A 364,169-nucleotide genomic window follows, 5' to 3' on the forward strand; every position below is an offset into this window, starting at 1 on the left:
TTTACGGTGGTGGCACTCGCTACCGAAGCAATCGCCCTATGGCACACCGGGACGCCCACCAGGACTTTCGCCTGCTGCTTGAGGAACTGTACCGGGAAAGAACCCTCCGCTTTTTTAAAGCCGGACAGAGTATTCCCCTGCGCACCCAGGAAATCTGGATCGTCTATCGCGGTCTAGTCCAGATCTCGACGCTGCAACCGAGCGGCGACGAAGCCTTGCTGGGGCTGGTCGGCCCGCTGATGCCCCTGGGTCGATCGCTGACGCTGCTTGAACCTTATCAGGCTGTGGCGATCACCAACGTCGATCTGCTGCGGCTCACCACCGAAGAAATTCACGCGAGCCCCCGGCTGGCCCGCGAATTAAACGAACAGATGGCCCGCCGGCTCAGACAGGCGGAGGCGCTTCTGGCCCTCGCCGGCAAGCGGCTGGTGGTAGACCGGCTGCAGGGCTTTCTCTACCTGCTCGCCCACGAATTTGGTTATTCGACCGGCGACGGGGTGCGCATCGATGTGCGCCTCACCCACCAGCAATTTGCCAACGCCCTGGGCACCACCCGCGTCACCGTCACCCGCTTTTTGGGGCAGCTGCGCGATCAAGGTCTCATTCATATTGGCCGCGACCGCCGCATCTACCTGCGCCATCCCCAGCAACTGGCCGCCGCCAGTTGTTTTTAGTCCGCCCATAGCACGATTAAGATTCTGCTGATAGACTGGCGTCAGATAAGTAACTTTCTGTAAGGTTCGGGGTTGCGAGTTTGACCTCGTTCGCATTTGCAAGCACAACCTGCCCACTACTTGGAACAGGCGCACCCGGCACCTTATCGAAGGGTTCGTCAGGAATAACTGTATGGAACAAAGAAGAACGATTCGTCTGGAACCGACGCAGACCCCGAAGAGCCTGCTGCCCCGGTTGATGCGCGAGGATGCGCCCCTGCAGGCGAGCAATACGCTGGTTTTGATGTTTGGACCCCACCAGGCTGAGCTGTCGCCCAGTTCACGTCAGGGCGTGCGCTCCTGGATTCTCGCTCAAATTGCCCAAAACGGTCTGCCAAGCCTGGTGCGCTTTGGACGGCGCGACCGTCCGAGCGTGTACCGGCGCGACGAATTTGTCGTCTGGCTCACCCCTGAGGGCCAGGAAGCTTCGATCGCCTCGCTCGGTTAGGGCACGACCGCCGCTCGATGGCTTCAAAAGGTCTGGTTGCCTTCGACATCGACGGTGTGATCCGCGATGTCTCCGGTTCGTACCGCCGGGCGATCATGGACACTGTCGAGCACTTCGGCGGCTGTCGGCCAACGATGGGCCAGATCGATGACTTGAAGTCCGAAGGAATCTGGAACAACGACTGGCGCTGCTCCGAAGAGTTGCTGCGGCGGCAGAACGTCACTTTGCCCGATTACGAGCATCTGGTCGCCTACTTTCAAAGCCGCTATCTCGGGGAACCGCCCGGCAGCGGCTATATTGCCAGTGAGCCGTTGCTGGTCGAAGCGGAGCACTTTCTTGCTCTCGAAGTGGCGGGTTATGCCTGGGGTTTTTTTAGCGGCGCGGATCGCTACTCGGCCTTGCAGGTGCTGGAGAAACGCTTAAAGCTCGTCGCCCCGCCGCTGGTGGCGATGCACGAAGCGCCCGAAAAACCCGATCCGACGGGCCTTTTGCAACTGTGCGATGCGTTGGGCCCGTTCGATCGCATCTGGTACCTGGGCGACACCGTTGCAGATATGCAGACGGTACAGAGAGCCACTTCGATCCGGCCTGGGGTCACGTTTATCGCCATCGGCATCCTTCCGCCCCACGTCCGCCCCACAGCAAAGGCGGCGCACTACGTACAACAGTTGCGCGCCGCCGGAGCCTTGAACGTTTGGGAGCACTTTCCTCCAGCGGCCAGACTGATTGCTCGCCTGGAGGAGCGATGAACCGAATCGTCTGAATCGCATCGTCTTCACCGGGCAATGTGCTCTTAACAAGCACAATCGCCTCAGCGAAGAACGACTTTTTTGTCGTGTAGGGGGAAGAGATCCATCTGTTTTATTTCAGTGCGTTTCTCAAAAAATAGACGATGATCGCAGCAATTCTTAGCTTTTAGAGGGGTTCTTACTTCGGTAGTTATTAATAGTAAACAGGTTCTCTCCGCCTGCAGTGGCAGCAATCGCGCTGTTTTTCTGTGTTGGGTACAGGCAACATGCAGGTGTTTAACTGAGTGTCTACCCCGGCAATCGCGCTAAATCCGTGGTCCAAAGCACCAGACAGCACCAGACAGTGACAAAGGATTGACCGAATGTGCGCCTCTACCGAAAGGGAGACGAGGGACATTTTTGCTGAGCTATTGTAAGATATTTTAACTGGTTGCAATAAAGCCGTGACTTTCCCGCGCACTTGTCCTGCTATTCTTGAGATTAACACCTGGGTCTGGTTGCACGAGCAGCACCGCCAGCTGGATACGCTCAACCGCTACGACCTCGAAAAGTTTGTTCGCCACCGCGATTATCTCTGGTTGATGGGCGTCTGGGAACGCTCCGAAGCTGGACGCGCCATTGCCCGTAGCCATGCCGGCCTCCAGTACGAGTACCGGCGAGCGCTGCCGGATCTGGCTGCCCAGGATATTGTCGGTTCCGCCTACGCTATTCGCCGCTACAGCGTCGATAGCCACCTGGGCAGCGAGGCGGGGCTACAGCGGCTGCGCCGGGTGCTCAACGACGAGCTGTCCGTTGGGCTGATGCTCGACTTTATTCCCAACCACTGGGCGACCGACGCTGACTGGGTGCGCGCCCATCCCGAGTGGTTTGTGCCCTGCCAGGAGAGCACCGACAATGGCAGCTGTTTTCGTTCCGACGACGCGCACTTATCCCACGGGCGCGACCCGTACTTCCCGGCCTGGACAGACACGGCCCAGTTCGATTTTGCCAACCCCCAGGCGCGCCGGGCCTTGCTGGGCGAGTTGATGGCCGTGGCCGGGCGCGCCGACGGCGTGCGCTGCGACATGGCGATGCTCGTGCTGCGCGATGTCTTTCGGCGCACCTGGCAGCGCGATCCGGGGGTCGAATTCTGGGCTGAGGCAATCGCGGCGGTCAAGGCAAAGTATCCTGGCTTTTTGTTCGTCGCCGAAGCGTACTGGGGGCTGGAGTGGAACCTGCTGCAGCTGGGCTTCGATTACTGCTACGACAAGACGCTCTACGACCGGCTCTGCCACCGGGATGCCCCTGGCATCACTGCCCACCTGCGCGCCGATCCGAGCTTTTCTGAGCGGGTGGTGCGCTTCGCTGAAAACCACGACGAACCGGCGGCCCGGCAGATTTTTGGCCAGGGCTGGTGGAACGCGACGCTACTGTGCGCGACAGTACCTGGAGCCTTTCTTGAGTACCTGGGCCAGGGCGAGCGGACGGTACGGCTGCCGGTACAGTTGGGGCGCGGGGCAAAGGTGCCGGCCAATCCCCAGGTGCGGCACTTCCTCGAACAGCTCGCCGCCTTCCGGCAGCGCCTGGGCGACGGCTTCACGGTCTACGACACTCCCCACCCCCAGGTCGTCGCCTACCGGCGCGGGCAGTACGAATTTTTTATCAACCTGGGCGATCAGGGGGTTCATCTCAGTGGCCGCGAGGGCGTGCTGGTGCTGCCGCCCTACGGTGCTTCGGTGATCCAGGTGGCTTCTGCAGAAGTGCCGGTGGGCATCGACTGGCTGCGCGAGGCGATGGCCGTCTCTGCCTGACACCCGAGAATGGGCGAGCTGACTTTTTCGCTGCAACTGTCGCTCTGGGTGGCAGGTACAGCCACCCTCATCGCCGGGCTGGTCGGTACAGCCGCTGCCTACGTGCTTGCCAAGTACCGCTTCTGGGGAGAGGAACTCGTCGAGGCGCTCTTGACGCTGCCGCTGGTGCTGCCGCCGACGGTGGTCGGGTTTTATTTGCTCGGGCTGCTGGGACGGCGGGGCTGGCTCGGGCAGTACCTCTATGCCTGGACGGGGCTGGATCTGCTTTTTACACCCCAGGCGGCAGTGATCGCAGCGGCGGTGATGGCCCTGCCGCTGATGGTGCGCACCGCCCGAGCCGCGATCGAGGGCGTCGATCCGCTCTACGAGCAGGCCGCCTTCACCCTCGGTAAATCGCGCCTTGAGACGTTCTTGCAGGTGACGCTGCCGCTTGCCTGGCGGGGGTTGCTCGCCGGGCTGGTGCTCAGTTTTGCCCGTGCCCTGGGCGAATTTGGCGCTACGTTGATGGTGGCGGGCAACATTCCCCGGCGGACCCAGACGATGCCCCTCGCCATCTACGAGGCGACCCAGGCGGGGGAAGACCGTCGCGCCCTGGTGCTCGTCGCCGTGCTCAGTCTGGTTTCTCTGGTGGTGCTGCTGCTGACCAACCGCCTCGGCCCCAAAAAGCGATGGTGACGCTCCGTGTCCGGTTTGATAAGCGCCTGGGAAACTTTGCCCTGGCGGTCGATTTTGCCGTCGAGGCGGGACTGGTCGCCCTGTTTGGCCCCAATGGCTCAGGCAAATCGAGCACGCTCCTTGCCATCGCGGGCCTCCTGCACCCCGAGCGGGGGGCGATTTATCTGGGGGAGCAGGTGCTCTTCGACAGCGAGCGGCGGATCGACCAACCAGTCCAGGCCCGTCGGGTGGGCTTCGTCTTTCAGAACTACGCCCTGTTTCCGCACCTGAACGTGGCCCGCAACATCTGCTTTGGCATCGAGCGCGCCCCCGCCGCCACGCGCCGCCAGAAACTCGCCGAGTTACTTGCCCTGCTCCAACTCGATGGCCTGCAGGAGCGGCTGCCTCTAGAACTTTCCGGTGGCCAGCGCCAGCGGGTGGCAATTGCCCGCGCCCTCGCTCCGGAGCCGCAGCTGTTGCTGTTGGACGAACCTTTTGCCGCCGTCGATAGTGCCCTGCGCGAGCAGTTGCGCGAAGAACTCCTTCAGCTGCAACAAAAATTGCAACTGCCCGTGCTCATGGTCAGCCACGCCCGCGACGAAGTGTTGCAACTGGCGAGCACGGTCGTCTGCCTTGAAGCCGGTAGCGTCAGCGCCGTCGGCCCACCGGCGATGGTGCTGGAGCGCGCCTTTTACCTGCAGGAAGGCGCGCGCTTTAGCTGGTAGCCTGTTGTCAATTTCCCATGGCTGAGATTAAAATAAGGGCCAGTGAGCGCAGGAGAAACGATGCAGCTATCGCTGGCGCAGGTACTGTTGGCCGTTGCCGTCGGGGCACTGCTCGCTCCGCTCACCGTGGTCGCCGTCGCAGGCTATCAAAAAAGTGCGCAGGCAGCCCAGTATCCAGTCGAGGTGAGCCGCCTGCTTGCCGCCTCCCGCGCCTTTGTCAAAGACCAGTTGCGCCTGCCGGATCTTTCTGGCGCTGATTGCTCAGATAGTGGTTCTACTTCTCCCGACAGCGCCCTGTGGCGAAACTATTACCGACCGGCAGCCGAGGTGACAAGTTGCCCGCAGTCTCTGTTGCCGGACGGTCTGCGCTACCAGACCGTGCGCGCCTTTACACCCGCCGGTGTAACTGTCGGGTCTTTTCCAGGCCGGATCCGCATCAGCGGCAGCTGGTGCGACCGCTACGACGGCGATCCGAACGCCTTCTGCGAGTACGACGTGCCGGTGTTTTGAGCGTGCCCAAAGATAGAATTGACCTGCGGGCACTTCCATGCAAGCGGATATCAGATGAGTGAAGAGCGGATCGAACGCATCGAGCGCAACCTGGAGACTGTTACCGAGCGGTTGGACAGTCAGATCCAGCTGATGGCTGAGTTGCGCGTCGGGCAGGTCGTGCTCAACCAGCAGCTTACCCAGACGCAGCGCCAGTTGGGCGAGACCAACCAGCAACTGGCGCTGACCGATGCGGCGGTCTCCCATCTGGTCGGTGCTCTGGAACGCATTTTGCCGGTGATTCAAATTCAGCAACAACAGTTAGCCGAGCAAAATCAGCGCATCGATGAGCACAGTCGCCGGATCGAAGATCTGTATAGAAGCCAGGGGCACATCCTCAGACGTTTGTTCGGCGAATCCGACGAAGGGCAGAGCCCTTAGTTCGCCCTGCGATCAAAGCTGGCGGATCAGGGCGTTGAGTTGTTCGCCGTAGAGCTGGTACTTGTCTACCTGGCTCTTGTAGATCATCAGATCCGACTCGTAGCGCACCTGCTTGAATTCGGCCCGGTTGTTGCGCTTTGTCTCGATATGGACCAGTACCCGGCCCATGCCCTGGATGGCGAACTTTAGAGCTTCGCTGTAGCTGGCGAAGAGTTTGAAGAACTGGACAAGGGTCTGGGCATCCGGCAGTTGTTCGGGTGACACCTCAGCCAGCTCAGTCTGAATCTGCTGGATCTGAGCGGCAATCGCCGTCACTCGCTCCACCAGCGGCGGAATCTCGGCCTTGAGCGGCTCGACGTTGTTCCAGCCAAAGGCGTTCTTCCAGGAAAAGAGCCGGTTGTCGAGGACGAGGTAGGCGTCGAGAACCTCGCCAATCGCCGACAACAACTGCCCGGCGCGCTGCTTGTAGGTTACAGAACTGGTCATGGCCTCATCGTAGCGCCGAGGCCGGAGGAAGCCGGTCCAAAATGCGCGACCAGATAGGTGAGGATCACCTCCCGGTCCTGGGGCTCGATCCCAGCGCCATTTTCGACCATCAAGTTCAAGTTGCGCTCCCAGGCTGCCCGATCGAGGTGCTGCTGGCGCACCAGATCGAGGTTGTGACAACCGTTGCAGGTGGTCTGCACCAGTTCTCGCCCCGGTCCTTCCGGCAGGGTCAACTCCTCGCCCGCCTGGGCAAGCAGAGCCAGCAAGCCCAGGGCTATCAGCGCCAGTCCTCCGACGCGAAGCGTTTGCACCCTGGCCTCCTGCTAGACGACTGTGAGTGCGACCCGGTCCCAGGCGTTGTACATGTAGCCCTTCGGATTCCAGCTCGCCTCCATCGGCTGGAGGTTGCCGCTGCTGTCGGTGGCGCGCACGAGAATCTGGACCGGCCCCGGTGAGACCGGCAGCCAGTTGTAGCGCCACATCCGCCAGGTGTAAGGCTGACTGCGATTTTCCAGTTCCGCCTGGAACCAGCTGGTACCGCCGTTGAGGGACACCTCGACCGAGCGGATCGTCCGCTCCCCTCCACTCCAGGCGAAACCGGCGATCGTCGTGAGTGCCCCGCGCTTGAGCTGGTCGCCCGGCGCAGGCAGAGCGACGATCGCTTTGACGTTGTTCTCGGTGATCTGTACCTGCTGATCGGCAGGCACTTCTTTGCCGGCGGGCTGCGGGGCGGCTGGAACGGTGTAAGCCTTGGTCATAAAAAAGCCGTCGAAGGGCTTTTCTTGAACGGTAATCGCGGTGAGCCACTTCACCCAGTAGGTGCCCGACCAGCCCGGTACCACCAGCCTGAGCGGATAGCCGTTGTCTGCGGGTAAGGGTTTGCCATTAAGCTCATAGGCCAGGAGCGTGCCTCGGGCAAGCGCCTTCTCGATCGGCAGCGATTTTTGAAAGTCAGCGGCGGTGCCGAAAGGTACATCGTCGCCGTCGAAGACGACGAAGCGGCCACTGGGCTTGAGATTGGCCTCGGTGAGAATCGCCGAGAGCGGCACCCCTGTCCAATGGCCGACGCCAACTGCCCCGCGCTCCCACTGGTTGCCGCTGGTCTTTGGTTCAAAGAAGCTGCGGCCATTGCCCGCGCACTGCAGTAGGGCTTCGACGGTTACGGGCTTGAAGCGGCGGGCGTCTTTGAGATCTTTAAGGGACAGCTTGAGGGGCTGCCTCACTTCGCCGCTCACTGTGAGGGTGTACCTGGCTGCGTCCACCTCGGGCACGTTTGCATGGCAGCGCACGAACAGCAACCCGGCGGGGGTGATCGCATTTTGGACCAGCAGGGCAGCCGGGGTTTCGAGGTTGAGCGGTCGGCTGCCCCGGCTGATGAGCTTTTCTTTGCCGGGGAAAACTTCTGGGGCCGGTGGGGCCGTCTGGGCAAGTACTGGAGGAACCGCCAGCCCGGCGGCGGCAGCAGCACCCCAGCGCAACAAATCGCGCCGATGGACCAGATTGGCGATCAATGTCCGGTAGAGGGCTTTGTCGGTAAAAGACATGACAAACATCCTTCCTGCAGCGGGGAGAATCTTCAGTAGAGTACCAGCTACCAGACGATTGACGATAAAGTGTAACGATCTTGACAAAAACAAAAGAAACAGTAGGATTACTTTGCTGAATCTCCGGTTTTCCGCCCGGTTATTGCCCCATGCCTCCCGTCTTCAGCCAAATTCTTTACACGAGTCTGCCCGAGGCCGGATTCCAGCTGTTGGCGACTGCGGATGTCTCTGAGCAGACCCGTCAGGCATTTACCGAGGCAGTCGTTCTCAAGCACTGGGACGGCTTTCGTCTGATTCCCACCCGCTATCAGCTCATCTACCTCCACCAGCCTGCACCGGAGCAAATCTTCTTTGGCTGGCTATTTTGTGATCGCACAGACGAGATGGGCCGTCGCGTCCCTTACTTTCTCAGTTACGTCCTGACCGAAGCGATCGACGCTGCCCAACTGGACAACATCTTCACCTGCCTGCGCAAGGGACCGCTGCAGCTTATCGATCCGCTGCAGGCGGGTGGATTCCTTGGCACAGTCGAGGCTCCGAATCTGTGGCGTTACCGGGCAGCCCGGCCTGGAGTCGCCGTACCGTCCTCTGTCCGCGAGGAGTGCCATCGGGTTCTCCTCAAAGGCGAAAGGCTGGATCACTTTGCTGAGAGCCGGCACCTGGATCTATCCGACACGATCGATGAGCAGACCTGCGCCCGGCTGAGCGCGGCGCTCGCGGTGCATCTGGGGCCGGTGGCTGAGATTCTGGTGCGTCAGAGCGTCGTACGCACCGAAAATCTGCCGGACCCCGAGCAGCGGCGCTGGCAGATTCTGCAGCAGTTGAGCGCCGAACTGGACGATCCGATCGTCGCTGCCGGCTTTCGCGCCCAGATCGAGCCCTATCTTTTTGGCGACGCCCACCGGCCTTAGTGCAGCGACACCAGACCCGCCTGCTCGACAAAGCGCTGGCCCTCGTCGGTGAGCAGCATCTTCGCGTAGGCGATTGCCGCTTTCTGGGCATCTGTGCCGTCCTCGCGAAAGACGATGTAGAGCTGATGGGCCAGGGGGTAGCGGCCACTTTTGATCGCCTCGCGGTCGATGCGTGCCTGGTCGTTGCCGGTAAAGGGCGAGAGGTAGGGTCCGTTCGCGTCGGGAGTAAGGGCGAGGGCGCGGACGGTCTTTTGTTGCAGCACCGTCGCGCTGCTGGCGTAGCCGATCGCTCCGGCAGTGGCGCTCACCAGGCGAATCGAGGTGGTCGTGTCGCGAGCCTGGCGCACGCTGGGAGCGAAGGGCGCACCCCCTAGAACGGCCTTTTGGACAAATTCGGCGGTGCCACTGTCGCGGGTGTCCATGCTGAAGGGGGTGATCGCGAGTGCCGGTCCACCCAGCTGTTGCCAGTTGCGTACCTGGCCCGTGTAGATCGCCTTGAGTTGTTTCAGGCTCAGTTGCTTGAGTGGCAGTCCGGGATGCACGTAGAAGGCGACGCCGTCCCTCGCGACTGCGATCTGACCCAGTTCAAAACCCCTGCGCTTTGCTGCTTCGCGCTCGTCTGCGCGCACGGGGCGCGAGGTCTGGGCGATGGCGAGCTTGCCTTCGATGAGCATCGCCATGCCGGAACCGGTGCCGGGCTGCCGGTTGGGTTCCGGTTCCGTGTAGAGCAACAGAAAATCCGGATGCCGCCGGGCAATCTCTTCGGTAAAGTGCAGCGAGCGCAGGCGGGCAAAGGCGGTCGAGCCGCCGTACTTAAATAGCCCGATCGGCACGTCCGGTACCTGGCGGATGAGCCCGGTCGATTGCAGAGGCGTCTCCGCAAGACCTGGGGCAATCGCGCCGATACTCGATTGCTCAGGAGGACGCAGCGAGCTGAATACCAGCAGGCCAGCTGCCAGCAGAGCGACGCTGACCACAGCGGTCAGAAGTTGTTGCCGATTCATCGTCACCTCTAAGCTTTGAGCAAATCCCAGGTATCCGGAGGTATCGCAAAACCCTCAAAACGTACCATAGAGAACCTTTGGTCTCTTTTCCATGGCTGAGATATTTCTTTACGTTTAACCGGGTTGAGCATTTGGCGATAGGATGACTTTGCCTCCCCCGTCACTCAGCGAGCGCCAATGATCAAAGCCATCGGGCTGCCCAGTATCACCAGCAAGTTCCGCCGCACCCTGATTCCTCTGGTGCTCGTCACCGGTTTTGCCGGTACGTTGTTTTCTTATTTTCTGCTGCAAAAAAATGCCGATCAAGAAGTCGAACAAAAGGCCGAATTGCTCCTCGACACGCTGCAGGCGACGCGCAGCTACGTCAAAGACAGCCTGAGACCGGCGGTCGATCCGCTGGTGGCGGGAGGCAACTTTATTCCCCAGGCCCAGAGTGCGACCTTTGTCGCCCGCAGCATCTGGCGCAGCATCGAGCGCAAGCGGCCCGACTCCTTTATCTTCAAGGAGGCCACCCCCAATCCGCTGAATGTGGCCGACGAAGCGGACAGCTTCGAGACAACGTTGGTGCAGCGCTTTGCCAGCGACGCAAAGCTGGAGCAGATTCGCACCTACCGCGATACGCCGGAGGGCCGCTTCTTTGTGCTGGCTAAGCCAATTCGCACCGATGCGAGCTGCCTTGCCTGCCACGGCGACCCCCTCAAAGCACCGGCAGTGATCCAGCAGATCTATGGCCGCACCCACGGCTACGGCTGGCCTGCCAATCAGGTCGTCTCGGCCTTCGTCGTCCAGGTGCCCGCCTCCGCTGCCCTGCGTACAGCAGCGACCCAGGCGCTGGCCTTCGCCGCCGTGATTGCCGGGATGCTGGTCGTTCTTGCCTTTGCCCTCAACCGGCTGCTCGATCGCTACGTGCTTAAACCGGTCAAAAACCTTACCGAAGTGGCCGAGCAGGTGAGCCTGGGCCGCAGCGAAAGCGAGATCGTGCCTGCAGATAACGCCGAAATTCGCAGCCTGGGCGACTCGCTCACCCGCCTCAAGCGCAGCGTCACCCGCACCGCCGGTCTGTTGCAGTCCGCCTACTTCGAGCAGGGAGAGGCGCTCATCAAAGAAGGCAAGAGCGTCGAGGCAGGCCAGGCTTTCTCCCGCGCCCTCGCCGTCACCCCCAACAGTGCAAAGACGCGCCTCGCCCTGGGCCGCACCCTCGCTGCCACCGGCGATCGCACCGCCGCCATTGCCCAGTACCGCACCGCCTTAGAACTGCAGCCGGACAATCCCGAGTTGCACCTCGAACTGGCTCTCGCCCTGCAGGGCGAGGGAGACTTTGAGGCGAGCCGCGAACCCCTTGGCCGCGCCCGCGAACTTTTTCAGCAGACGGGCCAGAACGCCGCCGCCGAGCAGGTCGAGAACCTGCTCAAAAGCCGCTCCTACTGAGAGCGAACCAGCTGGTGTTGCAAATCCGTTACACTGAGAAAAGTTGGCGGAGTCCATACGCTGTGCTCAGACTCGAATCGGTCAGTAAGATCTATCCCACCGGCGAAGTGCTCAAAGACTGCACCTGGGAGGTGCTGCCGGGCGAGCGCATCGGTCTTGTCGGGGCCAACGGTGCCGGCAAATCGACCCAGATCAAGATGCTGCTCGGATTGGAGGAGCCGACCACAGGCCAGGTGATTCGCCCCAGCCAGATCAAAATTGCTTACCTTGCCCAGGAATTTATGGTGACGCCGGGCCAGAGCGTGCGCGAGGAGCTGCTTTCGGTCTTTGAAGAAGCCCACGCCGTCCAGCACGAACTGGGTGAAGCCCAACTTGCCCTCGCCACCGCCGACGGCGCGCCCGAGGCTGAACTCACCCGACTGCTCAAAAAAATTGACCGCCTGCAGGACCGCTTCGAGGCGCTGGACGGTTCGATTCTCATCAGCAAGGTCGAAAAGTTGCTGCCGGAACTGGGTTTTGGCGACGCCGAAGGGGATCGGGCGGTGGAGACCTTCAGCGGCGGCTGGCAGATGCGCATCGGCCTGGGCAAGCTGCTCCTGGCTGAGCCGGACGTTCTGCTTTTAGACGAACCCACCAACCACCTCGATCTTGAGACGATCGAGTGGCTCGAAAAGTATCTGAGAAGCCTCAATCGGGCAATGGTAATCGTCTCCCACGACCGCCGCTTTCTCGATCGGGTCGTCACCAAGATCGTCGAGGTCGAGCGGGGAGTGGCTGCGACCTACAGCGGCAACTACAGCTTCTACCAGCAGGCAAAAGCCGAGCGCGAGGAGGCCCAGCTTTCGGCCTACGAGCGCCAGCAGCGCGAACTGGAGCGCCAGCAGGTCTTTATCGAGCGCTTTCGCGCCTCGGCGACCCGCAGCACCCAGGCCAAAAGCCGCGAAAAACAGCTCGAAAAGATCGAACGGGTCGAGGCTCCCCTGAGCCGGGAGCGCACCCTGCGCTTTCGCTTTGCCCCGGCTCCGGCGAGCGGCAAGCAGGTGATGTGCGTGCGCGACCTGTCGCTGGAGTACGGCGGTGAGATTGTCTTTCTCGGTGCGGACCTCGAAATTCAAAGAGGCGACCGCATCGCCCTACTCGGTCCCAACGGTGCCGGTAAATCGACCCTGCTCAGGCTGCTGGCCCTTGAGGAAGAGCCTACCGCCGGTACGATTGCGATGGGCCACAACGTGATTGCGGGCTACTACGCCCAGCACCAGGCCGAGATTCTCGACATGGGCAAGTCCGCCCTCGCCACCCTGCACGACGAAGCGCCCCAACTCACCGACGAGCAGGTGCGCACGATGCTGGGCCGCTTTTTATTCAGTGGCGATACGGTCTTCAAAAAGGTGAGTGCCCTCTCCGGCGGTGAAAAGTCGCGCCTGGCTCTGGCCCGCCTGCTCCTGCGGCCCTCGAACTTTTTACTATTAGATGAGCCGACCAACCACCTCGATATTCCCAGCAAAGAAATGCTCGAAGAGGCTCTGGTGAGCTACGACGGCACGGCGGTGATCGTCTCCCACGACCGCTACTTCATCGAGCGCGTCGCCACCAAGATCGTCGAAATTCGCGAGGGCGAACTATATACTTACGACGGCGACTACGAGTACTACCTCGAAAAAAAAGCCGCCGAGGCTGAGCAAAAAGCCCTCGCCGAAAAAAAAGCCCGCGAGGCAGCCAGAGCTGCCGAGAAGCGGGCCAAAGAAAAGCAAAAACAAAAGCAAAAAGCCGGCAAGTAGGCTCAACCCTTGACGCAGACGACTTGCTTGAGGGTGGCGACGACCTCGACGAGATCGCTTTGCTGGGCCATCACCCCGTCGATGGGCTTGTAAGCGCCGGGGATCTCGTCGATCAAGCCAGTATCCTTGCGGCACTCGACCCCCGCCGTCTGGGCTATAAAGTCGTCGAGGCTGAAGGTCTGCTTGGCGCGATGGCGCGACATCAGCCGGCCCGCTCCGTGGGCACAGGAGCAGTAGCTCTCGCGGTTGCCCTTGCCGCGCACGATGAAGGACTTTGCACCCATCGAACCGGGAATGATGCCCAGATCGCCCTGTTGGGCGCGCACCGCTCCCTTGCGGGTGACGTAGACTTTCTCGCCGTAGTGGACTTCCCGCTCGGCGTAGTTGTGGTGGCAGTTGACCATGAGCAGCGGCTTGAAGGGGCGGCCCCCAGCCAGTTGCTTTTCGACCACCCGCTTCAGGCGCGCCATCATGATCTCCCGGTTGAAGCGGGCGTAGTCCTGCGCCCACTGCAGATCGTGCCAGTAGGCGTCGAACTCGGGAGTGTTGCTCACAAAGTAAGCGAGATCCGGGTCGGGCAGGTGCATCTGAGCGAGCTTCGCCAGATCCCGCGCCGTATCGATGTGGCGCTGGGCAAGCAGGTTGCCGATACCCCGCGAGCCGGAGTGCAACATCAGCCAGACCGCCTGCTCGGTATCGACGCAAATCTCGATGAAGTGGTTGCCGCCCCCGAGCGAACCCGCCTGCTTGAGCGCTTTTTGTTCGCAGCGCTGCACACCCGGATGGAGAGCAGAAAACGACCGCCAGCCGCTCCAGTGGGTGACTTCGGACTCGACTTGGGCATTTTCGGCCATCCCGACCGGGATCATCTTCTCGATGTCGAGGCGAATCTGCTTGAGCTTGCCCTCCAGTTGATCGCCTACAAAAGGCGTCTTGAGGGCGACCGTCCCGCAACCCACATCGACCCCCACAGCCGCCGGAATAATTGCATCGCGGGTAGCAAGGACAGAACCCACCAGGGCACCCTTACCCAGGTGAACGTCGGGCATCAGCGCGACGTGCTTGAAGACGAAGGGCAAGGAGGCAACGTTGGCCGCCATGCGCGCTTCGTTTTCGGCCAGCGGATGGTTGGCCCAGGAAAAGACCGGGGCAGCCGCTGAGAGGTCGAGCTTTTCAAAAGGCATCGGGGGAACGTCCACGCATCAGCACCACTGTAACACGATGTAGTGCGAGCGTATTATTTTGAATGAATTTTGTGCATCGCCCGGTGGGGGATACCGGCCTCGTCGTAGATGTCGCCGTAGGGAACGAAGCCCGCCTTGAGATAGAAGGGAATGGCGTGGACCTGAGCACTCAGGTGGACCGTCTCGATCCCGGCTTTTTGGGCCAGATCCAGCAGGCAATCGAGCAGCGCCCGACCGACGCCCTGCCCCCGCCACGCAGGCAGGACAGCCATCCGGCCAATGTGGCCATCGGGCAGGAGCCGTCCGCAGCCGATGGGTTCACCACCCAGATCGCGGGCGAGGACGTGGATGCTCAGCTCGTCCCACCCGTCGATTTCGATTTCTGCCGGGACGGCCTGCTCTTCGATAAAGACCAGGCGACGCACGTAGTACAGTTCCTGCTGGCACTGCTGCCAGCTTACGGATGAAACAGCAAACATAGCCAGATCAAAACGGCAACCCGAGTGTAGTACAGAGGCAGTGGACGTGGCGGGATTGGGCCGAGTCCCGTCTAAAGGCGGATGATTCGCCGTAGGAGCTTTTGTACAAGGAAGGGTAGAGATGACGTTCGGCGAATTTTCAGCCGAAACAAGGAGTATTGCAGATGAACGGCAAGACGATAGCTGCCACTCTGGCGGCCAGTTTGCTGCTTGCGGGCACACCGGCTGTGTTTGCGCAAAAGGCAATGAACCCCCAGACCGGCCAGGTCAAAGTCAGCCCGGTCGATGCCAAATTTATGGTCCAGGCTGCCCAGAGCGACATGACCGAGATCAAAACCAGCCAACTGGCGCTCGATAAGAGTCAAAACAGCGCCGTGCGCGATTTTGCCCAGCGGATGATCGACGAGCACACCAAGTCGAGCAGCGAGCTGAAGCCGATTGCCGAGCGCAAGAACGTGACGCTCGCGGCTGAATTGGCTCCCAAGCAGCAGGCCCTCTACGACAAGCTGTCGGGCCTGTCGGGCGAGCAGTTCGACCGCGCCTACATGCAGGGCCAGCAAAAGGCTCACAGCGACACCGAGGCGCTTTTCTCGCGCTACCTGCGCACCGGCAGGGACGCCGACACCAAAGCCTTCGCCCGCAAGGTCCTGCCGGTGGTTCAGAAGCACGAGCGGATGGCCGCCGATATTTCGAGCGGTCGCGTCGCAGGCTCGATGGATAAGTCGATGATGAACAAGCCGATGACACCCAATTCGAGTGGCACCGAGCCTGCAGCCACCACCAACCGCACCGGCCCGGCAATGGGTTCGCCTACGGACAACCAGACCACCAATCCGGCGAGCACTCCCCCTGCCAGCAACCAGACCAACAACACCAAAGATCGTCCTTACCCGGACAACGCCACCCCGACTGAGCCAAAGTAAGGCGTTTTATTCCAGGTAGCGCAACCGGCGGGCTGGGGTGAGCGCGTCGAGCAACAGAGCGCCGTAGCTGCGGTTGTTGATCCGGCTGTCGAGCAGGGCCACCAGCCCCTGGGTATGGCGCAAGGGGCTGATCCCGCGCTGGAGCCTGCCGATGGTCACAGGCAGCAGATACTCGCGGAACCAGTCCCGGCGCTGGGCCTTGAGCCACTGGACGCGGGCTGCCACCAGGGGATCGTCGAGCCTGGGAAAAGGCAGCACGCCGACAGCCAGGGTAGTCGGTACCCCAATCTGCTCGTGGTGCGCCTCCCAAAATTCCCAGCTGCAGAGCACGACGCCGTTGGCCTGGGGCTCGCGGCGGTTGACGCCGATGCGCGAACCAAACTGGGAAGCCAGACGAGCGCTCAGGTGCGAGCGCAACTGGTTGTCGGGCAACAGGACCACGAGCAGACCGGCGGAGATCGCTGTCAGCTCGGCGAGCATCGGCTCGATTGTCTGGGCATAGAGGGGCGAGGTCGGATCGCCCATCTCCGTCGGTAGGTAGAGCAACACTTCCTGTTCCCGTGGATCGGCTGGGAAGCGCAGGCAGGTCATCTCCTGCAGCCCCAGGCGGGTCCGAAAGGTGGTCGCCTCACGGGCCGGATCGAGCGCTTCGCCGATAATTACCACCGGTTGCCCGGGCCAGAGTGCCTGCTGGAGGGGACTGGCCAGGTCGATCGGGGAACTCACCAGGCTGAACTGGTTGCTCTCGCGGTAGTACTGGACCCACTGCACTTCGCCCTTGCGGGCGAGGGCGCTTCTAAAGGCGCTCCAGGCTCCTTCCGGAAGGCCAGCACTATCCAGATACCGCCTCAGATCAGCCAGACGGGCGGCATCGAGGGCAATGCGGTCGCTGGATTGGGCGATAAGTTGACGGACCAGACCGACCCGCCAGTCCAGCCAGCCTTCTGCCTGTGAAGGGTCGTCCTCGCCAAGACTGTCCCAGTCAGCGGGTTCGATGCGGACTGAGAGCACTTCGGTTGTCCACTGCTCAAGCTGGTGCGCCCCGTCGAAGAGCACCGGGATACCCCGAGGAAAGGCGCTTCCGCCCATCAGCCGGTCGCGCAAAAAATCCAGCGGGTCGCTGAGGAGCACGCCCTTCCAGTCGGGTGCGGGCCAGCGATCGCCGCTACCGATCGGCTTGTGCGCGGCGACGTGACGGCGCAGGAGCGGCAGATCGACTTCAAGTAACTGTTGCTGGATGCGCTCGCAGGCGCAGATAACCACCGACTCCTCGGCGGCAAGGGCAGGCAGCAGATAGCTCAGCCGGTGTTCGCCCGAACCGCTCACCTGCACGAGAGTCGAGCGGCCCTGGGACAGGGCACGCGCCACCAGCCGGCCCATCGTGAGCTGGTGCGGCCAGGCAGCTGAGGGCGGCTCCGAGCGGAGCAGTTTTAGAAGCTGGCGGTGGACCTGAACCTCGATGCCCATGCACCCAGTTTAAAAGGGACGCTATTCGACAAAATGCCTACTTTCAGGGTCAAAAAGTTAGTATAAACGCGATGTCGCTCGAGCACTATCGGCGGCATTCCTCTGTGGTGCAATCCGGGCCGGCAGTGCGGGGTGCCTGAGCAACGCAGCAGGGATCAGTCAACGGGGTATGGGCATGCAATTTTCTGTACAGGATTTGCTGGATCTGCTGTCACCGGAGCGCTCGGTAGCGCCGAAGGTTCTGCAGCAGAAGCTGGCTATTGAACAGGCGGAGGCGGGTGAGCAGTTGCAGCTGGCGCTCGATGCCTTAGAAAAGGTCAATCTCGTCGAAAAGACCCAGGGGCGCTACCGCCTGGTCTTTAACGACGAGATCATCGCCGGGCGGCTGCGCTGCAGCTCGAAGGGCTTTTGCTTTGTGACGCCCGATGGGCCGGAGAGTGAAGAAATTTTTGTCGTCGAAGGCGGGCTCAAAAATGCCTGGAACGGCGACCGGGTGCTCGTCCGCCTGCTCAAAAAAGCGTCGCGCCGCCGCAAACCGGAAGGTGAGGTGGTTCTGGTCACCGAGCGGGCCAACTCGACGCTGGTCGGGCGGCTGGCAGTTGACGACAAACTGCTGATGGTGCTGCCCCTCGACGATCGGCTGGGCAATCTGCTTGAGCTGGTCGAGGCTCCCAAAGCCGAACTGGCCGCCGATCAGATCGTCGAGGTGCAGATCGTTCGCTACCCCCTCGGACGCCGCCCGGCCAAAAGCCGCCTTCTGCGCGTACTGGGCAGCGCCAACGATCCGACGGTCGATCTCGATCTGGTGGCGAGCCGCTACCACCTGCAGTTCGGTTTTGACCCGGCCCTGGTGGCGGTAGCTGCCGAGGCCGCTGCCCTGCCGCCCGACAGCACAGGCCGCGAAGATCTGCGCTCCCTTCCGCTCGTCTGCTTTGCTGAGACGGGCAGGGATTTTGCCCTGTCGCTGGTGCGCGAGGACACAGGCTGGCAACTGGGACTACACACCAGCGATATTGCGGCCTTTGTCGCGGCTGGTTCTCCTATCGATCTAGAAGGCTACCGGCGCGCCTTCGCTGCCCAGTTGCGTGGGCAGCCGCTGCCGCTCTGGCCCGCAGCCCTCGGTGAGCGCGCTGCTCTGCTGCCGGGGGTCGATCGCGAAAGCTGGTCGGTAATCGTTACGCTCGACGCCCAGGCGCAGGTGCGTACTTATCGCTGGACCCGCTCGCTCGTTCAGGTGCGCACCCAGCTGGATGGGCTCGCCGAGGACCATCGGCAGGTTGCGGCTGCCCTCACTGCCCAAGGCGTCGCTCCCCTCGCCGCCCCCAACAGTCCGCAGATCTTCGTCGAGTTGCTCGAATCGCTGGTGGGCCAGCACCTGGCTCACCTGCACCTCAAAGGGCCCTTTGCCTGGCAGGCGGCCCCGGAGGGCACCGAGGTTCTCGACTGGTTGCGGCTGGGCCGGGCCTGCGGGCTGGAGGTGCCGGAGGCGGAGGCTCCCCTCGAACTGGATGGGCAGCACTACCGCCGCTGGCTTGAGGCAGCGGCGGCCCATCCGAGCGGCCCCACCCTGGTGGAACTGCTGCGCGCCACGCTGCCCGCAGCCCAGCTCAGTGCAGAACCGCAGCCCTACTTCGAGCGCAACAGTACCGCTGTCGCCCCCTGGGCCCGGCCCCTCCAGCGCTACGCCGATCTGTTGATTCAGCGGCTGCTGGTTCAGGTTCTCACCGAGGGCCGCGACCGCAAGACCCCACGCAGCAAGGTGAGTGTCGATCTGCGCGCTTCAAGCTGCCAGGGGTTGATCGATTGGCCCGTGCTCAAACCCAAACAACAAAAAGATTGGGAAGAAGCGATCCCCGGCTGGATTGCTCACCTCAATACCCGCACCCAGCAGATCCGTCAGGCTCTGGCCGATCTCGAAGGTTTCGAGCGGATTGGCCGCCTGAGCACCGAGGGCGAACCGCTGCGGGGATTGATTACCGGGGTCCAATCCTACGGCTTCTTTGTCGCCGTCGAGGAGCCCTTCGTCGAAGGTCTGGTGCATGTGAGCGGCCTCAAAGACGACTGGTACACCTACCAGGCCCGTGAACCGGCCCTGGTCGGTCGCCGCAGCCGCCGCCGCTTCCAGATAGGCGATCTGGTCAAAGTCAAAGTCAAGGGCATCGACTACTACCGCCAGCAGGTGGATCTGATGGTGGTGCGCGAGGAGATAGAACCCTCCGGAGGCGGTGAGCAGCCCGAATCGCCGCTGCTCACCGCCCCTGAATCCTAGACCTCAGCCATCGGGCGTATTTGCTGAAACCTGGTAGCGGGAGATCGGACCGCTGCCACTCGAAGAATTGGCGGCAATCGGCCCACCGGAGAGCGCCCGGCTCTCGATCGTCTTTTCGATGAAGGGCCGCAGGTCGTTGAGGTCTATGTAGCGATCGGCGGCATTGCGCAACTCGCGGGCGATCATACCCTCGGTGGAGACGACGGTAATCCGGGTATCCTTCGAGCGCAACAGCTCGACAGCCCGCTCAAAATCGCCGTCGCCACTGAAGAGGACGGCATGGTTGTACTGGCCAACCGTATTGAACATATCGACGACAATTTCGATGTCAAGATTGGCTTTTTGTGTCATCTCGCCCGAAAGCCGGTCGTAGTATTCTTTAAGAAATTTTTCTCGAACCGTAAATCCCATCGCAATCAGAGCGTCGCGAAATCCGCGCTGGTCCTGGGGATCGCGAATACCGGTATACCAGAAAGCGTTGACGAGCGCTTCGTGGCGATTGAAATACTCGAGCACCTTGCGCGGGTCAAAAAACCAGCCGTTCGAGCGCTGAGCATAGAACATGTTGTTGCCATCGATAAAGATCGATACGCGATCTTGGCGGTAATGAGCGACCATGGAAACTCCTAAAAGCAGGTATAACGTCAGACGTTGCTTAGCAACGGGAAGCCCAGTGCTTCTCTTTGCTTTGCATAGGTTTGGGCGATTCGCCTGGCCAACTGGCGAATCCGGCCAATATAGCCAGTCCGCTCGGTGACAGCGATCACACCGCGCGCATCCAGCAGGTTGAATGCGTGCGAACACTTGAGAACATAGTCGAGAGCAGGAAAGACGAGTTTGCGCTCGACGAGGGCAGTGGCCTCCTGCTCGTACAACCTGAAGAGAGTAAACAACAATTCCGGGTTGGAGTACTCGAAATTATAGGTGCAGTTTTCGATCTCGCTCTCGCGGTAGACCTGGCCATAGCTCAGGCCCGGTCCCCAGGCGATGTCATAAACTGAATCCACTCCCTGCAGGTACATAGCAAGCCGCTCGATACCGTAGGTGATTTCGATAGAAACCGGACGGCAATCGATACCTCCACACTGCTGGAAATAGGTGAACTGCGTCACCTCCATTCCATCGAGCCAGACCTCCCAACCTACTCCCCAGGCTCCAAGCGTCGGCGACTCCCAGTTGTCCTCGACAAACCGAATGTCGTGTTGCTCGGGATGCACTCCAAGAACGCGCAGCGACTGCAAATATAGCTCTTGAATATTGGCAGGAGAAGGCTTCATCAACACCTGATACTGGTAGTAATGTTGCAGACGATTGGGATTCTGCGCGTAACGACCATCGGTGGGCCGGCGGCAGGGCTCAATATAGGCAACATTCCAGGGTTCCGGTCCCAAAGCCCGCAAAAAAGTGTGCGGGCTGAAGGTACCCGCTCCTTTTTCGAGGTCGTAGGGCTGAACGATCAGACATCCCTGCGCCTCCCAAAAATGATGCAGCGCCAGGACAATGTCTTGAAAGTTCATAAAGGTAGGTGTAGCTCGAAATGTTCTGTTAACAGGTTAGCGCATCAATGTATCGCACTACACCAATCGCTGGTCGTCTTCTAGAAAATTAACAACTTCCAAAAAACGGGGATCACCGCTCGCTTCGGCGATCCCAGCCCAGGGACAAGCCCTCTGGCGCGCTCTGCGCCCTAATATATAGACATGTATTCCTGCGTCTTCTTTCCCCGGTGAATCGTCCTGCCCTCGCCCATCGGGATGGCGCATCGACTATGGGACGGGCCCGCTCGTTGCTGGTTGTCCTGGGATGGCTCCTGATGCGGTTATCTATTCAAGCTGACGAGCCGGACTGCCCGCTTTTTATGAGCTACCCAGCTCAGCTCTGGCGCTAGAGGTGGTCTAGCGACCACCGATGACGACATTGCGGAGGCGCAGATGCGGGCCACCCACCGCCACTGGCAAGGGCGATTGCCCACCCTTGCCGCAACCGCCCGAAAGCCAGACTTGATCGCTGCCGATGGCCTCGATATCGGTAAGGGTCTGAAAAACATTGCCCGTGAGGGTAATGTCACTTACGGGTTCGGCGATTTTGCCGTTGCGGATCATAAAACCTTCGGCGGCAGCGAAGGTGAACATCTCGCCGTTGGTCTGCCCTCCCAACATCCGCACCGCGTACACGCCCTCATCGATGTCAGCGATCATCTGCTCAAAGGAAGTGTCCCCGGCCAGGATGCCGGTGTTGGTCATCCGTACCAGGGGCGGATAGGTGCCTCCCAGGGCGCGGGCATTGCCGGTCGGTGCTTCGCCCAGCTTACCGGCGGTCTCGCGGTTGTGCAGGCGCTCGGTAAGAACGCCGTCTTTGATCAGGTACTTGCGCCGCGTCGGTACGCCCTCGTCGTCGTAGGCGATCGTGCCGGGCTGGCCAGTGACGGTGCCGTCGTCTACGACATTGAGGGCCGAGATGGCGATCGGCCTGCCGCGCTCGAGCAACTGCTGCATGCGCGGATTTTCGTAGATAAAGTCCGCTTCAGAAAGATGACCAAACGCCTCGTGGATGAACACCCCGGCCAGGTATGGATCGAGTACCACCTGATAGGTACCGGCTGGGATCGGCTTTGCTTCTAGCTGGCGAAGGGCGCGCCCGGCGGCACCCAGCACCCGCTCCTCGATACCCACCAGCGCGTCAAAGTCGGTGCGCGAGTGGACCGACTCGAAGCCCTGGCGAATCGTGCTCCCGTCGCGGGCAATGACGCCAAAGCGGCCCGTCACATCGAGGCGCTCCTGTTCGAGAATTGTGCCTGTGGAGTTGACGAACCAGACGGTGCGCAGCCGGTCGCTCAAACTCGTCGCCGTCGTCTGAATGCGCGGATCGGCCTCCAGTAATAGCCGGTTGTAATGCTCAAGCAGTTCGCGCTTATGAGCCAGGCTTACCCCACGCGGGTCGCGCCCGAGTGCTACCCGCACCGTAGCGGTGACAGGCTCGACTGCCGCCAGTTCGGTCGATTCATCGCCGACGAGCTTTGCCTGGCTGACGGCCTCCGCCACCCGGCTTTGCAGCTCATCGAGATTGTTGAAGGTGACAAAGCTCCAGCCCCCCCGATGACAGGCCCGGATCCCTCCCGCCAGATCAAAGCTGCGGTCGATGGCTTCAAGACGCCTGCCCCGAAAAGCAACCGCCGTCGCCTCGCTCTGTTCGAGGCGAATTTCGAGATAATCGACCGCCGAGCGCTGGGAGGCAAGGGCGGCAAGAAGTCTTTCCTGCATAAAACTGGCCACTGACGATAGACCCATTCTAGGACGCGGGGACCACCAGTACGCTTCTCAAATAAAGTTTTGTGTACTATGATCGCATTGTTCGTAATGTTTCTTTACTTTGCTGTCTAGCAACGGGAGTCCGGCGATGAACGACGATTTCACTTCTTCTACCAGGCCCCAGTTTGGCTTTACGCCCTATGCCGAGTTGCTCAACGGTCGGCTGGCGATGATCGGCTTTGCTGCCGCTCTGCTCATCGAGGTGGCCACGGGCAAGGGCGTGCTGCACTTTTTGGGGCTGGTTTGAGCAGTCTGGCTTCTGAAGCGCTCAAAATAGAAGCTGGGCGGTCCCCTTTTTGATAGGTGCCGGGCTATCTTCGAGCCATGCAGTCCTGGTTGTCGGTTCCGATCGAGCGGATCGAAGATCTGCCCGATCTGCCGGGGGTCTACCGGTTCCTCGATGGGGCCGGTCGGCTGCTTTACATCGGCAAATCCGTTCATCTGCGCACCCGCGTGCGCTCCTACCTGCGCCAGGGCGGCGGCCACTCCCGCCAGACCGGGCGGCTCAAGTTCGAGGCGCGGGTAGTCGAGGTGCTCTTGACTGGCTCAGAACTGGCGGCGCTCCTGCTGGAGGGCCGCCTTATCCGCCAGCACCTGCCGCCTTTTAACTGCGCCCAAAAGCGCTACCGCCAGTACCCATTTTTGCGCTTGAGCGTGCAGGAGGAGTATCCGCGCCTGCACCTTACCCGCGTCCTCGCAGGCGACGGAGCGGAGTACTACGGCCCCTACAACCAGGGACATTTTGTGAGCGAACTGGCGGAGTTGCTCTCAGCCAACCTGGGCCTGCGCACCTGCCGGGATTTTTCTGCCCTCCAGCACGGCTGTTTGCTCGATCAGCTGGGCCGCTGCCTCGGTCCCTGCCGCACTGACAGGGTACAGACAGAATACCGCCGACAAGTCGAGCAGTTGCGCGCTCTGTTGCGCGGCGAGGGGGGCGAAGCGCTACTGGCCCGCTTTGAAGCGCAGATGCAGCGGGCCGCCGAACGCGAGGACTTTGAGCAGGCGGCCCGCTGGCGCGATCGCTGGCAGGCGCTCAAGCACTTTCTGGCCCACCAGGGCTACCTGCGCGAGCGGGTGCGCCTCGATGCGGTCGCCGTTCATCCTGGCCCGCCGCAGACACCCGGCAGCGTCGAACTCTTCTGGATTCGCCAGGGCCGCCTGAGCCGGATCGATCACCTTCCGGGCAAGCTCGACAGCGAGCCATTGCGCCAAAAGCTCTTGGAGACGCTGGTGGCCGACTACGAAGATCAACCGCTCCCCAGCCCGCTGTTTGCCCTGCCCCAGCAGGATCTAGACGAGGTGCAGACCGTGGGCGGCTGGCTCTACCGCCACCGCCACGACGACAACCTGCTGTGGCTTACGGACATCGAACCTGCCCGTGCCGCTGGAGTGTTGATTGCCCTTATCGAGCAGAGCCGTCAGCGTCGATGAGCGTATGGTCAGCCTCCCCCAGCGCGTAGCGGCGCTCAGACCAGGAGACGGCCATCAGGTGAATCAGGGCGATGATCGCCAGATCGTCGAGCTGCCCCAGCCCTGGAATCAAGTCGGTGATGAAGTCGGTGGGCAGCAGCAAATAAGCGGCACATACGGCCAGAACCCCAAATTTGAGGCTCCCCGACACGCGCTCACTCCGGTAGAAGCGAACAGTGTTGCGGACAAGACGCCACCACTCGCGCGCAGAAGTCGGCACAAACCGCATCGCATTACCTCAAAAACACTCAATCTATTTTAGCGTTTGCGGCTCAAGAGGGTGAATGCTTCCGACCGGCCCCTGCTTTGCTGGTAGATTGGTGAGAGCGCAGACGGAGAGAAGATGATTTTTGCGACCGGAGGCAGGCGGCTTGTATCCAGCGGTATCGCTGCCTTACTTGTCCTGGGTCTATTTGCCTGTAGCCGCTCCGGGATCAATGCTCCGCCGGGTTTCCAGCGCTTCCAGGAGCCCAACTCGGCATTCACCCTCGTCTATCCCGACACCTGGACCTTCCAGAACGATCCCGGTGGAGCGGTGCGCCTCTCCGACCCGGCAGATGCCACCTATCAAGTCTCCGTCGTCGTGAGCCCCGCTCCCCGCAAGGACATCAAAGACATCACCGCCTTTGGCTCACCCAAAGCTGTGGCTGAGCGCTTCGCGACGCAGGTACTTAAAAAGAAAGCGCCGCCGGGAGCGAAGATCGAGATTGCCAATCCCCAGGAGCGCAAGGACAGCAAGGGCATTCCTTACTATTCCTTCGAGGTCGTGCTTGCCTCTGGGGGCAAGGCGATTCACTACGTTTATTGCGTGAGTGTCAACGGCGGCAAAGTGTACACCCTCGCCACCGGCTCCAACGCCATCGCCTGGCTCGATCGGCGCGAGAAGCTTTACCAGATAGTCAACTCGTTTACGATCAATTAGTCCCGTGATAGCCTGGATAGGCTCTGGAGAGGTGACAGAGCGGTTGATTGTGACGGTCTCGAAAACCGTTGAGGCGCAAGCCTCCGGGAGTTCGAATCTCCCCCTCTCCGCTCAGAAATTGGCTTACTGTACGACCTGCGTTTACCGACTTGCACAAATAAGATACCCAAGGCAACCAACAAGCAGTTACTTATTTTTTTGGGATACAAAGCGCATGCCGTCGAAGGCGGCGGGTATACCAGGCAGATCGAACCGTGCTCGAAAGCCTGCTTTAAGAGAGGAACCTCTGCCTTCAATTGGGTAGTAGAGGTAGGGTGTACAGGGCAGTGGTGCGTACCAGCACTGCTGACCCTGGTCTGGTCTGTAAATCTGAAGGTTGCGCACCGTAAAGCGCTGCACCGCCACCGCTGGATACGTTTCCTGGTAGCGGATAAATTTGGCAGTGGGCAGATAACCTGTGTGGAGTTGCTCGATGGTTTCAAGATAATGACGGGTGATCTTAACACCGCTACCCAGTAACAATGACTCTACTTCTGTCAGCAATACCAGGGCAACGACGACAGCTGCCACCAGCCAGGTCGGCGGCAACCATTTTTTTTCGACAACGGTTTTTAAGGCGACAACTGCACCGGGTAGCACCAGCCCAATCGCGCCAGCAGCAACAAAGCCATAGCCAAAGCGCAAAAAAGGCGCGTTCAAAAACCAGTAGACCAGTCCAGCAGCTATCGTGATATAAACCAGCCCATATTGCCAGAGAAAAGTGACGAGCCACGCCCTGTGCAATAGCCCTGTCAGTACAAAAAGCAGGAGTGCAACGAGCAAGAACTGAGCGACTGGCGTTGCTCTAAAATTGGCCCACCAGGAAGGAAACCAGTAAGCGTAACCACCGGCCAGTACCTCGGCGGGCGGTTTGAATTGCATCCTTGCCCAGCCGGCAATCGCCAGTTGTTCACCCAAAACCACCGCCCGTGGCATTTTCCAATCGGGCGTAAACAGATCGACAGCTGCCAGGGGATAAACGAGATAGCCAGAGAGAATAACACTGCGGATCAACTTTGGGAGTAGCATCCCGAGTCCCAGCAGAAAATACCCCAGCATAGCCGCCCGTCCTTCGAGCCGAAATTGTCGGTAAGCCAGGTAGATAATCGGCAACAATAGCGGCAGAACGCTCCACTTAATGGCGACAGCAAACAAAGCAACGATAGCGATCGCTGCCTGCAGAACGCGCGTATCAGTCTTGTGAACCTGCTGCTCAAGACAACGGCAAACCAGGGCGAGCGTCACCAATGTCAAGATCGCTGCTGGTTCATCGGTTGTCGGAGAAGCAATATTGCCAATTAACTCCAGCAACGGCACGACCAGAAACAGACGGAAGAGGCTACTGGCCCGTACACATCCGGACCTGCGCATCTCATCGAAACCACCCAGGGCGAAGCAGAAACTGCAGAAGGCCACCAGCCCCAACAGATTGTGCAGGGGAAACTTAATGAGCCAGGAGAAGCTAAAGAGCGCACACGGCAAAAACCACAGCGAATCAACCGCAAGGGGCGCAAGCAAGTTGCCCAGGCCCGGAACCACACCGTACTGCTCGATCCAGTGGATAGAAGGGACGTGGTACAGGCCAGAATCATAATTGAAATAGCCACGCCCTAGCCAGAGTTTGCCCAGAGAAGTAAGCGCCAGTACGCCGAGCAGAATACCAGGCATCAGCAAAAAGAGCTTGCTGGTTGCAGCAAACTGTTCGCGCAGGCAGTTCAACCAAAATACGAACGCCCGGCGGTACACCCAGCTGAAGCCGCAGGCGAATAGCAATACCAATAGATTAGCAGCCGCAGCGATAGGCATCCCTAGCGACAGATAGCCGGTAAGGCTCGCAATAACCGCCAGCCCTACCAATGGCAGAACACTAAGGGGCACTTCGATCTCGGAAGTGGCCCGCGTCTGGTTGCTATTAATTTTATAGAGGATCAACCAACCGTAAAGACCACTGAGAATCCCGATGTAGATCCAGGAGAGCACAATCGTGATCACTGCTGGACCTCTCAATCAGAATATATTGCCAACAGTTGCAGCCCTGCACCAGTGGATTTTACCATCTCATTCGATTTTACTATTTGCATGGAGGATCCAGGAATTGGGCTGGAGAATTTCCCGAAGGCGTTGTTTGATCTTTTTATTTTCTCTTGTCAGCCGTTCCTGTTGTTGCTGTAGCAACAACAAGCTCTGGTTGGTCTTTTCGAGTTGTCGAGCCATGTAATCTAATTGACGAACAACCTGAGCATTTTGGGCATGGCGAAGACAAGATTCAGCCTGGAGCATCTCAATCAAGTGAATATTGGCTTTCATGATTGCAGACTCATTTTCGAGAGACGTTAAGACAGCACTTTCGATGTTTTTTGACTCATAATAACTTTCTTCGAGAAAAGAGCTGTCAAGCTTTGTTCTTATTGAAGTAAGGTTGCTTTCTAACAGGGTGATTGTAGAGAGCAGATAGTCCAGCTTTGCTAGTAGAAGATCCTTCACGACTTTTAATCTATTGATCATCAGGTAATCTGCCCTCCCGGCGCAGCAAAGACTGTCTTTCTATTTTCATTCAACTTTTCAAACCTGTCGCTGCATGGGGCACCGAGGGCAAGCGAGTTCCAGATCCATTCAGCGGTACCTGCTGCAGAGAAGATGGGGGCTAGCCTGGCTGCATTCTGGCGCATGAGTGCTTGATTTTCGGTAGAAGTGACAAATTGAACTGCAGCCTGAAAAGATTCCGTCGTGTAGGCAGCGGTTACGCCAATGCCATTGCTCTCGACAAATTGAGAGGCAACCGTCTGCCGACTGCCCAGGACAATAATGGGTGTGTGCGAGGTGCTCAAGATAAACGGAATCCGACTTGGTAAACTTAACCTGGCCAGAGCGGCCTGATCATCGTCGCTATCGAGGGTGCCGGACGGTACCAGCACGAAGGCATAGCTGCGCAACAGAGGGACCAGTTTACTTTCAGGCAAAAATTCATCGAGTTCAATACCGTCAGCCTTGAGATCGGCTCGCTCGAATTCCAGCCACTTCATAGAAGTACTCTTGCAGTTGCACCGCCAGGAAACTTTGACCCCGCTTCCGCGCACTGTCGCCCGCAGCAATTGCAACCACCGTCTTCCCCAGATATTGCCAACGACAACCGTCGCCAGCGGATCGACTTCCAGTTGAGGATTTTCTGTTACCGGCAATTGATCGGATACGACAGGGGGCAACAGCCAGAATCGACAACCAAATTTGTCTTCGTAAGCGCGCTGCATCTCGGCAGAGATGGCCAGGCAGAGGGACGATCTAGCGAATAATTCTTTGAGCAACGTGTCGGGTATGGCATCAGAGTAGATATTCTGATCGTCCATGATGTACGTACACAAAGGGGCTTGCGAATAACTATGGGCGATCAGCGCCAGCCGCACCTCGTCCGGGAAATAGGGAATGCAGACAATCCGGCGAATCGCCCGGCCTTTGAGCGCACCGAGAAGTTGCGCGCCCAGTTGCAGTTGCGAGAGGCCACGCTGGGAGAGCCGATAACTTTCAGCGCCAAAATTTTGCTTCCCATCGTACAGATCCATCGACCGGATCGACAGGATGCGCGGCTGGTCCGCGAAAATTCTTTTTGTAAGGATACCCGTTCCATGCTTTTCGCTGACTTCCGCGTGGGAGAGCAGTAAGTCGATGGCGTCTTCGGGACCAACCTGAAGCTTAGAGTCGTTGAGCAGCCGATCCTGCAACAGCCTCTCACCAGAAGCAATCGAGTCAGCGATTGCTGAGCGAAGTCTACTATTTTCTGCGAAAGTATCGTGTGAGTTGGAAGTGGCCATCTAGACTCTGCAGCAAGCGTGAAGGACAACGGGCAGGGGAGATTGCACAGGTTGGTCCTGACTTTAGCATCTTCTAGAATGCTTTGGAATATGGAGAAAATCCTTCAGGCAAACTTCAATTCGTGCTTTGCGATGAGCAACGACCGGGGCAATGAGTCCGCGAGTGCAAAAACGGTTTAACTGGCAGTTGGCTCCGAGGCGATCAACGTCTGGGGCAGGCTCGCCGAGCACCATTGAAAAGCCTGGCTGAAGATGTCATGGCTCTGGAAGAAGAAAATGTTACCCCAGGATGACGCGATGGAGCGGGGAGAATTGCAGTAGAATCCGACGTCATTGCGCCCCTCGTCCCTGTGAATAACAATATGCCAGTAGTAGCCGCGACGGCGCATCTCCGCTACCTGTCTGTCCAGCCGATTGGCATCGTTTGTTGGGGCAAAGACCATTTGCTCGTCCCAATACTCGGTTGTGACGACCGGGTAGCGATGGGTGTCCATACCACGGATAACCTCGATATCGAAACCTTCGGCGTCGATCTTGAGGAGGCCGACGGTTGCTGGTACCTCTGCGGAGCGGTGCAGGCTTGCCAGACTTCTGACCGGCACATCTACGGCCTCGACAAAGTGCAGATCGGCAGGCATCGGGTGCCTGAGCAGGCTGCTATAGAGAGTGACGTCCTTGTAGACGCCAGTGGCAGACAGATCTCGGGCGATATGCAACTGCATCGTGGTGTCGGAGGGACCGAGGGCCAACTGAAAAGGGTGAAAGTTCTCGTTGTCACCGATCCGCTGCTTAAGCTGCTCAAAAGCTGGTTGATAAGGTTCAAAGGCAAAGACCTGATACCCTACTTCCAGCAGGCGTTTCGAAATATCGCCGACATTTGCTCCCACATCGAGGGCAATGCGGGATGGCAAGAAAGTGTACAGGTAGGCCATCAGTTCTACCTCGGTACTGTCGTAGGCGGAGTACTCGAGGGGAGGAACACCGATTTGCCTGAGAGGTTGGGCTGAGACGTCCAGCCGCTCGTTGGGAGCCGGAGTTGATCTCTGCAGCAGCTGGGGCAGCGCCCTCAATATTTGTTGTATTTCTTTTAAGTCAGTCCGGGTGCCCAGCGATTCCTCCTGCAGACGTTCGAGCTGTCGGGCCATGCGCAATAGATACTCATAATCAACCTTTTGTCCTTCCTGCACCCTCTGAGCAAGAAAAATCAGCGCTTCGATTATCGAAGAATCATTTTCGAGCGTCGAAGCGCCAGCCGTCGTTATCGCTGCCATATTCTCCAGCAACAAGTCCAGTTTGCGGATGTGGGCCAGCAATTCGTCCAGCTTGTCGAAAAGCTCATTTTTGATTGTTTTCAGCCTGGCTGGTCTGAGGAACACAACAATTCACCTTTTATCCTGTATAAAGCGTGACCTGTTATTTTCTGGTGGTATTCCAGGCACTGAATAGATTTTCAAATCGACCATCGCTTGCCTTGCCTGCCGCAACAGAATGCCAGATCCAATCTGCCACAGCGTCAGCGGAAAATGCAGCGGCGACAGCGGCGGCGTTGCGACGGTACCTGCACTGATTTTCAGTAACCATGATCTGCCCAAGAGCCTGCTGAAAACTCGCCGCCTCATAATCGCTGACAGTACCGATGTCGAGGCACCTGATAAAGTGCGCTGCGGAGGTCTGTTCGCTGCCCATGACGATGACCGGCGTGTTGGCGGTGGCCATCGCAAACAGTATTCGCCCCGGCAGGCTCAAACTGAGATCCGGACGGTCCTCTACGCCATCGAGCAGACCGGTCGGCACCAACACAAAAGGTGCCTGGCGAAGCAGGTTAACCAGGGTCGCTTCTGCTACCAGTCCTCTGGCGGTGATGCCGGATTGGGCCATCACTTCTGTAGAAAGTCCTGTGAAAGTGTGGGGCTGGCCGTACCAGTCCAGCTTGCAACCGGCCCCCTTTACTGCAGTGCAAAGAAGTGAGAGCCAGTTCTCGCTCCACATGCTGCCAATTAAAATACCTGGGCGATCAAACCGCTCGGGCAGTGTGGCAGCCGTCTGGATAAACTGCTCAGGTGCAACCGCCGGCAGCAGCCAGAAGGTGAAGCCAAACTTTTCTTCGTAGGCCTGACGCATTTCTGGGTGGGTTGCCAGCCGCAGGGAAGCTTTGGAGAGAAACTCTTGCATCAGGGCATCAGGAATGGCACTGACTGTAATATTTTGATCGTCCATGATCCAGATGACCAGGGGGACATCAAATATCTCTTTGACGGCGATAGCAAAGAGCAACTGCTCGGTGGAATAGGGAACGCAGAAAATCCTCTGGATATCCTGGCTTTTGAGGAGCCTGCTTGCCAGAAGAAAAATCTCCTGTCGCGAACATCCCTTCAACGATAAACATAAATTACTGTAGCCGAAGCGCTGAAGACCGCCGTAGTTGTTGCTGGAGCGCACAGAAAGGATATTTGTGTCATCTTTGAAAATTCTTTTTAGAAGCACCCCCGTGCCATGGTTTTCGACAACCTCATCGAGGGTGATCAAAAGAGTTGCATTGGCCGTCTTCGGAAGCAGCGAGTCGTCATCAGATTCTTGCATCACGATACTGGTGACCGACGAGACAGGCTCGCTTGTGGCGATGAGTGCAGCCAGCTTTTCGCGCAGTTCGGCGTTTCTTTGCGCTTTCTGGTCCATCAACCCGTGCCAGTTGATATCCACGCTCCCGTCTCCTTGACTTCGGTGTGTCTGTTGAGCGGATAGTTGCATTCAACCAATGTTAGCGGCCCCAGAGCGGGTGGAGTCGAGATAGAGCCCCACCACCTCAGTAGCCGGACCACTGCAGACGATTCGACCGCCGCTCAGCCAGACCGCCCGCTCGCAGGACTGTTCGATGAAGGGCAGATCGTGGGAGACCACTAAGACCGTGGTGTGCGACTGCCAGAACTGCCCCAACCGGTTGCGGCACTTTTCTTTGAAGCGCTCGTCTCCCACCGAAAGCACCTCGTCGAGGATCAAGATGTCCGGCGGTACGTCGGTGGCGATAGCAAAGCCCAACCGGGCGGTCATGCCCGAGGAAAGCGTCTTCACCGGTACGTCGGCGTAGGACTCCAGATCCGCAAAGCGCAAGATCTCCTGGCTGCGCTCGCGCATCTGCTGGCGGGAGAAGCCCAAAAACACGCCGTAGAGCACGATGTTGTCCACCAGCGACAGCTCCGAGTCGAACCCGGCCCCGAGTTCGATGAGGGGGGCGATGTCGCCCTGGACCCGGACTTCGCCCGTGTTGGGCTTTAAGATGCCGCAGATCACCTTGAGCAAGGTAGATTTGCCGGAGCCGTTCGAGCCGATGATCCCCAGCTTCTCACCGGCACTGACCACCAGATCGATGCGGTCGAGCACCTGCTTGCGGCCAGGCTTGCGGTAGCGGCCATCCAGAAACGAGAGGATGGTGGTCTTGAGATCGTAGGAGAACTCTTCCTGGGTGCGCCGCCAGAGGGAGACGTTATTGAGCCGTATAACTTCCAAGCCAATGTTTGAGATGAACTTTTAGGCAGCCTAACCCGATTCGGAGCCTACAACAAGTCCATGTACTGGTCGGAGCGGGCATTAAAAAACAGAGCGCCGATGGTGCAGACGACCGTACCTGAGAGCAGCGCGATTCCCAGTACGCCCCAACTGAGATCGGCCCGACCGAGGATGAGCTGGCGCAGGCCCTCGATGATCGGCGTCAGGGGATTGAGATCGATGAATGTCTTGACCTGCTTGGGCACGATCGCCGCCGGATAGAACACGGGACTACTGAGAAACAGGGCAAAGGCCACCAGTTCGTAGAGGTAGGGCAGATCTCGAAAAAATACGTACAGGGCGCTCACCAGGAAGCTGATACCTGTGGCGGCGAGCACCAGAGCTACGGAGGGGATCACCAAAAGCAGCGCATAGAACGGATTGTGGGAGACCACCAGCGTCATCACAGCCAGCAGCGGCAGGGGACCGACGACGAACTGAAAGATGTTGGATAAGACCAGCGACAGGGGCAGGATGCTGAAGGGCAGGCGGATCTTGTTGAGCAGGGCACCGCTGTTGACGACACTCGGCAGCGCCTGGGTAGTGGTGACGTTAAAGAAGTTGATTACCACGAGCCCGGTGAAGGCGGCGAGCAGGTAGTTGAGCAGCGAATGGTCGTAGTAGGCGGCAAAAGTGGTGCCAAAGATGGCCGTATAGGCGGCAGTCATCAGCAGGGGATTGAGAAGCGACCAGTACACCCCCAGAATCGAGCCTCGATAGCGCACCTTGAGGTTGCGCTGGGTAAGCACAAAAAGCAATTCCAGGTAGCGGTGGGCTGAGGGAGCCAGTTTTTCGAGTGGGAGTGCGCGCAGCATTGTGGCGAGACTGGGCATCTACTTACCATACGGCACTTCGCCCAGTTCGAGAATGTTACCGTCTGGATCTTGGACGAAGAAGGCGGCCCGGCCCGAGGCGCTCGCTTGAACGGGGAAGCCCGCTTTTTCTAAGCGATCCCTGGCAGCCAAAAGATCGTCCACGGCCAGCGCCAGGTGACGGTTGCGCCCCAGCCTCTGGGCATCGACTGGATCCGGGCAAATCTGAGCAGAGACGATGAGATGAATCTGAAAATCCCCCAGCTCGTACCACAGACCCGCAAAGCCCAGGGCTCGATCGCGAGCCGGGGTGAGCCCCAGCACCTCACCGTAAAAGTGGGCGGACCGTTCGAGGTCACCTACCAGGATCGCCGCGTGCAAAGGACGGATGACGCGCATGATCGCCGCTCGTACGGATCGATCACGCACGATACCCCAGCAAAGCGGTGCTGTCCAATCGGTAAGATAGAGGCGGAGGAGTTGGCGCGGTGGTCGCGGGCCGGGCAACCGGCCTGAGGAAAGTCCGGGCTCCCCAACGAGCGGATTGCTGGGTAACGCCCAGTGCGCGCGAGCGTGAGGATAGTGCCACAGAAACATACCGCCGATGGGAGTGGCAACACTCCACAGGCAAGGGTGCAAAGGTGCGGTAAGAGCGCACCAGCGACATCGAGAGGTGTCGGCTCGGTAAACCCCGTCCTGAGCAAGGCGGGGGACAGATGGGTTGCTCGTTGACCGTCCCCCAAAAGCCGCTTGAGGCGTCAGGCAACTGGCGTCCCAGACAGATGACCGCCCTTCGAACAGAACCCGGCTTACGTCCGGCTCCTCCACCTGAGTTTCTATCCGGTGGGTGACATGGAAAACAACGTTCTCAGACAACTCCTCTTGATGGGCGTGGGTGCAACCGCTGTCCTCACCGAACGGATTCAGCAGGCCGTCGATGAGTGGGTGGGCGAGGGCCGCCTGCGCCAGGAAGATGCCAAAGAATTTCTCGACGATCTGCTCATTCGCCTGCGCGAGGAGCAGGGCAACCTCGAAGAACAGTTCCGCCGCCAGATCAAGACGGTGCTCAAAGAATACGACGTGCCCAACCAGTCCGAAATCGAAGCGCTTAAAAACCGCCTCGACCGCCTGGAGTACCAGTTACGCCAGTTGCAGGACAGGCTGTAAACCGGATCTGCCATTGACAAAGAGCTTGACTCCACGTAAGGTAATTTTGCATGTCGGTCCGGCATTTGCCTCGAACCTTCGTCTGGAAGCGTGCCGGAGTTGTTTTTGTCTGATCGCCAACGACATCGCAGTGTTTACCAGAGGGGGCTATGCAAGTATTGATTCAAGATCTCAGCTATGGCCTGCGGTCGCTTTTGAGCAAGCCTGTCTTTACCGTCGTCGCACTGGTTGCCCTCGCCCTTGGGATCGGTGCGAACACGGCTGTCTTCAGCGTCGTCAACGCTGTCTTACTCAAGCCCTTTCCCTACAAACATCCCGAGCAATTGATCGTCGTCTCTGCAAAGGATGGGCAGATAGACGAAGGAGTGAGCTATCCCGACTACCTCGATTATCGGGAGGCCAGAACCAGCTTCACCCAGTCAGCTGCTTTTTTAGGTGAAAGCTTTGTCCTCTCAGGGGGCGGACAGCCAGAACGGCTGCGCGGTGCGTTTGTCAGCTCCGGATACCTCTCTACACTCGGTATCGCGCCCGTTCTCGGTCGTGATTTTCTGCCCCAGGAAGATTTGCCCGGCTACCGCAGCGTGCTGCTGTCGTACAGCTTCTGGCAGAGCCGCTACCGGGGCGACCCCGGTGTACTGGGCCGCTCCTTGCGCTTAAATGGTCAACTTTTTACTATCGTCGGCGTCCTGCCGCAGGGCATATCTTTTAAATACGACGAACAGTTTCTTACCTCCTTTGGCTCCTGGCTGACCAAAGGCCGCAATCCAAAGCTGGGGATCAACGATCCGTGGGGCCGGGGCAATCACTTTTCAATGCTGATGATCGCCCGCCTCAGGACCGGTCATACCCTCGATCAGGCCCGCTCCGAACTGGCAGCGATCGCAGCCAGGCTCGCCCGTCAGTATCCCGATACCAACGCCACCACCCAGGCGCGAGCGGTTTCGCTGAGCGAGTTCGTCCTCGGCAACATTCGGACGACGCTACTGGTGTTGATGGCGGCAGTGCTTTTTGTGCTGCTGATTACAGCGGCGAACGTCGCCAACCTTCAGATCGCCCGCTCGGCAGCCCGGCGACGCGAGGTGGCACTGCGCACCGCCCTCGGAGCAAGCCGGGGACGGATTGTCCGCCAGCTTCTGACCGAGAGCCTGCTGCTGTCCAGCCTGGGAGCACTCATCGGCTTGATCGTAGCCTCGCTCAGCATCGCTCCGATCACCGCCTTGATCCCGGCAGATGTTCCAAGAGCCAGCCAGGTTGCGATCGATTTACCGGTGTTGCTCTTCGCGATCGGCGTGGCTGTGGCAGCTGGTGTTGGCTTTGGCGTAGGGCCGGCGATGGCTGCTGCCCGGACCAGTCCGGCAGAGGTGCTCAAGGAGGACAGCCGGGGGGCGATCGGCGGACGCAGGCAGGGGCGCTTGCGCAATAGTCTGATTGTCGCGGAAGTCGGGCTGGCTCTGGTTTTGCTCTGTGGAGCGGCCCTGATGCTGCAGAGTTTTATCAAACTGCGCAGCGTTGAGCCGGGCTTCAGCACCACCAGGACGTTGAGTGCCTACCTCAGTCTTCCTGCGCAGAGCTATCCAGATGCGGATGCGCAGCGGCGCTTTGCACAGCGTCTGATCGAACAGTTGCATACTCTACCAGGGGTGCGCTCAGCAGCGATCGTCAACGACATCCCGCTCACGCACTTTCAATCGGGCGCGCAGGTTGAAGTGCCGGGATATGTGGGCAAGGAGCTGCCTTACGCCGACTATCTAAGCACCAGCCCCGGCTACTTTGAGTTGATGGGCATTCCGCTGCTGGCCGGGCGGACTTTTGACGAGCAGGACCAGCCGGGCCAACCGGGAGCCGTCATTGTCAACGACCTTGTCGTCCGCCGCTTCTTCCCGGACGGCAACGCGGTCGGTAAGCGCCTGCGGCTACCGGGCATCTCCGACTGGCTCACGATCGTGGGAGTGGTCAGATGCATTCACCAAAACGATCTCAAGGAGCCGCCCAACCTCCAGGTGTACCGGCCTTTTGCCCAGGATCCCTGGGCTGAGATTGGGATCGTTCTTAAAAGCGACATTGCGCCTACCGCCCTTGCTGCCAGCCTGCAGCGCGCCGTCCAGAGCATCGATTCGGATTTGCCGGTGACAAAGGTGCGCTCCTTGCAGAAAGTGATCGACGACTCGGTACAGGCTCCGCGCCTGACGATGGTGCTGCTTGCGATCTTTGCCGGGATCGCCCTTGTGAACGCTGCTATCGGTATCTACGGGGTGATGAGCTATTCGGTGAGCCAGCGCACCCACGAGATCGGCGTGCGCATGGCCCTCGGTGCCCTGCCCGCCGACGTGCTCAAGCTGGTGGTCGGCCAGGGAATGCTGCTGGTGCTGGTAGGAGTGGCGATCGGGCTGGCGGGCGGCCTTGTCGGGTTGCAACTGTTGTCGAGCCTGCTTTTTGGCATCGGGGCGAGCGATCCGATCACTTTCGGGGCCGTGGCGATGTTGCTCGTGCTGGTGGCCCTCGTCGCCTGCTATCTGCCCGCTCGCCGGGCAACCCGGATCGATCCGGCCATCGCCCTGCGCTACGAGTAGGGCGCACCCGCCAGCGCCAGCTCCGAGCGCAAAAAGTCGATGAACTGGCGGGCGGTGCGCCCGGAGCGGCTGTTGTGGTGCATCACCCACTGCAGCGCACGGCGCTCGAGATCTTCGGCTGCCAGAGCAATGCCTGCCTGTTCTGCCAGGTAACGGACGATGCGCAGGTAGGTCTTCTGATCGGCGGGTTCAAACGTCAGCGTCAGTCCGAAGCGGTCGCTAAAGGACAGCTTCTCCTGCACCGTGTCCCAGGCGTGTACTTCCTCATCGCTGGGCCGGGGACGGTCGCCAAAAAATTCGCGAATCAGGTGGCGACGGTTGGAGGTGGCGTAGACGACGACATTTTGGGGACGGGCGGTCAGATTGCCTTCGAGGACGACCTTGAGCGCCTTGTAGGCTTCTTCGCCCTCCTCGAAGGACAGATCATCGACGAAGAGGACGAACTTGAGGGCGAGGGGGCGCAGGTGGTCGATGAGCAGGGGCAGCGCCTGCAGTTCGGACTTGGCGACCTCGATGAGGCGCAGGCCGCGTTCGGCGTACTCGCTCAGCATCGACTTGACCAGCGACGACTTGCCGGAGCCACGACTGCCATAGAGCAGAACGTGCAGCGCCGGATAGCCGGCAAGCAAAAATTCGGTATTGCGGCGCAGGGTGTCGCGCTGCTGTTCGTAGCCCACCAGCTCCTGCGATCGGATCTGCTCCGGGTGGGCGATGCCGACGAGTTCCCCTGCCTGCCAGCGCAGCGCCCGGTAGCGAGCAAAAAGACCGATTCCCGCCTCGCGGTAGTGCAGAGCGAGCCGGGGCAGCGCCTCTGCCCAGGTGCCGCCCCGATCAAAAAAAGGGACCACCTTCGGCCAGTGGGGCAACGGTACTGCCTGGCCTGTAACCTGCTCCATCCACAAAGCGATTTGCTCGCTTTCTAGATCGTGCAGCCGCTGTAGGATCTGCAGGTCGTGGCGGGCAGCCTCGACGAGCGCTGGGGGCAAGACCTGCACCTCGCAGTGCTGGAGCTGAGCTGAAAAAGGATTGTCCGCCTGCAAAACGGCCTCCACCAGAGCGTCCGGCCAGCTCTGGGCGCGCTCAGCCAGGGTTTTGAACCACAGGCCGTAAGCTTCCAGACAGCGGAGAATCTGGCTCTGGTTTCCGGGTGAGGCCGAGCCCAGTCCATCGAGCAACCCGAGCAAGGCCCGCACCGGCGGCGCTGTCAGCACCTCCTGATAGATAAGCAGGGAAGCAGCCTCCCGGCGCAGCCGACGCACTGTATCGTTGAAATCGCCCAAGCAGGTCTCTCCCAATACTTCTGCCCATTGTCGCCCTGCTGAGCGCCGGAGGAACGAGGAACATCCATCCTGGACGGTTCGTCCGGCAAACAAATAGTTAGATAACCTTACAATCAAAGGGGAGTTCGCCCTCCTTTGATCTCGGACTGCAGGACGATGCTGATTTCTGAGACGAGTGTCGAACAGTGCGCCGGCAGCATCGTCGAGACGCTGCCGCTATTCTTGCGCCTTATCCGCGCCGAGTTGCGCCGCCACCCGCGCCTGAACCTGTCGCTGCCGCAGTTGCGGGCGCTGGTCTACCTGCGCGATCAGCCCGGAGCGTCCGCCTCCGGCATGGCCGAGTACCTGGGGGTGACGCGGGCGACGGCCTCGACGACGATCGAGCGGCTGGTGCAGCGGGAACTGATCACGCGCACCGACGATCCCCAGGAGCGCCGCCGGGTGGTCTTGAATCTGACCGAGGCCGGTCACAGGCAACTGGAGCAGGCGAGTACGATTGCCCAGGAACGGGTGGCGGAGGCGCTGGCGGGTCTGTCTCCGTCGAGATTGCGCCGGATCAACGAGGGTCTGCTGCTGCTGCAGTCGGTACTCCACACGAGGGCGGGAATAACGCGATGACCGAGATGCTGGACAAGCAAAAAACGCGCCGAGGGGAGCAAAAAGTGTCGGGTGCTGCCCGTCGGGACTGGCGGCCCATCGTCCTCGGGCTGGTGGTGATCGCAATCGGCGTGTTCGCGCTGCGGACCCTCACCGATCCCGCCCGCGATGCGGATTCAAGGCCAAAGGGCAAACCGGCGGTCCCGGTGATAACGGCGGTGGCACAGCAACAGGCCGTTCCGGTCGAAGTCGATGCGGTGGGCAACGTCGAGGCAACCTCGACGGTATCGGTGCGCTCTCAAGTCGATGGGCAACTGCTGCGGGTCCATTTTCAGCAGGGCCAACTCGTCCATAAAGGCGATCTGCTCTTCAGCATCGACCCAAGACCCGCCCAGGCGGCGGTGGCTCAGGCGGAGGCCGCCGTCAACAAAGATCTGGCCGCCGTCGAGCAGGCGAGGGCGGTTCTCCTTAAAGACCAGGCCCAGCTGCGCACCGCCCGCCTCCAGGTGCAGCGCTACGAGCTACTGCGATCCCAGGGGGCGATCTCCCAGGACCAGTTCGACCAGTACCGCACCAACGCCGACGCCCTCGAAGCGACGGTGCGCGCCGATCAGGCCAATATCCGCAACGCCCAGGCGATCGTCAATTCCGACCGGGCGGCCCTCGCCAACGCCCGCGTCCAACTCAGTTACAGCACAATCCGCTCGCCTATCGAGGGCCGCACCGGCAGCCTCAACTTTTATGCCGGCGATCTGATCAAGGCCAACGACACGACCGCCCTGGTGACGATCAACCGGATTAGCCCGATCTACGTCACCTTCACCGTGCCGGAAGACCAGCTCGCAGCGATTCGCAGCGCGATGGCCCGCCACGAACTGAAGGTGAGCGCCAGTGCCCAGGGTGATAGCCGCATCGTCACCGGCAACTTGAGCTTTATCGACAACGCCGTCGATACGACCACCGGCACGATCAAGCTCAAGGCGACGTTTGCCAACAGCGACGGCTACCTCGTCCCCGGTCAGTTCGTCGATGCGAGCCTCACGGTCACGACCTTGAACAGGGCAGTGGTCGTGCCCTCCCAGGCGATCCAGACCAGTCAGCAGGGCCGCTTCGTCTTCGTCGTCCGCCCCGACCGCACCGTCCAGATGCAGCCCATCGAGAGTACTCTCACCTACAGGGGCCTGGCGGTGATAAATCGAGGCGTCCAGCCCGGCCAGACGGTCGTCACCGACGGCCAACTGCAACTGGTACCGGGGGCAAAGGTGCAGATCAAGCCGTCGTCGCCGGAGGCCGCTTCCCGATGAATCCTTCTGCCCTGTTTATCCGTCGCCCGATCACGACCACCCTGGTGATGATCGGGATCTTTATCTTTGGCTGCATCGCCTACCGTCTGCTGCCGGTGAGCGACCTGCCGAGCGTCGATTTTCCAACCATCCAGGTCTCGGCAAGCCAGCCCGGTGCCAGTCCCGACACGATGGCCTCGACGATCGCGACGCCGCTGGAGCGCCAGTTTGCGACGATTCCGGGCCTCGACTCGATGAACTCGACCAGCACCCTCGGTAACACCCAGATCACGCTGCAGTTTAATTTGAGCCGCAAGATCGACGGAGCGGCCCAGGACGTGCAGTCGGCGATTCAGGCGGCCTCCTCGATTTTGCCGCCGGGGATGCCCACCCCGCCTTCCTACCGCAAGGTCAACCCGGCGGATGCACCGATTCTGTACCTGGTGCTCACCTCGCCCACGCTCCCCCTCTCGCAGGTAGACGAGTACGCTGAAACCGACGTTGCCCAGCGCATCTCGATGGTGGGCGGCGTCGCCCAGGTCAACGTCTACGGTGCTCAAAAATACGCCGTGCGCGTCCAGCTCGACCCCTACGCCCTCGCCACGCGGGGCATCGGCATCGACGAGGTGCAGTCGGCGATTAAAACCGGCAACGTCAATCTGCCCTCCGGCACCCTCTACGGCAACTACCAGGCGTACAACCTCAACGCCAACGCCCAGCTCACCGATGCCGCCGCCTACCGCAAACTGGTCGTCGCCTACCGCAACGGTGCGCCGATTCGCCTTGAGCAGTTGGGCCGGGTAATCGACAGCGTCGAGAACGACAAGACCGCCGGTTGGTTCAACAACACCCGCTCGATCATCCTTGCCATCCAGCGCCAGCCCGGCGTCAACACGATCGACGTGGTAGACAGCATCAAAAAGCTCCTGCCCACCTTCAAGGAGCAACTGCCGGCGGCGGTCAACCTCGACATCATGTTCGACCGCTCCCAGTCGATCCGCGCCTCGGTAGGCGATGTGCAGTTTACGCTCGCAATCACGATCGGCCTGGTGGTGATGGTGATCTTTGTCTTCTTGCGCAACCTGACGGCGACGGTGATCCCCAGCCTGGCGCTGCCGCTGTCGATCGTCGCCACCTTCTCGGCAATGTATCTGTTGGGCTTTTCCCTCGACAATCTGTCGCTGGTCGCCCTCACCCTGGCGGTGGGCTTCGTCGTAGACGATGCGATCGTCGTGCTCGAAAATATCGTCCGCCACCAGGAGATGGGCGAGGACCGCCTGAGTGCTGCCTACAACGGCTCGCGCGAGATCTTCTTTACGATCTTGTCGATGACGATCTCGCTGGTGGCGGTCTTTATTCCGATTTTGTTTATGGGCGGGATTCTGGGCCGCCTTTTTAACGAATTTGCGGTGACGATGGCGGTGGCGATTCTCGTCTCGGGCTTTATCTCGCTCACGCTCACACCGATGCTCTGCAGCCGCTTTTTAAAAAATCCGGACCACGACGCCCAGCGGCGCAACCGCCTCTACATGGCCTCCGAGCGCGTCTTCGATGGTCTTTTGCACGCCTACGAGCGCAGTCTGCAGTGGGTACTCGCCCATCGCCGCTCGACGATGGCCGTCTTTGTCGCCGTGCTCGCCGCCACCGCCTGGCTGTTTGTGATCGTACCCAAGGGCTTCATCCCTACCGAGGACACAGGCCAGATCTCAGGCAGCACCCAGGCGGCCCAGGGCATCTCCTTCGACGATATGGTGCGCCACCAGAAGGCCGTGGCGGCGATCGTCGCCCGCAATCCCTACGTCGCCTCCTACAATTCGAGCGTCGGCAACGGCGGCACCAACGCGGGCCGCATCCAGATCCGTCTCAAACCTCGCTCCGAGCGCCCGAGCGCCGACGAGATCATCCAGCAGTTGCGCAAACAGGTCGGGGCGGTTCCCGGCATCCGCGTCTTCTTTCAAAATCCCCCCGCCATCCGCATCGGCGGCCAGCAGACCAACGCCCTCTACCAGTACACCCTCCAGGGCATCGACACCGACACGCTCTATCAGGTCGCTCCGGTTCTTGAAAATAAACTGCGCGCTCTGAGCGAACTGCAGGATGTCAACTCGGACCTGCAGCTGAAGAACCCCCAGGTCAACGTCGCCATCGACCGCGACAAGGCTGCCGCCCTGGGGATCACCGCCCAGCAGATCCAGAACGCCCTGGGCGCCGCCTACGGCAACCCGCAGGTCTCGCTCATCTACACCTCGACCAACCAGTACCGGGTGATTACGAGTGTCCTGCCGCGCTACCAGCGCAGCCCTTCTGCCCTCTCCCGGCTGTACGTGCGCGCCGGCAACGGCAAGCTGGTGCCCCTTTCGACGATCGCAAGTTTTAAGCTGGGGGCCGGGCCGCTCCAGGTCAACCACGTCGGCCAGTTCGCCTCCGCCACGATCTCGTTTAACCTCAAGCCCGGCGTCTCCCTGGGCGAGGCGACGAGCAAGATCGACCGGATTGCAAGATCGGTTCTGCCCGAGACGATCACCGGCAGCTTTCAAGGTTCCGCCCAGGCGTTCCAGTCGTCGATCACCAACCTCGGCCTGCTGCTCATCGTGGCGATTCTCGTGATCTACATTGTGCTCGGCGTGCTCTACGAGAGCTTCATCCACCCGCTCACCATCCTCTCAGGACTGCCCTCGGCGGGCTTTGGTGCGCTGCTCACGTTGCTCATCTTCAAGGTGGACCTGAATATCTACGCCTTTTTGGGCCTGATCTTGCTGGTGGGGATCGTCAAGAAAAACGCGATCATGATGATCGACTTTGCCCTGGAGGCGGAGCGCAACGACGGCAAGCCCGCCGAAGATGCGATCTACGCCGCCTGCCTGGTGCGCTTCAGGCCGATCATGATGACGACGGTGGCCGCCTTGATGGGCACGCTGCCCATCGCCCTGGGGCTTGGAGCCGGGGCGGAGACGCGCCAGCCCCTGGGCCTCGCCGTGGTGGGCGGCTTGCTCTTCTCCCAGGCAATCACGCTCTACATCACGCCGGTCATCTATCTGTATCTCGACCGCTGGGAGAAGAAGACCAACCCCGCTGCCCGCGAGCAGTACGCCGGGTAATCAGCCGGGCTGGGGCCGCTGTGGTATGCTAGGAAAGCTTGAAAATTTTGGAACGACTATGCCCCTGACGCAAGAGCGCAAACAGGAACTGATTGGCACCTATCAGGTCCACGAGACCGACACCGGCTCCCCCGAGATCCAGGTTGCGATGCTCAGCGACCGGATCAACCAGTTGACCGAGCACCTGCGCAGCCATCCCAAAGATTTTTCCTCGCGGCGCGGCCTGCTCAAGCTGATTGGCCGCCGCAAGCAGCTGCTCGCCTACCTGGCAGCCAACGAGGCCGAGCGCTACCGCGCCCTGGTCGAGCGGCTGGGCCTGCGCCGCTAGCGCCGCGATCATGGAACAGGGCCTATTTGCTGCTTCCCTGTTTCCGTACCTGCTCTTTCTCTGGTATGCCACCCGTTCGGGCCGCTTTCCAAAGCTGGCCCTTTACGGTTTTTATGGCACCCTCGTCTTCGTGGCGGTGACGATTCCTGTCGGAGCCTACTGCCAGTTCGTCCTCAAGCAGTCGCTCTCCAACGTCGATTGGCTGCACGGTCCTGCCGAATCGCTGCTCACGCTCTCCAATATCCTGGTCGTGCTTGGCTTCAAGCAGGCGCTCACCCAACCGCCCAAAAATCGGAGCTAGAGCCTGGTTTCTACTCCGCGAGTACCTGGTCGCGGATCGCGCCGTCCGCTGCCACCCAGCGCAGGGTTTCAGCGGCAATCGCGCGGCCATAGCCGATCGCCTCCTCGCCCTGGCGTCCTGTCAGTTCGATCTCGACGCGCTCCACTCCCTTGCGCCGCAGCGCCTGGGCAGCGGCGAGGGCCGCACCCCAGGCGCTGCGATCGACTGGAACCACCAGCCAGCCGCCAGCCGCCCGCTCCGTCGGCAGCCGCCCGGTGGGCAACAACACCTGCTGGAGCACTTCGAGGTTGAGGGCAAAACCGGCTCCGGGGGCAGCCCGACCGTAAGAACCCAACAGTTCGTCGTAGCGCCCGCCCCGGCCAATCAGACGATTGGCGGTGCTCACCTCGAAGATCAACCCCGTGTAATAGTCAAAAGCTTCTACCAGGCTCAAGTCGAGTACCACCGGCACCGAGCGCTCCCCGAGCCAGCCTGTGAGCAATTCCAGTTCCGTCAGCTCGGCGCGCTGACTGGGGCTGAGCGGCAGAGCTGACGCCTTGCTGAGCACCGCCTCCGGCTCGCCGCGCAGATCCAGTAGCAGCAGCAGTTGCGAGCGCACCGCCGCCTCTATCGCCTCCTCTTCGAGAATCGCCACCCGGTCCAGCCGGGCGAGCGCCCGCCGCAGCCGCCCACGGGCCGGTTCGCTCACCTCTAAAAGCCACGAGCGCGTAAAGCCCACCGCCCCCAGAATGAGCGTCCAGTCCGGCAGCGCCAGCTCCTCCAGGCACTCGGCCAAAACCAGCAGTACCTCAGCGTCCGCCAGCGCCCCGTCCGCCCCAATGAGCTCCACTCCGGCCTGGTAGAATTCCTGCGGCTGGGCGGTGCTGCGAAAGACGTTCATCTGGTACCACAGGCGTACCGGCGGTGGCGCGTCGGCCAGCCTGGTCGCCACCGCCCTGGCCAGCGACGGCGTCGGGTCGGGCCGGAGTCCGAGAGAAACACCCTCCGCATCGCGCAGCTGCAAGATCGACGAGAGGTCTACCGAGCCGCTCGCCTGCAGTGTCTCCAGCCGCTCAAGCGTCGGGGTGATGATCCGCTGGTAGCCCCAGCGGGTGAAGACCGATTGCAGGCGCTTCTCGATCCAGAGCTTTTGAGAAACGTCGAGGGGCAGCAGATCGCGGACGCCGGTCGGTGGTTGGTACATAGCCTCAGCCAGGAATGCCTACGCATTGTACACAGCCATCTTCACTCTCTGCCCGCCTGCAGGACGGGCAAACCTGGCTGGAGGCTATCATCATCGGCCTGGACAGAGAGAGTGGATGAAAAATAGACGACAGCAAAAATTCCGTTTCAAAAGATCAATCGGGTAAACCCAATTTTATAAAGTTAATTTTACGCTCACTTGCGAGTAAGATCGATGTCTTTTTCAGATTGCGACGCGGATTTTTCAGCTTCTATTTTTGCCTTTTGGTAGGCCGTTATCTGGACTCGGCGTCTACCTGTTTTAGTATCAGTAACATAACCTGCTAGTTCAGCAAGCCGCCTGGCCTTCTCTCCAGGATGCTGCCTGATCAGTTCTAAAAGGCTTTTTCCAGTCAGCACCGTCTTTTTAGAAGAAAGCTTTTTGGATGATTTATAGGGAACACTCAAATTCGATCGTTCGGAGCTACGTCCTACGGGCTGGCTTGTTTTAACTTCCGTCTTATTTATCAAATCAACAGCATGGAGAGGCTGAATTTTCATGTGGGGGCTGCACCAGCCAATTAAAAAATCCATCACATCCGCGACAACATTTTCGCTTTCCTCGTTCTCTTCGGAGCGATAATAGTCAAATAGCTCATCGAGCAGGGCTAGAGCACTCTTGTAGGGTACTCCCTCCAACAAAGTAGTCTCGACGGTTTTACGAAGCTGCAGAACTGGATTGTCGCCTTCTACAGCTCTCATGAAGAGCTTTCTAATATCCGCACTCCCTTTCATCCGACTTTCTTCCATTTCTGTCTTGTTTCCTCAAGTGCATTTTGATATTCGGCGAAGTCCATCTGCCGTGCTGGCTCTACAAAACCGTGGTCAGAATTTTTAGGGTCAGGTCTGTACTTGAGTTCTGGACCCAGATCTTGAACTTTGATTTCCCAGGCTGGATATTTTGATTTTCCGCCAAGTGCTTCGGGCCTTCGATGCTCTGGTAGTTGTTCAGGACTTGGACTTACGGACATACCTCCGGTTCCGGGGAGCACGTTTCTATCTTCGTCAATTTTAATATCTACCTTGGGTCTTACTCCCAGTTTTGTAGCTGTGTTCCCGCAGGCAGGAAATCCACCGTCTTCTTTCATACTTCTACAAATACGAAGTGTGCGTTTGGCGATAGAGGCTCTGCTCTGAGACAAGGGTGGTTACATCTGTGTACATTTTGATTTGCTGCAAACAATGCAAAATTTGCAGTGAATGCAACTTTATCATATCGCTGCTGTGTTTTAAGCTTCGCCCTGGAAGTTCGTAAAAACCGCTGTCTTACTCCGCCGCGCAAATTTTGGCTGCAGCGACGGCACTGGCAGCGACTTTGACAAGCTGCACCGCGCAGGCTTTCAGTTCCGGTTGGCTGGAATCGGGGTCGGCTTCGGAGTGGGTGAGGGCGTTGGCTTCGGCCTCGTCGGCCCAGAGGCTGCCCCAGTGCATCGGTACAAAGAGCACGCCAGGAGCGATGGCAGCGGTGATCCGGGCTGCAAAGCGGGCGGTACCCCGGCGCGAGCGCACTTCGAGCCAGTCGCCGTCGTGTATGTCGAGCTGCGTTGCGTCGCGGGGGTGGATCTCGATAAAGGGCGCAGGGTGGAGGCGGCGCAGCTTTTCGATGCGTCCGGTGCGCGTCTGGGTGTGCCAGTGGCCGTAGAGGCGGCCATTGGTGAGGATAAAAGGATAGTCGGGGTCGGGCGGTTCAGCGAGGCCGCGAGCGTGAACGGCAGCGAAGCGGGCCCGGCCATCGGGGGTGGCAAAGCGATGGTCGGTGTAAAGCCGACTGCTGGCAGTGGAGGGGGGGGAGCCCGATGATAAAGGCCACTGGAGGGGACCATTCTGCCGCAGGCGCTCGTGGCTGATGCCGGTCATCTCGCAGGGCCGACCGGCGGTGAGGGCGGCAAATTCGGCAAAGACTGAAGCAGGCGTGTCGAAGGCAAACTGCTCGACAAGACCGAGACGACGGCCTACTTCAGCAAAAATCTGCCAGTCGTCCCGCGCTTCACCCACGGGTTGTTGAAAGGCCGGGCTGAGGGTGACGCGCCGCTCGGAGTTGGTCATCGTACCGGTCTTCTCGCTCCACTGGGTGGCCGGGAGCAGGATGTGGGCGAACTGGGCCGTCTCGGTCGGGTAGTAGCAATCTTGATAGACCGTAAAGGGGGAACGGGCGAGGGCGCGGCGGGTGCGGTCCAGATCCGGCAGGCTCACCGCCGGGTTGGTGGCGGCGATCCAGAAAAATTCGACCTCGCGGGCCTCAAGGGCCAGGATCATCTCCCAGACCGTCCGTCCGGGCTGGGGAGCGATGCTCCCGGTGGGCAGCTTCCAGGCTTTCTCGACCGCTTCGCGGTGGGCCGGGTCGGCGATGAAGCGATAGCCAGGGAGCAGGTGGGAAAGTCCCCCCGCCTCACGGCCCCCCATCGCGTTCGGCTGGCCGGTGAGCGAAAAAGGGCCGCTGCCGGGGTGGCCAATCTGGCCTGTGAGCAGGTGCAGGTTGATGAGCGCCCGCACCTTCGCCGTGCCCTCGATCGACTGGTTGATGCCCATCGACCAGAGCGAGAGTACCCGCTTCGATGCGGCCCAGAGGCGAGCACAGGCTTCTAACTGTTCGATCGTGATGCCGCAGCGGCGGGCCACCACCTCGGGCGGGTAGTGGCGAATCGTCTCAGCAAAGGCAGCGAAGCCAGTGGTGTGATGGGCAATAAAATCCTCGTCCAGCTGGCCCCAGCCCACCAGCAGGTGGGCGATGCCGTTGAGCAGATCGATGTCGGTGCCCGGCTGCAGCGGTAGGTGCAGATCGGCTGCCTGGGCGGTGATGGTCGCGCGCGGATCGACGACGACGAGGCGCATCGACGGGTTCTGGCGGCGGTGGCGCAGCAGGCGGTTGAAGACGATGGGATGGCACTCGGCGGTGTTGGTGCCAATCAAAAAAGCGCAGTCGGTGCGTTCGAGATCGTCGTAGCAGGCAGGGGGGCCGTCCGAGCCGAGGCTCTGGACGTAGCCCGCCACCGCCGAGGACATGCACAGCCGCGAGTTGCCGTCGAAGTGATTGGAGCCCAGACAGCCTTTGAGCAGTTTCTGGGCAACGTAGTAGTCCTCGGTCGTAAATTGCCCAGAGCCGTACATGCAGATAGCATCCGGCCCGGTGCTCAGTCGCACCTGCTGGAGCCGAGAGGCAATCCGACCCAGCGCCTCGTCCCAGCTTGCGCGGCGAAAAGGTTCGCTAAGGGACTCGCGCACCATCGGATAAAGAAGCCGGTCCTTGTCGATCGATTCGAGGATCGTCGCACCTTTGACGCAGAGCATTCCCTGGCTGGACGGGTGGTCGCGGTCGCCGCGCACCCGGTTGTCGGCGGTGATCTCAAGACCACAGCCCACCCCACAGTAGGGGCAGAGGCTCTTTGCGACGACGTTATTCGGCAAGCACCGGGTCTCCGAAGCGGTCGTACAAGAAGGCGAGGATCTGATTTCTGAGGGTGTAGTAGGCCGGATCTTCGAGAATGTCCGAGCGCGATCGGGGCCGGGGAAAATGCACCTCGAAGACTTCGCCGATCGTGGCGGCGGGGCCGTTGGTCATCATCACGATCCGGTCGGCCATCAAGATCGCCTCGTCGATCTCGTGGGTGACCATCAGCACGGTCGTCCGGTTGGCCTCCCAGATCTTGAGCACCTCCTCCTGCATCTCCTCGCGGGTGAGGGCGTCGAGGGCACCGAACGGTTCATCGAGCAAGAGCACCTTCGGGCGGGTGGCGAGGGCGCGGGCAATCGCTACCCGCTGCTTCTGGCCGCCGGACAGCTCCTGGGGCTTTTTGGCCGCCTTGGCTGCCAGGCCCACCAGTTCCAGGTGCTGCTGGGCAATCGCCCGCCGCTCCGTATCGGAGAGGGAGGGACGGGTCGCCTTGACACCCAGATAGACATTCTCAAAGGCGGTCAGCCAGGGCAGAAGGGCGTAGTTCTGAAAGACCATCATCCGGTCGGGACCGGGTTCGTCCACGTGTTTGCCTTCGAGGATGACGCCGCCTTCGGTGGCGTCGCTCAGGCCCGCGACGATATTGAGCAGGGTCGATTTGCCGCAGCCGGAGTGGCCGAGGATAGCGACAAATTCACCCTCGCGCACCTTGAGGGCGACATCTTTGAGGGCAACAAAGGAACCTCTGGTCGTGGCAAAGGTCTTGGTGATAAAACTCAATTCGAGAAATGCCTGGGTCATAATCGGGGCTCGATGGGCAGTGAAACAACAGATCAAACCGCCGCCGGAAGCTGCGGGTGGGAGATGGCGAAGCTGGCAAGGTAGGCACCGGGGTCCGCCGGATCGAGAATGGCATCCCCCGGCAGGGCCAGAGGCTGGTAGCCGGCTTCGGGAAGGACGATACCCAGCTCGGCGGCGGCCTGGCGGTAAGTGTCCTCGCACCAGACCCGCTCGATGGCCCGCTGCCAGTCCACCGGAAACGGCACCAGCCCCCAGCGGGCCATCTGGGCCAGTATCCAGAGCCGCTCGCTCAGGTTGGTGCTCGCCCCCTCGAAGAGGTTGAAGTCCTCCAGGTGGGCGGTGCGGCCAAAGCCGTAGTCGTAGGAACCAGAAAGGCCCAGGCTCGCGTAGATCGGATCGGCGTTGACAAAGGCTTTTGCCGTTACCAGGGCGATCAACTCCTCGCGGTGGGAGGCGTCGGCGGCCCACCGGCAGGCTTCGAGGAGCGCTTTGGTGAGGGCCAGGTGGGTGCGCGGGTGGGCGTCGGCCCAGCTTTGCCTGAGGATCAACGATTTTTCGGGATGGCCGGACCACAGATCGAGGCTGGTGGCGGGCACAAAGCCCAGTCCTTCGTGGACGGCGCGGGCGTTCCAGGGTTCGCCCGAGCAAAAGCCGTCGATATTTCCGGCGCGCAGGTTGGCGACCATCTGGGGCGGCGGAATGACCACCAGTTCGACGTCGCGATCCGGGTCGATGCCCGCCCCGGCAAGCCAGTGGCGCAAGAGCAGGTTGTGCATCGAATGGGCGGAGACGACCCCCAGCACCGGGCGTCTGGTGCCTGCCAACAATCGGGCAAAGTCCTCGCGGCTGCGCACCCCCTGCTCCCAGTAGCGGCGGTGCAGGGTGATGGCGTTGCCGTTGCGGGTGAGGGGCATCGCGGCGATGAGGGGCACCGCTGCCCGGCGAAAACTGCCCAGACTCTCTCCCAGAGCCATGGGCGTAACGGCCAGGGCAGCGTCCAGCCGCTCCTCGATGAGCCCTTCGTGGATCGCTTTCCAGCCCGGCTCGCGGACGAGCGTTACATTAAGACCCTGCTCGGCAAAGAAACCTTTTTGCTGGGCGACGACGAAGGGCACGCAGTCGGAGAGCGGCACAAAGCCAAGGCTGAGCGCCGTTTTTTCTAAGCTGGTGCTGGCAGAGGTGGCGGGCTGGAGGCGGGGGATGCCGCCCTGGGCTGCTTTTTTCGCTTTGCTCAAAAAGTACAACAGTTCGTTGCGCTGCCGGTAATAGTGGGGGTTGTTGATCACCTCCATGCGGCTGCGGGGCCGGGGCAATTCGACGCCCATCACCTCGGCTACCCGCGCCGCCGGGCCGTTGCTCATCATCACGATTCGATCCGAAAGGAGCAGCGCCTCCTCGACATCGTGGGTGACCATCACCACCGTGATCCGGTGCGCTTCCCAGATTTTTAACAGCTGCTCCTGCAGGCGGCCACGGGTAAGGGCGTCGAGGGCACCGAACGGTTCATCGAGCAGGAGCACCTTCGGGCGGGTGGCGAGGGCGCGGGCGATCCCGACGCGCTGGCGCATTCCACCGGAGATCTGGCCGGGTTTTTTGTCCGCCGCCGCCACGAGTTGCACCAGCTGCAGGTGCTCCTCGACAATCTGCTTCTGCTCTTCGGCCCCCCGTTCGCCGTGGACGGCCCGTACGGCGAGGGCGATATTCTGGCGCACCGTGAGCCAGGGCAACAGCGAGTGGTTTTGAAAGGCCACCATCCGATCCGGCCCCGGCCCGTTCACCGGCACTCCCGCCACCGTCACCCGGCCACTGGTGGCCAGGTTCAGCCCGGCAATCATGTTGAGCAGCGTCGATTTGCCGCAGCCGGAGTGGCCGATAATCGAGACGAATTCCCCCTCCTCGATCTGGAGGTTGACGCCTTTCAGTGCCTCGAAGCGCTCACCTTTTTTGCCGATAAAGCACTTGCCGGCGTTCTGAATTTCAAGAAAAGCCATAACAAAATTTCCCGGATGTGAAGTGGACGGTGGGCATTACTCGGAGGCCACCAGGAGCCGACCGGCGTACCAGACCAGCCGGTCGAGGGCAAAGCCCACCAGGCCGACGCACAATACGGCGAGGATGATGTCGGCCATGCGCGAGCTGTTGTAAGAATCCCAGATAAAAAAGCCGATGCCGACGCCGCCGGTGAGCATCTCCGCCGCCACGATCGCAAGCCAGGCGAGGCCGACGGCGATGCGCAGGCCCGTAAAGATGTAGGAGGCCGCCGAAGGCAGGAGAATCTGGAAAAAGTAGGTCGCCTTTGAGAGGTTGAGGACGCTTGCGACGTTGCGGTAGTCCTGGGGGGTGGAGCGCACGCCGACGGCAGTATTGATGATGATGGGCCAGATGGCGGTGATGAAGATGACGAAGATCGCGCTCGGATTGGCCTGGCTTAAAGCCGCCAGAGCGATCGGCAGCCAGGCCAAGGGCGGAATCGTGCGCAGCACCTGGAAAATTGGATCGAGGGCGAGCTGAAAGGGCCGCAGCGAGCCCATGAGAATCCCCAGGCTGACACCTACCACCGCCGCCAGGCTGTAGCCGATCGCCACCCGCCCCAGCGAGGCGGCCAGTTGCCAGAAGATGCCCTTGTCGTTTTCGCCGTTGTCAAAAAAGCCGACAACCAGCGGCTGCACGTCCTGCACCACCTGGGCCGGTCCCGGCAGGGTACCGGTGAGGCCGGCGGCGCTCAGCACCTGCCAGATCCCCAGAAAAATCGCCACCGCCACCAGCGGCAGCACAAAGACCCCGCTGCGTTCGAGCAGTGCCTGGATTGGGAGGGCCGGGCGGGGGGTGTCCGCCTCGCGGCTGGCGGGAGCACTCATAGTCTCGTTGGTCGTTGTCATAAATGTCCTGCGGGTGAGCGATGCAAATTACGCCAGTTTTTTGAGCTTGACGCTCTTGAGATAAGCTTCCGGATGGTTCGGGTCGAAGCTGATGCCGTCGAAGAATTTTTCGACGCCGCGCGAGGGACTCTTGGGGACCGGCTGGCCCAGGCCCTTTGCTGCCTCGCGCCAGAGATCCTCGCGGTTGACGGCGGCGACGAGCTTTTTGGTGTCGGTGGCCACTGGCAGCATTCCCCAGCGGATGTCCTCGGTCAAAAACCACAGGTCGTGGCTCCTGTACGGGTAGGAGGCAAAGCCCTGCCAGAACTGCATGGCGTGGGGGCTGTTGCGCTCGACGGGCCTGCCGTCGCCATAATCGAAGATGCCCTTGTAGCGGGCAACGATATCCGAGACCGGCGCACCGATCCACTGGCGCTTCGAGACGATCTGGGCGAGTTCGTCCTTGTTCTCGGCTTTGTCCGCCCAGATCTGGGCTTCTTGGATGGCCATCAAAAGCGCCTTGCTCGCCTTCGGGTACTTCTCCACGTAGTCGGCGCGCAAGACAAAAGATTTTTCGGGGTGGCGGTTCCAGATCTGCCCGGTGGTGAGGGCCGAATAGCCGATCTGCTGGTTGATGAGCTGCTGGTTCCAGGGCTCGCCCACGCAAAAGGCGTCGGTTACGCCCGTCTTCATGTTGGCGACCATCTGGGGCGGCGGGACGGTGATGACCTTCACATCCGTCTCCGGATCGACGCCCCCCGCCGCGAGCCAGTAGCGCAGCCAGGCCCAGTGGGTGCCGCCCGGAAATGTCTGAGCGACGGTGATCGGATCGCCCTTCGATCTGGCCTTGAGCGCTTCTTGCTTCATCGGCGCAGCGTCAAGGGTCAGCTTCAAAGGCTTGTACTTGTTGGCAACTGAAATTGCCTGGCCGTTGACGTTGAGGCGGGCCAGGATAAACAGCGGTATTTTTTTGTTGCCCTTGGTGATGTTGCCGTTGCTGATCAGATACGCCATCGGCGTGAGCAGGTGCGCCCCGTCGATTCCGCCGCCATCGGCACCCAGTTCGAGATTGTCGCGGGTGACGCCCCAGGATGCCTGCTTGAGCACTTCGACTTCCTTCATGCCGTACTTGTCGAAGTAGCCCTTTTCTTTGGCAATCACCAGGGGCGCACAGTCGCTGAGGGCGATAAAGCCCAGCCGCGCCTTTGGGGTCTCCGGGGCATCGGCGGCACTGACGTAGCCGGGCACAAACAGCGAACCGGCGGCTGCCGCTCCACTGATAAGTACGTCCCGGCGCTTGAAAGTAAATTGGGTGGAATCAGACATCGCAAAGGATCTGCTGGTTGCGTTTCCCTCAAGAAACACGCTGTATCTTTAACGAAACGTGCCGCCCGATACACAAAATTTGAGAATCGCTGTTCCCGCTATCAGGTCGATAACGATCTGGAATAAAAAGGGCAAACAGCAGCCGTTTTGTCAGATAGCTAACGCTCGGGCGGACATTCGACTTCACGCACAAGTGCCGCGAACTGCGGTACTTGCAATTCGAGTCGCTCGAGAAGTTCCTGCACACTCATGGGTGGTCGCTTGAGTGCTTGAGCCTGCCGAACGACAGCCTGCACCATTGCTTGCGGGTCGATGTGATAGAGATGGCACAGGAAGGCATCAGGATGTTGAGCCTCGACGTCCCACGGCTGCAGATCCTCTTTTTGGAAGTCCTTAATGTTCGTGGTGACAATCACCTGAGCACCGATTCTTACTGCTGCAGCAAGTACATGCCGGTCTTTAGGATGGTTGGTCATTGCAGCAATCAAAGCCATCGGCACTTCGACAATCGCCTGGGGGAAGGCTTTTTGAAGAGCCTGCTGGAGATCATCTGCCTGCAACTGGTTTAGCCTCCCTCGCTTCAGTAGATTGCGGGTTACCTCTTCGAGAATGGCCAGACTCCAGTGAGGACGGTAAATTCCGGCTCCAGCAGCCCGTAGCAGAGTGTCCCGTAGGGGGAGAGGATACAGAACACAGGCATCGAGGACAACGGGAAAAACTGGATACTCAACCGTCATCTTCGCGAACCGCTCCGGCAACTGCCTCCAAGTCGTAGAAGCCCAGATCCTGGCTCATCTGGGTGAGTTCATCTAGAGCCTGATGGCACTGCCGGTCGCGCTGTTGCTTGTAGTCGAGCAAATCCTTGACGTAGATCCGTCGATGGGTGCCGGACCTATGGTAGGGGATACTGCCGACTGGCTGCAAAAGTTTGTCGATGAGGAAAGGTCGTGAGACGTTTAGCAAAGCGGCAGCCTGTTGCGTCGAGAGTTCATGCTCGAGGGGCAGAAATTCTACGGCCTTGCCTGCTTTAAGTAACGGAATGACCTGGCTGAGCAGACGGTAAACCGAGTCCGGTAGAGGAACGCTCTCTCCATCCGGACCCGTTAATCGCGCCTGTATGGATGGAACATGCAGCAGTCGGTCTATCTGCTCCAGAGATGGTAGCTCGTCTTGAGAAGCGACGACGCCCCCCGATAAAGCCTTCTGCTCAAGCATGGTTGTTCTCCCGCAAAGGGATCGTGCAGCCAGGAGCCGCAGCCCAACCTCAGTTTATCCACTAAACGCAATAAACGCAACGGATGCCATAAATGACAATCCCAAGCGCATAATACACTGGTAGTATGCCCACCGATGAAGGGGGCGAGGAGATAGCTCGATGTTGCTGGAGCAGATCAAAGCGGACAGTCTGGAGGCGCGCAAGCGCAACAGCAAGGAGCCGGGGGTGCATACCCGGCGCGTCAGTTTGCTGGGGACGCTCTACGCTGAGGCGAGCCGCGTCGGCAAGGACGCCGCCAACCGCCCGAGCACGGATGAGGAGGTGCTGGCAGTGGTGCGCAAATTTATCAAAAACCTCGACGAGACGATCGCCGTCTTGCAAAAGGCAGGCAAGAACACCGCTGGTCAGTTAGAAGAAAAGGCGATTCTCGAGGGCTACCTGCCGCGCCAGCTCAGTTCTGAGGAGTTGAGGGCGGCGATAGAAAGCATCGTCGCGGATCTGGGCGAAAAATCGCCAAAGGCGATGGGCGAGGTGATGAAGCAGCTCAAGGAGCGCTACGGCGGCCAGTTCGACGGCAAACTGGCCAGTGAAGCGGCGCGGACGATCTTGAATCGCTGAGGGGAGAGCCGGTGGCTGACTTTATCAAGCTCGACCAGTTTCTCAAGCTCGCCGGAGCCGTCCAGACGGGCGGCCAGGCGAAGCTGCTTGTTCAAGACGGGCAGGTGATGGTGAACGGTGCCGTCGAGACGCGCCGGGGCCGCAAGCTGGTGAATGGGGACGTGGTGAGGCTGGGCGAGCAGATTTACCCGGTTGAGCTGGGTGCTCCCGACGAGGACGGCGCAATCTCGTGAAACTGCAGGTGCGGGTTGCGCTCGCTCATCTGCTGCAGACCCCAGGGGGTCTTAAAGAGAATCACCAGCCGCCCCTCGACGTCTTTGAGGCCGAGGCTGTCAAAGTACCAGTCGATGGTCTCCAGATCGTCCGGGTGCTTGGCGCTCACCCAACGCGCCATCGTCCAGGGCAACGGTTCGAGCAGCGTCTCGACGTTGTACTCGCTCTCCAGCCGAAAGCGCACCACGTCGAACTGCAACTGGCCCACCGCCGCCAGGATCGGATCGCGCTTGGCCTCGTCTTGATGAAAGAGCACCTGAACCGCTCCTTCCTCGCGCAGTTGGGTGACGCCTTTGAGAAATTGCTTGTACCTGGAGGGGTTCGGGTTGCGCAGGGTGGCAAAATGCTCGGGCGCAAAAAGCGGGATGCCCTCGAAGGCCACCGGTTTACCCAGGCAGATCGTATCGCCGATGGCGAAGGTGCCAGGGTTGATCACGCCTACGATGTCGCCCGCATAGGCTTCTTCGACCGTCTCGCGCTCCTGGCCGAACAGTTTGAGCGAACGGGAGAGCCGGACTTTTTTGCCCAGGCGGGTGTGGTGAACGGTCATGTCCTTCTCGAACCTGCCCGAGCAGACGCGAATAAAGGCGACGCGGTCGCGGTGCTGCGGGTCCATATTTGCCTGAATCTTGAAGACAAAGCCGGTAAAATCTGTGTCCTCCGGTGAGATGATCCCGGTGTCGGCGCGGTGGATGCCCGGCTTGGAGGCAAAGTCGATGAAGGCGTCTAAAAAAAGCTGCACCCCAAAATTGTTGGCGGCACTGCCAAAGAAGACAGGCGTGAGCAACCCCTGCTCGACGCGCCGCTGGTCAAATTCGGCGGCCACCGCATCGAGCAGTTCGATTTCCTCGGCCACCTGGAGGTAGGTCTGCTCGTCCATCAAGGCGCGCATCCGCTCGTCGTCGATCGAACCGACGGTGACCGGAGCGATCCGGCGGCCCCCCTGGGTGCGATCAAATAGATGAACTGCGTGCAGGAGCCGGTCGTAGACGCCCCGAAACGTCTCGCCCATGCCGATGGGCCAGTTGACAGCAAAGACATCGATGCCCAGAACCTTCTCGATCTCGTCGAGCAATTCGAGCGGCTCGCGGCCTGGGCGGTCAAGCTTGTTGATGAAGGTAAATATCGGAATGCCGCGCATCCGGCAAACGTCGAAGAGCTTGCGCGTCTGGGCCTCGATGCCCTTGGCGGCGTCGATGAGCATCACGGCGTTGTCGGCGGCAGCCAGGGTGCGGTAGGTGTCCTCCGAAAAATCCTGGTGGCCCGGCGTATCGAGCAGGTTGATCTGGTGGTCGTGGTAGCCAAACTGCAGGACCGTCGAGGTAATCGAGATGCCGCGCTGCTGTTCCATCGCCATCCAGTCGGAGGTGGCGTGGCGCTGGTTGCGCCGGGCGCGCACCGAACCGGCCATGTCGATCGCTCCGCCGTAGAGCAACAGCTTTTCGGTGAGCGTCGTCTTGCCCGCATCCGGGTGGGAGATAATCGCAAAGGTGCGCCGCCGACTTACTTCGGCGGCAATCGAGTCGGTAGGCATTCAGCGCATTTGAAGAAGTGGGACATACCCCAAGCCTAACGTTCTGCAGCCGACAGGCTCAAGTTGACAGACCAGAGAATTTGAATAATTCTGAGATTGGACTTAGTACGATCTAGCTGAATCTACAATCAGGAGAGATGACGCTCATGACTGCAGCCGTTGGCCTTCCGGCCCCCAGCTTTACGCTCAAGAGCACCAAAGGTGCAACCAGCCCCAAAAACCTCGGTGCGCCGATTTCCCTCAGCGACTATCGCGGCAAGTGGCTGATCTTCTTTTTCTATCCCCTCGATTTTACGTTTGTCTGCCCGACGGAGATCCTGGCGCTCTCCGATCGCTACGAAGAATTTGAAGCGCTCGACACCGAGATTCTCGGCGCTTCGACCGACAGTGTCTTCAGCCACTGGGCCTGGATCAGCACCCCACGCGAAAAAAATGGCATCGCCGGGCTCAACTTCCCCCTGGTTGCCGATTACACCAAGGAGACGGCAACAGCCTACGGCGTGCTCAACGAAAAGGAAGGCTACGCCCAGCGGGGTCTATTCATCATCGATCCCGACGGCATCCTCAAGTACGCGACGATCACCGACGACAACGTTGGCCGCTCAGTCGAGGAGACGCTCCGGGTTCTGCAGGCGCTGCAGAACGGCGGTCTGTGCCCCGGCGACTGGAAGCCCGGTCAAAAAGTGCTCGAAGTCGTCTAGCTATGGCACTGCGGCTGCGTTCTACCCTGCCTTCTTTTGAAGGGGCCACCCGCTGGCTGAATCGCACCCCCCAGCCGGAGGACTACCAGGGCCAGGTGCTTGTGGTTCATTTCTGGTCGATTAGCTGCTACATCTGCCACGATGTCGTCGAGCAGTTCAACGCCATCCGCGACGATTACCAGGCGAAGGGCGTACGCTTTATCAGCGTCCACCAGCCCCGCAGCGAGGCCGAACTCGACCTTGCAGCGGTCGAAAAGGACGCGAAGGAGAACATGCTCCTCACCCAGCCCTGTGCGATCGACAACGATCACACGATCGTCGATCGCTTTATCAACGAGTACGTCCCCGGCTACTACGTCTTCGACCGCAAAGGCGAGATGCGCCACTTTCAGACCGGCGGCAAAGGCTACGAGCGGATCACCAGGGCTCTCGACCGGTGCCTGAGCGAAGGGGACGAAGCGTAAAGGGCGCAAAAAGATGCGCTTTGAGGGTGCCCTGCCGGCACCCTTTTTTATTCGGCAGCGCCTTACAGCTGCACCTGGGTATAGCTCAGCAGCTGTTCTGCCCAGCGGATCTCGGAGAATCTCCGGTGCTCCGCCGCCACCTGACGCAGGCGGGTGAGATTGTCGCGCAGGCACCGATGAAGGTGGCCACTGGTCATGTCCAGCCGACACTCCCGGCTTGCTGAATCGACTAACATGCTGTCGATGCTGAACCAGGCCAGTCCGTCGGCCATCCGGCGGTCCTGTGGGCCAATCCAGGAACTGGTAAAGGGCAGATTCACAAACAGCGAGCGCTGCAAAGAAGGCGTCCGCAGCAGTTCAATATAGGCAGTTTTATTGGGGACCAGGCGCTGAAAGGCACTGAGGGCTGTATTGAGATCGGCGAATAACTGGGTGTGGTTGCCGGCAGGATGCCCCCAGACACCGGCTGAGGGTACCAGCAGGGCAAAGCTTAGAACTGGAGCTATCAGTTTTGTCATAGTCCTCTCCTTCACTGCTGCGCTTTATGGCAGCAGTGGAATTCAAAAGGCTGGTCGTTTGGGTTCGACCTGTCACTCCGTTGCGGAAGGCGATGCGAGCTGATCGAGGCAGGCTGCAAGCGGCAAGCCCAGGGCGACTGTGGCTCGAATGGCGGCGGTGGGGCAGACGCACTCAATTGGTTACCTTTCACCACAATTGTAGGGATAGATCATCCGCCACTTTTAAAGACGAGATGAAGTTTGTCTCACTTTTAGCTGTAAAGCGAGGGGTGAGCGGGCAGGGCGCGCCCGTGGGATGATGGGGCAATGTCTGTTCTGGAAGGCCCGTTTGGAAGTTCAACTGCGCAGTTATGTCTACATCGATAGTCTCCAGTCCCAGTTCGCCGCCTTCTTAGGAACGATCGCACCGGGCTTTTTGCCGCTGCCGGGGGACGCTTCGCTCTGGGTTGAGATCTCTCCCGGCATCGAGATCAACCGGGTCACCGACATTGCCCTTAAAGCGGCGGTGGTCCGGCCCGGCCTGCAGGTGGTCGAGCGCCTCTACGGCAGCCTCGAAATCCATTCGCACCGCCAGGGCGAAGTCAAGACCGCCGGCGATGCGATCTTGCAGTACCTGGGAGCGAGTATCCGCGACCGGGCCAGACCCAAAGTGATCTCAAGCCAGATCATCCGCAACATCGATGCGCACCAGACCCAACTGGTCAACCGCTTCAAGCGCGGCCAGATGATCCTGGCAGGCCAGACGCTCTTTGTACTGGAGGTCGAACCTGCCGCCTACATCGCCCTCGCCGCCAACGCCGCCGAGAAAGCCGCCAACATCAACATCCTCGATGTCTACCCGTTCGGCAGCTTCGGACGGCTCTACCTGGGAGGTGAGGAGCGCGACATCATGGTCGGCTCCGCTGCCGCCATAGGCTCGATGGAAGATATCTACGGCCAGCAAAATGGCTCCGCTGCCCGGAGAGAATAAATCTGGGTCTTCAGTCTCCAGCCAGCAATGCGGGTAGAGACAAGCTAGAGACGATGAAAATTCAAATTCCTGAGCTGTCGCTGGTGGTGCTGGTTGGTTCGAGCAGTTCTGGCAAATCGACCTTTGCCCGGACGCACTTTCGGCCAACCGAAGTACTCAGTTCAGACCGGTTTCGAGGGCTGATTGCAGACGACGAGAACGACCAGTCGGTGAGCGAACAAGCATTTGAGGTATTGCACATGGTAGCAGCTAAGCGCCTTGCATTGGGCCGGCTTGTGGTTATTGATGCCACGAACGTACAGAGCAAGGCGCGCAGACCATTGTTGGAGTTGGCCGCTCGCCATCACGTTCTGGCTGTCGCTATCGTCTTTGATCTGCCGGAGCCGCTTTTGATCGAGCGCCACCAGAGGCGCACAGACCGGCCCTTTGGTGAAGCGGTCGTCCGGCTGCACTACCAACAGTTGAAGCGTGCGCTGCCAAGTTTGCAACGCGAGGGGTTCCACCGGATCTTCATCTTGTATTCAGAAGCGGAAGTGGCGGCAGCCGCAGTGGTTCGCCAATTGATCTAGCGCGTTCACGAGTGCGTCTTTGCTATCCTCGCCTCTGAAAGCGAAACGGCGGACCAGCACCAGGCGGCTGAGAGATCTTGGGCGTCGTCGCCGACGTTTCCAGGAGCTTGCAGGTCGGCGAGAGTCTGAGCGATCTGCCTGCCCGTGCTGCCGGCTAGATCGGTGACATCGAGCAGTTGAGTGGCCAGAGCGCAGATTTTGCTCTTGATTTTTGAGTGATCAGGCAGGTGCGTTCTTCTCACCCGGTAGGGCGTAGACGCGGCGGCCAAATTCGAGGAGCATATCGACCAGCATCGGCAGCGAGAGGCCCAGCACATTCGTGTAGCAGCCGTCGATCGCCTCCACAAGACCCGCTCCCAATCCCTGGATCGAGTAGCCCCCGGCGGTAGAGAGCGGTTCGCCGCTGGCGACATAAGCGGCAATCTCAGAGGCGCTCATCGCCTTGAGCTTGACTTCGGTGATGTTGCAGCGCAGCGAGCGCTGCTCCCCTTCGATGAGGGCCATGCCGGTGTAGACGGTGTGCCGCCGCCCCTGCAACTGCTCCAGCATCTCGGTGGCGCGCCGGGCGTCGAGGGGCTTGCCCAGAATCTCACGATCGGTGGCGACGACGGTATCCGCCGCCAGAATCAGATCCTGGGGATAGGGTTCCTGTAGCGCCAGCGCCTTACCGAGGCTATTGTTCAAAACAAGCCGATCCGGCGGCAAGCTCTCGTCTGCCACCTCGGCAAACTGGCTGGCAAAAGCACGAAAGTCGATGCGCAGTTGCTGCAACAACTCGCGGCGGCGCGGCGAAGCGGAGGCTAAAAGCAAGGAGACGGCCATCGTGTACTCAATTTCTCAGGGCCAGTATATCCGCGCATTCAAGTCGAAATTAAAATAGATTATGCTCTATAGATTTTCAAAAAAAGTTTGATTTCCGTCGATGGTAAGGACCGTTAGTATGCAAATGTGAAGGTGGCCGTGCCTTGAGGCCGCCGGAGCGAGACAAGCCTTCGCAGGACTGCGGCTGTAGAAGCGGGCAGTCCAATTCAGACGACAGGGGCCACCGCGCGTCTTTTGACGCGGCGGCGGGAAACTTGTGTGCAATTACGCGGTTGAGGACGGGACATGGAAAAAACAACAGGTGCGGAACAGGAACAGACGGCGATCAAGACGGGGCGGCGCAGTTTTCTGGTCGCTGCCGGGGCAGTGGGCGCGGGTCTACTGCTCAAGCCGGGCTACGCGGGGGCGGCGGACGCTCCGGAGGTAACGGGGGCGCGCATCGGCTTTGTCGGCCAGACCGACGCGGCACCGCTCATCATCGCCAAAGAAAAGGGCTACTTCGCCAAGCAGGGTCTTAAAGATATCGAACTGGTGAAGTTGCCTTCTTACGCGGTGATCCGCGACAACCTCGAACTGGGAACGGACAACGGCGGCATCGACGGCTCGATGATTCTGCGGCCCATCGGCTTTTTGATGGCCCTGGGCACGATCACGAAGGGCAACAAGAAAGTACCGATGTACGTGCCCCTGCAACTCAATATCGACGGCCAGGGGATCACGATCTCCAACGAATTTCGCAGCGAAGATCCGCGCCTCGACAGCTCGCCCATCAAGGCAAAAGTCGAGAAGGCCAAGTCCCAGAGCCGCCGCTACAAGTTTGCCAGCACCTTCCCTGGTGGGACGAGTGACCTGATGATGCGCTACTGGCTTGCCGCCGGGGGCATCGACCCCGACAGCGACGTCGAGAGCCTGATCGTACCGGCGGGCCAACTGGTGGCCAACATGAAAGTCGGCAACCTCTCCGGTTTTTGCGTGGGTGATCCCTGGCACGCACGGGCGATCAGCGAAAAGACCGGCTACACCGCGCTGATTTCAGGTGAGATGTGGCGCGACCATCCCGAAAAAGCGCTCACCCTGCGCGCCGACTGGAGCGACAAGAACCCCAAGGCGACGCGGGCGATCGTGCGGGCGGTGATCGAGGCCCAGCAGTGGTGCGACGTGATGACCAACCGCGAGGAGCTGGCAAAGATTCTCTCTGGCCGCGAGTACACCAACGTGGCTGCCGCCGACCTGCTGCCCCGCCTCAAGGGCACAGTCGATTACGGCGACGGACGGGTAGTGCAGAACAGTCCCTACATCATGCGCTACTGGAAGAACAACGCTTCTTACCCGTACAAGAGCCACGACCTGTGGTTTTTGACCGAAAACATCCGCTGGGGCAAGTTGCCGCCGGACTTTGCCCAGGTGCGCAAGGTGATCGATCAGGTCAACCGGGAAGATGTCTGGCGCACCGCCGCCAAAGAACTGGGCGTCCCGGCTGCTCAGATTCCGAAGAGCACCTCCCGAGGCGTCGAGACGTTCTATCCCGACAAAGTCAAATTCGATCCCAAAAATCCGGAGGCGTACCTGGCGAGCCTCAAGATCAAGCGGGTCACCGACATCAAAGTAAAGCGCACCTGATCGTGCAAGCACCCTGACAGGAGATTTTTGGCGATGACGACAACACTGGACACGCGCAGCCGTCAGACCACCAGCCAGCGGTGGACGGCTCTTATCAACGGCAAGAAGTTGCAGCGGATCATTGCTCCGGCGGTGGCGATCACCTCGGTGCTGGTGCTCTGGCAGCTCCTGTGCTCGCTGCCGGGGGCGACCCTGCCCACCCCGACCCAGGTGGTTAGCGACACCTGGGAGCTGATTGTCAATCCTTTTTATCAGGGCACCGGCACCAACAAGGGCCTGTTCTGGCAGATCGCCGCGAGCCTCCAGCGCGTCGCGATAGGTTACACCGCAGCGGCGATCGTGGGGGTGGCGCTGGGGATCTTGATCGGGGTCAACCGCCTCTTCTACGCCGGTCTTGACCCCCTGGTGCAGGTATTTCGCACGATTCCGCCCCTGGCCTGGCTGCCGATTTCGCTTGCGGCCATCCAAAAATCGGAACTGGCGGCGCTGTTTGTGATCTTTATCACCGCCATCTGGCCCATCTTGATCAACACTGCCGTCGGCGTCCAGCGCATTCCGGCTGACTACAACAACGTCGCCCGCGTCCTCAAGTTGCCGAAGCTCAAGTACTTCTTCAAGATCTTGCTGCCAGCCTCGCTGCCTTACATCTTCACCGGCCTGCGGCTGGGCATCGGTCTATCGTGGCTTGCGATTGTAGCGGCGGAGATGCTCATCGGCGGCGTCGGCATCGGCTTTTTTATCTGGGACGCCTACAACAGCGCCAAGGTGAGCGACATCATCCTCGCCCTGCTCTACGTCGGCCTGGTGGGCCTGCTGCTTGACAAACTGGTCGGTTTTGCAGGCTCGCTGATCGTCCCGGCGGAGCGCAAGTAAGACTTTACCGCCCCCGTCTACTTTCATCAGGAGAACCATCCCATGCACTCTCAAAGTCATCATTTCTCGCGCCGCACGCTCATCCAGGCTACCGCCACCGGTCTTTTCGCCACCTACCTGGGCCTGAAGGCCGACCCGGCGGCTGCCGTCACCGACCTCACCGCCGCCCAGGCATTGCAGCGGCTCAAAGACGGCAACAAGCGCTGGGTAAACAACAAGCTGGAGCACCCGGATCTGACCACGACGCGCCTCAAGGAAGTGGCCAAGGGCCAGAATCCCTTCGTGGCGGTCCTCAGTTGCGCCGATTCGCGGGTGCCAAGCGAGATCGTCTTCGATCAGGGCCTGGGCGACATCTTCGTCACCCGCGTCGCCGGGAATTTTCTGGACGACAACATCTTAGGGAGCCTCGAATTTGCCACCTCCGTGCTCGGTGCGCCGCTCATCGTGGTCATGGGCCACTCTCGCTGCGGTGCGGTGCAGGCAGCGAGCAAGGCCGTCACCGAAGGAACGGTTTTTCCGGGCCACCTCGCCGATTTTGTCGATGCGATCAAACCGGCGGTGCTCTCGGTCAAGGACCAAAAAGGCGACCTGGTCGATAACGCGATCAAGGCAAACGTGCTGCGCAACGTCGAGAAGATCAAGCTCGCCCGGCCCATCATCGCCAAGCTCGTCGATGACAACAAAGTAAAAGTCGTCGGAGCCCGCTACGAGCTGGACACCGGCGAAGTGGTCTTCTTCGAGTAGGCAGACGCATCCTTTATCTGTGAGTGGCAGCTATGACCGTATTCATCGAAATCGAACAGGTTGACAAGGTCTTTACCCTCGCCGACGGCGGCGAGTACATCGCCCTCGAAAACATCGGACTTACGATCCGCAAGGGCGAATTCGTCTCGCTCATCGGCCACTCCGGCTGCGGCAAATCGACCCTGCTCAACATCGTGGCCGGGCTGGACATGCCCACAAACGGCAGCGTTATCCTGGCAGGCCAGCCGGTGGTCGAACCGGGTCCGGACCGGATGGTGGTCTTTCAGAACTATTCGCTTTTGCCTTGGCTCACGGTGCGCGAAAATATCGCCCTCGCCGTCGATGAGGTCTACGCCGACAAATCGAAGCAGGAGCGCAACGCCATCGTCGAGGAGCACATCGCTCTGGTGGGCCTCAAAGCCGCCGCCGACAGCCGCCCGGAGCAGCTTTCCGGCGGTATGAAGCAGCGGGTAGCGATTGCCCGCGCCCTTGCCATCCGCCCGCAGCTGCTGCTTTTGGACGAACCTTTCGGTGCCCTCGACGCCCTCACCCGAGGTTCGCTGCAGGAGCAACTGATGGCGATCTGCGAGGAGAGCCGTCTCACCTGCTTGATGGTCACCCACGACGTGGACGAGGCGCTGCTGCTCTCCGATCGGATTGTCATGCTCTCCAACGGCCCTTCCTCGGGCATCGACCAGATTCTGGAGGTACCCTTTGCCCGGCCCCGCCACCGCCTGGAAGTGGTGAACGACCCCGGCTACTACAGCCTGCGCAGCGAGATGATCTATTTTCTCAACAAGCAAAAGCGGATCAAGCAGCTGCGGGCCAGGGCACCCGTCGCCCGCCACGGCCTTGAGAAGATCAACCTGCAGATTGGCTTTGTGCCCCTCACCGCCTGTGCGCCCCTCGCGATTGCCCAGGAGAAGGGCTTCTTTGCCCGCCACGGCTTAGAAGAAGTCCGCCTGGTGCGCGAGGGAAACTGGCGGGCGATCAGCGACGGCATCGCCGGCGGCTGGTTCGACGCTGCCCAGATGCCCGCCGGGATGCCCCTGTGGTTCAGCCTGGGCGGGGCGAACGAGAAACCCCTGCCGGTGGCGACGGCCCTCACCACCACCCGCAACGGCAACGCGATCACCCTTGCCCGCCGCTTTCTCAAAGAAGATATCTTTTCGCTCGAAAGCTTCGCAGACTACCTCAAGCGCACGCCGGACCTGCGCCACACCCTGGGGGTGGTGCATCCTTCGTCGATGCACAATCTGCTGTTGCGCTACTGGCTGGCAGCCGGCGGCATCCACCCCGACCGGGACGTGGATCTGCGCACCATCCCCCCAGCCCAGATGGTCGCCAACCTGCGCGCCGGAAACATCGACGGCTTCTGCGTGGGTGAACCCTGGAACATCCGCGCCGCCGTCGAGCAAATTGGCTTCACCGTCGCCACCGACCTTGAGATCTGGCTCGGGCATCCGGCCAAGGTGCTGGGTGTGCGCGAGGACTGGCTTGTTGCCCATCCCAATACCCACCTCGCCCTCATCAAGGCGCTGCTTGAAGCCTGCCGCTTCTGCGCCGAGGAGGCCAACGCCGAGGAGGTGCGCGCCATCCTCCGCGATCCGCGCTACCTCGACACCGACCCGGCCTACGTTCAACTGGGCGACGACGATCCGACCAGCTGCCGCATCGGCGACAACTACCGCCCCTACGCCCACCACGAATTTTTTGGCCCCGGCCTCAATCGCCCGAGCCGCACCGAACAGCTCTGGATTCTCACCCAACTGGCGCGCTGGGGCACCGTGCCTTTTCCGCGCAACTGGGTCGAAATTCTCGAACGCGTCTGCCGGGTGAACGCCTTTTCGACCGCTGCCCGCGAACTGGGGCTCGACGTCAACTACCGCCGGGGACCGATCGAGCTGTTCGACAGATTGCCCTTCGACGCCGACGATCCGATCGGCTACCTGGGGCGGCTCACCATCAAGAACGAAGTCTACATCGCCGATGTCGCCCTTTGAGGAGGTCAAAACCATGTCCACTTCTCATCTCACCCGCCCCGAGACGCTCCTCGCCCTGCGCAACGTCTCCAAAGTCTTCCCGTCCTCCACCGGTCCGCGCACCGTCCTCCAGCAGGTCAACCTCACCGTCAGCGAGGGCGAATTCGTCTGCATCATCGGCCACTCCGGCTGCGGCAAGACGACCCTGCTCAACATGGTGGCGGGATTTCTCACCCCCAGCGAAGGGGAGGTGCTACTCAAATCCGAGCCCATCACCGCCCCCGGACCAGACCGGATGGTGGTCTTTCAGGGCTACGCCCTGTTGCCGTGGCTGTCGGCCTTCGAGAACATTTATCTGGCCGTCGATGCGGTCTGGCCCACCAAGTCGCGCACCCAGAAGACAGCGATCGTCCGCGAGAACCTGGCCCTTGTGGGCCTCACCGACGCCGCCCACAAAAAGCCCAACCAGCTTTCCGGCGGCATGAAGCAGCGGGTGGCGATTGCCCGCGCCCTTTCGATCCGGCCCGAAGTCTTGATTCTCGACGAACCGTTCGGTGCCCTCGATGCGATCACCAAAGAAGAACTGCAGGAAGAACTGCTCAAGATCTGGAATGCCAGCCGCTGCACGGTCTTGATGATTACCCACGACATCGACGAGGCGCTGTTTTTGTGCGACCGGCTGGTGATGATGACCAACGGTCCCGCCGCCCGGATCGGCGAAATCCTCACCATTCCCTTTGCCCGCCCCCGCGAGCGCTCCCGGATTATGGAAGACCCGGCCTACTACGAACTGCGCAACACCGCCCTCGACTTTCTCTACCGCCGCTTCGCCCACACTGAGACCTAACCCCCGCATCACCAGTCCGATAGACACCGGACCTTGGACAGGTGTCGTCGCTGACCTCCTATGGCAGCAGGAAGAGCTGGAACCCCAAAACACTCAGCAAAAGTAGAAGTGCTTTGTCTGCGAACCGGCTATCAACCAGAAGAAAGTAAACCACCTTGGTGGTGCCTAAAGTCGAACTTGTGTCGGTTTCAGGTGTTTGCCAAACTTATACGTTCAGCAATTCGCTCAGGCGTATTCATATGCAGTGGGTGAATTGTCGTCCGTCCCTCTGGCGTTAATCCCACCAACTCCCCTTCTCTCAATTAGAAGTGCTCTTGCCAGTTCTGAGAGCGTGGATTAGAGCTTGTTTGTAAATCAGATTCTAGACTGAGGCTATGCCTCAACCTCTCTATCCATCAGGCGAGTGGGCTCTGCTCGAGCCCCTACTGCCTCCGCCGTCACGCTCTGGTCGTCCTCGCCTTGCCTATACGTCACCTGCTCAATGCCCTACTCGTATGTATTGCGCACTAGCCGCCAGTGGCGCGCTTTCCCAAAGACTTCCCGCCCTGGCAAACCGTCTACGCCCTGTGGCGATTGTGGCTGGCTCATGGCTTCTGGCAGCGCTTGAATACTGCACTCAGAGAGCGCACCCGGCTGGCTGCTGGTCGCAATGCTCAACCCACTGGCGTGATTCTCGATAGTCAATCGGTCAAGACCACCGAACATGGTGGCCCTAGAGGCTACGATGGCGCGAAAAAACTCAATGGTCGAAACTCCCCATGCCCCCATGCCGGGGCCAAGTCGGAGGGCAGGCCGCCATATCCTTACCGACACTCAGGGCTGGCTGCTCAAGGTGGTGGTCCACCCGGCACACATAGCTGACCGTGACGGAGCCCTATTGGTATTGGAAGGAGTTAGTCAGAGTTCTCCTCAGTTGCAGAAGGTGTGGTTAGACATGGGCTACCGTGGAGCACGCTTGATGAACTGGGTGCAGCAGCATCTGCCACAGGTGAAGCTGGAAGTAGTGCAACGCCCAAGACGGTGGGTGCGAGTGCCTGCCAATGAGGAACCACCACCAATGCCTCAAGGATTTCAAGTGCTCCCTCGACGATGGCATGCTGCCCCCGCAGGGGGGGTGGTAGAGCGGACGTTCGCATGGTTATGTCGCAATCGGCGCTTGAGTAAAGACTATGAGCGTTTAGCAGAGACGAGCGAGTGTCTGGTATGCCTGGCGATGAGCAAGCTGATGCTGAGAAGGTTAGCAGGATTATGATTTACAAGCAGGCTCTGAGGAGTCACTGCACTCACGAACATGTCGAAGACTAACTCTACGGAAAAATTCTTTGTGTAAAATCCCATTCCCCGTTTGACGAATCTATGAAATCTTGCCGCAAATCACGCTTGGAAAACTGGCGGAGTACCTCTCCTGCAACGTACTGTGCTGTCATAAAATAATTGCCAAGTTCAATACGAGAAATGTTCTGCGCAGTATATCGAGTTGCAACGAATCCAGGAAAGGTCTGGATTGTATTACGTAGTCTAAAACCATCAATATTTGCAAAATGGGTGACGACTTCATGTACTAGCCTGTTAAGATCGTGACCGTAATTGTCCCTGAGCCTTCTTTCGTTAAAGCCGTGAACGGTAAGAAGAGCACCCTTCAAAAGAACTTCTACTGCAAGACAACAGTTTTGAATAGCAACATATTTATTGAATGAGCTTAGAAGAGTAGCTGCTGCAGCTTCTAGATACTGCTTTGCGAGATAAAACCACTCAATAGATCTATCAGGCAACGGTGCTGCAGTCATTTCAACTTCTTTGAGACTATGAGCAAAGTCAAAACAATCAAAGAATTGGTCGAAATATCTGTTTGCTACAGACTCTTCACTAAAGAGCCATTGCTTTTGCAGCTCAGTCATATCAAAGGAGCGAGCAGAACTTGAAAGAAAATCGCTGGGGCGAATTGCACCGCTTTCCCAGTCTAGAGCAGGATTAGAAAAAAATAGATAATCAGTTATATACAATTTCCAGTCTGGAATATAAATGGGGAAAAATACGTCTCGAAACATAACGGCCCCTGCATAGACTGGAGCACCCCATAAATCTACTTCACGATACAGATCTTGATAGATAGACTTGACTAAATCTAACAAGGGATCCCCGTATTGCAGTACAAGCAAGAAATCACTGATCCTTTTCAATTGGAAAGCAATCTGCTGATACGCATAAATGGGCCTCACATGAGGAAGCACCCCATCAGCTACCAGCTGATTGTCAATTTTAAGAACAAGTTTGAGCAAAATGTTTTTATCCAAGTTTGCCATTTTACACCAAGTCGGGGTTTTGTAGTATCATATTACTTTAATTGCGAGTTGGCGACTAATGTGCTTCCTTACTCCGGGTTCATGTGGAGCTTGTGGTCTACAAGCCAATATTGCTTGTTGTCGAGTAGCCGTCCATGGGCTCGCGGTCGCTCCAGAGTAGCCCATGTTTGCCAGTGCGAGCCGGTGTCTGGTCTTATATAGTGGACCGCAAGCGGCTTGCTGCTGGCAGTCGTCGTTAGCTTGAATGGCGTGGCCCGCTCTCTCGGTGCTCCTCGTCGCTGTCAGATGCTCACTCTTCGAGTAGCCCTATTGTGACTTGACGTACAAGTTCGCCACTATTGGAAGCATAAATCTGAGGAAGTAGGTTTATGCTTCCAGTAGCTGTCTTCAGAATTAGCCCGGCGCTGTGACGGATGCAATGGGCTTCACTATCTCTGAGATTTGAAGGAGCTGGGGGTGCAGGGAATTACTCTTACCCCCCAATCGCGCGCTCAGAAAAAATGTCTTTTCTAATTAGTTAGTCCCTTAGATTGACTACGTTGCTCAGCCAGAGATATGTGATTCTCTATCAGCCTGCAGAATTGCTTGAGAGCGGTCTGCATTCGTGATGATTGTACAACTAAAGTAGAGAATACATCTTCAAATGTAATTGGCTTGGTAGCTCCAAAGCCTTTCAGATAAATTAGATCTTCACAGACAATTTTTTTAGAGGGCACTTCTGTCTCTTTTGGAACCGGCTCAATAAATCCATGGTCCGACATATAATATCCTTTAATAACATCACGTTGAATTACGGGTCTTACTCCCAATTGTAGTTTCGGAGGTATTCGATGCTGTCTTAAAGTGCGGTAATTGCCCATGAGTTCAGCATGATATTCATCATTAATATGGTGGATTGCCTTGAGCAATTCTTCTCCTGCAGACCATCTTTTGCATTTAAACACTTTCGCTAAAAAATTAACATCTATTTTTCTATTATTTAGAGACACATTGCCGAAGATTTTCTCAAGTTTTGGTGCATCAGTGTGAGAGCTTGTTTATAAAGATAGGAAGGAGCTATAGTCTACGCAGATAATTACCCTGTGCCGATGTCTCGCAAGCCCTATCCAACCGATCTCACTGACCAAGAGTGGAACTGCATTGCTCCGCTGTTGCCAGCCGCGAAGTTTGGCGGCCACCCGCGCACGACCGACTTGCGCGAGGTGCTCAACGCCATCTTCTACCTCAACCGCACCGGTTGCCAATGGCGGATGTTGCCCAGTGAGTTCCCGGCCTGGCAGACGGTCTACGCTTACTTTGCCCGCTGGAGAAATAAAGGCGTCTGGGAGGCGATCAACCGCACTCTCAGGCAGCGGGTGCGCCTGCAGGCCGGGCGGGAGGCGGACCCCAGCTTGGCCTTACTCGACAGCCAGTCAGTCAAGAGCACAGAAAAAGGGGCTTCGAGACGGGCTACGACGGCAACAAAAAGCTCAAGGGCCGCAAGCGCCATATCGCCGTAGACAGCCTTGGCTTGCTCCTGTTTGTCTTTGTGCATGCGGCCAACATCCATGACAGCCAGGGAGCAGTGGGGGTGCTGATGGGCATGAAAGACCAGCAACCGCGCCTTTTGACGGTGATGGCTGACCAGGGTTATCAGGGACCTTTAGGTGAGGCAATCGAGCGGGTCTGTGGCTGGAAGGTACAAATCGTCGAAAAGCAGGGCAAGGGTTTTGTGGTGCAGCGCCAGCGATGGGTGGTGGAACGAACGTTTGGTTGGCTAGGTCGCTGTCGTCGTTTGAGTAAAGATTATGAGCAATGGCCGGAGACGCATGAAGCGATGGTGTACGTGTCGATGATCCGACTGATGCTCAAGCGCTTGCACCCACCAAAATCTGAAGCGACTTTATAAACAAGCTCTGAAAAACATCTGCATAACAAGCATGAACTGCACAGTAGATGAAGCGTTGCTTAATTTCATAGGGCTGATGCAAGCAAAAGTATAGGGGAAGCCATGTAAATTCTCTATTAATATAGTATTTATCAATGACCTCTGAAAAAGATTTCAAAACCTTCTGCCATATTTGCTGCACATGAATATAATAGTTGAAGTCATTAATTTCATCTACTAGTGTTTCCAGATAGCTTTCTACAGATATTACATAATCGTTATTAGGATGTTGTTCAAGGGGTGACAGAGTAAGCTACGTTCGGCCCAGTATCAGCTTTGCAGCTTCCATGCCTCGTCGATAGTACTTGACTTTACTCGGGCAGGCCACTACCAATTCCTCCAACAATTCCCACCACTGCTCCACCTGCTGCGCCCACACCTGAGCGTACTGACCCAGGCGGAAGCTACTATGACGAGCCAGTTCTCGCTGGTTTTCCTGCGGACGACCCCCATACTTATCCAGTCTTTTCTTTCGCAGTTCCAGACCCTTGAGCATCGCCATGCTCCAGGCAATCGCGGCAAGCAACAGCACCCGCATCATCCTCTCAAAACTCACCCGTACTCCCTCCAGATGGTATCCGCCAGACTTCACATCCTTGTGCCATACCTCGATGCCCCAGCGCTCTTTGTAGGCATCAATCGCTTTTTGCAGACTGGGTAAATTCGTCAAGATGTACCAGCCTTCTGCTGGACGCATGTTCCGCACTTGCTCGGCGTAATGACAGGCAATATTGAAACGAGCAAACCCCTTCCTCATCCTGCGCTTTGTTACACGTACACCCTGGATGAACAGCGATATTCCAGGGTGCAGATTCAGCGAACTCAGGCAGACAAACTCCTTGTCCGTTTGCTGAAAGTTCGCACTGACTCGCAAGCGCAGACAAAGCTCGACGCCCCTACGGTGCAACCAGTTGGCGAGTTCGATGCTGCAAAATTCTCTGTCGGCTAAAAGCCGTAATTTGTAATTTGACAGTAGCTGGAAGACTGGCAACAGCAGCAGTTGCTGGTCTGTGAAGTCTGAGTTGCCCGTGTGCTCCAGCAATATCCAGTGCAGTGGTAGAGCATGACGCTCCCACACCAGGACGACAGACAGCACGTTGTAGTGCCACCAAGTCGTGCGGTCGATTGCCAGTTTGAGGACGTGGTGTGGGGAAAAATATTCCCTCACTAGATACAGCACTAGCGGAAACCATGCTTCGAGGATATTGAGTCGTTCCAGCAGCAGAAAACGTTGGACTGCCGTCTTGCGACTGTCAGCCTGAATCGGCAGGGGCAAAGCTTCAGACAGCTTGCCGAGGCAGAGATGTTTATGGGTCTGAAGAGTCTGAAGCAGTAGAGACAAAAGGATGTACTGTCTCTGGGTGAGGAGATGGCGAAAGAAAGTCTGGTAGAATTGAGGCAACATTTTTGTTGGCTGGACTCGGGGCAGTGTTCCGAGTCTCTTTTTTTATGTAAGCGGAGCCTGGAACGCTTGTCTAGCCTGATGCGCAGCCTACTCTGTCACCCCTTGAAAGGATGTTGAACTTCACAGGGATATCTAAGGTACTGAAGTTCGGCTAATCTTTCAACTTCCTGGTTTAAGGAAATCTCCTGGTATTTCTCATAAGCCCTTTTTAATAGATCGACGTGTCTGATATACTGGTCGTGGTCTTCCATTGTTTGTTCGAAAGCTACTTAGCATTTCATCCTAACTCACTTTTAGTAGCCTTCGTGCTGTGCCTTTATGTCGGTTTCAACGCCAACTGGTGAGCGCAAGATTATTTTCATTTGTCTCTCCGCCGTGTTTCTCAGCAACTACATGATCGATTTCATGGGAGAAGAATGATGCCCCAGTGGGTAACTGGCAGTACTCACAGCGTTCTTCTGCCCTGGCTTTGACCGAGCGGCGCAGAGCTGCTGAGATGTATGTACCGCTCAAGCGGCGCTTTGCAGGAAACGCAGACTGCCTGCTTTTAGCATCACCATCAAGTGTTCAATGCGTTCATACTCCTGCAACTCTTGAACGTCTTTGCTCGACAGCTCACCGTTACGGCTGCGCTCAAGCAGGACTTTCAGGCGTTCTTGCATTGCAGGGTCTGGCCGGAACGCCACCACCTGCTCATGGGTTGGGTTGCTCGCCAGAAACTCTAGAATGTGTCGGTAGATATGCCCCGGAACTTCAGGCTGGCGGATAGCCTGCGCCACCAGTTCGGAGAGGCGATCCTCTACCTGGGCGACTTGTTCTGCCAGTTCATCCGGTATTTCCAGCGTAATCTTCACCGCCAGACCACCTCAAGTTCTGCTCATAGCTTACCTAACTGGAACATTTTCATGTCTGAAAAAGTTAAGCTTTTCAGAGCCTTATTGCTCTTGGGGCGATTCATCAATCACCTTTCCCGTTGGACTCTCTGGTGCTAAACCCGTGTCGGTCGGAGCATTAAAGACCACTGATCGGCGTAATCGCCATCGACTTTCTCTACCGCCGCTTCGCCCACACCGAGACGTAGTACCTCACATCAGCCATCAAGCTTTGTGCCCCATTATCAAGGCAGCGAGCGGATGCGCTGTGGCAGGAACGTCCACAGTTCTGTGCGCAACAGGTGGCCTTGATGGAGAAGCTGTTCCAGTTGCGCACGGTTTTGGGCGACGTAGTCCGGATCCTTGATGCTGTCGAGGTTGATCGCCACGTTCAGCAGGGCAGCTTCAAGCCCGCTCAGGGCAAACAGCAGAGCCACTGCCGCGTCGGAGCTGGCGTTGGGGTTGCCTTTTTGGAGCACCCGCCAGGCCAGTTGGGCCACCTCCAGGCAATGATGGGCGACGGCGAGGGGTGTGGCGGCGGCTCCCTGCAGGGCAGCCTGAATCGCGGCGGTGCGCTCCTGCTTTTCGGTGGGTGTCTGCCTGGGTCTGGCAAAGGCAAGGACCACCTGCTCGTAGGCGAGGGCGTCCTCGTCGATGGCCTGGCTCAACCGGGTTCTCAGGGCGTCAGCTTTTTCGAGCCATTCCGGTTGCTCGGTAAAATCTGGCTGGTCCTTCGTCAGGCGGGCCACCATCGCGGCCAGGGAGGCTGCCACTGCCCCGGCCAGGGCCGCCGCCGAGCCGCCGCCAGGAATCGGCTCGCTGCTCGCGAAGCGTTCGAGCAGGCCCGTGAGGGGAAGATTCGCAAGAGAATTGTCGGGCACAGAAATTACTCCTTGTCGAGCATCGCCTGTTCGAGGACGAGGCTGGGCTGCCAGTTTTCGATCTGCAGGTAGTAGGCGGCGGCCTCGATCAGGGCCGCCTGGGGAACGAGGCCGACGATCTCAGCGCCCGTTACCTGCACGCCGTAGCGCCGCGCCTCGATCTTGACCAGCTCTTGAATGCGATGGATGGGCGTCTTTTCGTAGTTGAGCAGGTTCATCGAGACCTGGGCCTGGTTGCGCTCGGCCAGAAAGACTCCCATCGCCTGGATATTGGCGAGGCCGCCGGAGCTGGCGCGCACGGCCCTGGCGATGGCGTTGGCAATTTTAAGATCGCCTGTCGAGAGCTGCAGGTTGTAGGCGATCAAGAAAAAGCGCGCCCCGATCGCACTTGCCCCGGCAGTCGGGTGGGGATGGGCAGGACCAAAGTCCGGCTGCCACTCGGGTTGGGCCAGTTTGGCTTCCAGGTTCTCAAATTCGCCCTTGCGGATTTCGGAGAGCACGCGGCGGTTGGGAGCACTGGCCGCTTCGGCGTAGAGGAAGACGGGCACATCGAACTGGCGGGCAATTTCTTCTGCCGTGCTTCTGGCCAGGGCGACGCAATCGGCCATCGTCGCCTGGCGAATCGGGATAAACGGCACGACATCGACTGCCCCCATGCGCGGATGGCTGCCCTGGTGCCGGCGCAGGTCGATGTGTTCGAGGGCCAGGCTGTAAAGCCTGACAACCGCCTGCTGCAGCCCTTCGGCGGAACCCACCAGGGTAAAGACCGAACGGTTGTGGTCGAGGTCGCTGGAGCTGTCGAGCAGAACCACCCCCGGCACCTGGGAAAGCTCACGGCTAAACTGCTCGATTACCTCCGCTCGGCGGCCTTCGCTGATGTTAGGAACGCACTCGATTAGCTGGGACATGGCGACGAACCGTTTGAAGAATAGAGAATCTGGCCGCGCTTGAGGACGGTGCGCACGAGGCTGGTGCCCATGTGGTAGGGGATGAGGCGATAGTCGTCGGCATCCCAGATGACCAGATCTGCCTGCTTGCCCACTTCGAGGCTCCCCAGCCGCTCCCCCAGGCCAACAGCGTAAGCGCCGTTTATCGTCGCGGCGACCAGGGCCTCGGCGGCGGTGAGACGGCACTGGCTCACAGCAAACGACATGACGAGCGCCAGCGATTCGCAGTAGCAGGAGCCGGGGTTGAAGTCGGTGCCCAAAGCCAGCGGCACCCCAAGCTCGATCATCCGCCGGGCCGGAGCCTGAGTCTTAAGACCCAAAAAGACGGCTGTTCCTGGCAGGAGGACGGCGATCACACCGGCGGCGGCCATCTGAACCAGCCCCACCTCCGAAGCGCAGTGCAGGTGATCGGCGCTGATCGCCCCGACGCGGGCCGCCAAACTTGCCCCGCCCGTGTCGTGCAACTCGTCGGCATGGACGCGGGGGCGCAGGCTGTGGGCCATCCCTGTGCGCAGGATGCGCTCCGACTGCTCGGGTGTGAAGACCCCAGCTTCGCAAAAAACATCGCAGAAACGGGCCAACCCCCGGCGGGCCACTTCTGGGATCGCCGCCTCGCAGAGCCATTCGACGTAGGACTCGGGATCTGCGCCGGAAGGAACGGCGTGGGCACCCAGAAAAGTCGGGGCGATATCGAGGGGCTGGCCGTCCAGCTCCATAAGAACCGCCAGCTGTCGGCACTCGGTCTCAAGATCGAGGCCATAACCGCTTTTCGCCTCCAGCGCCGTCGTCCCAAAGCGCGCCATCGAGCCGAGGTGCCTGCGGGCAGTGGCCAGAAGTTGTGCCGCATCCGCCGCTCGGGTGCGACGAACGGTGTCGTAGATGCCGCCCCCGGCTGCCAGGATCTGCCCATAGGTGGCACCCTGGGCGCGCAGGTCAAATTCTGCCACGCGCGTACCGGCGAAGACCAGATGGGTGTGGCTGTCCACCAATCCCGGCGTCACCACCAGACCCGCTGCGTCGATCTGGATTGTCCGCCCATCGAGCGGCAATTTGCGAAGCAGCTCTTCGGTGGAACCCACAGCGACGATCCGGCCCTCGCTCACCGCCACTGCCCCGTCTTCGATGATCGAAAGTTCCGACTGGAGAAGGCCGGCGCGCGGAGCAGCCGGACCAGCCAGGCTGACCAGTTGACGGGCGTTGCGCACCAGCAGATCGACGGGCATCTAACTTTCTCGCATCGGCAATCGGAGCCCGTGGGCGTCGGCGTTGGCCACCGCCTCCGGATAACCGGCGTCGGCGTGGCGGAGGATGCCCGTGGCCGGGTCGCTCGTGAGCACGCGCTCCAGCCTCTGGGCCGCCTCAGGGGTGCCGTCGGCGACGATCACCATGCCGCTGTGCTGGGAGTAACCGATGCCCACGCCGCCGCCGTGGTGGACGCTCACCCAGGAAGCGCCGCCCACGGCGTTGATGAGGGCGTTTAAGAACACCCAGTCGGAGATCGCATCGGAGCCGTCGAGCATCTTCTCCGTCTCCCGGTTCGGCGAGGCGACCGAACCGCAGTCGAGGTGATCGCGGCCAATCACGATCGGCGCGCTGACTTCGCCGGTCGCCACCAGGTCGTTGATTCTGCCCCCCAATCGGGCGCGCTGGCCGTAGCCCAGCCAGGCGATGCGGGCGGGCAGCCCCTGGAAGTGGACGTGCTTTGCTGCCAGATCGATCCAGCGGCAGAGGGGGGCATCGTCGGCAAATTCGGTGAGGATGAGCTGGTCGATGCGGGCGATGTCAGCTGGATCGCCCGAGAGGGCCACCCAGCGAAACGGTCCCTTGCCCGCGCAAAAAAGTGGCCGGATGTAGGCGGGCACAAAGCCGGGATAGCTGAAGGCGTCGGCGACGCCGTGATCGAAGGCGAGCTGGCGCAGGTTGTTGCCGTAGTCGAAGGCCACCGCCCCCCGTTTTTGCAACTCGACGATCGCCCGGACGTGGGCGGCAGCCGAGGCGTAGACCTGCTCCAGGTAGGCGTCTTTGTCGGCTGCTCTGGCGCGGGCTGCTTCCTCGACGCTGTAGCCCACCGGAATATATCCCACCAGCGGATCGTGGGCAGACGTCTGATCGGTGAGCACGTCCGGCACCACGCCCATCTCTACGAGGGCGGGCACGATCTGGGCGGCATTGCCCAATAGACCGATCGACAGTGCTTCGCCCGCCTGCTGGGCACCCTGGGCCAGGGCGAGCGCCTCTTCGAGCGAATCGGCAGCCCGGTCGCAGTAACCCTGCTCGATGCGCCGCTGGATGCGGGTCGGATCGACTTCGATCGCGATCATCGCTCCGCCGTTCAGCTTGACCGCCAGCGGCTGGGCACCGCCCATGCCCCCCAGCCCGGCGCTCACCACCAGCCGCCCCCGCAGCGTGCCGCCGAAGTGCCGCCGCGCCACCGCCGCAAAAGTCTCGTAGGTTCCCTGCAAAATGCCCTGGGTGCCGATGTAGATCCAGCTTCCGGCGGTCATCTGGCCAAACATCGTGAGCCCCTCGGCTTCCAGCTTGCGGAAGGTTTCCCAGTTGGCCCAGGCCGGTACGAGATTCGAGTTGGCGATGAGCACCCTGGGCGCGTCCGGGTGGGAGCGCAGCACCCCCACTGGCCTGCCGGACTGGACGAGCAGCGTCTCATCCGCTTCCAGCGTCAGCAGCGTGCGGACGATCGCCCGCAAACTTGGCCAGTCGCGGGCCGCCCGCCCTGAACCGCCGTAGACGACAAGTTTTTCTGGGTGTTCGGCCACCTCCGGGTCGAGGTTGTTGAGCAGCATCCGCAGGGCCGCCTCCTGTACCCAGCCCCGGCAGCGCAAGGCTGTACCGTGCGGTGCGCGCAGCGAGACAGGCCCACTCGCTGTGAGCAGTTGATCGATGCCTGATCGATCGACCGGGATGGTGGAGACCATGACGCCCTTCCTTTTATCGCCCGCTCGAACGGGCAATATTCGCGTCCAGTATGGCACCGGCCCCCACCCACCAGCCAGAACGTATACCCCAGTCCAGGCAAGCCTTTCATCGAGTGAGACTTTCGATGGCCCAAATGTCTCCAAAAAGGCAGAAAAATGTTTGCAGGCGGATAAATTGAGGCAAAATCAAGTCAAAGCCGCGCTCCTACCGCATCCGATGTTGCAAGACCCTAAGACCATCCGCTACTACCAGCGCCTGTCCGACACCCTGGTAGAACTGTGGCGTCGCCGCTACCGCAACGAAGAGTTGCGCCTCTTTGCCGAGGGGTTCATTACCGCCCTGCGCTACAGCCAGGAACTCGATCCCGCCCAGATCCTCCGGCTCGAACAGGAAATCTTGAGCTTTATGGCAAGTCCCGAAAACTTCGAGCCGCCGGACTTTTTACCCCAGCCCGAGCGGGAGCGCAACTGAAACAGGCGCTATGGGCGCTTGAACATACCGAAAATGGTGGCAAGACCACGGCTTTTGGTCGCGGCGGGATCTTTAAAATCGACGAGTAGAACCACGCGGGTGCGGTCGCTGCGGTTCCAGGCTTCGTGCTCGGTCGTATCGTCGAAGACCATGCTGCCCCCCTCGCGCAGCGAGCGCTGCTCGGGACCGACCCGCAGAGTGCAACCTTCTGGAACGATGAGCCCCAGGTGATAGCGGAGCAGCCCAGCCGGTTCACCCCGGTGGGGCCGGACGTGGGTACCCGGTGCCAGCGAGGAGAAGACCGCCGTTGCCATACCGGGGATCTGCTGGACCAGCCGCGCCGTCTCGGGGCAGAGCTTGCAGTTTTTGCCCAGGGCGACGCCGTAGGTGTAGAGCGCAAAGATGTTCCAGCCTTCGCCGTAGTACTGCTTTTCGGGCCAGGCAAAAAAATGTTCGCCCCCGAGCTGGTCCAGTTCCTGGCGAATCGTCCGCCAGTTGGCCTCCAGCATTGCGATAAAAGGATAGTCCGCTTCTTTGAGAAACATCTTTTCGTTCAGTCCTTGACGATGCCCAGCTTGAGGAGCGCACAGCGAATCGACTTGGGGACGATCATCAGCAGCGCCCCGACCCCGGTACCCAGGGCGCGCAGCAGCGCTACCGGGCTGTCGAGCCGCCCGACCATCTGCCAGACAAACACCAGCCAGTCGCGGCCCTTTTTTACTTCTCCCCAGAAGGTGATCCGCTCCTCGGGCACACTCTGAGTGCCCTGCGCCAGGTTGCCGGTGGACTTCATCGCTGTGCTTCCCTCTTTGTCCCGGCGATTTTACCACTTCGCAGCCGGCGGTTGCGTCGGGATGGATCAGAGCACAGCAGCGAGAATCGCCCGGTAAAAGTTTTCCTCAAAGACCGCCAGATCGAACTGCTGCAGGACGCGGGCTCTGTTGCGGGCGATCTGCGCCCCGTTGTCCGCCTCGATCGTGCGTAGCAGCGTGCGCACAAACTCGTCGCCATCGCCGCAGGCAAACAGCCACTGCTCAGGCAAAATCTCGGCCATCGCGTCGATCGCCGAGGCGACGACGGGCAGACCGTGGCCCATCGCTTCGAGCATGACGAGGGGAAGCCCTTCGAGAAAAGAAGGCATGACGACAAGATCGAGGGCGGAGTAAATTTTTGCCGGTTCGTCCGACCAGGGACGCAGATAGACCAGATCCGCAAGGCCGTTGCGCTCGATCAACTGCTGCAACTTCCCGCTGTCCGGGCCATCGCCCACCAGCAAAAACCGAATATTGTCGAAGCGGTGGCGATGGGCAGCGACAGATTCCACCAGAAAGTCCTGGCCCTTCTGGGCAAAAAGAATCCGACCTATCAGGCCCACCCAGTAGCAATCCTGGGCCAGACCGAGCTGCGTGCGCGCCTGATATCTGTCCAATCGCACCAGCGCCTTTGTGTCGATGCCGTTGGGTACAACCGCGATCCCCGTGCGCACCCCCTTTAGCTGCAGGCGCTTTTGGGTCACCCCGTCCGGCACGATGTAGTGCTCGGGCAACCTGTAAAAAAACTGCCCGACCGCATCGACGAGGGCACTGGCGATTTTGCTGCGACCGCGCTTGATCTGGGCCATGTCGTGGGCGAGGGGCAGGTAGCTGATAAGCCGCTCACCGCTCAGCCGGGCGGCGAGCAGGCCGAGCATGCACTGCTCGATGCGGCCCTGGGCAACGACGATTAGATCCGCTTTTAAGGCTCTCATCTGCTTTTGCAGCAGCGGCACCCGCCAGAGCGACAACAGATTGGCGACAAACGTCGTGGATCGAAACGAACTGGGATAGAGCCGAACCTTCGAGCCTTTTAATTCTCTGGCCAGCCGCTCGTTTGCGCGGTTATAAACAAAACTGACCTTGCAATTGCTCTTGGTGGCCAGATAGGTTGCCGCTCGCACCGTCATCGCCTGATGCCCGCCGTAAAAGCCGATGTCGTCGTAGAACAGAATATGAGCGATCGACATAGATATCAGCCAATTTTTCTAAGATAAAAACAGGCAGAATCTCCTAAGCCAAGCTTATTCAGTTCTGCCGCCCGCTTTCTAAAGTCGTTAATCTGCTCTTTAGAAAAAATCGACCGTTCAGGATTTTCTTGATAAGAGTTGGATGCGGTCAGCGGTATATCTCTCAAGTATTGTTCACTTCCCCAGAACTGAAAATCAGTTGAATCATAAGTAACCTGCATCAGATCAAATCCACTTACAGCCGCAAGCTGCTCTATACTCTTTTGGGTGTGCAAGTAGAGATGGCGGGGCGCGTCGAGCTGGACCCACTTCTCTCGATAGTGTTGCCAGGCATAGGAAGAAGCAACTGGAATCCGCAACAGAAGAAACTGGTCTTTCTCAAGAATGCGATGAACTTGCTTGAGGACAGTCTGTTGCTCTGGCATGTGCTCAAAGGAGTGATTGAACATCACAAAATCAAATGGCTCGGTCACTGACGAGAGTTGTTTTTTGTAAATTCTTAAACCACTTCGATAGACTCTGTCGCCATCGATAAAGGGATCGATGCCTGTTAGATTGCGAAATCCAGACTTATACAGACCAAACAGCAATTGGCCGTTTCCACAACCGACATCCAGAATTTTCGAGTGAAAATCTAGAGGAAGGTTGGGTAGCCAGTGCCGGAATTCGTCGTTTCTCGCTATTCTTGACACGATATACCCCAACCAGTGCCTGCGGTTCAGGTAATAGCGCACTCGTTGTTTTTTGAAGAACGCCACAGCCGGATGATCTTCGACGAATTCTGCTGGTTGTAAAGAGTAATAGCCGCCAGAATAATATCTGGATAGATCCTGAGGAATATCTGCTAATTGTAAGCAGCCGCAACCACCGCATTCAAAATAATCGAATTCTTCTCGCATTCCATACATCATTTCTTTTGCTGCGAAAGTGGCTGCACAGTCTTCGCTGCCACATATTCTGCAAACGTTTTTGGTCATGATCGGTTCAAGCCTCTATATTCGGGCAATCATACCGATAGTGCTGACCAGGCCATGTCTGAAGAAGCGATTCCGTACCAGTTTCACCCGTTTACCCCAGAAATTTTCTTCCACTAAAGAAACAAAATCCTCGATGATCCGGAGCGTGGGCACGTTCAATCGCGTCCGATAACAGTCCAGGAAGGTGCGAGCGTGAACTACCGATTGTGCCGTCGCCTGTTGGAGCTGGGTGTTGTCAGAGAAGTGGAGCAGTTTTGTGAGCGCCCGCCAGGCGTTGTACTCCTCAGCACCTGCCCAGTTGTGGCCGTGCTGGCGGTACTGGCCAAGAACGGCGTCGATCGGCACTATTCGCCCAAAGATACTGGCCACCAGAACCAGCCACCAATCGTGCATCAAAGCCCCTTCGGCAATCGGCACCGCTATTTCCCGCAAGGGTCCATTGAACAACATGGCACAGCCTGGAATTGGGTTTTGCACCAGCAAACGATTGAGAGTGCAGCGACCGGGCTTGATGGCGTGGTACTTCCAGAAAGAATCACAGATGGTCTGTAACTGCGCGTCTACGACTTCTAGATCCGCATGGATTAGAAGCGGAATCTGGCCGTATTCTTGCTCGACACTCTGCATCTTTTGCAGCATCGTCTCGATCTTGTTGGCGTGCCACCAGTCGTCTTGATCGCAGAACATGGTGTATTGGTTGCTGGGAGATGCCTGCAACAGGTGGGCAAAGTTTCTGCAGGCTCCCAGCCGTTTGCCGTCACTGGCTACAACCTGGATTCTTAAATCCTGCCTGGCAAATTGCTCGATAATCTCAGGGGTACTGTCGGTCGATAGATCGTCCCGGATCCAGAGTTGCCAGTGGGGATAGGTCTGTAGTTGCAGGCTTTTGATCTGCTCGGCGATGAACTGGCTGCCGTTGTAGGTAGCCATCAAGAGCTGAACGGTTTCGGCGGTTGCCATCGCTTTATCCTGCAGGAGTAGCCGACTAATCCATCTTGAACCTGAGGGTCCGCTCGCTCACAATGCGCAGCATGGCCTGCCGCTCCTCCGGTGCCAGCAGCACCGACCACGTTACCACAATCCAGGCTGGCAAGACGATGAAAAGATATACAAGTTTGGCGATCGGGCCGATGAGAACAAAGGCTGGGATGAAGCTGAGCATCGGCACCCCGAGCAGCAAAAAGAGTTGTCTGAGCCGCTTCCACCTGCCAGGCAGGTACTTTTGGATCAGAACAAAGAGCAGCACCATATCTGCTGTGACTCTTGCAAGCCAGGCAAGAGCTGCTCCTTCGATACCAGCCTTGCTCACCAGCCAATAGAGCCCGACGAGATAGAGCGGCGCTTCTACGAAGTGCAGCCTGGCGGAAAGATCGGGTTTACCGACAGCCTGTACCAGGCACAGTGCGATCTGAGCAAGCGAGTTGACGTAGATGCCGATGAGTATCCACTGGGCCACCCGATAACTGTGACTAGCAAATTCACTACCCAGCCAGAGACTCAGAATCTCCTGCGAAAGGGTTGTTCCGACTAGAACAACTGGAAGCAAGACAAAGGACAGATATCTAAGGCTGCGGACGAACAGCAATTCTGTATACTTTCGATCTTGAATATAACTGGTGGCAAACGCCGGGAACATGACATTGGCGATCGTTCCGGCCACCAGACTCAGTCTTGAAACAGCCTCGCTCGGCGTGGCGTAGTAGGCCGCCGCGCTAATCGAAACCACAGCGCCAATCAAGAAGCGGTCTACGTAGGCAAGAAGCGGGCTAATCACGTTGCTCACGGTCATCCAGCCACCGAAGCGCAATAGTCTCGGGAGCACTTCTTTTGAAAACTCGATGCGGCCCTTGAGGTACGGAAAAGCGCGCAGGCAGAGAAGGTAGTGGGCCAGACAGGTGATGAGACGACTGGCTGCGAGGACGAGCACCACTGGCACCAGACTTCGGGAGAAGGGCAGAACCAGTACCGGCCCCAGGTAGTTGAAGATCCCGGCAGGAATGCGAATCGCGTTGATCAGATCGAAGCGCTGCAGCACTTCCAGGATGCCGCGCAGACCGGCGGTGACGATCACGCAGGGAATCGATGCACTCAACAGGTAAAAAGAGGCGAGCGTCTCCTGTTGCAGGGGAAGGGGCACCTTCAAGGCGCTGTAGACCAGCCACGGCGTCACCGCGACGAGGATGGCCGCACCGGTCAGGCCGAGACCGAGCATGAGTAGCAGGGAAGTCCAGGTAAGACTGCTCAGCTTCTCCTGCTCGCCCAGACCCAACTGCTCCGCCAACAACTGGGTCAGAGCCCGCCCCAGGCCAAAGTCGAACAGGCTGAAGTAGCCTATTACCACCCAGGCCAGGGTCAGGACACCGAAGCGGTCCGTTCCAAGTTGACCAATAAGAATCGGGATCGCAAAAAGCGAAACCAGCACCGGCACAGCCTGGGCAGCAAGACTGGAGATCGTATTTTTGGCCAGCAGGCGACCACCGGTTAAGGTGCCAGCAGTAGATTCAGGCATAGAAGCAGAGCCGCCAATAGAAGTGGGCCGTCACGAACTCATCTGTCAAATCGTAGCCCCCGCCGGGATGGCCCAGCGCTCCTGCACGAGTGAGCCAATCGTCATTGCCCAGCTATCCCAGTTCAGCCGTGCCTCGAAGGCAGCCCGACTAGATCGTACCAGGGCGATGTAGCGTTCAGGCTCGCCGTAGATCCAGGCTATTTGTCGGGCATAGGCTTCTCCCCTGGCTTCGTAGGGTAGGATAAAACCGTTCTCGCCGTCTTGAACGGCACCGGCCACACCGCCAGTATCGGCGACAAGCACCGGCAAGCCAGCAGCGGCGGCTTCGCAAAGCACAATTGGGGTACAGTCGGCCCGCGTCGGCAACAGCAAAAAATTGGAGGCAAGCAACAGAGTCAGTAACTGGCGACTTTGGGCTGGATTGTTTTTGCCAAGAAAGGGGATCACCTTTAGATGTGGATGGTCAAATCGGGCTGGTGGCACACAGCCGCAGATCGTTAGCTGTGCCGGAATGCCCAACCTATCGAGAGCTAAAAGTGTCTCAAAGGTAATCTCGCCCCCTTTGCGCTGCCAGTCCACACCCAAAAACAGTAGCTGGCACCGGTCACCGGGCTGGCGGCCCAGGGCTTCCTCGTGCGCCGGTGCCGGTTCGAGGTTCGCACCGAAGGGTACGACCACCAGCCTGTCTGAATCGACGCCGTAATCTCGCCGCGCCGAAGCGGCTGCCCATTGTGAAGGATAGACGAGCAGGCCCGCCCGACGAGTGGCACGTCTCTCGATCTCCTCTGCCTCCTTTTCGTTTGTCAGATTTGAAAAGTCAGGGTAGTAGCCCCGCAGCAGAGAGACAGTTGCGTCCGACAGGTAGACGAGCGGCAGCGGCGTGTCTAGAAAAGCAATCTCAGTAGAGGCAGCCGGAGCAAAAACCCAGTCGAAGCGCTCCCGCGCAAGCTTTGCGGCGAATCTCTGAGCGTAGTGCCGGGCAATAAGGGTGCTGAAGGCGTAATCGTATTTTTTGCCCAGGAGGCGCAAAGAGAGCTGGTTGCGCACTTTGCCCAAATAAAGGGTGATGTCCGGTGGCACTGGCCCGAGGGGCACAACCTCGCCGCAGTGCCGTTCGAGTGCCCAGAACATACTGGCCAGCGTGCCTGACCAGGCGCGTCGATCCCCCGGATCGCGGGCTGAGACAAAGGCGATGCGCGGCCTTTTCTTCACATCGGACTTTTCATGATGCGGCCTGACCGGGAAAGCCAGAGCTGCTCGGCAGCCCGTTTGCCAAAGACGCCAAGGGCAGCCAGAGCACAGATTCCAGTGGAGGCGGGCACCTGCATGTTTCTGGATGAGACGAGATAATTCGCACAGAAGCTACCACACCGAGCCAGCTCCGTCAATCTGCCGGGTAAGAGCCTGGAGACTGGGGATACTGGACACCTCTGGTATTCTTAAAAAGGCCGCGCTGCCTGATAGATAGACAAATGGATTTAGGTTTTTTCTGTATCGCCGCGATCTGCCTGCTGGTGGGACTTGCCTGGTTGGAGCATCGTCGGCTGGGCTGCATCTCACCCTGGTCAATTTTCCTGACGGCCTACGGTCTGCAGACGCTCGCAGCTTACTTTTTTATTCCGCTGGCCAGTCTGGTAGTGGGTCCCTTCGCTGCTGAGACGATCTCAAAGAGCGCCGACACAGCCTTACTGGTCAATCTGGTGGGCCTGGCTTTTCTAGTAGTAAGTTTCTACCTGTTTCGGCTCGTCTCCCAGGCAAAAGGGCAGGTATCCATCCAGGACAAGGCTCCAGCAGAGCCGTTGGCTGAGAGTGGCTTGATTAGCGATCGACGAGCTGCGTACCTGTTTGGGGCCGTCGCTCTTGCCTCTGCCCTGGTGCTTCTGAGTGTCATGCTCTACGCCCAGACCATCCCGGGACTGAGCGAGGACGTGGCTTCTGCCCGCACGTTTATCAATGACTATCCCGAACTGCGTCCGCTCTACAACACTGCCAATTCGCTGGGCGCGCTTGCGCTCGAATTTTTTGGTCTGGCACTGATACTGCGCTGGCGGCAACTGCCCTGGCAGTCTCTGGTACCATTGCCACTGCTGGTGATCGTTCTGTTGCTGACTGGCAACCGCTCCTACCTGGCAGGGCTCCTCTTTGGCCTCATCAACGGCCTGTCGCTGCGTTGGCTGGTACAAGGCCGGAGCTTCAAAGTTTCATATCCGCTCTATCTGGTCTTTATCTTTCTGTTTACGCTCTTGAGCGGCCTCAGTAGTCTGGTCCGTGAAGCTGGGGTGCCTCAGTTCGCTGGCTGGCTGGTGAGCAATCCAGTTGCTCTGCTCTCCTACGCCGCCTTCTACGCTTACGCTGGTAACAATTTCTCGGAGTTACGCGACTTTGCTTGGGTACTCTCAAACTTCGACGGCGAATTTTTGGGCGGCAAAACGCTGCTGGCCGGGATTGCTGGTTTCATCCCGACTGCGATCTTGCCATTCAAAGAGGACTATCTATTCTCCCGTGTGACAAATCAGATCGTCGGATTGCCTACCGATACGCACTTTGGCCTGCGCGCCTCTCTTTTTGGAGAATGGTATCTCAATTTTTTCTGGATCGGCGTGGTTGTGTTCGCCGTAGTAGCAGGGGTGAGTTTTGCGCTGCTGCAGCGGCGTTTCGAGCGGCGGCTGGTAGTCCTCGCTGGCACGGGTCGCTGGAGTGCAGTTGGTATCCTGACACTTTTCTGGTTCGCTAACGTCATCCAGGCTGTCGGCAGTACAGCTAACCTTTCACAGCTGTATGTTCAGGGATTGTTGTTGACAGGAGCTTACGTTCTCATCCGGCCCCGGCCTGCCGATCCCCCCACTGCGGCTGCGCCGTCGGAGGTTTCCCGATGAAGGGTGCTGTCCTGGGTGCTGTCCTGCTACTGGCTACCAGCGCACCGGCATTCGCTGCTGATGATCACGGATTCTGGGTTGCCACCGACAACTCTGCTCCTCTGGCTGCAGGGATGGTCGATTACCTTGCGCGCTGGCAGCAGGAGGTACCTTCTTTGCGGCTGCTACTTGTCTTCAGTAAGGAAAATCGCCTGACACAGGCACTCGATCGGCTGCGACCGCTCAGCTTGCCCGTGGGCCTGCAAACGATTGGTGTCGGCTACGAGCAGGACGTGGGGCGGATCTGGGAGCAGGCGGACTATAGTCACCCGGATAGCTGTGCGGTGCTTGGTCCCCAGACCAGCCAGTGCTGCGAACCTGAAGCGCTCTGCGCCTCCTCGTTGCACATGGCGGCGATGCTCGCTCCGTCCTACGCGCGCGTCTGGCAGGGATGGCTTGATTTTGCCCGCACCCGGCCACAGATATTTACCGTGAGCTATTCGGACTCAGTCTGGCCCTGGGCTACCCGTGGGGTGCCAGGCCGGGCGGGTTATAGTCCCACTACCCAGGCAGCTTTCCGCACCGATCTGGCTGGTCGAGACGAAAAGTTGCTTGTGCTGTCCCCTCAAGGAGCAGCGCGCCGCCTCAGCTTCGCTGATTATGCCGCTTTTTATCTGGGTGAGAAGCCTACCCCGGCCTACTTTGGGGTGTCCAAGTGGTCCGAGTGGCAGCCTCCGGCCACTGCCTTGCAGATGATGGCAATAGCCAACCGCAATCGTCCGGTTGTGGGTTGGAGCCACGACCCCCAGCTCACCCTCTTCGATTTGCTGGTGAGCTACGAGTGGTTGAAGTTTCAGCAGCGTCTGGCGCTGTACGCCCGCGAGCGCCGCAGTGATCTGTCCTACCAGCTCATCGCTAATCCAGAAGCGATCGGCGTCGGCACCGACTTCAAGTGGTTGATGCGCCTTGCTGCCTATCCTTTTGCTGCCCAGGAGTGGTTCGTAAACAGCTCGGTAGTTGACGGCGCTTACGTCAATGCTCACTACTATACCGACGCAGCGGTACCGCGACCACGAGTAGGAATTTCTCTGGAAGCGGGAGAAGGGGGTAATGGTACGCCCTACCACGATGTCCAGACAGCCTATGCCCTCGCCTACGATCTGGGGGCGGCGGTAAACGCTTCCTGGCTAGAGGGTGATTTTTTGCCCCAGATGCCTCCCACCGAGATGGTGCGGCTCTGTTTTTCAGACGCTCAGCACAACTGTCAGTTTTACCGCCGGGCTCTCGGACTGCGGGCTTACGGTCTTGGCTATCAGGATTATCAGCGGGACGCTCCGGTGCCCCGACCAAGTGCCCTGCTGGCTATCACTAGTCGCAATCTCTTTCGTCCCTACTCCATAGGCTTCCGTGCCTGGGAGTGGTCTGCGACGGGCAATTACGAAACGACGCTAGGGGCTGTGGTCGAGTTGGGCTACCAGCTCAAGGGAACAGCCGAGGACAGCGAGATAGCCGCTGCCCTCGAGCGTTCGCGCACCGTTTTCTACGAACCCCTCTTTGCCCTCCAAGCAGGCTGGCAGCGGGTGCGTCAATGGCTCACCACCAGCCAGGGGCGGATGCTGTTGACGACTGCAGGGGTCTGGCAGCGGCCCATCCTCAATACACGCGCTCAACTGCTACCGGCGCGCGAGGAATTGCTGCGGCTGGCGGCTCCGAAACAGTGTTCAGCTGGTGCCGTCTCCGGAGCTACCCGCTCGTTCTCGCTCTATCCGCTCGCCCAGCCTGCGGGCTGGCAAACCCTGGTTGCCTGCGGCTCTCAGCCTCTGGTCAGTGTTCGTCCACTGGGCCGGGGCCGGATCGTATTCTTGCACTTCGATCCGTCTGAACCCGCCGTGCGAGAATCGCCGCTGATGGCCGAACTGTACAGAGCGCTGCTACCGCGACTTGGCCTGGTCGCTCCCGTCCAAGCAACAGGCGCAAATGTACATCTTTACAGCACGCGAGACTATCAGATTGCGGCTGTGCGCAGTCGTGCGCTCGACAAGCCCGGTTCCTGGCGGTCTCCGGACGGCACTCCCCCGATCGCCGTCACCCTGCAGGCCGGTAAAGCCAATCAGGATTATCACTTACGGATGCTGCTCAACAACGAAGAGATGACATTGCGGACAGACAGGGCTGGCTGGCTGCGCTTCAACGTGCCCAACCGCTACGAACTGGTATTTTTGCAACCCGCTACAAAAGCTGAAACGGCAGCCTGGAGAGCGTTGCGTGAGCGATCGCGGCGTCTGGGATCGTTGTTTGCCGCCGAGACGGATCCCAGCACCTGGACACCGGGCAACTCTTCCCTACAGGTTGCGAAGTAATACACTGAGAAGCGAGCTACAGCGGTGGGCCATCCGGTACTGGTTCGGCAGGTTCGGTCCCTGGGCCTGGTATAACCCGTTCCGGTGGCAGGGGCGTGGGCGGCTCCGGCGCAGGAGTGGGCACAGGTAATTCCGGCGGCGGGTCCGGGGTGGGAGCCGGGGGAGATTCAGGAGGCGGTGCGACCGGACCTGGAATTGGCTGCGGCTTTGGGAACGGCACCTCGATCGCCAGTGGATTTTCAATAACAGTCGGCATACAGGTTCTCCAGGCACTGCGTATCGCCTCAGTCTAGAGAACCTGCCCAGTAGAAACCTCTAGAAAAAGTTACATCTGACCTGCGAGAGCCTCGGCCATCGCCTCAGGGTACTTGAGGGCGGAGCCGGTGTTGATAATTACGACGCGCTCGTCGGAGAAGATCTTGCCCTCTTCCTGGAGCCGTTCCACAGCGGCGAGGGTGGCCGCTCCCTCAGGTGCAGCAAAGATACCGGCCCGCTCCGCCAAAAGCCGCATCATCCTGGCACAATCGGCGTCACTCACCGCCAGGGCCGTACCGCCGGTTTCGCGCACCGCCTGCAGTACCAGAAAATCACCCAGAGCCTTGGGTACGCGCAGGCCCGAGGCGAAGGTACGGGCGTTCGGCCAGAACTCAGACTCCGGCTGCTGCTCTTCAAAGGCTTTGACCAGCGGCGCACAGCCTTCGGCCTGGACGACGATCAGCCGGGGCAACTTGCCACTCACCCAACCGATGGCGCGCAGCTGCTTCAAAGCCCGCCAGATGCCGATGATTCCCACGCCGCCTCCCGCCGGATAGACGATCGCATCGGGCAGTTGCCATCCCAGTTGTTCAGCAATCTCAAGGCCAAGCGTCTTCTTGCCCTCGATGCGGTAGGGTTCCTTGAGCGTCGCAGCGTCGAACCAGCCGTGTTCCCGAATGCCCTGGGCAATCTTTTTGCCTGCGTCTGAGATGAGCCCGTCCACCAGTTGCAAGTCCGCGCCGTAGAGGCGGCACTCCAGCTGGTTGATTGCGGGGGCATCCTTTGGCATCGCCACATGCACGCGAATGCCGGCAGCCGCTCCGTAACAGGCCCAGGCTCCACCGGCATTGCCCGCTGTGGGCAACGCCACCGCCCGGATACCAAATTCTTTGGCCTTCGAGATGCCGCAGGAAGCCCCCCGCGCCTTGAAGGAACCGGTGGGGTTAAGCCCGTCGTCCTTGAGCCAGACCTGAGTTAACCCCCAAGCGCGGGTGATCGAGCTGATGTTCAGCAACGGCGTGAAGCCCTCGCCCAGGCTCACGATCTGCGTAGGGTCGCCTACCGGTAGAAATTCGCGGTAGCGCCACATCGTCGGCGTACGCTCGGAGATGGTCTCTTTGCTGACGGCAGTGCGGAGGCGATCGAGGTCGTACTCGACTAAAAGCGGCGACTGACAGGCGACACAGAGATTTTGAATGGTCTGTGGATCGTGCTGAAGCTGGCAGCGTGGGCAGATAAGGGCAGTGACAAAGGCAGACATGGCGAGTGCAGCAGTGAGGCTCCCTTCATAACACGCATTCTGAGGCTAATCATGCGCGCAAGCAAACACTTTCATCACCTGCATGCAGTTATCTACATCGAATCGCACAAATATTCAGATGGATGGCTTTAAAGGCGTCTCGCTTAGTAAATTCGCGGAAATGAGTCGAGCTTCTAGGTCTCTTCTTCTTGCGATCTCCGCATTAAGAAGTATTTGCAAAAGATTGACAAGTTCGGCGACTTTTCTAGCTTCCGTTGAACTGTATCTATGCGATGGATTTCTCAGTGGCTCAATACGGCAGTATTCTGGATCTATGGCAGCAGGAAGTACAGCTAGCTTCATATCTCCCTCAGCAAGAGCAGCAAGTTTGGGGTTGCCAGAGGGATTAGACTTATAATTTCCTGATGCAATCGTGGTAGTTCCTAGAACTAAATTGTCAACAAAATTATTGCCACCATTAAGAGCATCACATTTCAAGTTACCTGTGATGACGTTGAAGGCATAGTAACCATTTATTGCAAATCCATCGACATAAAGTGAAGCCATAGTGCAGTTAGTAATGTAGACACCTAGGCCGGTACCTCCCTTGTGAGTCACAGAAACGTTTCCTATATCACAGTTTGTGAAACGTTGATTGGAAGCGCCAGAATAGTCAAGAATTACATTTCCAACTTTAGAACTATCTACTTTGAATCCTGGAGTAATACCAACATTATATAAATTACCAGTATTTTCGCAGGTTGATATGTAACTTCCGGCAGTTATACCACTTGTAGGATGGCTAACTCCATTTAAATCCCGTGAGTTCACAAAGGTGGCAATTCCGTAACCTGTAAACGTAAACCCAGTCTTAAATTGCGACAATGCAACTTCACTGAAGTTAAAATCTCCACCTTCGGCCCTGAAAAATTCATAAACCCCCGACGGGCCAGTTCTTACTTCACCATGCACTTGTGAGAAAGAAATCCCGATGGGACCAGATCCAGAGCCGAGCTGCACAAAGATGTATGGAGAGACATTATTCTGTTCACACTCTAAAACGTTAAAGCGCAGCATATTGCAGGCATCATTCTGAATACTGCTCGTCAAATGTATTGCTCCGTAAGTAGTTTTACTTGGATCAGTTGGGTCACCTGACGTTCGTCCGCAACCCTGCACATTTAGATTTCTAAATTCGCTATCTTGGCATTTATCGAGGAGTAGGCCAGCTCCATTAAAGCTAAGAATCTGAACGTCAGTGAGCAGTGCATAAGCTATGTATTTAAGATAGATTCCGTGACATGTAGCAGAACCACTGCTATTGTAGTTGCCTTGAAAGGTGAGATGCTCAATCACGATTCCCCAAGAGAAGTTACTCGCATCTGCGAAGTACTGCAAGGCTCCCTTGCTACTGTTGGAAATAGAACAGACGATGATAGAATAAGTATTGCTGGTGCCAGACAGCCTAACTGTTCTGCCATTTGGTACTGATGGAGGCACAGTCAGTGGTTGTTTGATCAACCAATATCCCGCAGGAAAATAAAGATTTGTGTAGCCATTATTAAGTGCATTCTGTAAGAGCGAATAGTTGTCAAAAATACCGTCTCCTTTGCATCCCAAATCACGAACATCCGTCAGAGTTTCTTTGTACGTAGTCATACCAATAACCTCTCAGATGCGGCAATTGTTACATTGGGAATTTTGCCTTGTCTGTATTCCATAACACATGCAAGTACTGGCAGCAATGCGCCTCAAATATTGCTATTGGTACCTTTGCTCAATAACGGCGGAGCCCCCTATATGCCTATTCCTGTGCGTTCCACTCTTCTCAAACTGCTGGCACAGGCTGCTCTAATCCTGTCTCTACTCGTTTTCGACGTCATTTATGAGAGATATATTTACCTTAATGAGGCTCCTTGGCTCTATGTGGAGTAGAACAAATCCGGCGCTGTAAGCAGGAGAGGGTGCACAAAAAGCTCACCAAGGAGCCGCGACGGAAATCGGAGACGAGAGGGTCATACTCAATTATCCCTAATCTGTCACTTCAAGGTTTTTCAACGAGGGCAGTGCGTTTCAGGCTACGAGAAATCAACGTTTCACCCTGGTTTGACAAATCAGGGTTATAGCCATTGCCAGTCTGATTAGGACATTTCGAGAGGGCTGTGGTGTAGGTACTCCTGAGCTTTATGTCCTGAAAACCCTGGCGACAGCTATAAAAGTGGCGACTGACAGGCGACACAGAGATTTTGAATGGTCTGTGGATCGCGCTGAAGCTGGCAGCGCGGGCAGATAAGGGCAGTGACGAAGGCAGGCATGGCGAGTGCGGCAGTGAAGCTCCCTTCATAACATGCCCTCTCCGGCTAATCATGAGGATAGGCTGGGATCTCGCCCTTCTCCGCTACGGCACCGCTACCTCCGCCAGACCATCGACGAACTCGGCAGCGCGCTCGAAGCGCGGGGCAATGACAAACTGGCCCTTTTTGTCGATGTAGCCGTACTTGCCATCCACGGCAACCGCAGCCAGCCCATCGGAGAACGAACCGGCAAAAGTGAAGCGCGGGGCGATGGCAATGTTGCCTCTGGTGTCGTAGTAGCCCCACTTGCCGTTCTGCTGGAAGGGCGACAGTTCTTCTGAGTACAGGAGCGCAGAGCTGGATCGTGGTGCAACGACGAAGGTGCCGTTGCGATCAATTACGCCCCATTTTCCATCGATGTATCGTGGCCCTTCCCAGCGCTCTTCGACCGCAACCTGGGCCTGGCCACTGCAAAACTCGTAGGCACTGGTAAATCGCGGCGGAATGACAAAGTGACCGGCATGATCGATGTAGCCCCATGTTCCTCCAACCTTTAACCGTGAAAGCAGGGGGTGGGGTTTGGCACCAACGTTCACAGCCGCCAGACCGCCGCTGAAGGCGGTGGCATTGTCGAACTGGGGAGCAATCACAAATGTGCCGGTTCGGTCGATGTAGCCCCACTTGTTGCCGGAAGCCACCGGAGCCAGACCATCAGTACCGAATTCTCTGGCTTCATCGAACTGGGCAGCGATCGCAAAATGACCTGTGCGATCGATCCAGCCCCACTTGCCGCCGCGCTTGTCCTGATAGCGGCCCTGGGCACCAATGTTGACCAGCGCCAGACCGTGACAGAAACCTCGGGCGATGTCGAACTGGGCCGGGATGACCAGTTGACCGGTGCGGTCGATGTAGCCCCACTTGCCGCTGTTGACCGCACCGACGGAACTGACTTCGCCCCCGACGTTGACGGCAGCCAGACCCTCGCAGAAGGGTTGAGCGGCGGCGTAGGTGGGTGTCACACAGGTGCCGGTCCGATCGATGAAGCAGGTTTTATCCCCCTTGCGCACGATGGCGAGCCCATCGCTAAATTCACCGGCCCTGTCAAATTGGGCGGGAACCACGATTGCCCCTGTCCGGTCGATATAGCCGTACTTGCCTTTGACCTGGAAAGCGGATAACCCTTCTGAAAAAGGCGCTGCACCGTCGAACGCCTGGGGCGGAATGACGAACTTTCCGGTCGTATCTATATAGGTTATTTTGTAAGTAGTGCCGGATGGTGCGCTCTGATTTGGAACAAAGATTCCATGCGGAGTCGGAAAAGCAGAAGCGCTGCCTGCAAGGATCTGGCCCATGAAAACGACGAAGCAAGCCCATGTTTTAGCCATAGGATTTTCCGCGAATCGTTCGCAGTTATCGTATCATTGATTCCGGCTTTTGGGCGCGAGTCGGTATCGATTTTTTGGAACTACTGTTCTTGATAATTCCAGAGCAGGCCACCATCGACGAAGAGGGTGGTGCCGGTGATGTAGTCGGCGTCGGTAGAGGCGAGAAAGAGCACGGCTCCGGCCACGTCTCTCGGCTGGCCCAGCCGCTTGAGGGGAATGTTGGCGAGCAGGGCGTTCAGTTTTTCGGGATCGTTGAGGAGCTTGGTGTTGATCGGCGTCTCGATCGCACCGGGGGCAACGTTGTTGATCGTGATGTTAAAAGGTGCCAGCTCGATCGCCAGGTTGCGGGTCATCATCTTCAAACCGCCCTTGCTTGCACAGTAGGAGGTGAAGTGGGGAAAGGGCAGCTCCTCGTGGACGGAGCTGATGTTGACGATCTTGCCGGGCCGCTTCGCTTCGATCAGGTGCTGAACGAACGTCTGGGTAGCAAAGAAAACGCCCTTGAGGTTGGTATCCAGAACCGTATCGTAGTCCTCCTCGCTCACCGTCCAAAAATCGGCGTTCTTTTCGACACCGGCGTTATTGACGAGAATATCCACGGTGCCGAAGTGGGCAACGGACTCCTTTACCAGACGGCGAATGTCCTCTACAGAGGCGAGATCGGCCTGGACGACCAGCCCTCTGCTACCGGCAGCTTCGACCTGGGAGAGGGTCTGCTTGGCCCCGTCCGGGTTGCTGCGGTAGTTGATGACAACCGCTGCGCCTGCCTGGGCAAGGCGGATAGCGATGGCCTGGCCGATGCCCTGACTGCCGCCGGTGACGAGAGCAACTTTGCCTTCGAGCTTCATGGATGTTCTCCTCCTGCCTGTAAAGTCTGGATGCCTTCTGGGCGAGCAACGATGACCTGAGAGGCCATGCCGATAAAAAGACCGCTCTCGACGACGCCGATCGTGGTGGCCAGGGCGATTTCCAGCCCAGCCGGATCGGCGATGGGGCCGGTGGCACAGTCGAGAATGTAGTGGCCACCGTCGCTCAGGTACGCCTGGCCGTCGGTGCCCAATCGCAAGGTGGGCCGGAGGCCCATGTTCTGCAGGCGGGTCTGAGTTGTCCGCCAGCCAAAGGGCACAACTTCTACCGGCAACGGGGAGCGGCTACCGAGGCGATCCACCAGTTTGCCCGCGTCCACGACGATGACGAGCCTGGTGCTGGCGGCGGCGACGATCTTTTCGCGCAGCAGGGCACCGCCCAATCCCTTGACGAGAGCCAGGCTCTCGACTTCTACCTCGTCCGCGCCGTCGATGGTCAGGTCGAGGCGGGGCTGCTCCTCCAGTGTGGCGAGGGGAATGCCCAGGCTGCGGGCCTGCTGAGCGGTGCGCTCGGAGGTGGGCACACCGACAATTTTCAAACCGGCCTGCACCCGCTCGCCGAGGGCGGCGACGGCGAAGGCGGCGGTGCTGCCGGTGCCGAGGCCCAGTACCATGCCGTCCTGGGCAAGGGCGACAGCCTGCCGGGCGGCGGCTTCTTTGAGCTGGTCAATCTGGGTCTGGGTGCTCATAGATTTAGCGGGTAGGGGCGGTGGCAGGTCGTCTGCTGTTGCGAATCCCGGCGATGGCAGCGGCGTAGTCGCCGGAGCCGAAGATGGCCGAACCGGCGACGATCGCATTGGCTCCGGCTTCGATGGCTTCCCAGGCGTTGTCGGGTTTTTCGCCGCCGTCCACTTCGATCCACGGATCGAGGCCGCGCTCGTCACAGATTTGCCTGAGAGTGCGGATCTTGGGGAGCATCGGGCGGATGAATTTTTGACCGCCGAAGCCGGGGTTGACGGTCATCACCAGGATCACATCGCACAGGTGCAGCACGTAGTCGAGAAAGTCGAGGGGAGTGGCCGGATCGACTACCGCCCCCGCCTTTTTGCCCAGTTCGCGAATCTGGGTGAGGGTGCGGTGCAGATGACCGGTTGCCTCTACCTGCACCAGGATGTGATCGGCTCCGGCGCGGGCAAAATCGGCGACGTAGCGCTCCGGTTCGACGATCATCAGGTGGACGTTGAAGGGTCTGGCGCTCAGGGGCCGGATCGCCTGGATGACCACAGGACCAATCGTGATATTCGGTACGAAGCGGCCATCCATCACATCGACGTGGATCCAGTCGGCTCCGGCGGCATCTATAGCCTGCACTTCTTCGCCCAGGCGGGCAAAGTCGGCAGAGAGAATCGACGGGGCGACGACGATCGGTTTAGAGCCCATCGCAAAAATCTCCCTACAGCAATTTTGCCGCCGCTTCGTCCACCATCCAGAGCAGCGTGCCGTCGGTGGGCCGCACGATCTGGCTGGGAAACTGTTCGGGCTGAAACTCCCCTTCGAGGACGCTCTTGAGGGTCTGAGCCTTCTCCTCGCCGGTGACAAAAAAGAGGATATGGCGGGCGTTGTTGATCACAGGCGGGGTAAAGGTGATCCGGAAAGTATTGAACTTGGCCACCCAGGGAGCGGCCACCAGCCGCTCGCGCTCGTGGACGAGGGGTGTGCCCGGAAAGAGCGAAGCGGTGTGGCCGTCCGGTCCCATGCCGAGCATGATCAGATCGAAGCGGGGCAGTTCTGGACCCGTCAGCTTAAAAAATTGCCGCAACTGCGCCTCGTACTCGCTCGCGGCCTGGGCAGCATCCGGCTCCTCGGCATAGACGCGGTGGATGTTGCTGTCGGGCAGCGATAGAGGGGAGAGCAGCCGCTCGTTCGCCATCCGATAGTTGCTATCGGGATCATCGGGAGGGACGTGCCGCTCGTCGCCCCAAAAAAAGTGGATTCTTTCCCAGTTCACCTGATCGCGATAAACGTCACTTGCCAGCAGAGCGTAGAGGGCTTTGGGGGTCGAGCCACCGGAGAGGGCGACGCTGAAGCTGCCCCGCGCCTCGATTGCCTCGCGGGCCTGCAGGACAAATTCGTGGGCAGCCCCCTTGGCGAGGGCCGCCGGGTCGGCAAAGGTCTTGATCTCAGAAGCAGGGACGGGCATGAACGAGACTCCTAAGGGTTGGTCTGAGCGGCGTAGATGTCGATGATCTGGCCCAACAGTTGCAGGGCGTGCTCTTTTTTGCGCTGGAAGGAGTTGCGACCGATGATCGAGCCAAAACCGCCGCCCGCCTCGATGGCGCGGATCTCATCCAGGATCTCTTCGTCGGTATCCGCCGGTCCCCCTGAGAAGATCACGATCCGACGCCCGTTAAAGACCGACTGGACGACGTGGGCCACCCGCTCGCTCAAGGTTTCGATCGGCACCTGGGCCGATTCGTAGACCTTGCGCGCCGCCTCCTGCTCGATGTGGCCGGAGGGCAGTTTGACTTTGATGATGTGGGCACCGAGTTGGGCGGCGATGTGTCCGGCGTAGGCGGTGACATCGATCGCCGTCTCCCCTTCTTTGGTGAGGCCCGATCCGCGCGGGTAGGACCAGATGATCACCGCCAGACCGTTGCGCTTGGCCTCTTCGGCCAGATCGCGGATCTGACTGTACATGTGTAGCCGGTTCGAGGAGCCGGGGTAGATCGTAAAGCCGATCGCTGCACAGCCTAAGCGCAGGGCATCGGCCACCGAACCGGTGAGCGCCTGATCGGGGTCTTTTTCTTCGAGGAGAACGTCGTGGTCGTTGAGCTTGAGGATGAGCGGAATGTCTCCGGCAAATTCCCGCGCCCCGGCTTCTAAAAAGCCCAGGGGGGCGGCGTAGGCGTTGCAGCCCGCCTCGATCGCCAGCTCGAAGTGATAGCGCGGGTCGTAGGCCGGGGGGTTGGGGGCGAAGGAGCGGGCCGGGCCGTGCTCGAAGCCCTGATCGACCGGCAGAATCACGAGTTTGCCGGTGCCGCCCAGTTTGCCGTGGTTCAGGAGCCGCGAAAGATTGGTGAGGGTACCGGGATTGTCGCTGCCGTACCAGCTCAAGATTTCCTGTACGCGCTTGGTTGCCATTATTTTTCTCCAGTAGAAGAAACTGCCTGGGGGGCGAGCACGTAGCGCTCGACGGCCCTGGCAAAGCCCTCGTTCTCGTTGGTGTCGGTGACGTAGCGGGCGGTGCGCTGCACCTCGGGGCTGGCGTTGCCCATGGCGATACTCAGGCCGCTTTTGGCAAACATCAGTACATCGTTGGGCATGTCGCCGATCGTGGCGATGGCGCTGGTGGGAATCGCCAGACGGGCTGAAAGCCACTCGACGACTGCCCCTTTGTTGGCCAGCGGGTGGGTGATATCGAGGTAGTAAGGCTGGGAGCGGGCCGCCGAAACGTCGCCCGGACCGAAGGTGTAGCGGGCGTCGTTCTCCGTGCGGGCGACGAGATCAAAGTCGTCGCTCACGCCGACGACCTTGGCCACCGTCTCGAGCAGATTGTCAAAATTTTCGACGACGGTCGGCTCGAACTTGACCGTCCAGGCTTCGCGCTCGACGTGGGGCGCTTTCGGATCGCGCACGTACCACTGGTTGCCGCTGTAGACCCAGACATCGAGGTTGTGCTCGGCGATGAGCTGGACGGAACGGCGGGCGATGTCGGGGGGCAACACCCGCTGCTCGATAATGCTCAGATCCCCCGGCTGCACGAACAGTCCGCCGTTAAATCCGGCCACCGGGGTGATGAGGGCCAGAGGCTCGATGAGCATTTTCATCCCCAATGGCGGGCGGCCACTGGTAATCGCAAAGGCGATCCCCGCCTCGTGCAACTTGTGGACGGCGGCGCGGGCGCGCTCGGTGAGCACTTTGTCTTTGGTGACGAGGGTGCCATCTACGTCGGCTAAAAGCAGGGCGATCGAGGACGCCTGAGGTGGATTCATAAAGCGGTTTTCTCCAAAATTCAGTCGTACAGGTGCCAGTAGCGCAGGTCGCGCTCGATGAGGGCGTTGGCCGGTCGCGGTCCCCAGCTACCGGCGGCGTAGTTGGGAAAGTCGGCGGGCGGATGGGAGGCCCAGGTCTTGAGGATCGGATCGACTACCTTCCAGCCCGCTTCGGCGTTGTCGGCGCGCTGAAAGAGAATCGCATCGCCGATCATGCAGTCGTAGATGAGGGTTTCGTAGCCGGTGCCGGGGGCAGCGCCAAAAAAGTCCTTGTAGCTAAAGTCCATCTGCACGCCGTTCATGCGCACGGCTGGACCCGGCACCTTGGCGCTAAATTGCAGCGAGATCTGTTCTTCCGGCTGGATCTTGACCACCAGGAAGTTGGGGGTCAGGCACTCGACCGGCGTGTCGCGAAACAGAGCGAACGGTGCCTGCTTGAACTGGATAGCGACCTCGGTGGCCCGCTTCGGCAGCGTCTTGCCGGTGCGCAGATAAAAGGGCACCCCCGCCCAGCGCCAGTTGTCGATGGCGAGTTTCATCGCCACGAAGGTTTCGGTGTTGGAGTCCGGGGCCACCTTGGGCGAGGCGCGGTAGGCTGCTACCGGCTTACCGGCTACTGTCCCCTCGCCGTACTGGCCGCGCACCACCTGATGCAAGACATCCTGCTCGCTCAAGGGTTCGACCGCCTCCAGCACTTTCGCCTTCTCGGTGCGCACGGGGTCGGCGTTAAAGGCGGTGGGCGGCTCCATCGCCGTCAGGGCCAACAGTTGAAACAGGTGATTGGGCACCATGTCCCTGAGCGCTCCGGTGTGGTCGTAGAAGCCGCCGCGCTGCTCGACGCCTACGGTCTCCGCCACCGTGATCTGCACGTGATCGATGTAGTTGCGGTTCCAGATCGGCTCGAACAACCCGTTGGCAAAGCGAAAGACGAGGATATTCTGGACCGTCTCTTTGCCCAGGTAGTGATCGATCCGGTAGGTCTGGCTCTCGGAGAGCACGCTCAAGATCTCGCGGTTGAGGGTGCGGGCCGATTCGAGGTCGTGGCCAAAGGGCTTTTCGACGATCACCCGCCGCCAGTGGCCCGCCTCTTCGCGCACCAGACCCGCCTCCCCCAAAAGCGAGACGATCTTGGCGAAGTAGTCCTCGGCGGTGGCCAGATAAAAGAGCACATTGCCGCCGGTGCCGTGCTTGTCCTCGATGTCGGCGAGCTTTTGTTGGAGCTGGCTATAAGTCGCCGGGTCGTCGAAGTTGCCCGACAGGTAGTAAAGCCGCCCCTCCAGCCAGTGCCACAGCTCCTCGTCCACACCGGCGGTGGCGAACTGGTGGATGTTCTCGTTCATCTCCGAGCGAAAGGCGTCGTCGCTTTTTTCGGAGCGGGCGACGCCGACAATCGCAAAGTCTTCGGGTAAAAGCTTGTTGCGCGCCAGATTGTAGAGCGAAGGAAACAACAGCCGCTTGGTCAGATCGCCGGAGGCACCGAAGATGACCACCGCACAGGGACCGGCGGGGCTGGGCGGGCTCATGTCTATGTTGCAGAACACCATCGCGTTATCCTCCCTCGTTATGTGCCCGGCTGCTCAAGGTGGCCGCCGAACTGGTAGCGCATCGCCGAGAGCAGTTTGTCAGCAAAGGTCGATTCGCCCCGCGAGGCAAAGCGGGCAAATAGCGCCGCCGTCAAGACCGGAGCCGGAACGGATTCATCGATCGCGGCAATCGCCGTCCAGCGCCCCTCCCCCGAGTCGGAGACCCGGCCCCCAAAATTTTCGAGGGTGGGACTGCCCAGAAGCGAGATCGCTGTGAGATCTAGTAGCCACGAGGAGACGACGCTGCCCCTGCGCCACAATTCGGCCACATCCGCCAGGTTGAGGTCGTACTGGTAGTACTCCGGATGGATAAGGGGCGAGGTTTCTGCGTCCACCTGCTGCTGGTTTTTGCCGACGTTGGCGTGGTGGAGGATATTGAAGCCTTCGGCGTAGGCGGCCATGATCCCGTACTCGATGCCGTTGTGGACCATCTTCACAAAGTGGCCCGCGCCGTGGGGGCCGCAGTGCAGGTAACCCAGCTCCGCCGTGCCGCCCACTTTTTCGCGCCCAGGGGTGCGGGGTGCTGCCTCCAGGCCGGGGGCGAGGGCCGAAAAGATGGGCTCCAGGCGCTTGACGGTCTCCTCTTCGCCGCCAATCATCTGGCAGTAGCCGCGCTCTAAGCCCCAGACACCGCCGCTGGTGCCGCAATCGACGTAGTGGATGCCCTTGGCCTTGAGTTCTTTCGCCCGGCGGATGTCGTCGTGGTAATAAGAATTGCCGCCGTCGATCACCACGTCGTCCGCTTCTAACAGCGGTAGCAATGTCTGGAGAGTGTCGTCCACCGAGGCGGCGGGCACCATCAGCCACAGGTGGCGCGGTTTTTCGAGCTTGGCTACCAGATCGGCGAGGGAGGCAGCCCCCGCCTTGATGATCCCGTCTTTGACCATCGCTTCGAGCTTTTCAGTGCGCCGGACGTAGCCGACGATCTCGTGTCCGGCACGCATCAGGCGCTGGGCCATATTGGCACCCATGCGACCGAGGCCGATGATTCCCAGTTGCATTGTTGACTCCCTTTTTTGATAGTGCGATCAAAGAAGCTGAACTGGATGGGGGCTTCAGCCCAGAGCCTGCTCGATCGCCGTCTGCAGCGCCGCGAGGCCCAGGGTGACATCCGCTCCGAGATGGACGCGCAGCGCCCGGCGCTGGCGCTGGGCCAGAACCTCAAAGTCACCCCGCGCCTGGGCCGCTTTTACCACTCCAAAGGTATACTTCTGGCCGGGTACGTCCAGATCTTCGGCGACGTCGGCAGTGATCTGCAAGAACACACCCGTGTTCGGCCCGCCCTTGTACGCCTGGCCGGTGGAGTGCAAAAAGCGCGGACCAAAGCCCAGGCAGGTCGCGCTGTGTTTGGCGTCGCGCAACAGCTGGCGGATATTCTGAAGCAAAGTCGTGTGCTCGCCGTTGCGCTCGATGTAGGCGAGCAGCGCCAGGTAATCGCCGGGTCCAACCGTATCTAACAGCGCCCGCAGGTAGGCGGCCAGCGAAGGCGATGGGCCCACCGCCCCTTTGAGTATCCCGGCGTTGCGCTCGTCGGTGTAGAGCTTGATCCCTGCTTCCTCGAAGATGGGCGTCTCAGGCGGCAATTGGCCCGTCTTTTCGTACTCGCCGGTGAGCTTGCGGGTGGCGACTTTGCTCGCCTCGACGTCCGGCTGGTTGAAGGCGTTGATGCCGATGATCGAACCGGCAACCGCCGTCGCAATTTCCCAGCGGAAAAATTCCTGGCCGAGCTGGTACGGTTCGCTCACACCGATGCGCACCACCGGCTGGCCTGCCCCCTCTAAAGCCGCCACCGCCGCATCCTGCACCGCATCGGGGGCCGTCTCCAGGCGAATGTAGGCAAAGAGCCGGTCCGCGCCGTAGACCTCCGGGGTGCCGAGCGGTTCGGCGGCCACGGGGATGAGCCCCTTGCCCTCCTTGCCCGTCGATTCGGCCAATAGTTGCTCAAGCCAGGCTCCCAGATCGGCGATCCCCGGTGAGGCGACGATCGTCACCTTGTCGCGGCCTGTTTTGGCGAGCACGCCCAGGATTGCACCCAGCACGACGCCGGGATTGTCCTCCGCCGGAACGCTCGCCGCGCAGGCGTGGACCATCCGCTCGGTGACATCGAGGAAGTGGGGTACATCGATGCCCTGGATGGCACCAGGGACCATGCCAAAGTCCGACAGCACCGAGTAGCGCCCGCCGATACTGGGCAGGCCAAAGTAGGTGTGACGGAAGTGATCGCCTTCGGCCACCTGCTGCATCTTTGAGCCGGGATCGGTGACGGCGATGAAGCGCTCACCCGCTTTTTGATCCCCGATCGTTTGCCGAACGCGCTCGAAGAAGTACTGCTTGAAGATGTTCGGCTCCAGGGTGCCGCCGGATTTGCTGGAGACGATAAAAAGCGTGTTGGCGAGGTCGATGCGGTTCTCGAAGGAGCGGATCTGCTCCGGGTCGGTCGAATCGAGCACCAGCAGTTCCGGGTAGCCCGGCTGGGGGCCGAAGGTAAGCTTGAGCACCTCCGGGCCGAGGCTGGAGCCGCCCATGCCCAACAGCAGCGCCTGGCTGAAACCGGCCTGCTTGACCTCACTTGCGAGATCTTTTAGATGCCCGAGGTGGGCGAGCTGGTCGTCGGTGATCCCGAGCCAGCCCAGCCAGTTATTTTCGTCCGCTCCCGTCCAGAGGCTGGCATCCCGCGCCCAGAGGCGGCGCACCTTGCCCCCGACCTGCCAGCTTTCCAGTTCGGCCTTGACCGCCGATTCCAGTTCGGCCCCGAGCTTGTAGCTCTGGGTGTTGAGGGGCGCGGCGAGGGTTCCCTGCCGCCGCTTCTCGACGGTGCTCAACAGTTTGTCGAAGGCGTCGGCAAAGAGGCGCACGCCGTCGCTCACCAGCTGGTCTGTGACCGCAGCAAGAGAAATTTCGGCCCGCTCTTCGAGGTCTTTGAGCGTCGTGTACGCTTCTTCGAGGTGATCGTCGAGGCTCGCCCTCGGGCGTCCGTGGTCGCGGAAGGCGTCGAAGGTGGCGGGCGGAATCGTATCGACGGTGTTCGGTCCGATCAACTCTTCGACGTAGAGGACGTCGCGGTAGTTGGGATTCTTGGTGCTGGTGCTCGCCCACAAGAGTCGCTGCGGCTGGGCACCGGTCGTGTCGGCCAGGCGATGCCAGCGATCGGAGCGGTAGATTTCTTTGTAGTGCTGGTAGGCAAGCCGGGCATTGGCGATCGCCACCTTGCCCAACAGGCCATTCAGCACCGCCCGCTCGCCGCCGCTGGTCGCGGATTTGATCTTCTCCTGCAGGAGGGCATCGACCGCCGTATCGATGCGGCTCACAAAAAAGCTCGCCACACTCGCCACCCGCGAGAGTTCTCCTCCAGAGGCGGCGAACGCCTCTAAGCCTTCGAGGTAGGCTTCTACCACCTGGGCGTAGGCTTGCTGGGCAAAAAGCAGCGTGACGTTGACGTTGATCCCTTCGCTAATCAGTTGCCGGATCGCCGGGATGCCTGCCGGGGTGGCGGGCACCTTGATCATCAGGTTCTCGCGGTTCACCGCCCCCCAGAGCCGCCGCGCCTCGGCGATCGTGGCCTCGGTGTCGTTGGCCAGATAGGGGGAAACTTCGAGGCTGATATAGCCGTCGTGCCGCTCGGTCTGCTCGTAGACGGGCCTGAGGATGTCGGCGGTCTTCTGGATATCTTCGATCGCCAGCCGCTCAAAAAGCGCCATCGCCTCCAGATCCTGCTCCTGTTCGAGGGCCGCGAGCGCTTCGTCGTAATCGTTCGATCCGGCAATCGCCTTTTCAAAAATAGACGGGTTGGAGGTGACGCCCCTGAGACCGTCCTCGTCGATCAGCCGCTGCAGCTCGCCGCTCGTGATCAAATTGCGCCGAATGTAGTCGAGCCAGACCGATTGACCGTAATCTTGCAATTTTTTTAGGGGATTTACCGTCTGTACAGCATTCATCGTGCGCCTCCTGAAAAAGTACTAAATTACTTGCACCGCGTAGTCGCGGCCCTCCCACTGATTGCTCGCGATCCAGAAGAAAGTAAATCGCAGCGTTTCTCCACCCTGGCTTGTCGGCAGATCGGCGAAGGCAATGCCCAGGGCCGTACTCACAGAAGGGGTGTCCTGGACGCTCTGCCACTCGTCGGCGGACCAGTGTACCCGGAAGGCTCTGCCATCCTGCAGGATGCGCAGGGTGTCGCCCGCCTTGATCGCAGCAATCTGCCAGGCGGGCTTCCAGATCTCCAGGCGGTGGCAGGAGGCGCGCTCGCCCTGGTAGCGGTCGCGCACCTCCGGGATCAGATCGAACACCTCGCCGTCGTGGGTCGAGCGCAACAGCTTGATGTACTCGGCGTGCGCCCAGGCGAGGGGCATCGCCGAGCCGGTCGGTTTGCCCAGGTGCAGGTGCGCCTGGGGCAGATCCGGCGCGTCCCAGACCTGCTCGGGCAGGGGACCAGCTGGCGAAGCGAACGCCTCCAGCGCCTGGAGATAGCTCTGCACATCGCCGCCCGCCGCCAGTTCGTAGTGGCCCCGCTCGCCGGTCAAAAGCGGCCAGGCCCGGCCCGTGCCCCAGCCTGTAAACGGTCCACCGTCGTCTCGCTGACCGTAGCCGTCGTGGTTGTAGCGCCGCCAGACCGGTCCCATCGGCGTCTCGACTTTAAGTACGGCGTCTACGACCTTGATCGAATCGACGATGAGCGGGTCGTCGGCCCGGCGGATGCCGTAGCGCACCAGCTCCAGAAAGCCCGCATCGACGATCGTGCTGGCCGGATACGCTGCCTCATCGCCGGGCTTTTGATTGGCAAGCCCGAGCCGCTTGCCCTCCAGATCGACGCTCAGCGGTGCGCCGCCTACCGGCTGGATGCGGATGTAGTGGCGGCGGATACCCGGCACCAGCGTGCCCGCGTTCGTCGCCGTCCAGGCTTCGAGGTGGCTCTCCAGGTAGTCGGCGTATTCTTCTAAAAAGCGCGCACTCGCCTCGTCCTGCCGCTCGCGGGCAAAACTCGCCGCACAGATGAGCGAAGCGATGTTGGTGGCGAGGGTAGAAGGTGACAGACCCCCCGCCTCCTCCCAGCGCTCCTGCCCGGTGGCCGGTCCCTTGCGAATCAGGCAGCCCGCCGCCTCCAGCACCATCGCGCACGGGTCGAAGCCCTGCAGGGCGTCGGCGCGCCTGAGCCGCCAGGCAAGCAGGATCGGAAAAGACACCTCGTCCAGTTGCAGCCCCTGCCAGTAGGTCTGGCCGCCGATCCAGAAATTTTGTGAAAAGCCGCCGTCCTCGCGCTGGACCGCCGCCAGATAGATCAGTGCCCGCAGGGGCGTGTCGCGGTTACCGGCAGCGAGCAGAGCGGTGGCGGAGTTGACCATGTCCCTCGGCCAGACGAGGTGATAGCCGCCGGTGTCATCTTCGCCCTTGGCCTCGCCCCAGGGGATGGCGAGGGAGGCGATGAGCGCGCCGGAGTTGGACTTGTCCTCGTGGGCGAGCAGAATGCCGTAGCTGTTGCGGTAGAGCTTCCCGCCGTCCTTGGCCGACCCATCTAAGGGCAGAATGTGTCGGTAGGGCCGCTCCCACTGTTCAATGAAGCGCTGCAACTGCTCAGCGAAGGGCAGGCTCAAAGATTGCAGCAGTACGGTGGCGGCGTTGTTGAGGCTGTGGCCAAAGGCAAGGCCCAGGGTAAACTCCCGCCTCTCGCTTAAATCAAGCTCACCTGTGAGGGCAACGTTGCCGTCGATGGCCTGATCGAACTGCCAGTTCATCTCAAAGTTGGCCGCAAGGTCCGTCCAGCCGTCGCTGGTGCCGACGTAGCCGCAGGAGAGGCGGCAAAAGGGCACCGTCGCTCCCATCGCAAGCCAGGTGTTGCCCTTCTGGCAGACGAGCAGATCCTGGCCTGCGACGCTCACGACGTAGGCGTTGTTGCCCCAGCCGCTCACCTTCAGGTGGGGCGAGCAGAGGGCGTACAGGCGCAGCTGTGAGACAAAATCCTCCTCGCCCAACAGCTGCACGTGCTGCAGGATGCAGGGCAGGTGCGGATCGGCGATGATTTCTTTGACGATCCGGTAGCGGTCCTCGCTGTCGCGGTTGGTGGTCCGATAGCCAAGGCCCTGACCCAGACATTCGATCGTCGGCTGCAGGTGGCGCTTCTCCTCGTGCAAAAAGCTTTTGCCGTCGCTGATGAGAAATTGCAGATCGCGGATCTGGGGCGTATCGACGGTTGGAAAGTACGTCTCGGTGAGAATGCCCCGCCAGAGCGTAAACCAGATGCGACTGGGACTGGAGTAGGCGGTTCCCACCGCGTCCTTGCTGCCGGCAGTCCACCGAGGCTCGATCCCTGGCGGCCCGAAAGCCCTTTGCTCGCCGCGAAATTTGACCATGCATTCTCCCAAAATGGCGGTTTTTTCGAGGCGGCAGACAGCGTGCCTGAGTCAATTCTCCCCATTCGGCGCTGTTTGGCCAGCCAATTTTGAGCAGTTAACTCCACAAGTTAGCCGGGAAGTTCAAGAAGCGATATGTCACCGGTCATGGTCGGTGAGCCTCCGGCCCCTGCGTATTCCTATAGTCCAGGGGCTAGGATTGAATCTGGAGATATTTGAACTTTTGTGACCCCGATATGACTTCCGTTCCCGTTTCGCGGATTCGCAACTTCAGCATCATCGCCCACATCGACCACGGCAAATCGACGCTGGCCGACCGGCTCCTGCAGGTGACCGGCACCGTGAGCGACCGGGAGATGACCGCCCAGTACCTCGACAACATGGAACTGGAGCGCGAGCGGGGGATCACGATCAAGCTGCAGGCGGCGCGGATGGAGTACGCCGCCAAAGACGGCGAGACGTACATTCTCAATCTCATCGACACCCCCGGCCACGTCGATTTTACCTACGAGGTCTCGCGCTCCCTCGCTGCCTGCGAAGGGGCGCTTCTGGTGGTCGATGCGAGCCAGGGCGTCGAGGCCCAGACCCTCGCGAACGTCTACCTGGCCCTTGAGAACAACCTCGAAATCATCCCGGTGCTCAACAAGATCGACCTGCCGGGAGCAGAGCCGGAGCGGGTGCTCGACGAGATCGAAGAAATTATCGGATTGCCCCGCGAAGGGGCGATCCTCGCCTCCGCCAAAGAAGGCATCGGTATCGCGGACATCCTCGAAGCGCTCGTCCACCGGCTGCCGCCCCCCCCCGACAAAGTATCTGAACCGCTCGCCGCTCTCATCTTCGACAGCTACTACGACGCCTACCGGGGGGTGATCGTCTACTTTCGGGTGATGAGCGGCTCGGTCAAAAAAGGCGACAAGATTCGCTTTATGGCCTCCGCCAAAGAATTTGAGATCGACGAGATTGGCGTCCTCAAGCCCTACCAGGTGCCGGTGGACGAGTTGCATGCAGGCGAGGTGGGCTATATCGCCGCTGCAATCAAGTCCGTGCAGGATGCCCGCGTGGGCGACACGATCACCCTGGTGGCGAACCCCGCCGCTGCCCCTCTACCGGGCTACCAGGAAGCGATGCCCGTGGTCTTCTGCGGCCTCTACCCGACCGACTCCGACCAGTTCGAGGACCTGCGCGAAGCGCTCGAAAAATTGCGCCTCAACGACGCCGCGCTGCACTTTGAGCCCGAAAGCTCCGGAGCATTGGGCTTTGGTTTTCGCTGCGGCTTTTTGGGTTTGCTGCACATGGAAGTTGTCCAGGAGCGGCTGGAGCGCGAGTACGACCTGGATCTGGTCACCACCGCCCCTTCGGTCGTCTACCGTGTCACAAAGACCGACGGCAGCGTGCTCGAAGTGCAGAACCCCGCCGACCTGCCGTCCGCCCAGGTGCGCGAGCAGATCGAAGAACCCTACGTCAAAGTCGAGATCATCGCTCCCCAGGAGTACGTCGGCACTCTGATGGAACTGTGCCAGGGCCGCCGGGGCATCTTCAAGGACATGCGCTACCTGACGCCCACCCGCACCACCTTGATCTACGAAATCCCTCTGGCCGAGGTGATCACCGACTTTTTTGACTCGATGAAGTCGCGCTCGCGGGGCTACGCCTCGATGGAATACCAGCTCATCGGCTACCGGCCCGGCAATCTCGTGCGCCTCGATATCGTCCTCAACGGCGAGCCGGTCGATTCGCTCTCCTGCATCACCCACGCCGACAAGGCCGCCGAAGTCGGACGGCAGCTCACCGCCAAACTCAAAGAACTGATTCCCCGCCAGCAGTTCCAGGTGCCGATCCAGGCGGCGATCGGAGCAAAAGTTGTCGCCCGCGAGAATATCGCCCCCTTGCGCAAGAATGTGCTCGCCAAGTGCTACGGCGGCGACATCACCCGCAAGAAAAAACTGCTCGAAAAGCAAAAAAAAGGCAAAAAGCGGATGAAGTCGATCGGCTCGGTGGACGTGCCCCAGGAGGCGTTCATGGCCGTCTTGAAGCTGGAGAGCTGATACAACAGCAAAAACTTTGCTGGTGAAATCTACTGACAGAGGTTTCTTCGCCGTTTCAAAGCGTGTCCTGCCTGAGCAATAAACAGCAGCACGGCACTCAAGGCTGCGTATCCCGTCTGCACGACGGGTGTGGCGACGCCGTACCACCCGGCAAAATCCAGCCAGCCAGTCCGCCCGCCGTCATTGAATATCAGATACAGAAGCGGAATAGCGAGCGCAATAAACGTCGTCGGACCACCGGTCCACGTCCCGAGAGCCACAGCGGCAGCAGTTACAAGGAGCAGGCCAATCGCCAGCGAGAGAGCAGCGGAGGGGTTCGAGAACAAGATTCGACAACCAGGCAGAGCGAAAAAACTCAGCGCCAGAAACACACAGGTGCTCCACTTCCACACAACCCACCGGTCCGGCAAATTTGGCACGACAGCGATAAGCGCGCCTGTACCCGCGAGTTTTTCACGCACCGGCACATCCGCCAGCAGCAACACCAGGATCAAGAAGAGGCAGGGAAGTGCAAAGCGCTGCAGGTACTCGGGGGGAGCCAGACAGGACAGGGCTGACACTGCAAAACAGAGCGCAACTACTTTGGGCCGCATTGCCCAGGTCAACAAGCAATCAGCAATGACAACGCGCAGCAGCCAGGGCAGCCCGGCAAGTCGCCCAAAGCACAGGCTCAGCCACTGCGGGTTTTCTTTTGTACTCACTCCGCCTGCTTTTTTGAAGCCCGGCTGAGGCAGGCGGGATTTACGTTTGGTGGGGTCAAATCGATCGAACAAAAAGTAGCCCATCCAGGCGAGGGGCACAATAACAGCTAAGGTTGCAAATCTGAGCAGGACTTGCGCAGGTTCAAAATGCAGTCCTGGAAAGATAAACGAGGGAAGGCCAGGCTGATAAGTTACAAGCCCGATAGAATAATTCCTTCCTGCCGTTATCAGCGATAGCTGTTCTACGGCCCAACCCATTCCGCTCACATCTATCAGTCGCGTCCAACTCAAAGAACCACCAATTACAAACTCAGCAACCGGCAAGCTGACGAGCAGTAGCCAGCATCCAAAGTAAATAAAACTTCCCAATCGTCCTGCCAGCAGAACTGTAGCTTCAAACGCGAACGCAGCGACCGGTACAAATAGCAGAACTGGCAGGAGGATCACCAAGTAGGTAGTGATGTACACTACCGGCTCAAAAGCAGCCTCCCCCCGCAGCCAGTGCATCCCCACAATGCTGAGGAATAAGCCGAGAGCAAGCAGCCAGAGGAAGGAGCCGCTGCCCAAAATCGCACCAAGCACATACTGCGCGTTGGTCATCGGTGTAGCGGCAATTGTCGAATCGGTGTGACTTTCGACCTCCCGCTGCAGTGCGCCGAATACCAGATAAAATCCCCAGAGGCTGACTATTACAGCACTCAGCAGGGCGGTGGCCAGAGACAGGGTAGCAGAGTTGTAAATAAGCCGTTGTCCATCGACCTGCATCAGCGTCATGCCGCTCGATCGATCCGGGATCAGGCTGTAAGCGAGTACGGGAAGCAAAAAAAACAAGAAAACTGTCCCCGGTTGACGGAGCCGGAGCTGCAAGTGCGTCCTGGCAATCGCTGCAATTTTAGATAGAAACATAACCCGTGGAAGCCAGCGGTTCGTTGATTGCCAAAAATGCCTCTTCGAGGGTCGGCTCTACCAAGTGAGCGTCTTCTAATGGTTTTTGAGGACACACCAGGCGCAGATGAACACCCTCCGCCTTCTGCACAACCGAGGAAACCTTATATCGTGTTTGTACCTCCGGTAGCTGCTGCGAGGGAATAACGGCCTGCCATACCTGCCCTCTCGCTCGATCTATAAGTACTTCGGGCGAAGCGCACTCGATAATTCTGCCCTTGTGCAGCACCGCCACTTCAGAGGCAACCGTTTCGATATCCGAGACGATATGAGTAGAAAAGACAACGATCCGCTCGCTGCCGATCCTGCTCAGGATGCTTTTGAAACGGTTGCGCTCCTCCGGATCCAATCCCGCCGTCGGCTCATCCACGATCAACACTTCCGGCTCGTTGAGCAAAGCAACAGCAATACCGAGGCGTTGCTTCATTCCGCCTGAGAAAGTACCTGCCGGGCGGTGGCTGACGTCGTGCAGGTTCACCAACTCAAGCAGTTCCATCGGGCGATTGCGGCTGGAGATTCCCTTGAGTGCAGCGAAATAGCTGAGGAATTCAAGAGCGGTGAGACTGCTGTATACGCCAAAATTTTGCGGTAAATAGCCTAACTTCTGCCGCAAAAAATCAGGTTGGGCAACGACATCGACATCCCGAAAAAAGATACGTCCCGATGTTGGAGGCGTCACTGTCGCAAGCATCTGCAAAAGCGTCGTCTTACCGGCCCCGTTGGAACCCAGCAAACCCAACACGCCCGTCTTGATTTCAAGGAATACACCAGCGACAGCAGGTTGCTGGCTTGATTTGTAGCACTTGGATAAGTTTTCCAGTATCAGCATAGTATTCGCTTTTCAAATTGTACTGCTAATGTGCGGTTATTTTTGTGAAATTTTAAAATGCCGCTCGTACACATGTGCAGAATTCTATACGGTGCCAGAGTCCGTGCCTTACCTACCTCCTAGACGCGGGTTGCCATTTTCCTCAGTGTCATCCAGAAGATTTGCCTCACGTAAATCTGTGCAAAACAAAATGGCCTTAGAGAGAGCAGCCCTGCCAATGGAAGCACCGCTTATAAGCGTCTCATCGAATCTTGCGCCATCCAGACTAGCCTTATAAAGATTGGCTCCTCGTAGATCCGTTGCTGCCAGATTTGCTCCTCGCAAATCTGCCTCTCGTAAGTTCGCCAGAAGCAGCGTAGCACTGTCGGCATTCACTTCGCACAGATTCGCTCTTTGCAAATTCGCCTTATCTAATCTGGCACCTTCGAGTGACGTATTTCTGAGAATGGCGTCAGATAAATCTGCCCCCTTTAAGTTGGCTCCAGATAGCACAGCATAGGAAAGATCAGCCCCTGCTAACTGTCGCCTTTCAGTCGGTATATTGACGATTTCCCAAACCAGCCTCCATTTCGGATCTAATTGCGTCTGCTCATCGATGAGAACTCCGTCTAGGCGGACGTGATTGAAGACCGTCCCAGACAGATTTGCACCGCGCAAGTCTGCCTGCTTCAGCAATGAGCCAGTCATAACTGCACCGCTTAGATTAACTCCCCGTAAATCTGGGCATACAAGAGCAGCCTGCAGACCCCGATGGCCCTCGGCGTACTTCCTCAGCAACTCTCGAACGTCACGAATGTGGGTCAAAGCTCATCTTGCTCCATATACAATACAGTGCGCAGCGAGACCTTATTGCTCGGGTGACTGATAACCAGTAGCCTTTTCAGCTATAGTCTTACCCACTTCGGAACCAGAAAAATACCCAACTGCACCACCAATCAAGCCACCAACTGCACCGCCCACAACCGTACCTAGCCCTGGCATTATAACTGTACCGATTGTTGCTCCAAGCCCGCCCCCTGCCTCTGCTCCAGCCCAACCACCAGCCCAACCACCAGCGATCCGAGAACCCTCAACAATTGAGTTGTCCCAATTACCAGTTTGAACGCTCTCGCTGATCTCATTTCCAAGCGACCAAGTATCTAGAGCGACCCCAGTTACTAGTGCTGCCCGACCGAGAGGCTTGGCTGCTTTTAGAGTTTTGCCCAGTGCTTCTTCAAAAGGTTCCGCTAAAGTGTGATCCGACTTACCGAAAGCCTGAAAAGACTTATTTTGGTTCCAATGCCAGTTCTCTTTATACATGTTCTTACCAGTTACCGGATCAACTTGTGTCTTCCCAGTTGCAGGGTCGATTACGGGGGTACTAACGTTTGGTCCGTAATCGAGGCGCAAGCCTCTCCACTTGTTAGGGTTGCCAGTTAATGAATCTACTTGGTTGACATATCCATGACTAGTGGGATTTTTGAAGCCTGAAATGTCTCGGAATGACAAGTTGAAATCAGTTGGAGTACCCTGGGAATTCGGCAACTGTTTCCAAATTGGATATGTTAATTCCTGTAGCAGTCCCGTACCAAACAGTCCTGCCTTGCCTGCATCTGCTAGAGCTGTACCACTGGGCTCAGCGTTCAGGCTTTGGTTGCCATCGTCGGCTGTTTGAGAACCGGTGGAAAGATTAGCATGTAACAGGGGAACTGCATCTTCATGAATCTGCTCTATCGGGACTGTAGGAGACTCAAGACTCATATCGGAGCAACTTGCATTTGTGTTGAATAATCCAAGTGCATCTTGAGGCAATAGTTCACCCAAGAGTTCAGACTCAACTATATTAGTGGCATACTGCCCATCACCGATAGCTTGCGTATCTAGCTGGTTGTTCTGCAAATTGCTAGATTCGTCACCTTCGAGTGGCATATTTCTTGTAAGAGCTAACATACTGTAACCGTCATTCTGACTGGTATCCACTTCATCTTCTTCTCTGTTATTGCCAGAGAAATTTTCTAGCTCAGCATCTCCTATTAACTGCTGGTTAGTCATATCAATCTGCCAATTATTGGAAAGCAGTTCCTCCTCCCAGTTGTTTCCACTCTCCAATGGTTGCCAGATCTCACTCCTACTATCGTAAAAATATTCAGCACTCACATCTGCATCAGCCTGGCTCTGGTTCAGGTTTTGCTCCCAGTCACTAGTTTCTCCAATATCAACATTATTCAAATCATACTCTGTGTTGTTAAAACTGTAGTTTTGCAATTCAAAAGCGTCATCTCTGACGCGCCAATCATACACGAAGCCTGGCACGTTCGGATCATCTTGTTCGTCTGTATAGCCTTCTAGCTGCTGACCTTGATTGATACCTTGCGGGTCATAGCCATTGTCTAGATCAAGATTACTAGAGTTAGAGTCGGATGAAAAATTTTCGTTGTCATAGCCTGTCTCTATGGCAGCCCAATCATCGTCTGGGTATGCATCACCAACTTGCCACTCGCTTCGGTCAGCATCAGTGCTAGTAAAGTCCGTCTCGTACTCCGACTCATCTAGCTCTCCTTCACTGTTGGCCCCACTGTCCTCAGCATATTGCGAATTTTCCTGTTCGGGGTCTGTGGTGTATTCCTGGCTCTGCTGGTCAAAAGCTGCGATGTACTCCTGGTCTGCTTGATCAAACTCTGCCATCTCGTCAGGTGGGTTTCCCTCAGCGTTAGAGCTGCTGTACTCGTCGCTGCACTCTGCAAACTCCTGCTCTTCATCCATGTTTCACCTCGAAGGTTGTCTATTGAAGGATTGAGTATACACGGATAAATGCTCTTCGCCAGTATAACAGCAATGACGGGAGATTAAGTACTGTCGGGGAAATCTTTTATTGTGGGAAGACAAGATCCTGGGCAGGTCCAGCAGGGGTGGAGGATTTACTACCCACGCCAACAAGGCCGCTGAAGCAGGAGATCAAAGGCACTTGGGGTTTGCCATGGCCGACCAACCGAAACCCCGGCTCCCTGACCCTGAAACCCGTAAGCGGCCTCGGGAGAATCTGCTTGTAGCCAGTGTAGGCTTACGCGAATGGAGCGCACAGATGCAGGCGACCACCGACGAACTTGACCGCTAGTACAACGAGAGCCCGATCGGCCAATTGCACGTGCGCCAAAGACCTCCAGGTGAAGTGGCAGCCAGCAAGGATTAGCAGTGACAGCCTTCATGCGTTTAGAAAACCTGGTTTGGATTGGCAGCGCAGACGAGGTGAGCTTACAGGCTATCCGGGTCGATCCCCGCTTCCTTGAGCTTCTGTGCGAGAGCTTCGGCCCACTGTTCAGCTTCTCTAGCGCGTTGCTCTGCCAGTTCGGCTCGTTCCGGATCAGAAGGAATCCACCGCCCTTCACTGTCGTACCACCGCAACCACTGCCGCTCCCAGTCGGCAAACCTTCCCCTCCACATTCCCAGACCGATCTGCAGTTCCTCTATCCACAGACGACTCTCGGACTGCTCTCTATAAAGCCCCGCTTCCAGACGAAATATCTGCAGCATGTCGTCTACCCGGTTGAAGAGCACGTAGTAGGGCACCTGCAATAGCTGCTCGTACACTTCCCACTTCGAGGGCGGTTGCTGGCCGCGCAGCGTCAGCCCCTGGTCTTCTTCGATCGTGTTGGGGGAAAGCAGTTCGACGACGACGAGGGGCGAGCGCCCTTCCTGCCAGCGCACATAGCTGAGCCTGCCGCCCTCGACGAAGCGGGGGACACTCACCACTGCAAACCAGTCCGGGCGCTTGTAGTACTTGGGATTGTTCGGATCGTAGTAGATATTCAAATCGGCGGCGGTAAGCACCTGCTCGATGGGCACAGTTGGGGGCATGAAGGTTTGAGTGAGCAGTTGGGGCTGCCAGTCGTGGAACTGGTCGGGCAAACCAGGTTCCTTGGGGTTCTCGCTTGGTAAATCGTACATCGTGGGCAAAAGCGGGTTTGCCAGCGGCAGCGGGGATCCTGGCTTGAAGGCATTCATCGCTTCACCAAGAAGCTTGTTGGCCTTCAGTTTATCTTTTTGAACACCTGACTACAGCGCTGAGGCCAGCCCTGGCTGGAACTGGGCGGACAGGAGCGAGTCGCGAACTCAGCACAGATCGGGGGTAAAGCAAAAAGCTGGGTGCTCCTGCTCATCGACGGGGTTTTCTGTGATCGCGTAGCATTTGGTGATGGGAAGCTCTGTCATCACCGATGCGCGAACTGTTTGCTGCGATTGAGCCCTACGACCAGGGGTTTTTGAAGGTTTCAGGACTTCATACGATCTACTACCAGCAGTCGGGCAACCCCAACGGCAGGCCAGTGGTCTTTCTGCACGGCGGACCAGGGGGCGGCATCGACCCCAGCTACCGCCAGTACTTCGATCCGCAGAAGTGGCGGGTAGTGCTCTTCGACCAGCGCGGCTGCGGACGGAGCACGCCCCACGCCGAGTTGCGCGAGAACACCACCTGGGATCTGGTGAACGACATCGAAAAGTTGCGCACCCACCTGGGGATCGAGAGCTGGGTAGTCTTTGGCGGCAGCTGGGGGAGCACCCTCTCGCTCGCCTACAGCCAGAGCTACCCGCAGGTGTGCAAGGGGCTTATTTTGCGGGGCATTTTTTTACTCAGGCAGTGGGAGCTGCTCTGGTTCTACCAGCAGGGAGCGAGCCGCATCTTTCCGGACGCCTGGGAAGAATTTGTAGCCCCGATTCCACCCGCCGAGCGGCACGACATGATCGGAGCGTACTACCGGCGGCTCACCAGCGACGATACCCAGGTGAGTACCGAGGCCGCCCGCGCCTGGTCACTGTGGGAGGCAGCCACCAGTAAACTGCTGCCGAACCCGGATCTGATTCGCCGCTTCGGTGAGGTGAAGTTCTCGACAGCTTTTGCCCGCATCGAGTGCCACTACTTCGTCAACAAGGGCTTTCTCGACTACGAGGAACAGTTGCTTAAAAACGTCGAGATCATCCGTCACCTGCCGGCGGCAATCGTCCAGGGCCGCTACGATATCGTCTGCCCGATGGAGACGGCCTGGGAACTCTCCCGCGCCTGGCCGGAGGCAGAATTTGTGATCGTCGATGACGCCGGGCACTCGATGAGCGAACCGGGTATCCGCTCAGCGCTCATCGACGCAACCGAGGCGTTTGCGAAACTGTGAACGCGGCGGTGCGCGGCCAGCCCCTGGCGATGACGCTCCTGGAGCGCGCTCTTGCCACTGGCCGGATTGCCCCGGCGTATCTATTCAGTGGGCCGCAGGGCGTCGGTCGGGCTCTTGCCGCCCGCGCCTTTGCCGCTGCCCTGCTTGAAAGTCCGGTGGGCCGGATCGAGCGGGGCAATCACCCGGACCTGCTCTGGATGGAGCCGACTTACAAAAAAGGCGATCGCCTACTCACCCGCGCTGAGGCGATAGCCGACGGTGCGCTGCCGCGCAGTCTGCCGCAGGTGCGCCTGGAGCAAATTCGGGCGATCACGATTTTTCTGGGCCGACCGCCGGTAGAAAGAACCCGGCAGGTGATCGTCATCGACGGAGCGGAGGCAATGGGCGAGGCAGCGGCAAATGCGCTCTTAAAGACGCTCGAAGAACCGGGGGCAGGCGTGTTCGTCCTGATCGCCCAGAGTGGTGCCCGATTGCTGCCCACCGTCCGCTCGCGCTGCCAGAAGATTCCTTTTTATTGCCTGGGGGCAGATCTGGTGGCGGAGATTCTGGCGGCTCACCGGGCAACCGTCAGCGCCGAAGTGCTGGCGATGGCCCAGGGCAGCCCCGGACGCGCCCTCGAACTGGTGGCCTGGCTGGAATCGGTTCCGGCGGAATTGCTCGCTGAGGTGCGCCAGTGGGCAAAGCAACCTGTCGATCTGCGCACCGCCCTCGGCCTCGCCCGGCGCATCGATGGCCAGCTTGCCCTCGAAGTGCAGATTCCGCTGGTCGATTATCTTGAACACCTGGTCTGGAACAGTGGGAGCTTCGACAGCACCGCCCGCCTCGAACAACTGGAGGCGCTGCGCGGCCAGCTTACCGGCTACGTCTCGCCGCGTCTGGCCTGGGAAGTTGCCCTGGCCGGTCTCAAGCGTTGAACGGGCAATTGTCCGGGAGAAAGCTATCGATTCTATCTGCCGGTAGATATCCGGTTGCGCCCCACACCTTAGATTGATGAGTAGCAGAATCCTCGTTCATCCAGCTTGGTGATTCTGCCCAGGGGAAGCAATGGTCACTGAAAAGAAACTTTCTAAACCGTCCGAATCAGAGAGCAAGCCTCTTGCAGGTTCACCCAAAAAACGCAAGACAGCCAAGCTCCGCTTTCAACTGCTCGCTCCTTACAACGAAAAAGCGAGCTTGGTCGGCTCATTTTCTAACTGGGAACCGATCGAGATGAAGCGGGGCAAGAAAGGCTTTTTCTACATCGATGTGGCCCTTCCTGACGGCGAATACGAATACAAGTTCCAGACAGTATCCAAGAGTTTCTTCGCCGAAGGCCAGACGGTGACCTTTGCGGACCCCTACGCCCGCCAGGTGGACGAAAAGAACCGCGAGAACGGCATCATCCGTATCAAAAATGGCGAGCGGATCACCGACGAATACACCTGGAAGCACGACGATGTGCCCCTGACAGCGGACGACCGGTTGATTATCTACGAGATGCACGTCAGCGCCTTTGGCGGCAACGGCTACCAGGAGGCGATTGGCAGGCTCGATTATCTGGTCGATCTGGGCGTCAACTGCGTACAGCTGATGCCGGTCACCGAGTATCCGGGCGAGCACTACTGGGGCTACAATCCGCGCTATGCCTTTGCTCCCGAGTCCTCCTACGGCAAACCGGAAGATCTCAAGGCGTTTATCGACGCGTGCCACGCTCGCGGCATCCGGGTAATTCTCGACATCGTCCTCAACCACTCCGAATCGGAGAGCCCCCTTACCCGCATCGACTTTACCTACTGGTTCTACCAGCCCGGCACCGAGCCGGACGAGCCGGGCAACGTCTGGGGACCGAAGTACAACCTCGAATTTTACGACAAAAAGTTCAAGCGCAACCCGGCCCGCGAATTTCTCTACGAACTGGTCGAATACTGGGTGCGGGAGTACCACATCGACGGCTACCGCATCGACGCGGCCCGGCAGATCAAGTACTTCGACTTTTTAGCCGAAGTGGCGCGGCGCTCCAAAGAAACCGCCGGGGTCAAGCCGTTTTATATCGTCGCCGAGCACATCCCCGAAAACCCGGCGATTACCGGCGCGGACGGCCCGGCGGACGGTGCCTACCACGAGACCTACTACTGGATGATCGACGATCTGATGGTGCGGAACATGTTCAGCACCGACCAGATCATCGACTCGATCAACCCCCTGCACCACGGCTATCCGGGACCGAGCAACGCCGTCAACTTTTACGAAAACCACGACAAGCCGCGCCTGTTACAGCGGTTGCGCGACGCTGGGATCAACGAAGAAGGCAGCTTCAAGCGCCTCGAATGTGCGGCGGCGCTGCTGATGACCTCGGTGGGCCTCCCGATGCTCTACCAGGGCCAGGCGATGGCCCAGGCGTATCCCCAGGACGAGCAGGTCCACCCGGTCGAGTGGGAGCTGCTGGAGCAGCAGCGCCACCAGGCTCTGCACGAGCGCTACAAGGGCCTCATCGCCCTGCGGCGCGAAAACCACGCCCTCTGGACCAACCACATCGACTTTTTCCACATCGACGAAGAAGCGCGGGTGCTCGCCTACGTGCGCTACAACGACGAGGGGGCGCGGGTGGCAGTCGTCGCCCACCTCGGAGACGGCTTCCTCGGCAACTACCAGGTGCCCTGCTTTCCGGTGGATGGCCACTGGCACGAGTGGACGCGCAACTACGCTGTCGAGGTCGATGGCGGCATCCTCAACGTCGAGCTGAGCGACTGGGACGTGCATGTCTTCCGCTTCGAGGGCCAGGGCTAGAGTAACGGCAGCTAAAGGTGGGTAAGGATGCGGAGGAGTGAGCATGTCACTGCGGGAGCGGATCGAGCAGATGCCCAAGGCCGAATTGCACGTTCACCTCGAAGGGGCCACCGACGCTCTGACCGTCTGGCAGATGGCCGGGCGCAATGGGGTTGCTCTGCCGGCCCGCTCCCTTGAGGAGTGGCGCGAGTTCTATCGCTTTCGCAGCTTTGGACACTTTATCGAGGTCTACAGGACGGCAGCCGGGACGATGCAGACGCTGGCGGACTGGGCACTGATGGTCGAACGGTTTTTAGACGAGCAGGCGCGGCAGAACATCCGCTACAGCGAGGTTTTCATTTCCTGCTCGTTTCAAGCTGACAAACTGCCGATCGACCAATGGCTGCACACCCTGGAGGCAGCGGCTGCCGCCGGTGAAAAAAAACACGGTATCCGGATGCGCCTGATCGCCGACATTGCCCGTGAGCTACCCCAGACCGCTTCCTGGGTGCTGGAATTCGCCTCCAAAGGAAAGCAAACTGGCCTCGTCGTCGGCCTCGGGTTGGGCGGGCCGGAGGGGGGTCATCCCCCCGAGCGCTTTGCCAAAGTGTACGCCGAGGCGCGACGGCGAGGATTACGCGTGGTTGCCCATGCCGGGGAGACAGTCGGCCCAGAAAGTATCCGTGGAGCGCTCAGCGCCCTGGCAGTCGAGCGCGTCGGGCACGCAATCCGTTGCCTGGAAGATCCGCAGTTGATGGACCAATTGCGAGCAGAGCAGATTCCTCTAGAAGTGTGCCCGACCAGCAACTATCGGCTGGGGGTAGTGGACGCCGGTACTGCCCATCCCCTGCGTCAGATGGTGGACGCTGGCCTGTACTGCACGCTCAATTCCGACGATCCAGCCATGTTTGGAACCGATCTCACCTCGGAGTACCTGCTCCTCGCAGAGCAGGGTTTTAGCTGGGAAGAACTCTGGCAGCTCAACTGCAACACACTGCAGGCCACTTTTTTGGACGCGTCGGAGAAGAACATTCTCAAAAAACAGTGGGACGGCTTTGGAGGCTGGGTGGAGACCAGCCCCCAGAGACTTCAGGACGACAATTAGCTAGCCTCTACGCCCAGGTGCCGTCTTGCTGGAGGGTGTAAGCCTTGCGCACCGCCTCCCAGGCAGCGGCGTCCGCCTGCTCGTCGCTGCCAGAAGCGCTATGGTCGGCGTTGTAGGCGTCGATGTAGGTCTTTTGGGCCGCCGGGGAGAGGTGCTCGCGCACGTGGGGAGCAAGTTCTTCGGGGCCACTGAAGCTGCCGGGTTTTTCGCGGGGCAGGGTCTGATCGGCGACGGTAATCTCCTCGCCCCCTGCCTCGCGCAGGATGCTCTCGATCTGGTCGATCTGGGCTGCGTACCCTTCGGCGACGACGACGAATTCGCCCGCCTCAAGGCGCGTCTGGTAGGTATTGATCTTGTCCTGGCTCATGCCGATCGTGGCGAGCACCGAGGCAAGTCCACCGCCCGCAGAACCGGCAATCGCACCCCCGGCGGCCCCAAGCAACGCCGCCCCGATCGGTCCTGCTGCCACCACCGCCCCGACAAAGGGCACAAACAGCACGCCGATACCGGTGAGAAGCGAGAGGGCCGAACCAAATAGCGCCCCGTAGATCGCCCCGTTGACCAGGCCGCCGCGAATCACATCGCCACGGGTGAGAAAACCGGAGACGCGGGTATTGCTTTGAAAGTTGCGTCCGACAATCGAGATGTCCTTGCGGTCGATGCCGCTATCGAGCAGGCGACGAACGGCCTGATCGACCTGTTGCTGGTCTTTGAAGACGGCGGTCACGGCCTTTTCGACTTCACCGGTGTAGACCGGTTTCTGCGACTCCAGACTCTGTACCATGCGCTGTATTCTCCCTCCCATAGGTGCCGATGCCGCGAGCGGGCAGGGGCACTGACGCCCATCAGCCTAGCAAGTCTCCATTTTGATGGTTCTATCAGACGACAGAACCAGCGGTCCTTCCAGGCTGTTCTTCGAGCGGAGTAGACAGATATCCTGGGTCTGCCCCGTCTCCAGGACCGTTGCCCGTGGCTATTCCCCATCGCCTGCTGTGCGTGCTTTCGCTGCTCATCGGCCTGTATCTCGCTCCGGTGGCAGCGGCAAGGCCGACGGTCCATCGGGCGGGCGAACCGCCCACGTCGGACCCTGGCGGCATCCGGGTCGGATCGCTGCAACTGCTGCCCTGCCGGGACGCCCCGGCCTACTGCGGCAACCTTGTACGGCCCCTCGATTCGGCAGCTCAGGTAGCGGGCACCATCGCCATTCACTTCGAGTACTACCCCCGGCGGCAGAGGTCAGAGCCTGCCCTCGGAACGATCGTGGCGGTGGAGGGCGGACCTGGCTATCCTTCGACCGGCAGCCGGGGCGGCTATCTTGGCCTTTTTGGGCCATTGCTCGACCACCGCGACCTGCTGCTGGTCGATAATCGCGGCACCGGCCATTCGCAGGTGATCGACTGCGAACCGCTGCAGACCCAGGATGTGCAGACGCAAAAGAATCTGGCACTGTGCGGCGCATCGCTGGGCCAGACTTCGGACCTCTATGGCAGCGGAGCGGCAGCCGACGATCTAGCAGCGGTGCTCGACGCTCTCGCTGTCGGGACGATCGACCTGTACGGCGATTCCTACGGCACCTTCTTCAGCCAGACCTTCGCCGCCCGTCACCCCGATCGGCTGCGCTCCGTCGTGCTCGATAGCGCCTACCCGGTCATCGGCGAATCGCCCTGGTACGTCGAGGACGCCCCGGCGATGCGCAACGCCTTCAACGTCGTCTGTCAGCGCTCGCCCCACTGTGCAGCGCTGGGCGGCAGTTCGATCGCCCGGATCGAGCGGCTATTAGATGCGATTCGCCTCGCCCCGATCGCCGGTACGGCTTTTGACGGCGACGGCCAGTTGCGGCACGTCCAGGTCGATCCGGGCAGTCTCGCCTACTTGATGTTCGCCAACGCCACCAGCCGGGTCGTCTACCGCGAACTCGACGCTGCTGCCCGCGCCTACCTCGATCGCAACGACAGCGCTCCCATCCTGCGACTGGTGGCGGAGAACCGGCTGGTGGGCGACGCGCGCGATCCGTCCGCCGAGGCGCGCTACTACAGCCGGGGGCTTTTTGCGGCGGTGAGCTGCAGCGACTACCCGCAGCTCTACGATATGACCGCGCCGCCATCGGTGCGCCACCAGCAGCGCGATGCGGCCTTTGCCCTCCAGCAGCAGAGCGATCCAACGGTGTACGCGCCGTTTACGATCCGCGAATTCAACCGCCAGCCCCTCGACTACAGCGTGCTGGATCTGTGCTTGAACTGGCCGGTGCCCTCCGAAGCCCACCCGCCCGCCCAACCGGTGCCGCCGGGAGCCCGCTTCACCCCGGCCCCGGTGCTCGAACTGTCGGGCGAACTCGACTCGCTCACCGCTCCGGCGGATGGGCTGGCGGCGGCGAACCTGTTTGAGAATGGTCAGCAGGTACTGGTGGCCAACAGCTTTCATGTGACGGCGGTGGGCGATCTGGACAATTGCGCTTCAAAGCTCGTGCGCAACTTTGTCGCCAACCTCGATCCGGGCGATACCAGTTGCGCTGCTCAAATCGCCGAGGTGCGGACGGTCCCTGATTTTGTAACTGCCGTCGCCCAGGTGCAACCGGCAAGCGCCCTGCCGGGCAACCGGGCAACTGCAGCGGACCGGCGCATCGCCGCTGCCGCCGTCCTTGCTGCCGGAGATGCCTTCAGCCGCTGGTGGGTCAATTTGAGCGGTTCCGGGGTGGGCCTGCGGGGCGGCAGCTTTCGCTACGGGCTCGCCCAGCGCCATCTCTATCGCTTCTGGCTCGACAACCTGCGCTGGGTAGACGATGAAGCGGTCTCGGGCAGCCTCGACTGGAACTTTGCCACCGGCCAGATCACGGCCCACCTGAGCGTACTGACTCCAGCAGGCGCGTCCGGTACGATCGATGTTTCCTGGCAGGACCGCCAACCCCAGGCCCAGGCCAGCCTGAGCGGTACGATCGCCGGTCGAACACTGCAGGCGACGATGCCCGCGCCTTGAGGAGGAAATTCCTGTGCAACTGGTGCAGTCGCTGCTGTATTTTTTGCTGGCGGGTCTATGCGAGATCGGCGGCGGCTACCTGGTCTGGCAGTGGCTGCGGGAGGGCCGGCCCTTCTGGTGGGGAGTAATCGGAGCGCTGGTGCTGGTGTTCTACGGCGTCGTGCCGACCCTGCAGCCGGTATCAGCTGGTTTTGGCCGGGTGTACGCTGCCTACGGCGGTGTGTTTATTTTTTTGAGCCTGCTTTGGGGCTGGCAGATTGATAAGAACCCCCCCGACCGCTACGACCTCATCGGCGCGGCGATCGCCCTGGCGGGGGCGGGGGTGATCATCTACTGGCCACGGGGCTAAGTCCGGCCCGCCAGGTGCCATGAAAGCCGTGGGGGATGACCGCAGGCAGAGCGAGGCGACAGACGGGCGGCGCGTCCAGGGCCGCCGCGTCAAAGATCCAGACTTCGCTTGCGTCAGCTTGGGCGTCGTAGATCACCGTGAGCACCCAGCCCTGGTCAGGTTGCTGGGCATCTGCCGCGTAAATCGGTTCAGAAGGGTAGCGGTGTTCTCCCAGATCGGCCTCGGTGAGCTGGCCTGTGGCGTAATCGAAGCGACCAATCGACCGAAAGTGCTCGCTGCCGATGTCGCTCTCCCGGCGCAGCAAGTTCAAGTAAAGACAGCGGGCGGACCTGCCGGTAGCGGTCGGATCGAGCGTCGGAAACTCGCAGCTGCGATCGACGAGCACTTCGCTCTCCAGCAGGCGGCCTGTGGCCACTTCGAGGCGCAGCCGCCAGAGCGCAGCGGGAGAAGCGGTGTGGGTCGAGCCGGTGGCAAATTCTTGCAAGAAGCGGTTCGAGCGAAAGTCCTCGTAGCGGCACAGATCGACCACCAGTTCTCCGGTTTTGCCGACAAAACCGTTGGCAAAGTGCCACTGAAAAAAGGGCGGCAGTTGGGAACGGCTCACCAGTTTGAGACTCCGGCGATCGACGATGTAGAGGCCCGTGCCTTTTTCGGGCTGCCATTCCATTGCTGCGCTGTAGCTCGCGAGACCCAGCACCACCGGCAATGGATTGATGCGCACCGGCGGCACGCAGAAGACCAGATAATCTCCCGCCAGGGCAAAGTCGTGAACAAGGGGAATGCCTTCTAAGGCGATGCTCGCCCTTTGCCGGACCCGGCCCCTCGCGTCGCTTTTATACAGGTGGAGGGTAGAGTTGAGGCCCAGGCCAACGCCAAAGTTAAAAATCTCTCCGGTGTCCGGGTCGCACTTGGGATGGGCCGAGTACGGGTCGGATTTCAGTGCGCCCAGGTCATCGAGGCCGTGGGTTTCGAGGGTGTCCAGATCCAGGCTGTGGGGGAGGCCGGCTTCCCAGAGGGCGAGCAGGCGGTCGGGTAGGGCGAGGACGCTCGTATTGGCGGCATTTTTGAACGGCTTGCCCCAGCGCTCCCAGATTGCTCCGGGGGCAGTCATGCCGTAGTTGCCAAAGAGGTAGCGGCCCGCTTTTTCTTCCTGCCGGTAGCCCGCCGTCTGGACGTAGCGGTAGGTGGCCTGGGCGGTACCTGCGGCAAAGTGAACAGCAAGAATCGCCCCGTCGCCGTCGAACCAGTGCCCGACGCGCTCGCCGCCCCGCCCGAGGCGGCTCGGCCCGTTGCGGTAGAGCGAGCCGCGCAGGCCCGTGGGCAACTTGCCTGCGACAATTTCAAGCGGGGTGAGGGCAAACTCCTGCCCCGGTCGGGCGATCGCCCCCGCCCAGGGCCGCTGTTCGAGCTGCTTGACAGCCATTTTTCTTTCTCGTCTGACTCGATACATCGATCTTGCACTGCTATGGCGCGAAGACAAGCAAACCTGCCTGGCCAAAGCCTGCGTTAGCCTGGAGGATATGGAGAACCTGCGCATCAAACCGGCCCTGGTGACGGCGATCCGGACCGGATCGATCGCCGAGCAGCTCGGTTTTGAACCGGGCGATCGGCTGGTGGCGATCAACGGCACGCCACCTAGAGATCTGATCGACTACCAGTTTCTGTGCGCCGAAGAAAATCTCGCCCTCACCGTGCTCGATGGTGCCGGTCAGACCCACCAGCTTGAGATCGAAAAGGACACAGACGAAGATCTGGGCCTCGAATTTGCCACCGCCCTCTTCGACGGGCTCATCCAGTGCAACAACGCCTGTCCTTTTTGTTTTATCGACCAGCAGCCGGATTTTTTGCGCGACACGCTGCACCTCAAGGACGACGACTACCGCCTGAGCTTTCTGTACGGCTCCTACCTGACGCTCACCAACCTGCCGCCCGCCGAATGGGAGCGCATCGCCCGGCTGCGCCTCTCGCCGCTATTTGTCTCCGTCCATGCGACCGAGCCGGAACTGCGCGCCCGCCTGCTTAAAAATCCCCGCGCCGCCCAGATTCTCAAGCAGCTCGAATGGTTCAAAAAGCAGCGGCTGCAGATCCATGCCCAGGTGGTGCTCTGTCCTGGCCTCAACGACGGTGAACACCTGGAGCGGACGATTCTGGATCTGGCCAGTTTTTCGCCGACGGTGCTCTCCGCCGCCGTCGTGCCGGTGGGCCTCACCCGCTTTCGCCCTGGGTTAGACGAGCTGAGGGCGGTTACGCCGGAGTGTGCTCAACAGGTGATCCGCCAGGTACACAAACTGCAGCGCCGCCTGCAGCGCGAGCTGGACACCCGCTTTGTCTGGCTGGCGGACGAGTGGTATCTGCTTGCAAAAGAAGCGATCCCGGCAGCTCGCCACTACGAGGGCTATCCGCAGCTCGCCAACGGCGTCGGGGCGCTGCGCCGCTTTCTCGACGAATTTCAGCGCCACACCCGCCACCTGCCCGCCGCATTGCCGGCTCCCCGGCGCTACAGCTGGGTGGTGGGCACCGCCGTCGAGGGCTGCTTTGCGCCGATCGTCGAACGCCTCAATCAAATCGCCGGACTTGAACTCAGATTGCTGGCGGTGCCAAGCCAGTTCTGGGGCCAGCAGATCACCGTCACCGGCCTGCTTACCGGCAGCGATCTGCTCGCTGCTCTCACAGAGCAAGACCTGGGGGACGCGCTTATCCTGCCTGGCCTGATGCTCAAGGAGGGCCAAGTGTTTTTAGACGATCTGAGCGTGGAAACATTGTCGGAGCGCCTCGGCGTACCGGTGCGCGTCGTCAATGGTGGAGCCACAGCTCTGCTGGCTGCCCTCGACGTTCTTCGCCACTGATCTCGAAGCGAGCAAACTGTTAAAAATGGAACGTCTCAGATTTTCTAGATCGCTTCAGAAGTGCGGCTTTGAATTTTGACGACCGTCAGCGTCTGCATATCGCTGCGGCCCCGGCGCGCCCAATCGACGTTGAGAACGGCGTAAGTGTCTTTTTCAGTTGAGAAAGTAGCGCCGACCGTGAGCGGTTCTACTTGCCGGTGCGTGCCAATCAGCCGCTGGCGGGCATCGACAATCACGTATTCCATCAGTCCCTCTTTGTTATTAAAGGCATTTACCCGAACCACAATCGCTTGCAGCACGGTCGGTTACTTGAGTCCCAATCTTTATAGCACTGTAAGGAACTGCACCCTTGAATATTTGCAAAATATTTCACACTCAAAACTCGAACCTCCGTCCAGCCCGGCCAGAGGGACAGATGTCCCTAGAGGTTGGGCAGTCCGTTCTGTAACCAGCGGGCGAACCCAACCGGATCGCTGTCCATGGGCAGGTGTCGGCAGGGCAGAAGGGTGAGCCCGGCGTCGGGCAAGCTGTCGCGCAACGTTCGCAGGGCCGAGGGCGGAGCGATGGGATCCCAGAGACCCCCGGCAATCTCGGTGCGGACGCGCAACTGCTGCCAGTCCGGCGGCTGCCAATCGCGCAGCGAGCACCAGGTGCGCCGGATCACCGCCGGCGCAATCCGAGCGGCTGTCGCCGCACGCGGAAAGGAAGCGATCAGGGGCACCAGCCAGCCGCGCTGGGCGTAGAGCAATTCCAGCGGTTGCCCGACAAACCACTCGTAGAACTGAGAGGTAACGGGCGGAATATCCACAGCCGGGCAGACCAACAGCAGCCGCGAGAGCGGTGCAATCTGGCGCAGGGCCAGCTCGATCGCGACATTGGCTCCCAGCGAATGGCCGAGGAGAACCAGGGGCCGGTACTCAGCCAGCAACGGCGCAAGATGGTCGGCACAGGCGGCTACCGAACTGTCGGCGTCGGCCTGGGCCTCCAGCGCGTGACCGGGCAGATCGACGGCAATCACCCGCCAACCGCGCTCCTCCAGCCAGCGGCCCCAGTCCTGCCAGTTGGCAGCACAGTCGGCGGTGCCGTGGATTAAGGCAATCGTCTTCACATTCGTCCGATTCGCTCTTTAACAATCATCGTTCACCTGTCCGGCGGCTGGTTCTTTTGGCTCGGCTGTCGCTTTGCTGTACTACAGTGAAGGTGCCCTCAGCGATGTCGTCGATGAAATTTCAGGCGCTGCTTGTCAGTGCGCTGTGCGCTTTTTTGGTATCCGGCTGTGTGTCCTACCGGCTCGGTGTCGCTTTTGATTGGTGGGGAGGAGGCTCAGTCGAGCAGTTGCTGACGATCGACTCTACTTTGCTGCAGGCGGGGGGCACCCAGGCCGAACAACTGATAGCCGGGCTCAGGCGACGCACAGCCGAGTTGGGCGGCACGAGCGAGCGCAGCGGCGATCAGTTGCGCCTGACGATCCCATTTACAAGCGGCGACGACCTCGAACAAAAGCTCAACCGCTTCCTCGGTCAGCCCCTCCAGACAAAAAGCCCAAGCGTAGCGCTGCCGGCTCCGACTACCTCCGCCCTCAAACAGACTCCCACTGCCCCTGCCACCGGTCCGCTGCGGCTGGTTGCCCGCGACTACTGGCTCTGGAGCGACTATCAGATCAGCGCCGATCTCGATTTGCGCAGTCCCTTCGGTGCGGTCAGAACCGTCAACCTCGTTCCAGGGCTGTTGCAGATCGAATTTGTTCTGAGCACACCCCTGCCCGCCCTGCGCTCCAACAGTCAGCAGCAACAGGGCCAAACCCTTATCTGGCAGATCCAGCCCGGTGAAGTCAATCATCTGGAGGCGAGCTTCGTCGTGCCCAACCTGGCCCTCATCGGCTTGCTGGTGCTCGTCGCTGCCCTTGTGCTGTTTACCCTGCTGCGCCGCCGCCAACTCACCTGGCAACGCAAGTAGAACAGTTTACTACTCTCTCGAATACCGTGAGGGTCTGGTAAAATTTGGCCGATGGCTCTGAAGATACTGGTGATTGGCAGCGGGGGCCGCGAGCATTGTCTCGCCTGGTCACTTGCCCGCTCCGATGGGGTCGCCCAGGTCTGGATCGCCCCTGGTAACGGCGGCACGGCGGCAGAGGCCAAGTGTGCGAATCTGGCGATTGCACCGCTCGATTTTGCAGCGCTGGTCCGTTTTGCCAAAATCGAGCACATCGATCTGACAGTGGTCGGGCCGGAAGCGCCCCTCGCCGCCGGTATCGTCGATGCTTTTAAAGCAGAAGGGCTCGCGATCTTTGGCCCCACGCAGGCGGGGGCACAGCTGGAGGCGAGCAAAGTCTGGGCCAAGGCGCTGATGGCCGAGGCCGGTATACCGACGGCGGCAGCCCAGAGTTTCAACGACCTGGCCGCTGCCTGCGATCATGTGCGTGCAGTCGGTGCGCCTGTGGTCATCAAAGCCGACGGTCTGGCTGCAGGTAAGGGGGTGACGGTGGCCTTCACAACCGAAGAAGCCCTCGACGCCCTCGATGGTCTGAGCCGCTTCGGCGAAGCCGCCGCCACGATCGTCGTCGAAGAATTTATGGCCGGAGAAGAAGCCTCGGTGCTCGCCTTCACCGATGGCAGAACGATTCGGGTGATGCTCGCCGCCCAGGATCATAAGCGCATCGGCGAGGGGGACAGCGGTGCCAATACCGGCGGCATGGGAGCCTACGCTCCCACGCCGCTCGTGGGCAACGCGCTGCTAAAACAGATCGAAGCAAAGATTCTCGTTCCGACCGTCGAAGCGCTGCAGAAGCGGGGCATCGACTACCGGGGAGTGCTCTACGCCGGATTGATGATCGACGGGAGCGGACAGGCGCGGGTGGTCGAATTTAACTGCCGCTTCGGCGACCCGGAAACCCAGGTTATCCTGCCCCTACTGGAGACGCCCTTAGAAGAGGTGCTGCTGGCCACCGTCGCTGGCCGCCTTGAGGCGGTACCGCTGGTCTGGCGGACAGAAACGGCGGCCTGCGTGGTGCTGGCGGCGGCGGGCTATCCCGGCGAGTATCGCCAGGGCGATGCGATCAGCGGCCTGGAGGCGGCCCGCGCCGAGGGTGCCTGCATCTTTCATAGCGGCACCCACCAGGTGGGCGAGCGCACCCTTACCGCCGGTGGCCGGGTGCTGGCGCTTACCCACCTGGGAGCCGATCTGCCCGCTGCTTTGAACAACGTCTACCGGGCGGTCGCCCACGTTCACTTCGACGGAGCCTACTACCGCCGCGACATCGGCTGGCGAGCGCGGAGGCTTGGGCTGTGAAGTCTGCGGGCCGGCTTGAAATCGCACTCTGGTGGGCGCTCGTGGGGGCGGTGGTGCTCTGTTTTGCGCCGGTTCTTCTGGTGATGGGCGGGCTTTGGGCCATCAGCGGCGGACTTGAAAACCGGGCGATTGCCCTCATCGCCGTCGCCTACCTGGTGAGCCGTCAAAAAAATCTGCTGGGCGCACCGCCCGCTGCAGCCGTCTTCCAGGCACTGGGGCTTTTTGTGCTTGCCTGCGGGCTTTTTCTGGTGCAGCTCCCTGCCCTCAGCCTGCAAAATCTCGCCTTCTGCCTCGCTCTGACGGGCCTGGCGCTGTTTCGCTGGGGACGGACGGCTGTCGATAGCCTGGCCAGGCCGCTGCTTATCGTCGCGATGATCATGAGCATCAACGGCCTGGCCGACGGCTGGCTGCCTGCCTACACCCCCGTTGTGCAGTGGCTGCAGCATCTGGTGGCTGGACTGGGAGCCTACCTGCTCTGGATGGCGGGCCTGCCGGTCGTCCTCAAGGAGACGGTGATCACCGTCGGCGGGCTGGGCGGGGTCGATGTCAACGCCAACTGCTCGGGCATCCGCAGCCTGCTGGAGGTGGGAACCCTCGCTGCCGTCGCGATCATGACCATCTCCCGCCGCTCCTGGCTTGATAATCTGCGCTACTTTTTGCTGTGCGAACTGGTAGTGCTCGCCCTCAACGTTCTGCGGATCTTGCTTCTGGCCGTCGCCATCGCCTATACCAACCCCCACACCTTCGAGGCGCTGCACGAGGGATGGGGCGCTTCGCTCTACGGCAGCGGCATCAGCGCCGTGATCGTGCTGTTTACTTCCTGGTATTTCCAGTGGAATCCCTTCGACTCCCAGAGCGGCTCCGCCTCGGCCTGACGGCGGGTGCGCTCGTTGTGACAATTCTGGCAGGCTGGCAGCTCTGGCGGGGGTCCGCCAACCCCCTCGTCTACCGCAGCGGCGAGCAAAAACAGCGCAGCCAGTGGCAGCGGCTGGCCCGCGATCTACCAGGCGCGCTGGCGGGAGGCACGCTGGTGAGCGAGGACGCCAATCAGGCAAACGTGGACTTCGCCTCCCCGGCTCCCCCGCTGCGGCAGATCCGGGTCGTTCTGCTCTATACAGGCAGCCTGCTCAACGCCGAGCACACCCAGAGCTGGGCAAAGCGCGGCTACGAAGTGGTCGAACAGCCGCCAGCGATCGCCCGCACCCGCTGCGAGCATCTGATCAAGGGTGCCGAGCACAGGGCCCTGCTGTCGTACTATCTGAGCGCGAGCGAACAGTATCCCGACTTTGCTGCGATCCAGCAACTGCTGTTGTCCCGTCGCCTCGGTGCGCGCCGCTCCGAGTGGCTGTTGCGCGTCGAGTTGCCCTTCGACGGCAACTGCCAGACGACAAAAACGATCGCCCCGCTGCAGGCAGACCTCACCGGTCACCTGCAGAACTGGCTTAAAAAAGCCGCTAAAGACTTTTAAGATAGCTGAGCAGGTCCGCCATCTGGCGTTCGTTCAGCTCGAATTTGGGCATCGGCGGTGTCTGGCCGCTGGTCACCTGCCGGATGAGCTGCACGTCGGACTTGCGCTTTTTAACGTCGTGCAGATTTGGCCCGATCCAGCCGTTCGCCTCGGTGCCGTGACAACTGGAGCAGTTGCGCTCAAATAGATCCTGCCCCTGGGGCAACTGGCCGTGGATCGCGAGCACCTTTTGCTCGTAGGGAGTCTGGGCTCCCTCGGTGATCGAGTTAAAAGCGAGGCCCAGAACGCCCACCAGCAGCAGGGCGATCCCCGGAATGGCCATGGTTTTCCAAGACAGTCGGACCATCGGTGTTAAGGACTCTTACTATTTTTGTGTTCCTATACATCGAAGTTTACACTTTTTAGCAGTGGCTCCGCTGCAACTCACGATCTTCCTGCCAGTCCCCAGAAGCGGGCGCGCTCGGCGAGCCAGCCCTGCTTGAGCAACTGCGCTATCTGTTCGTTGACCCAGCGCCGGAGCGAATCGCTCGCCAGACCCCGGGGCATGGCGACGGCCAGACCGCTGGTGCCGAGGTCGGTACCGAGCAGGCGGTAGGCGGGATGAAACTGTGCCCAGCCTCCGAGCACGGAGCTATCGGCGGCAAAGCCGCTGACTTGGGCTGCGGCGACAGCTTCGACGCCCTGCGCGTAAGAAGCTACCGGTACCAGCACGGCGTGGGGCAAAAAGTCGTGCAGAGCCTGCTCGCTGTTGGAGCCTGCCAGCACCGCCAACTGAGCGCGGTCGAGATCGCCCAGGGTGCGGCTGGTGTCGCCCTGCTTGAGGAGGACTGCCTGGCTGACGGTGAGATAAGGATAGCTGTAATCGACCGCCCGCGCCCGTGGCACGCTGACGCTCAAGTTGGCGATGACCAGATCGACTTGTTGTCTTTGCAAGAGCGCCAGCCGGTCCTGGTTGCGCACCGCGACGAGCTTGAGGGCGTCCGGCCTGCCAAAAAGAGCAGTGGCCAGCGCACGGGCCAGATCGATTTCAAAACCGGCCAGCTCGCCCCCACGGCTCCGAAAACCAAGAGGAAACAGATCGTCCTTGACCGCGACGATCAGATACTGGCGCTGGCGAATCGCCTCAAGGGGGGCAGCTTGAAGCGGCAGCGGCAGCGCCGCCCAGATAAGCATCGGACCGGCCAGGGCGAAAAGCCTGCGCCGCATCAGTGGGACCGGGCAGCACGGGCAACCTGAGCAACGGCAGCAAATGCCTCAGTATCGGTGACCGCCAGTTGAGCCAGCATCTTGCGGTTGAGGGCGACGCCCGACTTGTGCAGTCCATCGATGAGGCGGCTGTAGGACAGACCCTCGGTGCGCGCCTGGGCATTGATGCGCACGATCCACAGCGAGCGGAAGTCGCGCTTTTTGGTGCGACGGTGGCGATAAGCGTAGCGCAACGCCTTCATCACCTGCTGGTTGGCGGCGGTGAAGAGCTTTGAATGGCTGCCCCGGAAGCCTTTGGCAAGTTTGAGAATCTTTTTGCGGCGCTTGCGGGCGACGTTGCCGCGCTTGACACGGACCATGACACTACTCCAAGGGTAAAAAGCGAACTACAGATAGGGGCACTGACGAGTGATCTTGTAGAGATCGCTCTCGGACGCCTCGGCCTTGACAGAGATGCTGCGCACCCGCGAACGCGACTTGTGCTGCATCAGGTGATTTTTGCCGGCGCGCAACCGGCGGATCTTGCCGCTGCCGGTGCGCTCGTAGCGCTTGGCGGCGGACTGGCGCGTCTTCATCTTGGGCATCGGCTTTTCTCTCAGGTCACAGGTGCCCGGTGGGCACGAATATCTATAGTACTGCAAAGCGGCGCTGCTCGGCGAGGGTGCCCCTAGCGGGCGATCGGAATCAGCGCTGGTCCTTCGCTTGCGGCGGGCGAAAAGGTGACCTGGCGGGTATGAATGCGCCAGTGGACAGTGACATAAAAAATCTTTTGCACCGCATCGAGGGGCACGTACAACTCTTCGCCCCGCCAGTAGGGGGCAACGCTCAAGACGATCAGCTGGCGATTGAGGGTGAGTACGGTCCCGTCGCTGATCGACGCTTCTTGATTCGCAAATTGCAGGTTAACGGCCCGGTCCGCCGGCAGCACGCGCAGGTTGGCCCGAAACGCCTGAGCGACGGCCATCAGCGAGACATAAGGCTGGCCCCGGCTCATCGTCACATCGAAGGGCAGGTCGTCCGCCAGAAGCGGCCACCCCCCCAAGCAGCCCAAAAGACAAAAGAGCACAACCCATCGGCGCATGGCGTCATTATTCCTCGAAATGGCAAAAGTTGAATAGTGCCCCTGGAGAGATCGCCTGCAAATGGTATGATGTTACGTCCCCGAGGGACAGACGGTTCATCTACAGGGATCTATGCAAACGGTTCTGATTACAGGTTCAGCGGGTCTGATCGGCTCCGAGTCGGTGCGTTTTTTTGCCGGGTTGGGTATGCGGGTGCTGGGAGTCGATAACGACATGCGCTCTTACTTTTTTGGCCCCACCGCCTCGACCGCCTGGAACCGGCAATTGCTCGCGGAGCAGTACGGCACGCTGTACCAGCACTACAGCGTCGATATTCGCGACCAGCAAGCGCTCGAAGCGATCTTCTCCGAGCACAACAGCGACATTCAGCTCATCGTCCACACCGCTGCCCAGCCCAGCCACGACTGGGCCGCCCGTGAACCGCAGGTAGACTTTACGATCAACGCCAACGGCACTCTCAATCTTTTAGAGGCGACGCGCCAGTTCTGCCCCGAGGCGGTCTTCATCTTTACTTCGACCAACAAAGTCTATGGCGATCTGCCCAACTTCTTACCCCTTATAGAGGAGCCGTTGCGCTGGGAGATCGCTCGCGAGCACCCCTACTACCGGGGCATCGACGAATCGATGTCGATCGATCAATCGAAGCACTCACTATTTGGTGCTTCTAAAGTGGCCGCCGACGTACTGGTGCAGGAGTATGGCCGCTACTTCGGTCTAAAAACGGCCAGCTTCAGAGGTGGTTGTCTTACCGGTCCTGCCCACTCCGGCGCGCAGTTGCACGGCTTTCTTGCCTACCTGATGAAGTGTACCGTCACCGGTTCGCCCTACACGATCTTTGGCTACAAGGGCAAGCAGGTGCGCGACAACATCCACAGCTACGATCTGGTCAACGCCTTCTGGCACTTTTATCGCCGCCCGCGCGCGGGCGAGGTCTACAACATCGGCGGTTCGCGCCACAGCAACTGCTCGATGCTCGAAGCGATCGCCATCTGCGAGGATCTCGCAGGCCGCAAGCTCAGCTACACCTACACCGACGACAACCGCTCGGGCGATCATATCTGGTACATCTCCGATGTGAGCAAATTCCAGGCCCACTACCCCGAGTGGCACTACAAGTACGACCTGCGCGCCATCCTCGAAGAACTCTACACGGCCCAGGCCGCAAAGGTCTAAATCGTGGACATCACCCGCGCCGTTCAAAATCTCTACGAGCGCTATCCCTTTCCGCCGGATCCGGTGAGTGCGGCCCCGCCCCCCGGCTGGAACTGGCGGTGGAGCTATAGCTTTGCCCACAGCTTTTGTCTGGGCGCTCGGCCAGAGCCACGAGGCGATCTGCGCATTCTCGACGCCGGTTGCGGCACCGGCGTGGGCACCGAGTACCTGGCCTACCTCAATCCGGAGGCGACCGTGGTAGCGGTCGATCTAAGCGAAGCGTCCCTCGCGATTGCCCGGCGTCGCTGTACCAAATTTGCCAACGTCCAGTTTCAGCAGTTGAGCCTTACCGACCTCGATCAGCTGCCCGGTCAGTTCGATCTGATCAACTGCGTGGGCGTGCTGCACCACCTGGCCGATCCGACAGCCGGTATTCGGGCTCTCGCAGCGAAGCTGGCTCCCGGCGGGCTGTTGCACATCTTTGTCTATGGCGAGTTGGGCCGCTGGGAGATCCGGCTGATGCAGGAGGCGATCCGGCTTCTCGCCCAGCCGGACGATCGACTGGGCGACGGTCTTAAAGTGGGTCGTGCCCTGTTTGAGGCACTGCCCGACAACAACCGCATCAAGCAGGCCGACCAGCGCTGGATCTTAGAAAATCACAACGACGCCTGCTTCGTCGATATGTACCTGCAGGTCCAGGAAGTGCGCTACACCATCCCAACCCTCTTTGATCTGATTGGCGCTTCGGGTCTTAAATTTCTGGGCTTCTCCAACCCCGACTTCTGGCAGATCGATCGCCTGGTAGGGCGGGTGCCCTGGCTTGGGGAGCGGGCAGCGAGTCTGGGTGAGCAGGAGCGCTACCGGCTTATCGAACTGCTCGATCCGGTGGTGGCCCACTACGAATTTTTCTTGGGCAGGCCGCCCCTTGAGCGCACCGTCTGGAGCGACGCGGCGATCGAGGCCGCGCTCCCCTTTCGCTGCCCTTATATCCATCCCTGGCCCGAAAAGCAGGTGTTCGACCACGAGTTTCGCGTCGTCGATCTCACTGACGCCGAATTTGCCTTCTTAGAGCGCTCCGACGGCAGGCTACCGGTTTTCCAGATTCGGGGGGAGGTCAGTCTGGAGCGCATCCGGGAACTGCTTGGGCACTTTTTGCTGCAGTTGTCCCCCTCAAGTACAATGCGTGCGTAGGTGTCCGTCAGGTGGTCCGGCCTGTCTAGCAACGATACCCGACACCCGCGAGAGGATAGGAGAACACTATGAGTGTCGTACTGACGACGATTCTCGGAGCCGACGAGCAGTTGCGCTACCCGAGCGTCGGTGAACTCGAACAGATCAAAAGCTTCATGGAGGATGCACCCGTCCGCCTGCAGATCGCCAAGACCCTGAGCGATGCGAGCGACCGCGTGGTCAAGCAGTCCGGCGACAAACTCTTCCAGCGCCGACCCGACCTCAATAACCCCGGCGGCAACGCCTACGGCGAGAAGCGCTTAGGTAGCTGCATCCGCGATCTGGGCTGGTACTATCGCCTGATCACCTACTCCATCGTGGCCGGCAACAACGAACCGGTCGATCGCATCGGCCTCACCGGCATCTTCGAGATGTACCGGATGCTTGAGGTGCCGATCCCGGCGATGGTCGAGTCGGTGCGCCTGCTCAAAAAAGAAGCGCTCGATCTATTGAGCCCGACGGAGGCGGAGATCGCCTCGCCTTACTTCGATTACGTGATCAACGCCATGCAGTAGGGCGATGGCGAACAATCTCATCACCCTCACAAGCTGGCTGGCGGGCGATTTTAGCAACCGCGAGCAAGCCTGGGCTGCCCCGGCCTTCTTTGCCCATATCCGCCTGTGTATGCGGCCTCTGCCCTGGCACGTCTTTGAAGGCTACGGGCTCTACTCCGAGCAGGCCGACGACTACGACTGGGCCCATCCCTACCGCGTCGTCGTCCTGCACCTCGTCGAGCAGGCCGATAGCGGCATCATCGAGTGCCGCAACTACGCCCTCAAGGACGTGGCTGCCTACTACGGTGCCTGCCGCGAACCGGACCGGGCCCGGCTGCACGCCCTCAACCTCGATCAGATGGAAGCGATGCCCGGCTGCACGTTTTTATTCCGGCGCGAGGACGACCACTTTTTAGGCCGGGTCAAACCCGGCAAGGGCTGCCGGGTGCGCCGGCGGGGCCAGGACACCTACCTCGACGGCGAGGCGAAGGTGAGTGCCGAATACTACGAGAGCATCGACCGTGGCCGCGACCTTGAAACCGATGAACAGGTCTGGGGCTCGGTCTCCGGACCCTTCCATTTTGCCAAGCAGGTAGACTTTGCCCACGAGGTCACAGCATTGCCATGAGCACCGAACTCCAGCGCCTCGAAGTTTTTCGCCGCCTGCCGCTCGGTGCCCAGCGCACCTTTATCGCCGCCACCCGCGCCAGCGAGTACCTGGCCGCCGATACCGGTTATCTGGAGTCCCTCGAGCAGGTACACCGCGAGTGCCTGGCCGCTGCTACCCCCGAACAACTCGCCCGCTACCGCCAGCCCGGTATCGAGCTTTAGGTAACAACTGTGTTTCGCCAATACCGCCAGGAGATTAACATTATTTAATGAATCATCAAAGTGCTTCTGTGTTAGAAAAAACAGGGAAGATTCTTTGCTGGCTGGCTTTCAGCCGTTTGCTCAGGAATAATCGTTAAAGGCAGGTAACAAAACGCCACTTGTCTTCATCGTCATCCACAGTGCGAACGGTTTATACTGCAGGTCTTGACTGCATATACCGATGACAGCTGCCCAGAGAGTTTTCTCGAGTTAAGAAGCTGTTTCGCTCGCAAGTCACATTCGATTGTGTAAGGAGAGCATGTAATGCAAGACGCATTCACCAGAACCATTGTTGCGGCGGATCTGCGCGGATCCTTTCTGAACGAGCAGGAGCTGGCTCAGCTGACCAACCTGATTAAGGAAAGCAACAAGCGCCTCGATGCCGTCAACACCATCACCAGCTACGCAGCCGACATCATTTCTGAGGCTGGCCACAAGCTGTTCGCCGAGCAGACCGACCTGATTCGTCCGGGTGGCAACGCCTACCCCAACCGCCGCATGGCCGCCTGCCTGCGCGACATGGAAATCATTCTGCGCTATATCTCCTACGCCCTGCTTGCAGGCGATGCCAGCGTGCTCGAAGATCGTTGCCTCAACGGTCTTAAAGAAACCTACGTCGCTCTTGGCACGCCGACCCGCTCGGTGTCCCGCGCCGTGCAGCTGATGAAGGAATCGGCGGTCAACAAGATTACCAACATCCCCGGCGTCACCCGCGGCGATTGCTCCGCCCTTGTCAACGAAGCTGCGACCTACTTTGACAAGGCCGCATCCTCCATCGCCTAACTTCATCAGGGAGAGCCAACATCATGAAAACCGTCATTACCGAAGTCATTGCCTCGGCTGATAGCCAGGGCCGTTTCCTCAACAACACCGAGCTGCAGGCCGCCAATGGCCGTTTCCAGCGCGCCACCGCGTCCCTGGAAGCCGCCCGCGCCCTCACCTCGAACGCCGACTCGCTCATCAAGGGTGCCGTCCAGGAAGTCTATAACAAGTTCCCCTACCTGACCCAGCCGGGCCAGATGGGCTATGGCGACACCAACCAGGCCAAGTGCGCCCGCGACATCAGCCACTACCTGCGCTTCATCACCTACAGCCTGGTTGCCGGTGGCACCGGCCCGCTCGACGATTACATCGTCGCCGGTCTGCGCGAGGTCAACCGTGCCTTCAACCTCTCGCCCAGCTGGTACATCGAGGCGCTCAAGTACATCAAGGGCCGCGTCAGCAGCCTGCTCTCCGGTCAGCCCCTGACCGAGGCCAACGCCTACATCGATTACGTGATCAACGCCCTCAGCTAGTCTGAACTGGTCGCGCAAGTGGTGAACCGGCCCCAGGCAGACATGCGTGGGGCCGGTTTTCGACTGTAGACCGCTTCTGTCGTTCGTGAGTGCTTGCCAAGAGGAGTGCCTGCTTGCGCTCATTTGTTTGTTTGACTGGAACAAGGCAAGGAAGATGCTGCCACCGCAAGCTTGCAAAAAGATGCAAAGCTGGATCCGCAGTCGGCACCTGATTTGTTCGGGCAACTTCTTCGTTCTCGAGACGCTAGGCTACTCGACGGTCGAGCGCTTCGGCGAATGCGTCGCGAGCGTTGGTGGTACGCTCATCGCCGTCGATCCGGTAGACAAGATCTGGATGGGCAACCATCGCCAGGTGATTCTTTATCGGGCCCGCGCCAGTCTCAACACCCAGTTTCTCCACGATCTCAAGCAGTACTGGGTCAAGTACGGCAGCCTTTATACCCGCTTTGACGAGCGCTGCGTGTTCTAGCGCCAGGGGGTGCTCCGCAAGCGCTCCAGAGCGTGGGCGATCGATTCGCGAATGTAGGGGTCGGTGTCCGGCTGGTCTTCGAGAGTGACGAGCGCTGCTGTGGCCCGCTGATCGCCGATCGAGGCGAGAGCGCCGATGGCGGCCATGCTCAGCAGAATATCCTCGCTCGTAATGGCCGCCATCAAAAGCTCGACGGCGGGCGCTCCGACGGTGCTGAGGGCTCCGACAGCCGCCAGCCGCACCCCAGGGTCCGGATCCTTGAGAGCCGCCTGCAGGGCACTTAAGCCCGCCTCCAAGAAGGGCTCCTCCGAAAAATTGAGGGCAAGGGCGGCGAGGGCGCTGGCACAGGCTGTCCGCACCGCTGCTGTGGGATGGTTGCGCAGTTGGGCAGCTAGAGCCGGTACGGCGGGTGATCCGACCAGAGCGAGGGTCTGGGCAGCGGTGCGCCGGTAGTCGCTGTCTTCGCTGGTTGTGACGAGCGCGATCAGCGCGTCGATCGTCTGCTCGTCGGCGGTCTCGGCAATCTCGCGCATCGCCTTTTCGCGCAGGTGCGGGTTTTTGTGCCGGAGGTAGGGGTACTGCTCGTCGAGGGTCATGCTCGTAGCCTCAATGGGTGAGGGCGGCCTGGGCAAGGCGGCTGGCCCGCGTGCGGATGAGCCAGTCCTCATCGTCTTTGAGAACCTCACAGCCTGAAAGATCGCCCAACTGGGTGAGGGCGAGCAGGCAGCTATATTTGAGTTCCCAGATGGGCAGGCCCAGACAGCTCTTGAGTTCGGCGACCGCACGCGGATCGCCTAGTTGAGCCAGAGCAATGGCGGCGGCGGAGCGGGACTTCATAAACTGGGGCCGCCGGTCCTGCAGGGCAGAGACGATTAGATCGTAGGACGGGGTGTGGCGCAACCAGCCCAATAGTTTGACGATGTGGTAGTGGGCACCGTAGTCGTTGTGACCAGCTGCTTCGTAAGTGGCAAGCAACGCCTTCGCCGCGTCCGGGTACTGCTCGATAATCGTCTGGGTGGCCAGGTAGCAGCGCCCAAAGTCGGTGCCATACAGTTCGCTCAGCAAAAATTCGAGCACCGGCGTCTGATCGTAGCGGTGGACCAGTTTGAGGCCAGCGGGGTGGTCCTTGAGGGTGCGATCGAGGCTGGGTTCGACCGCATCGAAGAAAATTGCCCCCGACGGCACGCCTCGATCGGCCAGATGACGGATCGCCCTGAGGCGAAAGACGACCGAGACCGGGCAGGCCGCAATTTCGCTCATCGCCGGATAGTACTCGACATCCATCAGATCCTGGAGCACGCCCCGGCGGGCATTGACGTTCGGATGCTGCAGATAGTCCATCAGGGCCGCTGCCCGGCTTTGATCGCCGGTGAGCTTGCTTGCCGCCGTGATCGCGGCGCTCGCGATCGGGGGCTCCGAAGACTGCTCGAAGGCGACGATCCGTTCGAGGGCCGGCTGGTAGTTTAATTTGGCGAGCACCTGGATAATCGTGCGGTAGCTCTGGGCTGGTCTTGTGAGCACACTGGCAATCGCTTCGAGAATTGCCGGGTCGGTGGTGCCAATCTCACCGATTGCCCAGACGGCATTCTCGACGGTGTAGCTGTCCTCTTCGCTCAGGCAGGCGCGAATATAAGGCAGCGCCCGCTCGGCTTTGAGCCGCCCCAGCGTCTCGATCGCCTTGCGGCGGGCAATGCGATGGTCGAGGGCCGGATTGGTATCTTCGATCGCCGCGATCAGGGCGCTGATCGAGCGGTCCGTCGGAAAATTGACCAGATGGGCGGCTGCGATGTAGCGGTCGGAGGTGTCCTCCATCTGCTCCAGCGGCATCGTCAAAAACGCAATCGCCTGCTCCTCGCCCAGCCCAGGAAAGATATTTGAAAAGCGGTTCTCCATTGCTCTGCCCACCGAAATAACCGTAAAAAGCTCCCGAAGCATTCCCTTGCTTAACAAAAGCAAGGTCGCAGCGGGAGCTTTCTCACTGTATCAAAGCGACAGCGCCAACTAGCTGAGGGCGTTGATTACGTAGTCGAGGTAGGCGCGGAACTCGGTCAGCGCCTGGGGCGACATGTCGCGGGGGGCGCAGGCGCGGTCACGGGTGTACTGGAAAGCCGCAACGTATGCCTGGGTGGGCAGGTTGAGGGCGCGATAGACTTCGCGCGCACCCGAGATGCCCCACTCGTCGAGCGGACCGGTGCCGCCAACGACCAGCGAGTAGTTGATGAGCCGCAGGTAATGGTCGATGTCGCGGTAGCACTTGGCCACCTTCTCAGCCGAATCACCGGCTTCACCCGCCTGCTTGAGGTAGGGATACTTTTTGAAGACGACATCGCCGGCTTCTTTGACGACGGCATCGTGGCCGGCAGACAGCTTCTCGGCAGCCTCAAGGCGGGCGGCGGCGCGCTGGATGTTGCCCTGGACGGACTCCAGATCCGAGCCGCTCGGGAAACGACCGGCTGCGTCAGCGGCGGTGATGACAGTGGTGACGACAGACTTCATGGCTTCAGAAATCTCCTAAGACGAAAATGGCAGAATGAATGACCCTGACCCTGCCACAATGGCAGGTTCCGGTTCACAACGAGGGCGAGCGGACTAGCGCAGCGCCGCCGTCGCCTTGTCAAAGTAGCTGGCAGCCTCAGCCGCGAGCGCCGAGCAATCGCCGGAGGGCGTGTCGATCTTGCGCTTGCTGGCGGTGTTGTTGATGAAAGCCACAACCGAAGCCTTGGCAATGTTCATCGCCCGCACGGTGGAAGGAACCGGCACCCCAAGGGCAATGTAGGTTTCCTTGAGGCCGTTGAGCGCCCGATCTTCGAGCACAGAAGAATCGCCCGCCAGGAGAGCGTAGGCGATATAGCGCAGGACGATTTCGAGGTCGCGCAGGCAGGCGGCGGTGCGGCGGTTGGTGTAGAGGTTGCCACCGGCGGAGATCAAGCCGGGATTTTCGTTGACGATACCGGCGAGCGCATCGGAGACGATGCAGCTGGCGTTGCTGGTGATCGCATTGACGGCGTCGAGACGCTTGTTGCCAGCGGCGATATACTGCTTGAGCGCGGCGAGTTCAGCACCGCCGATGTAAGCAGTCTTTGAATCGGCAGCAACTACGGCTCTTGAAAAAGCATCAAGTACCATCGAGTTCTCCTTAACAAATTGCAACAAGAGTTGACTTGACGCTAATTACGATACGCGAAGGGGTGTCCGTAGTCTCAACTACCGAAAAGAAAGTAATAAACTGTAACCTGGCATGTTCACCCTGGACAGCACCTACAGTTTTCAGCGCTGGCGTCTGGTCGGTAGAGCGGTGGTTTCAGCTATCATCGGACGGGGATCAAGGAGGCATAGATGGACGCAATGGAATTTTTCCGGCGCAGCGCTGGCCGCTGGCAGTCGCAGCGCACGACGCACCATCTCGCCTTTCGTCGCTCGGAGGCGGGAGAGTCGGAGATTGCGGTGGACACGCTGAGGGCCGATGCGCCCCAGGTCGTCGAACTATGCAAGCTGCACGGGATCGATCCGGCGGGAGCGGCGGGGGCGACGCTGGTGAGCTGGCAGGGCCGCATGGGCTGGGACCGCGAAGAAGAAAACCACAGTGGTGCAACAGTGATGGTGCTGGTTCCCGACGATGCGGGCGGGCGGACGGGGCAACTGTTGCGGGAGCGCGGCTACGCCGAGGTGGCACCGGTGGTCGGGCGCTATTTTATGGACGACGAGGACGGCCTCAATTTGATCACCGAGTACGAGACGATGAGTGTGGTCGAGCGCTTCTGGTTCATCACCCCCGATCTGCGCCTCAGGGCCAGTACCCTCAAGCGCTTCGGCGGCTTCAGCACTGCCACTTATTGCACCGAGACGCGATTGACGGACGAGGCTGAGCAGGCAGCCGATGCGTCACCAATCAGGCAGCCCGTCTCCTTGTGGAGCTGGTAGACAGGATTTTGCCGTGGACGTCAGGACGATCGAGCAATTTCTTGAACTGTCGATTGGCCGCTGGCGCTCGCAGCGCAGCGGTCACCATCTCGCCTTCGGCCACTTCGAGGAGGTGCGCTCGACCATCGACATCACCGCCCTGGCGGGGGACGATCCGGCGGTAATCGAGCTGTGCCACCAGCACGATGTCGCTGCCGGGGCAATCTCGCATCCGTTTGCGATGCACTGGCAGGGCGAGTCCGATTGGGACGAGAACGCTGCCTTCGAGGGCAGCAATGTGCTGGTGCCGGTTCCGGATCTGGCCGATCCGAAGGCCGGACGCCTGCTGCGCGACAAAGGCTATGCCGAGACGGTCGCGGCTGTCGGGCGCTACGCCCTCCAGCCGGACGGCACATTCTTGCTGATCACCGAGTACGACCGGGCCAGCGCTGAGGAGCGCATCTGGTTTGCCACACCCAACCTCCGCTTTCGGGTCTCGCTCATCAAGACCCGCGACGGCAACGGCGTGATGACCGCTTCTTTTTCTTCTGAAATCCGTTCCCTTCCCAGCCATGAGCAAAAGTGACCTGCTCCTTCTGGCCCACTGGATGGCGGGGGACTTCAGCAACCGCGATCAGGCTCTCGCCCAGCCCCAACTTTTTGCCCACATTCATATCTACTTCCGGCCTCTGCCCTCTGCTTTTTTCGGCACACCGGGCTTTTACTCCGAGCAGGTCTACGACTACGACCTGTGGAACCCCTATCGCCAGGGTGTCCACCGGCTGGTCGATCTGGGCGACAGTATCGTTGTTGAAAACTACGGTCTCAAGGAAGCCGCCCTCTACGCCGGGGCGGGCCACGACCGCGACATCCTGCTCACCATTCCCCGAGATGGCCTGGAGCGCCGCCCCGGCTGCGCGATGGTCTTTCGCCGCGAGGGTGAGCACTTTTTGGGCAGCGTCGAACCTGGCAACCGCTGCTTGATCCAGCGCAATGGCCGTCAGACCTACCTGGTGAGCGAAGTAGAACTGAGCGAGACCACCTGGGAAAGCCTCGATCGGGGCATGGACATCGATACCGACGAGCAGGTCTGGGGTTCAAAGGCGGGTCCGCTTGTATTTAAGAAGCACCAGAGCTTTGCCGCAGAAGTCCAGGCCGATGGCGTCTGAAACTATTCTTCCTGCTCGAATGGGCGCAGTTGGACGATCAGCGCCTCGAAACAGGGAGCGACTGTTGCCTGCATTTCGGGGGCAAAGCGCTGGAGGCTTGCTTTTTTGAGGCTCTCAAGGCCCAGAAGCATTGCCGGAAGCGGCACCCGCAGCTCCTGGTACAGAAGCCCCATGTAGTGCAGCCCTTCGCTGCTCGTAAAGTCGTGGCGCTCCGCAGCGACGCCGTAGCTGATGCAGCGCAAAAAATGCCAGAAATCGCGCCAGCAGGCATCGGCCCGCGCCTGGGGATAGAGATCGCCTCCCGCTTCGGCAATGCCGGGAAAGTGGGCGAGTACCTGCTCTCTCGCCTCCGAGACGATCGCGGGTGCTTCGTCGCGCAACAGACGGGCAGCCTGAACCACTCTGGCATCGTGCGGCCCATCGGCAAGCAGCGCTTCGAGATCGGTGTCGGTCAGGTAGCGCCCTTCATCGTCGGCGGTCTGCAGGCGCTCGATCGTGGCTGGGGAGAAGCTCGTGCTCCAACTGGCAAAGCTGACGATGCGCGCTTTGCGGATGAGAGCCTGGACAGCATCACTCAGTTGCATGGCGGTTCAGCCGATAGATGTTTTTCGATCTGGGCGAGGGCAAGGGCGAGCACCGGTCGCACCTCCGGCTGTTCTTCCTGGGCCAGTTGCGCGCGCAGGGCAGGCAGGGCAGCGGGATGGGCAATCTTCATCAGGGCAAGGGCCACCGTGCGGCGCACCTCCGGGCTCGGATCGGTGAGCCGGTCGATGAGGGAGGCGACAGCCGGGGTGTATTCGAGATTGCCCAGGGCGGCGGCGGCTTCAGCTCGGACCGGGGCCGCCGGATCAGCGAGGGCCGTCGTCAAAAGGGCATAGTGGTGGGGAGCGGCCAACTCCGGATCGAGTCCGGCAATCGCCCCAATCACCGCCGTGCGCACGTCGGCGGCCTCCGAATCGTAGGCGGCGCGCAATCCGTCGGCAACTTCCGCTCCCATGAAGGCCAGCGCCCAGGCGGCGTGCCCCTTGGCTGAACCGGGATGATCGGCGGCCAGCACCACCAACAAATCTGGTACAGCGGCGGCTCCGACTTTAGCCAGCGCTCCGGCAGCGGAACTGCGCGCAACGTTGTCCTCGTCGTAGAGCAGGGCTGCAATCAGTGTGGGAACGGCGCGCGGATCGCCGGTCTTGGCCAGCGCTTTGCCGCAGGAGCGGCGCACGACCGGGTTGGGATGGTGGGCCAGCCCTTCGATAAGAAGCGGCACCGCCGGGGTACCGATCTGGCCAAACGCCTCGACGATAGCCAGCCGCGCCATGCCCCGGCTGTCGGCCAGTGCCTCGACCATGTGGGCGAGCAAAGCCGTGTCGCCCGGATCGAAGTGACCAGCCGCCAGCTGCGCGTGGACCACCTCGAGCAGTGCGTCCGTCGCCTCCGGCGGGTGCGGCAGAATCTGAGAGTGTGCCATCACCTACTCGATCTGCGCTGCGATCTCAGCGGGAATCGGAATCGGCTCACCCGTGCGCAGTGCCTCGATCATCGCGTCGATCTGCTGCAACTCGGGATGGTTCTCGAGGTGAGCCAGGGTCAGCTTCTGCGGCAGCTTCGCCAGCTTGCCGATGCGCAGGGCGTCATCGACGATCCGTTGCCGGTACTGCTCCAATTCGGCGATGACCTGCTCGACTTCCTGCTCGGCAGCGCTCGTGGCAAGATTTTCGGACATGCTCTTCCTTGCAGGTTACAAAACATACCGTAGTCTGGCACGCCACCTTCCCAGATGTCCGCCCCAGCTGCTAACTTCTTAAACAAAGGTAAAAATTGGGTCAATGTGTATTCATGGATACTGACGCAATCCGAGCGGCCCTGAGTAGTGCCAATCCCCAGGAGCGGATGCGGGGTCTGGTGGCACTGCGCGACGTCGATACACAGACGGCAGTGCCGCTGCTAATCAGCAAGTTGCGCGATCCAGAATTTGTTGCCCGCTCCTTTGTGGCGATGGGCCTGGGCAGGCATCGCACCGACGAGGCGTTTGCTGCTTTGCTGACGCTGCTGCACGAAGAAGGCGACTACAACGTGCGCGCCGAGGCGGCCAATTCACTCTCGCTCTACGGTTCCCCGGCCCTGCCGCATCTGTTGCGGGCCTTTGAGCAGGACGATCACTGGCTGGTGCGCCGCAGCATTCTCTCGGCCCTCGTCGAGATGCCCTACCCGGAGGCGCTGTACCAGGTCGCAGCGATTGCCCTGGCCGACAGCGATCCGATCGTGCGCGAATCTGGAATCGACGGCCTGAATGCTCTGGCTCAGACCAGCGAGCGCGAGCGGGCACTTCAGCTATTGCTGCCCCTGGTGAGCGACGAGTGGTGGCGGGTGCGCCTGCGCGTCACCCAGGCTCTTAAAGCTTTTTTTGAGGATGGGCGGGCGATGGCTGCCCTCGCTTACCTCGCAAAAGACGAGGACGAGCGGGTAAGAGCAGCAGCGACTTAAAAAATTTCCAGCTCAAGATTGAACTGAAACAGCCACCTGCAGGCTTTTGCGGGTGGTCGTGCGCGTATAAGCGTTCCACGTATCGATCTCGCGGGCAGGCCGATTGCTGAGGGCAGATCGCGTCGCTCCATCCAGCCCCTGCACCCCACTGAAGTCTGCCCCGGCGATGCTGGGCAGATCGCTCAGCGTCGCGCCGGTGAGGTCGGCTCCCCGCAGATCAGCCCCCTGCAACTCCGCGCCGTTAAGCCGGGCATTGCGCAGGCAGGCTCCGCCCAGGTACGCCCTCTGCAAGTTGGCTGCGCTTAAAATCGCACCTGTGAGATTGGCCCCACTCAGGTCCGCGCCGCTCAGATACGCGCCCCGCAGGTTGCTATTTTGCAAGTCGCGTCGGCGCAGGTCAGCTGTATTGAGATACGCGCCGCTCAAGTTGGCGGCAGGACCGATGGCTCCACTGGTCTTATAAGCAAAGTCCCCTGGCCAGATCGTCTGCTGGTCGTAGTAGCTGCCCTGCCACTGGGCACCCGTGAGGTCGCTGCCCGTCAGATTGGCCCGCTCCAGATCCGCCCGGTTCAGACAGGCGTCTGTCAGATTGGCCCCTGTGAGGTTGGCTCCGACCAGGCTCGCCCCCCGCAGATCGGCTGCCTGCAGATTGGCCCCGGCAAGATTCGCCCCGCTCAGATCGACTGCCACCAGCACCAGTCCGCTGAGATCCGCTCCCGCAAGCTGGCTGCCCCGCAGGTCTGTGCCGTAGAGGTCCGAATTTGATCTGAGCCAGGTAAGAAGTTCAGGAGAATCGTTCATCTTCAGGGCCAGAGAGCGGCAACTAGCTATCGTAGCGCGCCGATGGACACCTGCCCATCGCTTCAGTACGATAGCAGGTGCCCCCAAACCGGGTACAAGGAACCATGCGCTTTGAGCCGCCGATGACGATGATGGACTTCCTTCGCCGCAGCGAGGGCACCTGGTTCTCGCAGCGCACCGTCCATCACTTCGATGCGGTCGCCGACGAGTCGGGGGAATCGAACCTGATTGTCCAGGTGCTCGAAAAGGACGACCCGCGCGTGCAGGCAGTCTGCGAGCAGCAGGCGATCGAAGCACAAAGCGCACTCGGGGGAGCGGCGTTTAGCTGGCGGGACAACCTCGACGACGAGGACGAGCGGGCAAGCCGGGCGGCGGTGCTCGTCGATCTGCCCGACGCCCACAATCCGCGCACCGGCAAACTGCTGCGCAACCAGGGTTACGTCGAGCAGATGCCCGTAATCAGCCGCTACTTTTTTGCCGAGGACGGGGTGCTCACCATCGACACCGAGTACACCAACAACCAGGGCCAGGAGCGCTGCTGGTTCGTCACCGATTACTTTCGGGTGCGCATCGGCACCGTGCGGCTGATGAGCGGCGTCAACCTCATCTCCTACAGCTCCGAGCGCCGCTGCCTCACCCCAGAGGCGATCTTGAAACTGCAGCAGCGCGCCGCCGAGCCCGCCTGATGTTACGGATCTTTGCTTAGTTTTGAGAATAAAGGGACGCGGCAGGACATCCTCCCTTATCTTCAAAAACGGTAGTCTGGGATACGTCCGCCCGTCATGTACCAACCATTCCTGGAACATCTTCGGCAGGAGCTGTTTGCTCGCTTCGCCCTCGAGGCGCTGCCGATTCCTGCCGGGCTCGACTATCAGCTGAGCGAACGGGGCAGGCAGCGGACGACGATTCAAAGCTGGTGCTACCGCTCGGCGGAGTTGCGCAAGGCCCGCTACACCTACATCGATGGCGGTGAGGCGGCCCAGGTCTTCAACAGCGTCATCTATCCGGCCTACCAGTACGATCTGCCCCTCTTGGGCATCGATCTGCTGTCGTTCAACCGCAAGAAGATCCTGGTCGTCCTCGACTTTCAGCCCTTGTTTCGCGACGAAGCCTACCTGAGCCGCCATATCGAGCCGATGCGCGAGATCTACGAGCGCTACAGCGATCTGGCCCAGCCGTTCGAGATGAAGTTCTACGACGCCAACCAGTACTTCTCGCGCTACCTGCTCTTTGCGCGCGTAGGCGATCCAGATCTCGTCGCGACCCGTGTTTTTAGCGCCTACAAAGATTATCTCGACCTGTACTGGCAGATGCTGGCGGCAGCAAAGCCTTTAGAGCATCCCGAAGCGGTGCAGCGCGTCACCTGTGCCCACAGAGACTACGACCAGTACAGCGCCGAGCGCGACCCGGCCTCGGGACTTTTTAGCAGTTACTTTGGCCACGAGTGGGCCGAGCGCTTCTTGTACGAATTTTTGTTCGCCGATGCCGTGCCCCTGGCAGTCACACCATGACGCTCTATCAGCCTTTTTTAGACCACGCCCTTGCCCGGTTGGGCGAGCGGCTGAACTTGCTTTCGTACCCGATTCCGGCGGGTTTTGAGTCCAAAGCGGCGACGGTGCGGGGCGAGGAGGTGTTGACGACAAGCCACGCCTTTTGCTCTGCCAGATTGCGCCAGATCCGCGCTGCCCACGTCCAGGGCGGCAAAGCGCTGCAGGTGCTCAACTTTGTGATCTTTCCCCACCTGCACTACGATCTGCCCTTTTTTGGCGCGGACCTGGTGACACTGCCGGGGGGGCATCTGATCGCCCTCGACATGCAGCCTTTGTTCCGCGACGACCCGGACTACCAGGCGCGCTACACCGCTCCTATCCTGCCTGTCTTCGAGGCGCATCGCGTCCACCTCGAGTGGGGAGGCGATTTTCCGGAGGAGGCCCGGCCCTACTTCTCACCTGCCTTTTTATGGACGCGCCCGAGCGACACCGAAGTGGTCCGCACGCGGGTCTTCGCCGCCTTCTGCGATTATCTGGAGGCTTACCTCGATTTTGTCGCGCAGGCGGAGCCGGTGAGTGAGCCCGACAGACTCCGGGCAATCGAGGCAGCGCAGCTGCGCTACCTGCGCTATCGGGCCGAGAAGGATCCGGCGCGGGGCATGTTCCGTCGCTTCTACGGAGCGGAGTGGACGGAAGAGTACATCCACGGGTTTCTTTTTGATCTCGAGCGCCGGCGAGCCGCCGCCGGTCACTAGACAAAGGCTGTTTCGTGTTACGAGAGCGACTGCTAACATTGACGCGAGCAGGCTGTCTGTTTGTCGATTTTCAATTCAAAGTGTAGGGAGAACGTGCCATGTCACCAGTCCTAGGAGCTCAGCCCGAGGCTGAGGCACCCGATCAGGATGCATCTTTTCAACCTTTCGTGCGGATGTCGCGCATGGTCCGGCCTGGGGTGTCCCGGAGCGAGGACACCGAAGATCTCTGGTTATCGATGGCTCGGGATCTGTTTGGCCGGGGTTACGTCGAAGAACTGAGCCAGCGGCCCCGCCTCGACTGGGAAGATCTGGTGCAGCCCGCCACCGACGCCCAGGCCGATGCTAAAGCCCAAGAAAAACTGGGCATCGCCAGCGTCGCTCCCGCCCAGCCCTTCGAACTGCGGCCCAACAGCACAGAAGCGGACAAGCAACTGGTGATCCGTGCCGCCTACAAGCAGGTCTTTGGCAACACGTACATTCTGGAATCCGACCGGCTCATTCAGGCAGAGTCGCTTCTTAAAAACGGCAGCATCAGCGTGCGGGAGTTCGTCCGGCTTCTGGCCAAGTCCGAACTGTATAAGTCCCGTTTCTTCCACAGCACCTCCAACAACCGCTTTATCGAGCTGAACCTCAAGCACCTGCTGGGTCGTGCGCCCTACGACCAGTCAGAAATCTCCTTCCACCTGGATCTCTACTGCCAGAAGGGCTACGACGCCGAGATTGACAGCTACATTGACAGCGAAGAGTACCGGCAGCTTTTTGGCGAAGACATCGTACCCTACTACCGGAGCTTCAAGTACCAGACCGGCCAGTCCGCCTGGGCCTTCGATCGCTTCCGCACCCTCTATGGAGGCGACGCCGGCAGCGACACCGACCGCAACAAAAGCGGTCAGCGCACCCAGCTCACCACCAACATCACCCGTCCCGATCTGCCTTCCGGAGCCGACTACGCCAGTTTGAGCGCACCGAGCGCCAAAGGACCGGACACGGTAGCCGATATCTGGCTTGAGGCCGCCCGCGACTTGATTGCTCAGGGCAACTACACCGAAAAGTCGATCGTCGTCGAGTCCAATCTGCAGTTGCCTTCCTATCAGCGCTTTCTGGTGCCCTCCGAGGCCGCCCGGATCGACGCGGAGGCGCAGACCAAGCTGGGGATCACAAGTGTCGCACCGGCTGTAACTTTCGAACTGCGGCCCAACAGCACAGAAGCGGACAAGCAACTGGTGATCCGTGCCGCCTACAAGCAGGTCTTTGGCAACACGTACATTCTGGAATCCGACCGGCTCATCCAGGCGGAGTCGCTTCTTAAAAACGGCAGCATCAGCGTGCGGGAGTTCGTCCGGCTTCTGGCCAAGTCCGAACTGTATAAGTCCCGTTTCTTCCGCCCGGCTTCTAACAACCGCTTTATCGAACTCAATTTCAAGCACCTGCTGGGCCGTGCGCCCTACAGCCAGGCAGAGATCGCCGAGCACTTTGGCCGCTACCACAAGGCCGGTTACGACGCAGAAATCGACAGCTACCTCGACAGCGAGGAGTACCGCCGCACCTTTGGCGAGGACATCGTGCCCTACTACCGGGGCTTCAAGTACCAGACCGGCCAGTCCGCCCGAGCCTTCGAGCAACTGCAGCAGCTGTGGGGCGGCGACGCCGGCAGCGACACCGATCGCGGCCAGGGACAGATAACCCAGCTCACCTACACCCTCGCCCGTCCGCTCATCGAAACCGGAGTTGTCCTCTCCGCTGCTGCCGCCGGGGGGACGGTGGGCGATGGGCTTGAAACCTTCCTAAAGTGGGCGCAGGAGCTGGGTTCGGTCGCCACTCCCCAGCCGACCGCAGCGCCCGTAGTCGAAGTTGCCAGACCGCGAAAGGCAGAAGGGTACTTTACCCGGCCCGCCGCCGACGCCCAGGCCGATGCTAAAGCCCAAGAAAAACTGGGCATCGCCAGCGTCGCTCCCGCCCAGCCCTTCGAACTGCGGCCCAACAGCACAGAAGCGGACAAGCAACTGGTGATCCGTGCCGCCTACAAGCAGGTCTTTGGCAACACGTACATTCTGGAATCCGACCGGCTCATTCAGGCAGAGTCGCTTCTTAAAAACGGCAGCATCAGCGTGCGGGAGTTCGTCCGGCTTCTGGCCAAGTCCGAACTGTATAAGTCCCGTTTCTTCCACAGCACCTCCAACAACCGCTTTATCGAACTCACCTTCAAGCATCTTTTGGGCCGCGCTCCCTACAACCAGTCGGAGATTGCCCAGCATCTCGACCGCTATCAGAAGGCGGGCTACGACGCGGAGATCGATTCTTATATCGACAGCGAGGAGTACCGGCAGCTTTTTGGCGAAGACATCGTGCCCTACTACCGGGGTTTCAAGTACCAGATTGGCCAGTCGGCGGCAGCCTTCCCCCGCCTGCTCCAACTGTGGGGCGGCGACGCCGGCAGCGACACCGACCGCAACCAGAATGGTCAGTTGCGCCGCGTCGAACCCGACGAACTACTGCGCTCTGGCCGTGGGATCGTTTAGACACTTCCTCTGCACTCCTCCTCAAATTGGGGAGGAGTGTGGGGTAAATCTCAGCTGAAAATGCGTGCAGAACGTTACAAATTTTGATGATCCCCGTTGCAAGATTGAACAATAATACAGAAGCAAATGTGTAGCGAGGGAGGCAGCGCATGGCGATTGGACCTGCGTCTGAGCTTGGTATCAGCCTGTTTGAAGACACAGACCCTATCGAATTGTGGCCCGGCCATTCCAAAGAAGAAGTTGAAACGGTCATCCGAGCCGTCTACAGGCAGGTTCTCGGTAACGCCTATGTAATGGAAAGTGAGCGACTGGTTGTTCCCGAATCCCAACTCAAGCGCGGGGAGATTTCGGTGCGCGAGTTCGTCCGTCAGGTAGCAAAGTCCGAACTGTATAAATCGCGGTTTCTTTACAGTGTGCCGCGTTATCGGGCGATCGAACTCAACTTCAAGCATCTACTGGGTCGTGCTCCCAACGGTTACAAGGAGATGGCCTACCACAGCAGCGTCCTTGACGCCGGTGGTCACGACGCGGAGATCGATTCGTACCTCGACAGCGACGAGTACCAGGAAGCTTACGGACAGGACACGGTGCCTTTCTATCGGGGCTATCGCACCCAGCCGGGCATCAGCATGGTCGAATTTACCCACATCTTCCGCCTGCTGCGGGGTTCCTCGACCAGCGACAAGGGCAGCTACCCTGACCTCGCTACCCCGCGCCTCAACAGTTTGATCATCAACGAAAAGGCCGTTCCGGTGCTGCCGATCACCGTGGCACCGACGTCCGATCGCACCCAGTACAACGTGCTGACGCCCAACACCGAGTGGGGCCGCAAAGTGCTCAAGATCACCGTCGCCCGTTCGCCGGGCCTCGGTGCCAACCTCGACACCTACGATCCGAGCGACAGCAGCTACAGCGTAGTGGTGCCGCTCAACCGGTTACTGAGCGAGATGGAGACCATCAAGCGCAAGGGTGGCCGGATCCTCAACGTCACCTCGGTCGTGGCGTAATCGTCTAAGGCAAGTGTACAGACCGACAGTGCTGGCGGGGGTCAAGATGGCCCTCGCGGGATTCTGTCGTGTTCGTTCCATGTCCACTTAGGAGAACCGAATCATGGCAGTCTTGACAGGAGCTGTTGCATCCGATGACCTGGGCCTATACCTTTCGCCGGATAGTTCCCCGGACGAGGTGCAGACGGTCATTCGTGCCGTCTACAAGCAGGTTCTGGGTAATCCCCACCTGATGGAATCCGAGCGGCTGGTCGTGCCCGAATCGCAGCTCAAACGCGGCGAGATCTCCGTGCGCGAGTTCGTGCGCCTCGTGGCCAAATCCGATTTTTACCGGGCCCGGTTCTTCGAGAGTGCCGCTCCTTACCGCTTCGTCGAACTCAATTTCAAGCACCTCCTGGGCCGCGCTCCGCTCGATCAAGCCGAGGTCTCGAAGCACATTCGTCTGGCGGTCGAGCAGGGCTACGATGCGGAGATTGACAGCTACATCGACAGCGACGAATACCAGGATGCCTTTGGCGAGGACACTGTGCCTTATCCCCGCACCGTGAGCCAGACCGGACAAAAGCAGGTGGGCTTCAACCGCCTGTCGCTTTTGTTGCGCGGCGGAGCCGAGGCAGACAAGGCGATCAAAGAGTCGCAGCTGGTCTACGCCCTCGCCACCAACAGCACCAACAAGATCGAGCCGCCCCAGAACACCCGCCGCACCGATAAGTTATTCCGCATCGTCGTCTCCGGAGCAAAGTACACTGGCCGCCTGCGCCGCAGCACGGTCGAATATCTGGTGCCCGGCGATCACATGACTGCCCAGATCCAGCGCATCAACCGCACCAGCGGCACGATCGTCAGCATCACCGAGGTGCTCTGACAGCGGCCTGAATGCGCTGCTGTCGTTCGACTGCGTCCGTTTTTAATAAGGAGAAACCACCATGTCACTTTGGGCTATCGATTCGCCGATCGTCGAGTTGCGTCCGAATGCTACCGAGGACGACCTGCAACTGGTGATCCGGGCGGTCTACAGGCAGGTTCTGGGCAACGAGCATCTGATGGAATCCGAGCGCCTCGATTCGGCAGAATCACTGCTGCGCAACGGCGATATCACCGTCAGCCAGTTCGTGCGCCTGGTCGCCAAATCCGATCTCTACCGCGCCCTGTTCTTTGAATCGACCTCGCAGTACCGCTTTATCGAACTCAACTTCAAGCACCTGCTGGGCCGTGCTCCGATCGATCAAGCCGAGATCTCCCAGCACGTCCGCCTCTACAACGACGAAGGCTACGACGCAGAGATCGACTCATACATCGACAGCGACGAGTACATCCAGAACTTTGGCGAAAATATCGTTCCTTACCCACGGGCAACCCGCAGCCAAATCGGTCTCTCGAACGTCGTCTTCAACCGGACCTTCGTCCTCGATCGCGGGGCGGCGAGCAGCGACGGCGGCAGCGACGCAAGGCTCATCGCCTCCCTCGCCGCCAACCTGCCCGTTGCGATCAAAGCTCCCGCTCCCGGCAGTGCCGCCGCCGGCAACACCGCCAAGCGCTTCCGTATCCAGGTCTCAAAGTCGAACGCCGGGCCTCGCGTGCGCTACAGCAACATCGAGTACGTCGTCAACTACGAGCAACTGTCGCACCAGGTACAGAACATTCACAAAGCTGGTGGTACAATTGTCAGCATCTCCGAAGTAGCCTGACCAGCGGGGACCATTTCTTTGTTTTTCGAGCGAGAGGTGTTTTTCTTATGTCTGGCATGGCAAACACCGGTGACACGACGGCGAGCGATTACGCCAACCGTACCGTGCTGATCGAGGTGACCGGTCTGCAACAAAGCTGGCTGCGCACCAGCAACTCTACGGTCAAGGTGCCCTACAGTCGTCTGTCCCAGACGATCCAGCAGCTCAGCCGCCTGGGCGGCAAAGTTGCGAAGGTCACCCTCTATCCGTCAGGGGACAAACCGGCAGAATCATAAATAGAAGCGACGAACCTTGCTTCTAAGGGAGAACCGCATCCATGTTCAACAACATCACAGCCAACAACGAGTGGGAACGCAAGGTATTCAAGGTTAGCGTCGCCCAGTTTCCGGCGGCGGATAGCCTCGATACCGACAACCTGAGCCAGAGCAACTACAGCGTCACCGTGCCGCTCGCCCGCCTGCTGCCCACGATGCAGGCGATTCGCAACAAAGGCGGCAAAGTGGTCTCCGTCGAGCCGGTAGTGACCTGATAGGCGATGTCGCTCATCACTCCAGATACCAGCCTCACCCTTGAGGAAGCGGTGGCCCAGCTGAGCGGCCCGGATACTAGCCAGCGGTACTACGCCGCCTGGTATCTGGGCTACCTCGAGGACCGGCGCGCCGTTCCGGCGCTCATCGCAGCGCTCGAAGACGAATCCGACCGCACCGAGCTGGGTGGTTACCCCCTGCGGCGCAAGGCGGCTGAATCCCTGGGCCGGATCGCCGACACCCGCGCCGTAGCAGCCCTCGTCGCCGTTCTCGCCTGCGAGGACTACTACGTGCGGGAGGCCGCTTGCTGGGCATTGGCCCGGATTAAGGACCGGCAGGCGACACAGCCGCTTCTGGCTTTGCTGCGCGAGGGCGGCAACCAGCCCTACGAGGCGCTCATCGAGGCGTTGGGCGACCTGGGCGCTACTGCCGCCGAACCGCTCATTCGGCCTTTTTTGCACAACGCTACCGGGCGGGTGCGCTACGCCGCTGCCCGCTCGCTCTTTCAGCTCACCGCTGAATCGGGTCTGATTGCGATCATCCTCGAAGGACTGGCGAGCGACGACAGTCACATCCGTCGGGGGGCTCTCTTCGATCTGGCCGACACCGGTCATCTGCCGGTCGCTCCCCACATCGTCGGAGCCGATGTGACGACGACCCTCAAGCTGGTAGCACTCAAGCAACTGGTCGATGTCCAGGAGGACGAGCAGGAAGCGATGGCGGTGCTGCCTTTTATCGACTCGCTGCTTTGAAGTGGCAGGGGCGATGATAGGGAGTATGAAAACGTCCATCGAACCGCTGCTCGAACAGTTCGAGCGGCTCTCCAGCCCGGCTGAGTTGCTCTGTGTCGTCCGCGAGATTGCCAAAAGCGGCGATCCGGCTGGTGCCGGGCCACTGATTCGTGCCATCGGCTTCAACGACGCTGCCTTCCACGATGTCGCCGTCGATGGCCTGATTGCGGTGGGCGCACCGGCGGTCGAGCCGTTGCTCGCAAGCCTCGACGGCCTCGACTACGGTGCGCGCTACCGGGCTCTCAAGGCGCTCGTAGCCATAGGCGATCCGCGCGCCCGGCCCGCCTACGAGCACTGGCTCAAGGCAGACATCATTCCTGGTGTGCGCTGCATCTGCGTCAAAGGGCTGTCCCGCTATCCGGACACCGAGCCTTTTTTGTTGCAGGCGCTGCAGGACAGTGTCTGGGTGGTGCGCTACTACGCCATCCAGATGCTCGTCGAGCGCGGACTCACCCCCCAGACCCGCTCAGCCGTCGAGGCTCTGCGCACTGACCCGGAGCGGATCGTAAGGCTCAAACTGATCCAGGTGCTCGGCGCGTCGTCCTAGGGCGTGCTCGAACTGGTCGGGGGCGGTGGGGTAGCCGCCGGGACTGGAGCGGCGACGGTCGGTCTGGCCGGTGGGGCTGGAACGGTTTCTACCGGAGCAGCGGTCGTTCCTGCCAGGCCAGTAGCGGGGACAGTCCGCTCCTGGAGAGGGTTTTCCGGCTGTTCCCCGGTGCGCCGCTGCTTGCGCCGCGACGACCTGGTAGTAGACCCGTCGGTTGCCTTTGGCGGATCCGGTGACACCGTTGCCTGGTCGATCGTGGCAATCTCGCGATCGACGATCGTCGCGGCCTTGCGGGCGGCTTTTGCCGTAACGCCCTCGTCGAGCTTGAGCGTCGGCTCAGGGAGCGGAGCGGCCTGGGCTGCCACCTGGGGAAGCGGCGGTTTCGAGCTGCCCGTCGGCGCTGGCTCGGATTTTGGCTTGATCGAAGTTGGCGGTGCCTGTTTTGCTACCGGAGCCGGCTTCGGTGCCGGAGGCTGGACAGGCGTTTTGACAGCTGCAGCGATAGGCGGGGCACTGCGGGTTTCGGTAGCTGGGGCAGTAGGGCGCGCAGCGGAGATAACCCCCGGAGCAGGGGCGGTGGTCCGGCTCAGGCGCGGCAGCACAAAAACAGCACCGGCGAGGACCGCCGCCATACTGCCGGCGGCGATGGGCAGCCAGGGTTTGGGCCGGGGGCGCTCGACGCTGAGGGGCTTTGGCGCAGGGGCAGCCACCGGCATCTCTGGAGGTGCTGCCGCTGCTACTGCCGGGATGGGCTCTGCCGGCTCGCTGCTTTTGGGTACGATCGTCTGGGGGCGCTCGGGCAGTTCGACCGTCGGCAACTCAGGCTCTTTGACCGCACCGGGAACATACTTGAGCAAGACAAAAGTAATGTTGTCGTGGCCAAGTTCACGCAGGGCCAGTTCGATGAGCTTAGGTGCGGCGCTTGAGAGGTCTTGATCGAGGAAGGGCCGCAGAATGCTCTTCCAGTGGCGCTCGATCAGATCGCCGTCGCACAATCCGTCGCTGCACAACAGCACCAGGCATTCTTCCGGCAGAACAAAGCTCTGGACGACGGGCTGGAGGGTGCCCTGGGGCATCAGGCCAAGTGCCTGGGTGAGAGTGCCACCGGTCGGGATCAAGGCGGCGGCGCTACTTGCGGCGTGGGCGCGGGAGATTTCTTTTTGGGTCAGGTCGTGATCGACGGTGAGCTGCTGGCAGTGCTTGCGGTTAATAAGATAGATGCGGCTATCGCCGACGTGGGCGACGTGCAGCAGGGCTCCGTCCTGGTAGCAGGCGACCACGGTTGTGCCCATCTTGCCGGTACCGGTGCGGCGCTGCTGCTGGTTGACCTCCCAGATCTGCAGGTTGGCTTTTTGGAGCGTCTCGATGAGCTGACTACGGATCTCGCGGGGCGTCAGTCCCTGGCTGGCCAGATTTTTGAGATCTTTTTCGAGGCTTTCGGTGGCCATGCGGCTTGCCACCTCGCCGCCGTCGTGACCACCCATCCCGTCGCAGACGATGGCAAAGCGCCCGCCCGGCTCGTAGGCAAAACAGTCTTCGTTGTTTTTGCGCCGCCGACCAACGTCGGTGGCAGCCGTCACTTCGGCGATGCGCCCCGAGGCAACCAGGATCGCAAGCGACTCGATCGCCTCAAGCAAATCGGAGGCGTTGCCGACCTGACCCGATTCGACAGCGACGATGAGCGAAGCGAGTACCGAGGAGAGGGGCTGCAGTGTGCGCCAGCAACCGACCAGATCGCTTAGAGTGACACTCTGCCCATCTGTGTCGCTTTTTAAATAAAACAGGCGAATCTGCCAGCCCTGCACGCCAATGTTGGTGGGCAAAAGCAGCGACGATGCCACTTTTTGAGCGACGCAGGGTTCCCAGAGCCTGACAATCTGAGCAAGCCAGCCTAGCTGCTGCAGCACGTTCGCCTCGCGCCAGCCCTCGATCAAATTTTGCCAGGGCACTCCGTCATCGACCGGCACGTTGCTCAACAGCAGGCAGGGCTCACCGGGACCATTTAGAAAGGTAAAAACTTCTGGTACAGCCCAGCGCCAATCGTTGAGGCGCTGATAGGGCTGAGCACTCGCCGGCAGATGGCTTGCCGGAGATTCATCGGTGTTGGGGGGCGGCTGGTGGGGAGAAAGATCGCGCACCACCGGCAGCACCCCGGAGCGCACCTGCTGGTAGCGCTCGCCCAGGCGAGCCGCTAGCTTCTCAGGATTACCTAGGGCGAGATAGTACATGGGAACTTCCTGGGTACGGACTCCGCCGATCTGGCTGGCAGCTAGGGAAGGATACTGGCCTGCACTGCATATCCTATCGCCTTAATCGGTGGAGCTTGCAACTTTGAACATTCGGCGCTGGGATATTCTAAATGTGTTGTGAACTACTTCGGCTGTGACCTACGTTATCTCTCAGACACTCAGCACTCTCCCCGACGAGCGGGGCCGCTTTGGGCGCTTCGGTGGTCAGTATGTACCGGAGACGTTGATGAGCGCTCTGGCACATCTGGAAGCTGCTTTTCACCAATATAGGCAAGATCCGGCCTTTCTCAGTGAGCTAGCGGCTCACCTGCGCGATTTTGTTGGTCGGCCTACCCCTCTGTACTACGCAGAGCGGCTGAGCGGACGCTACGGCGGTGCCCAGATCTATCTCAAGCGCGAAGATCTCAACCACACCGGTGCCCACAAGATCAACAACGCCCTGGGCCAGGCGCTGCTTGCCCTGCACATGGGTAAGCGCCGGATCATCGCCGAAACGGGAGCCGGTCAGCACGGCGTCGCCACCGCCACCGTCTGCGCCCGCTTCGGACTCGAATGTATCGTCTACATGGGGGTGCGCGACATCGAGCGCCAGAAGCTCAACGTCCAGCGGATGCAGCTTCTGGGGGCCGAGGTGCGGCCTGTGGCAGCCGGGAGCGGCACCCTCAAAGACGCTACCTCCGAGGCGATCCGCGACTGGGTGACGAACGTCGAGACCAGCCACTACATCCTGGGCTCCGCCGCCGGTCCCCATCCCTATCCGATGCTGGTGCGCGAGTTTCAGGCGGTAATTGGCCGCGAGACGCGTAGACAGTGCCTGGAGCGCTTCAACCGCCTGCCAGATGTGCTCCTTGCCTGCGTCGGCGGTGGCTCCAACGCCATCGGCCTGTTCCATGACTTTGTCGATGAACCCGCCGTCCGCCTCATCGGCATCGAAGCGGCAGGCGAGGGCTTAGCGAGCGGCAAACACGCTGCCACCCTCACCGCTGGCCGCTCCGGCGTTCTGCACGGCGCGATGAGCTACGTGTTGCAGGACGACGACGGCCAGGTGCTCGAAGCTCACTCGATCAGCGCCGGTCTCGACTATCCGGGCGTCGGACCTGAGCACAGCTACCTCAAAGACATTGGCCGCGCCGAGTACTACGCCATCAGCGACGAGCAGGCCCTCGAAGCGCTAAAACTGGTGAGCGCCACCGAAGGCATTATTCCGGCCCTCGAAACCGCCCACGCCTTCGCCTACCTCGAAACCCTCGCCCCCCAGCTTGCAGGTGACTGTCTCATCGTCGTCAACTGCTCAGGACGCGGTGACAAGGACATGGGCACCGTCGCCCGCGCCTTCGGCTGGTGATCTGTGGTCCTCCGAGCGGCAGAAGACAGGCCGTCTAAGCTGGAGGCGGCGAGTGTGGACGGTGAGTGACCAGACAACAGTGGGCGATTGTCGTCGTAGGGGCGCTCCTGCTCTGGGGTGCCTTTCTGGTACTGGTTCCGTTTTTAGATGCGATTCTCTGGGCGGCGATTCTGGCGCTGGTGAGCTGGCCGGTCTATGAGCGGCTGCTGGGTTCTTCTGGCAAGCGCGGTGTCGGCTCGTCGCTTGCGATGACGGCGCTGGTGTCGCTGGCGGTGATCTTGCCGGTGGTGCTCATCGCTGCCAGTCTTGCCCAGGATGCGCTCGTCACTTACCGCTCGATCCAGACTGGGGGCGTGTTCTCCCTGGCATCGTTAAAGGCGGACGACGGTGTTTTTGCCAGAACCCTCGGCCAGATTCCGCTGGTGGGTACATCGCTGCGCCAGTGGCTGGCCCAGATCGATCTCGTTCAATTGCAGGAGGGGCTCAAGGGCGGAGCCGGGCGACTTTTGACTTTTCTGGCGACAGCGGGCCGGACGGTGAGCAGTGCAATTGTCACTCTGGCGCTTGTCATCTTTACGGTTTTCTTCTTTTATCTGAGTGGCCCGGAACTGCTGCGGCAACTGCGAGCCGCCCTCGATCGGTTAGGGGGGCCGCAGCTGGTGGCGCTCCTTGAGCCCCTCGCGACGACGGTACGCTCGGTGGTGCTCGGGCTCATTCTTACAGGTGTCGCCCAGGGAGTGCTCGCAGGCATTGGGCTTTGGGCAACCGGAATTCAGGCGGCCTTGATCCTAGGCGTCCTGGCAGCACTGCTATCGATTCTGCAGATTCCAACGCCGCTGGTCTGGTTTCCGTGCGTCGTCTGGCTTGGGGCAAACGGGCAGATCTGGCAGGGCGTTGCTCTATTTGCCTGGGGGGCTCTGATCGTGGGCACGATCGACAACGTCTTGAAGCCCGTCTTTATCAGCCAGGGCACGGGCATTCCCTTTTTGCTCGTCTTCTTTGGCGTGCTGGGCGGCCTGCTCGCCTTCGGTACGATCGGCATCGTCCTGGGACCGGCGATTCTTTCGCTGCTACTGGTGCTCTGGCGCAGCTGGATTGCACCCACCGAGGCGATCGCAAGCAAAGAAAGCTAGCGGTCGCTCTCGCCCGGCTCCTCGCCCGTTGCCGCAACGAGCGGTTTGCGCAAAAAAGCGGGCAGGGCCGGGCTGTTGCCGCTCCAGGTGGCTCCTGGTACGGTGCGCTCCTGGCGTTCGGAGGCGAGAGTCTGCTCGCTGGCGCGCAATTTTTGTTCGAGTCGCTCCTCGCGCTCCTGGCTAAAGGCGAGCTGATGGTTGAGGCTACTCACCTGATTGCGCAGCGACTGGATTTCGAGTTGTTGCATCTCAAGCAGCAGCAATTGCTTTTTGGCCAGCTCTACCGTGCGCAATGCCTGAGCGAGCTGGGTGCGCAGGTACTGTTCGGCTGCTACCTGGGTGCGCGCCTCGGCCTGCAACTGAGCAATTTCCAGCTCAAGCGCCTCGATTTTAGTAGGCTCTGGCATCACTTCCCGGCACGAGCAGTTGGTTCTATCTTGACTGCTCACGGTAATTTGTGCTCGAAAGTCCCCCTATCCCGGTAGGATCGTTGCCACCGGTCAAAGGAGAACGATGTCCTCTGCCCAGTCTCTGGCAGCAGCTCAGCAAAAGCTCCTGCCCGTCGTGCGCGAGCTGGTGCGGGCCTACCAGGCATTTGTCCGTTACTCGGACCGGCAGGTGCGCACCCTGGGCCTCACTCCGCCCCAGTTCGACGTCATTGCTACCCTCGGCAACACCGGGGGGATGAGCATGTGCAGGCTGGGGGAGAAGACGCTCATCACCAAGGGCACACTCACCGGCATCGTCGATCGCCTCGAATCGAAGGGACTGGTCCACCGCCGGGTGGCGGAGGGCAACCGCCGCAGCTTTGTCGTCGCCCTCACACCCGAGGGGGAAGCCCTCTTCGAGCAAGTCTTTCCAGCCCATATCGCCCATCTCCAGGTGCGCTTCGAGCGGTTGAGCGAGGCGGAGCGGCTGGCCCTGCTCGCCGCCTTCGAGCAGTTTCGCGCCCTCTTTGCCGATCCGTAGCGCTATTTTCCTGGTGGAGTTTCACCCTTTTCGGCCTGCCGTACCGCTTCTTCGAGCGATTGTTCGAGTCGGCTTTTGAGCAGCTGCGGATCGGTCGGCTGCTGCATCTGCTCCGCCTGGGGATCGTGGCGGTTGCGGACAACCGGGATGTCGCGGCGCAACTCTTCTAGCAGGGCAATCGCCTTGGCGGCCTTTTGCTCGGCGAGCAGGCTGATCTGCAGGCTCAGTTGTTCGCGCCGCTCCGCCAGCCTGCCCTGGCGATTCTGGGTAATCAGCACTGCCGTTGCCATCACCAGCGCACCGACGTTGATCGCCGTCGCCATCGCAAAAAAAGGCGGCGGATCGATAGGATGCTGATGAAAGCCGGCAGCGAGAAAGTTATACGCGCTCCATAGCCCGATTATGACCAGGATGCTGTACAAAAAAGCCGGTCTACCCAAAAAAGCGGTCAACTTCTCAGCAAAGCGCTGATGGCGGCTGACTTCCTGCTCGGCTTCCTGGCGCAGGGCCACCAGCGTACTGATGCTCTCGCTGACGTGCTCGGCCAGCTCAGATTCTGAATCCTGGCGGGGTGGGCTGGTGCGCTTGCCGTTCATTTTTCTATTGAAGGGCGCACAGAAGGCAACCAGACCTTCCCAAAGACAGGTTTGGCGTGGACCTCCTGCTGAACAGCGCCGACCAGTTTGGTTATCCTAAGTTGCAGAGGCGAGGCACACTCGACCGTTCTTTCATAAGGGGGAGCGATGCTCTCACAGATCGTTCGACCGATGGTCCACACCCAGATTCGGCTGCTCGCCAGCTCGGAGGCACCGCGCTCGACGTTGATGAACCTGCTGGCCCAGTGGCTGGGATTTATCGGCGTCCGCGCCCAGATCACTCACCTCGAACCGGACACCAGCCGCATCCACATCGCCTTTTGCGTCGAGAAGCCGGAAGCCTGCGATCTCTACGACTGGCAGCACATCCTGGGCAAGTTGCGCTCAGCCCCGACGGAGAGCCCAACTGGCACCGCCCAACTCAGCGCTTTCCAGGAGCGGCAACTGCACCGCCTGCTCGCCCACATGATCCAGGTAGGCAACCCCGACCCGACGCCGCCCTGGGAACACCTCAGGCCCCAACTGGTCTCTTTGGGCTTTGCTGAATCGACCCTCACTGGCATCCGCGCCTGCCTGGCTGAGCCGCAGCCGCTCGATGAGATCCTGGCCCACCTTGAGCCGGATGTGGCGGCGCTGGCCCTCGCCAGGGCGGTCGGCATCGCCATGCTCGATCGCCAGATCAATGCCTCCGAGGACAGCGCCCTCAAGGCGCTGCTGCGCACGATGAGCCGCTCGCACTAATCGAAGTAAAAGAGCGTGACGACCTTGCGCATATCCTCGGCGAACTGGCAGGCTTCAAGCAGCACATTTGAATCGTGAAAGGCAAAGCAGATGAGCTGCTGCGCCTTCTCGATGATTTCGCGGTTGCAGAGGATGCTCGCCTCGCTCAGGGGCAGGTGATTGTTCTCAGGATGTTCGACCAGATGAATGATGTTTTCGAGTTGTTCGCGCGATTCGCGGGGCTGGCTTGCCAGGCTCTGGGGCAAAATGACCGTAAGCGCGTTGGCGTCGGCGCGGACCGCACCACGGATCACCGCCTGGTTGGTACCGGTGGCACCGCTGGTGAGGATGCGGTTGCCGGTAAGCGCCAGGGCGTAGCTCAAGATCTCGATGAGCTGCTGATGACCGAGGGGCACATGGCGCGAACCGAGGATGGCGATCTGCTTGGATGCCGTCTGCTGGATGGTCATCAATTCCTGCATGAACGTATCGAGTGCAGGTGGATTTGTGGCGGCGCGTGTCAACTACCTCTCCCGTCTGGCCCTGGGCCGAAAACAGCGTTCCTAGCTTATCAACTTGCCGGGTTTTTGAGCAGCAGATAATACAATCGGGCTGCAGAATTGATCTGCCCGGCTCTGTACTCGGCCTCAGGACCGGTACCGACAAACAGATCCAACCGGCCCCGGCCCCGGATCGCAGCACCAGTGTCTTGATCGAGGACGAACTGCCTGAGGGGCCCGTCGCGCAGCTCAGCCTGGATAAAAAGCAGCGCCCCCGGCGGAAAGACGCGCTTGTCCATCGCCGCCGAGTGCATCGCCGTCACGGGCCAACCCAGGCTGCCGTAGGGTCCACCGTCGTCGGTCCAGCGAAAAAAGACGTAAGAATCGTTCTTGTAGAGGTACGATTCGAGTTCGTCGGGATGGGCCTTGAAATAATCTTTGACCGCCTGGAGCGTCAGATCCTCGGGGCGGATCTTGCCGTCTTCGACCAAGGCTTTGCCGATGCTGCGGTAGGGCCGGTCGGTCTTGGCGGCAAAGCCGATCGAGCGGGTCGTCCCGTCGGTGAGTTGCAGTCTGGCTGAGCCCTGGACATGGACCAAAAACCGTTCCAGCGGATCGGCGAGCCAGACAATCTCCTGACCGGCGAGCAGATTCTGTTTTTCGATCTCGTAGCGGGTCGGATACGGCTGGATGCCCCGCGCCGTCGCCTGACCGAGGCCGCGCTCGCCACTGGTAACCAGGTCGGCAGGCTTGCGGTAGAGCGGATAGCGAAAGGTGGCAGTCGGTTTGAGGCTCGCCCGATAGATCGGCGCATAGTAGCCCGTGATCAATACTTCGGGGCTGTCGGGCTTGGGATCGACCTGGTAGAGCTGAAAATCCCGGAGGACGCGGGCGCTGAAACTCTGGGCATCCGGGGCGGTCTTGAGAATTTCACGAAAGTGCTTGAGACTGCTTGCTAGCCGCGACCGGCTCACGCCCTCCCTCGGATAGACGGCGGCTGCGGCAGGGCTTTTGAGGTACTTCAAGCTCGTATCGATGCTGCGAATCAAGGTCCAGCGGTCATGCCAGCCTCCCGCTAGATCTACCGCCGTCGCGTCGGTCGGGACCAGGAGCGGTGCTGCCGCCACCGGCAGGCTCGAAGTGAGATAAAGGGCACTAATCGTCGCCCAGATCGTCCGTGCCCCAGCGCGTCGCCTCATCTGCAAATTTCTGCCCAATGCGCTCGGTCTTCCGAAGCAAAGTATACAGCAAAGCCAACTCGTCACTGTCGCTGTGGCGGGTATCGCTCGACGACGCACAGCGCAAGTCGCTGCGGATTGCCACGATTTCGCGAGCCTTGAAAGTCACCAAAACCTACGCCATCGTCACCGTGAGCGTTACCTTTGCCCTGGGACTGGTGGGCATTCCGGTAGGATCAATTCTAGCTATCAGCCATCCTCGCCTTATCGGTCGGCTGCTGGATGTCGGCGACTTCGCTGTCGTAGTCGGGAGCACTCTTGTCTAGATGGACAAGAAACTGTGCCTTGAGATGTCCGCTCTAACAGGGGCAGTCCCCGGTGAGCAGCCGTGCATGCAAAACTTAATATTTTGTGCGTTTTAGTTTTCTGTCAATGCTGCCAAAACCGTGTTACTATCACTTCGCTCAGGGCGAGTTGACTCATGAATGCTCACAACAATTGATCCTGACTTCCTAAAACTGAAACTTATTCAGGATGTAGCTTCCTACTCAAACGAACATTTAAGCTGGGTTTACCTAATCTGGAATAGAGGTCAAAAAAGGTTTTCTAGAGAAATTTTTTAGGAAAACCTTCTCTTAGGTTTCTATTTTCGAATAAGTGGATAATAACATCATGAGGAGAAAATAATGTCAACGGAACTCTATCATCATCCGAAACGCTCGGTTGTTTATAATGCAGAGCGACTTTGTGCCATCCTTTGCCTTGGTTTAGCATTGGTTTTGCCAACGGCAGCATGGTCTCAGGAAAATCGTATACAAATCAGGTCGGGTTTTGAACCGTTTTCAGATAAGGTTCAAGTGCGAGGGGCTGCGTCACCTTCAGATGAGCTAACCCTTGACATCTTCGTTAAGGTAAGGGACTACGATGGCTATGTGAAATACTTTAAGCAAATGGAGCTAGGTAACAGGCTACCTGAAAAGGAAGAACAGAAACTTCTCCAATCTTTTGAACCATCACTTGAAGATTACGACACCCTAATTGGTTGGATAAGAGAGCAGGGTCTGTCTATTGTTTTCATGGATCGAGAAGGAAATCGCAAAATCGTTAGAGCAAAGGGAAGAATAGATGATTTAGAATCAGCATTTAAGGTAAAGTTTGCGGAGGTTCAGGTGGATGGGAAACATTATAATGCAGCTCAAAGTCCACCAACTTTGCCAAGCTCCATAGCAAGAATCGTCATGGTAGTTAATGGTTTTCAACCCTATCGACAGCTCATTCAAAATGTTAGAAATGTAGTAGTAAAAGCAGCGCCACTCAAGGCAAAGTAGCATCTAGACATTTAGGAAGGCTCATCAAATGAAGAAGCATCAGACTATAGCCCTAGGTACGCTGGGTGGCAGAGTAAGCAACGCTACTGCAATTAACGAAAGTGGGAATATTGTAGGGAATGCCGAGAATGAAGAGGGCTGTGCTAGAGCATTTTTGTACAAGCAGGATGGTAATAAGTTAATTAATCTAGGAACATTGGGCGGCCTTCAAAGTTCAGCTAGTGCTATAAATAGTAGGGGATTTGTTGTTGGTAGTGCAGAAATTGAAGACGGAGTTTATCATGCATTTCTCTATGGCTCCAATAGTAGAGAACTAATCGACATCAACGTTTTTGAGCATGCTCGAAGCGACGCTAAAGCAATCAATGAGCAAGGGCATATTGTCATTAACTCATACAGTGCAGATAAGCTTACAGAGACTTTGTTGTTCAATCTCGATACTTGGGAAACTAAGCAAGTCGCTGAGAATATTGATTATCCTTGCTACGGCACTGCTATTAACAACAATGATCAAGTTGTCGGTTACATTCAATCTAATGAAGGTGCTAGAGCGTTCGTATATTCTTCTAAAAGTAGTGTTAAGCCATTAAGTATTGTAGCCAATGACAGTTTTGCCTTCGACATAAATGAACAGGGATTAGTTACTGGTTATGCAAGACAGAAAACAAGTTTCTGTGCTTATATCTATGACATATACACAGATAAAATTATGTACTTGGATGTAGCTGAAAATCAAAATTGTTTCGCACGGAGTATCAACGACAACGGCTTTGTAGTAGGCACTTCACAAAAGCTTCTTGAAGACAATAGGACTTATTATACTTATGGTTTCTTGTATCATGATACCATGGTTGATCTTAATGAAATAGGAATTGTTACAAATTTGGATAATATCGTCGATGCAACTTCGATTAACAACAGCGGCTATATTGTTGGTTCTACAACGTCACAGCAGGCATTTCTCCTGAAACTTGATAGTTAACCAAGTTTGATTTGAAATGTGACTTGATTACAAGAAGAGAGGTAGATGTAAAATGTTCATAAGAGTAACGAACAACTTGAGTGTTTTGTTCGCATCAACAGTGTGCTCGCTACTTTTTGCTACGCCTCCTGTAGTTGCACAAGTATCACCAGATGCTCTCTCGTGCGGAAACTTAACTCCCGTAAGCAAATCTGATACGAGTAAGCCTAATATGGTGACCTTTGCATCAAATCTTAGCTACGATACGGGGGACACCACAATTGGGGGGCTTTGGGAAAAATCTGCAGCAGGTAGTCAAGGATATCCGATTAATTACGCGTCCTATATCAATGCCCTTGGTCAACCTCTTCCAGGCTATCCAACTACTATAAGTCAGCTTATTACTCCTGATGCTATTGACTCCATTGTGGTCAATGCAGTTGTGGATGGCATGCCTTACTCACAAATATACCCTACTAGTGCTTTTTTTGATGCTAAAGCATATAAAGCTGGCACTGTTATTACACCTTCTTCTGGTTCAAGTGCAAACCAGACTCAGGCGTATCTCGATTATTTAGGTACATCACCAGCTGGGACTGCACCTCCCAGTTTAGGATTTCTTCGGCCAACGCCCTATCTATTATTTTGGACAGCGGCAGGTGTGAGCATAGGTTCATCTACAATAAGTTACGCTGATAATCCTGCGAAACGTGTAGCTCTTTGGCAATCCATAGCTTGTAAGCCCACTTCAGGAGCAAACAATGTGCAGACTGGAGCGTTCGTCCTGTACAATCCAGAAGTAGCCATCAATTCTGCTCCAATCGCGTTTACGGGTGTAGGTATTCCTGCCTCTTTCAATGCATATGCAGTTGTCATTACGGGCTTAAATCCTGCAGAAGGAGAGATTGGCACCGCACTATCTGTGGGAGGGTATAATCTCAAACAATCTGCAAGCGGTAACCCAGCAAAAATTTCCTTTTTCAATCCTAGTGGTAATGCTGGTATTGAAAGCAGTCCACCAGCATTTGTGCCGTCTGGTGCTCCCAATGATGGAACAATATTGCAAGCCACTGTTCCTCCTGGTGCTGCTACCGGCAGGGTCTCAGCTACGGCAGACTCTATTACTTACTATGGACCCAGCTTTCGAGTAGATGTTCCCTTGCCCCCCGTAATTGTTGCTCTTTCAGTATCTAGCGGCCCAATCGGCTCAACAGTTGTTATAACGGGTAGCGGCTTCTCCAGCACCAGTGCGGTCACTCTGAACGGTACTGTTGCTAGCTTTGTCATCAACTCAGATACTCAGATCACGGTGACTATTCCCCCCGGTGCCACCAGCGGCCCAATTCAAATTACCAATGCTGGTGGCTCTGTAAATGCCGGTACTTTTACGGTGGTTCAAAAACCTGCTGATTTTACAGGTGATGGCAAGAGCGACATTCTCTGGCGCTATCAGGGAACAGGTTCCAAGCAGGGCTACAACCAGGTCTGGCAGATGAATGGCACCAGCTATGTCACGGCGATCAACCTCAACACGACCACCGACCTCAACTGGCAAATAGTCGGCACCGGCGACTTTACGGGCGATGGGAAGACTGACATTCTCTGGCGCTATCAGGGCACAGGTTCCAAACAGGGTTATGTGCAGATCTGGCAGATGAACGGCACCAGCTACGTAACGGCGATCAACCTCGACCCTGTCACCGACCTCAACTGGCAGATAGTTGGTACTGGTGACTTTACAGGTGATGGCAAAACCGACATTCTCTGGCGCTACCAGGGAACAGGCTCCAAACAGGGCTACAACCAAGTCTGGCAAATGAACGGCACCAGCTACGTCTCTTCAATCAACCTCAACACGACCACCGATCTTAACTGGCAGATAGTTGGCACCGACGACTTTACAGGCGATGGGAAGACTGACATTCTCTGGCGCTACCAGGGCACCGGCTCCAAGCAAGGGCTCAATCAAGTCTGGCAGATGAACGGCACCAGCTACGTAACGGCGATCAACCTCGACCCTGTCACCGACCTCAACTGGCAGATAGTTGGTACTGGTGACTTCACAGGTGACGGGAAGACCGACATTCTCTGGCGCTACCAGGGCACCGGTTCCAAGCAGGGCTACAACCAGGTCTGGCAGATGAACGGCACCAGCTATGTCACGGCGATCAACCTCAACACGACCACCGACCTCAACTGGCGGATCAGAGGACCGCGCTGAAGCCTGTCCAGTTTGAACTCAGATTTTGCAGCAATAAGGGAAGGCGGGCAGAACAAGTAATAGCAAAGTCCAAAGGTTCATCCGCCTATGCTCAACATCGTGCCATAGGCCCAGGCTCTGGTCACACTGCTGATCCGCCTACCAACGCAACAGCCTTCAGGCTCTGCTATGTCTATTTCTGACAGTGACCGGCAAGCCCCTGCCCACCTACTGCACCCGCTGGTGGCGTATGTGTGGCGTGGTGGTGGCATCTGAGCCAGCAGTGTGAGCGCTCGCCCCCCGCCTGGGGAGCCGCAGCCTGTAAAGCAATGCAGGAGTTGAGCTGGCCTGCTGTGTGCTGCTTGCCAGAGCCTTACTTGAGATAAAGGGCGCTAATCGTCGCCCAGATCGTCACTGCCCCAGCGCGTCGCCGTCTCATCTGTGAATTTGCGCCTGATGCGTCCGCTCTAGTAGCATCTTCTCTACCTTTCCTTTGTCCCTACCGTAGAGGGAGAAATCTCACTTGCCCTTCCCACTCTCCTTCAATGCTGCACTCCGCAATCAAGATAATTTCTTCTATCGCTAAACCTACTGGGACACGACGATTCACCTCAAATAATCCGGGCATAGACAAGCCAGCTTGAATGCGTTGGTATACAAAGGTGATCATCGTAGCAACGTCGTGAGTCAGAACAATGCGTCCTTCTTCGGCTGCCCAAGCTAAAACACCTGGGTCGTCTACTCCCGACAGATCCACGTCTTGAACACGTATTATGTCGGTGTTTGGGTTTTGGCGAAGAACACCTCGAACAATTTGGTTATTGAAGTTTTCATCAGCCAGGAATCGAGCCATCTAGATTACTTGGATTCATTGCGTCGAGCAAGCAAACGATCGCGTATTCCAAGAGGATTAAAGCGTTGTTCAGCCTCTTGCCGAATCAAATTCGCCTGCTGCTGACGTTCTGCAAGGTAGGTATGCACCTCACCTCGATGTTTAAGGTAGTAACCGATAACCAAGTAGATGTCTGGCAGTTGTAAAGATGGATACTGCTCCCCTATTTCCTCTGGCGTACATCCCTCAAGAAAGGCAGTCACAACAGTGTCTAAAGTGATACGAGTTTTGGCAACTCGTACAACACCTTGAGAATCGGTCTCTATCGGCGCAGGTTCAAGGGCAATTGCTAGAGTCATAGACTTTATCAAGATTTCTGCTTCCCATAGTAGCTAGTAGCAAATGGCCACTGTCAAGTTAACTTTCTGACCGAGTAGGAAGCTACTATTCGCATACGACTTCTCGTCACAAGGCAGAGGATGACACTGACGTGACGGAGATCTGCTGCCATCACCGGCAGGCTCGAAGTGAGGCAAAGGGTGCTAATCGTCGCCCAGATCGTCTGTGCCCCAGCGCGTTGCCTCATCCGCAAATTTCCGCCCAATGCGCTCGGTTTTCCGAAGCAAAGTATACAGCAAAGCCAGCTCGTCACTGCCCGGTGCCGCTTCTGCAATCGCTTGCTCCAGGGCACACCCGAGCACCTCGCATTCTTCGCGGTTCAAGACGAGCGGTAGACGCAACTTCGGAGGCCGGGAACGGGAGCGAGGAAATGGCATGTGGACAAAGTAGCACGCCTGCGCCTGCGCCGCCAAGCGCTTGAGGCTACGATAAACGGGATTGCAGCAGCACGCGATTTTATGAAACTTTTCCAGCGAGTGCTCTACGGCTGGTTGATCGTCGCAATGCTGATCGGAGCCGGGGCACCTGCGGCCAGAGCCCAGTTGAGCCTGCCCAATTTGATGCAGCAGAAGGTGACGGCGGCACCGGACGGGGTGCGCAGGCTGGGGGCGATCGAGGTGGCTCCGGTCCGCTTCGAGGGCCGGGAACTGTTTTCTGTCGTCTCACCCACAGTCCGCGACCGCAACAACCCCGGCAATCTCGTACCTGTGGAGGTGCGCGCCGAACTTATCGAAGCCCAGCTCAAGCGCGTCGTCAGCCCAAAACCCCTCAAGATCACGATTACAACCGACGACCCCCCCCAGCCCCCCCTGCAGTTGCCCCGCCCCCAGTCCGCAAGCAGCACCGACTTCGATCCGCGCAGCCTGCGCGTCTACTACTCGACGCTCAACGGCGCGATCGTCATCTTCGCTACCGACGACTATCACACCAAGCCCCTGAAGATTCTCACGATCACCGATCAAGACGCCGACTACTACGGACTGACCCCAGAGGAACTGGCCCAGCAGTGGCGCACCGAACTGGACGAACGGCTGAAGCGCTCGCTAGAGGAGCGCCAGCCGGAGCAACTGCTGCTGCAGATCGAACAGGCTGCCCTGGCTACTGCCGTTGTCGCGGGGATCAGCGTCGGGCTGTGGCTGTTGCGCGGTCTTGTAAAGTTGCGCGACCGCGTTCTTGCCGAGCGTCAGGCGCAAAGTGGTGCCGAACCGATGCCACAGACAGAAGTGGCAGCGGACGGTGCAGGTAGGCAGGCGATTCTGGCGGCCTTTCGGCAGCAATTTACCCTGCAGCGGCGGCGGGGTTTGCTGGCGATCGCAAGCTGGCTTCTCAGTTCGGCGCTGGTCGTCACCTGGATCGTTGGAGCGTCGTTTATTCTGGCCCTTTTTCCCTGGACGCGGGAGCTGGCCCTGCAGATTCTCAGCGTGCCTTTTTTACTGGTCTCTATCTGGTTTGCCTCTGGCCTCATCAACCGCATCGGCGATGTGCTCATCGACCGCTTCGGCAACGTCTGGGAAGAAAATGGCTTTTTTAGCCTCGACGACGCCCAGCGCAAGTCGCTGCGCATCGCCACGATTTCGCGGGCGCTCAAAGTCACCAAGACTTCCCTCGTCATCGCCGTGGGCATTACCTTTGCCCTGGGACTCATCGGCATTCCGGTCGCATCGATTCTCGCCATCGGCGGTATCCTCGCCTTTGCCCTCACCTTTGGCCTGCAGAACATCATCAAAGACGTGGCCAACGGCTGCCTTATCCTCTGGGAGGACCAGTACGCCCTGGGCGATGTGATCGCCGTCGGTGCCGCCACCGGACTGGTCGAAAACCTCAACCTGCGCATCACCCAGATCCGCACCAGCGAGGGGCGGCTCATCACCATTCCCAACAGTGCCGTCGTCCAGGTAGAAAACCTCACCCGCAACTGGTCGCGGGTCGATTTTACGGTCGAGGTAGCCTACGAAAGCGACATCGAGCGGGCACTGGGCCTGCTCAAGGACGTGTCTCAGAAAATGTACGACGAGCCCTACTGGCGCGAACGACTCATCGACCTGCCCGAGGTGCTGGGGGTCGATGCCCTCCACCACAGCGGCATGTTGCTGCGCGTCTGGATTAAGACCCGGCCCTTGCAGCAGTGGCCCGTGGGCCGCGAATTTCGCCTCAGGGTACGCCTCGCCCTTGAGGAGCAGGGCATCGCTATCGGCACTCCGCAGCTCACCCTTGCAGCTCAGAATGAACACTCCACCCGCGAAGAGAACCGCTCCCACCACCCTGAAACCGACTGGTGATTTGTTGAACACCAGTGGCAGGGCAGCAATCTAGTGTTTGCTGTTCGGGCCTGGCTCATGAGCAGGCAATCTCAAAATCGAAGAACAAGCAGGTGATGCCAGGACGGCTGGATAGCCAGTCCCACAACAAGTTGTGTGCAGCTCCAGCCCGCCGACCTGCTAAAGTACCTGCTAGATGCGCCAGAAGATTAAACTGCCTGGACTGGTAAGACCCAGGCCGAGTCGAGGAAGGGGGGTAAGCTTGCTTCGAGATTTATAGCAACTCGAGTTTATTCAGGAAAAGGAAACTGCGGTGAAGTTTCAAAGGTAGAGGCACCTATCAAATTCTCCCGCAAGTGGAAAGGGCAGGGACGATTAGCGCACGAAGCTGAACGAAACACAGAATAGGAAAGAAGGGGGGTAGATCATGAAACACTGCTCGTTCAGCAAGCTCCTAAGCCGAGGCAAAACAGATCCATCAACCCAGGTCGGGTTGAAGAAAATGCTCCACTTCACCAGGGTTTTGCTGAACGTATCGGTTGTGCTTTTCGGGGGGGTATCCGGCTAGTTAGGAATACAGAGTGAGTACTGGGGGGATTGGGCTGGGGGATGCTAGAGAATGTTAGACTCCCAACAAGAGATAGACCTGAGTATAGGCGTGTTTCCCAAGGCTGTGTACTAGCTCAAGGGACAGGTTTTGAAGAATGGACGAGCACGACTAGAAATCTGCGTTGTCTACGAATCTAGTAAAGAGAGTAGAGAATCTTTCATAACTAACTACAAGTTCTCTACCTGAACGCCAAGATTAGGGTTCAAAATAGATCAGTCCCCTTTTTGCTGCTTCTGCCACTGCTGCAGCTCTATCTCCAACGCCCAACTTGCGAAAAAGATTTACTCTATGAAACCTAATAGTACTCTCAGAGCAGCATAGCGCCTCTGCCATTTTGTCTACTGAATGGTTTGCTGCCAGCAGCTTGAGCACTTCATGTTCTCGGTCTGTCAGTGTCAATGGCCGCTGATCTGCCAATTTCAGTGCCACTTCAGGAGAGATGTGTTCTTTCCCTTCATGAATAGCCAGTAGTGCAGCGTGCAACTCGTGAGGTTGACAGCCCTTGAGCAGATAACCTCTCGCTCCAGCTTTTAAAGCCCGGTCGATGTCATCGACACCGCCTATAACAGTCAGAAGCAGTATCCTAGCTTCTGGCCACTTGTGACGTATCGCTATGGTTGCTTCAATGCCATCCATCACCGGCATACGCAAGTCCATTAAGATCACATCTGGCTGATGAAGCAATGCCATCTCTATGGCTTCGCGCCCATTCTCAGCTTGGGCGACGACGAGCATCCGAGTGTCACGTTCGATAAATGTGATGAGGGTACTGCGAATTAGGGCCATGTCTTCAACGCAAAGAATCCGAATTCGATCCATGCTCACTGCCTGAAATCTCCATTTATGATGGGTACCTCCAGTTCTACCCGTGTACCCTGCCCCTCAACACTCTCTATTTTCAAATTCCCGGAAATTGCCTTAGCACGCTCGTGCATAATGACGAGCCCTTTGCCTCCGTGATCAGCGCTCAATACTAGTTTGGTATCGAACCCCAACCCGTCGTCTTGAACACAAACTCGGACTGCATTCACACTGCGAAACAGTTCCAGATGAACGGTACGCGCCTTACCATTCACGAAGGCATTACGCACTGCCTCCTGAGCGATAAAGTATACGTTCCTGCGAGCCTCAGTAGGCAGTTCCGGCCCTTTCCCATTCACCGACAAAATCAACTGATTTTTGGCTTTCTCCCATTCTTCTACAAGGCCGCGCAAGCCCTCCTCTAGATTCACATTCGCCAACCTTGGATCGATACTAAGTGCTGATCTGCGTATTTCTTGGAGCCCTTGCTGTAGAGCTTCTTGCAAGTTCTCCAAAGCCAACGATGCCTCTTCAGTATCAGGGAGATCTTGTTCTATCGCATCTCGTACTATATAACCGTATGTTTTGCTCAAAGCTATATATTGGCCAACGGTATCGTGAACCATACTGGCGAACTCATTCTTTCTCTGGGCAACGATTACAGCTATCCTCTGATCTTGTGCTACCTGTCTGAATCTTTCAGCTTCTTCCTCGGCAATGATCGCCTTTTTTTCATAATCGCGTTGTCGTGCGTAAAATAGTCCAATTATTGTTAATGCAATAATAAAGATGCTGCCCGCAACTGCAACAGCCCCATACCAGAAACGATCCAATCTGAAAAAGCTCTCGTGAATAGATAAACTAAGAATCCCGACTGGAAAAATATCCGGTGAAATAAAATGTGAAACCTTTCGAATTTGGATGCTATGATCCCACAGGGGATTTGCAGAGACATAATGTGGTGCGTCTCCAAGGACCACCAGTCCCCAGTAGGTCTGACCATTTTTCAATACTCGCTCTGCAATAGCTTCAGGCATAGTTACTCCGTACAACCGGTCGATTCTATCCTCCTTGTGCAAATTGGTAGCAATTGCAATATTATCTGCATAGATCGTTACTTCATCTTCCGCTGCATGGGTTATAAGCATCCGATCCACCAACGTTGGATCGCCGTTTAGCAGCATTCCCGAAATAGCCAATCCCCCAGGGATCTCTCTACTGCTCACGATGGCGAGGTTGTGTACTCCCCCTTGTCCTTTCAAACCCAATCTCATCAATATGGACGGGCTAACCCGCTCAATGCCGCTGAACGTTCTTCCCAGGCGCAAGCTGTCACGAACAATTCCAAATTCCGCGAGCGATTCACCAATTAGCGGAAGCGTGTCATGGTATTGGAGCCTATGCTCAGGAACAGCGAATTCGGCTGGCACCCAACGTGGCTCCACGATTTGCTCTTGGTCTGGGCGCATTAGTATCTGTTTGGAGTCGAGGCTCCTATCGAGTATCCGGCTCATACCAGAAGTGATCCGACCCGCTCCGTCTGTAATAACTATGAAAGACAGCTCGTATTCGCTAAGGTCATTGTGCAATGTCTTAGGCATGGGAACACCCTTACCAGAGCCTATTAATTCTCGCATTAGCGCCGTGTGATCCTCAATGCGGCTTCGCTTTTGCCTCAGAATGTCTTCAAAAGCGATACGGTCCCCTTCAAACCAGTAGCCCGTCAATCTCACATAAAAATCATAAATCCAGTTATTGTATCCAATCGCCGTTACGATACAGGCAATACCGATTGCAATCATAGTAGTAAAAAGCCATTTAGAACTGGTCGATAATTTATTCATATCTTAGAGCCTCTAAAGGGTCCAATGCAGCAGCGGAGCGAGCAGGCAGCCAGCTTGCAATCACGGCAACTACCAATAGAGCTACAGACAGTAAGGCATTCAACCAGAGGCTATTCTGCTGCAAGCCAATTACTGCGCTCGTTATTATTGAAAATACTAGTAAGTAGAGGCAAAAACCTAGGGCAATGCCGATGGTAACTGTAACCAAGGTTCTCGCTATTATTTTGCGGACAATTGCCTCTGGTGTTGCCCCTAACGCAAGCCTCACTCCAATCTCACGGGTTTGAGCAGAAATCCGAAGGGTTACCTGGCCGTAGACTCCCAAACCAGAAAGAACTATTGCAGCGAACGCGAAAGTCGCGAGCGCTAATGTAAGAGTGCGGGCCTGACTTAAGTTTTTCTCAAGTAATTGTTTGCCGGATAATATCACAATTCCTAGTTCCGGGTCTTCCCCGAGTAGAGTTTTATTGGCAGCAGGCGCAAGGGATTCTGGATTGACATAAGTTCGTAGCACGACAGCTACCCCCTCCCATTGATCCTGGCTATAGGGTCGGTATAATTGCGGCCCTGGCCGCTCGGCGAGCGAGCGTTGATAAACGGACGCTACCACACCGACGATTTCGAGCCATCCATCGGCAATTTCCAGTTTGACGCGCTGGCCAATGGGATCTACGTTTGAAAAATACTTTCTAGCAAACACATCGTTGATTACCGCAACTTGCATCGATTTTGAACTATCTACTTTATTAAAGACCCTTCCAGCCAGCAACGGTATGCCCATCGCTTCAAAATATCGTTCGCTCACTGACGCATAATCAACTGTGAAAGGTTGCAGGATGGACCTTCCAGCTATTTTTTCTACCTTCGGATAAGAGCTGATGCCTGAAAGTGGCAGTGCTGTCGTCCAGGCTGAGACAGCTACGCCTGGCTGCAATTCCAGCTTGCTCAATACCGTATCGCTGAAAGTCTTTCTGCTTTCCGCTGCTTTATATCGCGCTGAATCAAGCGTCGTTTGTATACTCAGCAGCGATTGTGTCTGAAATCCTGGCTTGACCGACTGCAGAGCCCACAAGGCTCCACCTACAGTTGCTGCTGTGCAGAGCAGCACCAGCGCGAGAGCCATCTGTAGAGAGACAAATCCCTCCAGTACTCTTCGAATTATTGGTCGCGTCCCTGGTTGCGTGTCCTTTATACTTGGGATCGACGCCAGACCACGAGTAAGAAACAATGTAGGCAGTCCACCGGCACTAACGCTACAAACAAAGCAGATTGCTGTCACGAATACGATCACGGGCCAGTCCCAGCTAAAAAGGGTGTATTGCATCGAGGGAAGTGCAGCTCTCGATAGCCCTTCTAGACCAAGTGCCAGGACTACTCCTCCTACTAGGCTAGCGGTAGTAAGTAACGATCCTTCAAGAGCCAACTGCTTGAGTAGGGCTATCTGTGTCGCTCCCAAAGCCGACCGGATTGCAATTTCTCTATTCCTTGTGATTAGCTGAGCACTGCTCAAATTCGCAACGTTTATACAGGCGAGCATCAATAGCAGGAATACTGCGATTGCAAGCAGATTGAGTGAAGAGGAAGAATTTGCATTCATGTACTCGCGCAAAGGCAGTAGGATCACCCCGTAGTCTTTGTTCTCGCGAGGATACTCCTTTGCTAGCTGTTCACGAATTCCTTGCATCTCCTTTCGCGCACTTAAAATGCTGGTACCTGCTCTTAGGCGAGCGATTCCTATAAGCTGGAGCCGGTTGTTGCGATCTAAGAAGTTTGAGCTATCTTTTAAATGTTGGGATTGCTGAACAAGAACGCCTAGTGGTATCCAATAATCTGCGATTTTCGGGAATGCAAAGCCTGGTGGCATCACCCCAATAATTGTAGTTGGCTGGCCGCCGAGAGAGGCTGTTCTACCTAATATTCCTGGATCTGCCGCAAACCATTGTCTCCACGCTCGATCGCTTAGAATTACTACTCGAAGACCCAAGCGATCCTCCCTCTCATTGAAGGTTCGACCCAGACGCGGCGTTACTCCAAGAGTCTGAAAAAATGCAGGATCAACGTTTGCACCGATAAGAGGAACTACTTTCTCTTTATCTTTCAAGGCTGCTTGAAATAGCGCATAGCCAGAGAGATTAGAAAACGAGTGTGCTAACCCACGCCAGTCAAGGTAATTAGGGTAGGAAACCGAAACTGGTTGTCCCCCATCGGTCTCTCTGACTATCACGAGTTGCTGCGAATCGACATATGGCAATGGTTTGAGAAGTGCAGTGTAAAAGGCGCTAAAGACAGAAGTGTTTGCTCCGATCGCTACTGCCAAGGTGAGAACAATAGCCATCGAGTATGACCAGTTGCGCTTCAGATATCGCAGACCATGCCATAAGTCTAGAACGCTCATTGCGCTGCTCTTCCCCAAGAAGGTATACCGAGGTCGTTGCTATCTATTTGCTCGGCGGAGACAACCTTGCCATCGAGCAGGTGGATACTGCGCCCGGCAAAACCGGCAAAGCGCGGATCGTGGGTGACCATGCAGATCGTCGCTCCCCCGGCGTGCAACTCCGCCAACAGGTCCATCACCGCCTGACCGTTGACCGAATCGAGGTTCCCCGTCGGCTCGTCCGCCAGCAAAATCGCCGGTGAACCCGCCAGCGCACGGGCGACGGCGACCCGCTGCTGCTGACCGCCCGACAGTTGGGCCGGGTAGTGTCTGGTGCGGTGGCTCATCTCGACGCGCTCAAGGAGCACTCACGGTGGATATTTCCTGCTCAAGGGACTCTAGAATTATGCCCCTAAAAGTGTCATATCACCCCTGATTTGCAGCTTGCGAAGGATGCCCACTTGCCGAATAGAAAATACCTTTTGCCTCAATCAAAAAGTGCTGCAAAGCTTGCTGATGAGCAAAGCACCTCATAGACGTGTTCCATCAAGTAGATCAGATCCGCACAATATACAGACGGATTCCTAAATTCGCCTTGCAAGGAGTATCGGTGTGATAGAAGTCCCCCGCCACACTGATCCAACCAGACGCAGTTCCTACAGGTCTGGCTTAGGTTTTGTCTTGGTTTCAAGATCATATCCACGATCGGATTTTGCATTACGCAATCAATGGTGTTTCTGAGCACATTGAATCTCGTCTTTGTAATGCCTGGGGCACAAGATTTGAAATAGTCGGGCGGTTCAAGGCCGCCATCCGTTTCGACCACAACCACCGGAAGCGGCTGCAGCCCCCAAAAAGCATGAGGGATGACCTTGCCCATCATGATTCCCAACAAATCTTCAAAAAAACCAATTCGTACCTGCGGGTTGCCCTCTTCCATCCATAAATCAAACAACTGGGTCAGATACTGGCCGTATACCGGCGGATCCCCAGCTATAGGCGGATCGCAATGATGATGGTCTGGAAGCAGAATATCAAAGTCAAATAGTCTTAATTCTTTTCTGAAATAAGCGTACAATTCTTCTGCCGGAAGAGCTGGATCTAATACACTGAGGGTTCCACTAAATTGCGCTTGCCCCTCTGGAGTGCTCATCATTAATTTGACTGCCCGTTCGGCTGACTCGTGTGAACCCACTCCCGAAGGATAAGGCCGGGCAAGATCGTGATGATTTTTTGGTCCATCCAGGCTCACTCCAACATGCACATTGAGCATCCGCAAGTGTGTCAGCCAATCTTTGTCTAACAGAGAACCGTTGGTTAAAATACTGAAGCGGGCATCAATCAACACTTCACGCACAATAGATACAAAATCTTCTATCCGCTCTTTGCCATAAAGCAAGGGTTCTCCACCATGAATGGAGATCCAAATTTCCCGATCCCTGTCTGAGCATCCATGCTTATCTAGATGCTCGCCAATGCGGTTTGCTGCGGCTCGCACGACTCGTGGATCCATAAAAAAAGGCTGATCTCGATAAGAGTCGTCACCTTTTCTATACATATAGCAATAACCGCAGGCGAGATTGCAGCGGCTGGCTACTTTAAATACAAAATTTCTGATTGGGAGCGAGCAATTATGCTCTAGAGCCTGTTCACCCACAGTCATTAAAGCAAAATATCTTTACTTTCTTTGGATGCGGCAGGGCTCGTAGAATTCGGAATCGTTTGGCTAACAGGAGGTTTATCTCGCGGGAAGCCAATCAACCACTTTCCAGCTTCCCTGTGCGACAGCTTTTCGAGGATATGTGTTCCCTTGGGGGCCAATGCGGCTAAAGCAATAAGTATAGCCACATGTAGCAGGACCGTTTTGTTGGAAGAACCTTGAGAGCTATTCATGGTGTTTATTCATTTAGCAGTGTAAAGCCATTTAGGCAGTGGGTCGTTTTATCGGTGATCTGCGCCCTTTTTCGTCTTCCGAAGCTCCGGCTGACTGTGGATAACTATAAGAGCAAACCTTATTAGCAAAAACATTATACAAGAAGAACTTGGAGGTTCACTACCTCAGGGCAACATGTCGGATACGGCTAAGGTTTCTTGGTATTGATTCAATGGGAGTTCATAGTGCAGGAAAGCTCCGTGCTGTAAGCGAGTGCGGTTGTAACTTTCCTGGGGCGACTGACAAACAGCATATCCCTCAGCCGCTCCAGCTCGATCGTGCCATCGACGCTCAAATCTGGCCGCACTCCAGCAGGGAGGCTGCTCATCAGGCGCAGTCTACTGTCACCGTCCCGTTTGCACCGCCGGGTCGATCGCGCCACCGTGCCTGTAACCGCGCCGTTGTACGTATCAACGCAGCTGTTGCGCGGCTGCTCGATTTTAGAAAGAAGTCTGCACCGCCAGGATGTCGTGTTTATCTTTAGAAACCCTGTTTGTGGCTCCGGGGGAACCGTACCGTCCTGCGCCTGTGCTCGTGCAACAATGGACCGATAAAGTTTCAACTTTCCCGGTTATGGGTCTGTCGCCTCGTCTGTCGCTGCATGAGTGAGAGCACCTCAAAGAAGTCCGTCGCCCCCGCCCTGCCGGACGCCCTGCGCGAATGGTTCTCCCGGCAACAGGCTTATGGTCCGGCCATTGCTGTGCTGCTTGAAGTGGTGATCTTCAGCGCCATCGCCCCCGGCTTTTTGACCCTCGACAATTTGATCAATATTTCGCTGCAGACGGCGATCACCGGCATTCTGGCGGTCGGGATGACGATGGTCATCCTTACCGGCGGCATCGATCTGTCGGTCGGTTCGCTGGTGGCTTTGACCGGCGTGAGCGGAGCACTTACGGCGAGCGCGGCGGGCCTGGGCCTGGTGGTTGCCCTCGCTGTGGGGGGCGGCATCGGTCTTGTAACCGGCATTCTGGTCGCCTACTTTCGCGTCGCTCCCTTCGTCGTCACCCTGGCGGGACTGACGATCGCCCGTGGCCTCGCCTTTTTGCTCACCGGTGGCCGCTCGGTGGGCAGTCTGCCTGCAAGCTTTACCTTCTGGGGACAGACCCAACTGGGCATCCTGCCGTTGCCGGTGCTGGTGATGCTGGTGACGGTGGCGATCGGTCATTTCGTCCTCAGCCGCACGGTCTTTGGCCGCCAGATCTATGCGATTGGCGGCAACGCCGAGGCGAGCTGGCTGGCGGGGGTGCCGGTTCAGAAGGTGCTGGTGGCCGTCTACGCCATCAATGGTCTGCTGGCCGGTCTGGCCGGGGCAGTCCTCGCGGCCCGTCTGGGAGCGGGCATTCCCAACAGCGGTCAGCTCTACGAGCTGGATGTGATCGCAGCGGTCGTCGTCGGTGGAACGAGCCTGAGCGGTGGCCGGGGAGGCGTGCTGGGCAGCCTGCTCGGGGCACTCTTTATCGGCACCCTCAACAACGGCCTCAACCTCACCGGCGTCGATCCGTACCTGCAAAAGATCGTTCTGGGGGCTGTGATTCTGGCAGCTGTCCTCGTCGATAGCGCCGGACGGCGACGGTGATGAGGATCCGTCCCCCGGCGCTAAAGGGACTGGAGCCACACGCCGGTGTGCTCTCGGCGCTTTTTGGCGGCCTCTGCCTGGGGCTTGCTGCTCCGGATTTTGGCTGGTGGCCCTTGACCTGGGTAGCGGTTGTGCCCTTTTTGATCTACCTGGAGCGCAGCGAGCGGCCTCCTGCCTTCTGGCTGGGCACGCTGCTCGGGATGATCTACTATCTGATGCTGCTTTACTGGCTTCTGGGCTTTCATCCGCTCACCTGGCTGGGCATTGCCTGGTGGCCGAGCCTCGCCATCGCCGTCGGAGCCTGGCTTTTTGTGAGCGTGAGCCAGGCATGGCTGGTTGGCCTGTGGGCCAGTCTGCTGGTGCGCAGCCGATTGGGCGGCTGGCAGCGGATCGTCTTTGGCACAGGGCTGTGGGTTGCCCTGCACTGGCTCTGGGGCCAGGGGGACACGGCCTTTCCGTGGGGCAATCTGGCCCAGTCCCAGGTGCCGGATGTCTGGGTTTTGCAGATCGTCTCCCTGGGGGGCTCGCAGCTACTGGTCGGGGGGCTGGTGGCCTTCAATCTCTTGCTGGCCGCCGCTTTTACCCGGCCAAAGCGCTTTGGACCGGCGGCTCTGGCTCTGCTGGTGACAACCCACCTCTACGGCCTTGTCCAGCTTGCCCGGCCACCAGTGCCGGCAGGTTCGCTGCGCATTGGCGTCATCCAGGGCAACATCGCCCAGGCCCGCAAGTGGACCGCCCAGGGCCGCCGGCAAGCGATCGACACCTACGTGCGCGGCTACGAGAAGCTCGCCGCCCAGGGAGCCCAGCTGGTGCTGACCCCGGAGAGCGCCTTTGCCTTTGTCTGGCCCCGCCTCACCAGTGCCTCGCTGCCATTGGTCGCTGAGATTCGGGCGCGCCGGGTGCCGGTTCTGCTCAGTGCCTTCGACCGACGCCCGGACGGCCAGCTCTCGACGGCGATTTTTGCCCTGGGCAGCGAGGCGCAGGTGCTCAGTTTTTATAACAAGATCCATCTGGTGCCCCTGGGCGAGCAGATTCCGTTTAAGGGGCTGATTGGCCCGCTGGTCCGCAAACTCTCCCCCATCCAGGCTGAGGTCTATCCCGGCACCCTCGATCAGCGCCTGCTCACGCCCTACGGTCCCATCGCAGGCGGTATCTGCTTCGATTCCGCCTTCAGCGAAGGCTTTCGCGCCCAGGTGGCAAACGGTGCCCGGTTGCTCGTCCAGGCGACCAACGACGCCTGGTACGGCCCGGCGATGGCCCCCGAGCACCACGCCTTCGACGCGCTGAGGGCCACTGAGACGGGCCGCTATCTGGTGCGCGCCTCCAACAACGGCACCAGCGCGCTCATCGACTCCCACGGTCGGACAGTGCGGATTACAGGCTGGAACACCTATGCCGACTTTATCGAAGCGGTGCCCCTGCTGGTGGGCTACACCCCCTACGTGCGCTGGGGCGAATGGTTCGTGCCGGTGGCAGCGGCGGGAGCGCTGGCGGGATTGCTCCTCGGGCGAACGGCTCCCAAAAAATAAGGTGCCGCCAAAATTCTTCGCGACCTTAATCAGCCGTTAATCTGGCGGCGCTAGTCTTGCTGCGGACCACCCCCTGAATGGATACATTCGCAAGGGATCTGTATCCTTGCAGGTTTTGTAGTGTATCAAACAATTTTTCGCCGCCGTTTCCCTGGGCGAACCTGTAGAAGCATCGCTTCAGTGGCCTGCCTGGAACGGCTGGCTGGGGAATTTTTCGTGCCCGGTGAGTGTACAAATTTTGCCACTCGTTTTAATGCTACGAGGACTATGGTATGCAACTATTTGGAGAAACGCTGACAGCCAGCACGGGGCTGCTCTTGCTTCTCGCGCTGGGGCTGGCTTTGAGTTTTGAATTTGTCAACGGTTTTCATGACACGGCGAACGCTGTCGCCACCGTTATCTACACCCATACTCTCAAACCGACCGTCGCCGTGGTCTGGTCAGGACTCTGGAATTTGATCGGCGTCCTCACCTCCGCCGGTACCGTCGCCTTTGGGATCATCGCCCTGCTGCCGGTGGAGCTGGTGCTCAACGTCGGCTCAGGCGCGGGCTTTGCGATGGTCTTTGCCCTGCTTATCTCGGCGATCATCTGGAATCTGGGCACCTGGTACCTGGGGCTGCCGGCCTCCAGTTCCCATACGCTCATCGGTTCGATCATGGGCGTTGGGCTTGCCAATTCGCTGATGTCGCCGGGGTACGTCTTTGGCGAGGGCGTGAACTGGAACAAGGCCGGGGAAGTGTTTACCTCCCTGCTGGTCTCGCCCATCGTCGGTTTTAGCCTCGCTGCCCTGCTGCTCATCCTTGCCCGCAATTTTTTGAGCCGCCAGGAAGCGCTCTTCAAAGCGCCCGAGGGCGAGCAACCGCCGCCATTCTGGATTCGGAGCCTGCTCATCCTCACCTGCACCGGCGTCAGCTTTGCCCACGGCTCCAACGATGGCCAGAAGGGCATGGGCCTGATTTTGCTCATCTTGATCGGCATCCTGCCGGGAGCCTTCGCCCTCAACCTGGGCACCGACCCGGCGACTCTCCAGAAGTTGCTCGCCAGTTCCCAATCGGTCGTGAGCCTCTTCGAGGAGCGGGCCAGAGGGACGACGTTGCCGCTCAAAGCCGCCGAGGTGGAACTGTCGAGCTTTCTTAAAACCGGTCAGGCCACCGAGAAGACCTACGCCGCCCTCGCCGCTGAGAACCGTTCGCTCAGCGAGCGACTCACGGGCAAAAGCGACCTCGCCGCAGTGGCGAGGCCCGACCGCATCGCGCTGCGCAGCGACATCTACCTGGTGGGCGAGAGCGTCGGCAAACTGCTCAAAAAAGATGCCTTCAGCGATCCGGGTGCCAAAAAAGCCCTCAAAGGCTATAAGGAAGAACTCGACGGGATCACAAAGTTCATCCCCGACTGGGTAAAAGTCACCGTCGCCATCGCCCTCGGCCTCGGCACGATGATTGGCTGGAAGCGCATCGTCGTCACCGTCGGCGAAAAGATCGGCAAAGAACACCTCACCTACGCCCAGGGCGCTTCGGCGGAACTGGTGGCGATGGGCACGATCCTCGCTGCCGACAACCTGGGGCTGCCAGTGAGCACGACCCACGTGCTCTCCTCCGGGGTGGCCGGGACGATGTTCGCCAACAAGTCCGGCCTGCAGACCGGTACCCTGCGCAACCTGCTGCTTGCCTGGGTGTTGACGCTGCCGGTGTGTATCCTGCTGGGGGCGGCGACCTTTGCAGCAAACCTGTACGTCATCTTCAACCTGCTGGGCATCAAGTAAGCAGAACTCCAGTTACAGCGTGCTTCGATCACCTGCCCCGCCCGCAACTCGATGCGGCGGGGTATTTTCTGGTATCAGTGCGTGGCGACGGCAGCCCGACCCCGATCGAAGTCCTCCTTGGCTTTTTGGGGATTGCCCTGGTTCTGGTAGGCGCGGCTGCGGTGAAAAAAGTAGTCCGCCTTCGGTTCGAGGGCGATGGCGTCAGAAAAATCGGCGATCGCCCGGCCATAGTCTTTCAGTTCGACGTAGGCGAGGCCGCGCTGGTCGCGGTAGGCAGCACTTTTAGGATAGAGGCGGATAAGTTCGCTCAGATCGCCGGTGACGCCGCCAAAGTCTCTGAGCTTGAGGTGGGCGCGCTCGCGCTCGGTGTAGAAGCGTGCGTCGTCCGGTTCGAGGCGGCTACCGGCGGTAAAATCTTCGACCGCTCCCTGGTAATCGCCGAGCTGGTAGCGGGCCAGACCACGGTTGTAGCGCGCCTCCACCGAGTCGGGTTCGATGGCAATTGCCTGGCCCAGGTCGCGGACTGCGCCGTTGTAGTCGCCCCGGTTGAAGCGGCTGACGCCCCGCTTGATGTAGGGGCCGACCGAGGCGGCAGCGCGGGAGGCGGGAGGGGTGGGCTGCGAGAGATACCAGAAACCGCCGATCGCCACCAGGGCGATCGTCGTGCCGATGAGCAGATCGCGCGGCAGGACGGCAGGCCAGCGCCAGGGCACCAGGCGGCTGGAAGCAACTGCCGGCATAGCCTCGGTCGGAGCGCGATTGGCGCGGACCCCTGCCGGGACGGTCCTGAGGACCGTCGTCGAGCGGCGGGTAGCGGTTTTAAGAGCAGCCTGCAGTTGATCGCTCAGCACCTGCATACTGGCCGGGCGATCCTCCCGGTTTTTGGCGAGGCAGGCGAGCACGACGGCCTGCAGGGCCGTTGGCACCGGCTGTGGCAGGGTGTCAAAGGGGATCGGCTCGTCGTAGTTGTGGGCCTGGTACCAACCGGGAAAGGTGTTGGTCCTGGGCTGAAAGGGCAACTGGCCGGTGAGCATCTGGTAGAGCACCACGCCCAGCGAGTAGATATCGGAGCGCGCATCGAGTTCTTCGCCGCGCATCTGCTCGGGAGAAGCGTAGGTGGAGGTGCCGACAAAGCCCATGTGGGTGCCGAGGGCAAGATTGATGTCGCTTTTGGCCTTGGCGACACCAAAATCGAGGATCTTGACCGTCTCACCCAGGGCTTCGTCGGCGATGAGAAAGATGTTGCTCGGCTTGATGTCGCGGTGGACGATGCCGGTAATCCGGCGCTGGTCGATCGTCGTCTCGATCGTGTGGGCGTGCTGGAGGCCATCGCAGATCTGGGTTGCAAGCCGCACCACCCGCTCAGCGGCCAGGGGTCCCTGGGCGATCACATCCTTGAGGCTGCGACTGCGGGGCGAGTTGCCTAAAAATTCCATGACCAGATAGGGCTGGTTCGCCTCAAGGCCATAGTCGGTCACCTGGATGATGCGCGAATGGTTGCCCAGAATCGCGCTCAGGCGCGCCTCTTCTTCGAAGCGCTGGCGCAGCATCTTGACCACCTGGGTGTCGCCCACCAGACCCTGGTGCAAAACTTTGATCGCCACGACCTTGTTGGCCAGGCGCGTATCGGCTGCCTCGAAGACGCCGCCCATGCTGCCGCCATCGAGCCAGCGGGTGAGCCGGTAGCGCCCGCCGACCTGCTGACCAATCGCGAAACCTGGCAGCGATTCAGAATCGGTAGTCATTCTGCATCAGGCGTTGCTGAGTTCATCATACTGGCGCTTTTACCTGCCTTATCAGCGTAGACAGCACAACGGAACCGTCGATGTCATCTGTGCTACGAAGTCTCAGGCGGCGGCCTCGCGGCGCGGCCACTCGCAGGTTTCAAGGTACCCGTCGAGGTCGAACCAGAAAGTGGATCCCCGACCGACCTCGCTCTCGATGTGGATCTGGGAATGGTGCTTCTCGATGATACTGCTGACGATCGTGAGACCGAGGCCGGTACCCTCTAGGGTATGCACTTTGTTTTCGACCCGGAAAAAGCGATCGAAGATTTTTTGTTGATCTTCGGGAGAAATACCGATGCCAGTGTCGGCGATCGCCACCCTTACTTTGTTGCCATCCCCGGTGCAGTGGGCCGAGAGGCGGACTTTGCCTCCCGATTCGGTGAATTTGAGAGCGTTGCCGACGAGGTTGGCCAGCACCTGCTGCAGCAGATCGTAGTTGCCCAACACCAGCGGCAGGTCGGTGCCGATCTCAGTACTCAACTCGATGCCGCGCTCGCGGGCGGTGAGCTGGTGGGTGCGCAGCGTCTGCTCGATGGGCTGGGCAATATCGACCGGCTCAAAATGATACTCCCGGCCAGACTCCAAGCGCGAAAGATCGAGCACGTCGTTGACCAGACGGGTGAGCCGGTCGGTTTCGAGGTTGGCGATCTCAAGAAAGTCGCGCTTGGTCGATTCGTCTAAGCCATCGCCGTACTCGTAGAGCGTCTCGATGTAGGACTTGATGCTCGAAAGCGGCGTGCGCAGTTCGTGGGAGACGTTGCTGATGAACTGGCTTTTGGCCTGGTTGAGTTCGGCTTCTTTGGAGAGATCCTGCACGGTGAGCACGACGCCCTTGAGGTTGGCTGCCCCCCCCGGCACGATCACCGAGGAAATCAGCACGCGCAGGGTGCGCTTTTGGACGACGATCCGGCACTCGGCTTGGTCGAGGATGTTGCGCGCCACCGCGTCGAGGGGTTCTTCGACCTCGGTGCGCAGGCCCACCGGCAAGAGATCGAGGATGCTCATGCCCACCACCCGCGCCTGCCAGCCAAAGATCGACAGCGCTGCCGGGTTGACGAGCACAATATGCAGCGAAGAATCGAGCAAGATCGCGCCGTCTAGGATTGTGTCGATGAAGGTCTCAAGTTTGGCCTTCTCGGAGGTGATCTCTTCGATATTTTGTTCCTCGTAGCGCTGCAGGCGCTCCGCCATCAGGTTAAAGCTGCCGATGAGCGCTCCTAGTTCACCCGGATAAGACAGGGTGATCCGCTGTTTGAAGTTGCCCTGGGCGACGCGCTGCACGCCCTGCACCAGTTCTTTGAGCGGCTGGGTGATCGTAATGGCATTGAAGATTGCTCCCAGAATCATCACGATCCAGATCGAGACGAAGACGGCGCTGGTGACATCGCGGGTCAACTCCGAGCGCCCGACCAGACTCGCCTCCGGGTTGATCCCGACCAGCACCGCTCCCACCCGCTGCTCGTTGGCGTTGATCGGCACGATGATGTCGGTGACCAGCCCTTTGGGCGTGCGGTGCTGGCGCTTGGCCGGCAGGACCGGTGGCAGCTCGACATGGCGGAGCAGGGCCGGTACGGGGGCCGTATCCTTGTAGGCGCTGGCGCTGGTGCCGAAGGGACTGCCGTAGAGATAATCGCCGTGGGCGTCTACGTAGAAGATATAGAGGATGTTGTCGGCGTTACTTGCCAGGAACTCCTGCGTAAATTCTTCGACTTTGTCGAGCTTTTTGCTCGTGATGAGCGGAGCCGCCGTCGTCGCGAGCAGATTGCCCACCGCCTCGCCAAAGCGCTGGTCGCTGCGCCGGGCGTCCTCCTGGATGTAGTTGAGCGCCCAGAAGACGAAGCTCGCCATAATCAGCGAAATCAGCAGCGCTCCGGCGGTGAGCAGCCGGACCTGAATGCGCAATTCACTGAACCATCTTTGAAAAGTTTTCGAGGCATCCAAGGCGAACGCGCCCCTGATTTCGACGGCAATAGGGCTATTGTGCCATATTGCCCCCGCCGGGGATCACGCCTGGATCTGGTCGATCGCCGGCTGCCGCTGCTATCCTCTTGCCGGGAGAATCCATCGGGAGATTTATGGAGCGGCGTCGATTTTTGCAAGCAGGCATCTTTTCGCTGGCTGCCCTGACGGCGGGCCGCTCCCTGGCCGCTTCAAAGGCAATCGGGCCATCGGGCTTTTTTGCTCCGCCCCGAGGTGACGTGCGCATCGTGCTCATCAGCGATCTCAACAGCGAGTACGGCTCCCTCGCCTACGAGCCCCAGGTGATCCGGGCCGTCTCTCTCATCCCCTCCTGGCAGCCGGATCTCGTGCTCTGCAGCGGCGACATGGTGGCAGGCCAGTGGCCCCCCCTCAAAGCCGAGCGTATCCAGCAGATGTGGGCCGCTTTTGATCGTCAGATTGCTGCTCCCCTGCGCAGAGCCCGCCTGCCCTTCGGCATCACCGTCGGCAACCACGACGCCTCCTGCGAACGGGCGATCCGGGGCGGATTTCTCTATAAAAAAGAGCGCGACCTGGCGAGCGCCTACTGGAACGATCCTGCCCACGCCACCGGCGTCCACTTCGTCGATCGGGCCGACTTTCCCTTTTACTACACCTTCACGGCCAACAACATCTTCTATCTGGCCTGGGACGCTTCCTGTGCCCACATTCCGAGCGAACAGCTCGCCTGGGCCGAAAAGAGTCTGGCAAGCCCCGCCGCCCAGAATGCCCGGCTGCGCATCGTCATTGGACACCTGCCCCTCTACGCCGTCGCCGTCGATCGCGAGACACCGGGCGAATATCTCGAAAACGGCGAAGCCCTGCGCTCGATGCTGGAGCGCTACCGCGTCCACACCTACATCAGCGGCCACGACCACGCCTACTACCCCTCGCACCGGGGCAAACTGCAGCTGCTGCAGACCGGAGCCCTGGGCAGTGGCCCCCGCCCCCTGCTCGAAGGTGCCCTGCGCCCCTGGCATCCCCTCACGGTGATCGACATCGACCTCGCTTCCCAGAACACCGTCTACACCACCTACGACATGGCCACCGGCAAAGTCTTCGATGTCCACCAGTTGCCCCGCACCCTGATGAGCCCGACGGGTCTGCTCCTGCGGCGCGACATCGAGTGGCAAAATTTGAGCGCCGACGAGCAGGGAGCCTGCCTCAAACGCTTCGGCGAAAAAGGCTGCCGGTAGTGCTCTCGATCGATTGGCCCTGACTTTTTTAATTTTGTTTTTTAATGGGCGGCAGGCGGCGTGCGCCCGGTCCGTCCGCTGCCCAGAAACAACAGCAGCGGCAGCGAGGCCAAAAAGACGATCCCTACGACCCGGAAGATGTCCTCGAAGGAGAGGATGGCAGCCTGGGTGTTCACCAGATTGTCCAGCAGCTTGAGCGCCTGGTCGTGGGCAGTGGCCAGATCGCTGCCCTGCGCTCCCAATGCGCCGCTTAGCTGATCGATGCGGGCGGTGGCAAGCGGGTTGTAGGCGCTGATATTCTCGATCAAGACTGCGCGGTGAAAGGCTTCGCGCTGGGCCAGCAAAGTCGTGAGAATCGCGATGCCGACGCTGCCGCCCAGCTGACGGGTGAGATTGTAGAATCCGGAGCCGGAGGAGACTTTTTCTTTCGGCAGCGGCCCGAGGGTAGCGAGACTGAGGGGCAAAAACATCAGCACCGTTCCCACCCCGCGCCACAACAGCGGCCAGAACAGTTCGTCGGTGCCGGTGTCGGGGTTGATGTGAGTAAGGGCGACCATCGAGCCGACGATGATGAGCCCACCCGCACCGATGAGCAGCCGGGCGTCGATCTTCTGGCTGAGCTTACCGGCGATGGGCATCGTCACCACCGAGGCGAGCGCTCCGGGCAAAAGCAGCAAACCCGTCTGGGCCGCCGTATAGTGCAGAATGCTCTGCGCAAAGATCGGTACGGCAAAGAGGGCACCGTAAAGCCCCAGCCCGAGCACCGCCGAGTAGAGGCTACCGGCGGCAAGCGAGCGAAAGCGCAGTACGCGCAGATCGACGGCAGGCTGAGCGGTGCGCAGTTCCCGCCAGATAAAGAGCGCCAGCCCGACGCAACCTAGAATCGCCATTGCGACGATGAAATTTGAGGTGAACCAGTCGTCCTGCTGGCCTTCTTCGAGCATCGTCTGCAAACCGGCGAGGCCAAGGGCCAGCAGTCCGATGCCCAGCCAATCGACGGCGGTGCTTTTGGGGCTGGCGGTGGGGCGGGGCAAAAAGAGCACGGCGAGCACCACCGCCAGGATGCCGAAGGGAATGTTGATAAAGAAGATCCAGCGCCAGCCCAGTGCGTCGGTCAGAAAGCCTCCCAGAGTCGGTCCAATCGCCGGTCCGGCAATGACGCCGATGCCGAAGACGCCCTGGGCCATCGCCTGTTCGGCGGGCGCGAAGGTCTCAAAGAGAATTGCCTGGGCCTTGGCAAGCAGCCCGCCCCCGCCCAATCCCTGGAGGATGCGCGCAAAGATGAGCACTCCCAGGTTAGGAGCAAAGCCGCAGAGGGTCGAGGCAGCTGTAAAGGCGATAAGACAAAAGATAAAGTAGCGCTTGCGGCCAAAGTAGTCGCCGAGCCAGGCAGAGAGGGGAATGACGATGACGTTGGCAATCGCGTAGCCGCTCACAACCCAGCCAATTTCGCTCAGGGTGGCTCCGAGGTTGCCCTGCATGTCGTTGAGGGCAACGTTGACGATGCTCGTGTCAATCACCTCAAGAATGGCCCCGAGGGCGACAGTAAGCGCAATCGCCCACTTCAGCCACCCCTGCACGTAGGCTGAAGCTTCGGCGCTGGCCTGGGGCTGGGCTTTTTCAGCGGTCTGGGTCATGGGGCTCGCTCGTAGCGGATGGGGCAGAAGCATCGGCGAGAGCGAGGCCCCTCAGCCAGAGATCGACGCAACTGTCGAGGTAGCGCTCGCGGGAGTACTCGACAGTGGCCAGACCAGAGCGCAGCACGCCGGCGAGCAGCATCCCCGTAAACAGATCCACCGCCACAGCCGGATCGATGTCCGGGCGAATCTTGCCCTGCTGCTGGAGGGTTCTTAGATAGGCGGTCTTGCGCTCGCGCCGGGCGCGGGCCGCCTCGTGCAAGATGGCGCGGGCCGCCTCCGGATGGCGCTTTGCCTCGCCGATAAACATGCGGATGAGCGCCTCGTTGCTCTCAAGCATCTGGTAGTAGAGCCGGGCGTAGCGGCGCACGTCCTCGCGCACGTTCCCGGTCCACTCCTCGCAGGGTTCGAGCGTCTGTTTTTGCAGGCTGAAGCTGTAGTCCACCACCGCCTGGAGCAGTTGTTCTTTGTTTTTGAAGTGGCGAAAAAGCGTCACTTCGTTGACGGCGGCGGTACGGGCAATCTCGCGGGTGGTTGCTCCCTGCAAACCGGCGCGGGCAAATACGGCCACCGCCGCCTCGATCAGACGGTGGCGAGTCTCAAGGCTGGAGCGCGTCTGAACAGGCATAATGCAAGTGCTTACTTACATTACGAGTGTAAGGCGGAACGGCATCCTTATGCAAGCAAGTACTTGCACACTTTGTTAGATTGCCGGGTGGCGCTGTCCGGTTGTCCATCTGACCGGATGGCGGTCCGTAGTCTGGGGAGGCACGAACTTCGATGGAGTGCCGCCATGTCTTTTATTGCCAGACGCCCGCTGCGGGGATTTACGCTGGTCGAACTTTTGGTCGTCGTCGTCATCGTCGGCATCCTCGCCGCCGTCGCCCTGCCCAACTTTCTTGGCCAGTCGGGCAAGGCCAAAACCACCGAGGCGACGGCGACCATCGACGCGATCAAGACGGCTCAGGAAGTGTATCTCAACGAAAACGGCAAATATTTCAGCGACGATTCGAGTGGAGCGGTCTTTGCTGCCGCCCCCGCCAACACCCTGGGCGGTACCCTCGTCAAGACCGGGGCCAGCTTTGCCAACCTGATGACGGCGCTCTCGGTCAACCTCGATCCGAACAAGTTTCAAAATGGAGCCGCCCCGGACGGCAGCAAGTGGGCCGTCGCCACCAGGGCGCTCGCCGATCAGGGCGTCGCAGCCAATCCGGATGGCGCTGCGAGCTTCGGTGTTTCTATCGACGCCGGTGGGGCTGCCGGGGCCGGGGCGATCAAGGGGCTGGCCTCTTCGTATGTCAAGAGCAACGGCAGGGTCGTCGTCGATTCGGACCAGGGCCACTAGAAAGATGCGACCGGGTTGCGCGATCGCCCTCGCCTGTAGCCTGGCCGTGGCGAGCGGCGGCCTCCAGTACGGCAGCCGCTCACAGAAGCCGTCTATCGCCATCGGTTACGGCAACCTCGTCGCCGACTCCGGCTGGCTGCGCTTTGTGCAGTACTACGGCGACGCAGCGAGCCGCAGCCAATCGGGCTACAGGCAGAGCTACCGCTACCTGGAGGCAATCACCGCCGCCGATCCGCGCTTTGAGCGCGCCTATCTATTCGCCAATGCAGCAGTAGCCGGGCGCACCGCCCGGCCAGACCTGGCCGGGCAGTTGCTTGAAAGGGGCATCCAGGCTGAGCCCCTGTCGCCCGCCCTCTGGCAGGCGAGGGGACTGCTGCACTGGATATACACCGGCGACACCCGACAGGCAGCCTGGAGCTTTCGCCGCGCCGCCGGTCTTGCTGTCTTAAAAGCGGGCAACGCCGCCCAGAACCAGGCCAACCAGTGGCTGCTGCTGTCGCGGGTACTCGGCTGCCTGCCATCCAGCCGCTGGTTGCAGCGAAAGATCTGGCGCGAAGTCTATAGCAGCGCTCCCGACAGCGAGACGCGCCGCCGGGCCGCCACCCGACTCACCGCCCTGGGCGTCGATGTCTCCGCTGGGGGCAGACTGCAGGAGCGCTATGCCCTCTCGCCCCCGCCCGGCTACCGGCAGTACCTCCTGTACGGTCCGCAAAAGCATCCCCCGCGCCCCTCCCTCACCGCCCGAATGAACGCCTGTCTGTTCACTCAAGCGCAACCGTAAATTCGCTTCGCTGCCCTGCCGCCCGAAAGCGAAGCTAGTAGGATATGCTTATTTTGCGCGTCCTTGTTGCTATGATTCGCCTCGGACAACTCGTCTATACCAGCGTTGCCTCCCAGGGCTTCCAGCTTTTTACCAGCGCCGAGGTGCCGGAGGAGGTTCAGCAGGCGTTTGTTGAACAGATTGTCTATCGGCACTGGAACGCTTACGATCCGCCTCATCCAGGCTCGCACTCGGTCTACTTCCACCAACTCGATGCGGAGCATCAACTGTTTGGCTGGGTCTACAACGACGGCGAGGACGAGCTGGGCCGCGCCAATGTACCGTACTTTTTGTGCTACTACCTGACGGCACCGCTGGTAGCCGTCCAGCTTGAGAGCATCTTTACCTGTCTACACAAAGGTCCGGTGCGCGTGATCGATCGCGAGGCGCTGGGCGCTCCCCTGGAGGCGCTGCCTGCGCCGGATCTGTGGAGTTATCAACCCGAACGGCCCGGTGTGATGATCCCGGCACCCCTGCGCGAGAGCAGCCACCGCGCTCTGGGCGATGGCCAGCCGGTCGAGCTGTACTATACCGAACTGGCGATGGCGGCGAGCCCGACGATAGGTCAGCCATCAGCTTCTGCTGGGGTGCAGGAGTTGCCGCCTCCACCAGGGCAGCTGGAGGCAGGCTGGACCACTTTTGGAAGCATCTTCTCCCAGCAGCGCTGGCACTGGTTTGCCTCCTTGCGCACGAGTCTGGTGCTGACGCTGGTGGCACTTTTGGGTTTGACGGGCATCTCCGCCGCCGTCTACTGGCAGACCCAGAAGCAGTTCGACCAGGTAGGCCAGAAAGTGCGCACCCACCAGCGCAGTTTGATCGGTCTCAGCCGCGAGCCGAAGGCACAGCGAGTCGATCAAAAGCTCAGCGGCACCCAGAAGCGGATCGATCACATCGAGCAGAAACTGATTCGCACCCGCACCCAGGTGGCGAGCGTCGAGCGGAAGCTGGCCGGAGCCCAGGAGCAGATCGCCTCGATCGAACGGCGCGCCAAAAAGACCGCTTCGCCTCAAAAGCCCAGCGATAGCCGCTCCCGCACTGCTCGCCGCCAACAAGCCGATCGGCCCGCCGACGCGGTGGGCTCCAGCCGACGGCGGCGGCAGCGGCGCAGCACCGACAGCGAGCAGTACCGCGCCGCTGCCGCCCGCGCCCTTGCTGGGGCCCATTCGGCGCGCTCCGAGAGCGGTCTTTCAGCGGCGATGGAGATCTACACAGCCCGCCAGCGCGCCCAGGACGCCCTCGATTCGCAGCGCATGTACGGGTTGTGGCGCAAGAACCGCAAGCGCTGATACCAGAGCCACTCAGCCGTCATCGATGTCGCTCAGCAGCGCCTCGATAAACTCGAAGCTATTAAATGGCCGCAGGTCGTCCACTTTTTCGCCGACGCCGATAAAGCGAATCGGCAACTGCAGCTCATCGACGATGGCGAGGGTAATACCGGCCTTGGCCGAGCCGTCGAGCTTGGTGATGATCACACCGGTCAGGCCCGCCACCTCCCGGAAGACGCGCGCCTGCTGCAGGCCGTTCTGGCCGGTGGTGGCATCGAGCACCAGCAGCGCCTCGACGTGGGCATCGGCTGCCTGCTTGTCGATGATCCGCCGCACCTTGGCCAGCTCGTCCATCAGGTTCTTTTTGTTTTGCAGGCGACCAGCTGTATCGACGAGCAACAATTCGGCTCCCCGCGACCTGGCCGCGCCGATCGCATCGTAGACGACCGCCGCCGGGTCGGCTTTTGGCGATGGGTTGGCGACGACCATCACCCCGGCGCGCTCGCCCCAGATGGTGAGTTGCTCGACGGCGGCAGCCCGGAAAGTGTCTCCGGCGGCGATGAGGGTTTTGTAGCCGGAACGGACGGCGAGTGCGGCGATCTTGCCGATCGTCGTCGTCTTGCCGACGCCGTTGACGCCGACGATGAGCCAGACGTTGAGCCGTCCGCGCCGGGGAGCGAACTGGGCCGGGTCGTCCGCTTCCAGCTCCAGTTGCCTGCGCAGCTGCGACTTGAGAAAGGGCAGCACCTGATCGGCGCTCAGCGCCTCGCGGCGCACCCGCTCCTGTAGAGCGCTCAAGATCCGGTCACTCACGGTCAGGCCAACGTCTGCCTGCAGCAGCAGCGCTTCGAGTTCTTCCAGCTCCGCCGCCCCGATTGGACCCCGCCCGACGACAGCCTTGAGGTTGTTGACCAGGCTGCGGCGGGTCCGCCCGAGGCCAAAGCGCAATTTTTGCAGCCAGGTGATCTCTTCAACCGTCACATCCTCCGGACGGCGGCCCTGGGCGGCGAGCACCTCCGCCGACCACAAAAAACCAGCGTCCAGCTGGAACTGGGGTTGCGGCTGGGGCTGGGGTGCGGGTGGGGCGACTGGTTCAGGCGGCTCAGCCGCCGGTGTGGATCTGTTGCCTGCCAGAAAGCGCCGCCAATCGAAGGCAGGGGCCCTGGTCGGCTCCTCCTCCAATGGCTCCGCTGCCGGTGGCTCTGCCGGAGGCGGCGGTGTCTGGGCGACGGGCGGTTCGGGGACCGGGTTCACCGGTTCGCTGACGGGCGGAGTGTCTGGATCTGGCTGGGCAGGCGCGGAGGGAGCGGCCCGATAGCCGGGGAGGAAGCGCCGCCAATCGAAGGCAGGAGATCTGGGAGCTTCCGGAGGCAGTGCTTCTTCACTCTGAACCGGCGGCTCGACAGGGGCCGGAGGCTGGAGTGAACTTTCAGAAACTGTCTTGGTTACAGGAGCCGGAGGTTCCGCGACGCTCTCAGGCTCTACTGCTTGGGGAGGACTTTCAGCTGCCGGCGCTGGCAGTTCTTCGATAGGCTCAGCCTCAGCGCGCTCGACTTCAACGGTGCTCTGGATAGCCGGTTCAGCGGCAGTGACCGGCCCTTCAAAAGCCGACGGCGCTTCTACAGGGACAATTGCCACCGGCGGTTCAGCGACAGGAGGCGATTCAGGAATTGGCGGCGGCTCCACCGGTGCTTCTGCAACAGCGGGCAGTTCGGGTGCCGGTGGCGCTTCAGCGACCGCAGGCGGAACTGCTGCAACACTTTCTAGAACCGGTGGCGCTTCTTCTATGGCTGGTACTGGCGGGGGCGGTGGCGCTTCTGCAACCGGCGCTTCTTCTACCGGAGGAGCAGGGGGCGCGGGAGTGCCATAGAGAACGCGCTGCCAGTCGAAGGCAGCGGTCGCTGCGGGCGGCTCTTCCACCGGCGGTGGGGGTGGGGCGGCTGGCTCTACTACCGGCGGTGGCGGAGCAGGCGCTGGAACACTTGGGGCAGGAGGGGAGGAGGTACCGTAGAGAACCCGTTGCCAGTCGGAGATCGCCTCGTCCGCAGTCGCTTGTTGAGCAACCTCAGTGTTGAGCTTCTCCTGGGCGATGCGCGCCCATCTCATATAGTCCGGCTCCACCTGCGCCTCTGGAGTCGCCGATGATTCTGTCTGCGGTGCTGAAGCTTCAGGCGGAGCTGGTTCGAGTAAGGGTTCTTCTTCTTTCTTTTCTTTTTTGCCGAAGCGTTTGAACCAGTCGAAGACCATACGCGCCCTGCCACCTCTATTGTTCAATCTTGACACTCTCCCAGCGCTAGAGCGCGGGCTTTCAGGAACCTCCAGCCGGCAGACTGCACCCATGTCCCTGCTGGAGCGGACGCAAGGTTCTGGGAGTCGGCAAGGGCCAGGACAAACATCTACGCGCCAAAAAGTCCGAGCTGGCTGGTCGCCTGCGGGCCTTCCTCGCGCTCCAGCAGCTGCAGCGCTGCCGCCGCCGTCACCTCGAGCACTTCCTGGTCGCTCTCGCATTCTTCTGTGTCCAGTTCGGGCCGCTCACCTTTGATGAGCACCTCCGCCGTCTGCAGCAGGGCAGAGCGCAACTCCGCCAATTCTGGCCGACTGTCGAGGTACTGGCCCAGGGCGTCGAGCGGGTCGAGGGCACAACTTTCGCCCAGGCCGGGGACTCTGGGCTGGGTGAGCTGGCTGATGAGTTCGGGCTGCAACTGAAAAGCAAAGGCCCGCTCCAGCAGGGCACGCAACTCGGCAGTGTCGATGCGCTCGCTCTGATGGGCGTGCAGGCGATAGTGGACCCGCACCACCGCCCCTTCGAACTTGTGCTTGCGGATAATCTCGACGAGGTCAGCCTGGGGATCGCTGCTGTCGGCCAGGTTGGCCTGGATCGTCTTGAAGGCGCGGGCCGGTAGCTCGACAAACTGGTAGCGGCAGCGCCCCCGCTCGACCTCCGCCAGGATGAAGCCTTTTTTTTCTTTTTCTTCGCCAAAATCGACCCTTTCGATCGAACCAGGGTAGATAATCGGCGGATCTTCGCACAATACCTGATGGCGGTGGACATGCCCGAGGGCAACGTAGTCGAACTCAGGACGGGCCATCAGCGCGAGCGGGATGCTGAAACCCCGGCCCACCGCCAGGTGCCGCTCTGCCCCGTAGACGGCGTTCTCAGCCATCAGATGAGCAAGCAGGATTGTCGGAACGGACGGATCGAGGCGGCGCACCTGGGCTTCGAGGGCCAGCTTCATCCGCTCGACGAGGGCCAGATCGACCTGTTCGATGCTCTTGCCGCGCATCTCCTCGCGGGTGACGAGCGCAGAACGGTTGACCCAGGGCAGGGTGAGCACCTGGACCGGACCGGAGCGCGTCGCGATCGTGTGGATCACAAGCTTTGCACCGACTAGAAAACCCGGTACCTGTAGAGCCGAATAGATGTTGAGGCTCGCTCCGCCGACGCCCCGACTGTGCAGGTCGTGGTTGCCCACCAGCAAAACCGTCGGGATACCGGCGTCGGTGAGCCGCTTGAACTGGCGGGCGAACTCCTCTTGATGGGTCGGCTCCGGAGTGGCATTCGGGAAGGCGTCGCCGCCAAAGACCGCCAGATCGACCTGCTCGGCAATCCCGCGCTCGATCGCCTGCGACAGGCAGTATAGAAAATCCTCAAAGCGAGAATTGTATCCGGTTGCCGGATTGATGCGTCCGTGGGAGAGGCCGCTACCAAGGTGAATATCCGAAAGGTGAAGCAGGCGCACCATAGGTTCGATAGACGAATGTCCTCAGCGCATTGTACTGGCTGCTACCTGCCCTTGTCAGCAAAAGCTCAAAAAAATGCTGACTGCGATACCTAACCGGCGGGCAGTTGCCTGCTATGCTCAAACTCGATTCCTCCGTGAGACGGGTAACATCTATGGGTAAAGGTGTAACTATCTGGTTTACCGGTCTATCCGGTGCGGGCAAGAGCACGATCTCGGCGATCGTCGCTCAGAAGTTGCAGGCGCTTGGCCGCAACGTCGAGGTCCTGGACGGCGACGAGGTGCGGCTCAACTTGAGTGCCGGCTTGAGCTTCAGCAAGGCGGATCGCGACACCAACGTGCGGCGCATCGGCTATGTCTGCCGCCTGTTGTCCCGCAACGGTGTGATTGCGATCAGTGCCGCCATCAGTCCGTATCGTTCGACCCGCGAAGAGCTGCGCACCAACATTTCTGACTTTCTTGAGATCTTTATCGACTGTCCCCTCGGTGTCTGCATCGATCGCGATGTCAAGGGCCTCTACGCACGCGCCCTCAAGGGTGAAATTCCGGCTTTTACCGGTGTCTCCGACCCTTACGAGCCGCCGCTCAATCCGGATCTGACCATCCACACCGATTCTGAGACCAAAGAAGCTTCCGCCGAGCGGGTGGTCCAGTTGCTCTACGAGCGCGGCTACCTCTAAGCTCGAAAATTTGTTGCCGGTGTGGCTCGTGGCCTACCTGATCTTTGGGCCTGTTTTCTTTTGGGCGAACACTGCCCCAGCGACGCCACCGCCGATGAGCAAAAGCCCCGGCAGCAACGACGGCTCCGGCACCACCGGGTTGAAGGTGTAGGTGACAGCTACCGAGAAGTCTGCAAACGTCGTACTTAAAAATTCGAGGTTGCCGCCACCGCCATTAAAGGTCGTGGTGGTGTTCGAGTTGCCCAGAAAGCTCACCGTGCCGGTGCCGATGAACAAATTAAACAGGCTCGGATTGATGTTCGTGACGCTGGTGGTCGGTCCAGCCGTCAGTTCGATCGGCCCGCTGGTCTGGCCAGGAGCGAGGGTAATCGATCCGGAAAAGTCGCGGGGGGTGACGCTCGTCGAGAACGGATTGGAGGGTGTGGGGCCGGTGAGGCTAATCTGCACACTCTGCCCCACCTGAAAGGTCTGATCGGTGGCCGAGAGGTTTTGCACAGTGAGGGTGCTGTCGAAGCTGCCGCCCAGGGTGAGCTGGATGCCGGTCAGGGTACCCAAAGAGGGATCGAACTGGTTGATGGGCAGCGAATAGTTGACGATCTCAGTTAGAAGCGGGCCACTGTCCACCGGGCCAAAGCTGATTGTCGCCGCTTTTGCCCCGTCGGCACCCACCAGTGTCAGCGCAAGCCAAAAAGCCCCGAGCGGCAGGGCGGACGATCGCAGAACAGCACCAGGAGCAGGAGGGAAACGCAGGGACGGCAACACGGGAGAAGATCCTTATTCTTGAATAGACGGCAAGATACCACGTTTTAGCGCAAAGCAAAACATCCCGCGTATACACATGCAGCAAATTTTTCGCTCACCGTCAGCTTCCGCTCATTTTCAGCTATCTTGGGGAGCAGTGAAGCATGGGAGTCCAAGGTTGTGATTGAACCGATCTTGTTGGGCATCGTTCTGGGTTTTGTACCGGTGACGATCGCCGGGTTGCTGGTGGCTGCCTGGCTGCAGTACAAGCAGCCTACGAGTCTCGGTGAAAAATAAGCTCGCCTTCAGGCGCTTGCAGGTTTTGAAATTTTGAATATCTCCTTCTGCGTCCCGCAGCGGATAGGCTCTGTGCTGCTTTTCCGTTACAATTACAGCGACTATTGCAGGGTTGACGATGCCTGAAGCTGACGACGCTCAACAGGAGCGCATTCTGGCTGCCATCGATGTCGGCACCAACTCGATACACATGGTGATCGTCCTGGTTCAGCCAAGGCTGGCGAGCTTCACGATCATCGCCCGCGAAAAGCAGATGGTCCGGCTCGGAGAGTACTGCCTCAAGACCGGCTGGCTCAAGCCCGAGGCGATGGCCCGCGCCCTCGATGCGCTGCGCCACTGCAAGGCTTTTGCCGAAGGACTGGGCGCTCAAGAAATCATCGCCGTCGCCACCAGTGCCGTGCGCGAGGCACCGAACGGCCCCGAGTTTCTTCAGCAGATCCAGCGCGTTGTCGGCCTCAGGGTCGATCTCATCTCAGGCGAGGAGGAGGCGCGGCGGATCTACCTCGGTGTGCTCTCAGCCGTCGAACTGGATAATCGCTCCCACGTCGTCATCGACATCGGCGGCGGCTCAACGGAGCTGATTTTAGGCGACGGCCACGAACCGCGCTTTCTTACCAGTATCAAAGCGGGGGCGGTGCGCCTGAGCGAGCAGTTCGTCACCAGCGATCCGATCAGCACCCGCGACTACAACTGCCTGCAAAATCAGGTGCGCAATCTGCTGGAGCCGGCGATCGACGCGCTGCACAGTCAGGGTTCCTTCGAGCGGCTGGTGGGCACCTCCGGCACGATCATGACCCTCGCCGAGATGGATGCCCGCCAGACAGGCAACGTGCCCACATCGCTGCAGGGCTACACGCTTACCCTCGCAAGCCTCGAACAACTGCTCGCTCAATTGCGCCCCCTCGATCTTGAGGCGAGACGCCGCCTGCCGGGCGTCTCAGAGCGGCGCGCCGACATCATCGTCGCTGGAGCGGCAATCTTGCTTGAGGCGATGAAGCTTCTTAAAGTCGAATCGCTGGTCGTCTGCGAGGCGGCTCTGCGCGAGGGGCTCATCGTCGATTGGATGCTCGCCCACGGCCTCATCGCCGATCGGCTGCGCTACCAGGGTTCGGTGCGCGAGCGCAGCGTGCTGCATCTGGCGGACAAGTTCCACCTCGACTATGCCCACGCCGAGCAGGTGAGTCGCCTCGCTTTAAGCCTGTTCGATCAGACCCGTGGTGCGCTGCACCACTGGAGCGGCGCGGATCGCGAGCTACTGTGGGCGGCGGCGATGCTCCACAACTGCGGCCACTTCATCAACCACTCGGCCCACCACAAGCATTCGTATTACCTGATTCGCCACGGCGGGATGCTCGGTTTTACCGAAGAAGAGATCGAAGTGATCGCCAACCTTGCCCGCTACCACCGCAAGAGTGCCCCCCGGCGCAAGCACCTGCCCTTTCAGCAGCTTTCAAAAGAACACAAGCGCCTGGTGCGGCAGTTGAGCATCTTCTTGCGCCTCGCCTCCGCCCTCGATCGCCGCCACAAGGGCGCGGTGCAGGCGGTGCGCTGCCAGGTTCGTCCCGATCAGGTCGAACTGCACTTGCAGCCGCACGACCCTGCGGATCCCTGCGACCTCGAACTGTGGAATGCAGAGTACAAAAAAGCGGAGTTCGAGCAAGAATTTGGCCGCGTCCTCACGATCAGCCTCGAACCAGCGATCCGTGACGCCTTTCCCCTGCTCGCTGTCCCAGCAGGCGATTCCCGGCCCGAAGCCGGCCTGGGTGAGCGGACACCTGCCGCCGGCTCCCGGCGGTGAAGCTGCCCCCTTTGTGGGTGGCCGGTCCTCTGCCCCTGGCCACTGCCCTTGCAGACAGCTATCGGCTCTGGGGCGGTGAGGCGACGATCGCCGCCGATCCAACCGGGATAAAAGAAACTGAACGGCTCCTCTGGCTCGCGCCGCCCGAAACGGATGGTGGTTTTCCAGACCTGTCCGGCTGGCAGCAGGCCGCAGCCTCTGCTCCTGCCCGTTTGCCTGTCGCGCTCTCAAACCCGCAGGCGGCGGAGCGCTTTTGCCTGCCCCTCGTCGTCACCGCCCGTGGCATTCTCTACGGCGAAGCGATCGGCATCGCCGCTGACCACTTCTGGCAGCCTTTTAGCCTGAGCGACAAAGAACGCCAGCAGCTATACCCTTTTGCCCGCAGTCTGGTTGTCCAGTCCCCCCCCGGCGTCTCGCTCGTCTACTTCAAGATCGAATCTGCGGCTGTGCGCTTCGAGAAGTGGCTGCCCTTTCCGGACTGGCCCGCCCTCGCCACCCTGGGCACCCAGGAGCCAGATCTCTTTGCCTGCCACTGGCGCTGTGTACTGGGCTTGCCCATCGTCGATCTGCAGATCCACCGGCCCACTTTCACAGCGCTGTTGAGCGAATGGCCTGCCCATCTGCTCCGGCAAGCGGCCCTGCTGCCAGAAAGCAGGCTCTATCACTTTGCCCGGATGGTCCAGGTCCAGGCACCAACCGTCCAGCGGGCGCACGAACAACTGCGCCGGCTGCTGGCAACCGAACCGGCGTTTTCTCTCTAAAGTAGCGACCCCGAACGGGCTCGAACCGTCAACCTCCGCCGTGACAGGGCGGCGCTCTAACCAATTGAGCTACGGGGCCTGATTAGCGCAATCAACATCTTGGCCTGGGTCTCCGGCCAGTGTCAACTCCGATTACTTCTGCTTATCGCTTCCTTTGAACACTTTCGTATTGAAAGATGTTTAAAAGCGTTGCAGAATAATAAGACACAGACCGTGGGTGCTGGTGCCGCCTTCTTGCCGGAAGGCGAGCGTCAGGTCTGAGGGTGCTACAAGGGGAACAACTGGCATGGCCGAGCCTTTCTTGCTGACAGGCTGGTGGGTGCCCTTTTATGGGCTGATCGGCGCGGTGCTGACACTGCCCTGGGCATTGCCCGGCGTCGTGCGGCGCGGCGGGCCGAGACCGGCGGCGTACTTTAATCTGGCGATGACGTTCCTGGCGCTTGGCCACGCTCTGGCGCTGCTGTCGGTAGTCTGGGGAAAGGCTCCCGTTCGCCTCGAATATCTCTGGCTGCAGGCTCAAGATCTGCGCCTGACGCTCTCGCTCGAATTTTCACCGACCACGGTTGGTGCAGTGGTCGTGATTACCGGCATGAGCCTGCTTGCCCAGCTGTACGCTCTGGGCTACATGGAAAAGGACTGGGCGCTGGCGCGCTTTTTTGCCATGCTCGGTGTTTTTGAAGGGGCGATGTGCGGTCTGGCGCTCAGCAACTCCGTGCTCTTAAGCTACGCGCTGCTTGAGATGCTGACGGTTTCGACCTACCTGCTGGTCGGTTTCTGGTACGCCCAGCCTCTGGTGCAGACGGCGGCCCGCGACGCCTTTTTAATCAAGCGCGTCGGCGACCTGCTGCTTTTGATGGGTGTGGTCACCCTTGCCAACATCGCTCCGAGCCTCGACTTTCAGGATCTGGCCGCCTGGGCTCCCCACGCGAATCTGCCGCCCCTCACGGCGACTCTGCTCGGTCTGGCGCTGATCGCAGGTCCAGTGGGCAAGTGCGCCCAGATTCCCTTGCACTTCTGGCTCGACGAGGCGATGGAAGGCCCAAATCCCGCCTCGATCATGCGCAACTCGCTGGTAGTAGGTTGCGGTGCCTACGTGCTCATCAAGCTGCAGCCGGTGCTCGCCATCTCCACCGTCGGCGTAGGGGTCTTGCTCGCGATTGGCACGGTGACGGCCATCGGCTCCAGCTGCATCGCCCTCGCCCAGATCGACATCAAGCGCTGTCTTTCTTACACCACCAGTGCCAACCTTGGCCTTATCTTCGTCGCCGTTGCCCTGCAGCAGAATTCGGTAGCCCTGCTGTTGCTGCTCACCCACGCCATCTCCAAGGCGCTGCTGTTTATGAGTTCTGGGGCGGTGATCCTCGCCACCAGCACCCAGAACATCACCGAGATGGGCGGTCTATGGTCGCGGATGCCCGCCACCAGCCTCGCCTTTGTCGTCGGCACCACCGCCTCGGTCTCGATTTTGCCCCTGGGTACCTTCTGGTCGTCTATTTATGCCAGCGAACGCTTCTGGTCGGTTGCCCCCTGGGCGGTGGTGCTACTGCTGCTAGTCAACACCCTCACCACCCTCAACCTCACCCGCCTGTTTGTGCGGGTCTTCTTAGGCAGCCGCCAGGCAAAGACGCGCCGGTCTCCAGAGGTGATCTGGCTGATGTCGGTGCCGATGATCTCGCTTATCATCGTCAACCTGCTCTCGCCAGTCATCCTCTATCAGTTGGGTTTGCTCACCTCGGTGACAGGCTCGGTGCCGACCTGGATGTTTGCCCTGGGTCTGGTCGCCACGAGTGTGCTCGGTTTTGCCCTTGCCTGGCAGTACACTCCCCGCCCGCCGCAGCTCACCTGCCGGGTCATCCTGGGCTTCCCTCAAAAAGACTGGATGGGCCTGGTAGACTATCTTTCCCACGATCTGTATATTGAGCGCTTTTACCGGGCGACGATCGTCGCCTGGGTGAGCGGTCTTTCTGCCGCTATGTCCAAGCTCGATCGGCACTTAGTCGATGGCTTCGTCAACCTGGTGGGGGTCGTCACCCTGGCGGGCGGCGAGAGCCTCAAGCGCAGTGTCCCCGGCCAGACCCAGTACTATCTGCTGACCATCCTCTTTGGGGTGATGGCGGTCTTTGTCTACGAGATGCTCACTTTGATTCACTAGCCGAGGTGGCGATGCTCAGTGTCCTGGTGTGGTTGCCAATTGCCGGTGCGCTCGTCGTGGGCTGCCTGCCCGAGTCGTTCAGGCCACGCTGGATCACGCTGGGCTTCACTGCGCTGGTGCTGCTGCTGTCGGCGGTCGTTGCCTTTCAGTTCAATCTGGCGGACGGCGGGCTGCAATTTCAGGAGCACATCCCCTGGCTCACCTCCCTGGGGATCGCTTACTCGCTGGGCGTGGATGGTCTGTCGCTGCCGCTGCTGCTGCTCAATAGTTTTCTAGTCTGGATTGCCGTCTGGATGAGCGACGAGAACCCCGGCAAGTCGCGGCTCTACTACGCGCTGCTGCTGGTCATGTCTGGCGGGGTAGCCGGCGCTTTCCTCGCCCAGAACGCCCTGTTGTTTTTCTTGTTCTTTGAATTGGAACTCATTCCGCTCTATCTGCTCATCACCCTCTGGGGCGGAGCGCGGCGCAACTACGCCGCCACCAAGTTTTTGATCTACACGGCCATCTCGGGCATCTTGATCCTGGCGGCTTTCTTTGGGCTTGCGAATCTGGCCGCCACCCCCGACTTTTCTTTTGAAGCGCTGCGCAACCACTCGCTGCCGATGGGCACCCAGCTGGTGCTGCTTGGGATCGTTCTGGTGGCCTTTGGGATCAAGATCCCGCTGGTGCCCTTTCACACCTGGCTGCCGGATGCCCACGTCGAGGCGAGCGCCCCGATCTCGGTATTGCTCGCCGGTGTGCTGCTCAAACTGGGTACCTACGGTCTGGTGCGCTTTGGCCTGGGTTTCTTCCCGCAAGCCTGGCATGTGCTCGCCCCGGCCCTCGCCACCTGGGCGGTGGTGAGTGTGCTCTATGGCTGTCTTACCGCCATTGCCCAGAAGAACATGAAGAAGATGGTGGCCTACAGTTCGATCGGCCACATGGGCTACGTGTTGCTGGCGGCGGCAGCGGCCACTCCCCTCAGTATCCAGGCGTCGGTCTGCCAGATGGTCGCCCACGGCCTCATTTCCGGGTTGATGTTTTTGCTGGTGGGCATCATCTACAAAAAAACAGGCAGCCTCGACCTCGACGAGTTGTGCGGCCTGATGGCACCCGAGCGCGGCCTACCTGTGACCGGCAGCCTGATGATCCTGGCGGTGATGGCTTCTGCCGGTATCCCGAGTATGGTGGGCTTTGTGGGCGAATTTCTCGTCTTCAAAAGCAGCTTCGCCGTCTTCCCGATCCAGACGTTGCTCTGCATCCTGGGCACTGGCCTGACGGCAGTCTACCTGCTCACCTTGATTAACCGTTCGTTCTTTGGCCGCCTCAGCCCGAAGTTGGGCAACCTGCCGCCGGTGCGCTGGTCGGAGCGCGCCCCGGCAATCGTCGTTGCTCTGGCCATTGTCGTTCTCGGCCTCCAGCCAAACTGGCTCACCCGCTGGAGCGAGGCGACCGCCGCCGCCTACGGCACCCAGATTGCAAGCCGCCTTGCCCTTGTCCCGCCCGCACCCCGAACGCTTACCCCTTAGGAGACCGCTCTCATGGTGATGTCCGAGCAGAAAAAAGTGTTCACCCCCGAACCGTTTGCCACCATCGTCGAACGGCTCGAAGCGGGTGGTGCTCTGCTGCCCGATAGCCCCGAGAATCTACTGGAGGTGGTGGGCATCCTCAAAAGTTACGGTGAGGTTCTCAACGCCTACCAGCGCAACCTGCTCTACATCGCCGACCGGCAGTTTCTGGTCTTCTTTCCTTTTTTTAAGTACTTCAACGGCGAGGTGACGCTCAACAAACTGCTCGATCACTGGGCGCACGAGCGGATCAACTACGAATTTGCCGAGTACTGCATGAAGGCGATGCTCTGGCACGGCGCTCCCAAGCTCGACGCCTACCTCGACAGTCCCGAATTTTCTGAGCGCGCCGAGCGGGCGATCAAAGCCAGACTGAAGGGCAACCCGGCGGCCCAACTGCTGCACAGATGCTTTCCTGATTTTTTACCGGAGTGGGTGCGCCAGCAGTGCTACTACAGCGTCCTTGGCCAGTTCTGGCGGGTGATGTACGCGCTGTTTCTCACCCTCTGGGAGCGCTACGAGCGAGGCGAGATCCGAGCGATCCCGGATGTCGTCCAGCACATCCTCGAAAATATGGGTGCCGCAGCAAACGACCTGCTCACCTACTCCGTCAAGATCCGGGGTGAAGAGTACGTGATCATCCCCGCTTCCGCCGATCTGCGCTTCTTGATGGACGCTGCCGTTCCTTACGTCGAAGCGGTCTTCTTCCGCTCTGCCCCCTTTATGGGCACGGTCTCCTACAACGCCCAGGCCGGACAGATCCCCTTCGAGCAGGCCGACTTCCAGTACGGAGCCCTCTACGCCGATCCGCTTCCTATCGGCGGCGCGGGCATCCCGCCCACCTTGCTGATGCAGGATATGAAGCAGCACCTGCCCGAGATCCTGCGCCATGAGTACCTGGGCAGCCTGCGCGGCGAAGAGGACATGCGCGTGCAGATCTGCGTCAGCTTCCAAAAGTCGATGTTCTGTGTCACCACCGCCGCCATCCAGGCTCTTGCCCCCTACCCGCTCACCACCACCCGCCCCGAGCAGCGCCAGGCCAACCGCGCCTACCTCGACGGCTGGATGAAGCGCCTGGCCACCTCCCGCCTCGCCGCCGTCAACCCTGTCTAAGCAGGTAGATGTGAACCAATTTTGGTAGATTCCTCAACCGCCCAGATCAGGGTGTGGGTGTCCAATAAGAAGCGGCTCACTCCATGCACGCTGCAAATTCATCGAGTGGAGCATCAAAGTCTGGAGCCATATAGAGAACTGTTCCCCGGAGCGTCCCAAGTTTGCGCACAGTTTGAGGTTGGGGCTCTTTGAGAAGACGTCCGATGGTTACTCCACCTTCGGTCAGGATAATTTCTTCTCCAGCAGCCAATCCTGCCAGCAACTCAGAGAGCCTTGCCTGTGCTTCCTTCAGAAGAATACTTGCTGTCATGGCCGCTACCTTCAAAGTACTTCCCATCCTATCGAAAAACGGGCTCCTACAGTCCAGAGCTTCTCTAGCCCTCGCCATTCTCCGGTTCCAGTCCCAACTGGCGCAGTTGTTCTGCCAGTTGCTGCACGCGCTGTTCAGCCTGTTCGGCCCGCTCCTCAGCGAGACCGGCCCGCTGTTCGGCCTGTTCCGCCCGCCCGGCAAGTTCTGTATAACTCTCGAAAGGACTGCCGTCTGGTCGCCAGAGGCGCAGTTCGCCCTGTTCCATCCGCTCGAAGCGCACACCCAGTCGGGGGCTGATCCAGCCTTCCATCTCTTCTATTGCCTCCAGCACCGCTCCCTGGCGGATAGCACCGTCGAGGCCACCGCTATCCGGGTCGTAGACGTAGTACTCCTCCACCCCGTAGCGCTGGTAGAACTGAAACTTGCGCGTCATCTCCAGCGCCGTGTTGCCGGGTGAGAGTACCTCGAAGACGACCTGGGGCGGAATGTTCCCTTCTTTCCACTGCAGGTAGCTGCCTCGGCGGCCCTTGGGACGACCAAAAGCCACCATCGCATCCGGAGCCAGGCGAATCTTGTTTTTGCCCTCCACCGGATACCAGAGCAAATCTCCGGCGACGAAGACGGTCGGATCGGCAGCAAAGAGCCATTCCAGACCCTCCTTGATGTAGACGATCCAGTGAAATTGCTCGGTGTTTTCCGCCATCGGCTGGCCGTCGGACTCGGGATAGAAGACGGGCTCCTCGGAGGCAATCATCGGTGTTTCGACTGTGCGACGCCCCAATTCTGGCACCGCCGCACGCTCTTGGGGTAGCCGGACGCACTTCAGCTAGCGATAGTGCAGAACCTGGTATGATTGCCCAACTGGAAATCAGCAGGACACCGCGATGCGATGGTGATCGAGAAGCCCGCTGGCCTTTCCTACAGGCCAACGCCACGGGACGAGTACACCAAGGAACGGCTGTTTGCCGGTGAGACGGTGGACGGCCTGTATGACAAGCTGCAGCCATAGTTCCGCAGTAGAATGTCCTTTTGTGGACAAATGAATAGGTTGCCCTTCCGTGAAGACCGATGCGCTGCTCTACGACCTCTTTCAGACATTTCCGGCGCTGTTCTTTGAACTGATCGGTCGGGATATCGCTCTGGCGGAGCAGTACCGCTTCGATTCGATCGAAGTCAAGCAGATCGCCTTTCGCCTCGACGGCGTCTTCATCCCCGAGGATACAGCTCAGCCGCTTTATTTTCTCGAATGTCAGTTTCAGAGAGACCAGGCTATCTATTTGCGACTTTTCGCCCAACTCGCCCTTTATTTTCGGCGCAAGCGCTTTTTGGGGGACTGGCAGGCGGTGGTCTTATTTGCCACCCAGAGTATGGACCCTGGTGTTCCTCGTGCCTACCGGGCTTTCGAGGCGAGTGGACAGGTGCGCAGGTTCTATCTTACAGAGCAAGTGGAGCAGGGTTCACTCGCCTTCGAGATCCTGGGGATGCTGCGCACGCCAAAGCGCAAATTCAAGGCAAAGATCGAGGAGATGCTGTCGAAAGTGCGGGCAGAACCGCTGAGCGCAGATCAGCAGCAACAGATAATGGGAATGTTCGCGACAGTACTGGCCGCGAAGTTTCCAGAATTAAGTCGTCGGGAGATTGAAGCTATGTTGAGGACAAAGAGTCTACGCAACTCGCGAGCATTCCAGGAAACTCTGCAGGAAGGACGCGAGGAAGGGCGCGAGGAGAAAAAGCGGGAGATGATCTCCAGAATGGCTGCGCTGCAAATGCCGATCGCGCAAATTGCAGAAGTAGCACAGTTGTCTGTCGAGCAGGTTCAGGCCATTCTGGATTCTCGACTGCCTGAATGATTGCCGGGGATGGCCGAATAGTCCACGATCAGGCGCGGCTGGTGGACTTTGACAGTCCTGAAAATAACGACTGGCTGGCGCTCAACCAGTTCACGAGCGTCGAAAATCGGTACAGCCGCCGAGCAGACGTGCTGGTGTTCTTGAATGGTCTGCCCATCGCGATTATCGAATTAAAAAATCCTGGCGACGAGAACGCCACCTTGAACGATGCCTACCACCAGAGTGCCCTTCGACGAGAGGGAGATACCACAGTTGTCTATAAAACCCTGTCATGACAAAATAGGTGCCCTTCTCAAGCCAGGCGGAGTAGCTTTACAAACTTTTGTTCCATAATCCCTTTATATCCATCAATGATATAGCATTGATGGATATATCATTGACGAATGCATCGGGAGTGGATGGATGGGTGGCGAGTTGCGGAGTCCAGGACCGCTGACGAGTGCGGAGTTTCAGATTCTGCTGGCACTGGCGGACGGCGAGCGCCACGGCTACGCAATCATGCAGGAGATCGAAAAGCGGACGGGCGGGCAGGTGCGCCTGGGAGTGGGCACGCTCTACAGTTCCCTCAAGCGCATGTTGCAATCGGGCTGGATCGAGGAGTGCCAGTGGCGACCGGACCCGGCGATCGATGATGAGCGTCGCCGCTACTATCGCCTTTCGGATCTGGGCAGGCGGGTGGCCCAGGGGGAAGCGCTGAGGCTGGCGGGATTGGTAGCCGACGCACGGACAAAGAAGCTCTTGCCGGTGGTGGAGGGAGGCTGATGCGGGTAGTAGATCGGCTCTACGGGTTATTTTTGCGCCTTTATCCTTCTGAATTTCAGCAGGAGTACGCCGATGAGATGCAGCAGGTTTTTCGGCAGGCGTACCGCGAGCAGCGCGAAGACAGTGGCGGGCGGGCAGCCCTCTGGTGCGCAGCTACATTTGGAGATCTGGTGATGACAGCGATCAAAGAACAGTTGCAGGTTCTCCAGCAAGATCTGCGCTACGGCTGGCGGATGCTCATTAAAAACCCTGGCTTTACGGCGGTGGCAGTGCTCACCCTGGCTCTGGGAATCGGGGCGAATACAGCGATCTTCAGCGTCGTCAACGCTGTGCTGTTGCGCACTTTGCCCTATCCCGAACCGGAGCAGTTGGTGCAGGTCTTCGAGAGCCAGTTGCAGCAGGGGCTGGAAAAGGGGGCAGTTTCACCCCCCAACTATCTCGACTGGCGACAACAGAACCGGGTCTTCACGAACATAGCTGTCTACAACACGGACCAGTTCAGCTTCAAGAGCGGTTCGCAGCCGGAGCGGCTGAACGGTGCGTTTATCTCAGCCGATTTTTTTAAGACCCTCGGGGTGCGGCCCCTCCTGGGACGCGACTTGTCGCCCGAAGAAGAAAAAACAGGCCACGACCGGGTAGTGCTTTTAAGCTATCGCCTCTGGCAGGAGCGCTTCGGCGGCAATCCGGCGGTTTTAGGCAGAGTGATCACTCTGCAGGCAAGGCCATACACGGTGATCGGAGTGCTGCCACCAGGATTTGCCTTTCCAAGGGACAAGACAGAAATCTGGGTGCCCCTTGCCTTCGGTGAAGCGAAGATGCAAGAGCGTGACAGCCACTTTCTTAACGGCATCGCTCGCCTGAAACCAGGCATCAGCCTCGCGCAGGCCAGTGCGCAGATGGATGTGGTGAGTGCTGCCCTCGCCCGGCAGTACCCGGACTCCAATACCAACCGAAAAGCGCTGCTGGTGCCGCTCTACGAGCAACTGGTGGGCAAGATCCGGCCAGCATTGCTATTGCTGCTGGCGGCAGTCGCTGCCGTGCTGCTCATCGCCTGCGCCAACGTCGCCAATTTGCTGCTCTCGCGGGCTGTGAGCCGCCAGAAAGAGATCGCCGTGCGCACCGCCCTCGGGGCGAGCCGGGCCCGGATCCTCCGGCAACTCTTGACTGAGAGTATCCTCCTGGCGCTTCTTGGGGCGCTGTTGGGGCTGGGGTTCGCCCTGCTGGGACTGAAGATGCTGGTAGCGACGATTCCGCGCAGCCTGCCCCGGATCGATCAGATCGCCCTCGACGGACCGGTGCTCGTCTTTACCCTCGCTGTAGCGGTGCTGAGTGCGGTTCTCTTTGGCCTGGCACCGGCACTGCAGGTTTCAAAGACCGACTTTAACGAGGCGCTCAAAGACGGAGGCCGAGGCGCGACCAGTAGCCGCGAGCGCAACCGCGTGCGCGATCTGCTCGTTGTCTCGGAGGTGGCGCTGGCTTTAATGCTGCTTGTGAGTGCCGCCCTGCTCACCCAGAGCTTTTTGAACTTGCAGAACGTCAAACCGGGTTTTCGGCCCGAGCAGGTGGTAACAGCCACCCTCTCCCTGCCTCTAGCCCGCTATCCGGAGGAGCGCCAGCAGATCACCTTCTTTGATCGGCTGATCGAGCGGGTGCAGACATTGCCGGGTGTGGAGTCGGTGAGCGTCGTCAACACCCTGCCGCTGGGCGGCAGTGACTCAAGCGTCACTCTTCTTGTCGAGGGCCAGTCCAGACCTAAGCCTGGCCAGGAACCGCTTTCGGGATATCTGGCGGTTGGCCCCGAGTATCTGCGCACGATGGGTATTGTGCTGCTGCGGGGACGCCCGCTCAGTCCCCTCGACAACGCCCAGACGCCTAAAGTGGCGCTCATCAACGAGACGATGGCCCGCCGCTTCTGGCCCCACAGCGATCCGATCGGCAAACGCTTCAGTACGGACATGCCCGTGCCCAAAGCCGACAGCTGGATCACCGTCGTCGGCATCGTTCAGGATACGCGCTTTCTCGGGCTCAACCAGGCCATTCGCCCTGAGATGTATCTACCTTACAGACAAGCTGCCTGGCCTTACATGTCCCTGGTCGTCCGCACCACCAATAGCGATCCAGCCACACTTGCCGCAACTCTGCGCGCCCAGGTGCAGGCCATCGATCCAGACCAGGCTCTGGGGACGATCAAGACGATGGAGCGCGTGGTCGCCGATTCGATCGAACAGCAGCGCTTCAACGTGTTGTTGCTGGTGAGTTTTGCCGTTGTCGCCCTGATTCTGGCCAGTATCGGTATCTACAGCGTCATGGCCTACTCCGTCACCCAGCGCACCCACGAAATCGGTGTCCGCCTCGCCCTCGGGGCACCCCAGGGCAAGATTCTCGCCCTGGTCGTCACCCAGGGAATGCTACTGGTACTCTCGGGAATACTCGTCGGGCTAGGGGCAGCAGTTGTCCTCGCCCGCGCGCTCTCAAGCCTGCTTTTTGGCGTCAGCGCCTTCGATCTGCCCACCTTCGCCGCCGTCTCGGTACTGATTTTGGCCGTTGCCCTCAGCGCCTGTTATCTACCAGCCCGCAGAGCGACCCGCGTCGATCCGATGGTTGCCTTGCGCTACGAATAGTTCTGGTGTTCGGCCCATTCTTTTGCCGGACAGTTTAGATAGATAGTACCGGCGCAGCTATCGGGCAATTCCCGAGGCTGGGGTTAAGCTGGAGGTCCTGCAGCTGAGGCTTTTGATGGAAGAACGATTTGAGCAGGTCGAACAGCGCGTAGGGCAACATGGAGAACTGATAGCAGAGTTGCGGGCTGCCACCCTCGCCATCAGCCGGCAGGTCGGAGAATTGCAGCAGGCCACCGCGAACAATGCCCAGAATCTGGATCGACTGATTGGCATCAGTGAGCGGTTTATCACCGCGACCGCCAATAATCTGGCACGGCTCGACCAGACAATCGAAGAGCTGCGTGCCTCCAACCGTCGTCAGGAAGCCATAAAAGACTACCTGATTCGCCGAGATCAAGAGCGCAGCAACAACTGAGCTGATGCTCGTTTCCCAGCCGCTCAGTGCTCTGACTTTTGCTCGTGGTAGCTTGAAATCTTATCGTAGACTTCCTGGGGAAATTCGAGTTCGCGGTAGACATTGCAGCTATCAGGATTGTCCGGGTCCGGACAGATGGGAAAGTCCTGCTGCTTTTGAAATTCGAGGATGCGCTCGCGCCGGGGCGGGCTGTACTCGCGCTCCTCAACCTGCTGATAGAGCGAACGGGCCTCTGCCTCGCTGCAATTGGGATCTTTTTGCAGGTATTTGAGCAGTTCCTCCGGTTTTAAAAAGTGCCGGGCCACCATCACAAAGACCAACCGGCCATTGTGGCCAATATCTTGACCTGCTTCGAGCGCATCGATCAGGTGGGCCATCATTGGACTGTTGCGCAGTTGTTTAATCGTCATCTTGCCTGCCTCCCAAGCTGCCAGTGGCGCTGCCGGCCACCTGTCTCAGTGTCCTGCACCGTGCTTGCGCAAACGGTCCGTCGTCAGAGAGAAACAGCCCTCCGCCCCAGTGGAGATAGGAGCAGGCGTCCATGCCTGATAGTCTCCGGGCTGCCGTCGGCCCTTCAAAATCTTCCTAACGGCAGTACCCCTCTGTCCGCTATTTGCAGATAGTTGCCACAGGACGTTCAACAGCGAAAGACAGCGCAGGCGAATGTCCCAGAGCCAGTTGCAGTCGATGCCGTTTATTGAAGGCATTGCTGCTTCTGGTTGCAGGTTTTGTCCAGTCAGCACCTGTTAAACCCCGCTGCGGCCACCTCCGTCGCGCCCACTGTTGTGTGAAAGAGGTATTTCATGTCACAAGTCGGCTGCCCGCCGGTATCCACGCCCCTCGCCCAGGTGCTCAAAAGAATTGCCGCTCCTCCCCTGGTTTGTGCTGCCCCGACAGAACGGTGCGAAAGCTGTGTCATCGTCCCCGTGCGCGACGAGGCTGAACTTTTAGAGCAGACTTTAGCTGCCCTCGCTGGGCAGTGTACGCCGACGGGGGTGCCGCTTGATCCGCGCAGCTACGAGATCATCGTGCTTGCTAACAACTGCCGGGACGACTCGGCAGCAGTCGCTCGCCGCTTTGCTTCTACGCATCCTTATCTGCGCCTGCATACAGTCGAATTGACGCTTTCACCGGCAGAAGCCCATGTAGGACGCGCCCGCCAGCTGCTGATGGACGAGGCGTACCGCCGCCTTTATCGAGTCGGTCAGCCCAGGGGGGTGATCGCTTCGACGGACGGCGACAGCCAGGTATGCCCGCACTGGCTTTTCACGATTCGCTCTGAGATTTGCAAGGGGGCGGACGCGGTAGGCGGTCGCATTTTTACCCATCCAACCGAACGGGCCGCCCTCGATCCGGCGACGCGGCTGTGTTTATTGCGCGACGCCGGCTACCAGTACCTGGCAAGTTACCTGCAAGCCTGCATCGATCCGGACCCGTTCGATCCGTGGCCGCGCCATTACCAGCACTTCGGGGCGAGTTTTGCCGTTACTGCCGAGGCTTACGGACGCTCAGGAGGCATCCCGGCTGGGCGCACGCCCGAAGATGTCGCGCTGTATCGGGCGCTTTTGCGCACGGATGCTCGCTTTCGCCACGCACCGGGGGTACAGGTGACAACCAGTGCCCGCCGCCAGGGCCGGGCCAGCAATGGCCTCTCTGCCCAGCTCAACGCCTGGAGTGCCAGCGGCGACACCGTGCAACTGGTCGAGCCGGTGGCACAGTTGGAGGCCCGCTTTGGGGTCCGCCGCCGCCTGCGGCTGCTGTGGCAACAGGCCCAGCCTGTAAACGACTGCGACGATGGGGTGCTGCTGGCCCAGGAGCTGCAGGTGAGCTACCCCTGGCTTGCAGGTGAGGTGCAGCGCCATCAACCTTTTGGACTGTTGTGGGAACGGGTAGAAGCGGCGGGGCCGAAGCGCCTGCCCTGCCAGCCCATCGAGCGGGCGATCGAGCTGTTGCGCAGCCGGATCGCTTTCTGGCAGTCGCGCCGCGCCTGTCCGCTACGGGCCGGGTGGAGCTGAGGGCAGCCGCTCGAAGAGATCCAGACGGTACTGCTCTGCGCGTTGCCCCTGCAGGTGCTTGAGCTGAGCCAGCCCCACAAAGGCGTCGTGTACCTCATCCCCAGTGAGGGGGTAGTCTCTGGCAAAGAGCGTCCAGTGTACCAGCAGCAGGTGTCCTCCCGGTTCGAGGTGAGCAAGCATCAGCTGCTGGGCGGTGCGCAGTTCACTCCAGGACCAGTAGTACCCTACCTCCGAAAGGATGATCAAATCGAAGGAGCCGTCCGGGAAGCGCTCCGGCACCCGCATCCACTCGAAGTGAACCTGGGGAAGTGTGCGGCAGCGCTGCCGCGCCCGATCGAGTGCCTTTTGGCTCACGTCGATCGACAGAAGCGCCTCGCAGCGCCGGGCAAGGCGAGCGGTGAGCACGCCGATCGAGCAGCCGATTTCAAATCCGCGCCGATAGAGCGACCTGGGCAGTACCGCAAGGGTAGAACTGTACTTTTCGTCCTCGTAGGCGCTCGTCTCGAAGTTCCACGGATCGGCGCTCTCGCGGTAGAGCGCCTCGAAGTAGGCGGGCATCAGTGAGGGGCGTTCAGGCTGCATGGTGCCTCCAGATAACATTCCCAGGGCCGCTCAAAAAAAGCGAGCGTCTCGGGGGTGAGCCGAAATCCATCGGGGTCGTCGTCGATGAGGTCGCTGGTCTGGGAGCGATGGGCGGCGATGGCTGCGAGCTTGCGCTCGATCACCGCTGCGATGTCGAGCCGCCAGCTTCCCACTTCCCAGGGCTGCGGCAGATGCTGCGCTCCCCCCTGCTCCCAGAGCCAGATCGGATATTCCAGCCGGCGCTCGAAGCTCCGAAAGCCGCCGCTGGCTCGATACAGCAGATTCCAGGCTGCCCGGTGGTCGGCGTGGGGGTCGCGCCGCCACGGCAGGACAATCGCCCGCACTTCGATGGTCAGTTCGTCCAGGTAGCGGCGGCAGCGCTGAACGGCCCAGGCAAAGGCTTCGAGGTCCATCTCGAAGGGCACCGCCCCATCCGGCAAGCCTAAAAAAGTAATGCAGTCGCTTTCGACCCCAAGCACACCCAGAGCCTCCCGCGTCTCCGCCTCCCGCAGCTTGCGCAGGGCCGGGGCAGGCCAGCGGCGAGAACCGGGGTGGGAGCGGGTACCGTCGCTCACCACCAGCACCTCGACGGGAATATTTGCTTTGCGCAGTAGGGCAATTGCCCCGCCGCAGCCCAGGGTTTCGTCGTCGGGGTGGGGAGCGACGACCAGGGCAGGACCGAGTTGCTGGATTGCTGTAGATGGCAGCAGTGGTCCCTCCGGCACTGCCCTCGGGGCATTAGTGGAGAGCATCGTTCCAGAGGTTGCGGGCGGGTGCTTCCTGGGCGATGACATGGGCACCCAGTTGGGCCAGCGCAGCGTCCGGGGCGGGCTGACGCAGGTAGATTGTCAGATCCCGCACCAGGCGCTCGACCGGGTGGGGCCGGATAAGGCAGCGTGCGCCCAGTGATTTTTCGACCAGGCGCATCACCTCAAGGCAGTGCCCCTCGATCGCGGTGCGGACCATGTTGGCGTAGGCGACCAGGCTCTCGCCTTCCGCCTCGCCCTCGCCCGCTAAAAAGCGATCCAGCTGCGCTGCAGATCCTTGTAACCAGAGCCTGCCCCCCTCGCAGGCGATCGCCGCCTTTGCCATGCGCTCGCGCTGATAGGGATCACCCCCCCAGCCGCGTTCGCGCAGGTGGGAGCGGGCACAGTCGAGGAGCGCTTCTGCCCCTCCCAACTGCACCGCTGCGAAGCGGCTGACCCCGGCGGTGAGCCAGGGCTGGGCGTAGTAGTCGCCCGGTTGACCGAGCAGTGCCGCATCCGTCAACTCGACGCCGCTAAAATCGACTCGAAAACTGGCCGAAGCGCGCATCCCCAGGGGCTGCCACCAGCTTGTGTCCGTGCGCGTCCGCACCATCTCCATCGGCACGATCACCATCTGCCAGCCCCCGTCCGGCAGGGCCGCCCCGACGATGGGCCGCTCGATGTAACCGGCCCCGGAAGCGAAGGTCTTGGCTCCTTCAAGCCGATAGCGGCCATCGGCTAAGGGCAAAAGCTTCACCCCGTCCACCGACTCGGTGTTCCAGACGCCGTGGAGGCGCTGGTGCTCGCGGATATCTGTCGCACAGGTGCGAATTTGAGCGGGGCTTCCAAAAAGTCCGACGAGCTGCACGGCGTTGAGGTGCCCCTCGTAGATCCGACCGACTGCCAGGTTGCCGTAGCCGATCTGTCTGAGCAGTTCCAGCAGAGGCCAACTGCGGCCCACCTCGATGCCGAATCCCAAGCCGCCTCGATCGCAGGGGAGCGCAACCGATAGCAGACCTGCCTCTTTGATCCGGCGGAACTCCTCGACAGGAAAGCAGCCTTCCTCGTCGATGGCGGCAGCGTTGGCTGCACAAAAGCCGGCGATCCCCTCGGCACTCCGCAGAACTTCTGCTACGGCCAGTCTGTCGCGGTCCCGGTCCGCGATGTCAGCAAGAAATTGCGAAATAATATCTATGCGCTTATCCCAGCCAGACAGTTGTGGTTTCGTACAGATCATCCGAGTAGAGGTGCTTCGCCGTCCTCAGCCTCCAGGAGGAGTTCCCCTTGCGAAACACAGCGCCAGTGATCGTCTAAAAGGGCACGGACGTGCTAGCAAAGAGCAAGCAGGCAATCCCCGAGCTTGAAGATGACGACCGACTGGCTGGTGAGCGCTGCAATTCTGGCCGCCCTGGGTTCCGGGCTGATTGGGGGAGTGTTCTTTGCTTTTTCGACGTTCGTGATGGCGGCCCTTGCCCAGCTTCCGCCCCCCCAGGGAATCGCAGCGATGCAGTTCGTCAACATCAAAGTGATCAACCCGCTGTTTCTGGGCGTGTTTCTGGGAACAGCTCTGCTTTCGCTCGTCCTGCTCATCGCTGCTTTGACACACTGGCAGCAGGCCACCGCTTTGTATCTTTTGCTCGGCGCTCTACTTTATCTGGTTGGCACCCTGTTTGTGACCATTGCCTTCAACATTCCGCGAAACAACGCCCTCGCCGCCGTCGCTCCCGAAAGTGAGGAAGGTGCGCGCCTGTGGAAGCGCTATCTTCGGGAGTGGACCCTCTGGAATCATGTGCGCGGGGCAGCAGCTCTACTTGCGGCAGCAGCTTTTATACTTGCGGTACGCGGCTCTTTCTAAAAGACCTGTAGGACGCTGGGACGAGGCCAGTACCGTTGAAAAAATTTTTGATTGATAGTTAGATTGAAACTTAAGATTGAAATCTGTAAAAGAGCGTCTCGAATGCATTCAACGAAGCAATATTACAACGAGCTTTTAGGAGCCGTTTCCTCGTCCCCTAGATGAAGTCGAAATTCCTTTGCGGCTGAAAGTGGGTTTGGGTTGCGAACGCAAGCTGACAGCAGACGCATATCCAGGCCAGGCAGAAGTTCACTGCCCTCGATCGCTTCGTAGCCGGAAGTTTGAATCCATCGAACCGGCGACTCCTCGCGCAGATGATAAATTGAAAACTGGCTATTTTGCCAGGACCAGACTTCCTGGACCCCTAACCGTCGATAGAGTTCCAGATGATTGATGCTACCGCTAGTTACGACTACTTCGATTGCTAGATCTGGACAATCTTTATCCGAGCCGATGCAGTAGCTTTCATCCGGTTCTATGCCTGCTTGTTGTTCTTCGTTGCGAAGCGTAGTGGAGCCTGCAGGAAAATATTCGGTGTTCGTTTCGAGAAAGTAGACTTCCAGCAACGTACCGATCCGGGTCTTTGCGCTCTCGTGCCGACGACTGGGGGACACAATCTCCAACACTCCATCTAAGTAAGCGACCCGATAGTGAGCTGTTTCTCCTAGATCGCAAAGCAACACTTCGTATTGTGCCCAACGAACGTTGCTGATCGTCCGCCGTTCTTCAGGATCGTCGATTTGTAGGCGCTGGATTAAATCACCGGAGAGTACCATCTGAGCGCAATTTCTGGGTTTGAGCCTATTGTAGGGCGATCAAAATGCGACTTTACCCATAAAACTGCCGAAACGGCAGCTTTATGCTTCCAAATTTGGATGACATTTCCCGCTGCACTGACCGAATAGCCGGAGCAATCATACGCGTTACAGCGCCAATACCGAAGCCCTCGCGGCGGCTGCCCGGTGAACTCCCCCTCATTTCACTGGCATCTACGGAACACTCAGCTTGAAGATTGTCCCGCTTCCCTTCCTTCCGTATGCGGAAGTGGTGCCGTAGAAGCTGCCGTCGCTGCCCTGCACTAGACCGCCTGTGGGTTGCGCACCGTTGGCCGAGTTGAAGTTGACCAGGGTGGTGAGTTTACCCTCCGGCGTCACTTGGAACACCGTGCCACTGTCTGCGGTCCCACCGTAGCTGGTCGTGCCATAAAAGTTGCCATCGCTGCCCTGCACCAAGCCAGCATAAGCACGGTAGCCGTTAGAGCCGTTGAAATTGACCAGGACGGTGAGTTGGCCATCGGGTGTCACTCGGTACAGCGTGCCCCCATCTGAACTCCCACCCTGACTGGTCGTGCCATAGAAGTTGCCGTCGCTGCCCTGCACCAAGCCAGCATAAGGATACGCTCCCTTGGAGCTTTTGAAGCTCAGCAAGGTCGTCAGTTGGCCGTTGGGTGTGACACGAAAGACCGTGCCTGTGCCTGAAGCACCACCACCGTAGAAGGTCGTGCCGTAGAAGTTGCCGTCACTGGCCTGGATCAAAGTTCCCTTCGGCTGACCACCATTGTCGAAGTTGAAATTGACCAGGGTGGTGAGTTGGCCATCGGACGTAACTCGGAACATCGTGCCCCCATCTGCACTCCCACCTTCCGAGGCTGTGCCATAGAAGTTGCCATCGCTACCCTGCACCAAGCCAGCATAAGGATACGCTCCGTTAGAGCCGTCGAAGTTGACCAGGGTGGTGAATTTGCCGTTGCGCGTCAGCCGGAAGACTGTGCCTTTGCTTGCTGTCCCACCGTAGTAGGTCGTACCGTAGAAGCTGCCGTCACTGCCCTGCACCACACCAGAATCGGGGTGCGCTCCGTTAGAGCCTTTGAAGTCGAACAGAGTGGAGAGCTTGCCCTCGGGTGTGATCCGAAATACTGTGCCCTTGTCTGCAGTCCCACCATAGTAGGTCGTGCCGTAGAAGTTGCCGTCTCTCGACTGAACTAGAGTTGCAAAGGGGGTCTGCCCACTTCTTTTGTTGAACTGGCTCAGAGTGGTGAGTTGGCCATCAGGTGTCAGCCGGAACATAGTGCCCGTGTCTGCGGCTCCACCGCCGACGGTCGTACCGTAGAGGTTACCGTCCTTGGCCTGGATCAAATCACACTGGGGGTCAACACCATTGCTGCCGTTGAAACTAAGCAGGGAGGTGAGTTGGCCATCGGGCGTCACTCGGAAGGCCGTGCCCTTATCATCTATTCCACCAAAGCGAGTTACACCATAGAAGTTGCCGTCGCTGCCCTGCACGAGACCGGCCCTGGGTTCCCCACCATTGCTGCGGTTGAAGTTAACTAAGGTGGTGAACTCGCCATCGGGTGTTAGCCGGAAGATCGTGCCATCGTCAGTGGTCCCGCCATTGGTGGTGGTGCCATAGAAGTTGCCATCGCTGCCTTGCACTAGAGCAGCGTTGGCATCCCTACCATTGCTACGGTTGAAGTTGACTAGAGTGGTAAGTCCGCCCTCGGGTGTGATCCGGAATACTGTACCATCGTCATCGGTCCCACCGTAATTTGTAGGGCCATAGAAGTTACCGTCGCTGCCCTGCACCAGCTCAGTTCGGGGCCGCCGACCATTGCTGCCTGTAAAGCTGACCAGGGTGGTAAGTTGGCCATCGGGCGTCAGCCGGAACACAGTGCCCTCATCTGCGCTCCCACCTCTCAAGGTCGTGCCGTAGAAGTTACCGTCGCTGCCCTGCACTACTCCAGCGTTGGGGTCCGCTCCGTTAGAGCCTTTGAAGTTGACCAGGGTGGTGAGTTGGCCACCAGGCGTCAGCCGGAACACAGTGCCCTTATCTGCGCTCCCACCGGAGCTGGTCGTGCCGTAGAAATTGCCGTCGCCAGCCTGTATCAGTTCGGAACTGGAGTACGCACCGTTGTTACCGTTGAAGTTGACCAAGGTGGTGAGTTGGCCATCGGGCGTCAGCCGGTATACCGTGCCGTAGTTTCTAGACCCACCGTAGCTGGACCCGCCATAGAAGTTGCCGTCGCTGCCCTGCAGTAGCCCGCAAGGAGTAATGGGCGGTCGGAGGAAATCGAACAGGGTGCTCAGTCGCTGCGCCTGTGCTGGGCTCGATAGCGACCAACACACCAGTACCAGCAGCACCGACCACCACTTCAAGCTACCAAAGCACCGATTCTGCCGTGAGAAGGGCCGGTCTCGATAGCCGCGTTCGTCCGCAGAACCGACAGGGAAAGTGCAATCACGAAAAAGGTAAGAGTACATCATTATTTATCGTGGCAAGGTGACAGGAGTTAGTATAAACGAGTAATGCCAGCGCAAGCTTGTCCAGGAAAAGAGTGCTCAGTCCTGCGAGAGTGCGGGTATCCAGGGCGAGCAACTGCTGAATGCTCCTGTCCTGAGCGTCTGTTGTTAGCCCCAGCAGCTGCTGTGCCAGTTCCAGCAGTGCTCGGCCATCGCTGCTACTGCCGCTGCAACTGGTTGCCGTGCTGTTGGACCTCTGCCAGTTGCTCCTCCAACTCCTTGACCCGTGCGGGCAATCGGGTCGCCGCCTGCCGCACGTCTCCTAGTTGTTGGTGCATGGGGATTGCTTGGCCTGTGGGTGGTGATGGTCCTCTGAAAAATAGCTAAAGGTGGGCGCTGTCCCAGCTGAGTGTCAGCAGCTTTATGGTGCGAGTTTCAACTTTCTGCAGAGATATGCTTTCAAAGTGTAGACAGTGGACAAACAGCCAGAAGCTGAAAGGCTGATTCTCTCGTAGGTTAACGGCAGGTTTATGCTTTCAGTCGCGGTGAATTTATGGGTAAAGTCGCGCTGCTTCAAGAAAAGGGATGATCGAACACGCGGGCCAGTTCGCCTTTGCAGCGGTGACAGTTCAGGCTGCCGGGGAGCACCTTGGCGTTGCAGTGGGGACAGAGGGTGTAGATGTGCTGGGCGAGGGAGCTGCCGCACTGCCGACAGTGGGAGGTGTCGGGCAGATTGGGCGCAAAGCAGTCCGGACACTCGCCCGCCTCCAGGTGGGGCGTCTGACCGACCAGAAAGGTGAGGCGGCGGTTCGCGAGCCAGACCAGACCCGCCAGTAGCGGAATCACGAACAAGGCGATCCAGGTGCGCGGAAAGAGGAAAAAGTCGTAGGCAGCGTGGGCGATCCCACCCAGAAATACAGTCACGATCAAAAGCCGGTAGCGCCCCGGCCCGCTACCGAAGCGGGCTCTAGCGAGGCCATAGCCCCAGAGGGCTGCGAAGGTGAGGTGCCCCGGCACAGTCAGGAGCGAGCGCAGGACGATCACGCCGGGGCCGTAATGAATCATATAAAGAATGTTCTCAAAGGCAGCGAAGCCAAGAGCGACGCTCATCGCGTAGATCATCGGGTCGATCGGTTCGTCCACCTCCGGCTGCCGGTGGGTGAGCCAGAGCGTCGCCATCAGCTTGCAGCTTTCTTCATTCAGACCAGCGAACAACGCGGGGACCAGGGCCGACACCCAGGGCAGCACCGGCGCATCGAAGGTAATGCCAAGCCAGCTAAAGAGTCTGTCGTTGAGAAATCCGGCGACAAGGGCACTGACGAGGCCACCGACGAGGCCAGTGCGCAGCAGCAGACCAAGGGGCTCAGGTTCGATACGATCGAAGCGGCGCAGCACCCAGAGCCAGGCTCCAGCGCTCAACAGCGAAGCAAAAATAGCGAGGGCAAGTTGTTCCACCGGGGAGCCTGTCTAGAACCGTCCGAGGCTGCCATCTGCATTATCGACCGGGCAGCATTGCTCAGCAATCGCTATTAGCCGGAAGCGTCCAGGGCTATGCAGGCTTTTAGTAGCTGCCGGCAAAGCTGGCAAGTTGCTGGTTGGCGACCCACTCCAGGAGCAGGCCGACGGCGCTCTGGTGCTGGCGGGCAGATTCCTCCAGGCCCAGATCCCGGCAGAATTGCTCGATCTGCTCGTCGGCGACGGCAAGCAGCGCCTCGTCGGGCACCAGGGCCGTGATTGCCGCGTAATCGCCGGAAGCGGGGCCGATCCCTTCGATGTGCTCATAGACGAAGTTCAACGGCACCTGCTGTCCAAAACCGTGCCAGCGGGTCTGAACGGTGGCGACCACCGGCACCGCCAGCTGGTGAAAGCGGGCCAGAAACGCACCGTGTACGAGGGGGCTTACGGCCTCCTCGACGAGGCGGTGGCTGATGCCGGGGCCATAATCGCGGCGGGCCAGTTCGTAGCTGACCTGGCCCGCTGCCTCCCGGCGGCGCAGGCGCAGGTACTGGTGGGGACCGAGGACTTCGAGGTAGTGATCGCTCAGTTGGGCTACCGCTTCGCTGCGAAAGCCCTGCGCCACAATCTGTGCCTCCAGTTCAGCGCGCTGCCCCGGCTGCAGACGATAGCGCCGCTCCAACTCCAGCGCTCCGGTGGGCCGCTTGTTGGCCTCAAATAGCTCCCGGTCGTCTATGCTCCCCGGCCAACTTACCCAGGCAGCGAGGGCGCTCTGGGTAGATTCAGCCAGCAGTCGGGCTTTGAGCCGCCGGAAGCGGCGCAGGGCGTTGCGCCGATCGGCGCGCACGAGGGCAGCGAGCCGGGGAAAGGGCTGCTGCCAGGGGGTAGGTTCCCCCAGGGGTTCACTGTGCAGTTGCGCCAGCAGCACGTCGCAGTCGTGGATGATCCCCAGTTCTTCCTGCACGCGCTTCAATTCAGAGTGGATCGAGCGCACCGCCCGACCGTAGCAACTCAAGAAAAACTCGAAGCTGTAGCGCACCCGTTTGACGGCGATGCGCAGGTCGTGCAGGGTTTCGCTGTCGGGTTCCGACCAGCCAGGATGGAGCCACAACCCGGCGAGGGCGCTCTTCAAAAAGGCCGGCAGCAGGTGATAGAGGCTCTCCTCCGTCCCCCGCCGGTACTTTGGCTGCGCCAAAAATTCGGCGTACCCCGCCTTGAAGCGCTCGTAGTCCGGTCCATCGAGGTAGCGCAGCATCGCCGTGCGCGCCGATTTGCGCTGGTTTTCGAGGTAAGCGAGCAGGCGGTCGAGGGCGGCCTGCTCGTTTTCAGGCAGGTTGCGATAGCAGCGCTCGCGCAGCCATTCGATCTGCACGTCGAGGTCGCGCACGACTCCCAGCACCGCCGCCAAAGGTGCCAGGGCCCGGCGGCGGGCCGACTTTGGCAGCTTGAGGGCAGGCTCGAAAATACGCAGTGCAGATCGCAGGCGTCTGAGGCCAACGCGCATCTGGTGGAGCTGTTCGAGGTCGCTGCCCTCGCGGGTACCGGCCTCGTGCTTGAGGATGCGCCGCACCTCTTCGCTGAGAACCTGTCGTGCCGCCTCGCTCCAGGGAGCGCTCGCTTGAAGTTTTGGCATAGAAGTCGGTTTGAGCCTGGGAGTGTCTAATAAAATAGTTAAGTCAGGCTGGCGAACGGTACTCGCCAATCGCTACAATACGACACATTGACGGACATCCACTGGAGAGCGCTATGGGACTATTCGATCGGATCACGGCAGTTCTCAAGTCGAATCTGAACAGCGTGGTCACCAAGGCCGAAGACCCTGAGAAAATGCTGAATCAGACGGTCAACGACATGCAAGAAGACCTCGTTCAGCTGCGGCAGGCCGTTGCCCAGGCGATCGCCAGTGAAAAACGTATAGAGCAGCAATACCTCCAGGCCCAGGCCCAGGCCGACGAGTGGCAGCGCCGCGCCGCCCTGGCCGTCTCCAAAGACAACGACGATCTGGCCCGCGAGGCGCTGCAGCGGCGCAAATCCTTTGCCGAGAGCGCCGTCGGTCTCAAAAACCAGCTCGACCAGCAGCGCCAGACCGTCGCCAAGCTCAAGACCAACCTGACCGCCCTCGAAGGCAAAATTTCCGAAGCCAAGGCCAAAAAAGATCTGCTCGTGGCCCGCGCCCGCTCCGCCAAGGCAACCGAGCAGATCAACCAGACCCTCGGCAAGGTCAATACCAGTGGCTCCTTCGCCACGTTTGAGCGGATGGAAGAAAAGGTCAACGAGCTGGAGGCCCGCTCCCAGGCAGTGGCCGAGTTGAGCACCGACTCCCTCGAAGACCAGTTCAAGGCTCTCGAATCCGGCGGTGGAGTCGAAGACGAACTGCTCGCCCTCAAATCCCAACTTGGCACCCAAAAGTCGCTGCCTGCTGCCGAGACCGACAAGCCCTGAGTTGCCGCACAAAACTCTACGGTTGGCACCAGGAACAAAGCCGATCATCGCTGCCTTCCCTTGGTCTATACTCGGTAAAATGTTCGTCCAGGTGAAATACTGGAGCGATGAATGCCGCGACGACTGGATTGATTGCTCTGGAGGCATTTTTGAAGCTTCCAGAAACAAAACCTGCCAGCGAATACATAGACGGCGAGATCATCCAGAAACCGATGCCCAAAGGCAGACACAGTCGTTTGCAGGCCAGGCTCTGTACCGTCGTCAACGCAGGGGCAGAAGGACAGAAGATTGCTTACGCTTTTCCTGAACGGCGCTGCAGCTTCGGGGGACGCTCGATTGTCCCTGATATTTCGGTATTGGGGCAAGGAGGTTCTGCCGGTCCTGCCGGAAATCGGACTTGCTCTCACCGCTAGCCAGGTGTTCGGTTGGCTTAAGCTGAACAGTTGAGGAGCAAGCATGGCCGAATCCTACAAGCAGCAGGTAGCCCAGCTGTACAGTCGCCGCAGCGAGAGCTACGGCATAGACGACTGGCATCGGCCTATGGCCCGCAAACTGGTCGATTGTGCCGGTTTGCAGCCGGGCTGGCGCGTGCTCGATGTGGCCACCGGCACGGGACTTGCGGCCTTTGCCGCAGCGGAGCGCGTTGGAGCCGGTGGTTCGGTGCTGGGTGTCGATATTTCGGAGGGAATGCTCGCTGTCGCCCGCAGGCAGATTCCTCAACCGGGCAGTGCGCCCTGCCAGTTTGAGTTGATGGACATCGAAATAGCGGTATTTGCAGACGCTGCCTTCGATGCTGTCCTCTGCTCATCGGCAATCGTCTGGCTCGCCGATATTCCCGCTGCTTTGCGCCGCTGGCACCGCTGGCTTGCCCCCGGCGGTGTGCTCGCTTTTCACGCCTTTTCGGAACGATCTTTCGTCACCGGTTGGGTGCTTCAGCAACTGGCGGTCCGCCACGGTGTCCCGTTAAAGGGCTTTCACGCCCTCACCGGCAGTCCGGAGCGCTGCATCGCCCTCGTCGAAGCGGCAGGATTTGAGGATGCTGTCGTCACAATCGAGGACCGCAGCAGCTATCTCAGCCTCGCCGAGGCTCAAAATCAGTACGGCCGCATTCTCACTGGTCCGTTTCCCCAGGCTCCCGTCGCCGGTTCGCCCTTCGACAGTTTGAATCCAGCGGAGCGCGCCGCTCTGCAGGCAGATTACGAGGCAGAACTGACGGCCCTGGCAGGCGATCGGGGCGTCTGGAACGAGAACGTCACCTACTACGTTGTCTGCCGCAGACCACCCGTCAGTTGACAGTTAATGGTTGCCGCTGCTCGTCGATGATCGGTTCCTCGAAGAAGACCGGGCCCTCGTCGCGGACCCAGAGGCGGATGAGCAGGCGCTTGCGCTCCGGTTCGGGGGCATCGACAAAATCTGTGCGGGCGTGGCCGGTCTCAAAGTTGTTGACGAACTGGACCTGACCGCGTTCGAGGCGATACTCGCACCACAGTTGGGGCCGAGAAGTTGCTTCTTTGAGGGCAACGAGGGCTGCTTCGGTCTCAGGGTCGATGGGTTCGCCGGTTATCGCGTAGCCCCGGCGGATGAGGGTGACGTAGCAGCGCACCTGCAGGCGGCCCTCGTAGGCAAAGACCGGATAGTAGCTCACTCGCGGGGCGTCCGGGGCGTGCTCCATCTGCCGGTTAAACGGAAAGGGCCGGTACAGCCGGGGCAGGTGCTGGGGATACTCGGCCAGCAGCAGATTATAAAGAGACGGATAACTTAAAAGGCGGCTCAGACCACCGCTTAGAGCCGGTCTCAGGCACAATAGCCCAACATAGCGCGGCGGCCAGTCAGAGAAGATGTTGTCGCTGTGGAAGGTGATATCGACGCTCGTCACCGAGGCGCGCACGCCGTACTCGTAAGCTGCCCCCGTGTCGGTCACCTCGTAGATCATCGTGCCGTCCCACTTCTGGGGCACCGGGCGGCCCAACAGCGAAGCGAGGATCCAGTAGAGGACCGTCGCCTCCGGGTCGCTCATCTGCTCGACAGGCAGCCGGTCGATGACCGCGTGCAACGCGCCGTGTTCGAGAATCCAGCGCACCCGCTCCATCAACTCGCGGGTGTGGGGCATCTCGAAGTGCTCGGGGCGGCGCAAGAGCAGCGGCAGTGGGTGCCTGCGCATAAAAGCGACGAAATTCAGCATCTCCTCCCGGCAGGCGGTGCTCACCGGCACCCGCCAGTCGCGCTCGTCGATCGTGGCAGCCGTCCAGGCTTTGCGGCCCTCGAACGGGCGGGTCAAAATCGCAGGACTGTGACTCACGGTATCTCACTCCCCTGGGGTACAGGTCTATCGGTTCTGGCTGGTAGCGGACCGTTGCCGCCCAGTACCCGATCGAGAATGTCGCCTACCAGTTCGGCAAAGGCGGCGCTGCTGCGCAACCGGGGACGGGGCAGATCGACGCTTTGATCGAGGGCGAGCCGGCCCTGCTCGATGAGCACGATCCGATCGCACAGGGCAACTGCCTCCTGGACATCGTGGGTGACGAGCAAAGCCGTAAAGCGGCGCTCCAGCCACAGATCTTCGATCAGCTTTTGCATCTCCAGGCGGGTGAGGGCGTCGAGGGCACCGAGCGGTTCGTCCAACAACAGCAACTGGGGTTCGCTCGCCAGGGCACGGGCGAGAGCCACCCGCTGACGCTGGCCGCCCGAGAGCATCCGGGGCCAGTCACCGGCGCGCTCGGCCAGGCCAACCTGTTCGAGCGCCCACCGCGCCCGCTCGCTCGCCTCGCCTTTGAGGCCCAGGGCAACGTTGTCGATCACCCGCTTCCAGAGCAACAGCCGCTCGTCTTGAAACATCACTCTGACATTCGGATCTGGGGCTTTGAGGAGGCGACCGTCCAGGTGGATGCTGCCTGTGGTCGGCAGATCGAGGCCCGCCACCAGCTTGAGCAGCGTGCTCTTGCCGCAGCCGCTGCGGCCAATCACCGCCACAAATTCGCCCGGCTCCACCTCCAGGTCGATAGCTTCGAGCACTCGGCGGCTGCCGAAGTTTTTGGAGAGGTTGTCGATTTGCACGCGCATCGGGCCTGCTCCTCAGTTCTGGTAGTTGGGATGCCACTGGAGCCAGCGCCGCTCCGCCAGCCGCGCCGCTGTGTCGGCGGCTTTGCCCAGTAGTGCGTAGAGCAGAATGCTGAAGACGACGACATCGGTCTGCATAAATTCGCGGGCGTTCATCGCCATGTAGCCGATCCCGGCGTCGGCGGCGATCGTCTCAGCCACGATCAGCGTCAGCCACATCACCCCGAGGGCAAAGCGCACCCCCACCAGAATCGAAGGCAACGCCCCCGGCAACAGGATCTGCCAGAAAAGTGCTCCCCGCGTCAGCCCGTAAATCCTGCCCATCTCCACCAGCCCCGGATCGACGGTGCGAAAACCGTGAAACGTATTGATGTAGATCGGAAAGAAAACCCCCAGGGCGACTAGAAAGATCTTCGCTTCCTCGCCGATGCCAAACCAGAGGATGACGAGCGGAATCAAGGCCAGATGCGGAATGTTGCGGATCATCTGCACCGAGGTGTCGAGCAACTTTTCGCTCAGTCGGGAGGTGCCGTTGAGCAAACCCAGGGCAAAGCCGATGCTGCCGCCGATCAAAAACCCGAGGGCGGCGCGACCAGAACTCACTCCCAGATTCTGCAACAGCTCACCTTTGCGCGCGAGCTTCAGCGATGCTTCGATCACCGCCAGGGGAGCGGGCAAAATGCGCGCCGCAATAAGCCCATCCTGGGACAGCCACTGCCATAGCAGAATAATAAATATTGGCACCAGCCAGTTCACCCAGGGCCAGCGCTTCCAGTCGTTCGCTATTTTCATTGCCATCCCTCCACTGCGATCGAGCTTACTTGCCGCTCCAGACTGCACTCTTGATATCGATCGCCTTCGGAATCAGCCCGAGCCGAAAATAGGTATCCGCCACCTGCTGCTGCTCGGCGATCACCGGCGCTTTGATGGGCAGGGCACCGTAGCGCTCCTTGCGCTTTTCGGCCAGCTCGACGATGCCAAGGTCGATGCCGTACTCGGGAGCGAGCAGTTTTGCGACGGCCTGGGGGTTGGTCTGGGCCCAGTCCGCCGTCTTCTGGATCTCTTCGAGAATTGGTTTAATCAGGGCTGGCTGGCTCTGGACGAAGGCGCGGTTGGCCAGATAAAACTCGCGGAAGGGCGAGAGGTTCTTGCCGGTGGTGAGTACGCGGGCGTCGAGATCTTTTTGGGCCGCTGCGTAGAACGGATCCCAGATCGACCAGGCATCGACGCTGCCCCGCGCAAAGGCGGCGCGGGCATCGGCGGGCGAGAGGTAGGCCCACTGGATATCCTCGGGTTTGAGCCCGGCAGCGGTGAGCGCCTGCACCAGCAGATAGTGGCCGCTCGTCGCTTTGCCCACCGCCACTTTTTTGCCCTTGAGATCTGCAATGCGCTTCACCGGCGAATCTTTGGGTACCAGAATCGCCACACTCTCGGGGCTGGGTTTGGTACTCGCCAGATACACCAGATCCGCTCCAGCGGCCTGCGAGAAGATGGGCGGCGACTCGCCCGCGTGGCCCAGATCGAGGCTTCCAGCGCGCAGTGCCTCCATCAGGGGCGGCCCGGAGGTAAATTCGATCCACCGGACCGTGACGCCCTGGGGAGCGAGGCGCTTTTCGAGGTTGCCCCGCTCCTTGAGAATCGTCAGATACCCGGACTTTTGATAGCCGATGCGCAGCGTCACCTCGGCAGAAGCCGAAAAACCACAGGCAAACAGAAGGCAGACAGTCACGAGAAGCGTTGCAATGTTCAAGCCCAGGGGACGAATGGCAGTACGGCAGAGAAGCTTGAAGCTGTATATGTCAGGGCATTTCATAGCTGGGGGAGACACCTGCGGGACAAATGAACAAAAATATGAGCGAAGAGCCCCTTTTGCAAGGAATTCCACGCTCAGCAGCAATATGCCACGGGCAAAATGATCTGGCAAGTTGCTGGACAACTTGCGTAACCAGGTCCACGTTCTAGTGAAAATGAGTACTTTTTCCTGCTGCACTCGCCTTTAGTGAATCGGCTTGTTAACCATCCGCAAGCGAGAAGCGCACCACGCTCAGCCTGTCGGATCGGCGATCCGGCCCATGAACAACAGTGCTCCTGAAGTGTTGTCGCGGATGGCGATGAAGAAGGGCCGATCGACGATCATCTGGAAAGGCGGAACTGGCTGCATCACAGCTGTTGCCCGCATAATCGCCCCCGTGGCTGCCGCCGCCTCGGTGCCCTCCTCATTGACATCGATGTAGCTCTTGTGGATGACCTCATAAAGAAAGGCCGGCTCACGGCTCATCGCCCGAAAGTCCGCCTTTGAACTGAAGGCAATGCCCATACCGAGGATTGTCAGCGCCTTTTTGAGGGCGATGGCGTACTCAATCTTGAAGCGGGGCAGGGCCAGACTGCCGGATCGGCTGGCAAACTGCGTCAGCCATTTTTGGAAAGTCTGGCCATTCAGTTGTTGCTCAAAGGTGGCCAGATCTGGCTTCGGCAAGAAGATGTACATGCCCAGATTGGGATTGGCGTAGGGCAGGCGCACCGCCTGAAAAGCCTCGTTCTCCAGGTACTCGAAGCGGCCTGTCTGGTTCATGAAGGGCAGATCCTTTTGTGGTCCGGCTGCCAAATGAAAAGGACGGTTGCGCGTTGCCTTCGAGTCGAATGTCCGCTGCCAGGCCGCTTTGAAGTAGACGGCGTTGACGAGGACCAGCAGCGCGCTTCTGAGATCGTCGGGGGCAACGATTTTGGCGATCTTACCGTTGGTCTTTTGCTCGACCCAGCGGTTAATGGTCTGGGCCGCCTCCGGCTGGGCAAAGTTCAACTCCTCCGCCTGTGCCCGGTAGTACTGGCGCGCCAGGTTCGTAAACTCTGCTTCGATGGCAACTCCTTGTTGCGACCAGAGGGCGTTGGCAATTTGCAACTGCACTTTGGCCTCGTGGCTTTCGAGGGCGCTCAGCAGGGCGGCACTTTGCTGGTTGAGGGCTGGGCTATCGAGCTTACCCAGGGCGAGAGTCTGGGCGATGGCGGTGCGGGTCGCCCCGGCAGCTCCGTTTTCGACCATTGTCAGCACCAGGGCGATGCTCAAAGGCGAGAGGAAGACGTTGCGCCCGGCATCCTGCTTGATTGCCTGGGCAAACAGGTTGAATCCAAATTCAGTTTGGGCCTGGGCGAGGGTCGTGTTCATCGTCGTCTCCTGGGCAAGACTGCGCCGGTGGGGTCCGAGTAGGGCCAGTAGAAGGCCGGCGCGCAAAACGGTCGAGCGGCGCAGGCGGAGGTTGGCAGATCCTGGAGCTGCAAGCAGAAAGTCGTTTTCAGGCGGGGTTTTCATTGTCGGTTCTCCCAGCATGGAGCACGTCCTTTAGGCATCGTCCGGCTCGATCTCAAGTGCGCGAAAGCGACAATCTGCCTGCGCAACCGCGCAAGCTAGTACAGCGCCTTGCAGCTTCCCTGGGCGCGCAGTCTGTCGATCGCCTTGCTGTAGTCGGTGCGGCTCGGGTAGCCCCGCTCGACTTTACCGGCGGCGTCGATGATCAAGTAGGGGGTGGTGAGCTTCTCGCAATTTTTTGCCAGATCGAGGTCCACCCGCACCGTCACCTCGTCGATGCCGCCGGTCTTGCGCTCCTGGAGGGCGTATTTTTTGACCGCAGCGACAATCTGCTCGTCGCTCGCCCGCGCCGGAACGCTGGCGTAGACCAGTTGCCTGGAAGCACTCGTCGTGCTCACGCTGCGCGCGCGCAGGACGGTAATCGGCACCTCAGCCGCCCAGGCCATCGTCGTCCACAGCGCGCCGACGATGGCAGCAAACACGATTTTGTCAAAGTTCAAAGGCTCCTCCTGATGGGCCTGCGGGTCGATTGTACTGCTGCGTGCCGTCCAAAATCGGCAGTCTTGATCGCTCGATCTTTTCTAGACTGGATCTGGAGAGGTTTTCTACAAGAAGGGGCACCATGCCGAAAGCAACCTGGAACGGAGTTGTCCTCGCCGAGGGTGACAAGTACGAAGTGGTCGAAGGAAACATCTACTTCCCGCCCGAAGCGCTCAACAAGGAGTACTTTCAGCAGAGCAACACCCACACCACCTGTCCCTGGAAGGGCGTGGCGAGCTACTACGATGTCGTCGTCAACGGCAAAGTCAACAAGGACGCCGCCTGGTACTACCCGGCTCCAAAGGACGCCGCCAAGAACATCACTGGATACGTCGCCTTCTGGAAGGGCACAAAGGTCGAATCGTAGATGGCTCATCGCAGCGGCACATTTGCGATCGGCGCTTTGCTACTCACGCTGCTGGCGGGGGTCGGCCCGGCCCTGGGGCTTTCTCCCGCCATCGCTGCTTTCGCCGTCGTGATGGGCCTCGGGTTTTTCTTTTTCGATCGCATCTTTTTTCAGGGACGGCTGCTGACGCTGGTTGCCGGATTGGTTCAAGAACGCCAGAAAGGGTGGCGCGAACGGGTGGCCTGCCACGAAGCGGGCCATCTGCTAGTCGCCCACCGGCTCGGTATCGCCGTCGAGGACTACACGCTCGGAGCCTGGCAGACTTTCCAGCGGGGCTATCCCGGCAGCGGTGGAGTGGTACTCGCTGTACCTGCCCGGCTTGACAGCGATCGAATCGAAGCTTACTGCGCTACCTGGCTTGCAGGCGGGATGGCTGAGCAGATGGACTACGGCAAATCTATCGGGGCCGAAGAAGATCTCCAAAAAATTCAGCTATTGCTCGCGGCAGCCCAGCGCAGCGGTATCGCCCCGGCCCGCACCCTGCGCAATCGGGCCGAACGGCTTGCCCGTTCGCTGCTGGTAGCTGAAAAAGACCTGCACAAAAAGCTCACCCAGCAACTTCTAGCCGGGCGCGACATCGAGGGGTGCATCCAACTGCTGCAAGCTCAGCAGGCGTAATGACGATTACTGCAGTCCTCTTGCCAGGTGCTCGAAGTACTTGCTCGCCTCACCGGCGGCTTCGGGACCGACCACACCGGCGACCACCTCGCGCAGGGCGTTGATGCCCTTGACGGTGGCGTCGATCGGCACGCCGAGGGAGGTGTAGGTCTCCTTGAGGCCGCTCAGCACGTACTCGTCGAGCAGGCTGGTGTCACCGGCGACCATCGCAAAGGTGGCGTAGCGCAGGAAGTATTCCATGTCGCGGATGCAGGCGGCGAAGCGGCGGGCGTAGTACATATTGCCGCCGGTACGGGTGAGGCTGCTGTAGAGCAAAGCTTTGGCCGCTGCTTCTTTGATGATCGACTGGGCGTTGGCGCTGATCGCGGCGGCGGAGCGCACCCGCAGTTCTCCGGTGGCAAAGTAGGCTTTGAGTTGATCGATTGCGCCGGTGTCGAGATATTTGCCCTGGGCGTCGTACTTGGCGATGACTGCACTGATGGCGTCTTTCATAAAATCCGTCGTGCCAAAAGAGTTCTCCTTCGGTCGAGTGTACCTCTAAATTACCGATCTCAGGACGATTTGCGGCCTATAAATTCGACCTTCAACTGGTCGCCGGGCTTGATCTGCAGTTTGCTCGCGGTACCGGCATTCAATTCGATCACCTGATCGATGCGGGCGAAGGGATCGCTGGGGCCGTAGGTCGGGCAGGTCTCGCTTTTGCAGGGAGGAACGTCCCTTGCAACGTCGATTACCCTGCCCTTAAAAGCGAAGATCATATCGAGGGGGATGAGGGTGTTGCGCATCCAGAAGGCAACCGGTCGGGGCGGGTTGAACAAGAAGATCATCCCCTGATCGGTGGGTAACTCGGTGCGGAACATCAGGCCCGTCGCCTGCTGCTGGGGTGAACGGGCCACTTCGAGCCTAATTGCCTGGGTGCGAAAAGCGACCTGCGCCTCGATCGGCAGCGACTGGGGCCGGCCCATCTCCTGGGCAGCGCAACCGGCGGCGCTCAAAGCGATCACAAGGCCAAGGCCGACAGTTTGATGGCAAAGTCTGATCATGCCGCTTATCGTGCCATACTCGCCCGCTCTCCCACCAGATCCGCCCAGTGGGTCGGTCTATGATGGTGAAACTGCGCTCAATTGTTTTATGCGTACCGACTATTGCGGCAAGCTCACCGCCGAGCACACTGGCAGCACCGTCACCCTCTACGGCTGGGTCGATCGCCGCCGCGACCACGGCGGTGTGATCTTCCTCGATCTGCGCGATCACACCGGCATCATCCAGGTGGTCGCCGATCCGGTACGCACCCCTGAAAGTTTCAAGTTGGCTGAATCGCTCAGAAGCGAGTTCGTGCTCAAGGTCGAGGGCCGGGTGAGCGCCCGCCCCGAAGACAAGGTCAACCCCCGATTGGAGACGGGCGGCCTGGAAGTCTACGCCGATGGGCTCGTCGTGCTCAACCGGGCCGAGACGCCGCCTTTTTCGATCGCAGAGGACGACGAAGTAGACGAAAAATTGCGCCTGCGCTTTCGCTATCTCGACCTGCGCCGCCCCCAGATGCAAAAGAACCTGCGGTTGCGGGCCCGCGTCGTGCAGTTGATGCACAGCTATCTTGACAACCTTGGCTTCGTCGAGGTCGAGACGCCGATGCTCACCAAATCGACGCCGGAAGGGGCGCGGGACTATCTGGTGCCCTCGCGGGTCAACCCCGGCGACTGGTACGCCCTGCCCCAGTCGCCGCAGCTCTTCAAGCAGCTGCTCATGGTCTCGGGCTTCGACCGCTACTACCAGATTGCCCGCTGTTTTCGCGACGAGGACCTGCGCGCCGATCGCCAGCCCGAATTTACCCAGCTCGACATGGAGATGAGCTTTCTGTCGCTCGAAGAGATCCTCGAACTCAACGAGGGACTCATCCAGAAGATTCTGGGCGAGACGCTCGGGCTCAAATTGCCCAGTCCTCTGCCGCGCCTGAGCTATCAGGAGGCGATGAGCCGCTACGGCTCCGACAAGCCCGATACGCGCTTTGGACTGGAACTGGTAGATGTCTCGGATCTGTTTATCAACTCCAGTTTTCAGGTACTCTCCAGTGCGATAGCTGCCGGTGGCCGCGTCGTCTGTCTGCCGGTGCCGGATGCGGACGGGATCACCAATACCCGCGTCAAGCCCGAAGGCGATCTGTTTGAATTCGTTCGCCAGTTTGGGGCCAAAGGACTGTTGTTTGCCCGCGTGCGCGAGGGCGGCCAGCTCGATACGATCGGAGCCTTTGGCAAGAGCCTCACCCCCGAGATCGCCGCTGGTCTCATCGAGCGCACGAGCGCCAAACCGGGCCACCTGCTTCTTTTTGGTGCGGCGGACGGGGCGACGGTGCTCGATTATCTGGGGCGATTGCGCCTCAAGCTGGGCGAAGAACTCGACCTCATCGATCCCAACCGGCACGATCTGCTCTGGATCACCGACTTTCCGATGTTCGAGTGGAACGCCCTTGAAAAGCGCCTCGAAGCGCTGCACCATCCTTTTACGGCCCCCCGGCCCGAGGACGAGCACGATCTCAAGACCGCCCGCGCCCTCGCCTACGACATCGTCTGGAACGGCGTCGAAATCGGCGGCGGCTCACTGCGCATCTACCGGCGCGAATTGCAGGAACGGGTCTTCGAGACGATTGGTCTGAGCGAAGAAGAAGCTCGCGCCCAATTCGGCTTCCTGCTCGATGCCTTCGAGTACGGCACCCCTCCCCACGGCGGCATCGCCTACGGCCTCGACCGGCTGGTAATGCTGATTGCCGGGGTGGACTCGCTGCGCGAGGTGATCGCTTTTCCAAAAACCCAGCGCGCCCAGGATCTGATGCTCTCAGCGCCGTCGGCGGTGTCCGAAAAGCAGCTTAAAGAACTGAATGTCCGTTCGACGTTGCCGCCCCAGGGCATGGCAAAAAGCTAACCGGGCGAACGTAATCCAGTTAACCGACACAATCCCCCAACGGATCCGACCCTGGTAAGAGCGGGGTTGCATCGGCAGTGCATCGAGGGAATTGTCTGGCTCTGCTTTGCTAAGGTGCGTACATTTTTTTACGCACTTAACTCTTTTGGGCCAATGCCGAATCAGTTTTAGGGGTGGCAAGATGAATCTTCCACCTCGCTGCATAAAGTGTCCAGACGTTGTCTAACCGTCAGGCAGTTCATCCATCTGCTTTTGACAGTGACAGCTCTCCTTGCAAGTGTGTAGTGATTTTCCGGAATCCATCCTCACAATACTAAAAGGAATCCGCACATGAACCACCGGTTTCTTCGATCTGCGCTGGCTTTAACCCTCGGCCTGCAGATGTGTTTGTCCGTACCAGCCGTCTTTGCTGCACCACGGCAATTGAGTGAGAACACTCTCAGGCAGATAGCAGCGCTTATCAAAGAAAAGCGCTCTCGCACCCCGGTGCAGCGCAAGATCGATTCTCAGCTTTTGTACACCGCCAGAATGCAGCGGAACCTGGCTGTTGCCGATGGCATCCGTACTCTGCGCACCGATGTCAAACTCGACGAGCGGGGCCAGACGCTGGTCGATATCAAAGCGAAGGTGACGCCCGCCTTGCTTGCCAGGATCGAAAGCCTTGGGGGCAAGATCCAGAACCATTACGCCGAGTACGACGCGATTCGCGCCCTGGTGCCCCTCGCTCAGATCGAGGCGATTGCCGCCGAGCCGGATGTCATCTTCGTGCGCCGGGCTGTCAGAGCGCAGCTTTCGGGCAGGACCATCTCTCAGGCCAACCGTTCGGCTGTGCTTGAAGCGCGCCGCGAGCGGGTGAAGGCCCAGTTGCCGACCATCCTGCAAAAGATTGCCCAGGCCGAACCCGAAGTGGCCGGAGGCCCGGTCACCAACGTCGGTCTGGTTACCTCCGAAGGCGACAAAGCCCACAAGGCCGACCAGGCCCGCAGCACTTACAACGTCAATGGTTCAGGGATCAAAGTCGGTGTGCTCTCCGATAGTTACAACTGCCTTGGCGGAGCGGCTGCCGATATTGCCAACAACGATCTGCCCTCGACGGGTGTAACTGTTCTCAAAGAAGATCCCGGTTGCAGCAGTGGTTCCGACGAAGGCCGGGCGATGCTGCAGATCGTCCACGACCTCGCTCCAGGAGCGCAGTTGTACTTTGCCACCGCCTTCGACGGTGATGTGGATTTTGCCAACCAGATCAAAGCCCTCGCCAACGCCGGTTGCACGGTGATTATCGACGATGTCGAGTACTTCAACGAGTCGCCCTTTCAAGATGCGATTATCGCCCAGGCGGTCAACACCGTCACCTCCCAGGGCGTGAGCTACTTCTCCTCGGCGAGTAACTCCGGAAACTTTAACGACGGTACCTCCGCCACCTGGGAAGGCAACTACCTCAACTCCGGGCAGGTGCTCGAAGACAGCAGCGGCAACAACCTCGGCACCCTGCACGACTTCAGCGGTGCGGGCGACATCTACAACACTCTCGAACCCACAGGCGCAGGACAACAGAACATCACCCTGTTCTGGTCCGACGCCCTGGGCAAATCGGCCAACGACTACGACGTTTTTGAGGTAGATTCTTCCTCTGGAAATGTCGTTGCCGGCAGCAACGACACGCAAGATGGCACCCAGGATCCCTACGAGATCTTCGCAGCCAACGAGGGCGACTTCATCGCCGTCGTGCTCTACAGCGGCTCCCAGCGCTTTTTGCACCTTGAGGGCGGGCGCGGCCTGTTTGAAATAGGCACCTCCGGTCGCACCAAGGGGCACGGCTCGGCGGTAAACGCCTTTTCGGTAGCTGCCGTCGATGCGGCCACTGCAGGGGGCGGTGTGTTCGTCGGGGGGGCTACCAACCCGGTCGAAACTTTTAGCTCCGACGGCCTGCGCCGGATCTTCTACAACGCGGACGGCAGCGCAATTACGCCCGGCAACTTTCTGGCAACCGGCGGCACGGTGCGTCAAAAACCGGATATCGCCGCCGCCGACGGCGTAGTCACAACCCTTCCCCCCAATAGCGGCCTCAATCCCTTCTTCGGCACTTCGGCGGCGGCTCCCCACGCTGGAGCAATCGCCGCTCTGCTCAAATCCTTCAAGCCCTCGCTCACCCTCGCTCAGATCCGTACCGCCCTCACCACCACTGCCCTGGATATCGAAGCAGCCGGGGTCGATCGCGACTCTGGCTATGGCATCGTCATGGCTCTACCAGCTCTGCAGTCCGTTGCCGGGCTTTCCTCGGGCACTCGCGGGGATTTCACGGGAGACGGTAAGGTAGACATTCTCTGGCGCTACCAGGGCACCGGTTCCAAGCAAGGGATCAATCAAGTCTGGCAGATGAACGGCACCAGCTACGTCACTTCGATCAGCCTCAATCCTGTTTCCGACCTCAACTGGCAAATTGGCGGAACAGCGGACTTTACGGGAGACGGTAAAACGGATATTGTCTGGCGCTACCAGGGCACCGGTTCCAAACAAGGACTCAACCAGATCTGGAGGATGAACGGCACCAGCTACGTTGCTTCCGTTTCCCTGCCAAACCTCAGCGATCTCAACTGGCAGGTCGCTGGTACTGGCGACTTCACCGGCGACGGCAAGAGCGACATTCTCTGGCGCAACTACGTCACAGGCCAGAACATGGTCTGGAAGATGAACGGCACCAGCTACGTCTCGACGATCAACCTCAATTCCGTCACCGACCTTAACTGGAGAATCGTCGGCACCGGCGACTTCACCGGCGATGGCAAGAGCGACATTCTCTGGCGCTACCAGGGAGGTGGTTCCAAGCAGGGCTTCAATCAGGTCTGGCAGATGAACGGCACCAGTTATGTGACCTCCATCTCCTTGAAGACCGAAACGGACCTCAGCTGGCAGATTGGCGGTGCCGGGGATTATACGGGCGATGGCAAAGTAGATATCCTCTGGCGCTACCAGGGAGGCGGTGCCAAGCAGGGTAACAACCAGATCTGGAGGATGAACGGCACCAGCTATGCGTCCTCGGTCGTCCTCAACACGGTGAGCGACCTCAACTGGAGAATCAGAGGGCCGCGCTAGAGCTGTCCAGTTTGCATATACACCGGCAGGAAGCATCCCCTGCCGGTTTTTTTATGAGTTTTCGATGCCTTCGAGGTACTCCTGCTCAGCAATTGTGTGAGGCAAGGAACCACCACTCCTGATAAAAGCGCGGAGGCAGCCGGTAGCCTTCTGGTGAATGTGATTCTTCTCACGAACCGACTCTGCTACAGATAAAAGTGGAAAACATATCTGCAGTGTGAGTTATACTACCGTTCGTTTGTATGTGCAGCTTGTTGCACCCTTGCAACAAGTTGGATTCCCACGCGCAGGTGCTCCCCATGCCAGATACTCCTTCTACCAGTCCAGCAGGCTCGGTACTGTCTTTAACGGCCTTAGCAGTTCCGATGGCTCTCTATGCCTGCAGTCTGGTACTTACTCCTTCTGTCTCTGCTCAGACTCTCAATACTGTAGTCAACTTCACTGGTACTAACGGCGCTTCTCCCGCTGCCACACTGGTGCAAGACAGCGATGGCAGCTTCTACGGCACTACAAAGGCAGGGGGCACCTCGGCAAACTGTAACTCCGGCTGTGGCACCGTGTTTCGCGTAATGCCCGACGGCACCCTTACTACCCTCGTAGATTTCACTGGCAGCAACGGCTATGGCCCTGTGGCTGGATTGGTACAGGGCAGCGACGGCAACTTCTATGGCACGACCGTCTACGGAGGTGATGACGGTCTGGGCACTGTGTTTCGCGTAACGCCCGACGGCACCCTTACTACCCTCGTCAGCTTTACCGGTGCTGGTGGTGACCCGCTTGGTTCCTATCCGGCAGCCCCACTTGTAAGGGGCAGCGACGGCAACTTCTATGGCACCACTCAGGCCGGTGGCAGTTCGACCAACTGTAGCTCCGGTTGTGGCACTGTGTTTCGCATGACGCCCGATGGTGCCTTTACCAGCCTCTACAGCTTCAAAGGCGGCGATGGTGGTCAGCCTGTGGCTGGGTTGGTACAAGGTAACGATGGCAACTTTTACGGCACCACCTCTAGGGGGGGCAGTTATGGATATGGCACCGTGTATCGAGTATCGACTTTGGGGACTGCCTTTACCACTCTTGTCAATTTTAACCTTAAGAATGGCTCTAATTCCAATGCCGGATTGGTGCAGGGCAGCGACGGTAACTTTTACGGCACAACCGTCGGCGGCGGTAGTTCGCCAAATTGTCTCACCGGTTGTGGCACCGTGTTTCGCATGACGCCCGATGGCACCCTTACCACTCTCATCAGCTTCGATGGCATCAACGGCTCTAATCCGAGTACTGCACTGGTGCAAGCGAGAGACGGCAACTTCTATGGCACGACATCCGAAGCAGGCAGTTCTGATCTTGGTACCGTGTTTCGCGTAACCTCTTCCGGTAGCCTTGCCACTCTCATTAACTTCAATGGAGCCCTTGGTGCTACTCCTGATGCCGGATTGGTGCAGGCTACTGACGGAATTCTCTACGGTACGACCTCCAAAGGAGGCACAAAGGCCGGTACAGTGTTCCAATTATTAATTACTAAAGGTGACTTCACCGGCGACGGCAAGAGCGACATTCTCTGGCGCTACCAGGGCACCGGTTCCAAGCAGGGCTACAACCAGGTCTGGCAGATGAACGGCACCAGTTATGTGACCTCCATCTCCCTCAATACTGTTTCCGACCTCAACTGGCAAATTGGTGGCACTGAAGACTTCACCGGCGACGGCAAAACGGATATTGTCTGGCGCTACCAGGGCACTGGCTCCAAGCAGGGCCTTAATCAAGTCTGGCAGATGAACGACACCAGCTACGTTTCTGCGATTTCGCTCCCAACCTTGAGCGATCTTAATTGGCAGATTGGCGGCACTGGTGACTTCACTGGCGACGGCAAGCCCGACATTCTCTGGCGCAACTACGTCACAGGCCAGAACATGGTCTGGCAGATGAACGGCACCAGCTATGTTACTTCTATCAGTCTCAATTCCGTCACCGACCTTAACTGGAGAATCGTCGGCACCGGCGACTTCACCGGCGATGGCAAGAGCGACATTCTCTGGCGCTATCAGGGTACTGGTTCCAAGCAGGGCTTCAATCAGGTCTGGCAGATGAACGGCACCAGTTATGTGACCTCCATCTCCTTGAAGACCGAAACGGACCTCAGCTGGCAGATTGGCGGTACAGGAGATTACACAGGTGACGGCAAGCCTGACATTCTCTGGCGCTACAACGGCGGTGGTGCCAAGCAGGGCTTCGACCAGATCTGGCAGATGAACGGCACCAGCTATGCGTCCTCGGTCTCTCTCAACACCGTCAGCGACCTCAACTGGAAGATCAGAGGGCCGCGCTAGAGCTGTCCAGGTTACGTATACGCCAGCAGGGGATGTTTCCTGCCGGTTTTTTATGAGTTTTCGATGCCTTCAAGGTACTCGCGCACCCGCTGCAGCCGCTGGGGATGGCGCAGTTTGCGCAGGGCACGCGCTTCGATCTGGCGGATGCGCTCGCGGGTGAGGCTAAATTGCTGGCCCACCTCGTCGAGGGTGCGCGAGCGGCCATCGATGAGGCCGTAGCGCAGCCGGAGCACGTCGCGCTCGCGGGGGGTGAGCGTCTGCAGCAGCGATTCGAGATCTTGATTCATCAAGTCGCGTACGACGCCCTGCTCGGGCTCGTTGCCCTTGGCCTGGATCAGATCCCCCAGGGCCGTATCTTCCTCGCGGCCCACCGGCGTCTCAAGCGAGACGGGCAATTGAATCGCCTTGCGCACAAAGCGCAATTGATCGGCGTCCATCTCGACAGCCTGGGCGATTTCGTCTTCGGAGGGCGAACGGCCCAACTGCTGCGAGAGCTGACGGGTAGCCTTTTTGATCCGGTTGACCTTCTCGACGATATGCACCGGCAGGCGAATCGTGCGCGCCTGCATGGCGATGGCACGGGTGATTCCCTGGCGTATCCACCAGGTGGCGTAGGTCGAGAACTTAAAGCCGCGCGTGTAGTCAAATTTTTCAGCGGCGCGGATGAGGCCCAGCGTCCCTTCTTGAATCAGATCCAGCAGGTGCAGGCCACGGCCCTGATATTTTTTGGCCACCGAGACGACGAGGCGGAGGTTGGCCTTGACCAGATGCGCCTTGGCCCGCTCGCCCTCGCGGATCATCAGCGCCCACTGCTGGGGAGTGAGGTTGACGCTCTCAAGCCACTGCTCGGTGCCCAGGGCAGCCTGCTTGCGCCGCCTGTCCTCGTAGCTCAGCCACGTGGCGATGCGGCGGGCCAGCTCGATTTCCTCCGCCGGCTTTAATAGCGGTACCCGACCGATCTCCTGCAGGTACAGCCGCACGAGATCGTCGGTGCTTCCACGGACGACTGCGAATTCTTCGGGCGCGAGCACCTCGGTTTCTGCCGCTGCCTCCGCTTCCGCTTGCAACTCCTCCGGCCAGATGTCGTCGCTCGGCATGAACGCTACTTCCCTTCCCGCACTGCGCTCGTGCGATTACTCCCCAGTATGGAGGCGGGAAGTTTGAGGCGAAGACAGTTTAACGTTTTCTTTAGGTAGACTAGCTGACCGGTGTCTGGCTCAGTTCCACCGTCCGCACCTGGAAGGTCGCTATCTTGTTGTTGCGCTGGACCTTGACGCTGACCACTTCGCCGACTTTGCGGGCACTGATCAGATCTTGCACCTGCTTGGCGTCGGTAACGGGTTTATCGTCGATGGCGAGGATGATGTCATCGGCGCGCAACCCGGCGCGGGCAGCAGGCGATCCTTTGACGACATCGCGGATCCAGACGCCTTTATCGGCATCGGGCAGGCGACCGGAGTTGGGATCGTCTTTGAGCTGCTGCAACAGTTCGGGGGTGAGGGTCAGCATCGAGACACCGATGTAGGGGCGGATCACCCGGCCATCTTTAAGCAGGCTTGCAGAAATTTCTTTGACCTTATTGATCGGGATGGCGAAGCCGATGCCCTGTCCGTCGGCGCGGATTGCAGTGTTGATGCCGATCACCCGACCGTAGATATCGACGAGGGGTCCACCGGAATTGCCGGGATTGATCGCCGCGTCGGTCTGGATGAATTCGAGCCGCCGGTCCTGCACGCCGACCGCGTCGCTGGAGCGGTTGAGGGCGCTAATTATGCCGGCGGTAACGGTGTGATCGAGGCCCAAGGGATTGCCGACGGCGATCACCCACTCGCCGGGACGCAATTGATCAGAATCACCGAGGGGAACGGTCGGCAGGTTTGCCCCGGCGGGAATCTTGACCACGGCGATGTCGGTGAGCGGGTCGGTGCCTACAACTTTGCCGGTCACCTTGCGGCCATCGTTGAGGGTGACAGCCACCTTATCGACCCCTTCGACGACGTGGGCGTTGGTGATTACAGTGCCGTTGCCGTCGAGGATAAAGCCGGAACCGGCGCTGCGCTCGCGAAAATTGCGCGGCAGGCGCAGGCCAAATTCAGGAAAGAACTGGTCCAAAGGCGAGCGGCCCACCTCGCGCACTTTTTCGGTGTCGATGCGCACGACTGCCGGTGAAGCTTTTTGGGCAGCGTCGGCGATAAAGTTGGGACCCAACACCGAGGCCGGGGAAGGGCGCTCGCTGCTCACACCGGTCGAGAGCGTCTCGGCTGGAGTCGAGGCAGGCGGAATCGGGGCGGCACTCGACGGCACACCCGTTACCTGGTGCGTGGCCAGATTGCCGAGGGCAAAACTGGCACCGGCCACCGCACCGATGACGCCTAGCTGGACAACTTTTCCTTTCCAATCGCTTGCCATACCTGATACTTCCCTCAATCGGTCATCCGATAAGCCTTTTCGTCATCCTAGCACCGCCGCATAGATGGGTTGTGGCTTACTTTTTTATCTAGACGTCAGGCGCGGGGAGCCTGTTCCAGCTTCAGATGCTGTACCACCCGGCGCAGGACGCCGTTGACAAAGCGACCGGCTGTCTCGCTGCTGTATTTTTTGGCCAGCTCGATCGCTTCGTCGATGGCGACGCGGTAGGGCACACTCTTGAGGGTGGCCATCTCGGTGAGGGCGAGCCGCAGAATGTCGCGGTCGATGCGGCTCAGCCGATCGAGCTGCCAGCCTTCCATACAACTGTCGAGCAGGCCATCGATGGTTTCTGCCTCTCGCGCATACGCTCCCAAGAGTTCGAGGGCGTAGGAGCGCACCTGGAGGTCGTCGGCCAGGCGCACGAACTCCGGCACCTCCAAGGCCGCGCCGACCCGGTTGATCGCCTGCTCGGTCAGCTCGATGGCGCTGTTGGCTTCGCTGCGGGCCTGATCGAGGTTGCGGGCGGTCAGCTCACTGGTGAGCAGGTGTTGATGAGCTGTCCGCAACTCGGCGCAGGCATGCTTGAGGCTTTCGTTTGCCTCCTCCTGCAGGGTGCGGACGGCGGTGAGCACCAGTTCCTGGAGATCTCTGGTGCCCGGCGGTTTTTTGGAGCGGTCGGCAGAAAGATGGCCGATGTTCATCAAGACCAGTTCGCGGGCGATGCGGCGAGCTTGCATGAAAATATCAAGGAGAGCCCATCCATCTTAAGAGCAGAGGACGGCCCGCCGTCAGTGATGGTACGGATGGCCTGCCAGGATCGTGACGGCGCGGTAGAGCTGTTCGAGGACGATCACCCGCGCCAGTTCGTGGGGAAAAGTGAGTTTTGAGAGCGACCAGAGGGTTTTTGCCCGCTCGCGCACCGCCGAATCGACGCCCCAGCTGGATCCGACGATAAATACGAACGGCTCTGCGCTGTGGGCTTGAAGCCAGTTTGCCAGACCTGGGCTGTCGAACTGGATGCCGCCGCTGTCGAGCAGGACCGGATGATCGGCGGGCTTTAACTGGGCAAGCAGCGCCTGGGCTTCTTTTTGCCGGGCGGTTGCTCTGTCGGTAAGCCTGACATCGCGCACCTCCACCTGCTCGAAGCGGACGGAGGCCGCAAGCCGCCGCCCGTACTCGGCTGCCGCCAGTTCAAAAGGCCGCTGGTGCAACCGCCCAACCGCCAGCAGCTTGAATTTCAACGCCGGTAGCCCAGGCGCAACTGGCGCGAGGAGAGCAATGCCTCGCTGCCGTTGAGAAACATCACCCTGAGCGCTCCCTGGCCGTCGATGCCGATGATCCGGCCTGGTCCGTCGTGGCCGGGCACCTCGACCGCCTGACCGAGATTGACCAGATAGCGCTCGTAGCCGGCGACGATCCGGCTGATGCCACGGGTCTGCCAGAGCTGATAAGCTTCTTCGATTCCCAGCAACACCGCCGCCGCCACCATCGCCAGATCGAGGGGCCGGCGCGCCAACGGCCTCAGCCGGATACCGCCCTCCGGCACCGGATTGTCCCAGTTAAGGCCGACACCGACGACTGCCCCCACCAGCCGTCCGCCCTGCACGCGAGTCTCTGTCAGGATACCGCCCGCTTTTGCAAGCCCGCCTTCTGCTTCGACGACCAGATCGTTGGGCCACTTGAGGCGCACCCGAGTGCCTGTGAGGCGGCAGAGGCTCTGGGCGACACCGAAAGCTGCCACCAGCGTCAACTGAAAGACATCCTCGAGGGCCACCTCGGGAGTGAGCACCACCGAGAGGTACAGCCCGCCCGGCAGCGACTGCCAGCTGCGGCCATTGCTGCCCCGGCCTCCAGTCTGCTGCTCGGCAAGAATCGTCGTTCCCTCCGGAGCCCCCTCGCGCAAATATTCCATCGCCAGCCGGTTGGTGGAGTCCACTCGCTCATAAAAGTGGAGCCAGTGACCCAGCGTTTCTGTCTTTAAATGCAGCCGAAATTTTTGCGTATCAACAATCATGGCCGATCGAGCCGGAGTGGAAGCACGAATCAATTACAGACAGGGCCTTCATTTTAGCAGCGGTTTTTTTGAGAACTGCTACCGGGAATACAGCTTCAATACCTTAAGCCAGTCTGTCACTCTCTGATTTTCGCAACAGGATTCTAGACGTTTTCCCGGCCTGAGGCATCGGTATCATAGAAGCTGGGGCAGGGCGGCTGGCCGCCTGCTTCCTCACTGGTTCGCTATGTACACTCTGGTCTCGCCGCAAGAAATTCGGCTCTCGCCTGGAACGCTTGTCCGTCTGAGGGGTTCCTGGCGAGATTATTGTGCGTTGCGCTCTATTCGCAACGACCGTAGCGTTCCCCGCCTGAAGTTTCGCCCCGGAGAAATCCTGCTGATGTCGCCCTTGCCGAAGCATGGGCGGGATGCCCATCTGATTGCCGGTATTGTCACCGCCCTGCTCGATAGCGATGGCCGCAACTACGAAGCCTTCACGCCGATTACCCTCGAACGTGCCGATGTCGGCGGTATCGAGCCGGACTACAGTTTCTACATCGACCGGTGGCAGGCAGTTGCAGGCAAAGAACGCCTCCAACCGCCCACCGATCCCTGGCCGGATCTGGTCGTCGAAGTTGACGTGACACTTTACAGCGATGTCAACGACTACCTGCCGTACCGCATTCCAGAAGTCTGGCTGTGTCGGCAGGGCCGTCTGCTCATCTACCTGCTGGTGGGTGAAGCTTACCAGCTGCAGCCGACGAGCCGCTTTTTTGCGGCTGTGGATGTCGGATTGCTCTTCGAGAGCTGCCTGCAGGCTGCAGACAGCCTGGGAATGGGTGCGGCCCTCCAGCAATTGCGATCCAGGCTGCGACAGAATCGAGCGCCTTGAACCGGCAGCCTGAGGCCGTCTGGTTCTGAGGGTGGGCTCGGAGCTTTTTGCTGCAACGGGCGGTTTGACGGCACAATTGATGCAGGCTTGCCCTCGGCGAATAGAAGACTTCATGAACAATTTCAGCCTGGACCAGATTCGCATTTTCCGGGCGATCGCCCAGCATGGCAGTTTCAAACGGGCCGCCGAATCGCTCTATATCTCCCAACCGGCGGTTTCGCTGCAGGTGCAGAATCTGGAGGCGGCTCTGGGGATGCCGCTTTTTGATCGTTCCGGGCGCAAGGCGGAACTGACCGAGGCGGGCCGGACTTTTTTGATCTATGCCGAGCGCATCCTGATGCTGTGCGACGAGTCGCGCCGGGCAATCACCGACTTGCAGAACCTCAAAGGCGGCACCCTCGTCATCGGCGCTTCCCAGACCACCGGCACCTATCTCATCCCCCGCCTGATCGGCGAATTTCACCGCCGCTATCCGGAAGTCGGCGTACAACTGCACGTCATGTCCACCCGGCGCACCGCCTACGGCGTAGCCGAGGGCAAGCTCGACCTTGGGATTATCGGTGGCGAGGTGCCCTCAGAACTGCAGGGCCGCCTGCACTCGCAAGTTTACGCCGAGGACGAGCTGGCGCTGGTGGTGCCGGAATTTCATCCCCTGGCCGGGGTAGCGGTGATTCCCCGCGAGATGCTCTACGAACTGAAGTTCATCGCCCTCGATCCAGAATCGACCACCCGCCGCGTCCTCGACAACGTTCTGGGTCGCCACAACATCGATGTATCCTGTCTTGCGATCGAGATGGAGCTGAGCAGCATCGAGGCGATCAAGACGGCGGTGCAGGCCGGGCTGGGGGTCGCCTTCATCTCGGCGACAGCGATCGCCAAAGAACTGAAGCTGGGTGTACTGCACCGGGTCGCCGTCGAGGGACTGGAATTGCGCCGGCCTCTGACGCTGCTGACCCACCCACAGCGCTTTGAGTCGCGAGCCTCCCACGTCTTTCGCGAGCAGATCCTCCCTTTTAGCAATCACCCGCAAGTGCTCTCACTTCCTGATAGCGCCAGAGAACCAGCTGTACGGGATTTACAAGCAGGACAGGAATAACCGTCTGGGCTTGCCGGGCCAGTAGCTGGCGTCCCACTGCGGTGGCTTGAGGCATAATTTTTTACGATATAAAGCGGGAAATTTTATGCTGCGCTCAGCGAGGCTCGGAGGCATTGCCCTCGTCTTCTGGTTGCAACTGGTCCGGCCTGCGGCGGCCACACTGGCTGAGCGGCTGCGGTCTTTTCCGGCGGTGGGAGAGCCATTGCCCCTTCCAGCGGCCCAGGGAGCGCTGGTGTACCCGGCCTGGTTCGAGGGGACCTGGCAGGTGCGCACCACCCTCGTAGACCTCGCTGCTCCTCTAGGAAAGAAAGTGATCGACTCCCAGGCGTTCGCTGCGAGCCGCCAGCTGCGCGGCAAGCCCATCACCTTCCTGGCCCGCTTTGTGCGCAGCGGCGGGCTGGTGGTGGCGGATCTGGCCTTCAACGACCGCTCGATTGCCGAGGCGTACTTCGGTCGCCGCAACGTGCTCGGCGTGGAGGTGCGCCCGCAAGATCCCAACCGGCAGGTGCTGCGGCTGCGGGGCAACCAGCGGGGAGAACTCCTCACCCTGCGCCGCCAGATCGACAAACCTACCCCAGATCGCTTCGATGTGGGCGAGTACTACCAGCAGATATTTACCGGCTCCAGAGTGCCCAGCCTGCGGGGTATCGAAACGGTTACCCTCTACAGCCGCACCCGTACCGGGATCGGCGCTGAGCAGATGACGGCGGTGTACCTCGATCCGCGTGAACCTGCCTACTTTGAAGCAGGAGGCCGGGCAGTCAGCGCCTATCGCTACCGGCTGGAATTTCGCCGGGTAGGGCGTTAGAGCGTGCGGCTTTGCGGTGATCCTGGGCGGTGGGATAAGCAATCGCTAACGGACGCGAAATCGTTCAAAAGCTGTGCCCCAGGATATAAAGGGGTCTGTCTCGACAAAGGGTTGCTACCGGTGCAAACGTCTAATCGCGCTGTACGACTTCTGCTTGCCTGCCTGCTGGTCCTCACTGGCTTTTTTGGTGTTCAAACTGTCTATGCTGAAACCAAAACCGAGGCAATTGAGCGCATCGTCCGCCGGTACCACGAAAAAGGCCAGTTCGACGGTGCGCTGCTGGTGGCCGACAGAGGCCGGGTTGTTTATAAAAGTGCCTACGGCCTGGCCAACCGCAGCTGGAATATCGACAACGGCACCGATACCCGATTTAAGATCGCCTCGATTACCAAGCAGTTCACGGCGCTACTGGTAATGCAACGGGTGGCCGAGGGCAGGGTCAAACTCGATAGTCCGATTTCGACCTATCTGCCGGATTGTCCTGCAGAAATTGCTGACAAGATCACCGTCCGACAGCTGCTTACCCACACCTCCGGCTTGCCAACCCTCGATGACGAGTCGGGCTATTACCAGAACCAGGCTCCGGACCTCCTCAAGCCCGACCGCCTGCTCAAAACTGTCTGCACCGGCAGCCTGCAGCAGACGCCAGGAACCAAGTTCAACTACAACAACGCCGATTTCATCCTGCTGGGGCTGTTGCTTGAAAAGGTGACAGGCAAGCCCTACGAGCAGCTGCTCACCGAAAAGATCTTGCAACCGCTGCAACTTAAAAATAGCGGCCTTGCCACCCAGGAGGCGGTGATCGGCAAGCAAGCCTCCGGCTACCTGTTCGAGAACGGAGTCTACCGCAACGAACCCTACTTTCGCATCCAGAATTTTTATGCTGCCGGTGCGATGTACTCGACCGTAGACGATCTTTTTGTCTGGAACCGGGCGCTGGATACCTACAGGTTGCTCTCTAGAGAATACACCGAGGCAATGTTTGCGCCCCTACCGAGCCTGGGTTTTGTCGCCCTCGGCAGTTGGGCGTACCGGCTGGAGCTGCCGACGGGCGAAAAGCCCCTGCTCATCGAGCGCCAGGGCAGCACCGGCGGCTTTCACAGCCTCAATATTCGCGTGCCCGAGCGGGAGGCGAGCCTGATTATCCTGAGCAACCTCGACACATCTGAGCTGTACAACACCTATACCAAAACAGGTCTGCCCTACGAGCTGCTGGCCGTTCTGCTCGCAAAGTGAGTGGAGGTGTTCTTAAGACGGTTCGTCGTCGAAGGGCACGAAAGGCCGGATGATTAGGTTGGCTGTCAGATGACGGGGCAAGAGTTGTGCCACCAGCGTCGTCAGTTCGCAGCGCAGCGCGGCGGTGGCCGGCAGTTCGCCGACGTACACCCGCGTGCGGTCGCGCAGCAGCTCCAGCTGCAGCCCGCGCCTGTCCTGGGCGACGCCAGTCCCGCCCTGAGCGGACTTGAAGCGGAGTCTGGCAGAAGCGAGAACTTCGACCACACTGCTGGCAGACGCTTCATCCGGGCAGTACAGAACAATCATGCTTTTAGCCTACTTGCTTGTTCTTTCTGGTACCAGGAGCAAAAAATGTAGATTCTTGACGATGGGCAGTTACTCAGCCCAGGAGCACCAAAACCAGACAGGGAGGCTTTTAGCCTCCCCGATGGCGAATTTTGATATGAAGAGCAGCTTCAGAGGCTGCGGCGGGCCATCAGCTGGTCTTCGAGCGCAGCGATGCGATTGTAGGCGGCGGTCAGCTGGGCGGTCAGCCTCTGGATCTGGGCCTCGGGCGAGAGCACCTTGCCGTTGGTCGAGGGCGAGCGGGAGGTCATCTCCTCTTCTTCGGAGAGAACGTCTTTTGTCTGGGTAGAACCACTGCTGCCGTTTGACTTTAGAGCGAGGATCATCTGTTCAGGGAGTACTTCTGTCGCAATGCGCAACGCCTCCAGTTTTTCGTACAACCCATCTAGCTTTTCATGTAAACTTTCCATGCCGCACATCCGCAAAAGATAACCTCATTTTAGAAAGGGCTTTCAATCTGTGTTCAGATTTTTTGATTGTTTTAAGCATGTCCGCCCTGCGGTTGTAGCGGTGGCAAAAAGCCTGCTGGAGAGAGATTCAGGTTTTTTTTCTGAAGGAAACCTGTAGATCTTCTCAGAATTTTTTTCACAAACGGATACCGCCAGGAACGTTATTTCCTACAACAGCTCCCATGAAAATTGGCATCGTTGGTCTGGGATTGATCGGTGGCTCACTGGCCATCGACTGGCATCCCCATCACCGCATCATTGGGGTTTCCCGCTCAGCCGAGACGATCCGCCAGGCGCTCGAAGCGGGGATCATTGAGGACGGCGGTGCATCCCTCGCGTTGCTGAGCGGCTGCGAGGTGATCTTTATCTGCACGCCGATCGATCACGTATTATCTGCGATCGAGGCGCTCGCCGCCGTTGTGCCCACCGGCACCGTTCTTAGCGATGTTGCTTCGGTCAAAGGGGCGATCGTCCCGGCAGCAGAAGCGCTCTGGCCCACCTTTGTCGGCGGGCATCCAATGGCAGGCAGTGCCGCCCAGGGTCTGGCGGCGGCCCAGGCGCGCCTTTTTGTGGGCCGCCCCTACGTGTTTACCCCGACTGCTGCCACCCCAAAGGCCGCCCTTGAGGTGGTCGCCGGTCTGGTGGGCCAGCTTGGGGCGCGGATCTACTACTGTGCTGCTGCTGAACACGACCGGGCCGTAGCCCGGATCAGCCACCTGCCGGTGTTTGTCAGTGCCGCTTTGCTGGCAAATCTGGAGGCGAGCGGCGACGCGCTGGCAGCCGAGCTGGCAAGCAGCGGTTTTTTTGATACCAGCCGGGTAGGCGGCGGCAATCCGCAGCTGGGAACGGCGATGGCCGCGTGGAACCGCGAAGCCCTGCTCGCTGAACTGCACCGCTACCGCGAGCAACTTGCGTTCTTTGAACAGCAGATCGCCCTGGGCGAGTGGCAGGCGCTCGAACAGTCTCTGCAGCGCTGCCAGCAGGTGCGCCGACAGATCTTCGCCCCACCGCCCGCGACAGGTGATTCTGGTTGAACTTGGACCGAGTGGTTGGTAGACTTCAGCTGCTCCTATTGTGTTGTCATCCCCTCAGGAAACACGGCCATGCCTGCCCGTTCACGCAGTTTCACCCCCGCTTTTAACCTTTTGAGTCTGGGCGGGCGCGGCGTGGGCAAGACCGTGTTTCTGGCCGGAGCCTACGCTGAGACCCACCGGGGCATCGCGCCTTTGCCCTCCTCGACGCTCTGGTTTGACTGGGACAGCCGGGCGCAGCAGGACGTTGGAAACGCTCTTGCCTATATCGAGCGCACAGGCCATTATCCGTCGGCGACGCTGCGCATCAGCAGCTTTCGCTTTGCCCTCAAACAGCGGCAGTTCGGATTTTCTCGCACGATCTGCTATCTGCGCTGGCAGGACATTCCTGGCGAAATCTGCTCGCCTGCCAATCCGGCGTTTCGAGAGATGGTACTCGCCTCCCACGGCTGCTGCGTGTTCGTCGATACCCAGGCACTGCTGGTCGATGACGACTATCTCCAGCAGTTCGAGCAAAAGATCTTTGCCCAACTGCGCACGATTGCCTCGCTCATCCCCCCCGGCGAGACCTACCCGATCGCCCTTGTGCTGACCAAGTGCGATTTGAGCGCGGCAGTATCTCAGAGCGAAAAGCGGCTGGAAGATCTGCTCAGGCCGCTGCTTGAAAGTCTCACCGGCGGCGTGCGCTGTCGGGCGCTGCCGGTGGCGGCAAAGGTCGTCCAGCGGGGTGAAAGTTGGGCTTTGCAGGCCGTCGGCGCAGCGGCAGCGTTTATCTGGCTGGCCTGGCAGCTCAGCGACATTCACCGGCTCGGCTGGGGGGAGCGGTTGCTGGGTCTATTCGCCCGCCTGCTGAGCGGTAGCAGGCGACAGCCCGGTTGGGAGGACGGCCTTCTGCGGCGGATCTTAGTGGAGGAGACGCAGACGACCGGGGCGGGGGCAGCCTTTCGGCCCCAGGCTCCCCGCCGCACGGCCTCAAAGGTAGAGCGCGAGTAGCCGGAACTGCAGTAGCCCGCGCATCGTCAGACGATCCGTTCCCTTTTGCGGTTGCTATGTTCTCAACTGTTGCGCGCCGGCAGCGGCGGGCTGTCGTTGCCGTTGCCCTGTCGCTGGTGTTGCTTGGGGCCGGACCGGCCAGCGCTCAGCCTCCGAGCGCCAGTTTGTCTACCTTCGAGGAAGTCTGGCAGACTGTCAAGGACCACTTCTACGACCCAAAGCTGGGCGGCATCGACTGGCGGGCGATTCGCGAAAAGTATCGCGAGCAAGCTGCCCTTGCGGCGAGCGGTGAACAGCTCGCCGGGGCAATCAATCGGATGCTTCTGGAATTGCACGCCTCCCACACCCGCTACTACACCCGTCAGGAACCAGCCTTCTACCAGCTTTTGGGCGGCGTTTTCCGCAGTAGCCCCGCCTGGCGCAAGTTCAAAAAGCAGTTTCCGGGCGAAGAACTCAGCTACACCGAAATCGGAGTGTTCACCAGCAAGGAGGAAACGGGCACGCTGGTAACGGCGGTGCTCGACGATAGCCCCGCCCGCAAGGCCGGATTGCAGGTCGGCGATGTGATCGTCGCCGTAGACGGTGAGCCGGGCTTCGAGCCGATCGATTCTTTCAAAGGCAAAGTGGCAAAACCGGTGGTCCTCTCGGTGCGCCGAACGGGGAAGATCGCGAAGCTGACGGTCGTACCCAAAAACTACGATCCGGCCACGATGTTCCTCGATGCGATGCGCGACAGCGCCGAACTCATCGAGCAGGACGGAAAGACGATAGGCTACATCCACGTCTGGTCCTACGCCGGTGAGCAGTACCAGCAACTGCTCAAAAAAGAACTCTTCAGCGGCAAACTCCAGCGCGCCGACGCCTTGATCCTCGATCTGCGCAACGGCTGGGGCGGGGCGAGCCCGGAGTACCTGAACATCTTTACCGCCCAGCAACCGGCGCTTACTATCCAGTCGCGGGACGGCAAACCGGCCAACCTCACCGAACTCTGGAAAAAACCGGTTGTCCTGCTGGTCAACGAGCAGACCCGCAGCGGCAAAGAAATCCTCGCCTACGGCTTCAAAAAATACGCCATCGGCCCGGTGATTGGCACCAGGACCGCCGGGGCGGTGCTGGCGGGCAGCCCCTTTTTGCTCAAAGACGGGAGTCTGCTCTATCTGGCGGTTGCCAACGTCTGGGTGGACGGCGAGCGCCTCGAAGGAACGGGCGTGACGCCGGATATCGAGGTACCGCCGGATTTCGAGCGCGGCGATCTGCAAAAACAAAAGGCAATAGAGGTACTTCTTGGAAAGCTGGCCACAGCCGGCCCCGCAGGCGGAAGCTACAATCTTGGGCAGTGAAGGAGAAATAGCGGTGGCGCGCATCCCAAGCATCGCCCTGGTCGATTATGGTGTCGGCAATCTGCACTCGGCCCGCAAGGGATTGGAGGCGATGGGGGCGCGCGTCGTCGTGAGTGCCCATCCCGAGACGCTGGCGGCGGCGGATGGCGTCGTGCTCCCAGGGGTCGGTGCCTTCGACGCAGCGATCGAGAAATTAGCAGAGCGGGATCTGGGGCCGACGCTACAACGGCTGGTAGATCAGGGACAGCCGCTTCTTGGCATCTGTTTGGGCCTGCAGGTGCTCTTTGAATCGTCCGAAGAAGGGCGGCTGCCGGGGCTCGGGATCCTGCCTGGCCGGGTGCGGCGCTTCGCAAGCGAGCCGGGCCTCACCATTCCCCATATGGGCTGGAACCAGCTGGAGTTCGACCAGCCCGATTGCCCGCTCTGGCAGGGTCTGGCGGCGGGAAGCTGGGTGTATTTTGTGCATTCTTACTACGTCGAACCAGCCTGCAGCGCCGATCGGGCGGCCACCGCCGTCCACGGCCACCAGCCTTTTACTGCCGCTATCGCCCGCGACCGGCTGTGGGCGGTGCAGTTCCATCCCGAAAAATCGGCCCGCACCGGCCTGCAGATCCTCAAGAACTTTATCGCCCTGACGGTGGGCGATCGCTCCCTCGTCGCTCCGGCAGCGAACTAGCCTTGCGGGTGCTGCACATCGCCGCTGAATTTCCGCCCATTACCTGGGGCGGCATGGGAACGGCGGTGGGTGGGCTGTGCAGAGCCTCCGCCCGCGCCGGGATGACGGCAGCGGTGTTGCTGGTGGGAGGGATTCTCGTGTTGCCCGAGGAAGCCGGGCCGTTCTCGAACGAGGAAGGCTGGCTCAACGCCGACGGCGTGCGACTTTTTCAGATCGCCCCCTCCGACGGGCCGCAAAGGACTATCGATCTGGTGCGCCGCTGGCAACCGGATCTTCTGCACCTGCACACGGCCTGGCTCTGGGACACCATCCGGCCTGTGCTGGAGGTGACAGGTCTGCCCTTTGTCTTTACCGTCCACTCGCTCGATCGGGCCGAGTACGAGATTGGCCGGCTGGTGAGCGCTTGGGAAAACCAGGCCCAGGTTCTCGTCGCCGCAAACCGGATCGTCGTGCCTTCTAAGAGTGAAGCAGCGCTGCTGGTGCGCTACTACCCCGAGGTGGGCTCCCGCGTCCGCGTCGCCGCTAACGGCATCGACGAGCGGCCCATCGCCGTGCGAGAGCGGCGCGGCGAGCCACCGACCGTGCTCTTCAGCGGGCGCTTCGTCGAGCGCAAGGGCATCGGCGAGTTGCTCGCCGCCATCCCCGAGGTGCTCTCGGTGCGGCCCACCACCCGCTTCGTGCTCGCAGGCGGCTACGGCGGCCCGGCGGAGGTAGATTTTATGGGTCTGCAGCAACAGATGGCCCCCTACAGACAGCAGGTCCACTTCACCGGCTGGCTCGCCGCCGAAGAGATGGACGCTTGGTACCGCCGCTCCGACATTCTGGTAGTGCCCAGCTGGTACGAACCCTTTGGCATGGTAGTGCTCGAAGGGATGTTGCACGGACTCGCCGTCGCAGCCACCGCCGTCGGCGGTCCCGCCGAGATTCTCGATCATGGCCGAACCGGCTGGCTGTTTGCCTCCAGGAATGTCGATGCCTTAAAAGCAGCGCTGATCCAGCTTGTAGACAGCGCCGAACTGTGCCTGCAGCTGGGAGCCGCCGCTCAAGAGGCGGTGCGCCGCCACTGGCTCTGGCCCCAGGTTCTTCAAAAACTCACCTGCGTCTACCGTGAGGCGATTGGCTGTCGAGACAGTTACGAAATTTAGCACCTTCCGGGCTGCGTCTGTCTCTTTCGGATGGCGTTGCTGCCCCCGACTGCGTGCATACTGATCGATATTTATGCCTAGAGGGAACTGCAGTGGGGTCTGCCGACCGCGCTCCCGCAGGTTGCAAAAGCTGAACCCTCCCCGGTGGATGCCGGAAAGCGAAACGATCATGACTTTCTCTGCTGAAGGACTCGCCCCAAAAAATCGACCGCAGGAGCTGTCTGCGGCTGGGGAAAGTGAGGAGAAACGGGCGACGGCGGTGATCGCCCGCTTGAAGCAGAGTTTGCTTGGCTGGGTCGAACCGCTCGGCCTGGGCGTCGTGCTCGATCGAGGGGGCTGCAACGCCACCGCCCCGGATCTGGCTTTTCTGGCGATGAACCGGCTGAGAAATGCTCCTTTCAGGCTGGGCCTGCCCGTTCCGGATCTGGTGGTCAAAGTCGAGTCAGCCCCCTCGCAGCGCGAGGCGCTCACCCGCCAGATCCAGAGTTGGCTGGACCGGGGAGTGGTGGTCTGCTTGCTGGTCGAGACCTGGGCCAAAACCGTGAGCATCTTCCGCGAGGGCCAGGTGGTGACCCTCGGCCTCGAAGAAGTGCTGAGTCTGCCGGAGATCCTGCCGGGCTGGGAGTGGAAGCTCGCCGCGTTATAAGATCGAGCCCGTACTTTATAAAGAGCAGCTATGGCGACACCCGGTCCCGACTTGCTGGCGCTGGACTTTGACGGTGTGATCTGCGATGGACTCAAAGAATACTTTCAGACTTCCTGGCTCGCTTACTGTAAGCTCTGGCCCGACACCGACCCGGTGGCACCCGCCGGAGTAGCGGAGCGCTTTTACCAGTTGCGTCCGGTCATCGAGACTGGTTGGGAGATGCCGCTGCTTCTGCGCGCCATCTTAGAGAAAATCGAATCCGAGCGCATCTTTGCCGAGTGGCCCACTTTATCTCACCAACTGCTGGCGATATCCGGCTTCAGCACCCAGCAGTTGACGACGACGGTCGATGGGATGCGCGACGAGTGGATCGAGCGGGATCTACCCGGCTGGCTCGCCGTGCATCGCTTCTATCCAGGGGTGATCGAGAGCCTGCGGCGTTGGGAGGGCGATGCACAGTTGCGGGCAGTGATCATCACCACCAAGGCGAGCCGATTCGTCCTGGAACTATTGGGGCAGGCGGGCCTGGTCTGGCCTGCTGCCGACCTTTTTGGCAAGGATATCAGACAGCCCAAGTCCCACACCCTGGCCCAGCTTCTGGCGGCGGGCTATCGGCGCATCTGGTTTGTCGAGGACCGCTTCGCTACTCTCCGAGGCGTGCAGCAGCTACCCGACCTGCAGACGGTGGGTCTGTTTCTGGCCGCCTGGGGCTACAACACCGCGAGCGAGCGCCAGCAAGCAGAAAACGACAGCCGCATTCGACTGTTGCCCCTGCGGGCCTTTGGCTCCGCTGATTTTGGCGAGTGGCAGGCCGTAGACTAAAGAAAGTGTCCCCGGTCGGGGGCAATCTGTTCACCTGAATCGAGGCGCGATACGATGGCTCGTCCCCGGATCTTGACTGTGTGTGTGCTCGGCTGTGCTCCCCTGGCGGTCGCCCTTTTCTCTGTGCGCGCTACGGCTCAGCAACCCGCTGTTGCTCCTGCTACCAGAGAATCGCTGGTCGATCTGCGGGTTGCGCCCTACCTTCAGCGCAGCGACGCGCCCTACGCTGCCGGGACCAGCCAGAGCAATGCCCAGCTTACCGGTAACTCCGACAGCACCGCCTACGCCCGCCGCGCCCATGCCCGACTGGTAAGCGGCGACTACAAGGGGGCCGTAGCCGATGCAACCCAGGCACTCAGCCTCAACCCCATCCCCTCCGAAAACTTTTATAGCCGGGGCCGCCTGGACGCGGACCAGTTCGAGGCCGTCTTCGTCCGTGGTCGGGCACTGAACGCCCTGGGCGACCGGCTCGGTGCCCAAAACGATCTGACCCTGGCTGAAAACGCCAAACTGCTCGAAGGGGACAAGCTGGCCTACCAGGCCATCCTCGGCCTGCGCTACCAGTCGGTGGCACCGGGAGCCTGGTTCGGTATCCCGGCTACAGAGGGGACCAGCCCAAAAAGCACACCCTGATTGCGGCGGCTTGCCTGGGTGGCTCCATTTAAAGCAATGTTGAGCTACGTCAATTCCAGGCTCTCCCGTCAAAAATACCGTTTCACAAGAAGTGGGGGCCAGTTATTTTGGTCCGCGCCTTCTGTGTATTTTTATATATCTGGCTGGATCTCACTCCTGGGGCGAATGCAGGGTTTTGCCTCCCGTCATTAGATTGACAGTGAATCAAGGACCGGGTTCTACACGGTCCAGCGGCGACAGGAGGTAGGAACGATGAACGACGAAAATCAGGTTTCAAATCCGTCTGAAGACCAGAAGGGCGAGGGCAGCGAAGCGATTGCCGCCGAGGGCAATCGGGAGAAGCGTGAGCCAGACCAGCAGGGACAACCGGCCCAGCCTCTCAGCAACACTGCAGGCGGGGTGATCGGGGCAGCAGTTGGTGGTCTGGTTGGTGGCCGGGTCGGAGCAGTGGTCGGAGCGGCAGTCGGAGCCGTTGCTGCCTCTGCCTTAAAAGGTGAAAATCCGATAGACAAAGCAAAAGAAACAATCGGCGGAATCAAAGAAGCAATCACTGGTTCCGAAGCCAAGTCCGAAGGGACTTCCGGTGGTCAGCAAGAAGGGTCCACAAGCTCTCAGCAACCGGCTCAACCCCAGCAGACGACTCCGGCAACCGAGCAGTCCGGCCAGGAAGCAAAAACGGAGCTTCAGCCAGAGATCCAGCCCGAAGCGTCGGCTCCCGCTGTAGCTCCTGAAGCGACCAGCCCGCTCGATCGCGAGGCAGGCGAAACGGCTCAGAGTGCTTCACCGACCGTGTCCGAAGCTGTCGAAGCAGCCTATAACCAGGCTGTTGAACTTGAAAAGCCTGCTGAGAATCCGTCGCCCAGTTAAGGCTACCGGCTCAGGACGTCGGTCTTCTTTGGCTCGTATTCCACGTCCACTGAGTAGACGAAGCTAAATAAGCATCAGATTTTGGGCTGGAGTGGGGATCTGGTCGTTCTTTTGCTTATGGGTATTTGCTAAAACCGTCCCCACCCCTCCACACCCCCCCTGCCCCCCGCTCTCCTCCCCTGCCCCGCCGGGCAGAGGAGAAGAGATACGGTATTGAGAGTCAAGCAGCCTCCTCCTTTCTTCTCTTCCTCCGCCCTACTGCAAGCAAACCAACCTGCCGTGCTCTGCATCGAAAGGCGTGTCTGTTTTCACAACCGCCCAGGCAATGTGTAAGAGTTTGCGAGCCGCAGCGCAAAGCGCTACCTTTGCCGGTTTACCGGCTGCTCGTAGCCGCTGGTAAAAGCTTTTAATCTGCTGATTGCAGCGGATCGCACTCAAGCTCGCCATATACAGCGCCGTGCGTAAGCGGGCATTGCCTGCATGGCCGATGCGCTCTGGTCTATGAAGGCTGGTGCCGCTACGGTGGGAGCGGGGAGCGAGACCCGCGTAGGCCACCGCCGCTTCCACCGTTGCACAGCAGCCGAAGTTGAGGGTACTCACCAACACCCACCCAGCGGTGACAGACCCAATGCCTTTGATAGTGCGCAGCTTGGTTGCAGCTTGATGCCAAAGCGAGTCTTGGGCGAGCAGCGCTTCTAGCTGAGCTTCCATCTGCGCAATCTGCTCATCGAAGGTGTGGCTCAACTGCTCCAGACTCGCTTGTACCGCCGCCACCACCAACGGAAATTGCCGCAGAGCGTGCAACTGGTTGTGCAGTTGTTGGCGTTGCTGCAGCAAGGCATCGCGATGCTGCAGGCGCTGTTGGAGTTGGTAATAAATCTCAGGCGGCGGCTGCCAAAGACCAGGTTGCAGGGCGGCAGCGAGTTGGGCAAGCGTCTGGGCATCAAGCGCATCGCTTTTGGAACGCTTGAGCAGTGCCCTGGCAAAGTAATGAGACTGAGCGGGGTTGACCACACTGACGGCAAAACCTTTGAGCGCCAGAAATGTGGCCAGTCGCATCCAGTAGGAGCCTGTGGCTTCGATGACCACTAACACCTCAGCGGCGGTGGGACAGACGGCGAGTAAGCGTTCGGCCAATTGGCAGTGTCCTTCGGGGGTTTGGGGCAGTGTGATGGCAGCGGTAGGCTTTGCGTGGGTGAGCAGCCAGGCGGCAGTGACAGTGAGTGCCGCCACATCAATACCGACAAATAGCTGATAGTCGTTTTGTGAACCGTCTCGCTGCATGAGTGTCTCCAGTTGAAGCTTCAGAGGAGGTAGGCAAGTTCCGCAGGACGGCAAAAGTCTAGCCTCGTGATACGTGGTCAGTGCCACTCGATACGGTTCAGCTTTGCCGGTCCTTGATAGCGGGGGACAATCTCTTCCACGCGGTCAAAGCCGCAAGGGGGGGCACAGTCCTCACCGCTACCTTGGAACCAATAGCAATATACGAGGGGGGGTTCACTGTAACTGGGCTGCAGGCGGGATAGGTGGAGTCAGTTGCAGGCTCGTCTTATTTTTCATCTGCTGCAAGGGACGTAGGGCTGCTTGGAGCTGATGTTGAATGACCTTCGGATACTTAGAGCGATTTTCCAGCGACTGCTACACGCCTTGCTTCCTGAAATGCTTCTTCTGAGTGTATTCCAGGACCGGGGTATGTAGGGTCAGACCGCAGACCGCTCTAGAAGGCGACGGCCTATTGCTGCTGCTGAGAAGGTGAGGGGACAGCCGGGTTGCGGTACGCCTCGGTGAGTTCTCGCGGTTGGCGACGGACGATGCGGGCAAGCCAGTTCTGCAGATCGTCGATGCAGGTGAAGACCACCGGAATCACGACCAGGGTGAGTAGGGTGGAGGTGACGAGGCCACCGACCACAGCGACGGCCATCGGAGCGCGCACCTCGGACCCGGCTCCGATACCCAGAGCAATCGGCAACATACCGGCGATCATGGCGATCGTCGTCATCAAGATAGGCCGCATCCGCGCTTCTCCGGCGGAGAGAATGGCTTCCATGCGCGGCGTGCCCTCCTTCATTGCCATCAAGCCGTACTCGACGAGCAAGATCGCGTTTTTGGTGACCAGGCCCATGAGCATGATGATGCCGATGAGGGCGTAGAGACCCAGGGATTTGCCGAAGACGAGCAGACCAATCAGTGCCCCGCCCAGCGACAGCGGCAGCGACATCATGATCGTGAGCGGCTGCATAAAGCCACCGAAGAGCAGGACGAGGACGGCGTAGATGAGCAGCACGGCGGTGGCGATGGCGAAGCCGAAGCCGCTGAAGACGTCGCGCTGGATCTCGGTGTCGCCCGCCGGTTGTTCGCGCACACCGGCAGGCAGGTTGCGGTAGGCGGAGAGCTTGTGAACCGCCTGCAGGGCGGGGCCAAGTTCGGTGCCGGCTCCGAGGTTGGCATCGATTGAGACCTGGCGGGCCCGATCGTAGCGGTCGATCTGGGCGGCACCGCTGCCGACGCCGATCGAGGCGACGGATTTGAGCGGCACCAGGCCGTTGTTGCCCACTACCTGCAGGTTGGAGATCGTCTGCAGGTCGTCTCGGAAGCGCGGGTCGAGCTGGACGCGGATATTGATCTGGCGGTCGGCCAGGTTGAACTTGGCGAGGTTGGCGTCGATGTCGCCCAGGCTTGCGATAAGCGCGGTGCGGGCGATCGACTGCACCGAGACGCCCTGATCGGCGGCGCGGGCAAAGTCGGGTCTGACCAGGATCTCAGGGCGCAGGAGGGCTGCGCTGGAGGTAACATCGATGAGCCCTGGCACAGAGCGGATCTGATCGGTGAGGGCGTCGGCGGCCTGCTTGAGGGTGGCCGGATCGTCGCCTGTAAGCACGATCTGCAGCGGTTTACCGCCGCTCACGCCGGTACCGGCGGAGGAGATGCGCACGCCCGGCACCTGCAGGAGGGGCTTGCGGATCGCCGCCTCGAACTGGGCCTGGCTCAGCTTGCGCTCTTCTTTGGGCTTGAGAACAATGTAGATACTGGCCTTGTTGACCGCGCCGGAACTGCTGCCGGAGCCGTTGCTACTTGGGGTGCCGAGGGAGGAGAAGACCTTGGCCGCCTCCGGGCGGGACTGGACGATGCCGGTAATTTGTTTTACCACCCGCCGGGTGTCGCTCAGCGACGAACCGGGGGGCAACTCGATGCTCAGGACCGTCTCACCCCGGTCCACCGCGTCGATGAGCGAGGTCGGAATGAGCGGCACCAGAGCGAGGCTCGCGACGAAGAAACCGACGGCGGCGAGGATGGTTGCAAAGCGGTGCCGGAGCGCCCAGAGCAAGATTCGATCGTAGGTGCGCACCAGCCAGCCCCGCTTGCTCGCGTGGGGCAGGGGCTTCATCAGGTAGGCGGCCATCAGCGGGGTGGCCATGCGGGCCACCACCAGCGAGAAGAGCACTGCGGCTGCCACCGTCCAGCCGAACTGTTTGAAGAACTGGCCGGGGATGCCGCCCATAAAGGCGACGGGCAAAAAGACGACGACGATCGTCATCGTCGTGGCGACGACCGCCAGGCCAATTTCGTCGGCGGCGTCGAGGGCCGCCTGAAAGGGGCGCTTGCCCATGCCGATGTGGCGGACGATATTTTCGATCTCGACGATCGCATCGTCTACCAGGATGCCGACGACAAGGGAGAGGGCGAGCATCGACATGTTGTTGAGCGTAAAGCCCGCCACCTTCATCAAGGCAAAAGTAGGAATCGCCGAAAGGGGCATTGCAATCGCCGCAATCGCCGTCGATCGCCAGTCGCGCAGGAAAAACCAGATCACGATGACTGCAAGGGTAGCCCCCAGTAGCAGCGCCTCGACAGAAGCGTCGTAGGACATATGCACGAACCTGGCTGTCGTGCGAATCATGTCGATGTCGATGTCGGCAGGCAGGCTGTGGCGCAACTGTTCGATCTGGCGCTGGACGCTCTTCTCGACATCGACGACGTTGCTGCCGGTGGAGCGCACCACCGAGAAGGCGACTGCCGGCTTGCCATCGATAAACGCAAGCTGCCGCTGCTCGGCTGCCCCATCGCTCACGGTACCAATCGTATCGAGGCGGGCGTAGGTGCCGTTGGGTAAGACAATCTGGGTAGCGCGCAGTTTCTCGACGCTGGGAGCACTGCCCAGGGTGCGAATCGCCTGCTCGGTGGTCCCTACTTCTCCCCGGCCACCGGGAAGATCGATGTTCAGGGCGCGAATCTGGGCGTTGACTTGATCGGCTGTGACCCCCAATGCCTGCAGGCGGTTGGGATCGAGGAAGATACGAATCTCACGGTCCACCCCCCCCGAGCGCTGCACCTGGGAGACGCCGGGAACCGAAAGGAGGGCGCGGGCAATGTCGTTATCGACCAGCCAGCTCAATTCGACCGGCGTGCGCCGATTGGAAGCAACCGCGAAAGAGATGAACGGCCCACCGGCAAAGTCGATGCGCTGGACGATGGGCTCGTTGATGCCCTGGGGCAACTGCTGGCGGATCTTGGTCACCGCGTCGCGCACGTCGTTGACGGCCCGGTCGGTGTTGGTGCCCAGAACGAACTTGATCTGGGTGGTCGAGGCACCGTCGGTGACCGTCGAGATGATGTGCTCGACGTTGCCGATGCCTGCTACCGAATCTTCGACTTTGCGGGTGACCTGGGTTTCCAGCTCGCTGGGGGCTGCTCCAGTCTGGGTGATGGTCACCGACACCATCGGCACGTCGATATTTGGATTTTCGTCGATGCCCAGCGAGAAGAAGGAGACGACTCCAGCCACCGTCAGGACCAGAAAAAGCACGATCGTCGGCACCGGGTTGCGGATCGACCAGGCGGAGATGTTCCAGTTCACGGGCGATTTCCTGCTACTTGTTCGCTCTTAGGAAGGCGCACATAATCGCCGTCCTTGAGATAGCCTGCCCCAGCCACGATCACCCGCTCGCCGGGTTTGAGGCCACTTTTGACTTCGATGTTGTCGCCGCTGCGCGCACCGGTGACAACTGTGCGGCTGTCGGCCTGCTCGCCATCGAGGACAAAGACCTGGGCGCTGTCGTCGCTGGTGAGCACCGCCTGGGCAGGCACCACCAGCGCCTGGTAAGAACCGAGTTCTACCCGGCCACGCACGAACATACCGGGCCTGAGGCCGCTCACCGAAGGCACATCGATGCGCACGGTACCAAGGCGGGTGCGCTCGTCTACCTGGGGAGTGATCTGGCGAACCCGACCGCTGACAGCGATGCGGCTGTCGGCGTCGGAGGTGACAAGGACGGTCTGGCGCGGAGCAACCTTCGGTAGATCGACCTCCGGCACCTGGGCGCGCAGCTCAAGGCGGTTATCCCGCACGAGCATAAAAAGGGCTGTCCCGGAGGAGACGATCTGGCCCAGGCGGGCGTCGCGTCGGGCAATCAGACCGTCATCCGGAGCAAGGATGCGAGTCTGGGCCAGTTGGGCTCGAATCTGGGCGATCTGACCGGTGCTTTCCTGGGCTGTGGCCTGGGCAGCGTTCACCGCCAGCCGCGCCGTGTCGAGATCGGCCTGGGTACTCTGGGCGGTTGTCTGGCGGGCGAGCACTTCTTGAGCGGAGATCGCCCCCTGCTTGCCCAGAGACTGGTAGCGCTCAAGGTTGGCCTGGGCCTCGCGGGCGGTCGCCTCGGCCTTGATCAAAGCCGCTCGCCGCTGGGCAGTCGTCGCATTGTCTGTAGCGTGGCGCGCTTCAGCCTGGGCCAGTTGTGCCCGGAGGATCTGATCGTTGAGGACGACGAGGGTCTGGCCGCGCCGCACCCGGTCGCCCTCCTCGACCAGCACCTGATCGATGCGCAGGCCGCTCGCCTCCGCTCCGATCGAGAGTGGATCCCAGGCAGAAATCGAACCGGTCACCTCGAGGGTGCGATCGAGGGGTACGTAGCGGGCGCGGGCAGTGGTAACGGTGACTACCGGCTGGGGCTTGCTTGCCACCGGCGTTGCCGGCTTTGTAGGGGGAGCTGTTGTGCGGGCGTGCAATGCCCAGGCTCCACCGCCAATCACAAGCAAGCTGATGGCCAGTGCCAGCCACTGGCGGTTGGGGGTTGCCTTTTGCCGGGTGTACTCCGGCATCGGTAGCGACGGCTCGGCGTGACCGGCAGGATCGACGGTCCGCACGGATTTGTCCTCCGCAGAGGACAGTTCGGGGTTGTTCATAAAATGCTGCTCGCCCTTGATGGAATCTGCCTGAAGGCGGGGTGGCCGGGAATACATCCATCCTACGCTGTCTACATATTAATAGTCAACGTGTTTATTAATTGAGGAGTCGCCCGTCCTGCATCGCCGGACAAGTGTCCCAATCTTCTCACAGCCGGAGGTTCCGGGCAGCGGATCCTGCGAAAACCCACAACTTATAACCTCTTCTCACAAAATCAATTCACAAACTCGTGTCCCTGCGCTACATTGTTAACATGTTGACAGTTTCAATGGTTAACTAATGGCTTTGGCCGAGCACCGCCAGATTCCTCCCCAGATCGTGAGCGACTTCGAGCGCGCCCAGCCGCAGTCGCTGGTGATGCTGATTCACCTGTTGCGGGTAGGAGCACTGCTCGACAAAGAAGTGACCGACTACGTGAGCCGCTATGGCCTGACCGGGCCGCAGGTCGCGGTGCTGCGCATTCTTCAGTACTTCTACGATCGCGGTCAGGACGGTTTGCCTCTGTCGGAGATTGGCGATTGTCTTTCGGTGACCAAGGCCAACATGACCGGCCTCGTCGATCGGCTCGAGCGCGATGGGCTGGTAATCCGCGACAGCGATCCGCTCGATCGGCGCATCAAGCGCGTGCGGCTCACCGACAAGGCCCACGACCTGCACAACCGGATGAAGCCCGGCTTTATCCAGTACCTGACGGATCTGATGGGTGTGCTCGAACCGGCTGAAAAGGAGCAACTGCTGGTGAGCTTAGGTAAACTACGCCGGGTACTGGGCGATACGGGCCTCGGTCCCTGTGGGCCACCGACCGAACCCGTCAATCAGTGAGTTCTCTCCCGCCTTGGAATGAGCGCAAACAAGGGAGGTTACAAATTATGGTGCTGCTGGATGACTTATCGCAACGATTGAAGCTAGATGATCCGGAGGAGCGACGCATCATTGCCGATGTTACCTGGTCACAGTACGAGGCGTTGTTGGCAGAACTGGGCGATAGTCTGGCGTATCGGGTGAGTTATCTAGATGGGGTGCTCGAAATCGTGGCACCGAGTCGTCGGCATGAGACAGGAAAAACGCGCATCGGCGATTTGCTGCTGATTTATTTTCTGGAGACTGACACAGAGTTTTTCCCGACTGGTTCCACAACCTTTCGCAGCGCCGAACGACAGGTGGGCACTGAACCGGACGAGAGCTACTGCATCGGCATGGACAAGGAGATCCCTGATCTGGTGATTGAAGTCATCCTGACTAGCGGTGGGATTAACCGCCTGGAGCGCTTTCGCCGCCTGGGAGTACGGGAGGTGTGGTTCTGGCAAAACGATCGATTTTCCATCTACCATTTGCGCGAAGACTCGGCTCAGTTGACGGATACTTACGGCTACGAAGCTATTGCCCAGAGTGAACTCTTGCCAGATTTGGATATAAATTTGCTCAGTCAATGTGTGCAAAACCCGAATTCACTGGCCGCAGCAAAGGAATTTCGTCAGGGGATTCGAGAGAGGTGAGCAGTGTGCTGGTCTGTGGCGCAGAATATGGGTCAAATTGAACGCTAACTCATCTATCAGTAAATTTTGCCCCTTGTTTCAGTTGCTGTTGGACCAGCGAAAATCAATCGCCAGATCTCGATTCTGCCTGCTCTCGGGCAACACGCGCAGCGGAAAGATCTTTTTGACCTTGCGCATTACCAGGTTATCGAGCTTTTCGGAACCAAAACTTTTGAGTACAGTTATATTCCGCAAACTTCCATTACCGGCGATCGTAAGCAGCAATTGCGCATCAGAATTAAAATTATCTGTATTCATCGAATAAATCAATTCCGAGCGGATGCGATTGATCACCTCGGCCTCATAGCTTCCGACACCAGTTTCTGTCGTACTGGTTTTCTCAGTGCGGCGGTTCATTATTTTGCGTACAAAAGTGATCTGCTCTCCCTTCAAGCCGATGCAGCGCTTTTCGATCTGTTTAGCCGGACAGATGTTCGAGCTTACAGTCGCACAGTAGTAGGCTTCGGGAGCCATAAGATTGCAACTTTCTCCCTCAACATGTGACAATCCTAGAGCGTGCCCGAGTTCGTGCAGCAGAACATCGCGCAGGTCGGAGTCGGAGTCCTCCTGAGCGCGTTCCCAGAGGGGGCGCTTCCAGTTTAAAGCCAGTTGGATCTTACCGATTTTGTAGCCTTCATCTGGAGCAAATACACCGATGGCTTTTTCAGAATCCACGCGGTCTGAATCGATGCCCTCGACAACCAGATCTGCCATTTCAGGTTTTTCTACGAGAGTAAAAACCTTGACTTTAAAGGTGTCATCGTCCATTGTTACTGCATCTACTTTACGTAGAATACCAACATAATCCTCGTCTGCAATTGGCTGTTCTAAAAAATCGGACAACAGCCGGTTCCAATCGCTGACGCCCACTCGTAATACACGCATTATACTCTCAAAAATTTGCCTTCGATGACGGTTTTTATTCTCGTTTCCATCAAGCTCTTTTGCCAGTGGATCGATGTAGACTTTGATTGGAAAATCTGTCCGATCCAAGGCCCAAGTGGGTAGCAACCAGCCTGATTGGCAGATCAAAATGGCCAAAGCCGCAGCGAACCACCGCAAGAAAAGGGTAGGAAAATGAGCAGAATTATTAGTCTCTAGCATTGATGTCGAAAGTGAAATTGATTGTAACTCTTCGCTTTCCTTCTTCGCGATTTGTGTATTGAACTGGTAATAGATTAAAGGGAGAGGAAGCATTTATCGCTTCGATTGCTGCAGTATCGCTATCTTTATTGCCCGAACCATCGATGATTCGTAAATTCTGCACTGTGCCAGAGGAGATTACGTCAAACTGGACGACTGTCTTCGTTGTTACTTGTATTTTTTCAGTGTTCCAATAATTCTTGATCTGCGCTTGCAACTGTTCTATGTAGGGTTGCCAATCTAGCTCACTTTCAAGATCATTTAGATAGACATACAAGTAGGGCTGATTTAAGAGATATGTTCTCAATGCAGGAGCGTACTTATATGTTATTGAGCGATAGCCCGGACTTGCGATCAGGGGTACATTGGCAAAGATTCCAGGGTTATTAGAGTTATCTTGAAAGGCAATATCCAGTGTATTGACACTGACAAGATAGGCTGCCGGGTCAATTTTTAACAGAACTCGTCGGTTCTCTATAAAGTCTTTTTCTGGCAGTGTGCGATTTTTATTAAAATCCTGACGGGCGCTCGTGAGTTCCCTCTGCAGCAGCCGAAATACTCCACGGTTGTAATAAATTATTGGTTCTTTGGGTGCCAGTTGCACAGCGGCATCAAAATCCCTCTCTACTGGTTGCAGAGCATCAATGTTGGGTCTAATTTGTGGATATTGCAGTCGGAGAATGGAAAGATTGTTGAGAGCCTGCGCCTTGAGCGAATCACTGGCCTTTTGTTGAGTAATCTTTGCAAAAGTTTCCATCGTCTTTTGAATCTCTCCAACAGCCAGCAGTGCCAGAGCCTGCTCGAAGTAGACAAAAGGCTGGTTGAATTCTTGATCGATGGCGCGCTGGTAATCTTCGAGGGCAGCCCGATAATTTTTGAGTGCTGTCTGGATCTGAGCGCGGTGGTAGTAGGTCCGCCCGTCGCTGTCATCGAGGGCAAGGGCGCAAGTGTCCGCCGCCAGTGCGCCGGTGAGATCGCCCCCATCCTCCCGGTCAAGGGCCAGCCGCTGCCAGTCGATCGAAGTGGCGGCTGGCAGCGCAGCGGAACCGTTTGCTGAGGCAACTGTCCGGGTCTTAGGGAGTACTGTCTCACTGCAGGCAGCAGGAGCCGGTTGGGCTGCCGCCGCTCGACCAGAAATTGCCCAAAAAATGGCCACGACAGCAGCGCAACCGCTTCTACAAAAGTTCATGGGTGGGGTCAGACAGGAGGGACATCTTTCGGAGCGCTATGGAGTATATCACCAAAAATACTGCTTAGGGCTGGTCTTTACTTGCGGCGGGGGCGCGACTGTCAAAAACCCCGACAAAGCGTCGCCAGGGTGGTCAAAACTGCGTATGATGCGGTAGCGTCGGGCGGTACCGTTGCCGGGCGTACTTGCTGTCATGGCGGACGAAGCCAAACACGAAGAAAGGTCGGATGCCCCGCGTCCGGAACTGCCGGAGCGGGTGACGCCCCAACAGATGGCCGCCGGGGTGATCGAGGCGCGGGCGGCCCGGATGGAGGCCCAGATGGCGGCCGCCGCCGAGCAGGCACCGGAGCCGCCGCCCACTTTTGCACTGCCCCGCCCGGTGCCGGTGGCGCTCATCGTCGTCGGCATTGCCCTCGTCGTCGGGTTCGTAGCCGATCTGGCCGAACTGTGGCCGCCGGAATTTGCCAACTGGCTCTGGCAGACGGACCTGCTCGAACGGTTTTTTAATCTGGCGATCACGCCCCTGCTGGGCGGGCTTTTTTTGCTGGTGGGTCTGTGGCTCGCCGACGCGCTGGAGGGCACCAGAAGCCGCCTGCGCCTGGGTACGATGGGCGGGCTGGCGGTAGGGTTTGGCCTGGGGCTTATCCTCGCCTTTCCGCTCTACCTGCACACCGTCCACCGCATCGTCGAGTTGAGGACCGCCGAACTCAACCGGATGCGCGTCGAGCAGCGCCTCGACGCTGACCAGCTCGAAGCTGCCCTCAAGCGGCTCAAGCAGACTACCTTCGGCAAGCAGTTGCGCTACGGAGCAAATGCGGCGGCGATGGGCAGCGCCGCTATCTTGCTCGGGATGTTTGCTATCCGCTCAGCCCGCCGAAAAGCGGACGTTGCCTTCAACTGCCCCCGCTGTGAGTCCACCGACGTGCGCCTTGCCAAGATGAACCGCGACGAGCGCAGCCTCGCTCTTTTTACCCGGTTGCACACCTTCAGCTGCAGGCGTTGTGGCAGGCGCTTCGTGCGCTTTTCGCTCACCGGCAAACCCTATACGTTCTTCTTTTGATACTTTAGAGGCGGTCATTCTTCCCTAGCCGCCTTCACTTCGATTTGGAGTTGGACCCGTGCGCCTCAGAGACATCCTCTACAGCCTCGCCCAGGAAGGCCAGCTGGCCCAGGGCACCTACTGGAAAGACGACATCGAAGACCTGCAGCACGACCTGCCCCATATTCGTGAAATCGCGAGCGACGTTGCCCGCGACCTGGGCATGTTCCCCGAGGAAGTGCCGGTGCGGATCGTCGATCACGGCCTTGAGATCGAGATCAGCCACTGAGGGCAGCAAGCGGGGCGCGGCGGGGCACCAGCCCCATCAGTTCGATGTAGAGCGCTGAGCTGACCAGGCTGCCGATGTAAACCCGCCTGCCGTACTGCGGATGCACGACGACGTGACAGCCGCCCATCGGCTCGATTGGAAAACCGGTCACCGTCCGCACCGCCCGAATATCGCTCCAGTTGGCTGTGCTCCAGAAGCGGGGGCGGTCCGCCTCATCGTGGCCGGTGGCCACCGGCAGGCCGTCTATCGGATCGAAGACCGTGGCGCGGTAGCCCTGGCGGTGGAGCAGGTGAGCGACTTCGAGGGCGCGGGCGATGAACCGGTTGCGCGCCGCATCCTTGGCCTGCTCCGCCGCCTCGGTGAATTCGCACAGGTCGATGCCTGTGTCCTGAAAAAAAAGGGCCAGAGAGTTGGGCGGATCGGGCCAGCCTGGAAGCAAACCTTTCCAGTCGCCGCGAAAAAGTCCTGCTGCCGGATACCAGAGAATCTGCACGCCTGCACTGTGCTGTGTACTCATGCTTATTCTACCGGCCAGAGTCCGCCTGCTGCCTGCCACACGGGCAATTCAGCCTTTGCGGGCAAGCAGGAGCGCAAAGTACTGCCGCTCGTCGCACCAGCTCTGGACCGGCAGCAGCTGGTGCGTCGCCAGGTCGGCCTCCAGCGTCGGCAGGTCGAACTTGCGCGAGATCTCGGTGAGCACCGCCTCGTGGGCAGCGAAGTGAACGTCGATCCCCAACCGTTCTAGCCGGACAGTTTGCTCGCGGTCGCTCTGGAGGTACATCTCGATCTGCCGGGCCGCTTCGTTGTAGAGGGCGATGTGTCGAAAGTGGGCCGGATCGAAGTTGCCCCCAAAGCGCCAGTTGAGATGGCTGAGCATGTTGAGGTTAAAGGCAGCTGTCACTCCCTGGCGGTCGTTGTAGGCGGCCTCTAAAGTTGCGGTGTCCTTGTGCAGATCGACGCCCAATAAAAAATATTCCCCCGTCTTCAAAGCAGCAGCCACGCTCCCAAAAAAGCGCCTGCAATCGTCCGGGGTCAGATTGCCCAGGGTGCTTCCTAAAAAGCAGAGGATGCGGCCCGGCAGCAGCCTCGCAGGCAGGTGCGCCAGCGCCTGCTCGAAGGTGCCGACCAGGCCATAGACGCCCAGGCTGGGGTAGTCCGCAAGCAGGGTCCGGGCGCTGCTTTCGAGAATACCGGCGCTCACGTCGATGGGCAGATAGCGCAGCCGGTTGCCGCGCACCCGCTGCGCGTCGAGCAACAGCCGAATCTTGGTGGCACTGCCGCTACCGAGTTCGACCAGTTCGCTCTCGCCCGTAACTGCCGCGATCGCAGCAGCCCAGCGGTGCAAGATCGCTGTTTCGGTGCGCGTCGGGTAGTACTCCTCCAGTTCACAGATCCGCTCAAAAAGCAGCGAACCCGCGTCGTCGTAGAAGTAGCGGGGCGGCAGCGTTTTGGGCACAGCCAATAGCCCCGCCGCCACATCTGCGCCCGCTTCGGCGGGAGTCAGTTGTTCCGATTCGCTCAGATATTCGATGCGCAGGCGGGAACCGAGACCGGCAGGAAAGAGAGGCTGGGGTCGAGACACAGGATTCTCCTTTGTTTTACAGGGAGCGGGCACAGCGAAAACCGGCGAAAGGAACGCGCAGGCGCGGCTCGTACCAGTTGCGGAAACTGGCGCGCAGGACAGAGGAACCCGTCGCCCAACTACCGCCTTTGAGGACGTAGTGAGCATCGTCGAAGTAGGGGGCGGAGTAGCCGGGGTAGGGATAGCTCACAAATCCCTGGTACGGATAAAAGCAAGTAGCAGTCCATTCCCAGACGTTGCCCAGCATGTCTTCGCAACCGACCGCACTTTGCCCCCGGGGGTAGCTGCCGACAGCGGTCGTGCCACAGGTCAAGGGCAGGCGGCTCCCATCGGGGAACGCTTCTCCCCAGGGGTAAGTGCGAGATTGGCCACTGAGCGGGTCGAAGCGGGCCGCCTTTTCCCACTCCGCCTCGGTGGGCAGGCGCTTACCTGCAAAGCGGGCGTAGGCTTCGGCTTCAAAGAAACTGACGCCCATTACCGGTCGGTCGTCAGCCCCGCTCCAGTAGAGCGGCGAGCGCACCGGATGAGAAAGAAGCCACTGCCAGCCTCTGGGCGACCACCAGTGCCGCTCCCGGTAGCCACCGGCCCGGATGAAGCGCTCGAACTGGCGCTGGGTGACCGGGTAGCGGTCGATCCAGTAGCTATCAACATAGCGGCGGTGGGCGGGCCGCTCGTTGTCGAGGGCCTCCGGTGCGTCGCTGCCGATGAGCACCTCGCCCGCCTCGACGCGGATCATCTCGTCGGTATCGACCCCAGCAGCGATCGGCGCTTCCTGCTTTGTCCCGCACAAGAGCTGCCGTACCCAACCCATCGTCTCCGCGTGCTGGCTCTCGTGCTGGATAAGAAACTGCCAGAGACGCGGCTCGACACTATGGGGATAGCTGGCAAGCCAGGCGAGCACCTGACTGCGGATGGCGCGCACGTAGTCGTAGATGTCGCCAGTCGGGGGCAAAGCGGTGCGCTGAGCCTTGGGCAGACCGTCCACCGCAAAGAGGCAACCAAATTCGGGGGCGAAGCGCGGCAGACCGGCGCTGTGTTCGAGAATCCACAGGCCCTCGGTAAACGCGATGTGGCCCAGATGCCAGCCCACCGGGCTGAAGTCGGGGTCCGCCTGGCAACAGAACTGCTCGCGCCCCAACCCTTCGATGAGCGCAAAGGTAGCAGCGCGGGTGGTGAACAACTGCTCCTGCAGCCTGTGAACGCCCTGCATCTGCGTGCGGAACGGTTGTTGGACCACGAGCGACTCCGGGGCGGTGGACGATTCCCAGCTTTCGGATCGTAACATTCGGTATCGTCCCCTTCAGCGGATCTGGGTCACGTTCGCCCCGCCGGCGTCAGCTATCTCGCAGTCGGCGAAACGCGCCGGTAGGTTCTTCTTGAAGGGGTACGGACAGGCCCAGCGGACGGATGTTCAGAAGCTCGTAAGGGGCCGGACCACATAGAAGGTTGCGATCCCAGCGAGGGCAGCGATGAGCAGGGTGAGAACCCAGAAGAACAGGCCGGGACCAGGAGCAGCCTGCCGCTGTCGCAGGGGCGGCTCCGTTTCCTCGAAGGGCACTTCGTCGATTTCGGGCAGCCAGCTACTGGCGCTGCTGCGCCGCTGCTGCGGTAGCGAGACGGCGCGGGGAGCGACGGGCACTTCGGCCTGGCGGCTGAGCCGGCGGATTTGCTGTTCGAGGCGCTGGTTGTGCTCGTTCAACTGCTCAAGGGCGGCCTCGACCGCCTCCAGGCGCTCGCTCAGGTGCCGGTAGGCGGAGGCTGCGGAACTCATGGGCTTTTTGCGCAACATCGAATGCTCGGACATCGCTGCGCCAATCATACGAGGAGCAACGCCGGGCCAGGCGCTCTTCCCCCAAACAGGGGATCAGCGCAGCAGACTCGCGATCTCCAGGGCAGCTACTTCCAGAGCTGGTTGCTCCGGTCGGCCCGTCTTGAGATGCACTTCGAGGTTTAACAGGACCGGTAGGACACGTCCGAGTCTGGCGGCGCTGGTGCGCTCGACTTCTTTTTGCAAAAAGTAGACCCGCGCCGGGTTGGCAATTTCGGCGGCAGCGGCGATCGCCTGGGCATCGCGCTCGCCCGCCTCCACCGCCAGGCACACCAGCAGCCAGGTCCGAAACTGGCCCACCAGCACTGCAAGAATTCGCAGCGCCGGTTCGTTGCGCTGCAGCAGATCGGCAATGAGCTGCAGGGCCTGGCTGCTTTGAGCGGCGAGCAGTGCCCCGGCCAACTGGAAGCTGCTCTGGGCGGTGGTCGGCACCAGCGCTGCCACTGCGTCTACCTCGACTTTGCAGCCCTGGGCAAACAGCGCCAGCTTCTCCAGTTCGCTGTCGAGGCGGCGCGTATCGTTGCCGACGGCCTCAGCCAATAGTTGCAGGGCGCTGGCTGTAAGGTCGATCTTGCGCTCGGAGGCGATCTGCTGGATCTGGGCTTTGAGCTTCGCCTCCTGCCAGGGCGGGATCAGGGCAAACTCGCGCACCTGGGCCAGTCTGGTGAGCAGTTTGGTCGATTTGAGCCGACCGTCGGGTTTGCTCGTCTGGCTAAAAAGCAGATGGTTGCGCTCTTCGATGTGGGGCAGGGTGCGCGTTAGTTCTGCCAGTTGCCCTTCGCTGCACTGGCTAAAGATCTTTGGCTCATCGACCCAGACGAGCCTGCCGCCGCTGCCAAAAGGCGGCGTCACTGCCTCGTTGAGCGCATCGATGATTTGCTCGCCGCTGTAGCGCTGAAAGTTAAAGTCCGCCCAGGCCGGATCGAGCACCTGTGAGCGCAACTGCTCGACCGCCCGCTGGCGGCGGTAGTCGTCTTCTCCCCAAAATAAATAAACCGGCATCGAGATTTACGATCGGCTCGCCACCGTCTGGCCGAGGGCTTTGAGGGCAGCGGCGTACTGGGTATCGGCGGTTGTCGTCAGCTCTTCGAGGGTGAGATCTTGGGGGGTCGGCACCTTGATGTCCGGCTGGATGCCTTTTTTGTGGATGTCGCGGCGGGCAGGCGTCTGGTAGCGGGCGATCGAGACGGCCAGACCGGAGCCGTCCTTGAGGGGGTGAATCGCCTGAATGAGCCCCTTGCCGAAGGACTTTGCCCCGACCAGCCTCGCTCTATGGTTGTCCTGGAGGGCACCGGCGAGAATTTCGCTCGCCGAGGCGGTGCCGCCGTCGATGAGCACCACCAGTGGTTTGGCAGTGAGGGGGCCGCGCTCGGTGCGCGCCTCGTCCCGCTGGCCCTGGCGGTTGACCGTATAGACGATCACCTGGCCGGAGGGCAAAAAATCGCGGGCGATCTCGACCGCCGCCTGCAGCAGTCCGCCGGGGTTGCTGCGCAGATCGAGGATGTAGCCTGTCACCCCCTCGGCTTCGAGCTTTTCGAGGGCGCGGTGGACTTCGCTTGCGGCGTTGGCATTGAACTGCGAAAGCCGGATGTAGCCCACCGACTGGCCGTTGAGCGGCTTGCGGCCAAAGGAGACCGGGTTGACCTCGATCGTCGCCCGCGTCAGGTTGACTTCAAAAGTCTGCGCCTCGCGCTGCAGCTTGACGGTCACCTTCGTGCCGATCTGGCCGCGCAGGTGGTCGGCCACATCGTCGATCTTCATCCCTTTGGTAGGCTCGCCATCGATGGCGACGATCAGATCCCGCGCCCGGATGCCGCCCCGGGAGGCGGGCGAGCCTTCGACCGCTGCGATCACGATGGGCAGCTCGCTTTTGGTATCGACCGTGATCTGCAGGCCCACCCCCGTCAGTTCTCCCGTGGTCGTCGTCTGCAGGCTCTTGAACTGTTTGGGATCTAAAAAGCGCGTGTACGGATCGCCCAGAGTCTTGAGCATCTCGCCTGTCAACTGATAGACCTGTTCGGCGTTGTCGGCGGGCTTGCCCAAAAACGTCTGGCGCACCTTCCACCAGTCCTGGCCATTGAAGGTGCCGTCTACGTACTCACTTTTGATGTAGCTCCAGACCTCGGTGAGCACTTCTTTAGAAGTCGGATTGCTGCTGGAGAGAACCTGGCTGGTACAACCGGCAACCGCCATCCCCGCCAGCGCCGCCACTATCCATCTGCTGCCCTGCCTGCCCAAGATCCGTCTCCTTGCTGTGCACCTTAACCCATCTTAATACTGCTGCCGTTCGCCAGATCAGCGTCCCAGCAGCCCTAAGGCCGCAGCCAGTAGAGCAGGCTGGTGATGGCAAAGATGGCCATCATGCCGATCGACAGGCCGTACCAGAACTGCAGGGGCCGATCGAGCAGGTGCGATTCTTCTGGGGCAAACCAGCCCAGTTCGGTAGCCTGGCGCAGGATGCGTCCGCTCAGCCAGCACATTGCCAGCAGCAGCAGGCCGCCGACGACGACACCGCCGGAATCTTGCAGATAAAAACTCTGCCAGGCCAGCCTGGGCCAGTGGGTATTGGGGGTGCTCTGCCGCCAGAGCCGCCAGCCTAAAAGCGCGCAGGCCAGCAGCGCACCGCCGCTGTAGAGTATCCGGTTCAGCATCCTCCGCCTCCGCCCGTGTAGATAACGCGCCAGCCTGCATCCTGGCGCTTGAGGATCTGGTACTGGTAGACTTCGTTGCCCATCCGCTCAAAAATCAATTCTGGGACACCGTCTCGATCGAGGTCGATCGCGTCGCGAAACAGTTCGCCGACAAAATCCTGGCCGTAGATGTCTTTGAAGCGCTGGTGGTAGTCGTAGGTGAGCTGCCAGTCGCTGCCCTGCTGTTCGAGTACGACGAGGGCCGTCGCACCGGGACGGCTCACCGAGTCGGCCAGAGCGCTCACGGTGCCGACGAGCACCGTCCGGCCAGCGATCGTGAGCCGCGCCGCATCGGTGAGCTGGAGGGTGCGCAACCCGGCTGTGTCCAGACCCAGTTTTTGGAGTTGGGTGCGGGCGGTGCGCTCAAGCAGATTTCGCTGCTCGACACTCAGCGCAAGCGACGGTGCAGGCGCATCGAAGAGCAATGTCGAGCTGGCAAGCCGGTAGATCGCTCCTTGGGCACTGTAGGCAGCCTCCGCCCGTGGCACGCTCAGCTGCAGGCGGGCGTTGTAGGGACCGGCAGCACAGCCGCCGTAGGGCGAACTGGCCAGAATCTGCACCCGGCCCACCAGTTGGCCGTGGCTGTAAAGGGGCAGCGGATGGGTCCCCAGGTAAGGCTGCAGCCACTTGCTGTCGCGGGGCGGTTCGTTTAACCGGCCCCCTTCGACGCGCACCACTGGCTCGATCGTCACCTCGCCGTGGGCCGCATCCTCGGTGACGATAAACAGCACCGTATCGACGAAGCCAGGAGAAGAACAGGTGGTAAGCAGCAGAGTGCAAAAAATCAGCGCTCGCTTCCAGAATTGCGCACTCCCGGATACTGCAGGCAGGCGGATCGCCGACAGGAGCCAGGAAGGATCATGACTTTTCAGCGGAGTCTGAATGAGCATGGAGCGAGGCGGCTGCGAGATTCCAGACTAGCGCACCGACGGGCGGGCAGTATCATGGTGTGGGTTTTCAGTCCAAGTAAGGAGATATTCATGGCCCTCAACGTCGGTGACAAGGCTCCGGCCTTCAGCGCAAAGGACGCAAACGGCAACACGGTCTCACTTGCCGGCCTGAGCGGCAAAAAATTCGTGATCTACTTCTATCCCAAGGACGACACTCCCGGTTGCACCAAAGAAGCCTGTTCGTTTCGAGACAACTGGGGAACTTACCGGGCCCAGGGCATCGAGGTCTACGGCGTCAGCCGCGACGATGCTGCCTCGCACCAGGCGTTTGCCAGCAAGTACGAGCTGCCCTTCTCGCTGCTGGTAGACACCGACGGCTCCCTCAGTCGGGCCTTCGACGTGGACGGCGGCGGCTACGCCAAGCGCGTCACCTTCATCGTCGGTCCCGACGGTACGATCGAGCAGGTCTACACGACGGTCAACACCGCCACCCACGCCACCGACATCTTAGAGACGATCGGGGCTTGAGCGATGAGCGACGCGGTCCTCGCACCGGGCGATCCCGCCCCCGCCTTCGAGGCTGAGACGACGAGCGGCGAACGCCTCTCGCTGGCGGACCTGCGGGGCAGGCAGGTGGTGCTCTATTTTTATCCGCGCGACAACACCCCCGGCTGCACCAAAGAAGCCTGCGGCCTGCGCGACAGCTACGCCGATTTTGCCGCAGCCGGGGTGGTGATCCTCGGGGTGAGCACCGACAGCGTCCGCTCGCACCAGAAGTTCACAGAAAAGTTTGCCCTGCCCTTCGCCCTCCTCGCCGACACCGACGGGGCGATCGCCCGAGCCTACGGTGCCTGGGGAGAAAAAAAATTTATGGGCCGAACGACGATTGGGGTCAAACGGAGCACATTCGTGATCGACCCTGAGGGTAAGATCAGTCACATCTTCGCCAAGGTCAAACCCGAGGTTCACGCCCAGCAGTTGCTGGATGCCCTCGGCATTGCCAGGTCCACCTGATGTGATGAACGACTACGACGACATCCCGGTTATCCAGCGGCTCACCGCCGCCGCCCCTGCTCCCGCCGCTGCGCCGGTTGCCGGGCGATCACCGCTTCTTCTGGCGGCGGGCCTTGCCGCCGCCCTCGTCGCCGGGTTGGGGGGCTATCTGCTCCTTGCGAGATCTGCCCAGCCGGACAAAACTGCTCCGAGCGCTGCCCAGGCGAGCACCACCAATAGCAACACGCTGCTGGGCCACCACCGCTTCAAGCAGGCCGCCATAGCCGATCTGACCCTCATCGATGGCCACAGAAACATCTACTTGCACCGCAGTGCTGCCGGGCCTTACCGGCAGATGGTGCGCGCCGCCGCTGCCAGTGGTGTGCATTTAGTCGCCCTCTCGGGCTTTCGCGGCGAGCGCCACCAGCAGGAGCTGTACCTGCGCCAGCTCGGACGGGCCGGTACTGCCGACGCCGCCACCCTCATCAATGCCCCGCCCGGCTACTCCGAGCACCACACCGGCTACGCCCTCGACCTGGGCGACGGCGACCAGGCCGGTGCGAATGTGCAGCCGCGCTTCGAGCGCACCGCTGCCTTTCGCTGGCTCACCGCCAACGCCCGCAAGTTTGGTTTTGAGCTGTCCTTTCCCCGCCACAATCCGGGCGGGGTGAGCTATGAGCCCTGGCACTGGCGCTTTGTGGGCGACCGCAAAAGCCTTGAGACCTTCTATAAAAACTGACGTGATCGCACCTCGGGTCATTGCCTCCGGAGCAGGAGCATTGCTGGTCACAGCACTACTCGTCGCCTGCAGCGGCCAGACCAGCAAACGCACCCCCGCCCGCGATCCTGAAAGCCGGGCCGTCTACAGCACCGACGAGCGCCTGCTCATCAAGCTGGTCCGTTCCGAGCGACTGTCGGCCAGCGAGGGGGTGATCACCGTCCGGGTGAGCAACAGCGAGCAGCAGGTGGCCGGTTCTGCTGTCGTCGATCCGTCCCACTTTTTTATCGCCCCTGAGGGCAGCAACCAGACGCCCCAGGCGGCAGTAGATCTCTCAAAATCGACCCTCAAGCGCCAGACCCTCGCGATCCACCAGAGCACCGGGGGCAAAGTCTTCTTCAAGATCAAAGACCAGGGCGTGCAGGACATCGTCTACGGCGACGATCCAGTGCTCGCCGTGCGCGTCGGTCGCATCCCCGCCTTTGGCGCTGTGTCACCATAGAGTCGGTATCGTCTTGCCGGATCTGTCGATGTCGGAATTTTCGAGTGCCTCGCGCCTGCGCTTTGCGCCCAGCCCCACCGGTTACCTGCACGTGGGCGGGGCGCGCACGGCACTGTTTAACTGGCTTCTCGCCCGCAAGTACGGCGGGGCGCTCGTGCTGCGCATCGAGGACACCGACCGGGAGCGCTCCTCGGAGGCGATGATCGAAGGGGTGATAGCCGGACTGCGCTGGCTCGGGATCACCTGGGATGAGGGGCCTTTTTTGCAGTCGGGCTTTGTCGAGCGCCACCGCGCCGTCGCCTATGATCTGCTCGATCGGGGCCTGGCCTACCGCGCCTTCGAGACGCCTGAGCAACTGGAGGCGATGCGCGCCGAAGCCCAGGCCCGCCAGCAGGCGTACCTCTACAAGGGCGGCATCTGGCGTGCGGCGACAGCTGCGCAGATCGAAGCGCAACTCGCGGCGGGTACCCCCTACGTCGTGCGCCTCAAGACGCCTGTATCTGGAGCTTTTCGCTGGCACGACGCGGTTTTTGGCGATCTGAGCGGCGACTGGTCGGAGATCGAAGATTACGTGCTCCTGCGCTCGGACAGCAACCCGACCTACATGCTCTCGGCAGTGGTCGATGACATCGACATGCGAATTACTCACGTCATTCGCGGCGCGGATCACATCAACAACACCCCCAAGCAGATTTTGCTCTACCAGGCGCTCGGGGCGGAGCCGCCCCACTTTGGCCACCTGCCGCTCATCCTGGGCGCGGATCGATCGCGCCTCTCGAAGCGCCACGGGGCCACCTCGGTGCTCGCCTACCGCGACGAAGGTTTTCTGCCCTGGGCCTTCTGTAACTTTCTGGCGCTCATCGGCTGGAGCACCAGCGACAATCAAGAGATCTTCGCCACCGCCCAGGAGCTGATCGACCGCTTCAGCCTCGATCGCATCAGCCGCACCAACGGCGTCTTCGATGTCGAGAAGGCCCGCTGGCTCAACTCCCAGCATCTGGCCCACCACATCGACCTGCAAAGTCTCAAAATCGCACTTCTGCCCCACCTGCAGGCGCTGGGCATTGCCGAACCGCTGGCCACCAGCTTCGATCTGAGCGTGACGCTGTTGCGCAGCCGCGCCCGCACCCTGGTCGAGCTGGCCCAGATGCTCGTGCCCTACGTGGGCGACACCTTTGCCTTCGACGAGGCGGCGCTGCAAAAAAATATCCTCAAAAGCGGGGCCGAGCAATTTTTGCCCGCCCTCATCGAACAGATCCAGGCTCTCGATTTTGGCGATCCAGGGGCGATGGAGGCAGCACTGCGCGAATTTTGCGAGGCGCAGGGCATCGGTACCGGCAAGGTCTTCAACTGCATCCGCACCGCCCTCACCGGCCAGAAGGTAAGCCCCGGCATCTTCGAGACGCTCCAGGCGATCGGCAAGCCCCGCGCAATTGCCCGGTTGGAGCGGGCTCTGCAGCTCAGTGAGGCCGCCCGCGTCGCTTCTTCTTGAATTCCCCCAAAGTCAGGAGATAGCTGGAGCCGCCGACCCGTGCGGTACTATCTTTTAGAGCTGACATCGAGGGGGCTTGGCGGTCCGCCAAGTGAGGAGAAGCACTGTGAAGACAAACATGCGCGCCCTGCCTCGGGTAGCCGGGTGCATCGGTCTGGCGCTGGCGTTGGGCCCGCTGCCGCTCCTGGCCGCCGAGGAGCCTGGGATGTTTACCGACCTACAGACCCAGACAGAAAGCCCAACGTCCCAGGTCAATACCGTCTCGGAGTTGAGCGACGTCGATCCTGCTTCCTGGGCTTTCCAGGCGCTCAAGAGCGTCGTCGAGCGCTACGGTTGCCTGGAGGGCTATCCCAACAAGACCTACCTGGGCAGTCGGCCCCTGTCGCGCTACGAGTTCGCCGCTGGCCTCAATGCCTGCCTCGAGAAAATCAGCGAACTCATCGCCGCCGGTACCGCCGACAAGGCGAGCAAAGACGATCTGGCCGCTCTGCAGCGATTGGCCGAAGAATTTCGCAACGAACTGGCGGCACTGCGCGGTCGGGTCGCCGCCCTCGAAGACAAGACCAGAGAAATCGAGAGCAAACTTTTTTCGACGACGGCCAAGCTCGACGGCTCGGTGGTGATGGCTGTCACCGGCGGCGGTGCCGGCAGCAACAACACCGTCAGGCTGCCGCTGGCCGGACCCACCCTGGGCGACTCACCGCTCATCAACCTCGTCGAACAGCAACTCAACCGCCTGGGGGTGCCCGCTCCCTTCACGCGGGCAAGAACAGTGACCGGCGACGCTGCCAACGTCAGCTTCGTCGCCCGCTCGACGCTCAATATCCGCGCTACCTTCTCGGGCACCGACGAACTGCTGGTCCGGATGCGGGGCGTAACTGGCCAGGATATCTCGAGTGTCTTTCCAGGCATCGCCGGATCGCTGGGCACCCTCTTCTACGCCGGCAACCCCAATAACTTCTCCTCCCCGGCCATCCGTGGCTTCAGCTACGACGGCTCTGCCCTCGCCAACGTGCCGGTCAATGGCACCGCACCGGTCACCTTCGACAAGGTGCGCTATATCTTCAGCCCCTTCGGCGAGAGCGTCCGCTTCTTCGTCGGGCCGCGCATCGACCTGTTCGAGGTGATCGACACCAACTCGTTCGCCAACAATGAAGAATTCGACTTCTCCAACGGCTTTTTTATCAACAACCCGCTGGTCACACCGCTATTTGCCGGTCCTGGCCTGGGCTTCGATTGGACGATCTCAAAGAACTTCAGCCTGCGGGCCGCCTACATCGCCGCCTCCGGCGGCAGCGCCCTCGCCTTCGGTTCCGGTGGCCTGACGGGCGGCAACAACCTGGTGGCTGCCGAGTTCGAGATCCGCCCCTCCGTCACCTCCTCGATCAAATTGCAGTACAGCCACTACGTCGAGCAAAATTCGCTCTTTGGCATCGACTTCAGCCTCAACGGCACCTTCGGCCAGTTCACCCGCTCGGTCACCGACGTTGCCGGCTTTAACGGCGAATGGGCGATCACTCCGAGCGTCGCCATCTTCGGTCGCTTCGGCTACGCCTTCTCCGATGTTAGATTCCAGCTGTCGTCATTTGTGAGCGATGTCGTCTTTGGCCCCGGCAGCACGACCACCCTCGCCAGCAACCTCGACTCGACCACCTGGTCCGCCGGTCTGGCCTTTCCCAACTTTGTCGGCTCCCCCGGTACCCTGGCGGTCGTCGTCGGTCAGGTACCAAGAATCAGTTCCTCCCGCGATTTTGTCTTCACCAACGGCACTCCGCCGCCCGGCGCGCCCACCCAGGCGATCAACGGCTTTATCTCCAGCGGGCGCGAGACAGATGTCGAGCTGTTCTATCGCTTTCCGATTACCGAGCGGCTGACGATCACTCCTGACTTTCAACTCATCTTCGACGCTGCCAACATCGCCAACAATCCGACGATCTCTGTCTTTACCCTGCGGACCGTCTTCACCTTCTAAAAAAAAGGGGTGCGTCCTGCGCACCCCTGCATCCACCCGATAGCAAAATTTTTGAGGGCCGGTCTGAGCCGACGTTCTTGACTCTCACTGCCGCTCACCCGGCCTGGGGACTGGACTACCTGGAAGTACTCACAGATTAGTCGCTGGGCCGGCTTTTGCTGATGCCTCCAAAGGTAGAGTTTGGTTCACCGGTTATAAACAGCGGCACTGGAAAGACATAGCTACTTATCTAAGACCCACACTTCTCACAAAAGGATTTCTGCTCACTTGGGCCAGCAATTTGCATTGCCCCGGATAAAGAATGACCGGTTTGTGGTAAATAAAAGAGAAGATTTCGAGGAGCGAGCGGAGCCGTGTTCAAGAGGTTGCTGCTGGCGGTCGGTCTCGGCCTGCTACTTGCTGCCCCGGTCAGAGCTGTCGATCTGCGCGTCGCCGTGGTGCAGGATGTAGGCGCACTCACCGTCGGCAGCTCCAGCGACGCAGCTGTCATCGATGAATCGGGGCAGACGATTGGCCACCTCCCGGCAATGCAACCGCTCACCGTCACCGCCTCGGGCAATCAGGTCCGCGCCGTCAACGTCCAGGCGGGCCGCCTGCGGATCGTTCCCGACAAGCCCGATGGCCTGGTCTTTATCGGCAGCCGCTGGTTTCGCGGGGCAGCCGAGGTCTACGCCAGCGCCAACCGGGCGACCGGTCTGAATCTGGTCGATCTCGAAGCGTACCTCTACGGCGTGGTGGGTGCCGAGATGATCGCAAGCTGGCCTGAAGAAGCACTCAAAGCCCAGGCAATCGCGGCGCGCACCTTTGCGCTCTATAACTGGACCCGCCGTCAGAACGAAGCCTTCGACCTGGGCGACACGGTGATGTGGCAGGTCTACAAGGGCGCTGAAGACGAAACCGACTCGGTGCGCCGGGCGGTCGATGCCACCGCCGCTCAGGTGCTCACCTTCAAAGGCAGCCTGATCAACGCCATGTACCACAACAACGCCGGGGGCCGCACCGAAGATTTTCGCGCCGCCAGCGGCAGCGAAGAAGCGCCCTACTTGAGTTCGGTCGAAGATTACGATCAAAATTCGCCCTACTGGAAGTGGCAGCAGGTGATTCCGGTGGCCACCCTGCGCCGGTCGCTGGGACTTATTGCCATCGGCGATCTGCTCCAGGTCAAGATCGCCGAGCGCAGCCTGAGTGGCCGGGCGCTCTCGGTGCTCTTTGTGGGCAAAAGCGGCAGCCAACTGGTCAAAGGCACCGACGTGCGCTTCAAACTCGGCCTGCGCAGCAATTTCTTTGAGATCAACCCCAGTGGGGCACCGCTGAATGCCCTCACCTTCGACGGCCACGGCTTTGGCCACGGCATCGGCATGAGCCAGTGGGGCGCACGCGCCCTCGCGGCCCTGGGTTGGAACTGCAGCCGCATCCTCAAACACTACTACCAGGGCGTCGAGGTGCAGAAGGAAGTGTTTTAGCTTTCTTGCCAGGCTTTGATGGTCCACCGAAGCCGATTGCCAAAACGGGCCGGGAGGTTCACCTCCCGGCCCGTTTCAAGAACATGGCGCTATTCGCTCACGTCAGATGACTCGTAGCCTAGCGGCTGTATTCGCTCGATGTCCGGCCCATCGCGTAGGCAATGTCGCGCAGAAGAGTGATCTGCTGCTCAAAGTCGAGCTGCTTGATCGCTTCGAGGGCGCGGTTGCCGTCCTCCGACAACTTGTAGTCTGCAGGAACATCGATGACGTCTTTGCCCATCCGCTCGGCGAGCAAAAACCAGGTAAACAGTTTGTCGTTCTCGGTAAAATTGCCGTAGGTCTGACCCAGAGCCGTGTCGTCGCCGCGCACCAGCGCCCGCATCGCTTCAAGCTGCGCCTCACCCTGCCCCAGAGCGTCGAAGCCATTGAAGAAGTCCTGGACGCGGAGGCGATCGGCGGCGGCGGGGGCAGCGGGCGTCACCGACTTGCCCATCTCGACATAGACGTAGTAGAGCACCGCCAGCTTCGCATCGACGTCGAGGGCATCGAACTGGTCGCGCACCTGCTGCAGACCTTCGCTGCGCACTGTTCCAGGGGTCTGGGTGCTGAGGGTCTTATCGACAATGTCAGAAATGCGCTCGCTGGAAACGCTGTAGTTCCCACTACCCTGATTGGCTCCTTCGTGGAAGACCTTCTCAGAATCGGAGTCGGTCGTATTGGTCGGCACCTGACGCTGCTCGTAGGCAGGGACGGCACCGGTACTCGAAGCGCCTGCCTCCTGAGCACCGGAGATGCTGGTCTGATGGGGAGCGCTCCCGGCTGGATCGCTCAGCTGCTGGCCCTCCTCGAAGGCCCGGTCGATGTTTTTTGTGTTCTCGTCCATAAACTTCACCGTTCTCCTGAACTTCTTCCCAGCCTACGGAGCGATCCCCGTCCAACCGTCACCCTATAGTCAGAAGAATTTCGTTAAATTGTCGTTCGAAAATATGCCTCTCTATCCATTCTTTTTGACGCTGCAAAGCCGCCTGAAAGCAGACACCACCTGCCGCCTTGAAACGCAGAAAACATTATCCGATGGCCCCTCCCCTATGGGAGAGAGGGAGAGTCATTGCTTTCCCTGCTGAGAGTTCAGGTGTCTTCTTCGTCGTCGGTGATCAGACGATTGAGTTTTTGTTTGATCTGGCTATCGAAGACTTCCCACTTGAGCTGATTGAAGGCAGTATTCTCGCTGCTGCCCGACAAAAAACCTACCGGGATTTCAAATCCGCCGGCGCGCATTCGGCCACCGCCAAAGAAACGGCCACTCGCGTCCTGACCGAAGGTTTTTTTGATAAATTCGTCCGGATCGAGGGTGAGCTTGTTGGTGCGCAGCGAACCGGAGACGATCTCGCGCTCGTCCTCGGTGCGGACGATGCCGTAGACGACGGCGGTGTGGATGTCCTCTTCGGTGATGAGAAAGTCCGCCGCCTGGGGAATGGCGTCGCGGTCCTCGTAGCGCAGGTAGCCGACGCCGGAGACCGAGAAGCTATTTTTGACGATCCGGTTTTTGAGGGCGCGCTCGATCACATCCATCACCCGCCGCGAGCGGGCCGTCTGCAAGATCGCTTCTAAAAGCTTCGGATCGTAGTAGCGGCTCAGGTAAGCGGCGGCCTGAAAATCTTCTTCTTTGGCCTGCATCAGGTGGTTGGTCTCGGAGCGCAGGCCGTGCATCAAGGCGGTGGCAACTTTGAGGTGGTCGGCGTTGGTGGCATCGAGGCCAAGGAGACCGTCCTGGAGGTACTGCACAAAGATCGTCGCCGTCGCGCCGCAGGCGGTGCGGATGTCGCTAAATTGGGGTGCCAGGTCGTCCTGGGGAGCGTGGTGATCGATGACGGCAATGACCGGCAGCTTGGATTGCTTGACCAGGCGGGTGATCTGGCTGGTGGTGCCCTGGTTGTCGAGGAAGACCGCACCTTGAAAATTTTTAAGATCGCGCTGTTCGAGCTGTAAATTCCAGCGCTGCACCGGAAAACCGGTCAGGCGCACCAGGGCGATGTTTTCTTGATGGCTTAGAGTACCGGCGTAGGCACTCACACACTCGATGCCGTACTGCTGAGAGATCAAGGTGTAGGTCCAGGCGCTGCTGAGGGCGTCCGGATCGGGAAAATCCTGCAGCACGATGAGATGCCGTTCCTCGGCGTGCTTGCTCAGCACCTGACGCAATTTATCGGCTTTTTTGAGCTGGCCGTTGGTCTTGATCGCCGGGGCGACGGACTCGGCTGTACTGGATGCAGATTCCATGGAACCTCACGAGTGTTCTTTGATTGTCTCTTGCAAAGCAAGAGATGGCATACGCCAGATCAAGGCCAGCTCGATCCAGAAAAGGGCGTTGATGCGCGCGTCGTAGAAGGGCACATCCGAAAAACCAAACAGCAAATACGCGACGAGGGCAGCCAGCAGGCCCGCCTGTTGCCAGCGGGAAACACCCCTCAAAGATACCGCCTGCCGCACGCCCCGTAACAACGTCCAGAGATAGAAGCCCACCAGCAGCAGGGCCGCCGGGATACCGGTTTCGGCAGTGTAGGTGAGATAGAGGTTGTGGGCGTGCAGAAGCTGAGCGGCGTCGTGGCCAAAGTAGGTCTTCTCGACGAACGGAAAAGTCTGCAGGCCCCAGCCGGTGAGGGGGCGCTCGCCGGTCATCCGCAGGGCGATCTGCCAGGCATCGAGGCGATTGGTGAGCGAAGTAAAGGAGGCGGTGCCGCTGGTGATGCTCTCGCTCACCTTCTGCCAGAGCGAGGCCGGAACGATCTCCCGCAGCCAGCGGATCGGAGGCCAGGACACTGGCCCCAGACCCGCGAGCAAGACTGTCCCCGCCCCCGCCGTCAGCGCCGTCACCAGCCGCCATCGCCGGGCCACCAGCAACAGAGCGCCGACCACCAGCAGCGCAATCATCCAGGCGTTGCGCGAGGCGGTGCCCAGCAGTGTCACCCCTCCGACTGCCAGCACTGCCCAGCCCAGCCAGCGCTGGCGCGGCAGGCCGCCGAGGGCAATCGCAGCAGCGAGGGGCAGCACCAGCAGCAGGTAGGCTGCCGTCGAGGTGGGCCAGGCAAAAAAGGCGGTGACCCGATCGAGGATGCCTGCTTCCTGGCGCGAACCCACCGTGAGCAGGACGAGGCCACTTAAAGGTTCCCACTGCCAGTTGGCACCTGTCACCCACTCGAAGAGCCCGGCCAGACCGGTGACGAGTCCGCCCCAGAGCAGGACCGTCAGCAGTTGGGTGAGCCGCTCGGCCCGATCGACCAGATGCACAGCCAACCCGAAAAACAAAAAGAAGGGCAGGTAGTTAAAAAGACCCAGTAGACTGTCACCCGGTCGGACACTAAAAGCCGTGAGCACCAGCAGCACCAGGGCCGTCGCGATAAGCCACCGCCCAGCCGGCCCCGGCCTGAGCGGCCACAGACCACCGGCGGCGAGGGCAATCGAGGCGACCAGCCAGCTTACGAGCATCAGGGGCGACCAGACCGGCAATACGGCAAGGCCCACCAGGAATGCTGCCCAACTGATGGGCCCGGCGCTCAGGGCTTCGGAGGCGGACGGGAAGCCGCGCTTGGCAGTGCTCAAACCAGTTCCCACAAGGACCACTCCCCACGCTATCACGGCTGTTGGAGCCCGCCTGTCCGGCTCCAGCACCCAGCTTGACCACGGTTTCTCAGCGGATAGACTGGGATGCACCCTGAAAGACGTTCATGGCCTCCGAAGAACTTCCCAGCCTCAACCAGCCCGTCTATTGGGAAAGCCGCTACCGGCAGCACCAGGACCGCTGGGATCTGGGCCGCCCGGCTCCGAGTTTCGAGTACCTGCTTGCCACCCCCCAGGCTCCTCCGCCCGGCACGGTCGTCGTTCCTGGCTGTGGACGGGGCTACGACGCCCTGCTGTTTGCCAGTCGCGGCTACAAAGTTTATGGCTTTGACTTTGCCGCCGACGCCATCGCCGATGCGACCCGCTCAGCGCTGCGCAGCGGCATCTCCGTCACCTTCGTTCAAGAAGATCTTTTTAAGCTGCCCAGAGAACTCGACAGTCTCTTTGATCTGGTGATCGAGCACACCTGTTTTTGTGCCATCGACCCATCCCGCCGTCCGGAGTACGTCCAGATCGTCCACCGGCTGCTCAGGCCGGGCGCAGAGCTGATTGCGATCTTTTTTGCCCATCCGCGCCCTGGCGGTCCGCCCTTTCGCACCGATCCCGACGAGATCGAGCGGTTGTTTGGCGGTTACTTTGCCATCGAGCAGTTAGAACCGGCACCGGTTTCGGTGCCCGAGCGGCAGGGCGAGGAACTGTTCGCTCGATTGCGCCGCCTCTGAGGGCAGCCTCAGTACAGGCCGTGCCGTTTTTTGTACTGCACCAGGACGCGCTGGGCTTCGCCCGCATCGAGGCCGATGCGGGTGGACCAGGCAAGGATCTGGCCCTCGTAGGCCGGGGAGAGCTGGCCGTTTGCCAGACACTGGCCAATCACCCGCTCAAGCAGATAATTCTGGGCGTAGCGCATCAATTCCTGGTGGCGCACCAGGGGAATGCCCAGCCCCTGGGCAAAGCTGCCGAGCAGGGCCACCTCGTTTTGATCGAGCTGTTCGTCGGCCAGCGCCAGGGACCAGGCGAGCATCATGATCGTCTCGCGGGTCGAATCGGCTGTCGTCTCCTCCAGCTCGACCGGACTGGGCATGGGCCGACTGGAGAGCGATTCGAGGCTGCCCAGTTGCGGATCGATAAACCAGGCAAAAAAGTTCTTTTCGCTCTCGGCGAGCTGGCCGTCGGCGTTGGCGATCGCGATCAAAATCCGGGCGAGGATCGCCTGATCAAAGGGCTGGGTGACCGGGTAGGCGTTGAGCTGCCGCTCAAAGTCGGAGTACATCTGCTGTTCTGCGTTCGCCGAAATCCAGCGGCTGTTTTTGTTGTCCCAGACAAAAAAGTCTGCCGACTGAAAAGCGCGGGCAAGCGCGTCCTTCTTCTCTTCCTCGCTGTAGTGAATTTCGCCAGGTGTATTGCCGGTCTGCAAGATCAGCGAATCGGCGATGTCGCCGATGATATAACCGACAAAACCAAAACCCATCGCCCGCCGGATCGTCGAGGCCACCGAGTACTTGAGGGTCTGGACGACGTTGCCGCCGACGTTCTGGGCCATATTTCCCATCATGGTCTCGCGCTTTTGCAGGGGCGCGCTCGCCTGCACCGTCTCGCCGGTGACAGGGCACTGAAAGACGCAGTTGAGGGTCGAACCCTGCTGCTCGGCGCTGACGATCAGCGGCTGAATCGATTCAAAAAAATCCGCCATAACCAATTGTTCTCCGATTGTCGGGTGCCGGTCGGCTCGTGCTCAACAATAGGGATCACAAGCCCGCCAGCGCGAAGAAGCCTCCTATCGATCTAAGCGCAAAAAAAGGGGCAGAAATCGCTTCTGCCCGCTTGTCCATGACTGCAACGCCTGAATAACTCTTAAAGCGCTAGCCGCGAATCGCCTCTGTACTTACGGCCACGGGCGCACTCTCGCTCGACGCCAGATCCAGCGGGAAATTGTGGGCATTGCGCTCGTGCATCACTTCCATTCCCAGGTTCGCCCGATTGACGATATCCGCCCAGGTGTAAATCGCCCGGCCCTGGGAATCGACGATGCTCGAATTGAAGTTGAACCCGTTCAGGTTGAACGCCATCACGCTGATGCCCAGCGACGTGAACCAGATGCCCACCACCGGAAAGGCGGCCATGATGAAGTGCAGCGAGCGAGAATTCGCGCCCCAGAAGGCAAAAGTCTGGAAGACCAGACGGCTGATGTAGCCGTGGGCGGCGGTGATGTTGTAGGTTTCGTGGCCCTGGCCGAACCTGTAGCCGTAGTTCTGCGATTCCTCGTAGGAGGTCTCGCTCACCAGCGAAGAGGTGACGAGCGACCCGTGCATGGCGCTAATCAGAGCGCCGCCGAACACTCCCGCCACTCCCAGCATGTGGAAGGGGTGGTTGAGAATGTTGTGCTCCGCCTGAAAGACAAACATGAAGTTGAACGTGCCAGAGATACCCAGAGGCATCCCATCGCTGAAGCTGCCCTGACCAATCGGGTAAATCAAAAACACCGCCGTCGCTGCCGCCACAGGCGCACTGTAGGCAATGCAGATCCAGGGACGCAAGCCCAGACGATAGGACAACTCCCACTCCCGACCCAGGTAGCAAAACACCCCAATCAAAAAGTGGAAGACGACAAGCTGGTAAGGCCCGCCGTTGTAGAGCCACTCATCCATGCTGGCTGCTTCCCAAATCGGATAAAAGTGAAGACCGATAGCGTTGGAGCTGGGAATGACAGCGCCGGTGATGATGTTGTTGCCGTAAAGCAAGGAGCCGGAAATCGGCTCGCGGATGCCGTCCATGTCCACCGGCGGGGCGGCGATGAAGGCGACGATGTAGCAGATGGTAGCCGAAAGCAGGGTGGGGATCATCAAGACGCCGAACCAACCGACGTAGAAGCGGTTGTTGGTGGAGGTGACCCAGTCGGCGAAGCGCTCCCACAATCCCTGAGTCGAACGACGCTCAAGTGTTGCGCTCATAAATAACTCTCCAAAAGCGATACAGACGAATAGAAACAGACCTGGGCAGCGACAGTCGCAGAGCGGGCGGCACCCTCAACTGTGAAGCTTTAAGAAAGTCTGCCCTTCGCTCAGTCAGGCTGAGCTGGTAACAGTTTGTAATAGGGGATCAGCGCTCGCCAGGCAATTTACGAACGTTAAGCCCGCATCCTAACGAGCTGTTCTGGCGGCGACAAATTCTGTGAACAGGCGGACCCGAATCGAGCCGCAACCGGAAAGTTATGAACGTTAAGCCGATCACTTAAGGCTCGCAGTGCAGCAACAGCAAAGAAGCAGGATATAAGAAAAAGCATCCCGATTGGTTTTGAGGCAGGATGCTGCCCAGGAGCGAGCCACCCGCCAGACAAAGACGCAGGCGCGGCGTCGTGCTCGCCCCTGTCGGGCTGCGCAAGTTGCGGCAGGCGATTACTCGGCTGGAGCAGGAAGAACTGGACGGCTGGCGGTACACCCTGGAGGCGCTGAGCGAGCGGATTGGACTGACCACCCGGACGATTGCCAAGCTCATGGCTGGGCGCGAGGGACTGGACCGGCGGACGATCGAGCACTGTTTCGAGCGCCTTGGCCTGGTGCTGGAGCCGGCAGATTATGCCCATCCGCCCCTGGAGGCCGCCCCCAACCCCAGCCGGCAGGATTGGGGGGAAGCCCTCGATGTTGCGATCTTCTTTGGCCGCACTGAGGAGCTGACAAAGCTCGGCCACTGGCTCACCCACGACCGCTGCCGGGTAGTCGCCATCCTGGGCATGGGGGGCATGGGCAAGACTGCCCTCTCGGTGAAGCTGGCCCAGCAGGTGCAGGGACAGTTCGAGTGGGTGATCTGGCGCTCGCTCAGCAACGCGCCGCCCATCGCGGACATTCTGGCGGAGTGGCTTGGCCGCATCTCGGGGACGGGGCTGGAGTTGCCGACGGCGGTCGAAGCGCAGATTGCTCTGCTCATCGAGCAACTGCGCCGCCGCCGCTGCCTGCTGGTGCTCGACAACTGTGAGACAATTTTGCAGAGTGGCAGCGGCGAGGTGCTAGGCACCGCCGGCCTCTGCCGCCCAGGGTTTGAAGCTTACGGAGAACTCTTTCGCCGCCTGGGCCAGATCGCCCACAACAGCTGCCTGGTGCTCACCAGCCGCGAGAAGCCGGAGGCGGTCGCCACCCTCGAAGGCAGCAGCCTGCCGGTGCGCTCGCTGCTATTAACTGGCCTGCCCTACGGCGAAGCGGTGGCCATTCTCAAGAGCAAGGACATCCAGGCTGCCCCAGCCGAGTATGCCCGCCTCGTCGAGCTGTACCGGGGCAATCCGCTCGCCCTCAAGATCGTAGCGACAGCAATTCAAGATACCTTCGCCGGAGAACTGCGCGCCTTTTTAGAACAGGAGACGACGGTCTTCAACGGCATTCGCACGCTCTTAGGCGAGCAGTTCGCCCGCACCTCGCAGATGGAAAAGGAACTGCTCTACTGGCTTGCCATCCAGCGCGAGCCGGTGGCCCTCAGCCGGTTAGGCGCGGTGCTCGCTGAGCGCGGGGCGAGTGCGAAGGTGCCCATCGTCCTCGAATCGCTCTGTCGGCGGGCGCTGGTCGAAAAACTGATCGAGACCGAACCGCTGGAGGTGCGCTACGCCCTGCAGCCGGTGGTGCTGGAGTATCTGACCGACCGGCTGATCGAGGTGGCCTGCCGGGAGATTCTTGAGCGCCGATTTGTCACCCTCCACCGGCACGCCCTGATGCAGGCGGAGGCAAAGGACTACCTGCGCACCGCCCAGATCCAGCTCATCGTCGAGCCGGTGCTCGAAGGGCTGCTCACTCGGCTCGGCACCGCAAGAGCGATAGCCGATTATCTGGTGGATCTGATTGCCCTGTTTCAGTCCACACCGGGCTTCGAGCGCGGCTACGCTGCCGGTAACCTGCTCAACCTGCTCATCTGTCTGGGTAGCGACCTGAGCGGGCTGGATCTCTCGGGTCTGGCGGTCTGGCAGGCGTACCTGAACGAGCGCCGTTTGCACCGGGTCAACTTTGCAGGAGCCGATCTGAGCGGTTCGACCTTCGCCAGAACCTTCAGCCTCGTCGTCGCCCTCGCCTTTCACCCGGACGGCCAACTGCTTGCCTCCGGCCACTCGACCGGCGACATCTACCTCTGGCAGATCGACACAGGCCAGCAGGTCGCCTGCTGGAATGCCTGCCCGGAGGCGATCTGGACCCTCGCTTTCAGCCCGGATGGCCGCACGCTGGTAGCCGGGAGCGGCGATGCGGCCATCCGCTTCTGGGACGTGCAGAGCGGTTACTGCACCCGCACCCTGCGCGAACACACCGGCACAGTCGCCTCCCTGGCCTTCAGCCCGGACGGGGAGTACCTGGCGAGCGCCAGCGCGGACCATTCGGTGCGCCTCTGGCACCGCTCGACGGACTACACCACCAGTTGTCTACTTGGAAAACACGACCGGCCCTGCTTCAGCCTCGCCTTCAGCCCCGATGGCTGCACCCTGATAAGCGGCGGGGCCGACCACCTGCTTAGAGTCTGGGAGATCGCGAGCGGCCTGTGTCTGCGGGTGATGGCCGGTCACACCGACTGGCTCAGGATGATCGCCGTTCATCCGGCGGGTGGGCTGCTGGCAAGCTGCGCCATCGATCACACTGTCCGGCTTTGGGATCTAAAGACGGGCGAATGCCTGGCCGTACTCGCCGATCACACCTGCTTCGTCGCCGCCATCGCCTTCGTTGACGAGTACACCCTGGCAAGCAGCGGTTCGGATCGCAGCATCCGGCTCTGGGACATCCGCACCCGGCGCTGCACCCGGATTCTCCAGGGGCATACCAGCGACGTGCTCGCCCTGGTGCGCCATCCCCATCGCCTTCAGTTTGTCAGTGGCAGCGAAGATCAGACGATGCGCCTGTGGGAGTTGCCCACCGGGCGCTGCCTGCGCACCTTTTCTGGCCGGATCAACTGGCAGATGTCGGTGAGCTTCAGTCCGGACGGTAGGCAGATCGTCTCGGGAGGCGAAGATCATCTCGTTTTTTTGTGGGACCGTGAGTCGGGGGCGCGGCGGCTCCTGGTCGGCCACACCGGTTCGGTGGGAGCGGTCGCCTTCAGCCCGGACGGCGAGTACCTGGCAAGCGGCGGCAACGACCAGTCGATTCACCTCTGGAAGGTGGCGACGGGCGAGAGCCTGGCGGTGTGGAGCGGCCATCGGGCCACCGTGCGCAGCCTGACTTTCAGCCCGGACGGTACGCGCCTGGCGAGCAGCGGCTACGACGGCGGCATTCACCTCTGGCACACCGGCTCGGGCCAGTTGGAACAACGGCTACCCGTGCCGCTGCTGGTCGATTGCCTCGCCTTCAGCCCGGACGGTAAGCTCCTTGCCCTGGGACCGATCGACGAGCGCTGCTGGATCTGGGATCTGGCCGCTGGGCGGCCTCTACATATTCTTGCCGGGCACAGCGAGTGGGCCTGGCAGGTCGCCTTCAGCCCGGACGGTAAGCTCCTTGCCTCCGGTAGTCACGACGGCACCGCCCGCCTCTGGCGGGTCAGCGACGGCAGCGCGCTGCACGTTCTTGCCGGTCATAGAGGCTGGATCTGGCAGGTCGCCTTCAGCCCGGACGGTCGTCTCCTCGCCACCGCCAGCACCGACTCGTGCATCAAACTCTGGGACGTTGCTACCGGCGCGTGTCTTAAAAGTTGGAAAGCGCACACGCACTGGGCCATATCGATCGCCTTTGCTCCTGACGCCCAGACCCTGGTGAGCAGCGGCACCGACGGCGCTTTGAAGTTGTGGGCGATCGACTCCGGCGCGTGCCTGCGGGTGTTTCAAGTCGAGCGGCTCTACGAGGGGATGAACATCGCCGGGGCAACGGGCCTGAGCGCCGTTCAGCGGGCGACGCTCAAAGCGCTGGGAGCGGTCGAGCTTTAAGCGCATAAAGAGTCGCCGGGCTACCTAATCAAGGGTATGGCAACTCCGCTTCGCCCCGAATCTGCGCGCCAGAGCCAGCAGATGAGTGCTCCAGCCTGTCCGAACCTGCACTGCCGCCTCTTCCGCCAGTTGTTGCCCGAAGGCGCAAAAGTCTGCCCGATGTGCGGCACCCAGCTGGGCAACGCTGTTCGCCGCCCGCCTGGCCAGACGAACCTGCCTGTTGCCCAGCCCCGCCCGCTGCTCAAACTCGTTCATCCTGCCAGTGGTTACGAGTTTTTTGTGCGCGGCGAACGCTGTTTTATCGGGCGTACCCCCCAACCACCCGAACCCGGAACCTCCCAGATCGCCCTCGACAATCTTCCAGATAACCAGATCGTCTCGCGCCGCCACCTGCAGATCACCTGGGACGCTGAGCGATCCGCTTATAGCGTGAGCGATCTGGGCAGCCGCAACGGCACCGCCCTCAACGGTTCACCCCTTCTACCGCAGGCAAGCTATCGCCTCAGCAACGGCGACAGGCTGCAACTGGGAAAGCCATGCCTGATCGAACTGGTCGCCTCGATCAGCGCCTTTGGCCGCACCCCGAGCCCTTCTTCTCCTGGCGCAGAACTTCCCTAGGTTTTTGAGCTTCTTCCACGCAAAAGACTTGTTCGATGTCTCGCTTCCACACAAACGCGACTGTCCTCAGAGATCTGTTTCTGGCCGGTATTCTGGCTGCGATTATTTGTTTTCTGGTCTCAGCCACCGTCCACGGCGTCCGCCCGCCCCAAAGATCCGCTCATTCGCTCATCCACCCGCAATCGCTGGCAAAGACCATTGCTGCGCCGCGCCTGCCTGCCAGCTAGAGCGGCGGATAGATCTGGGCCAGGGGCCGGGGAGAGCGGGCTAAAAGTTCGTAGGCCCGGCGCGAATCGAGGCAGACGTTCGCAGGCCGGGGTGGCTCGGACGGAAAGTCGCGCCCGAGCGCCGGGGCAATCAGGCGTGCGTCCCAGCCAAAGTGCCGGGCCAGCAGCCACCCCAGTTCATAGCGCGACACACAGGCTCTGCCACCGACGTGCAACAGGCCACAATAGTTGCCCCAAGCCAGTTCCAGTAGCGCCGCCGCCAGATCGGCGGCGTGGATGGGGGAGCGATATTCGTCGGTAAATAGTTGAGCGGGTTTGCCCGACCTCAGTTGTGCTCCCAGTCGCTCCTCGACGCTGCGTTCCCCAGAAGGACTTGGCCCTAACAGGAGCGAGGTGCGCACGACGAGCGCATTTGAATATCCCAGTACGCGCTCCTCGGCCAGCCGCTTGGTGCGGGCATAGCAACCCAGAGGCCCGGTCGGGCTCGCTTCGGTGTAGGGGGCCGCCCTCCCGTCGAAGACCAGATCGGTGGAGACAAAGATAAAACGGCTGCCAACCCTAGCCGCTGCCCGTGCCAGGTGGTCGGTCGCTTCGACGTTGACCTGGAAGGCGCGCTCGGGAGCCTGTTCGCACTGGGCGCTCTCGCTCATCGCCGCGCAGTGGATGACCGCCTGCGGCTGGATCTGCTCCAGAAGCTGCCGGTAGATTTCTGCCCCCGCCGTCGCCAGATCCAGGGCCATTGCCGGCACTTTTATAGACAGAGGCCGACGACCAGCGATTGCCCTGACCTCCCAGCTGTCCAGCGCCTGAAAAGCGACGTGGTAGCCCAGCAGGCCGCTAACGCCGGTAAGCAGCAGGCGCGGCATGAACCGGCAACTGGGACACCGACGCTGCCCGGTTTGCGGGGGTGAGCGAAGGGGTAGCCCGCAGGGAAGTGTCCGTCAGACTGATGAGCGTCGGGAAGAAGATCCCGAGTACGACCGTGGCAATCGTCGTGATGAGCATCCCGGCCTTGAGCGGCTGGATACCCTCGCTGTCGCCGCCGTCGCCCGCGCCGTAGGCCAGCACCTGGGGCGAAGGTTCTTTGACCAGCATCAGCTTGACGACGCGCACGTAGTAGTAGATCGAGGCTACCGAGGTAACCAGGCCAAAGAAGACCAGCGTGTATGCCTGGGACTGCACCGCCGCCCAGAACAGGTACAGTTTGCCGAAGAAACCGGCCAGCGGCGGAATCCCGGCCAGCGAGAGCAAGCAGAGGCTCAGTACCAGGGTGAGGAACGGATCTTTCTGGTAGAGGCCACTGTAGGCGGTGATCTCGTCGGTGCCGGTGCGCAGGCTAAAAAGCACTACCGCCATGAACGCCCCCAGGTTCATAAACAGGTAGGTGCCGATGTAGATGATCATGCTGCTGTAGCCCTGGGGGGTGCCGATCGCAAGGCCAATCATCACGTAGCCTGCCTGGGCAATCGAACTGTAGGCGAGCATCCGCTTCATGCTCGTCTGGGCGATGGCGACGACGTTGCCGAGCACCATGCTGAGGATCGCAAGCAGCACGAACAGCGTCTGCCACTGTCCGGTAAATGCCGGGTAGGCGGAGGTGAGAAAGCGGATGGCCAGGGCAAAACCGGCGGCCTTGGAGCCGACGGACAAAAAGGCGACCACCGGCGTCGGCGAACCTTCGTAGACATCCGGCGTCCACTGGTGAAAGGGCACCGCCGCGATCTTGAAGCAGATGCCGGCCACCACCAATACCAGCGACAGCAGGGCCGGAAAACCCAGATCGACGATGCGCGGCGCAATTTCTAATAGCCGTGTCTGGCCGCCGGAAAATCCGTACAGCAGCGACAGGCCGTACAAAAAGATGCCCGAGGAGGCAGAACCGATGAGCAAATATTTGAGCGATGCCTCGTTGGAGCGCTTGTCGAGCTTGGTGTAACCGGCGAGCAGATAACTGGTGATACTCAATAGCTCCAGCGCCACGAAGATCATCACCATCTCGGAGGCTCCCGAGAGCAGCATCGCCCCGAGCACCGCTCCCAGGAGCAGCTCATAAAATTCTGCTGTCGTCAGGCTGGTGCGGTCGATGTAGCGAATCGACATCAGCACCGTGAGGGCCGCCGACAACAGCACAAAGGCGCGAAAGGCGACGCTCAGCGGATCGGCGGTGAAGCTGCCTAAAAAACTGTCGGGATTGGCGATAATCCACTGCGGCAACAGCAGGGCCGTAGCGATTCCCAATCCCAAAAGCGTGATGTAGGGCAGCGCCCTGGCGACTTTGCGGCCAGCGGTCAAGTCTACCAGCAGCAGGACGACCAGGGTAATCGTGACGGCGTACTCGGGCCAGAGTACACCGGCGTTGAGAGCGGCAAAGTCGATGTTCATGGGCTGGAAGCGGACGCTCCCCCAGAGCTTTTCTCTGTCATCGTACTGTAGTTTACCGGTAGTCTCGGCAATGCTGCCGGTGTGCTATCGTGAACGCTAACGGGACGCCTGTCCATCTTGAGAGGGCCACCATGGCGATCATCTCCTCCCACACCGCCGCAGCTGAGGGTGAACCGGCAAAAAGCCGCACCGCCCAGCCCAGATCCGAGGCTCTGCAGGCCCAAAAAGGGCGCGAGGACCACCACGAAGAAAACCTGCGGCCCAAGAACCTCGACGATTACGCCGGTCAAAAAGAACTCAAAGCCGTCCTCTCGCTACTGGTGGCCGCCGCCCGCCATCGCAGCGAACCGCTCGATCACCTGCTTTTTTATGGCCCGCCGGGACTCGGCAAGACGAGCATCTCGCTCATCCTCGCCCACGAGATGGGGGTCAACATTCACCTCACCACCGCCCCCGCCCTCGAACGCCCCCGCGACATCGCCGGTCTGCTTGTCAAACTGCAGCGCGGCGACATTCTCTTTATCGACGAAATCCATCGTCTGCCCCGGATCACCGAAGAAATTCTCTACCCGGCGATGGAAGATTTTCGGCTCGACATCACCGTGGGCAAGGGCCAGAATGCTCGAATTACGAGCGTTCCGCTGCCTCGCTTTACCCTCATCGGAGCGACCACCCGCGTCGGTGCCCTCAGTTCCCCGTTGCGCGATCGCTTTGGCTTTATCCAGCGGTTGCGCTTCTACGAAGTCGATGAACTGACGGGCATCCTCCACCGCAACGCCCAGCTGTTGCAGATCGCGATCGACGAGGCCGGAGCCAGCGAGATTGCCCGCCGCTCGCGGGGCACCCCCCGCATCGCCAACCGACTACTCAAGCGGGTGCGCGACTATGCCCAGGTCGAAAGCGACGGGCTCATCACCGAACCGGTCGCCTGCGCCGCCCTCGAACTGTTTGAAGTCGATCCGCTGGGCCTCGACTGGACCGACCGCCGACTGCTGCAGACCCTTATCGAGCACTACAACGGCGGGCCGGTGGGCATCGAGTCGCTCGCAGCGGCCACCGGCGAAGACAGCCAGACGATCGAAGAAGTCTACGAGCCTTACTTGATGCAGATAGGCTATCTGCTGCGCACCGCTCGTGGCCGGATGGCCTCGGCTGCTGCTTACCGCCACCTGGGCTACACCCCGCCCCAGCGCTTCGAGCAGGTGAGCTTGCTCGACAGCAGCGATCCGCTGGGGTTGCACAACTAGCGAGCGGGCAATCGGGTAGGCCGGTAGCACCGGTAACGGGTGATGGCGCGGTGGCAGGCGAGTGCCGATGACCTATCGGACACGAACAAAGTCAGATCGCATGAATTCCTTCCATTCGCCGTCCTGGAGAACCTCCGCAGCGGTGAACCGGTGGTCGTCGTCGATAATCTGAAAGACATCGCGGTAGCGATCGGTTTCACGGCCCTCGCTCATCGCCGGACCCTCAGTTTCGAGCAGAAGTGCCCGCCCGTCCGGAGAAAGGTCGCCGTCGTACACGAACAGGCGGTCGAGCGCACTCCCCGCCACGGCACCCGCGAACCGGCCAGTGTTCGGCTCATATCCGATCAGCGTTGCTGCACGCGTTTGCGAGCCGTCGCTCGATTGGCCGGTGTTGTCGAGGATGATGAAATGGTCGCTCAAAGCCCGCACGGACTCAGTCCCATTCGCGGCGACACCTGAGTGGTCCGAATCGTCGGCTGTGTGAAACTGGTAAGACCATTCGCCGACGAGGTTCTGGAGCCAAGCCCGTTTGGAGGAGGTAGCAGACATGTCAAAAGTTCCCTCTTTCTCTTTACTGATTGCATTTTGCAATCGGTTTTTAGATTACCACGTGCGATTGCATAGCGCAAGCAGTTTTGATATACCTGCGGTATGAACGACACGAAACGATCCGGGTGTCCAATCAACCTCACGCTGGAGGCGCTCGGCGACCGCTGGAGCCTGATCGTCATTCGGGACATCATCTTCGGCGATCGCCGTCATTTCCGGGAGCTGCTTTCCCGTTCTGAGGAAGGGATCGCGACCAACATCCTCGCCGACCGGCTGAAGCGATTGACGGAGAACGGGTTTCTGACGCGCTCAGCCGACCCGTCGCACAAGCAGAAGGCGATCTATAGCCTTACCGAAAAGTCCATTCAGCTGATCCCGCTACTGGCGGTCATGGGAGCCTGGGGCAGGCAGCATACCGCCGTCAGCCGACCTCTCGCCATCCGCGCAAAGCTGCTGGAGGAGGGCGGCCCGGCCCTGTGGTCTGCGCTGATGGACGAACTTCGCTCGGCCCATCTGGACGGCAATTCAGTGAAGTCGAACACGATCGTCGAGCTTCAAAAAGCTTATGAGATGGAACTGGCAAAAGCATAGTGCCATCGATCTGCACACCGTCGATTTCCTGTTAAAAGGAGATATACGCGGACTTGAGCATTCTGCAGATCTAGAAGGGTATGGCGCGGATTTGGGTTGCCCAGACCTTCGAGCACGGCATGGATGCGGAGACGATTTGGGCGCTTGTGGATCGACGATGATGGCGAGCGCGGGGGAGAGTGCTGAATGAAAAAGTCAAGCGTACTTGGACGAGGGACAGTCTTTGCCCTGTTGCTTGCTGGTGCGGCTCCCGCCACACTGGCTCAGGAACCCAAGCCGACCAATCGGGCAGAGGCTGTCGAGGTTGTCCGCGAGTTGCGGGGCATTGTGACGCCCGACGGCGTCGAACGTGCGCGAATGGTGCGCATTGGGGGCATCGACCAGTTCGTCTCGATCCGTGGGCGCGACCGGCGCAATCCCATCCTGCTCATTCTTCACGGCGGGCCTGGCTTTCCAGAAACGGCTCTTGCATGGTGGAACACCCGCGACCTCGAGGAATACTTCACTGTCGTGCACTGGGATCAGCGAGGATCGGGCAGGACCTACCTCGCCAACGATCCTGCCGCAGTCGCGCCCACAATGCTGCCCGAACGCTTCGTCGCCGACACAGGCGAACTCATCACCTGGCTGCGCACCGAATTCGGAAAAAAGAAGATCTTTCTGCTCGGCCATTCCTGGGGCAGTTTCATCGGGCTCGAATACGCCCGGCGGTACCCCGGACAGCTTCACGCGTACATCGGCGTGGGACAAGCGACCAACACGCCGGAGAGCGAACGTCGCGGCTATGCCTTCGCGCTCGCCGCCGCTCAGCGGGCGGGCAATGCCAACGCAGTCGCGCAGCTCGAATCGATCGCGCCCTATGCCGTGCCCGGACGCCCGATCCCGCTGGAACACATTGTCATCGAACGGCAGTGGTCCGACTATTTCGGCGGCGTCATGGCCTATCGCCAGCGCCAGACCAATGGGATCGCGAGCCGCCTGTCACCCGACTATTCGGACGCAGATGCCCCCCGCGCTTACGACGGCAACAACTACTCGCAGCTATACCTTTTCAGTACAGTCCTCGGCCTCGACCTCAGCGGCATCACGCGGCTTGGCTGCCCCTTAATCCTTCTGGAGGGGCGACACGACCGCACAGTGAGTTCGGAGGTCGCCCATGAATGGTTCGTGCGGGTCCGTGCGCCGCGCAAGCATTTCGTCTGGTTCGAGCATTCGGGTCATGAGGTTATGACCGAGGAACCCGGCAAGGTTCTGGTGTCGCTCTTAAAATATGCACGTCCAATTGCTGCCCGCGCGGGCGACGTGGGACCCGAGCCTTGAACGCCCGCCCAGTCAACTATCTGTACCCCAACGTCATCCGCAGAGGAGGGAAGCCGTGATTACCTGCGTCGTCCATTACAAGATCGACCCAGACAAGCTGGCCGATTTTGAAAGGTTCTCCAGGGCTTGGATTTATCTCGTTAACAAGCATAAAGGTCAGCACCACGGCTATTTTCTGCCGTCCGAGGGCGCGAGCGATGTAGCTCTTGCGCTCTTCAGCTTTGAGAGCTTAGCGGCCTATGAGCAATATCGCACGCGTTTCGGTAAAGATAAGGAGTTCATTGCGGCGGACAAGATCCGTGACGAAAGTGGCTGCGTCATCCGGTACGAACGGACCTTTATGCGTCCCCTGTTACCCAACGAGGTGGATGGTCCCCCCGACGGCTGGCAGAAGTAGTCCGAACGCCGCCGCCGGGGCTGCGCAACTAACGAGCGGGCAACTGGCCAATCGACTGCGTATTCACCAGTTGCTCGTAGACGGCCTGACGCAGCAGCTTCGGCGGCAACAGCCCCTGGGCGAGCACGAAGTCGTGGAAGCGCTGGGGGCTGAATTTGACTCCCTGGGTGCGCTCCAGATCCGAGCGGAGCGCCAGGAGCTGGGTATAGCCGTAGAAGTAGGCGGTGGCCTGGCCAGGGGAGCGGAAGGTGTAGCGCTCGACTTCCTGGCGGGCGTGGGCGGGTGAGACCGCTACTTCGTCGGTGAGGACACGCAGCGCCTGCTCGGGCGTAATCCTGCCCAGCTGTAGCTCCGGATCGAGAAAGGCGCGGGCCGCCCGCTTCAACTGTTCTCTGAGCGAGATGAGTTGCCCATCCGGGGGCATAAAAGGCAAAATGATCGACTCGGCGTAGAGTCCCCAGCCCTCGACGTTGGTGCTGTTAAAGGCAAAGAGGGCACGGGGCAGCGAGACGCCCTTTTCGACCATCGTGTCGAACTGCAATTCGTGGCCGGGCCGCGCCTCGTGGGCAGTAAGGGTCCAGGAGGCCGCCGCAAAGGAAAAATCATCGACTTTCTGGCTGGTGCCGGAGGCGCTGATTGCCCTTAGCGGCAGCACAAATTCGCCCCGCTCGCCCTTGTTGCCGATAAGTCGCGGCCCAGTCTCGTAGGGTGCCGGGGCGTCGGCACTCTCGGCGGCACTGGCAAGGCGAATGATCCCTGGCCGATCCGGCAGGGTGAGTAGATTTTCGCGCCGGATGATCGCTTCGATCTGAGCCAAGCGCTGCTGGTAGTGGGCGAGGATGATGTCGTCGGTGAGCTGGTCTTTTTTGAGTTCGCGGATCACATCGCGGTAGTCGGTGACGGTGTAGCCCTTTTGCTTTGCCACCTGGGGAGCGAGAATCTGCATCTGCTTTTGAATGGCGGCAAAGGCGGTGTGGGCCTGCTCTATCAGCTGCTCCGGCGGAATATCGACGCCCACCCGCTCAAGGGCGAAGGCGTAGAGTTCGGGAGGCAGGCGAAAATCGCTGCGGGCTTTGGGCAGGATCTCCTTGCGGATAAACGCCTGATAGGCCGCAAGCTGCGTCTTGAAGCGGGCGAGCGCTTCCTGGTAGCCGGTAATCTTGTACTGATCAAAAAGGGGCGCAATCCCTGCCACCAGCGCATCGGCGGTAGCCAGATCCCGCTCGACCTCGGCTTTACTGGGATAGCGCAGGCCGGGCACAGCAAGCTTCTCGCGGATGCGCTTCTCGGCTTGAACCGTAATCGGTGTGTAGCCCGCTTCCAGTCCTGCGTAGCGCCTGAGGCGCACGAGGGCCGCCGGACGGCGCTCGGGGGCAATCTGGTCTGTCAGCAGGCCGCGCACCCCAAAAAACGCCAGTCGCGCCGGTTTGAAGTAGGGCAGGTTGTATTTTTTCTCCAGCGCATCGCCCCGATTCTGGCGTTCGGCAGCCTGGATCGAAATTTCGAGATCCTGCCGGACCTGGGGATCTTTCTCGGCGGCAAGCCGTTTTTTGAGGGTGCCTGCCGCTTCCGTGCGCGCCTTGATCCGCTGTTCGTCCACGCCGGAACTGAGATCGCTGATCCGCTCGTCGATGCCCTCGACGCCAAACGCCGCCGATTCTTCCGGATCGAAGCGCGCCAGCACAGCGAGCAAGACGCGGGCATCTTCGTTGCTGCGCTGTACCCAGGCCGGTGTAGGAGCGTTCTGGGCAGGCGGCGGTGTTGTCTCAGCCCCAGAGCCGGGGAGAGGAAAAGCTACCGGCAGAGCGACGCTCAACGCCACCAGACCACTCAAAAGACGAACCGAAGCACGGATCTTGGGCATGATTCTGACTACGAATTTCTTAATCGATTGTTCCACCAACCCTGCCCTTTGAAAAGCGGAAGCTCGCCCTCACCCGGACGCTGCCGCCACAAGCAGTGCCCACAGCTGCTGATCACAAAAATCCGGCACCGCCAGCACCACTCCCAGCTCCCGCAGCTTTTCGGCGCTCTGGGTAGAAGTGATTCCGACCGTCGGGATCGCCGCTCCCACCGCCGAGCGCACGCCGGAGGGCGAGTCCTCGAAGGCGATCGCCTGGCGCGGGTGGACGCCCAACTGTTCGAGGGCGACCCGGTAGGGCAGGGGATCGGGCTTGCCATGGGGCAGGTCGTCCCCCAGAACCACCGCGTCGAAGACGGTCTGCAACTGCAATACTTCGAGCATAAAGTGGACATTCGGGCGGGGAGCGTTGCTCACCAGCGCGCAGGCCAGTTGCCGCCGCTTTGCCCAATCGATCAGCTCCAGCGCTCCCGCTAGCGGCACCAGCAGACCACGGGCCAGTTCGCGAAAGTGGGCTTCCTTGTCTTCCGCCAGGGCCGCTTTCTGTTCGTCTGGCAATTGGGGCAATAGATCCTGGATAATTTCCGGGTTGCGCCTGCCGCTGAAGCGGGTGCGGTAGAACTCTTCATCGACTGACAGGCCAAAGGGAGCGAGCATGTCCTGCCAGGCGCGCAGGTGAATCGGGTCGGTGTCGCTCAGGGTGCCGTCCAGATCAAACAGCAGGGCGGCGAGCATAGGGCCTCCAGATCCAATGCAAGAAAATCATGCTCCGCCTGCGAGAAGCTGCTGGACCCAACGGCGGGTTGCCGCTACCGCTGCGCTCATACCTTCACTCTGGCCCAGTTCTAAAAATTCAGGCAACCTCCGAACCGGGATCGCCGCAAAAGCGAGGCTCGTCTGCGCTTCAACGTAAGCCCCCTGCTGCAGGTGAAAGATACGCAGTACCCTGCCGTCGTAGATCCAGACTTCGGGAATTTTGAGCGCCGCATAGATAGGCAGTTTTCTGAGGGAGGGATTGGTGATATCGACTTCGACAGCCAGATCCGGGGGTGGATCGCTATCAAGATTCAACGTCTCTTTATCGCGTACCACTTGCTCGTTCTGAATATAAAAACTGCTATCTGGTTCGATGGCACTATCGGCAGCCTGACTCTGCCATAGGGTCGAGCCGAGGCTTTCGACATCTAACTTTAGCTCATCGCAAATAGCGATAATTAATCTTGTCAGCAGAGAATTTGCTTTTTCGTGTTTCCTCGAAGGACTCATCAGAGTCAATGTTCCCCGGTAATAATCTACGCGCACGGAGCGGCCTTCGGGCAGCTCTGAGATAATATTGCGGTAGGCATTCCAACCCACACCATTCACAGAGATGGCCTGGGTTTGCTTAAAGCCGTTGCGGTATGCAATATTTTGGGATAATACCATGTCTCAAGACCAACAAAAAAACTATAACTGATCGATCTCCGCTCTCCATTCCTTTATCTTGCCAGGGCCAAATAACACTTTAAAAAGTTCCAAAACCTGGCTACGAGTTGAGCTGTTTTTTTAGAATATCGTTTGCCATCCCATCCCCCAGGCAGTGCTGTAAATTTAGCGGACGACCAGCACCGGGCAGTGGGCGTGGTGGAGCACGTAGTCGCTGACGCTGCCGAGCATCAGCCGCTGCATTCCACCCAGACCGCGCGAGCCAATCACCAGAACGTCCGGCTTTTCTTTTTCGGCAACTTCGCAGATCGTCTCGCGGGCATGACCAAATTCGAGGCGGGTCTCACAGGCAAGTTCTGCCTGTTCGCAAAGTTTGCGGGCCTTTTCGAGGGCAGCCTCACCGACCGCCCTCGCCACCTCCTCCAGTTCGACGAGGGGCGGTCCCTGATAGACCGGTTCGCCGGTAGGAAGCACACCGGGCCAGAACGCGCCGCTATCGACTTCGGCCACCGTCAGCAGTAGCAGCGAAGCGCCGCTTGGACGGGCAATATCGATCGCCCTGGCGAGGGCGTGTTCACTGGCCGGAGAACCGTCGATCGCAACGAGAAATTTCATAGGTGGTGTCTGTCGTCGCTTTCTATCTTAAGAGCGGGTGTGCCGTTCAGCTATCCTGGAGTTTTGGGGGAGCTAGGCGGCCATGGCAAAACTAGGGCGGCGCAGGGCTCAAAATAGCGAGGGCGAGTTTTACGTCGATAGCAGTTGCATCGACTGCGACACCTGCCGCTGGCTGGCCCCGGAGGTCTTTTGCGAAGCAGGCGATCAATCGGCGGTCTATCACCAACCGACCAGCGAATTGCAGCGGCAGCAGGCGCTGCAGGCGCTGCTTGCCTGTCCGACCGCTTCGATCGGTACGGTTCACCCTCCCCAGGACATCCAGGCTGTCCAGGCCACTTTTCCGCTGCCCGTCGCCGATAACGTCTTCTACTGCGGCTACCACTCGGAGGCGTCCTACGGGGCGGCGAGCTATCTGATCCTCCGGCCCGAGGGCAACATCTTGATCGATTCGCCCCGCTTCGCCCCACCCCTGATCAAGCGCCTGGAGCAGCTGGGGGGCGTGCGCTATCTCTATCTCACCCACCGCGACGACGTGGCCGAGCACCAGCGCTTTCGAGAGCACTTTGGCTGTGAGCGGATTCTGCACACAGCCGATATTGCCGCCGACACGCGCACCGTCGAGATCGTCCTGGAGGGCGACGCAGCAATTGCCTTTGCGCCGGAGGTGGTGATTTTGCCCGTACCCGGCCACACCCCAGGCCATACGGTGCTGCTGTACCGGCAGAAATTTTGCTTTACAGGCGATCACATTGCCTGGTCGGCGGCGCGTGAGCGGCTGGTGGCCTTCTGGGACTACTGCTGGTACTCCCGCAGCGAACTGGTGCGCTCGGTCGAAAAACTCCTCCCCTACCGCTTCGAGTGGGTGCTGCCGGGCCACGGTCGCCGCTACCATGCCCAGGCCGAGCAGATGGCCGAGCAGATGCGCCTGTGCCTCGCGGATCTGCGCGCTAAAAGCCTGGTGCGCTCCTAGCGCCGGAACCCCCGAAAGGCCGGATCGCCGGTGGGCAAGTCGGCGACTTTGGCCGACTCCTCGATGAGCCGGTCGATCCAGCTCAATAGTTCGTTCAATTCAAAGGGCTTGGGTACGAACAGATCCGCTCCGGCGGCGAGGGACTCCTCGCGGTCGGCGTTGGTGGCAGCGACGATGAGGAATGTCTTCTCCAGCTCCGGCTGGCGGCGCAACTCCTGGCACAAGAAGGGTCCAGCCGGTAGATCGGAGGTAAATAGATCGAGGATGATCACCCTGGGCGGATTGGTGACCGCCAGCTTGAAGGCTTCCTGGCCGGAACTGGTGACGACCACCTCGTAGCCGCGCATCTCAAGGGTGGTCTGCAACAGATAGGCCAGGGCAGCGTCGGGCTCGACCACCAGCACGCGGTGGGAGAGAGAATCTGCGACGGACGAAGCCTGCAGGTGAGCCTCCGGGTTGGCGAAGCAGTAGCTGCAGGACTGGTTGGCCTGGGCATCGAGGTTGGTCTGCAGGGCGCTTGAAAATAGCTGCGCCAGCGACCACTCCCGGCGGCCAGCCGCCGGAACGATACCGATGTTGACGGTGACAAGCGGACAGCGCCGACCGATGCCGTGGCGGTCGGTACCCACCAGAAAGCCGCGCTGGCGGTCCTGACGGGTATAAAAACCGAGCGACGCCTTTTCCCACTGCAGGCAGATCTCGCAGGCCAGCCCCTCGGCGCGGCGGCCCTCGACGAGAGCCAGAAATTCTTGTGCGCCCAGGCGATAGAGCAGGCCACCGCCGGTCACGCAGCGATCGAGGGTGCTCTGGAGGGTGGAGAGCATCTTTTCACCGGCCACTCGCCCGTAGATCTGATTGTAAAGACGAAAATTAGAAAGATCGATGTACAGCAGTGCCCAGTCCTGGTCCCGGTGGCTACCAAAGCGATGGCGCAACTCGCTTTCCATCCGCTCGAAGTCGAGCGGCGGCTGGATAGGGCGCTCAAGCATCTAAGCGGTCCTCGCCTGGGTGGGCTGCGGGCAGGCTGATCGTAAAGACGCTGCCGACGCCGTACTGGCTCTCGACGCTGATCGACCCGCCCAGGCTTTCGACCAGGGACTTGGTGATGTAGAGCCCGAGGCCGGTGCCCTCCCGCTCGCGGGTCAGGGGCGAGTCGATGCGGCTAAAACGGTTGAAGATCTGATCGAGGTGCCCCTCGGGAATACCGATGCCCCGGTCGCGCACGGCAATCCAGAGGACGTTCGGATCTTCAGGATCGACGTGGGCACTGATTTGCACCGGCGAACCGGCCTCAGAATATTTGAGGGCGTTGTCGATCAAGTTGGTGAGAATCTGCTCAAGCCGGTCTTGATCGGCCCAGATGCGCGGCAGGTCAGCGGGCAACTCGGTCAGCATCGGATTGCCGGTGAATTTTTGTGAGAGATTCTCAACGACCCGATCGACAATTTCTGCGAGTTCGAGGCGCTGGGGCAGATTCTTGAGCCGCCCGGACTGGATTTTGGAGACGGTGAGGATGTCCTCGACCAGCCTGGTCAGACGGTCGGCCTGATTTTTGATAATCCGCAAAAACCGGCGGTGCTGCGCCTCGCTCAGCTGGGAGCCCGAGCGCAAGAGCGTATCGATAAAACCTTTGATGCTGGTGAGGGGCGTGCGCAGCTCGTGGGAGACGGTCGAAACAAAGTCGGCCTGGGCCTGATCGAGTTCTTGATGGGCTTCCTGCAAAAAAGTCCAGATTTTATGCCCCTGGGCACTCTCGGCGGTGAGCACGTTGAGGTGGAGGTGCTGCTGAGCGGTTGTCTGCCAGCAGACGCTGCCGTGCCCGTTGTGGGGCAATTCCGGGGACCAGTCGTAAATCCAGCTGCCCTCCGCTTCGGGGGCGCGCACACCCGTCAGGCTCGCCATAGCCTCGTTCCAGAGCAGAATCTTTCCACGACGGTCGGTCACCACCAGCCCAAAAGGCAAACAGTTCAGAATTTCGTGTTCAGCCAGCATCTAGTCTTTAATTGAGTAACACAGTATTTTGCCCGAGCGTGCGAAAAAAATACTGAAGACTTCCTGCTCTACCGAGTCAGAAAGCGCTTCGCCCCCTCATCAGTGTATCGGATGTCACCTATAAGCAAGGCAAAATCGGACTGCCCTATTCGGCGGGTTCAGCCATCGTCTGGTCTGCCGAGATCTCAAGGCAGTAGCCCGCTCCGTAGACGGTCTTGATAAAGCGGGGATGGCGGGGTTCCGGTTCGAGCTTGGTGCGCAGGTGGCGGATGTGAACGCGGATCGTCTCGATGTCGTCGTCTGGATCGTAGCCCCAGACTTCTTTGAGGATCTCGCTGGGGGAGACGGTCTGGCCGTGGCGCTGCAAGAGGCAGTGCAATAGCTCGAATTCGAGGTGGGTGAGCTTGATCGTCCGGCCAAACCAGACGCACTCGAAGCGCTCCGGGATCAGCGTAATCGGCCCCTTCGAGAGAATCTCGGTGTGCCGGGCCGCCTGGGGCATCCGGTCGGTGCGCCGCAACAGCGCCCGCACGCGGGCAAGCAGCTCCTCCAGCTCAAAGGGCTTGGTCAGGTAGTCGTCCGCTCCGGCGTTGAACCCGCTCACCTTGTCCTTGACCTGGCCCAGAGCCGTCAGCATCAGCACCGGAATCTCGGAGGTGCGCTCGTCGCGGCGCAAGCGCTGGCAGATCGTCAGACCGTCCACCTGAGGAAGCATCAGATCGAGCACGATCAGATCGGGCAACAGCTGCAGCGCCAGCGCCTGGCCCTTGATGCCGTCCGGAGCCTCCACCACCTCGTAGCCGGACATCTGCAAGTTGAATGCGATCAACTCGAGAATGGCAGGATCGTCGTCAATCACAAGCACGCGCGGCATTTGTAATCCTTGTTTTTTCAAGCGAAATGTTTTTTAACTAAAGTTAACCACCTTTTATTATATCTATCATAGATCTGCTAAAAGCGGGGTGTTCACTCATTTTTCTTACTACGACCGCTGTGCGGTGTGGCTTGGACAGGCTATAAACCTCTTGCTGAGCATCTTTCAGCTTAAAGTGCGAGTTGCAGCAGCACTGGTTCTCCCGCCTTCGCGCTTCCCTCCCCTAAAGGAGAACAGGCCCGATACCGTACAATAGCTGTCGAGTGAAAGTGCAACTATGACGGGCTTTCAAGCATCTTCCGCCGCCGATACTGTTGTTTTGACCTCGCTTTCGGGAGCGGGCCGTTCCGAAGCGGCACGTATCCTCGAAGATCTTGGATTTTTGTGTCTCAACCACGTCCTGCCGGAACTGGTGCCCGCTTTTGTGCAGAACTATGCGCCGCTCAATCCCCGTCTGGCGCTCTGCCTGGCAACGCTGCCGGGCCAGGACGTTCAAGCGGCGCTCATTGCAACGCGGCTTGCCCTGCGCACTGCCTCCCGTCAGGCGCTGCACCTGTTTGTTGATTGCTCGGAGGAGGTGCTGCTGGGGCGCTACGCCCTCTCGCGCCGCCCCCATCCCTGGTTCAACGGCGAGGGGTTGCTTGCGGCTATCCGCCACGAACGCCGCGCCCTAGAATCGGTGCGCGACTGGGCGGACGAAGTGATCGACACCAGTGCGCTGAGCCCGGCCCAGCTGCGCACGCGCATCGTCGCGCTCGTCAACGGCGAAGCGCCCGAGCTGCCGGTGACGCTGATGAGCTTTGGCTTCAAGCGCGGCCTGCCCGCCGACGCCCAGGTTGCCCTCGATATTCGCTTTTTGCCCAATCCGTACTACGAGAGCGCTCTCCGGCCCTTAAGCGGCCTCGACAGTGCGGTGGCAAGCTACGTCTTCGCCTCCGAACAGGCCCAGCAGACCTACCGATCGCTGCTCGAATTTTTGCGCTTTTTACTGCAGCAGTACCGGGGCGATCGGCGCAGCCAGCTTTTGATCGCTGTAGGTTGCACCGGTGGTCAGCACCGCTCGGTTGCCTTCGTCGAGCGCCTCGCTCAGGAGTTGGCAGCCGAGGGCACCGCCTGCCGCACAGTCCACCGCGATCTTGTCGCCAACCGGCTGCAGGAGGTGAGCCTGTGATCAGCGCCCTGCGCCTGCGCAAGCTCACCACCCAGTTCGGCAAGTGGCTCTATCCGGGGATGCGGGTCAAGCGCTGGCTCGCCTTGATCGTGCTCGGTACGGTCTGCACCAGCCTGGGGCTTGCGATCTGGGTGGACCTCAGACCTATCTTCTACAGCAGCAAGGTGCTCTGGGGACTGGTGCGGGGGCTGGCCGAAATCCTTCCCAACGACATCAGTGGTCCGCTGGTGCTGGTGGCCGGTATCGGCTTCGTCGTTCTGGGCCTGCGCTTCACCCTGGGTTCGATCACCGAAGTGCTGGTGCCCGAGGGCGAAGACGACCTTGTCGAGCGGCTCTTCCGGCATCGCCGCCTCAGCCGTGGACCCAAAATCGTCGCTATCGGGGGCGGTACCGGTCTTTCGACGTTGCTGCGCGGCCTCAAGCGCTACAGCGCCAACATCACAGCCGTCGTCACCGTCGCCGACGACGGCGGCTCCAGTGGCCGATTGCGCCAGCAATTTGGCGTACTGCCCCCCGGTGACCTGCGCAACTGCCTCGCTGCTCTGGCGGACGAAGAAAAACTGCTCACCGAACTCTTTCAGTACCGCTTCAAGACCGGCGAGGGGCTGGCGGGGCATTCCTTCGGCAACCTGTTTCTCACGGTCATGGCTGAGATCACGGGCGACCTCGAAAAGGGCGTAGAGGCAAGCTCCAAAGTGCTCGCCATCCGGGGCCGGGTTCTGCCTGCCACCCTCGACGATATGACCCTCTGGGCCGACCTCGACGATGGCCGCCATATCGAGGGCGAGTCGAACATCTCCCACGCCGGAGGGCAGATCGTGCGCATCGGCTGCAGCCCGGCGGTACCCCGCGCCCTGCCGCAGGTGGTCGAGGCGATCGTCGATGCGGACCTTGTGATCATCGGTCCTGGCTCGCTCTACACCAGCATCGCCCCCAACCTGCTCGTACCAGAGATCGTTCAGGCGCTCCGGGTGAGCAAGGCGCGCAAGATCTATATCTGCAACGTCATGACCCAGCCCGGTGAGACCGACGGTTACGCCGTAAGCGACCACGTGCGCGCCCTCGAAGGGGCGGCGGGCGGGCCTTTTTTTGAGGCGGTGCTCGTTCACCGCGACCCGCCCACCCGCAACCTCGAAAGCCTCCGCCGCTACGAGCAGCAGGCATCTTATCCGGTGGCGATCGACCGCGACAATCTGACGCTGATGGGGCTGCAGCTGGTGATGGCGAACGTGATGGATGAGAACGATGCCGGTACGACCATCCGCCACTCCTCGCGGCGGCTGGCGCGCGCCCTCCTGCGCTGGTACACCCGCAGCCTCCAGCAAAATCCCCAAGATCGAGCTTCTTAGATGGAATACGTCGAAGCGAGCGGTGTTGTCGCCCGTCCCCTCGCCGCTGTCTGGCAGGCCCACACCGACCCGCAGCTGTTGGCGCAAGTCTGGCCCTCCTACCCGCCGCTGCGAGTGGTAGGACCGGGTACGATCGACGGCCCCGACCAGTTCACCGTCCAGATCGATCTGCCGCCGCCCTTGCCGCCCATCGACTGGCAGGTCGAGATCGTCCGCTGGGAGCCGCCTTTTCGCTTTGTCGATCGGCAGGCGAGGGGCCCGTTTCGCTTTTGGGAACACACCCACCAGTTCAGCGCCCTCGACGACGAGCGCACCCTGTTCGTAGACGGCATCAGCTTCGAGTACAATCCGCTCATCGATGGCCTGATTGTCAAGCCGGCTCTGGCTCTGGTACTGGAGTGGCGGGTGGGCCGAATGGGCGAGGTGCTGGGCGGCAGGATCACCTGAGCGCTAGGATAAGTGGCGTTACTGTTGCGCCCGGCTATGCGTCAAAGAACCTGGTTATTGCTTCTCGTCGCGGTGGTGATCGTGGGCTCGATCTTGATCATCGCCACCAAGCCGACGATCCTCGGCCTCGACCTGCAGGGGGGCAGCCAGCTGACGCTGCAGGCAAAGCCTTCTGAAAAAGTCAAACAGGTCACCCCTGAAGTGATGAAGGGGGTGGCCGCCGTCGTCGAGCAGCGCGTCAACGGCCTCGGCGTCTCCGAGGCGCTCGTGCAGCTTAAAGGCAGCGATCAAGTTCTTGTCCAGTTGCCGGGGGTCAAAGATCCGGCCCAGGCGGAGCGCCTGCTGGGCGACACGGCCCAGCTCGAATTTCGCAAGGAAGTCCCAGGGGGCAAATTTGAAAAAACCGACCTGGGCGGCACGGATCTGACCAATGCCTTTCCCCAGGCGCTCCAGGGCGGCCAGGGCTGGGAGGTGGGGATCGAATTTACCGGGCCGGGGGGCGATAAATTTGCCCGGATCACCCGCGAGCTGGCCGGTACGGGCCGCCGGTTGGGTATTTTTCTGGACAACAAGCCCATCAGCACCCCCACGGTCGGCGTCGAATTTGTCGATCGCGGCATCACCGGCGGCAAGGCAGTGATCACAGGCCGCTTCAGCGCCCAGGAAGCGAGCGAGTTGGGCATCAAGCTCAAAGCCGGTGCCCTGCCGGTGCCGGTCGAGGTGATCGAAAACCGGACCGTAAGCGCCACCCTGGGAGCGGACTCGGTGCGCCAGAGCCTCTACACCGGCATCGCCGGGACGATTCTGGTACTCCTGTTTATGATCGCGTTTTACCGGCTGCCGGGATTGGTGGCCGATGTCGCCCTCGTCATCTATGGGCTGACGACCTTCGCCATCTTCAAGCTGGTCCCGGTCACCCTCACCCTGCCGGGCATCGCCGGTTTTATCCTCTCGGTGGGCATGGCGGTCGATGCGAACGTGCTCATCTTCGAGCGCACCAAAGAAGAGCTGCGCTCGGGCAAGCAGCTTTTTACCTCCGTCGAAGCAGGTTTCCAGCGCGCCTTTTCGAGCATCCTCGATGCCCACGTCACTTCGCTCATCACCTGCGCAGTGCTCTTTTTTCTGGGAACGGGCCTGGTCAAGGGTTTTGCCCTCACCCTGGCGATTGGCCTTCTGGTCAACCTGTTTACGGCGATCACCGTCTCGCGCACCTTCTTGCTCACGATGCTCAATTTTTCTAACCTGCGCAAACCCGCGCTCTTTGGTGTCACGGGCGTTCCGGCCAAGGCGGTGCGCTGATGGAACTGAAGATCTCGAAGACCAAAAATCTCTACTTTGCCCTCTCCGCTGCCTTGATCGTAGCCGGCCTCATCGCGATGGTAATCTCCTGGATTACCCTCGGTGCGCCGCTGCGGCTCGGGCTTGACTTTACCGGCGGTACCCTCGTCCAGTTGCGCTTCAGCCCCAAAGCGCCCGCAATCGAGGCGGTACGTCCGGTCGTCGAAAAGCAACTGGGCATCACCAACATCCAGCAAATTGGCGATCAAAATATCGCCATCCGCACCCGCTCGCTCTCGACCGACGAGCGCACCAAACTTCAAGAACAATTGCGCGCGAGCCTAGGCAAATTCGAGATCGAGCGCATCGAGACGGTGGGGCCCACGATCGGCCAGGAATTGCTCACCAACGGCCTGCTGGCCCTGGGCCTCTCCCTTGTCGGCATCCTCGCCTACCTGGCTTTTCGCTTTCAATTCGACTACGCCATCTGCGCCTCGATCGCCCTGTTCCACGATGTCCTGGTGCTTCTGGGCATCTTCTCGATTCTCGGACTGCTCTTTGGCGTCGAGGTCGATACGCTCTTTGTCGTTGCCCTGCTCACTGTCGTGGGCTTCTCCGTTCAAGATACGGTCGTGGTCTATGACCGTATCCGCGAGAATCTCAAGTTCCAGAGCCGCAAGAAGACCTTCCCGGATATCGTCGATGATTCGGTCAACCAGACCCTCGTGCGCTCGATCAACACCACCGTCACCGCCCAACTGGTGCTGTTGCCCCTCGCCATCTTCGGCGGCGAGACGATCCGCCTTTTTGCCCTGGCGCTCATCGTCGGCTTTCTTTCCGGCACCTATTCGAGCATCTTCAACGCCAGCGCCCTGCTTATCTGGTGGCGCGAGCGCAAAACGACCGCCCCAGTGACAGCAAAGGCCCAAAAATAACTACTCCAGCCGCACCAGTCCCCGGCGGATGGCAAGCATCGCCGCCTGGGTACGGTCCTGAGCGCCCATCTTAGAAAGAATATTGTTCATGTGGGCACGCACGGTGCCCTCGCCGATGAAGAGGCTGACGGCGATCTGGCGATTGCTCTTGCCCTGGACGACCAACCTGAGCACCTCCAATTCGCGGGCAGTCAGTTCGGGATTATTGAGACGGCTGGTGAGTCTGGCGGCGATCTGCTGGGGGATGCGCTTTTGACCGGCGTGGACGGCCCGGATCGCCTCGATCAGCTCCTCGGTCGGGGCGTCCTTGAGCAGGTAGGCCATTGCCCCCGCCCGCAATCCCCGATACACGTCCTCGTCGGTGTCGAAGGTCGTGAGAACGATAATCCGCGAATCGGGAAACTCGGTGCGGATGGCAACCAGCGCCTCGACGCCGTCCATATCCGGCATTCGCAGATCCATCAGCGTCACCGCCGGCAGATACCGCCGAAAAAGGGCGATCGCCTCGTGGCCATTGCTGGCTTCACCCACCACCGCCATACCGGGCTGGCGACTGATCACCGCCGCCAATCCCTGGCGGACGACAGGGTGATCGTCGGCGAGCAAAATCCGAATCGCTCGATCCACCGGTGGGGTGTTCATCCGTTCATCCTAGCCTGCCGGGCCTGAAGCGCAGAGGACTCCGCCTGACGATGCAGATGCATTAACCGTCCGGTTCAATGTGAAAAACCCTTGCATCCTATGGCTACAGGCTCTAACGTTGGAGATCCAGGCTGGCGATACTGTTTTCAAAGTGAGTTCCCCCCTTGACACGCAGCGATCCTGTCGATGTCTTCTCGACTTTCCTGAGGTTCGACGGTGCATCCACGCGCTGGATCTGTGATCCCCGCTTGCGCCGCAGTATGCTCATCAGCATCGAAAAGCTCGGGCAACAAAAAGAGGCGTTCTGGATAAACTACTGGCTGGATGCCTGGCGCACCCAGCCATCGGTAGCGAGACAGCTAGCTCTGGGCCACCTGAGCGCCTACTTGCAGGAGGGGTGCTTGCAGGTGGCGAGGCGCTATCATAGCCGCTTCGGCAATACGCGCTATGGCCTGGAGGACTACTTTCAAATTGCAATGGCTCGGATCGAGCGCATTCTGGAAGGCTACCATTCCTGCGGTGCCAGCTTCAAGAATTTTGCAAATGTAGTATTTTCAAATAACATCGTCGAGGCGATGCGTCAGCAGCGCGAGTTCAACATCTGTTCGCCCTGGTCGCTCCTGCGCAAGGTGAGCCAGAGGCGGATTAAAGAAGTACTTGTCCACACGGGTTACAACCCCGATCAAATCGAACACCGGCTGACTGCCTGGCTCTGTTTCAAAGACCTCTATATTCCGAGTTCCACCAAATCCCGGCTTCACGAGCCCAACCCGCAACTGTGGCAGCGCCTCTGGAAGGAATACTGCCGCCGGATGCCCAGGGTAGCAGGGCAGGCGAGCAGTCCGGAGCAGTTGCGCCAATGGCTCATCGAGTGCGCCAATGCGGTGCGCATGTACCTCTTCCCGACCTTTCAGGCGAGCAGCGAGTTTTCTTCGGACCCCCAGATGGACGACTGGATGGAGCAGTTGCCCCAAAACCGCGTGCCCTCGCTCTGGGAGGGACTGGTCTTAGACGAAGACGAGCGCCGCCGCCGGTTGCTGTGCCGGCTGCTGCGGCAGATCCTCGCGACAGCTATCGCCCAATTTGAAGCCCGAGACCAGGAACTGTTGAAGTTGTACTACGGCGAGGACTGGACCCAGCAGCAACTGGCCGGACAGTTTCAGATGCGCCAGGACGCCGTCTGCCGTCGCCTGCAGCGCCTCCGCATCCGGCTTGTGACGACGGTGGGCCAGTGGTGCCGGCAGCATCTGGAGGCTCCGCTTTCTGAGCAGGTACTGGAGGAGATGGACGAGTTGATCGAAGAGTGGTTGGAACAGTCCTATGGCCCACCCCAGGCAGAATAGCCCGAAGATGCAGGAACACACTAAAATCTGTAACTTACAGGTAGCGCTGCTCCCAGCCTCCGGGCGGCAACAGCCGTTCCGGTTCGCCCTCGCCACCTGAACGTTACTAAGATTTGCGAAGTTGCATTCTGGCTTTCGATCTACGATAAGAAGGAACCTCGAACCTTGACCATGACTCAAAAGCGCATCCTGGTGGCTGAGGATGTTGCCGACAACCTGCTTCTCATCCAGAGCATCCTCGAGAGCAACGGTTACGCGGTCACTGTCGCCCAAAATGGTGCCGAAGCAATCGAGCTGGCAACCAGCCAGCTACCCGATCTCATCTTGATGGATCTTTCGCTGCCGGTCGTCGATGGCTGGAAGGCGACTCGCGTCCTCAAATCACAAGATTCTACCCGTCCGATCCCGATCATTGCTCTGACCGCCCACGCCATGCAGGGGGACCGCGAAAAAGCGCTCCTTGCCGGTTGCGACGATTACATGAGCAAACCCATCGATATCGCTGAGATCGAACAGGTGACGGCGAGTTGGCTGGCCCGGACGGACGGGGACGCACCGCAGGCGCAGTAAGAACTTCTACTTTCTGCCTCTGACTAAAACAGATAAACAGAGCACTTGCGAATTTCCCCAAACTGGCCTTGAATAGGGAACAGCTTCCAGTGTTGGGCAAATGGCAATCTCTGGTATGCGCAACGTGCGGGGAGAGTCCTTGGTCGGCCTGCTGGTCGCCCTCTCGGTCCTGGCGGCGATCTTTGCCTTCACGCCGCTGGTCGTCCAGACTCGCCTGATGCCTCTGCAATCGGCATCCCGCTACACTTTCTCAGGCTTTGTCGCCCACTTCAACCGCCTGGCGAGCCACCAGGCCGCCGCCAATTGGGCCAACCCCAGCTTTCGCGCCTCCAGTCTGGCGGGCACCTATCCTCTGGCCGAAGGTAGCGCCCAGACTGCCACCGTCAGCTTCGAGGGCTGCCTCGATCCAGCTGTGGCTGGACTGCACAACAACCTTCCCCCTTCCCAATCTGAGGCGCTTGCCGCCCAGATCACCCGGCAAACACCTGCCCAGGTGATTACCAGCGGCGACGGCCAGACCGGCGGCGTCATTCTCAACGAACCCTACGACCGCCGCCTGCCAGAGGTGACCCAACTTCTTCGCTACAAACTCACCGGTCCCGCGATCAGCGACGGCAACCCGCCCCCTGTTGCCATCAGTCAGATTCCGGCAAGCCCCGAACAGTGCCAATAACGACAGGAAACCTACCCGACGATGGTATCGCTGGCAATCTCTCTTCTTCTACTGCTCGGAGCCATTCCGCTGATGCTCACCAACAACGCCCACAACATCAGCATCGTGCGCGAGGACCAGCAGGCCGCCGCCCACCAGATCGAGCGAGAAACCCTCTACGCCGCCATCCAGTACGCCATCGCCGACATCAACAACGAGGGCGGTTCAAGGCAGATGCAGCAGGACTTTCCGGAAGCAGGGCTGAGCGTCTATCTATTCACTGAACCCGAAACAATCGTCGGCCAGACCTACCCGATCATCCGCATCCGGGCCACTGCCCGCCCGCTCACCACCAACCCCCAGATCACCCCCAACTTTGCCACCAACAACACCCAGGTTGCCACCGCCGCCTTCGACCCGATCACCCGCATCGCCACCCAGGTGCGCTACATCGACATCCAGAGGAGCAACTGACCGATGCGCCGCAACAGACGAGGAGTCACCACCACCGAGACCGTTGTCGGCCTGGCCCTGATGCCCGGCATCTTGATCGGTGCCATTAGCCTCTACAATATCTTCTGGCAAGAATCCCACCGCCTGAGTGAATACCGCGCCGCCCGCGAACAACACAAGCAACTGGAAAATGTCCTCGCCCCTGCATTGGATGGGATGGTTTTTAGTAAGATGGTTACTCCTCGCATATCAAATGGGCCCACTTACGACACTTTCCAGTCATATACAAACTACGATACAGCTATTTGGCGCTGGGTTCATGATGGTAATTCGGTATTTACTATTTTATATCCACAGCTTGTAGGTCTTCAACGGACTAGCGGTATTTGTTTGCAAGACAGACTAACAAACCTTGAGTTTGACAAGCGAAATCAAACATTGAAGCTAACGCGGTACCAGTACCGTAAAGACGGTCAGCTTGTCTCGTGCTTAGGTGGAGGGCAAGAGGGCATTCAAAGCACTGAACAAATTATATGGCAGAGGGTAGCCGATGCACAGATCCTGAGGCTACCAAATCTCGGTCTTGAGCTTTATGTACGCTTTGATGGAGAGCCGGAATGGCAGGCAGTTAATGGAGGCACTCGAGAAGATTAGCCGGTGCTGCTATCAGAAACTTTTCTGATTGGCTCTTACCTTATTGTACGTGATGATGTATACTTCTTCAGTACTACATCGCTAAACCGTCTAAAGGAGTTGATTCAGATGCGAGTAAGTGGCTTACTGTTTTTGGGCCTATCTTGTGTCGTCGTATCTAGCTTGCAACTCGCCCCAGCTTCTGGATTCAGCATTTCTGATTTAGAGGCTAGCAACAAAGAATTAATGGCAGCGGCCTCTCGACTCTCACCATCACTACTACAAAATGCTATCCAATCCCCACAAGCTTTTTCATCCCCCGATCAAGCATTGACCATTCAAGTAAGTTCACCAACTAGCTTGTATGTTGGTGGAGATGGAGATGTTAAGCAATATAATGCTAGTACTGGTACCTTCTTGGGCAATTTCGGTACGTCTATTTTCTCTAGTCCAGACCTTACTTACGGAGGTCCAGACAATCACTTTTTTATAATTGACGGTTTCTCCTCAAATGTTTTGGAATATGATCAAGCTGGAGTCTTTGTGCGCGTACTAACTGGCCCGGCGAATGGCTTAGAACTTAATCAACCAATTGGCGTCACCTTCTCCCCATACAATGGAAACCTATTTGTGTCAGATATTGGAAATGCCAGTAATGGAGTTTTTGGCAATATACGGGAAATTAACCCGACTACAGGCGATTTAATAAATACTCTAACTAACGGCCCAAAAGGCTTTCAGCCTCTACAAGTTGCATTTGCTAATAACTCTCTTTACGTGAGTGATCTTACGTCCAATAGCGTCCTTCGCTACAATCCTTCCACAAATGTCTTTGATACCTTTGCCTCCAGCAGTGAACTTACAAGTCCAGGAGGTTTAGCTTTTGGAGGTTCGAGCCTTAACAATGATCTATTTGTTGTTGGCTCAGCGAGCACAATCTTGCGTTATGATGGCGCAACTGGAGCGTTCAAATCAATTTTTGCAACTAGTACTCTTCAAAACACTACTTTGACAGATCTTGCCTTCGGTCCAGACGGCAATCTTTATGTTACTGATACTAGAAACAGTAGTATCCTGAAATTTGATGGTATCACTGGTGCATTCGAGGGCCAGTTCGTTACACAGCAGGACGGAAACTTAACTAATCCGACAGGCATCTTGTTCGCCCCGTCATTAGTGCCTGAGCCGGTGATTGGTGGATCGGCTTTTGGGTTTGGTGTTCTGGGTCTGTTGGCGATCAAGGCTCGACGGCGCAGGCAGGTAGGCTCCAGCAAATAGCAAGGGTTATTTGCTAAGGAGTTTGCGTACTTCGGATTCGACTTCGCGAGGATAGACGAGCCAGACGCGGGTCTCGGGCTGGATGAGGGAGCGGACCAGTTGGGAGGCGTCGGCCAGTTCGCGCAGGTCCGCTCCATCGCGCAAAAAGATGCCCTGTTCGTAGAGGGTGTAGCCCCTGGCCTGGGTGTTCTGGAGGGTGCAGTAGTGGGTAGACGGCCAGCCCAAGGCGGCAACGGCGGCACAGACCCGCTTGTAGACAAATTCGCGGTGCAGGTCGGCTAAGTCGGTGACTTCGATCGCTTTGAAGAGGTCGCGGTCGAGGAAACGGCGGCAGAGATCGCCCAGGATCGGGTCGGGATGGTTGCGCCAGCGATTGAGGTGGTAGGTGAAGAGAATGTCGTCGGAGGCGAGGTAGGTTTGGAGGGGCATCTGTTCGATGTCGAGGACCAGCCAGGCTTTGATCTGCTCGTCCATCTCCAGTTCGCCGCTGCGGGCGTAGCGGGCAGCGAGGGCGAGCGCCTGCTGGAGGATGAAGCGGGCAGCCATGTTCTTCGGGTGGTAGTAGACCTGGGAGTACATGAAGTGGCGGACGACAAGGTAGTGCTCGATCGCGACCATCTGCTTGCGTCCACTCAGGACCAGGGTCTGGGTGGGCGGGTCGAAGTCGATGGCATGGATGATCCGATCGAGGTCGAGCTGGCCGTAGCGGGCTCCGGTAAAGTAGCTGTCGCGCACGAGGTAGTCGAGGCGGTCGCAGTCGAGCTGGCCTGAGATGAGCTGGGAGAGGGCGCTGATCGGGTGGGTCTTATTCAAGACGGCGCAGAGCTGACGGTTGAGGCCGGGGTCAAAGGCGTCGAGCAGTTGTGCAATCTGAGTGGATTCGCAGAGGATGCGGCGGGTCCACTGCTCGTGGTCGTAGTTGAAGATGTGTTCGCTCGCATGGCTGAAGGGGCCGTGGCCAACGTCGTGGAGAAGGGCAGAGCAGAGGGCGACCGTGCGAAAGGGAGCGAGCATCGGATAGCGGGGCGCGAGCCGGTCGAAGATGCGCCGGGCGATGGCCAGGACACCCAGAGAATGGGTGAAGCGCGAGCCCTCGGCACCGTGGAAGGTGAGGGCGGCAACGTCGAGCTGGCGGATGCGGCGCAGGCGCTGAAATTCGGGGGCATCGATGAGGCCGATGAGCAATGCCTCAGCTGGATCGCTGCCCGAAAGGCTGATCGCCCCGTGGATCGGATCGTGGTAGGTGCGGGACTTGCGCTGCAGAAGATTCATAAAGGTGCCCGGAGCAGTACCAGTCGGCCCGGTTGGCTGGAACGCCCGTTCACATTATCGGGCATGGGCAGCAAGTTAGGGGAGAAATCAACCTTCGAGGGGCAGCGCACCAGCGGCAGGTTCGCTCTGGGCGCGGCGTTCGCCGGGGCGGGCGGGCAGGCGGACGCGCAGGGTCGTGCCTTTGCCCGGTTCGCTCTCCGCCCAGATCTGGCCCTGGTGGTTTTCGACGATCGTCTTGGCGATGGCAAGGCCGAGGCCGGTGCCGCCCGCCTGCCGGGCACGGGCGGTATCGACCCGATAGAAGCGCTCGAAGATGCGGCCCAGGTGCTCGGGGGCGATGCCGATGCCGGTGTCGCTCACGGTGACAATGGCATCTTTGCCCTCGCGGCCAGTTGTGAGGGCAATCTGGCCCCCGGTCGGGGTGTAGCGGATGGCATTGCCGAGCAGATTGGTAAAAAGCTGGCTCATCTGGTCGGGGTTGGCGACGACCATCACCGGCCCACTGGTCTTGATCGAGACGTTCAGCCCGGCGGCGGCGGCGAGGGGCATCTGTTCTTCGACAATCTGCTGGAGCAGTTCTGTGAGGTTGCAGTCGGTCTGGCCCTCGGCGTTTTCCTGGCCCTCGTTGCGCGCTAAGAACAACAGATCGCCCACCAGGCGGCCCATGCGCCGGGTCAGACGCTCGGAGACTTCGAGGCTTTTGCGGTAACTCTCGGCGGAGGGCTCCGGGTCGGCGAGGGTGACCTGGACGTTGGTCTGCAGGGCGGCAAGGGGCGTGCGCAATTCGTGGCTCGCGTCGGCGGTGAACTGCTTGAGCTGGTTGTAGGCTTCGCGGATGGGCCTGAGGGCCATCTCGGTGAGCACCCAGCCCCCGGCGCTGATGAGCAGCATCGCGATACTGAGGCCAAAGAGCAGATCGAAGAACAGTTGCTGGGCAGGTTTATCGACCTCGAACCACTGGTGAGAGACGCGCAGATAGCCCAATAGCTGGCCCTCCCGGCGCACTGGCACGGTGAGCTGGCGCAGTTTGTGGCCGGGGGAGACTTCGACCGTCGCTCGAATCAGGCCGCGCGTCAGGGGCACCGGGCGGCGAAAGACGGCGGTGGAGCGCACCGGGCGGCCCTGGGGATCAAACCACTCCAGATAAATCAGATCCAGTTCGATCGTCGGATCGTCGTCGCCACCGGCAAAGACCCGATCGGGATCGACCCGGAGCCTGCCATCGGCCTCCGGCACGATCACCATCGAGTGCTCGATGAGCTGGACGACGTGCTTGAGCGTGTCGTCGATGCGCTCGACCAGGGTGCTGCGCACGTAAGAATAGAACCCAAAAGCCAGCAGCGCCATGATTGCGGCGGTGACGGCGATGTAGCTTGCGAGCAGACGAGAACGGGCCAGCTTGAGGGGATTGCGGGTGGGTGGGCGCACGACCAGCATCCAGGACACTGCTTCTATTAAACAGCTCCAGTATCACTGCGAAAGAAGAGGCACCTGGCTTTTTGGTGGGCCGTTGCCGCCGATGTTATCTTGGTGAGCAATTGAGCCTGCCAGCGAGCGAACAGCAATGCCCAGAAGCCAGCGCAACGACAACTTCATCGACAAAAGCTTCACGGTCATGGCCGATATGATCCTCAAGATGATGCCGGTCAAGCGCCAGGCCAAAGAAGCCTTTGCCTATTACCGGGACGGCATGTCTGCCCAGGCGGACGGCGACTACGCCGAGGCCCTCGAATACTACAACGAGGCGCTCAAACTCGAAGAGGACGCCTACGATCGCTCGTTTATTCTCTACAACATCGGCCTCATCCACGCCGCCAACGGTCAGCACGACGAAGCGCTCGTCTACTACGACCGGGCCCTCGAAGACAATCCCCGCCTGCCCCAGGCGCTCAACAACATCGCCGTCATCCACCACTACCGGGGAGCAAAGGCCGAAGAAGACGGCCACCCCGAGCGGGCCGAGCCCCACTACGAAAAGGCCGCCGCCGCCTGGGTGCGGGCGATCCGGCTGGCTCCCGACAACTATATCGAGGCGCAGAACTGGCTCAAGACCACTGGCCGCGCCGAGTTGCTGTACTGAATAAAGGACCGGTGCTGTGCTCGATCCCAAACTGCTGCGCGACAAGCCGGAGTGGCTCACCGAACGGCTGAATACGCGCGGGGACGATTTTGGTCCCACCGTGCAGCAGCTGGTGCTGCTCGATCGGGAGCGGCGGGCCAGCCAGACGGAGGTGGGCCGATTGCAGGCGGAGAGCAACCAGATCGGCAAACAGGTAGGAGCGCTGCTGCGCAGCGGCCTGGCGGCGGACGCCCAGGAGGTGCTCGCCCTCAAGCAGCAGGGCCGGGATCTGGGGGACAGCCTTGCCCGCTTGCAGGAGCAGGAGCGCACCCTGGACGAGCAGTTTGGGAAGTTGCTCCTTACCCTGCCGAATGTTCCCCAGCCGGTGGTGCCGGTGGGCAAAGACGAAACAGAAAACAAAGAAGTGCGCCGCTGGGGCGAGCCGCGCACATTTGATTTCGAGCCCCTGCCTCACTGGGAGATTGGCGAGAAGCTGGGGCTTCTGGGTTTCGAGCGGGCAACAAAGGTGGCCCAGACCCGCTTTGCCCTGCTGGTAGGCGACGGAGCCCTGCTGGAGCGTGCCCTCATCTGGTTCATGCTGGATCGCCACCGCGCCCACGGCTACAGCGAAGTGCTGCCACCTTATCTAGTCAATACCACTGCCCTGACTGGCACCGGGCAGTTGCCGAAATTTGCCGAAGATAGCTTCCGCTGCCAGGACGACGAGCTGTGGCTGATTCCGACGGCAGAAGTGCCGGTGACCAACCTCTACGCAGGCGAGGTCTTGAGCGCCGCTGAGCTGCCGATTCACCACTGCGCCTTCACCCCGTGTTTTCGGCGCGAGGCCGGGAGCTATGGCCGCGACACGCGGGGGCTGATTCGCCTCCACCAGTTTCATAAAGTCGAACTGGTCAAATTCTGCCGCCCCGAGCACTCCGAGGCGGAGCACGAAAGCCTGGTAGCGGACGCGGAGGATATTTTGCAAAAACTCGAGTTGCCGTACCGGGTGCTGGAATTGTGTACGGGCGATCTGGGCTTTTCCGCCTCCCGCTGCTTTGATCTGGAAGTCTGGTTGCCGAGCCAACAGCGCTACCGCGAAATCTCCTCGTGCTCGAATTTTCTCGACTTCCAGGCGCGCCGGGCCAAACTGCGCTTCAAAGACCCGGATAAAAAAGGGACCGAATTTTTGCACACTCTAAACGGCTCCGGTCTGGCCGTGGGCCGCACCTTCGCCGCCATCCTCGAAAATTACCAGAACGCCGATGGGACGGTGAGCGTGCCCCGCGTCCTCAGGCCCTACCTGGGCAAGGATTTGCTCAGCCCCTGAATTCACCTGCGCAGGGCGTTGACAGGGGGAGCTTATTTGCTACACTGATATTACGCACACGAAGTAATTGGATTAGCAAGGCATGGAGACGACCACCCGAGAACCTTCCCGGCAGGCATTCTTCGAAGAGTGGAAGGATATTCTCGCTCCCACCGGCTTCGGGTATCGAGTGCGGATTCTCTCGCAGTTGATGAGTCGTCGCTTTCAAGACCGGCTCGAACCGTTTGGCATCACCCCCTTTCACTGGGTCGTGCTCTGCTGCCTGTGGCAGGAGGACGGTCTGCCCACTTCGGCCATCTGCGAGCGGCTGCAGCAGGTGGGCGGCACCCTCACCGGCGTGCTTGACCGGATGGAGGAGCGGGGTCTGGTCCGCCGCGAGCGCGACAGCCGCGACCGGCGCATCTGGCGCGTGTTTCTTACCGAGCAGGGCGAAGAACTGATGGACGAGCTGCCGCCTGTGGTGCGCCGGGTCAAAGAAGAGACCCTGGCTGGGATCGCCGAGGAGGAGCGCGCCCTATTAAGCCGCCTGCTCGATCGGACGATCGCCAATCTCGCCAATTAACTTGACAGTTAATACGCTGTCATTTATTCTGCCTGTATAATTTACGTATGCTAAGCAATCGTCGATTGAGCGGGGGAAAGATGAGCGCACAAGATTTTGCAGGATGGACCCGGCACATACCCGATGTCGTCATGCCCCTCTTTTTTGCCTGTTTATTTAGCATTCTAAATAAACGCCCTCTTAATTAGTCTCGCTTCTTACCAAGGAGAGAGTTCAGATGAAGAACGCGAAGGTAGCGACGGTACCGGCGGAGCTGACCGAAAGAGAAGCCGCAGACGCACCGACCCGTCCGCTCAAAAAGGGATTGCCGCGCATTTTGTTGCTGGCGGGGCTGGGCATGGGTCTGGCGGCGGCAGGTGTCGCCGGTTTTCACTGGTGGCAGTACGCATCGAGCCACGAGGAGACCGACGACGCCTACGTGAGCGGCCACATCCATCCGGTGAGTGCCCGGATCAACGGCACCGTGCAGAAGGTGCTCATCGACGACAACCAGCCCGTCAAAGTCGGTCAGCCGCTGGTGCTGCTCGATCCTCGCGACTATCAGGTGCAGTTGCAGCAGGCGCAGGCGGCTCTGGCGGTGGCAAAGCGTCAGGCGGAAACGGCCCGCTCGAACATCGCCTTTGCTGCCGGTAGAGCTGGTGCCCAGCAGACGACCGCCGGGGGCAACGTCGGGGCAGCTGAAGCGGCGATCCGCTCCGCCCAGTCGGTGGTCGTCGAAGCTCAGGCCGGGATTCCAGCCGCCCAGGCCCAACTCGCCCAGGCAAACGCCAACCTGACCAAAGCCAGGCTCGACTACGAGCGCTACCAGAACCTCGAAAAAGAAGGCGTAGTCGCCCGCCAGCAGCTCGACACCGCCCGCGCCACCTACCAGGTGCAGGTGGCGGCCCGCGACGCGGCAGCCGAAGGGGTGCGCCAGGCCCAGGCCCGCCTTGCCCAGGCCAGACAGGGAGTAGCCAACGCCAGGGCCGGATTGCTGCAGTCGGAGGGTTCCCTCCAGGATGCGCGGGCGGCCAACCTCCAGACCGATGTCAACCGCGCCCAGTACGAGGCCGCCCTCGCCGCTGTCCAGCAGGCCGAGGCGAACGTGCGCAACGCCCAGCTGCAGCTTTCGTATACGCGCATCGCCGCCCCTATCGCCGGACGCATCGGCAAGCGCACCGTCGAGGCGGGCCAGCGCGTCCAGCCCGGCCAGCCCCTGCTCTCGGTCGTCCAGAATCAAGTCTGGGTGACGGCCAACTTCAAAGAAACGCAGCTCGCCCACATGCGCCCCGGTCAAACAGTCGAAGTGAAAGTCGATGCCCTGGGCGGCAAAGCCTTCGAGGGCAGAGTCAATAGTTTCTCCCCCGGCTCCGGCCAGACCTTTGCCCTCTTGCCCGCCGACAACGCCACCGGCAACTTCACCAAGATCGTTCAGCGGGTGCCGGTCAAGATCGTGCTCGATCCGGCGAGCGTGCGCGGCTACGAGCCGTTGCTCGTGCCTGGTCTATCGGTCACAAGCAGTGTCGAGGTCAAATAGGAGCGCCAGGCTATGACCGCGAGCAGCATTGCAACAAAGCCCACTCCCACAGGCCAGAGCGATCAGGTGTCTCTCAGAACCTGGATCAACGTCGCAGGCGTTCTTCTGGGTGCGTTCATGGCAGTGCTCGACATCCAGATCACCAACTCGTCACTCAAAGATATCCAGGGGGCTTTGAGCGCCTCCCTCGACGAAGGCTCCTGGATTTCGACCGCCTACCTGGTCGCTGAGATCGTCGTCATTCCGCTCACCGGCTGGCTTGGCATCGTCTTCTCCAAGCGCAACTATCTACTGGTCAACGCGGCGCTCTTCGTCGTCTTCTCGGTCTGCTGCGCCTTTGCCTGGGATCTCAATTCAATGATCGTCTTTCGGGCACTGCAGGGGTTTACAGGTGGCGTGCTCATTCCGATGGCCTTTACGGTCATCCTCACCAAGTTGCCCCGCGCCAAACAGCCGGTGGGCCTCGCCCTCTTTGGCATCACCGCCACCTTTGCGCCCACGATCGGCCCGACATTGGGCGGCTGGCTCACCGAAAATTACGGCTGGGAGTATATCTTTTATCTCAACGTGATTCCCGGCGCGCTGCTCATCGCCTCGGTCTGGTTCACGATGGACAAGGAGCCGATGCAGCTGGGCCTCATCAAACAGGGCGACTGGTTCGGCATCCTCACGATGGCGGTGGGCCTCGCCTCGCTGGAAGTGGTGCTCGAGGAGGGCAACCGCAAGGACTGGTTCGGCAACGACCTCATCCTGCGCCTCGCCATCGTCGCAGCGATTGCCCTGACCCTGTTTTTCTGGATCGAATTTACGAGCAAAAAGCCCTTTATCAACCTGCGCTTACTGGGCCTGCGCAACTTTGGCCTGGGTGCCGTCGTCAACGTCGGCCTGGGGCTGGGCCTCTACGGTTCGGTCTACATTCTGCCTCTGTATCTGGCCCAGATCCAGGGGTACAACGCCATGCAGATCGGTGTTGTGATCATGTGGGCGGGCCTACCGCAACTGGTGATCATTCCGCTGTTGCCCAAGTTGATGCAGCGCATCGACCCGCGCTGGCTACTCGGGTTCGGCTGCTTTATGTTCGGTGTCAGTTGTGTGATGAACGCCTACATGACGAGCCAGACCGGCTACGACCAGCTCATCTGGTCGCAACTGGTGCGCGCCATTGGCCAGCCCTTTATCATCACACCCCTCTCGACGATCGCCACCTCTGAAATTCCGCCGGGACCGGAGGCCGGCTCCGCTTCGGGGTTGTTTAACATGATGCGCAACCTCGGCGGCTCGATCGGGATCGCCGTTTTGAGCACCCTGCTCACCTGGCGCGAACAGCTCCACTCCGAGCGCATCGGCGAGGCAATCTCGCTTTACGCTCCCCAGACCCAGGAGCGGCTAAACCAGCTCACCCAGTTTTTTACCAGCCGGGGCGCTGACCTTGCCAGTGCCCAGGAGCAGGCGATCAAGGCCCTCGACACGATCGTGCGTCGCGAAGCTTACACGATGGGCTACAACGATTGTTTCTTCTTTATCGGTGCGGCGCTCATCCTTTGTTCGGCAGTTGTCGTATTCTTGAAGCGGCCCAAACTTGGGGCCGGTGGCGGAGGTGCCCATTGACCCAATTGCAGGATCTGTTGAGCGACCAGCAGTATCGCACAGTCCTCAAAGCAGCCAGTCGAGCCCAGGACGAGCGGCAGCTACCGCTCGTCGCCTGGGCTCTGGGCTTTGTGAGCCTGACGGAACTGGCGGCTGTCCTGGAGACGGCCAACCGCAGCCAGAACGCACCGACCCCCAGACCTTAGCCGTCGAACGATCATGGCGAAGCCGCTCCTGGTCTTCGATCTGATGGACACGGTGATCGTCGATCCGTTTTATCGGGAAGTGCCCGCCTACCTGGAGACCACCCTCGAAGAATTGCTCAAGGTCAAACATCCCACCAGCTGGATCGAATTTGAGACCGGCCTGACCGACGAGGCCGGTTTTTTAGCCCGCTTCTACCGCGAGGACAGCGGCCTGACGTTACTTTCGCCCGAAGATTTTAAGCACATTTTCTTTTCGGCCTACCGCTTCGTCGATGGCATGGAGCTGTTGCTGGAAGAACTCAGATCCTCCGGCTACAGACTCTGGGTGCTCTCGAACTACAGCCGCTGGGCAGTGCGCGCCCGCGAGATCCTGGGTCTCGATCGCTTCTTTGAGGGCTACAGTATTTCCTGCGACATCGGCCACCGCAAACCCAGCCCCCAGGCTTATCAGGCGGTGATCGACGCCACCGGCGAGCGGGACTGTCTGCTCATCGACGACCGGCCAGTGAACATTGCCGGAGCCCGCGCCGCAGGCATGGACGGCATCTTGTTTGAGAACACCACCGCCCTGCGCCGTGTGCTGGAGGCGCGGGGCATCTGCTAGCTTGAGAACATGGAAGAGAACCGCCCGGTGTACCCCACGGACCGCACGTCGCTGGAGCGCGACTGCGCCCTCGAATTTGTCGTCGCCGGTGGTCCCGGCGGCCAGCATCGCAACAAGACCGAGAGCGGTGTGCGGCTTACTCACAAGCCGAGCGGCACGGTCGTGCTCGCCACCGAGCGCCGCTCCCAGCACCAGAATCGGGAGGTGGCCTTCGAGCGCATGGCCGCAAAGCTTGCCCGTGGGCAGCAAATCCAGCCGCCCCGCAAGCCGACGCGCCTCTCAAAAGCAGCAAAAGCGCGCATCCTCGAAGCGAAGCGTCGCCGCTCCGCCCTCAAGCGCGAGCGCACCAGTCGCGTCGAGATCGACTAGAGCGGTGCTGTGCAGAAGTACTTTGCCACCGTCGCCAGGAGTCTTGAGGCGGTCGCCGCCGCCGAGCTGGAAAAGCTCGGAGCGTCGCATATCGAACCCGGTTTTGCCGGTGTGAGTTTCTCAGGCGATCTGGAGATGCTGTACCGGGTCAATCTCTGGGCACGGACGATCTTTCGCGTGCTGGTGCCGATTGCCGAATTTCGAGCGACCACCCGCGAGGAACTGTACCGGCAGGTGCGCCGCATCGACTGGCAGCCGTACCTCGATACCAGCGCCACTTTTGCCGTCGATGTCACCGGCAGCAACGCCCAACTCAACCACAGCCACTTCACGGCCCTACAGATTAAAAACGCGATCGTCGATCAGCAGCGCGAGCGCGACGCTCGCCGCTCCAGCGTCGATCTGCTCCGGCCCGATCTGCGCCTCAACGCCCACATCTACCAGGACCGCTGCATTCTCAGCCTCGACAGCTCGGGGGGGAGTTTGCACAAGCGAGGCTACCGGCCCGCGATGGGCATCGCCCCCCTCAAAGAAACCCTCGCCGCCGCCTTGATCGACCTGTGCGGCTGGGATCCGGCCCTCCCTTTTGTCGATCCGCTCTGCGGCTCCGGCACCCTGCCCATCGAGGCGGCGATCAAGGCCCTCGACATCGCCCCTGGTCTCGGGCGCGACCGCTTCGGCTTCGAGGGCTGGCCGGGGTTCGACCGGCCCCTCTGGCAGCGGTTACAGAGCGAGGCAAAAGCGCGGCGGCACGAGCGGCCCCGCGCCCCAATCGCCGGCAGCGACCACGACAGAGCAGTACTGCAGCTGGCAAAAGACAACGCCCGGCGCGGCGGCCTCAAAGCAGCGATCCACTGGCAGGTTCGGGAACTGGCACAACTTGAAGCACCCGCCCCCCAGGGCGTGCTCGTCTGCAACCCGCCCTACGGCGAGCGCCTGGGGGAGGCGAGCGCCCTGGGCAGCCTCTACCGGACGATCGGCGACGTGTTCAAACAGCGCTTCAAGGGCTGGACCGCCTTTGTACTCACAGCCAACCGGGAACTGGCCAAACAGATCGGCCTGCGGCCCGCTCAGCGCCTGCCCATCTTCAATGGTGCGCTTCCCTGTACGTTCCTCAAGTATGAGCTGTACTGACCGAATGGCTCCTTTTGCTCTACTGAGGGTAGGAGCCCCAGTTGCCTCCCCCGGCTGATGGGAAGCGGGATAGATGAGAGCTAGTCTTTACCTAACAACATATTTCAGACCAGGCAGATATGGCGAACTTTAGACAACAGAGCGAAATGCCCGAAGAGCTGCGCATTTCGATTGAAAAGTTGATGCTTGAGACCACCGAGCCCCTCGATCCCCTGCTCTCGCTCAAAATTACGAATATGACGATGAATCTGGCAAAGGTCGTCTATCAGATGGGCCGCCGGGATGGCAGCCCCAGCTTTGCAGCCGACGGTTTTGTCCCTTTTTGACCGGTCCAGAATCTGACTGCAGGCGCGCACTGCCGGTGGTACTATCTTGAGGCTGTGACAATGGCCTGCTCCCGATGAGTGCTACTATCTCCGATATTTCTGTCAAGACTATAGATGGCGAGAACCGCTCCCTCAGCGCCTATGCAGGCAAGGTTCTGCTGATTGTGAATGTCGCTTCCTACTGCGGCTACACCCCCCAGTACGCTGGACTGGAACAGCTCTACCAGCGCTATCAGTCTGCCGGGTTGCGCATTCTTGCCTTTCCGTGCAACGACTTTGGAGCCCAGGAGCCGGGCAGCAACGCTGAGATCGCCCAGTTCTGCGACCGCCGCTACGGCGTGAGCTTCGAGCTATTCGACAAGGTCCATGCTCGCGGCTACGAGCAGCATCCGCTCTACGCCCGCCTGGTTAAAAAAGCCAATCCCTCCGGGGATGTCTCCTGGAACTTCGAGAAATTTTTGATTAGCAGGCAGGGCGAAATCGTCGGGCGCTTCCGCAGCGGCGTCGCCCCCGAGTCGCCGGAACTGATAGCGGCGATCGAGGGCGAACTGGCAAAGTGAGTTGGCTTAATTTTTGAAAATTGCGGGGACAGATTTGCGTTCACTCCAACTTGTGGGCCTCTAGTGGGCAATCACAGAAATAAGATTTAATGGCAAAAGTTCACTTTAAATAACTACTCGTACCAGCATCCTCATGCCCTTGCCATTAGACCAATCTTAGTATTTATTTTTTTATCATTTTGCGAGGGCATTGGCAAGCCAACTAGTGAAGTAGCTAACTAGACCACTAAGCAATGATAGTGTATAGTTAGGCGAGTAGAATGGTATTTGACACTATGAAACCTACCGAAAGAGTACAGTGCAGGTTTGAGCGTCAGATTGATAGTATAAAGACTGCCAGGCTTCATAGTTTAGGAAAAGTCGGCAAAATGGTCACGAAACAAGTGCATGAACTACCTGTACGAGAGACCATTGTAGGAGCAAGCCTTTTGCTAGAGAGCAAAGATCCGAAGCACATACAAGTCCCCAGATTCTAAGATTCACATATATTAAAGTGCAGACCATGGTTTACGCAGAAGAAATGAAGTACAGCAAGCATGTAGAGAGCTCAATCAAGTAGGGTTTCATTCGAGGGATTTGCCAACTCAAATTCCATAAAAAAGTACGCAAAACTGTTATTGACATAGTAAACAAAGCCACTTGTTTGTGTGAGGTTTGGCTGCATTATGCATATAGTGGAGGAATCAGTGGTATTGAAAAATGAAAACAGGGTGTCGCTTTCATATAGGACTGACCTAGGAAGCATGTACATCGGAAAAGCTGAGGATGCTTTAGAGCTTTCGGAAATTCAATCATTGCAAGGGAAGGTTAATTTAATATTTACGTCTCCCCCCTTCCCCTTAATCACCAAGAAGCGGTATGGAAACGAATCTGGGGAAAAGTACGTTGAATGGCTTGAGGGATTGGCTCCCAGCTTGGCAAAATTACTGGCACCAGACGGGTCGATTGTGATTGAGGTTGGGAATGCTTGGGAGGAAGGTATTCCTGTAATGTCCACTCTTCCTCTAGAAGCACTACTTGCTTTTAAAAAAGCTGCTGAGCTCAATCTATGCCAGCATATAATTTGCCACAATCCAGCAAGACTCCCTAGCCCTGCACAGTGGGTAACTATAGAGCGGATAAGATTAAAGGACTCATATACCCATTTGTGGTGGATGTCTTCTGTGGATTCGCCAAAGGCGGATAATAGGAGAGTTTTAACGCCATATAGCACATCAATGAAAAAGCTACTTGAGAAAAAAAAATATAATTCTGGAAAAAGACCCTCTGGGCATGTTATTTCAGAAAATGGTTTCCTTACAGATCACGGGGGGGCTATTTCAGCAAATGTTATTGAGGTTGGCGAACAAAGTTCAAAGATACCAGGAGCTTTGCTAAAACTGACTGGAACCGCTTGGGACAGTAAATATAGAGAATACTGCAAAGAGCACGATTTAGAATCGCATCCAGCAAGGATGCAAATCGAATTAGCTGGATTTTTTATTCAATTTCTCACGTTACCAGGTGACATCATATTGGATCCATTTGCAGGTTCAAATACTACAGGTTTTGCAGCGGAACAGCTTAAGCGACACTGGATAAGTATAGAAGTAGATCCAGGATATGTTGAAGGCTCGAAAGGACGTTTTGATGCAGTCAGGTAACAACCAAATGAGGAAAATGTGATTTAGTAGTTCAATCTTTGTGAGGGGAAAAATGGAAAAGAATGCTACAGAGACAACACTAGAAATTGGGCCAAGTGCAATTGAAGCTTACAGCCGATTGAGTTACACAATGTGGTATGCGTTAGCCGAATTTATTGACAATTCCACTCAATCACGGATGAATTATGAGTCTATCATTGATGATGTGCTGCTCAATGAGGGAACTCCACTAACGGTGAAGATTGATCATAATAGAATTAAGAGAGAAATTTCCATTTCTGACAACTCAATAGGAATGACAAATGCCGATCTAGTAAATGCATTAAGAATCGCATGTCCAACACCTGATAGCAAAGGGCGTTCGAAGTACGGTATGGGCATGAAAACTGCAGCTTGCTGGATTGGGAAAAGATGGAGAATAGAGACTTGTGAATGGGCTAGCGGGCAAGAATGGACAGCCGAAGTCGATGTTGCTGCTGTGGCTAGAAGCCAAGCGAAGATTCCATTATCTCTTAGAGAAGTAAGTACCAATGAGCATTACACCAGGATTATAATTTCTGAGATGCAGAGGTACATCCAAGGACGCACTGAAGAAACGATTAAGAATTACTTAGGCTCAATGTACAGATTTGATTTGAAAGAAGGTAAGTTGAAATTAATTTACAACAATGAAGAGATTCAACCTCCTGATGAATATGAATACGACACGGATCCCGAAGGCAAACCGATGATGAGAGAGATTCCTGAGACTATGATAAATGGGAAATCAATACGTGGTTGGTTCGCCGTGCTAAAAAAAGGCGGTCGCAAATTCGGTGGTTTTTCGCTATTTCAAAACCGTAGGCAAATCCAAGGCTTTCCCAATGCATGGAAACCGCAGAGTATATTTGGTGGTGTTGAGGATGAGGGAGCTAATAACTTGGTGGCCCAGCGTCTTACTGGTTTACTTGAACTGGACGGATTTCAGGTATCCCACACAAAAGATACAATTTTGTTTCAAGACGATGAGGAAGAACAACTCGTAAAGTTGCTAGATGAGCAAACTAAGGACTACAGGAATTACGCCCAAAAGCGAAGGGGCTCGCGTGGACAACCTTGGACACCTGAGAAATTAAACGATTTGTTTCAAGGGTTAAAGAGAGAATTTGAAAGTCCTGAGATGAAAGATGCTGTCAGTAGTTCTTTACTCCCGCCCTTGCAAACTATTCAAGCCAACAATCAATCTCAACTCGCTGCATTGGTACCATCAGATACAATGGCAACAGTGGACTTAACGCCGCAGCTTAAAGTTGTTATATCTCTATCGAATAAGAGTGAGTTTGAACCTCATTTGACGATTGTTGCTGGCGCAGAACCAAGGACGATCCATGTCATTATCAATGGCCTGCATCCTTATTACAATGAATTAGAGTCTACGGAGGCTATTAATGAATGCATTAAACAATATCTATATGATGCAATAGCTGAGTATAGAGTTTCACAACTAACTGCAAGAGTTAATACAGATAGTATCAGGCGCTTGAAAAATGATTTACTTAGAGTGCAAGTAGTGAAAATCGAGAATGCTGCAAGTGCAATAAGAGCAGGTGAATTGGAAACTACTATTTTTAGCGATAATGATAACGGGTAAGATCGTTTGTGGCTAGGGTGCCTCTTAGAGAGTGGCAAAGGAAAGCTCTTTTCCAGTGGGAACAGGCGTCCCACAAAGGAATTGTTAGCGTTGTTACAGGCGGCGGGAAAACCATTTTTGCTCTTGCATGTATTGATAAGCTGCAGCCCAACACTGTTCTAATTGTTGTTCCTACAGTTGCCCTGCTTGACCAGTGGTGGGAGGAGGCAGCTAATTACTTTGACTTGGCATTGGATGAAATTTACATAGTAGAAAAAGTTAAAAGACTCCGAACGGGAACCATAAATTTGGCGGTGCTTAATACCGCCTCTAAATTAGAGAATAAAGTTGATAGTTCTCCATGTTTTCTTATAGTTGATGAATGCCATAAAGCAGCAAGCCCTACATTTAGTTCTGTGTTATTACTGCCAAAGATTGCATCTTTAGGATTATCTGCGACACCTGAGCGGCCTTATGATGATGGTTTGAATGAGACTTTAATTCCAGCGCTCGGTCCGCTCATCTATAAGTACACTTATAGAGATGCGCTGCAGGATGGAGTAATAGTTCCATTCACATTAAACAACATAGTCTTTGAGCTTGAAGAAGATCGGAAACAAGAATATGACAGATTAACGAAATCTATTGCTCGCTCAATTCAACGATATGGAATTGAGGCACAAGAGACTGTCTCACTATTACTTCGGAGAACTAGAGTTCTTAATCTAAGTTTAAATCGAGTACGTTTGGCTTTACGTCTAGTGGCAGCACATCGTGGTAAGCGTGTTCTTGTTTTTCATGAAGATATTGAAGCTTGCAATATAATTTACCAAGTACTTGAGAAGTATAACTTTAAAGCAGGCATTTATCATTCTAAGCTAACTCTACGTCAACGTGTCAGTATGCTTTCGTTATATAGACGCGGAGAAATTGAAATTTTGGTTACTTGTCGGGCGCTTGACGAAGGTTTTAATGTTCCTGAGACAGAAATTGGCATCATTGCTGCTAGCACTGCTACTCGTAGACAACGTATCCAAAGGTTAGGCCGTGTACTTCGGCCTGCAGGTGGAAAATCTGCTGCCATAATTTATACTCTTGTTGCTACTATTCCCGAGATTAGTCGTTTGCGAGATGAGGAAATCGAGCTACAGGGAATGGCAACTATTACATGGAATGAAGCATGAGAACTATTTTTATTGGTGAGTGCTTGCCTGGCTCTTTGTACTGTATGGATGATCCTGACGAGCCTAATGAAAACCAATTTACAGAAACTGTAATTAAAGCGCTCTCTTGTATCTATAGCAATTATTACTGTATAGTATTCAACGGTTGTTTTTTGTATGAGCAACGGGCTTATAGACCTGACCTAGCCCTTATAGCAAAGGATTATTCTCACTGGTTTGTTATAGAAGTTGAGTTAGCTTCTCATTCTTTTGAGGGCCATATATTACCCCAGGTTAAAGCCTTTCGGTATGGTGAGCCTCAAGCTAGTTGTTCTCGTGCTTTGGCTTCGCAATTGGGTATTTCGTTTGAACAAGCACAGACTTTAACTTTATATGTTCCTTGCGTTACCACAGTAGTAGTGAACAGAAGAAAGCTTGACTGGGAAAAAGTATTGGCATCTCACAATATTCAAATGTTAACGGTCACTTCTTTTCGATCTATTACCAATATTCAAGCTCTTGAAATTGAGGGTGTACTTCAGGTTATTAGAGAAAATTTAGGATTTGGTACATTTATGGCTACTGACCGCTCAATTCGATTTCCCACTGTAACAAGGATCCCTGAAGGTAAACTTCAAATTTATAATTCTGAAGGCGTCCTGTCTTGGTGGGTTATTGAAAAAACTAGTTCAGCAATATGGTTGAGAAAAGAGAGCGGTGTGCCTGACTTAGTGGACGGCTCTTATGTTCAGCTAATTCGCACAATCGAAGGACGCTTCTCTTTGCTCGTCCATTTATAATAATTGACGTGGTGTTGAGTTACCAGTTATTCATCCAATGGTTAAGCGGTACGAATTCTAAAGTAAAGTACAAGTATTAAGAATCTTCACTTATAGTGAACTAAAGGTACCAAACGTTCACTACAACGAGAATTTATCTCTATAAACTATCAGTGGCTCAACGCTTTGGAGAGCAAAGAACTCTTTGTTTTCTAAATTGATCTTACCTGGCCAATTCGTATTTTTTAAGAACGAAAAATTTCCGCTACAGAGGTACTGAACCCCGGCAACAGCGGTGAGGTGAGCGTATCTCCCGCCAGCAGGGTGCCGACAAGTTGAAGCCGGGCTTCGGTGCGGCGGTAAATTTCGAAAGTTTCGCGCTGCCAGCTCACGATCCAGTACTCCTGCACGCCATGCAGGGAGTAGAGTTTGAGCTTGATTTCTCTGTCGCGCTGTTCGTTCAGCTCTCCAGAAGACAGGATCTCGACGACGAGTTCAGGGGCAACGATCAGGTGCCCGGCTTCGTCGATGCCCTCAGCAAGGCGGGTACTGCTTACCCAAACGACATCGGGAATGACCGCATCGTCGGGGGTGAAGATGATCCCTGGCGCTTGCAGAGGTTCGCCCAACTGCGCCTTTCTGGACCAGGATTCTAGCTCGAAGAAAATCTTGCCGCCCGCCCGTTGATGGCGAATATGAGGAGCACGGGTCACGTAGAGATTTCCATCGACGATTTCGTAGCGCTTCCAGCCGCCGTCGTCGGGCATTGCCTCGAGGTCTCGGATCGTCCAGCGCAGGGCATCGGGAAACATAGGATCTGCCGTTGATCCAGTTAATTCAGTGTAGTTGATTGTTCAGAATTACCTGGAGAAGCTGTTCCGGCAATGGCATCGTAAAGCCGGAAATAGACCCGCCCTGGAGTTGAGGATGTCGCGAAGCCTCTCCGGCTGGGGTGGCCTGAACTACTTCTTCTTGTTTTGTTTGGTGCCAAATTTTTGATCGAGAAACGAGCGCAACTGGTTGAACAGAGGCTTTTTGGGCCGCTTGGCCAGTTGAATCGGGTCGTCGGGAAATTCTTTGCGGCGAAAGCCGTATTCGAGCGGACCTTCTACTTTGCGCAGCGAAGCGTACTGGCGGCGCGCACTCTGGCGCAGCTTTTCTTCGGAGTCGAAGATCGCCCGCTCGATGAGATTCGAGGAGACAGCGATCGCTCCGGAGGGCTTCCATTCTGCCTCAGCGCTCTCGCGCACGAAGATCTCGAAGGTGGGTTCGCCTTTTTTTTCTGCGTCCGCGTAGCGACGGCGGGCCTGGTACTCCTCGTCGCTAAGACGCGGCTGGGCTGCCCGCCGCTTTTTTTTGGGAGTCGCGGGCCTGGCGGGTTCGGTTGCCTTACCAAATCCTTTGGGCTTTCCCTCTGACTGCTCAGCCATTTCACCTGCCTCCCGCTCAATGTCTGGAGCATCGATTATCGGGCCAAAGCGAGTGAGATCCAAGGGCTAGAAATCGTCTCGGTGGGTGCTGCGCAAAAATTCAGAGCCAATCAGCGCGCAGAGGAGCCACCAGAGGATCTGCACCGCCGGTCGAAACCAGACCGTATCGGTAAAGCCGTCCACCACCAGCCCCACCAGCCCGCAGAGGGCAGCCGCACACCAGAGCGTTCCGGCGGGGTCGGTCCGGCGCTGCCAGACCGTAAAACCCTGCACCAGCGCTGCCACCACCAGCCAGCCAAAGGCGACAAGCCCCAGAATGCCCAACTCGACAGCGATCTCAAGCACGATCGAGTAGGCGCTCAGGGCGTTGAACTTGGGCCGCTGAAAAAACGGATAGATCGCCTCAAAGGTCCGGTTTCCTGGACCGATGCCGGTGAGCGGGTAGGCGCGGATCATGTCGATCACCGCCGCCCAGACATTGATCCGAAAGTTGTTGCTCGAATCGTCGCGGCCACTGAAGATGCTGGCGGCCCGCTCGCCCAGGGAGGGCACGGCGACCACGGCGACCAGCAGACCAATTGCCAGTAATACGAGGACAATCACCGGCAGCCAGGGCCGCCACTGGGGGCTGAGCCGACCGCTGAGCCGCTGCAGAAGCAGCACGGCGAGCAGGGCGCTTGAGACGGCAAGGGCGATCCAGCCGCCCCGCGAGAGGGTAAGCACCAGGCAGAGCGCTCCAGTGGTTGCAGCAGTGGCGGCGAAGGCTTTTGCAATCCAGTTGCGCCAGACGACAGCGCCGATTGCCCCCAGCGGGATCGCTGCGAGCAGATAGGCCGCAAGCAAATTCGGATTGCCCAGAAAGCTGTAGACGCGGGTGGCATCCGCCAGCGTCGATTCCGGATCGACCCAGGTGGCAAGGGGCGGTGCGCCGACCTGGAACTGCCACAGTCCGTAGAGCGAGACCGGCAGACTCACGAGCAGATAGCTCATCACCGCGAGCGTCCGGTAGAGGGGCCGCTGCAACAGGTGGGCAGCCAGGGCAAAGCTGCCGATATAAAGGGTCATCTTCACCCAGCCGTCGAGGCTGAGAACAAAGCGCGGCGAGGCGACCAGCGCAATCAGCCCGCTCAGCCAGAAGGCGAGCACCGGCAGCGCCAGAGGCGAGAGTGCCCGTGGCCGCACCGCGAAAAGCAGCACCGTCAGCAGCAGACAGACTGTGAGCACCGCGCCGATCGTGGGCGTCGATACGAAGGGCGAGATTACCAGCAGCAGACAGAAGACAGCGATAGCCAGCGGTTCGGCGATCCGCCCGACGATGCTGGTGGCCGTGTAGCGCGCCAGTTGCTGCTGCAATCTGCCCAGCAGACTGTCCTGCCACCACGACTGCAAAGGGGTACCGGCAAGCCCCGCCCCGCCCAGCAGGCGGCTCGTCAGACTGCCATTGGTCCAGCGCACCCAGGTGGTCATAGCGCCTTTATCCAGAACACAACCAGGCTACAACAGGCGGCAGCGCCGCTGTTGGGATGGTTTCGAGTAACGTTTCTTAAGCAAAAAATGCAACAGCTCTCAAAAGGCTTAAGAAGCAAAAACTATTGCGTACTTCTTCCCCGTTTCCTCAAGTTTGATCGGGCTTTCGTGCTATACGCGCTGCCCCCTCCCATACTGAGAGTGTGCTCGCTTCATCGCAACAGTGTCGAGATTTGTGCCCAAACCACTTCCCGCCGATCCCTGGCAGGGCTTTCAGCCTGGGGACTGGCAACAGCGCGCCGATGTCGAGAGTTTCATTCTCTGCAACAGTCTGCCTTACACGGGCGACGACAGCGATCTGACCGGCCCCACGGAGCGCACCCAGGCGATCTGGCTGCAGGCGCAGATGCTCTTGCAGGCGGAGCGGGCGACGGTCCATCGGGGCCGCCGCAGGGGGGGGGCGCTGCAGCCCGACTTTCTTGACCGGCGCGAGGAGTTGATCTTTGGGATGCTCGCCTCTCCCGGCGGTGAGCGGCTACCGACGGGGGGCGACTGTCGGCAGCTCGCCCTCTACGGTGCCCGGCAATTGCGCCACACCGGCACCCAGCCGGAGGTGATTGCAGCGATCGCGGATCTGGCCCGCTACTACGACATCGATATCGACCCTCCGGCGGCCACAGCCCAGCAGGCAATCCAGTGGACATTCCTGGCCTTGCTTGCCACCCGCGATCCGCTGGTGGGAAGGCGTCGGACCCTCTCTGGCCTCGATGTGTTCTTCGATATCTACCTGCAGCGCGACCTCGATCGGGGCGTGCTGATCGAGGAGGAGGCCCAGGAGCTGATCGACGATCTGACGATCAAGCTGCGGTTGGCGCGGCCCACCGGCGATGCCGCTACGGTTCTGCCCGCCCTCTACCTGCCGCTGGCAGGCCAGACAGTCACCCGCACCGGCTTCCGCCTGGTCAACACGCTCTATACCCTCGGTCCTGCCGCTGCACCCCACCTGCTCGTGCTCTGGTCCACCGCCTTGAGCGATACGTTCCGGCGCTTCTGTGCGGAGGTGACGATCGACACCAGTTCCCTCAGCTACGCGCAGGCCCTACCTCTACCAGAAGCGGGCCACAGCCGCACGATGAGTCCCGACCGTCTCGGTGCGACCCGCAGCGCCCAGGTGTACACCCTCTGTCAGCTCCTCGATGCACTTGATGGCAGCTCCACTCTGGGCATCAACGTCCTGCGCCGGGAGGTGCTGAGCGCTATCCTTGCCCGGCCCAACCGCTACGGATATCTGACGGTGCAACTGCCCGGCGGTGCCGTCGATCTGCACCACCTGAATCCGGCGGCGCGTCAGGATGTGCTGCAGCAACTGCTCACCAGCTTCGAGTCCTAGAGGTGGCGGTGGCAGCAGCGCTGGCAATCGGACTGATGAGCGGCACTTCCCTCGATGGAATCGATGCTGCCTTGATTGCGATCGAGGGCAGCGCCGAGCAGCCGGAGGTCGAGACGCTGGCCACACTCGCGGTTCCCTATCCGGCGGGTCTGCGCGAGCGGCTGTTGCCCGTCGCCGAGGGCGAAGCTGTGTCCGTCGGCGCAATCAGCGCCCTCCACCGCGATGTCGCCATCGCCTTTGCCGAGGCCGCCCAGCAGGTGATCGAAGCTGCCGGTCTATCTGGTGCGGCGATTGCCTGCATCGGCTCCCACGGCCAGACGGTCCATCACCAGCCGCCCACAGGCTCTGCCCCCGGTCACACGCTGCAGTTGGGCGAAGGAGCCTGGATCGCCGAGCGCACCGGCGTGACGACGGTGAGCAACTTTCGTAGCCGCGATATGGCCGCCGGGGGCCAGGGGGCACCGCTGGTACCCCTTGTAGACTACTTGTTGCTGCGCCACCCTGAGCGGGCGCGCTGCATCCAGAACCTGGGAGGCATCGGCAACGTCACCTACCTGCCCGCCGGGGCGACGCCAAAGCAGGTACTCGCCTTCGACACTGGACCGGCCAACTTGCTTATCGACGCTGTCGCCCAGCAGCTGACAGGCCGGCCTTTTGACCGCGACGGGGCGCTGGCAGCGGCGGGGCAGGTCGATAGCCGCCTGCTTGCAGGCTGGCTCGCCGATCCGTACTTTGCCCTGCCGCCCCCCAAATCCACCGGACGCGAGTCCTTTGGCTACGCCCGCGCCGGGCAACTGCTGGCGGAGGCGGCGCACCTCTCACCGGCGGATCTGCTGGCGACGGTGAGCGAACTGACGGTCGAATCGATCGCTCGCGCCTACGGTGACTGGTTGCCCACTGCCCCGGCAGAAGTCTTCTTGGGCGGGGGCGGCGTGCGCAACCGCTATCTGGTCCGGCGGCTGAGGGAGCGGCTCGCTCCTGCCACCGTCGCCTCGACAGCCGAGGTGGGCATCGACAGCGACTTTAAAGAGGCGATCGCCTTCGCCGTCCTCGCCTGGCTGCGCTGCTCCAACCGGCCCGGCAACCTGCCCTCGGTGAGCGGGGCCGCCCGCGCCGTTCTGCTGGGCGATGTCCATCCGGGCAGGTGATACGGTATGTAGAATACGACACCCGTTCAGCGATGCGGCGCTACCAGGTTCCCTTTGTTGTAATCACCGAGACGAGCGAGCTTGCCCATCTCATCGAGCGCTGGCAGCAGCGGCAGGTCCTCGCCATCGATACCGAGACGGCCCATGCCCACCAGCTCAGCGCCAAAAAAAGCCGGATCTCGCTGCTGCAGGTCTGGGACGGCCAGAGCGAAGTGGTCTGGGTGATCGACTGCTTTCTGGTCGATATCAGGCCGTTCGTCGAGATCACGATGCGCAATTGGGAGATTGTCAAGCTTATCCACAACGCCCCCTACGATCTGGCCTACCTGGGCGGAGCGGCCCAGGCCCGCTCGGTGGTCTGCACCCTCCAGATGGCCCGCTCGATCCCGGCCCAGCGGCGGGGCAACCTGGAGCGCAACTCGCTCAAGGCCCTCAGCCAGCACTTTTTGGGCATCGATCTCGAAAAGCACTACCAGGCGAGCAACTGGGCGATCCGCCCGCTCTCTCAGGGCCAGCTTGCCTACGCTGCCCTCGACCCCTGGGTCACCTACCGGGTCTGGGAGCAGATGCGCGAACTGGTCGAGCCCGAGGACGAGGACTTCGAGGAACTGTTGGTGTGAACACAGAAAGCTACCTCAAAGTGCTGCGCACCAACGTTGCGGCGGTGCGGGCGGTGGTCGAGGTCGTCGCTGCCACCCTCGGCCCGAAGGGGCTGGACGTGCTTTTAGTCGATGAGGCCGGACGGCTGACGCTCACCAACGATGGCATCGAAATTCTCGGCCAGCTCGACGCCCAGCACCCGGCGGCCCGCCTGGTCATTCAGGTGGCCGAGGCCCAGGACCGCTCGGTGGGCGACGGCACCACGACAGCTACGGTGCTGGCCGGAGCCCTCTTAGACGCCGCTCTGGAGCGCGTCGAGCAGGGCATCGCGATCAACCCGCTCATCGCCGGTCTGCGCCTGGGATTGCAGGCGGCCCTCGATGCGCTGCAGGAGTCGGCCCTCCCCCTCACGGGCTTCGAGGACGAGCGGCTTTTTGCCGTCGCCCGGATTGCGGCGCGCGGCGACGAGGCGATCGCGAGGGTCGTCTTTGAAGCCGCCCGCCACATCGGCGTCGAGCCGCTGGGCTCGGGGAAAGTACCGCTGGGCAAGCTGGTGCTGAGCGAAGTTGGAGCAGCGGGCCACCGCTGGCTGGCGGGTGTCGCCATCTCCAAGCAGCCCCTCACCCCGCCACCCGAAAATTCTTTCCAGAGCGGCGCTGTGCTGGTGCTGGCCGATCACTTCGAGGCGGAACCCCTCGATTCCCAACTGCTCGGGACCGAGGGCGGTTTCAGCCGCTTCCTTGAGACCCAGGAGCAGTTGCGCCGCCAGGTCCAGGCGCTCAGCGAAGCGGGAGTGGTGCTTTTAGTCTGCGAGAAGAGCATCGCCCCGGCGGCAGAGCCGCTTTTAGCCGAAGCCAGGATCACCGCTCTGCAGCGGGTGCTGCGGCGCGACAGCGAGCGGGTCAGCCTTTTTTGCGGCGGCGGGCCAGTCTACCAGCGGCAAATTACCGCCGGTCCAGCAACATTGACGCCCCTGCTCGGCAAGGCGACCGTCCGCTACGAGCGCAACAGTCGGCGGGTACACCTGAGCGACGGCGGCGGGTTGCCCCTGGCCACGATCGTCGTCGGGGCGGTGAGCGCTGAGATCGCCGCTGAGAGCGAGCGCATCGCCATCGATGCCAGCGGGGCGCTGCAGGCGGCCCTGCGCTCGGGGGTGGTGACCGGCGGCGGGGCAGCGGAGTGGGCGAGCCGCCGCGCTGTGCAGGCGCTGGCGGGCTGCACCGAGGGGATGACCCGCTACGGCATCGAGGCGCTGGCGGTTGCCCTCGCCCGGCCCCTCGAACAAATCGCGATCAACAGCGGCTTTTCGGCCCTCGAAAAAGTCGCCCAGCTGGAGGCCGCCCAGACGCGCACCGGCAACCTTCACCTGGGCATCGACTGCGAGAGCGGCGCGATCGTCGATCTGCGCGCCGCCGGAGTGGTCGATCCGCTGGCGGTCAAGACCTGCGCCCTCGAAGCAGCCGTCGAGATCGCCCTGCGCATCCTGCGCATCCAGACGGTCGTGCGGCGGCGCGAAACTCCTCCTGCCGACGCTTGAATTAAGCTGTAAATAGGCGAGAATCGAATCTACAAGGCATCGGGGAATCTGTGCGCGCTATGTCGCGGGTGAGTTCAGGACACGCGGCCCTTCTGTGTGCCGTCCTTGCAACACTTTTTATCTGTCAGGTTGTCGCCGCGCAGCCAAAACCGTCGCGGCAGGGGGAGGTGCGCATCGGCAACAAGACGCCCTACCCCGTTCGGGTAGTCATTACAAAAGCCGATGGCTCCCTCGAAGGTGCCTTCTGGGATTTTGCGCCCGGCGAAGGGGGCAGCGAGGGCATTCGCCTCGCCCTGGCCAACAAGCCGGTTCTACTGGGCGAGGGCGATGTGATCACCGTCTTTACGGTGGACGGCTCGCGCAAGTACTGGGGACCGAATATTCTGGGCCGCACCCTCGCCCCTTTTTGGGACGGCAGGCGGCGGATGTGGACGAGCGTGCTGCGGCCCTGAGTAAAGCCTTTATCTCACTTCGCAGATCGCGGCGACCAGGGATTTGGCGACTGCCATGTGGGGCTCGCTGAGCAGCAGTTCGCCTGCCTGGTTGTATACTTCGGCCCGGTTGAGCAGCAAAAAGGGCTGCCGCTCGGCAAGCAGCGCCTCGGGACCGCGATAGCGATCCGGTTCCACTTCAAGTTCTGCCCGGATGATGCGCTCAGCCACCGTTAAAATCTCGACTTTGATCGTTTGTTTGACGGTGCTGCTGTGCAAGGAGCAGAGCTTTTGCGGACGGGCAGCGAGCCTTTTGGGGCGGATAGTGCGGGAAGCGAGCGTGGTCATAGGCGTTTTAGAGGTGTTTAGGGGAGATAACAACAGTATTTTTATAAATACCGAATAATAAAACCGTCGATCGGCCATACCTGGACCCAAGTTTACATCCAGGTGGATATCCTAGTGGATAACGGCGGTGCCATTCTGTCAACTTTGTTGCAGCCGGTCCGCGCAACTTTCGGCCCAATCGCAGGCATCGCTGTAGCTAATCATCCCCCAGTAGAGATGGGAGGAGACGACGCGGGCGTAGCGCTCCGGCTGAATCTTGAGACCCCGGCGGGCCAGTTCCCACATCTCCCGCTCGTAGCCCAGCCGCTCGATGCGCCAGCGAAAGCCCACATCGAGGGCGTACAGAAGGCAGAAGCGCACCAACCCGAGGGCGCGCTGCTGGCGGTGGTGGATGCGCTCGTGGGCGAGGATGGCAGCCCGATAACCGGCGGGCCAGCGCTCAAAGTCGCGCGGCACAAAGACAAAGGGCGACAGCGCCAGGCAGAACCCGAATGGCCAGCGCACCAGCTGCATATCAAAGCCAGTCCTCTTGCGAAGCGTCGCTGCTGCCGTAGACCGGGCGGCTTATGTGGATGTGGCGGGTCCGCTCGAAGAGTGCCTCCTCGGTAAGTTGCCAGTTCGTCAGCAGGGCTTTGAGATCGTTCTGGAGATCAGCCGCGCCCGGAAAGCCCCGGTAGCGGATGATGAGCCGCGCCAGTTCCGCCAGGTTGTAGTCGCTCGCCTCCTCGCGCAGCAACTGGCTGATCGTCTGGCGGTCCCTGTGATACTGCGGATGGGTCTGATTCATGAGGAGGAACCCCAAAGACGTTTGCGTTCGCCCTGGTAGAGCAGGGCGTGGGTCTGCTTGAGCAGGGCTGGAATCTCAAGCCCCACCGGGCAGCGCGGCAGGCAGTCGCCGCAGTCGGTGCAGCTGTTGGCCTTGCGGCCCGGAAACCAGTGACCGGCGTTGCCGAACATCGCGTAGCGGTAGCGGCCAAAATCGTTCATCTCGAATCCCAGGGCGAGATTGCGCAACCGGAGCACCTCCGGAATGTGAATGTCCTCCGGGCAGGGCAGGCACTGGTAGCACTGCTCGCACAAAGAAGGCACCCGCTGGTACTGGCGCTCAAGCCGTTCGAGAATGGCTTTTTCGCCTTCGCTCAAAGGCCCGCCCTGATCGGCTACGGCCAGGTGCGGCGCAAATTCTCCCGGATGGGCGGCTCCGAGGCTGAGGGTGTGGATGCGCGGGTCTGCGAGCAAGAAGCGGTGGTTGATCGCGATGGGCGTGTAGGGCGCACACAACTCCACCAGGCGGGCGGGCGGATTGAACAGCTGGCCGCCTTTGTCGGTGGGCGAGATGATGAACACGCCCATGTCGAGCTGGTGGGCGAGGGCGATTGCCGGTGCGTTGCGCTGATTGAAGTAGTAGTAGTGCAGGTTGACCGACTCGAATTCGCCCGTTGCGATCGTCTCCAGCAGCAGATCGAGTGGCGCGTGGGTCGAAAAACCCAGATGAGCGATGAGCCCCTCGTCCATCGCCCTGCGAATCGCCGGTAGACAGCCCATCCCCAGATCGAACTGCTCGCGGTTGTTGATGCCGTGCAGGTCAAAAATGTCGATCCGATCGATCCCCAGGCGGCTCAGGGATTCTTCGATCGCGCGCCGCATCGCACTCCCGTCCTGTTGCGGCGGGATCTTGGTGGTGATGTAGACCCGCTCGCGGGGCAGACCGGCCCGCAAGGCCGCCCCGAGAAACTTTTCACTCTCGCCGTAGCCCCGCGCCGTCTCAAGATGATTGATCCCCAGATCTACAGCTGCCTGGGCCGTGCGAATCGCATTTTCTTTGGAGGCAAGAAAGCGCATGGCCCCAAAGCTGAAGACAGACAGTTGCAGACCTGTTTTACCGAAGCGGCGGTAGAGCACGCGCGTCGATCCCAAACCTCATTTCACTATCCTAAGTGCTCGCCGCCGGAGCAGGATCCACCACGACCATCGCCCGCGCCAGGACACCTGCCGTCTTTTCGTCCACCAGCAGCGCCACCAGCTTCAGTGCAAAGTCCAGAGCCGTGCCGACCCCGCGACTGGTGACGATCCGACGATCGACGACGACGCTCGTCTCCAGATACTCGCCCACCACCAATTCCGGCTGCAGCGCCGGGTAGCTCGTCGCCCGCACGCCTGCAAGCAGCCCAGCATCGGAGAGCACCGTTGGAGCCGCACAGATGGCGGCGGTCCATTTTTGAGCGGCCTGCATCTCGACGAGCAACTGCCGGATGCGCCCATCGGCCCTGAGCTGTGCCACCCCCGGCCCCCCCGGCAGGGCGATCGCATCGAAAGTTGCCGGTTCAATCTCCGAAAGTAAAGCATCGGCGATAAGCCCAATCCCATGGGAGCCTGTTACCACCCGCTCCGCCAGTGCCGCCACCGTCACCTCAACCCCGGCGCGCCGCAGCACATCGACGATCGTCACCGCCTCGATTTCCTCGAAGCCCTCCGCCAGCGGTACCAGCACTTTGACCATCGCACCCACCCTAAATCCTTGTCTTTGAACTTTACGCCTTTGCGACTTGCGGGGCCACCTGCAGACCCCTTCTCGTGCAGCAGAGCGCTCAGGAGCGTCTATGGCCAGTTTTCCGTATCAGACATCGCCCATGGGCAGGTGGTCTACCCACATCGATGTACCTACTAAAATCAAGAGTCCATTTCTTGGTGCCTGCGGGGCACAGCTTTTAAGGTTGGCTGCGTGCCATCGAGTCGCGCCAGCCGCTTAGCACTTTCGCGCTCGATAAGCGCCTTCAACCCTTCACGCACCAGAGCCGACCGCTCCAACGGACCCATCAACTCAGCAGCCCTGGCGAGAAGTTCATCGTCGATGGTGATGGTAGTGCGCACGCTATAGACTCCCAATCGACGCGTTAAAGATAGCATCATCTGGTGTCATCTTTATGTAGAATGGTATATCTATCAAAGCCAGCTAGCTGGCCTTGGATATTCTGCAGCAGCATCGAGATAGAATCTGGATATGGACAGAGCGCATTTGGATGAACAAGGAAGGCTCCTTCTCCCACAGCAGGTGCAGGATGATCTGCAGGCCGGGTTAGCTGCGGGAACGCTCATCGCCATCAGGATCAACAGTGAGATCAACGGGGGACTGATTACCGTCTCTGTTTCAAAAGGCAGCAATGTTTTGAAGATGCGTACATCTACCGCCTTATCTAGAGCCACACGGTGTAAGACGCTTACAGAACTGATATTGCAGCGGTCAAAGGATGCACGCTCCGAAACTACCGGGCCAGAAGCTTCCGCACGCCTGAGCATCGAAAACGAATTGCCAGTATTCGATGCCAATGCTCCTGGAGACATCGTTGCCAGCATTGCCGCCCTGCGTGATCAGTGAAGCTGCTCCTGGATACAAATATTTTGATAGCCTGCGCTGTACGAGAACACGAGCATCGTCAGCGCTGCTTGCCTTATATGGATGGTGTCGTAAACGGTTCGTACCAAGGCTTTCTTTCTAGCCACGGACTACTTGAGCTTTTACGCGAGCAGCCCCGCGCTGTAATCTTTGATTCAGCGTCGGGAAGAATCGCATCCTCAACTGCATTTGTGATATAATGTCCATATTATGCTACTTGCTTACCAGTACAAGCTCTTGCCAACTTATGAACAGCGTTGTCGCATGGACAAGTGGCTGGATATGTTGCGCCATCAATACAACTATTTGCTCGCTGAACGATTTGATTGGTACGAGAGGAACCGTTGTTCAATCAACGCTTGTCCGCTCCTATGCCATTTACCAAAACTCAAAGAACCGCCCAACTACTACAGCCAGAAGCGTTCTCTCGTACCTCTTAAGCAAGAACGCGAATGGTACAAAGATATTCATGCCCATGTACTGCAAGACATGGTAAAACGTGTCGAACTCGCCTTTGCCCGGTACTTGAAAGGGGATAGCAAAGCAAACAGGAGTGGTAAGCCAAGGTTTAAAGGCAAGGGTCGCTATCGCACATTTACTTTCCCGCAACTCAGTGCTCAACCGTTCATGGGTAACCGTATTGCTCTGCCTAAGTTAGGGAAAGTCAAGTTGACTCAACACCGTCCAATTCCAGATGGCTTTTTCATCAAAACAGCATCAGTGACAAAAAAGCCCGATGGCTGGTATGTACAGCTAGTTTTAGAAGATGTTTCTGTGCCTGACGCCCCATCTATCAACATTGTCCCAACAGAAGCCAATAGCATGGGCGTGGATGCGGGGCTGGAGTACTTTGTGGCATGTTCTGACGGCTTTACCAACGAATCGCCCAAGTTCCTGCGCAAAGCTGAAGAGAAGTTGGCAAAACTGCAAGTCAAGTTTGCCCTGCGCAAGAAGGGTTCTAAAGCATGTCGCAAGCTTGGTCAACGCATCGGCAGACTTCACCAAACCATCGCCCGTACACGTCGTCAGTGGCACTTTGAAACAGCAGGTGAACTGTTAGACCGCGCTGATGTACTGTTTGTTGAAGATTTGAAAGTTTCTAATCTGTCGTGCCGATGCAAACCAAAGCAGGATGAAGAGGGTAGATTCCTGGCGAATGGTCAATCAGCGAAGTCGGGACTGAACAAAAGTTTTGCTGATGCTGGGGTCGCTAGATTCTTGAATGAAATTTTGCCTTACAAAGCTGAAAAAGCTGGTAAGCAAGTCATCAAAGTCAATCCGGCGGGAACATCTCAACATTGTGCAAAGTGCTTGAAGCGTGTTTCAAAACAGTTGTCGGATCGCTGGCACAGTTGCCCCCATTGTGGGGTGGAGCTGCCGCGCGACGTACACTCTGGAATGCTGATCAAGAAAGTGGGGTTGGGCGTTCGCCTCACTATAAAACGTGAAAGCCGAAAGGCTGGAGAAGCCCGCGCTCTATCCGTAGGATGAGCGTCGGGAGTACGTCACGGAGGCTCGCTTGTTCTCGCTACCCACCGCCGCCGCTATCCACTCTGGCCGCTCCCAGGGAGCGCTCGCCATCTACTACGAACACCCCCGCTGGTTTGCGCCGCTGTTTGCCGAACTGGAGCGCAGGGGAACGGCCTACCTCAAGTTACCCGCCGAGGGCCGCTTCTACGATCCGGGCAACCTGGCGGCGGAGCGGGGCGTGGGCCTGGTCTTCAACCGGATGAGCCCGTCGGCGTACCGGCGCGGCGGTGGGCACCACATCTTCTACACCCTGGGCTGGCTTGCGCACCTCGAACTGCAGGGCATCCGCGTCGTCAACGGCGAGCGGGCCTTTCGCCACGAGATTTCAAAAGCCCTGCAACTGTCGCTGTTGCGCTCGCTGGGTCTGCCCTTTCCCCACACCCACGTCATTCATCGGGCCGAGGACGCTCCGGCTGCGACGCGGGGGTTGCGCTTTCCGGTGGTGCTCAAGCCCAACGTCGGGGGCAGCGGAGCTGGGGTAATGCGCTTCGACAGCCTCGAAGCGCTGACCGCAGCGGCCCGGACCGGCAGCCTCGATCTGGGCCTCGATAGCGTCGCGCTGGTGCAGGAGTTCGTTCCGGCTCGCGGTGGCCACATCACCCGCGTCGAAGTGGTGGACGGCAAATTCCTCTACGCAATCCGGGTCTATCTAAGCGGCGAAACTTTTGATCTCTGCCCGGCGGACATCTGCCGGACCACCGACGGCAGCGCCCTCGAAACCGCCTGTCCGGTCGAAGCGCCGAAGGCGGGCCTCAAAGTCGAAGCCTACCAGCCGCCGGAGGCGATCATCGAGCAGCTCGAGCGGATCATGGCTGCCGCCGGGATTGCCGTGGGCGGAATCGAGTATCTTACCGACGATCGCGACGGGCAGATCTACTACTACGACATCAACGCCCTTTCTAACTTCGTCGCCGATGGGCCGCGCGTACTCGGCTTCGATCCTTTCGTGCGCCTGGTCGATTATCTCGAAAGGGAGGCGGGGTATGGGCACTGAGCCGCTGCGCTTCGGCTACTGGCTGCCGGTGTTTGGCGGCTGGCTGCGCAACGTCGAGGACGAAGGGATGCGCGCCGACTGGCCCTACGTGAGCACCCTCGCCCGCAGAAGCGAGCAGTTGGGCTTCGATCTGACCCTCATTGCCGAGCTGAACCTCAACGACATCAAAGGTGTCGCCGCTCCCGCCCTCGACGCCTGGTCCACGGCGGCAGCACTGGCGGCTGTGACCGAAAAGCTGGAATTGATGGTGGCGGTGCGGCCCACCTTTCATCTGCCTGCGCTGCTGGCCAAGCAGGCAGCCAACATCGATCACATCGCAGGCGGGCGGCTGTCGCTCAACGTCGTCTCCTCCTGGTGGGCGGACGAAGCGAAGATGTACGGCGTCCACTTCGAGCAGCACGACGACCGCTACGCCCGCACCGCCGAGTGGCTGGACGTGGTAGATGGCGTCTGGTCAAAAGATCACTTCTCCTATGCAGGCCGCTACTACCAGGTCCAGGAGACGATCCTGCAGCCCAAGCCCGTCTCGAAGCCCCGGCCTGTGCTCTACGCCGGAGGAGAATCGGAGGCGGCTAAAAACCTTATCGCCTCTAGGTGCGACGGCTATCTGATGCACGGCGATCCGCCGGAGCGGGTGGCAGAAAAGATCGCCGATCTGCGCTCTCGCCGGGAGGCACTGGGACTGCCGCCCCTGCGCTTCGGTGTGGCAGGTTACGCGATCGTGCGCGAACACGATCGCGAAGTCAAAGCCGAACTGGAGCGGATCAAAGATGTGCGCCACAGCGCTGCGGGCTACGCCAACTACCAGCAGTGGCTCGCCGGTACCCAACTGGAGCGGCAGATGTCGATCGAGGAGTACTCGGTCTCCAACCGGGGGCTGCGCACGGGCCTGGTGGGCACCCCCGATCAGGTGCGCTCTCAGATCGAACGCTTCGCCGAAGCCGGAGTCGATCTATTGCTGCTGCAGTTCAGTCCCCAACTTGAGGAGATGGAGCGCTTCAGCGAGACGGTGATCCGGCCAGGGCTGGTTGCAAGTTGACCTTACCTTATGCCTTCGCCGCCGCCTCGATAGCCTGCAACTCGTCTTCAGAGAGGGCAATTTCTGCTGCCTTCATGTTCTCTTCGAGGTGGGCGACCGAGGAGGTGCCGGGGATGGGCAAAATTACCGGGCTATGGTGCAGGAGCCAGGCAATCGAGAGCTGGGCGACGGTCGCCCCGTGGTGTCTTGCAATCTCATCGAGCTTGCCGCCGGGCTCTGCCAGCTTGCCGGCAGCGACGGGATACCAGGGGATAAAGGCAAGGTTATTCTGCTCGCAGTAGGTTACGACATCTTCGTGGGTACGGTCGCCGACGTTGTAGCGGTTCTGGACACTCACGATCTCGACCACCTTGCGAGCGCACTCGATTTCGGCGGGCGTGACGTTACTCAGGCCCACGTGGCGAATCTTGCCCGCCTTCTGCAGTTCGGCAATCGCCCCCAGCGACTCCTCCATCGGCACCTTCGGATCGATACGGTGCAATTGCCATAGGGGAAGCGTCTCCAACTTCAGCCACCGCAGGCTCATTTCCACCTGCTGGGTCAGGTACTCGGGGCGGCCCAGCGGTGGCCACGCTCCTGGGCCGGTGCGGGTCAGACCTGCCTTGGTTGCGACGACGATGCCCGGTGGATAGGGAGCGAGTGTTTCGCCAATCAGCGGTTCGCTCACGGCTGGTCCGTAGCTGTCGGCGGTATCGATGAAATTGACGCCCAGTTCCACGGCCCGCTTGAGGACGCGCTTGCACTCCTCGGGATTTTCTGGTGGTCCCCAAACGCCGGGTCCGGTTAGCCGCATCGCGCCGAAGCCGAGGCGGTTGACCTCAAGATCGCCGCCGATCTTAAAAGTTTTTGCAACGGTGCTCATCTTCTTTCTTCCTGTTTTCTGTCTTATCTGAATTAGAGATATACCTGCTTGCGACAGGTTCGGAGAGGTGCCGCCTCCGGACAAACTAACGCTCCGGGTAGCAAGATCCTCCCGCAGACCGGCTGATTTCAGCCAGCCACCAAAGATATATTCGTCCCCAATGGCTCAAGAAGGCTGGGAGACTGGCTGGTGCTTGAAGACATCGTCGAGGGGGATCTCGAGGGCGTCGATCACCTTCGTCCAGAAGTTGAGCGTGCCGATCACAGCCGTCAGTTCAACGATGTCGTCTTCGCTGTAGTGTTCTTTGAGCCGCTCGAACAGACCCTCAGTGACCGTGGTCGAAGGAACGGTGATCCGCTCGGCGTACTCGATGGCCACCTTCTCCGCTTCGCTGAAAAGTGGGCTCGTGGCGGCGCGGGTCAGATTGCGGATCTTCTCCTCGTCAGTGCCCTGCTTGTGGAGCATGAACGTGTGCATCGGCACGCAGTAGTCGCGGCAGCCGTTGATCTGGGCGATGCGCAGACTGATCAGTTCTTTGAGTTCGTCTGTGACCGTTTCGCTGTGGGCGTGAATTGCGCCATACAGGTTCATCACCGCCCGCATGATCTGGGGCCGGTGCGCCAGAACCTTGAGCGGGTTGAGTTCGGTGCCGTACTGCTTGCGTATGGCGTCGTAAACGGTCTTCAGCTGCTTGTCGGCGTTCTCTGGCTCGACTGGTGGAATCCGCATGACTGAGTGTACATCCGCGACAAAATTCTTCCTCATCGTAGCGCGACGCCTGTGCCCCCAACCCCTGCGCACCGTGAGGAAGCCTACGCAAAGCTAGAATTGTGAAGAAGAGTCAATAAATTCGATGGTGACGCTGCGACTGCCGGGGCTGATCGATACCCACGTCCATATCAACTACGAAAATTTTCGTGCAGACCTCGATGCGGTCGCTGCCAACTGGCGGGCCGCCGGGGTGGTACAACTGGTCCACGCCTGCGTCAAACCCGAAGAATTTCCCGGTATGCAGGCGCTGGCCGACCGCTATCCGGAGCTGGCCCTGGCAGTCGGATTGCATCCGCTTGACGTTGGCGAGCGCTGGAACGCGGCCTTGGCAGAGCAGATCCGCGACTACGCCCGCTCGGACAGGCGGGTGGTGGCGATTGGCGAGACGGGGCTGGACTTTTTTAAGGCCGACAATCCCGAGGCCCAAGAAGAAGCCTTTCGCACCCAGATTGCTGTTGCCCGCGAACTGGACCTGCCTGTCATCATCCACTGCCGCGACGCGGCTCTCGCCACCCGCAGAATCTTAGAGGCCGCCGGGCCGGTGCGCGGGGTGATGCACTGCTGGGGCGGCACTCCCGAAGAAACCGGCTGGTTTGTCGATCTGGGCATGTACGTCAGCTTCAGCGGCATCGTTACTTTTAAGAATGCCCAACTGCTGCAGCAGGCGGTGAGCGTCGTCCCCGACGAGTTGTTGTTGATTGAGACCGACTGCCCGTTTCTCGCTCCGGTCCCCAAGCGCGGTAAGCGCAACGAGCCCGCCTACGTCGCCCACGTCGCCGAGAAAGTGGCCGAGTTGCGCTCCAGAAGCGTCGAAGAGATCGTTGAACTGACAGCCCGCAACGCCCGCACGCTCTTTCGACTGCCCGCCACTAGCTAAGGGCAGCCACCGAGACTCTGCCTGCGATCACCTGGGCGAGCTTGCGAAAAGCCTGGGCGGAAACTGAATCTGCTCGGGCGAGGGTAATCGGCACCCCGCGATCGCCCCCTTCGCGCACGGGCATCTCTAGAGGCAGCATCCCGAGCAGCGGCAACTCTAACTCCCGCGCCGTCCGCTCGCCGCCACCGCTGCTGAAGATGTCGTACTTGCGATCGGGCAGATCCGGCGGAATGAAGTAGCTCATGTTCTCGACAATTCCGAGCACCGGCACCCCGAGCTGCTGAAACATGCGCAATCCCTTGCGCGCATCGAGCAGAGCGACGGTCTGGGGCGTGGTGACAATGATCGCTCCAGCGAGTGGCACTGCCTGACAGAGCGTGAGTTGAGCGTCCCCCGTACCAGGAGGCAAGTCGATGATTAGATAATCGAGTTCGCCCCAATCGACCTGATAGAGAAACTGACGGATGGCCGAGTTGAGCATCGGGCCGCGCCAGATCAAGGGCTGATCCTCGCCAATCCAGAAGCCCATTGAGGCGACCTTGACGCCGTAGTTAAATAGCGGCTCGAAGATCTCAGCTTCCCCCTCCTCGTGGCGCACGTTCATCCGGCTGCCCTGCAGACCGAGCATCAAAGGCACGTTCGGCCCGTAGATATCCGCGTCGAGGATGCCCACCTGGGCTCCATCCAGCGCCAGGGAGACGGCAACGTTGACCGCCACGGTCGTCTTGCCGACGCCGCCTTTGCCACTGGATACGGCGATGATATTCTTGACCCCCGCGATCCCCTGGCGATCCGGCAGACCCTTCGCCCTGGGCGTCTCCGCCGTCACTTTGATATCGACGCTCTGCACACCGTCGAGACTCAGGACCGCCTTCTTGCAATCCTCAACGATCATGTCCCTGAGCGGGCAGGCAGGCGTGGTGAGCACCAGGGTGAAGTGAACGTTTCCCCCTTGAATATCGATGTCGCGGATCATCTCCATCTCGACCAGCGAGCGGCGCAGCTCCGGATCCTGCACGGGCTTGAGGACGTTCAACACTTCTTGCTTGTCGATGGTGCGCTGCATGGTGACGGTGTAAGTGGTTCGTCGGCAGAATGGCTCAATCTCAGCATAGTACAACCCCCTGCTTTCCCCGAGACGCTGCTCAGGCGTTCCAAGCCTAAGTAGGGGGCAGTTCTGCCCAGTGGTCGTAGAACCGATTGCGGGTCCGGCTGAACCTTAGAGTACTGCACGGGCAGAAGCTCGTCATTCTCCCACAAAGCTTTAGTATTTACGGAGTATCGGAAAGCAAATTCGACTCCAGAAAAGCCAGCAGAGTTTCCGTTGTCCAGACGGGCAATCCACATCCAAAAAAATCCTGGTCGTTGGTCCAGATAGCCATGTCCTGAGAAAGTGCAAGTGCCACCGTCGGCCAGTCACCTGGATCGCGGGGGATACGCAGAAGAGCCTGCTCTCTCCAGTTCAGATAACTTGATTGCTCAACAATTTCTACCCTTTCCAGTACCAGAGCGAGACATGCCTCAAGAAAAGCTTTCCCATCCGCCGAACTCATGCCACTCTGCCGAATAATTCTGTCAATTTTTCCCGGCAATTCATAAACAGCCTCCTCCCACGCTTTGGCAGCAATAAATAGATTTAGCCCTGGGTTTTTGACGAGTTTGCGTCCTCGAACGCGAGGTAGTTCGGCAATCAGGACGTTCGCATCCACAGCGAGGCGCAAGGTAGATCATTCCTTGCTTAATAAGCGACTCAAATCTTCCTCCGTCAGCTTTCCATTGGCTGTCAGTCGCTGCACTGCTTGTTCTACATTGTGTAGAGCCTGCTGAACTTCCTTCTCTCGATAGGGTTTTGCATGTAGGAGACCTGTGTGGGGAGTGGGCTTTGTTGTGTCTTTTTGAGTCTCTGTTGCAACACTACATGCATAAAGTGCGCTTATGACTCTCTGTATATCGAAGACATCCCGAGTCAGTATGCCTGCACCGGTATTTTTGAGAATATCTCCACTTTTAGTTGCTATAGCTGAAACACGAACTTTTAGGATCGTTTCCTTATCATCATCAATAGAAAAGACTATCATCCTCTTGCCTCGAAGAATATCTCCTGGAATGCGATAAGCCCAAATGTTTCCCTCGTCCCACAGAACAGAGTTTCCTGGGGAAGCCATAATTGCTCTGATTTGATCTTTGATGATAGAGCCTTTGGCGCTTAAGTAGATAGAAACCTCTGGCTGAAAAATAGCGACCGAGCTAAAGGCTGTTGTAAGAGCAACAGAGGATACATATCCCCATAGCACTGCCTGTGCAGTTGCAAATAGGAGTAATAAAGGATTTACTTGTGGAACAATCGCGCTCAAGAATAAGATTCCTGAGAGAATAAAGGACAGCAAGCTGAGAATGATTGCAAGGCTGCGATCCTGCAGCAGTCTGGCTCGGGTTGCAGCAACAGGTTTGACAGCAAGAATACTCAACTGTCCATTGGTTACCAATCGTTCAGATGCACGTTTGACGCCTTCGTTCAAATACACATTAAGAAACGGGACAGTAAGCGTCCCAGTAAGGGCCAGAGCAGTGGCGACAATTGGGGGTGTAGTTAAAAACTGGGTGAGAGAATTGAGAAGATCGGTGACGGGCATAGCTCAGGGGCCACTATTCAGTCTGCCCATATCCTAGCTTCTGGTGAACCACTGGGTTTATGCAGGTGACTATTCCCCGCGTAGGGTGAAAGCCGGATCGATGCGGGTGGCCCGGCGAGCGGGTAGATAGCAGGCTATAAGGGCAACTGCCGAAAGCGCGAGAGCCACAGGAACTACCATTAACCAGTCGAGGGTACCAGGAGCGAAAAGCAAGTTCGTCAGGCTTTGCATTGCCGGCAGCGCGAGCACCAGACCGAGCGCCAGACCCAGCAGAGCGAGGGTCATGCCCTGGGTGAGAACCAATCGCAGCACATCCGCTGGAGTGGCTCCGAGCGCCAACCGGATACCCATCTCTCGGCAGCGCCGAGCCACTACCTGTCCATCCGCTTCGGGGGTGTCTTCCTCCGGCAAAAAGGTGCGGCCCAGTTGCGGCTGGATACCCAGAACTCCAAAGAAATTGGCCGAGACGATAGCCCCATCTAGAGCCTCCGGCTCGCCGGCACCTGTAAGGTTGCCGGACCAGATGTTAAAGATGGCCATGCCGCTGAATACCCGGCCCTGTCGTTGCCAGTCCAGGTAATCGGGCATCGAGACGACATTAAAAGGGTCGGACGCGGAGTTCCCCCAGATGAAAACCAGTTGGTCGGAGCGGGGATAGGGGAATGAACGCAGCAGCACGGCATTGATCACGCTGAAGATTGCCGTGTTTGCCCCGATTGCTAGTGTCAGCACAGCCACGATCATCGCGTAAAAAAGAGGATTACCCTTCACCATGCGCAACGCAAAACTTAAATCCTGCCAGAGCAAACTCAGATGTTCGAGCACTGCTACCCGCACAAGGTCGAGCAACGCATCGAGCCATAGCCAGGCTCTGGTCCAGCCGAAGCGCACTCTTTCCTCTTGATAGCGCTGGGTAAACATCTCCAGCATGGGCTCACCGTACTCGTAGCGAAACTCGTCCGGGAGCAACTTCAGACAAAAAAAGTAGAACTGCTGAAAGGGGGCAAGTTGCTTCGAGTCGATAGAAATCATCCCATAGCCTCCCCATCTGCCAGGAACTGTCTTTGACGGGCAAGTTCAACCAGAGCTGCAAGGCGCTCTGCTTCTGTTTGTCCTACCTGCCGACCGGAAGCGGTAAGCCGATAGAAGCGCTTGCGCAGACCACCCGCTCGCGGATCAGCCAGTTCCCCGGCTTCCTCCACCCACCCGGCTGCCAGCATCTGTTTGATGAGCCGGTAGAAGCCTCCTGTGCCGAGGCGAATCGCTCCCCCGGTGCGCTGCTCAATCTCCTTTGAGATGGCGTAACCGTGGCTCTCCCCGTCGGCCAGCGAAAGCAGGATGTGAAACATCGGTGCTGTGAATTGAGTAGAACCTGACTCATTGGGCGGAAAGAACATTCGGCCTCACTTTATATTCATGCCACATAGGTTCATTTTGGATATATGTGACGTGTATATAGTAGCGATGGCAATTGGGCCTGTCAAGGAATGCCTCCTCGTGGAGAGTTTTCAAAAGCGCGCCGAGCAGATCGATTAATCTGATACCCATGCTCAGCCGCATCGCCGAATATCACTACTGGCTCGGGCGCTACATCGAGCGCGCCGAGAACACGGCCCGGATCGTCGCCGACTACTACCAGACCCAACTCGACACCGGCAAGCAGGACGGCGCACCCAGCCAGCGCTGGGCGATGATCCTGGAGGTGGTGGGCGAGATGGACGCCTACCAGCAGCGCTATTCGACCGTCAAGCCTGCAGAAGTCGAGCAGTTCGTCACCTTCGACCGCACCAATCCCAGCTCGATATTAAGTTGCGTTACCCAGGCGCGGGAGAACGCTCGCGGCATCCGCGATCAGATCTCTTCGGAGCTGTGGCTCACCCTCAACCGCATGTACCTCGAACTGCGGGGAGCGGGCTGGGAGGGCGACGTCGATGCCGAGGCGCTGGGCTTTTATGAAAAAGTCAAGGAGCAGTCGTGCCTCATCGACAACCTGATCGACAGCACGATTTTGCACGATGCGGGCTGGCGGTTTTTGCGGCTCGGGCGCAACATCGAGCGCGCCCTGCAGACCGCCCGCATCCTGCAGGTGCGCTACCACTACATCAATCCCCAGACGCCATTGCCCGAGCGACCGATCGAAGTGCAGCGGTGGCTGTCGCTACTGCGCTCGGTGAGCGGTTCTGAAATTTACAGCAAGCTCTATCGGGCAACGGTAGCCCCGCGCTCGGTGGTCGAGTTGCTCGTGCTCCATCCGCACTTTCCGCGCTCATTGCGCTTTGCTGCAACCCAACTGCACAACTTGCTGCGCTTGCTCTCGGCAAGTCGGCCCGAATCGTACACGGGCGAGGCCGAGCGGCTGAGCGGCAGGCTGGCGAGTGAACTGGTCTACAGCACCCTCGAAGAAATCGAGCGTGCCGGTGTTGTCGCCTACCTGTTGCAAAAAGAAAACGAACTGAACGCAATCGGCGATCACATCCACCACTGCTACTTCGGCTACGCCCCACCGGCGGTGCTGCCTGCTACCCAGAGCTACCAGTTTCAGGCGTTTTGAGAGCGGATCTATTTGGCCGTGGCGCTGGCCTGGCGGCGATCGATGCGCTCCTCGATATAGTTCGCCAGCTCCCGAAAGCGGGGCAGCGCTTTTAATTCGAGCTGGGTACCGTCTTTGGTGTTGATGAGCACCACGCCGTAGTTGAAGATGCCGCCGATGATCGAGTTGGGGATCACCCGCACCGACTTGATTTCGCGGTAGACGACATCGCTGCGGTTGCGGCCCAGCCAGCCGCCTTCGACGGTCACCCGGCGATTGGTGATCCGGTAGCGCACAAACAGCAGGCGCACCAGCGAACCCACCCAGAGCGGCAACCAGATGATCGTCACCAACAGCAGGGTGTTGACGACAAAATCGACGATACTCGGACGCCCCTCGAACTGCACCTCTTCCTGAATCGCCACTCGCCTGTCCTCTTAAACTACGCTCCGGTCGATCCTTCTGCCAGTACACCGCTTGTAAGCAGAAGACTGTGGACCTCCGCCCGCACCTCCAGATAAGCAGGAACCTCGGCCTCCTGCGGCTGGGAGCGGACTACCACTACAATTTTGTATCCTGGGGCGATTTTCGGAAGCACCTCGCGCAAAGATTCGCGGATGAGCCGCCGCCAGCGGTTGCGGCGCACCGCATTGCCCACCTTGCGGCTGGTGGTGATACCGATGCGCGACGCTCCACCGTCATCCCGCAGAATCAGAAGGTGCAACCGGGCTGTGCTGTGGCGTCTGCCGCGCCGATGCACCTGCTCGAAGTCGCGGTGGCGGCGCAGACGATGGCATTTGGGCAGCAAAGACTAGATGGCGAGGCGGTGGCGGCCCCGGCGACGGCGGGCCGAGAGCACCCGGCGACCACCAGGCGTGCGCATCCGGGCGCGGAAGCCGGAAGTCTTCTGGCGCTTGCGGGTGGTGCCTTCCAGAGTTCTTCTCATGGATTTTCATTCAAACAGCGTTTCGCATTATATCTGAGCTACAGCCGTTATGCAAAGTAGTTCACAAAGCAGCCACCGGTTCGATCGGATCAGGCGCGCTTGACCTCCGGTACTCGATGATTCACCTGAAATTTTAGGATGGACGGATCGGAGATCTTTGGATAAGATTGCTCACTAGATTGGCTAGTCCAGGCATTTATAAGTTTAGGTGTAAACATTT

At 59.7% G+C, this 364,169-nt stretch carries 357 protein-coding genes, 2 tRNA genes, 1 other RNA gene and 7 pseudogenes; 185 read left to right on the forward strand and 182 right to left on the reverse strand.

The genetic code is table 11. From position 1 onward, the window contains the following. Positions 1-38 precede the first annotated feature (38 nt). The 8 genes from GKIL_RS20240 (at position 39) to GKIL_RS20275 (ending at position 6,009) form a co-directional block, all read left to right on the forward strand. Positions 39-674, forward strand: a complete 636-nt coding sequence (locus GKIL_RS20240) for a Crp/Fnr family transcriptional regulator (RefSeq protein ID WP_023175738.1) — start codon at positions 39-41, stop codon at positions 672-674. A gap of 172 nt (positions 675-846) precedes the next feature. Continuing rightward, complete coding sequence (locus GKIL_RS20245) at positions 847-1,161, forward strand: hypothetical protein (protein WP_023175739.1); 315 nt, start codon at positions 847-849, stop codon at positions 1,159-1,161. Positions 1,162-1,178: 17 nt separating this feature from the next. Next, on the forward strand, positions 1,179-1,910 hold the full coding sequence (locus GKIL_RS20250; RefSeq protein ID WP_023175740.1) for a TIGR01548 family HAD-type hydrolase: 732 nt from the start codon (positions 1,179-1,181) through the stop codon (positions 1,908-1,910). A gap of 443 nt (positions 1,911-2,353) precedes the next feature. Next, positions 2,354-3,700 carry an alpha-amylase family protein gene (locus GKIL_RS20255; RefSeq protein ID WP_023175741.1) on the forward strand — a complete coding sequence of 449 codons (1,347 nt, stop codon included), beginning with the start codon at positions 2,354-2,356 and terminating at the stop codon, positions 3,698-3,700. Between the two features lie 9 nt (positions 3,701-3,709). Further along, a complete protein-coding gene (modB, locus tag GKIL_RS20260; protein ID WP_023175742.1) occupies positions 3,710-4,375 on the forward strand; it encodes a molybdate ABC transporter permease subunit in 666 nt (221 codons plus the stop codon). After that, positions 4,369-5,079, forward strand: coding sequence for an ATP-binding cassette domain-containing protein (locus GKIL_RS20265; protein ID WP_023175743.1), 711 nt, complete (start codon positions 4,369-4,371; stop codon positions 5,077-5,079). The genes modB and GKIL_RS20265 overlap by 7 nt, the downstream gene beginning before the upstream one ends. A gap of 60 nt (positions 5,080-5,139) precedes the next feature. After that, complete coding sequence (locus GKIL_RS20270; protein WP_023175745.1) at positions 5,140-5,589, forward strand: hypothetical protein; 450 nt, start codon at positions 5,140-5,142, stop codon at positions 5,587-5,589. A gap of 54 nt (positions 5,590-5,643) precedes the next feature. After that, positions 5,644-6,009, forward strand: a complete 366-nt coding sequence (locus GKIL_RS20275; RefSeq protein WP_023175746.1) for a hypothetical protein — start codon at positions 5,644-5,646, stop codon at positions 6,007-6,009. Between the two features lie 12 nt (positions 6,010-6,021). On the opposite strand, the gene GKIL_RS20280 is transcribed toward GKIL_RS20275, so the two are convergent. The 3 genes from GKIL_RS20280 to GKIL_RS20290 are packed head-to-tail and all read right to left on the reverse strand — an operon-like array spanning position 6,022 to position 8,039. After that, entirely contained in the window at positions 6,022-6,495 is a 474-nt protein-coding gene (locus GKIL_RS20280; RefSeq protein WP_023175747.1) for a hypothetical protein, read from the reverse strand. After that, entirely contained in the window at positions 6,492-6,806 is a 315-nt protein-coding gene (locus GKIL_RS20285) for a hypothetical protein (RefSeq protein ID WP_023175748.1), read from the reverse strand. Before GKIL_RS20285 ends, GKIL_RS20280 begins: the two co-directional genes overlap by 4 nt. A gap of 12 nt (positions 6,807-6,818) precedes the next feature. Continuing rightward, a complete protein-coding gene (locus GKIL_RS20290) occupies positions 6,819-8,039 on the reverse strand; it encodes a sulfite oxidase (RefSeq protein WP_023175749.1) in 1,221 nt (406 codons plus the stop codon). A gap of 209 nt (positions 8,040-8,248) precedes the next feature. Here GKIL_RS20290 and GKIL_RS23065 point away from each other — a divergent pair, with 209 nt between their 5' ends. Next, complete coding sequence (locus GKIL_RS23065; RefSeq protein WP_144080436.1) at positions 8,249-8,950, forward strand: DUF8082 domain-containing protein; 702 nt, start codon at positions 8,249-8,251, stop codon at positions 8,948-8,950. Here the strand turns inward: GKIL_RS23065 and GKIL_RS20310 are convergent. Then, positions 8,947-9,954 (reverse strand): PstS family phosphate ABC transporter substrate-binding protein, encoded by a 1,008-nt coding sequence (locus tag GKIL_RS20310; protein ID WP_023175751.1) that lies wholly within the window; start codon positions 9,952-9,954, stop codon positions 8,947-8,949. The two genes, GKIL_RS23065 and GKIL_RS20310, sit on opposite strands and share 4 nt — an antisense overlap. 177 nt (positions 9,955-10,131) lie before the next feature. Between GKIL_RS20310 and GKIL_RS20315 the strand changes: the two genes are divergently transcribed. Continuing rightward, complete coding sequence (locus tag GKIL_RS20315) at positions 10,132-11,382, forward strand: c-type heme family protein (protein ID WP_023175752.1); 1,251 nt, start codon at positions 10,132-10,134, stop codon at positions 11,380-11,382. A 62-nt stretch (positions 11,383-11,444) separates the two neighbouring features. Next, the gene (locus GKIL_RS20320; protein WP_023175753.1) at positions 11,445-13,160 is read left to right on the forward strand and encodes an ABC-F family ATP-binding cassette domain-containing protein; all 1,716 of its coding nucleotides are present in this window, start codon (positions 11,445-11,447) and stop codon (positions 13,158-13,160) included. A gap of 2 nt (positions 13,161-13,162) precedes the next feature. Here GKIL_RS20320 and GKIL_RS20325 read toward each other — a convergent pair whose 3' ends face one another. Together GKIL_RS20325 and GKIL_RS20330 are read right to left on the reverse strand one after the other, a co-directional pair. After that, positions 13,163-14,344, reverse strand: coding sequence for an RtcB family protein (locus GKIL_RS20325; protein ID WP_023175754.1), 1,182 nt, complete (start codon positions 14,342-14,344; stop codon positions 13,163-13,165). Between the two features lie 53 nt (positions 14,345-14,397). Next, positions 14,398-14,823, reverse strand: a complete 426-nt coding sequence (locus GKIL_RS20330; RefSeq protein WP_023175755.1) for a GNAT family N-acetyltransferase — start codon at positions 14,821-14,823, stop codon at positions 14,398-14,400. A 164-nt stretch (positions 14,824-14,987) separates the two neighbouring features. Between GKIL_RS20330 and GKIL_RS23070 the strand changes: the two genes are divergently transcribed. Then, the gene (locus tag GKIL_RS23070; RefSeq protein WP_023175756.1) at positions 14,988-15,746 is read left to right on the forward strand and encodes a DUF4142 domain-containing protein; all 759 of its coding nucleotides are present in this window, start codon (positions 14,988-14,990) and stop codon (positions 15,744-15,746) included. A 6-nt stretch (positions 15,747-15,752) separates the two neighbouring features. Here the strand turns inward: GKIL_RS23070 and GKIL_RS20340 are convergent, their stop codons facing one another. Then, on the reverse strand, positions 15,753-17,213 hold the full coding sequence (locus GKIL_RS20340) for a helicase C-terminal domain-containing protein (protein ID WP_023175758.1): 1,461 nt from the start codon (positions 17,211-17,213) through the stop codon (positions 15,753-15,755). A 175-nt stretch (positions 17,214-17,388) separates the two neighbouring features. On the opposite strand from GKIL_RS20340, the gene GKIL_RS20345 reads away from it, so the two are divergent. Then, on the forward strand, positions 17,389-19,482 hold the full coding sequence (locus GKIL_RS20345) for an RNB domain-containing ribonuclease (protein WP_187293851.1): 2,094 nt from the start codon (positions 17,389-17,391) through the stop codon (positions 19,480-19,482). A 3-nt stretch (positions 19,483-19,485) separates the two neighbouring features. On the opposite strand, the gene GKIL_RS20350 is transcribed toward GKIL_RS20345, so the two are convergent. From GKIL_RS20350 to GKIL_RS20360, 3 genes are all read right to left on the reverse strand, one after another. Next, on the reverse strand, positions 19,486-20,100 hold the full coding sequence (locus GKIL_RS20350) for a LabA-like NYN domain-containing protein (protein ID WP_023175761.1): 615 nt from the start codon (positions 20,098-20,100) through the stop codon (positions 19,486-19,488). Positions 20,101-20,126: 26 nt separating this feature from the next. Further along, positions 20,127-20,999: a glycine--tRNA ligase subunit alpha gene (glyQ, locus tag GKIL_RS20355; protein ID WP_023175762.1), complete on the reverse strand. Its 873-nt coding sequence runs from the start codon at positions 20,997-20,999 to the stop codon at positions 20,127-20,129. A gap of 378 nt (positions 21,000-21,377) precedes the next feature. After that, a complete protein-coding gene (locus GKIL_RS20360) occupies positions 21,378-22,742 on the reverse strand; it encodes a TldD/PmbA family protein (RefSeq protein WP_041244104.1) in 1,365 nt (454 codons plus the stop codon). 136 nt (positions 22,743-22,878) lie between these two features. On the opposite strand from GKIL_RS20360, the gene GKIL_RS23930 reads away from it, so the two are divergent. Further along, positions 22,879-23,037 (forward strand): chlorophyll a/b-binding protein, encoded by a 159-nt coding sequence (locus tag GKIL_RS23930; protein ID WP_023175764.1) that lies wholly within the window; start codon positions 22,879-22,881, stop codon positions 23,035-23,037. A gap of 77 nt (positions 23,038-23,114) precedes the next feature. Then, positions 23,115-24,221: a UvrB/UvrC motif-containing protein gene (locus GKIL_RS20370; RefSeq protein ID WP_023175765.1), complete on the forward strand. Its 1,107-nt coding sequence runs from the start codon at positions 23,115-23,117 to the stop codon at positions 24,219-24,221. Here the strand turns inward: GKIL_RS20370 and GKIL_RS20375 are convergent. Next, positions 24,193-24,480 carry a YkvA family protein gene (locus GKIL_RS20375; protein ID WP_223173791.1) on the reverse strand — a complete coding sequence of 96 codons (288 nt, stop codon included), beginning with the start codon at positions 24,478-24,480 and terminating at the stop codon, positions 24,193-24,195. The genes GKIL_RS20370 and GKIL_RS20375 overlap by 29 nt on opposite strands. 123 nt (positions 24,481-24,603) lie before the next feature. On the opposite strand from GKIL_RS20375, the gene psbP reads away from it, so the two are divergent. Together psbP and GKIL_RS20385 are read left to right on the forward strand one after the other, a co-directional pair. After that, a complete protein-coding gene (gene psbP / locus GKIL_RS20380; protein WP_023175767.1) occupies positions 24,604-25,182 on the forward strand; it encodes a photosystem II reaction center PsbP in 579 nt (192 codons plus the stop codon). A gap of 25 nt (positions 25,183-25,207) precedes the next feature. Then, positions 25,208-25,292: transfer RNA gene (locus GKIL_RS20385), tRNA-Ser, on the forward strand. Between the two features lie 76 nt (positions 25,293-25,368). On the opposite strand, the gene GKIL_RS20390 is transcribed toward GKIL_RS20385, so the two are convergent. From GKIL_RS20390 to GKIL_RS20425, 8 genes are all read right to left on the reverse strand, one after another. After that, entirely contained in the window at positions 25,369-27,213 is a 1,845-nt protein-coding gene (locus tag GKIL_RS20390) for a DUF8201 family protein (RefSeq protein WP_023175768.1), read from the reverse strand. Positions 27,214-27,279: 66 nt separating this feature from the next. Beyond that, the gene (locus tag GKIL_RS20395) at positions 27,280-27,726 is read right to left on the reverse strand and encodes a hypothetical protein (RefSeq protein WP_023175769.1); all 447 of its coding nucleotides are present in this window, start codon (positions 27,724-27,726) and stop codon (positions 27,280-27,282) included. Next, positions 27,726-29,027 (reverse strand): hypothetical protein, encoded by a 1,302-nt coding sequence (locus GKIL_RS20400; RefSeq protein ID WP_023175770.1) that lies wholly within the window; start codon positions 29,025-29,027, stop codon positions 27,726-27,728. Before GKIL_RS20400 ends, GKIL_RS20395 begins: the two co-directional genes overlap by 1 nt. A 176-nt stretch (positions 29,028-29,203) precedes the next feature. Further along, the gene (locus GKIL_RS20405) at positions 29,204-30,403 is read right to left on the reverse strand and encodes an FkbM family methyltransferase (protein ID WP_023175771.1); all 1,200 of its coding nucleotides are present in this window, start codon (positions 30,401-30,403) and stop codon (positions 29,204-29,206) included. A gap of 37 nt (positions 30,404-30,440) precedes the next feature. Continuing rightward, positions 30,441-31,727, reverse strand: coding sequence for a hypothetical protein (locus GKIL_RS20410; RefSeq protein ID WP_023175772.1), 1,287 nt, complete (start codon positions 31,725-31,727; stop codon positions 30,441-30,443). 48 nt (positions 31,728-31,775) lie between these two features. Further along, a complete protein-coding gene (locus tag GKIL_RS20415; protein ID WP_023175773.1) occupies positions 31,776-32,531 on the reverse strand; it encodes an ABC transporter ATP-binding protein in 756 nt (251 codons plus the stop codon). 47 nt (positions 32,532-32,578) lie between these two features. After that, complete coding sequence (locus tag GKIL_RS20420; protein ID WP_051382971.1) at positions 32,579-33,385, reverse strand: ABC transporter permease; 807 nt, start codon at positions 33,383-33,385, stop codon at positions 32,579-32,581. An 18-nt stretch (positions 33,386-33,403) separates the two neighbouring features. Next, complete coding sequence (locus tag GKIL_RS20425; protein ID WP_245595876.1) at positions 33,404-33,811, reverse strand: VOC family protein; 408 nt, start codon at positions 33,809-33,811, stop codon at positions 33,404-33,406. A 47-nt stretch (positions 33,812-33,858) separates the two neighbouring features. On the opposite strand from GKIL_RS20425, the gene rnpB reads away from it, so the two are divergent. The 3 genes from rnpB to GKIL_RS20435 all read left to right on the forward strand — a co-directional run bounded on the left by rnpB (position 33,859) and on the right by GKIL_RS20435 (position 37,119). Next, positions 33,859-34,209, forward strand: an RNA gene (gene rnpB / locus GKIL_RS23155) — RNase P RNA component class A. Positions 34,210-34,234: 25 nt separating this feature from the next. Further along, complete coding sequence (locus GKIL_RS20430) at positions 34,235-34,549, forward strand: phasin family protein (RefSeq protein ID WP_023175776.1); 315 nt, start codon at positions 34,235-34,237, stop codon at positions 34,547-34,549. A 149-nt stretch (positions 34,550-34,698) separates the two neighbouring features. Further along, positions 34,699-37,119 carry an ABC transporter permease gene (locus GKIL_RS20435; protein ID WP_023175778.1) on the forward strand — a complete coding sequence of 807 codons (2,421 nt, stop codon included), beginning with the start codon at positions 34,699-34,701 and terminating at the stop codon, positions 37,117-37,119. Here GKIL_RS20435 and GKIL_RS20440 read toward each other — a convergent pair. Next, positions 37,110-38,399 carry an ATP-binding protein gene (locus GKIL_RS20440; protein ID WP_023175779.1) on the reverse strand — a complete coding sequence of 430 codons (1,290 nt, stop codon included), beginning with the start codon at positions 38,397-38,399 and terminating at the stop codon, positions 37,110-37,112. The two genes, GKIL_RS20435 and GKIL_RS20440, sit on opposite strands and share 10 nt — an antisense overlap. A gap of 156 nt (positions 38,400-38,555) precedes the next feature. On the opposite strand from GKIL_RS20440, the gene GKIL_RS20445 reads away from it, so the two are divergent. Genes GKIL_RS20445 through GKIL_RS20465 form a run of 5 tightly spaced genes read left to right on the forward strand, consistent with a single transcriptional unit; the run spans position 38,556 to position 44,006 of the window. Next, entirely contained in the window at positions 38,556-39,017 is a 462-nt protein-coding gene (locus GKIL_RS20445) for a MarR family winged helix-turn-helix transcriptional regulator (protein ID WP_023175780.1), read from the forward strand. Next, entirely contained in the window at positions 39,014-40,300 is a 1,287-nt protein-coding gene (locus GKIL_RS20450) for an efflux RND transporter periplasmic adaptor subunit (protein WP_023175782.1), read from the forward strand. The genes GKIL_RS20445 and GKIL_RS20450 overlap by 4 nt, the downstream gene beginning before the upstream one ends. After that, complete coding sequence (locus tag GKIL_RS20455; protein ID WP_023175783.1) at positions 40,297-43,377, forward strand: efflux RND transporter permease subunit; 3,081 nt, start codon at positions 40,297-40,299, stop codon at positions 43,375-43,377. The genes GKIL_RS20450 and GKIL_RS20455 overlap by 4 nt, the downstream gene beginning before the upstream one ends. A gap of 58 nt (positions 43,378-43,435) precedes the next feature. Further along, positions 43,436-43,705, forward strand: coding sequence for a 30S ribosomal protein S15 (gene rpsO / locus GKIL_RS20460; protein WP_023175784.1), 270 nt, complete (start codon positions 43,436-43,438; stop codon positions 43,703-43,705). A 10-nt stretch (positions 43,706-43,715) separates the two neighbouring features. Beyond that, a complete protein-coding gene (locus tag GKIL_RS20465) occupies positions 43,716-44,006 on the forward strand; it encodes a DUF3593 domain-containing protein (protein WP_023175785.1) in 291 nt (96 codons plus the stop codon). 10 nt (positions 44,007-44,016) lie between these two features. Here GKIL_RS20465 and GKIL_RS20470 read toward each other — a convergent pair whose 3' ends face one another. The 10 genes from GKIL_RS20470 to GKIL_RS20510 form a co-directional block, all read right to left on the reverse strand. Next, positions 44,017-45,189, reverse strand: coding sequence for an ATP phosphoribosyltransferase regulatory subunit (locus GKIL_RS20470; RefSeq protein ID WP_023175786.1), 1,173 nt, complete (start codon positions 45,187-45,189; stop codon positions 44,017-44,019). 194 nt (positions 45,190-45,383) lie between these two features. Continuing rightward, on the reverse strand, positions 45,384-45,977 hold the full coding sequence (locus tag GKIL_RS23075) for a hypothetical protein (protein WP_051382885.1): 594 nt from the start codon (positions 45,975-45,977) through the stop codon (positions 45,384-45,386). Next, positions 45,959-46,315, reverse strand: coding sequence for a hypothetical protein (locus GKIL_RS25035; protein WP_023175788.1), 357 nt, complete (start codon positions 46,313-46,315; stop codon positions 45,959-45,961). The genes GKIL_RS23075 and GKIL_RS25035 overlap by 19 nt, the downstream gene beginning before the upstream one ends. A 178-nt stretch (positions 46,316-46,493) precedes the next feature. Then, the gene (locus GKIL_RS20480) at positions 46,494-48,632 is read right to left on the reverse strand and encodes a molybdopterin oxidoreductase family protein (protein WP_023175789.1); all 2,139 of its coding nucleotides are present in this window, start codon (positions 48,630-48,632) and stop codon (positions 46,494-46,496) included. After that, positions 48,622-49,419: an ABC transporter ATP-binding protein gene (locus GKIL_RS20485; protein ID WP_023175790.1), complete on the reverse strand. Its 798-nt coding sequence runs from the start codon at positions 49,417-49,419 to the stop codon at positions 48,622-48,624. The genes GKIL_RS20480 and GKIL_RS20485 overlap by 11 nt, the downstream gene beginning before the upstream one ends. Before the next feature lie 32 nt (positions 49,420-49,451). Next, positions 49,452-51,410: an ABC transporter ATP-binding/substrate-binding protein gene (locus GKIL_RS20490; protein WP_023175791.1), complete on the reverse strand. Its 1,959-nt coding sequence runs from the start codon at positions 51,408-51,410 to the stop codon at positions 49,452-49,454. Positions 51,411-51,446: 36 nt separating this feature from the next. After that, on the reverse strand, positions 51,447-52,298 hold the full coding sequence (gene ntrB / locus GKIL_RS20495; protein WP_023175792.1) for a nitrate ABC transporter permease: 852 nt from the start codon (positions 52,296-52,298) through the stop codon (positions 51,447-51,449). A gap of 27 nt (positions 52,299-52,325) precedes the next feature. Then, complete coding sequence (locus GKIL_RS20500; protein ID WP_023175793.1) at positions 52,326-53,603, reverse strand: CmpA/NrtA family ABC transporter substrate-binding protein; 1,278 nt, start codon at positions 53,601-53,603, stop codon at positions 52,326-52,328. A gap of 158 nt (positions 53,604-53,761) precedes the next feature. Further along, the gene (locus GKIL_RS20505) at positions 53,762-54,340 is read right to left on the reverse strand and encodes a PIN domain-containing protein (protein ID WP_023175794.1); all 579 of its coding nucleotides are present in this window, start codon (positions 54,338-54,340) and stop codon (positions 53,762-53,764) included. After that, a complete protein-coding gene (locus GKIL_RS20510; RefSeq protein ID WP_023175795.1) occupies positions 54,330-54,818 on the reverse strand; it encodes an excisionase family DNA-binding protein in 489 nt (162 codons plus the stop codon). The genes GKIL_RS20505 and GKIL_RS20510 overlap by 11 nt, the downstream gene beginning before the upstream one ends. Before the next feature lie 160 nt (positions 54,819-54,978). Between GKIL_RS20510 and GKIL_RS20515 the strand changes: the two genes are divergently transcribed. After that, positions 54,979-55,437, forward strand: a complete 459-nt coding sequence (locus GKIL_RS20515) for a GatB/YqeY domain-containing protein (RefSeq protein ID WP_023175797.1) — start codon at positions 54,979-54,981, stop codon at positions 55,435-55,437. Between the two features lie 11 nt (positions 55,438-55,448). Continuing rightward, positions 55,449-55,670 carry an RNA-binding S4 domain-containing protein gene (locus GKIL_RS20520; protein WP_023175798.1) on the forward strand — a complete coding sequence of 74 codons (222 nt, stop codon included), beginning with the start codon at positions 55,449-55,451 and terminating at the stop codon, positions 55,668-55,670. Here GKIL_RS20520 and GKIL_RS20525 read toward each other — a convergent pair. Continuing rightward, positions 55,622-57,244, reverse strand: a complete 1,623-nt coding sequence (locus tag GKIL_RS20525) for a peptide chain release factor 3 (protein ID WP_023175799.1) — start codon at positions 57,242-57,244, stop codon at positions 55,622-55,624. The genes GKIL_RS20520 and GKIL_RS20525 overlap by 49 nt on opposite strands. A 146-nt stretch (positions 57,245-57,390) precedes the next feature. Here GKIL_RS20525 and GKIL_RS20530 point away from each other — a divergent pair, with 146 nt between their 5' ends. Both GKIL_RS20530 and GKIL_RS20535 read left to right on the forward strand, forming a co-directional pair. Beyond that, positions 57,391-57,945 carry a peroxiredoxin gene (locus GKIL_RS20530; protein WP_023175800.1) on the forward strand — a complete coding sequence of 185 codons (555 nt, stop codon included), beginning with the start codon at positions 57,391-57,393 and terminating at the stop codon, positions 57,943-57,945. Positions 57,946-57,947: 2 nt separating this feature from the next. Further along, entirely contained in the window at positions 57,948-58,409 is a 462-nt protein-coding gene (locus GKIL_RS20535) for a TlpA disulfide reductase family protein (RefSeq protein ID WP_023175801.1), read from the forward strand. 62 nt (positions 58,410-58,471) lie between these two features. On the opposite strand, the gene GKIL_RS20540 is transcribed toward GKIL_RS20535, so the two are convergent. Continuing rightward, the gene (locus GKIL_RS20540; RefSeq protein ID WP_023175802.1) at positions 58,472-58,927 is read right to left on the reverse strand and encodes a hypothetical protein; all 456 of its coding nucleotides are present in this window, start codon (positions 58,925-58,927) and stop codon (positions 58,472-58,474) included. Between the two features lie 328 nt (positions 58,928-59,255). On the opposite strand from GKIL_RS20540, the gene GKIL_RS20545 reads away from it, so the two are divergent. After that, entirely contained in the window at positions 59,256-59,897 is a 642-nt protein-coding gene (locus GKIL_RS20545) for a beta-carboxysome protein CcmP (RefSeq protein WP_041244107.1), read from the forward strand. 53 nt (positions 59,898-59,950) lie between these two features. Next, positions 59,951-60,451, forward strand: a pseudogene (locus GKIL_RS20550) (AAA family ATPase); the annotation flags it as partial. A gap of 20 nt (positions 60,452-60,471) precedes the next feature. Here the strand turns inward: GKIL_RS20550 and GKIL_RS25040 are convergent. Continuing rightward, positions 60,472-60,708: a hypothetical protein gene (locus GKIL_RS25040; protein WP_144080437.1), complete on the reverse strand. Its 237-nt coding sequence runs from the start codon at positions 60,706-60,708 to the stop codon at positions 60,472-60,474. Beyond that, positions 60,686-61,288, reverse strand: a complete 603-nt coding sequence (locus GKIL_RS20555) for a Maf family protein (RefSeq protein WP_023175805.1) — start codon at positions 61,286-61,288, stop codon at positions 60,686-60,688. Before GKIL_RS20555 ends, GKIL_RS25040 begins: the two co-directional genes overlap by 23 nt. A 285-nt stretch (positions 61,289-61,573) precedes the next feature. Here GKIL_RS20555 and GKIL_RS20560 point away from each other — a divergent pair, with 285 nt between their 5' ends. From GKIL_RS20560 to GKIL_RS23935, 6 genes and pseudogenes are all read left to right on the forward strand, one after another. Then, positions 61,574-62,908, forward strand: a complete 1,335-nt coding sequence (locus tag GKIL_RS20560; protein ID WP_023175806.1) for a CmpA/NrtA family ABC transporter substrate-binding protein — start codon at positions 61,574-61,576, stop codon at positions 62,906-62,908. A 33-nt stretch (positions 62,909-62,941) separates the two neighbouring features. Beyond that, positions 62,942-63,781 carry a nitrate ABC transporter permease gene (gene ntrB / locus GKIL_RS20565; RefSeq protein ID WP_023175807.1) on the forward strand — a complete coding sequence of 280 codons (840 nt, stop codon included), beginning with the start codon at positions 62,942-62,944 and terminating at the stop codon, positions 63,779-63,781. Between the two features lie 42 nt (positions 63,782-63,823). Continuing rightward, entirely contained in the window at positions 63,824-64,525 is a 702-nt protein-coding gene (locus GKIL_RS20570) for a carbonic anhydrase (RefSeq protein ID WP_023175808.1), read from the forward strand. A 32-nt stretch (positions 64,526-64,557) separates the two neighbouring features. Next, positions 64,558-66,528, forward strand: a complete 1,971-nt coding sequence (locus GKIL_RS20575; protein ID WP_023175809.1) for an ABC transporter ATP-binding/substrate-binding protein — start codon at positions 64,558-64,560, stop codon at positions 66,526-66,528. Positions 66,529-66,541: 13 nt separating this feature from the next. Continuing rightward, a complete protein-coding gene (locus GKIL_RS20580) occupies positions 66,542-67,354 on the forward strand; it encodes a nitrate ABC transporter ATP-binding protein (protein ID WP_023175811.1) in 813 nt (270 codons plus the stop codon). A gap of 374 nt (positions 67,355-67,728) precedes the next feature. After that, positions 67,729-68,606: pseudogene (locus GKIL_RS23935) on the forward strand (IS5 family transposase). Between the two features lie 55 nt (positions 68,607-68,661). On the opposite strand, the gene GKIL_RS20585 reads toward GKIL_RS23935, so the two are convergent. Together GKIL_RS20585 and GKIL_RS25045 are read right to left on the reverse strand one after the other, a co-directional pair. Beyond that, positions 68,662-69,657, reverse strand: a complete 996-nt coding sequence (locus tag GKIL_RS20585; RefSeq protein ID WP_023175813.1) for a hypothetical protein — start codon at positions 69,655-69,657, stop codon at positions 68,662-68,664. Between the two features lie 509 nt (positions 69,658-70,166). Then, positions 70,167-70,646 carry a hypothetical protein gene (locus tag GKIL_RS25045; RefSeq protein ID WP_144080438.1) on the reverse strand — a complete coding sequence of 160 codons (480 nt, stop codon included), beginning with the start codon at positions 70,644-70,646 and terminating at the stop codon, positions 70,167-70,169. Between the two features lie 99 nt (positions 70,647-70,745). On the opposite strand from GKIL_RS25045, the pseudogene GKIL_RS23940 reads away from it, so the two are divergent. Beyond that, positions 70,746-71,545: pseudogene (locus tag GKIL_RS23940) on the forward strand (IS5 family transposase). A gap of 292 nt (positions 71,546-71,837) precedes the next feature. On the opposite strand, the gene GKIL_RS20600 reads toward GKIL_RS23940, so the two are convergent. The 7 genes and pseudogenes from GKIL_RS20600 to hutU form a co-directional block, all read right to left on the reverse strand. Continuing rightward, on the reverse strand, positions 71,838-72,989 hold the full coding sequence (locus GKIL_RS20600) for an IS4 family transposase (RefSeq protein ID WP_023175815.1): 1,152 nt from the start codon (positions 72,987-72,989) through the stop codon (positions 71,838-71,840). Between the two features lie 330 nt (positions 72,990-73,319). Further along, positions 73,320-73,502, reverse strand: a pseudogene (locus GKIL_RS25990) (HNH endonuclease); the annotation flags it as partial. After that, the gene (locus GKIL_RS20605; protein WP_023175816.1) at positions 73,499-73,843 is read right to left on the reverse strand and encodes a hypothetical protein; all 345 of its coding nucleotides are present in this window, start codon (positions 73,841-73,843) and stop codon (positions 73,499-73,501) included. The pseudogene GKIL_RS25990 and the gene GKIL_RS20605, both read right to left, overlap by 4 nt. A gap of 263 nt (positions 73,844-74,106) precedes the next feature. Beyond that, positions 74,107-74,742 (reverse strand): cyclodeaminase/cyclohydrolase family protein, encoded by a 636-nt coding sequence (locus GKIL_RS20610; RefSeq protein WP_023175818.1) that lies wholly within the window; start codon positions 74,740-74,742, stop codon positions 74,107-74,109. A gap of 5 nt (positions 74,743-74,747) precedes the next feature. Continuing rightward, positions 74,748-75,650 (reverse strand): glutamate formimidoyltransferase, encoded by a 903-nt coding sequence (gene ftcD, locus GKIL_RS20615; RefSeq protein ID WP_023175819.1) that lies wholly within the window; start codon positions 75,648-75,650, stop codon positions 74,748-74,750. Beyond that, complete coding sequence (gene hutI, locus GKIL_RS20620) at positions 75,638-76,912, reverse strand: imidazolonepropionase (RefSeq protein WP_023175821.1); 1,275 nt, start codon at positions 76,910-76,912, stop codon at positions 75,638-75,640. The genes ftcD and hutI overlap by 13 nt, the downstream gene beginning before the upstream one ends. Further along, positions 76,913-78,622 (reverse strand): urocanate hydratase, encoded by a 1,710-nt coding sequence (hutU, locus tag GKIL_RS20625; protein ID WP_023175822.1) that lies wholly within the window; start codon positions 78,620-78,622, stop codon positions 76,913-76,915. A gap of 217 nt (positions 78,623-78,839) precedes the next feature. Between hutU and GKIL_RS20630 the strand changes: the two genes are divergently transcribed. Next, a complete protein-coding gene (locus GKIL_RS20630; protein WP_023175823.1) occupies positions 78,840-79,094 on the forward strand; it encodes a DUF6761 family protein in 255 nt (84 codons plus the stop codon). 8 nt (positions 79,095-79,102) lie between these two features. Here the strand turns inward: GKIL_RS20630 and GKIL_RS20635 are convergent, their stop codons facing one another. The 7 genes from GKIL_RS20635 to GKIL_RS20665 form a co-directional block, all read right to left on the reverse strand. After that, entirely contained in the window at positions 79,103-79,639 is a 537-nt protein-coding gene (locus GKIL_RS20635) for an aspartyl/asparaginyl beta-hydroxylase domain-containing protein (RefSeq protein WP_023175824.1), read from the reverse strand. 8 nt (positions 79,640-79,647) lie between these two features. Further along, positions 79,648-79,887 carry a hypothetical protein gene (locus tag GKIL_RS20640; RefSeq protein WP_023175825.1) on the reverse strand — a complete coding sequence of 80 codons (240 nt, stop codon included), beginning with the start codon at positions 79,885-79,887 and terminating at the stop codon, positions 79,648-79,650. Positions 79,888-79,953: 66 nt separating this feature from the next. Continuing rightward, on the reverse strand, positions 79,954-81,096 hold the full coding sequence (locus GKIL_RS20645; protein WP_023175826.1) for a glycosyltransferase family 4 protein: 1,143 nt from the start codon (positions 81,094-81,096) through the stop codon (positions 79,954-79,956). Positions 81,097-81,101: 5 nt separating this feature from the next. Next, the gene (locus GKIL_RS20650) at positions 81,102-82,073 is read right to left on the reverse strand and encodes a class I SAM-dependent methyltransferase (protein ID WP_023175827.1); all 972 of its coding nucleotides are present in this window, start codon (positions 82,071-82,073) and stop codon (positions 81,102-81,104) included. A 15-nt stretch (positions 82,074-82,088) separates the two neighbouring features. After that, the gene (locus tag GKIL_RS20655) at positions 82,089-83,033 is read right to left on the reverse strand and encodes a glycosyltransferase family 2 protein (protein WP_023175828.1); all 945 of its coding nucleotides are present in this window, start codon (positions 83,031-83,033) and stop codon (positions 82,089-82,091) included. A gap of 25 nt (positions 83,034-83,058) precedes the next feature. Beyond that, on the reverse strand, positions 83,059-84,582 hold the full coding sequence (locus tag GKIL_RS20660) for a flippase (protein WP_023175830.1): 1,524 nt from the start codon (positions 84,580-84,582) through the stop codon (positions 83,059-83,061). Positions 84,583-84,627: 45 nt separating this feature from the next. Further along, entirely contained in the window at positions 84,628-85,794 is a 1,167-nt protein-coding gene (locus GKIL_RS20665; RefSeq protein WP_051382887.1) for a glycosyltransferase family 4 protein, read from the reverse strand. A gap of 260 nt (positions 85,795-86,054) precedes the next feature. Here GKIL_RS20665 and GKIL_RS20670 point away from each other — a divergent pair, with 260 nt between their 5' ends. After that, positions 86,055-87,458 (forward strand): oligosaccharide repeat unit polymerase, encoded by a 1,404-nt coding sequence (locus tag GKIL_RS20670; protein WP_023175833.1) that lies wholly within the window; start codon positions 86,055-86,057, stop codon positions 87,456-87,458. After that, positions 87,455-89,797: a hypothetical protein gene (locus tag GKIL_RS20675; RefSeq protein ID WP_023175834.1), complete on the forward strand. Its 2,343-nt coding sequence runs from the start codon at positions 87,455-87,457 to the stop codon at positions 89,795-89,797. Before GKIL_RS20670 ends, GKIL_RS20675 begins: the two co-directional genes overlap by 4 nt. Positions 89,798-89,813: 16 nt before the next feature. On the opposite strand, the gene GKIL_RS23950 is transcribed toward GKIL_RS20675, so the two are convergent. The 14 genes from GKIL_RS23950 to GKIL_RS20735 all read right to left on the reverse strand — a co-directional run bounded on the left by GKIL_RS23950 (position 89,814) and on the right by GKIL_RS20735 (position 107,696). Then, positions 89,814-90,053 (reverse strand): hypothetical protein, encoded by a 240-nt coding sequence (locus tag GKIL_RS23950; RefSeq protein ID WP_223173792.1) that lies wholly within the window; start codon positions 90,051-90,053, stop codon positions 89,814-89,816. Between the two features lie 69 nt (positions 90,054-90,122). Beyond that, the gene (locus tag GKIL_RS20680; RefSeq protein WP_023175835.1) at positions 90,123-91,313 is read right to left on the reverse strand and encodes a threonine synthase; all 1,191 of its coding nucleotides are present in this window, start codon (positions 91,311-91,313) and stop codon (positions 90,123-90,125) included. Between the two features lie 114 nt (positions 91,314-91,427). Next, complete coding sequence (locus GKIL_RS25050; RefSeq protein WP_023175836.1) at positions 91,428-92,951, reverse strand: glycosyl hydrolase family 28-related protein; 1,524 nt, start codon at positions 92,949-92,951, stop codon at positions 91,428-91,430. 739 nt (positions 92,952-93,690) lie between these two features. After that, a complete protein-coding gene (locus GKIL_RS20685; protein WP_023175838.1) occupies positions 93,691-94,971 on the reverse strand; it encodes a WG repeat-containing protein in 1,281 nt (426 codons plus the stop codon). Positions 94,972-95,051: 80 nt separating this feature from the next. Next, positions 95,052-95,819, reverse strand: coding sequence for a glucose 1-dehydrogenase (locus GKIL_RS20690; RefSeq protein ID WP_023175839.1), 768 nt, complete (start codon positions 95,817-95,819; stop codon positions 95,052-95,054). Then, positions 95,816-96,526, reverse strand: a complete 711-nt coding sequence (gene rpiA, locus GKIL_RS20695; RefSeq protein WP_023175841.1) for a ribose-5-phosphate isomerase RpiA — start codon at positions 96,524-96,526, stop codon at positions 95,816-95,818. The genes GKIL_RS20690 and rpiA overlap by 4 nt, the downstream gene beginning before the upstream one ends. Before the next feature lie 4 nt (positions 96,527-96,530). Continuing rightward, positions 96,531-97,217, reverse strand: a complete 687-nt coding sequence (rpe, locus tag GKIL_RS20700; RefSeq protein WP_023175842.1) for a ribulose-phosphate 3-epimerase — start codon at positions 97,215-97,217, stop codon at positions 96,531-96,533. 13 nt (positions 97,218-97,230) lie between these two features. After that, entirely contained in the window at positions 97,231-97,977 is a 747-nt protein-coding gene (pgl, locus tag GKIL_RS20705; RefSeq protein WP_023175844.1) for a 6-phosphogluconolactonase, read from the reverse strand. Positions 97,978-97,988: 11 nt separating this feature from the next. After that, positions 97,989-98,918: a class I fructose-bisphosphate aldolase gene (locus GKIL_RS20710; RefSeq protein WP_023175845.1), complete on the reverse strand. Its 930-nt coding sequence runs from the start codon at positions 98,916-98,918 to the stop codon at positions 97,989-97,991. Then, the gene (locus GKIL_RS20715) at positions 98,918-99,769 is read right to left on the reverse strand and encodes a Cof-type HAD-IIB family hydrolase (protein WP_023175846.1); all 852 of its coding nucleotides are present in this window, start codon (positions 99,767-99,769) and stop codon (positions 98,918-98,920) included. The genes GKIL_RS20710 and GKIL_RS20715 overlap by 1 nt, the downstream gene beginning before the upstream one ends. A 20-nt stretch (positions 99,770-99,789) precedes the next feature. Beyond that, positions 99,790-101,292, reverse strand: coding sequence for a glucose-6-phosphate dehydrogenase (zwf, locus tag GKIL_RS20720; RefSeq protein WP_245595877.1), 1,503 nt, complete (start codon positions 101,290-101,292; stop codon positions 99,790-99,792). Between the two features lie 38 nt (positions 101,293-101,330). Further along, positions 101,331-102,353: a phosphogluconate dehydrogenase (NAD(+)-dependent, decarboxylating) gene (gene gnd, locus GKIL_RS20725; protein ID WP_023175849.1), complete on the reverse strand. Its 1,023-nt coding sequence runs from the start codon at positions 102,351-102,353 to the stop codon at positions 101,331-101,333. 54 nt (positions 102,354-102,407) lie between these two features. Then, positions 102,408-105,287: a bifunctional transaldolase/phosoglucose isomerase gene (locus tag GKIL_RS20730; RefSeq protein ID WP_023175850.1), complete on the reverse strand. Its 2,880-nt coding sequence runs from the start codon at positions 105,285-105,287 to the stop codon at positions 102,408-102,410. A gap of 21 nt (positions 105,288-105,308) precedes the next feature. Continuing rightward, the gene (locus tag GKIL_RS20735) at positions 105,309-107,696 is read right to left on the reverse strand and encodes a glycoside hydrolase family 15 protein (RefSeq protein WP_023175851.1); all 2,388 of its coding nucleotides are present in this window, start codon (positions 107,694-107,696) and stop codon (positions 105,309-105,311) included. A gap of 236 nt (positions 107,697-107,932) precedes the next feature. On the opposite strand from GKIL_RS20735, the gene lepA reads away from it, so the two are divergent. After that, positions 107,933-109,741: a translation elongation factor 4 gene (gene lepA / locus GKIL_RS20740; RefSeq protein ID WP_023175852.1), complete on the forward strand. Its 1,809-nt coding sequence runs from the start codon at positions 107,933-107,935 to the stop codon at positions 109,739-109,741. 29 nt (positions 109,742-109,770) lie between these two features. On the opposite strand, the gene GKIL_RS20745 is transcribed toward lepA, so the two are convergent. From GKIL_RS20745 to GKIL_RS20765, 5 genes are all read right to left on the reverse strand, one after another. After that, complete coding sequence (locus GKIL_RS20745; protein WP_041244110.1) at positions 109,771-111,273, reverse strand: hypothetical protein; 1,503 nt, start codon at positions 111,271-111,273, stop codon at positions 109,771-109,773. Between the two features lie 61 nt (positions 111,274-111,334). Beyond that, positions 111,335-112,216: an ABC transporter ATP-binding protein gene (locus GKIL_RS20750; RefSeq protein ID WP_023175854.1), complete on the reverse strand. Its 882-nt coding sequence runs from the start codon at positions 112,214-112,216 to the stop codon at positions 111,335-111,337. 108 nt (positions 112,217-112,324) lie between these two features. Next, positions 112,325-112,903, reverse strand: coding sequence for a pentapeptide repeat-containing protein (locus GKIL_RS23960; RefSeq protein WP_081705331.1), 579 nt, complete (start codon positions 112,901-112,903; stop codon positions 112,325-112,327). Between the two features lie 159 nt (positions 112,904-113,062). After that, positions 113,063-114,958: a hypothetical protein gene (locus GKIL_RS25440; protein WP_023175856.1), complete on the reverse strand. Its 1,896-nt coding sequence runs from the start codon at positions 114,956-114,958 to the stop codon at positions 113,063-113,065. Positions 114,959-115,447: 489 nt separating this feature from the next. Continuing rightward, positions 115,448-116,197: a Uma2 family endonuclease gene (locus GKIL_RS20765; RefSeq protein ID WP_023175857.1), complete on the reverse strand. Its 750-nt coding sequence runs from the start codon at positions 116,195-116,197 to the stop codon at positions 115,448-115,450. Between the two features lie 212 nt (positions 116,198-116,409). Between GKIL_RS20765 and pip the strand changes: the two genes are divergently transcribed. From pip to add, 4 genes are all read left to right on the forward strand, one after another. Further along, positions 116,410-117,357 carry a prolyl aminopeptidase gene (pip, locus tag GKIL_RS20770; protein ID WP_023175858.1) on the forward strand — a complete coding sequence of 316 codons (948 nt, stop codon included), beginning with the start codon at positions 116,410-116,412 and terminating at the stop codon, positions 117,355-117,357. Beyond that, positions 117,354-118,271, forward strand: a complete 918-nt coding sequence (locus GKIL_RS20775) for a DNA polymerase III subunit delta' (RefSeq protein WP_023175859.1) — start codon at positions 117,354-117,356, stop codon at positions 118,269-118,271. Before pip ends, GKIL_RS20775 begins: the two co-directional genes overlap by 4 nt. Positions 118,272-118,401: 130 nt before the next feature. Beyond that, positions 118,402-120,123 carry an alpha-amylase family glycosyl hydrolase gene (locus GKIL_RS20780; protein WP_023175860.1) on the forward strand — a complete coding sequence of 574 codons (1,722 nt, stop codon included), beginning with the start codon at positions 118,402-118,404 and terminating at the stop codon, positions 120,121-120,123. Between the two features lie 43 nt (positions 120,124-120,166). Further along, positions 120,167-121,207 (forward strand): adenosine deaminase, encoded by a 1,041-nt coding sequence (add, locus tag GKIL_RS20785; RefSeq protein WP_023175861.1) that lies wholly within the window; start codon positions 120,167-120,169, stop codon positions 121,205-121,207. Between the two features lie 7 nt (positions 121,208-121,214). Here the strand turns inward: add and GKIL_RS20790 are convergent, their stop codons facing one another. Beyond that, positions 121,215-121,991, reverse strand: a complete 777-nt coding sequence (locus GKIL_RS20790) for a ChaB family protein (protein WP_023175862.1) — start codon at positions 121,989-121,991, stop codon at positions 121,215-121,217. A 185-nt stretch (positions 121,992-122,176) separates the two neighbouring features. Between GKIL_RS20790 and GKIL_RS20795 the strand changes: the two genes are divergently transcribed. Next, the gene (locus GKIL_RS20795) at positions 122,177-124,180 is read left to right on the forward strand and encodes an alpha/beta fold hydrolase (protein ID WP_023175864.1); all 2,004 of its coding nucleotides are present in this window, start codon (positions 122,177-122,179) and stop codon (positions 124,178-124,180) included. A gap of 13 nt (positions 124,181-124,193) precedes the next feature. After that, on the forward strand, positions 124,194-124,529 hold the full coding sequence (locus GKIL_RS20800) for a YnfA family protein (RefSeq protein ID WP_023175865.1): 336 nt from the start codon (positions 124,194-124,196) through the stop codon (positions 124,527-124,529). Here the strand turns inward: GKIL_RS20800 and GKIL_RS20805 are convergent. Then, positions 124,507-125,952 carry a carotenoid oxygenase family protein gene (locus GKIL_RS20805; protein ID WP_023175866.1) on the reverse strand — a complete coding sequence of 482 codons (1,446 nt, stop codon included), beginning with the start codon at positions 125,950-125,952 and terminating at the stop codon, positions 124,507-124,509. The two genes, GKIL_RS20800 and GKIL_RS20805, sit on opposite strands and share 23 nt — an antisense overlap. A 97-nt stretch (positions 125,953-126,049) precedes the next feature. On the opposite strand from GKIL_RS20805, the gene GKIL_RS20810 reads away from it, so the two are divergent. Next, positions 126,050-127,375: a TIGR03279 family radical SAM protein gene (locus GKIL_RS20810; protein WP_023175868.1), complete on the forward strand. Its 1,326-nt coding sequence runs from the start codon at positions 126,050-126,052 to the stop codon at positions 127,373-127,375. 44 nt (positions 127,376-127,419) lie between these two features. Here GKIL_RS20810 and GKIL_RS20815 read toward each other — a convergent pair whose 3' ends face one another. Together GKIL_RS20815 and GKIL_RS23080 are read right to left on the reverse strand one after the other, a co-directional pair. Then, positions 127,420-127,620 carry a hypothetical protein gene (locus tag GKIL_RS20815; RefSeq protein ID WP_023175869.1) on the reverse strand — a complete coding sequence of 67 codons (201 nt, stop codon included), beginning with the start codon at positions 127,618-127,620 and terminating at the stop codon, positions 127,420-127,422. A 176-nt stretch (positions 127,621-127,796) separates the two neighbouring features. After that, a complete protein-coding gene (locus GKIL_RS23080) occupies positions 127,797-128,483 on the reverse strand; it encodes an alpha/beta fold hydrolase (protein WP_023175870.1) in 687 nt (228 codons plus the stop codon). Between the two features lie 104 nt (positions 128,484-128,587). On the opposite strand from GKIL_RS23080, the gene GKIL_RS20825 reads away from it, so the two are divergent. From GKIL_RS20825 to GKIL_RS20840, 4 genes are read left to right on the forward strand one after another with little or no spacing between them, the layout of a single operon-like run. After that, the gene (locus tag GKIL_RS20825; protein WP_023175871.1) at positions 128,588-129,331 is read left to right on the forward strand and encodes a DUF3153 domain-containing protein; all 744 of its coding nucleotides are present in this window, start codon (positions 128,588-128,590) and stop codon (positions 129,329-129,331) included. 51 nt (positions 129,332-129,382) lie between these two features. Further along, positions 129,383-130,663, forward strand: a complete 1,281-nt coding sequence (purD, locus tag GKIL_RS20830; RefSeq protein ID WP_023175872.1) for a phosphoribosylamine--glycine ligase — start codon at positions 129,383-129,385, stop codon at positions 130,661-130,663. After that, positions 130,660-131,538, forward strand: coding sequence for an exosortase/archaeosortase family protein (locus GKIL_RS20835; protein ID WP_023175873.1), 879 nt, complete (start codon positions 130,660-130,662; stop codon positions 131,536-131,538). The genes purD and GKIL_RS20835 overlap by 4 nt, the downstream gene beginning before the upstream one ends. Further along, positions 131,496-132,131, forward strand: coding sequence for a hypothetical protein (locus GKIL_RS20840; protein ID WP_023175874.1), 636 nt, complete (start codon positions 131,496-131,498; stop codon positions 132,129-132,131). The genes GKIL_RS20835 and GKIL_RS20840 overlap by 43 nt, the downstream gene beginning before the upstream one ends. Here GKIL_RS20840 and GKIL_RS20845 read toward each other — a convergent pair. From GKIL_RS20845 to GKIL_RS20865, 5 genes are all read right to left on the reverse strand, one after another. Then, a complete protein-coding gene (locus GKIL_RS20845) occupies positions 132,118-132,453 on the reverse strand; it encodes a c-type cytochrome (protein WP_023175876.1) in 336 nt (111 codons plus the stop codon). The genes GKIL_RS20840 and GKIL_RS20845 overlap by 14 nt on opposite strands. Positions 132,454-132,554: 101 nt before the next feature. Then, on the reverse strand, positions 132,555-133,337 hold the full coding sequence (locus GKIL_RS20850; protein ID WP_023175877.1) for a transporter substrate-binding domain-containing protein: 783 nt from the start codon (positions 133,335-133,337) through the stop codon (positions 132,555-132,557). Then, positions 133,337-133,696: a 50S ribosomal protein L20 gene (rplT, locus tag GKIL_RS20855; protein WP_023175878.1), complete on the reverse strand. Its 360-nt coding sequence runs from the start codon at positions 133,694-133,696 to the stop codon at positions 133,337-133,339. The genes GKIL_RS20850 and rplT overlap by 1 nt, the downstream gene beginning before the upstream one ends. A gap of 27 nt (positions 133,697-133,723) precedes the next feature. Next, positions 133,724-133,921: a 50S ribosomal protein L35 gene (rpmI, locus tag GKIL_RS20860; RefSeq protein ID WP_023175880.1), complete on the reverse strand. Its 198-nt coding sequence runs from the start codon at positions 133,919-133,921 to the stop codon at positions 133,724-133,726. A gap of 83 nt (positions 133,922-134,004) precedes the next feature. Beyond that, positions 134,005-134,418: a stalk domain-containing protein gene (locus GKIL_RS20865; RefSeq protein ID WP_023175881.1), complete on the reverse strand. Its 414-nt coding sequence runs from the start codon at positions 134,416-134,418 to the stop codon at positions 134,005-134,007. A 112-nt stretch (positions 134,419-134,530) separates the two neighbouring features. Here GKIL_RS20865 and GKIL_RS20870 point away from each other — a divergent pair, with 112 nt between their 5' ends. The 8 genes from GKIL_RS20870 to GKIL_RS20905 all read left to right on the forward strand — a co-directional run bounded on the left by GKIL_RS20870 (position 134,531) and on the right by GKIL_RS20905 (position 139,929). Further along, a complete protein-coding gene (locus GKIL_RS20870; RefSeq protein WP_023175882.1) occupies positions 134,531-135,592 on the forward strand; it encodes an NAD-dependent epimerase/dehydratase family protein in 1,062 nt (353 codons plus the stop codon). A 3-nt stretch (positions 135,593-135,595) separates the two neighbouring features. Beyond that, on the forward strand, positions 135,596-136,762 hold the full coding sequence (locus GKIL_RS20875) for a class I SAM-dependent methyltransferase (protein WP_023175883.1): 1,167 nt from the start codon (positions 135,596-135,598) through the stop codon (positions 136,760-136,762). A 68-nt stretch (positions 136,763-136,830) separates the two neighbouring features. Then, positions 136,831-137,316 carry an allophycocyanin subunit alpha-B gene (gene apcD, locus GKIL_RS20880; protein WP_023175884.1) on the forward strand — a complete coding sequence of 162 codons (486 nt, stop codon included), beginning with the start codon at positions 136,831-136,833 and terminating at the stop codon, positions 137,314-137,316. A 4-nt stretch (positions 137,317-137,320) separates the two neighbouring features. Then, on the forward strand, positions 137,321-137,923 hold the full coding sequence (locus GKIL_RS20885) for a chromophore lyase CpcT/CpeT (RefSeq protein ID WP_023175885.1): 603 nt from the start codon (positions 137,321-137,323) through the stop codon (positions 137,921-137,923). After that, positions 137,920-138,126 (forward strand): hypothetical protein, encoded by a 207-nt coding sequence (locus tag GKIL_RS20890; RefSeq protein ID WP_023175886.1) that lies wholly within the window; start codon positions 137,920-137,922, stop codon positions 138,124-138,126. Before GKIL_RS20885 ends, GKIL_RS20890 begins: the two co-directional genes overlap by 4 nt. Before the next feature lie 303 nt (positions 138,127-138,429). Then, the gene (locus GKIL_RS20895; RefSeq protein ID WP_023175887.1) at positions 138,430-138,948 is read left to right on the forward strand and encodes a globin family protein; all 519 of its coding nucleotides are present in this window, start codon (positions 138,430-138,432) and stop codon (positions 138,946-138,948) included. 23 nt (positions 138,949-138,971) lie between these two features. Further along, positions 138,972-139,460, forward strand: coding sequence for a globin family protein (locus tag GKIL_RS20900; protein ID WP_023175888.1), 489 nt, complete (start codon positions 138,972-138,974; stop codon positions 139,458-139,460). A 154-nt stretch (positions 139,461-139,614) separates the two neighbouring features. After that, on the forward strand, positions 139,615-139,929 hold the full coding sequence (locus GKIL_RS20905; RefSeq protein ID WP_023175889.1) for a hypothetical protein: 315 nt from the start codon (positions 139,615-139,617) through the stop codon (positions 139,927-139,929). On the opposite strand, the gene GKIL_RS20910 is transcribed toward GKIL_RS20905, so the two are convergent. The 4 genes from GKIL_RS20910 to GKIL_RS20925 all read right to left on the reverse strand — a co-directional run bounded on the left by GKIL_RS20910 (position 139,926) and on the right by GKIL_RS20925 (position 143,055). Continuing rightward, entirely contained in the window at positions 139,926-140,525 is a 600-nt protein-coding gene (locus GKIL_RS20910; RefSeq protein ID WP_023175890.1) for a HEAT repeat domain-containing protein, read from the reverse strand. The two genes, GKIL_RS20905 and GKIL_RS20910, sit on opposite strands and share 4 nt — an antisense overlap. Before the next feature lie 10 nt (positions 140,526-140,535). Next, on the reverse strand, positions 140,536-141,834 hold the full coding sequence (locus GKIL_RS20915; protein WP_245595879.1) for a HEAT repeat domain-containing protein: 1,299 nt from the start codon (positions 141,832-141,834) through the stop codon (positions 140,536-140,538). A 96-nt stretch (positions 141,835-141,930) separates the two neighbouring features. Then, the gene (cpeA, locus tag GKIL_RS20920; RefSeq protein WP_023175893.1) at positions 141,931-142,425 is read right to left on the reverse strand and encodes a class 1 C-phycoerythrin subunit alpha; all 495 of its coding nucleotides are present in this window, start codon (positions 142,423-142,425) and stop codon (positions 141,931-141,933) included. Positions 142,426-142,518: 93 nt separating this feature from the next. Next, on the reverse strand, positions 142,519-143,055 hold the full coding sequence (locus GKIL_RS20925; protein WP_023175894.1) for a globin family protein: 537 nt from the start codon (positions 143,053-143,055) through the stop codon (positions 142,519-142,521). Positions 143,056-143,265: 210 nt separating this feature from the next. Between GKIL_RS20925 and GKIL_RS20930 the strand changes: the two genes are divergently transcribed. Genes GKIL_RS20930 through GKIL_RS20940 form a run of 3 tightly spaced genes read left to right on the forward strand, consistent with a single transcriptional unit; the run spans position 143,266 to position 144,998 of the window. After that, entirely contained in the window at positions 143,266-143,850 is a 585-nt protein-coding gene (locus GKIL_RS20930; RefSeq protein ID WP_023175895.1) for a phycobiliprotein lyase, read from the forward strand. Positions 143,851-143,863: 13 nt separating this feature from the next. Then, positions 143,864-144,415, forward strand: a complete 552-nt coding sequence (locus GKIL_RS20935) for a phycobiliprotein lyase (RefSeq protein ID WP_023175896.1) — start codon at positions 143,864-143,866, stop codon at positions 144,413-144,415. Further along, positions 144,402-144,998 carry a chromophore lyase CpcT/CpeT gene (locus GKIL_RS20940; protein ID WP_023175898.1) on the forward strand — a complete coding sequence of 199 codons (597 nt, stop codon included), beginning with the start codon at positions 144,402-144,404 and terminating at the stop codon, positions 144,996-144,998. The genes GKIL_RS20935 and GKIL_RS20940 overlap by 14 nt, the downstream gene beginning before the upstream one ends. Before the next feature lie 2 nt (positions 144,999-145,000). Here the strand turns inward: GKIL_RS20940 and GKIL_RS20945 are convergent, their stop codons facing one another. The 3 genes from GKIL_RS20945 to GKIL_RS20955 are packed head-to-tail and all read right to left on the reverse strand — an operon-like array spanning position 145,001 to position 146,718. Next, a complete protein-coding gene (locus GKIL_RS20945; protein WP_023175899.1) occupies positions 145,001-145,582 on the reverse strand; it encodes a globin family protein in 582 nt (193 codons plus the stop codon). Continuing rightward, positions 145,573-146,463: a HEAT repeat domain-containing protein gene (locus GKIL_RS20950; protein WP_023175900.1), complete on the reverse strand. Its 891-nt coding sequence runs from the start codon at positions 146,461-146,463 to the stop codon at positions 145,573-145,575. Before GKIL_RS20950 ends, GKIL_RS20945 begins: the two co-directional genes overlap by 10 nt. Before the next feature lie 3 nt (positions 146,464-146,466). Further along, a complete protein-coding gene (locus tag GKIL_RS20955; RefSeq protein ID WP_023175901.1) occupies positions 146,467-146,718 on the reverse strand; it encodes a hypothetical protein in 252 nt (83 codons plus the stop codon). 113 nt (positions 146,719-146,831) lie between these two features. Here GKIL_RS20955 and GKIL_RS20960 point away from each other — a divergent pair, with 113 nt between their 5' ends. Continuing rightward, positions 146,832-147,479: a HEAT repeat domain-containing protein gene (locus GKIL_RS20960; RefSeq protein WP_023175902.1), complete on the forward strand. Its 648-nt coding sequence runs from the start codon at positions 146,832-146,834 to the stop codon at positions 147,477-147,479. 12 nt (positions 147,480-147,491) lie between these two features. Here GKIL_RS20960 and GKIL_RS20965 read toward each other — a convergent pair whose 3' ends face one another. After that, on the reverse strand, positions 147,492-148,280 hold the full coding sequence (locus GKIL_RS20965; protein WP_023175903.1) for a pentapeptide repeat-containing protein: 789 nt from the start codon (positions 148,278-148,280) through the stop codon (positions 147,492-147,494). 104 nt (positions 148,281-148,384) lie between these two features. Here GKIL_RS20965 and GKIL_RS20970 point away from each other — a divergent pair, with 104 nt between their 5' ends. The 11 genes from GKIL_RS20970 to GKIL_RS23090 all read left to right on the forward strand — a co-directional run bounded on the left by GKIL_RS20970 (position 148,385) and on the right by GKIL_RS23090 (position 157,604). Continuing rightward, positions 148,385-148,966, forward strand: a complete 582-nt coding sequence (locus GKIL_RS20970) for a phycobiliprotein lyase (RefSeq protein ID WP_041244116.1) — start codon at positions 148,385-148,387, stop codon at positions 148,964-148,966. Between the two features lie 96 nt (positions 148,967-149,062). After that, on the forward strand, positions 149,063-149,791 hold the full coding sequence (locus GKIL_RS20975; protein ID WP_023175905.1) for a 15,16-dihydrobiliverdin:ferredoxin oxidoreductase: 729 nt from the start codon (positions 149,063-149,065) through the stop codon (positions 149,789-149,791). Further along, the gene (locus tag GKIL_RS20980; RefSeq protein ID WP_023175906.1) at positions 149,788-150,525 is read left to right on the forward strand and encodes a phycoerythrobilin:ferredoxin oxidoreductase; all 738 of its coding nucleotides are present in this window, start codon (positions 149,788-149,790) and stop codon (positions 150,523-150,525) included. Before GKIL_RS20975 ends, GKIL_RS20980 begins: the two co-directional genes overlap by 4 nt. 98 nt (positions 150,526-150,623) lie before the next feature. After that, entirely contained in the window at positions 150,624-153,044 is a 2,421-nt protein-coding gene (locus GKIL_RS23085; protein WP_023175908.1) for a phycobilisome rod-core linker polypeptide, read from the forward strand. 149 nt (positions 153,045-153,193) lie between these two features. Further along, entirely contained in the window at positions 153,194-154,051 is an 858-nt protein-coding gene (locus GKIL_RS20995; RefSeq protein WP_023175909.1) for a phycobilisome rod-core linker polypeptide, read from the forward strand. Between the two features lie 103 nt (positions 154,052-154,154). After that, positions 154,155-154,916, forward strand: coding sequence for a phycobilisome rod-core linker polypeptide (locus GKIL_RS21000; protein WP_023175910.1), 762 nt, complete (start codon positions 154,155-154,157; stop codon positions 154,914-154,916). Between the two features lie 61 nt (positions 154,917-154,977). Continuing rightward, entirely contained in the window at positions 154,978-155,739 is a 762-nt protein-coding gene (locus GKIL_RS21005; RefSeq protein WP_023175912.1) for a phycobilisome rod-core linker polypeptide, read from the forward strand. A gap of 47 nt (positions 155,740-155,786) precedes the next feature. Beyond that, entirely contained in the window at positions 155,787-156,014 is a 228-nt protein-coding gene (locus tag GKIL_RS21010) for a phycobilisome linker polypeptide (protein WP_023175914.1), read from the forward strand. A gap of 41 nt (positions 156,015-156,055) precedes the next feature. Then, the gene (locus GKIL_RS21015) at positions 156,056-156,268 is read left to right on the forward strand and encodes a phycobilisome linker polypeptide (protein ID WP_023175915.1); all 213 of its coding nucleotides are present in this window, start codon (positions 156,056-156,058) and stop codon (positions 156,266-156,268) included. Between the two features lie 6 nt (positions 156,269-156,274). After that, positions 156,275-157,018 (forward strand): HEAT repeat domain-containing protein, encoded by a 744-nt coding sequence (locus tag GKIL_RS21020; protein WP_023175916.1) that lies wholly within the window; start codon positions 156,275-156,277, stop codon positions 157,016-157,018. A 25-nt stretch (positions 157,019-157,043) separates the two neighbouring features. Next, positions 157,044-157,604 carry a HEAT repeat domain-containing protein gene (locus GKIL_RS23090; RefSeq protein ID WP_051382890.1) on the forward strand — a complete coding sequence of 187 codons (561 nt, stop codon included), beginning with the start codon at positions 157,044-157,046 and terminating at the stop codon, positions 157,602-157,604. Here the strand turns inward: GKIL_RS23090 and GKIL_RS21030 are convergent. After that, positions 157,601-159,832 carry a protein phosphatase 2C domain-containing protein gene (locus GKIL_RS21030; RefSeq protein WP_023175918.1) on the reverse strand — a complete coding sequence of 744 codons (2,232 nt, stop codon included), beginning with the start codon at positions 159,830-159,832 and terminating at the stop codon, positions 157,601-157,603. The genes GKIL_RS23090 and GKIL_RS21030 overlap by 4 nt on opposite strands. A gap of 154 nt (positions 159,833-159,986) precedes the next feature. Between GKIL_RS21030 and trpB the strand changes: the two genes are divergently transcribed. Then, a complete protein-coding gene (trpB, locus tag GKIL_RS21035) occupies positions 159,987-161,198 on the forward strand; it encodes a tryptophan synthase subunit beta (protein ID WP_023175919.1) in 1,212 nt (403 codons plus the stop codon). A 65-nt stretch (positions 161,199-161,263) separates the two neighbouring features. After that, positions 161,264-162,331: an AI-2E family transporter gene (locus GKIL_RS21040; RefSeq protein ID WP_023175920.1), complete on the forward strand. Its 1,068-nt coding sequence runs from the start codon at positions 161,264-161,266 to the stop codon at positions 162,329-162,331. Here GKIL_RS21040 and GKIL_RS21045 read toward each other — a convergent pair. Further along, positions 162,328-162,738, reverse strand: a complete 411-nt coding sequence (locus GKIL_RS21045) for a hypothetical protein (protein ID WP_023175921.1) — start codon at positions 162,736-162,738, stop codon at positions 162,328-162,330. The genes GKIL_RS21040 and GKIL_RS21045 overlap by 4 nt on opposite strands. Before the next feature lie 106 nt (positions 162,739-162,844). On the opposite strand from GKIL_RS21045, the gene GKIL_RS21050 reads away from it, so the two are divergent. After that, positions 162,845-163,300 (forward strand): MarR family winged helix-turn-helix transcriptional regulator, encoded by a 456-nt coding sequence (locus GKIL_RS21050; protein WP_023175922.1) that lies wholly within the window; start codon positions 162,845-162,847, stop codon positions 163,298-163,300. Between the two features lie 2 nt (positions 163,301-163,302). On the opposite strand, the gene GKIL_RS21055 is transcribed toward GKIL_RS21050, so the two are convergent. Next, entirely contained in the window at positions 163,303-163,896 is a 594-nt protein-coding gene (locus GKIL_RS21055) for a DUF1003 domain-containing protein (protein ID WP_023175923.1), read from the reverse strand. Positions 163,897-164,043: 147 nt separating this feature from the next. Between GKIL_RS21055 and GKIL_RS21060 the strand changes: the two genes are divergently transcribed. Then, complete coding sequence (locus tag GKIL_RS21060) at positions 164,044-164,637, forward strand: hypothetical protein (RefSeq protein WP_023175924.1); 594 nt, start codon at positions 164,044-164,046, stop codon at positions 164,635-164,637. Here GKIL_RS21060 and GKIL_RS21065 read toward each other — a convergent pair. Further along, positions 164,634-165,086, reverse strand: coding sequence for a DNA-processing protein DprA (locus GKIL_RS21065; protein WP_023175926.1), 453 nt, complete (start codon positions 165,084-165,086; stop codon positions 164,634-164,636). The two genes, GKIL_RS21060 and GKIL_RS21065, sit on opposite strands and share 4 nt — an antisense overlap. 101 nt (positions 165,087-165,187) lie before the next feature. Next, positions 165,188-166,315: a murein transglycosylase A gene (gene mltA, locus GKIL_RS21070; RefSeq protein ID WP_051382892.1), complete on the reverse strand. Its 1,128-nt coding sequence runs from the start codon at positions 166,313-166,315 to the stop codon at positions 165,188-165,190. Positions 166,316-166,332: 17 nt separating this feature from the next. On the opposite strand from mltA, the gene GKIL_RS21075 reads away from it, so the two are divergent. The 4 genes from GKIL_RS21075 to GKIL_RS25795 all read left to right on the forward strand — a co-directional run bounded on the left by GKIL_RS21075 (position 166,333) and on the right by GKIL_RS25795 (position 170,804). Next, positions 166,333-166,620: a hypothetical protein gene (locus GKIL_RS21075; protein ID WP_023175928.1), complete on the forward strand. Its 288-nt coding sequence runs from the start codon at positions 166,333-166,335 to the stop codon at positions 166,618-166,620. Positions 166,621-166,980: 360 nt separating this feature from the next. Further along, positions 166,981-167,622 (forward strand): protease pro-enzyme activation domain-containing protein, encoded by a 642-nt coding sequence (locus GKIL_RS23965; RefSeq protein WP_023175930.1) that lies wholly within the window; start codon positions 166,981-166,983, stop codon positions 167,620-167,622. 28 nt (positions 167,623-167,650) lie between these two features. After that, on the forward strand, positions 167,651-168,604 hold the full coding sequence (locus tag GKIL_RS23970) for a DUF3466 family protein (RefSeq protein WP_023175931.1): 954 nt from the start codon (positions 167,651-167,653) through the stop codon (positions 168,602-168,604). 430 nt (positions 168,605-169,034) lie between these two features. Beyond that, on the forward strand, positions 169,035-170,804 hold the full coding sequence (locus GKIL_RS25795) for an FG-GAP-like repeat-containing protein (protein WP_338029150.1): 1,770 nt from the start codon (positions 169,035-169,037) through the stop codon (positions 170,802-170,804). A 478-nt stretch (positions 170,805-171,282) separates the two neighbouring features. Here the strand turns inward: GKIL_RS25795 and GKIL_RS23975 are convergent, their stop codons facing one another. The 3 genes from GKIL_RS23975 to GKIL_RS21090 form a co-directional block, all read right to left on the reverse strand. Continuing rightward, on the reverse strand, positions 171,283-171,636 hold the full coding sequence (locus GKIL_RS23975) for a DUF5615 family PIN-like protein (protein ID WP_023175933.1): 354 nt from the start codon (positions 171,634-171,636) through the stop codon (positions 171,283-171,285). A gap of 5 nt (positions 171,637-171,641) precedes the next feature. Next, complete coding sequence (locus GKIL_RS23980) at positions 171,642-171,974, reverse strand: DUF433 domain-containing protein (RefSeq protein ID WP_023175935.1); 333 nt, start codon at positions 171,972-171,974, stop codon at positions 171,642-171,644. 183 nt (positions 171,975-172,157) lie between these two features. Then, entirely contained in the window at positions 172,158-172,391 is a 234-nt protein-coding gene (locus GKIL_RS21090) for a hypothetical protein (RefSeq protein WP_023175936.1), read from the reverse strand. A gap of 81 nt (positions 172,392-172,472) precedes the next feature. Between GKIL_RS21090 and GKIL_RS21095 the strand changes: the two genes are divergently transcribed. Further along, positions 172,473-174,293, forward strand: a complete 1,821-nt coding sequence (locus tag GKIL_RS21095) for a mechanosensitive ion channel family protein (protein ID WP_023175937.1) — start codon at positions 172,473-172,475, stop codon at positions 174,291-174,293. Between the two features lie 784 nt (positions 174,294-175,077). Here the strand turns inward: GKIL_RS21095 and GKIL_RS21100 are convergent. The 5 genes and pseudogenes from GKIL_RS21100 to GKIL_RS23990 form a co-directional block, all read right to left on the reverse strand. Then, positions 175,078-175,701: a response regulator gene (locus GKIL_RS21100; protein WP_023175939.1), complete on the reverse strand. Its 624-nt coding sequence runs from the start codon at positions 175,699-175,701 to the stop codon at positions 175,078-175,080. 2 nt (positions 175,702-175,703) lie between these two features. Further along, positions 175,704-177,527, reverse strand: coding sequence for a cache domain-containing protein (locus tag GKIL_RS21105; protein ID WP_023175940.1), 1,824 nt, complete (start codon positions 177,525-177,527; stop codon positions 175,704-175,706). Continuing rightward, complete coding sequence (locus GKIL_RS23985; protein WP_245595880.1) at positions 177,520-179,862, reverse strand: ADOP family duplicated permease; 2,343 nt, start codon at positions 179,860-179,862, stop codon at positions 177,520-177,522. Before GKIL_RS23985 ends, GKIL_RS21105 begins: the two co-directional genes overlap by 8 nt. Positions 179,863-179,918: 56 nt before the next feature. Next, positions 179,919-180,263: pseudogene (locus tag GKIL_RS21115) on the reverse strand (ABC transporter ATP-binding protein); the annotation flags it as partial. Between the two features lie 125 nt (positions 180,264-180,388). Then, positions 180,389-181,558 carry a radical SAM protein gene (locus GKIL_RS23990; RefSeq protein ID WP_187293853.1) on the reverse strand — a complete coding sequence of 390 codons (1,170 nt, stop codon included), beginning with the start codon at positions 181,556-181,558 and terminating at the stop codon, positions 180,389-180,391. 877 nt (positions 181,559-182,435) lie between these two features. Between GKIL_RS23990 and GKIL_RS21125 the strand changes: the two genes are divergently transcribed. The 3 genes from GKIL_RS21125 to GKIL_RS21135 all read left to right on the forward strand — a co-directional run bounded on the left by GKIL_RS21125 (position 182,436) and on the right by GKIL_RS21135 (position 186,702). Further along, positions 182,436-183,410, forward strand: coding sequence for an ABC transporter permease (locus tag GKIL_RS21125; RefSeq protein ID WP_023175945.1), 975 nt, complete (start codon positions 182,436-182,438; stop codon positions 183,408-183,410). After that, on the forward strand, positions 183,410-184,939 hold the full coding sequence (gene lnt, locus GKIL_RS21130; RefSeq protein WP_023175946.1) for an apolipoprotein N-acyltransferase: 1,530 nt from the start codon (positions 183,410-183,412) through the stop codon (positions 184,937-184,939). Before GKIL_RS21125 ends, lnt begins: the two co-directional genes overlap by 1 nt. A 272-nt stretch (positions 184,940-185,211) precedes the next feature. Then, positions 185,212-186,702, forward strand: coding sequence for an inorganic phosphate transporter (locus GKIL_RS21135; protein ID WP_023175947.1), 1,491 nt, complete (start codon positions 185,212-185,214; stop codon positions 186,700-186,702). Positions 186,703-186,776: 74 nt separating this feature from the next. Here the strand turns inward: GKIL_RS21135 and GKIL_RS23095 are convergent, their stop codons facing one another. Next, positions 186,777-188,447, reverse strand: coding sequence for a protein kinase domain-containing protein (locus GKIL_RS23095; RefSeq protein WP_023175948.1), 1,671 nt, complete (start codon positions 188,445-188,447; stop codon positions 186,777-186,779). A gap of 102 nt (positions 188,448-188,549) precedes the next feature. Then, on the reverse strand, positions 188,550-190,430 hold the full coding sequence (locus tag GKIL_RS21145) for a HAMP domain-containing sensor histidine kinase (RefSeq protein WP_023175949.1): 1,881 nt from the start codon (positions 190,428-190,430) through the stop codon (positions 188,550-188,552). Between the two features lie 134 nt (positions 190,431-190,564). Between GKIL_RS21145 and GKIL_RS21150 the strand changes: the two genes are divergently transcribed. Next, positions 190,565-191,662, forward strand: coding sequence for a metallophosphoesterase family protein (locus GKIL_RS21150; RefSeq protein WP_023175950.1), 1,098 nt, complete (start codon positions 190,565-190,567; stop codon positions 191,660-191,662). Positions 191,663-191,703: 41 nt separating this feature from the next. Here GKIL_RS21150 and GKIL_RS21155 read toward each other — a convergent pair whose 3' ends face one another. Both GKIL_RS21155 and GKIL_RS21160 read right to left on the reverse strand, forming a co-directional pair. Beyond that, positions 191,704-193,299 (reverse strand): DHA2 family efflux MFS transporter permease subunit, encoded by a 1,596-nt coding sequence (locus tag GKIL_RS21155; RefSeq protein ID WP_023175951.1) that lies wholly within the window; start codon positions 193,297-193,299, stop codon positions 191,704-191,706. Beyond that, positions 193,283-193,927 carry a TetR/AcrR family transcriptional regulator gene (locus GKIL_RS21160; protein WP_023175952.1) on the reverse strand — a complete coding sequence of 215 codons (645 nt, stop codon included), beginning with the start codon at positions 193,925-193,927 and terminating at the stop codon, positions 193,283-193,285. Before GKIL_RS21160 ends, GKIL_RS21155 begins: the two co-directional genes overlap by 17 nt. Before the next feature lie 165 nt (positions 193,928-194,092). On the opposite strand from GKIL_RS21160, the gene GKIL_RS23100 reads away from it, so the two are divergent. Genes GKIL_RS23100 through GKIL_RS23105 form a run of 3 tightly spaced genes read left to right on the forward strand, consistent with a single transcriptional unit; the run spans position 194,093 to position 196,750 of the window. Beyond that, entirely contained in the window at positions 194,093-194,644 is a 552-nt protein-coding gene (locus tag GKIL_RS23100) for a prepilin-type N-terminal cleavage/methylation domain-containing protein (protein WP_023175953.1), read from the forward strand. A 4-nt stretch (positions 194,645-194,648) separates the two neighbouring features. Beyond that, positions 194,649-195,425, forward strand: coding sequence for a hypothetical protein (locus GKIL_RS21170; RefSeq protein ID WP_023175954.1), 777 nt, complete (start codon positions 194,649-194,651; stop codon positions 195,423-195,425). A gap of 44 nt (positions 195,426-195,469) precedes the next feature. After that, positions 195,470-196,750 carry a hypothetical protein gene (locus GKIL_RS23105; protein ID WP_051382896.1) on the forward strand — a complete coding sequence of 427 codons (1,281 nt, stop codon included), beginning with the start codon at positions 195,470-195,472 and terminating at the stop codon, positions 196,748-196,750. A 12-nt stretch (positions 196,751-196,762) separates the two neighbouring features. On the opposite strand, the gene ftsY is transcribed toward GKIL_RS23105, so the two are convergent. Together ftsY and sbcD are read right to left on the reverse strand one after the other, a co-directional pair. Then, complete coding sequence (gene ftsY, locus GKIL_RS21180) at positions 196,763-198,976, reverse strand: signal recognition particle-docking protein FtsY (RefSeq protein WP_023175956.1); 2,214 nt, start codon at positions 198,974-198,976, stop codon at positions 196,763-196,765. A 149-nt stretch (positions 198,977-199,125) separates the two neighbouring features. Then, positions 199,126-200,472 carry an exonuclease subunit SbcD gene (gene sbcD, locus GKIL_RS21190; RefSeq protein WP_023175957.1) on the reverse strand — a complete coding sequence of 449 codons (1,347 nt, stop codon included), beginning with the start codon at positions 200,470-200,472 and terminating at the stop codon, positions 199,126-199,128. Positions 200,473-200,624: 152 nt separating this feature from the next. On the opposite strand from sbcD, the gene cysC reads away from it, so the two are divergent. Further along, on the forward strand, positions 200,625-201,149 hold the full coding sequence (cysC, locus tag GKIL_RS21195; RefSeq protein WP_041244126.1) for an adenylyl-sulfate kinase: 525 nt from the start codon (positions 200,625-200,627) through the stop codon (positions 201,147-201,149). Between the two features lie 33 nt (positions 201,150-201,182). On the opposite strand, the gene GKIL_RS21200 is transcribed toward cysC, so the two are convergent. Beyond that, entirely contained in the window at positions 201,183-201,911 is a 729-nt protein-coding gene (locus tag GKIL_RS21200; RefSeq protein ID WP_023175959.1) for a choice-of-anchor E domain-containing protein, read from the reverse strand. A gap of 159 nt (positions 201,912-202,070) precedes the next feature. Here GKIL_RS21200 and petG point away from each other — a divergent pair, with 159 nt between their 5' ends. The 3 genes from petG (at position 202,071) to GKIL_RS23110 (ending at position 204,746) form a co-directional block, all read left to right on the forward strand. Beyond that, positions 202,071-202,187 carry a cytochrome b6-f complex subunit V gene (gene petG / locus GKIL_RS21205; protein ID WP_023175960.1) on the forward strand — a complete coding sequence of 39 codons (117 nt, stop codon included), beginning with the start codon at positions 202,071-202,073 and terminating at the stop codon, positions 202,185-202,187. Between the two features lie 118 nt (positions 202,188-202,305). Beyond that, the gene (locus GKIL_RS21210) at positions 202,306-203,985 is read left to right on the forward strand and encodes a Ppx/GppA phosphatase family protein (protein WP_023175961.1); all 1,680 of its coding nucleotides are present in this window, start codon (positions 202,306-202,308) and stop codon (positions 203,983-203,985) included. Beyond that, on the forward strand, positions 203,982-204,746 hold the full coding sequence (locus GKIL_RS23110) for a hypothetical protein (RefSeq protein ID WP_023175962.1): 765 nt from the start codon (positions 203,982-203,984) through the stop codon (positions 204,744-204,746). Before GKIL_RS21210 ends, GKIL_RS23110 begins: the two co-directional genes overlap by 4 nt. A gap of 5 nt (positions 204,747-204,751) precedes the next feature. Here the strand turns inward: GKIL_RS23110 and GKIL_RS21220 are convergent. Beyond that, positions 204,752-204,825: transfer RNA gene (locus GKIL_RS21220), tRNA-Asp, on the reverse strand. Between the two features lie 207 nt (positions 204,826-205,032). On the opposite strand from GKIL_RS21220, the gene GKIL_RS21225 reads away from it, so the two are divergent. Genes GKIL_RS21225 through GKIL_RS21235 form a run of 3 tightly spaced genes read left to right on the forward strand, consistent with a single transcriptional unit; the run spans position 205,033 to position 209,558 of the window. Then, the gene (locus tag GKIL_RS21225) at positions 205,033-206,898 is read left to right on the forward strand and encodes an NAD(P)H-quinone oxidoreductase subunit F (RefSeq protein ID WP_023175963.1); all 1,866 of its coding nucleotides are present in this window, start codon (positions 205,033-205,035) and stop codon (positions 206,896-206,898) included. Between the two features lie 11 nt (positions 206,899-206,909). Beyond that, a complete protein-coding gene (locus GKIL_RS21230; protein WP_023175964.1) occupies positions 206,910-208,406 on the forward strand; it encodes an NADH-quinone oxidoreductase subunit M in 1,497 nt (498 codons plus the stop codon). A gap of 12 nt (positions 208,407-208,418) precedes the next feature. Beyond that, entirely contained in the window at positions 208,419-209,558 is a 1,140-nt protein-coding gene (locus tag GKIL_RS21235) for a CO2 hydration protein (RefSeq protein WP_023175965.1), read from the forward strand. 76 nt (positions 209,559-209,634) lie between these two features. Here GKIL_RS21235 and GKIL_RS21240 read toward each other — a convergent pair whose 3' ends face one another. Both GKIL_RS21240 and GKIL_RS21245 read right to left on the reverse strand, forming a co-directional pair. After that, positions 209,635-209,868, reverse strand: a complete 234-nt coding sequence (locus GKIL_RS21240; protein WP_023175967.1) for a type II toxin-antitoxin system Phd/YefM family antitoxin — start codon at positions 209,866-209,868, stop codon at positions 209,635-209,637. Between the two features lie 64 nt (positions 209,869-209,932). Then, positions 209,933-210,622: a Uma2 family endonuclease gene (locus GKIL_RS21245; RefSeq protein ID WP_023175968.1), complete on the reverse strand. Its 690-nt coding sequence runs from the start codon at positions 210,620-210,622 to the stop codon at positions 209,933-209,935. A 99-nt stretch (positions 210,623-210,721) separates the two neighbouring features. Here GKIL_RS21245 and GKIL_RS25450 point away from each other — a divergent pair, with 99 nt between their 5' ends. The 6 genes and pseudogenes from GKIL_RS25450 (at position 210,722) to GKIL_RS21270 (ending at position 215,516) form a co-directional block, all read left to right on the forward strand. Continuing rightward, on the forward strand, positions 210,722-210,877 hold the full coding sequence (locus GKIL_RS25450) for a hypothetical protein (RefSeq protein WP_187293854.1): 156 nt from the start codon (positions 210,722-210,724) through the stop codon (positions 210,875-210,877). Positions 210,878-210,926: 49 nt separating this feature from the next. After that, on the forward strand, positions 210,927-211,718 hold the full coding sequence (locus GKIL_RS21250) for an Rpn family recombination-promoting nuclease/putative transposase (protein WP_023175970.1): 792 nt from the start codon (positions 210,927-210,929) through the stop codon (positions 211,716-211,718). Positions 211,719-211,726: 8 nt separating this feature from the next. Continuing rightward, a pseudogene (locus GKIL_RS21255) lies at positions 211,727-211,939 on the forward strand (type I restriction endonuclease); the annotation flags it as partial. Between the two features lie 181 nt (positions 211,940-212,120). Next, positions 212,121-212,480, forward strand: coding sequence for a PadR family transcriptional regulator (locus tag GKIL_RS21260; protein WP_023175972.1), 360 nt, complete (start codon positions 212,121-212,123; stop codon positions 212,478-212,480). Next, the gene (locus tag GKIL_RS21265) at positions 212,480-215,101 is read left to right on the forward strand and encodes an ABC transporter permease (RefSeq protein ID WP_023175973.1); all 2,622 of its coding nucleotides are present in this window, start codon (positions 212,480-212,482) and stop codon (positions 215,099-215,101) included. The genes GKIL_RS21260 and GKIL_RS21265 overlap by 1 nt, the downstream gene beginning before the upstream one ends. Positions 215,102-215,216: 115 nt before the next feature. Further along, complete coding sequence (locus tag GKIL_RS21270) at positions 215,217-215,516, forward strand: hypothetical protein (protein WP_023175974.1); 300 nt, start codon at positions 215,217-215,219, stop codon at positions 215,514-215,516. A 23-nt stretch (positions 215,517-215,539) separates the two neighbouring features. On the opposite strand, the gene GKIL_RS21275 is transcribed toward GKIL_RS21270, so the two are convergent. Continuing rightward, complete coding sequence (locus tag GKIL_RS21275) at positions 215,540-215,926, reverse strand: hypothetical protein (protein WP_023175975.1); 387 nt, start codon at positions 215,924-215,926, stop codon at positions 215,540-215,542. Positions 215,927-216,319: 393 nt separating this feature from the next. On the opposite strand from GKIL_RS21275, the gene GKIL_RS21280 reads away from it, so the two are divergent. After that, complete coding sequence (locus tag GKIL_RS21280) at positions 216,320-217,531, forward strand: glycosyltransferase family 2 protein (RefSeq protein WP_023175976.1); 1,212 nt, start codon at positions 216,320-216,322, stop codon at positions 217,529-217,531. On the opposite strand, the gene GKIL_RS21285 is transcribed toward GKIL_RS21280, so the two are convergent. Genes GKIL_RS21285 through GKIL_RS21295 form a run of 3 tightly spaced genes read right to left on the reverse strand, consistent with a single transcriptional unit; the run spans position 217,511 to position 220,096 of the window. Then, positions 217,511-218,113 carry a class I SAM-dependent DNA methyltransferase gene (locus tag GKIL_RS21285; protein ID WP_023175977.1) on the reverse strand — a complete coding sequence of 201 codons (603 nt, stop codon included), beginning with the start codon at positions 218,111-218,113 and terminating at the stop codon, positions 217,511-217,513. The genes GKIL_RS21280 and GKIL_RS21285 overlap by 21 nt on opposite strands. Further along, a complete protein-coding gene (locus GKIL_RS21290) occupies positions 218,089-218,865 on the reverse strand; it encodes a PIG-L deacetylase family protein (protein ID WP_023175978.1) in 777 nt (258 codons plus the stop codon). The genes GKIL_RS21285 and GKIL_RS21290 overlap by 25 nt, the downstream gene beginning before the upstream one ends. Continuing rightward, the gene (locus GKIL_RS21295; RefSeq protein ID WP_023175979.1) at positions 218,852-220,096 is read right to left on the reverse strand and encodes an acyl-CoA dehydrogenase family protein; all 1,245 of its coding nucleotides are present in this window, start codon (positions 220,094-220,096) and stop codon (positions 218,852-218,854) included. The genes GKIL_RS21290 and GKIL_RS21295 overlap by 14 nt, the downstream gene beginning before the upstream one ends. Positions 220,097-220,225: 129 nt before the next feature. Between GKIL_RS21295 and GKIL_RS21300 the strand changes: the two genes are divergently transcribed. Beyond that, positions 220,226-220,714, forward strand: a complete 489-nt coding sequence (locus GKIL_RS21300) for an anthrone oxygenase family protein (protein WP_023175980.1) — start codon at positions 220,226-220,228, stop codon at positions 220,712-220,714. A gap of 122 nt (positions 220,715-220,836) precedes the next feature. On the opposite strand, the gene GKIL_RS23995 is transcribed toward GKIL_RS21300, so the two are convergent. From GKIL_RS23995 to GKIL_RS21315, 4 genes are all read right to left on the reverse strand, one after another. After that, positions 220,837-221,490, reverse strand: a complete 654-nt coding sequence (locus GKIL_RS23995; protein WP_023175981.1) for a Uma2 family endonuclease — start codon at positions 221,488-221,490, stop codon at positions 220,837-220,839. Between the two features lie 213 nt (positions 221,491-221,703). Next, on the reverse strand, positions 221,704-223,851 hold the full coding sequence (locus GKIL_RS21305) for a choice-of-anchor tandem repeat GloVer-containing protein (protein ID WP_041244127.1): 2,148 nt from the start codon (positions 223,849-223,851) through the stop codon (positions 221,704-221,706). A 672-nt stretch (positions 223,852-224,523) separates the two neighbouring features. Continuing rightward, on the reverse strand, positions 224,524-225,405 hold the full coding sequence (locus GKIL_RS21310) for a PrsW family intramembrane metalloprotease (RefSeq protein ID WP_023175983.1): 882 nt from the start codon (positions 225,403-225,405) through the stop codon (positions 224,524-224,526). Between the two features lie 106 nt (positions 225,406-225,511). Continuing rightward, positions 225,512-227,038 carry a CHAD domain-containing protein gene (locus GKIL_RS21315; RefSeq protein WP_023175984.1) on the reverse strand — a complete coding sequence of 509 codons (1,527 nt, stop codon included), beginning with the start codon at positions 227,036-227,038 and terminating at the stop codon, positions 225,512-225,514. Between the two features lie 113 nt (positions 227,039-227,151). Between GKIL_RS21315 and GKIL_RS21320 the strand changes: the two genes are divergently transcribed. From GKIL_RS21320 to GKIL_RS21325, 3 genes and pseudogenes are all read left to right on the forward strand, one after another. Next, positions 227,152-227,847, forward strand: coding sequence for a PspA/IM30 family protein (locus GKIL_RS21320; RefSeq protein WP_023175985.1), 696 nt, complete (start codon positions 227,152-227,154; stop codon positions 227,845-227,847). Positions 227,848-227,954: 107 nt separating this feature from the next. Next, positions 227,955-228,203: pseudogene (locus GKIL_RS24000) on the forward strand (Uma2 family endonuclease); the annotation flags it as partial. A 100-nt stretch (positions 228,204-228,303) separates the two neighbouring features. Beyond that, the gene (locus tag GKIL_RS21325) at positions 228,304-229,140 is read left to right on the forward strand and encodes a class I SAM-dependent methyltransferase (protein ID WP_023175987.1); all 837 of its coding nucleotides are present in this window, start codon (positions 228,304-228,306) and stop codon (positions 229,138-229,140) included. On the opposite strand, the gene GKIL_RS21330 is transcribed toward GKIL_RS21325, so the two are convergent. The 6 genes from GKIL_RS21330 to GKIL_RS21355 form a co-directional block, all read right to left on the reverse strand. Further along, positions 229,133-230,146 carry a TauD/TfdA family dioxygenase gene (locus GKIL_RS21330; protein ID WP_023175989.1) on the reverse strand — a complete coding sequence of 338 codons (1,014 nt, stop codon included), beginning with the start codon at positions 230,144-230,146 and terminating at the stop codon, positions 229,133-229,135. The genes GKIL_RS21325 and GKIL_RS21330 overlap by 8 nt on opposite strands. Beyond that, positions 230,143-230,907: an ABC transporter ATP-binding protein gene (locus GKIL_RS21335; RefSeq protein WP_023175990.1), complete on the reverse strand. Its 765-nt coding sequence runs from the start codon at positions 230,905-230,907 to the stop codon at positions 230,143-230,145. The genes GKIL_RS21330 and GKIL_RS21335 overlap by 4 nt, the downstream gene beginning before the upstream one ends. A gap of 12 nt (positions 230,908-230,919) precedes the next feature. Further along, positions 230,920-231,696, reverse strand: a complete 777-nt coding sequence (gene ssuC / locus GKIL_RS21340) for an aliphatic sulfonate ABC transporter permease SsuC (protein ID WP_023175991.1) — start codon at positions 231,694-231,696, stop codon at positions 230,920-230,922. Between the two features lie 25 nt (positions 231,697-231,721). Further along, positions 231,722-232,717 carry a sulfonate ABC transporter substrate-binding protein gene (locus GKIL_RS21345; RefSeq protein ID WP_023175993.1) on the reverse strand — a complete coding sequence of 332 codons (996 nt, stop codon included), beginning with the start codon at positions 232,715-232,717 and terminating at the stop codon, positions 231,722-231,724. A 231-nt stretch (positions 232,718-232,948) separates the two neighbouring features. Then, positions 232,949-234,211 (reverse strand): serpin family protein, encoded by a 1,263-nt coding sequence (locus GKIL_RS21350; RefSeq protein WP_051382898.1) that lies wholly within the window; start codon positions 234,209-234,211, stop codon positions 232,949-232,951. 95 nt (positions 234,212-234,306) lie between these two features. Further along, complete coding sequence (locus GKIL_RS21355; protein ID WP_023175996.1) at positions 234,307-234,708, reverse strand: hypothetical protein; 402 nt, start codon at positions 234,706-234,708, stop codon at positions 234,307-234,309. A 122-nt stretch (positions 234,709-234,830) separates the two neighbouring features. Here GKIL_RS21355 and GKIL_RS21360 point away from each other — a divergent pair, with 122 nt between their 5' ends. Then, the gene (locus GKIL_RS21360) at positions 234,831-235,115 is read left to right on the forward strand and encodes a DUF427 domain-containing protein (RefSeq protein WP_023175997.1); all 285 of its coding nucleotides are present in this window, start codon (positions 234,831-234,833) and stop codon (positions 235,113-235,115) included. Beyond that, entirely contained in the window at positions 235,116-235,772 is a 657-nt protein-coding gene (locus tag GKIL_RS21365) for a hypothetical protein (RefSeq protein WP_023175999.1), read from the forward strand. Positions 235,773-235,778: 6 nt separating this feature from the next. Here GKIL_RS21365 and GKIL_RS21370 read toward each other — a convergent pair whose 3' ends face one another. Both GKIL_RS21370 and GKIL_RS21375 read right to left on the reverse strand, forming a co-directional pair. Next, the gene (locus tag GKIL_RS21370) at positions 235,779-236,264 is read right to left on the reverse strand and encodes an allophycocyanin subunit beta (RefSeq protein WP_023176000.1); all 486 of its coding nucleotides are present in this window, start codon (positions 236,262-236,264) and stop codon (positions 235,779-235,781) included. 59 nt (positions 236,265-236,323) lie between these two features. After that, a complete protein-coding gene (locus tag GKIL_RS21375) occupies positions 236,324-236,815 on the reverse strand; it encodes a DUF192 domain-containing protein (protein WP_023176001.1) in 492 nt (163 codons plus the stop codon). 88 nt (positions 236,816-236,903) lie between these two features. Here GKIL_RS21375 and aspS point away from each other — a divergent pair, with 88 nt between their 5' ends. The 3 genes from aspS to GKIL_RS23115 all read left to right on the forward strand — a co-directional run bounded on the left by aspS (position 236,904) and on the right by GKIL_RS23115 (position 244,108). After that, the gene (gene aspS / locus GKIL_RS21380; RefSeq protein WP_023176002.1) at positions 236,904-238,688 is read left to right on the forward strand and encodes an aspartate--tRNA ligase; all 1,785 of its coding nucleotides are present in this window, start codon (positions 236,904-236,906) and stop codon (positions 238,686-238,688) included. A 387-nt stretch (positions 238,689-239,075) separates the two neighbouring features. Then, on the forward strand, positions 239,076-241,781 hold the full coding sequence (locus GKIL_RS21385; RefSeq protein ID WP_187293855.1) for an FG-GAP-like repeat-containing protein: 2,706 nt from the start codon (positions 239,076-239,078) through the stop codon (positions 241,779-241,781). Between the two features lie 365 nt (positions 241,782-242,146). Beyond that, positions 242,147-244,108, forward strand: coding sequence for a choice-of-anchor tandem repeat GloVer-containing protein (locus GKIL_RS23115; protein WP_023176005.1), 1,962 nt, complete (start codon positions 242,147-242,149; stop codon positions 244,106-244,108). A 50-nt stretch (positions 244,109-244,158) separates the two neighbouring features. Here the strand turns inward: GKIL_RS23115 and rpoD are convergent, their stop codons facing one another. The 5 genes from rpoD to GKIL_RS21420 form a co-directional block, all read right to left on the reverse strand. Beyond that, complete coding sequence (gene rpoD / locus GKIL_RS21400) at positions 244,159-245,205, reverse strand: RNA polymerase sigma factor RpoD (RefSeq protein WP_023176007.1); 1,047 nt, start codon at positions 245,203-245,205, stop codon at positions 244,159-244,161. 100 nt (positions 245,206-245,305) lie between these two features. Continuing rightward, the gene (locus tag GKIL_RS21405; protein ID WP_023176009.1) at positions 245,306-246,517 is read right to left on the reverse strand and encodes a trypsin-like peptidase domain-containing protein; all 1,212 of its coding nucleotides are present in this window, start codon (positions 246,515-246,517) and stop codon (positions 245,306-245,308) included. Positions 246,518-246,612: 95 nt separating this feature from the next. Beyond that, positions 246,613-247,254 carry a transcription antitermination factor NusB gene (gene nusB, locus GKIL_RS21410; RefSeq protein WP_023176011.1) on the reverse strand — a complete coding sequence of 214 codons (642 nt, stop codon included), beginning with the start codon at positions 247,252-247,254 and terminating at the stop codon, positions 246,613-246,615. A gap of 51 nt (positions 247,255-247,305) precedes the next feature. Further along, the gene (locus tag GKIL_RS21415; protein WP_023176012.1) at positions 247,306-247,758 is read right to left on the reverse strand and encodes a 23S rRNA (pseudouridine(1915)-N(3))-methyltransferase RlmH; all 453 of its coding nucleotides are present in this window, start codon (positions 247,756-247,758) and stop codon (positions 247,306-247,308) included. Then, positions 247,755-248,453 (reverse strand): biotin--[acetyl-CoA-carboxylase] ligase, encoded by a 699-nt coding sequence (locus tag GKIL_RS21420; RefSeq protein WP_051382900.1) that lies wholly within the window; start codon positions 248,451-248,453, stop codon positions 247,755-247,757. The genes GKIL_RS21415 and GKIL_RS21420 overlap by 4 nt, the downstream gene beginning before the upstream one ends. A gap of 391 nt (positions 248,454-248,844) precedes the next feature. Here GKIL_RS21420 and GKIL_RS21425 point away from each other — a divergent pair, with 391 nt between their 5' ends. The 4 genes from GKIL_RS21425 (at position 248,845) to GKIL_RS21440 (ending at position 252,542) form a co-directional block, all read left to right on the forward strand. Then, positions 248,845-249,402, forward strand: a complete 558-nt coding sequence (locus GKIL_RS21425; RefSeq protein ID WP_245595882.1) for a Uma2 family endonuclease — start codon at positions 248,845-248,847, stop codon at positions 249,400-249,402. A 112-nt stretch (positions 249,403-249,514) separates the two neighbouring features. Further along, positions 249,515-250,498 carry a LysR family transcriptional regulator gene (locus GKIL_RS21430; RefSeq protein WP_023176016.1) on the forward strand — a complete coding sequence of 328 codons (984 nt, stop codon included), beginning with the start codon at positions 249,515-249,517 and terminating at the stop codon, positions 250,496-250,498. A gap of 85 nt (positions 250,499-250,583) precedes the next feature. Next, positions 250,584-251,306 carry a DUF6816 family protein gene (locus GKIL_RS21435; protein ID WP_023176017.1) on the forward strand — a complete coding sequence of 241 codons (723 nt, stop codon included), beginning with the start codon at positions 250,584-250,586 and terminating at the stop codon, positions 251,304-251,306. A gap of 120 nt (positions 251,307-251,426) precedes the next feature. Beyond that, on the forward strand, positions 251,427-252,542 hold the full coding sequence (locus tag GKIL_RS21440) for a serine hydrolase domain-containing protein (RefSeq protein ID WP_023176018.1): 1,116 nt from the start codon (positions 251,427-251,429) through the stop codon (positions 252,540-252,542). Positions 252,543-252,554: 12 nt separating this feature from the next. Here GKIL_RS21440 and GKIL_RS21445 read toward each other — a convergent pair whose 3' ends face one another. Beyond that, a complete protein-coding gene (locus tag GKIL_RS21445) occupies positions 252,555-252,848 on the reverse strand; it encodes a hypothetical protein (protein WP_023176019.1) in 294 nt (97 codons plus the stop codon). A gap of 149 nt (positions 252,849-252,997) precedes the next feature. After that, positions 252,998-253,297 (reverse strand): hypothetical protein, encoded by a 300-nt coding sequence (locus GKIL_RS21450; protein WP_023176020.1) that lies wholly within the window; start codon positions 253,295-253,297, stop codon positions 252,998-253,000. Positions 253,298-253,518: 221 nt separating this feature from the next. Between GKIL_RS21450 and GKIL_RS21455 the strand changes: the two genes are divergently transcribed. The 9 genes from GKIL_RS21455 (at position 253,519) to GKIL_RS25455 (ending at position 261,489) form a co-directional block, all read left to right on the forward strand. Continuing rightward, positions 253,519-254,370, forward strand: a complete 852-nt coding sequence (locus GKIL_RS21455; protein ID WP_023176022.1) for a prephenate/arogenate dehydrogenase — start codon at positions 253,519-253,521, stop codon at positions 254,368-254,370. A 69-nt stretch (positions 254,371-254,439) separates the two neighbouring features. Continuing rightward, the gene (locus tag GKIL_RS23120; RefSeq protein WP_023176024.1) at positions 254,440-255,360 is read left to right on the forward strand and encodes a TRAFAC clade GTPase domain-containing protein; all 921 of its coding nucleotides are present in this window, start codon (positions 254,440-254,442) and stop codon (positions 255,358-255,360) included. A gap of 56 nt (positions 255,361-255,416) precedes the next feature. After that, positions 255,417-256,700 carry a S41 family peptidase gene (locus tag GKIL_RS21465; RefSeq protein WP_023176025.1) on the forward strand — a complete coding sequence of 428 codons (1,284 nt, stop codon included), beginning with the start codon at positions 255,417-255,419 and terminating at the stop codon, positions 256,698-256,700. Between the two features lie 13 nt (positions 256,701-256,713). Further along, positions 256,714-257,376, forward strand: a complete 663-nt coding sequence (gene hisH / locus GKIL_RS21470; RefSeq protein WP_023176026.1) for an imidazole glycerol phosphate synthase subunit HisH — start codon at positions 256,714-256,716, stop codon at positions 257,374-257,376. An 8-nt stretch (positions 257,377-257,384) separates the two neighbouring features. After that, positions 257,385-258,521, forward strand: a complete 1,137-nt coding sequence (locus tag GKIL_RS21475; protein ID WP_023176027.1) for a glycosyltransferase family 4 protein — start codon at positions 257,385-257,387, stop codon at positions 258,519-258,521. Between the two features lie 169 nt (positions 258,522-258,690). After that, a complete protein-coding gene (locus GKIL_RS23125) occupies positions 258,691-259,167 on the forward strand; it encodes a Uma2 family endonuclease (RefSeq protein WP_187293856.1) in 477 nt (158 codons plus the stop codon). A 30-nt stretch (positions 259,168-259,197) separates the two neighbouring features. Next, complete coding sequence (locus GKIL_RS21485) at positions 259,198-259,989, forward strand: HAD family hydrolase (protein ID WP_023176030.1); 792 nt, start codon at positions 259,198-259,200, stop codon at positions 259,987-259,989. 54 nt (positions 259,990-260,043) lie between these two features. Further along, positions 260,044-260,622 carry a tetratricopeptide repeat protein gene (locus GKIL_RS21490; protein WP_023176031.1) on the forward strand — a complete coding sequence of 193 codons (579 nt, stop codon included), beginning with the start codon at positions 260,044-260,046 and terminating at the stop codon, positions 260,620-260,622. 252 nt (positions 260,623-260,874) lie between these two features. Further along, the gene (locus GKIL_RS25455; protein ID WP_023176032.1) at positions 260,875-261,489 is read left to right on the forward strand and encodes a glycine zipper domain-containing protein; all 615 of its coding nucleotides are present in this window, start codon (positions 260,875-260,877) and stop codon (positions 261,487-261,489) included. Positions 261,490-261,744: 255 nt separating this feature from the next. Here the strand turns inward: GKIL_RS25455 and GKIL_RS21500 are convergent, their stop codons facing one another. The 3 genes from GKIL_RS21500 to GKIL_RS21510 form a co-directional block, all read right to left on the reverse strand. Then, a complete protein-coding gene (locus GKIL_RS21500) occupies positions 261,745-262,773 on the reverse strand; it encodes an IS110 family RNA-guided transposase (RefSeq protein WP_023171280.1) in 1,029 nt (342 codons plus the stop codon). Positions 262,774-263,221: 448 nt separating this feature from the next. After that, positions 263,222-266,344: an efflux RND transporter permease subunit gene (locus GKIL_RS21505; protein ID WP_023176033.1), complete on the reverse strand. Its 3,123-nt coding sequence runs from the start codon at positions 266,342-266,344 to the stop codon at positions 263,222-263,224. Then, entirely contained in the window at positions 266,341-267,669 is a 1,329-nt protein-coding gene (locus tag GKIL_RS21510) for an efflux RND transporter periplasmic adaptor subunit (RefSeq protein ID WP_023176034.1), read from the reverse strand. Before GKIL_RS21510 ends, GKIL_RS21505 begins: the two co-directional genes overlap by 4 nt. Positions 267,670-267,949: 280 nt before the next feature. On the opposite strand from GKIL_RS21510, the gene GKIL_RS23130 reads away from it, so the two are divergent. Together GKIL_RS23130 and GKIL_RS21520 are read left to right on the forward strand one after the other, a co-directional pair. Next, positions 267,950-268,492 (forward strand): MarR family winged helix-turn-helix transcriptional regulator, encoded by a 543-nt coding sequence (locus GKIL_RS23130; protein ID WP_023176035.1) that lies wholly within the window; start codon positions 267,950-267,952, stop codon positions 268,490-268,492. 47 nt (positions 268,493-268,539) lie between these two features. Continuing rightward, positions 268,540-269,166 (forward strand): Uma2 family endonuclease, encoded by a 627-nt coding sequence (locus tag GKIL_RS21520; protein WP_023176036.1) that lies wholly within the window; start codon positions 268,540-268,542, stop codon positions 269,164-269,166. A gap of 78 nt (positions 269,167-269,244) precedes the next feature. Here GKIL_RS21520 and GKIL_RS24335 read toward each other — a convergent pair whose 3' ends face one another. Together GKIL_RS24335 and GKIL_RS21530 are read right to left on the reverse strand one after the other, a co-directional pair. After that, positions 269,245-270,246: a TonB C-terminal domain-containing protein gene (locus GKIL_RS24335; RefSeq protein WP_187293857.1), complete on the reverse strand. Its 1,002-nt coding sequence runs from the start codon at positions 270,244-270,246 to the stop codon at positions 269,245-269,247. 49 nt (positions 270,247-270,295) lie between these two features. Then, positions 270,296-271,504 (reverse strand): energy transducer TonB, encoded by a 1,209-nt coding sequence (locus GKIL_RS21530; protein ID WP_187293858.1) that lies wholly within the window; start codon positions 271,502-271,504, stop codon positions 270,296-270,298. A gap of 226 nt (positions 271,505-271,730) precedes the next feature. Between GKIL_RS21530 and GKIL_RS21540 the strand changes: the two genes are divergently transcribed. Together GKIL_RS21540 and GKIL_RS21545 are read left to right on the forward strand one after the other, a co-directional pair. Continuing rightward, positions 271,731-272,597 (forward strand): hypothetical protein, encoded by an 867-nt coding sequence (locus GKIL_RS21540; protein WP_023176040.1) that lies wholly within the window; start codon positions 271,731-271,733, stop codon positions 272,595-272,597. A 58-nt stretch (positions 272,598-272,655) separates the two neighbouring features. Then, positions 272,656-272,865, forward strand: coding sequence for a hypothetical protein (locus GKIL_RS21545; protein ID WP_023176042.1), 210 nt, complete (start codon positions 272,656-272,658; stop codon positions 272,863-272,865). Here GKIL_RS21545 and GKIL_RS21550 read toward each other — a convergent pair. The 8 genes from GKIL_RS21550 to GKIL_RS21585 all read right to left on the reverse strand — a co-directional run bounded on the left by GKIL_RS21550 (position 272,855) and on the right by GKIL_RS21585 (position 279,855). Further along, positions 272,855-273,382, reverse strand: coding sequence for a methylmalonic aciduria and homocystinuria type D protein (locus tag GKIL_RS21550; protein ID WP_023176043.1), 528 nt, complete (start codon positions 273,380-273,382; stop codon positions 272,855-272,857). The genes GKIL_RS21545 and GKIL_RS21550 overlap by 11 nt on opposite strands. A 48-nt stretch (positions 273,383-273,430) precedes the next feature. Further along, positions 273,431-274,447 (reverse strand): L-histidine N(alpha)-methyltransferase, encoded by a 1,017-nt coding sequence (egtD, locus tag GKIL_RS21555; protein WP_023176044.1) that lies wholly within the window; start codon positions 274,445-274,447, stop codon positions 273,431-273,433. Between the two features lie 16 nt (positions 274,448-274,463). After that, positions 274,464-275,732, reverse strand: a complete 1,269-nt coding sequence (gene egtB / locus GKIL_RS21560; RefSeq protein WP_023176046.1) for an ergothioneine biosynthesis protein EgtB — start codon at positions 275,730-275,732, stop codon at positions 274,464-274,466. 126 nt (positions 275,733-275,858) lie between these two features. Beyond that, on the reverse strand, positions 275,859-276,218 hold the full coding sequence (locus GKIL_RS21565; RefSeq protein WP_187293859.1) for a hypothetical protein: 360 nt from the start codon (positions 276,216-276,218) through the stop codon (positions 275,859-275,861). A gap of 93 nt (positions 276,219-276,311) precedes the next feature. After that, on the reverse strand, positions 276,312-277,277 hold the full coding sequence (gene holA / locus GKIL_RS21570; RefSeq protein ID WP_023176049.1) for a DNA polymerase III subunit delta: 966 nt from the start codon (positions 277,275-277,277) through the stop codon (positions 276,312-276,314). 6 nt (positions 277,278-277,283) lie between these two features. After that, complete coding sequence (locus GKIL_RS21575) at positions 277,284-278,513, reverse strand: S41 family peptidase (RefSeq protein WP_023176050.1); 1,230 nt, start codon at positions 278,511-278,513, stop codon at positions 277,284-277,286. Between the two features lie 74 nt (positions 278,514-278,587). Next, a complete protein-coding gene (locus GKIL_RS21580; RefSeq protein ID WP_023176051.1) occupies positions 278,588-278,926 on the reverse strand; it encodes a hypothetical protein in 339 nt (112 codons plus the stop codon). Next, entirely contained in the window at positions 278,920-279,855 is a 936-nt protein-coding gene (locus tag GKIL_RS21585) for a hypothetical protein (protein ID WP_023176052.1), read from the reverse strand. The genes GKIL_RS21580 and GKIL_RS21585 overlap by 7 nt, the downstream gene beginning before the upstream one ends. Positions 279,856-279,945: 90 nt before the next feature. Between GKIL_RS21585 and GKIL_RS21590 the strand changes: the two genes are divergently transcribed. The 7 genes from GKIL_RS21590 (at position 279,946) to GKIL_RS21620 (ending at position 286,995) form a co-directional block, all read left to right on the forward strand. After that, positions 279,946-280,383, forward strand: coding sequence for a peroxiredoxin (locus GKIL_RS21590; protein ID WP_023176053.1), 438 nt, complete (start codon positions 279,946-279,948; stop codon positions 280,381-280,383). Between the two features lie 3 nt (positions 280,384-280,386). Then, positions 280,387-280,869: a thioredoxin-dependent thiol peroxidase gene (gene bcp / locus GKIL_RS21595; protein WP_023176054.1), complete on the forward strand. Its 483-nt coding sequence runs from the start codon at positions 280,387-280,389 to the stop codon at positions 280,867-280,869. Beyond that, positions 280,841-281,587 (forward strand): M15 family metallopeptidase, encoded by a 747-nt coding sequence (locus GKIL_RS21600; RefSeq protein WP_041244135.1) that lies wholly within the window; start codon positions 280,841-280,843, stop codon positions 281,585-281,587. Before bcp ends, GKIL_RS21600 begins: the two co-directional genes overlap by 29 nt. 1 nt (position 281,588) lies before the next feature. Further along, the gene (locus GKIL_RS21605) at positions 281,589-282,068 is read left to right on the forward strand and encodes a hypothetical protein (protein WP_041244136.1); all 480 of its coding nucleotides are present in this window, start codon (positions 281,589-281,591) and stop codon (positions 282,066-282,068) included. A 28-nt stretch (positions 282,069-282,096) separates the two neighbouring features. Beyond that, positions 282,097-283,560 carry a glutamate--tRNA ligase gene (gene gltX, locus GKIL_RS21610; RefSeq protein ID WP_023176057.1) on the forward strand — a complete coding sequence of 488 codons (1,464 nt, stop codon included), beginning with the start codon at positions 282,097-282,099 and terminating at the stop codon, positions 283,558-283,560. Positions 283,561-283,666: 106 nt separating this feature from the next. Further along, the gene (locus GKIL_RS21615) at positions 283,667-285,532 is read left to right on the forward strand and encodes an iron uptake porin (RefSeq protein WP_023176058.1); all 1,866 of its coding nucleotides are present in this window, start codon (positions 283,667-283,669) and stop codon (positions 285,530-285,532) included. A gap of 353 nt (positions 285,533-285,885) precedes the next feature. Continuing rightward, the gene (locus GKIL_RS21620) at positions 285,886-286,995 is read left to right on the forward strand and encodes a SpoIID/LytB domain-containing protein (protein ID WP_023176059.1); all 1,110 of its coding nucleotides are present in this window, start codon (positions 285,886-285,888) and stop codon (positions 286,993-286,995) included. 118 nt (positions 286,996-287,113) lie between these two features. Here GKIL_RS21620 and GKIL_RS23135 read toward each other — a convergent pair whose 3' ends face one another. The 3 genes from GKIL_RS23135 to GKIL_RS21635 form a co-directional block, all read right to left on the reverse strand. Beyond that, the gene (locus tag GKIL_RS23135) at positions 287,114-287,878 is read right to left on the reverse strand and encodes an orange carotenoid protein N-terminal domain-containing protein (RefSeq protein WP_023176060.1); all 765 of its coding nucleotides are present in this window, start codon (positions 287,876-287,878) and stop codon (positions 287,114-287,116) included. Positions 287,879-288,123: 245 nt separating this feature from the next. After that, on the reverse strand, positions 288,124-289,275 hold the full coding sequence (locus GKIL_RS21630; RefSeq protein ID WP_023176061.1) for a DHH family phosphoesterase: 1,152 nt from the start codon (positions 289,273-289,275) through the stop codon (positions 288,124-288,126). A 6-nt stretch (positions 289,276-289,281) separates the two neighbouring features. Then, positions 289,282-290,607, reverse strand: a complete 1,326-nt coding sequence (locus GKIL_RS21635; RefSeq protein WP_023176062.1) for an O-antigen ligase family protein — start codon at positions 290,605-290,607, stop codon at positions 289,282-289,284. A gap of 113 nt (positions 290,608-290,720) precedes the next feature. Between GKIL_RS21635 and GKIL_RS21640 the strand changes: the two genes are divergently transcribed. After that, on the forward strand, positions 290,721-291,335 hold the full coding sequence (locus GKIL_RS21640; RefSeq protein ID WP_023176064.1) for a methyltransferase domain-containing protein: 615 nt from the start codon (positions 290,721-290,723) through the stop codon (positions 291,333-291,335). 8 nt (positions 291,336-291,343) lie between these two features. Here GKIL_RS21640 and GKIL_RS21645 read toward each other — a convergent pair whose 3' ends face one another. After that, positions 291,344-292,303, reverse strand: a complete 960-nt coding sequence (locus GKIL_RS21645) for a tellurite resistance TerB family protein (protein WP_023176065.1) — start codon at positions 292,301-292,303, stop codon at positions 291,344-291,346. 169 nt (positions 292,304-292,472) lie between these two features. Further along, positions 292,473-293,561, reverse strand: coding sequence for a photosystem II q(b) protein (gene psbA, locus GKIL_RS21650; RefSeq protein WP_023176066.1), 1,089 nt, complete (start codon positions 293,559-293,561; stop codon positions 292,473-292,475). A 353-nt stretch (positions 293,562-293,914) separates the two neighbouring features. Between psbA and GKIL_RS21655 the strand changes: the two genes are divergently transcribed. From GKIL_RS21655 to GKIL_RS21665, 3 genes are read left to right on the forward strand one after another with little or no spacing between them, the layout of a single operon-like run. Beyond that, positions 293,915-297,487 (forward strand): NB-ARC domain-containing protein, encoded by a 3,573-nt coding sequence (locus tag GKIL_RS21655; RefSeq protein ID WP_023176067.1) that lies wholly within the window; start codon positions 293,915-293,917, stop codon positions 297,485-297,487. 36 nt (positions 297,488-297,523) lie between these two features. Beyond that, positions 297,524-298,105, forward strand: a complete 582-nt coding sequence (locus GKIL_RS23140) for an FHA domain-containing protein (RefSeq protein ID WP_051382904.1) — start codon at positions 297,524-297,526, stop codon at positions 298,103-298,105. A gap of 35 nt (positions 298,106-298,140) precedes the next feature. Then, positions 298,141-298,332, forward strand: a complete 192-nt coding sequence (locus tag GKIL_RS21665; protein WP_023176070.1) for a hypothetical protein — start codon at positions 298,141-298,143, stop codon at positions 298,330-298,332. On the opposite strand, the gene GKIL_RS21670 is transcribed toward GKIL_RS21665, so the two are convergent. Together GKIL_RS21670 and GKIL_RS21675 are read right to left on the reverse strand one after the other, a co-directional pair. Further along, on the reverse strand, positions 298,329-299,198 hold the full coding sequence (locus GKIL_RS21670; RefSeq protein ID WP_023176071.1) for a dTDP-4-dehydrorhamnose reductase family protein: 870 nt from the start codon (positions 299,196-299,198) through the stop codon (positions 298,329-298,331). The genes GKIL_RS21665 and GKIL_RS21670 overlap by 4 nt on opposite strands. Next, positions 299,170-300,714, reverse strand: coding sequence for an NAD(P)H-quinone oxidoreductase subunit N (locus GKIL_RS21675; RefSeq protein WP_023176072.1), 1,545 nt, complete (start codon positions 300,712-300,714; stop codon positions 299,170-299,172). The genes GKIL_RS21670 and GKIL_RS21675 overlap by 29 nt, the downstream gene beginning before the upstream one ends. A 131-nt stretch (positions 300,715-300,845) precedes the next feature. Here GKIL_RS21675 and ruvB point away from each other — a divergent pair, with 131 nt between their 5' ends. Then, positions 300,846-301,961 carry a Holliday junction branch migration DNA helicase RuvB gene (ruvB, locus tag GKIL_RS21680; protein WP_023176074.1) on the forward strand — a complete coding sequence of 372 codons (1,116 nt, stop codon included), beginning with the start codon at positions 300,846-300,848 and terminating at the stop codon, positions 301,959-301,961. Between the two features lie 72 nt (positions 301,962-302,033). On the opposite strand, the gene GKIL_RS21685 is transcribed toward ruvB, so the two are convergent. After that, positions 302,034-302,510 (reverse strand): DUF1579 domain-containing protein, encoded by a 477-nt coding sequence (locus GKIL_RS21685; RefSeq protein WP_023176075.1) that lies wholly within the window; start codon positions 302,508-302,510, stop codon positions 302,034-302,036. A 102-nt stretch (positions 302,511-302,612) separates the two neighbouring features. Between GKIL_RS21685 and GKIL_RS21690 the strand changes: the two genes are divergently transcribed. The 3 genes from GKIL_RS21690 to GKIL_RS21700 all read left to right on the forward strand — a co-directional run bounded on the left by GKIL_RS21690 (position 302,613) and on the right by GKIL_RS21700 (position 304,818). Beyond that, positions 302,613-303,101 carry a winged helix-turn-helix transcriptional regulator gene (locus tag GKIL_RS21690; RefSeq protein ID WP_023176076.1) on the forward strand — a complete coding sequence of 163 codons (489 nt, stop codon included), beginning with the start codon at positions 302,613-302,615 and terminating at the stop codon, positions 303,099-303,101. Between the two features lie 186 nt (positions 303,102-303,287). Beyond that, complete coding sequence (locus tag GKIL_RS21695) at positions 303,288-304,421, forward strand: alpha/beta fold hydrolase (protein WP_023176077.1); 1,134 nt, start codon at positions 303,288-303,290, stop codon at positions 304,419-304,421. A gap of 55 nt (positions 304,422-304,476) precedes the next feature. Continuing rightward, entirely contained in the window at positions 304,477-304,818 is a 342-nt protein-coding gene (locus tag GKIL_RS21700) for an NIPSNAP family protein (RefSeq protein ID WP_023176078.1), read from the forward strand. A gap of 28 nt (positions 304,819-304,846) precedes the next feature. On the opposite strand, the gene GKIL_RS21705 is transcribed toward GKIL_RS21700, so the two are convergent. From GKIL_RS21705 to GKIL_RS21720, 4 genes are all read right to left on the reverse strand, one after another. After that, positions 304,847-306,682 carry a DUF885 domain-containing protein gene (locus tag GKIL_RS21705; protein WP_023176079.1) on the reverse strand — a complete coding sequence of 612 codons (1,836 nt, stop codon included), beginning with the start codon at positions 306,680-306,682 and terminating at the stop codon, positions 304,847-304,849. A gap of 69 nt (positions 306,683-306,751) precedes the next feature. Next, positions 306,752-307,414, reverse strand: a complete 663-nt coding sequence (locus tag GKIL_RS21710) for an HAD family hydrolase (protein WP_023176080.1) — start codon at positions 307,412-307,414, stop codon at positions 306,752-306,754. Between the two features lie 27 nt (positions 307,415-307,441). Continuing rightward, complete coding sequence (locus tag GKIL_RS21715; RefSeq protein WP_023176081.1) at positions 307,442-308,104, reverse strand: Uma2 family endonuclease; 663 nt, start codon at positions 308,102-308,104, stop codon at positions 307,442-307,444. Positions 308,105-308,269: 165 nt separating this feature from the next. Continuing rightward, positions 308,270-308,719 carry a universal stress protein gene (locus tag GKIL_RS21720; RefSeq protein WP_023176082.1) on the reverse strand — a complete coding sequence of 150 codons (450 nt, stop codon included), beginning with the start codon at positions 308,717-308,719 and terminating at the stop codon, positions 308,270-308,272. A gap of 82 nt (positions 308,720-308,801) precedes the next feature. On the opposite strand from GKIL_RS21720, the gene GKIL_RS21725 reads away from it, so the two are divergent. Further along, positions 308,802-309,689, forward strand: coding sequence for an MBL fold metallo-hydrolase (locus GKIL_RS21725; protein ID WP_023176083.1), 888 nt, complete (start codon positions 308,802-308,804; stop codon positions 309,687-309,689). On the opposite strand, the gene GKIL_RS21730 is transcribed toward GKIL_RS21725, so the two are convergent. From GKIL_RS21730 to GKIL_RS21740, 3 genes are all read right to left on the reverse strand, one after another. Further along, positions 309,686-310,678, reverse strand: coding sequence for a response regulator (locus GKIL_RS21730; RefSeq protein WP_023176084.1), 993 nt, complete (start codon positions 310,676-310,678; stop codon positions 309,686-309,688). The two genes, GKIL_RS21725 and GKIL_RS21730, sit on opposite strands and share 4 nt — an antisense overlap. Next, entirely contained in the window at positions 310,671-311,681 is a 1,011-nt protein-coding gene (locus tag GKIL_RS21735) for a sensor histidine kinase (protein WP_023176085.1), read from the reverse strand. Before GKIL_RS21735 ends, GKIL_RS21730 begins: the two co-directional genes overlap by 8 nt. 145 nt (positions 311,682-311,826) lie before the next feature. After that, positions 311,827-312,555 carry a response regulator transcription factor gene (locus GKIL_RS21740; RefSeq protein ID WP_023176086.1) on the reverse strand — a complete coding sequence of 243 codons (729 nt, stop codon included), beginning with the start codon at positions 312,553-312,555 and terminating at the stop codon, positions 311,827-311,829. Positions 312,556-312,832: 277 nt separating this feature from the next. On the opposite strand from GKIL_RS21740, the gene rapZ reads away from it, so the two are divergent. Genes rapZ through secF form a run of 5 tightly spaced genes read left to right on the forward strand, consistent with a single transcriptional unit; the run spans position 312,833 to position 317,735 of the window. After that, positions 312,833-313,726: an RNase adapter RapZ gene (gene rapZ / locus GKIL_RS21745; protein WP_023176087.1), complete on the forward strand. Its 894-nt coding sequence runs from the start codon at positions 312,833-312,835 to the stop codon at positions 313,724-313,726. A 59-nt stretch (positions 313,727-313,785) separates the two neighbouring features. Beyond that, positions 313,786-315,075 carry a gluconeogenesis factor YvcK family protein gene (locus tag GKIL_RS21750; protein WP_041245176.1) on the forward strand — a complete coding sequence of 430 codons (1,290 nt, stop codon included), beginning with the start codon at positions 313,786-313,788 and terminating at the stop codon, positions 315,073-315,075. Further along, positions 315,076-315,522 carry an SRPBCC family protein gene (locus GKIL_RS23145; RefSeq protein WP_023176090.1) on the forward strand — a complete coding sequence of 149 codons (447 nt, stop codon included), beginning with the start codon at positions 315,076-315,078 and terminating at the stop codon, positions 315,520-315,522. Positions 315,523-315,558: 36 nt separating this feature from the next. Further along, complete coding sequence (secD, locus tag GKIL_RS21760) at positions 315,559-316,821, forward strand: protein translocase subunit SecD (protein ID WP_023176092.1); 1,263 nt, start codon at positions 315,559-315,561, stop codon at positions 316,819-316,821. Next, complete coding sequence (gene secF, locus GKIL_RS21765) at positions 316,821-317,735, forward strand: protein translocase subunit SecF (protein ID WP_023176093.1); 915 nt, start codon at positions 316,821-316,823, stop codon at positions 317,733-317,735. The genes secD and secF overlap by 1 nt, the downstream gene beginning before the upstream one ends. Here secF and GKIL_RS21770 read toward each other — a convergent pair whose 3' ends face one another. Further along, the gene (locus tag GKIL_RS21770; protein WP_023176094.1) at positions 317,736-318,377 is read right to left on the reverse strand and encodes a response regulator; all 642 of its coding nucleotides are present in this window, start codon (positions 318,375-318,377) and stop codon (positions 317,736-317,738) included. It abuts the gene before it with no gap. A gap of 164 nt (positions 318,378-318,541) precedes the next feature. Between GKIL_RS21770 and GKIL_RS21775 the strand changes: the two genes are divergently transcribed. The 6 genes from GKIL_RS21775 to GKIL_RS24340 all read left to right on the forward strand — a co-directional run bounded on the left by GKIL_RS21775 (position 318,542) and on the right by GKIL_RS24340 (position 323,306). Further along, positions 318,542-319,720, forward strand: coding sequence for a sigma-70 family RNA polymerase sigma factor (locus tag GKIL_RS21775; RefSeq protein WP_023176095.1), 1,179 nt, complete (start codon positions 318,542-318,544; stop codon positions 319,718-319,720). Between the two features lie 171 nt (positions 319,721-319,891). Beyond that, complete coding sequence (locus GKIL_RS21780; protein WP_023176096.1) at positions 319,892-320,290, forward strand: response regulator; 399 nt, start codon at positions 319,892-319,894, stop codon at positions 320,288-320,290. 100 nt (positions 320,291-320,390) lie between these two features. Next, positions 320,391-320,963: a hypothetical protein gene (locus GKIL_RS21785; protein ID WP_023176097.1), complete on the forward strand. Its 573-nt coding sequence runs from the start codon at positions 320,391-320,393 to the stop codon at positions 320,961-320,963. Positions 320,964-320,984: 21 nt separating this feature from the next. After that, positions 320,985-321,416: a hypothetical protein gene (locus tag GKIL_RS21790; RefSeq protein ID WP_023176098.1), complete on the forward strand. Its 432-nt coding sequence runs from the start codon at positions 320,985-320,987 to the stop codon at positions 321,414-321,416. A 3-nt stretch (positions 321,417-321,419) separates the two neighbouring features. Then, positions 321,420-322,049 carry a hypothetical protein gene (locus tag GKIL_RS21795; protein ID WP_023176099.1) on the forward strand — a complete coding sequence of 210 codons (630 nt, stop codon included), beginning with the start codon at positions 321,420-321,422 and terminating at the stop codon, positions 322,047-322,049. A 3-nt stretch (positions 322,050-322,052) separates the two neighbouring features. Then, on the forward strand, positions 322,053-323,306 hold the full coding sequence (locus GKIL_RS24340; protein WP_081705343.1) for a Vgb family protein: 1,254 nt from the start codon (positions 322,053-322,055) through the stop codon (positions 323,304-323,306). A gap of 6 nt (positions 323,307-323,312) precedes the next feature. Here the strand turns inward: GKIL_RS24340 and GKIL_RS21800 are convergent, their stop codons facing one another. Together GKIL_RS21800 and GKIL_RS21805 are read right to left on the reverse strand one after the other, a co-directional pair. Further along, positions 323,313-324,578: an HD domain-containing protein gene (locus GKIL_RS21800; RefSeq protein WP_023176101.1), complete on the reverse strand. Its 1,266-nt coding sequence runs from the start codon at positions 324,576-324,578 to the stop codon at positions 323,313-323,315. A gap of 87 nt (positions 324,579-324,665) precedes the next feature. After that, positions 324,666-326,015, reverse strand: coding sequence for a sensor histidine kinase (locus tag GKIL_RS21805; RefSeq protein WP_023176102.1), 1,350 nt, complete (start codon positions 326,013-326,015; stop codon positions 324,666-324,668). A gap of 127 nt (positions 326,016-326,142) precedes the next feature. Here GKIL_RS21805 and GKIL_RS21810 point away from each other — a divergent pair, with 127 nt between their 5' ends. From GKIL_RS21810 to GKIL_RS25070, 15 genes are all read left to right on the forward strand, one after another. Next, the gene (locus GKIL_RS21810; protein WP_023176103.1) at positions 326,143-326,658 is read left to right on the forward strand and encodes a photosystem I assembly protein Ycf3; all 516 of its coding nucleotides are present in this window, start codon (positions 326,143-326,145) and stop codon (positions 326,656-326,658) included. A 16-nt stretch (positions 326,659-326,674) separates the two neighbouring features. Next, a complete protein-coding gene (serS, locus tag GKIL_RS21815) occupies positions 326,675-327,964 on the forward strand; it encodes a serine--tRNA ligase (protein ID WP_023176104.1) in 1,290 nt (429 codons plus the stop codon). 82 nt (positions 327,965-328,046) lie between these two features. Beyond that, positions 328,047-328,526, forward strand: coding sequence for a MarR family winged helix-turn-helix transcriptional regulator (locus GKIL_RS21820; RefSeq protein ID WP_023176105.1), 480 nt, complete (start codon positions 328,047-328,049; stop codon positions 328,524-328,526). Positions 328,527-328,743: 217 nt separating this feature from the next. Next, positions 328,744-330,042: an HlyD family secretion protein gene (locus GKIL_RS21825; RefSeq protein ID WP_023176106.1), complete on the forward strand. Its 1,299-nt coding sequence runs from the start codon at positions 328,744-328,746 to the stop codon at positions 330,040-330,042. A gap of 12 nt (positions 330,043-330,054) precedes the next feature. Then, positions 330,055-331,650: a DHA2 family efflux MFS transporter permease subunit gene (locus GKIL_RS21830; protein WP_023176107.1), complete on the forward strand. Its 1,596-nt coding sequence runs from the start codon at positions 330,055-330,057 to the stop codon at positions 331,648-331,650. After that, the gene (locus GKIL_RS21835) at positions 331,647-331,835 is read left to right on the forward strand and encodes a hypothetical protein (protein ID WP_023176108.1); all 189 of its coding nucleotides are present in this window, start codon (positions 331,647-331,649) and stop codon (positions 331,833-331,835) included. Before GKIL_RS21830 ends, GKIL_RS21835 begins: the two co-directional genes overlap by 4 nt. Before the next feature lie 13 nt (positions 331,836-331,848). Further along, positions 331,849-332,439, forward strand: coding sequence for an HAD family hydrolase (locus GKIL_RS21840; RefSeq protein ID WP_023176109.1), 591 nt, complete (start codon positions 331,849-331,851; stop codon positions 332,437-332,439). 9 nt (positions 332,440-332,448) lie between these two features. Beyond that, positions 332,449-332,808 (forward strand): peptide chain release factor family protein, encoded by a 360-nt coding sequence (locus tag GKIL_RS21845; protein WP_023176110.1) that lies wholly within the window; start codon positions 332,449-332,451, stop codon positions 332,806-332,808. A 9-nt stretch (positions 332,809-332,817) separates the two neighbouring features. After that, on the forward strand, positions 332,818-333,942 hold the full coding sequence (locus GKIL_RS21850; protein WP_023176111.1) for a THUMP domain-containing class I SAM-dependent RNA methyltransferase: 1,125 nt from the start codon (positions 332,818-332,820) through the stop codon (positions 333,940-333,942). 146 nt (positions 333,943-334,088) lie between these two features. Then, entirely contained in the window at positions 334,089-334,268 is a 180-nt protein-coding gene (locus GKIL_RS21855) for a hypothetical protein (protein ID WP_187293860.1), read from the forward strand. A gap of 74 nt (positions 334,269-334,342) precedes the next feature. Beyond that, a complete protein-coding gene (locus GKIL_RS21860; protein WP_023176113.1) occupies positions 334,343-334,828 on the forward strand; it encodes a glutathione peroxidase in 486 nt (161 codons plus the stop codon). A 686-nt stretch (positions 334,829-335,514) separates the two neighbouring features. Next, positions 335,515-336,471 (forward strand): DNA-methyltransferase, encoded by a 957-nt coding sequence (locus tag GKIL_RS24010; protein WP_223173794.1) that lies wholly within the window; start codon positions 335,515-335,517, stop codon positions 336,469-336,471. Between the two features lie 52 nt (positions 336,472-336,523). Beyond that, positions 336,524-338,101: an ATP-binding protein gene (locus GKIL_RS21865; RefSeq protein ID WP_023176115.1), complete on the forward strand. Its 1,578-nt coding sequence runs from the start codon at positions 336,524-336,526 to the stop codon at positions 338,099-338,101. 8 nt (positions 338,102-338,109) lie between these two features. Further along, entirely contained in the window at positions 338,110-339,264 is a 1,155-nt protein-coding gene (locus GKIL_RS24015) for a DEAD/DEAH box helicase (protein WP_023176116.1), read from the forward strand. Continuing rightward, on the forward strand, positions 339,261-340,043 hold the full coding sequence (locus GKIL_RS25070) for a hypothetical protein (RefSeq protein WP_023176117.1): 783 nt from the start codon (positions 339,261-339,263) through the stop codon (positions 340,041-340,043). Before GKIL_RS24015 ends, GKIL_RS25070 begins: the two co-directional genes overlap by 4 nt. 224 nt (positions 340,044-340,267) lie before the next feature. On the opposite strand, the gene GKIL_RS21870 is transcribed toward GKIL_RS25070, so the two are convergent. The 3 genes from GKIL_RS21870 to GKIL_RS21880 all read right to left on the reverse strand — a co-directional run bounded on the left by GKIL_RS21870 (position 340,268) and on the right by GKIL_RS21880 (position 342,919). After that, on the reverse strand, positions 340,268-340,834 hold the full coding sequence (locus GKIL_RS21870; RefSeq protein WP_023176118.1) for a Uma2 family endonuclease: 567 nt from the start codon (positions 340,832-340,834) through the stop codon (positions 340,268-340,270). Positions 340,835-340,984: 150 nt separating this feature from the next. Then, on the reverse strand, positions 340,985-341,452 hold the full coding sequence (locus tag GKIL_RS21875) for an HHL1-like protein (RefSeq protein WP_023176119.1): 468 nt from the start codon (positions 341,450-341,452) through the stop codon (positions 340,985-340,987). A 66-nt stretch (positions 341,453-341,518) separates the two neighbouring features. Then, positions 341,519-342,919: an IctB family putative bicarbonate transporter gene (locus GKIL_RS21880; RefSeq protein WP_023176120.1), complete on the reverse strand. Its 1,401-nt coding sequence runs from the start codon at positions 342,917-342,919 to the stop codon at positions 341,519-341,521. 235 nt (positions 342,920-343,154) lie between these two features. Here GKIL_RS21880 and GKIL_RS21885 point away from each other — a divergent pair, with 235 nt between their 5' ends. Genes GKIL_RS21885 through GKIL_RS21905 form a run of 5 tightly spaced genes read left to right on the forward strand, consistent with a single transcriptional unit; the run spans position 343,155 to position 348,046 of the window. Beyond that, the gene (locus tag GKIL_RS21885; protein ID WP_023176121.1) at positions 343,155-344,309 is read left to right on the forward strand and encodes a pyruvate formate lyase family protein; all 1,155 of its coding nucleotides are present in this window, start codon (positions 343,155-343,157) and stop codon (positions 344,307-344,309) included. Positions 344,310-344,344: 35 nt separating this feature from the next. Further along, positions 344,345-345,457, forward strand: a complete 1,113-nt coding sequence (locus GKIL_RS21890; protein ID WP_051382977.1) for an anhydro-N-acetylmuramic acid kinase — start codon at positions 344,345-344,347, stop codon at positions 345,455-345,457. After that, the gene (locus GKIL_RS21895; protein ID WP_187293861.1) at positions 345,454-346,077 is read left to right on the forward strand and encodes a ribonuclease D; all 624 of its coding nucleotides are present in this window, start codon (positions 345,454-345,456) and stop codon (positions 346,075-346,077) included. The genes GKIL_RS21890 and GKIL_RS21895 overlap by 4 nt, the downstream gene beginning before the upstream one ends. Continuing rightward, on the forward strand, positions 346,074-347,594 hold the full coding sequence (locus GKIL_RS21900; protein WP_023176124.1) for a TCP-1/cpn60 chaperonin family protein: 1,521 nt from the start codon (positions 346,074-346,076) through the stop codon (positions 347,592-347,594). Before GKIL_RS21895 ends, GKIL_RS21900 begins: the two co-directional genes overlap by 4 nt. Positions 347,595-347,644: 50 nt before the next feature. Further along, entirely contained in the window at positions 347,645-348,046 is a 402-nt protein-coding gene (locus GKIL_RS21905; protein ID WP_187293862.1) for a hypothetical protein, read from the forward strand. A gap of 9 nt (positions 348,047-348,055) precedes the next feature. Here the strand turns inward: GKIL_RS21905 and GKIL_RS21910 are convergent, their stop codons facing one another. The 6 genes from GKIL_RS21910 to GKIL_RS21935 all read right to left on the reverse strand — a co-directional run bounded on the left by GKIL_RS21910 (position 348,056) and on the right by GKIL_RS21935 (position 351,244). After that, on the reverse strand, positions 348,056-348,373 hold the full coding sequence (locus GKIL_RS21910; protein ID WP_023176126.1) for a hypothetical protein: 318 nt from the start codon (positions 348,371-348,373) through the stop codon (positions 348,056-348,058). 138 nt (positions 348,374-348,511) lie between these two features. Beyond that, positions 348,512-348,886: a hypothetical protein gene (locus GKIL_RS21915; protein ID WP_023176127.1), complete on the reverse strand. Its 375-nt coding sequence runs from the start codon at positions 348,884-348,886 to the stop codon at positions 348,512-348,514. A 1-nt stretch (position 348,887) separates the two neighbouring features. After that, positions 348,888-349,160, reverse strand: a complete 273-nt coding sequence (locus GKIL_RS21920) for a DUF3288 family protein (RefSeq protein ID WP_023176128.1) — start codon at positions 349,158-349,160, stop codon at positions 348,888-348,890. After that, complete coding sequence (locus tag GKIL_RS21925; RefSeq protein ID WP_023176129.1) at positions 349,157-350,275, reverse strand: aldo/keto reductase; 1,119 nt, start codon at positions 350,273-350,275, stop codon at positions 349,157-349,159. Before GKIL_RS21925 ends, GKIL_RS21920 begins: the two co-directional genes overlap by 4 nt. 31 nt (positions 350,276-350,306) lie before the next feature. Then, positions 350,307-350,873, reverse strand: a complete 567-nt coding sequence (locus GKIL_RS21930) for a DJ-1 family glyoxalase III (protein WP_023176130.1) — start codon at positions 350,871-350,873, stop codon at positions 350,307-350,309. 170 nt (positions 350,874-351,043) lie between these two features. Continuing rightward, positions 351,044-351,244: a type II toxin-antitoxin system VapB family antitoxin gene (locus tag GKIL_RS21935; RefSeq protein WP_041244144.1), complete on the reverse strand. Its 201-nt coding sequence runs from the start codon at positions 351,242-351,244 to the stop codon at positions 351,044-351,046. 130 nt (positions 351,245-351,374) lie between these two features. Between GKIL_RS21935 and GKIL_RS21940 the strand changes: the two genes are divergently transcribed. The 4 genes from GKIL_RS21940 to GKIL_RS21960 all read left to right on the forward strand — a co-directional run bounded on the left by GKIL_RS21940 (position 351,375) and on the right by GKIL_RS21960 (position 355,330). Beyond that, positions 351,375-351,749: a hypothetical protein gene (locus GKIL_RS21940; RefSeq protein ID WP_041244145.1), complete on the forward strand. Its 375-nt coding sequence runs from the start codon at positions 351,375-351,377 to the stop codon at positions 351,747-351,749. Positions 351,750-351,977: 228 nt separating this feature from the next. Next, positions 351,978-353,258, forward strand: coding sequence for an RNA-guided endonuclease InsQ/TnpB family protein (locus tag GKIL_RS24020; RefSeq protein WP_023176132.1), 1,281 nt, complete (start codon positions 351,978-351,980; stop codon positions 353,256-353,258). A 28-nt stretch (positions 353,259-353,286) separates the two neighbouring features. Beyond that, positions 353,287-354,291 carry an ATP-grasp domain-containing protein gene (locus GKIL_RS21955; RefSeq protein ID WP_023176133.1) on the forward strand — a complete coding sequence of 335 codons (1,005 nt, stop codon included), beginning with the start codon at positions 353,287-353,289 and terminating at the stop codon, positions 354,289-354,291. Next, positions 354,281-355,330, forward strand: coding sequence for an LLM class flavin-dependent oxidoreductase (locus tag GKIL_RS21960; RefSeq protein ID WP_023176134.1), 1,050 nt, complete (start codon positions 354,281-354,283; stop codon positions 355,328-355,330). Before GKIL_RS21955 ends, GKIL_RS21960 begins: the two co-directional genes overlap by 11 nt. Before the next feature lie 7 nt (positions 355,331-355,337). Here GKIL_RS21960 and GKIL_RS21965 read toward each other — a convergent pair whose 3' ends face one another. Then, positions 355,338-356,192 carry an aldo/keto reductase gene (locus tag GKIL_RS21965; RefSeq protein WP_023176135.1) on the reverse strand — a complete coding sequence of 285 codons (855 nt, stop codon included), beginning with the start codon at positions 356,190-356,192 and terminating at the stop codon, positions 355,338-355,340. A 165-nt stretch (positions 356,193-356,357) separates the two neighbouring features. Beyond that, complete coding sequence (locus tag GKIL_RS21970; protein WP_023176136.1) at positions 356,358-356,921, reverse strand: carboxymuconolactone decarboxylase family protein; 564 nt, start codon at positions 356,919-356,921, stop codon at positions 356,358-356,360. 124 nt (positions 356,922-357,045) lie between these two features. Here GKIL_RS21970 and GKIL_RS21975 point away from each other — a divergent pair, with 124 nt between their 5' ends. Beyond that, positions 357,046-357,840 (forward strand): TatD family hydrolase, encoded by a 795-nt coding sequence (locus GKIL_RS21975; RefSeq protein WP_023176137.1) that lies wholly within the window; start codon positions 357,046-357,048, stop codon positions 357,838-357,840. Here the strand turns inward: GKIL_RS21975 and GKIL_RS21980 are convergent. The 5 genes from GKIL_RS21980 to GKIL_RS21995 all read right to left on the reverse strand — a co-directional run bounded on the left by GKIL_RS21980 (position 357,833) and on the right by GKIL_RS21995 (position 361,822). Beyond that, entirely contained in the window at positions 357,833-358,906 is a 1,074-nt protein-coding gene (locus GKIL_RS21980; RefSeq protein WP_023176139.1) for an Mrp/NBP35 family ATP-binding protein, read from the reverse strand. The genes GKIL_RS21975 and GKIL_RS21980 overlap by 8 nt on opposite strands. 205 nt (positions 358,907-359,111) lie before the next feature. Next, a complete protein-coding gene (locus GKIL_RS21985; RefSeq protein WP_223173795.1) occupies positions 359,112-359,549 on the reverse strand; it encodes a PIN domain-containing protein in 438 nt (145 codons plus the stop codon). 18 nt (positions 359,550-359,567) lie between these two features. Then, positions 359,568-360,473 (reverse strand): hypothetical protein, encoded by a 906-nt coding sequence (locus GKIL_RS25075; RefSeq protein ID WP_023176141.1) that lies wholly within the window; start codon positions 360,471-360,473, stop codon positions 359,568-359,570. Positions 360,474-360,542: 69 nt separating this feature from the next. Further along, a complete protein-coding gene (locus tag GKIL_RS21990; protein WP_023176143.1) occupies positions 360,543-361,505 on the reverse strand; it encodes an FtsX-like permease family protein in 963 nt (320 codons plus the stop codon). After that, on the reverse strand, positions 361,502-361,822 hold the full coding sequence (locus GKIL_RS21995) for a PadR family transcriptional regulator (RefSeq protein ID WP_041244147.1): 321 nt from the start codon (positions 361,820-361,822) through the stop codon (positions 361,502-361,504). Before GKIL_RS21995 ends, GKIL_RS21990 begins: the two co-directional genes overlap by 4 nt. A gap of 197 nt (positions 361,823-362,019) precedes the next feature. Between GKIL_RS21995 and GKIL_RS22000 the strand changes: the two genes are divergently transcribed. Continuing rightward, positions 362,020-363,024 carry an alpha-E domain-containing protein gene (locus GKIL_RS22000; RefSeq protein ID WP_023176145.1) on the forward strand — a complete coding sequence of 335 codons (1,005 nt, stop codon included), beginning with the start codon at positions 362,020-362,022 and terminating at the stop codon, positions 363,022-363,024. 8 nt (positions 363,025-363,032) lie between these two features. Here the strand turns inward: GKIL_RS22000 and GKIL_RS22005 are convergent, their stop codons facing one another. From GKIL_RS22005 to rpmH, 3 genes are read right to left on the reverse strand one after another with little or no spacing between them, the layout of a single operon-like run. Next, complete coding sequence (locus GKIL_RS22005; RefSeq protein WP_023176146.1) at positions 363,033-363,428, reverse strand: PH domain-containing protein; 396 nt, start codon at positions 363,426-363,428, stop codon at positions 363,033-363,035. Positions 363,429-363,445: 17 nt separating this feature from the next. Next, a complete protein-coding gene (gene rnpA / locus GKIL_RS22010) occupies positions 363,446-363,811 on the reverse strand; it encodes a ribonuclease P protein component (protein ID WP_023176147.1) in 366 nt (121 codons plus the stop codon). Positions 363,812-363,814: 3 nt separating this feature from the next. Next, the gene (rpmH, locus tag GKIL_RS24025; RefSeq protein ID WP_023176148.1) at positions 363,815-363,949 is read right to left on the reverse strand and encodes a 50S ribosomal protein L34; all 135 of its coding nucleotides are present in this window, start codon (positions 363,947-363,949) and stop codon (positions 363,815-363,817) included. Positions 363,950-364,169: the final 220 nt, after the last annotated feature.

Source organism: Gloeobacter kilaueensis JS1 (genome assembly GCF_000484535.1).
GTDB classification, from domain to species: Bacteria; Cyanobacteriota; Cyanobacteriia; order Gloeobacterales; family Gloeobacteraceae; genus Gloeobacter; species Gloeobacter kilaueensis.

Coding starts and splice junctions, on each gene's coding strand:
- GKIL_RS20930 (WP_023175895.1), top strand. CDS start 143,266: ATGGACGCAATGGAATTTTTCCGGCGCAGCGCTGGCCGCTGGCAGTCG.
- GKIL_RS21805 (WP_023176102.1), bottom strand. CDS start 326,015: ATGCTGGTCGTGCGCCCACCCACCCGCAATCCCCTCAAGCTGGCCCGT.
- egtB (WP_023176046.1), bottom strand. CDS start 275,732: ATGTTACGATCCGAAAGCTGGGAATCGTCCACCGCCCCGGAGTCGCTC.
- GKIL_RS20645 (WP_023175826.1), bottom strand. CDS start 81,096: ATGTCGATCGCTCATATTCTGTTCTACGACGACATCGGCTTTTACGGC.
- GKIL_RS20685 (WP_023175838.1), bottom strand. CDS start 94,971: ATGGCTAAAACATGGGCTTGCTTCGTCGTTTTCATGGGCCAGATCCTT.
- rapZ (WP_023176087.1), top strand. CDS start 312,833: ATGACGGGCTTTCAAGCATCTTCCGCCGCCGATACTGTTGTTTTGACC.
- GKIL_RS21075 (WP_023175928.1), top strand. CDS start 166,333: ATGCGCTCGGTCTTCCGAAGCAAAGTATACAGCAAAGCCAACTCGTCA.
- GKIL_RS21300 (WP_023175980.1), top strand. CDS start 220,226: ATGACGACCGACTGGCTGGTGAGCGCTGCAATTCTGGCCGCCCTGGGT.
- rpiA (WP_023175841.1), bottom strand. CDS start 96,526: ATGAGCACCCAGACCCAGATTGACCAGCTCAAAGAAGCCGCCGCCCGG.
- rpsO (WP_023175784.1), top strand. CDS start 43,436: ATGCCCCTGACGCAAGAGCGCAAACAGGAACTGATTGGCACCTATCAG.
- GKIL_RS20535 (WP_023175801.1), top strand. CDS start 57,948: ATGGCACTGCGGCTGCGTTCTACCCTGCCTTCTTTTGAAGGGGCCACC.
- GKIL_RS21875 (WP_023176119.1), bottom strand. CDS start 341,452: ATGGCTGAGCAGTCAGAGGGAAAGCCCAAAGGATTTGGTAAGGCAACC.
- hutU (WP_023175822.1), bottom strand. CDS start 78,622: ATGGTCTCCACCATCCCGGTCGATCGATCAGGCATCGATCAACTGCTC.
- pip (WP_023175858.1), top strand. CDS start 116,410: ATGCGCGAACTGTTTGCTGCGATTGAGCCCTACGACCAGGGGTTTTTG.
- ntrB (WP_023175807.1), top strand. CDS start 62,942: ATGACGACAACACTGGACACGCGCAGCCGTCAGACCACCAGCCAGCGG.
- GKIL_RS20275 (WP_023175746.1), top strand. CDS start 5,644: ATGAGTGAAGAGCGGATCGAACGCATCGAGCGCAACCTGGAGACTGTT.
- GKIL_RS20885 (WP_023175885.1), top strand. CDS start 137,321: ATGGCGAACAATCTCATCACCCTCACAAGCTGGCTGGCGGGCGATTTT.
- GKIL_RS20445 (WP_023175780.1), top strand. CDS start 38,556: ATGCTGATTTCTGAGACGAGTGTCGAACAGTGCGCCGGCAGCATCGTC.
- GKIL_RS21100 (WP_023175939.1), bottom strand. CDS start 175,701: ATGGATCGAATTCGGATTCTTTGCGTTGAAGACATGGCCCTAATTCGC.
- GKIL_RS21265 (WP_023175973.1), top strand. CDS start 212,480: ATGCGGGTAGTAGATCGGCTCTACGGGTTATTTTTGCGCCTTTATCCT.
- GKIL_RS21750 (WP_041245176.1), top strand. CDS start 313,786: ATGCGGGTCAAGCGCTGGCTCGCCTTGATCGTGCTCGGTACGGTCTGC.
- GKIL_RS20870 (WP_023175882.1), top strand. CDS start 134,531: ATGCAAACGGTTCTGATTACAGGTTCAGCGGGTCTGATCGGCTCCGAG.
- GKIL_RS20945 (WP_023175899.1), bottom strand. CDS start 145,582: ATGCAACTGAGTGATGCTGTCCAGGCTCTCATCCGCAAAGCGCGCATC.
- GKIL_RS23105 (WP_051382896.1), top strand. CDS start 195,470: ATGCTTATTTTGCGCGTCCTTGTTGCTATGATTCGCCTCGGACAACTC.
- GKIL_RS23145 (WP_023176090.1), top strand. CDS start 315,076: ATGGAATACGTCGAAGCGAGCGGTGTTGTCGCCCGTCCCCTCGCCGCT.
- psbA (WP_023176066.1), bottom strand. CDS start 293,561: ATGAGCGCAACACTTGAGCGTCGTTCGACTCAGGGATTGTGGGAGCGC.
- GKIL_RS21465 (WP_023176025.1), top strand. CDS start 255,417: ATGTTCTCAACTGTTGCGCGCCGGCAGCGGCGGGCTGTCGTTGCCGTT.
- GKIL_RS21260 (WP_023175972.1), top strand. CDS start 212,121: ATGGGTGGCGAGTTGCGGAGTCCAGGACCGCTGACGAGTGCGGAGTTT.
- GKIL_RS21795 (WP_023176099.1), top strand. CDS start 321,420: ATGCGCCGCAACAGACGAGGAGTCACCACCACCGAGACCGTTGTCGGC.
- GKIL_RS21980 (WP_023176139.1), bottom strand. CDS start 358,906: ATGCAGCGCACCATCGACAAGCAAGAAGTGTTGAACGTCCTCAAGCCC.
- GKIL_RS21280 (WP_023175976.1), top strand. CDS start 216,320: ATGTCACAAGTCGGCTGCCCGCCGGTATCCACGCCCCTCGCCCAGGTG.
- GKIL_RS20290 (WP_023175749.1), bottom strand. CDS start 8,039: ATGTCTTTTACCGACAAAGCCCTCTACCGGACATTGATCGCCAATCTG.
- GKIL_RS20400 (WP_023175770.1), bottom strand. CDS start 29,027: ATGGCCACTTCCAACTCACACGATACTTTCGCAGAAAATAGTAGACTT.
- GKIL_RS21010 (WP_023175914.1), top strand. CDS start 155,787: ATGTCTGGCATGGCAAACACCGGTGACACGACGGCGAGCGATTACGCC.
- psbP (WP_023175767.1), top strand. CDS start 24,604: ATGATTTTTGCGACCGGAGGCAGGCGGCTTGTATCCAGCGGTATCGCT.
- secF (WP_023176093.1), top strand. CDS start 316,821: ATGGAACTGAAGATCTCGAAGACCAAAAATCTCTACTTTGCCCTCTCC.
- GKIL_RS21295 (WP_023175979.1), bottom strand. CDS start 220,096: ATGATCTGTACGAAACCACAACTGTCTGGCTGGGATAAGCGCATAGAT.
- GKIL_RS21565 (WP_187293859.1), bottom strand. CDS start 276,218: ATGAGTTCCGCAGCCTCCGCCTACCGGCACCTGAGCGAGCGCCTGGAG.
- GKIL_RS21785 (WP_023176097.1), top strand. CDS start 320,391: ATGGCAATCTCTGGTATGCGCAACGTGCGGGGAGAGTCCTTGGTCGGC.
- GKIL_RS25070 (WP_023176117.1), top strand. CDS start 339,261: ATGAGAACTATTTTTATTGGTGAGTGCTTGCCTGGCTCTTTGTACTGT.
- GKIL_RS20250 (WP_023175740.1), top strand. CDS start 1,179: ATGGCTTCAAAAGGTCTGGTTGCCTTCGACATCGACGGTGTGATCCGC.
- GKIL_RS23975 (WP_023175933.1), bottom strand. CDS start 171,636: ATGGCTCGATTCCTGGCTGATGAAAACTTCAATAACCAAATTGTTCGA.
- apcD (WP_023175884.1), top strand. CDS start 136,831: ATGAGTGTCGTACTGACGACGATTCTCGGAGCCGACGAGCAGTTGCGC.
- GKIL_RS20960 (WP_023175902.1), top strand. CDS start 146,832: ATGGATACTGACGCAATCCGAGCGGCCCTGAGTAGTGCCAATCCCCAG.
- GKIL_RS21325 (WP_023175987.1), top strand. CDS start 228,304: ATGGCCGAATCCTACAAGCAGCAGGTAGCCCAGCTGTACAGTCGCCGC.
- hutI (WP_023175821.1), bottom strand. CDS start 76,912: ATGCCCGTCGATCTGCTGGTGCGCAACGCCCGTCAACTGGTCAGCCTG.
- sbcD (WP_023175957.1), bottom strand. CDS start 200,472: ATGGTGCGCCTGCTTCACCTTTCGGATATTCACCTTGGTAGCGGCCTC.
- GKIL_RS21640 (WP_023176064.1), top strand. CDS start 290,721: ATGGCCTCCGAAGAACTTCCCAGCCTCAACCAGCCCGTCTATTGGGAA.
- GKIL_RS21435 (WP_023176017.1), top strand. CDS start 250,584: ATGCTGCGCTCAGCGAGGCTCGGAGGCATTGCCCTCGTCTTCTGGTTG.
- GKIL_RS21730 (WP_023176084.1), bottom strand. CDS start 310,678: ATGCTTGAGCGCCCTATCCAGCCGCCGCTCGACTTCGAGCGGATGGAA.
- GKIL_RS23970 (WP_023175931.1), top strand. CDS start 167,651: ATGAAGAAGCATCAGACTATAGCCCTAGGTACGCTGGGTGGCAGAGTA.
- GKIL_RS21240 (WP_023175967.1), bottom strand. CDS start 209,868: ATGACAGCAAGTATTCTTCTGAAGGAAGCACAGGCAAGGCTCTCTGAG.
- GKIL_RS21685 (WP_023176075.1), bottom strand. CDS start 302,510: ATGTCTGCTACCTCCTCCAAACGGGCTTGGCTCCAGAACCTCGTCGGC.
- GKIL_RS23120 (WP_023176024.1), top strand. CDS start 254,440: ATGCCTGCCCGTTCACGCAGTTTCACCCCCGCTTTTAACCTTTTGAGT.
- GKIL_RS21915 (WP_023176127.1), bottom strand. CDS start 348,886: ATGCAGCTGGTGCGCTGGCCATTCGGGTTCTGCCTGGCGCTGTCGCCC.
- ftsY (WP_023175956.1), bottom strand. CDS start 198,976: ATGGTCTTCGACTGGTTCAAACGCTTCGGCAAAAAAGAAAAGAAAGAA.
- GKIL_RS21065 (WP_023175926.1), bottom strand. CDS start 165,086: ATGACCATCCAGCAGACGGCATCCAAGCAGATCGCCATCCTCGGTTCG.
- GKIL_RS21970 (WP_023176136.1), bottom strand. CDS start 356,921: ATGCGGATTCCACCAGTCGAGCCAGAGAACGCCGACAAGCAGCTGAAG.
- add (WP_023175861.1), top strand. CDS start 120,167: ATGTCACTGCGGGAGCGGATCGAGCAGATGCCCAAGGCCGAATTGCAC.
- GKIL_RS21540 (WP_023176040.1), top strand. CDS start 271,731: ATGGCGGACGAAGCCAAACACGAAGAAAGGTCGGATGCCCCGCGTCCG.
- GKIL_RS21170 (WP_023175954.1), top strand. CDS start 194,649: ATGCGACCGGGTTGCGCGATCGCCCTCGCCTGTAGCCTGGCCGTGGCG.
- GKIL_RS23085 (WP_023175908.1), top strand. CDS start 150,624: ATGTCACCAGTCCTAGGAGCTCAGCCCGAGGCTGAGGCACCCGATCAG.
- GKIL_RS20490 (WP_023175791.1), bottom strand. CDS start 51,410: ATGGCTTTTCTTGAAATTCAGAACGCCGGCAAGTGCTTTATCGGCAAA.
- GKIL_RS20965 (WP_023175903.1), bottom strand. CDS start 148,280: ATGAACGATTCTCCTGAACTTCTTACCTGGCTCAGATCAAATTCGGAC.
- GKIL_RS21695 (WP_023176077.1), top strand. CDS start 303,288: ATGAAAAAGTCAAGCGTACTTGGACGAGGGACAGTCTTTGCCCTGTTG.
- GKIL_RS20435 (WP_023175778.1), top strand. CDS start 34,699: ATGCAAGTATTGATTCAAGATCTCAGCTATGGCCTGCGGTCGCTTTTG.
- GKIL_RS21645 (WP_023176065.1), bottom strand. CDS start 292,303: ATGGCGGATTTTTTTGAATCGATTCAGCCGCTGATCGTCAGCGCCGAG.
- GKIL_RS21045 (WP_023175921.1), bottom strand. CDS start 162,738: ATGCCAGAGCCTACTAAAATCGAGGCGCTTGAGCTGGAAATTGCTCAG.
- GKIL_RS21600 (WP_041244135.1), top strand. CDS start 280,841: ATGCCCTCGGCATTGCCAGGTCCACCTGATGTGATGAACGACTACGAC.
- GKIL_RS20315 (WP_023175752.1), top strand. CDS start 10,132: ATGATCAAAGCCATCGGGCTGCCCAGTATCACCAGCAAGTTCCGCCGC.
- GKIL_RS22000 (WP_023176145.1), top strand. CDS start 362,020: ATGCTCAGCCGCATCGCCGAATATCACTACTGGCTCGGGCGCTACATC.
- GKIL_RS20560 (WP_023175806.1), top strand. CDS start 61,574: ATGGAAAAAACAACAGGTGCGGAACAGGAACAGACGGCGATCAAGACG.
- GKIL_RS20270 (WP_023175745.1), top strand. CDS start 5,140: ATGCAGCTATCGCTGGCGCAGGTACTGTTGGCCGTTGCCGTCGGGGCA.
- GKIL_RS20330 (WP_023175755.1), bottom strand. CDS start 14,823: ATGTTTGCTGTTTCATCCGTAAGCTGGCAGCAGTGCCAGCAGGAACTG.
- rpmI (WP_023175880.1), bottom strand. CDS start 133,921: ATGCCCAAGATGAAGACGCGCCAGTCCGCCGCCAAGCGCTACGAGCGC.
- GKIL_RS21455 (WP_023176022.1), top strand. CDS start 253,519: ATGAAAATTGGCATCGTTGGTCTGGGATTGATCGGTGGCTCACTGGCC.
- GKIL_RS20980 (WP_023175906.1), top strand. CDS start 149,788: ATGACGCTCTATCAGCCTTTTTTAGACCACGCCCTTGCCCGGTTGGGC.
- GKIL_RS21320 (WP_023175985.1), top strand. CDS start 227,152: ATGGGACTATTCGATCGGATCACGGCAGTTCTCAAGTCGAATCTGAAC.
- GKIL_RS21370 (WP_023176000.1), bottom strand. CDS start 236,264: ATGAAAGACGCCATCAGTGCAGTCATCGCCAAGTACGACGCCCAGGGC.
- GKIL_RS21445 (WP_023176019.1), bottom strand. CDS start 252,848: ATGATTGTTCTGTACTGCCCGGATGAAGCGTCTGCCAGCAGTGTGGTC.
- GKIL_RS20325 (WP_023175754.1), bottom strand. CDS start 14,344: ATGCCTTTTGAAAAGCTCGACCTCTCAGCGGCTGCCCCGGTCTTTTCC.
- GKIL_RS20825 (WP_023175871.1), top strand. CDS start 128,588: ATGTCGTCGATGAAATTTCAGGCGCTGCTTGTCAGTGCGCTGTGCGCT.
- GKIL_RS23985 (WP_245595880.1), bottom strand. CDS start 179,862: ATGGCTATTGTTCTCACCTTGGCAGTAGCGATCGGAGCAAACACTTCT.
- GKIL_RS20670 (WP_023175833.1), top strand. CDS start 86,055: ATGGATTTAGGTTTTTTCTGTATCGCCGCGATCTGCCTGCTGGTGGGA.
- GKIL_RS21880 (WP_023176120.1), bottom strand. CDS start 342,919: ATGACCACCTGGGTGCGCTGGACCAATGGCAGTCTGACGAGCCGCCTG.
- GKIL_RS20765 (WP_023175857.1), bottom strand. CDS start 116,197: ATGAATGCCTTCAAGCCAGGATCCCCGCTGCCGCTGGCAAACCCGCTT.
- GKIL_RS25455 (WP_023176032.1), top strand. CDS start 260,875: ATGAACGACGAAAATCAGGTTTCAAATCCGTCTGAAGACCAGAAGGGC.
- zwf (WP_245595877.1), bottom strand. CDS start 101,292: ATGAGCCCGCCCAGCCCCGCCGGTCCCTGTGCGGTGGTCATCTTCGGT.
- GKIL_RS20890 (WP_023175886.1), top strand. CDS start 137,920: ATGAGCACCGAACTCCAGCGCCTCGAAGTTTTTCGCCGCCTGCCGCTC.
- GKIL_RS25035 (WP_023175788.1), bottom strand. CDS start 46,315: ATGAAAGAAGACGGTGGATTTCCTGCCTGCGGGAACACAGCTACAAAA.
- GKIL_RS23095 (WP_023175948.1), bottom strand. CDS start 188,447: ATGACTACCGATTCTGAATCGCTGCCAGGTTTCGCGATTGGTCAGCAG.
- GKIL_RS23100 (WP_023175953.1), top strand. CDS start 194,093: ATGTCTTTTATTGCCAGACGCCCGCTGCGGGGATTTACGCTGGTCGAA.
- GKIL_RS20580 (WP_023175811.1), top strand. CDS start 66,542: ATGTCCACTTCTCATCTCACCCGCCCCGAGACGCTCCTCGCCCTGCGC.
- GKIL_RS21965 (WP_023176135.1), bottom strand. CDS start 356,192: ATGAGCACCGTTGCAAAAACTTTTAAGATCGGCGGCGATCTTGAGGTC.
- GKIL_RS20360 (WP_041244104.1), bottom strand. CDS start 22,742: ATGCAGGAAAGACTTCTTGCCGCCCTTGCCTCCCAGCGCTCGGCGGTC.
- GKIL_RS21855 (WP_187293860.1), top strand. CDS start 334,089: ATGCCCGAAGAGCTGCGCATTTCGATTGAAAAGTTGATGCTTGAGACC.
- lnt (WP_023175946.1), top strand. CDS start 183,410: ATGAGGATCCGTCCCCCGGCGCTAAAGGGACTGGAGCCACACGCCGGT.
- GKIL_RS20655 (WP_023175828.1), bottom strand. CDS start 83,033: ATGGCAACCGCCGAAACCGTTCAGCTCTTGATGGCTACCTACAACGGC.
- GKIL_RS20465 (WP_023175785.1), top strand. CDS start 43,716: ATGGAACAGGGCCTATTTGCTGCTTCCCTGTTTCCGTACCTGCTCTTT.
- rplT (WP_023175878.1), bottom strand. CDS start 133,696: ATGGTCCGTGTCAAGCGCGGCAACGTCGCCCGCAAGCGCCGCAAAAAG.
- GKIL_RS20525 (WP_023175799.1), bottom strand. CDS start 57,244: ATGCCTACCGACTCGATTGCCGCCGAAGTAAGTCGGCGGCGCACCTTT.
- GKIL_RS21485 (WP_023176030.1), top strand. CDS start 259,198: ATGGCGACACCCGGTCCCGACTTGCTGGCGCTGGACTTTGACGGTGTG.
- gnd (WP_023175849.1), bottom strand. CDS start 102,353: ATGCAACTGGGAATCATCGGCCTCGGTCGCATGGGTGCCAATATGGCC.
- GKIL_RS21270 (WP_023175974.1), top strand. CDS start 215,217: ATGGAAGAACGATTTGAGCAGGTCGAACAGCGCGTAGGGCAACATGGA.
- GKIL_RS21000 (WP_023175910.1), top strand. CDS start 154,155: ATGGCAGTCTTGACAGGAGCTGTTGCATCCGATGACCTGGGCCTATAC.
- GKIL_RS21720 (WP_023176082.1), bottom strand. CDS start 308,719: ATGAAATTTCTCGTTGCGATCGACGGTTCTCCGGCCAGTGAACACGCC.
- GKIL_RS21225 (WP_023175963.1), top strand. CDS start 205,033: ATGGCCGAGCCTTTCTTGCTGACAGGCTGGTGGGTGCCCTTTTATGGG.
- GKIL_RS21350 (WP_051382898.1), bottom strand. CDS start 234,211: ATGAAAACCCCGCCTGAAAACGACTTTCTGCTTGCAGCTCCAGGATCT.
- glyQ (WP_023175762.1), bottom strand. CDS start 20,999: ATGAACTTTCAAGACATTGTCCTGGCGCTGCATCATTTTTGGGAGGCG.
- GKIL_RS23115 (WP_023176005.1), top strand. CDS start 242,147: ATGGCTCTCTATGCCTGCAGTCTGGTACTTACTCCTTCTGTCTCTGCT.
- gltX (WP_023176057.1), top strand. CDS start 282,097: ATGTCGGAATTTTCGAGTGCCTCGCGCCTGCGCTTTGCGCCCAGCCCC.
- GKIL_RS20970 (WP_041244116.1), top strand. CDS start 148,385: ATGCGCTTTGAGCCGCCGATGACGATGATGGACTTCCTTCGCCGCAGC.
- GKIL_RS21665 (WP_023176070.1), top strand. CDS start 298,141: ATGTCTCGCTTCCACACAAACGCGACTGTCCTCAGAGATCTGTTTCTG.
- GKIL_RS23075 (WP_051382885.1), bottom strand. CDS start 45,977: ATGGAAGAAAGTCGGATGAAAGGGAGTGCGGATATTAGAAAGCTCTTC.
- GKIL_RS20805 (WP_023175866.1), bottom strand. CDS start 125,952: ATGGCTGTCAAGCAGCTCGAACAGCGGCCCTGGGCGGGGGCGATCGCC.
- GKIL_RS20910 (WP_023175890.1), bottom strand. CDS start 140,525: ATGACCCTCGACGAGCAGTACCCCTACCTCCGGCACAAAAACCCGCAC.
- rpe (WP_023175842.1), bottom strand. CDS start 97,217: ATGGGCTCTAAACCGATCGTCGTCGCCCCGTCGATTCTCTCTGCCGAC.
- GKIL_RS21005 (WP_023175912.1), top strand. CDS start 154,978: ATGTCACTTTGGGCTATCGATTCGCCGATCGTCGAGTTGCGTCCGAAT.
- GKIL_RS21135 (WP_023175947.1), top strand. CDS start 185,212: ATGCAACTATTTGGAGAAACGCTGACAGCCAGCACGGGGCTGCTCTTG.
- GKIL_RS20845 (WP_023175876.1), bottom strand. CDS start 132,453: ATGGCCATTCCGGGGATCGCCCTGCTGCTGGTGGGCGTTCTGGGCCTC.
- ftcD (WP_023175819.1), bottom strand. CDS start 75,650: ATGTCCCAGCTAATCGAGTGCGTTCCTAACATCAGCGAAGGCCGCCGA.
- ruvB (WP_023176074.1), top strand. CDS start 300,846: ATGGCGATCATCTCCTCCCACACCGCCGCAGCTGAGGGTGAACCGGCA.
- GKIL_RS20370 (WP_023175765.1), top strand. CDS start 23,115: ATGCAGTCCTGGTTGTCGGTTCCGATCGAGCGGATCGAAGATCTGCCC.
- GKIL_RS23125 (WP_187293856.1), top strand. CDS start 258,691: ATGACTTTCTCTGCTGAAGGACTCGCCCCAAAAAATCGACCGCAGGAG.
- GKIL_RS20240 (WP_023175738.1), top strand. CDS start 39: ATGGCACACCGGGACGCCCACCAGGACTTTCGCCTGCTGCTTGAGGAA.
- GKIL_RS21825 (WP_023176106.1), top strand. CDS start 328,744: ATGAAGAACGCGAAGGTAGCGACGGTACCGGCGGAGCTGACCGAAAGA.
- GKIL_RS20940 (WP_023175898.1), top strand. CDS start 144,402: ATGAGCAAAAGTGACCTGCTCCTTCTGGCCCACTGGATGGCGGGGGAC.
- GKIL_RS21770 (WP_023176094.1), bottom strand. CDS start 318,377: ATGAACACCCCACCGGTGGATCGAGCGATTCGGATTTTGCTCGCCGAC.
- GKIL_RS21975 (WP_023176137.1), top strand. CDS start 357,046: ATGGTGACGCTGCGACTGCCGGGGCTGATCGATACCCACGTCCATATC.
- modB (WP_023175742.1), top strand. CDS start 3,710: ATGGGCGAGCTGACTTTTTCGCTGCAACTGTCGCTCTGGGTGGCAGGT.
- GKIL_RS20895 (WP_023175887.1), top strand. CDS start 138,430: ATGCAAGACGCATTCACCAGAACCATTGTTGCGGCGGATCTGCGCGGA.
- GKIL_RS21405 (WP_023176009.1), bottom strand. CDS start 246,517: ATGGCAAGCGATTGGAAAGGAAAAGTTGTCCAGCTAGGCGTCATCGGT.
- GKIL_RS21780 (WP_023176096.1), top strand. CDS start 319,892: ATGACTCAAAAGCGCATCCTGGTGGCTGAGGATGTTGCCGACAACCTG.
- GKIL_RS20540 (WP_023175802.1), bottom strand. CDS start 58,927: ATGACAAAACTGATAGCTCCAGTTCTAAGCTTTGCCCTGCTGGTACCC.
- GKIL_RS20530 (WP_023175800.1), top strand. CDS start 57,391: ATGACTGCAGCCGTTGGCCTTCCGGCCCCCAGCTTTACGCTCAAGAGC.
- GKIL_RS21290 (WP_023175978.1), bottom strand. CDS start 218,865: ATGCTCTCCACTAATGCCCCGAGGGCAGTGCCGGAGGGACCACTGCTG.
- GKIL_RS25795 (WP_338029150.1), top strand. CDS start 169,035: ATGCCTTACTCACAAATATACCCTACTAGTGCTTTTTTTGATGCTAAA.
- bcp (WP_023176054.1), top strand. CDS start 280,387: ATGAGCGACGCGGTCCTCGCACCGGGCGATCCCGCCCCCGCCTTCGAG.
- GKIL_RS24020 (WP_023176132.1), top strand. CDS start 351,978: ATGCTACTTGCTTACCAGTACAAGCTCTTGCCAACTTATGAACAGCGT.
- GKIL_RS21940 (WP_041244145.1), top strand. CDS start 351,375: ATGGACAGAGCGCATTTGGATGAACAAGGAAGGCTCCTTCTCCCACAG.
- GKIL_RS21335 (WP_023175990.1), bottom strand. CDS start 230,907: ATGCGCGTGCAAATCGACAACCTCTCCAAAAACTTCGGCAGCCGCCGA.
- GKIL_RS20925 (WP_023175894.1), bottom strand. CDS start 143,055: ATGGTACTTGATGCTTTTTCAAGAGCCGTAGTTGCTGCCGATTCAAAG.
- GKIL_RS20900 (WP_023175888.1), top strand. CDS start 138,972: ATGAAAACCGTCATTACCGAAGTCATTGCCTCGGCTGATAGCCAGGGC.
- GKIL_RS20450 (WP_023175782.1), top strand. CDS start 39,014: ATGACCGAGATGCTGGACAAGCAAAAAACGCGCCGAGGGGAGCAAAAA.
- GKIL_RS20660 (WP_023175830.1), bottom strand. CDS start 84,582: ATGCCTGAATCTACTGCTGGCACCTTAACCGGTGGTCGCCTGCTGGCC.
- GKIL_RS25440 (WP_023175856.1), bottom strand. CDS start 114,958: ATGGATGAAGAGCAGGAGTTTGCAGAGTGCAGCGACGAGTACAGCAGC.
- GKIL_RS21060 (WP_023175924.1), top strand. CDS start 164,044: ATGCTCTCACAGATCGTTCGACCGATGGTCCACACCCAGATTCGGCTG.
- GKIL_RS21520 (WP_023176036.1), top strand. CDS start 268,540: ATGGTGCTGCTGGATGACTTATCGCAACGATTGAAGCTAGATGATCCG.
- GKIL_RS20675 (WP_023175834.1), top strand. CDS start 87,455: ATGAAGGGTGCTGTCCTGGGTGCTGTCCTGCTACTGGCTACCAGCGCA.
- GKIL_RS21125 (WP_023175945.1), top strand. CDS start 182,436: ATGAGTGAGAGCACCTCAAAGAAGTCCGTCGCCCCCGCCCTGCCGGAC.
- GKIL_RS20690 (WP_023175839.1), bottom strand. CDS start 95,819: ATGAAGCTCGAAGGCAAAGTTGCTCTCGTCACCGGCGGCAGTCAGGGC.
- GKIL_RS21245 (WP_023175968.1), bottom strand. CDS start 210,622: ATGATTGCCTCCGAGGAGCCCGTCTTCTATCCCGAGTCCGACGGCCAG.
- GKIL_RS21500 (WP_023171280.1), bottom strand. CDS start 262,773: ATGCAGCGAGACGGTTCACAAAACGACTATCAGCTATTTGTCGGTATT.
- GKIL_RS23930 (WP_023175764.1), top strand. CDS start 22,879: ATGAACGACGATTTCACTTCTTCTACCAGGCCCCAGTTTGGCTTTACG.
- GKIL_RS21865 (WP_023176115.1), top strand. CDS start 336,524: ATGGAAAAGAATGCTACAGAGACAACACTAGAAATTGGGCCAAGTGCA.
- GKIL_RS21550 (WP_023176043.1), bottom strand. CDS start 273,382: ATGAGTACACAGCACAGTGCAGGCGTGCAGATTCTCTGGTATCCGGCA.
- cpeA (WP_023175893.1), bottom strand. CDS start 142,425: ATGAAGTCTGTCGTCACCACTGTCATCACCGCCGCTGACGCAGCCGGT.
- GKIL_RS20975 (WP_023175905.1), top strand. CDS start 149,063: ATGTACCAACCATTCCTGGAACATCTTCGGCAGGAGCTGTTTGCTCGC.
- GKIL_RS20340 (WP_023175758.1), bottom strand. CDS start 17,213: ATGGGCATCGAGGTTCAGGTCCACCGCCAGCTTCTAAAACTGCTCCGC.
- GKIL_RS20310 (WP_023175751.1), bottom strand. CDS start 9,954: ATGAATCGGCAACAACTTCTGACCGCTGTGGTCAGCGTCGCTCTGCTG.
- GKIL_RS21910 (WP_023176126.1), bottom strand. CDS start 348,373: ATGACCACGCTCGCTTCCCGCACTATCCGCCCCAAAAGGCTCGCTGCC.
- GKIL_RS20735 (WP_023175851.1), bottom strand. CDS start 107,696: ATGGTCAAATTTCGCGGCGAGCAAAGGGCTTTCGGGCCGCCAGGGATC.
- GKIL_RS21630 (WP_023176061.1), bottom strand. CDS start 289,275: ATGGAATCTGCATCCAGTACAGCCGAGTCCGTCGCCCCGGCGATCAAG.
- GKIL_RS20265 (WP_023175743.1), top strand. CDS start 4,369: ATGGTGACGCTCCGTGTCCGGTTTGATAAGCGCCTGGGAAACTTTGCC.
- GKIL_RS20500 (WP_023175793.1), bottom strand. CDS start 53,603: ATGTCTGATTCCACCCAATTTACTTTCAAGCGCCGGGACGTACTTATC.
- GKIL_RS20345 (WP_187293851.1), top strand. CDS start 17,389: ATGCAATTTTCTGTACAGGATTTGCTGGATCTGCTGTCACCGGAGCGC.
- GKIL_RS23995 (WP_023175981.1), bottom strand. CDS start 221,490: ATGGTACTCTCCGGTGATTTAATCCAGCGCCTACAAATCGACGATCCT.
- GKIL_RS20790 (WP_023175862.1), bottom strand. CDS start 121,991: ATGGTACAGAGTCTGGAGTCGCAGAAACCGGTCTACACCGGTGAAGTC.
- GKIL_RS20350 (WP_023175761.1), bottom strand. CDS start 20,100: ATGGTCGCTCATTACCGCCAAGATCGCGTATCGATCTTTATCGATGGC.
- GKIL_RS20715 (WP_023175846.1), bottom strand. CDS start 99,769: ATGAATCCACCTCAGGCGTCCTCGATCGCCCTGCTTTTAGCCGACGTA.
- GKIL_RS21155 (WP_023175951.1), bottom strand. CDS start 193,299: ATGACCCAGACCGCTGAAAAAGCCCAGCCCCAGGCCAGCGCCGAAGCT.
- GKIL_RS20245 (WP_023175739.1), top strand. CDS start 847: ATGGAACAAAGAAGAACGATTCGTCTGGAACCGACGCAGACCCCGAAG.
- GKIL_RS21375 (WP_023176001.1), bottom strand. CDS start 236,815: ATGATCAGACTTTGCCATCAAACTGTCGGCCTTGGCCTTGTGATCGCT.
- GKIL_RS20515 (WP_023175797.1), top strand. CDS start 54,979: ATGTTGCTGGAGCAGATCAAAGCGGACAGTCTGGAGGCGCGCAAGCGC.
- GKIL_RS21030 (WP_023175918.1), bottom strand. CDS start 159,832: ATGTACTATCTCGCCCTAGGTAATCCTGAGAAGCTAGCGGCTCGCCTG.
- rpoD (WP_023176007.1), bottom strand. CDS start 245,205: ATGCCGAGCGACGACATCTGGCCGGAGGAGTTGCAAGCGGAAGCGGAG.
- GKIL_RS21725 (WP_023176083.1), top strand. CDS start 308,802: ATGGCAAAACTAGGGCGGCGCAGGGCTCAAAATAGCGAGGGCGAGTTT.
- GKIL_RS23140 (WP_051382904.1), top strand. CDS start 297,524: ATGGCAACTCCGCTTCGCCCCGAATCTGCGCGCCAGAGCCAGCAGATG.
- purD (WP_023175872.1), top strand. CDS start 129,383: ATGGCTCTGAAGATACTGGTGATTGGCAGCGGGGGCCGCGAGCATTGT.
- GKIL_RS21105 (WP_023175940.1), bottom strand. CDS start 177,527: ATGAATAAATTATCGACCAGTTCTAAATGGCTTTTTACTACTATGATT.
- GKIL_RS20395 (WP_023175769.1), bottom strand. CDS start 27,726: ATGATCAATAGATTAAAAGTCGTGAAGGATCTTCTACTAGCAAAGCTG.
- GKIL_RS20815 (WP_023175869.1), bottom strand. CDS start 127,620: ATGGAATACGTGATTGTCGATGCCCGCCAGCGGCTGATTGGCACGCAC.
- GKIL_RS20680 (WP_023175835.1), bottom strand. CDS start 91,313: ATGTCTGCCTTTGTCACTGCCCTTATCTGCCCACGCTGCCAGCTTCAG.
- GKIL_RS21360 (WP_023175997.1), top strand. CDS start 234,831: ATGCCGAAAGCAACCTGGAACGGAGTTGTCCTCGCCGAGGGTGACAAG.
- GKIL_RS21675 (WP_023176072.1), bottom strand. CDS start 300,714: ATGAACATCGACTTTGCCGCTCTCAACGCCGGTGTACTCTGGCCCGAG.
- GKIL_RS21735 (WP_023176085.1), bottom strand. CDS start 311,681: ATGCTGGCTGAACACGAAATTCTGAACTGTTTGCCTTTTGGGCTGGTG.
- GKIL_RS21055 (WP_023175923.1), bottom strand. CDS start 163,896: ATGAACGGCAAGCGCACCAGCCCACCCCGCCAGGATTCAGAATCTGAG.
- mltA (WP_051382892.1), bottom strand. CDS start 166,315: ATGAGGCGACGCGCTGGGGCACGGACGATCTGGGCGACGATTAGTGCC.
- GKIL_RS20995 (WP_023175909.1), top strand. CDS start 153,194: ATGGCGATTGGACCTGCGTCTGAGCTTGGTATCAGCCTGTTTGAAGAC.
- GKIL_RS21345 (WP_023175993.1), bottom strand. CDS start 232,717: ATGAAATGCCCTGACATATACAGCTTCAAGCTTCTCTGCCGTACTGCC.
- GKIL_RS23070 (WP_023175756.1), top strand. CDS start 14,988: ATGAACGGCAAGACGATAGCTGCCACTCTGGCGGCCAGTTTGCTGCTT.
- GKIL_RS21050 (WP_023175922.1), top strand. CDS start 162,845: ATGTCCTCTGCCCAGTCTCTGGCAGCAGCTCAGCAAAAGCTCCTGCCC.
- GKIL_RS21020 (WP_023175916.1), top strand. CDS start 156,275: ATGTCGCTCATCACTCCAGATACCAGCCTCACCCTTGAGGAAGCGGTG.
- GKIL_RS20420 (WP_051382971.1), bottom strand. CDS start 33,385: ATGCTGCGCGCACTCCCACTCGAAAAACTGGCTCCCTCAGCCCACCGC.
- GKIL_RS23965 (WP_023175930.1), top strand. CDS start 166,981: ATGTCAACGGAACTCTATCATCATCCGAAACGCTCGGTTGTTTATAAT.
- GKIL_RS20570 (WP_023175808.1), top strand. CDS start 63,824: ATGCACTCTCAAAGTCATCATTTCTCGCGCCGCACGCTCATCCAGGCT.
- GKIL_RS21430 (WP_023176016.1), top strand. CDS start 249,515: ATGAACAATTTCAGCCTGGACCAGATTCGCATTTTCCGGGCGATCGCC.
- GKIL_RS21845 (WP_023176110.1), top strand. CDS start 332,449: ATGGAAGAGAACCGCCCGGTGTACCCCACGGACCGCACGTCGCTGGAG.
- GKIL_RS20850 (WP_023175877.1), bottom strand. CDS start 133,337: ATGCGGCGCAGGCTTTTCGCCCTGGCCGGTCCGATGCTTATCTGGGCG.
- GKIL_RS20575 (WP_023175809.1), top strand. CDS start 64,558: ATGACCGTATTCATCGAAATCGAACAGGTTGACAAGGTCTTTACCCTC.
- rpmH (WP_023176148.1), bottom strand. CDS start 363,949: ATGAGAAGAACTCTGGAAGGCACCACCCGCAAGCGCCAGAAGACTTCC.
- GKIL_RS21095 (WP_023175937.1), top strand. CDS start 172,473: ATGAAACTTTTCCAGCGAGTGCTCTACGGCTGGTTGATCGTCGCAATG.
- GKIL_RS21275 (WP_023175975.1), bottom strand. CDS start 215,926: ATGACGATTAAACAACTGCGCAACAGTCCAATGATGGCCCACCTGATC.
- GKIL_RS21585 (WP_023176052.1), bottom strand. CDS start 279,855: ATGCTCATTCAGACTCCGCTGAAAAGTCATGATCCTTCCTGGCTCCTG.
- GKIL_RS20865 (WP_023175881.1), bottom strand. CDS start 134,418: ATGCGCCGATGGGTTGTGCTCTTTTGTCTTTTGGGCTGCTTGGGGGGG.
- GKIL_RS21830 (WP_023176107.1), top strand. CDS start 330,055: ATGACCGCGAGCAGCATTGCAACAAAGCCCACTCCCACAGGCCAGAGC.
- GKIL_RS21670 (WP_023176071.1), bottom strand. CDS start 299,198: ATGCCGCGCCTGCTGCTTACCGGCGTTAGCGGCCTGCTGGGCTACCAC.
- GKIL_RS20510 (WP_023175795.1), bottom strand. CDS start 54,818: ATGCTTGAGCAGAAGGCTTTATCGGGGGGCGTCGTCGCTTCTCAAGAC.
- GKIL_RS20470 (WP_023175786.1), bottom strand. CDS start 45,189: ATGTACCAACCACCGACCGGCGTCCGCGATCTGCTGCCCCTCGACGTT.
- GKIL_RS21315 (WP_023175984.1), bottom strand. CDS start 227,038: ATGCCAAAACTTCAAGCGAGCGCTCCCTGGAGCGAGGCGGCACGACAG.
- GKIL_RS21790 (WP_023176098.1), top strand. CDS start 320,985: ATGGTATCGCTGGCAATCTCTCTTCTTCTACTGCTCGGAGCCATTCCG.
- GKIL_RS21690 (WP_023176076.1), top strand. CDS start 302,613: ATGAACGACACGAAACGATCCGGGTGTCCAATCAACCTCACGCTGGAG.
- GKIL_RS20555 (WP_023175805.1), bottom strand. CDS start 61,288: ATGGCCGTCTCCTTGCTTTTAGCCTCCGCTTCGCCGCGCCGCCGCGAG.
- GKIL_RS20455 (WP_023175783.1), top strand. CDS start 40,297: ATGAATCCTTCTGCCCTGTTTATCCGTCGCCCGATCACGACCACCCTG.
- GKIL_RS20640 (WP_023175825.1), bottom strand. CDS start 79,887: ATGAAGTCCACCGGCAACCTGGCGCAGGGCACTCAGAGTGTGCCCGAG.
- GKIL_RS21230 (WP_023175964.1), top strand. CDS start 206,910: ATGCTCAGTGTCCTGGTGTGGTTGCCAATTGCCGGTGCGCTCGTCGTG.
- GKIL_RS21590 (WP_023176053.1), top strand. CDS start 279,946: ATGGCCCTCAACGTCGGTGACAAGGCTCCGGCCTTCAGCGCAAAGGAC.
- GKIL_RS20430 (WP_023175776.1), top strand. CDS start 34,235: ATGGAAAACAACGTTCTCAGACAACTCCTCTTGATGGGCGTGGGTGCA.
- GKIL_RS21450 (WP_023176020.1), bottom strand. CDS start 253,297: ATGGAAAGTTTACATGAAAAGCTAGATGGGTTGTACGAAAAACTGGAG.
- GKIL_RS25075 (WP_023176141.1), bottom strand. CDS start 360,473: ATGCCCGTCACCGATCTTCTCAATTCTCTCACCCAGTTTTTAACTACA.
- GKIL_RS21150 (WP_023175950.1), top strand. CDS start 190,565: ATGGAGCGGCGTCGATTTTTGCAAGCAGGCATCTTTTCGCTGGCTGCC.
- GKIL_RS23980 (WP_023175935.1), bottom strand. CDS start 171,974: ATGACTCTAGCAATTGCCCTTGAACCTGCGCCGATAGAGACCGATTCT.
- GKIL_RS21840 (WP_023176109.1), top strand. CDS start 331,849: ATGGCGAAGCCGCTCCTGGTCTTCGATCTGATGGACACGGTGATCGTC.
- GKIL_RS21510 (WP_023176034.1), bottom strand. CDS start 267,669: ATGAACAACCCCGAACTGTCCTCTGCGGAGGACAAATCCGTGCGGACC.
- GKIL_RS21655 (WP_023176067.1), top strand. CDS start 293,915: ATGCTGCCCAGGAGCGAGCCACCCGCCAGACAAAGACGCAGGCGCGGC.
- GKIL_RS20585 (WP_023175813.1), bottom strand. CDS start 69,657: ATGGCAAACTTGGATAAAAACATTTTGCTCAAACTTGTTCTTAAAATT.
- GKIL_RS20280 (WP_023175747.1), bottom strand. CDS start 6,495: ATGACCAGTTCTGTAACCTACAAGCAGCGCGCCGGGCAGTTGTTGTCG.
- GKIL_RS23135 (WP_023176060.1), bottom strand. CDS start 287,878: ATGGACGAGAACACAAAAAACATCGACCGGGCCTTCGAGGAGGGCCAG.
- GKIL_RS21710 (WP_023176080.1), bottom strand. CDS start 307,414: ATGCTCGCCGCCCTGCTGTTTGATCTGGACGGCACCCTGAGCGACACC.
- GKIL_RS20505 (WP_023175794.1), bottom strand. CDS start 54,340: ATGACGGTTGAGTATCCAGTTTTTCCCGTTGTCCTCGATGCCTGTGTT.
- GKIL_RS20485 (WP_023175790.1), bottom strand. CDS start 49,419: ATGACCCAGGCATTTCTCGAATTGAGTTTTATCACCAAGACCTTTGCC.
- GKIL_RS20905 (WP_023175889.1), top strand. CDS start 139,615: ATGCTGCCACCGCAAGCTTGCAAAAAGATGCAAAGCTGGATCCGCAGT.
- GKIL_RS21890 (WP_051382977.1), top strand. CDS start 344,345: ATGAGCGGCACTTCCCTCGATGGAATCGATGCTGCCTTGATTGCGATC.
- GKIL_RS20635 (WP_023175824.1), bottom strand. CDS start 79,639: ATGTTTCTCAAAGAAGCGGACTATCCTTTTATCGCAATGCTGGAGGCC.
- GKIL_RS20750 (WP_023175854.1), bottom strand. CDS start 112,216: ATGCTGATACTGGAAAACTTATCCAAGTGCTACAAATCAAGCCAGCAA.
- GKIL_RS23950 (WP_223173792.1), bottom strand. CDS start 90,053: ATGCCGACTGTTATTGAAAATCCACTGGCGATCGAGGTGCCGTTCCCA.
- GKIL_RS21810 (WP_023176103.1), top strand. CDS start 326,143: ATGCCCAGAAGCCAGCGCAACGACAACTTCATCGACAAAAGCTTCACG.
- holA (WP_023176049.1), bottom strand. CDS start 277,277: ATGCCGGTTTATTTATTTTGGGGAGAAGACGACTACCGCCGCCAGCGG.
- nusB (WP_023176011.1), bottom strand. CDS start 247,254: ATGCAAGCTCGCCGCATCGCCCGCGAACTGGTCTTGATGAACATCGGC.
- GKIL_RS21930 (WP_023176130.1), bottom strand. CDS start 350,873: ATGGTCAAAGTGCTGGTACCGCTGGCGGAGGGCTTCGAGGAAATCGAG.
- GKIL_RS21820 (WP_023176105.1), top strand. CDS start 328,047: ATGGAGACGACCACCCGAGAACCTTCCCGGCAGGCATTCTTCGAAGAG.
- secD (WP_023176092.1), top strand. CDS start 315,559: ATGCGTCAAAGAACCTGGTTATTGCTTCTCGTCGCGGTGGTGATCGTG.
- GKIL_RS21920 (WP_023176128.1), bottom strand. CDS start 349,160: ATGAATCAGACCCATCCGCAGTATCACAGGGACCGCCAGACGATCAGC.
- GKIL_RS21090 (WP_023175936.1), bottom strand. CDS start 172,391: ATGCCATTTCCTCGCTCCCGTTCCCGGCCTCCGAAGTTGCGTCTACCG.
- GKIL_RS21365 (WP_023175999.1), top strand. CDS start 235,116: ATGGCTCATCGCAGCGGCACATTTGCGATCGGCGCTTTGCTACTCACG.
- GKIL_RS23090 (WP_051382890.1), top strand. CDS start 157,044: ATGAAAACGTCCATCGAACCGCTGCTCGAACAGTTCGAGCGGCTCTCC.
- GKIL_RS20600 (WP_023175815.1), bottom strand. CDS start 72,989: ATGTTGCCTCAATTCTACCAGACTTTCTTTCGCCATCTCCTCACCCAG.
- GKIL_RS21860 (WP_023176113.1), top strand. CDS start 334,343: ATGAGTGCTACTATCTCCGATATTTCTGTCAAGACTATAGATGGCGAG.
- GKIL_RS20810 (WP_023175868.1), top strand. CDS start 126,050: ATGGAGAACCTGCGCATCAAACCGGCCCTGGTGACGGCGATCCGGACC.
- GKIL_RS21210 (WP_023175961.1), top strand. CDS start 202,306: ATGCCTGAAGCTGACGACGCTCAACAGGAGCGCATTCTGGCTGCCATC.
- ssuC (WP_023175991.1), bottom strand. CDS start 231,696: ATGAAAATAGCGAACGACTGGAAGCGCTGGCCCTGGGTGAACTGGCTG.
- GKIL_RS21990 (WP_023176143.1), bottom strand. CDS start 361,505: ATGATTTCTATCGACTCGAAGCAACTTGCCCCCTTTCAGCAGTTCTAC.
- GKIL_RS20950 (WP_023175900.1), bottom strand. CDS start 146,463: ATGGCACACTCTCAGATTCTGCCGCACCCGCCGGAGGCGACGGACGCA.
- GKIL_RS21490 (WP_023176031.1), top strand. CDS start 260,044: ATGGCTCGTCCCCGGATCTTGACTGTGTGTGTGCTCGGCTGTGCTCCC.
- GKIL_RS21285 (WP_023175977.1), bottom strand. CDS start 218,113: ATGCAGCCTGAACGCCCCTCACTGATGCCCGCCTACTTCGAGGCGCTC.
- aspS (WP_023176002.1), top strand. CDS start 236,904: ATGCGTACCGACTATTGCGGCAAGCTCACCGCCGAGCACACTGGCAGC.
- GKIL_RS23960 (WP_081705331.1), bottom strand. CDS start 112,903: ATGACTGGCTCATTGCTGAAGCAGGCAGACTTGCGCGGTGCAAATCTG.
- GKIL_RS21740 (WP_023176086.1), bottom strand. CDS start 312,555: ATGCCGCGCGTGCTTGTGATTGACGACGATCCTGCCATTCTCGAGTTG.
- lepA (WP_023175852.1), top strand. CDS start 107,933: ATGACTTCCGTTCCCGTTTCGCGGATTCGCAACTTCAGCATCATCGCC.
- GKIL_RS21960 (WP_023176134.1), top strand. CDS start 354,281: ATGGGCACTGAGCCGCTGCGCTTCGGCTACTGGCTGCCGGTGTTTGGC.
- GKIL_RS20955 (WP_023175901.1), bottom strand. CDS start 146,718: ATGTCCGAAAATCTTGCCACGAGCGCTGCCGAGCAGGAAGTCGAGCAG.
- GKIL_RS25050 (WP_023175836.1), bottom strand. CDS start 92,951: ATGACTACGTACAAAGAAACTCTGACGGATGTTCGTGATTTGGGATGC.
- GKIL_RS21800 (WP_023176101.1), bottom strand. CDS start 324,578: ATGAATCTTCTGCAGCGCAAGTCCCGCACCTACCACGATCCGATCCAC.
- GKIL_RS20780 (WP_023175860.1), top strand. CDS start 118,402: ATGGTCACTGAAAAGAAACTTTCTAAACCGTCCGAATCAGAGAGCAAG.
- GKIL_RS20710 (WP_023175845.1), bottom strand. CDS start 98,918: ATGGCAACCAAGCGCGTACAGGAAATCTTGAGCTGGTACGGCAGCGAC.
- GKIL_RS21160 (WP_023175952.1), bottom strand. CDS start 193,927: ATGCCTGTTCAGACGCGCTCCAGCCTTGAGACTCGCCACCGTCTGATC.
- GKIL_RS23130 (WP_023176035.1), top strand. CDS start 267,950: ATGGCTTTGGCCGAGCACCGCCAGATTCCTCCCCAGATCGTGAGCGAC.
- GKIL_RS21870 (WP_023176118.1), bottom strand. CDS start 340,834: ATGTTTCCCGATGCCCTGCGCTGGACGATCCGAGACCTCGAGGCAATG.
- GKIL_RS21715 (WP_023176081.1), bottom strand. CDS start 308,104: ATGGTATTATCCCAAAATATTGCATACCGCAACGGCTTTAAGCAAACC.
- pgl (WP_023175844.1), bottom strand. CDS start 97,977: ATGCCCGTCCCTGCTTCTGAGATCAAGACCTTTGCCGACCCGGCGGCC.
- cysC (WP_041244126.1), top strand. CDS start 200,625: ATGGGTAAAGGTGTAACTATCTGGTTTACCGGTCTATCCGGTGCGGGC.
- GKIL_RS20630 (WP_023175823.1), top strand. CDS start 78,840: ATGTTGCAAGACCCTAAGACCATCCGCTACTACCAGCGCCTGTCCGAC.
- ntrB (WP_023175792.1), bottom strand. CDS start 52,298: ATGACAACGACCAACGAGACTATGAGTGCTCCCGCCAGCCGCGAGGCG.
- GKIL_RS20650 (WP_023175827.1), bottom strand. CDS start 82,073: ATGACCAAAAACGTTTGCAGAATATGTGGCAGCGAAGACTGTGCAGCC.
- GKIL_RS21705 (WP_023176079.1), bottom strand. CDS start 306,682: ATGCCCAAGATCCGTGCTTCGGTTCGTCTTTTGAGTGGTCTGGTGGCG.
- GKIL_RS21995 (WP_041244147.1), bottom strand. CDS start 361,822: ATGTTTCACATCCTGCTTTCGCTGGCCGACGGGGAGAGCCACGGTTAC.
- GKIL_RS21235 (WP_023175965.1), top strand. CDS start 208,419: ATGGTGATGTCCGAGCAGAAAAAAGTGTTCACCCCCGAACCGTTTGCC.
- GKIL_RS20730 (WP_023175850.1), bottom strand. CDS start 105,287: ATGAATGCTGTACAGACGGTAAATCCCCTAAAAAAATTGCAAGATTAC.
- GKIL_RS21015 (WP_023175915.1), top strand. CDS start 156,056: ATGTTCAACAACATCACAGCCAACAACGAGTGGGAACGCAAGGTATTC.
- GKIL_RS21580 (WP_023176051.1), bottom strand. CDS start 278,926: ATGCTGAACCGGATACTCTACAGCGGCGGTGCGCTGCTGGCCTGCGCG.